The organism is Ruegeria jejuensis (assembly GCF_041537905.1).
Lineage (GTDB): Bacteria > Pseudomonadota > Alphaproteobacteria > Rhodobacterales > Rhodobacteraceae > Ruegeria_C.
Genome location: NZ_JBGRUO010000001.1, coordinates 106,540 through 460,965, shown reverse-complemented (window position 1 = coordinate 460,965; position 354,426 = coordinate 106,540). Strand labels below are relative to the sequence as shown.

At 60.8% G+C, this 354,426-nt stretch carries 355 protein-coding genes, 1 tRNA gene, 3 pseudogenes and 1 riboswitch (1 of these 360 only partly in view); of the genes and pseudogenes, 185 read left to right on the top strand and 174 right to left on the bottom strand.

Features of this window, described 5'->3' with window-relative positions; all coding sequences use genetic code 11:
• The 21 genes and pseudogenes from AB1E34_RS02480 to AB1E34_RS02380 form a co-directional block, all read left to right on the top strand.
• Positions 1 to 121 (top strand): annotated as a pseudogene (locus AB1E34_RS02480) (IS5/IS1182 family transposase); the annotation flags it as partial.
• A gap of 841 nt (positions 122 to 962) precedes the next feature.
• Complete coding sequence (locus tag AB1E34_RS02475; RefSeq protein ID WP_372570751.1) at positions 963 to 3,320, top strand: phage tail sheath family protein; 2,358 nt, start codon at positions 963 to 965, stop codon at positions 3,318 to 3,320.
• A gap of 18 nt (positions 3,321 to 3,338) precedes the next feature.
• Entirely contained in the window at positions 3,339 to 3,842 is a 504-nt protein-coding gene (locus AB1E34_RS02470; RefSeq protein ID WP_372570750.1) for a phage tail protein, read from the top strand.
• A gap of 110 nt (positions 3,843 to 3,952) precedes the next feature.
• Positions 3,953 to 4,651: a hypothetical protein gene (locus tag AB1E34_RS02465; protein ID WP_372570749.1), complete on the top strand. Its 699-nt coding sequence runs from the start codon at positions 3,953 to 3,955 to the stop codon at positions 4,649 to 4,651.
• Positions 4,642 to 5,496, top strand: coding sequence for a hypothetical protein (locus AB1E34_RS02460; protein ID WP_372570748.1), 855 nt, complete (start codon positions 4,642 to 4,644; stop codon positions 5,494 to 5,496). Before AB1E34_RS02465 ends, AB1E34_RS02460 begins: the two co-directional genes overlap by 10 nt.
• Positions 5,497 to 6,921 carry a Pvc16 family protein gene (locus tag AB1E34_RS02455; protein ID WP_372570747.1) on the top strand — a complete coding sequence of 475 codons (1,425 nt, stop codon included), beginning with the start codon at positions 5,497 to 5,499 and terminating at the stop codon, positions 6,919 to 6,921.
• A complete protein-coding gene (locus tag AB1E34_RS02450) occupies positions 6,921 to 8,954 on the top strand; it encodes an ATP-binding protein (RefSeq protein WP_372570746.1) in 2,034 nt (677 codons plus the stop codon). The genes AB1E34_RS02455 and AB1E34_RS02450 overlap by 1 nt, the downstream gene beginning before the upstream one ends.
• 41 nt (positions 8,955 to 8,995) lie before the next feature.
• A complete protein-coding gene (locus tag AB1E34_RS02445) occupies positions 8,996 to 9,175 on the top strand; it encodes a hypothetical protein (protein ID WP_372570745.1) in 180 nt (59 codons plus the stop codon).
• Positions 9,175 to 9,873, top strand: coding sequence for a hypothetical protein (locus tag AB1E34_RS02440; RefSeq protein WP_372570744.1), 699 nt, complete (start codon positions 9,175 to 9,177; stop codon positions 9,871 to 9,873). The genes AB1E34_RS02445 and AB1E34_RS02440 overlap by 1 nt, the downstream gene beginning before the upstream one ends.
• Before the next feature lie 12 nt (positions 9,874 to 9,885).
• Positions 9,886 to 10,173 (top strand): hypothetical protein, encoded by a 288-nt coding sequence (locus AB1E34_RS02435; protein WP_372570743.1) that lies wholly within the window; start codon positions 9,886 to 9,888, stop codon positions 10,171 to 10,173.
• 3 nt (positions 10,174 to 10,176) lie between these two features.
• Entirely contained in the window at positions 10,177 to 11,337 is a 1,161-nt protein-coding gene (locus tag AB1E34_RS02430) for a hypothetical protein (RefSeq protein ID WP_372570742.1), read from the top strand.
• A complete protein-coding gene (locus AB1E34_RS02425; protein ID WP_372570741.1) occupies positions 11,334 to 11,864 on the top strand; it encodes a phage baseplate assembly protein V in 531 nt (176 codons plus the stop codon). Before AB1E34_RS02430 ends, AB1E34_RS02425 begins: the two co-directional genes overlap by 4 nt.
• Positions 11,864 to 12,241 carry a GPW/gp25 family protein gene (locus tag AB1E34_RS02420; RefSeq protein WP_372570740.1) on the top strand — a complete coding sequence of 126 codons (378 nt, stop codon included), beginning with the start codon at positions 11,864 to 11,866 and terminating at the stop codon, positions 12,239 to 12,241. The genes AB1E34_RS02425 and AB1E34_RS02420 overlap by 1 nt, the downstream gene beginning before the upstream one ends.
• A 16-nt stretch (positions 12,242 to 12,257) precedes the next feature.
• Positions 12,258 to 14,807 (top strand): baseplate J/gp47 family protein, encoded by a 2,550-nt coding sequence (locus AB1E34_RS02415; protein WP_372570739.1) that lies wholly within the window; start codon positions 12,258 to 12,260, stop codon positions 14,805 to 14,807.
• Entirely contained in the window at positions 14,807 to 17,380 is a 2,574-nt protein-coding gene (locus AB1E34_RS02410) for a baseplate J/gp47 family protein (protein WP_372570738.1), read from the top strand. Before AB1E34_RS02415 ends, AB1E34_RS02410 begins: the two co-directional genes overlap by 1 nt.
• A complete protein-coding gene (locus AB1E34_RS02405) occupies positions 17,377 to 21,030 on the top strand; it encodes a hypothetical protein (protein WP_372570737.1) in 3,654 nt (1,217 codons plus the stop codon). Before AB1E34_RS02410 ends, AB1E34_RS02405 begins: the two co-directional genes overlap by 4 nt.
• The gene (locus AB1E34_RS02400; protein ID WP_372570736.1) at positions 21,027 to 22,163 is read left to right on the top strand and encodes a hypothetical protein; all 1,137 of its coding nucleotides are present in this window, start codon (positions 21,027 to 21,029) and stop codon (positions 22,161 to 22,163) included. The genes AB1E34_RS02405 and AB1E34_RS02400 overlap by 4 nt, the downstream gene beginning before the upstream one ends.
• A gap of 1 nt (position 22,164) precedes the next feature.
• Complete coding sequence (locus tag AB1E34_RS02395) at positions 22,165 to 25,791, top strand: hypothetical protein (protein ID WP_372570735.1); 3,627 nt, start codon at positions 22,165 to 22,167, stop codon at positions 25,789 to 25,791.
• The gene (locus AB1E34_RS02390; RefSeq protein WP_372570734.1) at positions 25,788 to 29,540 is read left to right on the top strand and encodes a DUF6519 domain-containing protein; all 3,753 of its coding nucleotides are present in this window, start codon (positions 25,788 to 25,790) and stop codon (positions 29,538 to 29,540) included. The genes AB1E34_RS02395 and AB1E34_RS02390 overlap by 4 nt, the downstream gene beginning before the upstream one ends.
• A gap of 103 nt (positions 29,541 to 29,643) precedes the next feature.
• The gene (locus AB1E34_RS02385; protein ID WP_372570733.1) at positions 29,644 to 30,060 is read left to right on the top strand and encodes a hypothetical protein; all 417 of its coding nucleotides are present in this window, start codon (positions 29,644 to 29,646) and stop codon (positions 30,058 to 30,060) included.
• 1 nt (position 30,061) lies between these two features.
• A complete protein-coding gene (locus AB1E34_RS02380; RefSeq protein ID WP_372570732.1) occupies positions 30,062 to 35,800 on the top strand; it encodes an eCIS core domain-containing protein in 5,739 nt (1,912 codons plus the stop codon).
• Between the two features lie 15 nt (positions 35,801 to 35,815).
• Here AB1E34_RS02380 and AB1E34_RS02375 read toward each other — a convergent pair whose 3' ends face one another.
• Positions 35,816 to 36,232, bottom strand: coding sequence for a contractile injection system spike tip protein (locus tag AB1E34_RS02375; protein WP_372570731.1), 417 nt, complete (start codon positions 36,230 to 36,232; stop codon positions 35,816 to 35,818).
• Positions 36,233 to 36,661: 429 nt separating this feature from the next.
• On the opposite strand from AB1E34_RS02375, the gene tnpA reads away from it, so the two are divergent.
• Together tnpA and AB1E34_RS02365 are read left to right on the top strand one after the other, a co-directional pair.
• Positions 36,662 to 37,078, top strand: coding sequence for an IS200/IS605 family transposase (gene tnpA / locus AB1E34_RS02370; protein ID WP_372570730.1), 417 nt, complete (start codon positions 36,662 to 36,664; stop codon positions 37,076 to 37,078).
• A 458-nt stretch (positions 37,079 to 37,536) separates the two neighbouring features.
• A pseudogene (locus tag AB1E34_RS02365) lies at positions 37,537 to 38,593 on the top strand (integrase core domain-containing protein).
• Here AB1E34_RS02365 and AB1E34_RS02360 read toward each other — a convergent pair.
• Complete coding sequence (locus AB1E34_RS02360; RefSeq protein WP_372570729.1) at positions 38,590 to 39,321, bottom strand: hypothetical protein; 732 nt, start codon at positions 39,319 to 39,321, stop codon at positions 38,590 to 38,592. The pseudogene AB1E34_RS02365 and the gene AB1E34_RS02360 sit on opposite strands and share 4 nt — an antisense overlap.
• A 26-nt stretch (positions 39,322 to 39,347) precedes the next feature.
• On the opposite strand from AB1E34_RS02360, the gene AB1E34_RS02355 reads away from it, so the two are divergent.
• Positions 39,348 to 40,226 (top strand): endonuclease/exonuclease/phosphatase family protein, encoded by an 879-nt coding sequence (locus tag AB1E34_RS02355; RefSeq protein WP_372570728.1) that lies wholly within the window; start codon positions 39,348 to 39,350, stop codon positions 40,224 to 40,226.
• A gap of 63 nt (positions 40,227 to 40,289) precedes the next feature.
• Here the strand turns inward: AB1E34_RS02355 and AB1E34_RS02350 are convergent, their stop codons facing one another.
• From AB1E34_RS02350 to AB1E34_RS02315, 8 genes are all read right to left on the bottom strand, one after another.
• The gene (locus tag AB1E34_RS02350; RefSeq protein WP_372570727.1) at positions 40,290 to 40,616 is read right to left on the bottom strand and encodes a transposase; all 327 of its coding nucleotides are present in this window, start codon (positions 40,614 to 40,616) and stop codon (positions 40,290 to 40,292) included.
• Between the two features lie 369 nt (positions 40,617 to 40,985).
• On the bottom strand, positions 40,986 to 41,120 hold the full coding sequence (locus tag AB1E34_RS02345; RefSeq protein WP_372570726.1) for a hypothetical protein: 135 nt from the start codon (positions 41,118 to 41,120) through the stop codon (positions 40,986 to 40,988).
• Positions 41,117 to 42,379, bottom strand: a complete 1,263-nt coding sequence (locus AB1E34_RS02340; RefSeq protein ID WP_372570725.1) for a hypothetical protein — start codon at positions 42,377 to 42,379, stop codon at positions 41,117 to 41,119. The genes AB1E34_RS02345 and AB1E34_RS02340 overlap by 4 nt, the downstream gene beginning before the upstream one ends.
• Entirely contained in the window at positions 42,376 to 43,896 is a 1,521-nt protein-coding gene (locus AB1E34_RS02335; protein WP_372570724.1) for a VWA domain-containing protein, read from the bottom strand. The genes AB1E34_RS02340 and AB1E34_RS02335 overlap by 4 nt, the downstream gene beginning before the upstream one ends.
• Positions 43,893 to 44,873, bottom strand: a complete 981-nt coding sequence (locus AB1E34_RS02330; RefSeq protein ID WP_372570723.1) for a VWA domain-containing protein — start codon at positions 44,871 to 44,873, stop codon at positions 43,893 to 43,895. The genes AB1E34_RS02335 and AB1E34_RS02330 overlap by 4 nt, the downstream gene beginning before the upstream one ends.
• A 1-nt stretch (position 44,874) precedes the next feature.
• Positions 44,875 to 45,351: a DUF4381 domain-containing protein gene (locus AB1E34_RS02325; RefSeq protein WP_372570722.1), complete on the bottom strand. Its 477-nt coding sequence runs from the start codon at positions 45,349 to 45,351 to the stop codon at positions 44,875 to 44,877.
• A complete protein-coding gene (locus tag AB1E34_RS02320; protein WP_372570721.1) occupies positions 45,348 to 46,292 on the bottom strand; it encodes a DUF58 domain-containing protein in 945 nt (314 codons plus the stop codon). Before AB1E34_RS02320 ends, AB1E34_RS02325 begins: the two co-directional genes overlap by 4 nt.
• Positions 46,293 to 46,323: 31 nt before the next feature.
• Positions 46,324 to 47,307, bottom strand: coding sequence for an AAA family ATPase (locus tag AB1E34_RS02315; protein ID WP_372570720.1), 984 nt, complete (start codon positions 47,305 to 47,307; stop codon positions 46,324 to 46,326).
• A gap of 318 nt (positions 47,308 to 47,625) precedes the next feature.
• Here AB1E34_RS02315 and AB1E34_RS02310 point away from each other — a divergent pair, with 318 nt between their 5' ends.
• The 3 genes from AB1E34_RS02310 to AB1E34_RS02300 all read left to right on the top strand — a co-directional run bounded on the left by AB1E34_RS02310 (position 47,626) and on the right by AB1E34_RS02300 (position 52,172).
• Complete coding sequence (locus AB1E34_RS02310; protein ID WP_372570719.1) at positions 47,626 to 49,158, top strand: arylsulfatase; 1,533 nt, start codon at positions 47,626 to 47,628, stop codon at positions 49,156 to 49,158.
• A gap of 75 nt (positions 49,159 to 49,233) precedes the next feature.
• Positions 49,234 to 50,208: an HAD family hydrolase gene (locus AB1E34_RS02305; RefSeq protein ID WP_372570718.1), complete on the top strand. Its 975-nt coding sequence runs from the start codon at positions 49,234 to 49,236 to the stop codon at positions 50,206 to 50,208.
• A gap of 38 nt (positions 50,209 to 50,246) precedes the next feature.
• Entirely contained in the window at positions 50,247 to 52,172 is a 1,926-nt protein-coding gene (locus AB1E34_RS02300) for a multiheme c-type cytochrome (RefSeq protein ID WP_372570717.1), read from the top strand.
• A 199-nt stretch (positions 52,173 to 52,371) separates the two neighbouring features.
• Here the strand turns inward: AB1E34_RS02300 and AB1E34_RS02295 are convergent, their stop codons facing one another.
• On the bottom strand, positions 52,372 to 53,406 hold the full coding sequence (locus AB1E34_RS02295; protein ID WP_372570716.1) for an aldo/keto reductase: 1,035 nt from the start codon (positions 53,404 to 53,406) through the stop codon (positions 52,372 to 52,374).
• A gap of 170 nt (positions 53,407 to 53,576) precedes the next feature.
• Here AB1E34_RS02295 and AB1E34_RS02290 point away from each other — a divergent pair, with 170 nt between their 5' ends.
• Complete coding sequence (locus AB1E34_RS02290) at positions 53,577 to 54,482, top strand: AraC family transcriptional regulator (RefSeq protein WP_372570715.1); 906 nt, start codon at positions 53,577 to 53,579, stop codon at positions 54,480 to 54,482.
• A 74-nt stretch (positions 54,483 to 54,556) separates the two neighbouring features.
• Here the strand turns inward: AB1E34_RS02290 and AB1E34_RS02285 are convergent, their stop codons facing one another.
• Both AB1E34_RS02285 and AB1E34_RS02280 read right to left on the bottom strand, forming a co-directional pair.
• The gene (locus tag AB1E34_RS02285; protein ID WP_372570714.1) at positions 54,557 to 54,973 is read right to left on the bottom strand and encodes a VOC family protein; all 417 of its coding nucleotides are present in this window, start codon (positions 54,971 to 54,973) and stop codon (positions 54,557 to 54,559) included.
• 202 nt (positions 54,974 to 55,175) lie between these two features.
• A complete protein-coding gene (locus AB1E34_RS02280; protein ID WP_372570713.1) occupies positions 55,176 to 56,372 on the bottom strand; it encodes an MFS transporter in 1,197 nt (398 codons plus the stop codon).
• A gap of 143 nt (positions 56,373 to 56,515) precedes the next feature.
• Between AB1E34_RS02280 and AB1E34_RS02275 the strand changes: the two genes are divergently transcribed.
• Complete coding sequence (locus AB1E34_RS02275; protein WP_372570712.1) at positions 56,516 to 57,298, top strand: helix-turn-helix domain-containing protein; 783 nt, start codon at positions 56,516 to 56,518, stop codon at positions 57,296 to 57,298.
• 306 nt (positions 57,299 to 57,604) lie between these two features.
• Entirely contained in the window at positions 57,605 to 57,775 is a 171-nt protein-coding gene (locus tag AB1E34_RS02270) for a hypothetical protein (protein ID WP_372570711.1), read from the top strand.
• A gap of 323 nt (positions 57,776 to 58,098) precedes the next feature.
• Here AB1E34_RS02270 and AB1E34_RS02265 read toward each other — a convergent pair whose 3' ends face one another.
• Entirely contained in the window at positions 58,099 to 58,557 is a 459-nt protein-coding gene (locus AB1E34_RS02265; RefSeq protein ID WP_372570710.1) for an Lrp/AsnC family transcriptional regulator, read from the bottom strand.
• 138 nt (positions 58,558 to 58,695) lie between these two features.
• On the opposite strand from AB1E34_RS02265, the gene ald reads away from it, so the two are divergent.
• Positions 58,696 to 59,814, top strand: coding sequence for an alanine dehydrogenase (ald, locus tag AB1E34_RS02260; protein ID WP_372570709.1), 1,119 nt, complete (start codon positions 58,696 to 58,698; stop codon positions 59,812 to 59,814).
• A gap of 72 nt (positions 59,815 to 59,886) precedes the next feature.
• Here the strand turns inward: ald and AB1E34_RS02255 are convergent, their stop codons facing one another.
• The 4 genes from AB1E34_RS02255 to AB1E34_RS02240 all read right to left on the bottom strand — a co-directional run bounded on the left by AB1E34_RS02255 (position 59,887) and on the right by AB1E34_RS02240 (position 65,127).
• Positions 59,887 to 60,693, bottom strand: a complete 807-nt coding sequence (locus tag AB1E34_RS02255; RefSeq protein WP_372570708.1) for a mechanosensitive ion channel family protein — start codon at positions 60,691 to 60,693, stop codon at positions 59,887 to 59,889.
• A gap of 205 nt (positions 60,694 to 60,898) precedes the next feature.
• The gene (locus AB1E34_RS02250) at positions 60,899 to 62,515 is read right to left on the bottom strand and encodes a GMC family oxidoreductase (protein ID WP_372570707.1); all 1,617 of its coding nucleotides are present in this window, start codon (positions 62,513 to 62,515) and stop codon (positions 60,899 to 60,901) included.
• Positions 62,516 to 62,517: 2 nt separating this feature from the next.
• On the bottom strand, positions 62,518 to 64,053 hold the full coding sequence (gene betC, locus AB1E34_RS02245) for a choline-sulfatase (protein ID WP_372570706.1): 1,536 nt from the start codon (positions 64,051 to 64,053) through the stop codon (positions 62,518 to 62,520).
• Positions 64,054 to 64,143: 90 nt separating this feature from the next.
• Positions 64,144 to 65,127 (bottom strand): Bug family tripartite tricarboxylate transporter substrate binding protein, encoded by a 984-nt coding sequence (locus AB1E34_RS02240; RefSeq protein ID WP_372570705.1) that lies wholly within the window; start codon positions 65,125 to 65,127, stop codon positions 64,144 to 64,146.
• A gap of 97 nt (positions 65,128 to 65,224) precedes the next feature.
• Here AB1E34_RS02240 and AB1E34_RS02235 point away from each other — a divergent pair, with 97 nt between their 5' ends.
• From AB1E34_RS02235 to AB1E34_RS02220, 4 genes are read left to right on the top strand one after another with little or no spacing between them, the layout of a single operon-like run.
• On the top strand, positions 65,225 to 66,457 hold the full coding sequence (locus AB1E34_RS02235; protein WP_372570704.1) for an ROK family transcriptional regulator: 1,233 nt from the start codon (positions 65,225 to 65,227) through the stop codon (positions 66,455 to 66,457).
• Positions 66,454 to 66,963 carry a tripartite tricarboxylate transporter TctB family protein gene (locus AB1E34_RS02230; protein ID WP_372570703.1) on the top strand — a complete coding sequence of 170 codons (510 nt, stop codon included), beginning with the start codon at positions 66,454 to 66,456 and terminating at the stop codon, positions 66,961 to 66,963. Before AB1E34_RS02235 ends, AB1E34_RS02230 begins: the two co-directional genes overlap by 4 nt.
• Positions 66,964 to 66,975: 12 nt before the next feature.
• On the top strand, positions 66,976 to 68,484 hold the full coding sequence (locus tag AB1E34_RS02225; RefSeq protein ID WP_372570702.1) for a tripartite tricarboxylate transporter permease: 1,509 nt from the start codon (positions 66,976 to 66,978) through the stop codon (positions 68,482 to 68,484).
• Position 68,485: 1 nt separating this feature from the next.
• Positions 68,486 to 70,285: a metallophosphoesterase family protein gene (locus tag AB1E34_RS02220; protein ID WP_372570701.1), complete on the top strand. Its 1,800-nt coding sequence runs from the start codon at positions 68,486 to 68,488 to the stop codon at positions 70,283 to 70,285.
• Positions 70,286 to 70,294: 9 nt separating this feature from the next.
• Here the strand turns inward: AB1E34_RS02220 and pssA are convergent, their stop codons facing one another.
• The 5 genes from pssA to AB1E34_RS02195 form a co-directional block, all read right to left on the bottom strand.
• Positions 70,295 to 71,032, bottom strand: a complete 738-nt coding sequence (gene pssA, locus AB1E34_RS02215) for a CDP-diacylglycerol--serine O-phosphatidyltransferase (RefSeq protein WP_372570700.1) — start codon at positions 71,030 to 71,032, stop codon at positions 70,295 to 70,297.
• Between the two features lie 2 nt (positions 71,033 to 71,034).
• A complete protein-coding gene (locus AB1E34_RS02210) occupies positions 71,035 to 71,727 on the bottom strand; it encodes a phosphatidylserine decarboxylase (protein ID WP_372570699.1) in 693 nt (230 codons plus the stop codon).
• A 213-nt stretch (positions 71,728 to 71,940) separates the two neighbouring features.
• Positions 71,941 to 73,683, bottom strand: coding sequence for a Mur ligase family protein (locus tag AB1E34_RS02205; RefSeq protein ID WP_372570698.1), 1,743 nt, complete (start codon positions 73,681 to 73,683; stop codon positions 71,941 to 71,943).
• A 14-nt stretch (positions 73,684 to 73,697) separates the two neighbouring features.
• Positions 73,698 to 76,499: a cyanophycin synthetase gene (gene cphA / locus AB1E34_RS02200; RefSeq protein ID WP_372570697.1), complete on the bottom strand. Its 2,802-nt coding sequence runs from the start codon at positions 76,497 to 76,499 to the stop codon at positions 73,698 to 73,700.
• A gap of 36 nt (positions 76,500 to 76,535) precedes the next feature.
• Complete coding sequence (locus AB1E34_RS02195) at positions 76,536 to 77,411, bottom strand: cyanophycinase (RefSeq protein ID WP_372570696.1); 876 nt, start codon at positions 77,409 to 77,411, stop codon at positions 76,536 to 76,538.
• Between the two features lie 372 nt (positions 77,412 to 77,783).
• Here AB1E34_RS02195 and AB1E34_RS02190 point away from each other — a divergent pair, with 372 nt between their 5' ends.
• The 7 genes from AB1E34_RS02190 (at position 77,784) to AB1E34_RS02160 (ending at position 85,690) form a co-directional block, all read left to right on the top strand.
• Entirely contained in the window at positions 77,784 to 78,908 is a 1,125-nt protein-coding gene (locus AB1E34_RS02190; RefSeq protein WP_372570695.1) for an MHYT domain-containing protein, read from the top strand.
• A gap of 111 nt (positions 78,909 to 79,019) precedes the next feature.
• Positions 79,020 to 79,874 carry an FAD binding domain-containing protein gene (locus tag AB1E34_RS02185; protein WP_372570694.1) on the top strand — a complete coding sequence of 285 codons (855 nt, stop codon included), beginning with the start codon at positions 79,020 to 79,022 and terminating at the stop codon, positions 79,872 to 79,874.
• Positions 79,875 to 79,888: 14 nt separating this feature from the next.
• On the top strand, positions 79,889 to 80,383 hold the full coding sequence (locus tag AB1E34_RS02180; RefSeq protein ID WP_372570693.1) for a (2Fe-2S)-binding protein: 495 nt from the start codon (positions 79,889 to 79,891) through the stop codon (positions 80,381 to 80,383).
• A complete protein-coding gene (locus AB1E34_RS02175; RefSeq protein ID WP_372570692.1) occupies positions 80,380 to 82,806 on the top strand; it encodes an aerobic carbon-monoxide dehydrogenase large subunit in 2,427 nt (808 codons plus the stop codon). The genes AB1E34_RS02180 and AB1E34_RS02175 overlap by 4 nt, the downstream gene beginning before the upstream one ends.
• Before the next feature lie 45 nt (positions 82,807 to 82,851).
• On the top strand, positions 82,852 to 83,727 hold the full coding sequence (locus tag AB1E34_RS02170; protein WP_372570691.1) for an AAA family ATPase: 876 nt from the start codon (positions 82,852 to 82,854) through the stop codon (positions 83,725 to 83,727).
• Positions 83,724 to 84,905, top strand: a complete 1,182-nt coding sequence (locus tag AB1E34_RS02165; protein WP_372570690.1) for a vWA domain-containing protein — start codon at positions 83,724 to 83,726, stop codon at positions 84,903 to 84,905. The genes AB1E34_RS02170 and AB1E34_RS02165 overlap by 4 nt, the downstream gene beginning before the upstream one ends.
• A complete protein-coding gene (locus AB1E34_RS02160; RefSeq protein WP_372570689.1) occupies positions 84,902 to 85,690 on the top strand; it encodes an XdhC family protein in 789 nt (262 codons plus the stop codon). The genes AB1E34_RS02165 and AB1E34_RS02160 overlap by 4 nt, the downstream gene beginning before the upstream one ends.
• Positions 85,691 to 85,759: 69 nt before the next feature.
• Here the strand turns inward: AB1E34_RS02160 and AB1E34_RS02155 are convergent, their stop codons facing one another.
• Entirely contained in the window at positions 85,760 to 86,605 is an 846-nt protein-coding gene (locus AB1E34_RS02155) for an LOG family protein (RefSeq protein WP_372570688.1), read from the bottom strand.
• Between the two features lie 79 nt (positions 86,606 to 86,684).
• On the opposite strand from AB1E34_RS02155, the gene AB1E34_RS02150 reads away from it, so the two are divergent.
• From AB1E34_RS02150 to dapD, 5 genes are all read left to right on the top strand, one after another.
• A complete protein-coding gene (locus AB1E34_RS02150) occupies positions 86,685 to 87,620 on the top strand; it encodes a threonine/serine dehydratase (protein ID WP_372570687.1) in 936 nt (311 codons plus the stop codon).
• Positions 87,621 to 87,651: 31 nt separating this feature from the next.
• Entirely contained in the window at positions 87,652 to 88,251 is a 600-nt protein-coding gene (locus AB1E34_RS02145; RefSeq protein WP_372570686.1) for a GntR family transcriptional regulator, read from the top strand.
• 106 nt (positions 88,252 to 88,357) lie between these two features.
• Positions 88,358 to 88,945 carry a biotin transporter BioY gene (locus AB1E34_RS02140; protein WP_372570685.1) on the top strand — a complete coding sequence of 196 codons (588 nt, stop codon included), beginning with the start codon at positions 88,358 to 88,360 and terminating at the stop codon, positions 88,943 to 88,945.
• Positions 88,938 to 89,903: a biotin synthase BioB gene (gene bioB, locus AB1E34_RS02135; protein WP_372570684.1), complete on the top strand. Its 966-nt coding sequence runs from the start codon at positions 88,938 to 88,940 to the stop codon at positions 89,901 to 89,903. The genes AB1E34_RS02140 and bioB overlap by 8 nt, the downstream gene beginning before the upstream one ends.
• Positions 89,904 to 89,995: 92 nt before the next feature.
• Positions 89,996 to 90,823 carry a 2,3,4,5-tetrahydropyridine-2,6-dicarboxylate N-succinyltransferase gene (dapD, locus tag AB1E34_RS02130; protein ID WP_372570683.1) on the top strand — a complete coding sequence of 276 codons (828 nt, stop codon included), beginning with the start codon at positions 89,996 to 89,998 and terminating at the stop codon, positions 90,821 to 90,823.
• A 49-nt stretch (positions 90,824 to 90,872) separates the two neighbouring features.
• Here dapD and speB read toward each other — a convergent pair whose 3' ends face one another.
• From speB to AB1E34_RS02085, 9 genes are all read right to left on the bottom strand, one after another.
• A complete protein-coding gene (gene speB, locus AB1E34_RS02125; protein WP_372570682.1) occupies positions 90,873 to 91,841 on the bottom strand; it encodes an agmatinase in 969 nt (322 codons plus the stop codon).
• A 291-nt stretch (positions 91,842 to 92,132) separates the two neighbouring features.
• Positions 92,133 to 92,597 carry a PTS sugar transporter subunit IIA gene (locus AB1E34_RS02120; protein ID WP_372570681.1) on the bottom strand — a complete coding sequence of 155 codons (465 nt, stop codon included), beginning with the start codon at positions 92,595 to 92,597 and terminating at the stop codon, positions 92,133 to 92,135.
• A 63-nt stretch (positions 92,598 to 92,660) separates the two neighbouring features.
• Entirely contained in the window at positions 92,661 to 93,224 is a 564-nt protein-coding gene (gene hpf, locus AB1E34_RS02115) for a ribosome hibernation-promoting factor, HPF/YfiA family (protein WP_306198591.1), read from the bottom strand.
• A 247-nt stretch (positions 93,225 to 93,471) separates the two neighbouring features.
• Positions 93,472 to 94,230 carry an LPS export ABC transporter ATP-binding protein gene (gene lptB / locus AB1E34_RS02110; protein WP_372570680.1) on the bottom strand — a complete coding sequence of 253 codons (759 nt, stop codon included), beginning with the start codon at positions 94,228 to 94,230 and terminating at the stop codon, positions 93,472 to 93,474.
• Positions 94,230 to 94,721, bottom strand: coding sequence for a lipopolysaccharide transport periplasmic protein LptA (gene lptA / locus AB1E34_RS02105; RefSeq protein WP_372570679.1), 492 nt, complete (start codon positions 94,719 to 94,721; stop codon positions 94,230 to 94,232). The genes lptB and lptA overlap by 1 nt, the downstream gene beginning before the upstream one ends.
• A 3-nt stretch (positions 94,722 to 94,724) precedes the next feature.
• Positions 94,725 to 95,324: a hypothetical protein gene (locus tag AB1E34_RS02100; protein ID WP_372570678.1), complete on the bottom strand. Its 600-nt coding sequence runs from the start codon at positions 95,322 to 95,324 to the stop codon at positions 94,725 to 94,727.
• Positions 95,325 to 95,337: 13 nt separating this feature from the next.
• Entirely contained in the window at positions 95,338 to 96,306 is a 969-nt protein-coding gene (locus AB1E34_RS02095; RefSeq protein ID WP_372570677.1) for a KpsF/GutQ family sugar-phosphate isomerase, read from the bottom strand.
• Positions 96,303 to 96,917, bottom strand: coding sequence for a ribonuclease D (locus tag AB1E34_RS02090; protein WP_372570676.1), 615 nt, complete (start codon positions 96,915 to 96,917; stop codon positions 96,303 to 96,305). The genes AB1E34_RS02095 and AB1E34_RS02090 overlap by 4 nt, the downstream gene beginning before the upstream one ends.
• Positions 96,918 to 96,971: 54 nt before the next feature.
• A complete protein-coding gene (locus tag AB1E34_RS02085) occupies positions 96,972 to 97,940 on the bottom strand; it encodes a cation efflux transmembrane domain-containing protein (RefSeq protein ID WP_372570675.1) in 969 nt (322 codons plus the stop codon).
• Between the two features lie 236 nt (positions 97,941 to 98,176).
• Between AB1E34_RS02085 and AB1E34_RS02080 the strand changes: the two genes are divergently transcribed.
• The 3 genes from AB1E34_RS02080 (at position 98,177) to AB1E34_RS02070 (ending at position 100,310) form a co-directional block, all read left to right on the top strand.
• Entirely contained in the window at positions 98,177 to 98,836 is a 660-nt protein-coding gene (locus AB1E34_RS02080) for a YiaD family glycine zipper/OmpA-like lipoprotein (RefSeq protein ID WP_372570674.1), read from the top strand.
• Between the two features lie 102 nt (positions 98,837 to 98,938).
• Positions 98,939 to 99,478 (top strand): NADPH-dependent FMN reductase, encoded by a 540-nt coding sequence (locus AB1E34_RS02075; RefSeq protein WP_372570673.1) that lies wholly within the window; start codon positions 98,939 to 98,941, stop codon positions 99,476 to 99,478.
• Between the two features lie 22 nt (positions 99,479 to 99,500).
• A complete protein-coding gene (locus tag AB1E34_RS02070) occupies positions 99,501 to 100,310 on the top strand; it encodes an HTD2 family dehydratase (RefSeq protein ID WP_372570672.1) in 810 nt (269 codons plus the stop codon).
• On the opposite strand, the gene AB1E34_RS02065 is transcribed toward AB1E34_RS02070, so the two are convergent.
• A complete protein-coding gene (locus AB1E34_RS02065; protein WP_372570671.1) occupies positions 100,288 to 101,328 on the bottom strand; it encodes an NAD(P)/FAD-dependent oxidoreductase in 1,041 nt (346 codons plus the stop codon). The genes AB1E34_RS02070 and AB1E34_RS02065 overlap by 23 nt on opposite strands.
• 113 nt (positions 101,329 to 101,441) lie before the next feature.
• On the opposite strand from AB1E34_RS02065, the gene mnmC2 reads away from it, so the two are divergent.
• Positions 101,442 to 102,107 (top strand): tRNA (5-methylaminomethyl-2-thiouridine)(34)-methyltransferase MnmC2, encoded by a 666-nt coding sequence (mnmC2, locus tag AB1E34_RS02060; protein ID WP_372570670.1) that lies wholly within the window; start codon positions 101,442 to 101,444, stop codon positions 102,105 to 102,107.
• Positions 102,108 to 102,142: 35 nt separating this feature from the next.
• Positions 102,143 to 102,982 (top strand): DMT family transporter, encoded by an 840-nt coding sequence (locus AB1E34_RS02055; protein ID WP_372570763.1) that lies wholly within the window; start codon positions 102,143 to 102,145, stop codon positions 102,980 to 102,982.
• Here the strand turns inward: AB1E34_RS02055 and AB1E34_RS02050 are convergent.
• Complete coding sequence (locus tag AB1E34_RS02050; RefSeq protein WP_372570669.1) at positions 102,947 to 104,929, bottom strand: lytic transglycosylase domain-containing protein; 1,983 nt, start codon at positions 104,927 to 104,929, stop codon at positions 102,947 to 102,949. The genes AB1E34_RS02055 and AB1E34_RS02050 overlap by 36 nt on opposite strands.
• Before the next feature lie 128 nt (positions 104,930 to 105,057).
• Between AB1E34_RS02050 and dapA the strand changes: the two genes are divergently transcribed.
• Entirely contained in the window at positions 105,058 to 105,930 is an 873-nt protein-coding gene (dapA, locus tag AB1E34_RS02045) for a 4-hydroxy-tetrahydrodipicolinate synthase (RefSeq protein ID WP_372570668.1), read from the top strand.
• 43 nt (positions 105,931 to 105,973) lie between these two features.
• Here the strand turns inward: dapA and AB1E34_RS02040 are convergent, their stop codons facing one another.
• The 8 genes from AB1E34_RS02040 to AB1E34_RS02005 form a co-directional block, all read right to left on the bottom strand.
• Positions 105,974 to 106,846 (bottom strand): dimethyl sulfoxide reductase anchor subunit family protein, encoded by an 873-nt coding sequence (locus AB1E34_RS02040; RefSeq protein ID WP_372570667.1) that lies wholly within the window; start codon positions 106,844 to 106,846, stop codon positions 105,974 to 105,976.
• Entirely contained in the window at positions 106,846 to 107,610 is a 765-nt protein-coding gene (locus AB1E34_RS02035) for a 4Fe-4S dicluster domain-containing protein (protein ID WP_372570666.1), read from the bottom strand. Before AB1E34_RS02035 ends, AB1E34_RS02040 begins: the two co-directional genes overlap by 1 nt.
• Positions 107,607 to 108,455, bottom strand: coding sequence for an alpha/beta fold hydrolase (locus tag AB1E34_RS02030; protein ID WP_372570665.1), 849 nt, complete (start codon positions 108,453 to 108,455; stop codon positions 107,607 to 107,609). The genes AB1E34_RS02035 and AB1E34_RS02030 overlap by 4 nt, the downstream gene beginning before the upstream one ends.
• Complete coding sequence (locus AB1E34_RS02025; RefSeq protein WP_372570664.1) at positions 108,452 to 111,265, bottom strand: molybdopterin oxidoreductase family protein; 2,814 nt, start codon at positions 111,263 to 111,265, stop codon at positions 108,452 to 108,454. The genes AB1E34_RS02030 and AB1E34_RS02025 overlap by 4 nt, the downstream gene beginning before the upstream one ends.
• A gap of 93 nt (positions 111,266 to 111,358) precedes the next feature.
• On the bottom strand, positions 111,359 to 112,366 hold the full coding sequence (gene pta / locus AB1E34_RS02020) for a phosphate acetyltransferase (RefSeq protein WP_372570663.1): 1,008 nt from the start codon (positions 112,364 to 112,366) through the stop codon (positions 111,359 to 111,361).
• 4 nt (positions 112,367 to 112,370) lie between these two features.
• The gene (gene xsc / locus AB1E34_RS02015) at positions 112,371 to 114,149 is read right to left on the bottom strand and encodes a sulfoacetaldehyde acetyltransferase (RefSeq protein ID WP_372570662.1); all 1,779 of its coding nucleotides are present in this window, start codon (positions 114,147 to 114,149) and stop codon (positions 112,371 to 112,373) included.
• Positions 114,150 to 114,302: 153 nt separating this feature from the next.
• On the bottom strand, positions 114,303 to 115,769 hold the full coding sequence (gene pdxR, locus AB1E34_RS02010) for a MocR-like pyridoxine biosynthesis transcription factor PdxR (RefSeq protein ID WP_372570661.1): 1,467 nt from the start codon (positions 115,767 to 115,769) through the stop codon (positions 114,303 to 114,305).
• A gap of 42 nt (positions 115,770 to 115,811) precedes the next feature.
• Positions 115,812 to 116,777 (bottom strand): hypothetical protein, encoded by a 966-nt coding sequence (locus AB1E34_RS02005; protein ID WP_372570660.1) that lies wholly within the window; start codon positions 116,775 to 116,777, stop codon positions 115,812 to 115,814.
• Between the two features lie 129 nt (positions 116,778 to 116,906).
• On the opposite strand from AB1E34_RS02005, the gene AB1E34_RS02000 reads away from it, so the two are divergent.
• Together AB1E34_RS02000 and AB1E34_RS01995 are read left to right on the top strand one after the other, a co-directional pair.
• Positions 116,907 to 117,215 carry an ArsR/SmtB family transcription factor gene (locus AB1E34_RS02000; RefSeq protein WP_372570659.1) on the top strand — a complete coding sequence of 103 codons (309 nt, stop codon included), beginning with the start codon at positions 116,907 to 116,909 and terminating at the stop codon, positions 117,213 to 117,215.
• Positions 117,208 to 118,236, top strand: a complete 1,029-nt coding sequence (locus AB1E34_RS01995; RefSeq protein WP_372570658.1) for a permease — start codon at positions 117,208 to 117,210, stop codon at positions 118,234 to 118,236. Before AB1E34_RS02000 ends, AB1E34_RS01995 begins: the two co-directional genes overlap by 8 nt.
• A gap of 55 nt (positions 118,237 to 118,291) precedes the next feature.
• Here the strand turns inward: AB1E34_RS01995 and AB1E34_RS01990 are convergent, their stop codons facing one another.
• Positions 118,292 to 118,921: a ribonuclease T2 family protein gene (locus AB1E34_RS01990; RefSeq protein ID WP_372570657.1), complete on the bottom strand. Its 630-nt coding sequence runs from the start codon at positions 118,919 to 118,921 to the stop codon at positions 118,292 to 118,294.
• 131 nt (positions 118,922 to 119,052) lie between these two features.
• Between AB1E34_RS01990 and AB1E34_RS01985 the strand changes: the two genes are divergently transcribed.
• From AB1E34_RS01985 to AB1E34_RS01975, 3 genes are all read left to right on the top strand, one after another.
• Positions 119,053 to 119,817: a DUF1013 domain-containing protein gene (locus AB1E34_RS01985; RefSeq protein ID WP_372570656.1), complete on the top strand. Its 765-nt coding sequence runs from the start codon at positions 119,053 to 119,055 to the stop codon at positions 119,815 to 119,817.
• 204 nt (positions 119,818 to 120,021) lie between these two features.
• Positions 120,022 to 120,243, top strand: a complete 222-nt coding sequence (locus tag AB1E34_RS01980; RefSeq protein ID WP_372570655.1) for a YMGG-like glycine zipper-containing protein — start codon at positions 120,022 to 120,024, stop codon at positions 120,241 to 120,243.
• Positions 120,244 to 120,254: 11 nt separating this feature from the next.
• On the top strand, positions 120,255 to 120,665 hold the full coding sequence (locus tag AB1E34_RS01975) for a hypothetical protein (RefSeq protein ID WP_372570654.1): 411 nt from the start codon (positions 120,255 to 120,257) through the stop codon (positions 120,663 to 120,665).
• Positions 120,666 to 120,729: 64 nt separating this feature from the next.
• Here AB1E34_RS01975 and clpB read toward each other — a convergent pair whose 3' ends face one another.
• Positions 120,730 to 123,348: an ATP-dependent chaperone ClpB gene (gene clpB, locus AB1E34_RS01970; RefSeq protein WP_372570653.1), complete on the bottom strand. Its 2,619-nt coding sequence runs from the start codon at positions 123,346 to 123,348 to the stop codon at positions 120,730 to 120,732.
• A 294-nt stretch (positions 123,349 to 123,642) separates the two neighbouring features.
• On the opposite strand from clpB, the gene pyrF reads away from it, so the two are divergent.
• On the top strand, positions 123,643 to 124,359 hold the full coding sequence (gene pyrF, locus AB1E34_RS01965; protein ID WP_372570652.1) for an orotidine-5'-phosphate decarboxylase: 717 nt from the start codon (positions 123,643 to 123,645) through the stop codon (positions 124,357 to 124,359).
• A gap of 199 nt (positions 124,360 to 124,558) precedes the next feature.
• On the opposite strand, the gene AB1E34_RS01960 is transcribed toward pyrF, so the two are convergent.
• The gene (locus AB1E34_RS01960; protein WP_372570651.1) at positions 124,559 to 124,978 is read right to left on the bottom strand and encodes an NUDIX hydrolase; all 420 of its coding nucleotides are present in this window, start codon (positions 124,976 to 124,978) and stop codon (positions 124,559 to 124,561) included.
• 94 nt (positions 124,979 to 125,072) lie between these two features.
• On the opposite strand from AB1E34_RS01960, the gene AB1E34_RS01955 reads away from it, so the two are divergent.
• On the top strand, positions 125,073 to 126,326 hold the full coding sequence (locus AB1E34_RS01955; protein ID WP_372570650.1) for a DNA polymerase IV: 1,254 nt from the start codon (positions 125,073 to 125,075) through the stop codon (positions 126,324 to 126,326).
• 1 nt (position 126,327) lies between these two features.
• Here AB1E34_RS01955 and AB1E34_RS01950 read toward each other — a convergent pair whose 3' ends face one another.
• Together AB1E34_RS01950 and AB1E34_RS01945 are read right to left on the bottom strand one after the other, a co-directional pair.
• Complete coding sequence (locus AB1E34_RS01950; protein WP_372570649.1) at positions 126,328 to 127,473, bottom strand: adenylate/guanylate cyclase domain-containing protein; 1,146 nt, start codon at positions 127,471 to 127,473, stop codon at positions 126,328 to 126,330.
• Positions 127,474 to 127,557: 84 nt separating this feature from the next.
• Positions 127,558 to 128,418 (bottom strand): N-formylglutamate amidohydrolase, encoded by an 861-nt coding sequence (locus tag AB1E34_RS01945; protein WP_372570648.1) that lies wholly within the window; start codon positions 128,416 to 128,418, stop codon positions 127,558 to 127,560.
• Positions 128,419 to 128,565: 147 nt separating this feature from the next.
• Between AB1E34_RS01945 and AB1E34_RS01940 the strand changes: the two genes are divergently transcribed.
• Both AB1E34_RS01940 and ykgO read left to right on the top strand, forming a co-directional pair.
• Positions 128,566 to 128,640 (top strand) — tRNA-Val (locus tag AB1E34_RS01940).
• A 91-nt stretch (positions 128,641 to 128,731) separates the two neighbouring features.
• Positions 128,732 to 128,857, top strand: a complete 126-nt coding sequence (gene ykgO, locus AB1E34_RS01935; RefSeq protein WP_008755722.1) for a type B 50S ribosomal protein L36 — start codon at positions 128,732 to 128,734, stop codon at positions 128,855 to 128,857.
• Between the two features lie 131 nt (positions 128,858 to 128,988).
• Here ykgO and AB1E34_RS01930 read toward each other — a convergent pair whose 3' ends face one another.
• Together AB1E34_RS01930 and AB1E34_RS01925 are read right to left on the bottom strand one after the other, a co-directional pair.
• Complete coding sequence (locus AB1E34_RS01930) at positions 128,989 to 129,651, bottom strand: hypothetical protein (RefSeq protein ID WP_372570647.1); 663 nt, start codon at positions 129,649 to 129,651, stop codon at positions 128,989 to 128,991.
• A gap of 528 nt (positions 129,652 to 130,179) precedes the next feature.
• Positions 130,180 to 130,566, bottom strand: coding sequence for a hypothetical protein (locus AB1E34_RS01925; protein ID WP_372570646.1), 387 nt, complete (start codon positions 130,564 to 130,566; stop codon positions 130,180 to 130,182).
• Positions 130,567 to 130,897: 331 nt separating this feature from the next.
• On the opposite strand from AB1E34_RS01925, the gene AB1E34_RS01920 reads away from it, so the two are divergent.
• Positions 130,898 to 131,914 (top strand): extracellular solute-binding protein, encoded by a 1,017-nt coding sequence (locus AB1E34_RS01920; protein ID WP_372570645.1) that lies wholly within the window; start codon positions 130,898 to 130,900, stop codon positions 131,912 to 131,914.
• A gap of 155 nt (positions 131,915 to 132,069) precedes the next feature.
• The gene (locus tag AB1E34_RS01915) at positions 132,070 to 132,945 is read left to right on the top strand and encodes an adenylate/guanylate cyclase domain-containing protein (protein WP_372570644.1); all 876 of its coding nucleotides are present in this window, start codon (positions 132,070 to 132,072) and stop codon (positions 132,943 to 132,945) included.
• 57 nt (positions 132,946 to 133,002) lie between these two features.
• On the opposite strand, the gene AB1E34_RS01910 is transcribed toward AB1E34_RS01915, so the two are convergent.
• The 10 genes from AB1E34_RS01910 to AB1E34_RS01865 form a co-directional block, all read right to left on the bottom strand.
• Complete coding sequence (locus tag AB1E34_RS01910) at positions 133,003 to 134,667, bottom strand: ABC transporter permease (RefSeq protein ID WP_372570643.1); 1,665 nt, start codon at positions 134,665 to 134,667, stop codon at positions 133,003 to 133,005.
• An 84-nt stretch (positions 134,668 to 134,751) separates the two neighbouring features.
• Positions 134,752 to 135,969, bottom strand: coding sequence for a phenylacetate--CoA ligase family protein (locus AB1E34_RS01905; RefSeq protein WP_372570642.1), 1,218 nt, complete (start codon positions 135,967 to 135,969; stop codon positions 134,752 to 134,754).
• A gap of 14 nt (positions 135,970 to 135,983) precedes the next feature.
• Entirely contained in the window at positions 135,984 to 136,820 is an 837-nt protein-coding gene (locus AB1E34_RS01900) for an ABC transporter ATP-binding protein (RefSeq protein ID WP_372570641.1), read from the bottom strand.
• A 77-nt stretch (positions 136,821 to 136,897) separates the two neighbouring features.
• On the bottom strand, positions 136,898 to 138,178 hold the full coding sequence (locus tag AB1E34_RS01895; protein WP_372570640.1) for an ABC transporter substrate-binding protein: 1,281 nt from the start codon (positions 138,176 to 138,178) through the stop codon (positions 136,898 to 136,900).
• 93 nt (positions 138,179 to 138,271) lie between these two features.
• Positions 138,272 to 139,348, bottom strand: a complete 1,077-nt coding sequence (locus AB1E34_RS01890; RefSeq protein WP_372570639.1) for a branched-chain amino acid ABC transporter permease — start codon at positions 139,346 to 139,348, stop codon at positions 138,272 to 138,274.
• Positions 139,349 to 139,351: 3 nt separating this feature from the next.
• Positions 139,352 to 139,609 carry a hypothetical protein gene (locus AB1E34_RS01885; protein ID WP_372570638.1) on the bottom strand — a complete coding sequence of 86 codons (258 nt, stop codon included), beginning with the start codon at positions 139,607 to 139,609 and terminating at the stop codon, positions 139,352 to 139,354.
• Positions 139,606 to 139,992: a VOC family protein gene (locus AB1E34_RS01880; protein ID WP_372570637.1), complete on the bottom strand. Its 387-nt coding sequence runs from the start codon at positions 139,990 to 139,992 to the stop codon at positions 139,606 to 139,608. Before AB1E34_RS01880 ends, AB1E34_RS01885 begins: the two co-directional genes overlap by 4 nt.
• Positions 139,993 to 139,994: 2 nt before the next feature.
• The gene (locus tag AB1E34_RS01875; protein ID WP_372570636.1) at positions 139,995 to 140,981 is read right to left on the bottom strand and encodes a branched-chain amino acid ABC transporter permease; all 987 of its coding nucleotides are present in this window, start codon (positions 140,979 to 140,981) and stop codon (positions 139,995 to 139,997) included.
• 74 nt (positions 140,982 to 141,055) lie between these two features.
• Positions 141,056 to 141,874, bottom strand: coding sequence for an ABC transporter ATP-binding protein (locus AB1E34_RS01870; protein ID WP_372570635.1), 819 nt, complete (start codon positions 141,872 to 141,874; stop codon positions 141,056 to 141,058).
• A gap of 81 nt (positions 141,875 to 141,955) precedes the next feature.
• A complete protein-coding gene (locus AB1E34_RS01865) occupies positions 141,956 to 143,926 on the bottom strand; it encodes an AMP-binding protein (protein ID WP_372570634.1) in 1,971 nt (656 codons plus the stop codon).
• Between the two features lie 240 nt (positions 143,927 to 144,166).
• Here AB1E34_RS01865 and AB1E34_RS01860 point away from each other — a divergent pair, with 240 nt between their 5' ends.
• The 3 genes from AB1E34_RS01860 (at position 144,167) to AB1E34_RS01850 (ending at position 147,570) form a co-directional block, all read left to right on the top strand.
• On the top strand, positions 144,167 to 146,035 hold the full coding sequence (locus AB1E34_RS01860; protein ID WP_372570633.1) for a PAS-domain containing protein: 1,869 nt from the start codon (positions 144,167 to 144,169) through the stop codon (positions 146,033 to 146,035).
• On the top strand, positions 146,032 to 146,733 hold the full coding sequence (locus AB1E34_RS01855) for a response regulator transcription factor (protein WP_372570632.1): 702 nt from the start codon (positions 146,032 to 146,034) through the stop codon (positions 146,731 to 146,733). The genes AB1E34_RS01860 and AB1E34_RS01855 overlap by 4 nt, the downstream gene beginning before the upstream one ends.
• Before the next feature lie 143 nt (positions 146,734 to 146,876).
• A riboswitch (cobalamin riboswitch) is annotated at positions 146,877 to 147,082 on the top strand.
• 170 nt (positions 147,083 to 147,252) lie between these two features.
• Entirely contained in the window at positions 147,253 to 147,570 is a 318-nt protein-coding gene (locus AB1E34_RS01850; protein WP_372570631.1) for a hypothetical protein, read from the top strand.
• 4 nt (positions 147,571 to 147,574) lie between these two features.
• Here AB1E34_RS01850 and AB1E34_RS01845 read toward each other — a convergent pair whose 3' ends face one another.
• Together AB1E34_RS01845 and AB1E34_RS01840 are read right to left on the bottom strand one after the other, a co-directional pair.
• On the bottom strand, positions 147,575 to 149,110 hold the full coding sequence (locus AB1E34_RS01845; RefSeq protein WP_372570630.1) for an ankyrin repeat domain-containing protein: 1,536 nt from the start codon (positions 149,108 to 149,110) through the stop codon (positions 147,575 to 147,577).
• 127 nt (positions 149,111 to 149,237) lie between these two features.
• Complete coding sequence (locus AB1E34_RS01840; protein WP_372570629.1) at positions 149,238 to 149,756, bottom strand: protein-tyrosine phosphatase family protein; 519 nt, start codon at positions 149,754 to 149,756, stop codon at positions 149,238 to 149,240.
• Between the two features lie 164 nt (positions 149,757 to 149,920).
• Here AB1E34_RS01840 and AB1E34_RS01835 point away from each other — a divergent pair, with 164 nt between their 5' ends.
• From AB1E34_RS01835 to AB1E34_RS01820, 4 genes are all read left to right on the top strand, one after another.
• Positions 149,921 to 151,675, top strand: coding sequence for a DNA polymerase III subunit gamma/tau (locus AB1E34_RS01835; protein WP_372570628.1), 1,755 nt, complete (start codon positions 149,921 to 149,923; stop codon positions 151,673 to 151,675).
• A 68-nt stretch (positions 151,676 to 151,743) separates the two neighbouring features.
• Positions 151,744 to 152,088, top strand: a complete 345-nt coding sequence (locus AB1E34_RS01830) for a YbaB/EbfC family nucleoid-associated protein (RefSeq protein ID WP_372570627.1) — start codon at positions 151,744 to 151,746, stop codon at positions 152,086 to 152,088.
• A gap of 7 nt (positions 152,089 to 152,095) precedes the next feature.
• Entirely contained in the window at positions 152,096 to 152,689 is a 594-nt protein-coding gene (recR, locus tag AB1E34_RS01825; RefSeq protein WP_372570626.1) for a recombination mediator RecR, read from the top strand.
• 120 nt (positions 152,690 to 152,809) lie between these two features.
• A complete protein-coding gene (locus tag AB1E34_RS01820; RefSeq protein WP_372570625.1) occupies positions 152,810 to 153,154 on the top strand; it encodes a hypothetical protein in 345 nt (114 codons plus the stop codon).
• A 44-nt stretch (positions 153,155 to 153,198) separates the two neighbouring features.
• Here the strand turns inward: AB1E34_RS01820 and AB1E34_RS01815 are convergent, their stop codons facing one another.
• Positions 153,199 to 153,888 carry a helix-turn-helix transcriptional regulator gene (locus tag AB1E34_RS01815; protein ID WP_372570624.1) on the bottom strand — a complete coding sequence of 230 codons (690 nt, stop codon included), beginning with the start codon at positions 153,886 to 153,888 and terminating at the stop codon, positions 153,199 to 153,201.
• A gap of 103 nt (positions 153,889 to 153,991) precedes the next feature.
• Here AB1E34_RS01815 and AB1E34_RS01810 point away from each other — a divergent pair, with 103 nt between their 5' ends.
• The gene (locus tag AB1E34_RS01810) at positions 153,992 to 154,195 is read left to right on the top strand and encodes a hypothetical protein (RefSeq protein ID WP_372570623.1); all 204 of its coding nucleotides are present in this window, start codon (positions 153,992 to 153,994) and stop codon (positions 154,193 to 154,195) included.
• Here AB1E34_RS01810 and AB1E34_RS01805 read toward each other — a convergent pair.
• Positions 154,168 to 155,019 carry a methylated-DNA--[protein]-cysteine S-methyltransferase gene (locus AB1E34_RS01805; protein WP_372570622.1) on the bottom strand — a complete coding sequence of 284 codons (852 nt, stop codon included), beginning with the start codon at positions 155,017 to 155,019 and terminating at the stop codon, positions 154,168 to 154,170. The two genes, AB1E34_RS01810 and AB1E34_RS01805, sit on opposite strands and share 28 nt — an antisense overlap.
• Positions 155,020 to 155,097: 78 nt before the next feature.
• Complete coding sequence (locus AB1E34_RS01800; protein ID WP_372570621.1) at positions 155,098 to 155,844, bottom strand: DUF4336 domain-containing protein; 747 nt, start codon at positions 155,842 to 155,844, stop codon at positions 155,098 to 155,100.
• Between the two features lie 106 nt (positions 155,845 to 155,950).
• Between AB1E34_RS01800 and nth the strand changes: the two genes are divergently transcribed.
• Complete coding sequence (gene nth / locus AB1E34_RS01795; RefSeq protein WP_372570620.1) at positions 155,951 to 156,595, top strand: endonuclease III; 645 nt, start codon at positions 155,951 to 155,953, stop codon at positions 156,593 to 156,595.
• Complete coding sequence (locus AB1E34_RS01790; protein ID WP_372570619.1) at positions 156,592 to 157,581, top strand: adenosine kinase; 990 nt, start codon at positions 156,592 to 156,594, stop codon at positions 157,579 to 157,581. Before nth ends, AB1E34_RS01790 begins: the two co-directional genes overlap by 4 nt.
• Here the strand turns inward: AB1E34_RS01790 and AB1E34_RS01785 are convergent.
• From AB1E34_RS01785 to AB1E34_RS01765, 5 genes are all read right to left on the bottom strand, one after another.
• The gene (locus AB1E34_RS01785) at positions 157,578 to 158,423 is read right to left on the bottom strand and encodes a DUF547 domain-containing protein (protein WP_372570618.1); all 846 of its coding nucleotides are present in this window, start codon (positions 158,421 to 158,423) and stop codon (positions 157,578 to 157,580) included. The two genes, AB1E34_RS01790 and AB1E34_RS01785, sit on opposite strands and share 4 nt — an antisense overlap.
• Positions 158,420 to 159,814, bottom strand: coding sequence for a radical SAM protein (locus AB1E34_RS01780; protein WP_372570617.1), 1,395 nt, complete (start codon positions 159,812 to 159,814; stop codon positions 158,420 to 158,422). Before AB1E34_RS01780 ends, AB1E34_RS01785 begins: the two co-directional genes overlap by 4 nt.
• Positions 159,815 to 159,877: 63 nt before the next feature.
• Positions 159,878 to 160,375 (bottom strand): RNA pyrophosphohydrolase, encoded by a 498-nt coding sequence (locus AB1E34_RS01775; RefSeq protein WP_372570616.1) that lies wholly within the window; start codon positions 160,373 to 160,375, stop codon positions 159,878 to 159,880.
• 192 nt (positions 160,376 to 160,567) lie between these two features.
• Positions 160,568 to 160,924 carry an antibiotic biosynthesis monooxygenase family protein gene (locus tag AB1E34_RS01770; protein ID WP_372570615.1) on the bottom strand — a complete coding sequence of 119 codons (357 nt, stop codon included), beginning with the start codon at positions 160,922 to 160,924 and terminating at the stop codon, positions 160,568 to 160,570.
• Positions 160,921 to 161,244 (bottom strand): NIPSNAP family protein, encoded by a 324-nt coding sequence (locus AB1E34_RS01765; protein WP_372570762.1) that lies wholly within the window; start codon positions 161,242 to 161,244, stop codon positions 160,921 to 160,923. The genes AB1E34_RS01770 and AB1E34_RS01765 overlap by 4 nt, the downstream gene beginning before the upstream one ends.
• 74 nt (positions 161,245 to 161,318) lie before the next feature.
• Between AB1E34_RS01765 and AB1E34_RS01760 the strand changes: the two genes are divergently transcribed.
• Complete coding sequence (locus AB1E34_RS01760; RefSeq protein WP_372570614.1) at positions 161,319 to 161,999, top strand: ArsR/SmtB family transcription factor; 681 nt, start codon at positions 161,319 to 161,321, stop codon at positions 161,997 to 161,999.
• Positions 162,000 to 162,005: 6 nt separating this feature from the next.
• On the opposite strand, the gene AB1E34_RS01755 is transcribed toward AB1E34_RS01760, so the two are convergent.
• On the bottom strand, positions 162,006 to 162,446 hold the full coding sequence (locus tag AB1E34_RS01755) for a DUF4399 domain-containing protein (RefSeq protein WP_372570613.1): 441 nt from the start codon (positions 162,444 to 162,446) through the stop codon (positions 162,006 to 162,008).
• Positions 162,447 to 162,685: 239 nt separating this feature from the next.
• Here AB1E34_RS01755 and AB1E34_RS01750 point away from each other — a divergent pair, with 239 nt between their 5' ends.
• On the top strand, positions 162,686 to 163,591 hold the full coding sequence (locus tag AB1E34_RS01750) for a LysR family transcriptional regulator (RefSeq protein ID WP_372570612.1): 906 nt from the start codon (positions 162,686 to 162,688) through the stop codon (positions 163,589 to 163,591).
• A gap of 81 nt (positions 163,592 to 163,672) precedes the next feature.
• Here AB1E34_RS01750 and AB1E34_RS01745 read toward each other — a convergent pair whose 3' ends face one another.
• Genes AB1E34_RS01745 through AB1E34_RS01730 form a run of 4 tightly spaced genes read right to left on the bottom strand, consistent with a single transcriptional unit; the run spans position 163,673 to position 166,600 of the window.
• Positions 163,673 to 164,587, bottom strand: coding sequence for an OmpA family protein (locus AB1E34_RS01745; RefSeq protein WP_372570611.1), 915 nt, complete (start codon positions 164,585 to 164,587; stop codon positions 163,673 to 163,675).
• Positions 164,584 to 165,156: a peroxidase-related enzyme gene (locus tag AB1E34_RS01740; RefSeq protein ID WP_372570610.1), complete on the bottom strand. Its 573-nt coding sequence runs from the start codon at positions 165,154 to 165,156 to the stop codon at positions 164,584 to 164,586. Before AB1E34_RS01740 ends, AB1E34_RS01745 begins: the two co-directional genes overlap by 4 nt.
• Positions 165,153 to 165,881 carry a GNAT family N-acetyltransferase gene (locus AB1E34_RS01735; protein ID WP_372570609.1) on the bottom strand — a complete coding sequence of 243 codons (729 nt, stop codon included), beginning with the start codon at positions 165,879 to 165,881 and terminating at the stop codon, positions 165,153 to 165,155. Before AB1E34_RS01735 ends, AB1E34_RS01740 begins: the two co-directional genes overlap by 4 nt.
• Positions 165,878 to 166,600 (bottom strand): competence/damage-inducible protein A, encoded by a 723-nt coding sequence (locus tag AB1E34_RS01730; protein ID WP_372570608.1) that lies wholly within the window; start codon positions 166,598 to 166,600, stop codon positions 165,878 to 165,880. The genes AB1E34_RS01735 and AB1E34_RS01730 overlap by 4 nt, the downstream gene beginning before the upstream one ends.
• A gap of 48 nt (positions 166,601 to 166,648) precedes the next feature.
• On the opposite strand from AB1E34_RS01730, the gene sfsA reads away from it, so the two are divergent.
• Positions 166,649 to 167,341, top strand: coding sequence for a DNA/RNA nuclease SfsA (gene sfsA / locus AB1E34_RS01725; RefSeq protein ID WP_372570607.1), 693 nt, complete (start codon positions 166,649 to 166,651; stop codon positions 167,339 to 167,341).
• Positions 167,342 to 167,420: 79 nt separating this feature from the next.
• Entirely contained in the window at positions 167,421 to 168,236 is an 816-nt protein-coding gene (gene map, locus AB1E34_RS01720; RefSeq protein ID WP_372570606.1) for a type I methionyl aminopeptidase, read from the top strand.
• On the opposite strand, the gene AB1E34_RS01715 is transcribed toward map, so the two are convergent.
• Genes AB1E34_RS01715 through AB1E34_RS01700 form a run of 4 tightly spaced genes read right to left on the bottom strand, consistent with a single transcriptional unit; the run spans position 168,224 to position 170,848 of the window.
• Entirely contained in the window at positions 168,224 to 168,406 is a 183-nt protein-coding gene (locus AB1E34_RS01715; protein ID WP_372570605.1) for a hypothetical protein, read from the bottom strand. The two genes, map and AB1E34_RS01715, sit on opposite strands and share 13 nt — an antisense overlap.
• Positions 168,407 to 168,430: 24 nt before the next feature.
• Positions 168,431 to 169,066 carry an HAD family hydrolase gene (locus AB1E34_RS01710; protein WP_372570604.1) on the bottom strand — a complete coding sequence of 212 codons (636 nt, stop codon included), beginning with the start codon at positions 169,064 to 169,066 and terminating at the stop codon, positions 168,431 to 168,433.
• Positions 169,059 to 169,640 carry a 16S rRNA (guanine(966)-N(2))-methyltransferase RsmD gene (gene rsmD / locus AB1E34_RS01705; RefSeq protein ID WP_372570603.1) on the bottom strand — a complete coding sequence of 194 codons (582 nt, stop codon included), beginning with the start codon at positions 169,638 to 169,640 and terminating at the stop codon, positions 169,059 to 169,061. The genes AB1E34_RS01710 and rsmD overlap by 8 nt, the downstream gene beginning before the upstream one ends.
• Positions 169,637 to 170,848, bottom strand: a complete 1,212-nt coding sequence (locus tag AB1E34_RS01700; RefSeq protein WP_372570602.1) for an NAD(P)/FAD-dependent oxidoreductase — start codon at positions 170,846 to 170,848, stop codon at positions 169,637 to 169,639. Before AB1E34_RS01700 ends, rsmD begins: the two co-directional genes overlap by 4 nt.
• A gap of 98 nt (positions 170,849 to 170,946) precedes the next feature.
• Between AB1E34_RS01700 and AB1E34_RS01695 the strand changes: the two genes are divergently transcribed.
• The 3 genes from AB1E34_RS01695 (at position 170,947) to AB1E34_RS01685 (ending at position 172,161) form a co-directional block, all read left to right on the top strand.
• Positions 170,947 to 171,432, top strand: a complete 486-nt coding sequence (locus AB1E34_RS01695; protein WP_372570601.1) for a peroxiredoxin — start codon at positions 170,947 to 170,949, stop codon at positions 171,430 to 171,432.
• Between the two features lie 116 nt (positions 171,433 to 171,548).
• Positions 171,549 to 171,797 carry a YMGG-like glycine zipper-containing protein gene (locus AB1E34_RS01690; RefSeq protein WP_372570600.1) on the top strand — a complete coding sequence of 83 codons (249 nt, stop codon included), beginning with the start codon at positions 171,549 to 171,551 and terminating at the stop codon, positions 171,795 to 171,797.
• Between the two features lie 13 nt (positions 171,798 to 171,810).
• A complete protein-coding gene (locus AB1E34_RS01685) occupies positions 171,811 to 172,161 on the top strand; it encodes an EF-hand domain-containing protein (protein WP_372570599.1) in 351 nt (116 codons plus the stop codon).
• A gap of 69 nt (positions 172,162 to 172,230) precedes the next feature.
• Here the strand turns inward: AB1E34_RS01685 and AB1E34_RS01680 are convergent, their stop codons facing one another.
• Genes AB1E34_RS01680 through AB1E34_RS01665 form a run of 4 tightly spaced genes read right to left on the bottom strand, consistent with a single transcriptional unit; the run spans position 172,231 to position 174,983 of the window.
• Positions 172,231 to 172,524 carry a 4a-hydroxytetrahydrobiopterin dehydratase gene (locus AB1E34_RS01680; RefSeq protein ID WP_372570598.1) on the bottom strand — a complete coding sequence of 98 codons (294 nt, stop codon included), beginning with the start codon at positions 172,522 to 172,524 and terminating at the stop codon, positions 172,231 to 172,233.
• Positions 172,521 to 173,708 carry a GNAT family N-acetyltransferase gene (locus tag AB1E34_RS01675; protein WP_372570597.1) on the bottom strand — a complete coding sequence of 396 codons (1,188 nt, stop codon included), beginning with the start codon at positions 173,706 to 173,708 and terminating at the stop codon, positions 172,521 to 172,523. Before AB1E34_RS01675 ends, AB1E34_RS01680 begins: the two co-directional genes overlap by 4 nt.
• Positions 173,709 to 173,754: 46 nt before the next feature.
• Positions 173,755 to 174,525 (bottom strand): glycerophosphodiester phosphodiesterase family protein, encoded by a 771-nt coding sequence (locus AB1E34_RS01670; RefSeq protein WP_372570596.1) that lies wholly within the window; start codon positions 174,523 to 174,525, stop codon positions 173,755 to 173,757.
• Positions 174,525 to 174,983: a RidA family protein gene (locus AB1E34_RS01665; RefSeq protein WP_372570595.1), complete on the bottom strand. Its 459-nt coding sequence runs from the start codon at positions 174,981 to 174,983 to the stop codon at positions 174,525 to 174,527. The genes AB1E34_RS01670 and AB1E34_RS01665 overlap by 1 nt, the downstream gene beginning before the upstream one ends.
• 276 nt (positions 174,984 to 175,259) lie before the next feature.
• Here AB1E34_RS01665 and AB1E34_RS01660 point away from each other — a divergent pair, with 276 nt between their 5' ends.
• A complete protein-coding gene (locus tag AB1E34_RS01660) occupies positions 175,260 to 176,072 on the top strand; it encodes an MlaA family lipoprotein (protein WP_372570594.1) in 813 nt (270 codons plus the stop codon).
• Entirely contained in the window at positions 176,062 to 176,682 is a 621-nt protein-coding gene (locus AB1E34_RS01655) for an MlaC/ttg2D family ABC transporter substrate-binding protein (protein ID WP_372570593.1), read from the top strand. Before AB1E34_RS01660 ends, AB1E34_RS01655 begins: the two co-directional genes overlap by 11 nt.
• Positions 176,683 to 176,721: 39 nt before the next feature.
• Here the strand turns inward: AB1E34_RS01655 and AB1E34_RS01650 are convergent, their stop codons facing one another.
• Complete coding sequence (locus tag AB1E34_RS01650) at positions 176,722 to 178,896, bottom strand: transglycosylase domain-containing protein (protein ID WP_372570592.1); 2,175 nt, start codon at positions 178,894 to 178,896, stop codon at positions 176,722 to 176,724.
• Positions 178,897 to 179,153: 257 nt separating this feature from the next.
• Between AB1E34_RS01650 and AB1E34_RS01645 the strand changes: the two genes are divergently transcribed.
• A complete protein-coding gene (locus AB1E34_RS01645; protein ID WP_306198348.1) occupies positions 179,154 to 179,492 on the top strand; it encodes a P-II family nitrogen regulator in 339 nt (112 codons plus the stop codon).
• Positions 179,493 to 179,523: 31 nt separating this feature from the next.
• Positions 179,524 to 180,849: an ammonium transporter AmtB gene (gene amtB / locus AB1E34_RS01640; protein WP_372570591.1), complete on the top strand. Its 1,326-nt coding sequence runs from the start codon at positions 179,524 to 179,526 to the stop codon at positions 180,847 to 180,849.
• 103 nt (positions 180,850 to 180,952) lie between these two features.
• Here amtB and AB1E34_RS01635 read toward each other — a convergent pair.
• Positions 180,953 to 181,036, bottom strand: a pseudogene (locus AB1E34_RS01635) (IS5/IS1182 family transposase); the annotation flags it as partial.
• 302 nt (positions 181,037 to 181,338) lie between these two features.
• Between AB1E34_RS01635 and AB1E34_RS01630 the strand changes: the two are divergent.
• The 3 genes from AB1E34_RS01630 to AB1E34_RS01620 are packed head-to-tail and all read left to right on the top strand — an operon-like array spanning position 181,339 to position 184,478.
• On the top strand, positions 181,339 to 182,364 hold the full coding sequence (locus AB1E34_RS01630) for a catalase (RefSeq protein WP_372570590.1): 1,026 nt from the start codon (positions 181,339 to 181,341) through the stop codon (positions 182,362 to 182,364).
• A gap of 3 nt (positions 182,365 to 182,367) precedes the next feature.
• Positions 182,368 to 183,084, top strand: coding sequence for a hypothetical protein (locus AB1E34_RS01625; RefSeq protein WP_372570589.1), 717 nt, complete (start codon positions 182,368 to 182,370; stop codon positions 183,082 to 183,084).
• Positions 183,081 to 184,478: a hypothetical protein gene (locus tag AB1E34_RS01620; protein WP_372570588.1), complete on the top strand. Its 1,398-nt coding sequence runs from the start codon at positions 183,081 to 183,083 to the stop codon at positions 184,476 to 184,478. The genes AB1E34_RS01625 and AB1E34_RS01620 overlap by 4 nt, the downstream gene beginning before the upstream one ends.
• Here the strand turns inward: AB1E34_RS01620 and AB1E34_RS01615 are convergent.
• Entirely contained in the window at positions 184,475 to 187,687 is a 3,213-nt protein-coding gene (locus AB1E34_RS01615; RefSeq protein ID WP_372570587.1) for an ATP-binding protein, read from the bottom strand. The two genes, AB1E34_RS01620 and AB1E34_RS01615, sit on opposite strands and share 4 nt — an antisense overlap.
• 138 nt (positions 187,688 to 187,825) lie before the next feature.
• Complete coding sequence (locus AB1E34_RS01610) at positions 187,826 to 188,749, bottom strand: SMP-30/gluconolactonase/LRE family protein (RefSeq protein WP_372570586.1); 924 nt, start codon at positions 188,747 to 188,749, stop codon at positions 187,826 to 187,828.
• A 237-nt stretch (positions 188,750 to 188,986) separates the two neighbouring features.
• On the opposite strand from AB1E34_RS01610, the gene AB1E34_RS01605 reads away from it, so the two are divergent.
• Positions 188,987 to 189,334, top strand: coding sequence for a DUF8846 family protein (locus AB1E34_RS01605; protein WP_372570761.1), 348 nt, complete (start codon positions 188,987 to 188,989; stop codon positions 189,332 to 189,334).
• Between the two features lie 12 nt (positions 189,335 to 189,346).
• Here the strand turns inward: AB1E34_RS01605 and AB1E34_RS01600 are convergent, their stop codons facing one another.
• The 3 genes from AB1E34_RS01600 to AB1E34_RS01590 all read right to left on the bottom strand — a co-directional run bounded on the left by AB1E34_RS01600 (position 189,347) and on the right by AB1E34_RS01590 (position 193,148).
• Positions 189,347 to 190,402: a transporter substrate-binding domain-containing protein gene (locus tag AB1E34_RS01600; protein WP_372570585.1), complete on the bottom strand. Its 1,056-nt coding sequence runs from the start codon at positions 190,400 to 190,402 to the stop codon at positions 189,347 to 189,349.
• 75 nt (positions 190,403 to 190,477) lie between these two features.
• Positions 190,478 to 191,572, bottom strand: coding sequence for a Hint domain-containing protein (locus AB1E34_RS01595; RefSeq protein ID WP_372570584.1), 1,095 nt, complete (start codon positions 191,570 to 191,572; stop codon positions 190,478 to 190,480).
• Position 191,573: 1 nt separating this feature from the next.
• Entirely contained in the window at positions 191,574 to 193,148 is a 1,575-nt protein-coding gene (locus AB1E34_RS01590) for a Hint domain-containing protein (RefSeq protein ID WP_372570583.1), read from the bottom strand.
• 273 nt (positions 193,149 to 193,421) lie between these two features.
• Here AB1E34_RS01590 and dapE point away from each other — a divergent pair, with 273 nt between their 5' ends.
• The 4 genes from dapE to rnr are packed head-to-tail and all read left to right on the top strand — an operon-like array spanning position 193,422 to position 197,866.
• Positions 193,422 to 194,567 carry a succinyl-diaminopimelate desuccinylase gene (gene dapE, locus AB1E34_RS01585; RefSeq protein WP_372570582.1) on the top strand — a complete coding sequence of 382 codons (1,146 nt, stop codon included), beginning with the start codon at positions 193,422 to 193,424 and terminating at the stop codon, positions 194,565 to 194,567.
• The gene (locus AB1E34_RS01580) at positions 194,564 to 194,989 is read left to right on the top strand and encodes a GNAT family N-acetyltransferase (RefSeq protein WP_372570581.1); all 426 of its coding nucleotides are present in this window, start codon (positions 194,564 to 194,566) and stop codon (positions 194,987 to 194,989) included. Before dapE ends, AB1E34_RS01580 begins: the two co-directional genes overlap by 4 nt.
• On the top strand, positions 194,986 to 195,561 hold the full coding sequence (locus AB1E34_RS01575) for a TIGR04282 family arsenosugar biosynthesis glycosyltransferase (protein ID WP_372570580.1): 576 nt from the start codon (positions 194,986 to 194,988) through the stop codon (positions 195,559 to 195,561). Before AB1E34_RS01580 ends, AB1E34_RS01575 begins: the two co-directional genes overlap by 4 nt.
• A gap of 46 nt (positions 195,562 to 195,607) precedes the next feature.
• Positions 195,608 to 197,866 (top strand): ribonuclease R, encoded by a 2,259-nt coding sequence (gene rnr, locus AB1E34_RS01570; protein WP_372570579.1) that lies wholly within the window; start codon positions 195,608 to 195,610, stop codon positions 197,864 to 197,866.
• On the opposite strand, the gene AB1E34_RS01565 is transcribed toward rnr, so the two are convergent.
• Together AB1E34_RS01565 and AB1E34_RS01560 are read right to left on the bottom strand one after the other, a co-directional pair.
• Entirely contained in the window at positions 197,857 to 198,243 is a 387-nt protein-coding gene (locus AB1E34_RS01565; RefSeq protein ID WP_372570578.1) for a DUF1801 domain-containing protein, read from the bottom strand. The two genes, rnr and AB1E34_RS01565, sit on opposite strands and share 10 nt — an antisense overlap.
• On the bottom strand, positions 198,240 to 198,938 hold the full coding sequence (locus tag AB1E34_RS01560; protein ID WP_372570577.1) for a glutathione S-transferase family protein: 699 nt from the start codon (positions 198,936 to 198,938) through the stop codon (positions 198,240 to 198,242). The genes AB1E34_RS01565 and AB1E34_RS01560 overlap by 4 nt, the downstream gene beginning before the upstream one ends.
• A gap of 110 nt (positions 198,939 to 199,048) precedes the next feature.
• Between AB1E34_RS01560 and AB1E34_RS01555 the strand changes: the two genes are divergently transcribed.
• Both AB1E34_RS01555 and AB1E34_RS01550 read left to right on the top strand, forming a co-directional pair.
• Positions 199,049 to 199,768, top strand: a complete 720-nt coding sequence (locus tag AB1E34_RS01555; protein WP_372570576.1) for a helix-turn-helix transcriptional regulator — start codon at positions 199,049 to 199,051, stop codon at positions 199,766 to 199,768.
• A gap of 62 nt (positions 199,769 to 199,830) precedes the next feature.
• Entirely contained in the window at positions 199,831 to 201,141 is a 1,311-nt protein-coding gene (locus tag AB1E34_RS01550) for a lytic murein transglycosylase (RefSeq protein WP_372570575.1), read from the top strand.
• 5 nt (positions 201,142 to 201,146) lie between these two features.
• Here the strand turns inward: AB1E34_RS01550 and AB1E34_RS01545 are convergent, their stop codons facing one another.
• The 8 genes from AB1E34_RS01545 to AB1E34_RS01510 all read right to left on the bottom strand — a co-directional run bounded on the left by AB1E34_RS01545 (position 201,147) and on the right by AB1E34_RS01510 (position 209,706).
• Positions 201,147 to 202,355 (bottom strand): ABC transporter permease, encoded by a 1,209-nt coding sequence (locus AB1E34_RS01545; RefSeq protein WP_372570574.1) that lies wholly within the window; start codon positions 202,353 to 202,355, stop codon positions 201,147 to 201,149.
• A gap of 5 nt (positions 202,356 to 202,360) precedes the next feature.
• Positions 202,361 to 203,632, bottom strand: coding sequence for an ABC transporter permease (locus AB1E34_RS01540; RefSeq protein WP_372570573.1), 1,272 nt, complete (start codon positions 203,630 to 203,632; stop codon positions 202,361 to 202,363).
• Entirely contained in the window at positions 203,629 to 203,919 is a 291-nt protein-coding gene (locus tag AB1E34_RS01535; RefSeq protein WP_372570572.1) for a DUF1330 domain-containing protein, read from the bottom strand. Before AB1E34_RS01535 ends, AB1E34_RS01540 begins: the two co-directional genes overlap by 4 nt.
• Positions 203,920 to 203,976: 57 nt before the next feature.
• Complete coding sequence (locus AB1E34_RS01530) at positions 203,977 to 205,080, bottom strand: extracellular solute-binding protein (protein ID WP_372570571.1); 1,104 nt, start codon at positions 205,078 to 205,080, stop codon at positions 203,977 to 203,979.
• Positions 205,081 to 205,192: 112 nt separating this feature from the next.
• On the bottom strand, positions 205,193 to 206,293 hold the full coding sequence (locus AB1E34_RS01525; RefSeq protein ID WP_306198307.1) for an ABC transporter ATP-binding protein: 1,101 nt from the start codon (positions 206,291 to 206,293) through the stop codon (positions 205,193 to 205,195).
• 165 nt (positions 206,294 to 206,458) lie between these two features.
• Positions 206,459 to 207,322 carry a phosphotransferase family protein gene (locus AB1E34_RS01520; protein WP_372570570.1) on the bottom strand — a complete coding sequence of 288 codons (864 nt, stop codon included), beginning with the start codon at positions 207,320 to 207,322 and terminating at the stop codon, positions 206,459 to 206,461.
• A 48-nt stretch (positions 207,323 to 207,370) separates the two neighbouring features.
• Positions 207,371 to 208,054 (bottom strand): flagellar hook capping FlgD N-terminal domain-containing protein, encoded by a 684-nt coding sequence (locus AB1E34_RS01515; protein ID WP_372570569.1) that lies wholly within the window; start codon positions 208,052 to 208,054, stop codon positions 207,371 to 207,373.
• Positions 208,051 to 209,706, bottom strand: coding sequence for a flagellar hook-length control protein FliK (locus AB1E34_RS01510; RefSeq protein ID WP_372570568.1), 1,656 nt, complete (start codon positions 209,704 to 209,706; stop codon positions 208,051 to 208,053). Before AB1E34_RS01510 ends, AB1E34_RS01515 begins: the two co-directional genes overlap by 4 nt.
• Before the next feature lie 9 nt (positions 209,707 to 209,715).
• Between AB1E34_RS01510 and AB1E34_RS01505 the strand changes: the two genes are divergently transcribed.
• The 6 genes from AB1E34_RS01505 (at position 209,716) to AB1E34_RS01480 (ending at position 213,257) form a co-directional block, all read left to right on the top strand.
• Positions 209,716 to 209,814 (top strand): hypothetical protein, encoded by a 99-nt coding sequence (locus tag AB1E34_RS01505; protein WP_372570567.1) that lies wholly within the window; start codon positions 209,716 to 209,718, stop codon positions 209,812 to 209,814.
• Positions 209,804 to 210,166 carry a flagellar biosynthesis protein FlgN gene (locus AB1E34_RS01500; protein WP_372570566.1) on the top strand — a complete coding sequence of 121 codons (363 nt, stop codon included), beginning with the start codon at positions 209,804 to 209,806 and terminating at the stop codon, positions 210,164 to 210,166. Before AB1E34_RS01505 ends, AB1E34_RS01500 begins: the two co-directional genes overlap by 11 nt.
• Positions 210,167 to 210,368: 202 nt before the next feature.
• On the top strand, positions 210,369 to 211,622 hold the full coding sequence (locus AB1E34_RS01495) for a flagellin N-terminal helical domain-containing protein (protein ID WP_372570565.1): 1,254 nt from the start codon (positions 210,369 to 210,371) through the stop codon (positions 211,620 to 211,622).
• 69 nt (positions 211,623 to 211,691) lie between these two features.
• On the top strand, positions 211,692 to 212,063 hold the full coding sequence (gene flaF / locus AB1E34_RS01490) for a flagellar biosynthesis regulator FlaF (protein WP_372570564.1): 372 nt from the start codon (positions 211,692 to 211,694) through the stop codon (positions 212,061 to 212,063).
• 1 nt (position 212,064) lies between these two features.
• Entirely contained in the window at positions 212,065 to 212,469 is a 405-nt protein-coding gene (flbT, locus tag AB1E34_RS01485; RefSeq protein ID WP_372570563.1) for a flagellar biosynthesis repressor FlbT, read from the top strand.
• Complete coding sequence (locus AB1E34_RS01480; protein ID WP_372570562.1) at positions 212,466 to 213,257, top strand: DUF1217 domain-containing protein; 792 nt, start codon at positions 212,466 to 212,468, stop codon at positions 213,255 to 213,257. Before flbT ends, AB1E34_RS01480 begins: the two co-directional genes overlap by 4 nt.
• Positions 213,258 to 213,303: 46 nt before the next feature.
• Here the strand turns inward: AB1E34_RS01480 and AB1E34_RS01475 are convergent, their stop codons facing one another.
• From AB1E34_RS01475 to AB1E34_RS01465, 3 genes are all read right to left on the bottom strand, one after another.
• On the bottom strand, positions 213,304 to 214,881 hold the full coding sequence (locus AB1E34_RS01475) for a DUF427 domain-containing protein (protein WP_372570561.1): 1,578 nt from the start codon (positions 214,879 to 214,881) through the stop codon (positions 213,304 to 213,306).
• Positions 214,882 to 214,965: 84 nt separating this feature from the next.
• On the bottom strand, positions 214,966 to 215,667 hold the full coding sequence (locus tag AB1E34_RS01470; protein WP_372570560.1) for a winged helix-turn-helix domain-containing protein: 702 nt from the start codon (positions 215,665 to 215,667) through the stop codon (positions 214,966 to 214,968).
• The gene (locus tag AB1E34_RS01465) at positions 215,639 to 215,929 is read right to left on the bottom strand and encodes a hypothetical protein (protein ID WP_372570559.1); all 291 of its coding nucleotides are present in this window, start codon (positions 215,927 to 215,929) and stop codon (positions 215,639 to 215,641) included. The genes AB1E34_RS01470 and AB1E34_RS01465 overlap by 29 nt, the downstream gene beginning before the upstream one ends.
• Positions 215,930 to 216,104: 175 nt before the next feature.
• On the opposite strand from AB1E34_RS01465, the gene AB1E34_RS01460 reads away from it, so the two are divergent.
• The 4 genes from AB1E34_RS01460 (at position 216,105) to AB1E34_RS01445 (ending at position 220,042) form a co-directional block, all read left to right on the top strand.
• On the top strand, positions 216,105 to 216,557 hold the full coding sequence (locus AB1E34_RS01460) for a hypothetical protein (protein WP_372570558.1): 453 nt from the start codon (positions 216,105 to 216,107) through the stop codon (positions 216,555 to 216,557).
• Between the two features lie 116 nt (positions 216,558 to 216,673).
• Positions 216,674 to 217,291 carry a ribonuclease HII gene (gene rnhB, locus AB1E34_RS01455; RefSeq protein WP_372570557.1) on the top strand — a complete coding sequence of 206 codons (618 nt, stop codon included), beginning with the start codon at positions 216,674 to 216,676 and terminating at the stop codon, positions 217,289 to 217,291.
• Positions 217,292 to 217,398: 107 nt separating this feature from the next.
• Complete coding sequence (locus tag AB1E34_RS01450; protein ID WP_372570556.1) at positions 217,399 to 218,502, top strand: site-specific DNA-methyltransferase; 1,104 nt, start codon at positions 217,399 to 217,401, stop codon at positions 218,500 to 218,502.
• Between the two features lie 157 nt (positions 218,503 to 218,659).
• Positions 218,660 to 220,042, top strand: a complete 1,383-nt coding sequence (locus AB1E34_RS01445; RefSeq protein ID WP_372570555.1) for an adenylate/guanylate cyclase domain-containing protein — start codon at positions 218,660 to 218,662, stop codon at positions 220,040 to 220,042.
• Positions 220,043 to 220,048: 6 nt separating this feature from the next.
• On the opposite strand, the gene AB1E34_RS01440 is transcribed toward AB1E34_RS01445, so the two are convergent.
• Positions 220,049 to 221,182, bottom strand: a complete 1,134-nt coding sequence (locus tag AB1E34_RS01440) for an alkane 1-monooxygenase (protein WP_372570554.1) — start codon at positions 221,180 to 221,182, stop codon at positions 220,049 to 220,051.
• Positions 221,183 to 221,240: 58 nt separating this feature from the next.
• A complete protein-coding gene (gene mutY, locus AB1E34_RS01435) occupies positions 221,241 to 222,299 on the bottom strand; it encodes an A/G-specific adenine glycosylase (RefSeq protein WP_372570553.1) in 1,059 nt (352 codons plus the stop codon).
• Positions 222,300 to 222,380: 81 nt separating this feature from the next.
• Here mutY and AB1E34_RS01430 point away from each other — a divergent pair, with 81 nt between their 5' ends.
• Both AB1E34_RS01430 and AB1E34_RS01425 read left to right on the top strand, forming a co-directional pair.
• Complete coding sequence (locus tag AB1E34_RS01430; RefSeq protein WP_372570552.1) at positions 222,381 to 222,887, top strand: DUF721 domain-containing protein; 507 nt, start codon at positions 222,381 to 222,383, stop codon at positions 222,885 to 222,887.
• A gap of 15 nt (positions 222,888 to 222,902) precedes the next feature.
• On the top strand, positions 222,903 to 223,550 hold the full coding sequence (locus AB1E34_RS01425) for a DsbA family protein (RefSeq protein WP_372570551.1): 648 nt from the start codon (positions 222,903 to 222,905) through the stop codon (positions 223,548 to 223,550).
• Positions 223,551 to 223,608: 58 nt separating this feature from the next.
• On the opposite strand, the gene lpxK is transcribed toward AB1E34_RS01425, so the two are convergent.
• The 6 genes from lpxK to AB1E34_RS01395 form a co-directional block, all read right to left on the bottom strand.
• On the bottom strand, positions 223,609 to 224,607 hold the full coding sequence (gene lpxK / locus AB1E34_RS01420; protein ID WP_372570550.1) for a tetraacyldisaccharide 4'-kinase: 999 nt from the start codon (positions 224,605 to 224,607) through the stop codon (positions 223,609 to 223,611).
• Positions 224,594 to 225,823 (bottom strand): 3-deoxy-D-manno-octulosonic acid transferase, encoded by a 1,230-nt coding sequence (locus AB1E34_RS01415; RefSeq protein WP_372570549.1) that lies wholly within the window; start codon positions 225,821 to 225,823, stop codon positions 224,594 to 224,596. Before AB1E34_RS01415 ends, lpxK begins: the two co-directional genes overlap by 14 nt.
• Positions 225,824 to 225,827: 4 nt before the next feature.
• Positions 225,828 to 226,070, bottom strand: coding sequence for a DUF4170 domain-containing protein (locus AB1E34_RS01410; RefSeq protein ID WP_372570548.1), 243 nt, complete (start codon positions 226,068 to 226,070; stop codon positions 225,828 to 225,830).
• A gap of 93 nt (positions 226,071 to 226,163) precedes the next feature.
• Positions 226,164 to 226,949, bottom strand: a complete 786-nt coding sequence (locus AB1E34_RS01405) for a 3'(2'),5'-bisphosphate nucleotidase CysQ (RefSeq protein ID WP_372570547.1) — start codon at positions 226,947 to 226,949, stop codon at positions 226,164 to 226,166.
• Positions 226,936 to 228,282 carry a TldD/PmbA family protein gene (locus AB1E34_RS01400; protein ID WP_372570546.1) on the bottom strand — a complete coding sequence of 449 codons (1,347 nt, stop codon included), beginning with the start codon at positions 228,280 to 228,282 and terminating at the stop codon, positions 226,936 to 226,938. Before AB1E34_RS01400 ends, AB1E34_RS01405 begins: the two co-directional genes overlap by 14 nt.
• Before the next feature lie 124 nt (positions 228,283 to 228,406).
• Complete coding sequence (locus AB1E34_RS01395; protein WP_372570545.1) at positions 228,407 to 229,933, bottom strand: DUF2125 domain-containing protein; 1,527 nt, start codon at positions 229,931 to 229,933, stop codon at positions 228,407 to 228,409.
• 396 nt (positions 229,934 to 230,329) lie between these two features.
• On the opposite strand from AB1E34_RS01395, the gene AB1E34_RS01390 reads away from it, so the two are divergent.
• Both AB1E34_RS01390 and AB1E34_RS01385 read left to right on the top strand, forming a co-directional pair.
• Complete coding sequence (locus AB1E34_RS01390; RefSeq protein ID WP_372570544.1) at positions 230,330 to 230,938, top strand: enoyl-CoA hydratase/isomerase family protein; 609 nt, start codon at positions 230,330 to 230,332, stop codon at positions 230,936 to 230,938.
• Positions 230,935 to 231,663, top strand: a complete 729-nt coding sequence (locus tag AB1E34_RS01385) for a VOC family protein (RefSeq protein ID WP_372570543.1) — start codon at positions 230,935 to 230,937, stop codon at positions 231,661 to 231,663. The genes AB1E34_RS01390 and AB1E34_RS01385 overlap by 4 nt, the downstream gene beginning before the upstream one ends.
• On the opposite strand, the gene AB1E34_RS01380 is transcribed toward AB1E34_RS01385, so the two are convergent.
• Positions 231,664 to 231,954, bottom strand: coding sequence for an HNH endonuclease (locus AB1E34_RS01380; protein WP_372570542.1), 291 nt, complete (start codon positions 231,952 to 231,954; stop codon positions 231,664 to 231,666).
• Between the two features lie 68 nt (positions 231,955 to 232,022).
• Between AB1E34_RS01380 and AB1E34_RS01375 the strand changes: the two genes are divergently transcribed.
• Positions 232,023 to 233,207: a TIGR03862 family flavoprotein gene (locus tag AB1E34_RS01375; RefSeq protein ID WP_372570541.1), complete on the top strand. Its 1,185-nt coding sequence runs from the start codon at positions 232,023 to 232,025 to the stop codon at positions 233,205 to 233,207.
• Here the strand turns inward: AB1E34_RS01375 and AB1E34_RS01370 are convergent.
• From AB1E34_RS01370 to AB1E34_RS01350, 5 genes are all read right to left on the bottom strand, one after another.
• Positions 233,204 to 233,794 carry a glutathione S-transferase family protein gene (locus AB1E34_RS01370; protein WP_372570760.1) on the bottom strand — a complete coding sequence of 197 codons (591 nt, stop codon included), beginning with the start codon at positions 233,792 to 233,794 and terminating at the stop codon, positions 233,204 to 233,206. The two genes, AB1E34_RS01375 and AB1E34_RS01370, sit on opposite strands and share 4 nt — an antisense overlap.
• Before the next feature lie 66 nt (positions 233,795 to 233,860).
• Positions 233,861 to 234,889, bottom strand: coding sequence for a DNA polymerase III subunit delta (gene holA / locus AB1E34_RS01365; RefSeq protein ID WP_372570540.1), 1,029 nt, complete (start codon positions 234,887 to 234,889; stop codon positions 233,861 to 233,863).
• Complete coding sequence (locus tag AB1E34_RS01360) at positions 234,886 to 235,371, bottom strand: hypothetical protein (protein WP_372570539.1); 486 nt, start codon at positions 235,369 to 235,371, stop codon at positions 234,886 to 234,888. Before AB1E34_RS01360 ends, holA begins: the two co-directional genes overlap by 4 nt.
• Positions 235,358 to 237,892: a leucine--tRNA ligase gene (gene leuS, locus AB1E34_RS01355; RefSeq protein ID WP_372570538.1), complete on the bottom strand. Its 2,535-nt coding sequence runs from the start codon at positions 237,890 to 237,892 to the stop codon at positions 235,358 to 235,360. The genes AB1E34_RS01360 and leuS overlap by 14 nt, the downstream gene beginning before the upstream one ends.
• 75 nt (positions 237,893 to 237,967) lie before the next feature.
• Entirely contained in the window at positions 237,968 to 238,465 is a 498-nt protein-coding gene (locus AB1E34_RS01350; RefSeq protein ID WP_372570537.1) for a DUF3576 domain-containing protein, read from the bottom strand.
• Positions 238,466 to 238,745: 280 nt separating this feature from the next.
• Here AB1E34_RS01350 and AB1E34_RS01345 point away from each other — a divergent pair, with 280 nt between their 5' ends.
• Both AB1E34_RS01345 and AB1E34_RS01340 read left to right on the top strand, forming a co-directional pair.
• On the top strand, positions 238,746 to 239,735 hold the full coding sequence (locus tag AB1E34_RS01345; protein WP_372570536.1) for a porin: 990 nt from the start codon (positions 238,746 to 238,748) through the stop codon (positions 239,733 to 239,735).
• Positions 239,736 to 239,842: 107 nt separating this feature from the next.
• Positions 239,843 to 240,502 carry a YggS family pyridoxal phosphate-dependent enzyme gene (locus AB1E34_RS01340; protein WP_372570535.1) on the top strand — a complete coding sequence of 220 codons (660 nt, stop codon included), beginning with the start codon at positions 239,843 to 239,845 and terminating at the stop codon, positions 240,500 to 240,502.
• Here AB1E34_RS01340 and AB1E34_RS01335 read toward each other — a convergent pair.
• Together AB1E34_RS01335 and ribA are read right to left on the bottom strand one after the other, a co-directional pair.
• Positions 240,486 to 240,986, bottom strand: coding sequence for a L,D-transpeptidase family protein (locus AB1E34_RS01335; RefSeq protein ID WP_372570534.1), 501 nt, complete (start codon positions 240,984 to 240,986; stop codon positions 240,486 to 240,488). The genes AB1E34_RS01340 and AB1E34_RS01335 overlap by 17 nt on opposite strands.
• Positions 240,983 to 242,077, bottom strand: a complete 1,095-nt coding sequence (ribA, locus tag AB1E34_RS01330; protein WP_372570533.1) for a GTP cyclohydrolase II — start codon at positions 242,075 to 242,077, stop codon at positions 240,983 to 240,985. Before ribA ends, AB1E34_RS01335 begins: the two co-directional genes overlap by 4 nt.
• A gap of 162 nt (positions 242,078 to 242,239) precedes the next feature.
• Between ribA and AB1E34_RS01325 the strand changes: the two genes are divergently transcribed.
• Complete coding sequence (locus AB1E34_RS01325) at positions 242,240 to 242,926, top strand: response regulator transcription factor (protein ID WP_249710740.1); 687 nt, start codon at positions 242,240 to 242,242, stop codon at positions 242,924 to 242,926.
• Positions 242,927 to 243,098: 172 nt separating this feature from the next.
• On the opposite strand, the gene AB1E34_RS01320 is transcribed toward AB1E34_RS01325, so the two are convergent.
• Positions 243,099 to 243,428, bottom strand: coding sequence for a nitrile hydratase subunit alpha (locus AB1E34_RS01320; RefSeq protein WP_372570532.1), 330 nt, complete (start codon positions 243,426 to 243,428; stop codon positions 243,099 to 243,101).
• Positions 243,429 to 243,577: 149 nt separating this feature from the next.
• Between AB1E34_RS01320 and AB1E34_RS01315 the strand changes: the two genes are divergently transcribed.
• From AB1E34_RS01315 to AB1E34_RS01300, 4 genes are all read left to right on the top strand, one after another.
• Entirely contained in the window at positions 243,578 to 244,366 is a 789-nt protein-coding gene (locus AB1E34_RS01315) for an exodeoxyribonuclease III (protein WP_372570531.1), read from the top strand.
• 96 nt (positions 244,367 to 244,462) lie between these two features.
• Complete coding sequence (locus tag AB1E34_RS01310) at positions 244,463 to 245,380, top strand: tetratricopeptide repeat protein (protein WP_372570530.1); 918 nt, start codon at positions 244,463 to 244,465, stop codon at positions 245,378 to 245,380.
• A gap of 27 nt (positions 245,381 to 245,407) precedes the next feature.
• Positions 245,408 to 246,049, top strand: coding sequence for an LON peptidase substrate-binding domain-containing protein (locus AB1E34_RS01305; protein WP_372570529.1), 642 nt, complete (start codon positions 245,408 to 245,410; stop codon positions 246,047 to 246,049).
• On the top strand, positions 246,046 to 246,246 hold the full coding sequence (locus AB1E34_RS01300) for a Trm112 family protein (protein ID WP_372570528.1): 201 nt from the start codon (positions 246,046 to 246,048) through the stop codon (positions 246,244 to 246,246). The genes AB1E34_RS01305 and AB1E34_RS01300 overlap by 4 nt, the downstream gene beginning before the upstream one ends.
• Positions 246,247 to 246,249: 3 nt before the next feature.
• Here the strand turns inward: AB1E34_RS01300 and AB1E34_RS01295 are convergent, their stop codons facing one another.
• A complete protein-coding gene (locus AB1E34_RS01295) occupies positions 246,250 to 247,032 on the bottom strand; it encodes an SDR family NAD(P)-dependent oxidoreductase (RefSeq protein WP_372570527.1) in 783 nt (260 codons plus the stop codon).
• Between the two features lie 49 nt (positions 247,033 to 247,081).
• Complete coding sequence (locus AB1E34_RS01290) at positions 247,082 to 247,384, bottom strand: DUF1330 domain-containing protein (protein ID WP_372570526.1); 303 nt, start codon at positions 247,382 to 247,384, stop codon at positions 247,082 to 247,084.
• A 131-nt stretch (positions 247,385 to 247,515) separates the two neighbouring features.
• Between AB1E34_RS01290 and AB1E34_RS01285 the strand changes: the two genes are divergently transcribed.
• Entirely contained in the window at positions 247,516 to 248,436 is a 921-nt protein-coding gene (locus tag AB1E34_RS01285; protein WP_372570525.1) for a LysR family transcriptional regulator, read from the top strand.
• On the top strand, positions 248,342 to 250,024 hold the full coding sequence (locus tag AB1E34_RS01280) for an MFS transporter (RefSeq protein WP_372570524.1): 1,683 nt from the start codon (positions 248,342 to 248,344) through the stop codon (positions 250,022 to 250,024). The genes AB1E34_RS01285 and AB1E34_RS01280 overlap by 95 nt, the downstream gene beginning before the upstream one ends.
• A gap of 10 nt (positions 250,025 to 250,034) precedes the next feature.
• Here AB1E34_RS01280 and AB1E34_RS01275 read toward each other — a convergent pair whose 3' ends face one another.
• The gene (locus AB1E34_RS01275) at positions 250,035 to 251,261 is read right to left on the bottom strand and encodes an FAD-dependent monooxygenase (RefSeq protein ID WP_372570523.1); all 1,227 of its coding nucleotides are present in this window, start codon (positions 251,259 to 251,261) and stop codon (positions 250,035 to 250,037) included.
• 84 nt (positions 251,262 to 251,345) lie between these two features.
• On the opposite strand from AB1E34_RS01275, the gene AB1E34_RS01270 reads away from it, so the two are divergent.
• From AB1E34_RS01270 to AB1E34_RS01255, 4 genes are all read left to right on the top strand, one after another.
• The gene (locus AB1E34_RS01270) at positions 251,346 to 252,674 is read left to right on the top strand and encodes an amidase (RefSeq protein WP_372570522.1); all 1,329 of its coding nucleotides are present in this window, start codon (positions 251,346 to 251,348) and stop codon (positions 252,672 to 252,674) included.
• Positions 252,675 to 252,782: 108 nt separating this feature from the next.
• A complete protein-coding gene (locus AB1E34_RS01265; RefSeq protein ID WP_372570521.1) occupies positions 252,783 to 253,964 on the top strand; it encodes an aminotransferase class I/II-fold pyridoxal phosphate-dependent enzyme in 1,182 nt (393 codons plus the stop codon).
• 15 nt (positions 253,965 to 253,979) lie between these two features.
• Complete coding sequence (locus AB1E34_RS01260) at positions 253,980 to 256,859, top strand: DNA translocase FtsK (RefSeq protein ID WP_372570520.1); 2,880 nt, start codon at positions 253,980 to 253,982, stop codon at positions 256,857 to 256,859.
• A 39-nt stretch (positions 256,860 to 256,898) separates the two neighbouring features.
• Complete coding sequence (locus AB1E34_RS01255) at positions 256,899 to 257,486, top strand: LolA family protein (protein WP_372570519.1); 588 nt, start codon at positions 256,899 to 256,901, stop codon at positions 257,484 to 257,486.
• Positions 257,487 to 257,495: 9 nt separating this feature from the next.
• Here the strand turns inward: AB1E34_RS01255 and AB1E34_RS01250 are convergent, their stop codons facing one another.
• Positions 257,496 to 258,074, bottom strand: a complete 579-nt coding sequence (locus AB1E34_RS01250) for a transglycosylase SLT domain-containing protein (protein ID WP_372570518.1) — start codon at positions 258,072 to 258,074, stop codon at positions 257,496 to 257,498.
• Positions 258,075 to 258,440: 366 nt separating this feature from the next.
• On the opposite strand from AB1E34_RS01250, the gene hspQ reads away from it, so the two are divergent.
• Positions 258,441 to 258,767 (top strand): heat shock protein HspQ, encoded by a 327-nt coding sequence (gene hspQ, locus AB1E34_RS01245; RefSeq protein WP_249710719.1) that lies wholly within the window; start codon positions 258,441 to 258,443, stop codon positions 258,765 to 258,767.
• Between the two features lie 21 nt (positions 258,768 to 258,788).
• Here the strand turns inward: hspQ and AB1E34_RS01240 are convergent, their stop codons facing one another.
• Both AB1E34_RS01240 and AB1E34_RS01235 read right to left on the bottom strand, forming a co-directional pair.
• Entirely contained in the window at positions 258,789 to 260,366 is a 1,578-nt protein-coding gene (locus AB1E34_RS01240) for a gamma-glutamyltransferase family protein (protein ID WP_372570517.1), read from the bottom strand.
• A gap of 14 nt (positions 260,367 to 260,380) precedes the next feature.
• A complete protein-coding gene (locus tag AB1E34_RS01235; RefSeq protein WP_372570516.1) occupies positions 260,381 to 261,427 on the bottom strand; it encodes a LacI family DNA-binding transcriptional regulator in 1,047 nt (348 codons plus the stop codon).
• A gap of 135 nt (positions 261,428 to 261,562) precedes the next feature.
• Here AB1E34_RS01235 and AB1E34_RS01230 point away from each other — a divergent pair, with 135 nt between their 5' ends.
• The 11 genes from AB1E34_RS01230 (at position 261,563) to AB1E34_RS01180 (ending at position 270,583) form a co-directional block, all read left to right on the top strand.
• On the top strand, positions 261,563 to 261,748 hold the full coding sequence (locus AB1E34_RS01230) for a hypothetical protein (RefSeq protein ID WP_372570515.1): 186 nt from the start codon (positions 261,563 to 261,565) through the stop codon (positions 261,746 to 261,748).
• 23 nt (positions 261,749 to 261,771) lie between these two features.
• On the top strand, positions 261,772 to 262,917 hold the full coding sequence (locus tag AB1E34_RS01225) for a TRAP transporter substrate-binding protein (protein WP_372570514.1): 1,146 nt from the start codon (positions 261,772 to 261,774) through the stop codon (positions 262,915 to 262,917).
• Positions 262,918 to 263,030: 113 nt separating this feature from the next.
• Positions 263,031 to 263,543: a TRAP transporter small permease gene (locus AB1E34_RS01220; RefSeq protein WP_372570513.1), complete on the top strand. Its 513-nt coding sequence runs from the start codon at positions 263,031 to 263,033 to the stop codon at positions 263,541 to 263,543.
• Positions 263,544 to 263,554: 11 nt separating this feature from the next.
• Entirely contained in the window at positions 263,555 to 264,883 is a 1,329-nt protein-coding gene (locus AB1E34_RS01215) for a TRAP transporter large permease (protein WP_372570512.1), read from the top strand.
• Positions 264,884 to 264,895: 12 nt separating this feature from the next.
• Entirely contained in the window at positions 264,896 to 266,203 is a 1,308-nt protein-coding gene (gene hisD, locus AB1E34_RS01210; protein WP_372570511.1) for a histidinol dehydrogenase, read from the top strand.
• Positions 266,196 to 266,957, top strand: a complete 762-nt coding sequence (locus tag AB1E34_RS01205) for an SDR family NAD(P)-dependent oxidoreductase (protein ID WP_372570510.1) — start codon at positions 266,196 to 266,198, stop codon at positions 266,955 to 266,957. The genes hisD and AB1E34_RS01205 overlap by 8 nt, the downstream gene beginning before the upstream one ends.
• A complete protein-coding gene (locus AB1E34_RS01200) occupies positions 266,954 to 267,934 on the top strand; it encodes a zinc-dependent alcohol dehydrogenase (protein WP_372570509.1) in 981 nt (326 codons plus the stop codon). Before AB1E34_RS01205 ends, AB1E34_RS01200 begins: the two co-directional genes overlap by 4 nt.
• A gap of 30 nt (positions 267,935 to 267,964) precedes the next feature.
• Positions 267,965 to 268,381 (top strand): universal stress protein, encoded by a 417-nt coding sequence (locus AB1E34_RS01195; RefSeq protein ID WP_372570508.1) that lies wholly within the window; start codon positions 267,965 to 267,967, stop codon positions 268,379 to 268,381.
• Between the two features lie 44 nt (positions 268,382 to 268,425).
• Entirely contained in the window at positions 268,426 to 268,932 is a 507-nt protein-coding gene (locus AB1E34_RS01190) for a sulfopyruvate decarboxylase subunit alpha (protein ID WP_372570507.1), read from the top strand.
• Positions 268,929 to 269,483 (top strand): sulfopyruvate decarboxylase subunit beta, encoded by a 555-nt coding sequence (comE, locus tag AB1E34_RS01185; RefSeq protein WP_372570506.1) that lies wholly within the window; start codon positions 268,929 to 268,931, stop codon positions 269,481 to 269,483. Before AB1E34_RS01190 ends, comE begins: the two co-directional genes overlap by 4 nt.
• The gene (locus AB1E34_RS01180; RefSeq protein WP_372570505.1) at positions 269,483 to 270,583 is read left to right on the top strand and encodes an alpha-hydroxy acid oxidase; all 1,101 of its coding nucleotides are present in this window, start codon (positions 269,483 to 269,485) and stop codon (positions 270,581 to 270,583) included. The genes comE and AB1E34_RS01180 overlap by 1 nt, the downstream gene beginning before the upstream one ends.
• A gap of 15 nt (positions 270,584 to 270,598) precedes the next feature.
• On the opposite strand, the gene AB1E34_RS01175 is transcribed toward AB1E34_RS01180, so the two are convergent.
• Genes AB1E34_RS01175 through AB1E34_RS01145 form a run of 7 tightly spaced genes read right to left on the bottom strand, consistent with a single transcriptional unit; the run spans position 270,599 to position 283,627 of the window.
• Positions 270,599 to 272,230 (bottom strand): alpha-D-glucose phosphate-specific phosphoglucomutase, encoded by a 1,632-nt coding sequence (locus AB1E34_RS01175; RefSeq protein ID WP_372570504.1) that lies wholly within the window; start codon positions 272,228 to 272,230, stop codon positions 270,599 to 270,601.
• A complete protein-coding gene (gene malQ / locus AB1E34_RS01170) occupies positions 272,227 to 274,218 on the bottom strand; it encodes a 4-alpha-glucanotransferase (RefSeq protein ID WP_372570503.1) in 1,992 nt (663 codons plus the stop codon). The genes AB1E34_RS01175 and malQ overlap by 4 nt, the downstream gene beginning before the upstream one ends.
• A complete protein-coding gene (gene glgX / locus AB1E34_RS01165; protein WP_372570502.1) occupies positions 274,215 to 276,320 on the bottom strand; it encodes a glycogen debranching protein GlgX in 2,106 nt (701 codons plus the stop codon). The genes malQ and glgX overlap by 4 nt, the downstream gene beginning before the upstream one ends.
• Positions 276,317 to 277,753 carry a glycogen synthase GlgA gene (glgA, locus tag AB1E34_RS01160; RefSeq protein ID WP_372570501.1) on the bottom strand — a complete coding sequence of 479 codons (1,437 nt, stop codon included), beginning with the start codon at positions 277,751 to 277,753 and terminating at the stop codon, positions 276,317 to 276,319. The genes glgX and glgA overlap by 4 nt, the downstream gene beginning before the upstream one ends.
• Before the next feature lies 1 nt (position 277,754).
• Positions 277,755 to 279,014, bottom strand: coding sequence for a glucose-1-phosphate adenylyltransferase (glgC, locus tag AB1E34_RS01155; RefSeq protein WP_372570500.1), 1,260 nt, complete (start codon positions 279,012 to 279,014; stop codon positions 277,755 to 277,757).
• Positions 279,015 to 279,038: 24 nt separating this feature from the next.
• Positions 279,039 to 281,249 (bottom strand): 1,4-alpha-glucan branching protein GlgB, encoded by a 2,211-nt coding sequence (gene glgB, locus AB1E34_RS01150; protein ID WP_372570759.1) that lies wholly within the window; start codon positions 281,247 to 281,249, stop codon positions 279,039 to 279,041.
• 2 nt (positions 281,250 to 281,251) lie between these two features.
• Positions 281,252 to 283,627 (bottom strand): glycogen/starch/alpha-glucan phosphorylase, encoded by a 2,376-nt coding sequence (locus AB1E34_RS01145; RefSeq protein WP_372570499.1) that lies wholly within the window; start codon positions 283,625 to 283,627, stop codon positions 281,252 to 281,254.
• 366 nt (positions 283,628 to 283,993) lie between these two features.
• On the opposite strand from AB1E34_RS01145, the gene AB1E34_RS01140 reads away from it, so the two are divergent.
• The gene (locus AB1E34_RS01140) at positions 283,994 to 285,169 is read left to right on the top strand and encodes a mandelate racemase/muconate lactonizing enzyme family protein (protein ID WP_372570498.1); all 1,176 of its coding nucleotides are present in this window, start codon (positions 283,994 to 283,996) and stop codon (positions 285,167 to 285,169) included.
• Between the two features lie 38 nt (positions 285,170 to 285,207).
• On the opposite strand, the gene AB1E34_RS01135 is transcribed toward AB1E34_RS01140, so the two are convergent.
• Positions 285,208 to 285,663, bottom strand: a complete 456-nt coding sequence (locus AB1E34_RS01135) for an Lrp/AsnC family transcriptional regulator (RefSeq protein WP_372570497.1) — start codon at positions 285,661 to 285,663, stop codon at positions 285,208 to 285,210.
• 115 nt (positions 285,664 to 285,778) lie between these two features.
• On the opposite strand from AB1E34_RS01135, the gene AB1E34_RS01130 reads away from it, so the two are divergent.
• Together AB1E34_RS01130 and AB1E34_RS01125 are read left to right on the top strand one after the other, a co-directional pair.
• The gene (locus AB1E34_RS01130; RefSeq protein ID WP_372570496.1) at positions 285,779 to 286,978 is read left to right on the top strand and encodes a methionine gamma-lyase; all 1,200 of its coding nucleotides are present in this window, start codon (positions 285,779 to 285,781) and stop codon (positions 286,976 to 286,978) included.
• A gap of 14 nt (positions 286,979 to 286,992) precedes the next feature.
• Positions 286,993 to 289,386 (top strand): thiamine pyrophosphate-binding protein, encoded by a 2,394-nt coding sequence (locus AB1E34_RS01125; RefSeq protein ID WP_372570495.1) that lies wholly within the window; start codon positions 286,993 to 286,995, stop codon positions 289,384 to 289,386.
• Between the two features lie 183 nt (positions 289,387 to 289,569).
• Here AB1E34_RS01125 and AB1E34_RS01120 read toward each other — a convergent pair whose 3' ends face one another.
• A complete protein-coding gene (locus AB1E34_RS01120; protein WP_306198152.1) occupies positions 289,570 to 290,379 on the bottom strand; it encodes a division plane positioning ATPase MipZ in 810 nt (269 codons plus the stop codon).
• Positions 290,380 to 290,564: 185 nt separating this feature from the next.
• Here AB1E34_RS01120 and AB1E34_RS01115 point away from each other — a divergent pair, with 185 nt between their 5' ends.
• Positions 290,565 to 291,389: an MBL fold metallo-hydrolase gene (locus tag AB1E34_RS01115; protein WP_372570494.1), complete on the top strand. Its 825-nt coding sequence runs from the start codon at positions 290,565 to 290,567 to the stop codon at positions 291,387 to 291,389.
• Between the two features lie 20 nt (positions 291,390 to 291,409).
• Entirely contained in the window at positions 291,410 to 291,685 is a 276-nt protein-coding gene (locus tag AB1E34_RS01110; RefSeq protein WP_372570493.1) for a hypothetical protein, read from the top strand.
• Between the two features lie 63 nt (positions 291,686 to 291,748).
• Here AB1E34_RS01110 and rpmE read toward each other — a convergent pair whose 3' ends face one another.
• The 5 genes from rpmE to trmD form a co-directional block, all read right to left on the bottom strand.
• A complete protein-coding gene (gene rpmE, locus AB1E34_RS01105; RefSeq protein WP_249710580.1) occupies positions 291,749 to 291,970 on the bottom strand; it encodes a 50S ribosomal protein L31 in 222 nt (73 codons plus the stop codon).
• A gap of 11 nt (positions 291,971 to 291,981) precedes the next feature.
• Entirely contained in the window at positions 291,982 to 292,365 is a 384-nt protein-coding gene (gene rplS, locus AB1E34_RS01100) for a 50S ribosomal protein L19 (RefSeq protein WP_306198144.1), read from the bottom strand.
• Between the two features lie 273 nt (positions 292,366 to 292,638).
• Complete coding sequence (locus AB1E34_RS01095; RefSeq protein WP_372570492.1) at positions 292,639 to 292,971, bottom strand: YegP family protein; 333 nt, start codon at positions 292,969 to 292,971, stop codon at positions 292,639 to 292,641.
• A gap of 129 nt (positions 292,972 to 293,100) precedes the next feature.
• Complete coding sequence (locus AB1E34_RS01090; protein WP_372570491.1) at positions 293,101 to 293,517, bottom strand: hypothetical protein; 417 nt, start codon at positions 293,515 to 293,517, stop codon at positions 293,101 to 293,103.
• 151 nt (positions 293,518 to 293,668) lie between these two features.
• Positions 293,669 to 294,463: a tRNA (guanosine(37)-N1)-methyltransferase TrmD gene (trmD, locus tag AB1E34_RS01085; RefSeq protein WP_372570490.1), complete on the bottom strand. Its 795-nt coding sequence runs from the start codon at positions 294,461 to 294,463 to the stop codon at positions 293,669 to 293,671.
• Positions 294,464 to 294,519: 56 nt separating this feature from the next.
• On the opposite strand from trmD, the gene AB1E34_RS01080 reads away from it, so the two are divergent.
• Entirely contained in the window at positions 294,520 to 295,548 is a 1,029-nt protein-coding gene (locus AB1E34_RS01080) for an aminoglycoside phosphotransferase family protein (RefSeq protein ID WP_372570489.1), read from the top strand.
• Here AB1E34_RS01080 and rimM read toward each other — a convergent pair.
• The 10 genes from rimM to ffh form a co-directional block, all read right to left on the bottom strand.
• A complete protein-coding gene (rimM, locus tag AB1E34_RS01075) occupies positions 295,540 to 296,043 on the bottom strand; it encodes a ribosome maturation factor RimM (protein ID WP_372570488.1) in 504 nt (167 codons plus the stop codon). The genes AB1E34_RS01080 and rimM overlap by 9 nt on opposite strands.
• A complete protein-coding gene (locus tag AB1E34_RS01070; RefSeq protein ID WP_372570487.1) occupies positions 296,036 to 296,185 on the bottom strand; it encodes a hypothetical protein in 150 nt (49 codons plus the stop codon). Before AB1E34_RS01070 ends, rimM begins: the two co-directional genes overlap by 8 nt.
• Before the next feature lie 6 nt (positions 296,186 to 296,191).
• Entirely contained in the window at positions 296,192 to 296,827 is a 636-nt protein-coding gene (bluB, locus tag AB1E34_RS01065; protein WP_372570486.1) for a 5,6-dimethylbenzimidazole synthase, read from the bottom strand.
• Positions 296,828 to 296,838: 11 nt separating this feature from the next.
• Complete coding sequence (gene rpsP, locus AB1E34_RS01060; protein ID WP_372570485.1) at positions 296,839 to 297,219, bottom strand: 30S ribosomal protein S16; 381 nt, start codon at positions 297,217 to 297,219, stop codon at positions 296,839 to 296,841.
• 82 nt (positions 297,220 to 297,301) lie between these two features.
• Positions 297,302 to 297,598: a chorismate mutase gene (locus tag AB1E34_RS01055; protein WP_372570484.1), complete on the bottom strand. Its 297-nt coding sequence runs from the start codon at positions 297,596 to 297,598 to the stop codon at positions 297,302 to 297,304.
• 40 nt (positions 297,599 to 297,638) lie between these two features.
• Positions 297,639 to 298,217, bottom strand: coding sequence for a GNAT family N-acetyltransferase (locus tag AB1E34_RS01050; protein ID WP_372570483.1), 579 nt, complete (start codon positions 298,215 to 298,217; stop codon positions 297,639 to 297,641).
• The gene (locus AB1E34_RS01045; RefSeq protein ID WP_372570482.1) at positions 298,214 to 298,756 is read right to left on the bottom strand and encodes a GNAT family N-acetyltransferase; all 543 of its coding nucleotides are present in this window, start codon (positions 298,754 to 298,756) and stop codon (positions 298,214 to 298,216) included. Before AB1E34_RS01045 ends, AB1E34_RS01050 begins: the two co-directional genes overlap by 4 nt.
• Positions 298,753 to 299,301: a GNAT family N-acetyltransferase gene (locus AB1E34_RS01040; protein WP_372570481.1), complete on the bottom strand. Its 549-nt coding sequence runs from the start codon at positions 299,299 to 299,301 to the stop codon at positions 298,753 to 298,755. The genes AB1E34_RS01045 and AB1E34_RS01040 overlap by 4 nt, the downstream gene beginning before the upstream one ends.
• Positions 299,298 to 299,831, bottom strand: coding sequence for a GNAT family N-acetyltransferase (locus tag AB1E34_RS01035; protein ID WP_372570480.1), 534 nt, complete (start codon positions 299,829 to 299,831; stop codon positions 299,298 to 299,300). The genes AB1E34_RS01040 and AB1E34_RS01035 overlap by 4 nt, the downstream gene beginning before the upstream one ends.
• A gap of 2 nt (positions 299,832 to 299,833) precedes the next feature.
• Positions 299,834 to 301,342 (bottom strand): signal recognition particle protein, encoded by a 1,509-nt coding sequence (ffh, locus tag AB1E34_RS01030; protein ID WP_372570479.1) that lies wholly within the window; start codon positions 301,340 to 301,342, stop codon positions 299,834 to 299,836.
• A 310-nt stretch (positions 301,343 to 301,652) separates the two neighbouring features.
• On the opposite strand from ffh, the gene AB1E34_RS01025 reads away from it, so the two are divergent.
• Positions 301,653 to 302,183, top strand: a complete 531-nt coding sequence (locus AB1E34_RS01025; protein ID WP_372570478.1) for a prolyl-tRNA synthetase associated domain-containing protein — start codon at positions 301,653 to 301,655, stop codon at positions 302,181 to 302,183.
• On the opposite strand, the gene AB1E34_RS01020 is transcribed toward AB1E34_RS01025, so the two are convergent.
• Entirely contained in the window at positions 302,180 to 302,935 is a 756-nt protein-coding gene (locus AB1E34_RS01020) for an aspartate/glutamate racemase family protein (protein ID WP_372570477.1), read from the bottom strand. The two genes, AB1E34_RS01025 and AB1E34_RS01020, sit on opposite strands and share 4 nt — an antisense overlap.
• A gap of 108 nt (positions 302,936 to 303,043) precedes the next feature.
• On the bottom strand, positions 303,044 to 303,625 hold the full coding sequence (locus tag AB1E34_RS01015) for an FMN-dependent NADH-azoreductase (protein ID WP_372570476.1): 582 nt from the start codon (positions 303,623 to 303,625) through the stop codon (positions 303,044 to 303,046).
• A 114-nt stretch (positions 303,626 to 303,739) separates the two neighbouring features.
• Here AB1E34_RS01015 and AB1E34_RS01010 point away from each other — a divergent pair, with 114 nt between their 5' ends.
• From AB1E34_RS01010 to AB1E34_RS01000, 3 genes are all read left to right on the top strand, one after another.
• Positions 303,740 to 304,618: a LysR family transcriptional regulator gene (locus AB1E34_RS01010; protein ID WP_372570758.1), complete on the top strand. Its 879-nt coding sequence runs from the start codon at positions 303,740 to 303,742 to the stop codon at positions 304,616 to 304,618.
• Entirely contained in the window at positions 304,615 to 305,529 is a 915-nt protein-coding gene (locus AB1E34_RS01005; protein ID WP_372570757.1) for a DMT family transporter, read from the top strand. The genes AB1E34_RS01010 and AB1E34_RS01005 overlap by 4 nt, the downstream gene beginning before the upstream one ends.
• Positions 305,530 to 305,590: 61 nt before the next feature.
• On the top strand, positions 305,591 to 305,875 hold the full coding sequence (locus AB1E34_RS01000; RefSeq protein ID WP_372570475.1) for a hypothetical protein: 285 nt from the start codon (positions 305,591 to 305,593) through the stop codon (positions 305,873 to 305,875).
• Here the strand turns inward: AB1E34_RS01000 and AB1E34_RS00995 are convergent.
• Positions 305,872 to 306,222, bottom strand: a complete 351-nt coding sequence (locus AB1E34_RS00995) for an ArsR/SmtB family transcription factor (protein ID WP_372570474.1) — start codon at positions 306,220 to 306,222, stop codon at positions 305,872 to 305,874. The genes AB1E34_RS01000 and AB1E34_RS00995 overlap by 4 nt on opposite strands.
• 78 nt (positions 306,223 to 306,300) lie before the next feature.
• Between AB1E34_RS00995 and AB1E34_RS00990 the strand changes: the two genes are divergently transcribed.
• The 7 genes from AB1E34_RS00990 (at position 306,301) to AB1E34_RS00960 (ending at position 311,039) form a co-directional block, all read left to right on the top strand.
• Positions 306,301 to 307,212, top strand: coding sequence for a DMT family transporter (locus AB1E34_RS00990; protein WP_372570473.1), 912 nt, complete (start codon positions 306,301 to 306,303; stop codon positions 307,210 to 307,212).
• A gap of 183 nt (positions 307,213 to 307,395) precedes the next feature.
• Entirely contained in the window at positions 307,396 to 307,725 is a 330-nt protein-coding gene (locus tag AB1E34_RS00985; RefSeq protein WP_372570472.1) for an AtpZ/AtpI family protein, read from the top strand.
• Positions 307,726 to 307,778: 53 nt separating this feature from the next.
• On the top strand, positions 307,779 to 308,486 hold the full coding sequence (locus AB1E34_RS00980) for a F0F1 ATP synthase subunit A (RefSeq protein WP_372570756.1): 708 nt from the start codon (positions 307,779 to 307,781) through the stop codon (positions 308,484 to 308,486).
• Between the two features lie 48 nt (positions 308,487 to 308,534).
• The gene (locus tag AB1E34_RS00975) at positions 308,535 to 308,759 is read left to right on the top strand and encodes a F0F1 ATP synthase subunit C (protein ID WP_249710612.1); all 225 of its coding nucleotides are present in this window, start codon (positions 308,535 to 308,537) and stop codon (positions 308,757 to 308,759) included.
• Between the two features lie 90 nt (positions 308,760 to 308,849).
• The gene (locus AB1E34_RS00970; protein ID WP_372570471.1) at positions 308,850 to 309,407 is read left to right on the top strand and encodes a F0F1 ATP synthase subunit B'; all 558 of its coding nucleotides are present in this window, start codon (positions 308,850 to 308,852) and stop codon (positions 309,405 to 309,407) included.
• Positions 309,408 to 309,412: 5 nt separating this feature from the next.
• On the top strand, positions 309,413 to 309,973 hold the full coding sequence (locus tag AB1E34_RS00965; RefSeq protein WP_372570470.1) for a F0F1 ATP synthase subunit B: 561 nt from the start codon (positions 309,413 to 309,415) through the stop codon (positions 309,971 to 309,973).
• Positions 309,974 to 310,112: 139 nt separating this feature from the next.
• A complete protein-coding gene (locus tag AB1E34_RS00960; RefSeq protein ID WP_372570469.1) occupies positions 310,113 to 311,039 on the top strand; it encodes a glycosyltransferase family protein in 927 nt (308 codons plus the stop codon).
• On the opposite strand, the gene AB1E34_RS00955 is transcribed toward AB1E34_RS00960, so the two are convergent.
• Positions 311,040 to 311,924, bottom strand: a complete 885-nt coding sequence (locus AB1E34_RS00955; RefSeq protein WP_372570468.1) for an ATP-grasp fold amidoligase family protein — start codon at positions 311,922 to 311,924, stop codon at positions 311,040 to 311,042.
• Between the two features lie 114 nt (positions 311,925 to 312,038).
• On the opposite strand from AB1E34_RS00955, the gene AB1E34_RS00950 reads away from it, so the two are divergent.
• Positions 312,039 to 313,262, top strand: coding sequence for a glycosyltransferase (locus AB1E34_RS00950; RefSeq protein WP_372570467.1), 1,224 nt, complete (start codon positions 312,039 to 312,041; stop codon positions 313,260 to 313,262).
• A 25-nt stretch (positions 313,263 to 313,287) separates the two neighbouring features.
• Here the strand turns inward: AB1E34_RS00950 and AB1E34_RS00945 are convergent, their stop codons facing one another.
• A complete protein-coding gene (locus AB1E34_RS00945; protein WP_372570466.1) occupies positions 313,288 to 314,055 on the bottom strand; it encodes an FCD domain-containing protein in 768 nt (255 codons plus the stop codon).
• 159 nt (positions 314,056 to 314,214) lie between these two features.
• Between AB1E34_RS00945 and AB1E34_RS00940 the strand changes: the two genes are divergently transcribed.
• From AB1E34_RS00940 to AB1E34_RS00920, 5 genes are all read left to right on the top strand, one after another.
• A complete protein-coding gene (locus tag AB1E34_RS00940; RefSeq protein ID WP_372570465.1) occupies positions 314,215 to 315,423 on the top strand; it encodes an aminotransferase-like domain-containing protein in 1,209 nt (402 codons plus the stop codon).
• 36 nt (positions 315,424 to 315,459) lie between these two features.
• Positions 315,460 to 315,789: a hypothetical protein gene (locus AB1E34_RS00935; protein WP_372570464.1), complete on the top strand. Its 330-nt coding sequence runs from the start codon at positions 315,460 to 315,462 to the stop codon at positions 315,787 to 315,789.
• Positions 315,790 to 315,926: 137 nt separating this feature from the next.
• Positions 315,927 to 319,382: a chromosome segregation SMC family protein gene (locus AB1E34_RS00930; protein WP_372570463.1), complete on the top strand. Its 3,456-nt coding sequence runs from the start codon at positions 315,927 to 315,929 to the stop codon at positions 319,380 to 319,382.
• Positions 319,383 to 319,497: 115 nt separating this feature from the next.
• On the top strand, positions 319,498 to 319,806 hold the full coding sequence (locus AB1E34_RS00925) for a hypothetical protein (RefSeq protein ID WP_372570462.1): 309 nt from the start codon (positions 319,498 to 319,500) through the stop codon (positions 319,804 to 319,806).
• Positions 319,807 to 319,861: 55 nt separating this feature from the next.
• A complete protein-coding gene (locus AB1E34_RS00920; RefSeq protein ID WP_372570461.1) occupies positions 319,862 to 320,221 on the top strand; it encodes a hypothetical protein in 360 nt (119 codons plus the stop codon).
• Here AB1E34_RS00920 and AB1E34_RS00915 read toward each other — a convergent pair.
• Genes AB1E34_RS00915 through AB1E34_RS00905 form a run of 3 tightly spaced genes read right to left on the bottom strand, consistent with a single transcriptional unit; the run spans position 320,216 to position 323,268 of the window.
• Positions 320,216 to 321,385, bottom strand: coding sequence for a lytic murein transglycosylase (locus AB1E34_RS00915; protein WP_372570460.1), 1,170 nt, complete (start codon positions 321,383 to 321,385; stop codon positions 320,216 to 320,218). The two genes, AB1E34_RS00920 and AB1E34_RS00915, sit on opposite strands and share 6 nt — an antisense overlap.
• Before the next feature lie 12 nt (positions 321,386 to 321,397).
• Entirely contained in the window at positions 321,398 to 322,318 is a 921-nt protein-coding gene (gene cbiB / locus AB1E34_RS00910; RefSeq protein WP_372570459.1) for an adenosylcobinamide-phosphate synthase CbiB, read from the bottom strand.
• Complete coding sequence (locus AB1E34_RS00905; protein ID WP_372570458.1) at positions 322,315 to 323,268, bottom strand: threonine-phosphate decarboxylase; 954 nt, start codon at positions 323,266 to 323,268, stop codon at positions 322,315 to 322,317. Before AB1E34_RS00905 ends, cbiB begins: the two co-directional genes overlap by 4 nt.
• Before the next feature lie 202 nt (positions 323,269 to 323,470).
• On the opposite strand from AB1E34_RS00905, the gene AB1E34_RS00900 reads away from it, so the two are divergent.
• Positions 323,471 to 323,833: a response regulator transcription factor gene (locus AB1E34_RS00900; RefSeq protein ID WP_372570457.1), complete on the top strand. Its 363-nt coding sequence runs from the start codon at positions 323,471 to 323,473 to the stop codon at positions 323,831 to 323,833.
• On the opposite strand, the gene AB1E34_RS00895 is transcribed toward AB1E34_RS00900, so the two are convergent.
• Positions 323,815 to 324,804 (bottom strand): glutathione S-transferase family protein, encoded by a 990-nt coding sequence (locus tag AB1E34_RS00895; RefSeq protein WP_372570456.1) that lies wholly within the window; start codon positions 324,802 to 324,804, stop codon positions 323,815 to 323,817. The two genes, AB1E34_RS00900 and AB1E34_RS00895, sit on opposite strands and share 19 nt — an antisense overlap.
• Positions 324,805 to 325,012: 208 nt before the next feature.
• Between AB1E34_RS00895 and AB1E34_RS00890 the strand changes: the two genes are divergently transcribed.
• Entirely contained in the window at positions 325,013 to 325,363 is a 351-nt protein-coding gene (locus AB1E34_RS00890; protein WP_372570455.1) for a hypothetical protein, read from the top strand.
• Between the two features lie 145 nt (positions 325,364 to 325,508).
• A complete protein-coding gene (locus tag AB1E34_RS00885) occupies positions 325,509 to 325,838 on the top strand; it encodes a hypothetical protein (protein WP_372570454.1) in 330 nt (109 codons plus the stop codon).
• Positions 325,839 to 325,893: 55 nt separating this feature from the next.
• Here AB1E34_RS00885 and AB1E34_RS00880 read toward each other — a convergent pair whose 3' ends face one another.
• Both AB1E34_RS00880 and AB1E34_RS00875 read right to left on the bottom strand, forming a co-directional pair.
• Entirely contained in the window at positions 325,894 to 326,427 is a 534-nt protein-coding gene (locus AB1E34_RS00880) for a L,D-transpeptidase family protein (protein ID WP_372570453.1), read from the bottom strand.
• Complete coding sequence (locus AB1E34_RS00875) at positions 326,428 to 327,600, bottom strand: MalY/PatB family protein (RefSeq protein ID WP_372570452.1); 1,173 nt, start codon at positions 327,598 to 327,600, stop codon at positions 326,428 to 326,430.
• Between the two features lie 95 nt (positions 327,601 to 327,695).
• Here AB1E34_RS00875 and def (AB1E34_RS00870) point away from each other — a divergent pair, with 95 nt between their 5' ends.
• The 5 genes from def (AB1E34_RS00870) to AB1E34_RS00850 are packed head-to-tail and all read left to right on the top strand — an operon-like array spanning position 327,696 to position 330,106.
• Positions 327,696 to 328,214, top strand: a complete 519-nt coding sequence (def, locus tag AB1E34_RS00870) for a peptide deformylase (RefSeq protein ID WP_372570451.1) — start codon at positions 327,696 to 327,698, stop codon at positions 328,212 to 328,214.
• The gene (def, locus tag AB1E34_RS00865; protein WP_372570450.1) at positions 328,211 to 328,705 is read left to right on the top strand and encodes a peptide deformylase; all 495 of its coding nucleotides are present in this window, start codon (positions 328,211 to 328,213) and stop codon (positions 328,703 to 328,705) included. The genes def (AB1E34_RS00870) and def (AB1E34_RS00865) overlap by 4 nt, the downstream gene beginning before the upstream one ends.
• Before the next feature lie 5 nt (positions 328,706 to 328,710).
• Entirely contained in the window at positions 328,711 to 329,616 is a 906-nt protein-coding gene (gene fmt, locus AB1E34_RS00860; protein ID WP_372570449.1) for a methionyl-tRNA formyltransferase, read from the top strand.
• A 12-nt stretch (positions 329,617 to 329,628) separates the two neighbouring features.
• Positions 329,629 to 329,865, top strand: coding sequence for a hypothetical protein (locus AB1E34_RS00855; RefSeq protein ID WP_372570448.1), 237 nt, complete (start codon positions 329,629 to 329,631; stop codon positions 329,863 to 329,865).
• Between the two features lies 1 nt (position 329,866).
• Entirely contained in the window at positions 329,867 to 330,106 is a 240-nt protein-coding gene (locus tag AB1E34_RS00850) for a GlsB/YeaQ/YmgE family stress response membrane protein (protein ID WP_372570447.1), read from the top strand.
• Positions 330,107 to 330,108: 2 nt separating this feature from the next.
• Here the strand turns inward: AB1E34_RS00850 and AB1E34_RS00845 are convergent, their stop codons facing one another.
• The 6 genes from AB1E34_RS00845 to AB1E34_RS00820 form a co-directional block, all read right to left on the bottom strand.
• Positions 330,109 to 330,732 carry a trimeric intracellular cation channel family protein gene (locus tag AB1E34_RS00845; RefSeq protein WP_372570446.1) on the bottom strand — a complete coding sequence of 208 codons (624 nt, stop codon included), beginning with the start codon at positions 330,730 to 330,732 and terminating at the stop codon, positions 330,109 to 330,111.
• Entirely contained in the window at positions 330,729 to 331,196 is a 468-nt protein-coding gene (gene rnhA, locus AB1E34_RS00840; protein ID WP_372570445.1) for a ribonuclease HI, read from the bottom strand. Before rnhA ends, AB1E34_RS00845 begins: the two co-directional genes overlap by 4 nt.
• Entirely contained in the window at positions 331,189 to 331,773 is a 585-nt protein-coding gene (locus AB1E34_RS00835) for a class I SAM-dependent DNA methyltransferase (protein WP_372570444.1), read from the bottom strand. Before AB1E34_RS00835 ends, rnhA begins: the two co-directional genes overlap by 8 nt.
• Positions 331,770 to 332,222: a DUF3429 domain-containing protein gene (locus AB1E34_RS00830; RefSeq protein WP_372570443.1), complete on the bottom strand. Its 453-nt coding sequence runs from the start codon at positions 332,220 to 332,222 to the stop codon at positions 331,770 to 331,772. The genes AB1E34_RS00835 and AB1E34_RS00830 overlap by 4 nt, the downstream gene beginning before the upstream one ends.
• Positions 332,219 to 333,169 carry a 4-hydroxy-3-methylbut-2-enyl diphosphate reductase gene (ispH, locus tag AB1E34_RS00825; RefSeq protein ID WP_372570442.1) on the bottom strand — a complete coding sequence of 317 codons (951 nt, stop codon included), beginning with the start codon at positions 333,167 to 333,169 and terminating at the stop codon, positions 332,219 to 332,221. The genes AB1E34_RS00830 and ispH overlap by 4 nt, the downstream gene beginning before the upstream one ends.
• 199 nt (positions 333,170 to 333,368) lie before the next feature.
• Positions 333,369 to 333,941, bottom strand: a complete 573-nt coding sequence (locus AB1E34_RS00820; protein WP_372570441.1) for a LabA-like NYN domain-containing protein — start codon at positions 333,939 to 333,941, stop codon at positions 333,369 to 333,371.
• A 133-nt stretch (positions 333,942 to 334,074) separates the two neighbouring features.
• Here AB1E34_RS00820 and folK point away from each other — a divergent pair, with 133 nt between their 5' ends.
• From folK to recO, 15 genes are all read left to right on the top strand, one after another.
• Positions 334,075 to 334,644 (top strand): 2-amino-4-hydroxy-6-hydroxymethyldihydropteridine diphosphokinase, encoded by a 570-nt coding sequence (gene folK / locus AB1E34_RS00815; RefSeq protein WP_372570440.1) that lies wholly within the window; start codon positions 334,075 to 334,077, stop codon positions 334,642 to 334,644.
• Positions 334,645 to 334,735: 91 nt separating this feature from the next.
• A complete protein-coding gene (gene rpoZ / locus AB1E34_RS00810; protein ID WP_306198029.1) occupies positions 334,736 to 335,089 on the top strand; it encodes a DNA-directed RNA polymerase subunit omega in 354 nt (117 codons plus the stop codon).
• A gap of 28 nt (positions 335,090 to 335,117) precedes the next feature.
• Positions 335,118 to 337,250 (top strand): RelA/SpoT family protein, encoded by a 2,133-nt coding sequence (locus tag AB1E34_RS00805; protein WP_372570439.1) that lies wholly within the window; start codon positions 335,118 to 335,120, stop codon positions 337,248 to 337,250.
• 33 nt (positions 337,251 to 337,283) lie between these two features.
• The gene (locus AB1E34_RS00800) at positions 337,284 to 337,973 is read left to right on the top strand and encodes a DUF2062 domain-containing protein (protein WP_372570438.1); all 690 of its coding nucleotides are present in this window, start codon (positions 337,284 to 337,286) and stop codon (positions 337,971 to 337,973) included.
• A gap of 1 nt (position 337,974) precedes the next feature.
• A complete protein-coding gene (locus AB1E34_RS00795) occupies positions 337,975 to 338,721 on the top strand; it encodes a pyridoxine 5'-phosphate synthase (protein ID WP_372570437.1) in 747 nt (248 codons plus the stop codon).
• Positions 338,718 to 339,338, top strand: coding sequence for a LysE family translocator (locus AB1E34_RS00790; protein WP_372570436.1), 621 nt, complete (start codon positions 338,718 to 338,720; stop codon positions 339,336 to 339,338). The genes AB1E34_RS00795 and AB1E34_RS00790 overlap by 4 nt, the downstream gene beginning before the upstream one ends.
• Before the next feature lie 40 nt (positions 339,339 to 339,378).
• On the top strand, positions 339,379 to 340,002 hold the full coding sequence (locus AB1E34_RS00785) for a LysE family translocator (protein WP_372570435.1): 624 nt from the start codon (positions 339,379 to 339,381) through the stop codon (positions 340,000 to 340,002).
• A 17-nt stretch (positions 340,003 to 340,019) separates the two neighbouring features.
• Positions 340,020 to 340,493, top strand: coding sequence for a hypothetical protein (locus AB1E34_RS00780; RefSeq protein ID WP_372570434.1), 474 nt, complete (start codon positions 340,020 to 340,022; stop codon positions 340,491 to 340,493).
• Positions 340,490 to 340,933: a holo-ACP synthase gene (acpS, locus tag AB1E34_RS00775; protein WP_306198016.1), complete on the top strand. Its 444-nt coding sequence runs from the start codon at positions 340,490 to 340,492 to the stop codon at positions 340,931 to 340,933. The genes AB1E34_RS00780 and acpS overlap by 4 nt, the downstream gene beginning before the upstream one ends.
• A gap of 30 nt (positions 340,934 to 340,963) precedes the next feature.
• Entirely contained in the window at positions 340,964 to 341,800 is an 837-nt protein-coding gene (lepB, locus tag AB1E34_RS00770; protein WP_372570433.1) for a signal peptidase I, read from the top strand.
• The gene (gene rnc / locus AB1E34_RS00765; RefSeq protein ID WP_372570432.1) at positions 341,797 to 342,483 is read left to right on the top strand and encodes a ribonuclease III; all 687 of its coding nucleotides are present in this window, start codon (positions 341,797 to 341,799) and stop codon (positions 342,481 to 342,483) included. The genes lepB and rnc overlap by 4 nt, the downstream gene beginning before the upstream one ends.
• Positions 342,480 to 343,388: a GTPase Era gene (gene era / locus AB1E34_RS00760; RefSeq protein ID WP_372570431.1), complete on the top strand. Its 909-nt coding sequence runs from the start codon at positions 342,480 to 342,482 to the stop codon at positions 343,386 to 343,388. The genes rnc and era overlap by 4 nt, the downstream gene beginning before the upstream one ends.
• Complete coding sequence (locus tag AB1E34_RS00755) at positions 343,385 to 343,714, top strand: DUF1491 family protein (protein WP_372570430.1); 330 nt, start codon at positions 343,385 to 343,387, stop codon at positions 343,712 to 343,714. Before era ends, AB1E34_RS00755 begins: the two co-directional genes overlap by 4 nt.
• A gap of 127 nt (positions 343,715 to 343,841) precedes the next feature.
• Positions 343,842 to 344,165, top strand: a complete 324-nt coding sequence (locus AB1E34_RS00750; RefSeq protein ID WP_372570429.1) for a SemiSWEET transporter — start codon at positions 343,842 to 343,844, stop codon at positions 344,163 to 344,165.
• A gap of 76 nt (positions 344,166 to 344,241) precedes the next feature.
• On the top strand, positions 344,242 to 344,967 hold the full coding sequence (gene recO, locus AB1E34_RS00745) for a DNA repair protein RecO (protein ID WP_372570428.1): 726 nt from the start codon (positions 344,242 to 344,244) through the stop codon (positions 344,965 to 344,967).
• Here the strand turns inward: recO and AB1E34_RS00740 are convergent.
• The 3 genes from AB1E34_RS00740 to AB1E34_RS00730 all read right to left on the bottom strand — a co-directional run bounded on the left by AB1E34_RS00740 (position 344,951) and on the right by AB1E34_RS00730 (position 347,160).
• Complete coding sequence (locus tag AB1E34_RS00740) at positions 344,951 to 345,343, bottom strand: META domain-containing protein (RefSeq protein ID WP_372570427.1); 393 nt, start codon at positions 345,341 to 345,343, stop codon at positions 344,951 to 344,953. The two genes, recO and AB1E34_RS00740, sit on opposite strands and share 17 nt — an antisense overlap.
• Before the next feature lie 129 nt (positions 345,344 to 345,472).
• Positions 345,473 to 346,402: an electron transfer flavoprotein subunit alpha/FixB family protein gene (locus AB1E34_RS00735; RefSeq protein WP_372570426.1), complete on the bottom strand. Its 930-nt coding sequence runs from the start codon at positions 346,400 to 346,402 to the stop codon at positions 345,473 to 345,475.
• Positions 346,402 to 347,160, bottom strand: a complete 759-nt coding sequence (locus AB1E34_RS00730) for an electron transfer flavoprotein subunit beta/FixA family protein (RefSeq protein ID WP_372570425.1) — start codon at positions 347,158 to 347,160, stop codon at positions 346,402 to 346,404. Before AB1E34_RS00730 ends, AB1E34_RS00735 begins: the two co-directional genes overlap by 1 nt.
• A gap of 454 nt (positions 347,161 to 347,614) precedes the next feature.
• Here AB1E34_RS00730 and AB1E34_RS00725 point away from each other — a divergent pair, with 454 nt between their 5' ends.
• Both AB1E34_RS00725 and AB1E34_RS00720 read left to right on the top strand, forming a co-directional pair.
• Entirely contained in the window at positions 347,615 to 348,310 is a 696-nt protein-coding gene (locus AB1E34_RS00725; RefSeq protein ID WP_372570424.1) for an ABC transporter permease subunit, read from the top strand.
• Between the two features lie 72 nt (positions 348,311 to 348,382).
• The gene (locus tag AB1E34_RS00720; RefSeq protein ID WP_372570423.1) at positions 348,383 to 348,751 is read left to right on the top strand and encodes a VOC family protein; all 369 of its coding nucleotides are present in this window, start codon (positions 348,383 to 348,385) and stop codon (positions 348,749 to 348,751) included.
• An 81-nt stretch (positions 348,752 to 348,832) separates the two neighbouring features.
• On the opposite strand, the gene AB1E34_RS00715 is transcribed toward AB1E34_RS00720, so the two are convergent.
• From AB1E34_RS00715 to AB1E34_RS00700, 4 genes are all read right to left on the bottom strand, one after another.
• Positions 348,833 to 349,405, bottom strand: coding sequence for a cob(I)yrinic acid a,c-diamide adenosyltransferase (locus AB1E34_RS00715; RefSeq protein ID WP_372570422.1), 573 nt, complete (start codon positions 349,403 to 349,405; stop codon positions 348,833 to 348,835).
• Between the two features lie 4 nt (positions 349,406 to 349,409).
• Positions 349,410 to 349,613: a twin transmembrane helix small protein gene (locus AB1E34_RS00710; protein WP_372570421.1), complete on the bottom strand. Its 204-nt coding sequence runs from the start codon at positions 349,611 to 349,613 to the stop codon at positions 349,410 to 349,412.
• 73 nt (positions 349,614 to 349,686) lie between these two features.
• Positions 349,687 to 350,514: an SDR family NAD(P)-dependent oxidoreductase gene (locus AB1E34_RS00705; protein WP_372570420.1), complete on the bottom strand. Its 828-nt coding sequence runs from the start codon at positions 350,512 to 350,514 to the stop codon at positions 349,687 to 349,689.
• A 68-nt stretch (positions 350,515 to 350,582) separates the two neighbouring features.
• Positions 350,583 to 351,218, bottom strand: a complete 636-nt coding sequence (locus AB1E34_RS00700; protein WP_372570419.1) for an SH3 domain-containing protein — start codon at positions 351,216 to 351,218, stop codon at positions 350,583 to 350,585.
• A 203-nt stretch (positions 351,219 to 351,421) separates the two neighbouring features.
• Between AB1E34_RS00700 and AB1E34_RS00695 the strand changes: the two genes are divergently transcribed.
• On the top strand, positions 351,422 to 353,770 hold the full coding sequence (locus tag AB1E34_RS00695; RefSeq protein WP_372570418.1) for a DNA topoisomerase IV subunit A: 2,349 nt from the start codon (positions 351,422 to 351,424) through the stop codon (positions 353,768 to 353,770).
• 101 nt (positions 353,771 to 353,871) lie between these two features.
• A protein-coding gene (locus AB1E34_RS00690; protein ID WP_372570417.1) for a hypothetical protein crosses the window boundary here: on the top strand, positions 353,872 to 354,426 show its 5' portion. Its footprint extends 42 nt past the window's final position; only the first 555 of its 597 coding nucleotides appear in the window; it begins with the start codon at positions 353,872 to 353,874; its stop codon lies off the right edge, out of view.

The following is a 354,426-nucleotide window of genomic DNA, read 5'->3' as shown; positions in this document are numbered from 1 at the left end:
CATTGAGATCATGTTCGGACGCCTGAAGGATTGGCGGCGCGTCGCCACCCGATATGACAGATGCCCAAAGGTATTCCTCTCGGCCATCGCTCTCGCTGCTACAGTCCTATTCTGGCTGTAAATCAATGAGTCTGGAGCCTAGAGAGCATCTAACTCACCGACGGCGCAACTCATCCTTGGCTTGGTCGCATTGCCGTGGGGCTCTAATTGCGCTCCAAATGGCCTTGTGGCGAGAAAGCACCGCCCCCAAGCGTTCATGGCGGCTTGACCGTCGGTCATGACGATCAGCACAGCAATATCGCCGCGCGCTCCTTACGTTGCGTTCTGATGGAAAGTGAACCGATTACGGTTGAGTCCGATCCCGCTATTCAATCCGCAGCAGCCTTGCGGTGATGACTGCTGCCGCCGGTTGACCAATGCGTCAAAAACTGACCCTACCGGTTACGGCTGAACTTCCTTTTTCCCGAACATTCGTTCTCTTTGGGCAGACGACGCGCTGCGTTGCCCCAAGTCCGCTGTGAGCGCGGAGCGACCAATGCTGCAAGCCGGTCGGATAGGCGACACGCGTGGGTTGCGGCCTTCCGCCCCCGAATCGACGGCCATAACCGGACACTCGGCGCCGCTCGTTTTGGCCGCGGTCAGCGTCCGCATTACCGCCATTCGCTGCAAGAGAACAGTCCGATCGCCGCAACCAGCGAGATCCAATTTTGCCAACATGAATACCTATGTTCAAAGGTTTAAAATGGTGAGATTTTTCCTAACTTTGAGCCGAAGAAACCTAAGCGCCAGCCTTCATGAAAAACACCCTATAAGCGTCATGTTTCCGCCGAAAATCCCGTCTAGCGAGAAGTTTCTATACAAACCGAAAACGGGTTTGTTACCCTTAAAGCAAGTATGATTTTGTTTCGCCGGCTTATCTCGGCACGCTTTTATTCATTTATTGACAGGTGAGGTGGCGCGTCATGCCAACCGTAAGTTACCCCGGCGTTTATGTCCGCGAGATACCTTCGGGTGTGCAAGCAATCAGCGGAGTTGCGACATCGATTGCGACCTTTGTTGGGATGGCCAAGGCCGGACCACTGAACATCCCAACCACGGTTCTGGGCATTCAAGACTACGAACGTGTCTTTTCGGATGACACCAGTCAGGGCGAGATGACCGAGCAAGTGCGCCAGTTCTTTCTGAACGGCGGCGAACAGGCGATCATATGCCGTGTGGCCGATGGGGCATTGCCATCCAGTGTCGGATTGACGGCGGCTGGCGGTGCGACCGTGCTGACCTTGCAGTCTCGTGATGCGGGGTTGCTGGCGAACCGGTTGCGCGCACGGGTCAGTTACAACACCGCTTCCCCTGAACGAAGCTTTGAGCTTGAAATCTTTGTGGAAGAGTTTGATGCCAGCGGGCAGCCGGAGGTGACCGCGACGGAGACGTTTTCGAACCTCAGCATGGCGCCCAGTGCGTCACGCTATGTGCGCAACATTCTGGACCAACAATCGCTGTTGGTTACCGCGACAATCGATGATGCCACGACCGCTGCAGAAGAGGCTGCAGCGCTGGCCGCTGCCACAGTTAACGGGTTTTCGGCGAGTGCCGAGATATTCGCGGACACCGGGGCGGCAGAAGCGGCACTTTTGGCAGCAGTGCAGGCCACGCAGGCCGGAAACACCGGGACGGCAGGACGGCTCCAAGTGCGGATCGAGGGAGAAAACGCATCCCCCACGGTGACGGTTTCTGTTGATGTAGCCGATACCAGCCTCGCTACTCTGGCGACAACGATCAACACCGCGCTCGCGCCGCACACGCCGGTAACGGTGACAGTGCCCGATCCAACCGATGAACCCCTCATCATCAGGGCAAACGCAGCACAGCATGATGTGGTGATCGAACCCGCGGCGCAATTCGACATTTCCGCCGCGCTGGGATTGGGCGTGACCCAAGGCGGCATAGAAGTGGGCGCGTGGTCGCAAGCCCGGCCTGTGCCGTCCGGGCTCGTCTCCGTTCTGGACGACGGCTCTGGGGACTTGGCGGCGATCCTCTCGCTGGGCGGCGCAGATCGCACGACACTGACGGATCTGGGTGTGGATGGAACGGCGGCCGTGAACCCCTTTACCATCGCGACCGCCGATATCGTCTATCCGGGTGCCGGTACGACCTTTGCCGAAGGTACGCAAAGCACCGCAACGTCTTTCCGCAACATCGCCGAAAACCTGCAGGCCGTGGCCATCGCGCTGAGTGCCGAAAGCGAGGACTGGCGGGCAGAAGTACACGGCTTGCGGCTTGCACTGATCCCCGAATTCGGTTCGGCCAGTAGCGGTGGCGGGGCGACATTTGTCTCGGCAACGCCTGATCTGTCCCTTGCCGGTGAGCTGTTTGGTGGTGTCACCAGCACCATCGCGGCTTCCGCTCTGGGCGGGGGGACCGATGGAAACGTGGCCCAGCTCGAAGATTACATGGACGCGTTCCAGCAGATCGAGGAGCGGGTCAACATCTTCAACATTATGATCTTGCCCAAGAGTGCCGGGGACACGACAGTGCCCGGCATTCGCGCTGGCGTCTGGGGGCCTGCCAGTGCGTTCTGTCGCGACCAGCTTGCGGTTCTGCTGGTTGATGTGGAACCCGCGCAACAAACCACGCAGGGCGTTCTCGACAGTTTGCAGGGGCTTCGTACAGGTGTGGCCACCGACTACGCCGCGGCGTTCTGGCCGAGGGTGTCGATCACATCGAATGGGCTGACAAGACCGATTGATCCATCCGGTTCAATGGCAGGTGTCATGGCGCGTATCGATGGCTCACGCGGGGTCTGGAAAGCCTCTGCCGGGGTCGAGGCCAGCCTTTTTGGCGTGCGCGGCGTGGACGTGCCACTTTCGGATCCGCAAAACGGCCAACTCAACCCCGAGGCCATAAATTGCATCCGTTCGTTCCCGAACGGTGTTTTGGCATGGGGCGCACGCACAATGGCCGGGTTTGATGCCTCTAGCGAAACAGACTACCGGTACTTACCGGTGCGGCGCATTGCGCTCTTCATCGAGGCGAGCCTGCGCAACGGTTTGCAATTCGCCGTGTTCGAACCCAATGATGCCCCACTCTGGAGCCAAATCCGTCTCGCCGCCGGATCATTCATGAACGGCCTGTTCCGACAGGGGGCCTTTGCCGGCAATACCGCGACGGACGCGTTTTTCGTCAAGTGTGACGCTGAGACGACTACGCCAACCGATCAGGCCCTTGGCATTGTCAATGTTGCGGTGGGTTTCGCCCCGCTGCGCCCGGCAGAGTTTGTTGTCGTTACCCTACAGCAGCGTACGGCGCAGGCTCAGGTCTGACGGCATAGGAGGTTTTTGATGGCACAGTTTACCCGCAACAATCGCATTGACCCGTACAAAAATTTCAAGTTTCGCGTCTATTTCGCAGGAATGCCTGATCCTATCGCAGGGATGAGCAAAGTTGGCGCCTTGAAACGGACCACGGAAGCCGTCAGCCACCGCGACGGTGGCGATAATTCAACGCCGCGACACTCTCCCGGCACGTCTAAATTCGAGCCAATCACTTTTGAACGTGGTGTCACCCATGATCCCGCCTTTGAGGATTGGGCCAATCTGGTTTACAGCACCAACGGAGACGCGTCCGTCTCACTCGCCAATTTTCGGCGGGATTTGAGGGTCGACCTGTTGAACGAGCAGGGTGTCATTGCAAAGTCGTATTTGATCTTTCGGTGCTGGGTTTCCGAGTACACCGCGTTGCCTGAACTGGATGCAAACGCAAATGCCACAGCGATCGAAATGGTCACGGTCCAGAACGAAGGCTGGGTCCGGGATCTTGACGTACGCGAAGTCGCCGAAACGTAACAAGGAGGGCGGCCCGGCGGCATTTTCCGCTTTGGGTCACGCTGAACATGATAACGGCAGCGCTATCTGACGTGCCAGCGGAACGAGACGGTCCGGTTCGGACCATTGTGTTGCGTGAATTGACGGCAATTCAAGAGTTGGAGGTCACGGATACTCGGGCTCTGCTGGCGCAGCTTTGTGCGGACGGGCTCGTGTCTCATGATGCCTTGAACCTGTCGGAACAGGACATGGCGATCGCGGCGCTTTACGCCGCAATGTACGGCGACACGATCGAATGCCATGTGCCCTGTTGTGACTGCGATCGGAAATTCGAAACCCAATTCGAGCTGTCTGATTGGATTGCGAGCCTGCGTCGCGGCCCCGAGATTACCCGTATCGGCCCTAACGCTTTCCGCTGTTCCGATTTCTCGTTCCGCGTGCCTGTGCATGGCGATTTGGGCGCGCTGGGGGATGCACCGCCAGAGGTGCGCGCCAAGCAACTGGCGCAGGCCTGTGTGCTGGAGGGCACTCCGGATCATCATGAGCTGGAAGCTGCGCTGATGCGTGCGGGGCCGATGCTCGACGATGATATAGAAGCGCAATGCCCGCACTGCGGCACGCATCAGACCTTTCCGCTGAGCATGGATGCGTATTTCTGGGCGGCTCTGCGCCGCGAGAGTCCGATCATCGTTCGTGAAATTCACCAAATCGCAATGGCCTACAAATGGTCGCGCAGCGAGATCATGTCTTTGCCCCGCTCGCTGCGGCGCGAACATGTCCGACTGATCCTGTCCGACCAGCGCCCACGCGGGGTGTCCTCATGGCGATGAGCTATTTGGCACGGGTGGCCAATCGCACAAACAGCGCAGGACCCACCCCGATCAGTATCGGCGCCCGCCCCGCCAAAGCGATCGACTCGCCACTGGTGGAAGAAGACCAACGCCTGAACCTCGATCCGGGCGAAGTCTTCGCATCCGCCCCGACTATCACGCAAGCCCCTGTATCTCTGGAAGAAACGGACTTGCCCGACGCGAAAGTTGCCGACCAGATCGGCCCTCTGCCTGAGGCACCGGCCAAAGAGGAAACGCCGCAAGACATGTCGACACCGGACACATTTGCGCCAGCCCCTCTGACCGAGGTGTATGACGATCCACCGTTGCCCGAGTCCCCCAACCCCTCAACTGCAGGCACCGTGCAAGTCGTTGATGGTCCGGCGCCGCCGCCGGTAGACGCAATGTTCGAGGAGACAAGCGATCCACTGGAACCCGAGGTACCTGCGCCACGCCCGATAACCAAGGCAAAGGAAAAGGAACGCAGACCCGACAATCCCCAAACCACGCCCCTTGCAAGCATGATGAAGGCTGTGGCCATAGCGGAACGCTGGGTGTCCGAAGATCCGACCGCGCCCGAGGTGGTTCAACCGCGACAGATGGAGCGCGAGGTATTCGTCCCGCGCGATCAACAAGGCGCCATGGGCGTTCAACCGATCCTCCCAGAGACGATGGAGGACCGTCCGCAGCAGCCTGTGCCGCGTGGCCCAACGGTCGAGATTGGCCAGATCGAGATCGAGGTCGTCCCACCCCCGGCACCCGCGCAACCTCGTCCTGTGTCGTCGCGCCCTGCCGCGCCCCCAGCACCGAAACCAGCGATGCCCTTCGGTTGGAGGCAAAGGTAAATGAGCCTGACCGACCTCTCTCGCGTGACCCAGACACTGACGGAGTTGCTGCGTCAGGTCATCGCGCGGGACACGTCGGTCGCTACCATCGAATTCACGGCAGCACCACCAGATGACACCTTGGGATCCATGCCGAATGTCATCAGCGTGCATCTCTTTCACACGATGGAAGACCCGCACGGCAAGAACTACCTGCCCCCCGGCGGACAAGGGGGGGCGGTGCCTGTACAGCAAACCCCGCTTGCGCTGTGCCTTTACTACGTCGTCACGGCGACCAGCAGCGTAACCGATGGCGGCCCATCAAACCGTGCGGCCATAGAACAGCGTCTTCTTGGTTTTGTGGCGCGGGCGTTCCACGACTACCCGATCATCAACGACTCCACCGTCATTCCGAGTGTCCCGCCTGCGCCGGCCAACCAACCGTTGTTGGAGACGGTCGGCCTGCAAGGCTCGGACAACGTGATCAAGATCGTTCTGCGCCCCGTTTCGGTCGACGATACAATCAACTTCTGGAGTGCCGAACAGGACCGGATCGCACGCATTTCGCTCTATTACGAAGTGCGCGTCATTCTCTTTGCAACGCCGCGCGTGGAAAGTGCGGCACCGCCTGTACTGTCCGTGGCGGAATTCGTGTCGGTCAGCGATCAAGTCGCGATCTTGCGCACGCGTGCCCTGACGGGTTTTGTTCTGCCTGCGGGGCATCCGCTGGCTGATCCGACTCAGCCTTTCCGTTTTTTCGAGGCAAGTCCGGCGCGTCCCACGCTCTTTCCTTCTGGGGCGGCACCGCCCTCTGTCCCGCCCCAGAACAATCAGATCACCTTTGAAGGTTCCGGGTTTCAGGGCGACCGGGTTTCGTTGTCACTGGAAGGGCCCATGGCCATTGGCAACGCTGACCCGGAAACTCGCCGGGCGCGCATTTCCATCAGCCAAAGTGTCAATCCCGAATGGCAGATCACTGCTGACGGCGTGCGGGTCTCGGTCAGTATGCGCACCACCGTCACCGATGAGGACGGGCAGACCCTTACGCTCTATCCCGGCCTTTATACCGCGCGAGTCATCGTCGGCACCCAAATGGCCAACCAGTCTCCGGTGCGGTTTCTTGAAACAAGCTCTGCTGATTGTCCGTTTCCGGTGGCGCCACAGATCGCTGCAGTGGACGCTCTGGCCGGACCCGCGGCCGCGCGGCCTTTCCGGATCACGCTCCACGGCAGTTACCTTCGGGATGCGCTGGACTTGGTTTTGACCGTGTCGGGGCAGCGTATGGTCCGCGACGCAGATCTGACCGTGGCGGGACATTTCAACTTTGAGAACGCGACACCAGACCGGATTGACCTGACCGTGGATACGTCCGCGTTTGCATCGCCGCTGGCCATCCAACTTGTCATCGACGGGGCCGAGGCCCCGCCTGCCTGGGGAGAGTTCTGATGAACGTTGCCCCAAGAACCGCCGCGCCTTCAGCCACCGCAGACTTACCCATCGAAGAGGCGATCTTGTCCCTGGTGCGTACCTTGTGCCGTCGTCGTATCCTCTGGCTGGACAGCCTGGCGGAACAGGCAGTGGCGGAACCGGACCTTCGCAACGCGCAGGCTCGCGCGCTTGCAGATATGGATGCGCCGGAACAAGAGGTCGACTTTCTGGACAGCCATGGCGAAGCAAAGGTTCTTTGGGAAGAGGCGGGTGCGCTTCATGTGCACATATTCGAGGGTGAAAACCGCCTGCGGCACGTGGCGGATGTTTTTGGCTTGTCCATCGAAGAGCGGCAATTGGTGCTTCTGTGCCTTGCGGCCGCGATCGATCCCTCGTTGCATCTGGTATTCCAAAGTCTCTCGGGCTTGCCCGGCGGACCGGTGCGCGAAGACATGGCGGCGCGGCTCTTCGGACACGGGCGCAACGCGATGTGGGGGCCCGGCAGCCCGCTGTGCCGGTGGCATATCCTGGAAGAGGTCGGCGGCACGCTGCGATTGGACCCCTATGTGCAAAGCTATTTGCGCGGGGCATCCGATGTCGATCCGGACGTGGCAACGCTGTGCCGCGTGTTCAATGAAGCCCCCGATCCGCTTCCCAACTGGCCGGTGGGCGACCTCTCCGCACGGCTGATCGACGCTTTGCAACGCGGCATGCCAACGCGGGTGATCGTATTGGGCCAACCGCTGAGCGGCCGCACGACCTTTGCGGCCTTGATCAGCGCGCGGCTGGGGCGGTCTGTCAGTGTGATCGACACCAGCCGGATCGCGGAGCAGGATTGGGATCAAGTGCGCATGCGTGTGCAGCGTCAAGCGCTGTTGCACAATTCCACAGTCGCCTGGGCCGGTGCAAACGCGCTTAAGGGGATCGAGCCGCTGCCGGACAGCATCGACGTTGAATTCTTGATCCTCGAAACACAGGAGGATGCGACGCCCGCCATAGGCTGGCATGAAGAACGGGTCAAAATCCCTTCTCTGTCCAGCAGCGAACGCAAAGCGTTGTGGCAACGGTATCTGCCTGGCGCGCAGGTGTGGCCGGACGGGGCCCTGGATCAACTTGCAGACCGGTTCCGGGTTACCATTGGCGAAATCCGTCATGTCGCCGCGCAGGGTGATAACAGTTTCGAAGGCGTGCGACAGCGCACTCGCGCACTTTCGCATGGCAAACTGGGTGATTTGGCCCGGCTGGTTGATTGCCCCTTTGAACGCTCGGATTTGCACCTGCCCGATGGAGTCTCGGATCATTTGGATGAATTCCTCTACGAGGCAAAAACGCGCAACGCATTCTGGGAAGATCCAGGCGCGCGCCGGCTGTTCCCGCGCGGCGTGGGCTTGATCGGTCTGATGTCTGGCCCGCCGGGCACGGGTAAGACGATGGCGGCGCAGGTGATCGCCCGCGAACTGGGCCTCGATCTTTTCCGGATCGATGTTGCGACAATGATCGACAAATACATCGGCGAGACCGCCAAACGGCTCAAACGGCTCTTTGCCCGGGCGAGCGAGATCAACGCTGTGCTGCTGTTTGATGAGGCGGACGCCTTGTTTGCGCGGCGTACCGACACGAAGGATTCGCTTGATAAGCATTCCAACGCTGACACCAGCTACTTGCTGCAACTGGTCGAGGACTATCCTGGCGTTGCACTTCTGGCGACCAACAAGCGTCAGCAGATTGACGACGCCTTTGTCCGGCGCATCCGGTACGTGTTCTACTTGCCCAGACCCGAACGCGCGGAACGGCTTGCCATCTGGCAGCAGGTCGTATCGGTGCTTGCATCGCCCCAGCTGGCGGCGGATCTGAGCAGCGATTTGGAGCGGCTTTCGTCTGATCTGCCGATGACCGGCGCGCAGATCAAGAATGCGGCCCTCGCAGCGGTGTTTTTCTCAAGGCGAGACGGAACCGCGCTGACAGCCGCGCATCTGACACGCGCAGTAGACCAGCAAATGATCAATCAAGGCGGCGGCATCGGGACCAAAAACACGAGGGCAGGGCGATGAGTATCAAAATCAATCGGATAAAGTTGCGCATACCTGCAGACATGGCCGGAACGCCCGAGGGTTTTGCACGGTCGTTTGCCGCGCGCCTTGCGCACCAGACATCACCGGTGGCTGGCCCCCTCGACACAGTCCGCCTGCGCCTGCCGCAGCCCAAGGGCGATCCCGCAGGCACCATCGCCCGCGCCGTTGGGCGTGCCATCCAACACGGGGGAAAGGACTGATGGAGACGCAAACAGGCTTCACTGGCAGTCCCAAGCTTTCGCGTGGCGCACTTGTGCAATTGGTGGACAGCGTGATCGGTGTTGAACCGTCGATTGTGCCCTTCCAGTACAATCCCATGACGCTCAGCATCTCGATCGCGCCGTTCAACCCCAACGAGGTCGAACAATCCGGACGTGGACAGATCGCGCCGACGTCGCAACCCTACGAGCCCAAACGCACGTTCACAGCCGAGATCGAACTTGATGCCACGGATCAGCTTGCCGACGAAGAACCCGTGGCCACCAATGTCGGTATCGGCGACAGGCTGGCAGCACTCGAACAGTTGCTCTTTCCAAGCGAGGGCCTGATCGGAGAGCTGATCTCGGCCATCGGCGATCTGACTGGCAATCCGCAACCACCCAAACGCGCAAGCGTGCCGATTGCGCTTTTGATCCTTGGTCCGTCACGCATTTTGCCGGTTCGGATCACCAATTATTCGGTGGAAGAGTCGCAGTTCCTGCCTTCGCTCGACCCGATGATGGCCAAGGTGAGCCTGACGATGGAGGTTCTGACGCCGGATGTCTTCCGCTGCGAAAGCGGTCCCTCGGTCGAGATAGCCCGCGCCACCTATAATTTTTTCCAAGTGCAGCAGGCCACTCTGGCCATTGCGCATAACGCCCGCAACGCCTCCAAGGCGTTGAGTCTTTTGCCGTTCTAGAAAGGAGGCCCAATGGCTGTTTTTGATCCCAAGAGCCGATATGTCAGCCCCCCGCTGGAACCTTATGCCGTTACCGACAGACGGGGGCGCACGGTCATGGCCTTGCCGATGCCGGAGCCGCCGGTCGATCAATCCGTCGGCCGCTACCTGCCAAAACAGGGTCAACGGCTTGATCATCTCGCAGCAGCTCTCGTGCTGGATCCGTTTGGCTACTGGCGCATTGCTGAACTTAACGGCGCGCTCTTGCCTGATGCGCTGGATGAGGAGGAGCGGTTGATGATCCCTCCTGTCACGAGGTAGCCCATGCCGGATATCCGTTATCAGATCGCCGTCAACCGCGTTCCCGACAACGACCTCACCTCCGAAGTCGCTGAAATCGAGGTCACGCAATCGATCGAGGGGCCTGCAACGGGGCGGGTCAAGTTCGCCGTGGACATCTGCGGCGAAGACCTCAGCCTGATGAACGATGCTCGGCTGAACCCCGGGCCCGACGACAACGAGTTGACGGTGATCGCCAGCATCGACGGCACGCAGCATGTTCTGATCCACGGCATCGTCACCGAACGTCAGGCGAATTTCGTCGAAGGCGGCCCGGGATCGTTCCTCGAGGTCAAGCTTACGGACCGGCGTGCGGTGATGTCGCGCCAACAGCGCTCGCAGGCCCATTCCGGCACGGCAGCCGAGATCGTGACCGGTATCCTCAATGGCCCCAGCCACCCGGCAGAAAAGAAATACGGGTTCGAACCCGATGTGGTGGACACGCCAATTGAGTATGATGAGGACACCAACACCCTGAACCAGACGGAAGACGATCTGGCCTTTGTCGAAAAACTGGCGGGGCGTACGGGGTCGCGCTTCTGGATTGACTGGACGGTTGAAACAGGCCTGACCGGCTTTAACGTGGTCGAAACTGCGCATTTCAAACCGTCCCCGCCGCGCCCGTCGTCCAATGCACTGGGCTTTGTCCCTCCGATCCAACTGGCACCGAACTCCGCGCCCAAGCTGACGCTGAACACAGGCGACGGATGCTCCACCCTTGCCAGTTTCGACGTCAGTTCCAACAACGAGGCACCGAACGAGACCGGCTCGGTTCAGCGTGTCGCGACGGATGGTGAAATCGACGACACCGATGTGCCGGGGCCGTCCGATCCGCCGCTGGGCGCTGACCCGCCTGCCACAGCCTCGCGCTCGCGGCGGATCGTGTCGGCCGGGTCCGCGCAAGAGGCGCAATTGCGCAACCAGGCAGCGCTCAACGATGCCTCATACTCCACCCGCGCTACGGCGGAGACCAGCGTGCAGGCACTCAATGGCATCTTGTCAGCTCATCAGGTCGTCACCGTGGAAGGCGCAGGCAGTATCAACAGCGGCGACTACTTTCTCGCCTCCGTTACCCACTCCGTCGATCCGTCAGCCCACAAGATGCGCCTTGAAATGATGCGCAACGCTGCGGGAGCCAACCCATGAACCAGATGGCAGATCGCCCGGGCCAAGCCCAAACGGATTTTTACGGCAAGTACCGTGGACAAGTGATCGACAACTCCGATCCTCAAGGCAAAGGCCGTCTGCTGATCACGGTGCCACAAGTGCTGAACGATGTCCCAGTCTGGGCCGAACCCTGCGTTCCATATGCAGGGCGCAATATTGGATTTTATGCCATGCCGGAGGTGGGCGGCGGCGTCTGGATCGAGTTCGAGGCGGGCGACCCCTCCTATCCGATCTGGACGGGCTGTTTCTGGGCGGATGGCGACATCCCGTCCGAGGACGCGGACCCCAACATCAAGTTCTTCCGGATGAACAAGGCGACCATCCGCATCGACGATTCAAATGGCGAAATCCTGATCGAAAACGACAGCGGTCATTCGATCAAGATGACCACAAGCGAGATCACGATCAAGTCGAACACCGTCAAACAAGAGGCGTCCGGAGGCAAAGTCACTGAGCTTTCGGCCTCCTCTTTCAAAGTCAACAACGGCAACCTGGAGGTGCTCTGATGGAACCTCCTTTCCAAGGGTTTCACTATCCGCCCACGCTTGAGGGGCCCATGGGCCGGTTTCGGCCTGAGACGGATTACGAGGCCTATGTGAACCAACTGATCCGCCAGGTCCTACTGACAGCACCCGGCGAGCGGGTGAACCGGCCCGATTTTGGTGCCGGGCTGCGCCGCGCATTGTTTGCGCCATCGAGCCCAGAAACCGCCACCATGCTGAAAGCGACAATTTTCCAAGCGCTTACTCAGTGGCTCGGTACCATCATTGACGTCAATGAGGTCGAGACCGTTTTTGACAACGGGCGCCTCGACGTGGCGGTCGTCTACACGATCAAGGCGCGCGGTGATGAGCAGATCATCAATCTGGAGCTCGCGTTATGAAGGAGGCCCGGATCTGATGCCCAGCAGCGCCGATCGCCTTTCGCAACTGCGCGCGCGCGCCGCCGAATTCACCGGCATCGCCTTTGTGCAAGTGGTGGACACCTGCGATCAGCGTGTGTTGCGCGTCTATTTTGCGACCGATCCCACCGCGCTTGACGATCCGTTCGAAGGTGGCACGCCACTGATGCCGGATGACATCCGCATCTATTCGCCCCGCAATGAGGCGGAGGACGTCGACATCAATCCCGATTCTGCGCTGTTCTTATGGGACGATGATCCGGTCGTGGGACGCCGGTATTTGCAAATCGAAGTCCGAGAACCAGGCGGCTTCACCGATTACCGTTTGCGGATTGACGACGAACGCATCGACACCGGATTCAACGACGTCAGCTTTTCTTTCAAAGTCGGATGCGATGACGGTCTGGACTGTGCAGAGCCGGTGGACCCATGTCGCCCTCCTGAGCCCCAGGATGTGGAAGTCGATTATCTTGCACGGGATTTTGTCAGCATGCGCAACGCGCTGTTGGATTTTACGGCGCAGCGCTATCCCAACTGGCAAACCCCGCTTGAGGCCGACGTGGCCATGGTGCCGCTTGAGATCATTGCCGCCCTCGGGGACGAATTGTCCTACTTGCAGGACCGCTACAACCGAGAGGCCTACCTTGAAACGGCCACGGAACGTCGCACGCTGCGGCGCAAGGCGCGGCTGGTTGATTACGAAATCCATGACGGACGGCAAGCCACGACCGTGCTGGAATTGACAATCGCGGATACCAATCCGCCCACCACCCAGGTCCCGGCAAGCGCCGGAGTTTGGGCCCTGGCTGAGGGGCAGGCCCCCATTCCCTTCGAGTTGGGAACCGGATTGCGCGACGCGATTGATGCGTTGGTATTTGGCGTAGACACCCGCTGGAACCCCGGACAGATCACACCCTACGCCATTGATGATAGTGATGCCTGCCTCGCGCCGGGTGCCACTGAGCTTTTGGTGCGCAACGACCCCGCCGGACCTGAAAACCCGGGCGGTGTGGTCTTTCTTGAAGCTGATCTGCCGGAATGGGTCGATCGACAGATACTGCTGCGAGATCTGGCCGCTAACGTGACAGAGACCGAACGTCTGGTCCTTGTGACCGTGGAAGAGGTCGAATTGACCAACGATCCGCTGTTTGCCTTGGATCTCGCACGAATCCGGTGGCGCGCCGATACGGCCCCCCGTTTCCACATCCCGTTGGACGATCTTGAGATTTCCGCAAACATCGTGCCCGCAACATCCGGTGAGACCCGAAGCCAAAGCTTTCGGCTGGGACCACTGCAGGACGGTGATCCTGATGACATGTTGCCCGCCGTCGAACGCGAAGGGCCGCTTTACTCTGATGCTGATCCCAGCCTCGTTGCATCAAACCATGACGCGGACAATGCAGCCGTGCGTCCGCCCATCTATCTGTTGAGCCTGCCTGGAACGGAAGCCGATGGGCTGGCGTTCATCGACTTGCTGGACAACCTGCGCGCCACGCAGCCAGAAATTCACCTCACCGAAGACGGGCAGCCTTTGCAACCGTGGGATTTCCAGCGCGCTCTTTTGTTGTGCGACAGTGACGATCAGGTGTTCACGCTTGAAGACGGCAGTTGGCGGCGCATCGTGGCCTATCAAAGCGGAGACGAACAGATCGTCCATCGCGATTACGCCACCGGCGCCGGGTACACGATCCGCTTTGGCGATGGCGAATTTGGCCGCCTTCCTGCGCGGGACACCGTGTTCCACGTCGACTACCGCCTTGGGTCCGGCACGCGCGCGAACGTGCCTGCCGGTGCGATCAGCGCATTGTCCATCCCCAATCAGATACCGCCACATATCGGCGTGCTGGTGGATGCCGTTGAAGCCGTGCGCAACCCGTTTCCTGTCAGCAACGGACTGGATCCCGAAAGCACGACCGAGATCAAGCTCCTCGCTCCTGATGCATTCAAGGCCGAGACGTTCTTTGCCGTACGCCCCGAAGACTATGGAACGCAGGCCGCACGCCTCGACAGTGTACAGCAGGCGCAAGGCGCCTTTCGCTGGACCGGGTCGTGGTTGTCGGCCACCACAGCGGTCGATCCTGCGGGCTCGGGAATTCTGTCGGATACTGTCAGGCGAGAGGTTCAAACCCTGCTGGACGCGCGGCGGCAAGCGGGACGTCAAGTGATCGTTACGCCGCCACGCTACATCAATCTGGATTTGATCATCACTGTCTGTCTGGCGCGCAACGCCTTTGCCGGACAGGTTGAGCCCCGCATTCATACCGCGCTTTTCGGCGATGTTCAGGGCATGATGCCCGGGTTCTTTTCGCCCGATCGATTTACCTTCGGCACGCCGCTTAGCCGTCCTGCACTGGAGGCCGCCATCGCGGGCGTATCGGGGGTCGAAGCCGTGGTGGACGTTCAACTGCGCATTCATGGCGTGACAGATTTTGCGTCCTTTACCGATTTCACTTTTGACGTGGCGGACGATGAGTTGATCCGCCTGGAAAACCGCCGCCAGTTCCCTGAACGTGGCTCCTTGCAACTGTCCATGGTCGGAGGCGCGTGATGGCCGATGGTTGCGACGACAATACGCCCCATCCGCTTGAGGTGCTTCCCGCAGGGCTCGAGGTGATCCCACGGCAACTGGCGGGATTTCCTGAGATCCGGCAGCGCTTGCTGGAACGGTTGGTGGACTCGGGCAACGCCTTGGGCGGTTGGCGGCCCTATTCGGATGATTTCGGATCCATGTCGCTTGAGATGTGGGCCTATGCTGCCGATATCCTTGGCTTTTACGACGAACGCGTCGTTAATGAGAGCTATCTGGGCACGGCACAGCGGCGCCCGTCGCTGCGCAGGCTCGTAGGCGTGCTGGGTCACACTCCGATTGCTGGGATCGCAGGAACCGCCACACTGGCCGCGCTGGCCGATGGTACAGTGGCCGTAACCGTACCAATGGGCACAGGCGTGCGATCGCGCAGCTTTGACGGCAACCCGGCGCAGGTCTTTGAGACCAATGCAGAGGCCGTTATTCATCCGCTCCTGAATGCGTGGTCCGTGGACCCGTTCCGGCGGAACCCGACCGTGGATTCATCATTTTTCGTGGGCGATACGTCGATTGCCGAAGGTGACAAATCCAAGGACAAGGCCGGAAGTGGCGAAAATCGCGTCAACCGGCTTTTGATGCTGACCGAAGGGTTCGGACTGGCCGAAGCGGAACTGGCGCTGATCGAAGCACGGCCGGGCCATAGTTTCACTGAACAAGTGTCGCGTGTGACTACAACGGAACCCTTCGCAGGCGCGGACGGCAAGACGTATAACCGCGCAGCGTTGAATCCGTTTATCGTCATCGACGAAGAGGTCGATCTCACGCATCTGCGCGCGCGTCGGCCCACGCAGCAAGTCGTGGCGACACTCAATGAACCGGTGGGCGGCGAAAGCGCGCTTGGCACAGTTGGTGGCCAGACCCGCCTGTTCTTGGATGGGGCTCCCGCAGTCTTCCGCGCGGGCGACCCCATCATTGTCGCACGTGATCTCAATGGCGATGATCCGGGCTATTTCTTCACGCGCATCGCGTCGGTGGTCGCGGCGGCGGTGCGGGTCACAAGCATCCCCTCCGAGACGGTCAAGAACACCGAAGGTGACCCGATCCCCATCGAACAGCCTGTGATCGCGGCGACCGAGATGCGCCTTGATCCACCGTTGCCTGCTGCCTTCCTCGACGCAGGGCTTGCCAGTTTCCACCACGGCTTTGTCGAGGCAGGGCAACCCACCAATGTCTGTCGCACTTCGGTCACACCGGCGGATATGGCCGCAAGCGATGGGGTGCCCATCTCCGGAACGGTGCGTCTGCCGCTGGATATGCCCGGGATAACCGCCCAGATCAGCACGCTGTCCGGGGGCGCTCTCGTGTTAGAGGCGCGCTTTCTGCTCACCGATGCCGAAGCCCGGGGGGCCTTGCTGGATGGGCGGTTGAGCGTTGCGCAGGACGGCACCGCAAGGTTCGAAGCGCTTGATGCCGCGCAAATCCCGCACGTGCAATTGCAACTGCCGCTGACCATTCATGGCAACATCCTTGATGTTTCGCGTGGCGAAAGCGTTCGGGGCGAGGTGCTGGGCAGCGGTGACGCGCGCCAACCCAACCAGACGTTCATGCTGCGCAAAAAGGATTTGACCTACCTGCCCGGAGCGATCACCGGGTCCGGCAATTTGCAAGACTCGACACTAACGATCCGTGTCGACGGGATCACCTGGCAGCAAGTGCCGGGGTTCTTTGGCTGCGGGGCGCAGGACCAGGTCTATGTCGTGCGCCATGACGATCAGCAGAACACGATCATTACATTTGGCGATGGCAAGCGCGGTGCGCGCCTGCCGTCAGGGGTCGAGAACGTCATAGCTGATTACCGATATGGTGTCGGCGCGGCGGCCCCGCCTGCCAATGGCATTCGCCAGCTTTCAGGTGCGGTGAAGGGGCTGCGCGCGGTACGCTCGCCTGTAGGTGCGGCCATGGGGCGTGATCCAGATGGACCGGAAGACCTGCGCATCTCTGCGCCTCAGACGGCGCTTTTGCTGGGGCGCAGCGTGTCGACTGTGGATTTTGAGGCACTGGCACGCAACGCGCCGGGCGTGATCGTGGCCACAGCGAATTGGCTGTGGATCCCCGAGCAGTTTCAGGCTGGTGTTGTCGTGCACTATATCGGCGACGCAGATTCGGCCCTGATCACGCAAACGCTCAGTGATCAGGCTGACCCCACCCTGCCGATTTCGGTCACGCAAGCCACGCCGATCCATGTGAATACCGCGCTGACGGTCACGGCCGATCCGGCCTTTGTGGCAAGTGACGTGGCGACTGCGGTGGCGGATCACCTCATGGCGGGCATTTTCAACCTGTCCCACGCCGTGATCGGCGGGACCTTCTGGACCACCGATATATTCGAGGCGGTTGTCGAAGTGCCCGGCGCGCTCTCGGTTGCGGCCCTGACCTTCAGTGGGGACGAGACCACGCTGTTGCCGAACCCCATCGGCGGCACATGCGTGCCAACCGCGCGCTATTTCGACTTTTCCGCCACCGGTGCCCTTACGATCACAGCCGAAACCGCCAGGAACCTGCCGCCCACAAGTCAGAAGGGAGGTGTCGCATGAATGCGCCGACCGCCCGTGACGGCTATGTCCGCTACTATACTGAAAAGCTATGGGCTTTGGTACCCGAGGTCTATCGCAATGAGGATGCAAGCGGAGTTTATCGCGAGCTCATTGCACTGATCGCCGCAGACGCAGCGGATGTGCGTCGCTCCATCGACCGGTTGTGGGAAGACCAGCATATCGAATCCTGCGACGATTGGGCCGTGCCATATATTGGTGCTCTGGTCGGCACACGGCTGGTCTCGGCGCAAGACCGCCGCGCGCGTCGCGCGGATGTGGGCAATACGGTCCGCTTCCGTCGCCGCAGGGGGACGCCGGCACTGCTCGACACGCTCGCACGGGCGCTGTCGGGGTGGGACGTGGTGCTCGAGGAAGGGTTCCGTCAACTGGCGCGCACCCGCCACAGGCTCGACGGGCCCGGCAATGCCGGATTTTTCACCCAGACCCCCACCGGTGGGACGGCAGATCTGCGACACCCCGTGGGTGCCGAGATGGCAAACGGCCCGTTCGGGGAGTTCTTTCACACACTCGATACGCGCCGCCTGCAGGGTGAAACGGGTCGCTTTGGCGTCCGAAAGCTGAATTTCCACATCTACCGAATGCGCGCCTTCGAGATGATTGATGTCGATCCCGTCCAGCTTGGTGACCCAGATGGCGAAGGCAACCTGCGCACCTACACCTTCGATCCTTCGGGGCGCGACTTGGCGCTCTATCTGGGCGGCGACAGCGGGTCTGCGGACGAAAAGGATGCCTTTCTGCGCGGCAATCTTGTCAGCGTCGAACCGCGCGAGTGGCAGATCGTTCAGCCCATGCGCTGCCGTCTTTTGGGACATGTGGTGTATGACATCACGGCGTCGGCCATCCTGTCGCTCGAGGGCTTGGCCGTTCCCCCATTACCAAGCGATCTGGTCGCGCTCGACAGCCTGATCGGCCAGCAGTTTGACAGCGAACAGGCGCTGCGTCGGTGGCTGACGGATCGCGGCGCAGCCATCGGGGCCACACCGCCTGACTGGTACGTTGCACTGCTGGCTGTGGCGCTCGTGGAAGAAACGGGCAAGGCGCAGCTTTACCCGATGGCTGTCGAAGTCAGCGCACAGAGCGCGCCCTATCCGGTCGAGCGTATCTCTGCCGGCAACCTTGCCGATCCGCGCCGCCATCCGATCCCGCCGGGCGAAGTGGCGCAACTGTTGATCTACCCCGAGACAGGCTATTTCGCCTCCGTTCCGTCGGAAGAACCTGCGGATTTCGTGCCACTGGCCAGCCGATACTACTATGGATTTCCGGCCGAGATCGGCGCCGGCCCCTATCCACGTCCCGCGCTGGATCAAAGCCCAGCCAACACGGCAACGGACGGCGTCGCCCCCAATGGCGGTGCGGTTGGTGATGACGGGCTGCTCATCACTGACAATCGCAGTTACGACCTGATATTTTCGAATGCCGCGCCGCTTACCTCTCCATCGATCTTGACCGTTGGCGCGCAGCGTCGCCCCTTTGTCCGGGTGGCCGGTGACACACCGACAACGCCCACCTTGCAACCCGCGGGTATCGACTCCGTCCTGACCATCGACGGCGGGTGGTACGCAGCACAGGACCCCAACGGTGCTTTGGCCGCAGGCGTGCCGGTCGATTTCACCCTCGAAGGGGCAACCGGCGCCGACGCGGGCGACTTCGATTTCGACCTGATCAGTGTCACTTTTGCCACGCTCGATCCGGGCGGTGCGCGTGCAGACGGCACCGTTATCCCCGCCCTGCGCCTGCGCGTTGCGGCTCGTATCCGGCGCCTCGTCATTCAAAGTGCGATCACCGGACCCATTGTTGTCGAGGACGCAGGCGCTGGTGATCCTTCCGTGGTCGATGAGCTCTTGGTGTGCCAGTCGATTGTCGATGCCTCCCAAATCTCGTCTGGTGTTGCAATTTCGAACCCGTTTGGCCGGGTGATCCTCGAAGGGGCCACGGTGCTCGGCGATCTGGAGGCAATGCGGCTGGATGCGACCGACAGTCTGGTGCGCGGTGTGATCCGCGTGGTGAACAACCAAGATGGGTGTTTCCGCTTTAGCGCGACACTCGATGCCCCGAACCGCCGCCTGCCGCCAGGCTTTCGCAGCATTGTCGGACCGATCCCGGCGGGCTTTTTCAACTCACGCCGGTTTGGCGATGCGCATTATGCCCAATTGTCGCCCTTAGCCTTGCCCTTATCAACGGCCGCGGAAAACGGGTCAGAAGTCGGAGCGTTTTCGCATTTGATCACGCCGATCCGCTTGGCCAGCATTCGTGCAAAAGTGAATGAATTCGGACCTGTGGGTCAGCTGGCGCAATATCTGTTTGCCGATGATCCGGTGCTTGATGCGCCCTTCCAGTCCGAGCCGGTTTTTGTCACGCCGCCGGACATAACGCCGCCCGAACCACCCAGCCCGGGTGCGCTCATTCCCGAACCGCCACCGCAACCTCCACAGCCGCTCCCGACACGATGCCCGGATGATCCAGAGCCTGATCCCGACCCAGACCCTGATCCCGATCCGGACCCCCAAATCAGGGACGGTCTCGTGGCGCTCAACTTGCTCAATGCTGACTTAGGCGGCGCACCGGAGTTCTGGCGCGATGTGGACTGGCTGCCTGATCCAAATCGAGAGATCGATCCCAGTGCACCGATGCGCCCGGGGATTCCGTTCGACAAGGTGGATTATCTGCTGGAATACGACGCGCGCTTGGGCAGCAGACCCGAGGCGCAAGGCTGGAGTGCAACCGGCCCTGCCACGGCCCGCTTCCGGCTCGAAGACGGGCAATTGGCCATGTTGGCACCGCCTGCTGGCAACCCCGTGTTCTTCTCGGCTTCTGTCCCTCTCGATAGAGGCGTGCCCGAGCAGATACACTGCTACGCCGTGGTGGCTCCCGGTGCTGCGGGCCGGGCCGTGGATGGGCCTCGAGGCTTCTTCGAAGTGCGCCACGGCGTGCAGACCGATACGTCAATCACCGGAACGCGCGGGGGCTGGCGCGAGACGGGCGGCGGGCTGCAATTCCAATATGTAAGGATGGATGGGGGCAGCGCGGTCAGGCCAGTGACGCAAGAGGCTCGCGGTGATTTGCGATCCGTCTGGCAAAGGCTATCGATGCAAGCCGATCTGTTCGCGGAAGAAACCCTGCTGAGCGTTGGCGGTGCCATCGATCACCTGCCCCTAGGTGCCTTCGGATCGGTACCGGACCCGGAGGGTGATCCGGCGTTCGTGGCGCAGTTCGGCCTGTTCAATCGCAGACTGGGCGGGCAGGCTTGGCTGCGCAACGCGGTGTTTTCGGCACCGGGTCGTTTTGTGCGCGTCAGGTTGAGGGCTGTGGTGCCCGGTGATGATCCGATCCTCAGGCTTGTGTTTATCGCAGATCAGACAACACCTGGCGATGCGGTATTCCTCGTGCGCTACAGCGACGTTCCGCAGCAGACCCGGACCGGCCTTGCCGGGACCCAGACCGCAGGTGCCGTTACGGCCCTCTTAGGCAACGACACTCTCATTCTGGATCTGCGCATGACCGGGTTGCGCGACCGGCGCGCGGCCACGCTTTTGATCGAACGCAACTCTTTTGCCGACGCTGACACCTTGCGCGGGTCGTTGCGCCTGATATCGGCCAGCCTATTGCCAACACAAGGAGGCGACACATGATCGTACTCGGACCCCGCGACGCGGATCTTGGCGGTGCCCCGGACTATTGGCGCGAGGGGTTCTGGCGGCCCGACACGCTGCTGCGTCGGCCTCGCATCTGCAATTTCACCTCGATCCCGTTCGACAAATGTGATCGCGTTATGGAATACGACGCGCGCCGCGCCGAAGCGCCTTCTCCTGAAGAACAGGGCTGGAACTTTGACGGAGCGACACCGGACATATGGCGCCATGACGCGGAGAATGGTGTTTTGGAATTCCGGTCGGAATTCCAGACACCCTCCATCTGGCGCTTTGATGAGGATATCGAAACCCTGCCGGATCGCGGCGCTGCCTATGGGCTTTTTCTGATCAGTGAACCGGCTGCGGAAGACCGCGAACCGGGGCTCGACTTCATCTTTCGCGCGCTCCCCGAGGAAGGGAGGATGCGCGGCATGCGTGCGTGTTATTCACGCCTGTTTCACTGGCGCAGCCTCGACAGTTCAGAAGTGCGCCCGCTTCTGCGCGCCGCAGCCGAGCCCGAGATCGAACAGGTCTGGCATGATTTCGGGATGGATGCCGAACTGACCGGGGCCGAAATCGATCTTGATGACTTTGATCGCGACGATGGCGGCAAGACAATCGGCAGCCTAGACGGGATCGTTACGAATGAAGATCGCCGCATCTTCCTCTACGCGCGCGAAGATGCCCCGCCGCTGTCGGCCATTTTTGGGTTTATCGAGCAAGGCGCGAATATGCGCGGGATGATCCGAAACTACGTGGCGTCGTTCCCCGGTGTTTTCTTGCGGCCAGCATTCCGGGCGTTCGTTCCGTCCGAGCGCGCACGCCTGCGCCTCGTATTCTGCAGGGCCCCGGGTGATGATGACAGGGACGGGGGGGCGATCATTCAGGTGCGCTTTGCCACCCCCAGTTCCGGGCTGCGCGACAACACGCTGCCGCAAAACGCGGCTGACCCGGTCGAGCTGCGCTTTGATGGAGTGCCGCCCGGTAGCTTGGTGGAAGTAGAGATACCCCTAGAGGGTCTGCGCGCAGGCGAGCCGCTTCATTTTACGGTCGAACGAGATTGGCGGCGCGACGAAGACAACCTGCGCAACACAGTCCACCTGTTGTCGCTCATTCTCGAAGAGGCGCAGTGAGATGAGCAGCACGGACGTCACCCGACTTTTGAAGGCCAGCAAGAAGGCCTATGTCGGCACGCGCGTCCAACAGGCGCGTCGGTTGCTCGACAGCGATGTGAATGAGGGGCGCGTTGCCCGCGCGGATGACTTTACCGCCGCGTTGCGTGATGTGGTTGGACTGCGCGGCAGCCGGGATGAAGGTTTCATGCCAGACCTTGTTGTCGGGCAGGTTGTTCAGTCGCGCCTTGTGCGCTTTGGCGCGTTGGTGCAGGCTTTTGTGCTGGACTACGATCTCAAACCCGGCGCGATGCATCTGGGTGGCTGGTATGTGGAACAGCCCAAGGCTACATCGGCGGTGTTCCAGCGGGAGTTTCTGCAAATCGGACCGGCGGCGGCGCCACTGGCGCAGATCGGCACGCAAAACCAGCTGTCTGTCTTGCGTGTCTGGGAACAACCCGTCAGTGCTATCGAAGACGCCGAGCTTTTGGAGCCGGCGTTGCATGGTGCGGACGGGGCGCTGCGATCGCGCCGGATGCGACGGGTCGAAACACGCACCGTCGATGCCGAAAACTGCGCGACCGCATTTGACGAAGTGCTCGAAGTGCTCGGCAATGGTGAGACGGCGACCTATCACGCGGATACCGGTGTACTGGAATCAAACGCACGCATGCAACTGACTTTCGGCACCGAGCCGCCCGGCGATTGCCCCGGCTGTGATCCGACGCTGCGCGGGCGCTATCTGGGTAGTGAGGATCAGGCCATCCGCGTCATGCTAGCCTCCGCCGACACCTATGTCTGGGCAACGGATGAGGGCGCGCCGATTTATCGGGCCAAGGTCATTCTGGATGGCGGCGGGGCGCAGGTTGAAATGCTGACGCCACCAAAAGACAGCTTTCACGAACCGGAAACCGACCGCGTTGTCGAATTGCTACCCTGGTCCGCCCTTTTGGAGAACGGACAACCCAGCGGAGGCAAAGGTTTTGACCAACCGCTGAGCAACGAGAAGGTGGCAGAACGCGTCGGTCTCTTGGGCTCGGTCGACGTGCCCTACAACACCCTCGACCGGACGTTCCATGTGCAGCTCGATGCACAGGCGGTGCAAGCTCTGGGACAGGCTGCAAACAAAAAGTCGTCGCAGACGCCAGAGGAAGCCGCGCAAAAGGCTGTCAAAGCGGGCACACCGCCCGGACAGGAGGTGGTCGCCCTGGAATGGGATGCCAACCACCCAAACGCTGCGGAGTTGAACCCCGGCGATGCTGAGAACGGGGCCGATGTCGGCTATGTCTATCTGAGGATATGGCACCGCAAGCGGCCGGGTGAAGGCACGGCCATCCCCCTGGCCGCCGGGTTGCCCTTGGGTCGGACCGGGGTCGTGCCGGTCTTTGGTGGTTCAGGGCGACGCGGCGATTACTGGCGCGCCACGTTGCGCACGGCGCAACCGGACCGAATCCAGCCCTGGAACATAATGGCAGAAGGCGGACAACCCCCGGATGGTCCGGTCGAGGTGGTCGCCCCCCTCGCGCTGGTGCAATGGCGTTCGTTTTTTGGGCAGTCCCATGAAGTTCTGGCTATCGAGGATTGTCGTCCCAACCTGCCGGCCATCACGAACCGGGGCTGTTGCACCCATGTGGTCGGGGACGGCGCAGGCGCGCGGTACCAGAGCGTGCAGGCCGCAATCGATGCCTTGCCCGCCTCAGGTGGGCGGATCTGCGTCCGGGAAGGCGACTTTGACGGTGCCTTCGATCTGCGGGGGCGCGACAGTGTCATCATCGAGGGGTGCGGCACGCGAACGATCCTGCGCGCCTCAAGCACCGATGCCCCCATCGCCCGATTGGAAAGCGCGGATGGCCGTGTAACCTTGCGTAATCTGACATTCGAGGCTGCGGGTCAGGTCGCCGTGGAACTGGTCGGAACGGGGTTTGTTCTTCAGGATCTGAGGTTGCGTTGCACAGCGAGCGAGGGCGCGCCGGTGCAGAACGCGATCCGGGCCATCGATGTGGCCAGCAGCTCCATACGCCGCTGCCAAATCCAAACTGCACCAGGTGCGTCGACCCATAGCGCCGTTCAGATACGCGCGTTGGGGGACGTGCTGCTCGAAGGCAATCAATTCACGCATCAGGGGGTACTCTCAAATCGCGCATGGGGCGGAATTCACGTCATGGGCGACAGCACCGGGCTTGAGATACGCGGCAACCGGATCCGCGGGGCGCTGGGTCAAGGCATCACGCTTGGCAGCGTCGCGTGGCGTGCGATTGATGGCAGCGTTCTGGCGCGCGCTGGGACCGGGTTCGGACAAGTGCTGGGCGACGGCGATGATCCGTTTCCCACAGCACGACTTGGAGTTGTCGCCGTGGAAGGGCAGGACTATTTCCCCGAACCGGACCTGCCCATCTCTGATCTGCTCATTGCCGACAACGAAATCACCGGCTGTATCGGTAGCGGTATTGGCGCGCTGGCCCTGAATGTCGTGCATTCTGATGTCGCCCGCGCCGCCCCCTTGTGCATGCGGCGCGAAACCTTTGTCCTAAGCGGAACAATCCGAGGAAACCGGCTGCACGACAATGCCGCCGGTCCGGGTGCGCCAGACGCAGACCGCACCCGCGGCGGGATCACCTTTTCGGATGCGCAGGAAGTCACAGTTGAAGATAACGAGATTTCTGGGCCCAGCCGAAACGAGGTGTCCGGCCCACGATGTGGGATATTTGCCGCGTTCGGGTCGGGCATTGTCTTGCGCAAAAACAAGATCGACCTGGGTGCCGGTGCCACTAACACAGGCCGTGATCTTTCCGGCGGGATCATTCTGACCGCGCGGTCAGAAGAAAATCTGGTTGAGGTCGTGTTGCAGGACACCCTGATCAGGGACGTTCGCGTCGTTGAAAATTCGGTGACCTGTGGCTTTGGACCAGCTCTTACGCTACTCGCAGGCGGGCTTTGCGACATTTCGGGCAATACGTTGGAAACCGCAGCCGACAGTTTTGGCGGCGGCCCGTTTGGTGCCGCGACCGTCGCCATCGTTCATCCCAGCCGCATTGCCGAAGCAATCGACTTGCCCACGCAAGAGCCGAGTCCGGATCGCTGGGTCCAACCCATTGGCTTGCAAACCTTCTTGGCCGGTGCTGCGCAAAGCATCGCGGCGACAGGCGGTGTGCAGGTCTGCGACAATCAGATTTCCACCCGCTTGGCCGGGACCCAGAGCGACGGCGCGGCGATTCCGGTGCTGGTGCTGTCCCGTGGCAGCGTCACATGCACTGACAATCAACTCAGCGCGCACGTGCCAGACGAAACGGTGTTCGCGCATGCCTTGGTCATCGGGGCAACTGTCACAGCAACCGGCAACCGGGTCGCCGAGACTGTAGAAAGCACGCAGCTGTCGCTTGCGGTCGCAGCGCCGTTTTTGACGTCCGGCTTTGACAACCAACTGACCCATTGCCCCGTCATCTTCGGCTGCGAGAACCATCAGGCGGACCGCTATTTTGCCGAAGGCGGCAACCTAAATTGGTTCCGGCTGCAGTCCCAGCGCTGCGAAGCGCTTGCATCGGAAGTCCAGCCCGCCCTCAACGCATTCTGCACCGCCGTTTTTGGTTCGATACAGACCCCAAGCCCAGTTGGAGGGCTGTCCACGTTTACACGGAGGAATGGCCCATGAACGCCAGCGACATCTCCCGTTTCCTGCTGCAACCGCGCAAGCATTATGTCGATGCGATGGAACAGCAAGGCCGCGTCGTCACGGACGCGGACCGCAATGAAGGCGCCGCACTGGATGATGAAGATCGGCGTCGCGTCCTGCGCGACCTGATCGGCCCGACCGGTAGTCCGGACCAGGGCTTTGCCGTGGACCTGCAGGTGGGCGACGCGGTCATTCCACAGCCAGTCTCCTATAACGGGCAAGCTGCAGTGGATGTGTTACCCTACACGCTTTTGCCCGGCGCGCTATATATCGAGGGGCAGCGATACGCGCACCTGGGCGACGTTGTGGCACTCCAATCCGAGTTCCTGCAGATGGATTCGGGCTCAGCCCCGTTGGCAAATCCCAGCGAGATGCATTCGCAACTGGTCTATCTCAGCGCAACCGAGCAATGGGTCACATCGATCGAGGATGCGGAGTTTCACGAGGTTGCGCTGGGACATGTGGACACCGCCACGCGGGTGCGACGCATGGCGCATGCCGAAGTCGCCGAAGTCGACAACGGGCTGAGTTGCGAAGAGTCCTGGACCGCCGTGCGGGACGGGATAGAGGCGTCAACGGGCGGGACGTTCAATGCCAGTGGCACGCAGCTGCAATCCCCAGCGCGGCTACGTTTGACACTCGTGCCGGGTGAGGCGCTGGATCCGTGTGCACCCTGCTCGCCCGACGATCCGGGTCGGTATCTGGGAGCCGAGAACACGGCGTTGCGCATTATGATGGCCGCGTCTGACCGATATGTTTTTGCAACCGACAATGCTGCAGGCATATACCGCGTGCGTATCAACGCCCCTGAGGACGGCACCATCCCCGTTGAGATGCTGACGCTGCCCCGCGATGCCACCCGCTGGCCGCTTCGCAACACGGTGGTGGAAGTTATGCCGTGGGGGGCCCTCCTGGACCAGGGGGAAAAGGTGGCCGATGCGGGGGTGTTTTTGCGGGTAAGCGAAGGGTTTGATCCCGATACAAACCAGTTCGGCCTTGACGCGACTGACCTGCCTGCGCTGGCGGCACTGACCCGGCAATGGGACGATGCGCACCCGAACCGGGCTTATCTTCCGAACGACAATGACCCCGATGGTGACTATGTCTTTGTCCGGTTCTGGCACCGGTTGGCGAATGACGACGACCCGGTTCTGCTGGACACGGCCGGTCCGCATACGTTGCTGAACACGCTTGGAATTGAACCGGTCTTTGAGGGGGCCGGGATCACACGTGATTTCTGGATGGCGACCTTGCGTCCCAACACGCCACGCACGGTGGTGCCGTGGGACCTGACACAGGCAGGTGGTGTGCCACCGCATGGACCACAGCGCCTATTTGCGCCGCTGTCGACGATCACCTTCCGCCCGCCAGAGGCTGGTGAGCCGGAAAATGCCGAGGTTGTCGAAACGGTGCAGGATTGTCGCGCGCGTTTCAACCCGCTGGTTGATGGCGATGGGTGCTGTACGCACAGCGTGGGTGACGGTGTCACCTCGGTTGGCGATTACACGTCGATCCAGACTGCAGTCGACAACCTGCCCGCCGAAGGCGGCAAGGTCTGCCTCCTGCCTGGGGTGTACAGTGAGGAGGTGCAGATCGACCGTGACGACGTGATCCTTGAGGGCTGCGGGTTTCAAAGCGTGATGCGCAGCCCTATTGCTGAAGACCCGGCCCCGGGCTTGATCTATGTCACCGGATCGCGCGTGACCCTGCGCGACGTGACTCTGCAAACCGTGGCGCAGGTCGGAGTGCAGATCAACGCACCCGATGGCGACGCCGACACCGTGCTCAGCGGTCAGCACCTATACGGGCTCGTGGTGCTGGCCGATCAACGCGAGGGCGAAGGCGGGCAGACCCGGTCCGGCATCGATATCCGCAACGCGCAGAATGTGGTGGTGACGGGGTGTGAGGTGCAGCTTGATGGATCACTGACGGATGATGCGGCGCTGTTTGCGCAAGGCGAAGACATAACGATCTCAGAGTGCCGGATCGAAAGCCTGCCGGATACGGGCGACAGCTCGGCCTGGGCCGGGATTCAACTGGGTGGCGGAAGTCAGCGTATGCATCTTGATCGCAATGTGATCCGCGGTGGGGTCGGACACGGGATCACATTGGGCAGCCTCGTTTGGACGTCCGAAACCTCCACCACAACAACGACAAGAGGCTTTGGTGCAGGCACCGGGCTTTTGAACCCTTTGGACCCGTGTGCGCCCAGCTTCTCCGTGGTGCGCCCGGTCACCGTTGAGGAGACACGTTATGACGCCAGTTCTGCGGGCGATCTGGAAGATATTCGGATTACGGACAACCTGATCGAGGGTATGTCCGCCAATGGCATCTCGGTTCTGACCCTGCTGCCGCTCGACGAAGACGAAGGGCAGGGGGATCTGATTACCACCGACCGGATCACCATCCAGCGCAACCGCATCCGAAACTGCGTGGATCAGTCAAACCGCCTGCGGGACCTCGCCCCGGCACCCAAGGTCAAGAAGCTCGATGAGGGCGAGGCGGAACTTGGTGGCCAGTTCACGGTCAGCGACACACGGGATAGTGGCGTATTTCTGGTGGAAGGCGAGGGCATCCACGTGATCGGCAACGACATCCGCGACAACGGTACAGGTGATCCAAACCCGATTGCGGGTGTGTCAATTCTCTATGGCGACCGGATCGTGATCGAGGATAACCACATTCGCAACAACGGCTTGCAACAGTCAGGCGGCATTCCTTCGGCGGATGGGACCGGCGCTGGCATCTTTGTCTCGCTCGCCGGTGTCGCCTCGAATACGGAGACGCAGAATCAAGCGGATCCGTTCGGGTTTTCCTTGCGTGCCAAAGGCAACGTGGTTGATCATCCGAATGGCCCTGCCCTGGCCGCGCGGGCCACGGGGCCGGTGTCTGTGGTGGGCAATCACCTCTTTTCCAACGGCAGCAACGCCGTAGCGCAAGAGGCGGGCAAAGCCGCCTGCGTGGCCATCACCAATCTGGGCGCACCGGCAGAGGCGACGGACCTGCCCGCGGGCGAGCCGTCCGAAGACCGGTGGTTGATGCCCGACGGAACACCCGATTACTTGCAGCGCGACACCGACCCTCCTGGGGCCGAACCGCGCATCGGTCCCGGCGGGCGCATTCTGTTCTCCCGCAACCAGGTGACCCTGCGCTGGGTATCGCCATCAGATGTGGGCACAGGGCTGCAATCGGGATTTTCTGTTGCGTTATGCACGCAGGACAGCGTCGAATGCACCTCCAACCAGTTCTCTCTCAATGTCGAGGATCCGGGCACCAAGAAAAGCGGGGACACCGTCTTTGCCCGCCAGCCCCGCATGTCGGCCCATGTGGTGACCGTGGGGGCCACCGCGAATTTCAGCCGCAACCGTATTGCCGAAGGCGTCAACGATGCGCTGATGTCGCATCTGACGCTGGGCGGGTTTCTGGCCTCAAGCACGGACAACCTTTCGACGCATCTGGGCTTTGTTTCGACCCTGCGCAGTTTTGAAGCGGGCACGCCGAACCCACCCGGTGGCGATCCGCTGTACTGGGTGAACCGGGGCAACCTCGTTCTACTGGCACCGGTGGAAGAAACCAGCGGTTCGACCCTTGTCTCGCTCTCGACCGTGCGCAGTACAGCCAATCAGTTGTTCGCAGCCTTTGCGGAAGGGTGCCTGGGCGTGGATCAGGGGACCGACTTTACCTTTGATCTGATTGCAGTTCTGGGGAGCTTGCCCAGCGATGGTTAGGACCGTGTCGATATCCCGGGTCCGCCTGTTGGATGATCCTGCACCCCGGCGCGCCGGAGCCCGACTCGGCGTACGTGCGGGCGGGGGATTGGGGTTTCGCGTCTTGACACCTGCCGACCTGCCATGGGTGCAGACATGGACGTCCCAACTGCGCCTGCCCAACCCGGGATCCGCGCGCATTCGCGGCTATGTTCTGACCCGGGATGGTCGTCGCGCTGGCTACCTTGCCGCGCGCGCAACCGCCTTCAACACGGGCCAAGGGCGCGAGCCGGTGATGTGGATCGTCTCCGCGTTTCTGCTGCCCGCGAGCCGTGGCAAGGGTCTGCTTCCGCGATTTTGTGAACTTTTGTCACGCGCGCATTATCCCAGCGGCAAGGCTGCGGCACGCATCGCGGCTGACAACGCGCGTATGCACAGATTCATGAACAAGGGGCGTTGGCGGCAGGTGCGTAAAACGGCACGCTACACCGACTACGTGCTCGATCTGGCCCAACCCTTCACGGCGCACCGAGGGAGGTAGAATGGCGGTCAAGGCCAAACCCAAGGCGCAACCGCCCGCGGCGGCAAATATCAAGCCGGCAGCCCGCGCGACACTGGTTGCGCCGCGCCGTGACGGTGTTGCCGCCTTGATGCAAGCCAAGCTGACGGTGAATGCCCCCGGCGACGTTTACGAACAGGAAGCTGACAGCGTCGCTGCCCGGATCATGCAGATGCCCGAACAGGAGGCAAAGTCCAAACTCAAGAAGCCCGGCCCGGACAGCCGCGGCGGTCTTCAGCGCGCGATCGCCGGTGGCGTGCAAGCAAAATGCATCACCTGTGAGGATCACGAGCGCCCAAAAGACGACGCAAACGCACCGAGCCTGCAGAGGCAGAGCGAGGAAGACGAAGAGGCCATGGCCGCCCCCCTGCAACGCGAGGCGGAGGAGGAAGAGGAGGAAGAGGTGCAAGCGGCCCCTTTGCAGCGCGATAGCGAAGAAGAAGAGGTGCAAGCAGTGCCGCTCCAACGCGAGGGTGAAGAAGAGGAAGCCCAAGCAGCACCGCTGCAGCGCGAAAGTGAGGAGGAAGACGCCCAAGCGGTAGCGCTCCAGCGTGAGAGCGAGGAAGAGGAGGCGCAAACAGCTTCACTGCAGCGAGAAGACGACGAGGAAGAGGTTCAGGCGGCCCCGCAGCCGCGCGCGCGACGTCGTCGCATGTCATCCGGGTTCGAACACCGCCTGCAACATCTCAAATGCTCGGGCGGCGCGCCGCTCGCTCCCGGGTTGCGGAGCTTTATGGAAAGCCGGTTTGGCCACTCCTTTGCGCATGTGAGGATCCACACGAACACGCAAGCCCGAGCCCTTTCGCAAGAGGCCCGCGCGCGGGCGTTCACGGTAGGTCGGCATATCGTCTTTAACCGGAATCAATATAGCCCCAATACGGACGCAGGCCGACGGCTTCTGGCACATGAGTTGACACATGTGCTGCAACAGCAAGGCGGCTTGCACCGTGTGCAGCGCGAGATCTTTGGGCCGGAAGCCGGAAAACAGATCGGATCGCCTCGCGACGACGCCCTGGCGCGGCAACTCGAACGTTTGGTTGGCAGTGCTGGCGGACAACTGCCCAAAGCCATCGGGACCATCGTTGCCGAAATCCTGCGTATGGCCGCCCATGGACCCGGCGCAGAGGATTTGCGTGCGCTACTGGCTGAAGGGGCCACTGCCGCAGAGACCCGGCGGGTGATCGAAACACCGGATTACACACTGCGCCTCACCGTGCATCGCAATGACCGTGGCGCACGCACCGAATGGGAGCTGCTACGCGCAGGCGAACGCGACGCCGTCTACCATCATCTGGAGGACACCAGCGCCAGCGCTGCACTGCCGGAGGGGGATGTAGATGAGGGGCGTGTGCCGGTCACATCGCCTCTGCCGCCGCGCTACCGTTCAGATCCGAACGTCAATCCAATGGCAACGCAACGACCATCCCGGACCGAAATCGCGCCCAAGCCCTCGCAACCCTCATCGCAGGGTGCGACGCCCTCGCAGGTCAGCGGGCTGGACACATCTGTACTGGCGGCTGCCGATGCCCCGACAGCACAAGCGATGACATCGCAGACAGCAACCGGTCGTGGTGACAGCGCAGGAACAGATGTGCCGGAGACATCCCGCCCTCCCGTGGACGAGGTCGAAGAAGAACCGATCCGCGATGAGGCACCCCCGGATGTACAGCGACTGGCGCGGTCGGATGCCGGGACACGGGTCACGGCAGAGGCCGAGAGTGCGGTTAAAGAGGTCCTTGCCAGCCCGGGCGCTCCCTTGCCGACAGATTTGGCCCGCGACATGGGTGACATGCTGGGGCATGACTTTGGCCGCACGCGCATCCATCACGGCCCGAATGCCGCACGCGCAGCAGCGCGCGTCGGCGCAAGGGCCTTTGCATCGCAAGGGCATGTTGTCTTTGGTCAAGGAGCGTTTCAGCCGCAGACCCGCGCGGGTCGCGCCCTGATCGCCCATGAACTGACGCATGTGCGCCAGTATCACGAGGGCCGTGGCGCGGCCCTGATCAAACGTGACGAGGAATGCCCGCCCCCCGAACCTGTGCCAGAGGTCGAGGTCATCCCTTCTCCAACCTCTGCATCTGAAGACCCCGCATTCATCTCCATGGAGCAGCGCAGCGAAAACCGTGCCGCCAACCAGGCGCAGCACGACTCTGGGGAAAACAAGTCGAACGCGGCCAATGACGCGGCACCAGTGACCGAAGGCGAAAACCGCACACATGCGCAAACGGATCAGGTCGCCACAATGGAAGCGGAAGCAGCGGCTCCCCCTGCTTTTGATCGCGAAGGGTTCATCCAAAGCGTGCTGGACGAGGTCGAACGGATTGCTCCCGAGGTCTTGAACGACGTCATGGAGTTCTCAAGCCGCGGCAAGGCAGCCGAGGTCAAACGGGCGGTCGACAGTGAGGCAGAAGGCTCTGCCGAGGACTCGCGCGAGCCTCTGAATCAGGCCGCGACCGAAGACCCGGGCCCGGGCCAATCCCCGCGGCAGGCCCAGACGCTGAACGTGGAACCCCCCGGACCACAACCCGGCAGTGTGCGCGCGGATCGCGCGATGCCGCCACCGCGGACCGAGTCCGAGGTCGATTTCACGTCCGAAACGGCACGCACCGAAAACATCCTGCGCGAGGCTTGCATCACCCGCAGTTATATGGACGAACATTCCGACCCCGAATTGAGCGCTGCCGCCGAGGCGCAGGACGGGCTACAGGAGGTGACGCAGAACGCACCACAAGACTACCGCACGCAAGAGGCCGAGGCGCTGCAAAACGCACGCGGCGGTGCCGCTCAGGCTGGTCGCGAAGGTGTCAGCGACCTGTTCAACGACCGCACCACCAGCTTTGCTACGGTGGGGAATGATCAAGGTGCTGCAGCAACAGAGAACGCCCGCAAGCGTCAGGAAGTCTCAAACGAGGTCAACACGATCTTTACCGAGACGCAGTCGGCAGTGACCGACCGGCTCGACACGATGACAACGGACGTGACCACGACCTTCGACACCGAAGCCAACGCCGCTGTGTCGACATTCGAGGACTTCATCCGCACCAACGCCGAGATCTACGAGAAGAACTGGCTGGAAGACCTTGTCGATTTGCTTGCCGACAAGCTTTTCGACTACCCACCCGCCGAGGTCTGGGATTTCTATGGCGAAGGGCGTCGCACCTTCATTGCGGACATGCGCGTGGCCATCGGAAACGTTGCGGATATCGTCGAAACCGGGCTGCGCGAGGCGAAGGAACTGGTCGAGGATGGCAAACGAAGGGTCGAGGAAAAACTGTCCACTCTTGGCGATGATCTGGCGGACTTCCGCAGCGAAATCTCGGACCAGATGAATGAACGGTTTTCCGGACTCGAGGGCGACATCAACCGCAGCCAAAGCGAGCTCGTAACTGGCCTCGGTCAGCGCTATGCCCGTGCGCTGGAAAGCGTGCGTGACATCGAACAGCAGGTGCGCGACGAATACTCGACCTGGGTCGACAGCGCGCGCGATGCCTATAACGCCGCCGTCGATTTCATCACCGGCTGGATTGACCGCCTGACCTCAATCGTCGGGGACGCTGCAATGCGGATCATGCGTCAGCCCGGGCAGTTCCTACGCAATCTCGGGGCCGGGATCGTGCAAGGCCTGACGATGTTTATGGACAATATCGGGGATAATATCAGAAGCGCCGTCGTGACATGGCTGACTGGCAATCTGGGCTCCGCAGGGATTGAGGTGCCGACCTCGTTCGATGCAAAAAGCCTCATCGGCTTTGCTATGGAACTGGTGGGGCTGGGCTTGACCAACATCAAGGATATCGCTCGCCGCGTGTTTGGCCGCCCCGTTGTCGCTATGATCGAAGCAGGCGCAGCCGGTTTCGAACATATCAAACGCTTGTTCGACATTCTGGTTAACGAAGGGCCTGCGGGGCTATATGACCACTTGCGCGCCGAGTTCGAGCGCATCAAGGGCGAGTTGATGGAGAAGATCGGCCAGGCGCTCGCGCAGTCGCTTGTTGTGGCCGGAATCCGAAAGGCGCTGGGCCTTTTGTCAGGGTTGCTGTCGGGTGGTGCAGGCACCGTCATTACCATCGTGTCGACGATCATTGATGTGGTGCTGTGGTTCCGCGACAACGCGGCACAACTGGCAGAACTTGTCTCCACGATCGCCAGCACGGCGCTTGCAGTGCTCAGCGGAAATGTCGGTGTGCTGGCCGGTGCGATCAACACGGTGTTGCAGCGGCTTCTGCCCGTCGCTCTCAGTTTCGTTGGCGCGCTCGTTGGCATTGGCGGTGCCGTGCGCCGTATCCAACAGATATTCCGCGCGATCCGCCGTCCGGCCACACGCGCCATCACCGCTCTGTTCCGCCGCCTGAAACGCGGCGTCCAACGGCTCTTGCGTCGCGGACGAAGTGGCCGTGGACGGGGTCGTGGTAGGGGCAGAGGCCGACCGATGAGCCCGATGGCCGTGGTGCGCGCCATCGCCCGCGAACTGAAAAGACCGGGGCGGGAAAGGCACCCCGCGCGGGCGCTCGCTGCGGCCCGGCGCAAGGCCAACCAATTGCGCAGCCGATACCAACCGCGCCTAGAACGCGGCCGCATCCGGATCACCATTCTCGACAGCAGCCCCAATCAGGTTACCACCGATGGTGACATCGATTTCGAGGTCTCCGTCAACCCGCGGGTTCGGGATGCACAAGACGTGCTGGTAGATATCAAGCAGCGCTTCCGCCCGAATATCAACGCCAGCCATGCACGGGCACGCGGACCCATCGAAAGGTCACTGGACAAAATCTCCGTTCAGCGGGCGGCGCATATCAATGATTGGACCCAAGCCAAAGCCGCACTCGAGGAGCAAAACCCGGTCCGCGATATCATTTCCAGACCCGCGCTGGCGTCACACCAGTTCGGCAATGCGATGGGGCCACATATCGAAGGTGGTGTAAAAGACGCCGATGCCTCGGCACCCAACAGCCAAATCACCCGCGTTAAAGGTCTGATCAACGCAGGCACGGCCAATTTCCGGGACGCCAAAACACAGCTTACAAGTATTTTCTACAGCAGCCGTGCCTCAACCGCCACTTTGCGGCGAAAGGTGAAGCGTGGCTACGAGGAAGAAAACGCGGCGGTCCCACGTGAACGCGGGTTCCCCTCAGGGGTCAACGGCGAGAGGATCCGTGCAGACCTCTATGAACAACCGGCAGGATGGGCGGCGACACGGCGGTCGTTCTTTTCGGCACGGATCGGAGCGATCCGCAGCAGGATCAATGCCCAAGTAGCGAATTACGATTCCGCGACCAGCTTGTCCGGCTCCACGCGGGCGCAAAAGATCACCAGCTTTGGCGTGAACCAGTATTGGCAGCCTTGGGATGCGATCCGTAGCATAAAACTGCCGGGGGCGGACATGCAGCTCTTCAGCGGTCGCGACGCGACACGTGCGGGTTTCAGCATCGCCCGCGCGCGTGCTGGCGGATACTTCACGCAATCCTACGGTGGAACGGTCCATTTCGACGTCGACCACAAGACACCTCTGGTTCAGCACTGGAACCGCACCGGGTTCAACAGTGGCCAGGGCTCGCGCAACTCCGCAGCAACTCGCACCTCCGGTCTGCAGGTCATCAGCGCGTCGCTCAACCGCTCAAAGGGCGGGCAAGGTGGCAACTACAAGCTCTTTGTGGGCCCCAATTTCGCTGGAGCCGGTGCAACCAACACCCATTTCCGCGGCACGCGGTGGATCAGGCGCTAGATGTGCCAGCACGGGTCATGAGGCTTGATAAACCGTGTTGACCGTATGGAAACGCCCTGTGCCGAAATGGATCGGAACGGGATCGGTAACGCCGCTGTTTGGGTTCGTTGCAGGAACGACAACCTGCAACTGCGCGCGAAACTGGGTTCCCTTCAGGATCAGCGGACGGCCAGCCGATGTTGCATTGCGCGCTTGCTGATCTGGCCCAAGCGCCAGAATACTGAGAGTGCCCAACCCACCGACCATGGCACCGATGGTATAGGTGACGCCCGGCACCATGACGCTGGCTTCGTCCCCGACCACGCAGGCGGTTATGCCATTCGAGTTTTGCGGCGCACTGCCGGTGATGACACCCGGGGATGGCACGACGATCGCAGCAGAAAAGACAGGATCGAATAGCGCCTGATCGTTGGACAGAACGACAAAATCCATGAACCGTCTCCTTGGCCGTTAGCCTAGCATAGATCGCGCCACTGCGCCTGCGGTTTTGCAACTGCGGCCGGATTGGTCCGCCTGGTCCGACGGGTTGGTGCGGCAAGATGCCTGGGCCAAATGAAGGCGTCACGTGTTCACATGGCTTTCATCACAGAGCGGAATCGCGGTTTGCCGGGCGTTGTGGTTGCCAGAGGTGTTTCCGTTGCTCCGTCGATGGCACCAAGATCATCAACCGCACCTTCTGGCCGCTTCGTGGCGCGCGCCGGGTATTGGGCGGGATTCGTGCCTTTGAGTATCCACGCCTTGGAGCAAACCCTCCGACTTCCAGTCGGATTTGCTTTAGCACGAAAGAATCGTGTTATGCCCTTACCCTCTGGAAAATGAGCCGCAGCCGGTCGGAAGGCTCATTTTCCAGAGGGTAAGGGCATGCAATATGACACCCGCAAGCATTGCGTTTTCTATCACCGCTACCACATCGTCTGGTCGACGAAATACCGTTACAAAGTGCTGACCGGTGGGGTGCGCCTGCGGGTGCGGAACATCCTCCGTCAGGTCTGCCGCGAGAACGAGGTCGACATCCTGCGCGGGGTGCTGTCGAGCGACCATGTCCACATGTTTGTATCGGTACCACCGAAGATCTCCATTTCCGACCTGGTGCGCAGGATGAAGGGCCGTTCGTCTCACAAGGTACAACGGAAATTCCCTGCGCTGCGCAGGCGCTACTGGGGGCGCCGGTTCTGGGGCAGGGGTTACTTTTCAACCACCAACGGCGCCATTACAGAAGACATCGTCTTGCAATACCTCGAAAACCATATCGCCGATCCTACCGGCATCAGCCGGTAGTCGTTCAGTATCTGTCTCAGCCCTGATCCTCATCCGTCCTTTCGGTCTTGGTCCGCTGGCCGGTAAGGCCCTTGCATGCCAACTTGACTGATTGTCACGCCAACGTCTGCTTTTGCGCCTGCACGCGATCTATTCGCGCCAGTAGCAAGCGATTGCTTCCCGTTGCTCCGGCGGCTCGAGGCAAACGCTATGCGCTGTTTGCCGCTGTTGGTGCAGACCGGTGAATTCACACTTTATCCGCGCTGCCGACCTTTGCACCGTTGTCCTGCAAAGTTTTGCCTTCCCGCAACGCCGCAAGTCGGCTTGGGGCCCATCTTGCAGATTGAAACTTCGGCTTGGGTGTTTGATCCCAAGGTTTGATTGTCTGATCTTTTCGTTTGAATGGAAGGAAGCACTATGGGACGAAGTCGTCACGGCAGCGCCGCGTACTGTTACCCGGCAGGCGATTTGCATAGCAAATCTGCCGAGAGGGCACGCACGCCATCCGAGCTCACATACAGCGATCGCAGGCTGCGATCGCGGAGCCGAGCCGCGAGCTTGTGATCAATCCCAAGACCGTTGCCAAGTGGCGCAAGCGGCAGACTTTGGAGGATCGTATGACGGGGCCGAAAGACCCTCGCTCCAGTGTTCTCAGCGAAGAAGAGGAGGCGATGGTGGTTGCGTTCCGACGGCACACTCTGCTGCTCCTGGACGATTGCCGTTATGCACTCCAGCCCTCAATCCCACATCTGACGCGGTCTTCACTGCATCGCTGCTTTCAGCGATGAGCCATGTCGCGCCATTGGTCCGAGTGACAATGGCGAATGGATATCCCGTTTGCCAGACGTCGAAGGTGACAAACCCAAGCGGCAAAAGTTCAAGCGGTATCCAAATGGCTATTTCCATATCGATATTGCCGAAGTCAGGACCGAGTAAGGCAAACTCTATCTCTTTGTTGCGATTGAGCGAACCAGCAAGTTTACCGTGGCGCAGTTGGTCGAGAAAGCCAATCGCATGACAGCCTGAGAGTTCCTTGAACATTTGCTGGAGGAAGTGCCCTACAAGCTCCACACCATCCTGACCCCCTCTCGGGACATTGCGGCGCAATGCCCTGCCGGGTAGTGGACAACGGCATCCAGTTCGCAAAGCAGCCGCGCAATCGTGACAGCGTGACATTCCGCAAGATGCGTTTCGATCTTATCTGCGAGGGCGAGGCCTTGTTCGCCATTGGTTCAAGAACAATGGTCGAGCGACATCGAGCATCGCCTGACAAAGCCTAGCCATCCCTGGGCCAATGGACAGGTCGAACGGATGAACCGCACCATCAAGGACGCGACGGTGAAGCGGTATCACTACGAAAGCCACGATCAGCTTCGAAGCCACCTCGCAGACTTTCTGGACGCCTACAATTTCGCATGTCGCTTAACGGCGCTCAGCGGTCTCACGCCTTACGAATACATCTGCAAAAACTGGACATCAGAGCCAGATCGATTCATCCTAAACCCGATCCACCAGATGCCGGGACTGAGCAACTAGCCGTACTTTCTCAAGGCCTCGGACACCGTCATACGCGGCACATTGAGCAATCCGTTCGCGGTGGGCTCCGCGGCTTCCATGTCCAGATTGAAAATCTCGAATGTCTGTTCCCGCCCATCGTCGAGCCCTGATACTATGACATCAAACGTGTAAGACGGTTCTTGTGCGATGAACCAATGCACGTTGTCGTCATCCTCTCCTATGGAGGACAGATCACCCGCGCGTATGACGCGGTCTGCGGTGGGCCGAACGGTCAGCGCGCGTTCGTCGCGTGACACCTGATCGTATTGTCGGAGCCGGAACGCGCCGGTCAACGGCAAATGGGCCGACACCATGTTTGCATGTCCGTGCGGTATGATCGACCTTCCGGTGTTCACGGCAAAGAGCTTTGGCAGGAAGTGCAACGTTCTCTGCTCGTCGAGACCGAAATCGATCCGCGCTGTTGAGACGCCCAGTTCGGCAAAGCCGATCCGTGCTGCCAGACGCTCGAAGTCTATCCCTTTCATCAGGTCCGTCTCGGGCACCTGAGAGAGCAACTCATCAATGCCCGCTCGCCAATCTTCTACCGAGATCACCGCGCCTCGCAGCGAACCCGAAAGCTCATCGATCCTTGAGATGAGCCGTTCGATTTCGCGACCAGCTGGCCCTGCAAATGCAGAAGCGCCGCAACCGATACTCAACAGCGCGGTGATTGCGCCCAATTGCGCGACAACTGATCGCCGGGTCATGTCGTCTTGCATCCTAAGAGAGTACCATGATTGGGGCGGTCGCGGAACGCGCTGAGCCACAAAACCCGAATGGCGGCTTCAAAGTAAAAAGGAGGCTGATACTCGTGAAGATAATGTGCCTGAACGGTTGGGGAGGAAAGCTTTGTGAAGATCTTTTGCCGTATGTCGCCGCCACCGCTCCTGACATCTTTTGTCTTCAAGAAGTGGTTCACAGCCCCAGCTCGGAAAAAGACTGGCTGACGTACCGGGATGGCGAGCATGTTCTGCCACAGCGCGCCAACTTCTTCCGGGATGTTTCAAACATTCTGCCCGATCATGTGGCGATTTTCTGTCCGGCAGCGCAGGGCGTTCTTTGGGATGAAGACCAATCGGTTCCTTCGCAATGGGGGCTGGCGACATTCGTCCATCGTTCGCTACCGATCATCGGCCAGGTACAAGGCTTCGTACACAAGGACTATTCCCCCGTCGGCTACGGCGATCACCCGCGATCTCGTGGCGCGCATGGCGTCAGGGTTTATGATTATGCCTCCGACCGGTCGATCAGTTTGACGCATATGCACGGGCTCTGGCATCGGAAGGGCAAAATGGACACGCCTGAACGAGCGGAACAGGCGCGCAAACTGCTCGATTTTTCCGAGCAGGTGTCCGAGCAGGGGGACGTGGTCGTCATCTGCGGTGGTTTCAATGTCGAACCCGACAGTGAAACATTATCCATCCTCGGTGACGCCGGGCTGAAGGAGTTGGTGACTGGGCGCGGCTTTGAGAGCACGCGAAATTCGCACTACAAAAAACCGGGCCGGTTCGCGGACTATCTGCTTGTGAATCGCGAAGAGGTCGTGAAGTCCTTCGATGTGGTCCACGAGCCCGAAGTCTCGGATCATTGTCCTCTGGTTCTCGAATTATAGCTGGAAATGCCGAGGCACACTGACCCTTGGTGTCGAAGGTCAGATGACTAGAGCCCACGACGTTTAACCTGAGACATGCCCTTCAGCCTTAAGGTAGTTCCAGCACTCCTGTGGCGAGAGTAGGTCACAGATTTCTGTCAGGGCGTCGAACATATCGGTGAAGGTTCGCGCGCCGATCCTGCGGAGATGTGCTTTGAGCTTTGAGAATGCCATTTCGATAGGGTTCAGGTCGGGGCTATAAGGCGGCAGAAACAAGAACCAGCATCCGGCGTCGCGCATGGCTTTTGCGGCCGCGGCATTCTTATGCGTGTCGAGGATGACGACGGTGCCCGGTTCCAGTTTCGGCACCAGCACCTTTTCGACGTAAGCGGCAAAGGCTTCACCATCCATCCACTGCCCGGCAGTGCATGTTTACACGCATGAGAGGGGCCCCCTTTATGACCCACGGTGCGATCAAGGCTTCAGCGCTCAGGCCGGCAATGAAGGTCTGCGTGCCCCATGACCCAAAGGGCGCATCCATGACGAGCCGCTCACCTCGCTGAGACCAGCCGCGCTGGCGGGTCAGATTGGTTTTGACGGAGGTTTCATCCGCTGCCCGACAGGGCATTGCGCAGCAATGTCCCGAAAGGGAATGAAGACAGCACGCTCGGGCTGGGCCGCGACGGAAGGAAGGCGATGCTTGAACCAGTCGTCGCGCTGCTTTCTTACCTTTGCGCGGCGTCGCTCGGTCGCGACCAACGTGTTCGTCGGGAAAACGATTCACTGGATCGCTTTCTGATCCTCCTCAATTATGTACGTGAAGCCGAGCTTGCGTAGGAACCGGCCAATTGCATCAGGGTGCGTCTGAACGCCGGTCGCTTCCGCCAGCGCACCGGCCAGTTCGGGCATGGTCATGTCGCCGGATTCAGGTGGTTCAATTGCGGGCTATGACGCGCGCGGCGGCTGTCGCGCCGCAAACGGCGGCGTGTGGCTGACAAAAGGGAACGTAACGCGCGCCAATTCTCAGTCGCCCCATCGGCCTGCACTCCAAACCGGGCCTTGCCGATTGAGGCCACGCCATCAAGTAGCGCCGAGAAGCTTTGTTCTGGTGCGCCGGGATAGTGGTTCTTCCATTCAGAAAGCGCGGCCGAAATAGCTGCCAAATCTCGACGCGACAGGGCTTTCACAACCTTATGCGAGGCGTACCATTCGGTTTGAATGGCCCGCGATCGCAAGGCCGCAAGCCAGGAAGCTGCGCGCGCCGAAAACACCCTGAGCGCTAGTGCGATGAATACGCCCAGACCCAGCACCCACCAAAGCGATTTGTGCAGATGCCATGTTTTCGCGTCGTCCCCCTCGCCAGAGACAGCTCCGCGAATTGACATATCGATGGCCGGAATAGTCGCCGTTTCCAGCTGTCCAGTTTCGATGTTGAACCAGTCGAGCGACAGGCCCGGAAGTGTGACAGCCCCTTCGTTTTGAGCAACATAGGTTGTTGTTTCCGAGCGCGTGCCCAACAGCTTACCGGGGTCTTCTTTCTCGTCGATTTGGGGGTCTTTGGAATAGGCGCGTAGGCTTTCCCCGTCGGGCGCGGCGGTCAGGCGCGGGATCATGATTGGTGAGGTGCCGGTGATTTTGGCTGTAATGGTCCTCGTCACGGCTCCGCCGACAGCGGGGTCGGTATCTCCGTCAAGCTGTTGTTGCAATTCGAAGCCGCTGGCGATGATCAGCGGATCAAGCCCGGAGGCCCCTTCGGGGATGGCGGCGGCCAAGGTCAGTTCGGGAAGGGGGGCAGCGAATGTCACGGGCGCGTTTGTTTCGGGGTTGGCATAGGTGAGTGTCACGTCGCCCGGCGGCAGGGTAAAGCTGCCGCCCGCGAGCGGGTAGAGGCGGTAGCTGCGGCGCACGCCCGACCAGGTTTCGCCGTCGATATTCTCGCTGATCGGGCCCGAGGCACGCTCGGGCTGGCGGACCAGCAGTGACGGAAGTTCGACCGCTGGAAAGACCGGCGGTTCGGGCATCCAAGTCGGTACAAGGACCGAAATGCGCAAGAGCAGCGGCTGACCGACGATTGTGCTGTCACTCTCCAGCTCCGCCGTGATGCGAGGGTCTTGTGCGGCTGCGATGCCGGTACCAAGGCAGAGGAAGGATATCGCGATCAGAGTGCGGATCATGTGCCCCCCTCGGCATTGTCGTAAAGGAACCGGCTGCGCAGGAAATCCCCCATCTCGGTGTCGATACTGTCGATCCACTGGTCGGGGGACAGTGCCGTTTCCTCGTCCATGGGGGCATCGACCTGCGTAACCGTGCCGCGCTGCGCTTCGTTATCGAATGTCATGTCGTCCGCGCCGATGCCGCTTTCCTCGCCGGTATCGGATTGCTCGCGGGTGCTTTCGACCTGTTCGACGATGGCCCAGGCGATCTCGGCGTTTTTGGCGGCGGCGGGAAAATCCGGCTGGCGGTCAAGCGCGGTTTCAAAGGCCCGCGCACCAGCGCGGTATTCGCGGTTGCCGATCCGCGCGAGACCTTCGGAAAAGGCAGCCTCGGCATTATCCAGCTCCGCGAACAATTCTGCCGCTTCTTCATAGCGGCCCTCACGCAACAATGCGTGGCCTTTCCACATGGGATCATTGAACAGTTCAGCGGCCCGGGCGAAATCCTTGTTTCGGTAGGCAAGCTGTCCTTGTTGATCGGGTGTCAGAAACCAATCCCGCCATCCATCGGCCTGCGCGTTGCCCGGCATTTGAAGCCCCGCGACTAAAACGATGGCGATGCCCCAGCGCATGGTCCAGCCCCGGCGGAACCACAGCAGCGCGATGAGCGCGGCTGGCCAGAGCAGCCACCAGCCGCGATCGTCCCAGTCCAGTCGTTCATCGTCCAGCTGTGCCATCTGTTGCGCTGAGATCAGCTGCCGTTCGATTTGCGCGATGTCCCGGTCGTCCGCGGTCAAGCCGACAGTGGTGATGCCTGTCAGCCCGGCGATTTGGGCCGGGATTTGCCCGGCGGGCACGGCAACCAGCATCGCCACCGGCGGCTGCGCGGGGTCATCGTTGGTGAATGCTGTAACCATGGCCGGATCAAGATCGTCGAGCACAAAGAGGATGGCGCCGGGCGTCTCCGCAGCGCCCAGAATATCCATCGAAAGCGCCAACGCCGCGGCAGCATCATCGCCTTCGACAGGCATGACCTCGGAGCTCAGCCCTTGCAAAAGCGGACGAAGGATGTCGGGGTCTTCGGTCAACGGTGCGACCCGGTGTGCGGTGCCAGCGTAGGCCACAAGCGCGGTGCGCCCGCCTGCCCGCGTGGCGATCAGATCGAGTATCTTGAACCGTGCGCGATCCAAGCGCGATGGCGCGAGGTCGGCTTCCTCCATCGAAGGCGTCACCTTGAGCGCCACCACGAGCGGAGCGGATTCCGCGATCAACGGGTTGGGGATTCGGCTCCAGGTTGGCCCGGCTGCGGCCAGTGTCAGCAGACTCAGGCAGAGGGCGACGCTGTCGATAGGCTGAACCCGCCGCCGGGTGTTTGAACCGACCCGCAGCGCTTCTGCCAGATGCGGGGCGATGTGCTGGCTATCGGGGCTGTCCTGTTTGCGACGGGGTCTTGCCAGGTACCAAAGCAGCCCAATGCCCGGTAGCAGCAACAGCCAGACTGGGCGGAGGAAGTGGAAGGCATCGAAAAGACCGGTCATGCCAGCCTCCGAGACCGCGAAACGAGCAAAGCAATAAGCGTCGCGACACCCAGTAAGGCGGCGAACAGACTGGCCACCCACACAAGCGACAGGGTCGGACGATAGCTCGTCTCTTCGACGATGCGCGGGGCCATGGCGTCGATCTGGTCATAGACCTGCGACAGGGCCGCGCTGTCATCGGCGTAAAAGAATGCGCCACCGGTGCGGCTGGCGATATCTTCCAGCGCAGCCAGATCGACGCGCTCCTCTCCGGCCCCTTCCGGGTCGCCCACACCGATGGTCTGGATGACGACGCCCTTGTCGGCGGCAATCTCTGCCGCATTCACTGGCGAGACACGGCTGTTGGTGTCTGCACCGTCGCTGAGCAGGACGATCAGACGCTCTTCGACTTCGCTGCTGTCGAACATGCGGATCGCCAGACCGATTGCATCTCCGATGGCGGTGTTTGGCCCGGCCATCCCCACCTGGGTCTGATCAAGGAATCCGTCAAGACTTTGCAGATCTTCGGTGAAAGGGGCCTGCACAAAGGCGCGCGTGCCGAAAACGATCAGGGCCATGCGGTCGCCGTCGCGCTCGGCGATGAAGGTCTTGAGTACATCGCGGACAGCGGACAGCCGTTGCATCCTTTGCCCGTTTTCGCCGATGAAATCCCGCTGATCCATAGAGCCCGAGATATCGAGGGCAAGAACGACATCGCGGGCGGATTCTTCGATCACTATAGGATCGCCCAGCCGCTGAGGCTGCGCCAGACCGATCACGATCATTGTCCAGATGAGGAATGCAGCGATCATCTGAACGCGGCTCCGGTGCAGAACCGCCGCACCAGCTTGCGGCGTAGTGCCCGCCGCTTCCGTCAACTGCCGGAAAAAGGGGGCTCGGATGGCCGTGACCTCTTCGCGGTGTGGCGGCAGGAACCGCCAGACCAGCCAGGGCAACGGCAGGAGGAGCAGGAGCCAGGGATGCACCAACGTGATCACCTCAGGCCTCTTGCTTTGGTTGTTTATGCGTTGCGATCCAGTCGCGCGCCAATTGGGTCAACTCCGGAGACGCCGGGACCGGGCGGTAGGGGGCCTGCGCGACGACGCGTCCGGGCCCATTTGAAAACCGGTCGCCGCCCATGGTCTGATCGAGAAAGCGCAGCCAATCCTTGCCGGTCAATCCCGCAACCTCGCCGCGTGGAAATCCGCTCAATGCGGTGCGGCGCAGGATATCGGCGACGCACGCTGGATCATCCCCCGCCTCTGCGAGCGCGCCCAAGGCTGCACGGCGATAGGCGTTGGCTTGGCGATGCTTTACGGCCCGCCGGATCAGCCACCCCACCAGCAAGGTGAGTGCCAGCCCCAGCCAGATCCACCCAACGGTTTGCGGCATCATCGAGATTGGCGCAGGTTCCGGCGCGGGCTCCAAAAGGTCGATCAGTTCGACAAGGTTGAGGCCTTGCAGCTCCGGGTTCATGACGCCCCCAACAGATGCGAGATTTGATCCAGCGCAGGGGATTGCGTCGATAACGGCAGAAATGGCAGTTGGTATTTCTGTGCCCAGCCCCGGATAAGCGCGAGCCGATCCTGCGCAAAAGCTTCTATCTGCCTGTGGGTCTCAGCAGAGGAGGTGTCGATCTCGGCCTGCAAGGCGCCATCCGAGATGGCAAGGCGTGCATTTTTTGGCATTTGCGTGGCCATCGGGTCGGCAATGTTGAACAGCAGCAGGTCGTTATGCTTGGCGAGCCTGCGGATCAGGGGCTCGGACGCGGCATCAACACCGTCGAAATCCGAGAAGATCAGGACCAGATAGTTTGTCTTGGCAATCCGGGCGGCGGAGCGCAGCATCCGGTTGAACAGGTCGGGCCGCATGGCCTGACGTCGGGCCGACAGCCGCCCGTTGGCGTCAGCGATCGAGGCCAGCATCCGACGCACGGCCATGGGCGAGCGTACGGGCCGGTGTTCGGCGATGGCGTCGTCCGAAAAGACCAGCCCGCCGACCCGATCACCTTGCGCCAACACCAGATGCGCAGCGATGGCGGCGGCCTCGGCGGCGATGACGGATTTCATGTAGACCCGGCTGCCAAAAAACATCGATATGCGCTGGTCTACCAGCAGCAGCGTGGGACGGTCGCGTTCTTCGGTATAGACCCGGACATGGGGCGTACCGGTGCGGGCTGTTACCTTCCAGTCCAGCGTGCGGATATCATCGCCGGGCAGATAGGCGCGCAGTTCCTCGAAATTCAATCCCCGGCCGCGCAGTTTCGAGGCATGTCGGCCGTTCAGAACCGAATTCGCCGGTTGCCGGGGCAGGAAGGTCAGCCGCGAGGCACGCCGTCTGAGCGCGACCAACTGGTGCAGGTCGACATGGATACGGGGATCATGCCCGGGTTCTGTGATCGCTGCCTTCTGCATCATTGGCGTAGCATCCTCGGCCAAAGGCCTGCCGTCATGGCAGGGCAACCAGTTTGATGATCTCGTCGGTCACATCATCCTGCGACAGGCCAGCGCCCTGCGCCTCGTAGCTCAATGTGATGCGATGGCGGAAAACGTCATGGGCAATGGCCCGGACGTCGAGCGGATCGACATAGTCGCGCCTGGCCAGCCAGGCATGCGCGCGGCTGCATTTGTCCAGAGCGATTGAGGCGCGCGGGCTGGCACCGACCTCGATCCAGTTGGCCAACTCCTCGCTCAGGGCTTCGGGGGTCCGCGTGGCGTAGACCAGATCGGCAAAGTAACGCTCCATCGCCTCCGCAACGTGAATGCCCGAGATTTCCGCACGCGCATCAAAGACGGCCTGTTGCAGAATGGGGGAGGGCTTGGCCGTGTTGGATTTTGTTGGCTGACTGGCCGACTGTTCTTCGCCCCGGACCAGGCGGATGACCTCGACCTCGTCCTCAACCGGGGGGTAGAGGATATTCACATGCATCAGGAACCGGTCCATCTGTGCCTCTGGCAGTGGATAGGTGCCTTCCTGTTCGATAGGGTTCTGCGTGGCCATGACGATGAACAGGGGTTCCATCTTATGCGTCGTGCCCGACACCGTGACCTGGCGTTCCTCCATCGCCTCAAGCAGTGCGGCCTGCACTTTGGCCGGCGCGCGGTTGATCTCATCTGCCAGCACGATATTGGCAAAGATCGGCCCCGGCTCAAACCGGAACTCGGACGTGCCGCCGCCCTGAACGTAGACCTCTGTTCCGGTGACATCCGAAGGCAGCAGATCAGGCGTGAACTGGATGCGGCTGAACTGCGCGTCCAGATTTTTGGCCATCGCCTTGACGGCGCGTGTCTTGGCCAGCCCCGGCAGCCCTTCGATCAGTAGGTTGCCGTTGGCCAGCAAGCCGATCAGCAAGCGTTCGACCACCTCGGTCTGACCGATGATGGACTGACCCATCCGGGCTTTGAGATCGAGGATCTGTTCATGTGCGGACATGGAGATACTCCGTCATTGCCCAAAATCTGTTTTTACGCCTCAAGCGAGCGGGCTAGCATCGCTACTCAATCCTTGCGAGAAAGAGCAGAACATGTTCCTGTGGTTACAATATTGAATTCAATCAGCTTTCAAACGCATCCATATCGCGAACGGAGTCACACTCCGCTTGAGGTCCAGACTAATTAGGACACCCCCACAAATCAATTTTTAACACACACACTCAAATTTCCGTGTAAGCTAAGCTCGTTACCGAATTCTCGAACAGGGTTAGAAAACATGTTTGCTGCCTTTGAACCTCGGCGCTTTATGCGTCCATTAATGACGTTGACCTGCGCGGTTTTTCTGGCCGTGCCCGCCACCGCGCAAGAGCAAAAACCCAATATTCTTGTTATTTGGGGTGACGATGTCGGTCAGTCCAACATCTCGGCCTATACGATGGGTCTGATGGGGTATCACACGCCCAATATCGACCGAATAGCCAATGATGGCATGATCTTTACCGACTACTATGGCGAGCAATCCTGTACTGCCGGACGGTCCTCATACATCATGGGGCAGTCGGTGTTCCGCACCGGGCTGTCCAAGGTGGGCCTGCCGGGCGCCGATCTCGGGATGCAAGAGGAAGACCCGACGATCGCAGGGCTGCTCAAGGCCGAAGGCTATGTCACTGGACAATTCGGCAAGAACCATCTGGGCGATAAGGATGAGCACCTGCCGTCCAACCATGGTTTCGATGAGTTTTTCGGCAATCTCTACCATCTGAACGCCGAGGAAGAGCCCGAGAACGAAGACTATCCCGGCAATCAGGTTCTGGCCGATGGCCGCACCTTCCGCGAGGCCTATGGCCCGCGTGGGGTGATCAAGTCCAAGGCCGATGGCTCGATCGAGGATACCGGCCCGCTGACCAAGAAGCGCATGGAAACGGTGGATGACGAAACCGTCGCCGCCGCCATCGACTTCATCAAGCGCTCGCACGAGCAGGGGCAGCCCTTCTATGTTTGGTGGAACGGCACGCGGATGCACTTCCGCACCCATGTGGCCGATGATCGGCGCAACCCGGGCAACGACGAATACACGGACGGGATGCTGGAACATGACATGCATGTCGGACAATTGCTGGATCTGCTGGACGAGTTGGACATCGCCGACAACACAATCGTGCATTATTCGACCGACAATGGCCCGCATATGAACACCTGGCCGGATGCCGCGATGACGCCATTTTGGGGTGAAAAGAACACCAACTGGGAAGGTGGCTGGCGGGTGCCCTCGATGGTGCGCTGGCCCGGCCTGATCGAGCCTGGATCGGTCTCGAACGAGATCATGCACCATATGGACTGGCTACCGACCTATCTGGCCGCTGCGGGCCGTGACAACATCAAGGAAGAGTTGATTCAGGGCGGGGTTCAGGCCATCGGGCGTGAATACAAGGTGCATCTGGATGGCTATAATTTCCTGCCCTATTTCAAGGGCGAAGTGGAAGAAGGCCCGCGCAAGGAGATTTTCTATTTCTCGGATGATGGCGACCTGACGGCGCTGCGCTACGACGACTGGAAGCTGATTTTCCTTGAGCAGAAGGCATGGGGCACCCTGCGCGCCTGGATGGAACCATGGACCGAGCTGCGCATCCCATTGATCATCAACTTGCGCCGTGATCCCTATGAGCGCGCCTACCGGACCTCGAACACCTACTATGACTGGTTGCTGAATCGGGCCTATTTCCTGGTGCCGGCGCAGCAATATGTGGGCAATTTCCTGGCGACGTTCCAGGAATTCCCGCCGCGCCAGAAGGCCGCCAGCTTCAATCTGGAACAGGTGATGGAAAAGATGATCGCGCCCGTGGGCGACTGACACTCATTATTGAACCAAACTGGGCCGCTGCATGATGGCGGCCCTTCTCCTTTCAGACCGGGAAGGTGCCTTGTTATGTTCCGCCATTTTGTGATCCTTTCGTTTTTGCTCAACGCGTCTGTGGCGCTTGCAGACCCTTTGCCATCCTGGAATGACACCGACAGCAAGGCGCGGATCATCTCGTTCGTCGAAAACGTTACGGATACCGCATCCGATGATTATGTCACGCCCTCCGGCCGCATCGCCGTTTTTGACAATGACGGAACGCTCTGGGGCGAACAGCCGGTGTATTTCCAGCTGATCTACGCGGTCGACGCGTTTCAGAAGATGGCACAGGACGATCCAGACCTGATTACCTCTGATGTTCTCAAGGCTGCGGCAGAGGGCGATTATTCGGCTCTTGCGGAAGGTGGCAAAGAGGCGGTGATCGAGGTTCTGGGCGCAACTCATAGTGGCCTGAGCGTCGACGACTTTCAGGACAGCGTTGCCGATTGGGTTGCCACGGCCAACCACCCGGTCACCGGGCTGCGTTATGACCAGATGACCTATCAGCCGATGGTGGAATTGCTACGGTATTTGCGCGACGAAGGATTCAAGACCTATATCGTGTCCGGCGGCGGCATCCATTTCATGCGCGTCTTTGCCGAGGCCGCCTATGGCATCCCGGCCGAACAGGTCATCGGCACCTATACCGAAACTTCCTATGAGGTGATCGACGGCGTTCCAACCATCGTGAAGCAACCCGCAATCGGCTTTGTCGACGATAAGGAGGGTAAGCCGATCAATATCGACCGGATCATCGGCAAGCGACCGATCATTGCTGGTGGAAACTCGGACGGCGATTACGCGATGGTCGAATGGACCACGGCGGGCGACGGACCCCGGCTTGGTCTGATTGTGCATCATACGGATGGCGAACGCGAAGTGGCCTATGCCTGTGACAGCCATATCGGTCGACTATGCGATGGGCTGGCGAACGGCCCGGCTTTGGGCTGGCTCATTGTCGATATGGCCAAGGATTGGTCGCGCATCTACACTGGCGCGCAATAGCACCGGGGAAGGACATCAAGATAGCCGCTCGATCATCAGTGCCGCTGATCAGATGGGCCCTCGTCGCCTGCGTGTCCTGTCTGGGGTCCCCGACTGTATCCTCCGCGCAAGAGCCTGCCTATGTCGGCTCATCGGAATGCGCTGAGTGCCATGTCGAGGCCGCCTCCGCATGGAGCGGCTCGCATCACGCGCTGGCCTGGACCGCGCCGTCACCTGGCACGGTGATTGCCGACTTCGACGACACATCCTTTAGCCATGATGGCATGAGTGTCCAGTTCGGCGCCGATGGGGATCAGTACCGAGCAACGGTTACCGAAAAGGACGGGGTTACAACCGAATACCCGGTGCATTCCGTCGTGGGCATTGCCCCGCTTCAGCAATACCTGTTCGAAACCGAACCGGGTCGGCTGCAAAGCTTTGACGTGGTCTGGGACGCGGAAAAGGAACGCTGGTATCACCTCTACCCAGATCAAGATTTACCCCCGGATGACGGGTTACATTGGACCGGCCCTTACAAAAACTGGAACGCCCGATGCGCGGAATGCCATGCCACCGGGTTCGAAAAGAACTATGATCCGAATACCCGTACCTACGCCTCGACCCATGCGGAAATTGGTGTCGGCTGCGAAGCCTGCCATGGTCCGGGCTCGGCCCATCTGGACTGGGCCGCCGGGCGTGAGATTGCCAATGATGGAGGGCTGCTGAGCGCCATCGGACTGACCATGGATTTCAATGCGGGGGCTGAGGCGACGGTCCAGCAATGCGCAACCTGTCATTCCCGCCGAGAGGCGTTTGGTGATGGCAACCCGCTGCCGGGAACGCCGTATCACGACAACTACAACCTCGCCCTGCTGCGGCCCGGTCTGTACCATGCGGACGGTCAGATATTGGACGAAGTTTATGTCTATGGCTCGTTCCTGCAATCCAAGATGTATGCCAGCGGGGTCAGTTGCACCAATTGCCACGAAGCGCATTCCGCAACGCTCATCGCGGATGGCAACGGTGTGTGTACCCAGTGTCATTCGCCAGCGGGGCGAAAAGAGTTTCCTGGCTTGACGGAAGCCCTCTATGACGATCCCTCCCATCATTTTCATCCCATGGAGTCAGAGGGTGCCGCCTGCAAAAGCTGCCATATGCCAGAACAGATTTACATGGGCATTGACGGTCGCCGGGACCACGGTTTTCGCATTCCAAGGCCCGATCTTACGGAGGAAACAGACGCCCCGGATACCTGTACCGATTGCCATTCGGATCGAACCGCCGAATGGGCCGCACGGACCTTAGAGGCTTGGTATCCGCAAAGCGTCAATCGAGGTGCACATTTCGGGCAAATATTTGCAGCGGCACGCACCGATCCGGTCGCAGCTGGCAATGACCTTGCTCAGTTGGCACGCGATGCTGCCCGGCCCGCCATCATACGCGCAACGGCGTTGTGGTTGTTACAACAGAATGCGACGCCACAGGTGAGGGATTTGGCGGTTGGGCTGTTGGATGATCCCGATCCGATGGTGCGTGCCAGCGCTGTTGGGTTGCTAAGCGATGCAGACCCGACTGAGATTGCCGAGATATTGCCTTTGGTGGAGGACCCGTTCCGGGTTGTCAGGATTGCCGCGGCACGGGCAATGCTGTCAGCAAGGGGCACGCAGATGCCCCGTGACGGACAGGAGAGCTTGCAACAGGCTCTGTCCGAATGGAGAACCTCGTTGATCAACCGCGCAGACTTCCCCGAAACCCACCTCGTTCTTGGGGGGATGGCACTCACGATGCGCAACCTACCTGCCGCACAAAAGGCTTTTGAAGAAGTGACGCTTCTCGACCCGCAACGTATGGACGCCTGGGTAATGCAGGTCCGCTTGGCTGCCGCAACAGGAGGGTCGAATGCCGCAAGGCTGGTGCTGGACCGGGCGCTTTCGGCTAACCCTGATGACCCTTCGCTTTCGGCGCTTGCATCGGATTTGCAATGACGGCCGCTGTGCTGTTGCAGAAAGATCTTTCGCAGCGATACCGGCTTTAAAGGCAGGGGCGCCCCCTCTGGCCTCGCTATGCCATTGCGGATCTGCAAGCAATCCGATTTGCCGACTTGGAGTAACGGCAGGTCAATAGGAACCTGGAGCAGAGAAGCGGCAGATTTGTGCGGGCCGCCAAAGCAGCCCGCAGCAGGTTTCACTTTGACTGCGCCATATGGGCCCGGTATTCGCCTTGTCGTTCAATCATCCAGCCTGGATACTCTGCTGGCAGTTGCGTCACCGCATCGAGTGCAGCCAGGTCTTCTGATGATAGGGTGACCTCGACGGCACCAATGTTGTCGGCAAGCTGCTCCGGGCGCTTTGCTCCCAGTATGACGCTGGTGACCACCTTTTGGTGCAGCAACCAGGCCAAGGCGACTTGCGGTATCGTGCACCCCTTGTCTGTCGCGATGGTCCGCATCACGTCGATCGCGTCATAGGCCCGATCCTTGTCGATTGGCGGGAAGTCGAAATTCACCCGGCGGCCTTCCGCGGTCTTTCCTTCGCGATCAAATTTGCCGGAGAGAAAACCGCCTGCCAGCGGGCTCCAGACCATCAGGCCGATCTGCTCGGCTTGCAGCATTGGTGCCAATTCACGCTCCAGGTCACGACCCGCTACGCTGTAATAGGCTTGCAACGACGTAATCGGCGCAAGATGCCTCGCCTCGGCAATCCCAACTGCCTTGACGATCTGCCACGCCGCCCAATTCGAGAGGCCGAGATAGCGGACATGGCCTTGCCGAACCAGCATATCCAGTGCCTCAAACGTCTCGAAAATTGGCGTCGCTCGGTCAAAACCGTGAATCTGATACAGGTCGATGTGATCGAGCTGCAACCGCTTCAGGCTCGCCTTTGCTTGATCCAGAATGTGTCCGCGCGACGAGCCGCGCGCATTTGGGCCTTCTCCCATGGGGCCATGCACCTTGGTGGCGATGACCACGTCTTCACGCGCAACCCCGACATTCTTGAGAGATTGACCGAGGATCTCTTCGCTTTTGCCCGTCGCGTAGATGTTGGCGGTGTCGATGAAATTGATGCCCGCATCCAAGGCCGTTTCCAGCAGGCCGTCCGCTTCGTCCTGCTGGAGCTTACCGATCTGGCCCCACATATCGTCCGATCCGCCGAACGTCATGGTGCCGAGGCAAAGTTCCGAGACAAAGAGACCACTGTGACCGAGGCGATTGTAACGCATGATATCTTTCCTTCGTTGAAAGTGCCCAGGCCGATGCGGCCCGGGCTCGCTAACGATATGCGGCCTCACAGCCAGTTCATGCCACGCCGATCCTCGCGAAACCTTGCACGATCCTCTCAAACCTCCGATGTTGATCTGGTCACCCATCGGTGAAACGGTAGAGTGACGGAATGACTGGCTCGCATCTTGCAACCTTGACGGAACGCGCCTTGGATATCTGGCACGCCCATGGGCGCGAGACCCCTCTGCCCGGTGTTTTCCTTGCCGTATCCGAGGAACCAACGGGCCCTTTGCACGGGGTTTATCAACCCTCGCTCTGCGTTGTCCTACAAGGGGCCAAGGTCAGCCGGGTCGGACATAGAACCTATCGCTACGATGCAGGAAAATGCCTGATTGCCTCATTGGATGTGCCGGTACGTGCAGAAATCATCACCGCCTCAAAAGCACATCCCTACGCCGCCTTGATCGTCAATATCGATCCAGTGGTCGTGGCCGAGTTGCTGCTTGATCATCCAACCACGGGAATGGACGCTGAAATCACACCTGAGGCGCTCGCTGTGCATCCTCTGTCCAGTGACCTGGTTGATCCGCTTGAACGGCTGTTGGGATTGGCAAAGCATCCCCGTGACATCCCCGTTCTCGCACCGATGATACAGCGCGAAATCATATGGCAGCTTCTGAATGGTCCGCAAGCTGGCATGCTGTGCCAGGTCGGCTTGGCCGACAGCCGCGTTGCGCGCATTGGCAAATCGATTGCCTGGGTGCGAGAAAACTTCGCCGAAGCGCTGAGCGTGCCCCGTTTGGCAACGCTCGCAGGGATGAGCCCGGCAACGTTTCACCGGCAATTCAAGGCCGCAACGGCGATGACGCCGGTTCAATTCCAGAAAAGCCTGCGCCTTCAGGAAGCCCGGCGGATGCTCTTGTCGGAAGGGGTCGATGTGGCCCAGGTCGGTTTCGCGATTGGCTATGAAAGCCCGTCGCAATTCAGCCGCGAATACCGCCGAATGTTTGGCGCTCCGCCGGGTCGCGACGGGGTTAAGCTACGCAGTGCAGTTACGGCAGAAAGCCACGGCTAGATATTCTTGAGTGCATAGAGGGTCATGCCTGGATGGAGTGTTGCATAGCACTTTTTACTGTGAGCTGCCGCAAACTAGACGTCCCGCCCGGGTTCGTTCCGGTTGCTGAAGTACAGGGCGATCTTGTTACCTTGAGGGTCGCGAAGGTAGGCCACGAAGAAATACGGTCCATATAAGTCACGAAACCCCGGTTGGCCCTCATCTGAACCGCCTGCCGCAAGCGCGGCGGCGTGAAGATCGCGAACCTGCTGTTGACTGCGCGCTTGGAATGCAACCATCGTCCCGTTCCCGGCCGAGGCCGGACGTCCATCAAAGGGGCGTTTGACATAGAACTCCGGCAGACTCGGCGCGTGACCTGGTTTTTCAGGCAGCGCGTAGCTCAAGTCGCCATGAATTACTTCCAACCTGTAGCCAAGCGCCGGTAGGAAGGCGGAGTAAAAGCGTTCCGCGAGATTGATATCGTCTACGCCAACTGTGATGTAGGCAATCATCTTATGGGGTCCTTTCCTGAATGTTGTTTGCTTCAAAGCGAGACCGATCAATTTTTTGGGCATAGGTTCACTGTAGCCCGCCTAGCGCAGCTAGAAACGTCTCATATGTTCAGCCTTCGCTTCGTCTATCGTCATGCCCTGTGTCCGGTTGCGGAGTTACAAGACACACAGTTCTTCAGTTCTTTTCTCTGGCGACAAGGCTTTACCGCGATGTGAGCCGTGCGGCAGTGGACGCGTCACCGCCTTCCGGCGATCTGCAGATGGCTCCAACACTTAGCACTAATGCTCCACAAGCAAGTGCAGCAGCCAAGCCGAACATGATGCTCCACGAGATACCTGCCACCATCCCGGCCAGAACCGCTCCAAACGCGCCGACACCATCTAGAAGGGCGAAAGCGAGGCCCAACGTGGTGCTTTCGCTGCGATCCGTATGATCGACGGCAGTTGCAAGCATCGCCGAGCGGATAGCATCCAGCGCCGCGACCCCAAGCGCCATCATGGCAATCATGAACCAGAATGGCGGCTCTAACATCAGCGTTGCGATTGCTAACCCGGCAAGCCCACTTCCGATTGCAAGAACCGGCCTGCGACCGAACGTGTCGGATATCCATCCAACCCATGGCTGAGCAAGCGTGCCTGTGATGAGTAGGGTTGCAAAAATGGTCCCGATGGTGGCAGGGGCGAGGTCGTGAACCGCCGCCAGATATAGCGGGATCATGCTGAGCAATGCGATCAGAGACATATTGTAGAGCGAAATCATTCCGGCGATCCGCAATCCCCTGCAGCCGCGCCATGCGCCCATCAACTCCCGGATTTCTTGCCGATCTACCGGCTTGTTTTCGGCAACAGGGACAAACCGGGCAACCCACAGGAAACACACTCCCATCAAGACCGAAGGAAGAACCGAAATGGCCAGCACGCTGCGCCAGTCAAGGAACGATAGAAGCAATCCAACCGACAATGGAGCCAAAACTTCAGCGAACGAGCCGGCTATCGCATGTATCCCCAAGGCCCGCGCTCGCCTGTTTTTGTTGTCACGGGTTAAGACACCCGTCGCAATCGGATGCCAGGCAGCGTTTCCCATTCCGGCAATCGTCAGCAGAATTGCGAGGCTCCAAAGCCCCGGGGCCAGCGCCGCAAGCGCGTAGCCGAGAGCAACCCAGAAGAACGTTCCTACCAGCAGGCGGCCCCGGTTCGACACATGATCCGCAAGGAGCCCCGCCGGAACATAGGCCAGCGCAGCTCCGCCGCTGGCCAGCGTGAAGAGCAAGCCAACTTCCGCAGGCGACAGGTTCATGGCAAGGCCGGCCGCAGGCACGATCAGCCACAGGGCGGCGATCGGCCAGTCATTCGCTAAATGGCCCGAGGCGAACCAGGTCATGAAAGCACGATTTTTCATATTGGTTGTGCCGTCCGATGCAGGAAGCCGGACCCGTTGTCCGATTGATTGGTGAAATCTACTCGACGATGATATGTCTGTCTGTCGAGATATAGGAAGCAATCATCGAGGATTCGTCATTGCAAGACACACGACCAGGCAACGTGGATCGCCCTCGATACTTCGGGGAGACGATCAAGCCGGAGCCCGGAGAAAGCTACGACTGGCACGCCCACGATTTTGGCCAGCTCATCTCAGCAGCGTCTGGCTCGATGTATGTCGGAACCCCCGACCGCGTCCTGCTTCTCAGTCCGGCAATGGCGATCTGGATTCCCCCGGATACCGAGCATTGGATGCGCTACGGGTCCAACAATGTCATGCTCTACGTGGACGTAAATCGCGACGAGGCGGATCGGCTTGGCGGTGACGTCCGGGTCGTCGCGATGACGCCGCTCCTTGGAGCATTGTTCATCGCTGCGATGCCAGAGGGCACACTTGCGCGCGGTGCAAAGCATAACGAAGCGCTGCACAACTTGCTTCGATATGAACTACTCTCGGCGCAAGATGTGCCACTGTCTCTGGTCCTGCCGAAAGATGCTCGCATTCGCGGGGTCGCTCAAGCCGCGCTGGATGATCCCGGCAGTGTGCGCTCGGTGGGGGCTTGGCTGTCAGATGTGCCTGCCAGCCGAAAAACGATTGAGCGCCTGTTCGTTGCTGATACAGGCATGCCGCCTTCCAGGTGGTTACGGCACGCGCGGATCTTGCACGCCGTCTCGCTCCTCGCATCCGGTCAGAGCGTGACATCGGTTGCGCTCGACATGGGATACGAGTCTTCAAGTGCGTTCAGCTATATGTTCCGGCAAACCCTCGGTGTCAGCCCCAGCGAATTTCTGGGGAACCGGTTGGTCGATCCACCGTGGTCTGCGATCAGGTTGGCCTCCCGGTAGACAGCGGTTGCGCGCCGGATTTGCACACATCTTTCACTAAGCCCAACATGCTCGCGAACGACACCTGTTGCTCACCGCTGTGTTTAGATGCTGGCGTGGCAGCCTGAACAGCCGCTATTCCCTGCAAATGGACATATCTCAGCTTCCCGAACCGATATCGTGCGGACAAATGCGCAGTTTTGCGCTAACGGCTAATTGTGAGCAGAGATGCTATCAATTTCTCACTACACGGCGCGCAACATCTCAATCGCTGCCCTCAAGACGGTGAAAGGCTGCGAGCGCACCATCTGATTTGTCGGTGTGGTGGTGAACGATCTTTCAACCTTCGTCTGTCCGGCGGTAGATGTTTGTTGCCTGGTGCGCGACCTCGACGTCTTCCCCGCCTGGCGAAAACTCACCAAGTTCCAGACCAATCTCGTAAGCGAGATCGCCGACGGTCACGATGTATTGCTCGATCAACTCGACATGACCGCCTGAAAATACCTCCGCCACATGTTTCCAGGCATCCCATAGCTGTTCTCAGCCAACCTCCCTGCCGCCGTTGGGCCTCATCGCCGTGACCTCTGGGCTGTGAAGCCAGACGTCGCGCATTGGTTCGGCGTTTTTGTAAAGTACGCTGTTTAACGCCCCATAAAACGACTGAGAAGCTGCACGAACTTCTTCTTCATCAGTTATGGTTTTTCCCGCTCATTCGTTTTTCGGGCGTTCTCGGTTCTGGGTGATTGAAAGATTGCTCTCCGAACCCCTGCTTTTCACGATCGACCTTTCCCGATGTAGCCAATCGTGCAGGCACCATGTGTTCAGACCGGAAGCGCGGTGGTCTTGAACACGGTGCGCAGAGCAAACGAGGATTGCATCTGCGCCACCCCCGGCAGCCGCGCCAGATACTGACGGTGGATACGCGCGAAATCTTCGGTGTTTTCGGCAACGACCTTGAGGATGTAATCCGCCGTACCTGCCATCAGGTGGCATTCCAGCACGTCCGGTATCCGCGACACGCCCTTCTCGAACGCGTCCAGAACCTCATCGGCTTGCCCTTGCAGCGTGATCTCGACAAACACGGTTGTTGGCACGCCCAGCTTGCGCGCATCCAGCAGCGCAACATAGTTGCGAATATAGCCCTCAGCTTCCAACCGCTGCACGCGCCGGTGACAGGCCGAGGGTGAGAGATTCACCCGGTCGGACAGGTCCGCATTGGACATACGCCCTTTCTTCTGCAACTCAGTGAGAATCCGTCGATCTGTTGTGTCCAGTGTCAATGGCGCAAGCCTTTTGCATGATTTTTGGATTTGTTCGAAGAATACACACATCACAAGCCAATTTGCGAGGAAGGTTTCACAGAAATCCTTTGTCAAATTGCACATATTTTAGGCAGTTTGAGAATTGGGAGAGAGACAATGAAAATCGGGTGCCCGAAAGAGATCAAGCCGCAGGAATTTCGCGTCGGCATGACCCCGAACGCCGCCTATGAGGCCGTGCAACATGGCCACGAGGTGATCATCGAGACCATGGCCGGGGCCGGTGCAGGGTTCGAGGATGCCGATTATGTCGCCGCAGGCGCGGTGATCGTGGATACGGCAGAGGAAGTCTTTGCCACCGCCGACATGATCGTGAAGGTCAAGGAGCCGCAGGCGGTCGAGCGCAAGATGCTGCGCGAGGGCCAACTTCTGTTCACCTATCTGCATCTGGCACCCGATCCCGATCAGACCCATGATCTTCTGGCCTCGGGCTGCACCGCCATTGCTTATGAGACCGTGACAGACAATTCGGGCGGCCTGCCCTTGTTGGCGCCCATGTCCGAGGTGGCCGGGCGGCTGGCGCCGCAGATGGGGGCCTGGACGCTGCAAAAGGCCAATGGCGGGCGCGGCGTGCTGATGGGCGGCGTGCCCGGTGTTGGCCCGGCGCGGGTGGTGGTGATCGGTGGTGGCGTTGTGGGCACCCACGCGGCCCGCGTGGCGGCGGGGATGGGCGCAGATGTGACTGTGCTGGATCGCTCTCTGAACCGGCTGAAATATCTCGACGACGTTTTTGGGCGGACCTTCAAGAACCAGTACTCCACCGCCGGATCGACCATCGAGCTGGTGCGGCAGGCGGATATGGTGATCGGCGCGGTTCTGATCCCCGGTGCGGCAGCGCCCAAGCTGATCTCGAAGGCGCAGCTCTCCGAGATGAAGCCCGGCGCAGCCATCGTGGATGTGGCCATTGACCAGGGCGGCTGTTTCGAGACCTCGCGCGCCACAACCCATGCCGATCCGATCTATGACGTGGACGGGATCATGCATTATTGCGTCGCCAATATGCCCGGCGCAGTGGCGCGGACTTCGACCATCGCTCTGGGCAACGCCACCATGCCGTTCATGTTGGCGCTGGCGGACAAGGGCTGGAAACAGGCCTGTCTGGATGACCCGCATCTGCTGAACGGGCTGAATGTACATGCCGGGCAGCTGACCTATTATGCGGTCGGCAGGGCGCTGGGGATTAACGTGGTATCGCCCACGGTCGCGGTGAAATCCTGACACCTTGAAAACAAGAAAACGCCGCGCAGCGCGCAGCGTTTTCCCAAGTGAGTGGTGGGTCGTGAGTTTCGCTTATCCGGCTTTCTGAATCTCAACCGCATGGGGATAGGGGATCGAGATGCCCTGCGCATCAAACGCCTCTTTCACCTTCTGGGTCAGCATGAATTTCAGATCCCAGTAATCGGCGGCGTTGCACCAGAGCCGCGCCGTCAGATCGACAGAGCTGTCGCCCAGATTGGTAACCCGCACCCAGGGTTCGGGATCGGACAGAACCCGGCCATCTGCCTGCGCGGTGTCCAGAATGATCTTCATCGCCGCATCGGCATTGTCGCCATAATCGATGCCAAAGACCAGATCGACCCGACGCGTGTCATGGGCCGAATAGTTGACGATGATCGACCCCCAGGCTTGCCCGTTGGGCACGATGATCTGCACATTATCGGGCGTTACCAACTCGGTGGTGAACAGATTGACTTCTTTCACCGTACCTGCGGTGCCGCCGATATCGACATATTGACCCAGCTTGTAGGGCCGGAAAATCACGATCATCACGCCTGCTGCGAGATCACTCAGCGTGCCCTGCAGAGCGAGGCCGATAGCCAGCGAGGCGGCACCAAGAACCGCAACGATACTGGTGGCCTGGATCCCGAAGATACCAAGCACGGCCACGATGACCATCGCCAGGATCGCCCATTTCACCATGCTGGCAAAGAAATTTCCCAGCGTTGGGTCAATATGAGGCGTCGAATTCACCTTGCGGCGCACCATGCCGCCAATGGCGCCAGCGACGATCCAGCCGACGATGAGGACAGCAAGTGCCTTGGTCGCGTTGAGTATCAACGGCCAGACAAATTCCGTCTGAGTGAGCAGTTCTTCCACGTGCAACTCCAATATTATCCCGTGATTCCCGCGCTTCGGGAGCGAGGTCGAAGCCGATCATCAGGCAAAAACACGAACGGGTCTAGGTAACGATTGCCCGCCCATTCCCCCTAAATCGGGCGGCATCGGGTTTCCGTGGGGCCTACCCGAATCCGTTTGCCATCTTCATGGCTATTGCTTCTGGACGGGTGGGTATGAGTTTGTCTTATGAAGGTTTTCTGCGATCTTCTAGGACCATGTCGCAGCATTTTTCCCCGATCATGATCGTCGGCGCGTTGGTGTTGCCACTGACAATGTCAGGCATGACCGAGGCGTCGGCAACGCGTAGACCACGGATGCCGTGCACACGCAGTCGCGGATCGACTACGGCACGATCATCAGTGCCCATTTTGCAGGTCGAGGTTGGATGATAGATTGTCTGCGCCATATCACGTGCGGCTTCGAGATGGTCTTCATCCGTCTCGACCTTGCCCGAGGGTACATGTTCGCGCACGATGTAGGGAGCCAGCGCATTGGTTTTGGTCATGGCGCGGGCGAATTTCACCGCGCGGATCGCGCATAGCTGATCACCGGTGGTCGACAGGTAGTTTGGAACGATCTTGGGATAGACCTGCGCATCGGGCGAGGTGACGTGGATGTGACCCCGGCTTTCTGGTCGCAGCTGGCAAACGGAAGAGGTGAAGCCCGAGAAAGGGTGCATCTCGATGCCCGGCTTGTCGGCGGAAAGGGGTTGGAAATGGAACTGGATATCGGGGGTCTCAAGCCCCTGCATCGACTTGGCAAAGATCGCCACCTGGCTGGCGCCAAGGCTCATCGGCCCGGTGCGGCGCAAACCGTATTCGATGCCAATGGCCGCGCGATGGAGGACGTTGTTGATCGCATCATTCAGTGTCGGAACGTTGACTTCATAAACAAGGCGGATCTGCAAATGATCCTGCAGGTGTTCACCGACTCCGGGCAACGCATGGCGGGCCTCGATGCCCGCTGCACTGAGCACCTGGGGGTTGCCGATGCCGGACACTTCCAGCAATTGCGGTGAACCGATGGCTCCGGCGGACAGGATCACTTCACCACCCGGTTTCAGCATGGCGCGATTGGATGACCCCTCGCGGGAATAGGAAACGCCCGTCACCTGTTTCGGCGCGTCTGGGGCAAAAACAAGGCCGGTTGTATGGGCGTGAGTGACGACGTCAAGGTTCTGACGGGTTTTCTTGATCGGGGTCAGGAAGGCCTTGGCCGATGAACACCGAAACCCCTTGCGCGCGGTTTGGTGAAAGTAACCGGCGCCTTCCTGATCAGGGCCATTATAGTCGTCGGTCCGAGGCACGCCCATTTCCACGGCCGCGCCTATGAAGGCCTCGGATATTTTGGATTTCGCGCGGATCAGCGAGACCGCCAGTTCCCCGTCCTTACCATGAAGTTCGGGATCGCCGTCTTCATGGTTTTCTGAACGTTTGAACAATGGCAGGACATCGTCCCAGGACCAGCCTGTGTTGCCCAACTGAGCCCAGCGATCATAATCCTCTTTCTGACCTCGGACATAGAGCAGACCATTGATCGAGGAAGATCCGCCAAGCGTCTTGCCGCGCGGCCAGTCCAGCGCGCGCCCGTTGAGACCCGGATCGGGCTCGGTTTTGTAGCACCAGTCGGTGTTCGGGTTGTGCAATGTCTTGAAATAGCCAACCGGAATGTGAATCCAAGGGTTTGTGTCCTTGCCTCCGGCTTCAAGCAGCAGCACCCGGATATTGGGGTCTGCGGACAATCGGTTGGCGATGACGCAGCCAGCTGAGCCTGCGCCTATGATTATGTAATCGTAGGACATTTCTATACCAGATCGGGTTTCGCAGGAGCCACATAGGGCAGGCGCGCGCGTGCTTTCGTATCTGCGGCACCAGCGTTTCGGATGTACCGGTCCCCATCATCATGGCGGACGGTATAGACATAGGTCGGATCGCCGCCCGTCACCTTGTGGATAGCCAGGCGACGGACCTGGCTGGCCCGGATCGCATTGCGCAGATCGTCCGGGTCCCAGCCGTCGAACAGAATGGCCTCCAACTCGTCCCGGATATCCGCGCAGTCGGGATCGGCGGCGCGGTTGTTCACCTCGTTGGGATCCTTGTCGATGTTGTACAGCAGCGTATCGACCCCTTCGAGCCACATCAGCTTCCACGGACCTTTCTTGACCATTCGGCTGGGACCTGTAGAGCCGTCGGCGGCAAATTCGGAAATCACCACATCCGACAGGCCGGTTGTATCCCCGCTGAGGGCGGGAACCAGCGATTGCCCGTCAATGGGCGCGGCATAGTCTTCGAACGAACCGCCAGCTGCCAGATCCACAAGCGTTGGGAGGAGATCGACAAGTGAAACGTTTTCTTTCACCCGCGCCGGCGCATAGCGTTCCGGCGCGTAAACGATGAAGGGCACGCTGGCGGCCCATTCGAAGAAGTGTTGTTTGAACCACATGCCACGCTCGCCCATCATCTCGCCGTGGTCGGCGGTAAGGATGACGATGGTATTGTCGATCTGACCGGTTCTTTCCAGAACATCGACAAGATGCCCGACTTTCTCGTCGATATACGAGATCATGCCATAATACCCGTGGCGTGCTTTTCGGCGGTCTTCGGGGGTGACGGTAAATTCGTGGCGGGACTGGCAATAATGCAGATTGCGGCTGAGATGGTCCATCTCGTCCAGATCCAACGGATCGACGGCAGGGTATTCGATCTCATCATGGTCGTAGATATCCCAATATTCCTGACCGATCACAAAGGGCGAATGCGGTGAGGTGAAGGAGACCGTCAGCATGAAAGGGCGGTCATCGCCCTTGCGGGCCAGATCATACAGCGCCTGAATGCCGTGGTATTCGACCTCGTCATCATAATCCATTTGCATGGTGCGGATGGCCGGGCCGCTTTCCAGGATCGGCGCCATGGTCAGGTTGGTGGGTTTGTATTCCCGCCCTTTGGACCAATCCACGGTCCAGGCAAAGTTCGCCGGATAAATCTCGGTTGTATGGCGCTTGTCATATCCGTGCAGCTGATCGGGGCCGACAAAGTGCATCTTGCCAGACATCTCAACCCGGTAGTCCATGCTGCGCAGGTAGTGGGCGAAGGTGGGGATGTCGGCGTGAAACTCGCTGGCATTGTCGTACATTTCGATCGAGAAGGGCAGTTTGCCCGCGTGCATCGACGCGCGGGACGGACCGCACATGGGCAGGTTGCAATAGCAGTTCTCAAACACCACGCCGTTTTGCGCAAGGCGGTCCATATTCGGCGCTTTGACAGTTCTGTTCCCGTATGACGCTAGAGCATTTGCAGCCAGTTGATCGGCTTGAATGAGCAAAATGTTGGGACGGGGCATTCGGCAACCTATGATTTTGTGTTGATTGAAAGTGGCCGGGCGGCTTTGGATACAAAGACATGAGCCGCCCGGCCAGAAAGGTGTCGGGACTTATTCGATCACCATATTCAGCTTTTCAGCAACGGTGCTGAAGGTGTTGACCTGCCCTTCGACAAACGCCTTGGTGTCGTCCGGGGACAGGACCGCAGGAACAGAGCCCAGCTTTTGGGTGGCTTCAAGCCAGCTTTCGTCTGCTGCGATGGCACCCAGAACCTCAACCCATTTGGCAACGACATCTTCGGGCAGGTCCTTGGGACCCCAGACACCGGTCCAGCCGATCACGTTTTCCAGATTCGGGTGGCCCATTTCCTGCGCGGTTGGCGTGTCCGGAATGGTTGCAAAGCGTTCGGGCGTAGTGGTCAGAAGGGGGCGAATCTGACCGCTTTCGATCGCACCGGACAAGCCCGACAAGTTGTGGAAAATCAGGTCCGCATGGCCGCCAACAACCGCAGCCGTGGCCTTGCCGCCGCCTTTGAAAGGAACATGGATCAGCGCTTCGGAATCGACCCCGATGTCATCCAGCATGATCAACATCGCCATGTGCAGCAATGTCCCAACACCGGCCGAGGCATAGGACAGCCGTTCTCCGTTCGTGATGGCCTCCTTCAACTCATCAAAGTTCTGGTAGGGTGAATCTGCGCTGACACCTAGAACAAACGGGTTTTTCTCGATCAGGCCCAGAAAGGTGAAATCGTCCCACTTGTAAGGAATGGTGCGGTTGATCGCGGGAACAGTCGCCTGCGATCCCACGCGTGCCATCAGCAGGGTGTGTCCATCATTGCGCGATTTTGCGACCTGGGTCGAGCCAACGACGCCGCCCGCCCCGGTCTTGTTCACAACCAGAATATTTTCGCCCAGATATTCAGGGGCTTCTGTGCTCAGCGTGCGGGCAGCGAGATCAGCTGCGCCGCCCGGACCATATGGCACCACCAGTGTTACGGGCTTGCTGGGATAGTCCGCAGCCATGGCCACGCCGCCGATCGAGGCCAGGGTGGCCAGGCTCACCGTGGCGCCGATTCTCTTTAGAAAACTCATAGTGTATCCTCCCTTGGTTCGCTTGATTGTCATCGAAGATATATATTTGCTTGCAGAAAGTAAATAAAAAATGTAACTTCAGATTAGGGAGTGGGAAATGCGAGGAAAATCAATGTCTGCAAGGACCCACAGTGAGACTGGCAGGGCCAACAGACGTCTGGTGTTGGGGGAAATTGTTCGGAATCGATCGATTTCCCGCACGGCGATTGCCGCCAATATTGGCCTCAATGCGGCGACGATCTCGCGCATTACGCGTGACCTGCTTGATGCAGATCTGATTGTGGAAAAAGAGCTGTCCGATCCCGATGGCCGCCGCGGTCGGCGGTTTGTTCAGCTGTCGCCGCAAGGGCAAGGAGGTTACATTATCGGGATTGGCATTAACGCGTTCCGCCAGTCGGTGACGCTTGCTGATCTGGAAAACAACAAAGTCGCATCCTGGGAAGGTACCGGCCTGCCAATGGATGACGGTGCATCCTTTCTCGAACTCTGCGCGCGGAAGTCGGCCGAGCTGGTGGATGAACATGTCGAGGATACCGACCGGTTCTTTGGCACCGGCATCGCGATTGCGGGACATATCGATAAAGCGTCAAAACGACTGATTTCCGCCCCGCTCCTGGGGTGGAACGAAGAGATCGACGTTGGCGCGATTTTCAGGGCAGCACTCAATGGGCCCATAACGCTTGAGACGCCTTCCTCTGCCATCAACCTTGCGGAAACGACCTTCGGTATCGCCCGTGACTATGAAAACGTGGTGACGCTGCATTGCAGTCTGGTGACCGGCTTTGCAATGACACTGGGTGGCAGCGCCGCTGAGGGACAGCTGACCACCAGCAGTGTGCTGAGCGACGCGCCTTACACATCGTCATCTGACGCAACCGGACCTGTTGAGCACTTCCCCACACTCGAAGACGCGCAAAGCGGCCGGGCTTTTGTCCGGGAGATAATCGGGGAAAAAACTGGGTCGCTGACCACCGATGCGGAATGGGGTCGTGCCATGGTCGATCTGGTCGGCAAGGCCAACGCCGGCGACGCGACGATTGTGAAGGCGCTTGAGCGGCTTGGTGCGGGGATGGCCCGAACCTTTGCCTTGCTTTTCACGGTGCTGAAGCCCGATCTCGTCATCTTGGCGGGTCCTCTGTCTGAATCACCAGCCTTTGTCGGTGCGTTGAAATCGCAGATCGCATTTCAAACGCCAAAGCGGCTTGGGGACATTGAGGTGCAGGCGACCGAAATGACCCATATCGGCGCCGCAAGGTGGCTGTCCATCCGAGAAAACCTGATCTTCAAGGACATAAATCTGAGCCAGTTGCTGGCGAAGGGAGGAACATGACCAACAAAAAGACCAAGGACTTAATCACGGCCATCCTGTTCATAGTGTTGGGATTGGCTGCCATCTTCTCCCTTATCCCGTCAGGTGTGATTGTTCCGGGCTCAGTGCAGATCTCTGCGTTGTCGCCGGATTTCTGGCCCTACACCATTGCTTGGGGTGTCGTTATTTCTTCATGCTTTCTGTTGCTTGAAACATTCACGCTCAAGGTGCCCGAGGGTGATGAAGACGCGTCCGAAGATGCCGAATACAAGCTGGCAACCCTTCCGGCCACCTTACGGATCGTGATCCTGATCTTCGCGTTGTTTCTGTTCTATTTCGCCCTGACAACGGTTGGGATCGTTGCCGGGTCAATCGTGCTGATGCCAGCCATGATGCTCTATTTCGGCGAGCGGAAATGGAAGTACATCATTCCGCTGAGCATCCTGATCCCGATCGGGCTGTATCTGTTCTTTTTGCATGTCGCCGGCATTCCAATGCCTCTTGGCATCTTTGAAACGCTGCTGTGAGGAGGATGCACAATGATTGAGAATATTTCCTATGCCCTGGACCTCTTCCTCAGCGTTGAGAACTTTCTTGTTATCGGAATAGGCGTTCTGATCGGTACCATAATCGGCGCAATCCCAGGAATGACCACGCCGATGGGGGTCGCTCTGGTTCTCCCATTCACCTTCTCGATGCCACCAGTGACCGGCATCCTGCTGTTGTTGGGGGTTTACAAAGGAGGGTTGTATGGCGGGTCGTTGACGGCAATCCTCATCAAGACCCCCGGCACGCCTGCGGCATCCTGTACGGTGCTTGACGGCTATCCGATGGCCCAGAAGGGTCAGGCGCGCAAGGCGCTGGATATTGCGCTCTATTCTTCCTGTGTGGCTGACCTGATCTCGAACATTTCGCTGATCTTGTTTGCGGGAGTTCTCGCCACTTTCGCCCTGCGATTTGGGCCGCCAGAGTTTTTCACGCTGATTGTCTTCTCGCTGACCATCATCGCAGGTGTGGCAGGACCTAGCCTGACCAAAGGTATACTTTCCGCTTGTCTTGGGCTGATGCTGGCGACCGTGGGTCTGGATCTGGTGTATGGCACCGACCGGTTCATCTTCGGCAATTTCGAATTGATGTCGGGCCTGAACTTTATCCCGGTGCTGATCGGTCTGTTTGCGTTGCCGGAAATTATCGACAGATCAACCCGGGGCCCGCGTATCGGTGGGGCGCAACGCTCGCAACTGGGCGGCGGGGCGACACTGGCCGAATTCCGCAAAACGCTGAAATCGGTCGTCCGCGGCAGCTTCATTGGCGTCATACTGGGCGCAATCCCGGGGATCGGCGGCGCTCCGGCTGCGTTCCTGAGCTATTCCGAGGCGCGCCGGAACTCGAAAAACAAGGAAAACTTCGGCAAGGGTGAGCTTGAAGGCGTCGCTGCCGCTGAGGCCGGAAACAACGGTGTAGCAGGGGCGACCATGATCCCTCTGCTGGCGCTGGGCGTGCCGGGTGACGTGATCACCGCCGTGATCCTGGGCGCGTTCATGATCCACGGATTGCGTCCCGGTCCGATCCTGTTCGAAGACAACCTGCCGATGGTTTACGCCCTGTTCATGGGTATCCTGCTCAGCTCGTTCTACCTTCTGATCATCGGTAAAATCGCGATCCGGGGATTCAGCAAGGTTGCCCTGATCCCGAACCGCATCCTGTATCCCATCGTGTTTGTACTCTGTGTCTATGGCGCTTATGCGGTGAACAACAACATCTTCGACATTCTGGTCATGCTGTGCATGGGACTTGTTGGATATCTGATGTTGCGTCTCGACATTCCTGTCGCGCCGTTCCTTATCGCCTTTGTGCTGGGGCCCTTGCTTGAAGACAACTTCCGGCAATCGCTGTTGCTGAGCGACGGAAGCCTTTCGATATTCGTGCGCAATCTGATCTGTATCGCCTTCTGGATACTGACCGCCCTGTCGATCTTCGTACTGGTGCGCAGCCGGATCGAGGCATCGCGAACAGGTAAGGCGTCCACCCTGACGACAGGAGGGTGATATGGGCAAACACCTCGGAGCGAAGCTTGGTTGCTTCGCTCTGATCTCTGACACACATGTGAACCCGACCGATGACAGCTGCAATTCGCCTTTCCCTGTCAATCAAAGGGCCAACTGGCGATTCCGCCACGTCGTAAGAGAGTTGAACCAGCAACCGGCCAAGTTTGTCATCCATGCCGGGGATCTGCTGCACCCTGTACCCGAGACCCGGGCCGCCTATGTTCAGGCCGCCCGGGAGTATCGCACCATCGCGTCAGAGCTGACTGTTCCCCTTTACGAGATTCCCGGAAATCACGATATCGGCGACACGCCGATAAAGGGCGGGCCAGCCAGCCCGACAACAGACGCAACGATTGCAGCTTGGGAGCAGCAGTTTGGACCTCAGTTCCAGTCATTCGACAGTTGGGGTATTCGGTTTCTCCTGATCAACGCGCAGCTCATCAATTCTGGCCTCAGCAGTGAGATGGAACAGCGCAATTGGCTTGAGGCGGAACTGGCCGGTTCTCAGGCTCAGCGCAAAATGCTTGTCCTGCACCATCCCTTGTACCTGATGGAACCGACCGAGCGCGACCATTACGACAACACCAATCAACCCGGGCGGGGCTGGCTTCTGGATCTGATCAAGGCCCACAGTGTCGAGGCAGTGTTCGCAGGTCACGCTCATAACTTTTGGTACGATCGGTTTGGAGTGACCGACTATTACCTCGCACCTGCCACCAGTTTCGTGCGGCAGGATTACAGCGAGATGCTGCGCGCCACGCCGCCCGAAGACAGCGAGTTCGGGCGCGATGACCGCGCCAAGCTGGGCTACTTTTTGGTGACCGTTTACGAGAACGGGCATGTGGTGCGCATGGTGCGAACAAACGGGGCTGAAATCACCGCAGAAGACACAAGGAAACCGGCTTCTCCTGCCATTATCGCGCCGGATCCGCGTGAGCCCTCACATCCCGTTCTGGGGTTTGACCTTCGTCAGAACTGGGCGGAAGTCACCGAAGTGCCACCCTCTGGCGGTCTGGACGAATTCGACCGCAAGCCGGTTCGTAACGACTATCCCCTGCTGGCCCTGCAGGAAATGGGGGTCCGGCACGTGCGCATACCGCTGCATGATCTGCTTGACCCGGTTCGAAGGCTTCGCCTGGCAAGCCTTGCCCATCTGGGGTTCGAAATCACGCTGTTTTCATATGGCGTACCCGATGACAATTTACTGGCGCTGATCGCTGGGCAGGCCAAAGTGCTGTTGGATTGGGAGGTCACGATTGACTGGCCCGATCTTGAAGCGCTCGCACCGCGCCTTCAGCAGGCGCATTCGAAAACCGGGTTGCCGCTGCTGCTGTCGCGGATGCGGACGAAAGATGACGTCAAAGGGAAAGGCACCTATTTCCACGTCATCAACCACGGGTTTTCTGCCGAAAACGCGGAGCAGCTTGTTACGTTAGCCGGGATGGGCTTTGCCGGGGCAGTTTTCCGGCTGGGTCGGACCGATCCGGTGGCGGACACGTTACATGCAATTGACGCAGCGGCGTCGCAGGCCGGTTTAAACGCGTCTGTTCATATGCGGATGGGTGGGGACAACCCTGCGCTAAAAGTGGATGATCTGGACAGCACGGTCAAACGCTTGTCCGAGGGTATGACCCATGCCGCAAAGCTAAAGCAGACCCGTCTGGTATGCGATACGCTGATCTCGGTTGATCGAGGTTACTTTGTGCGAGTTGGAATGATAGACCGTTGTTGTAATCCAACGCCTTTGCTTGATGTCGTCAAACGGCAACATGCCGAGTTGGCCAAGCTTCTGCTTGAATAGCATAATCGTTCAATTGGATTTTCGTGCCGCGTAATGTGCCAGAACCAAGCTTACGATATAGATGATCGATATGAGAGCGAGCGTTGCCCAGAGATAGATGAGCAATGCCGACAGCAAGAGAGCGAACCCCAACATCAGGAATTTTGCATTTCCGCGAGAAATCGAGATGTTCTTGAAAGAGTACGAAGGAACTCGGCTGATCATAAGAACTCCGACGACCAGCAGGTAGCCTGCGATGAGAACAGGCGGCGCCAGAGGCATATCGGGGAACAAGAAAGACACGTACATTGGTAGCATGATAAGAAGAGCAGCCGCAGGTGACGGCACGCCTTCAAAGAAGTCGCTCTGGGTGTTCTCAGTGGCCGACTTGTTCGTCACATTGAACCGAGCCAGACGGAGCATGCAGCAGACGACATAGCCCAGCACGGCCAACCAACCGGCGCTAAAATCCTGCAACGCCCAGACATATAGTATCAGTCCTGGCGCCACTCCAAAATTGACGAAGTCAGCCAGCGAATCCAGCTCCGCACCAAAAGAGCTCTGACTGTGCATCAAACGCGCGAGACGTCCATCGAGACCATCAAGCACGACCGCCAACAGCACCAGCTTGACCGCCGTTTCAAAATCACCCTGATATCCAAAACTAACGGCTGTAAGCCCGGCGCAGATCGCTGTGATCGTCAGCAGGTTGGGCAACAGATGAATAACCGGCAGGTCGCGCTTGTTGTCTGGCGAAGGCTCTGACATTTTCAATCCGTACGGGCCGTTCGCGCCGGCTCGTCACTCGCCAGATCGGCCAAGACGGTTTCGCCGGCGATCATCGTTTGCCCCACGCTGACCAGGGGTTGAACCCCATCCGGGAGATAGACATCCAGCCGCGAGCCAAAGCGGATCAATCCAAAGCGTTCGCCGGCCCCGATCTGGCTTCCCTTTGTAACGAAACACACTATTCGCCGAGCAACGAGGCCTGCAATCTGCACGACCGCAACCTGGCGTCCATCAGCCAATTGAATACAGAGGCTGTTGCGTTCATTGTCTGCGCTGGCTTTGTCGAGCGAGGCGTTGAAGAATTTTCCTGGTCGATACGCGATTTCCAGGATTTCCCCTGCAATCGGCGCGCGATTCACATGGCAGTTGAAAACGCTCATGAACACGCTGACGCGGGTGAGAGCTTGGTCGGGCATTCCAAGTTCAGGGGGCGGAACCGCAGACTGGATCAGCGACACGACACCGTCTGCCGGGCTTACGATCAGCCCCTCTCGCAGCGGCGTCGATCGTTGTGGGTCACGAAAGAAATAGTAACACCAGACAGTCAGTCCGACACCGATCCAGCCGAGGATCGATGAAATTTGAAATATCAGCGCCGTCACGATGGCGAATACTATGACAAACTTGCGACCCTCTGGATGCATTGGCTTCAAAAAAGTGTCACGCATCCTCATTTGTGTTGGCCCTTGGTGGTGAATGTCCGCTTCCTAACCCGGATATGGCGCGGTCCACAACATGGTTTCTGTCCAGTGGCAAAACTGGTCTTCGCCAAGGTTCCGACATCAAATGGGGTTCCAAGCAGGATGGGTTCGGAGTTGCAGGATAGTCAGTTCCTATAACTTGTTGCCTCCGATCGATCCAAAGCTTGTGCAACGCAATCCATTCAGTCAGGCCCGATCCTCCAAGAGCTCAAAAACCGCATCCCGTTCGGACAACACCAGCAGCAGTGCCAGGTCATTGGGCTGTACCTGATCCAGTATCATGCGCGCCGCTTCCGTGGGCGAGCCAGCAAACAGCACGCTATCCGAGGTCAGACCTTCATCGATTGCCGCCTGCCTGATAAGGGCTGGAATTTCTCCCAACTCGCGCCCGCGCAAGTAGTTCTCCATTTCCACCGCGACCACGATATCAGGCTTGAACTCCAACGCCGTCAGGGTGACATCATGGATGTCCTGATCAGATCGATCGCCTGCGTGGCTGAGCATGATAAACCGACGTTTGGCCGGGATGGCGGACATCGCCTCGCATACGGCAGCGATCGAATGCGGGTTATGTGCGAAATCCACAAAGACGCGCGCACCGTTATGCGAAAACTCGTTGCAACGCCCTGGGTTGTCTTTCGCGTCAGGTTTGAAATTCGCAAGGCCGGAGCGGATGTCGCGTTCCTCCAAACCCATTGCCTTTCCAACGCAGACGGCGGCCAAGGCGTTAGAAACATTGTATCTGGCCGCGCCATTCATCGTGATTGGTACGTCGCGAACGGGTGTCAACGGATGCTCGAACTTGCCGTCAAAGAACACCAGCATACCGTCCAGCAGATAAGCGCAGGGGTGGCCACCCAAACGGGCTGCTGTGATTTTTGGTGCGTTTGGGTCCAGTGAAAACCACCAGATCGTCGCGTTAGCGCGATCGGCCTCGGCCACGACAAAGGCGTCATCGGCGTTCAGAGCTAGTATGCCGCCCTCGGACAGGGTTCTGCGAACCGCAAACTTTGCCTGAGCCAAGTCCGGGACGGTGTTCACGCCATATTGCCCCAGATGGTCATTGGCGACATTTGTGACTACGGCAACCCTTGCCCGCCGCGTCGGCAGGCCGCGCCGTAAAATGCCTCCACGCGCGACCTCTAGAATGGCGACCTCCAGGCGGGGATCGCGCAACAGCATTCGGGCCCCGCCTGGACCCGAATAGTCGCCGCGATCAAGAATGTCGTCCCCGACCCGAACAAAATCGGTGGAGGTCAGCCCCGCCGTTTTTCCCGCCGCCCGGACAATTGCCGCACAAATCCGGGTCGTGGTGGTCTTGCCATTGGTTCCGGTGACAAAAGCGATGGGCACATCATGCAGCCTCTCCCAGTCAACCTGCTCCGGTGTCGGCAAGGCGTCGACCGGCCATACCTGACTGCCCGCGCCGTGCCCGATGGAGACCTCATCATCATCGCATAGGATATCGACGCCGTGACCCTGGGCGGCGGTGATCAATGCGATCAGAGCAGGGTTCGCCTCTTTCGCCATCACCGTTTTGACATCCGCGATCATGGCGTTAAAATCACCCGGCGTCTGCTCCAACAGCTCAGCAGCGCAGAAGTGCCACGCGGTCTGAGCGACAAATATCGACGAATAAAGCTGATCCATCGGGGCCGAGATCGCGAGGTTCACGCCGCCCTGAAACTGGCGCACGATGTGTTTTTCTTTCTGCCAGCCCAACGCATCCAGAACGCTCCGGGCGTGGCGGTCCCACAAACGCGCAATCAGGTCGAGATCCACATCTTCGACGAACACGTCGATCACTGCGCCGGGGCGTTCCCATAGCAGCCCTGGTCCGGTCAGGCGGCGGGCATCGTCGACACGAATGTGGTCAGCGGTCGCGCTGACAATCGTCAATGCTGTTTCAAGCTCTTCGATACGATCCATCGGCGATCCTCCGATCAATCGGCTTCTTCGTCTATCTCGCGTGCGAGGCGCACGCCGCGTTCATCGCGAATGAGCGACTGATCGGAATCGAGCATCTCCTCGAAGTCTGTCACCGCTGCAGGCCTTAGGCTTTGCACCTCGGCTTCGGCCTCCGCATCGCCCGCGTTGTGATAGATGATCTGTTTCCAGCAGCGCGCGCTGTCATCGCCGAAGATGACAAGCAGGTCGCCTGAAGCGGCCATTTCCAGCCCGGCATTCACCGCTTCGACCTCGTCGGGGATGATGCTGATTGCGCTTTCGGGCACACCCTTGCGCATCAACTCTGCCTTGATCATCTGCGGCACCTCATCATGGCCGCGCCCACGGCGATGATCATCCGCCTTGCAGATGTAGTGATCGAAATGCCCGGCAAGAATACCCGCGCTTTCCAGAATATCCTCGTCCCGCCGGTCACCTGGCATCGCGGCCACAGCGATACGGCGGCGCTTGACGTCCAGCCGTTCGACAAGATCAGTTACCACGCCAATGGCGGCCGGGTTATGGGCGTAATCCAGGATAACTTTGAACGGATGCTCGTCATAGACATTCATCCGGCCCGGAGCCTGGAAATAGCTGGTGTCAAAGGTCCTGAGTCCATGGCGGATATTGTCTAGGTCAACTCCGAAACTATAGGCCATGGCGGCTGCGAACATCGCGTTCTGGACGTTGAAGATCGCCTTGCCTTCCAGCGCCGCCGGGATCAGATGCGACCAGAGCACGGGCATATGCAGGCCATTGTCATAGATGGTCAGCATGTCGCCATTCATGCCACTTTCCAGCACGATGGCCTTTCCGCCCGCCTTGATATGTTCCTTCACCAGACTGTGCCCGGGATTGGTGGTGACATAGAAGATCGCGTTGACGTCAGCATAATCCGCCATCTTGAGGCAGTTGATATCATCTGCGTTCAGAACGGCCGTTTCCGTCGCGCTTTCCACCACCACACGTTTGACGACGGCCAGTTCCTCGACCGTGTTGATCCCGCGCAGGCCAAGGTGATCGGCAGAGACGTTCAGACAGGCCGCCACGTTGGAACGCTGGTACCCGAGGCCGGACCGCACCAGCCCGCCGCGCGCGGTTTCCATAACCGCAAAATCCACCATCGGATCGCGCAGAACAATCTGCGCGGCCTTGGGCCCCGTCATGTCGCCCTTGACGCTCAGCTTGCCATCCACATAGACGCCGTCGGTCGATGTCATGCCGACCGTCTTGCCGCTGCCCTTCATGATATGGCCCAGCATCCGCGAGGTGGTGGTTTTCCCGTTGGTGCCGGTGATCGCCGCGATCGGGATGCGCGCCTCTTCCCCGGTTGGGAACAGCATGTCCATCACCTTGCCCGAGACGTCGCGCGACTGACCCTCGGAGGGTGCAACATGCATGCGGAACCCCGGAGCGGCGTTCACCTCGACAATCGCTCCGCCGATTTCCTTGTACGATCTGGTGATGTCATCAATCAGGAAATCGACCCCGCCCACGTCCAACCCAACGGCCATGATCGCGCGCTCTGCCATGTCGCGATTGTCGGGATGGACAACATCGGTCATGTCTATCGAGGTGCCGCCCGTTGACAGGTTTGCCGTCGAGCGCAGGTAGAAGGTCTCACCTTCAGGCAAAACGGTTTCGGCGCTGTACCCGGCTTCGGCCAGCAACCGGTTGGCCTGATTGTCCAATTCCAGCTGGGTCAGCACCTTTTCGTGGCCAATCCCTCGGCGCGGGTCGAGGTTCACGATGTCGACCAACTCGGCGATGGTGCTTTTGCCGTTACCAACCACATGCCCGGGCACGCGTTTTGCCACCGCTTCAAGCTTGTTGTTGATGACCAGCATCCGGTGGTCGAACCCGGTGACAAAGCTCTCAACCAGAATGGCGCGGCTTTTGGAGTGTTCCTTGGCCTCGTGAAAACCCGCCTCAACCTCTTCGTCACTGTTGAGGTTGATTGACACGCCGCGCCCATGGTTTGCATCCAGCGGTTTGATGACAACCGGATGACCGATGCGACGCGCGGCGCGGATGGCTTCACGGCCGCTATAGACCATATGCTGCTGCGGCACCGGCAGCCCGAGATCATTCAGCAGGTTATGAGTATCTTCCTTGTCGCAGGAGATTTCGACCGCGATATGTTTGGTTTCAGAGGTGATCGTCGCCTGAATTCGCTTTTGATATTTGCCATGACCAAACTGGACCAGCGAGTATTCGTTGAGCCTGATCCAGGGGATATCCCGCTCTTCCGCCGCCTTGACCAGAGAGCCCGTCGAGGGGCCAAACTCCTTGCGCTGCGCACGCAATACGAAGGTACGCAGTTCCTCTTCCCAGTTGAAGTCCTCGTCGAACTCATAGTCGGACTGATCTTTCAGCGCCTGTGGCAGCAGATGCATCAACAACCGCAGCGCCAGCTTGCCGGCATCCAGACCAACATCGCGCTGCCGGTACTGGTAGACCATGTTGTACTGTCCGGGCTCGCCGGTGGACCGGGTCCGCCCAAACGTCACATCGGTGCCTGCAACACCCTGAATCTCCAATGCGCAATGTTCCATCACATGGCCCAGCCAGGTGCCGTCATCTTCGCGCAGACGTCGGATGAACCCGCCGGGTTCACGATAAGAGCAGCCATGCTCTGACAGGCCCGGCAATGCCGCGATCAGGCCGTCGATGAATTCGCTACCGATTTTTGCCGAGGGCCAGTCTTCCAGAAATCCCAAATCAATGACATGTCTTATGACCGGAAAGCTCGCCCAGACATTCGGGCCGACATAGACATTGGTTGAGACGATTTTCATAGGCTTCCCCGTTCCAGAATTATTGTTCCCCCCCGATCACCCGATGTTGCCTCCACTTGGCATTGGCAGGGTGCAGAACGCCGCATGCTCATCGGGTGGATAGGCCTGACGTGCCGTAAGGTCATAACGGCACCCTTCACCTAAAACGTCAAGACGCAGACCCAGAAGGCTGAGCGCCTCGCCGCGGCGCGCGTCCCACATGGACGAGTGGGTCAGATGGCTGGCGTCGACAACCGTGACCGTCCCGCTGCCCACAACCTCCACAATATTGTCGGGACCGATGAAGGCGGCCGTGTCCTCGTCGATCCCCAGGCCGATCAGAAAAGGGTTGAACGAAGAAGCCGTTAACAGCCGGCCCAGCCGGTTGCGCTGGGTGAAATGCTGGTCGATGATCACCGCGTTGGTCAGCCCCATGCCGGGAGCCAGCGTGATGTTGCCCTCGGCGGGTGCGGCGTTGCTGCTGCCACCGGCAACCATGTGTTCGGACATAATAGAGGCACCGGCGGAGGTGCCTGCAACGGGTACACCCGCTGCATTTCGACGGCGAATCTTCTGCGCAACGAGCGTGCCGCCAAGAATGGCCGAAAGGCGGAGCTGGTTGCCGCCCGTCATGAAAATCCCGGTCGCCCGGTCCAGCATGTCGGCAAACTCGGGGTTGTCACAATCGGCCCGGCGCGAGATGGGCAGAAACTCGACCGTACCGGCCCCCAGATCAGAGAAGATGCGGTGATAGTCGGGACCGGTCTCTTCCAGCATTGATGCCGTTGGAATCACCACGATATCTGCGTCTGGCCCACCGGACAGGTCCAGGAACTTCCGGTGAATCTGCATCTCTTTGACCCGGTCTTCGCCCCCGCCGATCGGAATGATGAAACCGCGATCGGTATCTTCGTTTGCTGGTGCTGGGCACATGGCCGTTCTCTGTCCTTTGTTCGTCCCGCTTGCCGAGGGTCACGTCGTTGCTTGGTATCTTCCCCAACGCATCGTCCGGTGATCCCGTGCGAGCCATTCGCGGGGTGCCATAACACCTTGTCCACTCAGATCGCCATCGAAAATCACCTGTCCGCCAAGCATACCAACGGCCTGTTGGCCTATGTGGCACGGTTTCAGCAAAACCACGAGGTTGCCGGGCAGGGGGGGAAGGAGCGGCTTCGCTGCGAAGGCATTACTTTGCAGCAGATGTCCTTGGGGCGTCTGAGTGCGACTGGCCCCTACTGTATGTGACCGAACCCAAGCAGCGTGCGATATTTGCAAAATAAATGAATTTTGGTCATCTTCAGCCAAATGGAATTTCTCAGCTTCACCCACAGCGGCTTTCTGATCGCGATGTCGTTCGTGGTTGCGCTCGTGGCAGGTTTCACCGGTCTTTCGCTTACACGAGACCTCTCGAAAAAGCCGATGTTCCAGAAAAAGGCATCCATCGCACTTGCCGCAATCGCGCTGGGCGGAGGCATCTGGGCGATGCATTTTGTTGCCATGTTGGGGCTGCAGCTTCCGATCCTGTTTTATTATGACGCCGCGATCACGCTTGTCTCTGCCTTGTCTGCGATTTTGCTTGTGGGGGCCGCCTTGATCCTCGTGCATTTCGCGGAACGCACCTCGACCGTAATCACGCTTGCGGGCGGCATCGTTGGGGTCGGCATACTGGTGATGCACTATATCGGCATGGCCGGGTTGGAGCTGTGTCGGGCGATCTACACGCCTTGGGGTGTCGTCTTCTCGTCCATTGTTGCAATAGGTATGTGCATCCTCGCGTTCTGGATTGCCTATGGCCATCGGACAAATCGCAACATCGTTCTGGGAACGCTCTGCTTTGCGATTGCGGTATGTTCGGTGCATTTTCTGGCGATGGCCGGAACCAAATTTGTCGCTGAGCCCAGCCCGGCTGAGTTCGGCCCCCTGATGAGCAATGAGACACTGGCACTTGGCGTGATCTTCTTCAGCTTTGTCATTTTTGGTGCCTGTCTCTGGGTGAGCGTCACCTATCTGGTAGCGCCAACCCATGGTCAGGCTGCTAATCCGGTTAAGCCGTCGCCAGAACCCGAACCTGCGGCACAATTGCAGATCCCGTGTGAACGGGACGGCGGCAAGGTTTTCATCTGGGCGAGCGATGTGCTGTTCGTGCGTGCCGACGGTCATTACACGCAAATCTACACGGTGGATGAGCGCCTCTTTTGCGTGTGGTCGGTGACCGAGGCGTCAAAGCGGCTGCTGCCTGTCGGGTTCCTGCAAACGCATCGAAGCTACCTGGTCAATCCGGGGCGGGTGGCCCGCTTTGAACGGACCAAGGACAAGGGGCGCTGCATATTTGATGGTGCTGATCTGCCGCCCGCCCCCGTGAGCCGGTCAAAGCTCAAGGCAATACAGGATGCGCTTGCCGCTCAGGGTGGCGCAGCTCGTGCAGTCTAGGGCGCATTTCGTGCAAAAGGCCTGTGTTTCATTGATTTCCTGATGCTCCCGCTTCGGAGCGTATGCAGTAATCCCTCCCAGCCAGAACAATCGCTTTTAGGGAGGAAGCCGATGATTCCAGCTGCGTTCGAGTATTATCGTCCAAAGGATATGGCCGGGGTCTTGTCCCTGCTGGAAGAACATGGTGACGACGCCCGCGTCATGGCTGGGGGTCACAGCCTTATTCCAATGATGAAGCTGCGCATGGCGGAGGTGCCGCATCTGATCGACCTTCAGGATGTTGGTGGCATGTCCGGCATCGAAATTGACGCGGACAGCATCCGCATTGGCGCTATGGTCACGCAGGCCGACATCATTGATCACGCGGCTTTGGCGGATGTGGCCCCGATCTTGCGAGAGGCCGCCTTGCAGATCGCTGACCCGCAGGTCCGCTATATGGGCACGGTTGGTGGCAATGTGGCGAATGGGGATCCGGGCAATGACATGCCGGGATTGATGCAATGCCTTGATGCGCAATTCACTTTGGTTGGCTCCGGCGGCGAGCGCTCGGTCAGGGCGCGCGCGTTCTACGAGGCGGCATATATGACGGCGCGGGAAGATGATGAGGTGCTGACAGCGGTGACGATTCCTCTGCCTGAGGGTGGATATGCCTATGAAAAGCAAAAACGCAAGATTGGCGATTATGCGACCGCCGCCGCTGCTGTGCAGATCGTAAACGACGGCGGCGCTTGCGTTGCCGCATCCATCGCGATGACCAATCTCAGCGATACGCCCATCTATTCAGAAGCTGCAGGCACCGCCCTTGTCGGCACTTCGGTGGATGATGCCGCGATCAAAACCGCCGTTGCCGCCATGCTTGGTGATATCGACCCGAGCGAGGACAATCGCGGCCCCGTCGCGTTCAAGAAACATGTGGCTGGCGTCATCCTGCGCCGCACCATCGAACGCGCCTGGTCGCGCGCCTGAAGCGAGGGGATATCATGTCAAAGAAAATGCACATCAAGCTGAAGGTGAACGGCAAGGACGAAGAGTTTCTGGCCGAACCACGTGAACTGCTGATCTATACGCTGCGAGAGCGGTTGAATATCACCGGCCCGCATATCGGATGCGATACCTCTCATTGCGGGGCCTGCACGGTCACCATCAACGGCAAGTCGGTCAAATCCTGCACCATGTTCGTTGCCCAGGCCGACGGTGGCGAGATCACGACGATCGAGGGGATTGGCGGCCCCGACGACCTGCACCCGCTGCAGGAGGCCTTCAAGGAACATCATGGGCTGCAATGCGGATTCTGTACCCCCGGCATGATCACCCGTGCCGCCAAGCTGTTGGAGGAAAATCCCGACCCGACCGAAGAGGAAATCCGCTTCGGCATGGCTGGCAACATCTGCCGCTGCACCGGTTACCAGAACATCGTGAAATCCATTCAGGCCGCCGCGGCTGAGATGAATGCAGCCAGGGAGGCCGCAGAATGAAAGACGAAGTCACTCGCGAAGAACGCCTCGATAACCTCAAGGGCATGGGGTGCTCGCGCAAGCGGGTCGAAGATGCCCGGTTCACCCAGGGCAAGGGCAACTATGTCGACGATATCAAGCTGGACGGTATGCTGTTTGGCGATTTCGTTCGCACGCCCTATGCCCATGCCCGGATCAAAAGCATTGACACCTCTGCCGCGATGGAGGTGCCCGGTGTTCTGGCGGTCTTGACCGCCGCCGATCTGGAACCGCTGGGCCTGCATTGGATGCCGACCCTTGCGGGCGACAAGCAAATGGTGCTGGCCGATGGCAAGGTTCTGTTTCAGGGACAGGAAGTGGCCTTTGTCGTCGCCGAAGACCGCTATGCCGCCGCAGACGGGATCGAAGCCGTCGAGGTCGATTACGAAGACCTGCCTGTCATCGTCGATCCGTTTGAATCGCTGCAATCCGATGTGATTCTGCGCGAGGATCTGGTGGCGGAGGATGGTTCCATCCCCGATGGCGCGCACGGTCCCCGGAAGCATCCCAACCACATCTTTACCTGGGAAGCGGGCGACAAGGGCCCCACCGAAGAGGTCCTCGCCAATGCCGAAATCGTGGCCGAAGAGTCGATGTATTATCACCGCACGCACCCCTGCCCGCTGGAAACCTGCGGTTGCGTGGCCTCTATGGATAAGGTCAACGGCAAGCTGACGCTGTGGGGCACCTTTCAGGCCCCGCACGCGATCCGGACCGTGGTCTCTCTGATCTCCGGCATCGAAGAGCACAATATCCGCGTGATTTCTCCCGATATCGGCGGCGGTTTTGGCAACAAGGTCGGGGCCTATCCCGGGTATGTCTGTTCTGTCGTGGCCTCCATCGTCACCGGCAAGCCAGTCAAGTGGATCGAGGACCGAATGGACAACTTGATATCCACCGCCTTTGCGCGGGATTATTGGATGAAAGGCAGGATATCGGCCACCAAAGAGGGCAAGATCACCGGGCTGCAGTGCCATGTGACCGCCGATCACGGTGGCTTTGATGCCTGTGCCGACCCCACCAAATTCCCGGCCGGGTTCATGAATATCTGCACCGGGTCCTACGATATCCCGACCGCCTATCTTGAGGTCGATGGCGTCTACACCAACAAGGCTCCTGGCGGGGTCAGCTATCGCTGTTCCTTCCGGGTGACCGAGGCGGTGTATTTCATCGAACGGATGATCGAGGTTCTCGCCATCAAGTTGAATATGGATGCAGCCGAGTTGCGCCGGATCAACTTTATCAGGAAAGAACAGTTCCCCTACAAGGCAGCGTTGGGCTGGGAATATGACAGCGGCGATTACCATACCGCCTGGGACAAGGCGCTGAAAACAGTGGATTATGACGGATTGCGCGCCGAACAGGCACAGCGGATTGAGGACTTCAAAGCAGGCAAGACCCGCAAGCTGATGGGAATTGGTCTGTCCTTCTTTACCGAGATCGTGGGGGCCGGACCCGTCAAGAATTGCGACATTCTGGGCCTGGGCATGTTTGATAGCTGCGAAATCCGTATCCACCCGACAGGGTCTGCGATTGCGCGGCTGGGGACGATTTCACAAGGTCAGGGTCACGCGACAACCTTTGCACAAATCCTGGCATCCGAGATTGGCCTGCCTGCCGACAGCATCACCATCGAAGAGGGCGACACGGACACCGCACCTTACGGTCTGGGCACGTATGGGTCTCGCTCCACCCCGGTTGCCGGTGCCGCCACCGCGATGGCGGGCCGCAAAATCCGCGCCAAGGCGCAGATGATCGCAGCCTACCTGCTTGAGGTGCATGACAATGACGTGGAATTTGACGTGGATCGGTTCGTTGTCAAAGGCGCACCGGAGAGGTTCAAGACAATGAAAGAGGTCGCCTTTGCGGCCTATAACCAGGCGATCCCAGGGATCGAGCCCGGTCTTGAAGCGGTCAGTTATTATGATCCACCAAACATGACCTACCCGTTCGGGGCTTATGTCTGTGTAATGGATATCGACGTGGATACCGGCGTGCCCGACATCCGTCGTTTCTATGCGCTGGATGATTGCGGAACCCGGATCAACCCGATGATCATCGAAGGTCAGGTGCATGGCGGTCTGACCGAAGCGCTGGCCGTCGCCTTGGGTCAGGAGATCGCCTATGACGACATGGGAAACGTCAAGACCGGGACGCTGATGGATTTCTTCCTGCCGACAGCTTGGGAAGTGCCCAATTATGAAACCGACTACACCGTCACCCCCAGCCCGCACCATCCCATTGGGGCCAAGGGTGTGGGCGAAAGTCCCCATGTAGGCGGGGTGCCATGCTTCTCGAACGCGGTGCAGGATGCGTTCCGTGCGTTCGGCAACACGCATACCAACATGCCCCATGATCACTGGCGGATCTGGAAGACAGCCAATGAACTTGGCCTGCATGGTTAAGGGCAATGGTCAGGCGGGGCGCTATCCCGCCTGACCGCGACAGATATGAGCTGGAGTGATCTCAAATCCCGTCTTGCCGCTGAAAGCTATGTGGCGTCTGACGATCTGGCGGTTGCCTTGCAGCTTGCCTTGACCCTTGGCCGCCCGCTCTTGCTGGAAGGGGCCGCGGGTGTCGGCAAAACCGAAATCGCGCGCGCGCTGTCGGTTGCGCAAGACACGCGGCTGATCCGTCTGCAATGTTATGAAGGGCTAGATGCCGCGCAGGCCATCTATGAATGGAACTATCAGCGCCAATTGCTGACCATCCGGGCCGCAGCCGAGGATGGTGAGACCGGCAAAACCGTCGAGGATCGCATCTTTTCACGGGACTTCCTGTTGGAACGCCCTTTGCTGGCGGCCATCACGCAAGACACCCCGCCGGTGCTGCTGATCGATGAAATCGACCGGGCGGATGAGGAATTTGAAGCCTACCTGCTGGAGATCCTGTCCGACTTTCAGATCTCGATCCCCGAGCTTGGCACCATCACGGCGGTATCTCGACCGATCGTGATCCTGACATCAAATGGTACGCGTGATCTATCTGACGCATTACGCCGACGGTGTCTGTACACCTATGTGGAATACCCAGACCGGGCCACGGAACTGGCAATCCTCAAAGCAAGATGCCCCGAGGTCGAGGCGCGGCTCGCTGGTCAGATTGTCAGCTTCGTGCAGAGATTGCGCGAAGAAGAGCTGGAAAAGGTCCCCGGTATTGCCGAGATGCTCGATTTTGCCGCAGCCCTCATGGGGCTTGGCATCGCCGATCTGACCCAAGACACCACCGTTCTGCAATCGACGCTCACAACCCTGCTCAAGACGCAAAGCGATCAGGCCCATATCACGCCCGAGGTTGCGGGGCGCATCGCGGGGAAAGCCGCATGAGCCGTGTGACGAAATTCGCCGCCCGTGACCCGGGCCCCGCGGCGCGGGTTGTGGGGTTCATCGCGCATCTGCGCGAAAACGGCCTGCGCCTTGGCGTGGCAGAGGCGGATATCGCCATGGCGGCTCTGGCCGAAGTCGAAGCTGTCCACCCCGATGACAGCCGCCGCGCCCTGAGGGCCGTCTGCACCGGATGCAAGGAAGAATCCCAGCGTTTCGACGCGCTTTTCGACAGCTACTGGATGGATGCGGGCCGGGTGCGGCAGAAGGTCATTCCAAAACCCACAACCAAAATGAGCAAAGATGTCCATTCCTCTCGCGACGCAGCGGGCCAAGACGTCGGAGCCTCTGGCGCGGCCACCGCGCCTGACAATGAGAACGGGGAAGCTGAAAGCGATGGCACCGGCAAACTGATCGCAACCCAGCAGCGCAACCTCAGCCGCCGCGATCTGCGCGATCTAGTCCGGCCCGACGAAATCGCACAAGCCGAAGAGGTCGCCCGCCGTATCGGTGCGGCCTTGCGCGACAAGCGCTCGCGCCGCCGCAAGGCCGCACGCAGGGGCGATCGGCTGCATTTTCGCAAGACCATCCGCCACAGTCTGGCCACCGGCGGCGAGCCGCTGCGTCTACTGCGCAAACATCGGCCCGACAGAACGCGCAAGATCGTGGCTCTTTGCGATGTTTCAGGGTCAATGAGCGTATACGCGCAGGTATTCCTGGCCTTTCTCGCGGGCCTGATGCGGGCTGACATGAGCGCAGATGCCTATCTGTTTCACACCCGCCTTGTCCGCATCACCGAAGCTCTGCGCGACAAGGACGCGATGCGGGCCATTGGACGCATGTCGCTGATGGCTGACGGGTTCGGCGGCGGGTCGAAGATCGGGCCATCGCTCATGCGCTTTGCCGACACCTATGCCAAGCGGTTTGTCGACGGGCGCAGCGTTGTGCTGATCCTGTCGGATGGCTACGACACCGCGCCGCCCGAGGTTATCGCTGCCGCGTTGCAAAAGCTGCGCAAGCGGGGCTGCAAGGTGATCTGGCTCAACCCTCTCAAGGGTTGGCAAGACTACGCACCGGTTGCCGCAGGCATGGCGGCGGCCCTGCCGTATCTGGACGCCTTCAAGGCAGCCAATACGCTGCGGGATTTGGCGGCGTTGGAGCAGGAGCTGGCAACGCTATGACCCCGGCCGAAATTCTCTCATCCGATCTGGCCGAAGCGGCACAGGAGTTGCGCGCCAAGGATGAGCCCTTTGCCTTTGCCACCATCGTGCGCACAGCTGGACCAACAGCCGCCAAACCCGGTGCAAAGGCGCTGCTCAGCGCGGATGGAACGATCCTGCAAGGCTGGCTGGGCGGCGGCTGCACCAGAGGTGCGGTGAAGCGCGCCGCACTGCGGGCGTTGCAAGACGGACGGCCGCAGCTTGTCTCTGTTGCGCCAGAGGATTTGCTTGCCGAGAAAGGTGTCACCTCGGGGGATATGGTGGACGGAACCCAGTTTGCCCGCAACGGCTGCCCGTCGCGCGGCACGATAGATATCTTTATCGAGCCGTGCCTGCCGACGCCGCAACTTGTGGTCATCGGTGCGTCTCCGGTCGCGCAGGCTCTGAGCACACTTGCCCCTCAATTCCACTGGTCCGTCGCCGCCGCACCGCCCGCTTCGCAAGAAAACACTCCGCATCAGCAACATTTCATCGTCGTCGCAACGCAGGGGCAGGGTGACCTTGATGCATTGAAGTCAGCGCTTGCTAGCCAACCGACCTATGTGGCTTTCGTCGGCAGTCGCCGGAAATACGCATCACTTGCGAAAAAACTCGCGACAGCGGGTATCGATCAAACCAGAATTGATGACGTTCAGGCACCCGCAGGCCTCGATTTGGGCGCCGTCACACCCGAAGAGATCGCCCTGTCGATCCTGGCGCAACTGGTCCAGGTCCGGCGTTCAGCGGTGAGCCTGCCCAATAGATGACGTGACAACGAATATCTTGACCTTCAGAGTAAGCGCCTGCACGGCATCTTCTTTAAACGCAAGTGTCGCTCAGCGGCCGGGGATATCATCGCGCGGTGGCGCGGGTTCCCAGTTCTCGATCAGCTCCATCGCCTCTTGCGCGGTGTCCACGAAGCGGAACAGGTCCAGATCCTCGTCCGAGATCGTGCCGGCATCGGCCAGCGCCTCCCAGTTGATGACCTTTTCCCAGAAGGCACGCCCGAACAGCAGGAACGGTACTCGATCCATGCGCCCGGTCTGGATCAGGGTCAGCGCCTCGAACAGTTCGTCCATGGTGCCGAACCCGCCCGGAAAGATGGTGATGGCACGGGCGCGCATCAGGAAGTGCATCTTGCGGATCGCAAAATAGTGGAAGTTGAAGGCCAGCTCCGGTGTCACATGCAGGTTCGGTGCCTGCTCATGCGGCAACACGATGTTCAACCCGATCGAACAGCCACCTGCATCCTCGGCGCCGCGATTTCCGGCCTCCATCACGCCGGGTCCGCCGCCGGTGACGATCACGTTTTCGCGGCAGCCGCTTTGCTTGGATTTCTCGGTCATCAGGCGCGCAAATTCGCGGGCCTCATCGTAGAACTCGGACAAATCCGCCAGCGTTTGTGTGCGCGCCGTGTGTTTTTGCGCAGGCTCGGGAATGCGCGCGCCGCCAAACATCACGATTGTCGAGGTGATGCCATGTTCATCCAGCATCATTTGCGGTTTCAGAAGCTCAAGCTGCAGGCGCACGGGCCGCAGCTCATCACGACAGAGGAAATCGTCATCGGCAAAGGCCAGACGGTAGGACGGCGACCGCGTCTGCGGCGTGTCCGGCACTTCGCTGGCGGTGCTGCGGTCGGTATGGGCGTCCCGGAAGGGGCTGAGGCGATGGTCTTCTTTCATGTCGGTTGCATCCCGGCTTGCGTGTTTGCCCAACAGCTATAGGGTTCGCGGCCAGAGCGCCAGAGACGGGATAGTGAGAATGGGATGGACACAAGAGATCGAAGCGGCGGCGGATCGTATCGCAGGCCATGTGGTGGAAACACCGGTGGTGACCTTCAAAGGGTTTGGTCTGGATTATCCGGTCGAGATGAAGCTGGAACAGCTTCAGCATACCGGCAGTTTCAAGGCGCGCGGGGCATTCAACACGCTGCTCAGCAGCGACGTGCCAGCAGCAGGTGTGGTTGCGGCCTCGGGCGGCAATCACGGCGCGGCGGCGGCTTATGCGGCGCGGGCGCTGGGGCACCCGGCGCATATCTTCGTGCCCGAAATGGCGGGCCCCTCAAAGATCGCGCTGATCGAACGGATCGGCGCTGATCTGAGCGTTGTGCCGGGTCAATACGCCAATGCTCTGAAGTTGGCGCAAGAGCATGAGGCGCGCTCGGGCGCGATGCAAATCCATGCCTATGATGCCCCGGCAACTGTCGCGGGGCAGGGCACGGCGATGCGCGAATGGGAAGGGCAGGGGCTGCGGGCTGACACGGTCTTGATTGCGGTTGGCGGTGGCGGGCTGATCTCGGGCGCGTTGGCCTGGTTGCAGGGCGCGCGCAAGGTCGTGGCGGTGGAGCCGGAAACCTCCTGCGCGCTGCATGCGGCGCTTGCGGCGGGGCAGCCGGTGGATGTCGAGGTCTCGGGCATCGCCGCCAACGCGCTTGGTGCGCGGCGGATCGGGGATATCTGCTTCGATCTGACGAGGCAGTACCAGACGAGGTCGGTGCTGGTCACCGATGATGCCATCCGATCCGCTCAAGAGGCTCTCTGGCAGGAGCGGCGGCTGCTGGTCGAACCCGCAGGCGCTACCGCTTTGGCCGCGCTGATGTCCAGGGCCTATCGCCCGGAGCCCGGCGAAAAGCTGGCGGTTCTGATCTGCGGCGCAAATTTCGCGCCCGATCCGCTTGACCCGGATGATTCCGCTTGAGAGGCGCACGGTCGGGTTTTATCTATAATCCATGACAGCAACGATTGCCGACACGATTTATCAAAGTCTGAGCCAGCAGATCATCACTGGTGCTTTACCCGCCGGTGAGAAGCTGCGGCAGGACCATATCGCGCGTGCCCATGAGACCAGCCATGTTCCGGTGCGCGAGGCGCTGCTGCGGCTTGAGGCGCATGGACTTGCAGTCAGCGAGCCACGCCGGGGCATGCGGGTCGCGGCCCTTGATCCTTCTGAGGTGCGCGAAGTCATCGAAATGCGGGTGGTTCTGGAAACCCTGGCGCTGCAGCACGCCGTTCAGAACTTCACGCCTCGGGATATCAAGCTGGTGTCAGAAGCGGTCGCGCAATGTGACGCCGCTGAGGATATGCCCACATGGGAGGCGCGGAATCGCGTCTTTCACCGCGTCATTCTTACGCCATGCGCGATGCCGCGCCTGCTTCATACGATTGACGACCTGCATATCGCAAGCGCCCGCCATTTCTTTGCCCATTGGCAACAGAAATGGGTGCAGCGGACCGACGCCGATCATGCAGCCATCCTGCAGGCGCTGAAGGGCCGCAACGCGACGGCGGCCAGCGGGATCCTCGCGCGTCATATTCGCCGTATGCTCTGATCCCTGCCGTGTTTCAGGGGTGGGGCCGAAAGCGACTTGACTCTTTATCAATAAAATTATCAAAAATGGATCGAATGCAAAATTTTTATCTATAAAAGGAAAGCCAATGAAATCGCCCCATCCCTCAGCGCTTCCGGCCACCGGCTCGATCGGTCTGCCCGGACAGGCCGCGCGTGTCGTTGCAGGTGTGCTTTTGCTGACGCTCAGCGCCAAGGTTCAGATCCCGTTCTGGCCGGTACCAATGACTCTTCAGGTGGCGGCTGTCATGGCCCTCGCTGCTGCCTATGGCCTGCGGTTGGGAACCGCGACTGTGGTGGGCTACCTAGTGGCGGGTGCCCTTGGATTTCCGGTCTTTGCGGGAACGCCCGAAAAGGGCATTGGGCTGGCTTATATGATCGGAGGTACGGGGGGATATCTGCTGGGCTTTGTTGCAGCAGCCGTCATCGTGGGCTGGGCAGCAGATCATCTGCGCAAACTGTTCCTGTGGCCCGCGATGCTGGTGGGGCTGGCGATGATCTATGCGCTGGGCCTTGGCTGGTTGGCGCAATTCGTGCCGGGCGACAAGGTTCTCGCCTATGGATTCATACCGTTCATCGCAGGGGATCTGGTCAAGATCACGCTGGCAAGCGTTGTCGTGCTGGGCCTGCCCACGAGACTGCTCTCGCGCATTCGGGGAACCCGATCCGATGCTTGATGGCCACAAGGACCTGCGGAGCGACTGGACGGTCGACGAGGTGGAGGCGCTGCTGCGCCTTCCCTTGCTGGACCTGATCGGGCGGGCCAGCGCGATACACCGAGCGCATCACGATCCCGAAGACATTCAAAAAGCCAGCCTGCTGTCCATCAAGACCGGTGGCTGTCCCGAAGATTGCGCCTATTGCCCGCAATCGGCGCATCACCGCGAGGTGGAACTGACCAAAGAAAAGCTGATGAACCCGGCGCATGTCCTGTCGCTCGCAAAGCGGGCAAAGGCTGCGGGGGCCGAACGGTTCTGTATGGGCGCAGCCTGGCGGCAGGTGCGCGATGGCCAGGAATTCGACAATGTGCTTGAGATGGTCTCGGGCGTGCGCGACCTGGGGATGGAGGCCTGCGTCACGCTGGGAATGCTCAAGCCGCATCAGGCGCAGAAACTGGCCGAGGCCGGGCTGACCGCCTATAACCATAACCTGGATACCTCGCCCGAGTTTTACGCCGAGATCATCGGAACGCGCACCTATCAAGACCGGCTGGAAACGCTGTCTTATTGTCGGGATGCGGGCATCGATCTGTGCTGCGGCGGCATCATCGGGATGGGCGAAACAATCCGCGACCGGGCGTCGATGCTGCAGGTGCTTGCCGGGTTCGACCCGCACCCCGAAAGCGTCCCGATCAACGTTCTGATCCCGATCAAGGGCACGCCGCTGGCACACCGCAAAAAGGTCGGCATCTTCGATCTGGTGCGGATGGTCGCCACGGCCCGGATCATCATGCCAAAAACCCGTGTCAGACTGTCCGCAGGGCGTTCGGATTTCTCGGCGGCGGAACAGGTCCTGTGTTTTCTGGCAGGGGCAAACTCGGTCTTCTACGGTGACGTGTTGCTGACCGCCCCGAATGCCGGAACCGGGCAGGACCGCGATATGTTCGAGTTGATCGGTGCCCTGAGCGGTGACTGACGCAAAGCGCCGGTGTCAGGTCGCATTGCGCAATGGTTACCATTTGCATATAGGCGACACCGACATGACCAGATATTGCAGGGAGTAAGCTGATGTCCAACACGCAACTGGAAACGGCCATCGAAGCCGCGTGGGACGCGCGCGATACCATCACCCCGGCCACCACCGGTGAACAGCGCGAAGCGATCGAGGATACGCTGAACGCGTTGGACAGCGGCTCTCTGCGGGTGGCCGAGAAGCAGGGCGATGGGTCCTGGCATGTGAACCAGTGGGCCAAGAAGGCGGTTCTGCTGGGCTTCCGCATCAAGGATATGGAGCAGCAGCAGGGCGGCCCGCAAAGCGGTGGCTGGTGGGACAAGGTCGACAGCAAGTTCGCGGGCTGGGGTGACAACCAGTGGCGCGATGCAGGCTTCCGCGCGGTGCCCAACTGCGTGGTGCGCAAATCCGCCTTTATCGCGCCCGGCGTTGTGTTGATGCCATCCTTCGTGAACCTGGGCGCCTATGTGGATGAGGGCACCATGGTCGACACCTGGGCCACCGTCGGCTCCTGCGCCCAGATCGGCAAGAACGTGCATCTGTCCGGCGGCGTCGGCATCGGCGGCGTGTTGGAGCCGATGCAGTCAGGCCCGACGATCATCGAGGACAACTGCTTTATCGGGGCGCGCTCCGAAGTGGTCGAAGGCTGCATCGTGCGCGAAGGCTCGGTTCTGGGCATGGGCGTGTTCATCGGCAAGTCGACCAAGATCGTCGATCGCGAAACCGGTGAGGTCACTTATGGCGAGGTGCCGCCTTATTCCGTGGTCGTGGCGGGCTCGATGCCGTCGAAGAACAACATCAGCCTTTATTGCGCGGTGATCGTGAAGCGGGTGGACGAAAAGACCCGGTCGAAAACCGGCATCAACGAGTTGCTGCGGGACTGACCTGACAGAGTGCTCCGATGGGCTGTGGAGTACACCTCCGCAGCCTGCATTATGTGGCGTCTTCGGATCGGTTATGCAGCATCCGCCCGATTGTGTTCATCAGGATCTGTGCCGCAAGGATAGCGGTGGTGCCTGAATGATCATAGTCGGGGGCGACTTCGACCAGGTCCAACCCGACGATGGTACCCTGCCTGGTCAAGCCATCGAGCAATTCAAGCATCTCATAATAGAGAAACCCGCCATGGCTGGGTGTGCCTGTTCCCGGCGCGATGGACGGATCGAAGCCGTCGATATCGATGGTCACATAGTACCGCATGCCTGCGGGGATGCGGCCCAGCACAGCCTCGACACCCAGCTTGCGGAATTGCCGCACCGATAGAATGTCGGAGCCCATTTTGCGGGCATCCTCATAACCTTCCTTGGTCGTGGAAGAGACGTTGCGGATGCCGATCTGGCTGAGGCCGGTCACATAACCCTTTTCCGCAGCGCGCCGCATCGGATTGCCATGGCCATAGCGGACCCCATGGCGCTCATCGACAAAGTCCAGATGCGCGTCGATCTGGACGATATGAATCGGCCCCTGATCGTCAAAGGCATTCACGCAGGGGATGTTGACCGAATGATCGCCGCCAAGCGTGATCGGGATCGCCCCAGCCTTCAGGATCTGACGCACACCGTATTCGATATTGGCATGGCTTTTCAGCGTATCGGTATGGATGATATCGGCGTCACCGATATCGACCATGCGCACGGCATCAGCGGGCAGGTAGGTGATATCATCCTCATGGTCATAAGCACCACCGTGGCCAAAGGAAAACAGAGTCGACGCCTCGCGGATCGCCCGCGGCCCAAACCGCGCGCCTGCACGCCACTGGGTTCCGAAATCGAACGGTGCGCCAAGGATCGCCACATCGGCATCGATGGCCTCCCAATCCTGCACATATGGCGACTTTCCGAAGGTTGATATGCCAACAAAAGGAAGATTCAGGCGACCTGCCTCATATCCGTGTTGCGTCATATGTGGTCCTTTCGGGTTTCTGCGTGTCAGGCGTTAGGGTCCGGCCGTGCCGATATATGGCAGCAGCCGTTCTCGCAAAGCTATAGACCGTTGGCGCTTTGAGTTCTTGGGTTTTCTGGCCTGCCGGGTGCAGATGAGATCCGGCAAGAGATCAGTAACCAGGATGGGCAGATAGTTCTGGCACCACTTGTTTCTCTATTCGGTCTTCATGGCTTGAGGCTCGCTGAGCTTATGAAACGCTGTGCGGCCATGGGTTGGCCGTACAGTGTTTCGCTACCAGAGATGCCAGTATCAGGCGGCCTGAACGGGATGTGACTCGGTCAGGATCGCATGCAACTTGGCGGGGTCCAGATTGGACCGCAGCTTGTTGCAGATCGCCTGGTCACGCAACGTGCGAGACACCAGCGCCAGCGCCTTGAGGTGTTCGACACCAGCGTCTTCGGGTGCAAAAAGCGCAAAGGCAATATCGACGGGCTGCCGGTCCACGGCGCCGAAATCGATGGGTTTTTCCAGCAGGATGAAGACGCCCGAGACCTTGTCGAGCGTTGTCAGCCGGGCATGCGGCAGGGCGACACCATGCCCGACGCCGGTTGGCCCAAGGCTTTCGCGCTCCAGCAAGGCTTCGACCGTTGCTTCGGGCTTCTGACCATGCACGGCGAAAGCCAGATCGGCGATCTCTTGAAACAGACGCTTCTTGCTCGAAGCTGTTGAGAATACCCTTACAGCTTCGGGTTTGAGGATGCTTGAAAGCTCCATCTGTGCTTGCTCCGCATTTCGTGCCACCGCGAACGGTGACACCTTTGTCTGTCTCTTGCCTATTTACGGGTCGATCCAGCCGATATTGCCGTCTTCGCGGCGATACACGACGTTCAGCCCGTCTTTGTTCTCGTTCCGAAAAACCAGCACTGGGGCGCCGGCCAGTTCCATCTGCATCACGGCCTCACCAACCGACAGGGACGGGATCTGCGTTTCCATTTCTGCCACGATGATGGGTTGCAGAGATGCCGGTTCTGCGGCCTCGGTCGATTCTTCAGATGCGAGGATATAAGACGACGCGCCAAAAAGTTCAACCGGCTCGGAGCGGTCCTTGTGGTGGTCCTTCAACCTGCGCTTGTATCTGCGCAACTGGGTTTCCATCTTGTCGCAGCATCCCTCAAAAGCCGCATAGATTTCAGTGGCATGGGCCTTGGCCTGGGCGGTCAGCCCGGTCGAAAGATGCACGGTTGTTTCGCATACATATTCATGCGCCGAGCGTGAAAACACGACGTTGGCATCGGTTGGGCGCTGGGCATATTTCTGGATGACCTCGCCAAGTTCCGTCTGCACATGAGTCTGCAGAGATTCGCCAATATCAATCTGTTTTCCGCTGATCTGGTAACGCATGTGATCTCCTTCACAATTCACGCCCGTAGTCGCACCAAAAACCGATGCGTCTTTATTTGCGGGCGGTGGGGACAGGCATGGCGCGCGGTTCATGAGCGGGTTTCCCCCCAAAAAAGGGACACCTGGAACCCGTGATAAAGCACAGCTCTGCCATGTCCCAATTGAGGCAAGAGACGGACGGAGAGTCAATGGCAACCGGGCCGAAAATCAGAGATTTCACCCTTTGAATCCGTCAGAACTTTGCGGATCAGGTAATGCGGAAGTTCTCGCCAAGGTAGACTCGCCGCACGTTTTCGTTGTCGACAACTTCGGCAGGCGTGCCCGACATCAAAACCTGCCCGTCGTGCAGAATATAGGCGCGGTCCACAATCTCGAGCGTTTCGCGCACATTGTGGTCGGTGATCAACACGCCGATCCCGCGTTTCTTGAGGTCGGCGACCAGATGCCGGATATCTCCGACGCTGATCGGGTCGACCCCGGCAAAGGGTTCGTCAAGCAGCAGGTATTTGGGCTTGGCGGCCAGGCAGCGGGCAATCTCGACGCGCCGCCGTTCCCCGCCCGACAGCGCCAGCGCAGGTGCGCGGCGCAGATGTTCGATCGAGAAGTCCGACAGCAGCTCTTCCAGTCGTTCCTTGCGTTTGTGGCCATGTTTCTCGGCCACGTCGAGCACGGCCGAGATGTTGTCCTCAACACTCAACCCGCGAAAGATCGACATCTCCTGCGGCAGATAGCCGATGCCAAGGCGCGCGCGGCGATACATCGGCAGGGTGGTGACGTTCTGGCCGTCGATGCTGACTTTTCCGGCCTCGGGAAAGACCAGACCGGCAATGGCATAAAATGTGGTCGTCTTGCCCGATCCGTTCGGCCCCAGTAGCGCGACCACCTCGGACCGGCCCAGCGACATCGACACATCACGGATCACCGTGCGCTTGCTGTAGGACTTGCGCAGCTTGTCGATCCTGAGGCCGGATTTGCCCTCTGTCACGGTCAGATCGGCGCGTGCCATCAGTCGCCTTCCGGGTTCAGGATGGTTTTGACGCGCCCCGTCATCTGCGCCGTGCCGGTCACCAGATTGACCACCATCTCGTTCGAGGTCACCGTATTCTGGCCCTGGGTCAGCAAGACGTCACCGGTCATGACGATCACACCGGATTCGATCGTGTAGTCGGCCCGTTCGGCCTGCGCCGCGTCCGGTCCGCTGACCAGCACGACATCGCCGGTCGCCTCCATCCGCTGAATGCCGGATTTTTCCTTCTCGTAAATCACTAGCACCCGCTTGGCCGACAGGCGCATCTCGCCCTGAGAGATGAAGACATTGCCGGTGAATTCGGCCGAGCCGTCTTCCTGATTGACGTCGAGATTGTCGGCGGTGACTTCGACCGGCAGGCTCGGGTCAGCCTTGACCGCGCCAAACGCGACATTGGCACCCTGCGCCGCAACAGCAGCTCCGAAGAGCGTAATCAACACACAAAGGCACAGGGTACGGAAATGGTTCACAGCTTATCTTTCGGATGTCTTAGGGTCGTATATCAGTTTAACGCCGTTTTTGAATAGAAGATGGACGGGGCCGTCATTGTTTTTTGGCCCCAACTCCATGCTCCCGGCGGTAAATTCCCCGATCGGCCCGTTTCCCGCGATGTCTCCGGGGGCGCTTCCGGCCACCTCTCGCGTCGACGTATTGAGAAGGTCGGTGGTCACTTCCAGCCCGTCGGCTGTGGTGATAACGACATTACCAACGAAGGTGGCGACCTCGTCTTCCATCGACAGATGACCTGAATTGGCGGTCAGGTTGATATGGCCGCCATTGTTCAGTGTCAGCAACGCGCGCAGGTTACTGGCCTCGGCGGGGCTGAAGGCGCCGCCGGGGCTCACAGCATCTGCGGTGAACTGGATCTCTTCGCCCTTTTCGGTGACGCCGCTGAAAAAGGGTTCGGTGATCTGCTGATCCCGGATACGTTCGATCACATCCCCTTCCGCGAAGGGGATCGTGGATTCGGGATCGACACTGTCAGACAGCAGGAAAAGAGAGGATAGCAGCCCCAACGCCGCAAGCGGCAGCAGCACCTTGAGGAACTGCACCAGTCGGGAATGGCTGTCCACCCTGCCGCCCCTTTCAGCCCAGACCGACGCGCAGGCAGTCGTGAATCTTGATCAGGCCGCGTGCGGTCTGGTCCTGTTCGGGGGCAACCACGAAAAGGCAAGTGATCTTGCGCTGATCCATAATCGAGACCGCCTCTTCGGCAAGCGAGTCGGGCGAGATCGTGGTCGGGTCTTCGGTCATCACGTCACCTGCCGTGCGCGTCAGCAGACCGTCCATATGACGCCGTAGGTCACCATCGGTAATGATGCCCAGCAGCGCGTCATCCGGTCCCGTCACACCGGCCACGCCAAAGCCTTTCTGGCTCATTTCAAGCAGCACGTCGCTCATGTCGGTATCCGCTGCGACCAAGGGCAGGTCCTCGCCGGTATGCATCAGGTCACTGACCTTGCTCAGCCGCGCGCCCAGTTTGCCGCCGGGATGGAAGTCTCGGAAATTTTCGGGCCTGAAGTCTCGGTACTTCATCAGCGCGATCGCCAGCGCGTCCCCCATCGCCAGCGTCAGCGTGGTCGAGATCGACGGGACAATCCCATAGCCGCAGGCCTCGCCCAGCGACGGGATCAGCAGATGTACATCCGCTTCCTTCATCAGCGTGCTTTCCGGCTTGCTGGACAACCCGATCAGCGGGATGCCGAAGCGGCGGGTGAAGGCCAGCAGATTGGCCAGTTCGGGCGCTTCGCCCGAATTCGAAATCGCCAGAACCACATCGCCCTTGGACAGCATGCCCAGATCGCCATGGCTGGCCTCGGCGGGGTGCACGAAATAGGCAGGCGTGCCGGTGCTGGCCAGCGTGGCGGCGATCTTGTGGCCGATATGGCCTGATTTTCCGATGCCGCTGACGATCACCCGCCCGGTGGCGTCGAGGATCATCTGGACCGCTTCTTCAAAATGCTCATCCAGCCCGTCGCGAAGCACTTCGAGCGCATTCGCTTCGTCGGTGATGACCTGCCGGGCGACGGTGAGGAGGGGTTTCTGTTCGGTCATGAGTGCGCAAAAATGTCCGTTTCCGGCCACCCGGCCAGATCCAGCCGGGCGCGGGTGGGAAGAAAGTCGAAGCAGGATTGCGCGATGTCGCTACGCCCCTCACGTTCCAGCCGCGCGTTCAGCTTGTCGCGCAACTGATGCAGGTAAAGGACATCCGAGGCCGCATAGTCCAGCTGCGCGTCGCTCAGCGTCTCGGCCCCCCAGTCGCTCATCTGCTGTTGCTTCGAGATATCGATGCTGAGTAGCTCCTGACACAGGTTCTTGAGCCCGTGCCGGTCAGTGTAGGTACGCACCAGACGGCTGGCGATCTTGGTGCAATAGACAGGCGCGGCCAGCGCACCAAAGGCGTGATACATCGCGGCAACGTCGAACCGCCCGAAGTGAAACAGTTTCAGCACATTCGGGTCGGTAAGCATGGCGCAGAGATTGGGGGCCTCGGTCTGGCCCTTCTCGACCTGGATGATATGCGCGTTGCCGTCGCCGCCCGACATCTGAATCACGCAGAGCCTGTCGCGATGCGGGTTCAGCCCCATGGTTTCACAGTCGATGGCCACCACTGGCCCAAGGTCCAGCCCATCGGGCAGATCGTTTTTATAGAGATGATTTGCCACCGGCAGGTCCTTCGTTACATACCCGGCCCGAGATAGGGTGTTTTGGCCCCGAACTCAACCGGGCCGATCCGGCGTGGGCGGGTCCGGTTCCGGCAGGTGGCGGCCATGATCCGAGATGATCACAAATACGTCCGAGCGATCCAGCACCGGGGCCAGCGCACGTGTGGCCTGATGGGTCAGCCGGTCGACCTCAGCCCCGGTCAAGGCGCGCGCCGGTGTCAGGTAGATCGCCACCTGATAAGAGCGGCCCAGCTTGCTTAGAGCCAGATCGACCACCTTGCCCGGCCAGTCCGCGAAGACCTCGCGCAAGGCCCGGCGCGCCTTGACCAGTTCGGAGGGCGGGGCAGTGGCCCCGGCCAGCTCGGCCAGCCCGCTGGTGAAGCTGGTCCAATAGGTGCCAATCGCAAAGCCGCATAACACAATGACGATCAGTGAATCCCCGATCGGCGTGACGGGGGCGAGCACGCTGTCACGCAAATAGTAAACACCGATCAGGCCGATCCCGGCCACCATGGTGACCGCCCCGTCAAAGGCGGCGGAACTGGCCTCGATCCGCAGCATGCCGCTGACCTTCCCGCCTTTGCGCCAGGCCATGTAGTGAAACGCCCAGAGCGCCAGACATGTGGCACTAATCCCCAGGAAATAGATGATGACTGGCCCCATCTGGACCTCGGGAATAGGTTTGCCCATCAGGTAGGCATAGATACGCGTCGCGGCCCCGAGGATGGCGAAGATCACCACGCCCAGCAGGGACAGGGCACGGAAAGTGGTAAAGATCGCCTCATCCGCCGCATAGCCCCAGGGGCGGTGTCGGTCGGGGATGGCGTTGACGCGTTTGCGGATGCGCAGGGCAAAATAGCCCGCCACAAAGCCCACCAGCGAAAACAGCCCGTCCACCAGAATGGCCTGCGAGTTTGACAGCACCGCCACGACGACCCCGGCTGCCCCCATCAGCAGGTTCGCGACCATACTCAGGCGGAAGGCGCGGGCCTCGCTCTGCGCGGCGCTCTTGGCGTGTGACATCCTTGCGTCTCCCTTGATGGTCTCAACTGTATCAATCCGCGAAACCAGCACCCGGTCAATCTGATCGGTGTTGGCCGCTATCCGACGATCACGCAAGAATGATGTTGAATTGCGCGGCTATCTGCCGATGATTGTCCCATTGCGCTTGAGCCGGTTGCGGTTCGGCGTGATATAACATGGCAGAAACATAGTCCCGCGCCGACAAGCGGCGCACCGAGCAGAAAGTGACCGTTCCCATGAAAAGCGTAAAGATTACCGCAGCTGTCGCCCTTGTTGCCCTGAGTGCCTGTACCGATCCGGCAACGCTGGCCTCGCAGACCGATCCGAACAAGAACACCAAGCAGGGCGCCCTGATCGGTGGGCTGGTTGGTGCGGGTGTCGGCGCGATCGCCAATGATTCCGATCCGGGTCTTGGCGCATTGGCCGGGGCCGCGATTGGTGCGGCAGCCGGTGGCATCGCCGGTAACCAATTGGACAAACAGGCCGCCGAGCTGCGCCAGCAACTGGCCAATGACGGCATCACCATCGTCAATCAGGGTGATCGCCTGCTGGTCTCGCTGCCCAGCGACATCACCTTCGACACTGACAGCGCCACCGTGCGTCCCGCCTTGCGGAGCGAGGTGAACAAGGTGGCACAGAACCTGCTGCGCTACCCGGATTCGACCATTCAGGTCGTCGGTCATACCGACAGCGATGGCGATGCCGGGTATAACCTGAACCTGTCCGAGCGGCGCGCCAACTCGGTGGCTGACATCCTGCAGGCGGGCGGCGTGACCTATGACCGGATCACCATCATCGGTCGCGGCGAAGAGGTGCCCATCGCCTCGAATCTGACCACGGCAGGTAAGGCGCAGAACCGGCGGGTCGAGATCTATATCATTCCGCGCAATTCCTGATCGCGGCTCTGCAATTCTCAACACCTGATGCGCGCGGGCAGGGCTTTGGCCTTGCCCGTTCTCGCGCTAGATCAGGGCAAACGCATCTGATGGAGGAATTGCATGTCGACCCCCGTTCTTGTTGGTATTTCCGGATCGCTGCGACGCGAAGCCACCAATCGCAAGCTCATGCGCGAGGCGGCGCGGTTGTTTGGCCCCTCCGAGTTCATCGAAGCTGACCTGAACTTGCCGCTTTATGATGGCGATGTGGAAGCCGACGCAGGCATCCCCGAAGCGGTGCAGGTGCTGACCGATCAGATTGCACAGGCCCATGCCATCGTCATCTCGACCCCGGAATACAACAAGGGCCCCTCTGGCGTGCTGAAAAACGCGCTGGACTGGGTGAGCCGCACCAAGGGCAATCCCTGGGCCGACAAGCCGGTCGCCGTGATGTCCGCCGCCGCAGGCCGCGCGGGCGGCGAGCGGTCGCAGATGATCCTGCGAACCTTTCTGGTGCCGTTCCAGCCCCGCCTGATCACCGGCCCAGAGGTCCATGTGGCCAGTAGCTCGGCCGAGTTTCACGACGATGGCCGGTTGAAGAATGAACGTTATGAACAGTCGTTGCAGGCACTGATGGAGAAGCTGCGTGCTCAGATCGCCTAATTCGCCTTATTAGGCTCTGAAAATGCTGTCTCCCGAGACCCATAACGATCCGCTTGACCCCGCCCGCGCGGCGGCGGGGTTGATCACTCTAGGCCGGTCGGAGAGCGTCGCACCGGGCGATCCCTTGCCGCCGTTCTTTCATCACCTCTATTTCTGGTCTCCTCAGCCGCCGGAGGCTTTGGGCCGCGACGGCCATCCGCGCGTGGGACAGGGCGGGTTGATCCCGGATATGGGCCTGCCGCGCCGGATGTGGGCTGGTGGTCGGCTGACCTTCCACCATCCGCTTCTGGCCGGACAAGACGCCGAGCGGCGCTCGGTTCTGGAAGTGTCGAGCACGAAACATGGCCGTTCCGGCCCGTTGGGGTTCGTCACCTTGCGGCACGATTATCATCAGGGCGGGCGGCTCTGCGTAACGGAGTGGCAGGATCTGGTCTATCGCGAAGACCCTGCGCCGGGAGCGTCGCCCCCCGCGCCGCCCGTCGCGCGCACCGATGAGGCCGAAAGGCGCATCTTCCAGTTCGATAGCACGCTCTTGTTCCGATACTCGGCGCTGACCTTCAACGGCCACCGCATCCACTATGATCTGGACTACGCCCGTGAGGTCGAAGGGTATGCCGGGCTGGTGGTGCATGGGCCGCTGCTGGCGCAGTTGCTGATGCTGTTCGCGCAGGATCTTTGCGGGCCGCTGGCGCGTTTCGGCTTTCGCGCCACCGCACCGCTGACCCATACGGAAACAGCTGAATTGTGCCTCAAGGATCAGGCCCTATGGGTGCGTGGCCCGGATGGGCGCCTGTGTATGGAGGCGCAGTTCAAAGCGATTTCTCAGGCCTGAAATCCTCGGGAATCTCATCCCTGCCTTCCAGCATCAGATCGGCCATCACCTGTGCGATCTTCGGGGCCATGCCAAAGCCGATCTTGAAGCCGCCATTCGCGATGAACTGGCCGGGATGCAGCGGGTGGTCGCCCAGCATCGGCGCGCGGCTGCGTGACCGGGGCCGTACCCCGGCCCAACGCTCGATCACCTCGGCACCGTGCAACACGGGCAGGGCGCGCGTGGCTCGGTCCAGAACATCGTCCAGTACAGAATCGGTAGTGTTAGGGTCGCTATAGTCCCGTTCCGAGGTCGAGCCGATGGCGACCGTGCCATCCGCATGGGGCACGATATGCACCGCATCGGCAAAGATCTGTGGAACCTCGCCCGCGTTGAACCGCAGCAGAGCAGCCTGACCTTTGACGCCGTTACCCACTGTCTTGCCAAAGGCCCGGCTCAGCTCCGCCAGATCATGCACACCGGTGGCGTGCAGAACTTGCCCGGCATCTTCCGCCTCGCGCACAATCTGCGTTCCCAAGGTCGTCAGCGCCGCACTCAGCGCGGCGCAGGCGCGACGTGGATGCATGCGCGCAGTCAGCGTGTCGTGGATCACGTAGCCGGTGGGTGATGCCGGGGCCCAGTTTCCAACCTCGGCTGACGGGCGCACCGACCAGTCCGCCGCGCCTTGCCAAAGCGACCGGGCCGAAACCTCACGCGCGCGCGCCAGATGCAGCGCCTTGTCGTCGAGGATCGGCTGCAATCGCCCCAGCCGCGCATAACCGGGTGAGACGCCGCCCGCGGCCTCAACATCCCGCCAGAACGGTTCGGCCAGCATGAGGCTGTCAAACTGAAAGGCCTTCTTGGCATTCCAGTTTTCCGGCACATGTGGGGCCAAAGCGCCGACCAGACCGCCGGACGATCCCGCACCTGGGCCGTTCGGGTCCACCACCTGCACCTTCGCGCCGCGCCGGGCGCAAACCCACGCGATCGAGAGCCCGAATATGCCCGCTCCGCGAATGGTGATATCGATGCTTGCCAAGATTGCTGCCTTTCTTCAGTGTCGCGCCGTTGCGGATATCTCTAGAGCGCAATCCGACAAGTGTGAAACGGTTTCGGATCAGGCGGTGCTTGGGAAAACGGGTGGATCAGGGCATGAGCGACCAACGCGCCGAACTCAGCTGGACCGAGGCCGGAGTACCGGTGTCGGACCGGTTCGACGACCCCTATTTCTCGCTCCAGAACGGGTTGGAAGAGACACGCCACGTGTTTCTGGCGGGCAATGATCTGCCGGGGCGGTTCGCCGAGGGCTTTCACATTGCTGAGTTGGGTTTTGGGACCGGCCTGAACATGCTGACCGTCTGGGCCGAATGGGAGCGTAGCGGGCAGACCACGCCGCTGCGCTTCACCAGTTTCGAGGCATTCCCGATGGCGCAGGATGAAATGGCCCGCGCCTTGGCCGCCTTCCCTGAGCTTGCGCCTTGGGGGGATCGGTTTCTAAGCGGTTGGGACGGACAGTCCTGCGATTTGGACAATCTTCATCTAAGCGTCATTCACGGCGATGCGCGCGAAACGCTTGGCGCTTGGGATGGGCAGGCGGATGCCTGGTTCCTCGATGGCTTCTCGCCAGCACGTAATCCCGAGCTGTGGCAGCCGGAGTTGATGGCAGAGGTGGCAGCACATACGGGGCAAGGCGGAACAGCGGCGACCTATACGGCGGCCGGTTTCGTGCGACGGGGGCTGGAGGCGGCAGGCTTCTCCGTCACCCGCAGCCCCGGCTATGGCCGCAAGCGGCACATGACCCGCGCGGTGAAAGCGTGAGCCAGCAGAACAACATTCCTGCAGGTATCGCGCTGATGCTCGCGGCGACGGTGATCTTTGCCTTGCAGGACGGCATCTCGCGCCATCTGGCTGGGGCCTACAACACATACATGGTGGTGATGATCCGCTACTGGTTTTTTGCCGCCTTTGTGGTGGCGCTTGCAACGCGCCGGTCTGGTGGGCTGCGGCAAGCGGCGCGCACCGATCAGCTGGGTTTGCAGATCCTGCGCGGGCTGCTTCTGGCCACCGAGGTTTGTGTTGCGGTTTACGGCTTCACCATTCTGGGCCTGATCGACAGCATGGCCGTCTTCATCTGTTATCCGTTGATCATTGCGGCTCTAAGTGGACCTATTCTGGGCGAAAAGGTCGGTTGGCGGCGCTGGATGGCGATTGTTGTCGGCTGCATCGGCGTGCTGATCATCCTGCAACCGGGGCGGGGTGTTTTTAACATCTGGGCAGTGATCCCATTGATCTCGGCCCTGTTGTTTGCGCTTTACGGTTTGCTGACCCGCTATGCCGCCCGCCGCGACAGTGCCGAGACCAGCTTTTTCTGGACCGGTGTCGCAGGGGCAGCCGCGATGACCTGTATCGGGCTCTGGTTCTGGCAACCGATGAGCCCGCCGGACTGGGGCTGGATGGCCGCGCTGTGTGTCAGCGGCGTCCTGGGCCATTGGGTGCTGATCAAATGCTACGAGATGGCCGAAGCCAGCGCGGTGCAGCCCTTCGCCTATTTCCACCTGCTCTGGAGCGCGATCCTCGGCATCGTCGTGTTCAGCGAGCACCTCAGAACATCCGTTGTGGTCGGTGCGTCACTGATCGTTGCGGCGGGGCTGTTCACCTTATGGCGCGAACGCGCTCAGGGTCGATCCCGATAGCTCTGTCGAAAAGGGCACCGGCAGCGGATCTTGCCCCAGCCGTGCGCGGTAAACCGGCAGGCTTTCGGTGACGCGCATCACGTAATTCCGGGTTTCCTTGAAGGGGATGTGCTCGATCCAGTCGACCATGTCCACCGCACTGCGGCGCGGATCGCCGAAGCGCTGCATCCACGAAATCGGGCGGCGAGGCCCGGCATTATACCCGGCGGCCATCATCACCACGTTGCCGTTGAAATCGCCGGCGAGACCCGCAAGGTAGTTTGCGCCCAGCTTGGCATTGTACTTCCAGTCCGAGGTCAGCCGGTCGGTCCTGTGCCCGCCCAGAACGCCCAGATCCTTGGCCACCAGTTTCGCCGTCGCAGGCATCACCTGCATCAGCCCGCGCGCGCCTGCGCCGCTGATCACCACCGGATCGAACTCGCTCTCGCGCCGGGCGATGGCCAGGGTCATTTCCTTTGCCATCGGCAGGTTCAGCTTGGCGACCGGGTGCACCGGGTAGTACGCCGCATGCAGCACCTGACCGGTGCGGGCGGCACGTTTCGAGATCATCACCGCCAGATGAGATTCGCCCTTGTCGATGGCCATCTCGCCCAACTGCGCGGCTTGCACGGAATCCAGGCTCTCGGCCAGGTGGGTCAGGAAACGTTCCGACAAATCCCGCTCGCCGATCTGTTGCAGCAGCAGGCCCGCCTCCAGCACGCTGGAATTGGTGAATGCGGCGTCCTGCCAGGGCGGATGAACGGGCGGGCTGGCCAGATGCGCATCGAAGGGCCGCCCGATCTGTTCTGCGGCCAAAAGCCCATAGAACGAGGTCTGGTAGTCCGCGCCCATCGCATAGGCCTCATGCGCCTTGTCCGCATCACCCGCCGCCGCATAGGCCCGCCCCTTCCAATAGCCCGCACGCCCTTTCGAGATCGGGGATTGGATCGCCGCATCGAAACGCTCGAAATGCTGCGCAGCGGTGTTGGGATCGTTCAGGCGACGCAGCGCGATATAGCCCGCAAGCCATTCCAGATCGGCATAGGCATAGCCCATATCCGGCGTCATGTGATGGCGCGCGGCCATGCGATAGGCCTTTTTAGGGTCTCCATTGCGCATTTCCAGCCGGGTCAGGCGGCGGCGGCGTTCAGCCCATTGATCGGGCTCTCCCAGCGCCTCCGCGCTTGAGGAACGCTCCAGCATCAGATCGATGGCGCTGTCGTCCAGTTCCTTGCGATCTCGCCAAACAAACCGCTCATAGGCGAGGCCAGGAGAGTCCATCAGCGCAGCGGGGATCGCCTTGATCTTGCTATCCACACCCGGTGCCATGCCGCGCAGGGCGATCCGGGCTTCGGCCAGCTTTTGCTGGCCCGAACTGACCAGCGGTAGCATCTGTTTGGCGCTGACCATATGCCCGTCCCACAACATCCGGTCGAGCCGGGCGGCATGATGCGGCTTCAGCAATCGGCTGAAATTCTCCAGATAATTCTTCTGCAACCCGCTGCCCATCGGCATAGTGCGCCAGGCCTTTACCAGTTCCGCCTCGGCATCGCCCTGATGCCCCGTCGATTTCAGCGCCACGACATAGTTCAACGCGCCTTCGGCGGTCTGGGGCGGTTTGCCTGCATAGAAACTCAACACCCGGTCGGGATCGGCATTGGTGAAGCTCGGCTCGCTCTTGCGGCGCAGCCAATCCAGCCCCGGCCAATCGGCGCGCCGGTCCAGAAACACCAGCACATCGCCCGAACTGCCAAACCCGTTGCGCAGCCAATGCCAGACGATGACGTCCCGCGATACCGAGCCGCGCCGGCCCGAAACCCGCAGGGCTTCGTTCCAGTCGCCTTTGCGCATTTGCGCCAAACCGGCACGCAAATCCCCGGCCGGATCGGCCCCTGCGGGGGCGGACGCCCAGAAACCAACACCAATTAGGACGACAAGAGCGGATAGAACGCGTGAGATCACTTGCATTTCCCGGCAAACCAAGGCTAGAGCCTTTCACGATAAGCCGTGCGCCGCCGGGATCAACTCACATTTGTGCCGGTGCGCTTGATTGGCGCGCATTCCGTGCGTCGTGACCGAATTCTAGGGAGCGTTCCATGTTCAAAGGCTCAATGCCTGCCCTCGTCACCCCGTTCCGCAACGGCGAGCTCGATCTGGAAACGCTCAAACGTCTGGTCGAGTGGCATATCAGCGAGGGATCGACCGGTCTGGTGCCCGTGGGCACCACCGGCGAAAGCCCAACGCTGAGCCATGACGAGCATGAGGCCGTGATCGAAGAGGTTGTCAAAACAGCTGCGGGCCGGGTGCCGGTGATTGCGGGGGCGGGATCGAACAACACGATCGAAGCGATCCGCTTTGTCGAATTTGCCGCCCGCATCGGCGCGGATGCGGCGCTTGTGGTCACGCCCTACTACAACAAACCGACCCAACGGGGCATGGTTGCGCATTATACCGCCCTGCATGATTGCGCCGATGTGCCGATCATCATCTACAACATTCCCGGCCGCTCGATTGTCGACATGACGCCCGAAACTATGGGCGCGTTGTCGCAACTGCCCCGCATCGTCGGCGTCAAGGACGCAACCGGTGATCTGGCCCGCGTCAGCCAGCAGCGCGCAAGCTGCGGCAAGGATTTCATCCAGCTCTCGGGCGAGGATGCCACCGCGCTGGGCTTCAACGCCCATGGCGGTGTCGGCTGTATTTCGGTCACCGCAAATGTCGCACCGCGCCTTTGTGCCGAATTCCAGCAGGCCACGCTGCGCGGCGACTATGCGGCGGCGCTCGACTATCAGGACAAGCTGATGCCTCTGCACGAAGCGATCTTCATGGAGCCCGGTTTGGTTGGCGCAAAATACGCCATGAGCAAGCTGGATCTTTGTTCAGAAGAGGTGCGGCTGCCGCTCACCTGCCTCGAAGACGGCACCAAGGATGCCATCGACGCGGCCATGAAACACGCGGGCCTGATCTAAGGCCCATAAGGTCGAGAGGGGGCTGACCCCCTCTCACGTGTTCTCATCTCTTGCCGTAATACAGACCGACGACGTGCTCGGCCTGGGCAAAGAAAAGCCAGCGCGAGGTGGCGACGCCTGCCAGATGAGACAGGACCGCAATCAGCGCGAACAGGTGGCCGAAGGGCAGCAGCAGCAATATCGCCGGTACCACAAAGGCTAGGCCAAAGGCGATGATGCGCAGTTTGTCACTATGCTTGCGGCCCACCACATGCACGAATTCACGCAGCAGATAGTTGGTGCCGGTATGGGGCGGCTCAAACGCGCGGACGCTGCCGCGCGCGCCGAGACCGGTTGCAGTGCCCAGATCCGTGCCTGAATGCGCAAGCGCCCGATCGCCCATCTGCCAATAGCCCAACTGCACCAAAGCCGCGACCAGCAGCAGGGGCAGCGCGGCCCCGACCTGCCCGGCCAGCAAGGCCCCGCCCGCCAGGCTGAAGGACAGGAACACGGCCGGTGTCAGCTTCATATTCCAGCGCGGGATCGTCTTGAGCTGGGTATAGATCATTGAAGTGGTAAAGACGGTCAGAAGGGAAAAAACAGAGCCTAATAGGCCCAGAAACCCCCATCTTTGGCCCAGAAACACCACGCCCAGCGCGTAGAGTCCCATCAGAACCAGCGCGATCACCGCGCACCAGCCCTCGCGGCTGAGCCAGCTGGACTTCCATTGCGTGAACGCTTTCAGCGCGCGCTCGGGATGCCCGAGGTGGAAGGTTGAGGCCATCAGCCCGCCAACCGCCAGCGCGTAGGCGATGGCAAAGAAGGTAAAGGCGACCCAGCCGGTGACGTCCGGCAGGCCCAAGCCCAGAAAGAACAACAGGCCGAACCCCAGACCCGAGAGGGTAGTGAAGACAATTACGGATGGTGCAGGATGCATCAGCGGGATCCTCCGGGCATTTTATCGAGCGCTTTGTCCAGCCAGCCGAGGAACCCACCCGCCTCTTCGGCAACCGGGGCCAGCAGCGGGGCAAGAATGTCGATCTGCTCGTCGATCTGGTCCTTGGGGCGCGGGGGCAGGTATTTGTTCACCGGCTTGGTGTCCATTTCAGGCATCAGGTCCATGCCGCCACGTTCGGCGGTCAGCTTGCTGACATTGCTGTCGGGGTCGGCGAAGTCACCGAAATGCCGCGCACCCGCCGGGCAGGTACGCACGCAAGACGGCACGCGGTCTTCCTCGGGTAGGTTTTCGTTGTAGATGCGGTCGACACATAGCGTGCATTTCTTCATCACGCCCTCGGCCTGATCCAGCTCGCGCGCGCCATAGGGACAAGCCCAGGCGCAAAGACCGCAGCCGATGCAGTCGCTTTCATTGACCAGCACGATCCCATCCTCGACCCGCTTGTAGCTGGCCCCGGTGGGGCAGACGGTGACGCAGGGCGCATCCTCGCAATGCAGGCAGGATTTCGGGAAATGGATCAACTGCGCCGGGCCGGTCTCCGGCTGCACCTCATAGGAATGCACCCGGTTCAGGAAGGTGCCCGAGGGATCGGCGCCATAGGGGTTTTGATCGCTGAGCGGCGCGCCGTAATTCTCGGTGTTCCAGCCTTTGCAGGAAATCACGCAGGCATGGCAGCCGACGCAGGTGTCCAGGTCGATGACCAGGCCCATCTTGCGCTCGGTCGTGGTGGGTAGCTCGGTCATGTGCCTGGCTCCGTGTTGAAACAGTTTCGGGCAAAAGCCGCGATGTCGGCGTTGAACCGATCAGGCTCTTCCCAGAACGGGCTGTGCCCGCAATCTTCGTAGGTGATGGCCCGCGCGCCCGGAAGCACGCGAGCGGCGTCGGCACTTGCCGCCGGAGGCGCGGGGCGATCATGGGCACCGCACAGCACCAGCGCGGGTTTGCTGATTTTGGCCACGTCAGCCCGGTAATCCTCGCTGCGCTGGCGCGATGCCGCGCGAACATGTGGCGGGCAGAGCATGTTGTATCCCACCATCCGGGCCAGATCATCAGGATCGGGTTGATGATGAAAACAGGCTCTAACAAAGCTCAATGTGTCCGCGAGGTTGTCGGCTTGATCTTCGGACAGCATCCCCTTGGCCTGCACGCCAATGTCATGCGCTCTCGCTTCGCGCGCCTCGGGCGCCATATGCGCGCCGGTCCCCACGAAGGAGCCGATAAGGCCGAAACCGGACAGCGCGTCGTCGCCAAAGCACCGGATATAGTCGCATGAAACGGTCCCACCCATCGACCAGCCAATCAGAACTGGATGATCAAGCGCGAGGCTCTCGATTATGGCGGCTATATCGCCTGCCCATGGGGTCGAATTGTCGTAGGCCTCGGGTTCATCCGGTTTGTCCGACGCCCCGTGGCCGCGCAGGTCCGGCATGATCAGCCGGAATTCATCCGCCAGAGGGTACTGTCGCTCCCAACTCAGGTGATGCTGCGACCAGCCATGTATCAACAGGATCGGCGGCGCGTCTTCGGGGCCGAGGTCAAAGACCTCAAGCCCGACGCCCCCATGCCCGGTGATCCGGTGCTGCCTCATTTCGCGACTTTCCAGGCCAGCGCGTCTGGCCCCTGACCAACCGGAGACTTGATCGGCGCAAATTCCGGCTGGCTCTGCGCGTCGCTTGGTGCCGCAGACTTTTCGATCTTTACCTTCAGATCGAACCACGCGGCCTGCCCGGTGACCGGGTCGGAATTGGCCCAGCGCAGCCCGTCGCCCTTGGGCGGCAGCAATTCGTGGATCAGATGGTTGAGCAGGAAGCCTTTGGTGGCCTCTGGTGCGTCGTCGGAAAGCGCCCATGCCCCCTTGCGCTTGCCGATGGCGTTCCAGGTCCAGACGGTGTTTTCGTTGAGCGAAGCCATCTCCATCACCGGTACGGTGATGGCACCATGCGAGGAAGACACTCGCGCCCAGTCGCCGTCACTCAGCCCGTGTTTGTGCATCAGCTTGGTCGGCACGTAAAGCGGGTTGCGCCCATGCAACTGCCGCAGCCAGGCGTTCTGGGTGCCCCAGGAGTGATACATCGCCATCGGCCGCTGTGTCAGCGCGTTGACAGTATAGCCTTCATTGCCAGCCTGATCTGTTTCATACCAGATCGGCAGCGGGTCCAGCTGTTCCTTGATGCGATCGCGCAAGTGATCGGGGGGTTGGCGCTCACCATGCCCCTCAGCGGCCAGTTGGAACTTGCGCATAGGCTCTACATAAAGCTGAAACAGGTAGGGCTGCGGGCTGTCATAGATGCCCATGCCCACCGCCCAGTCCTGATAGGCGCTGTTCCACGGCTTGTAGTAATCTGCGCCATCGGGGATATGCGAGACGTAGAAGCTGCCGTTTTCGATATAGCGGTCCATCTGGTCCGGATTGACCGCGCCGCGCCCTTCCTGATCGCCGTTCTCGCCCCGAAACCCGGCCAGCGGCCCGATGCCCGGCTTGCGTTCATGATTGACGATGTAGTCGGCGTAATCGGTGTATTTGGCCGAACCGTCCTCATTGGTGAAGCCGGGTAGACCCATCTTGTTGGCCAGTTGCACCAGCACGGTCTGGAAGCCGCGCACATCGCGATCAGGCTCTATCACGGGCCATCTGATCGCATCCGCCGCCGCGTCCGCCTCGCAGATCGGGCGGTCGAGCAGCGAGATACAGTCGTGGCGCTCCAGATAGGTTGTGTCAGGCAGGATCAGATCGGCATAAGCCACCATCTCGGACGAATAGGCGTCGGAATAGATGATCCGGGGGATCACATACTCGCCATTCTCATCCTTGTCGGTCAGCATCTCCATGACACCCTTGGTGTTCATGGTCGAGTTCCACGACATGTTGGCCATATACATGAACAGCGTGTCGATCTTGTATGGATCGCCCGCATGCGCGTTTGAGATCACCATATGCATCAGCCCGTGGCTGGACATCGGGTTTTCCCAGGTGAACGCCTTGTCGATCCGCGCCGGGCTGCCATCCTTTTTCAGTGCCAGATGCTCGGGCCCGCGCACGAAACCCAGATGCGGGCCGTCCAGCGGCTGGTTAGGGGTCACGCCCACATGGGGCACCGGATGCGCCTCGACCGGTTTGGGATAGGGCGGTTTAAAGCGGAAGCCGCCGGGCACCTCGACCGTGCCCAGCAGAATCTGCAGCACATGCAGGGCGCGGCAGGTCTGGAACCCGTTGGCATGGGCCGAGATGCCGCGCATGGAGTGCATCGAGACGGGACGGCCGATCATCTTGGAATGCGTCTCGCCCCGGAAATCGGTCCATTCCTTGTCCAACTCGAACGCTTCGTCAAAGGCGACGCGGGCCAGTTCGGCGGCGATCGCGCGGATCTTGCCTGCCGGGATGCCGCAGCGCTCGGCAACCGCCTCGGGCGCGTATTCGTCGCTGAGGTAGCGTTCTGCCATCTGGTGGAAGACCGGGCGATGGGTCACGCCGTCCTTCTCATAGGTGGCCGACAGGTCCGGACGCACGCCTTTCTTGTCGAAGGCGGTCGGTTTGCCGGTATTGCGGTCGATGACCAGCGGTTTGCCATCGCCGTCGCGCAAAAACAGACCCTGTTCCGGGCCTTCCGAGGCGTTTACCAGTACTGGCGCGTTGGTGTAGCGGCTGAGGTAATCGAGGTCGATCTTGCCCGCTTTCATCAGCACATGCACCAGCGCCAGGATGAACAAGCCGTCGGTGCCCGGCGTGATGCCCACCCAGTCATCGGCCACCGCATTATAGCCCGAGCGGATCGGGTTCACCCCGATCACGCGCGCGCCACGGGCCTTGATCTTACCAATACCCATCTTGATCGGGTTGCTGTCATGGTCTTCGGCGACGCCGAACAGCATGAACAGTTTGGTATGCTCCCAATCCGGCTGGCCGAATTCCCAGAAGGCGCCGCCCATCGTGTAGATGCCAGCCGCCGCCATGTTGACCGAGCAGAAACCGCCATGGGCGGCGTAGTTCGGGGTGCCGAAGTTTTGCGCCCAGAAACTGGTGAAGCTCTGCGACTGATCGCGACCGGTGAAAAAGGCCAGTTTCGAGGGGTCATCCTTGCGGATCGGCTCCAGCCAACCGGCGGCGATGTCCAGCGCCTCGTCCCAGCTGATCTCTTCGAACTCTCCAGACCCGCGCGGGCCGACCCGTTTCAGCGGCGCCTTCAGACGCGAGGGCGCATTGACCTGCATGATCCCCGCCGAACCCTTGGCGCACAAGACGCCCTTGTTCACCGGGTGATCCCGATTGCCTTCGATATAGGCAACCTTGCCGTCTTTCATGTGGACGTTGATGCCACACCGGCAGGCGCACATGTAGCAGGTCGTTTTGCGCACCTCGTCGGACACGGCGGGCGAGGTATCGATTTTCGGCTGGTTCATATCGGCCCCTGTCGGTTTCAGTTCGATCCTTCCCACATCCGTGCGAATTCAGGAACATTTTTTTCGTTTTGCCGTTCAGAATTTGCTTTTGTTCTAAGTTTGGGCGTGTCCTGCCTGAACCACCGTGACGGCGATCATGTGAAGCACATCTTCGGCTGAGCACCCGCGCGAAAGGTCATTCGCCGGTTTCGCAAGCCCCTGAAGGACAGGCCCGATCGCCTCGACGCCACCAATGCGCTGCGCGATCTTGTAGCCAAGGTTTCCGGCATCCAGATTGGGGAACACAAATACATTCGCCTGCCCTGCAAGCGGAGAGTCGGAGGCCTTCTTGGCCGCAACCTCGGGCACGAAGGCGGCGTCGAATTGCAACTCGCCGTCGATGAGCAGGTTTGGGTCGGCAGCTTTGGCAAGATTTGTCGCCTCGACCACCTTGGATACGCGGGGATGATCCGCGCTGCCTGCCGTGGAAAAGGACAGCATCGCAACCCGTGGCACTTCGCCCGTCAACGCCGCGTAAGAGGCGGCAGAGCTGCGGGCGATTTCGGACATCTGAGCCGCATCCGGGTCAACGACCAATCCGCAATCGGCAAAGATATGGGCGCCTTTGACCTCGTGATGATCCTTGCAGTAGAGCATCAGGAAGAAGCTGGACACCATGGCTGCGTCCGGTGCCTTGCCGATGATTTGCAGCGCTGCGCGAACCGTGCTTGACGTGGTCTCGACCGCGCCACCAACGGTGCCGTCGGCCAGTCCCTGACGCACCAGCATCGCGGCGTAAACCAGCCTCTGGGTGACCTGCACCCGTGCCTGATCCAGTGTCATGCCCTTGTGCTGGCGCAGCTCAAAAAGCGCTTGCGCAAAGGCGTCGGCATGAGGGGAGTTTGCGGGATCGTGGATATCGATACCGTCCAGATCCGCCCCTCCCTGTGCGGCAAGCAGGGCGGTGACCTTGTCCTGCTCTCCCACCAAGATGATCCGGGCGATACCCTCTGCGCGGGCTTTCATCGCGCCTTCCACCACACGCGGATCATCGCCCTCAGAGAGGGCGATGATCTTGTCGGAGCTGCTTGCAGCCCCGAGAATTGTGCGTAACGGTTGCACGCGTTTACGATCCGGCCTGCGGCTGCATGTCTGCGGCGTCGATTCCGGCCACACGTACCGGTTTCTTCATCGCATCGCGGCGGAACGGATCGCCCAGCTCCTGGTTTATCATGGCTTCGATCAGGGTGGTGATACCGTTTTTCTGATCGATGATCGCCTGATTCAGGGCGGCGGTCAGTTCGTCCTGCGTCCGGGCCACGACACCTTTCAGGCCGCAGGCCTGCGCGATCCCGGCATAGGACACTTCGGTGTCCAGCTCGGTGCCGACGAAGTTGTCATCAAACCACAGGGTCGAGTTCCGCTTTTCCGCACCCCACTGATAGTTGCGGAACACGATCTGCGTGATCGCGGGCCAGTCGCCGCGACCGATCGCGGTCAGCTCGTTGACCGCGATCCCGAAGGCACCGTCACCGGCAAAGCCCACAACCGGAACGTCAGGCTGGCCGATCTTGGCGCCAACGATGGCGGGCAGACCGTAGCCGCAGGGACCGAACAGGCCGGGGGCGAGGTATTTGCGGCCTTCCTCGAACGCGGGGTAGGCGTTGCCGATGGCACAGTTGTTGCCGATATCGGACGAGATGATCGCCTCTTTCGGCAGTGCGGCCTGGATCGCGCGCCATGCCATGCGGGGGCTCATCCAGTCGGGCTTGGCGTCACGCGCGCGCTCGTTCCAGTTGGTGCCCGGATCGTCCTGCTCATGGGTCAGCGAGGTCAGCTCCTGCGCCCAGGCGGATTTCTTCTGCGCGATATTGGCTTTACGCTCTTCGCGACCGGCATCGCCTGCCGTGTCGGACAGCTGCGCCAGAATGCCGTTGGCCACCTTGGCGGCGTCCCCGACGATACCGACAGTGACCTTCTTGGTCAGGCCGATGCGGTCGGGGTTGATGTCGACCTGGATGATCGTCGCGTCGGCGGGCCAGTATTCGATGCCATAACCGGGCAGGGTCGAGAACGGGTTCAGGCGGGTGCCGAGGCACAGGACCACATCCGCTTCCTTGATCAGCTCCATACCCGCTTTCGAGCCGTTATAGCCCAGCGGGCCCGCGAACAGCGGATGGTTGCCCGGGAAAGCGTCATTGTGCTGATAGCCAACGCAGACCGGTGCAGTAAGACGCTCGGCCAGTGCTTTGGAGGCTTCGATACCGCCCTGCGCCAGAACAACGCCGGCACCGTTCAGAATGACAGGGTTCTTGGCTTCGCTGAGGATCGCCGCGGCCTGCGCAACCGAGTTTTCGCCACCCGGAGAGCGTTCGAATTCGATCGGCTGCGGGATTTCAACGTCGATCACCTGGGTCCAGAAATCACGCGGAATGTTCAGTTGCGCCGGGGCGGACAGGCGCTTGGCCTGCGCGATCACGCGGGCCAGAACCTCGGCGACGCGTGTGGGGTCGCGGACTTCTTCCTGATAGGCGACCATGTCTTCGAACAGTTTCATCTGTTCGACTTCCTGGAATCCACCCTGACCGATGGTCTTGTTGGCGGCCTGCGGGGTCACCAGCAGCAGGGGCGTGTGGTTCCAGTAGGCGGTTTTGACGGCGGTCACGAAGTTGGTGATGCCGGGGCCGTTCTGGGCGATCATCATCGACACCTTGCCGGTGGCGCGGGTATAGCCATCGGCCATCATCCCGCCTGAGCCTTCATGCGCGCAATCCCAGAATTTGATGCCAGCAGCAGGAAAGATATCAGAGATCGGCATCATGGCAGAGCCGATGATCCCGAAAGCGTGCTCAATCCCGTGGGACTGCAGTGTTTTCACGAAGGCTTCTTCGGTTGTCATTTTCATGGGATGCGCTCCTGATGGCATAGAAATTGAACGGCATTGCGCCGCGAATTGACGTCGGGTCTAAGCCCTCTTGAATAACCTCAATAGGGCCAGAACCTATCGCCGGTTAGGTCCAGAGGTGTAAACTTTTGCAAATTAATGATATAAATGGTCTCAAAAATCAACATTTTTTGTGGCTTCAGCAATATATCTGATGCCAGTGGCCACTTTGGACCTCGCGATCGAGGAATATCCCAGCCGGTAATACCCGGTTGGCTCATCCGGGCCGCTGAAAAACACCTTGCCGGGTTCGATCAGCACGCTGCGCGCGATCAGGCGGCGCGACAGCTCGTAACTGTCCACGCCGTCCGGTGCCTTCATCCACAAGGACGACCCGCCATAAACGCCGCGCCCCGCAATTGTCAGACCGTGTTCTGCAATGGCCATTTCCATCGCCTCGCGCCGCTGCTTGAGTGCGGCAGAGACCCGGCGGATCTGAGTGTCGTAATGCCCGAGCGACAGAAAATAGGCCGCAGTGCGCTGAATATGCCCCGGCGGGTGGCGCAGGGTCAGCATCCGCAGGGCGCGCACCTCGCGGATGAAGGGCTCAGAACCGACGATGTAACCGATCCGCAGTCCCGGTGACAAAGATTTGGAGAAGCTGCCCACATAGATCACCCGTCCATCGGTATCCAGCGACTTGAGCGAGGGTGAGGGCGCGCCGGCAAAGGCCATCTCGAAATCATAATCATCCTCGACAATCATCGCGTCGATCTCATGTGCCCGCGCCAGCAAGGCCCGCCGACGCTCCAGCGGCATGGTGGCGGTGGTGGGGCTTTGATGGCTGGGCGTGGTGAAGATCACATCGGTGTCGTCGGGCACCGCATCGGGTGGCAACCCGTCCGCATCGACATCCAATGGAGTGATTTGACAGGGCAGACGCCGGAGCATTTCAGTCAGCGCGTAATAGCCGGGGTTTTCAACAGCGGCCCGGCGGCGGTGGTTCAGCAACACCTGCGCCGCCAGCCACAGCGCGTTCTGCGCGCCCAGCGTGATCATTATTTCCTGGGGGCGTGCGGTGATGCCGCGCCGAGGCAGCGTGTGGCGGGCAATGAACTCGATCAGCAGCGGATCGTCCTGATCCGCATAATCGGCGGTGAGCGAGGCGAAATCCTTCTGCCCCAACGCCCGCACTGCACAGAGCCGCCAGTTGGCATGGTCAAACAGGGTCGGGTCGGTCTGCCCGTAGATGAAGGGGTAGGAATAGCTGCGCCAGTCATGCGGTTTCAACAGCATGTCGCCGCCCGAATAGCGCCGCGCGATGGCACGTCCCCAATCCACATTTTCCTCGGTCCGCTCAGGCGGCGCGTAAGAGGGCGGGATTGGCGCGTTCTCTGACACGAAATACCCAGACCGCCCCCGCGAGGTCAGGTAGTCGTTCGACAGCAGTTCGGTATAGGCCAGTGTCACCGTTATCCGGCTGACGCCCAGATGCCCGGCCAGCTTGCGCGAGGATGGCAGCTTTTCCCCCACGCGGAAACGACCCAACAGGATGCCCTCAGCGATCATCTGCTGAATCTGGGCCTGCAAAGTGCCCTGCGCATCCGGTTTCAAAAAAAATGTGTCGACGGCGATCCCCATGGCGCGACCCTAAACTGGACCGAGCGCGGGTGCAATCTGGACCTAACCGGTGGCTGGTTTTCTTTTTTTCCAGATCGCAAGCGGCCCGTTCAGGCAGTCCATGTCGGGATAACAGGCCAGATCCTCCGCCAGCGGTGCGATGACATAGGCACCGGGTTTGAGGGTTTCGACCATCCGTTCCTCCAACTGTCGCTGGATTTCGGGCACGCGGATGGGCCGATAGGAAAAGATAACGTCGTAAGGCGCGTAATCGAAGGTCAAGGCATCGGCGACAAAGATCTCCTCTTCCAGCCCCAGCGCCTGTTGGCCACGCCGGATCAGGTTGTGATCCAGGTCGAAGCCCGCATAGCTGGACCCGTTTAGCAGCCCGGACAGTTTTGTGACGAGCAGATTGCGCCCGGTCGCGCAGCCGATCTCGAGGAACGACACCGGGCGATAGGGCGCCCCTTTGGCAAAGAAATCTGGGTCGTGGGTCAGCATCTCGTCAACGCTGATCAACTGCCGCACGAACCCGTCAAGCGGATGTGGAATGTACCCGTGCGATTCCTCGGGCAGCGCAAAATCGGTCAGCGTATCGTCGGCGGGCACGGCCTGAACACGCTCGTTGATCAGGCCCTGCAGGGTCTTTTGCAGGGCCGCCGCCATTTGCCGCTGGGTGCTGCGTTCGATGTCCAGCCCGGCCTGCGCATGGGTGTATTTGCGCAGCATATCCTCGAACCCGTCCAGTCGGGTGCGCAGCGCTTCAAGCCGGTCCTCGAACACCCGTTGAAATCGCGTGAGCGTCTGTTGCAAGGACCGGAACTTGTGCCGTGTCGAGACCAGCAGGCTGCTTGAGGTGACGGCTTTCTGACCCAGCGCCGCGGTGATCAATTCGGTGATCTGCTTTTCCTGTTTCTGCAGCTTGCCACGGGTCTTTTCCAGATCCTCCTGTGCGGCGTTCAGCGCGTCCAGCGCTTCGTCCATGCGCAACGCGGAATGCAAGAGTTTGAATGGTCTTTCGCTCGGCATCTGATCCTCCGCCCCTCATCTATGCGCGACGTTACAGGAAAACGCGACCATTCAAAGCCTCCGGTGATGGGGGTTGACGATAGAGCAGGTCAAATATAACTATAAAACTAGTTTAATGGAGATTCAAAAATGTGGGAAACAGCAGCAACCGGTTTTGCAGCCATGGGGTCCGAGGCCCGGCTGAAGGTGCTCAGGACCCTGGTGCGGGCGGGCGAGGCCGGTTTGACCGTGGGCGAAATACGCGATCGCACCGGCATCGCGCCGTCGACCCTTGCCCATCACCTGAAGTTTCTGGCCGCAGGTGGTGTGGTGGAACAGAAGAAAATGGGGCGAAACACCATAAACAGAGCCTGCTATGACCAATTGCGAAACCTCGCTGACTTCATTCTTGCAGAATGTTGCGCGGACGATCTGCAGAAGGCGGCAAATGATGGTTGAGCTTACACAAAACCCGCGCGCGTCGCGACGCATGAGACTGCAGCGCCTGAAATCGCCTTGGACTCTGATTGTGCTGATCCTGCTGGCGGTTCTGGCTCTGGACCCCGGTAACTTCGAAACTGTGATCCGATTTGCCATCGGCGCGCTGGCGCATACGGCGCCCTATATCCTGTTTGCGGTGCTGCTGCTGGCCTATCTCAAGGCCACCGGGGCCGAGGTGCTGGTGGCGAAAGCCTTTGAAGGGCGCGAAACCCGCATGATCCTGCTGGCGGCTCTGTTCGGTGGCCTTGCGCCCTTCTGCTCCTGCGAGGTTATTCCCTTCATCGCCGGTCTGCTGGCGCTGGGTGCGCCATTGTCTGCTGTGATGGCCTTCTGGCTCAGCTCGCCCCTGATCGATCCGCCGACCCTGTTGATCACGGCGGGGGCGCTGGGTTGGCCCTTTGCCATTGGCAAAGCCGTTGCAGCGGTGGCGTTGGGCTTGTTCGGTGGGTTTGCGATCAAGGCCCTGATGCGGAGCGGCGCCTTTGCGCAACCACTGCGGTCATACACGCCACCTGGCTGCGGATGTGGCTCTAACAAGACTGAAATCCCTGTCTGGCAGTTCTGGCAGACAGCAGAGCGTCGGGCGCGGTTCCGTTCTGAATTCGCCACCAACGGGCTGTTCCTGCTGAAATGGCTGTCGCTGGCCTATGTGCTTGAAGCGCTCTTGGTCAGCTACGTGCCCGCCGATCTGATCGCGCAGGTTGTCGGCGGCGAGGGTGTGATCCCGATTGCCACCGCAGCGCTTGTGGGCATGCCCGCCTATCTCAACTCCTACGTCGCGCCACCGTTGCTGGCGGGCCTGATGGAGCAGGGGATGAGCGCCGGGGCTGCGATGGCCTTCATGATTGCAGGCGCAGTCAGTTCCATTCCGGCGATGGCGGCTGTCTGGTCACTGGTCAAACCAAGGGTCTTTGCCGCCTATCTGTGCCTCGGCGTCTTGGGTGCGATCCTGTCGGGGATTGTCTTTCAGATGATCTGAGTCGGCACGCAGGAAACCTGAAAGGACACCAATGGGTGCCCTTTTGCGTTGCAGGTTAGCGAATCGGGTCGAACTGCGCGTCCTTGGCGCGGCAATCGCGGATTACGTCGCGCCCGCAAGGCACCGGGTCCAGCGATTTCGACAGGCACAGGCGTGCCTCTTCAATGAAGCCGTCGCGGCAGGTGATGGTGATCATGTCACGCTCCAGCGCCGGGTTGGCTTGCAGGAAGGCCTCCTCCACCACTGCGGCAGGCAGGGTGACCGATTGATCCAGCTTGCGAAAGACCGGCGGGCGGGTGACGGACGCGTAAGCCTGCCGGGACAAATCGAAATACTGCGTCGCAGTCAGGCCCGAACAGGTGCCGTGTTTCTTCCACTGATGCCAGGCCAAACCGGAACTGCCTTGAATATCGGCTATTTCCCGCGTCATCCCGCGCGATGGCGGCGCATGCGGGGTGCGGCAATAGGACGGCCAGCCCTCATGAAATTGCGGCCAGAGCCCGTGCAGAATCCAGCCATGATCCTGTGCGGCGTCGCATTGGTCGGCCCCACGTGCATCGCCCTCGCGCGCGCACCAGTTCGGTGACCAGCTGAGCGACAGGACGTAATAGTCGAACTCTCCCGCCTTCTCACCCTCGGCAAGCAGCGGAACGGCGCTCAGGCACCAGACGAGAAACCAGCGCATTCGGCTCTTCCCTTATTGCAATACCGCGACTATATACGGGCCAAGTTCCCCGACAACGGAAACCTGCCCAAGGGCAACCTGGGCCGCCGAATTCCGGCGACGGGACAGATGTATTCTAAGGAGACAGGCTCATGTCGAAACCCCTGATGGCCAAGGCGACCGCCGTATGGCTGGTGGACAACACCACGATCAGCTTCAAGCAGATCGCGGATTTCGTGGGCATGCACGAGCTGGAAATTCAGGGCATCGCTGATGGTGATGTGGCTACCGGTGTCAAAGGCTTTGATCCGATCGCCAACAACCAGCTGACCCAGGAAGAGATCGACAAGGCCCAGTCGAACCCTCTCTACCGGCTCAAGCTCAAGTTTAATCCGGCCGCCTCGGGCGAGGAAAAGCGCCGTGGCCCGCGTTACACGCCGCTCAGCAAACGCCAGGACCGTCCGGCCTCGATCCTGTGGCTGGTGAAGTTCCACCCCGAACTGAGTGACGGGCAGATTTCCAAACTGGTCGGCACCACCAAGCCGACCATTCAGGCGATCCGCGAGCGGACCCATTGGAACATTTCCAACATCCAACCCATCGACCCGGTGGCGCTGGGGCTTTGCAAGCAATCCGAGCTGGATGCGATCGTGCAGAAAGCCGCTGCCAAGAAAGCCGCCGAAGGTGGCGTGATGAGCGATGATGAGCGCCGCAAGCTGGTCTCGACCGAACAGTCGCTTGAGATGGACGCCGAGCCTCGCATCCCGACCGCGATTGAAGGGCTGGAAACCTTCACGCTGGGCAGCGCCCCGGAAGAGAAGAAAGAAGAGCCGATCGTCGATGCCGACAGCTTCTTCAACCTTCCCAATAGCGATGAGGATGAAGAGGAAGATAACAGCGACGATCCGCGCTACTGATCCTTCGGACATTGATGAACAAAAAAAGGCCACCGGCATTTCCGGTGGCTTTTTTGTTGCTTACAGGGGCGGTTCGATATGCGCGGATCTGACAACCAGAGCGAGTTTTGCGGGCTTGACCCATTCTAGTCTTTGCAGTTGGACTGTTGGGGAGATGCCCCGCGCTACAGGGCATTGGGGCAAACCGTCTTGAGGAGGCAGCGAATGACAAGGTCCAGAATGTATCAGGGTCTGATAACCGGATTGGCGGCGATGATGCTGGCCGTGATGCCAATCTCCGAGGCGCAGGCCAACCACAAGAAAAAGACCGACGACGCGATCAAGGGCGCGCTAATCGGGGCGGGCGTGGGCGCGCTGATCGGCAAGGGCCGGGGCGCTGCGGCAGGCGCCATCCTGGGTGCCGTGATCGGCGCGAACAAGAAATGACGGGGCCAGATATGGCTCTGACAAGGGCAAAAGAGCTTGGGAGGTTCTCCGCGATGTTCAGGAACGGGTTTTCCGGTGCGGCGCTTGTCGCGTTGCTGATGGCTCCGATCGGGGCCAGCGCTGATGAGGCGGCCGACGCGATGGTGCAGGACGCGCTTCCGGTCATGTATCACAGCTGCGCCAGTGTCGTGGAAGAAGGTCATGGCGACGAGGCCTTCGTATATGAGGTGGTCGAGAAAATGACCGCCGTGTCCCTCTACAACCGGCAGATCGATATCACCGCTTTTTCCGACAGTGACGCGGACGCAGCGCAGCTACACGCCGCTTTTGTCGAGGCGCTGGATGCCGGGTGCTCAGCGGATCAAAACGCCTTGCTGGCCGGGGTGGTCGATATTGCGGTCAAGGTGGCGCTGGGGTTGTAAGCTCGATGTCATTGAAACAAAGAGCCCGCCAAATTGGCGGGCTCTATTCGTTTGGTGGCTGGCTTCAGTGCACCACGGCATCATCCGGGCGCGGACGGTCTGACGTGCCCAGCCGGTCGCCGATGATCAACCCGTCCGGGCCTGACGTCACGGGGACGGTTTCGCCATCCTTGATCTCGCCGGCCAGCAGCGCTTCGGCCAGCGGGTTTTGCAATGCGCGCTGGATCACCCGCTTCAGTGGCCGCGCGCCAAAGACCGGATCGTAGCCTTCGCTCGCCAACCATTCCCGTGCGCCCTCGTCCAGCGCTAGGTCGATGTTGCGGGCGGCCAGACGTTTCTGCAGGCGTGCCATCTGGATATCGACGATCCCATCCATATCGCCGCGCTTGAGGCGGTCGAAGATGATGGTTTCGTCCAGACGGTTGAGGAATTCCGGCCGGAAATGCGCCCTGACCGCATCCATCACATCGCGCTGCGCCTGCGCGCTGTCGGCCCCTTCGGGCAACTGGCTGAGCGCTTGCGAGCCGAGGTTCGACGTCAGAATGATCAGCGTCTGTTTGAAGTCCACGGTGCGGCCCTGACCATCGGTCAGCACGCCGTCATCCAGAACCTGCAACAGCACGTTGAACACATCTGGATGAGCCTTTTCGACCTCATCGAACAGCACGACCTGATAGGGCCTGCGCCGGACCGCTTCGGTCAACACACCGCCTTCGTCATACCCGACATAGCCCGGAGGGGCACCGATCAGACGCGCAACCGCGTGCTTCTCCATGAACTCGGACATATCAATGCGGACCATCGCATTGTCGTCGTCGAACAGGAAGTTCGCCACGGCCTTGGTCAGCTCGGTCTTACCCACGCCGGTGGGTCCGAGGAACAGGAACGAACCCAGCGGGCGACCTTCGTCATTCAGACCGGCGCGCGCGCGACGCACGGCATTGGCGACTGCGGTGACCGCTGCATCCTGACCGATGACACGCGCATGCAGATCGTCTTCCATCCGCAGCAGCTTCTCACGCTCACCTTCCAGCATTTTCGAGGTCGGAATGCCGGTCCAGCGCTCCACAACGGAGGCGATCTGCTCCGGCCGCACGGTTTCCTCGGCCATCATCTGGCTGCTTTCGGCGTTTTCGGCCTCGGTCAGCTTCTTCTCAAGCTCAGGGATGACGCCATAAGACAGTTCCCCCGCCTTGGCGAGGTTACCTTCACGCTTGGCGATCTCCAGATCAGCGCGCGCCTTGTCGAGTTGCTCCTTCAGATCGCGGGCACCAGCCAACTTATCGCGTTCGGCTTGCCATTGGGCCGTCATCTCGGCGGATTGCTCTTGCAGGTCGGCCAGATCTTTTTGCAGGGTCTCCAGACGGTCCTTCGAGGCGGTGTCGTCTTCGAGCTTCAGCGCCTCTTCCTCGATCTGCATCTGCAGAATCTGGCGGTCGAGCTGGTCCAGTTCCTCTGGCTTAGAGTCTACTTCCATCCGCAGACGCGAGGCCGCTTCATCGACAAGGTCGATGGCCTTGTCCGGCAGGAACCGGTCAGTGATGTAGCGATGCGATAGGGTCGCAGCCGAGACCAATGCGGAATCGGAAATACGGACTCCGTGGTGCAACTCGTACTTTTCCTTGATGCCGCGCAGGATACTGATCGTGTCCTCAACCGTCGGTTCGGCCACAACAACGGGCTGGAACCGGCGCGCAAGGGCCGCGTCTTTTTCCACGTATTTGCGGTACTCATCCAGCGTGGTCGCACCGATGCAATGCAACTCGCCCCGCGCCAAGGCAGGCTTGATCAGGTTGGCGGCATCCATCGCACCATCGGATTTGCCCGCGCCGACCAGCGTGTGCATCTCGTCGATGAACAAGATGATCTCACCAGCCGCCTCGGTCACTTCGGTCAGAACGGCCTTGAGGCGTTCCTCGAATTCGCCGCGGTATTTCGCACCGGCGATCAGCGCGCCCATGTCGAGCGCCAACAGCTTCTTGTCCTTCAGCGATTCCGGCACGTCACCGTTGATGATGCGCAGGGCCATACCCTCGGCGATTGCAGTCTTACCGACACCGGGTTCACCGATCAGAACCGGATTGTTCTTGGTGCGGCGCGACAGAACCTGCATCGAGCGGCGGATTTCCTCATCCCGCCCAATAATAGGGTCGATTTTGCCTTCGGCGGCGGCCTCGGTCAGGTCGCGCGCGTATTTCTTCAGCGCGTCATAGCCTTCTTCTGCCGATGCGGTGTCAGCGGTGCGGCCTTTGCGGATGTCATTGATCGCCTCGTTCAGAGCCTGCGCCGACACATGCCCGGCCTCCAACGCCTCCTTGGCTTTGGATTTCACCATGCAAAGCGCCATCAGAACCCGCTCGACCGGAACAAAGCTGTCACCGGCTTTCTGGGCGATCTGCTCGGCCTCGGCCAGGACCTTGCCGGTCTGGCCGTCCAGATAGACCTGCGCGGCGTCGCCGCTGACCTTGGGTTGTTTCGATAGGCTGAGTTCCAGCGCCTCGGCCACGCGACCGGGATTGCCGCCGGAGCGGGTGATCAGGTTGCTGGCAAGCCCCTGCTCGTCATCCATCAGAGCCTTGAGAATATGCTCGGGTGTCAGCCTCTGGTGACCTTCGCGAATGGCAATGGTCTGAGCGGCCTGCACGAAGCCTCGTGCCCGCTCGGTGAACTTGTTCAAGTCCATATTGTTCTCCTTTCAAAGCGCCCGGTTCGATTAGCGCCCGCTGGGCGGCACGCTACGGTTTGGGCCTCGGGAAATATTTGGGAAATATCGCTGCCGCTTCAAGAGGCTAGATGGCGAAATCGGCGCGCGGTGCGACTTTTGACCAATGCATGTACTGGTGGCCGGCAACACGGCGTTTCGAAACGCTGTATTCAGGCACCTTGCCAGGCGCTTTTCACGCGCGTCCAAGGCCAGTCGAATGGCCTTGCCGGGACGCGACGAGGTCTCTAATACAGCCGCAGCAAGGAGTTTCCCATGTCCGATGACCGCCTGATTGTCGCCCTTGATGTCCCCGATGCGCTGGCCGGACTTAAGCTGGCAGAGCAGATTGGCGATGCGGTGTCGTTCTACAAGATCGGGCTGGGCATGCTGACCGGCGGTGGGCTGGCACTGGCCAATGAGCTGAAGCAGGAACACGGCAAGCGCATCTTTCTGGACATGAAACTGTTCGACATTGGTGCCACGGTCGAAAATGCGGTGCGCGGTCTGGCGCAATACGATCTGGATTTCCTGACTGTGCATGGCGATCCTTACGTGGTGCGCGCCGCCAAAGAAGGCGCGGCGGGCAAGGACCTGAAGATCCTCGCCGTCACGATCCTGACCTCGTTGGACCGAAACGATCTGGACGCAGCACTTCTGAAACCGGGCGAGGTCAGCAATATGGTCGTCGAACGCGCCGCAAATGCGTTCGAGGCAGGTGCCGATGGCGTTATCGCCTCACCACAGGAGGCCGCGCTGATCCGGGCCCTGCCCGAGGCGCATGGACGGTTGATCGTGACCCCCGGTGTACGTCCCGCCGGGGCCGATCTGGGCGATCAGAAACGGGTGGCGACACCAGCCAACGCTGTGGCGGGGGGCGCCGATCATATCGTGGTCGGGCGCCCGGTTTGGCAGGCAGCACATCCGCAACAGGCAGCGCTGGATATCCTGTCCGAACTCAACAGTCCGCAGGCCCAGACGCCAAACCGGTGAGCCATAGGCCCACTAAAGTATGATGTGCCCGGAAAGGCACATTCCTGACGCTCATTTACATCACACGCAAATTTCTGCTTGGGATTCGCGCCAGTCTGGGCGACTCTCAGCTTGAGACACTCCCCAACGGACCTTTATCTTCCTGTGGTTCGTTACCTCCCCCCGCCAGTTTCGCGGGGGGTCTTTCTTGTTAGAAAGGTCATTCGGGCGAGGCGACTGGCCCCTCGGCAATTTCTGTCAGGTAATCGGACAACCGGGTCTTGAAATGCAATATGCCCTTGGGATGCACAAGATAGGCCTCGGGCGCCATCATGCGCCAGCTTTGACCTTCATCCCCAAGTCGTATTTTATCGATCAGGCCCTCGCCCAGCCGAGCGACAAAGAACCAGTCGCTACCGTAATGGCGTGACCAGATCAGATCGCTTGCCGACAGGCGCAGGCCCACTTCCTCTTGCGTTTCGCGCAACGCACAGGCCTCTGGCGTCTCGTTGCCCTCGCGGCCTCCGCCCGGGAAGTCCCAGCAGCCCGGATAGGGGATATGGGCATAATCGTCACGCTGGATGACGACCAGGTTCTGGCCCAGAAACAGAGCCAGTTTTGCGCCGCGAAAATTGGACATTCTGTAACACCATGTTTTGCCGCGCCAACCTGACAGGGGAAATGCCGCGTGCCAACATCTTCCACTGCTGCGTTGACAGGAGTAGGTTGCGCCCATGCCTGCCCTGTGTCGCGATTGCCTGTCCATGCTGGAAAACACCCGCCGCTGCCCGAACTGCGGCAGCCCGAGGGTGAAGACGCATGCGGAGCTTTTCGATCTGACCATCGCGCATATGGATTGCGACGCGTTCTACGCCTCGGTCGAAAAGCGCGACAACCCCGAGCTAGCCGACAAGCCGGTGATCATTGGCGGTGGCAGGCGGGGTGTTGTTTCCACCGCCTGTTATGTGGCGCGCATCCGGGGCGTGCGCTCGGCGATGCCGATGTTCAAGGCGCTGGCGCTCTGCCCTGATGCGGTGGTAATCAAGCCCCGCATGTCGGTCTATGCAGAGGTTTCGAAACAGATCCGCGCGATGATGGATGAACTGACCCCGGTGGTCGAGCCGCTGTCGCTGGACGAGGCGTTCATGGATCTGAGCGGCACCGAAAGGCTGCATGGTGCGCCGCCTGCGGTGATGCTGGCGGGTCTGGTCAAACGCATGAAGGATGAGCTGGGCCTGACCGGCTCGATCGGGCTGAGCCATAACAAGTTTCTGGCCAAAGTGGCCTCGGACCTCGACAAGCCACGCGGGTTCTCGGTGATCGGCGCGGCAGAGACGGCAGCGTTTCTGCATGACAAGCCGGTGCGGCTGATCTGGGGCATCGGCCCAGCAGGGCAGGAGTCATTGGAAAAGGCCGGAATCCGCACCTTTGCCGACCTGCTGCGCTGGGAGCAGGAGGCGCTGACTGCGCGGTTCGGCTCGATGGGCTACCGGCTATGGCATCTGGCGCGGGGGCAGGACAAGCGGCGGGTCTCGGCCCATGATCCGATCAAGTCGATCAGCAACGAGACCACGTTTTTCGAAGACACCGCCAACACGGATGTGCTGGACGGGCATTTGTGGCGCATGGCCGAAAAGGTCTCGGGCCGGGCCAAGGTGCGCGGGCTGGCCGGGCGGGTGGTGACGCTCAAGCTCAAGCAATCCAACCACAAGATTCTGACCCGCCGGGTATCGCTGCGCGATGCGACGCAGATGGCTGACACGATCTATCGGCAGGCGCGGGCGCTGTTTGATCAACTGGGTGATCGCGGCCCCTACCGTCTGCTGGGCTGTGGCTTGTCGGATTTGTGCTCCGAGGCGGAGGCGGATAAATCCGGTGACCTGCTTGATCCCGGTGCCGCGCAAAGATCGGTGGCAGAGCGCGCGACAGATGACATCCGCAAGCGGTTCGGAAGTGACGCCATCGTCAAGGGTCGCGCGCTGCGATAGCTCAATTTGCGACGGGATCATTCGTGCCGAGAACGCGATAGGCCTCGACCGGATTTGCAAACCCTTTCAGCTTCAGACCGCCTACCGGGTCAGCTGACAGGTGATCTTCGACATCCATAAAGGCCCGCTGGCTGATCAGGATCTCGTCCTGCGCTGCGGCATCGCACAATCGCGAGGCAACGTTCACCACGCCACCGACAGCCGTGTAGTCCGCGCGCCCTTCACGACCGACCAACCCCATCGTTGCATGGCCGCTGGAAATGCCCAGCCCGATCCCCAGCACATGCCCCATCCGACGCCAAGGCGCGCAAACCTCGGCAAACTCCTTTCGGATGTCCAACGCCAGTTTCACGGCATCCAAAACCGGTGCTTCGCAGGGGATGGGATCATTGAAATAGATCATCAGCCCATCGCCCGAGCGAAACCCGATCGTGCCACCGCTGGCCGCGGCCAGCTTGCCGCAGCGATCATGGTAGCGTTGCAGGATATCGATCACGTCTTCGGGGTCCAGCGCCTCTGACAGGGCGGTGAAATTCCGGATGTCGCAGAACAAGCAGGCGATATAGCGTCGATGCGTGCTGAGCAGGTTTTCGCGCCCTCCATCGACCACCGCTTGCGCGATCTGCGGGGCCAGAAACTCCTTGAGCCGTTCAAGCCGACCGATCTGGCCCGCCTGCCGCTCGACCTTGTTTGCCAGCTGCGCATTCAGTTCGGAAATTTCGACAGTCTGAGAGCGGACCTTGCGATTGAGGACCTGCAGCAGAAGGTTCTGGTTCATCAGCGTGGCAATGATCAAAAGAACATAGGCCAGCGCCTCGAACCTGTGATCATAGTGGAAATAGAGCGTCGCGACGAGGACAATATTGGCAAGGCCCGCGATGAGAAGGGGCAAGGCGCTGCCATGCCGCTCGCGGTCCCTGAACACAAAGGCGGTGGCGACAAAAGCCAACATCCACATAAGCACTGCCTGCAAATGCGGGTTGAAGGCCATGCCCTTGATCCCGAAGAACGCCTCAAGCGCCACCCCTACATAGCAGGTCAGAAGTGAGGCAAAGGCAGCGATCGTTGCAGCGGCACCCGGCGACATGCCCGTACGCGCGCGCGTTGTAGAACCCTTGCCTCGGGATTGTGTTGACCTGTCGGTCATGACCGGCGGGATTCCAAGATTGCCCCCTGAATTCAGATCAGGTTAGGCCGGAACCGTGCGTCGGTCAAAACAGCGCCCTGAGGATTATTCCGCTGCCAGGCGCGTTCTATCGGTTCCAATGGCCGCGATATCGGCAATCACGTCGCGCAGGATGTGGCGAAACGTGGCGAACTGCCGATTGGGGCGAATCTGAACCTCATCCATGTATAGCGAGCGATCGATCTCGATCTGTATGGCATGCTGGCCGCGTGACGGACGGCCATAAGTCTGGGTGACATAGGCGCCGGCAAAAGGCGTGTTGCGCGACACCGTTAGCCCAACCGAGGTGAAGGCCGCTTCGATCTGATCGACCAGATCGCTTCTGGCCGAGGCACCGAACCGGTCGCCCAGAACGATTTCGGGTCTCGGCTGCCCGCGACGCGCGATCCCTTCCAGGGCTTCATGCGGCATCGAATGACAATCGACCAGAATCGCCTGCCCGAACCGGTCATGTGATTCCTCCAGCAATGCTTGCAATCGTGCGTGATAGGGATGCCAATGTCGGTCGATCCGGTCCTGCGCCTCTTGCTCGGTCAGCTTTCCGCGATAGATCGCCCGCCCATTGGCCACCACACGGGGGATAACGCCCAGGCCCGAGGTGACACGCGGGTTGTGGCCCTGCCGTCTCGCCCCGTAGATCACCGCCGGGTCCAGTTCATCCACCCCGCGATTAAGGTCGATATAGGCCCGCGGCGCCGCCGCCTTGAGGAATGGCGCGCCATGATCCGGGGCCGCGTCAAAAAGAAGGTCGACAAAGGCGTCCTCAGACGACCGAATCGCATGCCGGTCCAGCACCGATTGCCGCAGAAAGTCGGGCGAGTAGTCGCTGCCGCTATGCGGCGAGGCAAAAACAACGCAGGATGAGCGGTATTCCGGCTCTGAAAGATAGTATGCTGTATCGTGCATCGGCGCTCCTCGTTACGGAATACATAAACCGTAAAAGAGTTCTTTCAAAAGCCCTTGATCCCCCCGACGACTCCTTTTATAGACCCCGCTACCGGCGCGGGGTTCCGCGCCCCATTTCGTTTTGGGGCAGGGCACGCAAAGGTTCGTGGGCGGTTAGCTCAGCGGTAGAGCACTTCGTTGACATCGAAGGGGTCACAAGTTCGATCCTTGTACCGCCCACCATCGTTTCACTGTTTCGGGTCTGACCCGGGGCACCCGCTAACCCAGGCGCTGGCCACTCCTTGAAGAAGGCGCCGCAGATTGGAGACAGACCATGAAGGTCAAGAACTCGCTCCGCTCGCTCAAGAACCGGCACCGCGATTGCCGGATTGTGCGTCGCAAAGGCCGCGTCTACGTGATCAACAAGACGCAGCGCAAGTTCAAAGCCCGCCAAGGCTGAGAACTGCACTTCATTATACGAAAGAACCGCGCCTTCCAGCGCGGTTTTTTTGTTGGGGCAGCGCTAGGTCGGGTACGTGGGATCTGGCGGTCGTTTGCAGATACACATGCCAACGCGGTCCTCCTGCATATTTACTTGCAAATAGGCAACTTTAGGTCCGGTTGTTTCGGAAGGGATTGACGCCACTCATTAATGATCGGTTGAAGGGTTTGCTTTGGCCAAAATCTTGGAGTTCCGATTGACCTCAGGCAAGCTGCGTTCCAGTAAAGCCCGGCTTTGACGGGTGACTGTCCGCGCTTAACGGAGTTCGCAACTGCGTCGATGTCGCGCGATTCCGGATAAATATAGAGTGTCGTTGGCTTCTTCTCGACTAACGCAAGAATCTCCTTGGAGGCAGATCGCGACCAGGTCGTGCAGCCGTTGCTGCGACCTGAGGTATAGTCAACGAGTCTTCCGTAGGGCACATATCCTTCGCCATCGGCATAGCGGCTTTTGGGGTTCTTGAGGCGACATTGCCATTTCAAGAACATGGCCCGATGCCCTCCGATTGCCCTTTCTCGCGCGTTGCTTGTCTCGCCTTCACCGTCAAAGAGGAGGAAAGTGCGGTGAAACGGCTTCGCCACCCCTGAAGCGTTATAGTAACCCTTGAAGGATGTGCGTGTTTCGGCGGTTATGTAGGAGCCGCCAGCCGTCAGTTTTGATCCTTCGGCGTTGCTGAAGTTTTTCGCGCATTGCCGACCGTTGGAAAAGTTGGCGCGTCGCAATTTGCGCCCATTGCCGTATCCTGAAGACACGGCTTGGAAAGACCTCTTTGCCTCGCAAATTACGTAAAAACGCTTGTTTGCACGTCCGTCTGACAAAGTACTTGGTCGCGTTGCGTCCATTGCAAGATAGCAAGGGTTTCTGACAGCACCTGTTCGAACCTTGTCTTGGTGCAAGGCGCGTGCACGCTCAAGGACTACGGGGGCGATCTGGCCGTCCCCTGTGCCGACGTGTTTTTGCAACCAAGCGGGGATGGCGGATGAGAGCGCAGATGCCTGACTTGGAGCCGTTATCACCAAAACTCCCAGAGTCGCAGCGACGGCTGCGTGACGAAGTGAATTCAAGATCAATGGAATTGTCTCCTGACTGCGTACCTCAGCAAGAGCTTAACAGAAATCGCACCGAACGGCTCAATAACCCGACGATTTTGGTCGGATGGCGGTTTGTGGGTCTTGGGTGTGACATTGTTGAGACGCCAGCACTACTAGTATTGCTTCGGCCCAGAGCTCAAACCGGTTGTTCTTAACCTCCGTAACAACGATGCCAAGTTCTGTAAGTGGTCAGCCCGCAGCTTCGAGTATTTGCACGCGCGTGACGTTCCCGGCAGACCCGTAGACGCGGACAAGGACGAAACCGATATACTGACTGCGAATGCGTTCAACTGTATGATGGCTGCGGGAATAGTCACATTTGCCTGAGATCATGGCTCGGCGAGCAGGCGTAGTGAAAAAACCATCCGGCTGTTCTTGATCCGGATTTCCGAATTTGTGAACATTTGCGCGGTCTTGCTGCACGATGGCGCAGACATCGTCTAGCGGTTGTCCAGATGAGCTATAGGTGTCGCGCGGGCTTAGCGTTGCGTAGTATTCTAGCATCAGCTCTTCGGCGGAGGCCATAAGGGGGCTGAGGGTTAGCAAGAGTGCAAGAACGAGCGACAGAACTTTCATTGAGTTCCTCCAATTTGAAATCCCGGCAACGCCAGGCGCGTTTCATTGAAGATAAGCACAGGAAAGGCTCAGGATACTACTGTTTTGCGACGAACACCTTGGGGCCAAAGCGCAGCTTGGCCGTGATGCCGCACGTTGCAGATAAGAGCTCAAAGCCACTGGTGACAAATTTTTTTCACGCGCGTGCCTATCCGTAGAATTTGCCGTTGGATGATAACGGCGACATGACTGACTGATTTTGTCGGAATTCCTTGCATCTCCCTCAGAATCGTTTAATTGACCAAATCAGTCGGGTTATGGCCCGCCACCATTTTCAATGTTGGGACACATCATGCTGAAATCTTCATCCGCCATTGCCGCTGCGCTGGTTGCGACGCTGGCCTCTGCCGCTGCGGCCGAGGGCGAACTGAACCTCTACTCATCGCGCCACTACGACACCGACGAGCGACTCTATACCGATTTCGAAGAGGCCACCGGCATCAAGATCAACCGGATCGAGGGCAAGGCTGATGAACTGATCGAGCGGATGAAGGCCGAGGGTGCGAACTCTCCCGCCGACATTCTGCTGACCGTCGACACTTCGCGTCTGGAGCGCGCCAAGGATGCAGGTGTGCTGCAATCCATCGACAGCGCGGTTCTGGAAGAGCGTATTCCGGCGAACCTGCAGGACAGCGACAATCAGTGGTACGGGTTCTCGCAGCGTGCCCGCATCATCTTCTTTGACAAGAACGACGTTGCAAACCCGCCGATGACCTATGTCGACCTGGCGAAACCGGAATACAAGGGCATGGTCTGCCACCGCTCGTCGTCGAACGTGTACAGCCAGACGCTGTTGTCGGCGGTGATCGAAAACCATGGCGCTGAGGCTGCCAAGGGTTGGGCACAAGGTATGGTCGACAACTTCGCGCGCGACCCGCAAGGCGGCGATACCGATCAGCTGCGCGGCATCGTTTCGGGTGAATGCGACATCTCGGTCGCCAACACCTATTACTTCGCGCGCGCACTGCGGAAAGACGTGAAAGGCCTGACGCCCGAAATCGAGATGATCGGCTGGGTCTTCCCGGCACAACAGGCTGAAGGTGCGCATATGAACCTGTCGGGCGGTGGTGTTGCGGCCCATGCGCCGAACAAGGACAACGCGGTTCTGTTCTTGGAATACCTCGCCAGCGATCAGGCGCAGCAGTATTTCTCGGCCGGCAATGACGAATTCCCCGCCGTCGAGGGCGTCGCTCTGGCCGAATCGGTGCAGAAGCTGGGTGAATTCAAAGCCGACGAGGTGGACCTGTCCGCCGTTGCCAAGAACGTTCCCGAAGCGCAGAAGATCTTCAACGAAGTTGGCTGGAACTAAGCTCTCTCCAACGGATTTTGACGGCGCGGGTCATTGGCCCGCGCCGTTCTTTGTTGTAGGGGGCCGCTGTGTCGTTGCCCGGCGGCGGGAAAGCCTGCTAGTGTCAACGCAATACCAGCAAGTTGGAGCATCGGGTCGTCCGATATTGAAATGTCATGGCGAAGGCGTGTGTTCTGATTTCCGACATCACCGGCAGCACCAAGCTGTATGAAAGCGTCACCCAGCGCGAGGCGCTGAATCAGATCAGTCTGGTTCTGGCGCGGATGCGGTCGATCATCGAGGCGCATCAGGGCAATTGCGTGAAATCGCAGGGCGACGATACCCTCAGCTTCTTTGACCATCCCGACCATGCCTTTCTAGCCGCCAAGCAAATGGTCGAGGAAGAGTGGTCGCATGGTATGTCGGTCCATGCGGGTCTGTTCTTTGGCGAGATTCTGAGCATGGACAACGACATCTATGGCGATGCGGTGAATACCTCGGCCCGGCTGGCTTCGCTGGCCAAGCCGGGCGAATTGCTGATCGGGGATGAAGGTTATGATCAACTCTCCTCGGGGCATCAGTCGTATTTCGTGTCGATGGGTGGGCTCAAGCTGAAGGGAAAGAAGGCGGCGACGCGGGTTTATTCCTACATGGCCAGCCAGATCGCCACGCAGACGGTCGTGTTCGGTGCCACCGGGCCGCAGATGGGGCGGCGCACGGAAAGCGCCGAGATTGCCGCAAATGGTCAGAGTTGGTCGATCAGCGAAGGGGAGAGCCTGACCATCGGCCGATCCGAGGAGTGCGACATCACGCTCCCGCATGGCTGGATTTCGCGTCAGCATGGCAAGCTGGAACTGAGGGGCGCGCAGCTTGAATACACCGATCACAGCTCCTCGGGCAGTTCGGTTCTGACGTCGGACGGGCAGGAGTTTGACGTTCACCGCCGGGCCACCTTGCTGAACGGCGAGGGCAGGCTGCTGTTTGGAACACGCGACCGCGCAATCACGGATTCCGCACTGACCTATGCGACCAACGATCTGATCCCCGACTGAGCGCAATCCGAAAAGCGGGCCCCGGTTTTAGGATCAAATTGCGCGCCGTTTCATGTGCTATCTGCGCCCGACCTGACGGCAGATCAGGATCACCGGCAAAAGCCCCACCGCCACGATGACCAGTGACGGCACCGCCGCGCCCTCCAGCCGTTCGTCCGAGGCCAGCCGATAGGCCTGCACCGCCAGCGTGTCGAAGTTGAACGGGCGCATGATCAGCGTTGCGGGCAGTTCTTTCATCACGTCGACAAAGACGATCAGCAAGGCCGTCAGCAGCGAGGGCGTCAGGATCGGCAGATGCACACGGCGCAGCGTTCCCAGCGGCGATTGCCCCAACGACCGCGCCGCGGCATCCATGTTCGAATGCACCATGCTCTGACCGCCCTCATAGGCGCTGAGCGCGGCGGCCAGGAACCGCACCATATAGGCCGCGACCAGCAACCAGATCGACCCGGTAACCAGCAGCCCGGTCGAGATATCGAAGGTCGCGCGCATCCAGGCATCCAGCGCATTGTCGAAGGCAGCAAAAGGCACCATCAGGCCAACCGCGATCACCCCTCCGGGTACCGCATAGCCAAGCCGCGCCAGATAGGCGGCGCTGGCGCTTTGTCGCCCTGGCCTGACCCGCTTGTAGAACCCGATGCAGGTGGCGGCGGTCACGGTGACAAGCGCGGCGGCCCCGGCCAGGGTCAGCGAGTTCTGGACGAAACCGACATAGCGTCGTGAGAGCAGGTTCTGTTCGGACTCCAGCCCCATCTCAACCAAGATGACCACCGGTAGCAGGAACCCGAAAATGACCGGAACGGCACAAAGCAGGAAGGCGAGCACCGCCTTGCCGCCTGTCAGCTGTGCCGCCGGGCGGGCGGTCTGGCGCTGGCCGGTCTGGTAGAATTTCGATTTGCCGCGCTGCATCCGCTCGCTCACCGCCAGAAGCAATGCAAAGCCCAGTAAACACAGAGCAAGCTGCGCTGCCGCCGCCCGGTCGCCCATCGAGAACCAGCTGGTGTAGATGCCGGTGGCAAAGGTCTGCACACCGAAATAGGACACCGTGCCGAAATCGGCGATCGTCTCCATCACCGCCAGCAACACGCCCCCGGCGATGGCAGGTCGCGCCATGGGCAGCGACACGCGATAAAAGGCCCGCCACGGGCTGGACCCCAGCGCGCGCGCGGCCAGAAAGGCGGCTGCGCTTTGCTGCAGGAAGGCGGCGCGCGCCAGCAGATAGACATAAGGGTACAGCACCAGGATCAGCATGATCGCCGCGCCCTCGGTCGAGCGGATCTCGGGGAACCAGTAGTCGCGCGGCCCCCAGCCGGTTACGTCGCGAAGGGTGGTCTGCACGATGCCGGGATGGTCCAGAATGAAAGTATAGGCATAGGCCAGCACATAGGCCGGAAAGGCCAGCGGCAGCACCAGCGCAATCTCAAGCAGGCGCACGCCGGGAAACCGGGTCATGGTCACCAGCCAGGCAGCCCCGACCCCAAGGCAGAAAGTGCCGATTGCCACCAGAGCAACCAGCAACACCGTTGTGCCCAGATAGCGGGGCATCACCGTTGCAGCCAGATGCGTGACCGTGTCGGTGCCGCCGGTTACGGCAGCCAGCACCACGGCCAGCATCGGCAGCAGGCAGGCGGCGGCGATCGCGAAGGACGCCAGACCCAGAATCCGCGTGCCCCGCGCATTGCGGTGCCGAGAGCCATTCTCCGAGTATTCGATGTCTGCCATGCGATCCGGTCAACAAAGAGGGGGCGCCCTGAAAGACGCCCCGCTTCTATTGGTTAAAACGGCGCAAAACGCCAGAGCGAATGCTCAGTCGTAGCTGCGCTGATCCTCAATCACCAGACCGTCGCGGGGCAGGGAACCGGGGGCGACCACCTCGATCGCGCCCTTGAGTTTCAGCACCTCGGCCACCGATCTTGCATAGGCGTCGCCATCCCCGCCCGCGCTTTCGATCTGCACCGTCATCGTGTCCATCTCACCCTGCCGCGCGGCAATGACGCGCGCTTTGACGATCTCGTCATGCTTTTCGACCAGTGCCGCCACCTGTTCGGGCCGTACGAACATTCCCTTGATCTTGGTGGTCTGGTCGGCGCGGCCCATCCAGCCCTTGATGCGTATGTTGGTGCGGCCGCAGGGGCTGATGCCGGGCATCACCGCGCTGAGGTCACCTGTCGCGAAACGGATCAGCGGATAATCCGGGTTCAGCGTGGTCACGACGACCTCGCCCACTTCGCCGGGGGCAACGGGTGTCCCTGTGCCGGGGGTCACGATCTCGACGATCACATGCTCGTCGATGATCATCCCCTCCATTGCGGCGCTTTCATAGGCGATGTTGCCCAGATCGGCGGTTGCGTAGCATTGCAGACAGGTGATGCCACGATCCTTGTACTCCTGCCGCAGGCTCGGGAACAACGCGCCGCCGCCAACAGCCGCTTTGGTGAAATCGAGCGTGACGCCCATCTCATCCGCCTTGTCGAGGATAATTTTCAGATAATCCGGCGTGCCCGCATAAGCGGTACAGCCGATATCGTGCGCGGCTGTCACCTGCAGCTCGGTCTGGCCGGTGCCCGCAGGCAGCACGGCGGCCCCAACCGCGCATGCGCCGCTTTCAAAGATCATGCCTGCAGGCGTGAGGTGATAGCCAAAGCAGTTCTGGATGATATCGCCCTGTCCGATGCCCAGCGCATGCAGGAACCGCCCCATCCGCCACCAGTCATGGTCGGTGCTGCCTGGTTCATAAACCGGGCCCGGTGACTGGAAGATGTGATGAAACCCGCTGGCCGGTTTCACGGTGAACCCGCCAAAGGGGCGCTGCGCCGCCTGCGCCTGTGTCAGATCGGATTTGCGCAAAACCGGCAGGGCTGTCAGTGCCTCCACCGACGTGATGGCCTGTGCGTCCACATCCGCAATCAGCGTCGCATAGCCCGGTGCGCTTTGCGCATGGGCGACCTGCTGTGGCAACACTTGCGCCAGATCGGCGGCGCGTTGATCGGCTGAGCGGGTTTCCAGGTCGTCGAAATGAGTCATGGTCTGATCCCTCATCAGCTCAGCCACCGCTTGCGGCGGCGATAGGAACGCACATCACGAAAGCTCTTGCGCCCTTCCTCGGACATACCGAGGTAGAATTCCTTGACGTCGGGGTTCTCGCGCAGCTCTGCCGCGGGGCCGTCCATCACGACCCGGCCGGATTCCAGAATATAGCCATAATGGGCAAAGCGCAGAGCCACATTGGTGTTCTGTTCTGCCAGCAGGAACGAGACGCCTTCTTTCTCGTTGAGGTCCTTCACGATGCCGAAAATCTCTTCGACAAGCTGTGGTGCAAGCCCCATCGAGGGTTCGTCCAACAGGATGGTTTCCGGCTTGGACATCAGTGCGCGGCCAATGGCGACCATCTGCTGTTCGCCGCCCGAGGTATAGCCCGCCTGGCTTTTGCGGCGCTCTTTGAGGCGCGGGAAATAGGTATAGACCAGCTCAAGGTCCTGCATCATCTGGGCTTTGCCGGCTTTGCGGGTGTAATAGCCGGTCAGCAGGTTCTCCTCGACCGTCAGATGTTCGAAACAGTGGCGGCCTTCCATCACCTGAATGACGCCACGCCGCACCAGATCAGCAGGGTCCGAGCCGTGCACCTCTTTGCCGCGATACTTGACCGAGCCTTTGGTGACCTCACCGCGTTCCGAATGCAGCAGATTGGAAATCGCTTTCAGCGTGGTTGTCTTGCCTGCCCCGTTGCCACCTAGCAACGCGGTGATCCCGCCTTTGGGAACATTCAGGCTGACGCCCTTCAGCACGAGGATCACGTGATTGTAGATCACTTCGATATTGTTGACCTCAAGCAGGGTTTCGGTCTGCACCTCGGTCTGTGTCGCTGTATCCAGCATCAGAGTGTCCTTACGCGGTTTGTCGGGTCTTGCGGTAGGTGGGCAAGGTGCGGCGGCGTACCGCCGCACCCGTTGGCTTAGCAGTTCGGCGAAATGTTGTTTTCGCCTGCATAGGCACTGGAATCTGCGTCGATCAGCGGACCGATCACATCGCCATCTGTCGGTTTGAAGTCAGAAATCATCGACCACGTCTTGTTCGCCGCATCCCACTGGGTCACGCCGACCAGTGCGTCACCGCCATGGTTTTGACAGTTCACCGAGAAGGTTGGGCCGAAATTGGGCAGACCCAGTTCAGCCATCTTGGCCTCGGTGATTTCCAGCGCTTCCATGCCATCACGCATCTGCGCCGAGGTGATCTCAGCCGTGCCATGGATTTCCTGCGCCTTCTTGGCGGCCTCGGCGGCCAGCATCGCGGCATAGAGACCCCGGTTATACAGAACCGTTCCAACCTGATCGCCTGCGCCTGCGGCCTTACCAGCATCGACGACATATTTCTGGATGTCTTCGAAGACCGGGAAATCGGTGCCCACATTGTGGAAGGTCAGCGCCTTGTATCCGTTTGCCGCATCGCCTGCCGGCGTGACGTCATGTTCCGCGCCGGACCACCAGACACCGATGAAATTCTCCATCGGGAAGCGAATATTGGCCGCTTCCTGAACCGCAACCTGGTTCATCACGCCCCAGCCCCACATCAGCACATAGTCCGGCTTATCGCGGCGGATCTGCAGCCATTGCGATTTCTGTTCCTGGCCGGGGTGATCCACCGGCAGCGCCACCAGCTCAAACCCGTGCTTTTCGGATAGCTCTTCCAGTGTTCGGATCGGTTCCTTGCCATAGGCAGAGTTGTGATAGACCAGTGCAATCTTCTTGCCGCTCAGATCGCCGCCGTTTTCATCCAACAGATAGTTCACCGCACCCGAGGCACCATCCCAGTAGTTGGCCGGGTAGTTGAAGACATGGCTGAACACATCGCCATTCTTGGCCGAGGTTCGACCATACCCCATCGAGTGGATCGGAATGTCGTCAGCAGTGGCCTTGGGGATGAGCTGATAGGTGATCCCTGTCGACAGGGGTTGATAGACCAGCGCGCCCTCGCCCTTGGTCGCCTCGTAGCATTCGACGCCTTTCTCGGTATTGTAGCCGGTTTCACATTCCGGCACGCTTGTCATAACGCCGCCAATACCGCCATCGCGCTCATTCAGCAGGGTGAAGTAGTCGGCATAGCCGTCGGCAAAGGGAATGCCACCTGCCGCATAGGGGCCGGTGCGATAGCTGAGCGACGGAAAGACAAGATCCGCCATAACAGGCCCGGCCGCCATCACAGCGCCAAGTGCCAATGTGGTGAGTTTGATCTTCATCGGTTGGTTTCCTCCCTGGTATTGTCCGATGTTTCTGCGCCCCGGTTCCGGTTGGGGCCATCCGTAGGGCGGGGCCGATGCCCCGTCATCGTGTCAGTGCGGGAACGGCCACAGCCGCAGTTTCTCTTTCGCCACGCGCCAGAGTTGGGCCAGCCCGTGCGGTTCAAGGATCAGGAACATGATGATAAGCGCGCCAACGATGACCAATTGCAAATGCGCGACGATATCGGTGGGCCAGCCCAGCATGTCTGCGCCCACAACCTTCAGCACCACCGGCAACAGCACAAGGAAAGCGGCCCCTGCGAAAGAGCCAAAAATAGACCCTAACCCTCCAATAATGACCATGAACAACACCAGGAACGATTTCTGGATGCCAAAGACTTCGCCCACTTCGACCGCGCCCAGATAAATCGCGAAGAACAGCGCGCCCGAGATGCCGACAAAGAAGGAACTGACGGCAAAGGCGGTCAGCTTGGCCTTGAGCGGGTTCACCCCGATGATCTCTGCCGCGATATCCATATCGCGAATTGCCATCCAGGAGCGCCCGATCGTGCCGCGTGTAAGATTGCGGGCGATCAAGGCGCAGATGCTCAGGAAGATCAGGCAGAACAAATAGGTGGCCCAGGCCGGCGCATTGGGGCCGGTGATGATGATGCCAAAGACATCACGCTCCGGAGAGTTGATCTGCCCCGAGGCGGAGTAATTGTAGAACCACGGCACCCGGTTGAAGAGCCAGACCAGAAAGAACTGCGCGGCCAGCGTCGCCACCGCCAGATAAAACCCCTTGATCCTGAGCGATGGCAGGCCAAACAACACGCCCACCAAAGCGGTGATACCGCCCGCCAGGATCACATGGATGAACATGCTGACATCGGGAAAGGCGGTCATCAGTTTGTAACAGGCATAGGCCCCCACCGCCATGAAGCCACCGGTGCCCAGGCTGACCTGCCCGCAATAGCCGGTCAGGATGTTCAGCCCGATGGCGGCAATCGCATAGATCAGGAAGGGCAGCAGGATCGCGTTTGCCCAATAATCGTTGATCAGAAACGGCACCACGCCAAAGGCAACGGCCAGCACCACGTAATACCGATAGCGGTCAAAGCGGATGGGAAAGGTCTGGCTGTCCTGTTGGTAGGAGATTTTGAAATCGCCAGCTTCACGATAGAACATGTCTTACTTTCCCCATTCCTGCTGTGCCAGGTCGCGGGCAACAGCGCCCAGTTGGTTGGATCTTTTTGCGTACCCGTTCGCCTCGGAATCGCGCGCGAGTTTCACGTAGGCGGCGATACCGGTCACGAGACCAGCAAAGGCGAGCAAGGCTGCGATCACCAATTGACCATTTGTCAGATCATCCGAGGTGAGTGCGATATAGCCAAAGGCCCAGAAACCGGCCCATGCGATCACGTTGATGATGGCGATCAGCTTTTTCATGCGCTGTCTCCATTGAAGGAGCGGGCTTCTCCGGGCCAGTCCGCGCCTTGTGGGTTCACCAGACAGAATCTGTGTCCGGTGGGCGCTTGCATCACGATCCATGTGCGCACCCGTGCAACCTCGGTAGCGCCCAGCCCCTTGAGCCGCTCGCACTCGGACTCCAGATCATCGGTTTCGATGTCCAGATGCACACGCGGTTCATGATCCACGGCCTGGAGCAGCACCTTCGGATAGCCCTGATGTCCCTCGAAAGAAGCGTATTTGCCCCGCTCATCCAGCTTGGCTTCTTTGCCAAGCATGGCAGACCAGAAACCGGTGGCGTCAGACAGGTCATCGGTCTTGCAGTCGATACAGATCACGCCGATACGGGATTTGTGCGCCATGCTCACACCCTCTCGATGATCTTTTCGCCAAACAGACCCTGGGGTCGGAAGACGAGGAAGACCAGCGCCAGCACATAAGCGAACCAGTTCTCGGTGGCGCCGCCAACCAGCGGCCCGATGGCAAATTCGAACAGTTTCTCGCCCACACCGATGATCAGCCCGCCGACGATGGCTCCGGGGATAGAGGTGAAGCCGCCCAGCATGAGTACCGGAAGCGCTTTCAATGCGATCAGCGACAGCGAGAACTGCACGCCCGATTTGGTGCCCCACATGATGCCCGCCACCAGCGCGACAAAGCCTGCGACCGACCATACCATCACCCAGATGAAGTTCAGCGAGATACCCACCGACAGGGCCGCCTGATGGTCATCGGCCACCGCGCGCATGGCGCGGCCTTCCTTGGTGTATTGGCTGAAAGCGACCAAAGCGACCACCAGCAGAGCAGCCACAACTGTCGCGACGATGTCGAGATTGTCGATGAAGAAACCATAACCAAAGATGTTGAACGTGGTCTCGTCGATCCACAGGTTGATGCCCTGCGGCAGGCCAACATCCAGCGATTTGATCTCGGACCCCCACATCAGGTCGGCGAAACCTTCAAGGAAATATGCCAGTCCGATTGTCGCCATGAACAGGATGATCGGCTCCTGATTGACCAGATGGCGCATCACGAATTGCTGGACGCACCAGGCCAGCAGCACCATCACCGCCATGGTCAGCAGTATTGCGATGATCGCAGGCACCTGCCAGCCGAAATGGGTGATATGAGCGCCGAAAATCGCATTGATCAAATGGCTGAACGGCACCTGGCCATTCATGATCCCCACCAGTGTCATCGCCGCAAAAAGCGCCATGACACCTTGGGCATAGTTGAAAATACCCGAGGCCTTGAAGATCAACACAAAGCCGAGTGCAACCAGCGCATAAAGCACACCGGCCATCAACCCGTTCAGGATGACCTCCATCGCAAAGACAAGTTGTTCAGGCATTGGTGGTCCTCCCCGCAAATTTCTTGGAAGAAATTTGCCAAGAATTTTCGAAAATTATTGGTTCTCTTGATTGGTCAGTCATGCGACACTCCCAGATAGGCGTCGATAACCTCCTGATTGCTGCGCACCTCGTCGGGCGTGCCATCGCCGATCTTCTTGCCATAATCCATCACCACCACCCGGTCGCTCAGATCCATGACAACGCCCATATCGTGTTCGATCAGCGCGATAGTGGTGCCGAATTCGTCATTCACATCCAGAATGAACCGGGACATGTCCTCTTTTTCTTCGACATTCATCCCGGCCATCGGCTCATCCAGAAGCAAGAGCTTCGGCTCAGCCGCCAGCGCGCGCGCCAGTTCGACCCGCTTTTTCAACCCGTAGGGCAACCGTGCGACCGGCGTCTTGCGGATATGCTGGATCTCCAGAAAGTCGATGATCCGCTCGACCGCGGCCCGGTTCTCGGTTTCTTCCGCCTCTGCGCGCCCCTTCCAGAGAGCCTGCTGGAAGATATTGGTCTTCATGAAGTTGAGCCGCCCGGTCATCACATTGTCCAGCACGCTCATGCCTTCGAACAGCGCGATGTTCTGAAAGGTGCGTGCAATACCCTGACGGGCAACCTCATAAGGTTTCATCGGCGGGCGCTTCGCTCCCCGGAACCAGACCTCGCCCTCCTGCGGCACATAAAACCCCGAGATCACGTTCAGCATCGAGGATTTGCCAGCCCCGTTGGGGCCAATAATGGCGCGAATCTCACCCTCGCGAATGTCAAACGAGATATCCTTGATCGCAACCACACCGCCAAAGCGCAGCGTGATATTCTTCATCTCCATCACCACGCCACCGATCTTGCGGCCATCTTCGGTGATGTATCCGTCCGAGGCATCAAGCATGAGCCGATCCTTCGCTGTTCAAATCAATACGGGATGGCGGGCGGGGCGATGGCCGAAGGCCGAGCGGCGAACGACATCCCATCATTCAGCGGCCATCTGCTGTGCAATTGGCACCACCGCCGCGTCGCGGATGTTCAGCGTTGCACTGATCGATCCCTTGCGGCCATCTTCATAGGTCACTTCCGTCACCGTTGAGACATTGTTGGACCCGTCATAAAGCGCGGCGATGATATCGGCGAATTTCTCCTCCACGATCCGGCGGCGGACCTTGCGTGTGCGGGTCATTTCGCCGTCATCGGCATCGAGTTCCTTATGCAGCACCACAAAGCGATGCACCTGGCAGCCCGACAGCATCGGATCTTCGGCAACCGAGCGGTTCACAGTCTCTACATGCTCCTGAATCGTCTCTAACACGCGGGGATGGCCCGCAAGTTCCTGATAGGAGGCATAGGCGATGTTGTTGCGTTCGGCCCAATTCCCGACCGCGGTCAGATCGATGTTGATAAAAGCGACACAACGGTCACGGCCATTGCCGAACAGCACCGCCTCTAGAATGTCGGGATAGAACTTGAGCTTGTTCTCAACATATTTTGGCGCGAACATCGCGCCATCGGCCATTTTGCCCACATCCTTGGCGCGGTCGATGATCCGCAGATGGCCGGAATCCTCTTCGATGAACCCCGCGTCTCCGGTGGCCACCCAGCCCTCGGCATCCTTGGTCGAGGCGGTGGAGTCGGGGTTGTTGTAATACTCAACAAAAACACCGGGCGAGCGATAGAAGATTTCGCCGCTGTCATCGATGCGAATCTCCACATCCGGTGCAGGCACGCCCACAGTATCGGCCCGGACCTCGCCATCAGGCTGTACGGTGATGAACACGGTGGCCTCGGTCTGGCCATAGAGCTGTTTCAGATTGATGCCCAGCGAGCGGTAGAACTCGAAAATTTCGGGCCCGATCGCCTCGCCCGCCGTATAGCCCACGCGCACCCGTCCCAGCCCAAGCGTGTCCTTTAGCGGACCATAGACCAATGCGTTGCCGATGGCATATTTCAGGCGATCCGCCAGCCCGACCGGCTTGCCGTCCAGAATCAGCCCACCAACCTTTTTGGCGTGGGACATGAAGTGGTGGAACATGCGCTTTTTAAGGGTGCCCGCATCCTCCATCCGGATCATCACGCTGGTCAGCTGTGTCTCGAACACGCGGGGTGGGGCGAAGAAATAGGTCGGGCCGATTTCGCGCAGATCGGTGATCATCGTATCGGCGCTTTCAGGGCAGTTTACGCAGAAACCGCACCAATAAGCCTGCCCGATGGAGAAGATGAAATCGCCGACCCAGGCCATCGGCAGGTATGACAGGATGTCCTCTTTGCTGGTCAGCCCATCGAATTCCGAGACGTTCTTGGCGCTTTCGATCACGTTGCGGTTCGACAGCACCACGCCCTTGGGCTTGCCGGTGGTCCCCGACGTATAGAGCATCACGCAGGTGCTGTCATAGGTCAGCTTGCCCCGACGTTCGTTCAGGTCGGTGATCCATTCGTCATAGGCAGCACGTCCCTGATCCTGCACATGGCTGAACTGGTGCAATTGGTGGTGGTCATACTTCCGCATCCCTCGCGCGTCGAGATAGATCAGATGTTCGAACTGATGCAGCTGATCCTGGATCTCGATGACCTTGTCGGCCTGCTCCTGATCGCTGGCGATCACAAAACGTGCGCCGCAATGGCTCAGCACGTAGGCCATCTCTTCAGCCACCGCGTCCTGATAGAGCGGCACCGGAACCGCGCCAACAGATTGCGCAGCCACCATCGACCAGTACAGGTAAGGACGGTTGCGCCCGATAATGGCGATGAAGTCGCCCTCTCGCACGCCCAGATTGATCAGGCCCAGCGCCAGAGCCTCGATTTCTTTTTGGGTTTCGGCCCAGCTCCAGCATTGCCAGATGCCGAGTTCCTTTTCGCGATAGGCCGGCGCATCCGCGAAAGCCGTTGCATTGCGTTCAAGCAGCGCCGGAAGGGATTGCAACCCTTCGGCACCCGACTGCGTGGTAGCCAAAATTCTTCTCCTCCCAATCCGGTCATTTGCATCGACCGGAAAGATCGCTTGGTGCGATTCTGCCCCTATTAGGAACGTCGCAAAATCTTGCGGTCAACTTTTTCCTGATGTTTTCCCAAATCTTACGAATTGTAACAGCGCATCTCAGCGTCCAAATGCCCCTGTGCCGCGGGGCGATCCGGTGCTAGGTCTTTGGCCGGGAGGTGGCCCTTGGACCAGAGCGACCAGCGCGCGAAACGCATGACAACAGCCGGCTTGAACCTGATCGCACAGGCGCTGTCGATCTATGACAGCGAGTTGCGATTGGTGCTGTCGAACCGGCGCTTTCAGGAAATGTTCGACCTGCCTGATGATCTGGTTACGTCGGGTGCGAGCTTTGCCGACACGATCCGGTTCATTGCCGCGAAGGGCGAATATGGCACAACCCATGACATTGAAGATCTGGTCAAGGATCGCGTCGATCAGGCGCTTGCCTTCGAGCCGCATTATCTGGAACGCGAGCGGCCAAACGGGCAGGTGATCTCGATCGAGGGATCGCCGCTGCCGCAGGGCGGCTGGGTGGCGGTCTATACTGACATCACCCGAACCAAGCGGGTGGAGGAACTGCTGCAATCGCGGTCCGAGGAACTCTCGGATCAATTGATAGCTCATGCCGAAGAGCTGTCCGCGACCAACAGGCAATTGGCCGCCAGTAACAAGGCGCTGGAAGAAACCAAGCGGCAATTGACCGAGATCGAGGCGCGCACCCGCCTGACGACCGAGATGATGCCCGCACATATCGCTCATGTGGATGCAGACGGCCACTACACCTATTCGAACCGGCGACTGAGCGCGGTGATGCCGGGGCGTCCGTCGGACATCCTCGGTCTGCATATCTCTGACGCTCTTGGCCGCACCGCCTACGCGCGGATCGAGCCCTATCTGACCGCCGCCTATGGTGGTGAGAATACAGTGTTCGAGTTTACCGAAGACCACGATTCCCGCCGCATTAGGGTCGCTTTTACCTCTGATCAGAGCGGTGGCGTCTTTATTCTGTCGATGGATATCACCGAAGAAACCCAGGCCCGCGTCGCGCTGCAGCAGTCACGGCGGCGCGCGCTGGCCGCGCAGATGACCAGCGGGTTGGCGCATGATTTCTCGAACCTGCTCACCATCATCCTCGGGATGCAGGGCAAGCTGGAAAAGATGAGCCTGCCGCCTGAGGCCGCCGAGCTTGTGGCGGCCACCCAGACCGCCGCTCGCCGGGGTGGGCGGCTGCTGAACAGGCTTGCCGACATGACCGGAACCCGCACGTTACGGCCCGAGGCGGTGGATATGGGAGGCATCCTGCAGGACCTCAAATTGCTGGCAACGCCGTCGCTGCCGCGCGGCGTGGGGCTGTCGGTGCTGGATCACACCAGAGGCCTACACCTGATGCTCGATCCCGGCATGGTGCAGGATGCGCTGCTCAACCTCGTTCTGAACGCCCGCGATGCCTGCGGGGCCACGGGCCAGATCACTGTCAGTGCCCATTGCATCGGGCAAACCTGGCTGGAACTGGCGGTCACGGATACCGGGCCCGGCTTCTCTGAAAAGGCTCTAAATAGGGCATTGAACCCGTTTTTTACCACCAAGGGCGGCGAGGGGTCCGGACTTGGCCTGCCGATGGTTTATGACACAGTCAAACTTGCAGGTGGCGATCTGCAACTGTCGAACACGCCGGCGGGCGCCAGCGTTGTGGTACGCCTGCCTTATCGCCTTGCCCCCGATAAGAAAGGCGGATTGGCCCTGCTGGTCGAGGATAACGAAGACCTGCGCGCAGGGTTCCGTGACATGCTGGTCGAACTGGGCCATTCGGTGATTGAGGCGACCTCGGCGGATGAGGCCTGCGCGCTGGCGGCTGATATCGGCGACATTTCGGTGGTTCTGTCCGATATCCGGCTTGAAGGTGATGCGACGGGGTTGGATCTGATGACGCGGCTACCCACCGATCTGCCCTGCATTCTGATGACCTCGCTGCCTGCCTCCGACCCGCTTTACCGCGACGCGATCGCGCGCGCGCCGGTCTTGCGCAAACCGTTCGGAACCGATCAATTGTCGGCACTGATCCACAAAGAGGCCCGGACGTGACCGACGCATTGGTGACCATCCTCGATGATGAACCCGCGATCCGCCAGATCCTGACTGAGGCGCTGGAAGAGGCGGGGTTTCGCACCCAGTGCTTTGCCCGCGCCCGCGAATTCGAAGCCTCGCTGAAACGGGTGACGCCGGATCTGTGCTTGGTCGATCTGTCGCTGCCCGACACTGATGGATTGGCATTGGTCCATCGGCTGGCACTGGAACAGGGTGCGGCGGTCATCATCATCTCGGGCCGGGCACAGGTGCAGGACCGGGTTACCGGGTTGGAACTGGGCGCGGATGACTACATCACCAAACCCTTCGATCCGGCCGAGGTTGTGGCACGGGTGCGCGCGCGTCTGCGTGGCCCGAAGACGCCCGCGCCCGCAGGCGAGACGGCGCATTTCAACGGCTGGACCGCGCATTTTGACCGTTATCTGCTGGAGGACAGCGATGGCTGCGAAACGCCGTTTTCCCATGCCGAGGGCGAGGTGTTGCGGCTGTTTCTGGAAAGCCCCAAACGGCTGATCAGCCGCGCTCAGATGCAGGAGACGTTGGGCGGTGCGGCGGGTGAGAGCTTTGACCGCGCTATGGATGTGCGCATATCCCGGCTGCGCACCAAGCTGTGTGAAGACCCAAAGAATCCCCGGCTGATCAAGACGATCTATGGCGCGGGATATATCTTTTTAGGCGATGTCGAGTGGCTCTAATAGGGTCAAATCGGGCAACAAAGTCGTTATTGAGGGCTGCGTTCGTGCCGACGCAAAGGTTCGGCTTAAAATGTCGCGCGCGGCTATGGCCGCATGAAGCTTGTGTGGCTGCGAGAGTCGCTTGACAGACTCAGGTAGCAAGGGCTAGCGGTTGTGTGATGGTTCTCACACCACATCTGTGGTTGGGATGAAAAGGGAACGCGGTGCGGCCTCGCATGGGCCAAATCCGCGACTGCCCCCGCAACTGTAAGCGGAGAGCGATGCCGAAAGACCACTGGCCAAACGGCCGGGAAGGACGGCAAAGCGATGACCCGCAAGTCAGGAGACCTGCCATCGGAACTGAAACTCGAACGCGGGCGGGGTGTCCGGTGCGGGTCTGATGACTGCACAAGGTCACGGACGTCCACCTCCCCTTTCCGCTAGCGCGGAGGGCGCGATGTGATCTGGACGAAGAACAACCAAACTTTTGCGGCGACGCAGTGTCTAAGAACGGGAAAGCCCTGTCCGGCACTGGCGCGCATGGTCGACAGGCTGGCCACCGCCATGTCATCGACCCGTTCTGTGACGGCGGCGGATTTCGAGATCGAGGGCAACGCGCAGCTTGTCCATTGCGGGCACGATTGCAGCGCTGTCTACCGGGCCAATCATGCGCGCATTCGGATGTATGCGGGCGTTGCGGAAACCACCGATCTGGACGTCATGGCCCTCTATGCGGATGCGATGATGGACCCGGAGGGGCAAGGTTTTCCCGCTCCGGGCATCACGCCGCCCTGCGCCATGGTCGAAGTACGCCTGCCCCAGATTGAGCAGGCGCACCCGGCGCATGCCGCCGCGTGAACCGCTATGGCACTGTGACTGTGACCTGATCGGGATGTAACGCGGCCCAGTCTTCCATGATCTGAGTCAGTGCGGGATCGCTGCTGGCTTCGATCTGGTTGCGTCCCAGTGGCGCGCCCGCTTCCAGCGCTGCCGTCACGCAGGCGGCGTGGTCCCGGTGCTTGCGCTCCGGGTTATTTTCAGCCCCGTGCAGGATGGTCGAGATTAGCCCGCCGCCATAACCGTTCACATGGGTCAGATCAGGGGACAGCGTCAAAAGATAGTGCATCATCTCCGGTAACCCTTCCCATCCGGCGACCTGCAAGGCGGTGAGCCCTTCACGATCCGGTGCCTCAGGGTTCAGCCCAAGCGCAACAAGGCGTTTCACATGCTCCAGCTTACCGGGCAGATGCAGAATGGTGCGGATCAGGGTGCGGTATTCTTCAGGCAGCTTCGTCGGGTCCAGATGCGCGCCGGGCTGCAACCGCCCCTCTGCCGCCTGCGCGAGCAATTCTTCTTCTGGGGTGAGGCGCTGAACGTTGCCCGCAGCCTCAATCGCACGGGCGAGCGGTACATTCCCATAAACTCGCGCGAACCCATAAGCAGAATAGCCTTTATAGAGCCTATTTGGATCGGCACCACCGGCCATCAGCAGTTCTATCATCGGGCCGTCACACATCCGTCGCGCGGCCTGATGCAGGGCAGGCATGACCCAGGGTTCCTCTCCGCCAACCGGCGCGTCGTTGAACTCTTCGACCTGCCCGCCATGGTCCAGCAGCAGGCGCACCGCCTCATGGTCGTTGAAGTCCAGCGCGCGCAGCAACGCGTTGGTTCCGCGTGGGTCGGCACCGGCGGCCAGCAGTATTTGCAGGCCTTTGTGGTGACCCAGTTCGGTGGCGTGATAGAGCGATTCCCCGTCATTTGGATTGGCCCCGTGATCCAGCAACCACTGGGCAAGGACCATGTTATCGGCATGGCCAATCGCCCCGTATAGAGCCGAAAGCAGATGTGGACTGCCTGGTTCCGAGGGGTAGCCGTCATTCACGTCCGCGCCCGCCGCAAGCAGCGCGTTTGCCACGGCGATCATGTCGCGTTCCAACTCAGGGTGGGATTGGATGTGTCTGGAAAAGGCCAGATGCAGGATCGGTCTGCGGGGGCCTTGCACGGTTTGGTGGACGATGCTCGAATCTCGGTTCAACCAGTCTCTGACCGCATCAATCCGATAGAGCGCGCAAAGCAGGCCGAAGGCGTCATCCGCCAGATCAGGCGTTTGCGTCAGCAATTGCGCCACACGCCAGTCGGCCCCCTGAAACAGCGCCAGTTTGAGCTGTTCAGCACGCGCCTCTCGCTGCATGTCTGCGGTCTCGATGCTGAACTTCATCTTGGGCCAGCTTTCATACCCTGCCTCGCGGGCGATCACGTGCAAGGCCACGCTATGGGGGAGTGTTGGCGTCTGTCCCAGAACAGCATTAGCGCGCTCTATTGCGCGCGCATCCCCTGCTGCAAAGGCTTTTCTGAGCGTCTTTGCCTGACGGCGGCGGTGGTCAAGAGAATGGGTCATGGGTTTTCCTCAAACAGCCCCGGTGGTCCGCTGATCGGGGAGAGAAAAAACCGCATATCGCGTTGGTCGGTGAAGGGGGCTGATACAGCTTTCCGCGGACCCGGTTGCCGCCCAGTCGGCACCGGTATCATATGGCGCGACGCGGAGCAGGACAAGTTCGGGGACGTGCGGCCATAGCCCATTGCATCTGTTCGTCGGTTTCCACGGCACAGGGACGCAGGGCGCGCAGACGGGTCAGAGCGGCCTCGGGCGCCTCGCCGCATTCGATCATCAGTCGCAAGGCCACCATGCCGGACCGACCGCAGCCGCCTCGGCAATGCACCAGAACCCGTCCGCCGCCGCTCAGCGCGTGGCGGGCATCGGCGCTTACATCGGGCCATGCCTGTTGAATGGCAAAGGGCGGCGCGGTGAAATCCCTCACCGGCAGATGCGCCCACCGGCTGGCGCGGCTTTGAATATCGGCACCAAATTGCAATGCGCCGGTCTCGAACATCTCCAATTCGGTGGTCATCGAGATCACGAGGCCCGGTTTCCACTCTGCAATCTGTGCCAGATCGCTTTCATAATCCCCCGACCGACCGGGCAAAGGCGACAACGCCAGCGTCCCACCGCCAACCTGCAGCGCGTGAATAATCATATGCGACATAAGGCGGTCCCCCTCCCGGCCGCGTTTCAAAACCACTATTCCAATGTGCCCTTTGTAAAGGCGGCCCCCAACTTTCCCAAGGGTTTTAAAACCACGCGCGAGGTGGACGCGGGGGGGGCGGCACACTAGGCTCCGGCGTCAGGAACGAATCCGCCAGAGCAGACATGACCGACACGCCCAGCCCCGCCTATCAGGTTCTCGCCCGCAAATACCGCCCGGAAACCTTTGCCGACCTGGTCGGGCAGGATGCGATGGTGCGCACGCTGAAAAACGCGTTCGAGGCGGACCGGATCGCGCAGGCCTTTGTGATGACCGGCATTCGCGGGACCGGCAAGACCACCACTGCCAGGATCATCGCCAAGGGCATGAACTGCATCGGACCAGATGGCAATGGCGCCCCGACCACCGAGCCTTGCGGCCAGTGCGAGCATTGCGTCGCGATCATGGAAGGCCGCCATGTCGATGTGATGGAGATGGACGCTGCCAGCCGCACCGGCGTGAACGACATTCGCGAGATCATCGATTCCGTGCGCTACCGTGCGGCCTCGGCGCGCTACAAGATCTACATCATCGACGAGGTTCACATGCTCTCGACCAGCGCCTTCAACGCGCTGCTCAAGACGCTTGAGGAACCGCCCGAGCATGTGAAGTTCATCTTCGCGACCACCGAGATCCGCAAGGTCCCGGTGACGGTTCTGTCGCGATGCCAGCGGTTTGACCTGCGCCGGATCGAGCCGGAGGAGATGATTGCGCTGATACGCAAGATCGCCACGGCCGAAGGCGCCGAAATTGCCGAGGACGCGCTGGCGCTGATCACGCGGGCAGCGGAAGGGTCGGCGCGGGACGCGACCTCGCTGCTGGATCAGGCGATCTCGCACGGGGCGGGCGAAACCACGGCGGAACAGGTGCGTGCCATGCTTGGCCTAGCCGACCGGGGCCGGGTGCTGGACCTGATGGACATGATCCTGCGTGGCGATGCGGCGGGTGCCTTGACCGAGCTCAGCGCGCAATATGCCGAAGGGGCCGATCCGCTGGCGGTGCTGCGCGATCTGGCCGAAATCACGCATTGGGTATCGGTCGTCAAGATCACGCCCGATGCCGCCGAAGACCCGACCGTGTCGCCCGACGAACGCAGTCGGGGTGCCCAGATGGCCGAAGCCCTACCGATGCGGGTGCTGACCCGGATGTGGCAGATGCTGTTGAAAGCGCTGGAGGAAGTGACCGCCGCCCCCAACGCGATGATGGCTGCTGAAATGGCGATCATCCGGCTGACCCATGTAGCCGATCTACCCACGCCCGAGGAGTTGGTGCGCAAGCTGCAGGACGCCCCCCCGCCACCGACGCCGGGCGGTCCCGGTGGAGGGCGTGCGATGCAACCTGCCAGCGCGCCGGTGGCGCGCGCTGCCCCGGTCTCTGCCGCGCCGGCGAGTGGCGTCGGCAATGCCCCGACGGCGATGTTGGCGCAGGATGTGGAACAGGCGCTGGCACGCTATCCGACATTCGAGCATGTGGTCGAACTGATCCGCGCCCATCGCGACGTGAAACTGCTGGTCGAGGTGGAAACCGGCGTGCGACTGGTCTCCTACCAGCCCGGCCGCATCGAATTTACGCCGACCGATCAGGCTCCCACCGATCTGGCGCAGCGGTTGGGTTCGCGGCTGCAAAGCTGGACCGGCAACCGTTGGGCCGTTTCGGTGATCTCGGATGGCACAGAGCCTACGATTGCCGAAATCCGTGATGCTGCAGACCTGGCCCTGAAGCAGGAGGCCGAAGCGCATCCGATGGTACAGGCGGTGCTGGCGCAGTTCCCCAAGGCCCGGATTACCAACATCGAAACGCCCGAACAACGTGCGGCCAAGGTCGAGACCGAAGCGCTGCCCGAGGTCGAGGATGAATGGGACCCGTTCGAAGACGGGTAAGCGACGCCCTTGTGGTGCGCTCGAGTGGTGCGTATCTAGGCGACAAATACAGTTAACGGAGGCACTCGATGCTCAAAGGACTTGGCGGGCTTGGCGATATGGCCAAGATGATGAAATCGGCGCAGGAATTGCAGACCAAGATGACCCAGATGCAGGAAGACCTGCATGACATCATGGTGGTCGGTGAATCCGGGGCCGGGCTGGTCAAGGCCACCGCCTCGGCCAAGGGTGAGCTGAAGGGACTCGATATCGATCCGTCGATCTTCAATGGCGACGACAAGGAAGTGGTCGAGGACCTGATCCTGGCGGCCATCAAGGACGCGCAATCCAAAGCCTCGGATCGGGCGCAGGCCGAGATGGGCAAGCTGACCGAAGGCATGGGCCTGCCTGCGGATATGAAATTCCCGTTCTGACCCGCTCGTGAGTTCGACCCGCGACATCGACAACCTGATCGAGCTGATGGCCAAGCTGCCCGGGCTTGGCCCTCGTTCGGCGCGGCGCGCGGTCCTGCATCTGATCCGCAAGCGGGCGCTGTTGCTGACCCCGCTGGCGGATTCGATCAGTGTCGTGGCCGAAACCGCGCGCGAATGCCTCAATTGCGGCAATGTCGGCACCGCTGATATCTGCGACATCTGCGAGAGCGAGAAACGCGCGACCGGAGAGCTATGCGTGGTCGAGGACGTGGCCGACCTCTGGGCGATGGAACGCGCGGGTGTGTTCAAGGGCCGCTACCATGTGCTGGGCGGGACATTGTCGGCGCTGGACGGGGTCGGCCCGGACGATCTGCGTATCCCGCGGCTCAGAGACCGTGTGGCAAGCGAAAGCATCACCGAGGTGATCCTGGCGCTGAATGCCACCGTCGACGGCCAGACAACGGCGCATTATATCGCTGATCAGCTTGAGGGGCAGGTGCGTCTTACCTCGCTGGCGCAGGGCGTGCCCATCGGGGGCGAACTGGATTATCTCGATGATGGGACGATCACTGCAGCCCTTAGGGCACGGAAAGACTTATAAAACGCCGCGCATTAACGCTGTTTAATGTGACCGAGACCGTTTTAGAAACCCCAGCCCCCATATCCCTTTCGATTGCAAACTGTCGCTGCGCCGGCGGCTTCAGCAAGAAAGGAAACTGTCATGACCCAGTCGAAGGGGATCGAAGAGGGCAAGCTCAGGGCGTTGTATGAGCGCGCCTGGAGGGACGAGGAATTTGCCGCGCGTCTGAACAGTGACGCGAAATCTGCGGTCGCGGAGTATCTGGGCGACCTGCCCGAAGATATCTCGCTCGAAGTCGTGCGGGATAGTGATTGCGTGAAATATCTGCATATTCCGGCCGCACCGGTTGAGGGCGAGATATCCGAGATCGACCTGCTGCAAGCACAGGGCGGATCTACGCCTGCCTGTGTCAGCGTCTCCGTGACACTCACGGCTGTCTCTGTGACCGGCGGGATATCCGCCCTGAGCTTCATTACACCAAATTGACTAGAGCCCTGTGCTTTATGAGGTGACCGGGAAGGCACGAGAGGTTAGCCAACCCCGCGCTCTTCCCACTGGTTACGCTCCTGCCAGATCAGGCGCAGGGCTTCGGCCTGACCGGTGAAATAAGTGTCCAGCGCCTCGCAGCCCCAGATTCGGTCACAACGGAAATGGCGGAACCCGTCGCGCAACTCGCACCACGCGGCGAGCATGGTGCAATCGAGGTGATAAATCAGCGCGACGGGGCGGACGACGCGCTCTGTCTCGCGGTCTTCGGCGTCGCGATAGGTCAGGCGCAGCTTGCGTTCGTCCCGGATAGCGGCGCGCAGGTCGGCTTTGGACACACAGCCAAGCGCCGGATCATCGGGCGGGGCACCCCAGGGCGCGACCTGCAGCCATTCGGCCGGGTCGTGCAAGGCGTCGATCTTCTGGCAGATGCGGCTGGCGGCCTGTTGCAGCGCGCTGTCACCGGTGCGGGCCAGCATCGACAGCCCTACGCGCAGCGCCTCGACCTCTTCCTCGTCGAAATTCAGCGGCGGCAGATCATAGCCGCGCCGCATGACATAGCCAAGACCGGGCGCGCCCTCGATCGGCGTGCGCATGGCCTGAAGGGCCGCGATGTCGCGATAAATCGTGCGCTCGGACACTTCCAGCCTGCTGGCAAGCGTTTCAGCGGTCATCGGCTTTTCCGAGGCACGCAGAATCTGGATCAGTTCGAACAACCGGGTCGAGCGGCGCATCTTGTCTCCTCATGCTCCTGACAGGTTAGCACATGATCCTGACAACGGGGTGGCAGGAGCGATGTGGTGTTCTGGTGTCAGTGTTCAAGAACGGAGCAGAGCCATGAGTAGTTATGACCATCAGACCATGATGCAATTGAAACTGGGGCGCTGGAGCGACCAGAAGCCACTGCGTACCTATGAGTTGGAGCGCGAATGGTTGGAGCGGAAGAAGGGCAGTGATTACAAGATCGCCAAGCCACCCCGCAAGCGCTTGTCGTTTTTGCGGCGGTTTGGGCGTCAAAGGCCCGATCTGGCCGCCTCGTAAGCCAGCAGCGCGCGCTTGACCGGCAGACCCCAGTGATAGCCGCCCAAGCCCCCCGATTTGCGCAAAGCGCGGTGGCAGGGGATCAGCCAGCTGATCGGGTTGCGCCCCACCGCCGTGCCAACCGCGCGTACTGCGCGCGGTTGGCCGATGGCCTCGGCGATCTCGGAATAGGTCGTGACATGGCCCGAGGGGATACGCAGAAGCGCCTCCCACACCTTGATCTGCAAAGGCGAGCCGATCAAATAGAGCGGTGTCGGGTCGAGTTTTTCGCTTTCGGCCCCAAAGGCGCTGAGCACCCAGGGGCGCAGCCGCATCGGGTCTTCGATGAACTCTGCCTGTGGCCAGCGCGAGATCAGGTCTTCCATCGCGGCTTCTTCGCCGGTTTCAGCGGCAAAACCGATGCCGCAAATGCCCTTGTCGGTGCCCATCACCAGAGAAGCGCCAAACGGGCTTTCGAACCACCCCCAATAGATCACCAGCCCGTTGCCCTTGCGGGCATATTCGCCCGGGCTCATGGATTCCCAACGCATGAAGAGGTCATGCAACCGGCCCCCGCCGGACAATCCGACGCTATGGGCGGCATCCAGCGTGGTGAACCGGTCATGCAGCAACGCCTTGGCATGGCCGAGCGCCAGATATTGCTGGTATTTCTTGGGCGACACCCCGACCCAGCGCGAAAACAGGCGCTGGAAATGGGCCGGGCTCATATCCATCTGGCGGGCCAGTTCCTCCAGCGACAGCGACTCGCCGCCCCGATCGATCACCTCAATCGCGCGGCGCATGACGCCGTAGTGATAGCCCTCTTCCCCGGTTCGAATGTTCATTGCGCACCTCAAGTCTTGTTGGTCTCAGCCTATCCGCTTGGCGGTGTGCTACGCGACCCGGAACTTGCGCTTTTCGATCTATTGTCGCGCGGCAAAGAACCGGTAGAGCGCCGCGCGATGTGCGGAGCGGGTCGTGACCTCGGACACCAGAAAATCGCGGACCTCGGACAGGACAGAATGGGCGTTTTCGGTGATAATGCCGCCATGGGCCATCAAGATGCGGTCGAAGTCCCAAGTATTGATATGATCGAGGCTGCGTTTTGCGGCCTCGGCATCTGTTGTATACATCCGAAACTCGGGCGAGGGCAGGGGGCGGCCAAAGATATGAAATGCCTTGGATAACTGCCGCGTGGCACCTGACTTTACCGTCTCATCGGCAAGGTTTTCGACAAGATCGGCAACGATGAGGGTCCGACTTGCGATATGCAGGAACACCACCTCTGAAAAGAAGATATTGCCCTGTGTCAGAGCCTGTTTCAGTACCGGCGACCAATCGGGATGTGGATCATCCTCCACTACACCGGCAAAGGCGATTTCCGGGCAGCGTTCGGGCAGACCGGGTGCGGCCCAGATCTGCGCCCGCGGGTAGGCCTCGGCAAAGCTTGCCAGACCCTGATTATGAATCTTGTTGGGCGCGGCCACATGGCGAACCGGTCCCAGCGCATCCAGTTCCTGACGCAAATCGCCCGTCAGGACCAATGGCGAGATCACCAGCAACCCGCCATCTGGCAGTTCCACAACGCTCATCCGTGTCTGGATGCCGCAGCCGTAGAAGGTCACATCTGCCTCGCCATAATGCAGGCCACCCCTCAGCGAAACCAGCATGCGAGTACCCTCCCTATCGCGAAATTGCCACGCCCATGGTCGCGGCTTTGCGCCAAATGGCAAGTCTGACTTGCCCGCTCCGAGGACAACGGGCATATGCACCCCCATGGCGCGCCAACTCGACTATCATACCATCCGTGAGATTTTCACCAGGTTTCAGGAAGCAGACCCCGAACCCAAGGGTGAGCTTGAACATGTCAACGTCTATACGCTGGTTGTCGCCGTCGCACTGTCGGCGCAGGCGACCGATGTCGGCGTGAACAAGGCTACCCGCGCGTTGTTCCAGATCGCCGATACCCCGCAGAAGATGCTGGACCTAGGCGAAGAGGGGCTGATCGAGCATATCAAGACCATCGGGCTTTATCGCAACAAGGCCAAGAACGTCATCAAGATGAGTCGCATTCTGGTCGAAGACTATGGCGGAGAGGTTCCGAACTCCCGCGCGGCGCTGCAATCGCTGCCGGGCGTGGGGCGCAAGACCGCCAATGTGGTTCTGAACATGTGGTGGCGCCAGCCCGCGCAGGCGGTGGACACCCATATCTTTCGCGTCGGCAACCGCACGGGCATCTGCCCCGGCAAGGATGTGGATGCGGTTGAGCGCGCCATCGAAGACAATATTCCGGCCGATTTCCAGCTTCATGCCCATCACTGGCTGATCCTGCATGGCCGCTATCACTGCAAGGCGCGTAAGCCGCTTTGCGGGACCTGCATCATTCGAGACCTGTGTGAATTCGAGGACAAAAATCTATGAAAACCTATCAGATCGTCGGGATCGGCAACGCAGTCGTGGACGTGATCAGCCAATCCGACGACAGCTTTCTCGACCTCATGGGGATCGAAAAGGGCATCATGCAACTGGTCGAGCGCGAGCGCGGCGAGGTGCTCTATGCCGGGATGGAAAGCCGCGTTCAGACGCCGGGCGGCTCGGTTGCCAACACCATTGCGGGTGCTGGCGCGCTGGGGTTGGAGGCTGCGTTCATAGGCCGCGTGCATGATGACGCGCTGGGCCGGTTCTATGCCGAGGCGATGCAGAATGATGGCGTCGATTTCGTGAACGCACCGGTGCCGGGGGGCGAATTGCCCACCTCCCGCTCGATGATCTTCGTCTCGCCGGATGGCGAACGGTCGATGAACACCTATCTGGGGATCTCCTCGGAACTGAGTTCGCAGGACGTCTCCAAGGATGTGGCGGGCAAGGCCAGCATCATGTTCCTCGAAGGGTATCTTTTCGACAAGGACAAAGGCAAAACCGCGTTTCTAGAGGCCGCGCGGGATTGTCACGAGGGCGGCGGCAAGACCGGTATCGCTATTTCCGATCCGTTCTGCGTCGAACGTCACCGCGCCGATTTCCTGTCGCTGATCGAGAACGAGCTGGATTTCGTGATCGGCAACGAGGCCGAGATCTGCTCGCTCTTTGAGACCGAGGATACTGAAGAGGCGCTGAAACGCACCGCCGCAATCTGCCCGCTTGTGGTCTGTACCCGCTCCGGCGACGGCGTGACTGTGGTCAACGGGACAGAGCGGATCGATGTGCCGGTCGAGAAAATCGTGCCGGTGGATGCCACCGGGGCCGGTGATCAGTTTGCCGCTGGGTTTCTGTACGGTCTGGCCACTTCGCGCGATCTTGAGACCTGCGCCAAAATGGGCAATGTCTGCGCCCGCGAGGTGATCAGCCATATCGGCCCGCGCCCGGAGGTCAGCGTTCTTGACCTGCTGCGCGCCGAAGGGCTGGTCTAGGACTCCGGCACGGTCTGACGTTCATTCAGCGCCCAATCGTATTTGTAGGCTCGAACGCGGGGATTTTCGCGCAGTCGGGCCTGCAAGTCCGGTGCGGCGGCTTGTGATATCTGGGCGATCACCGCGCGTTCATTGGGGCCGAAATCCTCGCGGAACCAGATATAGATCTTGGACAGGATAAGGCGCCCGTTGTCGTCGAACCGCACGCCGCGCGGATCGTTCACATAGGCCCGTTCGGCCGCGGCCAGATCACGCTCCAGCGTGTTGGCCTGCCAGGCGCGGTCCATCAGGTTCGGGCAGCCAACCGCGGCGCAGTTCAATGCGTAGTGGATGCGCGGCTCATTGTAGGTGGGCCGGATGATGCGGTGTTCGATATCGTTCAGGGTCAGGGTTTGACCAGAGACAACTACCAGCGGCCGATCCCAGGGACCGAAAGACAGCGCACCATCGGTGATGTCACGGATCGAGGCGACCGGATAGTTTTCCAAAATCACATCCACCGTCAGCGCGTTATAGAGGTTGATCCAGTACGCCAATTGCTGATCCCGGGTCAGGCGGGAGGGATCGACGCCCTGCAACTCGGCGATGTATCCATCCAGGCGGGCGCGGTCACGCTCCGTCACCTGCGCATAGGCCACCCGGTTCACACCGCGCTCATCTGGGGCGACGTAGGTTTGTAGGAAGCTGTTCCAAGCGCTGTGGTTCACGCGCTGACCCGGCGGTGCGGCGGCAGGGGTCCAGGTCTGAGCCGCCAGAGGTTCGGGTGCGGGCAGCGCCACCCGTTCGATACTTGCACACGCCGCCAGCAGCGGCAGTAGCAACAGGATCAGCAGTTTTCTCATGTCGGATTGCCTTTGTCTTTCTTGCGCCTGGCCCGGAGTTGACCCTTGAGCCGTTTCATCGGGGCGCTGGCGGGGTCTTGCAGCTTTGGCAAGTCGGCTTCACCAGACAGATCGCGCACTGCAGAATTCCACCACCGGGTGCCTTTTGCGGTGCCGATCTGATCAGGCGTGGCCAGATGCATGTCGCGCTGGGCATTGTGGACACACATCGACAGCGGGCCGTTTGCCGTCGCCACCATGAAAACGCAGGAGGCGCAGCGGTCCTGTTCCAGCGCATCGGCGCCCATGAAATTGTGAACAAAAACGGCCTGCCGCTGTACCCGACCACGGGCGCGCCACAGCCCGGCTCCCAGTCGCGCGATACGCCCGGCCAGATAGATCGCTGCCCTCAGCGCCAGCATCGGGCTGGCCCGGAGCGTGCGGAGTATGCTGGCGCGCGTATCCAAATGCCCGTCATCTGAGCGATCCGCCCGCTCCAGCTGCGCGATCACGTCGCGCACAAGGGCGTCATTGGACAGCAGCGAGATGGCACGCCCCCCGGCGCGCAGGACGCTGGCATAACGATTGCACTTGGAATGACCGACCGCTGCTGCATCAAAATGCAGCTCTGTTTCATAGCCCTGTTCGACGGCGCGCATGACGCTGTCCTGGGTGATAGCATTGGGGCGGAACCGCAGCACGCCGCGTCCGGTTTCCGCCTGCAACTGAAACGACACAAACGCCACTTCGGGCTGATCGCGCAGGAAACGGGCGAGGTCGGGAATCTGTGTGATGTTGCCGCCGAACACGGTGGTGTTGAACAGGATACGCAATCCCAGCCCGCGCGCGGCCTCGATATAGCTCAGCCGCACGGCGTTCAGTGCGGCCTCATCCTCATAGCCCGCCCGTTCTTGCGTCATGTCGACATGAAAGGCCACGTCATCCAGACCGGCTGCGGCCAGCCGCGCCAGAAACTCCCGCCGTGCCCGGATGCCGTTGGTCATCAGGCAGGACCGCATGCCCAGCCGGCGGATCTCGTGGCAGAGCGCCTCAAGATCCTCAAGTTTGCGAAGGGTCGGATCGCCGCCGGAAAGCTGTACCGACACGCCGGGGCCATAATGGCTGTGGATCGTGGCAAGACGCGCGAACAGCACCGAGAGCGGCGGATCATACGTCATCTCGGCCCGGTCCGAGAGGTAGCAGAGCGTGCAATCCAGATTGCAGCGCTGCGTGACCTCAAGCGCGACACAGGCAATTGGATAGAACCGCCCGGCAGTCTGCGATGCACCGTATTCACCACAGTTCTGCAATCCTTCGCGCAGGGGCGCGCGGCGATCCTGGCCTGCAAACCTGCGCCCGGCAGGGGCAATCCGGGTCCAATCGACAATCTCGGGTGCGACAACATCTTTCATTCCGCCAGAGCTAGGCGGATATGCGCAGGGCCGCTACGGGACTCACGGCAAGTTGTCGAATGCTCAGTTTCTGGTGAGGCTCAAGTGATCGGCGAAGGCGGCAAGCACACGCTCATAGACCTCCCGTTTGAAGGGCACGATTTCCTCGATCAATCGCGACGGCTCCTGCCATTTCCAGCGGGTGAACTCGGGATGTTCGGTCTGGATGTCGATTTGATCGTCGCGTCCCTGGAACCGGATCAGGAACCATTTCTGCTCCTGCCCGCGATAGCGCCCTTTCCAGATCTTCGGGACAATGTCATGGGGCAAATCATAGGGCAGCCATCCCTCGGTCTCGGCAATGATCTCAGCCAGATCGGCGGTCACGCCGGTTTCTTCCCAAAGCTCGCGCAGGGCCGCATCGCGCGGGTCCTCGCCCTTGTCGACGCCACCCTGGGGCATCTGCCAGGCCTCGGTGTAACGGTCGTTGCGCTGACCAACAAAGACCTTGCCCTCGCCATTGATCAACATCAACCCGACGCAGGGGCGATAGGGCAGCTTTGCAATCTCGTCTGGTGTCATGGCGACCTCTGAGTGATCCTGCAGGGTCTTTAGCAATGTGGAGCAGGATCGGAAAGCAACTTACGTCGAGTTTGGTTTCAACGGTGCTCCCCAAGCTGCCGCTGGGTTTCGTGTCAAAAACGAATACAGAAGACGTTTTATTCGGGGCGACGGTGGCGACGGAACCGGGAGCAAAGCCTGCCTTGGACGCGCTTAATCACGGTCACCATCATGCAGGTCCCGGCTGTCTGGCGGGGCCTGATCCCTGTCTTCCATGCCATAATCGCGCATCACATGCGCCACTCGCAGCCGGTAGCCCGCAAATATCCCGGTGCGCCCCTTGCTCTGTGCCGCGCGATGCTGCGTCAAGGCGCGCCAGTTCGCCACCGCGTCCTCGTCTTCCCAGAATGACAGCGACAGCAGCTTGTCGGGAGTGGTCAGGCTGCGGAACCGTTCAACCGAGATGAAGCCCGGTACCTGATCCAGCAGCGGGCGCAGGTCGGTGGCCACTTCCATATAGGCGTCGAATTGCCCCTCGGCGGGTTCCACTTCGAAAATGACGGCAATCATGTGCTGGCTCCATGCGGGGTGGATGCCAGTTTCAGCCAGGTCCGGTCCTCTCGCAACAGGAAGTTTTCGCGCCGGGCGAAAGCATAGTTTTCCTGCCCCAGCGGGTCCGCCGCCAGCCGTTCGCGATAGGCTTCATAGGCGGCGAGGCTGGGGATGTTGTAGATGCCATAGGCCAGCGAGGTTGATCCTTCATGCGGGGCGAAATAGCCGATCAGATCGGCGCCGCAGCGTGGAATGGCCTGACCCCAGTTGCGGGCGTATTCTTCGAATTGCGCTTTCTTGGCGGGGTCTATTCTGTAGCGGATAATGCAGGTCAGCATGGTGGCCTCTGTGGATTGCGATGTGAACGGTTTAGCAGCTTTCTTTTTGTCCATGCTTCGGTTACCATCGAAGTATGAAAGACGGACCTGATATCGCCCGCATTGCCGCGCTGATCGGGGATCCGGCGCGGGCCAACATGCTGGGCGCGCTGATGTCCGGCAAGGCGCTGACCGCAAGTGAGCTGGCGCATGAGGCCGGGATCACCCCGCAAACCGCCAGCAGCCACTTGCGAAAACTGCTGGAGGGCGGGTTGGTGCGCCTGCGTGGGCAGGGGCGGCACCGTTATTATGCGCTGTCGGGTCATGATGTGGCCGAGACGCTGGAAAGCCTGATGGGGCTGGCCGCCGGGCGGGGCCATCTGCGCACCCGAACCGGTCCGCGCGATGCAGCGCTGCGCAAGGCGCGGGTCTGTTACAACCATCTGGCCGGAGAACGCGGCGTTGCCCTCTACAGGTCGATGATTGCTGAAAAGCTGTTGGTTGAAGCGGATGATGATGTGAGCCTCACGCCAAAGGGCGAAGGATTTGCCGAGGAGTTCGGTATTGATATGGCGGCGCTGCGCTCGAAACGCGCGCCGCTTTGCCGTCCGTGTCTGGACTGGAGCGCGCGCGAGCATCACCTTGCCGGGTCCTTTGGTCGCGCGATGCTGACCCGGATGGAGGCGTTGGGCTGGCTCACCCGCCAGCCCCACAGCCGGGTCATCCGCTTCACGACGCAGGGCGAAGCGGCGTTTGACGCCCGATTTCCAAGCTGAGCCGCTTTATTCGACCGTGATGGTGATCACCTCGGACACCACCGGCGTTGCGTGGGGAACGTGACTGTGGTCACCCATCACCAGTTGCAGCGTATGCGGACCCGGCGCGAGATCCAGCGTCACCTCGGTCTGTCCGCCACCGAAGTGTATGTGGTTGTCATCTGCTGGTAACCCGTAGGCTAGTTCGTCGGCACCATCCTCGCCTTCGCCCAGTGGTGGGCGGTCGATCAGCAAGTGGTGATGGCCAGTGTTCTCGGCCTCGGTACCCGCCGGTGCCACGCCCATGCCGCTGAGGCCAAAGACCACGGTGACCGGCGAACTGACGGTGTCACCATCGGCAATATTGACGAAATAGACCTTGGCACCCGCAGGTGCAGGCGTCTCGCCACCCGCCAGCGCAGGCAGGGCGAAGAGGCTGGCGGCCAGCGCGATCGCGGTTACTCTCATGTTGTCCTCCCATGTTTCACTCTTAATTCGGATACTTAGATCATTGCAGCACAGGGTCGAGCGGAACAGGTTTCTTTCTGTCTGCCCGGCAATCCCGGAGGCCGGAAACCACTGTTTCCCTGTTTCCCTGTCGCAAACGATCCCTGACAAAACCGCGATATTATCCCATCCGTGCCCCGATCTCGCCCAGATTGAGCGTCATTGCTGGCTGAGAGAAGGAATAAGCCGAGGGAACGGGAATGGATCGACTGACCGAAATGGAGGCCTTTGCCAACGTCGTGGATCAAGGCGGGTTCACGGATGCGGCCAAAAAGATGGGCATCTCGAAATCGGCCGTGTCCAAGCACGTCTCAAGCCTTGAGGCCCGTCTTGGTGCAAGGCTGCTGAACCGCACCACGCGCCGGGTGTCCCCGACCGAGATCGGGCTGGCCTATTATGACCGCGCGCGCCGGGTTCTAAACGATGCGGGCGAAGCGGATGCGCTGGTGACCTCAATGCAATCGGCGCCCTCGGGCCTTCTGCGGGTCAGTGTGGCAACCGATTTCGGTGTCAATCACCTGTCGCCGGTCCTGTCCGAATTCCTGTCAGATTTCCCCGATATCTCGGTCAACATGGTGCTTAACAACCGCTATGTGGAACTGATCTCGGAAGGGTTCGACATGGCGCTGCGCATTGGCGAGCTGGATGACAGCACCCTGCGCGCCCGCAAGCTGACCGAAACCACCAAACGCATGGTCGCCTCGCCTTCCTATTTCCAGCAATATGGCCGACCGCAAAAGATCGACGATCTGAACGAGCACAAGCTGTTGCACTATTCCAGCCAGTCCAGCGGCAATGTCTGGCGTCTGACCGCGCCGTCCGGCGAAAAACGTCAGGTACGCACAAGCGGCTGGCTGAGCGTCAATGACGGCCAGTCCCTGCTGAACGCGGCGATCACGGGCCTGGGGATCGCCCATCTGCCCAGCTATCTTTATGCCGATGCCATGAAACAGGGTCTGGTCGAGGATGCGATGCCATCACTGCCGGACGAGGTGCAGGGCATCTATGCGGTCTATCCGCCGGGACGGTTCACCCAGCCCAAAGTGCGCGCTTTCATTGATTTTCTGGTCCATGCCTTTGCCGAGAAAGGCCCCATGGACTGGTGAGTTTCACCGCCTCCCTCGGTGACTTTTCCTGCCCGCGCCCCGGCGCGGGCCTTTTTCGCGCGATCACCTCAGGCGCGCGGATCAGGGCTGCAGCAGGATTACCTCAACCCGTCGATTGGCCTCACGCCCTTCTGGTGTAAGATTTGTGGTCCGGGGCGCAAGATAGCCCATCCCCTCGGCATCAATACGGTCCGACGCGATCCCGTAGCGGGTCAGCAACCTGTCGCGCACCGCCTCGGCCCGGCGTTTGCTGAGAGCAATATTGCTCTCTAACTGGCCAACCGTATCGGTGTGTCCCACAATGGCGACCCGCATGCTCGGCGCACGCTCCATCGCACCGGCCAATGCCTCCAGTGAGGCATAGTTGCCATCGCTCAGCCTGTTGGCCCCGGTGGCAAATTCCAGTTCCGGCAGAACCGCATGGCCGGTCTGGTCGAGTTCGGACAATAGATCGCGGGGCGGGGGTGCTTCCGTTTCCGGCGTGGCTGGTTTGGTATCAGGCACGATGTCGGATGTCCCGGCAGGCGTCACCTCAATGACCTGAACAAAGGCGTCGGATTGGGTGCGGCTGACCAGAACGCTGATCGCGTCGCCCTCGCGCATGGCGGACAGAAATCTGAAATCGTCCAGCGTCACATACATGTCGGGCGCGGGGATCACCTCGGTCGCGAAGCGAAAGTCGAACCCGCCACAGGCCCGGGCCACGCAGTCGAGCGCGATCTCATAGCCCGCCTCGGCCAATTGCGCACGGATCGGGTCCAGCACTTGCAATGTAGAGCCGTTATAGCCGTTCAGCCGCCAGGCACGCCGATCGACCCGGCCCTCGAACGCCTTGACCGGCAGCACCCCGTCCGAGATTACGCCCACCGGCAGATCGTAGCTGTCCAGCAGATCGATGCGCTCGGTCACCTGACGGGCCTGATCCGGCAGCACCGGCACTAGCGCCTGCGCAGCGGTGGCGGCAAACAGATAAATTAGGGTCGCGCGAAAGATCATCTGTGCTGCGCGTGGTAGTCTTCGTTCGGACGCATGCCGGTGGCACTGGCCACCCGGTTCGACATGTTGAAGAAACCGGTCACATTGATGATGTCCCAGATATCACGGTCGGTAAAGCCAACGTCGCGCAGCGCCTGCCGGTCGGCCTCGCTGGTCTCGGCGCTGGCCTTGGTGACCTTGTCGGCAAAATCCAGCATTACCCTCTGGCGCGGCTCTAACGGGGCCACGTGGTGGTTCATCACCAGCATTTCGCCCAATTGCGGATCGCCCGACAATTGCCGCACCGCCGCGCCATGGGCCACGAGGCAATAGAAGCACTTGTTGATCGAGGACACGACCACCGCGATCATCTCGCGCTCCAGCTTGCTGAGCCCGCTTTCGGCCAGCATCACGTCGTTATACATCGCGGTAAAGGCGTTGAGCTTGTCGATATCAAAGGCGTTCGCCTTCAACACATTCGGGATCATCCCCAGTTTTTCCTGACAGATGTCGAAATATTTCTGCGTCTCTTCGGGCAGCGGGTCCACCATGGGCAGGTTCAGCGCGGTGGGGGATGGGGCATCGGTCAAGTGGACTCTCCTGTCTGGTCCAGAACGCGGTAATGATAGCGGCCTGCGATCTGCATCCCAAGCGATTGGTAGAGCGCATTTGCCCCGGTATTTGCCTTGGTGCAGATCACGCTAAGGGTTTCGGCCCCGTTGTCCAACGCCCAGAACGCTGCCGCGCGCATGGCCCATTTGCCCAGCCCGTTGCGTTGGTGCTCGGGCAGGATTTCCAGCGCATGTACCATCGCCATTTTGTCATGAATCGCGACGAAGCCGGTACCGGCGGGTTTGTCCTTGCGGCGGATCAGCAGCCCGGTCTTGGGACCGCACGCGCGCTGCATAACTGCCCAGCGGGGCGGGCCGATCCCAGCGCGGGCCCAGATTTCGTTCATGACCGCCAGCGGTTCCCACACGGCAAAGACAGTGACCCGAGGCACGGGTGTGTCGGTCAGCATGGTTGCGGGGCAGGTGTAGATGTTGACGGGATCAAGGATGCGATAGCCGCGCGCGTCTAACTGGGCATCGAGCGCGGTATCATCGGGCCGGATCATGAAGAGGCATTTCTGTCCCATCCCACGCATCCGCTCCTCTGCCCCGGCGATCTGTTCTGCGGTGACCGCGCCTTGCACCGTGGTCGCCGAAACCCGGCTGCCGCCGCCTTGTCCCTCGCGCAGAAGAAAAGCGCCATCCTGGATGTAGCGGGCCGCAGGCCAGGTACCGTCAACAATGGCGGGCCAGTCCGCGCTCACAGGGCAAGCTCTTGGGCGAGGCGGGTGACGGCGGCGTCGATGCGCACGCCGTTGGTGCCGCGCACCACGACGTTGGCGCCAAATACGCCATTCAACTGGAATGGATAACAGCCGACCGACAGATCGTCGAAATCCGAGGCCAGCTGCGACAGCGTATCGGCAATCTCGCCTTCGCCGCGGTTCACCCGCAGGCTTTGTGACAAGAGCGGTTCACCTCCGGTCAGGGTGGGCAGCACCGAGGCGACCATGGCCTGAAAGATGGTCGGAATGCCCGCCATCACATGCACGTTGCCCAATGTGAAGCCCGGCGCGGTCGAGACCGGGTTGTCGATGAGGCTTGCCCCCTCGGGGATGCGCGCCATCCGCAAGCGGGCGGCGTTCAACTCCAGCCCGGTACGCTCGTAATGCGCCTCAAGCAGGGCGCGGGCATCGTCGCGGATATCGATGCGGGCACCAAAGGCACGGGCGATGCAATCGGCGGTGATATCGTCATGGGTCGGCCCGATGCCGCCGCTGGTGAAGACATGATCATGGGCCTCGGACAGGGCTCGGACGGCGGGTTCGATGGCATCGGCCTCGTCGCTGACAACCCGCACCTCTTTCAGGTCGATGCCGTGCTTGGTCAGTTCACCAGCCAGATGATGCATGTTGGCGTCGCGCGTGCGACCTGACAGGATCTCATCTCCGATCACGAGCATGGCGGCGGTAGGATTGGTCATGACATCCCTCACTTGAATGGTGCTCACCGCATCTATAGGCCTGCGCCCATGCGCTTTCAAACCCCTCTTGTGCCCGCAACCCTGATCAGACGCTACAAACGGTTTCTCGCCGACTGCCGGTTGCAGGACGGGCAGGAGGTGACCGCCCATTGTGCCAATCCCGGTTCGATGATGGGGCTGGCCGATCCGGGCACAAAGATCTGGTTGGAACCGAACGACGATCCGAAAAAAAAGCTCAAATATGGCTGGCGGTTGGTCGATCACGGGGGCGGGCATTTCACCGGTGTTGATACCTCGGTTCCCAACAAGGCGCTTCGGGTGGCTTTTGAGGCGGGAGAGATCGCGGAACTGGCCGCTTATGAAACCGTCCGCCCCGAGGTCAAATATGGGCAGAACAGCCGCATCGACTTTCTGCTGACGCAAGCTGGCCTGCCTGATGCCTATGTCGAGGTCAAAAGCGTCACGCTCTCGCGCCAACCCGGTCTGGCCGAGTTCCCCGATAGCGTAACGGCGCGTGGCACCAAGCACCTGCAGGAACTGGCTGCCATGGCTGAAACCGGGCATCGTGCGATCATGCTCTATCTGATACAGCGCACCGATTGCGCGCGATTTGCACTCGCGGCGGATATCGATCCGGCCTATGCGGCGGCGTTTGAGCAGGCGCAAAAGGCGGGTGTCGAGATTCTGATACGTAGAACCCGTATAACACCTGCGGAAATCACCGTTGGAGACGCGCTCTGAGCTCAGAACGCGCGCCCTCTGGTTCTTTCCGCGCAAGACGATTAAATAGGGGCCAAAGATGGAACTTAGGAGTGGTCTTTTGAAAAAGGACCTTCGCGGCCGCCTGACCAAGGACGGCATACGCATATACGAACAGGGCGATTTCGCCGGAATGCACGCAGCGGGCGCATTGGCCGCGCGTATCCTCGACGATGTTGCCGCTCATGTTTTTCCCGGCCAGACCACTGGCGAGATCGACCGCCTGATCACCGCCATGGTAGAGGAGGCGGGCGCGACCTCGGCCACGATCGGTTACAAGGGCTATCAGCATGCCAGCTGTATCAGCGTCAACCACGTGGTTTGCCATGGCATTCCCGGCGAAAAGAAGCTCAAGGATGGCGACATCCTGAATGTCGATGTGACCGTCATTGTTGATGGCTGGTTCGGGGATACCTCGCGCATGTATGTGGCGGGCAAACTGCCCCGCAAGGCCGAACGGCTGATCCAGGTGACCCATGACGCGCTGTTCAAGGGCATCGATATGGTCAAGCCGGGCAACACCTTCGGCGATATCGGTCATGCGATTCAGGCCTATGTCGAATCCCATCGGATGAGCGTTGTGCGCGATTTTTGCGGGCACGGTCTGGGTCGGGTGTTTCACGCGCCGCCCAATGTGCTGCATTATGGGCGTCCGGGCACCGGCGCGGTTCTGGAAGAGGGCATGTTCTTTACCATCGAGCCGATGGTCAATCTGGGACGGCCCGAAACCAAGACGCTTTCTGATGACTGGACGGCGGTGACCCGCGACAAGTCGCTCTCGGCGCAGTTTGAGCATTCGGTGGGCGTGACGGCGGACGGGGTTGATATCTTTACCCTATCGCCCGGTAACAGGTTCCACCCGACCTATTCGTCCTGATCCTTCTCCGCTTGCGCGCGTAGAAGGCTCAGCAGCATGGTTTCCCCGCCCCACGGGGTAACCGCATCCTGAATGAAGATCGCGCCTTGGCGCGGCGTCGGCTTTTTGCCGGTCGCGTCCTTCGTTTTTGATGTCAGCGGCGCGAGGCGCCCGGTCCAGACGGTATCCATGGGCCATAGACTAACACAGAGATGTCAGAGCGCCAAAAGCTCTGGCACATCGTTCATGTGGTGGAACACTTCGGCGCCCAGATCCCGCAGTTCTGCGCCGTCGCTATGAGCAGCATAAGCGAGGCAGCGCATCCCGGCGCGGATTGCGGCGGTTACGCCGCTGGGGCTGTCTTCGACGACAACCGGGGTTTGTGCTCCAAAATGGAGCGCGGCAAGCTGAAACAGGCCGGGATCGGGCTTGGCGATGCCGTGCACATGGGCGGAGAACATTCGGTCGTTGAACCGAGGCCAAAGGCCGTTCTGGCCCAGCGTGATCTCCATCTTAGCTTCGTGACCATTGGAGGCAACGCAGAACGGCGTGCCATGCATATCCAACCTGTCCAGAAGATCGGGAACGCCTTCGATGACAGGGCAACCCGCGCGCAGTCGCGCGTAGATTTCGCCATAGATCTCATCGATCCAGTTATCGTGCAGGTCCGCGCCCAGCTCGCGCGCTTTTTTCATAACGCCGGTCATCGTGCCGCCCACAAAAAAGCCGAGCGCATCCTCCAGACCCAATTCCAGCCCGTAGCGCGCCAGATTGTCGATCAGACACTGGTTGGTCATTGTTTCACTGTCCACAAGCACGCCATCGCAGTCGAAAATCACCAGATCATGCATGTTGAGCGTCTGCTTTCGAGATGTGATCCCGCCACATCAGCGAGATATGGGTGTCGCCGTATTTGCGCTGATCGTGCAGCGAAAACCCGTCCGGGGCGGCCATCGGCTGGTTTTCTTCCCAGACAATCAGCGCGTCATCCGCGATCCAACCACCCTCAAGCGCTGCGTTCAGCGCCTTTTGCCCAAGGTTCTTGCCATAAGGCGGGTCGAGGAAGATCAGGGTATAGGCGGCATAGGGGTTCTGCGGCAGGCGCGTGGCATCCCGGCGCAGCAGATTGGTCTGCGTCGCACTGCGCGTGATCTCTATATTCTTGCGTATCAGGCTCTGCGCTGCGCGGCCGTCATCGACGAAGGTGACATGAGCCGCGCCGCGCGACAGGGCCTCAAGCCCCAGCGCGCCGGTGCCCGCGAACAAGTCCAGAACCCGCGCCTCGGGCAGGGCACCGGTATGAGCCAGCACGTTGAACAGGCTCTCGCGGACCCGGTCGGTTGTCGGGCGCAGATGCGCGCCTGCATCACCCTTGCCAACCGAGGCCAGCGCCCGCCCCCGGAACTGTCCGGCGACGATCCTCACGCCTTCAACAAGGGTTTCAGGTCCGCGTCGGGGTCGGCGACGATGGCCGGATCAGCGGTCTTGCCCATATCGATCAGTCGCTTGCCGACCATATAGGCGCGCGGGTCATTCATCGCATCCACGGCCACAAGCTGATCGCCGCGATAATACCAGAACGATTTGCTCTGTCCGCTGCCATCGCGGGTGATCACCCGGTCATAGCCGGTGTTCAGTCCCGCGATCTGAAGTTTCACGTCATACTGATCGGACCAGAACCAGGGCTGCGCCACGTAAGGTTTCTCGGCACCCAGCATATTGGCGGCGACAATCTCGGCCTGGTCGATGGCGTTGGGCACGCTTTCCAGCCGGATCCGCGCGCCTTGATGTGGGAACGAGGCGCAATCCCCTGCCGCCCAGATATGGGGGTCCGAGGTGCGGCCAAAATCATCGGTGTGAATGCCGTTGTCGAGGGTCAGACCCGCCGCCTCGGCAAGTTCCGTCGCCGGGACGATCCCGACGCCAACGACCACGAAATCAACCGCGATCTGCGATCCATCCGTCAGCACGGCGCCGGTCACTTTGCCCGCTTCGCCGGTCAGACGATCCAGCCCGACGCCCTCGCGGAGATCGACGCCATGACGCTCATGCAGTGCGCGGAAATAGTCGCTGGTTTCGGGCGCGGCGACCCGTTGCAGGATGCGGTCGGCCATCTCGACCAGTGTCACTTTCACACCCTTCTTGGCGCAGACCGCTGCGGCCTCAAGCCCGATATAACCACCGCCCACGATCAGCACCTGCGCGTGTTCGCGCAGCGCCGGGGCCATCGCGTCGATCCCGGCATGATCGCGCACCACATGGACGCCCTCCAGATCGCCACCGATTGCGGCTGGCAGGCGGCGTGGATGCGAGCCTGTGGTCAGAGCAAGCTGGTCATAGCTGAGTGTTTCGCCCTCCAGCGTCACGGTTCTTGCGACCGGATCGATCGCCTTGACGTGCTGGTCCAGTTTGAGGGTGATGTTGTTCTCGGCGTAAAAGCTCTCGGGGCGCAGAAACAGGCGTTCTTTTTCCATCTCGCCCAGCAGATAGGCCTTGGACAGCGGCGGGCGCTGATAGGGCAGGATGGGCTCGGCTCCGATCAGCGTTATGTCGCCGTCGAACCCGTCCTTGCGCAGTTTGGCAACCAGTGACGATCCCGCCTGTCCTGCGCCGATCACGACAATATGGCTCATTTTCTCTCGCCCGATCCGATAATGATGGTATCACGTCTGCGTCCAGCTATATGCAAGCGAACGACGTTCCGCAAATCCAACCAAAAGGAAAAAACAAGATGATTTCAGTTGGTGACACTCTGCCCGACGCGACCATGACCCGGATAGGGTCCGAAGGGCCTGAACCGGTGACACTTTCCGACAAGATAAACGGGCGCAAGGTGGTAGTTTTTGCGGTGCCCGGCGCCTATACGCCGACCTGCAGCTCGGCCCATGTACCCAGCTTCATCCGCACCAAGGCTGCCTTTGGCGACAAAGGTGTCGACGAGATCATCTGCGTGTCGGTAAACGATCCCTTTGTGATGCATGCCTGGGGTGAGGCGACCGGTGCGACCGAGGCCGGACTGACCATGCTGGCGGATGCGGAAAGCAGCTTTACCGATGCAATCGGTATGCGATTTGACGCGCCACCCGCCGGGCTGATCGCGCGCTCCAAGCGCTATGCGATGCTGGTCGACAACGGCAAGGTTGTGGCGCTGCATGTGGAGGATAATCCGGGCGTCTGCGAAACCTCCGCCGGCGAAGCGCTTCTGGATGAAATGTAAGCGTTAGATTAAATTTGTGGGAATGGGGGCCAAAAACTCCCCCGTTCCCGATCTATTGGCTTGCCTGCTGCACGAAAGGGTTGTTCTCTGGGGCTCAGCACGGGAGGTCACATGACATGAATCGAACGCTGGCTATTTTTTCAATGCTCGCTATGGGCGTATTGCAGGCCTGCGGACCTGCGGCAACGCCAGAGCAGCAGCGCCAACGGGAACACGAAATTGCCTGTCTGAGCGGCTCGCTTGGCGGCGCGCTGATCGGCGGGGCGATTGGCAGTCAATTCGGCGGTGGGACGGGTCGAACCATCCTGACTGCAGCGGGCGCCGGTACAGGCGCTGTGGCGGGCAACCGCTATGCTTGCGGATAAGGAGGGCAAGACAATGACAATGAGCAAAGTCTTTCTGACCGGTGCCCTGCTGGGCCTGGCCTGGGCTGCATCGGCCCAAGCGGATGAGATCGGCGAGGCCAGTCTCGCGGCCCTCGACAAGAACGACGACGGGATCGTGTCCGGACCCGAGTATCAGGATTTCTCCAACTTCGCGTTTGATCAGATGGACACCAACAAGAACGGGAGCCTGAGCGCCGCAGAAATGGATGCGGCGGGAGCGGGCGATCATATGTCCAGCACCGATGCCAACGGGGACGGCAAAGTCTCGAAAACCGAGCTGTCAGAACAGATGGCCGAGGATTTCAACGCCGCCGACAAGGACGGTGACGGGCGGTTGAACTGAACTAAGGGTTTAATTTGAATCGGGCCGGGCGCTGACCAGAGCCCGGTTTCCCTTTGCGCCACGATTGCCTCAGACCAGCGAATCCATCTTGCGTGCCAGCTTGGCGTCCAGCGATGACAGGCCATCGACGTCATGGGTGGTCAGCACCACCTGCACCGTTTTGTAGACGTTGCTCCATTCGGGGTGGTGGTTCCATTTCTCGGCCCAGATCGCCGCCCGCGTCATCCAGCCGAACGCATCGACAAAATTGTCAAAGATATAGGTCTTGGTGATAGCGTCGCGATCCTCGATCATTGTCCAGCCATTGTCGAACAGGGGCTGCAGCAGAGGGCCACGTGTTTCGTCGCTGAGGCGTTCGGTCATTGCTGTTCCTCCACATCTGGTTTTCTGAACGGGCCATAGTCGGTCAGCAGTTCGATCTCTTCGTCAATTGCTTCGCGCTCGGCATCAAGATAGCGCGCGATGGCATCGGCGAAATTCGGGTCCCCGACCCAATGCAGCGAGTGGGTCTGTGTGGGAAGATAGCCGCGCGCCAGTTTGTGTTCACCCTGCGCGCCGGCTTCGACTCGCTTCAGACCAAGGGCAATTGCCAGATCGATGGCCCTATAATAGCACAGCTCGAAATGCAGGCAGGGGTGATGTTCGATACAGCCCCAATAGCGCCCGTATAGCGTCTCGCGACCGATGAAATTCAGCGCACCGGCAATTGGAACGCCGTCACGTTCGGCAAAAACCAGTGCGATATCATCGGCCATCGTCTCATGCCCTAGATCGAAGAACGGTCGCGTCAGATAGGGCGAGCCCCATTTTCGGGCGCCGGTGTCCTGATAGAAGGTCCAGAAGGCGTCCCAATGTTCGGGTCGCAACTGAGCACCGGTATAGGTGCGAATCTCGCCGCCAAACCCTTGTGCCTGCCTGCGTTCCTTACGCAGCGTCTTGCGTTTGCGCGAGGACAGCGCGGCTAGAAACCCGTCGAAATCGGCATACCCGTCATTGAGCCAGTGAAATTGCTGCGTCGTGCGATGCATCAGGCCCATCTGCGTGCCCGCTTCAACCTCGGCCTCGGTGCAGAAGGTGACGTGCAGGGACGATATCTGATTTTCTGAGGCAAGCTGCACTGCGCCCTGGGTTAGTGCCGATATGCCGACGGTCTCATAGCCGGGTCGGGTCAGAAACCGGCGGCCGGTGGCGGGGGTGAAGGGCGCGGCGATCTGCAGCTTCGGGTAGTAGCGCCCGCCGGCATGTTCATAGGCATGGGCCCAGTTGTGATCGAAGATATACTCGCCCTGGCTGTGCGACTTGGCATACATCGGCGCCGCCGCAACCATCTGCCCGTCCAGATGGACTGTCAGATATTGCGGTTGCCAGCCGGTGCCGGGCCCCACCGATCCGCTCTCTTCCAGAGCGGATAAGAACCTGTGGGTGGTGAATGGATCAAAGGAGCGCCCGCCATCAGTGGCCTCGGGGCAGGCGCACGCATCCCACTCCGCCGCCGCCACCTGCGACAGGGACCCAAGAACCCGAACTTCGACCTGCGCCTGATCCATCTGTCCTCCGCACCTTGGTGTTTATCTGTGTCCTGCTTGGCGCGCTTCAACCCGGATGGGCGGCAAGATAGCCTTCGAATGTCACATTGTCGGCCACCGCGCGGGCTTTCGCCTCTTGCTCGGGGCTGCGAACTGTCCAGCAGAGAATCGGCACGCCCTGCGCCTTCAACTCGGCCACGCGGGGCCGATCCAGATCACCGGCCTCATGGCTGATGAAGCTCGCCTGGGCCGTGTCGTAATCGGGGATCTCGCGCAGATGGTCGCGAGTGGCGGCAGAGAGCGGCCACTTTTCCGCCCGATAAGAGCTGGTGACCAGCCCGCGCGGGAGGTCTGGGGCCAGCCGCGCCATCTCGGCCACGCTGTTGGGGTTGAAGGACATCACCGCGACCGGGCCGGAATAGCCCGTCAAAGCCTGTGCCGTGGCCCTTTCCAACGGGCCGACGTTCGGTCCCATGCCGCCGTCCTGATCCTTCAATTCGATCAGCAGCGGCACCTGACCCGCCACAAGTTCCAGTATCTCGGGCAGGCCGGGGATACCCTCGCCATCGCCATGCAGCAGCGGCGTGGCGCTGGCTTCGGCCGCAACCAAGGACCGGATCACGCCCGGCTGACCTGCGAGGCGCGCCAGCTCATAGTCGTGAAACACCATGGCCTGCTCGTCACGGGTCAGTTGCAGGTCGATCTCGATCCCGTAACCGGCTGTGATCGCGGCCCGGATCGCGGCCCGGCTGTTTTCCGGGCGGCCCTGACTGACATCGTGCAGAGCCCGGTGCGTGATCGGTGCGCCCAGAAAGGCGGCGGGCAATTCAGGCCGCATCAGCTCACCTCGAAGATGCCTTCGATTTCAACGGCGACACCGAAAGGCAGCGAGGCCGCGCTGACCGCAGACCGCGAATGTCGCCCGGCATCGCCCAAAGCCTCGACCATGAAATCCGACGCGCCGTTGATGACCTTGGGTTGATCGCCGAAATCCGCGGTCGAGTTCACAAAACCGCCCAGTTTGATCACCCGCACTAACCGCTCAATATCGCCGTCACAAGCCGCGCGTACCTGGGCGAGCAGGTTGATCGCGCAGACACGCGCCGCTTCGGCCCCGGCCTCGACCTCCATATCGTCGCCCAGCTTGCCTTTGATCAGGCCGCTTTCGTTCATCGAGATCTGGCCCGATACATACACAATGTTGCCGGTCTTGACGAAAGGCACATAATTCGCTGCTGGCGCGGGCGCGTCCGGCAGTGTGACACCAAGGCTTTTCAGCTTTTCAGCGAAACTCATGATCCGTGTTCCTTTTGGTTGCTGGTTTGGCCGGACGCTAGCGGCGAACCGGCATAGGGGGAAGCCCGAAAAGTGCGGGCCTTACGCGGGAATTCGCGCGGTAGGTTTTGCGGAACGGCGTGAAACCCCGCCTAAGCCGAGCGCGAGAACACGATTTTACCAACTCGGTTTTAAATTCTTCTCAGATCAACTATGTGTGCCTGATACACCCGTTTGCGGGTTTGCGTTTCAATCGCAAATAAAATTACGGAACCATTCGAGCGGACCAAGATCTAAATGCGTTATCTGACTTCTTCCTGGCGGCTGCTTTGTGCGCTGACGCTGGCTGCTCTGATGGCAGGCTGCGCAACCAAAACCCCCGAACAACGCGCCCGCGGCGAGATATTTGATCCCTACGAAAATACCAACCGCTCGATCCATGCGTTCAACCGGGGCGTCGACAAGGCCATTTTCCGCCCGGCGTCCAAAGGCTATGTCAAGGTCGTTCCAGCGCCCGTGGTGACCGGGTTCAGCAATTTCGCGGAAAACCTGTCCTATCCCGGTCAGGCGCTTGATTTTCTGCTACAGGGCAATCCGCGCGAGGCGGGCATTGCCGCCGGTCGGTTTCTGCTGAACACGACTTATGGGCTGGCGGGCTTTTTTGATCCCGCTTCCGAGATGAACATCCCGCGCGTCGATACCAATTTCGGCGAAACGCTGCATGTCTGGGGCTTTGGCGAGGGGGCCTATGTGGAACTGCCGCTTTATGGGCCCAGCACCACCCGTGACGCCGTGGGCGTTGTCACCAACGCCATCACCAATCCGCTGGGGTTCGGCATTGTGCGGCCCGTCGAAAATGTCGGTGTCTATGCCGAGGTGCTGCGCCGCATGGGCGATCGTGGCAATTTTTCTGACACGGTTGATTCGATCCTCTATGGCAGTGCTGACAGCTACGCGCAGGCCCGCTTAATCTATCTTCAAAATCGCCGTTTCGAACTTGCGAATAGCGGCAGCGGTTCTACGTTAGACCTTTACGCCGATCCCTATGCCGAGTTCGACACGGGGACGGATGTGTATGATGACCCGTATGAGGACCCCTATGCGCAGTAATACGATTTCCCGCCGTTCTTTTGTGATGACCGCCATGGCTGGTCTGGGGGCTGGCCTTGGGGCCGGTCTGGTGCCGATGCCCGCTTTGGCGTTGACCGAACAAAGCGCTCGCGCGCTGGTTGATGAGGTTGTTGCCAACATCAACCAAGTCATCGCCTCGGGCAAATCCCAGAACGCGATGATCAAGGACTTCGAACGCATCTTCGTGCGTTATGCGGATGTGCCAATCATGGCGCGCTATGCGTTGGGGCCGGATGCCCGTACGGCCTCTAGGTCACAGTTGCGGTCGTTCACCACAGCGTTCCAGAGCTATATCTCGCGCAAATACGGGCGCCGGTTCCGCGAGTTCGTTGGCGGCCGGGTCGAGGTAAAATCGACCCGCAAGATCAAGGCCGGGTACGAGATCAGAAGCACAGCGTATCTGCAGGGCCAGGCACCGTTTGAGGTCACGTTCCTCGTCTCGGACAAGTCCGGCAGCGAAAAGTTCTTCAACATGTTCATCGAAGGCGTGAACCTGCTGCTGACCGAGCGGACCGAAATCGGCGCGATGCTGGATCAGCGCAAAGGCAATCTGGATCAGTTGATCAAGGATCTGCCCAAAGCCGGATAAGACGGCCTGTGCCGGTACAGGCCCCGCATGCGCGGGGCCTTATCTGTTTCCGCCAAAGATATCTTTGAGCAGTTTGTCCACGGCTTTGCCGAGGCCGCCGCCGCTGCGCTTTTTCTGGCGTTTGGGTTCGGCGACGCGGGTGGGTTGCACCGGTTGGGCCATGGGCAGCGGTTTGGGCTCGATCCCTTCGTTGACGCGGATCATGGTCTCGCGCCAGATCTCGGCGGGTAACCCGCCACCTGTCACGCCGGAGAGCGGCGTGTTGTCATCATAGCCCATCCACACGCCGGTTACATAATCGGCGGTAAAGCCGATAAACCAGGCATCGCGCGCGGCCTGGGTGGTGCCGGTCTTGCCGGCGGCCTGCCTGTCGGGCAGTCGTGCCCGTTTGCCCGACCCTTCCGAGACCACCTTTTCCATCATCCAGATCAGCTGCTGCGCCGCTTCGGTCCGGATCACCCGCTCGCCGATCCCGCCAGTATTGTCGATCAGCGACTCGCTGTCGCCCAGCAGGGTCAGCTTTTCCATGCCATAAGGCGTCACTGAAGAGCCGCCATTGAGGATGCCGGCATAGGCCCCGGTCATTTCCAGCAGGGTGCTTTCAGACGCGCCAAGTGCCAGCGCCGGGCCGTCGGCCAACTCGTTGTCGATCCCGAACTCGCTTGCCACCAGCCGCACCTTGTCGCGACCGGAAATCTCGGACACTTTCACGGCGGGCACATTCAGCGAGTCTTTCAGGGCCCGCGTCAGCGATACCCGACCGTAATGTTTGTTGGTATAGTTCTTCGGGCACCATTGGCCAGAGCCGGGAATGCTCATGCAATAGGGCTCGTCCACCACGGTATCGAGCGGGGAATAGCCAAGTTCAAGCGCGGTGGCATAGACGAAGGGTTTGAATGACGACCCGGTCTGCCGCTTGGCTTGCGTCGCGCGATTGAAGGCACCGTTCACCCGGGTTTCGCGACCACCCACCATGGCACGCACCGCACCATCGGCCGACATCACGATGATGGCCGCCTGCGCCTTGGACCCTTCGCGCACCTTTTCCTGGAACACGAACTGCATCGCCTCTTCGGCAGAGCGCTGAATGCGCGGATCAAGCGTCGAGCGGATGATCACGTCTTCGGTGGTGTTGCCGCCGAAAAAGCCCGGCAATTCGCTCATGATCCAGTCGGCGAAATAGCCACCGGCACGGGCGGCGGCGGCCTCGGACAGGCGCGCGGGATTGTTGCGGGCGTCATTGGCTTGCGCGGCAGTCAGATAGCCCTGATTTTCCATCAACCCGACAATCAACCGCGCGCGTTCCTGCGAGCGTTTGAGGTTGTTGGTGGGCGCATAGCGGGTGGGGGCGACCAGAAGCCCGGCCAGCATCGCGGCCTCGGCGGGGTCGACCTCGGCGGCGGATTTGCCGAAATAGCGCTGGCTGGCTGCCTCGAACCCACGCGCACCGGCGCCCAGAAAGGCGCGGTTGAGATAGATGGTCAGCACCTCGTCCTTGGTATACTTGGCCTCCATCGCCAGCGCATAGATCGCTTCTTTGGCCTTGCGCCAGAGTGAACCCTGGCGGCAGTCGCTTTCATAGGCGGCCTCGGACTCCCACTCTTTTGGATCATAAGGCACGCCAAGACACAGCAGCTTGGCGGTCTGCTGGGTGATGGTCGAGCCGCCATGGCCCGACAGCGGGCCGCGCCCCTCGCGCAGGTTGATGCTGACCGCGCTGGCGACGCCCCGGGGGCTGACGCCGAAATGGCGGTAGAATCGCTTGTCCTCGGTCGCCACAACGGCGTTCTTGAGATAGGGCGAGACCGTGTCGGCGGTGATCGCCCCGCCAAACTGATCGCCGCGCCAGGCAAAGACGCGCCCATCCCGGTCCAACACCGTGACTGACCCGCGCGCGCGTCCGTCCAGCAGTGCGCTGGGCTCGGGCAGGGTGGTATAGACATAGCCCACCGCCAGCGCGATCAGCAGCCCGGCAACCAGTCCGACCCGCCAGGTAAAACCCCAGATCAGCCGGAATACCCAGCGAAACAGCCGCTGAAACAGCCCGACGATACCGCCACGGGTCTTGCGTGCCGTGCGCCGCGCTGGTTTGCGCCGTGTCTTGGCGGCTGTCTTCTTCTTCGGTGCCGCCCGTTTTTTCGGCTTCGGCTTGGTTCCCGACGAATACCGCCTGTCCGCAACCAATGGCGGCTTTCGTCGTTTGGAATCGCTCATGTCTGACTCTGCCCGGTTCTTGTCTTTTGGCCACAATACCCTGCCCGCAACGGCGTGTTGAGGGGATATTCTGTAGAAAATCGACCTTTCATAAACGTCTAAAAATTAATCAAACTGGTCAATTTGTGCAAAAAATATGCAACATCGGCGTTCGAAACCCCTTTTGAATATGCCCTTTCGTTCCCTGTCCCAACAATTCCGTGAAGTTTCTGCGCATGCAAAATGCCGGGCTGCCCGGCGGAGTGAAGGGGAACAACGTGAAACTCATCATAGCGACAATCAAACCGTTCAAGCTGGAGGAGGTCCGCGAAGCGCTGACCGACGCTGGTGTGCGCGGGATGATGGTAACGGAAATCAAGGGCTTCGGGTCGCAATCAGGACATACCGAGATCTATCGCGGCGCGGAATACGCAGTGAATTTCGTGCCCAAGATCAAGCTCGAAATCGTCGTGGCGGCAAGCATGGTCGATCAGGTGATCGACACGATCGCGACCACCGCCAAGACCGGAAAAATCGGTGACGGCAAGATCTTCGTACTTGACGTGCAGCAGGCGGTCCGCGTCCGCACCGGCGAAACCAACGAAGACGCCATCTGAGCGCAGCCATACCAATTCCAGGGACAAAAACATGAACCTTCTAAAATCACTCATTCCTGCCGCCGCGATCTGCGCGGTGCCGCAGATGGGGCTTGCGCAAGAGGCCGCCGCCACGGGCGAGGCCGCGCAGCATACGCAATATATCTTCACCACGCTGCTGTTCTTGATGGCAGGCTTCCTTGTTTTCTTCATGGCAGCTGGTTTTGCCATGCTGGAAGGCGGCCTGGTGCGGTCGAAAAACGTGGCCATGCAGATGATCAAGAACGTGGCGCTGTTTTCCTTCGCCGCGATCATGTACTGGCTCATCGGTTTCAACCTGATGTATCCCGGCGACGGCTGGACCATCGCAGGCTGGGTCGGCCCGTTCTTCTCGACCACCGTCCTTGATCCTGTGGGAGTGGGCGCCGATGCAGCGGCTCTGGACTATGCCTCGATCGGGTCGGATTTCTTCTTCCAGCTGGTGTTTGTCGCCGCAACCGCGTCGATCGTTTCCGGTGCCGTGGCAGAACGGATCAAGCTGTGGCCGTTCCTGATATTCGTGATCGTACTGACCGGTGTCATGTACCCGATCTCGGGGTCCTGGCAGTGGGGCGGCGGCTGGCTGTCCGAGGCTGGCTTCTCTGACTTCGCCGGCTCGACCATCGTGCACTCTGTTGGCGGCTGGGCTGCTCTGGCAGGCGCGCTCATCCTCGGTCCGCGGATCGGCAAGTACAAAGACGGCAAGGTCCACCCGATGCCCGGTTCGAACCTGGCGCTGGCGACCCTGGGTACGTTTATCCTGTGGCTGGGTTGGTTCGGCTTCAACGGTGGTTCGCAGTTGGCGATGGGCACCGTGGGTGACGTATCGGACGTATCGCGCATCTTTGCCAACACCAACATGGCCGCAGCCTCGGGCGCTGTCGCAGCCCTTATCCTGACGCAGGTGCTGTACAAGAAGCCTGACCTGACCATGGTGCTGAACGGTGCGCTGGCCGGTCTGGTGTCGATCACGGCTGAGCCGCTGGCCCCGACCCTGTTCGGCGCGCTGTGGATCGGTGCAGTGGGTGGCGTCATCGTGGTCTTCGCGGTCCCGATGCTGGACAAGTTCAAGATCGACGACGTTGTTGGCGCCATCCCGGTTCACCTGTTTGCCGGTATCTGGGGCACCATCGCCGTGATCTTCTATGGTGAGGCCAGCCTGGGCACGCAATTGCTGGGGATCGTTGCCTACGGTGTGTTCACCTTTGTCGGCGCTCTGATCCTGTGGACCATCCTGAAGGCCACTGTCGGCATCCGCGTCAGCGAAGAAGACGAGATCAACGGCCTCGATATGGCGGAGCTGGGCATGGAAGCCTATCCGGAGTTTTCGAAAGGCTGATCAAGTCAAACCGAACTGGCTCGGGCTTGCCCCGAGCCAGTTCAATTTAGAACCGTTTTCCAGCAACTGTATTTTCCATGTGAATTGAGCGCTCCACGTTGCCGACCTTTATCAGGCTGCAAAGCAACGCCCGCGCACCGATGTAGTCACCGACCTGCCCGGCAGTCACGAACAAGCTAAGAGGCCGCCATTCGCCAGCGTGCTTGAATCAATGGTGGGCCATGGTTCAGCAAAAAGAGATCAGGCATGTCACCGCTCTGTATTTCTGTAGTGACTCAAGATACGCCACTGAAATCGATGGGGTCTGAGCCTGAAGAGGCAGCGCAGGCAAGACCGGACAGGTTCTGGCCAATAAATTCTTGACACTGTTCGGCAGCGAACCGCAGTCTGGTTGGCAGGGGTTGGCATTGTCGCGGACATGGTCATGCGGAATGCGTGTTTCAAAGTATCTGTTTTTTCTAATCTTTTTCTGGAGCGCTGGGGGTATTGATGGACGATCCTAAACTTGTTGAAGACATTGTTCACGCGCTCGATATCGAAGGCGGCAGTACCGAGCGACGACCGGTTCACACGATTGGCGTCGGCGCTACAGGTTTTTTCGAGCCGTCCCCGGTGGCCAAGGACTTCTGCACGGCAGAGCATTTTCAACCCACCGAGAAGCCCTTGGATGTCGCTGTCCGGTTCTCCAACGGGATGGGTTTAGTCGAAGAGCATGATGGCTGGTCGGATGTGCGCGGCATGGCGGTGCGCTTCAAGCTGAGCAATGACCGGGCCACCGATCTCATTTCAATGACGCTGCCCGTGTTTTTTGCGCCAACACCCGATACCTTTTTGCAATTCGCTCTGGCGGCACGTCCAAAGGAATGCCATCGCGAAACCCCCTGGCAAAAGATCCGGGATTTCCTCAAGCTGCAGTTACCGATGCCCGACCCTTATCCGGGACAGGAAACGCGCCCCAACGAAGGAGCCACGGAATTTGCAGACAAGCACGCCTTTGCTCAGCCGGGGGTTCTTCAGGCCTCGGTGATCGGAGCCCCGGTGAGCTATGTTCGGGCGTCATATCATGCTGTTCACACCTTCATCGTGACTGATCCGGATGGCACTGATCGCTGGGTTCGGTTCAACTGGCAGCCCATCGCCGGGGTTCTCAACACAAACCCGCTGGACCCACCTGTGGACGTCTATTTGAAGGAAGATCTTGAGAAGCGGCTCGCAAATGGCATTGAGCGGTTTTCGCTCATGATGACCATTGGTGAAACAGGCGATGATTTCAACGATTCCACCAAGCAATGGCCACCGCATCGCAAGCGGGTGATGATGGGCTTGCTGACCCTCAAAGAGGTACCAGAGGATCAGGAAGCGCATGCCGAGAAATTGAGCTTCAACCCGTGGCTTCTGACCGATGGTATCAGACCGTCCGAAGATCCCGTGCTGAAGATCCGCAAGGATGTCTATGAATTTTCAAGCAAACGGCGGGGCGGCATTCCCTGCCCGTTCAGCAGAACGGAGGGCTAGAGCATGAGCGATGATGGCGGATGGCTAAACAGATATGTCAACAGCCTGCCAGAGCGGGGCTGGTTCAAGTTCCTGTCCAAATACGTGGTGGTGCCCTATTGGGTCTGGCGCGAGCCCAAACCGAAATTACCGGGTGGGCCACGCCCGTCTTCGCAACCCAGCGACAACGTGCAACGCATGATGAACCTGCTGATGCCCCTGAAGGATACCTCGCCCATAGGTCGCGCCAAGGCGGTTATGGCGCTTGCGCAAAACGTGGATGAGATTTTCGCGGGCCTCGACAACGTGGGAACGGTTCACTCAGCGCGGTTTCTGCTGGTCGAAGACTATATCTGCATGATCTCGGTCTATGACGGAGATTTCAGCAACTACATCCGCGATTTCATCGCCACTATCGGCAGCGTTTTTGATGATCTCATGCATCTGGTTGAAGGGGGCGAAGCGCTTTTCCCCTGCGAAGATCACGTTGAGGAGTTCATCGACTGGGTCAAGGCGCATGACCTGTTTCAAGCCCCCGATTACGCGATCAACCTGTTTCACGTGCAGGATGCAGCGGCGGGTCGATCACCGGACGCCCCTCCTCATGAGCTTATGTCGCTGCCACGCGAATTGATCCTGCAGCTTCATGCCAATCGCAATATTTCACTGGGCGGCGGCTATCGTGGCTATCCCGGATATTCGGCCGCGCAGGTGCGCGACAAGTTGGGAGTAGGCTGGTGAACGCTGTATTTGACCCCGAAGAGCTGCAGGGTAACATCCTGCGCGGTTATCGCAACAACATGGTCCGCCATCTTGTCCTCGAAGTTTCGGACCGGGCAAAGGCACGGCAGTTTCTGGCCGCGTCCGCAGATGGCACCAGTAGCGAGATACCCGCAATCACCCGTTCGGCGAATTGGAAAGAAAAGCCCAAACTCTGCTTCAATATCGGTGTGACCTTTGAGGGGTTGCGCGCGCTGGGGACCGCCAGCCGCGACCTTGACAGCTTTCCGATAGAATACGCCGAGGGTATGGCCAAGCGCGCAGTCAAGCTGGGCGATTTCGGAGAAAGCGCGCCCGAGCATTGGCCCGCGCCCTTCGATCAGGCAGACCGGGTACACATTATCGCTTCGCTTTATTCAGACGAGGAGCAATATCTCGATCAGACCGAAGCACAGGTGGCAAAGGCATTCACCGTTCTGGGCGTGCGCAACGGGCGTAACCTGCCCGATGACAAGGTGTTTTTCGGCTATGTCGACAGCATCTCGCAGCCCAGGTTCCGCCACGTCTTCGACCCTGCGCAAATCAAGGTCGATGAGCCCAAGGATCCACTGGGAACCGTTCTTTTGGGGCATCCGACGCATTTTGAGGGGATGCTATTCAGTATTCCCCAACCGGATGTGCTGGGCCGCAACGGGGCCTTCAACGCCTTTCGTGTGCTCCAGCAGGATGCCAAGGGATTCGAGGATTACCTTGATAAGGCCGCCACGCAACTGCTCGACCATCCCAAGGGCGACCTTTTGCTGGCACCCGAAGATGAAAAGCGGGTCGGAAAGGATCTGGATCGCCATGGCGCCCTGCGCGAAGTCGTGGCAGCCCAGATGTGCGGCCGCTGGCGCAACGGTGTCCCTTACGAACTTTCGCCCGATGCGCAATGTCCTGAGGAAGAGGTTTCGCCGACCAATTACAATTATACCCGCACCTCGCGTTGCCCGGCTGGCGCCCATATGCGCCGCGTCAATCCACGTGGTGGCCCCATCGTTCAGCGTGTTGCCAATTACTCAAGACGGCTGGTGCGTCGGGGCATGTCTTATGGCCCCGATTTCGACCCCGAAAACCGGGACGATGCAGAACGCGGTTTGCTGGGGAACTTCATTGGCGCGAATTACGGAGCGCAGTTCGAGGCGGTTGTGTGCGATTGGCTGAATTTCGGTCTGCAGGACCCCGAAATCACCGGCACGAACGATCCTTTGCTCGGCGCCAATGTGCCCGAAACCAGCGCGTTTGAACTGACGTTGAAAGACGGCGGTCGCATCCGCCTAAACGGGTTTCCTCGTTTCGTCAAAACACGCGGCGGGGCCTATACTTTTCTTCCGAGCCTTCCGGCGATCCGCTACCTTGCGCAACTGTCGGATTAGGTCGACGGGCGTGGTCCCGTCCATGCACCCAGCTCTTGCAGGGCGTCCTCGATCCGCGTGAGCATGGGCGAGGCACCGGTCGGTTCGATCAGGCGATGGGCGGTCATCAAATGCCCAACCGCCTGTTCGTTTTTCTTCTTGAGCTTGTAGAGGAGGCCAAGAATCATCTCTCCGCGGGCGAAATGGTGTCCATCCGGGTCGAATTGTGTGTTTGTGCGCAGCTTTTCAATCAGCGAGATAATACGCTTTTTACCAAACAGGATGATGCCTGCGAGCGTCCGGAAATTGCGCATCAAGACGCCGAACGAGGCGCCGCCCTCACCCGTCAGGATCAGCAGATATACCTCGCTGAGAAGCAGGCGGTTCCAGTCCGCCGCGATCTGTGCCCCCTCGGCTTCACGATTTTCGATAGTCGCCTTTATCTGTTGCAGCCCCTCGCTCACACGACCTTCCATCGCTAGAGCGACACCAAGCATCGTCTGGGGAACGCCAGCAAAGAGAAGCCAGCCATTGGCCTCGCACATATCAACATAGCCTTGCACAGCTTCGCGCGCACCGGGTCGCTCAAGCGGCACAAGGGCGGCCACTCTGGAGGATTCCGCAATGGCCTTCTCGAACTCTGCGCGCGACAGCCGCAGCGCTTCTTCCGATAATTCCAGCGCGCTCTGGTGGTCGTCGGTTACGACCGCGATCAGCGCTTTCATGGCCGTTCCATACCCGAGCGCGCGTGGATCGTTGTTCTTTTCGCCATCTGCCACCATGCGCGCTGCGGTTTCCCGCGCTTTGATAACCCGACCGCGCGTCAGCTCGTTCCAACCGAGGGTCGCGAAATAGAAGTTTTGCAGATAGGCGTCGTCGAATTTGGTCAATGCGGCTTCGATTTCGGCCGTTCTGGCGGCGAACTCGGCATTGGACAGTGGGGCGCAATAAATCCCGACAGACAGTTCGTTGACCATGGCGTAAGCGACGGATTTCGGATCGCCGACGCGCTTTGCCATCTCGGTAAGTTCCCGTTGAACGCTGAGCGCCTCAAGAAACTGGCTGTTGCAGACAAGGCAAGACACATAGTGATGCAGGAACAGAACGTGGTCGCCATTCTCCCCCATCTCGTTCAGGATTGGCCTGACCCTTGGGGCCAGCTCGATCATGGTCGTGACATCCAGAGAGATATTCGAGCACAGCGCATAATTGGCCAGGAAATTGGCAAAGGCGTCATCGCTGGCGCAAGTCGGGTCCTGTTCATAAAGCGCCAGAGCATCCGCAAAATACTGGTTCGCTTGGTCGTGCGAAAACACGCCGAGGCTTTTGGCCCCGGCAAGCGCGCTGTATTCAAAAGCCAGATCGGTGCGCGGCGTTTGCATATAGTGATGGGCGAGCGTCTCGGCGGCTTCGGGAAGCCGGTTGGAGTTGCGCTTTTCCAACGCCTCGGCGATCGCGAGATGTAACTCGGAGCGCCGGTTCGCAACGAGGCTGTTGTAAACCGTCTCACGCAACAGGACATGCTTGAACATATAATCCGAGGACTCGGCCTTGCGAAACACGATATCGAGCGCCTGCAGCCGCTGCAGCGCTGCGCCGGTTTCGTCGGGCTGCTCGACAACCATCGACAACAATCCGGGATCGAACCCGCGTCCGATGGCGGCGGCGGCCTGCAATAGCGCGCGATCCTTCGGCTGAAGCTGCTCGATACGCGCCGAGAGCAGGCTTTGCATGCTTGCCGGCAGCTCGTCGCCGCCGGGTTGGTTTTCAAAAACCACCTGGCCCTCTTCGACCCGCAGCGCGCCTTTTTCCGTCAGGAAACTCAGGATTTCTTCGCCAAAAAGCGGATTGCCCCCTGATCGGTCGACCACTTCTTTGATCAATGCATCGGGCAGGGTGTCAACCTTGAGCCGGGATTGAACAAGATGGTGAATATCCCCTTCGGTCAGCGGCTTGAGTTTCAGGGTCGAAACCGAGGGGTTATCTTTCCACTCCGGTGTGTATTCCGGTCGACGGGTGTTGAGAATAAGCAAATTATCCAGATCGCCGCCGTCGACCAGTTTGGACATCATGGTTTCTGACGCGCCATCGATCCAATGGGTGTCTTCGACCAAAAGCACCACGCGGCCCATTTGGCATTGCGCCTTCAAAAGCGCGGGCAGCAGGTCGCGTGTTCGCAAACCGATCAAAACGCCATCGAGGCCATCCAATGTCCCTTCGGGTGGCTTCAGACCCAGCAGGTTCATCAAGAGCCCGAGGTTTTCAAGCGTATCCTGTCCGGCATGCTGCAACCCGGCCTGTAGCTTCCGCTCGATCTCTTCGGGTTCGTCATCTTGGTTGATACCAAAAGACCCGCGCACAACTTCGAGGAATGGCAAGAACGGCACCTGTTGGCCGTCTGTGGTGCACTGCCCTGTCAGGATGACGGTTTCCTTGGCCTTCGCGCGATCCAGAAACTCCACAACGAGGCGGGTTTTGCCCAGCCCCGGTTCGGCAACAAGGTCGATAACTCGCAATCCGTCGCGCGTCTGATCCAGCGCCTCGGAAAGCGCGGAAAGTTCGGCATCGCGCCCGACATACTGGCTCAGGCCACGCGCAAGAGACGCATCAAAACGCGTCGCGCCTTCGCGGATCGACTGCAACTGCCACAGCTTCTGCTGCTTGGCCACGCCCTTGATCGTGTGCTCGCCTTCAAAGCTCAGGTCGACCAACCACTCGACCAGCGCGCGCGTGGTATCGCAGATCAGACACCCGCCCTCGGGCGCCAGGGACTGAATGCGCGCGGCGAGATTGACGCTGTTGCCCACCGCCGTCATCTGCCCGTCGGCACCCTCGACTGCGGCCATGACCACGGAACCGGAGCTGACGCCAACCCGCATGATCGGCCGCACGCCGAACCGTTTTTCGATGTCATCCTCGGAGGCAGTGAACAAAGCCTGGATCGCCATGGCGGCCTTGCAGGCCCTTAACCCGGCATCTTCCAACGCGTCGGGAATGCCAAAAACCGCCATGATGCTGTCGCCCGCAAACCCCCGGATGACACCGCCATGTTCCTCTATGACACCGGATAGCATGCCATAGATCATACTGGTAAAATGAGCGGTGGTTTCCGCACCCAGTTTTTCGACAATGGGCGTATAGCCCACCATGTCGGTAAACAGCACCGAAACCAGACGACGCTCGCCGAGCCTTGGTGACGATGTGTCCGTGATTTGGGTGTTATTCGTCATTGCGGTAGGTTCATAGCACGACAAATACGGCGCGTGCTACTGTTTGCGGCACCCGACACCCACCCGCCAATTCACGACAGGTTTACCCACGCGACATGCAATGTCACATGGACACTGAAAACACCTGCTGCCTGACCCTCAGGCAGTGAAATTCAACTTGAGACCGGGCCGCGGCCAGCGCGTTTTGTAGATCTTGCCGGTGCTCGACGCGGTGATCCAAACGTCTCGCAGATCCGCACCGCCAAAGCAGAGGTTGGTCGTGAAAAGGTCGGGCACGGCCAGATGCTCTGTCGTGCCATCCGCACTAAAGATGGTGATGCCACCGTTGAAGATCGTGCCGACACACACACGCCCGTCCGCCTCGACCTTCAGACTGTCAAGCCACTGATACCCCGGAAGGGTTTGAACCACATTGCCGGGTGTTTGCGGGATTTGCCCGGGGTGCAATTCGCCTGGCCCGGCAATGTCCATCACCCATAACCGCCCGAACACGGTGTCAGAGACAAAAAGCTTCTTACCGTCCGGCGACAATCCAACCCCATTGGCCGTGGGCACGGTTGCCGCGTGTTTCAGGGTCTTGCCATCGATCGTGGCATAGTAGACGCCACCGAACTCGCTGGTTGTTTCATGCTGCATTCCCGTATCGGTGAACCAGAAGCCACCCGCCGCATCAAAAACGATGTCGTCAGGCGCGATAAGATGATTGCCTCGGGATTTGCCATAAAGCTCGGTGACTTCCCTGGTCTTCAGATCAACACGCTGGATCGACCCTCCGATGTAATCCGGGCGTGCGGAATCCGGGATCGTAATGCGATCTGGCCCATACTTGATGAAGGTGTAGACGCCACCATTGTTGCAGACATAAGCCGCACCATCGGGTCCGATCGCCACGCCATTTGGCCCACCCTTGAATGTTGCGATGGGCTCAAGCGATTTGTCCGGGCTCAGCTGCATGAGTTTCTTGTGCTCGATATCGACGAACAAAACAGAGCCGTCGTCCATTGCAACCGGGCCTTCAGGAAAGCCCAGACCGCTTGCAACTTCTTCCAGATTCAGTGACATCCGGTCGCTCCTTAAGCAATAGATTCAAAATGGTTTTCACCTGAAAAGCGGCCCACAGGCCCGCCGGATGGGCAGGTCCTCAAATGCCGTCTCATGAGTTCAGCCTAGCCGCAGGCCCGCAGCGCCGCAACGGTGCGAAGCGCACTGTCATGTATGAGCATACGTGCCTGAACCGCTGAAATCGTGTCGTGCGTGCTGAGGTTGACCATCTTTGGATGCATGGTTATGGCGACGCTTATGGAAAAGACCAAGAAACCCTCTCGCCAGCAGGTCTACACCCTTGTCGTCCAGATTGGACGCAAGGAGGGCGATGGCCTTCCCGAGGGGGCCACGGGCGCGGCGCTGATGTGTTTCGCCAGTGGTGTGGACGAGGCCGAGGCCGTGCGCGAGACGGTGGCGATCCTGAAGCAGGCCGATACCGCGCCGCTGGATGTGACCGGTTATGGCACGCTGGCCGAGCGCGAGGCCGAAGGGCACGAGATCAGCGACGAAGAACGCGCCCTGATGCAGCGCGCGCTTGAGGAAAACGCGGTTGTCGTGGCCCAGATGACGCCGTTTTTTGACGACGACGCCCAAAAGGCCTGACGCGCGAAACCGTCAGTTCCGCGATCCGAACCACTTGCGGTAGATCGTGTCATAGGTGCCGTTTTCGCGCAGGGTCAACAGCGCTTGATTGACCTCCTCGACAAGTGGCGAGCCGGTGGGGAAGGCGATGCCGTAGTTTTCCCGCAGGAATACCGCGCCGGTCATGATCCCTATGCCCATGCCTTCGTGGCTGGTGTAGTAGGACAGGATCGGGGCATCAAAGACAACAGCGTCGAGTGAACCGGCCTCAAAATCGGCGAGCAAGGGACCCAGGTCATCATAGGCGGTATAGTTCAGGTCGCGCCTATCGAGAAAGGTCGCGGCAGTTGATCCCTGAATCGTCGCAACCCGCCTGCCATAAAGATCATTCACCGAATTGACCGAATTGGTGATCGCATCGACCGTCATGACCGAGGTGATCCGGGCGGTGAAGACCGAGACGACAAATAGCGACGAGATCACCAGAACCACACCAAAGATCTTGCCGAAGCTGGTCCGAGGTACCCGCTCCTCGAACCCGCCATTGACGACCAGGTTCAGTGCCCACCAGAACGAGGGGAACCAGGCGTCGTTCAGATTGCGATCGAAATAGGGCTGCGAACGGCGCTCGAAATACCACATCAGCATGCCGCCGGTCAGCAGCAGCGCAAAGGCGATGCCGATCGCCAGAAACAACTCGCGCGACATCAGCGCGCGCATCAGCGAGGGTGCGCCCTGCTTGTCGGCCGGGATCATGATCTGCAATCCGGACTCAAAGATCGGCTGACTGAAATCCATCAGCGTTTCGCGCTGGGCGGTGATCGAGATATTGGCGATGGCCAGATCGGCTGTGCCATCGGTGACCGCGTCGAGCATGTCGGTGAATTGCTCGTAGCGCTGCACGCCATAGGTCCAGCCGAGATCTTCGGCCAGCGCTGCCATCAGGTCCATCGAGAATCCGGTCTGATCGCCCTTTTTTACCATCGAAAAAGGCGGTCGCGTGACCGTGGACAGTTCAAGCTCTTGTGCCGAGCCTGCCGTCGCGAAGAGGCACGCGATCAGAGACAGAATGATGTAAAGACGCCGCAAGATTGATTCCAGACCCTTATGCTGCTGCGCTCCCTAGCGCAGGTGACCGGTTTTGTACAAGATGCGTCTGCCGAGTCAGGCGGCGCGGCGTTCTGCCAAGACGCGGGCATCGAACGATCCCAAAACCGGAATGCGAGAGGTTCCATGATCCGGAAGTCGGCTGCGCTCCAACCCGCAGAGCAGGCTGGCCGCCAACAGGCGCGGCTTGCTGTGCAGGCGGCCGAGGAACTGGCTTTCCAGCGCGCAGCCTGCGGCCAGAACCGCATCATGACCAGGCAGCAGCAGCTGTGAATAGGTCACCAGCGGACCCCAGGGCGCGGGCGTCACCGCGCGGCCCTGGGTCATATGATGGGCCAGCGCCAGAACGGATTGCTTGCCGAACAAGTATTCCACCTCACTTCCTGACAGCAGCAGCCGTTGCGAGGGGGCGACCACGATATCCTGATCCAGCCCAAAATAAGGGCTGCGGATCGACAGTGGGCTGAAACTGCCGCGGGCGGGCACGGTTCGGGTCAGGCGATGCAGGACCGGAACGACCTCGCCACGCGCGCTGATCACCGTATCGCCGCGCCGCAAGGACCGCAGCGGGCGATAGCCCAGCGGAGTGGCGATCGGTGTTTCGGGATGCATCGATGGTAGCGGGCCCACCGGCTCGATCCTGTCCGACAGCGCGGCAAAGACGGTCTCGGGCGCGGCAAAACGGTGGGGTCCGTGTCGAAACAGTGCCCGCAGGTCGCCGATCCGCAGCGGGCAGGGGCCGACGATGTCCTGTATCAGCACCTGTTCCCGGTCATGCTGTTCCAGCGCCAGTTGCGCCCGGCGCGCGGGGGCGTCCCAGCTATAGGACAGGCGCAACAGGTCGATGCGGCCGGTATCGGGCAGGGTCATGGTCTGGTGGATCACCGTGCCGCCCTGATTGAGTACGAAGATCAGCCCGCGCCCGGGGATCGCCTGAAGGGACAGATGAAAGGGCCAGTCGCCCTCGCGGTTGTAGCGAAACAGCATATAGGCCCGCCCGGTCTCGGGCATCCCGGTTTCCAATACCAGCGTGCCACGGGCCAGCAGATCGTCATCCTCGCGCCCGATCAGGTCGGGCGCTGCGGGGTCGGCCCCCACACCGGCGGGCGAGAAAAGCTGCGTTTCAGTGTCGGCAAGTGCAATCCAGGTCATGTCACGCTGCTCTCTCTGCGGAAATCAGCAATTGTGCCTCATAGGCTTTCAACGTCCGGCGCGCGGCGGCGCTGTAGCCGAGGCCGGTTTGCGGGTCGAGCTCCGGAAAGATGGTGCAAATCTCATCGATCAGGGGTTGCTCGAACAGGTTGGTGGTCTGCGGACCGGGCAGAAAGCTCTCGGTCGGCAGGCCTTCGGAATAGATGACCTGGTGGCGGTCAAACATCAGATGGACATAGGTGACCGCCCCACCGGGCCGCCGTGTGACCGTGCGGCCATTGACCAGATCCTTGGCGGCGACCAGCACCTCGGCCTCGCCGAACAGAAGTTCTGCGAGGCTGTCGCGTACGAGAACGCGGTGCTGCGGTGACACCATCAGGTCGCCATGGCTGCCAAAGGTGTTGGCCCGGATGTGGATCGGGGTCAGATCGCCCGCCGCCTCGATCGCGCGGCTACCTGCCCATCTGAGCGGCTGCGGGCCGTCATCGCGGGTCATCACCAGATCGCCGGGCGCCAGCGTTTCGACGGGTGCTTCGCCCGCGGGTGTGGTGATCAGCGTGCCCGCTACAAAACAGGGAATTGAGCTGGCATTGACGAACCCGACATCCTCGTTGGTGCCGTTCGTCACCGTGTAGGTGAAGTTGAAATCCTCGATATCGCCATCGCCAAAAACGGTGATGGTGCCGTTTTCGTTCAGCCGTAGCGTTTGCCCGGTGCTGAGCAGGACCGTGCTGTTTGCGGTGACTGCCTGACCGTTGATATGGGTGATCGTCAGGGTCGATCCGGACGGGTTGTGGTCATTTGCCAGCACATCGACCGTGTTGCGCCCGTTCGGGTTCACATTGACTGTGTCGCTGATCGCCACCAGCTCGGTCTGAACGCTGTCGGCGGCAATCAGCAGGTTGGAGTCGTAGCGATTGTCCGCCACATCGGCGATGCCGATGCGGATTGTGTTCACCTGATTGGGGATGACGTTCATCGTCAGCGACAACGTGACGGTCAGCCCGTCCATCTCTGTGTTGTAGTCGTCCCCACTATTGTCCAGAAACAGGTTCTGGTTGGAATTGCTGTTAATGTTGCCGGGGTCGGCATCCTCGCCTGCGACGCTGAGGTTGACCTGAGCGTCGTTGATCCAGACGCCGACGAAATCCTGATAGATGGAGTTCTGGAACTCGGGGTATTCCTCGGACGAGAAGACGAATTGCATCGTCATATATTCCGAGGTCGGGATAAACGAGACGTCCAGATAGGATGCGTCGAAAGTGTTGGTCCCGGCTGCGGAGTTGAAGTCGGGGTCGTTGTTGGGGCCGTTTGAACCGGTAGTGGTTCGGGTCGAAACATTAGGGTCGCCCGAGGACCGCGTGAAACTGGTGGCGCGACCCGTCGACAGGATCACCCCGCTATCGCCCGGCGTGGCCCCCGGTGCCAGGGCGTCTCCGTTGCCATAGATCGCCGATGATCGGCTGTCACCGGTATAGCTGGCGCTGACCACCGTCGTGCCATCGCCAAAAATTGCCTGCGCCATCGCCAATGCGCTGGCATTCGTCTGATAGTCGAGCTCCGCCCCGGTCGCCATCTACTGCCCAAACCCGTCGTTTTGGAAGCAGTGCGCCGGCGCAGGTTATGTCTGCGCATAAAACAATCGGCCGCGTCTTTTGCGCGGTTACGTCTGTCTGCAGCCTTTTGCGGCTTTTGTGCTCGGTGCCCTGCCTCGGGTCATTTATTAATCCTTCGTTAACACAGGTGTCGGGTTTCTGATAAGCGGATTTCCGCCTTTTGGGGTTGGCAGCGCGACTTTTTCGTCACAATTGTGACGCGAACAAAGCGAATGCACACACCGAGAGGGCCCATGACCACCATCAATGCCGTAGAACTCACCGCCGATCTGATCCGGTGTCCCTCGGTCACGCCCGCTGAGGGTGGTGCGTTGAAACTGCTTGATGACCTGCTGTCTTCTGCCGGGTTCGAGTGCCAGCGTGTGGACCGTGGTGGGGTCAGCAACCTGTTTGCCCGCTGGGGGCAGAAGGGCCATGCAAAAACCTTTGGTTTCAACGGTCATACCGATGTGGTGCCGGTGGGGGACGAGGCCGCCTGGACCATGCCGCCCTTTGGGGCAGAGGTGAAGGACGGAGTGCTTTATGGTCGGGGCGCAACGGACATGAAATCGGGTGTCGCCGCCTTTGCCGCTGCTGCGATTGATCTGGTGCAAAACACGCCGCCGGACGGTGCGGTCATCCTGACCATCACCGGCGACGAAGAGGGTGACGCCATCGATGGCACCACGGCGTTGCTGGACCATATGGCGGCAGAAGGCGAGCGCATGTCGGTCTGCCTTGTGGGCGAGCCGACTTGCCCCGATCAGATGGGCGAGATGATGAAGATCGGCCGTCGCGGCTCGATGACCGCGTGGTTCACGGTGACTGGCATGCAGGGACATGCTGCTTACCCGCACCGGGCCAGGAACCCTTTGCCGGCGCTGGCGCGACTGATCGACCGGCTTGCCAGTCATGAACTGGATCAGGGCAGCGACCATTTCGATGCTTCGACCCTTGCTGTGGTCACGATCGACACCGGCAATCCGGCGACAAACGTGATCCCGGCGCAAGGTGGTGCCGCAGTGAATATCCGTTTCAACGACCTGCATTCCGGGGCCAGCGTGACGGAGTGGCTGCAATCCGAAGCCGATCGCGTAGCCGAAGAATTCGACGTTACCATCGACATGCGGGTGAAAATCTCGGGCGAGAGCTTTCTGACCCCACCCGGCACACTTTCCGACCTGGTGGCCCGCGCGGTCGAGGCGGAAACCGGCGTTGCGCCGGTGCTGTCCACCACCGGCGGCACCTCTGACGCGCGTTTTATCAAGGATCATTGCCCGGTGGTCGAATTCGGCCTCGTCGGACGCACCATGCATCAGGTGGATGAACGCGTCGAGGTGGCGCAGATCGAACAGCTCAAACAGGTCTATGCGCGCATCCTGCGGGACTATTTTGCATGAGTTTTCAAATCGAGATGGTCGAAGATCCGGCCCCCTGTTTCGCTCTGCGCTATGCGGTCTTTGTTGAGGAGCAGGGCATACCGGTTGATCTGGAACAGGATGAGCTGGATGCGGTTGCCGTGCATCTGCTCGCCCGTGATGGCGCGCACCCCATTGGTGCGGCGCGTGTGGTCTTCGAGGATGACTTCGCCAAGATCGGGCGGCTTTGTGTGCTGGCGCAAGCGCGCGGCACCGGGCTTGGCGCGGCGCTGGTTCGGCATGCCGTCACGGTGGCGCAGGCGCAGGAGGGGACCACCAAGGTGAAGCTGGGCGCGCAGGTCCCGGCCATCAGGTTTTATGAAAAGCTGGGATTTCGCGCTGTCGGGCCGGTTTATCTGGACGCAGGTCTGGACCACCGCGACATGGTGATGGAGCTTACGTGAGGCCCACTCTGGTCATCATGGTCAAGGAACCGCGCCCGGGCCGGGTCAAGACCCGGCTGGGTCGCGATATCGGCATGGTTGGTGCGGCCTGGTGGTTCCGGCATCAAACGCGCCGCCTGATCCGCCGCCTGCGCGATCCGCGCTGGCGCATCGTGCTGGTGGTGTCGCCGGATCGTGAGGGTATGCAGAGCCGCGTCTGGCCCGCCGATCTGGCGCGCGCGCCGCAGGGGCGCGGCGATCTGGGTGCGCGGATGGGGCGGATGTTGCGGGTGATGCCACGCGGTCCGGTCTGCGTGATCGGAGCGGATATTCCGGGCATAGATCGTGCTCATATTGCCCGCGCCTTCCGCGCGCTGGGCCATCGGGACTGGGTCTTTGGCCCGGCCCCTGATGGTGGCTACTGGTTGGTGGGCGCGCGGCGGGTGGCGGCAATCTCACCCATGGCGTTTGAGGGCGTCCGCTGGTCCAGCGCCGATGCGCTGCAAGACACGCTTGCCACGCTGCCCGGTCAGCGGATCGCACAGATCGACAGCTTGCGCGATGTGGATACGGTGGCTGATCTGACGGGCTGATCGTTTTGTCCATGACGTCGCCATCTGGCCGTGCTAGGCCGAGAACATGACGCGAATTCCCTCCAAGCAGGAGATCCTCGACTGGATCTCGGCGCATCCGACCCTTACCTCGAAACGCGATATTGCCAAGGCTTTTGGCATCAAGGGGTCTGACCGGATCGACCTCAAGCGCGTGCTGAAAGAGCTTGAGGCAGAGGGCCATCTGGAGAAGCGCAAAAAGACTTATCGCGACCCTGATAGGCTGCCGCCGGTGAGTGTCTTGCAGGTCAAGGCCCCGAACGACGATGGCGACCTCTTTGCGCGTCCGCTTGAGTGGCATGGCGAAGGGGTCGAGCCGGTGGTTCTGATCATCCCGCGCGCCTCTGACCCGGCGTTGGGCGAGGGCGATCGCATTCTGGCACGGCTGAGCGTCGTGCATGAAGAAGACCATAATTACGAGGCGCGCCTGATCCGCCGGATCGGCACCAATCCGCGCCGGGTTCTGGGCGTTTTCCGCAAAGGTGCCGAAGGTGGGCGGATCGTGCCGATCGACAAGGCTGCGGGCACCGAATGGCTGGTTTCCGATGGTGCGACTCTGAGCGCCAGGGATGGCGAGCTGGTCGAGGCCGAACAAGCCGGTCCAAAGGGGCGGCTGGGCCTGCCCAAGGCCCGCATCGTTGAACGCCTCGGCGACCCCAGCGCGCCCAAGGCTGTGTCGCTGATCGCCATCCACCAGCATGGTATCCCTGACGATTTCCCCGATGCGGTGATCGCCGAGGCCGACAGGGCCAAACCCGTTGGGTTGAGCGGGCGCGAAGACCTGCGCGACATGCCTCTACTGACCATCGACCCGGCGGATGCGCGCGATCATGACGATGCCTGCTACGCCCATGGTGATGATGATCCCAAAAACCCCGGCGGCCATGTGATCTGGGTGGCGATTGCCGATGTGGCCGCTTACGTCCGGCCCGGCAGCGCGCTGGATCGCGAGGCGCGCAAGCGCGGCAATTCCAGCTATTTCCCCGACCGCGTCGTGCCGATGCTGCCGGATCGCCTGTCGGGCGATCTGTGTTCCCTCCATGAAGGTGTCCCGCGTGCCTGTATCGCGGTGCGGATGCAGATCGATGCAGAGGGCAACAAGATCGGGCACCGGTTCGTGCGCGGCCTGATGCGCTCGGCCGCCTCGCTGCACTATGCCGAGGTGCAGGAGGCCATCGATGGTAGTCCCAATGATCGCACCGGGCCGCTGTTGGAGCCGGTTCTGAAACCGCTCTATGCCGCCTACAATGCGCTGGTCGCGGCGCGTCAGGCGCGCCAGCCGCTGGATCTGGATCTGCCAGAGCGCAAGATCGTGCTGAATGAAGCGGGTGAGGTCGAAAGCGTGGCCTTCCGCGACCGGCTGGACGCCCATAGGCTGATCGAGGAATTCATGGTGCTTGCCAACGTGGCCGCCGCTGAAACGCTTATCGCCAAACGCTCGCCTTTGCTGTTTCGGGTGCATGAGGAACCCGCGCCCGAAAAACTGGAGAGCTTGCGAGAAACCGCACAGGCGGCTGGCTTGAACCTCGCCAAGGGGCAGGTCTTGCAGACCCGGCATCTAAATGCGCTGCTCAATGCCGCCGCCGGGACCGAAGACGCAGAACTGATCAATCTCAGCACGCTTCGGTCGATGGCGCAGGCCTATTACAGCCCTGAAAACTATGGTCATTTTGGCCTGGCACTCAAGAACTACGCGCATTTCACCTCACCGATCCGGCGCTATTCCGACCTGATCGTGCACCGCTCGCTGATTTCGGCCCATGGCTGGGGCAAGGACGGTTTGCAACCGGACGAGATCGACCGGCTGGAAGAGACCGCCAACCATATCTCGGATACCGAGCGCCGCTCGATGATGGCTGAACGCGACACCACCGACCGCTATCTGGCCGCTTATCTGAGCGAGCGGGTGGGCAATGAATTCACCGGTCGGATCAGCGGGATCGCGCGGTTCGGGGCTTTCGTGAAGCTGGACGAGACCGGCGCGGACGGGCTGGTGCCGGTGCGCTCTCTGGGGCGGGAGTTTTTCCATTTCGACCGCGAGGCGGGGACGCTGATGGGGGCGGATACCGGGCTGATCATCGCCATCGGCCAGCGGGTGAGTGTGCGGCTGGCGCAAGCCACGCCGGTGACCGGCGGGCTGGAGCTGGAGCTGCTATCGATCGAGGATCAGGCGATGCCGCGCGCGCGTGCGCCTGCCGGTCGCGGTGCGCGGCGCAAGGCGGTCAAGGGCAAGAAGAAGCGCGATAAGCTGGATCGCAAACTGACCCGCAAACGCCGTCAAACGTGATAGGTCAGCGCGCGGGCGATCAGCCAGCCATGTCGTTCGGGCGAAATCTCACCCAAGTCATCAAACAACAGCGCACGGGTGCCTTCGATCCGGTCGATGCCCGGAAAGGTCTGGGAAAACTCCGAAATCAACCGCGTCTGGCAGTGCACGAACAGCCCGAATTGCGCCTGTTTCGGAACACCAAGCCGGATCGTCGTGCCTTTGGGCGTGAGATAGGCGGGCTGGCCCCATTTCAGCTCTTCGCTGAGCGTCGCAGGGTCCGGAAGTTGCGCCGCCGTATCAAAGATCAGGTCACGCAGGCGCAGCAGGCCGTCCTGCGCCGATGAGGGAAAGGCGGCAAAGGCATCTTCGACCTTTGGGGACTGAAAGGGTGTCACGGCAAGCCAATCGTCTGATCCACACGATCCACATATCCCGCAAGAAGCGGGTCATTGGCAATGCGCAGGCGCAGTTTCGTGTCGATAGGCGTGGCGCGCATGGCGCCCAGAATGGGCGCAACGCTCAGATCGGCGGAACTGGGTGCCTCGCCCAACAAAAACGGGCCTTCCGCCAGAAAGGCGCTGATCGCCTGCAGGTCCTGCTCGACCCGGTCCAGTCGCTCGGGTTCGGAGAAGCGGGCGACGCCCTGACTGTCCAACCCTTTCAGCACCGACTTGCGAACCGCGCCAGACACAGGCCCCCGGATCAGCTTCGGAACCTCGCGGAAGAAGGCCTCACGCAGGATCGGCCAGACCTGATCATTGCCCCAACGGTCCAGCACGATATGGAAATAGAGGTGATCCTCGGCCATTCGGCAAAGGGCGCGGGACTGGCCTTTTTGCACATCGTTTAGCCCGGCGTCGAAATCCGTTCCCTGCGCTTCCAGCCAGGCGCGGATGCCGTCACTGTCGGGCAACAGCCTTTCCGGCGTGCGCAGCACCGGCAGCTTGCGGTGGGGCATCTTGGCAGGGTTCAGCAGATCAGAGCGCTGCCAACGCTGCCCCGACAGGTGCAGCATATAGGCCGCCTTGACGCAGAACGGGCTGACGCTGAACTGGCCGAACGCGGCGGGGTAGGTGAGCAGGGTCAACATCGAAGCACTCCAAAGCGGGACATACCGAAGGGTAAAGTGACCTGATGACAGTTTCTGGCATCAGGCCTAAGGTAATCTCGATCATCCCAGCCTGCGGAGTGCTCAGCCCGATGTCCCGAACTGCCCGGCTTTTCCAATTGATGCAGGCGCTGCGCTCTGGCCCGTCGCCGCGGACATCAGTGCAACTGGCCCACGATTTGGATGTGTCGCCGCGAACCGTGCATCGCGATATCGACGCGTTGCGCGGGCTGGGCGCGGTGATCGATGGCGAGGCGGGGTTCGGCTTTACCCTGATCGAGGACGCGACCCTGCCGCCGCTGGGCTTCACCGATGACGAGCTTGAGGCGCTGGTTCTGGGACTGCGGGAGGTCGAACAGATCGGCGATCCGACTCTGTCCTCGGCCGCGTCGCAGGCGCTGCGGAAGCTGCAGGGCCGTCTGCCTGCGCGGCAATCCCATCGGTTGAGCCATGCGGTGCTGACGGCGTCACGCTTCGACCGGCCTGCACCGCCCAGCATTGATGTGAGCGTGTTGCGGCAGGCCACGTGGGACGAGCAATCGGTGGCGTTCGGCTATACGGATGTGCATGGCGCCGGGACCGAACGCAGCGTCGATCCGTTGTCGATCGTCTATATGGACCGCTCCAGCGTGTTGATCGCGTGGTGCCATCTGCGTCGCGACTTTCGGGTCTTTCGGTTGGACCGGATGCGCGATCTGGTTCTGACCGGCCAATCCTTCCGTCCCCGGCGCATTGCTCTGTTGCGCGATGCGCTGGCGCATCTGCGCGCCCAGCCCTTCCACACAGCGGAAGATTGCAAAACCGCAGACTGACGCTTTGTCCGTGGCCGGTTTCGCGGTACACTTCGCGCGAGCAGGCAAACGGGATAATTCAGATGATAAACTGGAAATCGGGCGCCGTCGGAACCATTATGGCGGCATTGGGGTCAACACATGCGTCGGCGGAAACGCCGCATGACCCCGACAAACAGGCATCTTTTCAACTGGCTTCGGTCACCACATCGCTGCGGCCCGTGGCACGCCCGGTGCCTAAGATCGGGCAGGAGGTCGTGCAGGTGGCCGCGTCAAACGACCCTTTCGCGCTGTGGCTGTCGGGCTTCCGTGGCCGAGCTTTGGAGCAGGGCATCAGTGTTGGAACGCTCGACGCGGCGTTTGCCAACGTGACCATCGACCCGGATGTGGTGCGGCTTGACCGCAACCAGTCGGAATTCAGCAAAACGATCTGGCAGTATCTCGATAGCGCGGTCTCGACCTCGCGGGTCAAGAACGGGCGCGCGGCATTGGCCAAACATGCCACAGCGCTGTCGCAGATCGAGGCGCAGTATGGTGTCGAAAAAGAGGTGGTCACCGCGATCTGGGGGCTGGAGAGCTCGTTCGGCGCGTTTCGCGGCAGCAACAACACGATCCGCTCACTGGCCACGCTGGCCCATGACACGCGCCGGTCGGAGTTTTTTGAGGCTGAGCTCGTGGCGGCGTTGCAGATACTCGAATCCGGCGATGTGTCGGCACGCGGCATGAAGGGCAGTTGGGCCGGGGCGATGGGTCATACGCAGTTTATGCCCAGTTCCTACCATCGCTACGCGGTGGATTTCACCGGTGATGGCAAACGCGATATCTGGTCCGACGATCCGCGTGACGCACTGGCCTCGACCGCAGCTTACCTGGCCGGGTTCGGCTGGACCAAGGGGCAGCCCTGGGGTGTCGAGGTGCTTTTGCCCAAAGGGTTCGACTATGCCCAGGCGCGCCGCGATCTGACCCGGTCGCCGTCTGATTGGGCGGCGGCGGGTGTGATGGATGTGTCCGGCAAGCCGGTGCCCGATCACGGTGCCGCGTCGATCCTGCTGCCTGCGGGGGCTCAGGGCGCGGCCTTTATGATCTTCGACAATTTCGCGGTGCTGGAAAAGTACAACACTGCCGACGCCTATGTGATCGGGGTCGGCTATCTGGCGGATCGTATCGCAGGTGGCCCTGCGATTGCGGCGGACTGGCCACGCGGCGACCGTGCGCTGACCTTCTCGGAACGCAAGGAATTGCAGCGCCGCCTTACCGGGGCTGGGTTCGACACACAGAAGATCGACGGGCGGGTCGGTCCGTTGACCATCAATGCGGTGCGGTCCTACCAGACGGCCAACGGGCTTGTGCCGGACGGTTACGCCTCACCCCGGTTGCTGGAACGCTTGCGCTAGGCGTTTCAGCTTGGGGTGATGCCACGCAGCCGTTCCGACCGGCGGCGCAGCAGCTCGACCGTGGTCAGCAGCGCGATCGAGATCACGACAAGGATCGTTGCCACCGCCAGGATCGTCGGTGAAATCTGCTCGCGCAGCCCGGTGAACATCTGCCAGGGCAGTGTCTTTTGCCGGGCCGAGCCGACAAACAGCACCACGACCACCTCGTCAAACGAGGTGATGAAGGCAAACAGCCCGCCCGAGATCACGCCGGGCAGGATCAGCGGCATCTGCACCCGGAAGAAGGTGGTGACGGGACCGGCACCCATATTGGCGGCGGCGCGTGTCAGCGACCGGTCAAAGCCCACCAACGTGGCGGTCACGGTGATGATCACGAAGGGAATGCCAAGCACCGCATGGGCCAGAACGACTTTCACATATCCGACAAAAGTCTTGGAAAGGCCCAGATTGTTCTCAAGAATCTGACCGATTTGCGAGTAGAAAAAGAACATCCCTGTGGCCGAGATGATCAGCGGCACGATCATCGGCGAGATCAGGATGGCCATGATCGCACGGCGCCCCGGCACATGGCTCTGGCTCAGGCCGATGGCGGCCAGCGTGCCCAGGGTGACCGAGATCACCGTCGCGATGGGCGCGATGATGAGCGAATTGCGGAAAGAACGCTGCCAGTCCTGATTGGTGAAGAAATCCTGGTAGTGCTTCAGCGAATAGCCTGCGGGGTCGAGCCGCAGCATTTCCGGTGTGAAGGTAAAGAAATCCTGTGCGTTGAAGGATAGCGGCAGCACCACCAGAATGGGGGTGATCAGAAAGACGAAGATCGCGCCGCAAATCACCCGGAAGCCATAATGCCACAGCACCTGCCCCGGTGTCAGATAGGGCACCAGCGTCGCGCGGTAGCGGGTTTCTCCGATCCAGAAGATGAACCAGCCAAAGAACCAGCCGAACAGCGCGCCGATGATCCCGGCCGACAGCCCGCCCATGAGGAACCCGACCAGCGCGAATCCGGCGAGGATGATCCAGCGGACCGGTTTTTCGCGGTCACGCATCTGCAGTACCACAACCGTGACTGCTGCCAGCAGCGCCGCGCCGATGATAACGCCCAGAAACGCGTTGCCCTGGGAGGTTCCGACAAGAAGACCCGCGATGGCGCCAGCGATGGCGGTTGTGCTGGCGGTGAACGAGGTCGAGCTTGGTGTGACGGGGGTAAGTGCCATTCCGGTTATCCCAGCTTTACGTTGTCGATGCCGACGATCTTGTCATAGGCCCAATAGAGGATGAGGACCGCAGCCAGCAGGATGGTGCCAAGCGCGGCGGCCAACCCCCAGTTCAGTGATGACGAGATGTGGAAGGCAATCCGGTTCGAGATAAAGACACCCTTGGTGCCGCCGACCAGTTCGGGCGTGATGTAGTAGCCAATGGCCAGAATGAAGACCAGGATCGAGCCCGCCCCGATGCCGGGCACCGATTGCGGGAAATAGACCCGCCAGAAGGCTGTCCAGTTGGTGGCCCCCAGCGACTTGGCCGCGCGCAGATAGGTGGGCGGGATGGTCTGCATCACCGAATACATCGGCAGGATCATGAAGGGCAGCAGGATATGGGTCATTGCGACGATGGTGCCGAACTGGTTGTTGATCATCACCAGCCGCGACTCGTCGGCCACCAGGCCCAGCCAGACCAGCGTGTCGTTGATCACACCCTGCTGCTGCAACATCACTTTCCAAGCCGATGTTCGCACCAGCAGCGACGTCCAGAACGGTAACAGCACCAGGATCAGCAGCACATTCGCCTTGGCAGAGGGCAGGTTTGCCAGCAGCCAGGCCACCGGATAGCCCAGCAGGATGCAGGACCCCATGATGACCAGCGACATGAACAGCGTTCGTTTGAACAGCGTGATATAAATCTGCTGGTTCTCGGGCCGGAACTCGACCCCGTCATCGCCCAACTGCATATCGGCGGCATTCAGGAAATACCCGCTGGTGATCGGGGGTGAAAATTTCTGAATCGTGCGCCATATTGCGGGGTCGCCCCAATCCTCATCGATCTCAAGGAACTGTTCCTTGAAGGGCCCATCGGTTTCGAGGTCCCATCGCTTGGCCTTTCGTCCGGCCTTTCTGAACAGCGACGAGATACCGGGGGTCTCATAATTCAAGCGACTGCCCACACGAGTATGGGTCTTGTTTTCAACGGCGATCTTGAAATCCGCGGCAAGGGCGGCAAAGGCGGCCTCGTCGGGTGCTTCGCCGCTGGTCGCATCCCAGTCTTGGATCGCGATTACCGTCTGCGGCAGCGTATTCTGCACGATATCGTTTTGAACCGAGCGAAACAGCATCTGTCCGATCGGTACGATGAAGGTGAGCAGGACAAAGGCCAGCAAAGGCAGGATCAGGGCCATCGCCCGCATCTTCTGCCGCCTGAGCGCGCGGTTCAGACTGTGCTTGAGCGGCTTGCCATCGGCAGCAAGGACGGGACCTGATTGGGTGATATCACTCATTCTGCACCTTCGACCAAAATGATTACGCTCTCTGCATTGGCGCGCCGGATCTGTGCCACTTTCTGATATTCAGGGTCGTTATAGGCGGCCTTGGCGGCCTCATAAGAGGGGAACTCAATCACCACATGGCGATCCTGACTGTCACCTTCGACCGTCTCACTTTGTCCGCCACGCACCACAAATCTGCCCCCCAGACCATGCAGGATCGGGGTGTCCAGCCGGACATATTCCTGATAGGGGTCCGGGCTCGTGACCGTTATGTGGGCGATGATGTACCCTTTTGGCATGGTCTTCCCCTTGGGTGGCAAAACGGGCCTATTCAGGCCCGCTTTGGTTTCTTCGAGTTATTTGGCCAGCCAAGCCTGGAACTTGGCTTCGATATCGTCGCGATAATCCGCCCAGAACTCGTAATTGTAGAGGAACGTATTCTTGGCGTTCTCGGGATCGGTCGGCATATGTGGCGCCATCTCGATGCCCAGATCGGCATGCTGACCGACCAGAGGCGCGGACGAGGCGCGTGCGGGGCCGTAGGAGATCCATTTGGCCTGATCTGCCAGACGTTGGGTGTCGGTCGCGAACATGATGTAATCAAGCGCGCGGGCCTGACGCTCGGGGCTCAGACCTGTCGGGATGATCCAGCCATCCAGATCAAAGATCTGCGCGTCCCACAGCATGGCAACGGGCTGCTTTTGCTCTTCGATCACGCTGAACAAGCGGCCATTATAGGTCGAGCCCATGACCACTTCGCCATCGGCGAGCAGTTGCGGCGTGTCGGCACCGGCGGACCACCAGATCACGTCATCCTTGATCGTGTCGAGCTTGGCGAGAGCCTGCTCCTGTCCTTCGGGCGTTTCCAGCACGTCATAGACGTCTTCCTTGGCAACGCCGTCACACAGAAGCGCCCATTCCATATTGTTGATGGCGCGCTTTTCCAGGCTGCGCTTGCCCGGATAGGTCTCGGTGTCAAACACGGCGCAGATCTCGGTGGGCGGGGTGTCGCCAACCAGGTCGGTGCGATAGCCGAAGGTGGTCGAATAGACGATCTGCGGGATGAAGCAGTCGCTGACCAGAAGATCACCAAAATCCTCCGAAGCGGGCGTGCCATCCGGTGCGGCGGCAAGCTGCGTATCGGGATCGATTTCCAGCGCGAGGCCTTCGTCACACAGACGAATTGCGTCGGCAGCGACAACATCGACCACATCCCAGGTCACGTTGCCCGCCTCATTCATGGCGCGCAGCTTGGCCACCGCTTCGGCCGAGCTTTCGTCATTGATGATGGTCACGCCGGTATTCTCGGAATAGGGCGTGTGATAGGCGTTTTGCTGTGACGCGGAATAGGCGCCGCCCCAGCTTACAATCGTCATCTCATTCGCCATGTCTTCCGCCGAGGCAAGACCAGCGGTCATGCTCAGGGCTGTGGTGGCGAGAAGAGTTCTTGTGAGTGTCATTAGTCTCTCCCAGTTTTTCCCGTTCTTGCTCTGGAGGAACCGGCCGCACGGGGTCTCGAATTCCGGCTTCCATGTTCATCGCTCCGGATGTCCGGATACGACAAAAGGGGCGTCACGCGTCCAGCGCGCGACAATCTTCGGGCAGCCAGCCGATCTCGATCTGCTGTCCCGGCTGCAAACGCACCTGGTCGGGCGCGTTGCGGGTCTTGATGATAAATTCGTCATTTCCGGCGACCCGCAGTCGCGTGCGGAAGATGTCGCCCATATAGATGAACTCAAGCACTTCGGCTTTCAGGGTATGGGCGCCGTCGCTCAGGCGGTCCTTGTTGTATTCGACCCGTTCGGGCCGGATCGACACACGCGTCCGCTCGCCGGGCTTGTCGACATTAACCGGTTTGCAGTCGATCAACTCGCCATCGTCCAGTTGAACCACGGCAATGCCGTTGGCGATTTCCTTGACCTGTCCCTCAAGCGTGTTGTTTTCGCCGATGAACTGCGCGACGAAACTGTTATCGGGCGATTCATAGAGTTGGTCGGGCGGCGCCAGTTGCTGAATCACGCCATCGTTGAACACGGCGACGCGGTCCGACATGGTCAGCGCTTCGGTCTGGTCGTGGGTCACATAGACCACCGTGATCCCAAGATTATGCGCCAGGTGGGTGATTTCGAATTGCATCTTTTCACGCAATTGCTTGTCCAGAGCGCCCAGTGGTTCATCCATCAGAACCAGTTCCGGTTCGAACACCAGCGCGCGGGCCAGAGCGACTCGCTGCTGCTGGCCCCCTGATAGCTGGGCCGGTCTGCGGCCACCAAAGGCGCCCATCTCGACCATGTCCAGCGCGCGTTTCACTTTCTCTTCGCGTTCGGATTTGCCCAATTTGCGCACTTCCAGCGGAAAGCTGAGGTTTTCTGCGATGGTCATATGCGGGAACAGGGCATAGTTCTGAAACACCATCCCGATACCGCGTTTGTGCGGCGGGATGTTGTTGATCGAAATCCCGCCCAACCGGATATCGCCATGGGTGGCGGTTTCAAATCCGGCCAGCATCATCAGGCAAGTGGTCTTGCCGGACCCCGATGGCCCTAGCATTGTCAGGAATTCGCCTTTTGGCATGGTCAGATTCAGGTCTTTGACGACAAGCGTTTCGCCATCATAGCTTTTCTGAACGCGTTCGAATTCAACGAACGCGTCGTTGCTGTTTGATGCAGCCAAAGCAAACTCCCCAGTTTTGTGCGGTCTGCGCCGCCTTTTCCGAGAGGTTAAGCGGGCAATCCCGCCTTATGCAACACAATTGCGACAGAGTGCCGATGGATTGATTGGATTTGCATCACCTTGCAGCATGTCACAGGTCGGGCGTTCGGATTTGGTATGCGAGGGTCAAGCGGCGCCCAATATGGCGCATTCAAGAGGCAGGCCCTGCGCATATTCTTGCGAGCCGTTTTCGGCGCGCCATAGGCAATAGGCGGCCATGCGCCAGGCGAACCAGGGCTTCAGCGTTTCATATCGCTCGATGGTTTGCCTGTGCGGATAGGCCGCGAGAAAGGCGCGGGTTTCATCCGGGTCGAGCGGTGCGCCGCGATAAACCTGCATCATGGCGGGTGACAGGAACAGCGCCAGATCCTCGGTTGGGTCACCGATGGCCGGACATTGCCAGTCGATCAGAACCAGTGACGCGCCGTTCACAAGAATGTTCCCAGCCACCGGATCGCCATGGATCAGGCAGGTTGCGGGGGTGGCGGGCACGCTCCCGGACGGTTTCAGGTCCAGAAGCCGCGCGCGTTCGCACGAGTGGCAGAGCGACAGAATCCGGTGCGTTGCAATCTCAAGATCGCCGCTGCCATTGCACCCCTTGGGCAAAGCAAGCGGAGGGCGGAGCGCGTGCAGTTCGGCAAGCAACCCGGCGACCGAGGCGGTATCCGAGGTCCACGGGGTGCCTGCCGCGTGTTCATAAAGCACCCAAACAGCATTCGGGATTTCACCCGAAGCGCGGAATTTGGGGCTCAGTCCGGTTGGGGCCAATGCATTCAGACACAGCGTTTCAAGCTCTGGATCATTGCCGAAAAGTGGGTTGGCAAGCGCCCGCTGATAGAGTTTCAGCACCCGGTCCGGCCCAGGGCCGACCAGTTTCCACACTTTGTTCGTGCGTCCGCCCTGCAACGGCTCGAACCTGCCAGAGGGTGCCATCAGCCCACGGCGCAGCAAATCGGCCTGCAGGTCTTGGGGCGGGTCGTCTTGTGGCATCGGGCAGGCGAACTCCGGCAAGAGGGGCGCGCCTGGTCACGACGAACCCTAGAGAGATTGCGGGTCGCCGGATCGAACCGCGGTGACCAATGGCGCCAAAATCGCCTGTCCGCCCTCAAGGATCAAGATCACATCGTCACCTTCCCGCTGCGCTTCGGTCACCCGGTTATAGGTCGCCGCATTCTCCTCGCTCAGCAAATCCGAACCGCGATAGTGTTCGACCGAGAAGGAATAATGTCCCGTGGCCATTGGCAGGCCATTCGCATCCAGACCGTCCCAAATCGCGGTTCTGTCGCCCGGAGCCAGCGATTGCCGGTCGACAATGTCCCCTGATCCGTTTCGCACAACCAAAATGGCACTATCGGCCTGATCATTCTGCGCGGATGAGATCCGCACCGGATCGCCGTCAAAATACGCCGGAGCCAGCGCGCGAACCTCTGACCCGATCCACCCTGATAGCTGCGTCATTTGCGGCCCGCCAAGCAGCGTGGACAGGTCCGACAGCGTCTCATTTGTGCGTACCTGCTGTTCGACCATCGAAAACTGTGCCAGCTGAGCGGCATATTCCGAGGAATTTATCGGCTCCAACGGGTCCTGATTGCGAGCCTGCGCCGTCAGCATCTTGAGAAAGGTCTCGAAATCGGACGTCAGCGCAGAGGGTTCGCTCGCCGGGCTGGTCGCCGATGTGTTCTGCGCTGAAGGGGCGCCTGAAATAGGCGTGGTTTCGATCACAGTCTCATATCCAATCCGATTGAAAGATCATGGATCAGCACCCTCCGCGCGCTGGCTTCGGGCGCTGGCGCTGCCAGATCACCATCATCATCTGATGAGTCTGAAGTCGCGCCATATCCGGTTTGGCTGTCGCCCTTGTCATTGCCAGCCCCGGACAGATCAACATGCACGGCGCTATAACCCATGTCCCGAAATTCTGCGGCAAGCTGGTCGATGTGACGCCGCATTAGATCGAGTGTTTCCGGTCGTTCCGCGACGATTGCCAGCGTCATGGCACCTTCGGTGGGCTTCATCAGAACCCGCACCCGACCCAGCTCTTCGGGGTGCAGCGCAAGTTCGAAACCGCCATCGCCGCGCCGCATCATGACGTCGTTGATTTGCGCCGCGATTGCCCGAGCAGTCTCGGCCTGAGCTGGCTTTGGCAAGTCGCGCGCAAGCCCTATTCCAAGGCTTGCGGACTCCATGCGGATCTGGGCCGGAAACAGGTCTTCGCGCACAGACGACATTAGCCTGGTCGGCAAATCACCGTCCGATGTCACGGTTTCGGAAAAGGCTGTTAACGTCGGGTTGGCGTGGTCAGCCACCATCCCCCCCGGAATTTGGGCGACCTGCGAAAGCTGAGGCTGGCGCAAGGCTACCTGAGGGGCTGCGGCGTTTGCCCCCTCGCTCGTTATCTGGCCCCCGCTGCCCGCTTCTGGAACCGGCGCAGGTTTTGTGGTCTGTAGAGGCCAGTTTGCGCTGTTTGGTCCTGACGCGGAACCCATCAAAGACGACACATGCCCTTTTGCGAGATTGGCGCTGCTCGTCGCGCGTCCTTCCTTAGTTGGGGTTTTGGCCAGAGCCGCTTGCCCCGATTCAGCAAACTTCGCGAAAGCCGGGTCTATCAGGCCATGACTCTCGGGTTTTCGGACCGCATCCGGGTGAACTTGCGCCTTGGCTGTAGATGCGAGGTCATGAGGGGGATCGGATGCAGTTCCCCCAGTTGCAGCGTTGCGATCGGTTGCCCCCGACTTGGCACCGGTGTCGGTCCGTCCGGGCGCGATGTTGTGGCGCAGGCGCAGCTCGGCCATTGGTCCTTCTGCCTGCGGCTTGGCTTGCGAGGCGGCAAATGTCGCCTCCGGTTCTGTCCCTTCACGCGCGGATTCGCTCTGCTCGGCCATCGCTGCGGTGTCCTCAGGCCTCGCTTCGGCTTCGGGGTCGCCATCTGACGGTGCATGCGGGCTTTCCTTGCCAGCCCCGTCGCGGGTCACCGAGGCGACCGTATCGGCAAAATCCGCAGCACCCGAATTCGGCGAACCAGAGCTGTTCACTCTGGCCCTTGCGGGAGTGCCGGGGGCGGGTGACGCGAGATGTTCTATCAGCATGTTGCACCAGATCCTTGTTGTCGCCGACGACAGTGAACTGGATTCGGTTGCATTTTTTTTAACGCTTCCGCGCCAGTCTAGGAAAAACGCTGTCAATTTGAGGGAATGAAAATGGACGCTGCAAATCCGCACAACGTTCGCCTGGACCTTTCGAGACCACCGCAGCCACGTGCCACGGCGAAAGAGGCCGCGGTACAGATGGAGGCGACGTTTCTGGCTGAGATGCTGAAATCGGCGGGCTTTGGATCTGCGCGCGAATCTTTTGGCGGCGGCGCGGGCGAGGATCAATTTTCCTCAATGCTGGTTCGCGAACAGGCGCTTCAGATCACGCGCGCGGGCGGGATCGGCCTGACAGAGATTCTGCTGCAGGGTCTGGTGGCCAATCATGAGGGGTAAGCACGTGCGCAAATCGGCTCTGTCAAAACTGAACGACCTGCTGGATCAGGAGCGTCAGTTGCTGATCTCGGGGGCGCTTGATCAGGTATCCGCCCTGGTGCCCGAAAAGGAATCACTGCTGGACGAGGTCGCCCAAGAGGGGACAGTGGCGGTTGCGGATCTGGATATCATCAAACACAAGGCGGATCAGAACCGGGCCCTTTTTGATGCGGCACTGGCTGGCCTGAAATCGGTTGTCGAGCGTTTGTCAGAGCTCAAGCGGCTTCAGTCGGGCTTTGATACTTATGACAAGGCCGGGCAGCGCCTGCAGCACGAACCGGGCGGGGCCTCGAAGCTGGAGAAACGGGCTTGAGGCAGGTTTGTCTCAAAGTCGATCCATTCCAGATGCTGGGCTTAGCAAAGCATTAGGACATCCCGGGCGAATGTTGCGGCGCACCTCCGGAAGGTGGCGCGACACTCCGGTCCCCGGATGCCGCACCCGTCAGAAAGACGTTTTCAAACCACCCGTTCGGGTGACGTGAACCGGGCAAACGCCCGCATAGAGAGGATATGCTATGTCCAGCATTCTGACGAACAACGGCGCAATGGTTGCGCTGCAGACCCTGAAAATGGTCAACAAGAACCTGGGTGCCACCCAGAACGCAATTTCGACCGGTAAATCGGTCGCCAACGCCAAAGACAACTCAGCAGTCTGGGCGATTTCGAAGGTCATGGAATCTGATGTGCAAGGTTTCAAGGCCATCAAGGACAGTCTGAGCCTTGGTGAATCGTCGGTCTCCGTTGCGCGGAACGCGTCAGAGACCATTACTGATCTACTGACCCAGATGAAGGGCAAGATCGTTGCGGCCCAAGAAGAGAACGTTGATCGGGCTAAAATCCAGGCCGACGTCGTGGCGCTGCGCGATCAGATCGGCACCGTGGTTGGCGCAGCTCAGTTCAACGGGCTGAACCTGGTCGATGGCTCCACCACCTCTACCTCGTTCCTGGCGTCTTTGGATCGCGATTCGGCGGGTGGTGTAACGCCATCATCGATCAACGTGGCCGGACAGAACCTGTCGACAGGCGGATATGCGGCCAAGAACGTTTTCGCCGGATCGCAGGGCGTGTCGGGACTTGGGGATGTCGCTGCTTTCAGCCTCAATGGCGGTGGTGGCACAGCTGATCTTGTCACTGATGAGGCGGGTGCAGCGGTCACCGGTCCTCCTGCTTCGGCAGCCGGTACCTTTGCGGCGGGTGATCAGATCACGGTGAACATCAATGACCAATCTGTTTCCTATACCGTGACGGCAGAGGATGCAGCGTCGACTACCACAGGTGACATCGTCGCAACGGCGCTGAAGACCCAGATTGATTCGCTGGGAATTTCGGACGCGGGGGGGACGCTGGACGTCGACTATGATTCAGGTACCGCTGGCACGATCTCGTTTACCAACGGCACCGATCAGGACCTCGTGATCACCGCGCAATACACCAATGCCGGATCCGGCGGGTTGGGCGCACTTTCGTCGATTGATGTCTCGACCGGCGGCGGGGCGAGCGCGGCGCTTGGCACGGTTGAAACCCTGATCGGAACCGCGATCGACGCATCGGCGGCATTCGGTTCGGTCGAGGGGCGGATTTCCACCCAGAAGGACTTCATCAGCAACCTGTCCGATTCTCTGAAATCGGGGATCGGCGCGATGGTGGATGCCAATATGGAAGAAGTCTCGGCCCGGCTGCAGGCGCTGCAAACCCAGCAGCAACTGGCGGTTCAATCGCTGTCGATCGCCAACCAGGCGCCGCAGACGATCCTGTCGCTGTTCCGTTAAACCTCTGACGGTCGGGGTGGTTTCCGCCCCGACCGCCTTTCCCAGAACATCATCAGGTAAGGATCGACAGTGAACGCGCTTGCAACTGCCCAACAGGCCTATTCGAGCAATTCGGCCCCGACCCGCACTCCGAGAGATGCGGAATATGAAACACTCGCGCGGATCACCCACCGCATTCGCGCCGCCGCGGAGGGTGACGCCGCGGATTACCCCAAGCTTGCCCATGCCTTGCATGACAACAAGCGGCTCTGGACGATTTTCGCTACCGATGTGGCCAGCCCTGAAAATGGCTTGCCCACCGATCTGCGGGCGCGTTTGTTCTACCTCGCCGAGTTCGTGGATCATCACACCAGCCTTGTCCTGGCCCGAAAGGCGGGCGTCGCGCCGCTGCTTGAGATCAACACTTCCATCCTGCGCGGGTTGCGCAGCGGGGCGTCCTGATATGGCGGGCCTTGTTTTGAAACTCGCCCCCAAGGAGAGGGTGCTGATCAACGGAGCCGTGATCGAGAACGGGGACCGGCGCGGGCGCCTCTCCATCGTCACGCCCGATGCGAATATCCTGCGGCTGCGGGATGCGATACATCCAACCGATGCCACGACCCCGGTCCGGCGGGCCTGTTACGCGCTGCAACTGGTGTTGTCCGGTGATTGCGAGCCGGGCGAGGCAAAACACGCTTTGCTGCGCCGGATCGAGGAACTGAGTCAGGTCTTTACCGACCACGACAGCCGCTCGGCACTGGCCGAGGCCACAGATGCGCTGATCGGCGAGCATCACTACCGCTGTCTGAAAGCCCTGAGGGCGCTGTTGCCGCGTGAAGATCGCGTGCTGGCGCTGCGGCAGCAGTGACTTTTCGCCCGGTCGTTCCCCTGGGCGGGATTGCCGGGTGGCAGTTCCTGCAAAGAACGCAGACGCAGCAGCGCGAGGCCCTTTCCGCCTCGCCGCTGTTGCAGCGGGAAACGCAGCACTTTATGAAGGAAATCGGCAATGTAACGTCGGCGCAGGAACTGGTTGCGGACCGGACTTTGCTGAAAGTCGCGCTTGGCGCCTTTGGGCTCGAATCCGACCTGAACAACCGGTTTTTCGTGCAGAAGATCCTCGAAGATGGGACCTCGGCTCAGGATGCTCTGGCCAATCGACTGGCAGACAAACGCTACCGCGCTTTCAGCGACGCCTTTGGTTTTGGACCCAATGACTTTCCGAAAACCTCGTTGCCAACTTTCATGGAAGACGTGGTCGACAAATATCAAACCCAGGCCTTCGAGACCGCGATCGGGGAAAGTGACGAGACCATGCGTATTGCGCTTTATGCGCAACATGAACTGGCTGAAATCGCGACAGGTGACGGCTCTGAGACCACGAAATGGCTGAATATCATCGGGTTGCCACCATTGCGGACGATGTTTGAAACGGCGCTGGGCCTGCCCCGCAGTTTTGCCTCGGTTGATCTCGACAAACAGGTCGAGGTGTTTCGGGACCGGTTTTCTTCGGCAACGGGCTTGAGCGATCTGTCCGAGCTTTCAGACCCCGGCGCGATGGAAAAGACGACACATCTTTATCTGGCGCGGGCGCAGATCGCGTCTTTTGCGAGCCAGCAATCGCCGGCTGCGATCGCGCTTAGCCTGCTGCAGTCCTGACCGGGTCGCTGTCGCCCTTAATGGCTTGTTCGCGCCAAATCAAAGCTCATGCCGGAGTGCAGCAGGCGGCCGCGTCCTCCGGCGCGTAGGCATAAGACACCACCGGCTGGGACACATTATGCAGTTGCAGCGCACCCAGGGGCTGGCAATCCGACTCCGGCACCAACATATCCTCGGTGACCACGATACGATGACCGATGGTCTTGCCGTGATCCCCGAGCCGCGCAGCGACATTGGCCGCCTGTCCGATAACCGTAAAATCCAGCCGCTCGCGCGAGCCGACATTGCCATAGGTCACGCGCCCATAGGCCAACCCGATGGCACAATCATAGGTGAGATCGGTCTCGGCAACGCTGTCGCGGGTCACGCAGTCGACAATCTCGGCCGCAGATCGCAGAGCATTGCGGCGCGCAAGTTCGGCGTCATCGCCTGCGGGAAACACCGCCAGTACGGCGTCGCCGATGAATTTCAGAACTTCGCCGCCTTGTTGATGCACCACACCCGATACCGTTTCGAAGAAGGTGTTCAGCAGCGCGATATACGCGTCCCGCTCCATCTGTTCTTCCAGCCGGGCAGAGCCGCGCAGATCGCAAAACATGATCGCCGCATCGATCTCGTCCCCGTCGCCGCGCCGGATCTCGCCGCCCAGCACGCGCGCGCCCGAGCGCTTGCCAACATAGGTTTCCAGCAGCGCCTGCGCGTTTTCGCGCTGCATGAAGACCTCGTAGTAGCGCCCGATCACCGTCGAACACTCAAAGACCAGCCCGAGATTGGCGGTGGTCAGACCATCAGGGTGATCGCTGGTCAGGGTTAGCACATTGGTCCGGCCATCCGAGAACGGCATCGGCATCGCGACATAGTCGGTCGCGCCCTTGCTGCGCAGATCCTCCATGATCGGGAATGAGTTTTCCAGATGGGTATCGGTCAGCCGCTGACGCACCCCGCCCGCCCCGTTGGACACATGGCGCAGCGGGCTGTTCTGATAGGCAGGGTGGTCGTAAATTTCGTAGGTGGGTGCGTAGGTCGAGATCTCGTCCTCGTCCTTGTCCCAGATATAGTGTTTGCAGGCGATCAGAGGATGCAGCGACCAGACAAGGATGCTCAACCGCGAGACGGCGATGCCATGTTCGCACATCTTTTCCGCCAGTTCGCGCGTGAAATCCTCGGGCGTTTCCAGCGATGAGGCGCCGCGCATCAACCAGTCGATCAGCGGCCCACTGATATTGCCATCGTTGTTGTCGCGCAGGCTGTTGTCACCCAGATCGACCATTGTATATGCCTCGGGCAAGAAACCGACGCACCCCTGAATGGCCCGGCTTTCTGGCAGCGCGTCCTCATAGGCCCAGACCGAGTTGGGCAGCGTCTCGCCGGGCAGCAGAATGTCGTTATAGGTCGCGGTTCCCTTGAAGGGACAGAAAGTCTGCAACGCGGTTGGATCGCTCAGCGCCACCTTGACGTCTTCGCGCGGAAAATAGATCGTCGGTGGCAGGCGTGTTTCATACATCACCCTGGCGCGGGTGCTTGACGCCAGCTCGACACCATCACGCCAAAGGGTGACCCTGCCTGACAGTTCTTCCAACTCGATGCGGTATCCGTCTACTTGTGGCGGGGCATGCACGTTCATAATTCGTTCTCCCTGTCGCCTAGGCTCATAAGGATGGGGGCAGGCGGGCGGGAATCCAAGTGCGAAGATCTGGTTTTTTGTTGTTCAGACCATCTGGATCACGTCTTTTTCGATGGCCAGCATATAGCCGCGTCGTGCGATGTTCTTGACCAGCAAGGCGCTGACCATCTGGTTGCCCAGCGTATCGCGCAGTCGCTTGATGCGGGTGGCGCCGGCGGCCTCTTCGCAATCGCTGGCGTCGCGGCCTGAAATCACAGCCTCGATCTCGGCACCTGACAGCACATCGTCATCCAGCCGCGCCTCGGCCAGCACCGACAGGGTTTCGATGGCCGCCGGGGTCAGTTTGAAATCCATGTTGTTGAGGTAGACGGTGTTTTCCTCGCGGCTTATCAGCAGCGAGTTGACCTGGATGCCCGCCCGCTCAATCTGCAACATGCGGCGATTGAACTGGGTCAGCATGACCAGAAAGACCAGTGCAGCGATCAGCATCGCGCTGGCGAACACGAGCAGCACGAAGATCACCATCCGGTAGCTGGCCAGCGTGTCGCCAAAGGCAGTGCCGGATTGCGCCAGGATTTCAAGCAATTTGATTTCGGCCTGCGTGGTCAGATCGTTTTCGACAAAGACCCGCTCGACCCGCGCGTTGAAGGCGTTCGCATCGGGCAGGGTCAGGATCAGGAAGAGCGCGGCAGTGGCAAGGATCACGACGATGGCTGCGATCCCGAACCCGACGAGGCGGGCCCCCGATCGCCGGGTTTCAGAAACGGAGATAGTAGGGTCCGGCATCAGCCTTCCTTTGTTGCAACCCATCGGGGCCGAAAACGGATATCACGTTGAGCAGAGTCCAGCCATTGGCAGACAGACGCTGCGACAATTCATTCTGTGCCTGGGCGGCCGAACAGGCGCCGCTGACCTGCATCACACCGTAATGCAGTTTCAGCGGGGCGTCCTGCTTGGCTTTGTAATCCGCATAACAGTCAGCGGCGAGACCATACCGGGGCAGGGTGCACAGGGCCAGAATAAGGGTCAGGAATACAATCTGTTTCATGAGGTCCATCCTGCGTGCGAGCGCGCGGTTATTCAATAACAACAAGGCGCTGGGACCACTGATATCGGATAACATGCCAGCGATATTGCTTGGCCGAGCCCACCCGCCCCAGTTTCAGGACATCACAGCCCGCACCTGCCGGTATGGGCATGGACACACTGAAAGGACCCCTCTGATGCACCGCAAGTTCATTGCCTTGATCGTTTCGCTCGCCATCGCCATTACTGCAATTTCCGCCGCCCCCGCCCGAGCCAACGACACCGCAAAGATTCTCGGCGGGCTGGCTGCGCTGACCATTTTGGGTGTGGTTGTGCACCGCAACAACAAGAAGAAACGTGAACGCGCTCAGGTCACCCAGAGCCATATCCCTCAGGCTCCGCTGATCCATTCGGTTCGGCCTCTGCCGCCGCAGGTGGCGAAATACGATCTGCCACGTCATTGCCTGAAGGCGGTCAAAGGGTATCCGGCGAACGCCCCGCTGATGAAACGGAAATGTCTGAAGCGCCACTATAAGCACGCAGACTCGCTGCCGCAGCAATGTCAGATCACCTATTGGAACGGCGAGCGTTCCCGCAGGGCATATGAGCCACGCTGCCTGCGCCGCAACGGGTATCGCTTCGCAGGCTGACCCAGGGTTATCGAGCAGTGACGGTCTGGCACAACGGGCCGCACAGGTGGAGAGAGAGGGCGACCCCTCTCTCCATTTTGCTTGCGTCCGGGTGGCAAACGCGCTTTTCCATGGGCATGTCATTGCCGGATTATCAGTTGGAAGAGTTCCTGCGCGGGCGTGGATATCGCCGCATCGCGGGTGTGGATGAGGTCGGGCGCGGCCCGCTGGCCGGGCCGGTCATGGCTGCTGCCGTGATTCTGGACCCATCAGACATTCCCGATGGGCTGAACGATTCAAAGAAACTGACCGAAAAACGCCGCGCTTTGCTGGAGGAACAGTTGCTCGCCCGCGCCGAAGTTGCCATCGCAGAAGCCAGCGTCGAAGAGATCGAGCAGCACAACATCCTGCGTGCGGCGCATCTGGCGATGATCCGCGCGATTGCGGCGCTGGACCCGGCGCCCGACTATCTGCTGATCGACGGCAATCTGGTCCCCAAGGGCCTGGACCTGCCCGCGCAGCCGGTGATCAAGGGCGATACCCGCTCGGTGTCGATCGCCGCCGCCTCGATCGTGGCAAAAATGCACCGCGATCGGACCATGGTGGATTTGGCGCAACAGCACCCGGAATACGGGTGGGCGCGAAACAAGGGATATCCGACGCTGGAGCACAGAACGGCGCTCCGAAATCTTGGGCCAACCCCACATCATAGACGTTCCTTCAAGCCGGTACACAATATCTTGTATCAAGAGTAAATCGTAAGCTCTTGATTCAAAAAAGAATTTGACGCCGAATCCGCTTTGACTCATCCTGATCACAACCAGATGAGCGCAAAAATGCGCCGCGGAACTTGAGGCAGAAAATGACGAAAACCAAGACGAAGGGCGCAGTTGCGCTCCCTTTAAACTCGATCATTGCCGGGGACTGCATCGATGTGATGAACAGTCTGCCGGAGGGGTGTGTCGATCTGATTTTTGCGGATCCGCCCTATAACCTGCAGCTCAAGGGGCAGCTGCACCGCCCCGACAACTCTCAGGTTGATGCAGTCGATGACGACTGGGACCAGTTTTCCAGCTTCAAGGCGTATGATCAGTTCACCAAGGCCTGGCTCAAGGCGGCGCGGCGTCTTCTGAAACCCAATGGCGCGATCTGGGTGATTGGGTCGTATCACAACATCTTCCGGGTCGGCGCGACGCTTCAGGATGAGGGCTACTGGATTCTCAACGATGTGGTCTGGCGCAAGTCAAACCCGATGCCGAACTTTCGCGGCAAGCGTTACACCAATGCGCATGAGACGATGATCTGGGCCTCCAAGGCCGAGGGCGCGAAATACACGTTCAACTACGAGGCGCTGAAAGCGCTGAACGAAGGCGTGCAGATGCGCAGCGACTGGGTGCTGCCGATCTGTACCGGGCATGAGCGGCTGAAGGACGACAACGGTGACAAAGCGCATCCGACGCAAAAGCCGGAATCGCTGCTGCACCGGATTCTGGTCGGGTCCACCAATCCCGGTGATGTGGTTCTGGATCCGTTCTTTGGTACTGGTACGACCGGGGCCGTGGCCAAGATGCTGGGCCGTGAATTCATCGGGATCGAACGTGAAGAAGCCTATCGCAAGGTGGCCGAGAAACGCATCGCCAAGGTGCGCAAGTTTGATCGCGACGCCCTGCAGGTCAGCGCCAGCAAACGCGCCGAACCGCGGGTGCCCTTTGGCCAGTTGGTCGAACGCGGCATGCTGCGCCCGGGCGAAGAGCTGTTTTCGATGAACCAGCGTCACAAGGCCAAGGTGCGCGCCGATGGCACGCTGGTGGGCGACAATATCAAAGGCTCGATCCATCAGGTCGGGGCCCATCTGGAAAACGCGCCCTCCTGCAATGGCTGGACCTATTGGTGCTTCCGTCGCGAGGGCAAGACCGTGCCGATTGACGTGCTGCGCCAGCAGATCCGCGCCGAGATGCAGAACTGACCCATCCACACGGATAGAATACCGCCGGTGCCTGTGGCCTGACACGAGGCACTAAACCTTGCCCCGCCGTTTCCGGCGGGGCCTTTTCTTTTGTCGCAGGGATCAATGACTGGCAGGATGATACCTAAATTCCGTCCGGCAATGAGGAACCTGACATATGAGCCAGAGCAGCGCCGACACAACGGGTTTGGGCCGCTTTTCCTTCACTCTTCCCGACGAGATTGAGCTGGATAACAAGTACACACAGGCAGCCCTTGAACGGCACAAACGCGAAGGGCTGGAACTTGCTGTGCACGCCCGCTGGATCGCGATGGCGCTGACCGCGCCGTTGCTGGTTCTTCTGAATCCGAACTGGGACGTTCTCTACTACCACTTCATCCTGCTTCTGATCTGCGCCAATGGCTGGTTGATCCGGCGTGCGGGCCGGGTTGGGCAATCGCGAACCGAATTGCTGCTGATCTTCGTCGATCTTCTGATCATGACGCTGGGGATGGTCGTCCCCAACCCCTTCAGCGATGATGCCCGGCCGTTGGCGATGCAGTACCGGTTCGACAATTTTCAGTATTTCTTCATCATTCTTGCCGGGGGGACGCTAGCCTATTCCTGGCGTACGGTTATTGCAATCGGGACCTGGACAGCCGGAATCTGGACGATTGGCTGGCTGGTTGCCTGGTGGGTCGCGACGCCGATGCCCGGGTTGACCGAGCGCGTGAACGAGGCGCTGGCGGGATTTCCCGAAGTGGCGGAATTGCTCGATCCCAATAGCTTCATGATCCCGCAGCGTGTTCAGCAGGTCATCGTATTTGTGATGGTCGCTGTGACCCTTGGGCTGTCGATGCGGCGCCTGAACCGGCTGTTGATGACAAATGCGGGGCTGGAACGTGAGCGGGCCAATCTGTCCCGCTACTTCTCGCCCAACGTGGTCGACCAGCTGTCACAGAATGACGAACCGCTCAAACAGGTGCGCAGCGAGAACATTGCGATCCTGTTTGTCGATATTGTTGGCTTCACCCGGTTTGCCGCATCGCGGGACGCGTATGAGGTGGTTGAGATGCTGCGCGCTTTTCACGCAAGGATGGAGACCGAGGTGTTCCGCCATCATGGCACGCTGGACAAATACCTGGGCGATGGGCTGATGGCGACTTTTGGTACGCCGGTAGCGGGCGAGCGGGATACAACCAATGGCTATCAATGCGCCACAGCGATGCTGGCAGAGATGGATCGCTGGAACATCCAGCGGCGCAGGTCCGGGTTGCCGGAGATCGAGATTGGTATCGGGCTGCATTATGGCCCTGTGGTGATGGGCGATATCGGGGCGAACCGTTTGGAATATGCGGTGATCGGGACGGCGGTGAACGTGGCGTCGCGGCTTGAGGCGCTGACCCGACAGCTACCCAAACCCTTTGCCCTCAGCGAAGAGGCACGCGCGCAAATCATCGCGGAAACCGGTGGATCGGACCGGGCGGTCGAGGGGTTGGTGGAATACCCCGATCAGACCATCCGGGGCCTCGACGGGCCGGTCACTGTCTGGGCGCGTTGAACCGCATCAGCGCGGCAACGGGTTCTGCCCTTTGTTATAGGGTGTCCAATCGGTGATCTCGGGGTAATGCTGCCGCCGCCAGGCCCGCACGCGCGGGTTCATCACCCGCCGCCAGAGCGGCGGTATCATCGCGGCAATCGTCATCACCGGATAGCCATAGGGCAATTGCGGCGCGTCACCATTGTCGTAATTCTGCAGCAGCGGAAAGCGGCGGTCGGGCTTGTAGTGATGATCCGAATGGCGTTGCAGATTGATCAGCAACCAGTTCGATGCCTTCTGCGCCGCGTTCCAGGAATGGCGCGGTTTGACATGTTCATACTTGCCATCGCCCAGATGCTTTCGCGTCAGGCCGTAATGTTCCACATAATTCACCAACTCCAGCTGCCAGATCGCGACCCCGGCCTGCAGCAGGAACAGACCCAGACCTGACCATCCGCCCAGCAGCAGCGCCAGCAGCGCCATGCCCGCCTGCAAACCCCAATAGCGAAAGAACGGGTTGCCGAGACTGGTCCATGGCTGGCCCTTACGGGCAAGCTGGGCTTTTTCGGCGCCAAAGGCCGATTTCAACGATTGCAGCAACACGCGCGGATAGAAGCGGTGAAACCCCTCGTTATAGAGCGCGGTAACCGGATCGCGGGGGGTGCCCACATGGCGGTGATGGACCAGCAGATGCTCGGAGCGGAAATGCGAATAGAGCACCATCGCGAGCAGCAGATCACCCAGCCAGCGCTCGCCGCGGCTTTTCTGGTGCATCAGCTCATGGGAATAGTTGATGCCGATGGTGCCCGTGATCACGCCGACCCCGATAAACAGCGCGATTTTGCTGCCACTGCCCAGATGGTCGCTATGCGCTGTATAGGCGATCAGGCCAAAGAGGGTGAGGAATTGCAGCGGGACCCAGATCTGGGTCAGCACGATATACCATCGCAGATCGCCATCCCCGGTTTGCGGGTCGGCGTTTTGCAGGTTGAGGCCCAGAACCCGGTCCAGCACGCCAAAGGACCACCATGTTGCCAGAGGAACCGCCAGCAGCCAGAGCCCTCCCTGCATCGTCGCCACCCAGACCAGCGGGATCAAAAGGAAAGAGATCCAGAAGGGCAGGGCGCTTTGCCAGCGCGACAGGGTTTCGTTTGGGATCATCATCGCCTCGGAACTTACAGGCAAAATCTAGCGTTTTGGGTGCGACCCGCAACTCCTGCTATTGCGCTTGCCAGAGGGCATGCGCCTTTCGCATCACGGTGGGCAGGTCGCCGGGGCGGAACTGGTGCTTGGCAATCACTTCGATCCCTTCGGCGGAGGGGGCTTGTGCAAGCGTGGCCGTACGCAGACGCAGGATCAGGTGAAAATGAGTGAAGGTGTGGCGGACCTCACCGGGCAGATCGACCCATGCCCCCGCAAAGGGCGGCGCGTCATCGGGCGCCTGCGACCAGTCCGGTCCGGGCCAGCCCAGCATACCGCCCAGCAGCCCCTTATCGGGACGCCTCTCCAGCACCCATGCACCGTCCTCAAGCCGCGCCAGATAGGCGTATCCGTAGCGCGTCGGCTTCGGCTTCTTGGGGGATTTGCGCGGCAGGTCCGCAGCGGTCCCGGCGCGGCGGGCGGCGCAGGCATCCATCACCGGGCAGATGCCGCAGGCCGGAGATCTGGGCGTGCAGATCGTGGCCCCCAGATCCATCACTGCCTGCGCATAATCTCCGGGCCGCTCGCTGGGGGTCAATGCGGTTGCATACGTCTTCAGAGCGGGCTTGGAGCCTGGCAGCGGGTCGTGCAGGTCATGTAGCCGCGCCATGACCCGTTCCACATTTCCATCCATGACGGTTTCGGGTTGGTCAAACGCGATCGAGGCGATGGCGGCCGCTGTATAAGGCCCGATGCCCGGCAGTTTCAGCAGATCGTCATGGTGATCCGGAAAGACCCCGCCCAGTTCATCGGCGACAACACGTGCGCATTTCAGCAGGTTGCGCGCCCGCGCGTAATAGCCCAGCCCGGCCCATTCAGCCATCACATCGCCATCCTCGGCAGCGGCCAGATCGCGCACCGTGGGCCAGCGTCGCGTAAACCGCTGGAAATAGTCGGTGACGGCGGCGACGGTGGTTTGTTGTAGCATCACCTCGGACAGCCACACTCGATAGGGGTCGGGTCGGATGCCCGCCGCCCGATCCGCAGGGCCGACCCTCCAGGGCATCTCGCGGGCATGGATGTCATACCAGTCGAGCAGCGCGCGGCTCAGCTCTGCCTGTGGCTTTAAGTCACGCAAGATTTATGTCTCCGAATGTCCGGTTTCGCTGGCGCGCCCTCGCGCGCGCCTTACAATAGGGCGCAAGGAGGCGGATACCAGATGCCGGCCAGACGTTCCACGACCCGTGGCTTCAAACGCACTTCGAACCTGCTCAACGATCAGATTCGCCGGGCAGGCGAAAGCCGTGGCTTTGCCGTCTCTCGGGTGATCACCCATTGGGCCGAGATTGTCGGACAGGATATCGCCGCTATCTGCCGCCCGGTGAATGTCAGCTATGGGCGGGGCGGTTTTGGTGCGACGCTTTCGGTACTCACCACAGGCGCTCAGGCGCCGATGCTGGAGATGCAGAAAGAACGCCTGCGTGAAAAGGTGAACGCGGTTTATGGCTATAACGCGATTGCCCGCATCCGCCTGACCCAGACCGCGCCGACCGGATTTGCCGAAGGGCAGGCCAGTTTTGCACACCAGCAGACACCAAAGACCACAGAAATCCCCGCCGAGGTCGTCACCGAGGCGAGCAAGGTCGCGCAGGGCGTCGAGAATGACGATCTGCGCAATGCGCTCGAACGATTGGGGCGCAACGTTTTAACCAGGCAGAAACGCTAAGGAAGGGCCTAAAAAATGACCCGTATCGCACCCGCAATTTGCGCCGCTGTGGCGCTGGCCGCCGGAGGGCTGCTGCTGAGCCAGACAACAAATGTCTCGCTGATCGGCGCAGCCGAGGCGCAGGAGGTCGACACGTCGACCATTGTCGAGATGGTACAAGGGGCCGAGGATGCGCCCGTCGAGATCATCGAATACGCCTCTTATACCTGCCCGCATTGCGCCAGTTTTCATGAAGGGCCCTACAAGCAGCTCAAGAAGGACTTCATCGATACCGGTAAGGTCAAGTTCGTCTATCGCGAGGTATATTTCGACCGCCCGGGCCTCTGGGCCTCGATGGTTGCGCGCTGCGGCGGGCCCGAGAAGTTCTTTGGCGTGACCGATCTGATCTTTGAGCGGCAGTCGGGCTGGGCAAGTGCAGGGGGGCCGTCTGAGATTGTCGAGGAACTCAGCAAGATCGGGCGTTTGGCGGGCCTCGAAGACGCGCAGTTGCAAGCCTGTTTGCAAGACGCCAACAAGGCGCAAACCCTGGTTGAATGGTATCAGGAAAATGCCGAGCGCGACAGTGTACAGGCTACCCCCAGCTTCGTGGTGAACGGCAAGAAGGTGAGCAACCAATCCTATTCCAGTTTCAAGCAATTGATCGAAGAAGAACTGGGAAGCTGAGCGACCCCAATTCGTACTACAAACGCAAAACCCCGGCGATGGTCCGGGGTTTTGTTATTCAGGGGCGCGGGGCCTTTTCCAGCATCCGGTCTCGCACCCGTTCGGCTTCATCTAGCTGCAGCCTGACGGGCAGCGTGATCACCTTGCGCCGGAATGCAGTGGGCAGCCGCGCGGCATCTTTTTCAGTGGTGACGAGTTGCGCGCCCAGATGTTGCGCCTCTTTCTCCAACCGGGTCAACAGGGCCATGGTCAGCGGCTGATGATCGTCCAGCGCCTCGCCGCGTTTCAGGTCGGCGCCCTGCGCGCGCAGCGAGCGAAAGAACTTCTCGGGATGTCCGATGCCCGCAAAGGCCAGCACCGGCAGCCCGGTCCAGTCCATGCCGGTCTGCAGCGGCTTCAGCACGCCGCGCGCATGTGGCACGCTCAAGGCCGCGCCCCAGTTGGCGGTGAACCGGTCCTGTGCCTCAGCCTCGCCGATCGACAGCACCAGATCGGCCCGCTTCAACCCCTCGGCAACCGGTTCGCGCAATGGCCCGGCAGGCAGGCAAAGCCCGTTTCCAAAGCCGATGCTGGCATCCACCACAACGATCGAGAAATCCTTGGCCAATGCCGGGTTCTGGAACCCGTCATCCAGCACGATCACGGTGGCTCCGGCAGCGGCGGCGGCCCGCGCCCCGGCAACCCGGTCACGGGCGACCCAGACCTCGGCAAAGGCGGCGAGCAATAGCGGCTCGTCGCCCACCTGGCGCGCACGATGGCGCGCAGGTTCGACCCGGACCGGTCCGGCCTCGCTACCGCCATAGCCCCGGCTTACCACATGTGGTTCGTGCCCGGCATCGCGCAATTGTTCCACAACCCAGATCACCGTCGGAGTCTTGCCAGTGCCGCCCGCGTTCAGATTGCCGACGCAGATCACCGGGACACCGGCGGTCTCACCCTCGTTCTGTGCCAGACGGCGCGCGGTCATCCCGCCGTAAATCGCGCCCAGTGGCGACAAAAGCCGCGCCCGCCAATCCAGCGCGTCAGGGCGGGTGTTCCAAAACTCAGGCGCGCGCATGATCGGGCCTGCTTTCGTCCAGCTTGTCTTCGATCAGGTCGATCAGTTGATCGGTCAGCTGCGCCCCCTCGGTGACCACCTGCCATCCAGCCAGCGCCATTTCAGCGGCGTGATCTGGCGCCAGCAGACGGACGATGCCATCCGCCAGCGCGGTGGCATCCTTGACCGATTGCGCGGCACCCGCAGCGGCCAGCCGGACATAGCTGCTGCGCTGGGTGCCGATATTGGGACCATGCAAGACAGCCGATCCAAGCGCCACTGCCGTTAGCGGGTCGCGCCCGCCCGCGCCAGAGACCAGCGAACTGCCCATGAAGGTCAGCGGTGCGATCCGGTACCACAGACCCAGATTCTCGGGTTCAGAGGTCAGGATGACCTGTATGTTGTCTTCGATTTCGTCGCCCGCATCCCAATCGGCGCAGCGCAGGCCCGCCGATTCGAGTTGCGCGCGCAGGGCTGGCGTTTCTTTTGGATTTGCCACATGCAGCACCAAAAGCAGCCGGTGCAGCAGGCGCAGCGCGTTGCGATGGGCGGTTTCGACGTAGGGAAACTCGCTTTTTTGGGTCCAGGCTGACAACCAGATCGGGCGCCCGGCTAGGGTCTGGGTGGTCTTAACCAGTTCCTCTTCGGGCCAGGGGCTGGGGTTGGGGCTGGCGCGCAGCTCGGCTGAGACCGACACTTTCGACCCCACGACACCCAGCCGCCGGATATCGCGCGCGGCGCGTTCCCCATTTGCCAGGATACTGTCGAAACATTCCAGCGTCGTGCGCATCAGATCGGGCACCCATTGGTGCTTGCGCAGGGTCAGCTCGGCCTCGTTGACATCCAGCAGCACCAGCGCCACTTGTCGCGTGGCAGCCAGGCTGATCAGGTTTGGCTGCAACCCGCCCCCGGACCAGAGGCACATATCCGGCTTCCAATGGTCCAGAAACGCGCGCGCTGCCGTAGGTTGGTCAGAGGGCAGCGCGATCATATTCGCGCCGACGCCACCCCAGGCCCGAATCTCGTTCTCGGTCGGGGCGGTGAACAGCACGTGCAATTCCGGGCGCTGCGCCAGCAGCCTGCGGCACATCTCTGCCAGCACCGTGAAGCGATTGCGCGTCGTGACATGCACCCATAACAGCTCGCCTCGGGGCCGGGGGGGCAATTCACCCTCGGGTACCGGTCCGCCGCGCCAGGACAGGACGCGGTAGGCTGCAAGGCTGAGCGAGCGGGCCAAGAATTTATCCCAGTTCTTCCGTTGACGAGGCCTCGGCCGCTTCGTCGCGCAGGAGGTGAATATGGGCTATGAAATAGCGCATATGGGCATTGTCCACGGTGCGCTGTGCCTCGGCCTTCCAGGCGTCATAGGCGCTCTGATAGTCGGGGAACATCCCCACGATGTGAATGTCGTCGACATCCTTGAAGACGCTTTTGGTGGGGTCGACAAGCTCGCCGCCAAAGACGAGATGCAGTCGCTGAGCCATGCGGAATTCCTTGTGTCATGGTCACGGGGTCGCCCGGCAACCTACGGAAATCATGCTGCGGGTCAAGCGGATGGCCCGTTTGCGCGCCAGGCGTCAGGTTACCGGTTTCAGCGCGCCGGTCAGTTGTTGCCGCACCGCGATGCCGCCGGCGACAACCCCGTCAACTTGCGCAGATGGGTTGTTGAACCGAAGCGGCACACCATTGCGGTCGGTACACCCGCCGCCCGCTTCGCGCAGGATCAGGTCGCCCGCCGCGATGTCCCATTCCCAACTGCGGCGCAGGGTGAGCATCCCATCAAACCGCCCCTGCGCCACCAGTGCCAGACGATAGGCCAGCGACGGGCGATAGCTGCGCTTAAAGTCCGGCGGCTGTCCGTCTTTCCAATGCTTGCCGTCCATGTTCGGACGCGCCGACAGGATTTCGGCCAGATCCAGCATTTGCGTTTGTGAGGCCGAGATCGGCGCACCGTTGAGCGTCGCGCCCTCACCGGCGGCGGCGCAATACATCAGATCGCGCAGCGGCAGGTAGATCACCGCCGCCGTAACGATCCCGTCCCGCGCAACCGCAAAGGAATGCGCCCATGTGCGCGAGCCTTCGGTAAAACTGCGGGTGCCGTCGATCGGGTCGAGGATGAAGACATGCGACTTGTTCAGCCGGTCGCCGCTATCCTCACTCTCTTCGCTCAGCCAGCCGTAACCGGGCCGGGCGGCGGGCAGCGTCTCCTCAAGCATCTTGTTGACGGCCAGATCGGCCTCGGTCACCGGCCCGGCGCCGTCGGGCTTGTCCCAGCTTTGATGGCCGCGCTTGAAAAAGCCTGTTGCGATCTGCCCGGCCTCGCGGGCGGCGTCCCTCAGCAGCGGCAGGTCAGTTCCCGGCAAGGGTCATCCCTTCGATCAACAGCGACGGCACCACGCGCGATGGGTAGGTGCGCGCGTCATTGGCCGGGATGATCCGCAACAGCATGTCGCGCAGGTTGCCCGCTATCGTGCATTCATTGACCGGGTAGGCGATCTCGCCGTTTTCGATCCAGAAGCCTGACGCGCCGCGGGAATAGTCGCCGGTATTGGGATTGATGGTCGAGCCGATCATCGAGGTCACCAGCAGACCGGTACCCAAATCGCGCATCAGGTCGGCGCGGGATGCCGTGCCTTGTGTCAGCGACAGGTTCCAGCTGCTGGGCGAGGGCGGTGACGATACGCCGCGCGTGGCATTGCCGGTGGAGGGCATGTCCAGCTTGCGCCCGCTGGCCAGATCAAGCGTCCAGCCGGTCAGCACGCCCTTGTCGATAACCGTGCGGCGGCGCGTGGCCAGACCTTCGGCATCAAAGGGGCGCGAGCTTGAGGCGCGAGGGCGATGCGGGTCTTCGATCAGCGACAGGCCTTCGGGCAGCACCTGCGTATGCAGCCCGTCGCTGAGCCAGGAAGAGCCGCGCGCGACCGACGCGCCGTTGCAGGCCGCCATCAGATGTCCGATCAGCGAGGATGAAATCCGCTCGTCAAACAGAACCGGGAATGTGCCGGTCTGTGGTTTGCGTGCGCCCTGGATGCTGACGGCGCGCTCACCGGCGCTGCGCCCGATCTCGTCTGGTTGTCGCAGGTCGCTCTGGTGGGTACGGCTGTCGCCGTCATAGTCGCGCTCCATCCCGGTGCCGCTGCCCGAGATCGCCACGCAGGACAGCGAGCGGCCAGTGCGGGCATAGCCGCCGGAAAACCCGTTGCTTGCGGCGAGATGCACGTAATGCGCGCCATAGCCCGCTGCCGCATCCGAGACCTGAGTGACACCTTCGACAGCCATCGCAGCGGCCTCGGCAGCCAGCGCGTCCTGCATCAGCGCCTCTGGCGTCGGAGGATCAGCGGGATCGGACAAATCCAGCGCCTCTGCCGAGACATCCGCCGCCAGCTCGGCTGCCTCTGCCAACCCGCAGAACGGGTCTTCGGGCGCTTCGCGGGCCATGGCGACCGCGCGTTCGGCCATCTCTGTCAGCGCCTCGGGGCGCATGTCCGAGGATGATACCAGCGCCTGACGTCGCCCCAGCAAAACCCGCAGGCCCAGATCGGTATCCTCGGAGCGTTCCGCATGTTCCAGCGCGCCTTTACGGACCTCGACCGAGATCGAGCTGCCCTGCAACACGATTGCATCCGCCGCATCGGCACCGGCGGCACGCGCGGCTTTCAGCAGGTCCTGGCAGATATCTCCGGGGTGGTATGTCATGGGGGTCTCAATTCCTTTTGTCTTCCCCGGACCTAGCCCTGCGGCGCTGCCGCTTCAAGGCAGGCCGGTGCCCGGAACAAGAAACGGGCCGCGCATGCGGCCCGTTGGGTGGTTTTCTAGCGGGTTACTTGATGCGCTGACCGTTGGCCGTGATATGGCCCTGCTTGTTGATCTCGATCTCGGATGTCAGCGTATCGGGCGCATCGCCGGGCACGGCCAGCATGCCCATCATCATCCGCGCGCCCATCGCATCAGAGTCCGCCATCAGCCCCATTCCAATCAGCTTGTCGATCAGCGCGTTGGCCCCGGTCAGTTCCAGATTGGCCACACCAGATGGCGCGGGCATGCCGCCAAATTCCTCTGTGTTGGAGTTGTCGAACGCAAACGCACCGGTGCCCGAGAGTTTGGCTCCGACCATTGAGACCAGCAGTTGCTTGATGTTGAGCGTCTCAAGCTGGCCCGGTACCGCCTCGGTTGCCTCCAACGTTTCTGCCACATCCGGGTCCATGAAATCGACCAGAACCGTTGCCGTGCCTTCGGTGTCCAGAACCACGGTGGCAGGGTCACGCGGCAGGGCGCCGGCAGGGTCGAACATGCTCCACAGAATGTCGGACATGGTGAAATCTGTCAGGCTCATGCCAAAGGCGAAGGGCTGCGGCGTGTCCTCAGCCTGAACCGGAAATTCAAAACTCAGCCCGGCCCCGGTCATGGCCATTTCCAACGGGAACGGCAGATCACCAGATGTGACGGCCAGTTTCGTGTCATTCTGCATCACGTCATATTTGACCTGCGAACCCGTCATCGCGATATCGAACGTACCGCCCTGAGAACTGCTGGCGAGCGTGAACGGGCTGCCCTCGGCGGTCCCGCTTACGTCGGTTTTGCCCTTCTCGAAGGTGAAGCCGCCCGCGAAGTTGAACCCCGATTCCATAAGGCTCTGGTAATCCGCTGCATCCCATTCCTTGGGCAGAACACCGCTGCCGGTGAAGCCCAGCCCCTCCATCTCACCGGCGATCAGGGCATTCTCGCCGTTTTCGGGATCTTCAAACTCCATATTGTAGCTCAGTGTTGCCGCTTTCATGGTTTGAGCTACGTCGCGCATGTCGCCGATCTTCATCTGGGATGTGCCGGTGACGCCGTTGACCGTCATCAGCATCTTGAGCGCATCGGCGGGCAGGGCCTCGTCCGCATCGGTCAACGATGCGAGCTCAACCGTGACAGAGTCGGCGGCATAATCATAGTTCATGTCGTCGGGATCGCCCGAGACTGTCATTTCCAGATTGTCGTGCGAATAGGTCAGTTCGATCCGCACATCGGCCGCATCGGGGCCTTTGAAATCCACGGTCAGCGGAAACGAGGGGGGCAAGCCGATCGCGACCGTGCCGTCCCCGTTTTCGGTCAGCGTCATCTCGGGGATGGTCATGACGACACTGCCTTCTTCCTCGGGCAGGTCCATCGACATTGCCAGATCCGTGATGGTCGTCACGTCACCAGAAGTCGCTTCGGAGGCGTTCACCTCGTAGCCCATACCGCTCATATAGGCCTGCCAGTCGGACCACACATCCTGGGCGGTCAGATCCGCCGCCGCGCCCTGCACGGCGATGGTGTAGACAAAGGCGGCTCCGCAGGAGCGGCGCAAAAAAGTAGACATCGGGGAACCTTTCCAAATCAAATTTGCGCGCATCGTCCGTCCTTGTCGGGCGGGCGTCAAGGGGGGGCTGGGGCTGGACCGCCCCCTGCCGGTCACGTAAGTGTGCACCAGACGTCGCGAGCAAGAGGATAGCGTGCCCGAAATGCAGGGAAAAACCGTTTTCATAGCAGGGGCCAGCCCTGGCAATGGTACAGAAATCGCGGGCGTTTTTTGCGCAAGCGGGGACCAATCTGGCGCTGGTGGCGCGGGCTGGCCAGCATATCCGGGACCTAGCCGTCCCTTCGCCTCCGGCCCGCGCCTGCGTTGCTTTGGATTTGTATCGGTCGATACGAGTGAATTCGCCGGCGCCAGAATTTTGCCCCGGCAAGAGGTGGTCCGAATGAGGGTTGGGTTGATATGATCGAAGTAGACCGCAAGAATGGGCTTTGGACCGTCATTCTGGACCGGCCGGAAAAGGCAAATTCGCTGACGGGCGAGATGTTGGCCGATCTGGTTGAAATCGCCCAGGCCGCGAGCGAGGCGCGCGCGCTGATCCTGACTGGCAAGGGCAAGGTGTTCAGCGCCGGTGCCGATCTGGACGAGGCCAAGGCCGGGCTGGCCACCTCCGACCTGTGGGAGAAACTGTCGGGTGCCGTCGCGGCGCTGCCCTGTCTGACGGTGGCGGCGCTTAACGGTACGCTGGCGGGTGGGGCCAACGGGATGGCGCTGGCTTGCGATCTGCGTATTGCGGTTCCCACGGCCAAGTTCTTCTACCCGGTGATGAAACTGGGCTTCAAACCTCAGCCTTCTGACCCCAAACGCATGGCCGCGCTGATCGGTCCGGCCCGAACGAGGATGATCCTGATGGCCGGGCAGAAGATCACCGCGCAGGAAGCCTATGCCTTCGGGCTTGTGGACCGGATTGTCGAGCCGGATGCGCTGATGCAGACCGCGCAGGATCTGGTGGCTGACAGCGTGGCCGCGGACTCGGCCATCGCCAGGGCCATCGCAGAGCTTTGCCCATGAGGCTGTCGGGCCTGCATCTGCGCTGTGCTGATCCCGCAGCGCAGGCCGCGTTCTATACTGATGCGCTGGGCATGCAGAAACTTGGTGGCGGGCGCATCGGGTATGTCGGGCAGGATGCCGATCTGGTGCTTCACCCCGGCGGCGGTGGCTATGCGCACGACCCGGCGCAGCGCTATTGGAAGATCGGGATCACCCTTCCCAATCTCGACCACGCGGTGCGTGCACTCAGGGACAACGGCGTCGTGGTGAGTGACCCCAAACAATTCCTTGATATTGGATACATGGCCCATCTGAGCGATCCTGATGGCTTCGTGATCGAATTGCTGCAATGGGATTTCGAGGGTAACAGGGCGTCGGATACAGGCGATGCAGATGCGCCCTTCGCCGAGGCTCGGATCGGCCAGATCACCCTGCGCAGCGGTGATATTCAGGGTGATACCGCCTATTGGAAAGAGCAGGGCATGAAGCTGCTATCGCTACAGGATGTCAGCGCCTACGGATTCGACCTGCACTTTCTGGCCTTCACCGACGAGCAACCGCCGCTGCCCGATCTCTGGGCGGCGGGCAATCGCGAATGGTTGTGGCGGCGGCCTTACACACTGCTTGAATTCCAGCATGTCGAAAAGGCGGCCTTTGCGCCGGTGCCCGATCTGTTGGGGATCGAGGTTTCGGGGCTGGACAGCGCCGCAACCGATCCCTCGGGCGTACCGATCCTACCGGGCTAATCACCGCATCCGGCGCTTGCCCGGCACTTTTGAGCGAAAACCGGGCGGGCGTTTGCGCACCCAGGTAGTGAACTTGGCCAGCCTCGGATGGGCGCGCAGGGCGGCGATGCTGTCAAACGAGCGCGCCAGTTCTGCTTCGCTCAGCGCGGCGTGGATTTCGCGATGGCAGATATCATGCAGGAAAACCGTCGGTCCGCCCTTGCCCCCTTTCAGTTTTGGGATCAGATGATGCAGGCTGCCGGAACCGGGTGGTATCGGACGCTCGCACAGGGGACAGACGGGATCGGACATGGAGGCTCAACTGACTGGCTTTGAACATGCAGCATCCGCGAGCCTGCGGCAGCACGCAAGGGGGTGGCATGGCTGAAGCCGTGGTGATCGGAGCTGGCCCCGCCGGGCTGATGGCGGCCGAGGAACTGGCGCGCGCGGGTCATGCGGTGCTGCTGGCTGACGCCAAGCCCTCCTTCGGGCGTAAGTTCCTTATGGCGGGCAAGTCGGGCCTGAACCTGACAAAGGACGAACCGTTGGAGCCGCTTCTCGCGGCCTATGGTGAGGCCGCAGACTGGCTGCGCCCGATGATCACAGAGCTCGACGCCGCGCGGGTGATCGAGTGGGCACGGGGGCTGGATCAGGAGGTGTTCACTGGCTCCACCGGTCGCGTTTTTCCAAGCGCGATGAAGGCTTCACCGCTGTTGCGAGCCTGGCTGGCGCGGCTGGGCGGGTTGGGCGTGACCCGCCGGACCCGCTGGCGCTGGACCGGATGGCAGGACGGGCAGGTTGTTTTTGATACCGCGGAAGGCCCGCAGATGATCCCCGCCGATGCCGTTATCCTGGCGCTGGGCGGGGCAAGCTGGGCGCGGCTTGGCTCTGACGGGGCCTGGGCAGACATTCTGCGCGATCGTGGCGTGGCGCTCAGCCCTTTTGCGCCAGCAAATGCGGGGCTGCATGTAGACTGGTCGCCGCATATGGCCGCCGTTCTGGGGCAACCGTTGAAAGGTGTGGCATGGCACGCAGGGGAGACCATCTCGCACGGCGAAGCGGTGCTGTCGGCACAGGGGCTGGAGGGCGGCGGCATCTACACAATCTGCAAACCGGTGCGCGAGGGCGTCGAGCTGAGTGTCGATCTGTTGGCGAATTCCCCCTTGGAAGCGATTCAAAAACGGCTTTCGGGGCCGCGCGGCAAAGCCAGCCTTGGCAATCACCTGCGCAAGCGGTTGGGGCTGGATGCGGCCAAACTGGCGCTGCTCATGGAATTCGGACGCCCGCTGCCCGACGATCCGCAGATGCTTGCGCAACTGATCAAGGCGCTGCCGATCCGGCATGCGGGGCTGCGGCCTATGGATCAGGCGATCTCGACCGCGGGCGGGGTGCGCCGCGATGCTTTGGACGAAACGCTTATGCTGACCAGCATGCCCGGCGTCTATTGCGCCGGGGAAATGCTGGATTGGGAAGCCCCCACGGGGGGCTACCTGTTGACCGCCTGCCTTGCCACCGGGCGTTGGGCGGGCCGTGCCGCTGCGGCGCGGCTTAATGCGCAGGGTTAAGAGGCCATGGCCCTGACCCGCTGAAAGGCAGCGCGCGCACGAATAGGTTTGGCATATTCCGCGAGTGTCTGGTTCTCGAACGGGAATTTCGCGCCTACTGCCCAGTCCAGGCAATGCACGCAGATGATATCGGCAATCGTCATCTGATCCCCGCAAAGATAGGGGCCATCGATCCGTTCGGCCAATCGGGTCAGATTGCGCTCGAACTCCCATTTCAGACTCTCCTTGACCTCTGGGGTCCGCCGCTCTTGGGGCAAGACGAACGAGTGTCGGGCGGCGGTCCACAGAACCGCGTCCATCTCGTCCAGCAGCAAATGCGTCACCGCATCCTGCATTGCCCGTTCAATCGTGCCTGCCGGATGGGTCAACGCGCCATGCCGATCCGCCAGAAAGGTCAGAATCGCCGTGGAGTCGCTGACAGAGGCCCCTTCGACCTCCAGAACCGGCACCTTGCCGGACGGGTTCACGGCGGTGACCTCGGGGCTGCGGGACGGGGCGGGGATCAGCTCATAGTCTGCGCCGATCTCTTCCATCATCCACAGAACCCGGAAGGCTCTTGTCACCGGTTTTCCATAAACCTTGTACATCTTGGTTCCCATTTTCAATTGAGCCGATTCTGGCATGATCCGGAGCAGGACGACGCCGAAATCGCGTCATCGCGCCCGTGCCAACATCGCAAGCCGGATCAGGGCGCGTTCCACCAAAGCCATGGCCGGGGCCGTTTGCCCGGCCGAGCGCAGTTGCAGATCAGTGTCCGTCAGCAGCGTCAGCGCGGTTTCCAGCCTCGGCGCGCCCCAGCTCTGGGCCTGCCGCAGGATGCGATCGCGGCGCTTGCCATAAACCGGCGGGCGCAACCGCCCGATCCCTTGCGCCGGACCGCCGGGGTCGGCGGCGCAGGTGTAAAGCGTACGAAAATGCCGCGTCGCCCCGATGCAGAGCGAAACGGCGGTGGTTCCTTGCGCCACCAGCCGACGCATTACGGGGCCGATGTCGCCCGGACGCCCCTCGGCCACGATATTGAGCACGTCATCCAAACCCGCCTCGCTGGATTGCGGCGCGCAGGTCTGGATATCGCTCAGCGACAGCTCGGCCTCGTCGCCGCGTTTGTAAAGTGCCAGCTTTTCCACGGTGCGGGCAAAATCGCCCGGTCCAAGCTCGCCCGCCAGATCGACCAGCGCCAACATAGGCTCACGCGGGACGTTGCGAATCCCGGCCTCGGACAGGATGCGCTCGATCTCGGAGCGTGTTGGCGGGTCGTCGTAGATGCCCACCGCATAGGAGTTGGGATGGGTTTCAAACGCCTTGCGCAGCTTGGAGGACGCTTTCAACTGCCCCGCCGTGACGATGATCTGGGCATCGCCCTCGGCCCAGTCCGACAACGCCGACAGCACCGCAGGGGCCGCGGCGTCCGTTGCCTCTTCGACAAATGCGCTGCGTGGGCCGGGGAAGAACCCCACCGCCTTGATCGCATCCAGCAGCAAGGTCGGGTCCGACCGCAGATCGGACCCGGACAGACGGGTCAACCGCATCTCTTCGTCGGCATTGGGCCCAAGCAGGGCGGCCAGAATCTGCTGCCGTTTCAGCGCCACCCGCATGGCGTCCGCGCCATAGATCAAAATCCCGGTCTTTGTCGCGTCGGGACGCGCGAAATAGCCCTCGGCGTCGCGCGGGCTGAGCTTCATGTGGTGAGGTCCGGCAGGCTGTAAAGTTCGGTCGTCAGCTGATCGGCGAGAATCACCATCAGGCGCTTATTGGCGTCCTTTTCGCTGGCCAGCGTCTCGACCGTCGAGCCGGTCGCCGAATAGCCCACAAAGTTCGATACATCACCCGAGGACACGACATCCCCGGTTGCAACCCTGATCAGCGCATAATTCACGCGCCCCACAATCGCATAGCGCAGGATCGAGTTGTCGGCGGTGATCGCCTGGCCCTGGGTTCGGGTCGAAAGCGAGACATTCAGCTTGTATTCCGGGTTCGCTGCGCGGCCCAGATTTCCCTCGAGGTTGCGCACCAGCAGGTAGGTGTTCGGTGAATCGGGGGCTGACACCTCGATCTTGCCATCCAAAAGGTCGCCATTGCCGCCCGGAGCATAGACCGGAGAGAATCCGCAGGCGGCAAGCGCCAGCGGCAGCATCAGCAGGGTTCTGCGATTAAATGACGACATTCACGATCCGGCCCGGGACAACGATAACCTTTTTGGGTGTGGCTCCGTCCAGCACCCGCTGCACAGCATCTTCCGAGAGGGCGCGCTTTTCAACCTCTGCCTTGTCCATGTCTTTCGGAACGCTGATTTCCGCGCGGCGTTTGCCGTTGACCTGAATCGGCAGTGTAACTGTATCGTCGATCAGCATGGCTTCATCCGCCACGGGCCAGGGCGCAGTCGTCACCAGACCCTCGCCGCCGAGCATTTGCCACAGCTCCTCCGACAGGTGTGGCGTCATCGGCGACATGAGCTGCGCCAGAACCTTCGCGGCCTGCGCCTTGGCTGCAGTCCCGGCCTTGGATTTACCCAGCGTGTTGGTGAAGGCATAGAGCTTGGCGATTGAGGCGTTGAAGCCAAAGCTCTCAACCCCGCCGGTCACATCATGGATCGCCTTGTGCGTCTCGCGCAGCAGTGCCTCGTCGTGATCATTTGCCGGATCGTTTGCGCCGGCAATCTCCGAGGCAATGCGATAGACGCGCGACAGGTGCTTATGCGTAGCCTCTGCGCCCGCTTCGGTCCATTCCACATCCCGCTCGGGCGGTGAATCGGACAGCACGAACCAGCGCGCGGTGTCGGCACCAAAGGCCGAGATGATGTTGACCGGGTCGACCACGTTCTTCTTGGACTTCGACATCTTGGCCGAGGGAATGATCTCGACCTCGGTGCCGTCGGCCAGTTTGCCCTCAATCACATCCTCGGGCAGATGATAGACCGGGCGGCCGTTGGTATCGCGTGTCTGATAGATTTCGTGCGTCACCATGCCTTGCGTGAAGAGCGCATCAAATGGTTCGATGGCCTTCTTGGGCAGATGCCCGGTGATGTTCATCGCCCGCGCGAAGAAGCGGGAATAGAGCAGGTGCAGAATCGCGTGCTCGATGCCGCCGATATACTGGTCGACATTCATCCAGTATTCGGCCTCTTCCATCACAGTGGGCGTGTCCGCCTGCGGTGCGGTGAAACGGGCAAAATACCAGGACGAATCGACGAACGTGTCCATCGTGTCGGTTTCGCGCTTGGCCGGGGCACCGCAGGACGGGCAGGCGCAATCGCGCCATGTCGGGTGGCGGTCCAGCGGGTTGCCCGGTTTGTCGAGGGTGACATCGTCGGGCAGGCGGACGGGCAGGTTCTCTTTCTTTTCAGGGACGACGCCACAGGTGTCGCAATGCACCACGGGGATCGGGCAGCCCCAATAGCGCTGGCGGCTCAGCCCCCAGTCGCGCAGGCGGAACTTGGTGACGCCCTCGCCCCAACCGGCCTTTTCGGCAAAATCGATGGTGGCGTCGATGGCCTCTTGCCCGGTGGCCTCTGTCAGACCGGCAAAGTGGTCGACCCAGCGCACTTTCTGCTCTTTCGGAGGTACGAAAGCCTCGTTGGCGACGGGCGTGTCATCGTCCAGCGCAAAGAAGGTGTCGATCACCGGCAGGTCGTATTTGCGGCAGAAATCCAGGTCGCGCTGATCATGGGCAGGGCAAGCGAAGATCGCGCCAGTGCCGTAATCCATCAGGATGAAATTGGCGATCCAGACCGGCAGTTCCCAATCCGGGTTCAGCGGATGTTTGACCCGGATACCGGTGTCATAGCCCAGCTTCTCGGCTGTCTCGATGGCTTCTTCGGTGGTGCCGCCCTTGCGGCATTCGGCGACAAAATCAGCGACCGCCTGATTCTCGGCCTCCAACGCGCGTGCAATTGGATGGTCGGGTGAGATGCCAACAAAGCTCGCGCCCAGCAGCGTGTCTGGCCTCGTGGTGTAGACGGTAATCGGCTCGCCGTCATCGGTGCGTTCAAAGGCGCACTGCAGCCCGCGCGACTTGCCGATCCAGTTTTCCTGCATCAGGCGTACCTTGGCGGGCCAGTTGTCGAGCGTGTCCAGCGCTTCGAGCAATTCCTCGGAATAGTCGCTGATCTTGAAGAACCATTGCGTGAGTTCCCGCCGCTCGACCAGCGCACCCGAACGCCAGCCGCGCCCGTTTTCGACCTGCTCATTGGCCAGAACGGTCATATCGACCGGGTCCCAGTTCACCACGGCATTCTTGCGATAAACAAGGCCCGAGTCGAGCATGTCCAGAAACAGCGCCTGCTGCTGACCGTAATATTCCGGATCACAGGTGGCAAATTCACGCGACCAGTCGATGCTGAGGCCCAGCGGTTTCATCTGGCCGCGCATGTCGGCGATGTTGCCATAGGTCCAGTCTTTTGGATGGCCGCCAATGGCCATGGCGGCGTTTTCGGCGGGCATGCCGAAGGCGTCCCATCCCATCGGGTGCAGCACGTTATGGCCGGTGGCCAGTTTGTGGCGCGCGATCACGTCGCCCATCGTGTAGTTGCGCACATGTCCCATATGGATGCGGCCCGACGGGTAGGGAAACATTTCGAGCACGTAATATTTCGGTTTGTCCGCGCTGCGTTTGGCGGTGAAGATACCGGCCTTGTCCCAGGCGTCCTGCCATTTGGCTTCGATTTCGGAGGCGGAATAGCGCGACATGTGGTGCGATCCTTGGTCAATGAAAACGCCGGGTGAAGGACCCGGCGCGTTGATACTGTCTATGGGTCCGGGTTTCTAGAGCCTGCCATCGGCAATGCGTAGCTGCCGCGCGCGCGAAAGAATCGCATCCTCGACCGCACGGGCGGTGGCCTGGCTGACCGGGCCGCTGCGTGATTGGAGCGCCACGTTCAACGAGCGCGCATCCAGCGCGGGGTCACTGATATGGACTGTCGCACGATAGGCGCGCCCACCACCAGGTGGTGTTCCGTAGCCGGTGGAGATTACACCAGTGAAGGGATCGACGGCCTCGACGGGCAGAAAGTTGAGCACATCAAGCGATGCCGCCCAGAGGTATTTGTTCACATCAACAATGTTCTCGGTGCTGTCGGGTTTGAAAATGTCCCAGATCGTTGAGCGGTTCGGGTCGTTCAATGCGACATCATCAGGATCGCCGCCGATGAAGCGGTCATTGTTGCGGGGAGCGTCCGAGCTTAGCGCGGAGGGGCCACCACAGGATGCCAGGGCGACTAGGCTTGCGGCGAGCACAGCAAAACGAAAAGGGCCACTGGTCATTGTTCTACGTCCTGATAATCCGGTTGGCAGAGTTTTAGACAAGCCGCCGCGATGCAACAAGGCCGTATTTTCAGAGCCAATTTCACTCTTTTCGCTTTGGCGTTGCCGGGGTGCCGCGATCACTGTGGCATCCTTGCACCATGTCGGGGAACAATTGGTCAAACGCGAGCCGCGATACTTGCGCTATCAGGTCGAAACGGGCGACACGATGCCCATGCTCAGGCCAAAGCCGTGAATGCGATGCGCTTGAGGCACTAAAGGAAACCCGAGGGAAAAAACGATGAAAAAGATTCTCTTCGCTTCGACCGCTCTGACCGCGATGGCAGCAGCCGATTTCGCGTCGGCGGACATCGCAAACATGGCGTTCAGCGGTTATGGCCGTTTTGGTCTTCTGTATGATGGCAACGCGACAGGTGACGAAAAAGAAACCCGCCTGACCAGCCGCTTCCGTCTGAACATCGACGCCAATGCATCAACCGATGGCGGCGTTGACTTCTCCGCACGTGTTCGACTGCAGGCTGATGCCCAGTCAGATGGTACTGCAAACCAGGCAGACGACGATGGTACGAGTGATCGGGACGGCGCCCAGCTCAGCGGTGCTCGTTTCACCACCCAGTATGAAGGCCTCCGTGTTGACGTGGGCAACATCTCGGGCGTGGTGGACAACCTTCCGAACTTCTACGGTTATGAGCCCGGTCTGACCGCGTTTACTGGCCAGACTGCTGGCTTCAACTTCGACGACGATGCGTTCTCGTCGACCAATGCTGGCGTGAACGGTATCTTCGCTCAGTACGCTTTCGGCGACTTCGCCGTGTCGGCGTCCTATTCGCCCGAAGAAACCGGTGCTGGCGAACAATGGGGTGTCAGCGGTGCATGGTCTAACGACGCTTATGCCGTTGCTCTGGTTTACTCCCAGAACACACCTGAAGGTGCCAACCCGAACGAAACCGACGTTTATGCTCTGACCGCAAGCGCAACCTTTGGTGCCTTCGCTGGTACACTGCTGGTTGGTAAAGAAGACGCGGACAACGATGATGACGCGTTCGACACTTTCTGGGGTCTGTCGGCAAACTACGAGCTCGGCACGGCAACCGACCTCCAGTTCTCCTACGGTGACGGTGCTGGCGACGGCGATACCCAAGCGTTTGCGCTGGGCTTCGTTCAGGATCTCGGTGGCGGCGTTGCGCTTAAGGGTGCTATTGCAAGCGTCAAAGAAGCTGGCGGCTCCAGCGAAGCCGTTGCGGACCTGGGTGTGATCTTCAACTTCTAAGTTGATCACGACCTAACGGTTACAGATTTGGGCAGGTCTTCGGACCTGCCCTTTTCTTTTGCGCCCACATGGTGTTTCTCGGACCTAGAAACGGATCGGGGCAGCGCATGTCACTTCAGGAAATCACCGACAGAATTCACGCATCCGAACGTGCGACAGGTCGGGCCGAGGGGGCGGTCAAGCTGATCGCCGTGTCCAAGGTTCAACCCAATGACCGGGTCGCGGCAGTGTTGGAACAGGGGCATCGGATCTTTGGCGAGAATCGGGTGCAGGAGGCGGCTGGCAAGTGGCCTGCTTTCATGGAGCAGTACACTGATGTCGATCTGCATCTGATTGGCCCCCTACAGACCAACAAGGCCCGTCAGGCGATGGAACTGGGCAATGCGATCCATTCGCTCGACCGCCCCAAGCTTGCCAAAACCATTGCACGGCTGGCGCAGGAGATGGGCAGGTGCCCGGACCTCTTCATTCAGGTGAATACCGGCGAGGAAGATCAGAAGGCGGGCGTGCTGTCCGGTGAGACGGATGCGTTTGTGGCGGAATGCAGAGCGCTTGACCTTCCTGTGCAGGGCCTGATGTGCATCCCGCCCATCGACGAGGAACCGGCGCTGCATTTTGCACTGTTGGCCAAGATCGCCGCGCGCAATGGGCTGCAGGGGTTATCCATGGGCATGAGCAGCGATTTCGAGACCGCCATTGCTCTGGGCGCCACTCATATCCGGGTCGGGTCGGCGATTTTTGGCGAGCGGGTCAAGCCGCAGGGATGATCACGCGGGTCCCGTAATCAACTCGCTGGGAAATCCAGTGCAGATGCTGGCGGCGCAGCGCGATGCAGCCTTCGGTAGGGTAGCCTGGACGCCGCCATTGATGGATGAAGATGGCTGAGCCAAGGCTGGGCACGGCATCCGGCCAGTTCCAATCGATCACCAAAACCAGATCGTAAAGCGGGTCGGGACGGCGCAGCGCCTCGTGGCTGAACCCGTGCGGCGCACGGACCCACATATTATAAGCCGGATCATTCACGTCATCGGACCACAGATCGCGCGGTCCTACCGTCTGCGCCCATGGGGCAGGCGCATTCATGCGGTCAGGGCGATAGAACATGCCTGCAATTCTGTGGGTTCCAACCGGCGTCGCGCCGTCTCCCTCTCGCTTCTGCTTGGTCAAGCCGCCCCGTCCGATCGAGCAGGGAAACCGCCGCCCGCGAAACCGCAGGCCGGTGGGCATCAGCACAAGGTCGTGCGGGCTCACAGCAAATGCCCGGATTTCGCCGCCTTGGTGGCCAGGTAGCCCCGGTTATGGGCGGTTTCGCCCATTTTGAGCGGCACGCGCTCGCTCACTGTGATGCCCGCCCGCTCCATCATGGCGATCTTGGCGGGGTTGTTGGTCAACAGCCGGACTGAGGAAAACCCAAGGGATTTCAGTATATCCGAGCCCAACCGGAAATCGCGCTCGTCATCCTCGAACCCCAGCCGGTGATTGGCTTCGACCGTGTCGAACCCCTGATCCTGCAGCGAATAGGCGCGCATCTTGTTGGCAAGCCCGATGCCACGGCCTTCCTGGTTGAGGTAGAGCAGCACGCCCGCGCCTTCGGTCCCCATCTGGGCCAGCGCCCCGCGCAATTGTGGCCCGCAATCGCATTTCAGGCTGCCCAGCAGGTCACCGGTGAAACAGGCCGAGTGCAGCCGCGACAGGACCGGCGCTTGCCGGTCAGGGCGACCGATCTCGATTGCATAATGTTCCTCGCCGCCATCCTCGGGGCGGAAGATGTGCAGCCGCCCGGCTTCGGAGACCTCCATCGGCAGCCGGGCCGAGACCACTTCGTGCAATGGGCTGCGTTCGGCCATAAGGCGGGCTGCGGCATCGTGGTCGATCCGGGTCAGGCCCTCGGCAATTGCCGTCACCTGTCCCTCGGGAATCTGCGCCACCACGGCTGCGGGCAGAAGGCGCGCGGCCTTCATCAGGATGATCGCCAGCCGATGCAGATCGGCCTGCCCGTCCCGGGCCGAGCGCAACGGCCCCTTCATCGGCGTGTTCAGATCATCTGCGGGATCGGCGATGGCGGCGATCCAGGCAAGATCGGCATCGTTGGGCACAGCGATGCGGGCCAGATCGCCATCATAGGCCCGCGCCTTGAGCGTCTCGGCCCGGCGCGCGGTGATGGCAATGCACAGCTCGTCACCCAATGCGCGCAGACCCGCCAGCCGCGCAGGACTCAGCGTCTCGGTCGAGGCCACAAGGGCGCTGCCACGCGCCGGGTCCGAGATCACGACCGGCACACCCATGCGCAGATCGGCCCGGGCGCGCGCCATCAGTTCGGTAGTATCTGGGCGAAGACTCATCAGTCATTTCCTGTAACGTTTGACGCCCTGCTTAGTCGTGCTTGCTGCAAATGTGAAACATTTCCCCGGTGTCGGACACGAGGGCGTGAAAAAAAGGCGCCATATCTTGTCGTTGCGCCGCTGCGGTCTCAAGTTCAGAGAAAGTTCAAGGAGGACGGCGCGATGGCACAGCTCAAGAAAATCCTGTTGGTCGATGATGACGAAGACCTGCGCGAGGCGCTCAGCGAGCAATTGGTCATGACCGAGGATTTCGATGTGTTCGAGGCAAGCGATGGCCAGAACGCGATGGAGCGGGTGAAAGAGGCGCTGTATGACCTTGTCATTCTGGATGTGGGCCTGCCCGACACGGATGGGCGCGAACTGTGCCGCCTGATGCGCAAGCAGGGTGTCAAAAGCCCCATCCTGATGCTGACCGGCCATGATGGCGATGCTGATACCATTCTTGGACTGGATGCCGGGGCCAATGATTACGTCACTAAGCCCTTCAAATTCCCCGTTCTTCTGGCCCGTATCCGCGCACAACTGCGCCAGCACGAACAATCCGAGGATGCGGTGTTCCAGCTTGGGCCCTACACGTTCAAACCGGCGATGAAGATGCTGATCACTGATGATGAGCGCAAGATCCGCCTGACCGAAAAGGAAACCAATATCCTCAAATTCCTCTACCGCTCGACCGATGGCGTCGTGGCGCGTGACGTGTTGCTGCACGAGGTTTGGGGGTATAATGCTGGGGTCACCACCCACACGCTGGAAACCCACATCTATCGCCTGCGCCAGAAAATCGAGCCTGATCCGTCCAATGCCCGCCTATTGGTTACCGAATCCGGCGGGTATCGGCTGGTGGCCTGATTTCCCGGGTCTTGTGTGACAAATGTCATATTGAGAGGCCGGCGAATCTGTTAATGTTAACTCAGCCCGCGCATGTCCGGGTTACGACATGCATCCTCCCTGTTGGACTGGCCGGGCCTTGTGCCCGGTCTTTTTTTGTCCGCAACCTTCAGGCAGTTGCGCAAATAGCTATTCAGACATGCACCGTGACGGAAATGGCAATATGGGTTGCTACGATGGTCACCGAAGCCGCGCAGATTGGGGTGGTGCCGCCCCGCGCATCCAACAGATCACGGTCCGAGATTTCACTCTGTTGTGGCGGGGTCGGGATGTGAAGATACCGGACTCGGTCGCAATCCTTCACGAGCCTTATCTGGACCCCGTTCGGGAACTGCACGCCGACCTCCGCAAGGGCTGCATGCGGATCGTCCTGCAACCGGGCGCGATAGGCCTCATCGGTCCAGACTCTGTTGAGCAGGTCTGATTTCGAGATCGGCTTTATCATGTCGATTTCTTTGTTCATGAAGGGAAAATGGGGGCGCAACCTGATCTTGTGACCAAAACCGGATTAAACCGGCTTAATGGGGCGGCAACTGTCCCCGCGGTTGGGGATGGCGCAGGGTCGGGCAGCGCGATAGGGTGCGCCGAAACCGTCCTGTCGAGAGTTTTCCCATGCCCTTTACCCTTGCCACCTGGAACATCAACTCGGTCCGGCTGCGCGAACCGATCGTGCAGCAATTGCTCAAGGAAGAAGGGCCTGACGTGCTCTGCCTGCAGGAATGCAAGTCGCCGGTCGAAAAGATTCCCACCGAGGGTTTCGCCGCGCTGGGCTATCCGCACATGATCGCGCGCGGGCAAAAGGGTTATAACGGGGTTGCAATCCTGTCGCGCCTGCCGATCGAGGATATCGGCGACAAGGATTTTGCCGGTCTTGGCCATGCGCGTCACGTGGCGGGGCGGCTGGAGAATGGCACCGTGATCCACAATTTCTATGTCCCGGCGGGCGGCGATGTTCCGGATCGCGAAGTGAACGAGAAATTCGGGCAGAAACTCGATTACCTCACCGATATGCGCGACTGGTTTCGCGCCGAGGCGCCCGAGAAAGCCATTCTCGTGGGTGATCTGAACATCGCCCCTCAAGAGGATGACGTCTGGTCGCACAAGAAACTGCTCAAGGTGGTCTCGCACACACCTATCGAGGTCGAACAACTGGCGGAAACGCAGGATGCCGGTGGTTGGGTTGACATCACCCGCCGCGACATCCCGGAAGGCAAGCTCTATAGCTGGTGGTCCTACCGTGCGAAGGACTGGGATGCCGCCGACAAGGGGCGCAGGCTGGATCATGTCTGGGCCACGCCCGATATCAGCAATGCCGCCCATTCCAGTCGCATCCTGCGCGACGCGCGCGGTTGGGAAAAACCCAGCGACCACGCGCCGGTCTTTGCCAGTTTCGATCTCTGAGAGCTGTGGGTGAATCGAGCGAAAGGCCAAATCGACATTGGCTTTCGCCGCTTTGATTCCCTATAGATGCGGCAAGAAGGACAGGAGCACTGAGCCATGGACATTCTGAACGGGACAGGCGCGGCGCCTGCGGGCGATCTGATCAAGGACGGGTCCGAGGCGACCTTCATGGCGGATGTGGTCGAGGCCTCGCAACAGACCCCGGTCATCGTTGATTTCTGGGCACCCTGGTGCGGGCCCTGCAAGACGCTCGGACCGCTGCTGGAAGAGGCGGTGATCGCCGCGCGCGGTGCCGTGAAGATGGTCAAGATCAACGTGGACGAGGCGCAGATGATCGCCTCGCAACTGCGGGTTCAGTCCATTCCGACGGTGTATGCGTTCTACAAGGGCCAGCCGATAGACGCGTTTCAGGGCGCGTTGCCCGGCTCTGAGATCAAGGCCTTTGTCGACAAGGTGATTGCGGCGGCGGGTGGCGAAAGCCCGGGTGGTCGACTGGACGAGGCGGTTGAGGCCGCAGAAGAGATGCTGGCGCAGGGCGCGGCGGTGGAAGCTGCCCAGACCTTTGCCGCGATCCTGGGCGAAGACCTCAATCACGCCGCTGCCTATGGCGGGCTGGTGCGGTCACATATCGCGCTGGACGATCTGGACCAGGCCGAAGCCATCCTGAACGGCGCCCCGGCAGAGATTTCCACCAGCCCTGAGCTTGAGGCGGCCTTTGCCCAGCTTGAACTGGCCAAGCAGGCCGCTGATGCGGGTCCGGTGGGCGAGTTGCAGGCCGCGGTCGAGGCCAATCCGGGCGACCATCAGGCCCGGTTCGATCTGGCGCAGGCGCTGCACGCTGGCGGGCAGGTGCAAGAGGCGGTGGACCAGTTGCTGGAACTGTTCCGCCGGGATCGCGAGTGGAATGACGGTGCCGCCAAGGCGCAGCTTTTCACCATTTTCGACGCGCTCAAGCCCAATGACCCGGTGGTTCTGAACGGCCGCCGCAAGCTGAGCTCGATGATATTTGCCTGACGCAGGATCAGGGCTACACTTCTGGACATGATTCAATCCGCTGACCTGCCGGACACGATTGCCGTGTTCCCGCTTCCCGGGGCGCTGTTGTTGCCGCGCTCACGCCTGCCGCTGCATATTTTCGAGCCGCGCTATCTGCAAATGCTGGACGATACGCTCAAGACCTCGCACCGCGTGATTGGCATGGTGCAGCCCAACCCCTGCGCCCGGGACGAGAGCAGGCTGCACAGTATTGGCTGCGCGGGCCGGATAACACAGTTTTCGGAAACCGAGGATGGCCGCTATATGATAACGCTGTCGGGCGTGTCGCGGTTTCGCATCCGCGAAGAAGTCGAGGGGTTCACCCCCTATCGCCGCTGCGCGGTGACCTGGACCGGGTTCGACCGCGACCTGGGTCGGCCCGAAGCGGATGACCAATTCGACCGCGCCGGTTTCCTGAATCTGCTGCAGCGCTTCTTCAGCGCGCGCGAGTTGTCGACCGACTGGGACACGCTGAAGGACGCGGATGACGAATTGCTGGTCAACTCGCTGTCGATGCTGCTGGACTTTGACCCTGAGGAAAAACAGGCCCTGCTCGAAGCGCCCTGCCTGGCCACGCGCCGGGAAACTCTTGTGACCTTGATTGAATATTCGCTAAGGGGCGGGACCAGCGAGGAGATCCTGCAATGAGCGACACCAGCACAGACCGCCCCGACCCCGGTTTCGACCGCCACATGCTCGAAGCGCTGGTCTGCCCGCAGACCCAGACCACCCTGCATTACGATGCCGAACGCCAGGAGCTGGTGTCCAAACCTGCGGGTCTCGCCTTTCCGATTCGCAACGGTATCCCGGTAATGCTGATCGACGAGGCGCGCGAGCTGGACTAGTGCTTATTTCGCCAGAACAGTCTCGATAGCCTGCAGGACCGCTGCGGACTTCGCTGCATCAAGCGCATCGGAATGCGGAGTGCCGAACCGGCCTGCATCATTGTCGAAATAGGTCCCTGTCGCGCCTTTAAATTCCTCTGACAGCGCCGCGCGGTGCAGTATCTCGGCACCGATGCCAATATCGCTTCCGGCCACGCCGAAGCCCTCTTTCACCATTTTGCTGGCTAGCAGCGAGCCGGGATTGACCGCCACAACCACCGGCCCCTCGGTCAGTTCGCCTGCCAATTCCCGCGACCACATGGTAATGGCCAGCTTGCTTTGGGCATAAGCCTCCATATCCGTCAGGCGGGTCGCCCCTGCCAGCGCCCGCAGGTCGACCGGCGCCTGCGCCGCCGAGGACAGGTTGATGACCCGGCCGCTACCCTGCATCAGGGGCAACAGGCGGCGGGTCAGCACATAGGGGGCCAGCGTGTTGACCACAAAGCGGACATCCATGCCGTCGTCGGTAATCGGATCAGGGGTTTTCAGGATACCTGCATTGTTGATCAGAACGTCCAGATGCGAGTGCTTGTCAGCGATCGCATCGGCAAGCGCCTCGACCTCGGTCATGCGCGACAGGTCGGCGATATAGCTCTCGGACTTGCCACCGACCGCTGCGGTGGCGGCGTCGAGTTTCGCCGGGTTGCGCCCGTGCAGTAGCAGGTGATGACCCTCGGCGGCCAGTCTTTTGGCGGTTTCCAGCCCGATCCCGTCGGTCGCTCCTGTGATCAGAATTGTCTTCTGCATGTATCGTATCCTCAATCCTCGGCGGTGGTCCGGCGCTGGGTCTGGCGGGTCAGGCCAGATCGTCCTTGCCTTCAATCAGGAAGTGAACGCTGGTCGAGCCAGCGCTGCGTGCCTTCAGATGCGGCAGATAGCGCGGGTCGCTCATAAAACCCGACGCGGCCTCGCGCGAGGGCCACTCGATGACGATGCGAAGGGCGGAGGGCTGATCGCTACCTTCCAACTGCTCATGACTGGCGGTGCGGGCGAGATATTTGCCGCCATATTCTGCAACCAGAGCGTTTGCAGGCTCAATGTAATCGGGGATCCAATCTTCGGTGGTGGGTGTCACGGCCAGTACGGAATAGAATGCCAATTTATGCGTCCTTTTGTTGATGTGGTCTTCGCAGGCAAGGCCCTGCAAAGATATCACGCATATATTTGTGGGAAATTTTGTGGTAAACAGCCCAATATCGACTTCAGAATTCAGGTAACGGATATAATTGAATGGATACTGACGGCCTGCGCCTGTTTGTTATTGCTGCTGAGAAGCTCAATATCAGCGCTGCGGGCCGGGCCCTGGGGCTTGCCCCGGCGGTGGCGAGCGGCAAGCTGGCAAAACTGGAAAAGACGCTGGGCGCCGATCTGCTGCATCGCTCAACCCGCAAGGTCTCGCTGTCGCTGGAAGGGGCCGAGTTCCTGCCTTTCGCGCGCGAGATGCTGGCGCAGGAGGATGCAGGGCGGGCCGCGCTTGGTCAGCGAGTGCCGCAGGCGACCGGCACCCTGCGCTTCACCGCGCCCAGCAGTTTTGCGCAGCTCTATATAGCCCCGTTGTTGCCCGACTTTCTGGCGGCTCATCCCGGTGTTTCGCTGGACTTGCGCCTGTCCGACAAACCTTTCGATCTGATCGAGGGCAGTTTCGATCTGGCGCTGCGCAATTCCGCCCTTGAGGATACCAGCCTCAAGGGGCGCAAGCTGGCCGAGGACCGGCGTATCCTGTGTGCCGCGCCCGGATATCTGGACCTGCATGGCATTCCGCAACATCCAGATGATCTGAGCGCCCACCAGTTGATCGCCTTCGTAGGACGATCCCCGCGCCCATTGATCGGGCCGCAGGGGCAGGAGGGCAGTTTTGACCCGCGCAGCGCGTCCTGTCGGCTGATTCTGGATGACGGGTCGTGCCAGAAACAGGCCACGCTGGCCGGGGCGGGCATCTCGGTCAATTCGCTCTGGAGCGTGCATGATGAGATCGCGCAAGGCAGGTTGGTCCGCGTGTTGCCCGGCCATGAGGTCGCGGATCGGTCGGTTCTCTGGCTGGTTTATCCCAAGGCCAATGTCCTGTCGGCGAAAGTGCGCGTTTTTATGGATTTCCTGTTGGACCGGATCGGTAAGGCGCCTGTCTGGGAATCGCGCGGACAAGCCCCGTAATTCCGTTTTCCTTGCAAAGCAGGCAGCGCGGCTAAACGATGGAACCCGCAGGAGGACCAGGATGGATCAGAAAAGCACATTGAGCATCGCCGCGCTGATGGTGACGGCCTTTGCGATCGGGATCGATTTCACCGGCGCGATGCTGCTGGTCCCGGCGATCGAGCTGTCCTTTGATTCCGACATCACCTCGACCCAATGGGTGCTGAACATCTACGCGCTGTTCTTTGCCATGACTATGGTGACGGGAGGGAGGCTGGGTGACATGTACGGCCACCGCCCGGTGCTGATGATGGGGCTGGTGGTTTTCCTTCTGGCCTCGATTCTGTGTTTGGTCGCGCCGGATCTGACGGTGCTGATCGGTGCCCGCGCCCTGCAAGGAATCGGAGCGGGGTTGATCTGGCCCTGTATGCTGGCCTTCGGCGCAACAAGAATCGCAGCTGAAGAGGAACAGGGTTTGGTTATGGGGCTGATTTTGGGTGGTGTGACCATCGGCAATGTGATTGGCCCACTGATCAGCGGCATCGCGATCAGCTTTGGGGACTGGCGGTACTTCTTTGTCGCCAATGTTGTTCTGGCCATTGTATCGACGATCGCCATCCGTGCCACGATGCCCAAGGAGGACACCCACAAACCGGAAGAGCATCTGGACCTTCTGGGCGTCGCCGTGATGGCCATCGCCGTGCTCTTGATGCTCTACAGCCTCGATGTCGGGGCCGATCTGGGTTGGACCTCGGCTCCGATTATGGTGATGATCGGGGTCAGCTTTGCGCTGGTTCTGCTGTTTCCTGTCATCGAAAACCATGTGAAAGAGCCGCTGATCATCCCGCAGATGATGCGCAACCGCGAGTTCATGATCACCCTGTCGCTGAACGCGCTTCAGGTTCCCGCAATTTTCATCGGATTTCTCTATTTCCCTCAATTCATGCAGAAAACGCTGGGTTGGTCGTCACTGCAATCCGCTCTGGGTTTGCTACCCTTGACGGCCCTGCTCTGTGTCGGGTCGGTTCTGTCCGGCAGGTTTTATAACGATTTCGGGCCCAAGCGACTTCTGCTTGCAGGCTTTGCCTTTTGTGCTGCGGGTGCGGTAACTATCGCGCTGCTTCCCAATGCGCTGGGGTATTTCCAGATCCTGCCCGGGATGATCCTGATTGGGATCGGTGCTACCTTGTCGATTGGTCCTGCGGGGACGGCGGCCATGTGCGCGGTAAAGCCAGAGCGCGCCGGTCTGGTGGGTGGGCTAAGCTTCATGGTCCACCTCGTCTATGGCGCCATCGGTGTCGCCCTCGCAACGGCGCTGATGTACACGGCCAGCTTGGCGCGGCTGGCGCATGATCTGGCGGTGGACAATATCGACATGTCCGACGCGGACCAGCGGGTGATCAATGGCGGTGCCTTGGCGACCGAGCAGGCAAAGGCGGTGGTGAGCCACTTCGATGCCACACAGGTCGCTCAGATCAAAGAGGCGCTGGGCACGGCGTTCAGCAGCGGGATGGATATGGCCTTTGCCTTTGCCTGCCTGTCCGCGCTTGTCGGATTGCTGCTGTCAGCATTGCTGGACGAGAAGAAGCTGCAATCCTCGAATACCTGAGCGGTTCGGATTATATCTGCCGCCCCTGCAACAGCAGCGGCAGATCGCCGGACAAGCCCGCCGCTTCGCGGATGAAGCCGCGGCGCAGGCTGGGGACCGACCCGACCAGCCCCATGCCCACATCGCGGGCCAGTCTCAGCGCGGGATTGTCGTTTGAGAACAGCTTGTTGAACGCATCCGTGGCAACCGCCAAGGTTGCCGTATCGAAGCGCCGCCATTGCTGATAGCGCTCCAGCACCGGCGGGAAGCCGATATCCTCGCCCCGGCGGCGCGCTTCGGTGAGCACTTGCGCCAGTGCGCCGATATCGCGCAGGCCCGCGTTCAGGCCCTGACCCGCAATCGGGTGCATGCCATGCGCGGCATCGCCGACCAGTGCCACCCGGTCGGCGACAAAGGAATTGGCGATGGTCAGGTTCAACGGATAGGTGAAGCGACCGCCCCGCAGTCGGATATCCCCCAGAAATTCGCCAAAACGGGGGCGCAGGACCTGCAGATAATCTTCTTCGGGCAGGGCATTGATGCGTTGTGCCTGTTCGGTGCGTTCGCTCCAGACGATGGAGCTGCGGTTACCTGTCAGCGGCAGGATCGCCAAGGGTCCCGGCGGCATGAAGAACTGATGCGCGATCCCGTTATGGGGCAGCTCGTGTTCGATCGCGCAGACGAGCGCGGTCTGGCCATAATCCCAGCCGGTGCGTTTGATGCCCGCGCGCGCAGCCGTACCGCTGGCGCGCCCGTCGCAGCCGACCAGCACGTCACCGCGCAGCTCGGTCCCGTCGTCCAGAACCGCAACGACGCCGGTGTGATCCGCGTTCTGGTCGACCACGCGACGCTCATTGATCACCTCGATCCCGTCACACTCGCCCATGGCGGCCAGCAGGGCGGGGCGCAAGTGGCGATCCTCGACCATGTAGCCCATCGGGCCTTCTTCGATCTCGGCGTGATCGAAATGCAGGAAAAACGGTGACGGCCCTGCACCTGCGTGGCCATCGGTGACCTTGATCTCAAGCATCGGCTGGGCGTTGTCGGCGACGCGATCCCAGACGCCGATTGCGGACAGCAAGCGCTGCGAGGCCAGCGCCAGCGCATAGCCGCGCCCGTCAAAGCCTTCCTCGGCGCGGGTCCGTTCGGGCAGGGCGTCGATCACCGCGACCCTGTGTCCGGCCTGTGCCATCGCAAGCGCCAGAACCGGGCCGTTCAGCCCGCCGCCCACGATCAGGATATCTTGCTTCTGTGTCATGCGCCGCACTATGCGCGCCTGATCGGGATTGTCCATGTGCGGTCCTGTCGCTACCGTCACTTTCACCACGAGAAGGAGCGCGCGATGCAGGACTGGCTGACGATGACGGCAAGCGATCTGGGGCGAGGCATCGCAGCAGGCGAGATCGACCCGGTTGCGCTGACAGAATGCTACCTGGAGGCCATCGACGCGCATCCCCATCGTGACCGGATTTACACCTGCGTGACCCATGACCGGACCTGGGCCGAGGCCGAAGCCGCCCGCAGGCGCGCCCAATCGGGCCAGCGCCTGTCGCTGCTGGACGGGGTGCCGATCAGTTGGAAGGATCTGGTGGATAGCGCGGGCGTCGCGACCGAATCCGGCTCTGCGTTGCTCAAGGGTCGGGTGCCCGATCAGGATGGCGTGGTACTGGCCAATGCCACCGCCACGGGCAGCGTCTGCCTGGGCAAGACGCATATGAGCGAGCTTGCCTTTTCTGGTCTTGGCCTGAACCCGATCACCGCAACGCCGCCCTGCGTGAATGACGAAGCGGCGGTGCCGGGCGGTTCTTCGTCGGGTGCTGCCGCGTCGGTGGCGTTCAATCTAACGGCCTCTGCCGTTGGGTCGGATACTGGCGGTTCCGTGCGTATTCCGGCGGCCTGGAACGATCTTGTGGGACTCAAGACCACATCCGGGCGGCTGAGCCTTGAAGGTGTTGTGCCGCTCTGTCTGAAGTTTGACACGATCGGGCCCCTGACCCGCTCGGTCGAGGATGCGGCGCAAATGCTGGCGCTGCTGGAGGGCGGACGCCCCGCCGATCTGCGCGGTGCCACGCTGCAGGGTCGCCGTTTTGCAGTGTTGCAGAGCGTTGTGATGGACGACATCCGGAATGCGCCGAGCAGAGCATTTCACGACGCGCTGCAGGCCTTGTCGAAAGGTGGTGCGCAGTTGGTGCCGCTTGAGGTGCCTGAGTTGACCGAGGCGATGGCGCTGAGCGGAGTGCTCTATACCACCGAGGCCTACGGGCTGTGGCGCGATGTGATCGAGGCGCGACCGGATGCGATGTTTCCCGAAATTCTGGGGCGGTTCCGGCAGGGCAAAAGCTTCTCCGGCCCCGATTACGTCGCCGCCTGCGCCAAGCTTGAGGCCTGCCGCGCCGCCTGGGACGCGGCCACAGCCGGGTTCGACGCGGTGCTGGCCCCCACAGCGCCGATCCTGCCGCCCGATCGCGAGCGGTTGCTTTCCGATCACGACTACTACATCACCGAGAACCTTCTGGCCCTGCGCAACACGCGCGTTGGCAATCTGATGGGGCTTTGCGCGCTGACCCTGCCCACACGGACGCCCAGTTGCGGGCTGATGATGATGGCCCCGCCGCGCCAGGAAGAGGCGCTGTTACGGGTGGGTGCGGCGGCCGAGGCGGCCTTGACCTGAATGCCACAATTTCCAGTCCGGGCAATGCTTTGTCTGGACGGGCCTGCGCCACATCTGTAACTTGGCTTTAAAACGGGACGCCAATGATCCCGTGTTGAGGCAGTTGATATGAATTTCCCCGAGCGGTTTTCGAACCTACCGGCTTATGCATTCCCGCGCCTGCGCGCCTTGCTCGACCATCACACGCCGGGCGGTGAGCCTGTGCACATGACCATTGGCGAGCCAAAACACGCGTTTCCCGACTGGGTCACGCAGGTCATCATCGAGAATGCTCATACATTTCAGGGCTATCCGCCCAATGAAGGCTCGCCCGAGCTGCGCGGCGCAATCACCGACTGGATTGCACGGCGCTATGGCGTGACGCTGGACCCCGATCTGCACGTGATGTCGCTGAACGGCACCCGCGAGGGGCTCTATAATGCGGCCATGGCGCTCTGCCCGGAAGAGAAGAACGGCAAAAAGCCGGTTATTCTGACCCCGAACCCCTTCTATCAGGTCTATATGGTGGCGGCGATTTCGGTGGTGGCGGAGCCTCATTTCGTGGCGGCCACGGCGGCGACCGGACATTTGCCGGATTACACCAGCCTGCCTGCCGATATCCTGAACCGCACTGCGGCGGCCTATATCTGCTCGCCCGCGAACCCGCAGGGCGCGGTCGCGAGCCGGGATTACTGGGCCGATCTGATCCGTCTGGCCGAGCAGTATGATTTCCGCATCTTCGCGGATGAATGTTATTCCGAGATCTACCGCCATGAAGCCCCGACCGGCATTCTGACCGTGGCGCAGGAGCTGGGCGCGGACCCTGAGCGCATCACGTTGTTCAACTCGCTCTCGAAGCGCTCGAACCTGGCCGGGTTGCGCTCTGGCCTGATTGCGGGCGGACCGGAATCGATCAAGCGGGTCAAACAGTTGCGCGCCTATTCCGGCGCACCGCTGCCGGGGCCGTTGCAGGCCGCTGCCGCGCGGGTCTGGGCCGATGAGGCACATGTGGAGGAAAACCGCGCGCTTTATAGCGAGAAATATGCGCTGGCGGATGAAGTCTTTGGCAATGTGCAGGGTTACATGTCGCCCGAGGCCGGGTTTTTCCTGTGGTTGCCGGTCGAGAACGGGGAAGAGACGGCGCTGAAGCTCTGGCAGCAGACCGGGGTGCGGGTGTTACCCGGCGCTTACCTCTCGCAGGACGGGATCGGGGGCAATCCCGGCACATCATATATCCGGGCCGCGTTGGTGGCCCCAAAAGAAGAATTGCAGCGCGGGCTGATCACGCTTCGCGACTGTGTGTACGGATGAGGGTACGAGGGTAGCATGGCATATAACACGCGTGGCCGCGATCCGTTGCTGGACAGCAATATGCAGGCAGCGATCGAGAAGCGAGGCAAGGAACTGATCGGCATCGCCTTGATCGTGCTGGGGCTGCTGGCGGCGGCGATGATCGGGTCTTACACGCCCGAGGACCCGAACTGGATGGTCTCGACCGACGCGCCGGTGCAGAACTGGACCGGACGCCTTGGCGCCTCGATTGCCGCGCCGCTGTTCATGATCGTGGGCTGGGGCAGCTGGGGTATCGCTCTGGTGCTGATCGTGTGGGGCTTGCGCTTTGCCATCCATTCCGGCGAGGATCGCGCGCTAGCACGGCTGATCTTTGCGCCGATCTGGATCGCGGTCGTGTCGATCTATGCTGCAACCCTTGTCCCCGGTGCCGAATGGAAAGCCACGCACAGCTTTGGTCTGGGCGGCCTCTTTGGCGACACCGTGATGGGGGCATTGCTGACGCTCTTGCCCATCGGGTCGCATTTCATGGTCAAGCTGACGTCGTTGCTGATGGCGCTGGGCATGGTCACGTTGGGCGCGTTTGTGATGGGCTTTACCGGGCCGGAGGTCAAACGCGGCCTGCGCTTTGTCGGGATCAACCTCATCATGGGTTACGGCGCGCTGATGACGCTGCTGGGCCGGGGGACCGCCGCGACCATGCAGGCGGCGCGCAACCGTCAGGCGCTGCGCGCCGAGCGCAAGGCCGATATGCGCCTGACGGCTGATTATGCCCCCGACGCCGCTTATCCAGATCAGATCGACCCGGTGTTGGAAGAGCCTGTTTTCGAGGAGTCTGCGCCCGAGCCCAAGGGTGGCTTGCTGGCCCGGATGCCCTCGCTGATCCGCCGCGCCGACCCGATGCCCGAGCCCGAACTGGTCGAGGCGATGCCGCTGGCCGAGTTCGACAACATGCCCGGCGACGATCGGATCAGCGCCAAGATCGCCGACGCCGTGCGCATCCGCAAAGAGGCCGCCGGCGCACCGCCACCACCCGACCCGACCCGCCCGCTGACCAAGGGCCGTGGTCGCGGCCCCGATCCGCTGGTGCTGGATCGAGGCGAACCGGGTGGTCTGCCGCCAGAACCGCCGCTGACCGCTGATATGGGGCTGCCGCCCGAGCCGCCCCTGATGGCACCGCAGGGTTTCGATACCTTGCACGACATGCCCATCGACATGGATGAGCAGGACCCGATTGAGGCCCTGCCCCTGGCTGAACCCGCGCCGGTCGCGCCGCAGATTCCGGTTGCCGAACCGCGCAAGGCTGTTGTGGAACAGCCGGTCCGCAAGGCTCCGCAACCCTCGCGCCGGGCGCAGGCCGAGGCGCAGCCGGCGCTGGCCTTCGAGGAGGATGGCGGCGAGTTTGAACTGCCGCCACTCAACCTGCTGACCAATCCTTCCGGTATCCAACGCCATCATCTGAGCGACGAGGCGTTGGAAGAAAATGCGCGGATGCTGGAAAACGTGCTGGATGATTACGGCGTAAAGGGCGAGATCACCTCGGTCCGTCCCGGCCCCGTGGTCACCATGTATGAACTGGAGCCTGCCCCCGGTCTCAAGGCCAGCCGGGTGATCGGCCTGGCTGACGATATCGCCCGCTCGATGGCGGCGCTGTCGGCGCGGGTTTCGACCGTGCCCGGCCGTTCGGTGATCGGTATCGAACTGCCCAATGAGAACCGCGAAAAGGTCGTGCTGCGTGAAATCCTCGCCAGCCGTGGATTTGGCGACAGTAACCTGAGCCTGCCTTTGGCGCTGGGCAAGGATATCGGCGGCGAGTCGGTTGTTGCCAACCTCGCCAAGATGCCCCACCTGCTGATCGCGGGGACCACGGGCTCGGGCAAGTCGGTAGCGATCAACACGATGATCCTGTCGTTGCTCTACAAGCTGACGCCCGATGAATGCCGGTTGATCATGATCGACCCCAAGATGCTGGAACTGTCCGTCTATGACGGCATCCCGCATCTGCTCAGCCCGGTTGTCACCGATCCGAAAAAGGCGGTTGTGGCGCTGAAATGGGTCGTGGGCGAAATGGAAGACCGCTATCGCAAGATGTCCAAGATGGGCGTGCGCAACATCGAGGGCTTCAATGGCCGCGTGAAAGAAGCGCTGTCCAAGGGCGAGATGTTCAGCCGCACGGTCCAGACCGGATTTGACGATGAAACCGGCGAGCCGATCTTCGAGACCGAGGAATTCGCGCCCGAAAAGCTGCCCTATATTGTCGTCATCGTCGACGAGATGGCCGACCTGATGATGGTCGCAGGCAAGGAAATCGAGGCCTGCATTCAACGTCTGGCGCAGATGGCGCGGGCGTCGGGCATTCACCTGATCATGGCCACGCAGCGCCCCTCGGTCGATGTGATCACCGGTACGATCAAGGCCAACTTCCCGACCCGGATTTCCTTCCAGGTCACCTCGAAGGTCGACAGCCGCACCATTCTGGGCGAAATGGGGGCAGAACAACTGCTGGGTATGGGCGACATGCTCTATATGGCGGGCGGGGCCAAGATCACCCGCTGTCACGGCCCGTTTGTGTCCGATGAAGAGGTCGAAGAGGTGGTCAATCACCTCAAACAGTTTGGCCCTGCCGAATATATCGGTGGCGTGGTCGAAGGACCCGCTGACGAAAAGGCCGACAATATCGACGCGGTTCTGGGTCTAAACACCGGCGGCAATACCGATGGTGAGGACGCGCTCTATGACACTGCCGTGGCTATCGTGATCAAGGACCGCAAATGCTCCACCTCGTATATCCAGCGGAAACTGGCCATCGGGTACAACAAGGCCGCGCGTCTGGTTGAACAGATGGAGGATGAAGGTATCGTGTCGCCCGCCAACCATGTCGGCAAACGCGAAATCCTTGTGCCCGAGCAGCAATAGGTGCTTCACATCAGGGCCAGAGCCCTTATCTGAGGTGGTATGAAACAGATTGCCCTTGCCCTCGCCTTGACCCTGGCCGCGCCTGCGGCTTGGGCGGCGGAGAAACTGCCGCTGAACGCGATATCGAACTACCTCAACGGGTTGAAAACCGTCGAGGCGAGTTTTTCCCAGATCAATGATGACGGCTCGCTAAGCACCGGCAAGGTCTGGATTGACCGCCCCGGCAAGATGCGGTTCGAATACAATCCACCCGACAGCGCGCTGGTTCTGGTGCGCGCGGGGACTGTGTTTGTCGATGACAAGAAATCCAATCAACCGCCCGAGCAATACCCGCTCAGGAAAACCCCGCTGTCGCTGATCCTGGCGCGCAACGTGGATCTGAGCCGCGCCAATATGGTGGTGGGTCACGGGTTCGACGGGACCGCCACGGTGGTCACGGCGCAGGACCCCAAGAACCCTGAATATGGCAAGATCGAGCTGATGTTCACCGCCGATCCGGTGGAGCTGCGCAAATGGGTGGTGCATGACAGCAGCGGCGCCAAGACCACGGTGGTGCTGGGCGAGCTGGAGAAAGGCAAGAAGCACAATACGCGCTTCTTCTCGGCGACATCCGACAATAACCGCTGAGCGTGTTGCTCAGCGGCAGAAGGCCAGTTGCTGGCGGTACATCTCGCCGCGCGCATCCACCTTGGTGGCCACCCGCAGCAGCCAGGATTTGGAGTTGTGCGACCCGCGCGCATAGCCGGTGTGGCCTTCGTGATAGGCCAGATACTGGTTGCGCGTGTCATGTAGCGGGATGCCGTTGCGGTTCAGGCTCTTGTTCATGTACCAGCCGATGAAATCCGAGGCGTCGCGCATGCGATTGCGTTTGGCGCTGCGCTTGCGGGTTTCGCGCTTGTACTCGTCCCAGGTGCCGTCCAGCGCTTGGCTGTAGCCAAAAGCACTGCTCTGGCGACCCATCGGGATCACGCCCAGCGCGTATTTATGCGGGGTTCGCGCGTTCGACTTGTAGCGGCTTTCCTGATAGATCGTCGCCATCTGGACATGCACCGGCACGCCCCATTTCCGCTCGGTCTTTTTGAACGCCTTCATGTATTCCGGGCGTTGTTTTGCGATGCTGCAAGCGTTGTCGAGATTGCGCGGCGGGGTCGAGGACCCACCCCCACAAGACGCCAAAAGAAGCGCCAGCATCAATGCGCTGAGATATCTGCTCATCTGCTCTTGCCTATTTTTTTTGGCAATCATACCGCAAAACGTGCGCATGGGAAATCACATTCGCCGTGAAATCGTTGGCGGATTCAACAAGCTGACCGCTTTTGGGGCTTGTTCGACGCTGATCTGCGACCTAAAGCGGGCAGGCGGGGCGCCGCCGAGTTCGGGCATACGCGACGTCAGCCGGACTTTTTTGCTCGATTTTCGCGCTCAGGGGCGTAAAACCCGGCCCAAGCAGGACGCACAATGCCGGAAATCCGGCCACTGTCCGAATGAGGTTCACAGTCTGTTTCCTTGCTAAACCGGGACTTCTGTTGGACAAAACGCGCCGGTTTCGGGATACTGGAACGCAGTAGGGGCAATAGTACAATGTTAAAGACACGCGCCAGATATCATTTGGGCCAGGTCGTGCGTCATAAAAAACACCCGTTTCGCGGTGTCGTTTTTGACGTTGATCCGGAATTTTCAAATACCGAGGAATGGTATCTTGCCATTCCCGAAGACAGCCGTCCGCGCAAGGAACAACCGTTTTATCACCTTCTGGCTGAGAATGACCAAAGCTATTACGTAGCTTATGTCTCGGAACAGAATCTGGTTGCGGATTATTCCGGTGAACCGGTGCAACATCCTGATATTCCAGACATGTTTGGCCCGTTCGAAGACGGCTCCTATCCGCTGCATTTCCAATTGAACTAGGCGCGCAGGCGCCCAATCTGGTCAGTATCCCAACGCGCAGCCATCCTTTCTTGGATCGCTTGCGCCTTCCAGCACGCCATCATCCCGGATCCGGATGGCTTGCGCGCCACCGATGGCTACGTCGGGGAGGGCCACGCTGTGTCCCAGATCGGCCAGTTCCTGGCGTACCGCGTCGGAATAACCACGCTCTACGAGCAGCTTACCCGAATCGGCAAAGCAGCGTGGCGCGTCCAGAGCGGCCTGCAATCCCATGCCGTAATCGGCCAGGTTGGAAACAAAACGCGCGTGCCCCGTCGATTGATAGGCCCCGCCCATGACGCCAAAGGGCAGGGTGATCCGGCCATTCTGGCGCAGCATTCCGGGAATGATCGTGTGCATCGGCCTTTTGCCGCCGCCGAACTCGTTCGGATGGCCGGGCTCCAACGTGAAGCCCGATCCGCGGTTCTGGAACAGGATGCCGAACTTGTCGGATGCGATGCCGGACCCGAAGCCGCGGAAGATCGAATAGATCAGCGATACCGCCATCCCGTCCCGGTCCACAACGGTGATATAGATTGTGTCCTTGTGGACCTCTTCGCTCAATGGGGCGGGGTCGGGCATTGCCCGCTGCGGATCAGTCAACGCCGCCAGCGCCCGGGCGGTGTTGGGGTCAAGCATGTGGTCGAGGCGATGGCTGTGGTCGGGATCGGCCAGAAACCGGTTGCGCGCGTCATAGGCCAGCTTCGTGGCTTCTGCCTCGATATGCGCGCGCTGGCTGCCCAGCGGGTCCATGGCGGGCAGGTCGAACTGGCTCAGGATGTTGAGCAGCAGGATCGCCGTCGCTCCCTGGCCATTTGGCGGATGCTCAACCAGTTCGAGGGACTTATATGCGCCGTCGATTGGGGTTGTTTCCGTGCAGCCCGTATTGGCGAAATCTGTTAGGTCATGGGTGCCGCCGAGTGCGCGCAGCGTTGCCACCATATCCTCGGCAACTTCGCCGGAATAAAACGCGCCACGCCCAGAACGCGCAATCCGGCGCAGGACCTCGGCCTGTTGCGGGGCGCGGAATATCTGGCCCGGTTGGGGAACTTTGCCAGCCAGCAGATAATGGTTGCGCGCGTCGCCTTGCAGATGGTCGGCGTCGCGTTGCCAATCGAACGCCACTCGCGCGGCCACCGGCACACCGGTTTCGGCGTAGTGGATTGCCGGTTGCAGGATCGCGTCCAGCCCGATCCGGCCTGCGGTCTCTGACAGATGGCAGAATGCGTCAATCGCGCCGGGGATCGTGACCGCATGGGCGCTGCCCGGATCGACCTTGTTCACGCCCCCCGCGCGCAGGGCTGCTGGGTCCGCCGCGCCGGGCGCGCGGCCCGAGCCGTTCAGGGCATGGACCTGCTGCGAACCGGGGCGGGTGTAGAGCACGAAGCAATCGCCGCCGATGCCGGTCATCTGCGGTTCGCAGATCCCCAGCAGCACCGCCGCCGAGATCGCCGCATCCATCGCATTGCCGCCGCGCTTGAGAATGTCGATGGCGGTTTGCGCCGCCAGCGGATGCGATGTTGCGCACATGCCGTTTGTCGCCAACACCTCGGAGCGGCCCGGCACCTGAAAGTCACGCATATAGTCTGATCCTCTTACCCGCGAGACGCGAAGTCCTGGCTTTTGTTTGCCGGGCCCAGCGAGTGGCGCTCGACAATGTCTGTTTGCAGGCGGATGGTATTTCCCGGAATGTTCTTTTCAACCATTTCGACCAGTTCAAGCGCCGCTTTTCCGCCCATCTCACGATGCGGGACATGTACCGTGGTCAGGGCAGGGCTGACAATACGGGCTAGCTCGATGTCGTCAAATCCGGTGATCGAGACATCCTCGGGCACGCGCATCCCCATGCTTTGGGCCTGCCGGAGCGCCCCGGCGGCCAACACGTCGTTGCCACACAGGATCGCGGTCGGGCGCGGGTCTTGTGACATGAGCCGCGCAAAGGCTTCGGCCCCGTTCTCGACCTCATAGGAGGTTTCGACCACACTCAGGGCATCGGGCTGCAAGCCGCCCCTGCGCAGGGCATCCCGCACGCCTTCGATCCGGAGCCTTGCGCGGTCATTGCCCTGACTGAAGCCCGAGATCATCGCGATCCGGGTATGGCCCAGCCCGATCACCCGATCAGCCAGCGCCTGCATCGCCTGCCGGTTGTCAAAACCGATCGAGGGTGCGCGCGCGTTGGGGATGTAGGACCAGGCCACCATGGCGGGTACCTTCTGGCGCTCAAGGTAGTCATAGATTTTCGGATCACGGTCGTGGCCGATCAGCAAAAGCCCATCGGCACCGCGTGCCACAAGAGTGCGGATCTGCTCCTCCTCCACTTCGGGACGATAGGCCGAGCTGGAGACCAGCAGGGTATAGCCACGCTGATGCAACTCTTCCTGAAAGGCTTGCAGGCCCCGCGCAAAGATCGCGTTTTCCATGGTCGGGATGATTGCGCCGATGGTGAAGGTGCGCTTGGCGGCCATGACGCGGGCCGCGAAATTCGGCGTATATCCAAGCGTGTCGACGGCGGACATGACGCGCTTGCGCGTGGCTTCCACAACCCGCTCCGGGGCGTTGAGGCACCGTGACACCGTTGCCGTCGAGACGCCCGCTTTGCGGGCGACATCGTCCAGCGTAGGGGCGGATCTCAGTTTCGACATTTCAAAACCTGTGCTTTGTATTTGCTTAACTTCTAGCACATTGCAGCAGGTTTGAAAGACGTCAATGTAAGCGCTTGCATTATCTATGTAAGCGCTTACAAATGAGGTAGAGCCGAATCTGTCCGGAGTCCTCAAATGTATCTCGCTGCATCCATCGTCGTGTTTGTCATCTATTTCACGAATGTTGCACTAGGTGCGTTCGCGAACAGCGCGTTTTTGGGGGATGTGGGCGAAATGCTGGTTCTGTTCGCGGCGTCGATCCTGTTCGTTGTCGCAATCTTAAAAAAAGAAGCTGACCGCAACGCCAATGACGGAAGCTGATTTGTCCAATGGGAGGACAATTGATGGACAACGAAAAACAAAACCTGGCTTCGGCTGAACGCCGGAACTTTCTTAAACTCAGTGCGGGTGGTGCGTTCACTGCGGCGCTCGTGGCGGGGGCGGGCGGCGTACTTTGGTCGTCTGAGGCTGCGGCGCAGACGGCGAAAGAGGAAAAGGATCGCGAAAAGGCCGCCGATCACATCATGACGGTTGCGACCGCTTATGTTCTGGGGGCCTCACGCAGCTATCCGATCATGCAACTGGACCTCAAGGAGAACATCCAGAACGCCACCAACGGCAAGGTCTATGTCAAGCTGGCACCGGGCGGGCAGTTGGGGGCTGGCGGTTCGCTGGTCCAGAAAGTGCAGGGCGGGACCATCCAGGCGGCGCAGCATTCGCTGTCGAACTTCGCGCCCTTTGCGTCGACCGTCGATCTGATCAACATGCCCTATCTCTGTGGCTCAAACCAGCGCTTCACCAATCTGGTGCATTCGGAAACCTGGAAGAATGAGGTGCATCCCAAGGTCGAGGCGGCAGGCTTCAAGGCGCTGTTCTATGTGGTCATTGATCCCCGCGTTGTGGCCGTGCGCCAGGGCGGCAATGCCATCCTGACGCCGTCTGACATGAGCGGTGTGAAGTTCCGCGTCCCGGGCTCGAAAATGCTGCAGCAATACTATCGCATGGTGGGCGCGAACCCGACGCCGGTTGCCTGGGGTGAGACGCCTTCGGCCATCAAACAGGGCGTGGCCGACGCGCTCGACCCGTCGGTGGGCGCGCTTTTTGTCTTTGGCTTCAAGGATATCCTCAGCAACGTGACCTTCACCCAGGCGGTGCCGGACAGCCAAGTCTATTCCTGTAACCTGGAATGGTTCAATTCAATGCCGGCGGATGTTCAGGACGGGATCATGTGGGCGGCGGAAATGACCAGCCATCAGAACCTGTCCAAGGTACCCTCGGCACGGGCTTATGCGATGGCCGAATTGAACAAGGCAGGCGTCCAGTTCCATTCGCTGAGCGACGATCAACTGGCGGAATGGAAAGACGCCGGTGGCTATCAGCGGTCGGAATGGGACCCGTTCAAGACCGAACTGGCCGGGTCGATGGAGGCCTTCGACAAGCTGGTCGAAGCGGCTGACACACAGGGCAAGTATTACGTCCACGACGCCTGACGCCATCCGGGCGGGTGCCGATTGCGCACCCGCTCCTACCACCATCAGCACCACCAAAGACCGGCCGCATCCAGGGCCGAGCCGTGAGGTGTTGCCAGGATTCGAGGCAGAAGATGACTCTATTTCAGAAAATAGACCGCGATGCCGAACGTTGGCTGCTGCTGGTGTTCTACGTCATGCTGGTCATTACGATGGCGATCGAAGTGCTGCGGCGCGAAATCTTCGCCTACTCCTCGATCTGGGGAGAAGAGATCGTTCGCTATTCCTTCATCTATCTCGCCTGGATCGGCGCGGCGGCGGCGGTTAAGGAACGCGCCCATATTCGCATCGATGTCGTGATGCACTACCTGCCGCCTCGGCCCAAGGCGCTGCTCTATATCTTCGGCGATCTGGTGATGTTCCTGGTCGCGATCATCGCGCTCTACTGGTCCTACGAGGCGGTGCATGTCTCGGCCAAGTTTGGCTCGGTCACTGATGGGCTGCGGGTGTCCAAGGTCTGGTTCCTGATGGCGGTGCCGACCGGGTTTGCCCTGATGATCTGGCGTCTGATCCAGTCCTTCCTGCGTGATTTCAAGTCCTTGCGAGACGGCACGCCCGTTTTCGAAGGCGACAAGCTGTTTGATTGAGGGGATAGACAATGCTTTGGAATTCTCTCAATCAAACGGTTGAACTCGGCTGGGATTTCTATGTCCCGGTCTTGATGTTCGTGGCATTGATCGCACTGGCCGTTCCGGTCTGGGCTGCGATCGGCTCGGCTGCCATTGTCATGCTGGTTATGTCCGGCGATCTGCCGCTCAGCCTGGTGGGCGAGAGCCTGTTCACCGGCATCGATGCCTTTGCGCTGACTGCTGTGCCGCTCTTTATCCTGACTGGCGACGTGCTGGTCCGCACTGGGCTGTCGCGCAAGTTTCTTGATGTGGCCGAGGCGCTGACCTGCTTTGCCAAGGGCGGTTTCGGCTCGGCCACGGTTCTGGTCTGCGGCATGTTCGCGGCGATCTCCGGCTCTGACGCTGCCGGGGCGGCTGCGGTGGGTCGCATGACCATCGACCGGCTGGTCGAAAGCGGTTATCCGCGCCCCTATGCCTGCGCGCTGGTAGCGGCGGGCGCCTGCACTGGCATCCTGATCCCACCCTCGATCGCTTACATCATCATCGGTCTGGTGCTGGGTATTTCGGCCTCGACGCTGTTTCTCGCGGCGCTGATCCCCGGTCTGGCCATTCTGGTGTCGATCCTGGTGACCAACATCATCATGAACCGTCTCTACGCCTATGAGGGCGGCGGTATGATGACCATGGGCGAGTGGCTGGCCAATCTGGGCAAGGCGCTGAAATCCGGCTGGTATGCCTTCATCGTGCCGGGCATCATCTTCTACGGTATCTTCTCGGGCCGCCTGACCCCGACCGAAGCGGGTGCCACAGCGGTGGTCGTCACCATCGCCATGGGCTTCATCATGCGCACACTGACGCTGGCGGATTTCCCCTCGATGCTGGTGAGTTCCGCCAAGGTGAACGGTGTCATCCTGCCCATCATCGCCTTTTCCGCCCCGCTGGCCGAAGCGCTGGCGATCATGGGCGTGCCGCAGGGTTTCGTCACATCCATCACATCGCTGACGGATGATCCCTATCTGCTGATTCTGCTGATGATCGGCATCCTGATCGCCGCAGGCTGCGTGATGGAGACGACGCCGAATATCGTGATCCTTGCGCCGATCCTGAAACCGCTGGCAGACAATATCGGCATGAACGAGATCCAGTTCTGCATCATGATGATCACCGCACTGGGCGTAGGGTTTATCACACCACCGCTGGGTCTGAACCTGTTTGTCGTATCTGGCATTACCGGCGAGTCAATTCTGAAGATTGCCGCCCGGGCCGTGCCCTTCGTATTGACTATGTTGATCGTGGTGCTTCTGATCGCCTACATTCCTGCGGTTTCGACCACTTTGCTTCCGGAAATCTACCAATAGGACTTGTTGAATATGCCTCGTGAATATCTGAAAAAGGCAACCCTGACCGCGCAATCCCATGCGTCCGAAGTCCATGAGACAGTGAAGACGATCCTCGAAGAGATCGAAGCGGGCGGCGATGACAAGGCGCTGGAATATGCCAAGAAGTTCGACCGCTACGAGGGCAGCGTCCTGCTGTCACCCGAAGAGATCGAGGCCGCCTGTGCATTGGTGCCGGAAAAGCTGAAGGCTGACATTCGCTTTGCCCATGACAATGTCCGCCGCTTTGCGGAAACCCAGAAGGCAACCCTGTCGGATGTCGAACTGGAAATCGTTCCGGGCTTTGTCGCGGGCCAGAAAGCCATCCCGGTCGATGCGGCGGGCTGCTATGTGCCCGGCGGGCGCTATAGCCATATCGCCAGCGCCATCATGACGGTGACCACGGCAAAGGTTGCGGGCTGTCGCCATATCACCGCCTGTTCGCCGCCCCGGCCCGGCGTTGGGGTTGCCCCGGCGATCGTCTATGCCGCCCATATCTGCGGGGCCGACAAGATACTGGCGATGGGCGGCGTGCAGGGCGTGGCCACCATGACCTATGGTTTGTTCGGACTGCCCAAGGCCAACATCCTTGTCGGCCCAGGAAATCAGTTCGTCGCCGAAGCCAAGCGCATCCTGTTCGGTCGTGTCGGCATCGACATGATCGCAGGCCCCACCGACAGTCTGGTGCTGGCCGATGGGGCCTCGGACCCGTTTGTGGTGGCGACCGACTTGGTCAGTCAGGCCGAACATGGCTACAACTCGCCGGTCTGGCTGGTAACCGATGACCGGGCGGTGGCCGAGAAAGTCATGGAACTGGTACCGACGTTGATTGATGATCTGCCCGAAGTGAACCGCGACAACGCGTTTGCCGCCTGGCGCGATTATGCCGAGGTGATCCTGTGCGGGGATCGCGAGGAGATGGCGGCCTGTTCGGATGACTACGCGCCAGAGCATCTGACAGTGCAGGCCGAGGATCTGGATTGGTGGCTGGGTCGTCTGACCTGCTATGGCTCGCTGTTTCTGGGTGAAGAGACCACGGTGTCTTACGGCGACAAGGCCACGGGAACCAACCATGTGCTGCCGACCTCGGGGGCTGCCAGCTATACCGGTGGTCTGAGCGTCCACAAATACATGAAGATCGTCACCTGGCAGCGCGCCACGCGCGAAGGCTCGAAATCAGTGGCCGAAGCCACGGCGCGTATCTCGCGGCTGGAGGGAATGGAGGGGCATGCCCGTGCGGCGGATGTGCGGCTTGCCAAGTATTTCCCAGACGAGCAATTCGATCTGTCGGCAGATGGCTGACCCAAGGGCGCTCTTTGATCTGACCGGTCGGGTCGCGCTTGTGACCGGGGCAAGCTCCGGACTGGGGCGGCGCGCGGCGCTGGTTCTGGCAGGGGCCGGGGCGCGCGTCGTTGGCCTCGCCCGGCGGCAAGATGCGCTGGACGACATCTGCGCCGAGATTGGCCCGAATGCGGGCAGCGTTGTCGCGGACGTGGCTGACCGGGAGGCGCTGGATGGGCTGGTGGACCGCGTGAACGCAACCTTCGGCCCGCCGGACATCGTCATTCATGCGGCGGGGGTGAACACGCGCGAGATGGCGGATGAGGTGACTGCGAAAGGCTGGGATCAGACGCTGGCGCTGAACCTCACCGCACCGTTCTTTCTGAGCCAGGCGCTGGTGCCTGCGATGAAAGAAAAGGGCTGGGGCCGTATCGTCAACTTCGCCTCCTTGCAGACCACACGGGCCTTTCCGGGCGGTGTGGCCTACGGTGCTTCAAAAGGGGGCATTGCCCAATTGACTCGCGCTATGGCCGAGGCTTGGTCGGGCGATGGCATCACCGCAAATGCCATCGGGCCGGGCTTCTTTCCGACCGAGCTGACGCAGGCGGTCTTTGCCGACAGCGACCGCGCGGCCCGCAACGCGGCGCAGACCTGCATGAAGCGCAACGGGCGGATGGAGGATATCGACGGACCGATCCTGTTCCTGTGCTCGGAGGCGTCCAGCTATGTGACCGGGCAGGTCCTGATGGTCGACGGGGGGTTCACCGCAAAATGAAAGCGCTTGTGTATGATGGGGTTGAACAGATGGGTTATCGCGAGGTGCCGGATGCGGTTCCGCGCGAAGCAGAGCATCTGATCCGGGTAGAGGCCGTTGGCATCTGCGGTTCGGACATGCATGCCTATCTGGGCCATGACGCGCGCCGCCCCGCGCCGCTGATCCTCGGGCATGAGGCGGCAGGCGTCATTGTTGGCGGTGCGCGCGATGGTACCCGTGTCACGATCAACCCGCTGGTCTGCTGCGGCACCTGCGCCGCGTGTCAGTCGGGGCGGGAGAATATCTGCCCGGACCGCCAGATCATCTCGATGCCCCCGCGCGAGGGGGCGTTTGCGCAATATGTTGCCATGCCCGACGCCAATCTGGTCGAGGTGCCCGCGGGCGTCCCTTTGGCCAAGGCCGCGCTGGCGGAACCTCTGGCGGTTAGCTGGCACGCGGTCAGACTGGCTGTGGAGAGCCTGCACCCCGGCGCGCAGGCCCGCGCACTGGTGATTGGGGGCGGGGCGATCGGCCTTGCCGCTGCGCTGGCGCTGAAAGCGATGGGGATCGAGGATGTGGTGATCACCGAACCTAACGAGATGCGCCGCGCCTATCTGCAAGACCGCTGCGGACAGCGTGTGGTGGCCCAGCCCGAGGGCCTCTATGAGGTGGTGATTGACGCGGTGGGCTATTCCGCCACGCGCGCAGTGGCCTCGGAACATACTGCACCGGGCGGCGTGATCGCCCATGTGGGCCTTGGCGAGGATCGCGGCGGGCTCGACATCCGCCGGATGACCCTGCAGGAGATCCGCTTCATCGGGACCTATACCTACACGGCGCAGGATTTTCGCGACACCGCGCAGGCCATCTTTGATGGGCGGCTCGGCGCGCTGGACTGGATTGAGGAGCGCCCGCTCTCCGACGGGTTCGAAGCGTTCCAGAATTTGCGCGCCGGTGCGGTCGCGGCCCCCAAAATCGTGTTAACACCATGGGCATAGAGAAAACCGAACACCCGATGGAGACAGGACATGTATAAAAAAATTCTGGTCCCGATGGCGCTGGATCACGATATTTCGCAACACACGCTGAAGGTGGCGCGAGCCCTTGGCGGCAGCGCCTGCGATATCATCGCGCTGCATGTCTATGAGACGCCGCAGGGCTCGGCGAGCGCTTATCTGGACAAGACCGTCGTCAACGAGGGCTTTGCAAAGGCAAGACGGCTGCTGGAGGAAAAACTTGACGACTCAGAAGGGATCACGCCCGAGATAATCAAGGGCCACACGGCGCGCACCATCATCGACTACGCCAATGCAAACGAGGTCGATTGCATTGTGATCGGCTCGCATAAACCCGGCCTGAGCGACTATTTCCTTGGCTCCACCGCCGCGCGCGTGGTTCGGCACGCCCATTGTGCGGTGCATGTTCACCGCAATTCTCAACCCTGAAAAAAGCGCGATTTGCGCCTCGAAGCGAAAAGGCAAACCAGACAATGAATATCGACAAGAAGATCGCCGATGATCTTGTCGCCAATGACATCTCGTTCGTGACCACAGTGCCGTGTAAGCAACTGGCTGGCGTGATCGAAGAGATTGATCAGCGCGATGACATCTTTCACATCCCCTCGAACAAGGAAGACGAGGGTATGGGTCTGTGTGCCGGGGCCTGGATGGGCGGCAAACGCCCAGCGATCATCATGCAGAACACGGCCATCGGCGTGACGTTCAACACGCTGGCAACGCTGATTCAGTATTATCGGATGCCCCTGCCGATGCTGATTTCCTATCGCGGCGAGCTGCGCGAACCGGTTGCCTGTCAGGTCGAGATGGCGATCCACACCAAGGCGCTCCTGGCGCAGATGAATATCCCGACCTACCATTTCCACTGGCAGAAGGATGTCGAAGAGTTCGACAATATCCTGAAATACACCTTCATGTGCAACAAGCCCGTGGCGATCCTGACCGATGCCAATTTCTGGGGAGGCTATGGCGACCAATGATCCGTTCCGAGATTTTGAAAGAGATTGCCCCGATCCTGCGCGACCAGCTTGTGGTCTGTAACATCGGTATTCCGAGCCAAGAGTTGCATGCCATCGACGACCAGCCCACGAACTTCTACATGCTGGGCACGATGGGATTGGCCTCGTCCATCGGGCTGGGACTGGCACTGGCGCAGCCCAAACCGGTGATCGTCATCGATGGCGACGGCTCGATTCTGACCAATATGGGCACCTTGCCGACCATCGCGAACAATGTGGCGGATAACTACATCCTGATGATCATCGACAACGGGTCTTATGGCTCGACCGGAGATCAACCGACATATGCGGGTCTCAAGACCTCGCTTGCCAAAGTGGCCGAGGCCTGTGGTTGCGAGAATGTCATCGAGTGCCGGGATGTGGATACCGGTGAGGTTCTGCAAAAGGCGCTGGATAGCGGCAAGATGCATGTGATCGTGGTCAAGTGCGATAGCGGCAACGCCAAGAACCCGGTGATCACGATGGACCCGGTGGTGATCCGCGACCGTTTCATGAAGGCCGTTCAGGCCTGATGGCCGCAAACGCCATCCACAGCGCCGAGGATGCCCGCCGACTTGCACGGCGGCGTCTGCCATGGATGGTGTTTGACTATATCGACGGTGCCGCAGGGGCAGAGGTGGGTGCCGCCCGCAACCGCGCGGCGCTGGATGCACTGACCCTGCGCCCGCGCATCCTGCGCGATGTCAGTGACAGATCGCTGTCGACGACCCTGTTTGGTAAGCCCGCGCAGCGCCCGTTCGGCATTGCGCCGATGGGCATGTGCAACCTTGCCGCCCCGGGTGCCGACCTGATGCTGGCCCGTCTGGCGGCGCGGTATTCGGTTCCGCTGGGTGTGTCGACCGTCGCTTCGACACCCATGGAAGAGGTGATCGAGGTCGCGCAGGGCAACGCTTGGTTCCAGCTTTACTTCAGCGGCGATGGCGCGGGCACGTTCAAGCTTGCGGAACGGGCGCGGGACGCGGGATATGAAACACTGGTCCTGACCGCGGATGTGCCCGAAGTGGGACGCCGCCCGCGCGAACTGCGCCACGGGTTCACCATGCCGTTTCGCATCGGTCCGCGTCAGTTTCTCGACTTCGCCCTGCATCCGCGTTGGTCACTGTCGACGCTGTTGCAGGGTCGGCCGCAAATGGCGAATTTCCAGATGGCGGGTTACAGCTTTGACCGGACTGAGAGTCGCGCAAAGGCAAGCTGGGACACGCTGGCCCGGTTGCGCGACATGTGGCGCGGCAATCTGGTTGTCAAAGGCGTGCTTGATCCCGAAGACGCGTTGGCCCTGAAAGAGGCGGGCGTCGATGCCATTCAGGTCTCAAGCCATGGGGCCCGCCAGTTGGACAGCGCGCCTGCGCCCATTGCGGCCCTGTCCGACATCCGCAAGGCGGTCGGGGCCGGGTATCCGTTGTTTTATGACAGCGGTCTGCGCTCGGGCGAGGACGTGCTCAAGGCCCTCGTCACCGGCGCGGATTTCGTCTTCTTCGGCCGCATCCTGCAATTCGCGATTGCGGCGCGGGGAGAAGAGGGGCTGGGCCAGCTCTGGGATGTATTGAGCGATGAGATGTCCATCGCCCTAGCCCAGATCGGGGCCACCTCGGTGGAAGCCGCAAAGGTCTGAGATGGACCTTCCCCTTCAGGTCACAACGTCGGGTTCGGTCCGGCCTGTGCGCTCGGTCAACTGGCACAGCATACGGGTAGCTTGAGAGATGCCCCAAAGCGCTTCTTGTGGCTCCATGTCCAATTTGCCCGATGGCGGTTCGTAAAGCTCAAGGTAAATGCGCAGGGTCGCGCCTTCGGTACCGGTTCCTGAAAGCCGTAGCACGGCGCGCCCGCCGCCCGCGAAGGTGATCCGCAGCCCCTGATTGTGGCTGACAGACCCATCGACGGGATCGTGGTAGAAGAACTGATCGGCGTCTTCGATAACCAGCGACCCTGCAGTCTTGCCCGGCAACTCCGCGAGTGTGTCCGACAGGTTCTGCATCAGATCCTGCGCGGGGCCTGTGGCGATCGCTTCGTAATCGTGGCGCGAGTAATAGTTCCGACCATAGGTCTGCCAATGGTCTTGCAAGATTTCCCGCACACCGATTTTCCGCACTGCGAGAATGTTCAGCCAGAGCAGGACCGCCCAGAGCCCGTCTTTCTCGCGCACATGATCGCTTCCGGTGCCGGCGCTTTCCTCGCCGCACAGGCTGGCGCGGCCCGCATCCAGCAGGTTGCCGAAGAATTTCCAGCCGGTTGGGGTTTCATAGCAGGCAATGCCCATGGCCTCGGCCACGCGATCGCAGGCGCGGCTGGTCGGCATGGAACGTGCCACGCCCGCCAGCCCTTCGGAATATCCGGGTGCCAGATGTGCATTGGCTGCCAGAATGGCCAGACTGTCGGACGGGGTGACATAGACACCACGCCCAAGGATCATGTTGCGGTCGCCATCCCCGTCCGAGGCGGCGGCGAAATCGGGTCCATCTTCGGCCATCACCAAATCTACAAGCGGTTTCGCCCAGATTGGGTTGGGGTCGGGATGGCCCTTGCCGAAATCCACCGAGGGCACACCGTTGAGCACCGTGCCGATGGGTGCGCCCAGCATGCCCTCCAGAATGGTCTTGGCATAGGGTCCGGTGACCGCATGCATCGCATCAAAGCGTAAGGTAAAGCCCCCATTGATCAGCCCGCGAATGGCGTCGAAGTCAAAAAGCTCCTGCATCAGTTCGGCATAATCCGAAACCGGATCGACAATATCGACCCGCATATCCCCCAGCGCCAGGTCGGCCACGGTGCCCAGGTCGATATCGTCGGTGTCCAGGGTCTTGTAACTGCTGAGCGATTGGGTTTGCTCAAAGATCGCGTCGGTTACGCCTTCCGGCGCGGGGCCGCCGTTGGAGATGTTGTATTTCAGCCCGAAATCCGCGTCGATTCCCCCTGGATTGTGACTGGCTGACAGGATCAGGCTGCCATCGGCTTTGCGCTTGCGGATCAGGTTCGAAGCCGCTGGCGTTGACAAGAGCCCGTCGCGCCCGACGATGATCTGGTTTGCTCCATTGGCCGATGCCATGCGCAGAATGGTCTGGATCGCTTCGGCGTTGAAATACCGGCCATCGCCGCCCACGACCAGCGTCTTGCCCTCAACACCGCCGATTGCATTGAAAATCGACTGCACGAAACACTCGACATATCCGGGCTGCATGAACACTTTGGTCTTTTTGCGCAAACCGGAGGTGCCGGGTTTCTGCCCTTCAAACGGCGTGCAGACATGGGTCAGAATGGTCATACTGAGGCCTCTTCTTCTTGCTGGGCTTGTGCGGGCGGACGGTAGGTTTTCATCGTGTCAGCAACATGTCGCAGTGCCGTCGATGTTGCAAATCCGTCAACGGAAACAGGCAGTCGGCGGCGCCAGTTGGGGTGTGCATCAATCGTGCCCGGCAGATTCTGGGCTTCTGTCACCGCAAGCGCATCGTCAAGCTGGACCGACACCAGTTCGGACGGTGCGGTGGCCAGCTCTGCGTGAACCTTGTCGATGACATCCGCAATCCCGGCCTCCGGCGCAATGTTGCAGTTCTTGCGCAGACTATGGCGTTGACGGGCGCGATGCCCATGCTGGCTGGCGCGCGCCGGGGCGTTCAACCAGCCAACACGGCGCCACCATTCGATATCGATACCATGCCAGAAGCCGCTTAAGGTTGGCGTGTCGTGAGTGCCGAAACAGGCCAGCCCATAAGGCGCAAGGTTGCCTGCGGGCAGGATGGATCCATCTGGGCGGGTTTCGAACTGCCAGACTGCATAACTGTAAAGCCCGGCAGCGTTCATCTGTTCGCGGAAGCCTGCGGGTACAAGGCCCAAATCCTCGCCGATCACAACGCAGCCCGCGCGCGCCGCTTCGATCTGTATCACCGCCAGAAGCGACGCGAACGGCTGGGTGACATACCCGCCGGCGCTACCATCGTCCGGCAGCCAGTAGCTGCGAGCGAGGCCAAGCGCGTGGTCGATCCTGAGCAGGCCGCATTTGTCCATCAGCTTGCGTAGCATAGCGCGGAACGGGGCGTAGTTGGCGGCGGCAAGGGGGCCGGGCGCGTGGGCGGCAAGCGCCCAGGACTGGCCTTCTGGGCTCAGATGGTCCGGCGGCGCACCGATGGTCACGCCCCGCGCAATGGTGGCGGCGTTCATCCAGACCTCGGCCCCGTCGGGGCGGGGCCCGACCGCCAGATCAAGATAGAGTCCCAGCGACATGCCCGCCGCCTGCGCCGCCCGCTGGGCTGCGCCGATCTGCATGTCCGCCTGCCATTGCAACCAGGCATGGAATTCGGTGCGTTCCCCTGCGGCCTTCTCGGCCTCGGGCCCCGGCTGCCGCAGCTTTTGCGGCCAATCTCGGAAATCAGGCCCATATGTCTCGCTCAGGGCCTCGAACCGGGCGAATTCGGCAAGCTCTGACCCGGCATGGTCTTGCCAGTCGCGAAAGGCGGATGGGTCTGCGCGGCTTTTGAACTCTGCATAAGCCTGTTCCAGTGCCGCCGCATGACGTCTGCGGAACGCGGAGTAGTCAATCAGAGGTGCCTCTGGCGGTGGCCCCAGACCGCCCTGGATCGCGATGTGATCGGTGTTGAAAAACCCCCGGTGGGAGGGTGAATAGGGGCTTATGATCTCGCTATTCGCCCAGCCCAATGCATGCACCGGGTTGATGCCGAAAAACTGCGCGCCCATCGCCCCAAGTGAGGATACCGCCGCGCTGAGGTCGGCATAGTTTCCAAGCCCGCCATTTTCCGCGCTGCGCAACCCGTAAAGCGCGCCCGTCATGCCCCAGCAGCGGTGTTGCGCGGTGCGGGATTGCAGATCGGGCGCTCTGGCGGGACGGGCGAGGATACGGGTGGTCTCGCGATGATCCGCAAAACTGGCGTGCAGATGATGGTAACCGATGCGCAGGCCCGGCAGGTTCAGCACCCCATCCGCGTGTCCTTCGGCCAGCACAGAGCCGGTTTCACCGGTCACGCACCACTGGCACGGCGCGCGCAGGGGCAGGGAGCCGGCCTGTTCGGCCTCGACGATATGTTCGAGGGGTAGGTGGCGGCTGCGTTCTTGGTTCCGGGTTTGGTGCAGCGCGTCGCGCACCTCGCTTTCCGATCCGGCCTCAACGCCGAGCGCGCGCAGCAATGCGCGCAGCGTGTCTGGACCAGCAAAATGTTGCTGGCCATGCAGATCGGAGTATTCAGTGTGAACCCCATGCGCGCGTGCCAGATCGCGCAAATCCGTGTCGGTCTGGCTCATTCCGCTGTCTCTTCGGACAGGCAAAAGGCGGCAATCGCGTGGGGCGGAACCACGATTGAGCCACCCGGCACGACCAGTCGCCGCTGCTGCATCACCGAGGTGTCAATCTCGCGCACCCAGCTTCGGGAGGTAGCAGGCAGGATCAGGTCCTGCGGATCATCGGCCCGGTTGAAGGCCAGCAGGACTTCATCCGTTTCGGCAGCGCCACGCAGCGTTTCAGCATTGCCACGCAGGTGCAGGCACAGGCAGGCCAACCCCGGGTCGCGCCAATTCAGCGCGCTGCCATCAAAGTCGCGCCATTCCACATCGGGTTTGCCGTCCGAGGTTCTGGTGGCCCCATGCAGAAAGTTGCTTTGCCGCAGTACCGGATGGTCACGCCGAAACCGGGTCAGGGCGGTGGTGAAGGCGATCAGATCGGTGTCCAGCGCGCTCCAGTCGATCCAATTGACCTCGTTGTCCTGACAATAGCTGTTGTTGTTACCATGCTTGGAATGGCCGCCCTCGTCCCCCGCCAGCAGCATCGGCGTGCCTTGCGACAGCAACGTGGTTGCCAGCAGGCTACGCTGCCGTCTGAGCCGATCTGCGATGATGCCGGGATCGTCGGTTGGCCCTTCAACGCCGAAATTCTCGCTGAAATTGGTGTGGTGGCCATCGTGGTTGTTTTCACCATTGGCGTGGTTGTGGCGCTGCACGTAACGGGTGGTATCGGTCAGGGTAAACCCATCATGGGCGGCGGCGAAATTGATCGAAGACCAGACCCGCCTGCCTTGGGTATCGAAGATATCGGCAGAGCCCAGCAGCGCCGATCCCAGATCCTGTGCGCCCTGCCGGTCACCGCGCCAGAACCGGCGCACAGTATCGCGGAACCGGTCGTTCCACTCGGCAAATTCGGCTGGGAAACTGCCGAGCTGATACCCTCCGGGGCCGATGTCCCAGGGTTCGGCGATCAGCTTGACGGCGCTCAGAACAGGGTCCTGACGCAGCGCATCCAGAAACCCGCCACGCCGGTCAAAACCGTGATCTTCGCGGCAGAGCGTGGTGGCCAGATCAAAGCGGAACCCATCGACCCCCATGACCTGAACCCAATGCCGCAGGCTGTCCAGGATCAGGCGGGTCACGATCGGGTGGCGCACATCCAAGGTGTTGCCGCATCCGGTGTCGTTGACATAGTAGCGCGGCTGGCCGTCCAGCAGTCGGTAATAGGCAGCATTGTCGAGGCCCCGGAACGACAGCGTCGGGCCAAGGTGATCACCTTCGGCCGAGTGGTTATAGACCACGTCCAGGATTACCTCGATCCCGGCGGCGTGGAACCGCTCTACCATCGCGCGGAAGCCGCGCACGCCGGCAGGACCCAGATAGCGCGGCTCGGGCGCAAAGAAATTGATCGTATTGTAACCCCAGTAATTGATCAGCCCGCGCCGGATCAGTGCGTTTTCGGATTTGATGGCCTGCACAGGCAACAGCTCGATCGTGGTGATCCCCAGCGCGGTCAGGTGGTCCAGCATCTGCGGTGAGGCGAGCCCGTCAAACGAGCCGCGCAGCGCTTCCGGGACTGCGGGGTTGCGGATTGTGCTCCCTTTTACATGTGCCTCATAGATCACCGTGTTGTCCCATCCACGTGCCAGGGGCTCGGCATCGGGGGTATAGATAGCGGGATCGGGAACAACCGATTTCGGCACATAGGCCGCGCTGTCGCGGGAGTCGAAAGACAGATCGGCCTGCGGTGCATACAATTGGTAGCCGAATGTTGCGTCATGTTCGGTGAAGCCACCCGACATCTCGCGCGTATAGGGATCAAGCAACAGCTTGTTGATATTGAAACGATGACCCTGATCGGGATCATAAGGGCCGGCAACGCGATAACCATATAGCGCACCGGGCTGCAGCCCCGGCAGATAGCCGTGCCAGATGCTGCCCGTGCGCTCAGGCAGCGGCAGACGGTGTTCCTCACGGTGCCCGTCAGCCGAATAGAGGCACAGAAAGACTTGCTGCCCGTTTTCAGAAAACACGGCAAAATTGGTGCCGCCACCGTCGAAATGCGCGCCCAGACGGTGCGGGTTGCCGGGCTCAAACCGGGTGGAAATATGCGCCTGAAATGTCATGCGACCAACGCGGAATAGAGGTCGGCATAGCCTTTGGCCGAGTCATCCCAACTGACCGGATGGCGCATCGCCGCACGCTGCATGTTTTGCCACAGACGGGGATCTGCATGGGCGTCGATCACCCGGTCGATCACATGCGCCAGCCCCTCGGGGCTGACATCGTCAAAGACAAATCCGGTTGCTGCCTTGACCGCGATGGCCGCGACATTGGCGTCGATCACGGTGTCGGCAAGACCGCCGGTTCGCGCGACCACTGGCAAGGTGCCATAGCGTAGGCCGTATAGCTGCGTCAGCCCGCAGGGTTCGAACCGCGAGGGGATCAGGATCGCATCGCTGCCTGCCTGCAGCAGATGCGACAGGGGCTCATCATACCCGATGAACGCGCCGACAATGCCGGAGTGATCCTGAGCCGCCTGCCTGAAGCCGGCTTCCAGTTCGGGCTCTCCGGACCCCAGCACGGCAAGCTGCGCACCGCGCGCGACCAGATGCGGCACCGCGCTCAACAACGCGTCCAGACCCTTTTGCTGGGTCAACCGGCTGATCACGCAGAACAAGGGGCCGGTCGCGTCGGGGGCAAGCTCCATCCGCTCATAGATCGCTGCCCGGTTTTCCGTTTTGCGCTTCAGGCTGCGGGCATTGTAGGGACGGGCGATCTTGTCGTCGGCGGCGGGGTTCCAGCTGTTCAGGTCGATACCGTTGAGCAACCCGCTCAGCACGTCCTTGCGGGCGCGCAACACACCGTCAAGACCCATGCCGAATTCCGGTGTCAGGATTTCGCGTGCATAGCTCGGGCTAACGGTGGTGATGCGGTCGGCGAACATCAGCCCGCCCTTGAGAAAGCTCAGATCGCCGTGATACTCGAGCGCTTCGGGATGGAACCAGTCGCCTTTGAGGCCCAATGGGCCAAGTGCCTGCGGGCCGTAGCGGCCCTGAAATGCGATATTGTGGATGGTGAGGACCGTGCGAGGCTCTGGGCGGCCTTCCATTTTCAGATAGACCGGCGCAAGAGCGGCCTGCCAGTCATGTGCGTGCAGGATGTCGGGCCGGTATCCGTCGATGGCCCCCATGCAGATCCGAGCCGCCGCCTGCGACAGCGCGCCAAAGCGCAGATCGTTATCTGGCCAGTCCTGCCCGCTTTCATCGACATAAAGCCCGCCGGGCCTGTCAAAGAGCTGCGGCGCATCGAGCAGCAGCAGCGGCACGCCCTCGGAGGTCACCTGGACCAGACGCCCATGGCCGCCGGGCAGGTCGTCAAATCTTGCCACCTCTTCACCTTGGGGCAGCAGCGGGAACAGGGCGGGGTATGCGGGTATCAGAACCTGCGCCTCGATGCCAAGGGGTGCGAGTGCGGTGGGCAGCGCGCCCACAACATCCGCCAGCCCGCCGGTTTTGGCAAAAGGCGCGCATTCGGATGCGACCATCAAGACCTGCATGTCACCCTTCCAGTTTGTCGATCATGTCCTGCGTGATCAGACATATCCCGTTATCCGAGCGCCGAAACCGCTTTGCATCGCTTTTTGCGTCCTCGCCGACAATCAGGCCGGGCGGTATTTTCACACCCCGGTCGATCACGACGTTTTTCAGATAGGCCCGGCGCCCGACCTCGGCATAAGGAAGCGCCACGACACCTTCAAGCTGTGAATAGGAATGAGTTCTGACACCCGTAAACAAAAGGCATCGATAGAGCGTCGATCCCGAGATGATGCAGCCACCCGACACCATCGAAGACACAGCCTGTCCCCGTCGCCCTTCTTCGTTATGGATGAACTTTGCCGGTGGGGTGAGCTCCGAATAGGTCCAGATCGGCCAATCGGTTGCATAGATGTCCAACTCGGGCTTGAAATCGGTCAGGTCGATATTGGCCTGCCAGTAAGCGTCGATTGTGCCGACATCGCGCCAATACGGCTCGGTCTCGAGCCCCGACATCACACAGGAGCGGCTGAAGGGATGGGCCTGCGCGCCACCTGAGGCGACAATTTCAGGGATGATGTCGCCGCCGAAGTCATTGCTCGAGTCGGGATTTGCGGCATCCTTTTTCAGAACCTCATAGAGATACTCGGCCTCAAAGACATAAATTCCCATACTCGCAAGCGATTTGGTCGGATCGCCCGGCATTGTCGGCGGTTCGGCGGGTTTTTCGACGAAGTCGAGGATCTTGTCGTTTTCGTCCACGGCCATCACACCAAAGCCCTTGGCTTCGTCACGGGGGACGGCAATGCAGCCCACGGTCACTTTCGCGCCCGAGCGCACATGCTGCTCGATCATCAGCGAATAGTCCTGCTTGTAGATGTGGTCGCCCGCCAGAATCAGGACATATTTCGGGCCATAGCCTTCGATGATCTTGATGTTCTGGGTCACCGCATCGGCGGTCCCCTTGTACCAGTTGTTCTCGTCCAGTTGCTGCGAGGCGGGCAGGATATCCAGGCTTTCGTTGCGCTCGGCCCGAAAGAAGCTCCACCCGCGCTGGATATGACGGATCAGGCTGTGCGCTTTGTACTGTGTCGCCACACCGATTCGGCGAATGCCGGAATTGACGGCGTTTGACAAGGCAAAATCGATAATCCGTGTCTTGCCGCCAAAATAGACGGCCGGTTTGGCACGAATATCCGTCATCTCTTTGAGGCGACTGCCGCGCCCTCCGGCCAGGACAAAGGCCATGGTCTGTCGCGCCAATGCGAATCTGTCTTCTGTCATGATCGCCTCCCTCCGGCTTTTGGTTCAGGCGCGCCGGTTCTCCGCCAGTTCAAAAAATACCGTGGCCAGCGGTGGCACAGTGATCTCAATGGAATGCGGGAACCCGTGCGCCGCAATGTCCTGCGCGTGCCTGCCGCCCGGGTTGCCCATATCGCTGCCACCATAGACCGCGGCGTCGGAGTTTAGGCGTTCGTCCCAGTGGCCCGCATGCGGTACGCCCAGACGGAAACCCTCGCGCGGGACGGGGGTGAAATTGGCCACCACAAGCACCGGGCGAACGCCCTCGTTGCCAAAGCGCAGCCAGGACAGGATCGAATCCGCCTGATTACCCCCATCGACCCATTGGAACCCCTCGGGATCGCTGTCGCGCTGATAAAGCGCTGGCGTTCTGGCGTAGAAGTGGTTCAGGTCGCGGATCAGAGCCTGCATGCCGCGATGGGGGTCTTGGTCAAGTAGGTGCCAGTCAAGACTGGTTTCGTTGTTCCATTCCTTCGCTTGGGCGAACTCGCCGCCCATAAACAGCAGCTTCTTGCCCGGATGCCCCCACATAAAGCCGAAATAGGCGCGCAGGTTTGCAAAGCGTTGCCAGTCATCGCCGGGCATCCGGCCCAGTAGTGAGCCTTTGCCATGCACGACCTCATCATGGCTGAGCGGCAGGATGAAGTTTTCCGAGAACGCATAATGCAGGCCGAAGGTCATCTTATCGTGGTGGTACTTCCGGTTGATCGGATCCTCGGACATGTAGCGCAGGGTATCGTTCATCCACCCCATGTTCCATTTGAAGCCAAAGCCAAGCCCGCCGCTATCCGTAGGTGCGCTGACCCCCGGAAAAGCGGTGGATTCTTCTGCAGCGGTCAGGATGCTGTCATCAGCCCCGTAGACCACCTCATTCATGCGCTGCATGAAGGCAATCGCTTCGAGGTTTTCGCGCCCGCCATGCTGGTTGGGAATCCACTCGCCGTCTTTGCGGGAATAGTCACGATAGAGCATCGAGGCGACTGCATCCACGCGCAACCCGTCGATATGATATTCCTCGAACCAGAACCGCGCATTGGCGATCAGAAAATTCTGCACCTCGCTGCGACCATAATTGTAAACCAGCGTGTTCCAGTCCGGGTGATAGCCTTCCTTGGGGTCGGCATGTTCATAAAGCGCGGTGCCATCGAACCGGGCCAACCCATGTTCATCGGTTGGGAAATGACCCGGCACCCAGTCGATGATCAGCCCCAGGCCCGCGTCGTGGCAGGCATCGACGAAGGCGCGAAATTCATTCGGCGTGCCAAATCGGGATGTGGGCGCAAAGAGCCCCACCGGCTGATACCCCCAAGACCCGCCAAACGGATATTCGGAGATCGGCGTCAATTCGATATGGGTAAAGCCCATGTCGCTTGCATACCCGACCAGTTGTTGTGCGTGTTCCAGATAGGAGAGCGACCGCTTGCCCTCTTCGGAAACACGACGCCAGCTTTCCAGATGCACCTCATAGATCGAGATAGGCTGGTCGATCTTTTGCTTCGCGCCGCGGGCCTGCATCCAACCTGCATCGGACCAGTCGTAGCCGCGCAGATCTCTTACGACCGAGGCGGTCTTCGGCGGATGCTCGGCACCAAATCCAACCGGGTCAGCCTTGAGGGGCAGCAAGGCGTGATTGGTGTCGAGTATTTCGTATTTGTAGGTCGCGCCGTCTGCGACGCCGGGCAGGAATATTTCGTGAATCCCGGTGGTCCCGCGCCGCCGCATCACGTTGCGTCGCCCGTCCCAACCATTGAAATCCCCGACGACAGAAACCCGTGCCGCGTTGGGGGCCCAGACTGCAAAATGCGTGCCCTCGACCCCTTCATGGGTTCCGACATGGGCGCCGAGCGCGCGCCAGAGCTCGCCATGGGTACCCTCACCCAGCAGGTGTTCATCCAGATCGCCCAGCCTGGGTCCAAAGCCATAGGCGTCATATTCCTCCCAAACGTCGTCGCCCCGGCTCAGGCGCAGCTTGTAGGCAAAGCGGTTTTTGCGGCGCGGGATCACAGCAGCAAACAGACCCTCTGCCACCGGGTCGAGCGTGCAGAGCTTGCGGCCCGTCTTTGCCTCCAGAACATCGACCCCGTCCGCCTCTGGCCGCAGCGCGCGCAGAACCAGCCTGTTGTCCTGCCGGTGCAGTCCGAGCACTGCAAACGGGTCACCGTGTCGTCCCGCAAACAGCGCGGCTGCGTCGGCCGGGTCGACAAGCTCAGCCGCCATGTTCATGCGGACCGCTCCAGCGCCGAGCTTGGTGCGTCCGCCTGCCAGATGTCCCTGGCATATCCCCGGATCGTCCGATCCGACGAGAACCACCCCATGCTGGCAGTATTCATCAACGCCATCGACGCCCAGTTCCGCGGGTTCTGAAAGACGACATCGGCGCGGCGCTGGGTGTCGTAGTAGCTGTCGAAATCACAGGTCACCAGGAAATGATCATGGTCATACAGCATCCCGATCAGGCCGTGATAACGATAGGGGTCTTCGGGCGAGAAGAGGCCCTCGAATATCTGCCCCAGCACCCTTTGCAGGCGCGGGCTGGCCTCGATCGCATTGCGCGAGAATCCGTGCTGAATACGGCGATCCACCACCTCGCTGGCGGTCAGTCCGAAGAGAAAGAAGTTCTCGCTGCCGACATGATCGCGGATCTCGACATTTGCGCCGTCCAGTGTGCCGATGGTCAGCGCGCCGTTCAGGGCAAATTTCATATTGCCCGTGCCCGACGCCTCTTTGCCGGCTGTCGAGATTTGCTCTGACAGATCGGCGGCTGGGATCAGCCGTTCCGCCATCGTCACGTTGTAATTCGGCGGAAACACGATCTTGAGCCGACCCTTCGTGGCGGGGTCGGCATTCACCACGCGGGCGACATCGTTGATCAGATGGATGATTTGCTTGGCCAGGACATAGCCCGGTGCCGCCTTGCCGCCAAAGATCTTAACGCGCGGCGTCCAGTCCCCATCGGGATCGTCACGCATCTCGTTCCAGAGCGCGACTGTTTCCAGCAGGTTCATCAACTGCCGTTTGTATTCATGAATACGCTTGATCTGCACGTCGAACATCGCGTCGGGGTCCAGCGCAACGCCGCAGGTCTCGCCTATCCAGTTGGATAGCGCCATCTTGTTGCTGCGCTTGGCTTGCTGGAATGCCGCGATGAACTCTGAATCCGCGCGCATCGCCTTTAGCGCCGCAAGCTGTTCCAGATCGCTAACCCAGGCCTCGCCAAGCTGGTTGTTGATCAAGCTGCGCAGCGCCGGGTTGCAGCCATGCAGCCACCGGCGCGGCGTGATGCCATTGGTCTGGTTCACGATGCGGGTGGGGTGGATACGGTGCAGATCGGCAAAAACCGTTTCCTTGACCAGTTCGGTATGGAGGGCCGAGACGCCATTGACCTTATGCGCCATCACAAAGGCCAACTCGCCCATGCGTATTTCGCCATGCTCTAATATGCGGGGGCTGCCGGGAAATTCGGCCTGCTGCGCCTCTTCGATGATGCGGATGATCTCCAGATGTCTGGGAAGCACGCGCGCGAACAGGCCTTCAGACCAGCGTTCCAGTGCCTCCGGCAGCAGCGTATGATTTGTGTAGGCAAGGCAACGGCGCGCTAGTGCGATCGCCTCGGGCATCGGCAACCCGTGTTCGTCCACCAGCAGACGCACAAGTTCCGGCCCCGCGATGGCCGGGTGGGTATCGTTGAGCTGGATCGCAACATGATCCGGCAGGGTGCGAATGTCGTCATGATCGTCCATATGGCGACGCAGCAGGTCCATGATCGAGGCGGCGGTAAAGAAATACTCCTGCTTTAGCCGCAGTTCCTTGCCGCTCTCGGTGGTATCGTCCGGATAAAGCACCCGCGAAATTGTGCGCGCCAGAGCCTCGGACCGGCTGGCGGCGAGGTAGTCGCCGCGGTTGAAGCTGTCGAGGTCGAACGGGGTCACCGGTTTCGCAGACCAAAGCCGCAATGTGTTGCCCCATTCGCCTTTCCAGCCAACAACCGGCGTGTCGAACGCTGTCGCGGCCACCCCGCTGTCGGGATGCCAGGTGGCGCGCCCATCGCTATGGCTGACATGGCCACCAAAGCCGATGGAATGCTGCACTTCAGGGCGCTCGAATTCCCAGGCGTGGCGTTGCGACAGCCATGTCTCGGGTTGTTCGACCTGCTCGCCTTCGACAAAGCTCTGCTCAAACAGGCCATGCTCATAGCGGATGCCATATCCAAAGGCGGGGATACCCAGCGTCGCCAGAGAATCCATGAAACACGCGGCCAGACGACCGAGCCCGCCATTGCCAAGCGCCGCGTCGGGCTCATCATGAACGATCGCGTCATAGTGTTGACCGAGCGCTTCCATCGCATCACGGGCGGCAGATTCGAGTCCGAGGTTTGAGATCATGTCTTCGATCAGGCGCCCGATCAAAAACTCCATCGAAAGGTAATACACCCGCTTGGAGGAATTTGTCTCAGTTGTGTGCGCACTGTCGATCCATACATCGACAAGACGGTCACGCAGAACCAGTGATAGCGCCATGCGCCAGTCCTGGAGTGAGGCAGTCTGCGAGTCCTTACCAAGAGAATATCGCAGTCGCTTAAGAATATCGTTTTTCATGCCGCCGAGGATGCCTTGCCCTTGCCCTCTGCCGCAACTCATATTCCACGCGCGAGGCCGGTTTTAGCTTTATATGCGTGTTGTATTTCCAGGTTTTCGGAATGTTCTGGAGCCACATCACGGTTTTGTTCCGTGCCCCATACGCATCATGGAGCCGTGCAACTTCAAAGATTCTCGTTTTGATAGGACCAAAAGTTCTGATGGGCCTTGAACCTCATCAAGGTCGAAGTGGAGGCCTCCGCATTTTCCCTTGTTTTTCGACATGTATTGACATCAGGCAGCTCAGTGTTGTTATTTATGCGGTCTTTTGTCGTACCAAAGTCGGAGAATGTAGATGTTTAGCCGTCTGTCGCACCCAGTTCTGCCATGGCGAACGGAACCGGTGGTCGGGAAAGCCGGTTTCAAAGCGGTGGATGCCATCCAAGGACCTTCATCGTGACCGGCATCACCGCCATCGAAACGCGGCTGTTTCACATTCCGTTGGCTGAGGTGCTGGTCGACGCGAAGCACGGGGATCATCATTTTTTCGAACTGATCACGGTGACAGTACGTCTTGCCGATGGCAGCGAGGGTACCGGCTATACCTATACCGGCGGCAAGGGCGGGCATGCCATTGTCGCGATGATCGACCACGATCTGGCACCGTTTCTGATCGGGCAGCAGGCGGAGAATGTCGAAGACCTCTATGAGGCGATGCAATGGCATGTGCATTACGTCGCGCGTGGTGGCATCGCCTCTTTTGCGATTTCTGCCGTCGATATCGCGCTTTGGGATCTGCGCGGAAAACGGACCGGACAGCCGCTCTGGCAAATGGCGGGCGGGGCGGGGCGGTCCTGCAAGGCCTATTGCGGCGGTATCGACCTAGGGTTCGACCTGCCGAAGCTGCTGTCGTCTGTGCAGGGGTATCTGGATCGCGGCTTCAACGGGGTGAAGATCAAGATCGGGCAGCCGACCTTGGCCGAGGATGTGGACCGCATCAAGGCTGTACGCGAGCTGATCGGTCCCGATATCGCATTCATGGTTGATGCGAATTATGCGATGTCGGTGCCACAGGCCATCGCGGCGGCCGAGGCGTTTGCCCCGTTCAACCTGCTGTGGTTCGAAGAGCCGACGATTCCGGATGACTATGCCGGGTATGGTCAAATCGCCGAAGCGACCGGAATGCCGCTGGCCATGGGCGAGAACCTGCACACCATCCACGAATTCGACTACGCGTTTGCGCAGGCCAAGCTCAGCTATATCCAGCCCGACGCCTCGAATTGCGGGGGCATTACCGGCTTTCTTCAGGTCGCTGAGCGCGCGCTATCGCATAATGTGCCCGTTTGCAGTCACGGCATGCAGGAGTTGCATGTCAGTCTGGTCTCGGCCCGACCCAACGCCGGTTGGATCGAGGTGCATTCCTTTCCTATCGACAGCTACACGACGCGCCCTCTGGTCGTTGAGGATCATCTGGCAATTGCGCCAGATGTGCCGGGTATCGGCGTCACGTTCGACTGGGCGAAACTCGATGCCGCGAACCAACTGCCAGGGGTCAAAGCGTAGGTTCGCGACTCGCGCGCGCCAAAAGACCTGAGGCTTCATCAACTGGCCGGGAAAACGGCTGTCTTCTTGACTGTCCCGTAGACAAAACTGGTATCGATGGAGGCGATGCCTCCAATCGGATGAATGCGATTTCGGATAAAGCCTTCATAGGCTTCGAGGTCCGACACGAGCACCCGCAACTGGTAGTCCATGGCCCCGGTCAGCACATGGCATTCGAGAACTTCATCGATCATTCGAACCCGCTTTTCGAAATTCTGAACATCTGTTTCGTTATGGCGTTCGAGCCGAATTCGCACAAAGACGGTAATGGCCATTCCGTAGGCGGCGGCGTCCACATCGGCGCTGTATCCCTTGATGACCCCTTTGGCCTCCAGATTCTTGACGCGGCGCAGGCAGGGCGACGGTGACAGGTTTACAGCATCAGAGAGATCCTGGTTGGTCATGCGCCCGTCCCGCTGAAGGGCGCGTATGATCTGTCTGTCTTTGTCGTCCATCACGGCCTCACTGTGGCAGATTATGTCAATCCATAGTCCGATACTGGTATAATTTGCAATCAAATGCCCAGCAGAAAGGCGTAAATTGGTCTTCAACAGGATTCAGGAGATTGTCATGACCCGTTCCACCGGATTTGCCACCCGCGCCATCCATCATGCCTATAACCCGCTGGAAAATGACGGCGCTCTGACCCCGCCGTTGCATTTGACCTCAACCTTTTCGTTCGAAACAGCCGAGGCCGGTGGCGAGATGTTCGCGGGCGAACGCGAAGGCCATATCTACAGCCGGATTTCGAACCCCACATGCGATCTTCTCGAGCGCCGCATTGCCACCCTTGAGGGTGCCGAGGCCGGGCTGGCCCTCTCCAGCGGCATGGGAGCGATCACCGCCGTGTTGTGGACCCTGCTATCGCCGGGGGATGAGGTGATCGTCGACAAAACACTCTACGGCTGTACCTTTGCCTTCATGCGCCACGGTCTGGCGAAATGGGGTGTCAAGATCACTCATGTCGATATGACGGACCCCGAAAACCTGCGCGCGGCCGTGTCGGACAAAACCCGCGTGGTCTATTTCGAAACCCCGGCCAACCCGAACATGCGACTGGTGGACATTGCCGCCAATGCCGAGATCGCACATTTGGCCGGGGCGCAGGTCGTTGTCGACAATACCTATGCCAGCCCCTATCTCACTCGCCCGATCGAACATGGTGCGGATATCGTTGTGCATTCTGCCACCAAATATCTCGGCGGACATGGGGATGTGGTCGCTGGTCTTGTCGTGGGCACCGCAGAACAGATTGCTGAGATCCGTCTTGTCGGCATGAAAGACATGACCGGCGCGGTGATGGCGCCCTTCAACGCGATGCTCATTCTGCGAGGGCTGAAAACGCTCAATCTACGCATGGACCGTCATTGTGCCTCGGCCAAGGTCGTGGCCGATTTCCTCGAAGCTCATCCAGCCGTTGAAACCGTATATTTCCCGGGGCTTGAGAGCTTTGCGCAGTACGATGTCGCCCAGCGGCAAATGTCCCAATCCGGCGCGATGATCGCGTTTGAGGTTAACTCCGGCCTGACCGGTGGGATCGCCCTCATGAACGGCCTCAACATGATCCAGCGCGCGGTCTCCCTGGGCGATGCAGAAACCCTGATCCAGCATCCGGCGTCGATGACCCATTCCACCTATACGCCCGAGGAACGGGCCGAGCATGGTATCAGTGATGGTCTGATCCGCCTGTCGGTCGGGCTTGAGGATGTCGAAGATATCCTCGCAGATTTGGAACAAGCTCTGCCTTACCCCGCGCGCAACGCCGCCTGAACCCGGAGATCGCCATGCATCCTGACTCCACCCAACTGAAGATTGTCGAACAACGCCTGCTGTGGTTGTCGCATTGGATGATCCACCATGCCAACCATGTCCGGCCCAAGGTGGATGGGATCAAGATCGGCGGGCATCAGGCATCTTCAGCGTCGATGGTATCGATCATGACGGCCCTGTATTTCTCGGCGCTGCGGCCAGAGGACAGGGTGGCTGTCAAACCCCATGCGTCACCGGTCTTTCACGCCATGCAATATCTCATGGGCAACCAGACCCGCGAGAAGATGGAGAATTTCCGTGGGTTTGGCGGTGTGCAGAGCTATCCCAGCCGCACCAAGGATATCGACGATGTGGACTTCTCGACCGGATCGGTGGGGCTGGGTGTGGCGATCACCTCATTTGCGTCGATCATCCAGGACTACATCAAGGCCAAAAGCTGGGGGTCGGATGCCCCGATGGGGCGCATGGTGGCACTGGTCGGCGATGCCGAACTTGACGAAGGCAATATCTACGAGGCGTTGCAGGAGGGCTGGAAGAACGACCTGCGCAATACGTGGTGGATCATCGATTACAACCGCCAGTCACTGGACGGCATCGTGCGCGAAGGGTTGTTTGAGAGGATCGAGAAGATATTTGATGCCTTCGGCTGGGACGTCGTGCGCGTAAAATACGGCATTCTACAGCGCGCCGCATTCGAAGAACCCGGAGGAGCGCGACTGCGCGACTGGATTGATGCCTGCCCCAACCAGGACTATTCAGCGCTGACTTTCATGGGTGGCGCAGTCTGGCGCCAGCGCCTGATGGATAATCTGGGCGATCAAGGGGACGTGACAGCCCTTATTGAGCGACGCACGGACATCGAACTCGCGGCATTGATGGAAAATCTTGGTGGCAACTGCGTTGAGACCATGGCCCAGGCATTTGCCGCGATCGATCATGATCGCCCGACCTGTTTTCTGGCCTATACGGTAAAAGGTTGGGGTACACCTATTGCCGGCCACAAGGACAATCATGGCGGGCTGATGAATAACAGCCAATTTGCTCAGTGGCAGGCCCATATGGGAGTGGCCGCAGGCGACGAATGGGAGCCCCTTGCCACCGTACCTGATCCCGAGGCGTTCACGCGCTTTCTATCGAAGGTTCCGTTTTTCGCCGAAGGGCCGCGGCGCTATCATGATGACAAGCTGGACGTGCCACCCATCGGGATAGACACAAGCCGCGAGGTTTCGACCCAAACGGCTTTTGGCAAGATCCTGGACGATCTGTCGAAAGGGGATAGCGAACTGGCCGAGCGCATCGTGACCACGTCGCCCGACGTGACCGGCACAACCAGCCTTGGCCCCTGGGTGAACCGGCGCAAGCTGTTTTCCCGATCCGAACAGGCTGACGCTTTCATCGAACACCGCATCCCATCGACCGCAAAATGGGAGTTTACGCCCAAAGGGCAGCATATCGAACTTGGCATCGCCGAAATGAACCTGATGCTGCTTCTGGGCGCAGCGGGGCTGTCACATTCCCTGTTCGGCAAACGGCTGATCCCGATTGGCACAGTGTACGACCCCTTTGTCTGTCGCGGGCTCGATGCGCTGAACTACGCCTGCTATCAGGATGCGCGGTTCATGCTGGTGGGCACGCCTTCGGGTGTGACGCTGGCTCCGGAAGGTGGCGCGCACCAATCCGTTGGCACCCCTCTGATCGGCATGAGCCAGGACGGGTTGGCCGCCTTTGAACCCGCCTTCGCCGATGAATTGGCGGTGATCATGGAATGGGCCTTTGACTACCTCCAGCGCGACGGTGAGGGGCAACCGGACGAACGCACATGGCTGCGAGACGAAATCGGCGGTTCGGTTTACCTGCGCCTAACCACCAACCCGATCGAGCAACCGGGCAAGCGCGTTGACGATGAATTCCGTCAAGGGGCCATCGACGGGGCCTATTGGCTGCGCAAGCCGGGCCCAAATTGCGAAGTTGTGATCGCCTATCAGGGCGCCGTTGCACCGGAGGCAATCCGAGCCGCCGGAATGATTGGGGAAGGCCGCCGGGATATCGGTGTTCTTTCTGTCACCTCGGCTGATCGGCTGAACGCCGGATGGACGGCCGCGCAACGCGCACGCTCGCGCGGCAATCAGGCGGCACGATCCCATATCGAAACGCTGATGTCGGACCTTGCACCGCACTGCAAACTGATCACCGTCATCGACGGGCATCCGGCAACACTTTCGTGGTTGGGGGGCGTGCATGGGCATCAAACCATCTCTATGGGCGTTGAACACTTTGGTCAGACCGGCACGATCGGCGATCTTTATCGCCATCACGGTATCGATGCCGACGCCATCGTCGAGAAAGTGAACGCACTGACGGTTGGGAAACAGGTGTTCCGGCGAGACCTTGGTCTCGTCAAACCTTAAACCATTCCCAAATAGCCGTGTTTTGCCGGGGAGTTACCGTGCTCGGAAACGGCAAGGGCGCAATTTTGATCAGCTTCTTGCCGGTTTGATATCGAATAGCCTGGTTCCGTCCGGACAACCTTGACCAGACACCTAGCCCCGCAATTTGGTCCAAGAAACCATGTTACACTTTCCGGATTGTGCTCAGAAGTCGATCTCGACGCCGGGCAGGCTGAGGGCTTTCATCATGTCGCGCAGTTCCTGCCGGGCGGCAACGTTCGAGATGTTGAGCTGCTTGACGCCGATATCCTTTAGGTCCAGCAGGGTCAGGCCGCGCGGGAACAACTCGCGGAAGATGACGCGTTCGGAAAAGCCCGGCGCGATGCGGAAGCCGATCCGGTCGGACAGCATCTTGAGCGCGCGCTCCATCTTTTCCTTGTTGACCATGCGCTGGGTGCCGACGCGGTTGCGCAACACCACCCAGTCGATCGGTTTCAACCCGGCCTGCGCGCGCAACTGGCGGGCGTTCCAGACCATCTCGGAATAGACCGAGGGGCCGACGATAGCCTCGCCCTTGGAATCCGTGCGCGCCAGCAGATCGAAATCAATGAAGCTGTCATTCAGCGGCGTGACCAGCGTATCGGCCAGCGAATGCGCCACCTGGCTCAGCCGCGTATGCGAGCCGGGGCAGTCGATCAGGATATAGTCGCTGTCGGTTTCAAGTGAGCCAACAGCGGCGGACAGACGATGGTCATAGATGTTCTCGCCCGGTTTCAGAGTCTGCGGGTCGATCTCGGGCAGGTCGTGGTTGACGGGGCCGGGCAGGTCGATCTCGGCATCGCGCAGGAAGCTGCGGCGGTTTTCGAAATAGCGCCCGAGGCTGCGCTGGCGCAGGTCAAGATCCAGCGTGTTGACCTTGTATCCCATCCGCGCAAGGGCGGTGGCCACATGCATCGAAACCGTAGATTTCCCCGCGCCGCCCTTTTCGTTCCCGACGACAATGATATGTGCCATGCCTGTCTGTCCCACATTCCGCGCGATTGTCTCCGCGCTGTTGGGCCGCACTATATGTGGTGTGCTGTGCAAAGGGAAGCGCTGTCGTAAGCATGAATTTCGGGGAGTGACCTTTGCTGAGATGCGCTGAAACGGGTTGACCCGGTTCTAACCCTTGCGATGCTGTCATGAGTGGGAGGCTAGGTATGGCGCAGGAAACACAGCAGATAGGTCAATACAGCATAACGAGGCTGTTTGACGGCACATTTGAAGCGCCGTTGAGTGTCATAATGCACCAGAAAGGCAAAGTGGCCTGTAGCAAGGCTGTCGCGCGGTGGGGCGCGCCAAAGCTGAGCATCCCGGTGAACTGTTTTCTAGTGCGAGGGCCGGGGAAGATCATGCTGATCGATGCGGGTGCGGGAACCGGTTGGGGGCCGGATTTCGGGAAGATGCGGCCTCAGCTTGCCGAGTTGGGCGTGTCGCCGGAACAGATTGAAACGGTATTGCTGACCCATTTCCATGGCGATCACGCCTTGGGGTTGATGGATGCTGGCGGCGGTGCCTATTTCCCGCAGGCACGCGTGATCGCCCCGGAGATGGATTTGAGATTTTACAGCGATCCACTGGAGCGCGACCGAGCCCCCAAAGCCCGGCGTAGCGGGTTCGATATTGTCGCGCAGGTCGCCTCTGCCTACGATGATCGGCTTGCTGCCACCCCGGTTGGTGAACTGATACCAGGGCTTGCGCTGGTTTCTCTGCCAGGTCATACGCCGGGGCATTGCGGATACCAGTTTGCCAGCGCCAATGAGTCTTTGCTGCTGTGGGGCGACGCTCTGCACGTGGGCGCGTTACAAGCGCCCGATCCGGATGTCGGTCTTGTCTATGACTATGATGGTGTGCAGGCGGCCAAGACGCGGCACACCATTCTTGAAGCGCTTGCAGGCAGTGACACATTCGTCGCTGGCGGGCATCTTGACGGTTTTTTGCGCGTCGAGAGAGCGGGTGCCGGGTACCTGATTTCCAAGCCCTAGGCACGGTGCTTCGGAACCAAGTGATTAAAGACCGAACTGCGATCCCGTTCAAACGCGGTCTGTCTGATCGCGTCTGTTGCCTTGGGTTTAACGCGTTTCCGCTGATGGGGCTGCTGGCGGTGGTCAATCTTGTGGCGCTGACGATGCTCATACCCATTGTGCTGCGGCTGCTTGGGGATTTCCGCAAGCAGTTGAACTCCGGGGTGGAGCGGCCTGTTTTTGACCCCGAGGGGTTTCCTGATCTCGATATCGACCGCGATTCGTGGTCTGGCGCGCGCGAGGCGGATGGTGGTTGAGCTATATCGGCAACAAAAGAGGCCGCCCAGTGGGCGGCCTCAACTCGAAAAAGCACCGGGTGTTTAGAAGCCCAGGCCTTCGTATTTCTTTTTGAACTTGGACACGCGGCCGCCGGCATCCATCAGGCGGGTGTTGCCGCCGGTCCAGGCTGGGTGCACCGAGGGGTCGATATCCAGCGCCATCTGGTCGCCTTCCTTGCCCCAGGTCGAGCGCATCTGCACAACCGTGCCGTCGGTCATTTTGACGTCGATCACGTGATAGTCGGGATGAGTGTCTTTTTTCATGGGTCCGCTCCTTACGCCTGGGCGCCAGCCTTGGGCTTGTAGTGGGTGTCTTCTGCGATACGGGCGGATTTACCGCGGCGCGAGCGCAGATAGTACAGTTTGGCGCGACGGACGCGGCCACGGCGAACAACAGTGATGCTGTCGATATTGGTCGAGAACAGCGGGAACACACGTTCCACGCCTTCGCCAAAGGAAATCTTGCGAACGGTGAACGAACCGGCAATGCCATTGCCGTTCTTGCGGCTGATGCAGACGCCTTCGTAGTTCTGCACGCGCGAGCGTGTGCCTTCGGTCACCTTGTAGCCGACGCGAATGGTGTCGCCGGGTTTGAAATCGGGAATGTCCTTCCCAAGAGCGGAGATCTGCTCCGCTTCAAGCTGTGCGATCAGGTCCATCTGATCTACTCCTATCTGCTCGTGGTTGATCCACGAAGGTGGTGGCGCCTCAGAGCTCTTGGTCTTCACCGGGTCCGCCGCTGCGCCCGCCAGAGATCAGGTCGTCATTTCTTCGGTTTTTGGGTCTGTGGCCATTGGCCTGTCGAAGAAACAGGCAAGCCAATAAACCCAAGCCGGGCGACTCATCTCTGAGTCCCGGCCAGCGGTGTATAAGAGCAGATGCGCGACAGATCAAGAGGCCCCGACCATGGCGGGGCCTGCTTGATTGACGGCTCAGGTCTGGTCGTCGGTCGCGGCGTCGGGGGCGTTCTTTTTGACCGACTCGATGCCGTTGTCGCGCCCCGAGGCACTGGCATAGCTTTGCGAGGTTCCGATCACCTGACCGTTGCTGGCCTTGAGATTGAACATAAGCTTGCCAGCGGTGGTTTCCTTGCGTTCATAGCGCGCATCGTCGGGGGCGTTTTCTTTGACCGACTTGATGCCGTTTTCAGCGCTGGCCTTTTGCTTATAGCCTTCGCTGGCCAGAATATTTTCGCCATTGCCCGCCTTCAGTCGAAAACGGAATTCACCGGATTTGTCAGTGTAGAGTTCGAATTTTGCAGCCACGGCTTCCCTGTCCCTCGGTTATTTGTGTGGGCTGAGCTTACACAGCGGTGGCGATCTGCGGCAACAGGCGATTTCGGAATGGCCAAACGCGCGCGGTCGGCGCGTCCAGCCTTACCCTTGGCGCTGCAATCAGAACGAATTTGATGCTGTCTGTTGCAATCCGCTGCCGACCAGCTGGTCCAGCAGCACGCGCCGTTGTTCAGGTGTGCTGGTGTTGAGGCGCTGCAGCTCGGCTCCCGTAAGCTCACGCCGCTCGAAGCCGTACCGCGATAGGCACCGGTCGACGCCGTTATATTCGCCGTTGGTCCGGATATCGTCTTCACTGACGGCGACCGCGACAACGCCGATAAGCCCGGCCAGCACGAAGCCTCCAGCGTAACTCCCTATAACGGCGTTCTGTCCCGATTTCGGTGCGGTTGGTGCGCAGGCCTGGAAGGCGGCACGCGCGCTGTCGAGGTTTTGACCCGGCTGATAGGGCACAGAAGGTCCCGGCAATTGGCCACAGGCCGACAGCAGCGTGACCGCAGCCAAAGCAATCCGTTTCATGAAAGAGTCCCCAGATAGTTATTTCAGTACAAGCAGCAGACGACTCACCTTTAGCGGGTAAAATCGTGCAAAAAGATGGCACGAGGCCTAATTGCGTGAATTTTTTTGGGTCGGAGCTGTCGCGGTGCAATGCCGATGCCTTGGGGCAGGGTCAGCCATCGTCATCCGAGCGTTTGCGCCACAGATCCGGGCGGCGGGCGCGGGTGATTTCCATGCTCATGTCGCGCCGCCACTCTGCCACCTTGCCGTGATGCCCCGACATCAGCACATCGGGGATCGTGCGGCCCTTCCACTCGGCGGGGCGAGTATATTGCGGATGCTCCAGCAGACCCGAGGAAAAGCTCTCCTCCTCGGTCGAGGCCTGATTGCCTAGTACGCCGGGGATCAGGCGCACCGTGGCGTCGATCAGCGCCTGTGCCGCGATCTCGCCGCCGGTCATCACGAAATCGCCGAGCGATACCTCCTGAATGCCGTAATGCTCCAGCACCCGCTCATCGACGCCCTCGAACCGGCCACAGAGCAGGGTAACGCCATCAGCACGCGCCAGCGACTGCATCATCTGTTGGTCCATGGGTCGCCCGCGCGGGCTGAGATAGATCATCGGCCAGTTGCCCTGAACCCCCGCCATCGTGTTTTCGATCGCGTCGCCCAGCACGTCCGGGCGCAGCACCATGCCAGCGCCCCCACCGGCTGGGGTGTCATCCACATTGCGGTGCTTGCCGACGCCGAATTGCCGCAGATCGACCGTTTCCAACTGCCATAGCCCCTCTTGCAGGGCCTTGCCTGTCAGGCTTTCGCCCAGCACGCCGGGAAAGGCGCTGGGAAAGAGCGTGATGATCTTGGCTTTCCACACGCCATGCAGGTCTGGCGTGGCGGAGATGAGTTCCTGAGGCCGCAGTGTCGGGCGAATCGCCTTACGGCCATGAGATTTGCTTGGCGCTGTCATGGGGTGCTTGTAAAACAAACCCAAGCCTAAGCAACCATAAGCATATTGAGGCGGCAGTGAAACAGATAGAAATCAACCGGCCCATTGCGGCCGGCCCTTCCCTGTTGGAGGATGAGACGGTCGCGTTGTGGCGCGATGTGGCGGCAGAAATAGGCTGGCCCGCGCGGCCGGTTTCGATGCGCTCGCTCAAGCTGGATTCCAGCCGGTCTGTGGCGGTTGTCAAAGTCACCGGGCCGGATGCCAAAGCGCTTGTTCTGAAAGGTGAATTTGGCCGGTTTCGCCCTGATCGGCTGGCACGTGATCTGGAGGCGCTGGATCGGGCCCGCACCATACTCGCCCCGTTCCCGGACCTCGCTGTACCAGAGATAGTATGGCGCGATCCGGCGCGCGGCGTGTCGATCCAGTCTTTCGTGCCGGGCGATAGTGGTCGCAAGGCGCTGTCCTGGGCGCGGTTCGGTCTTGGTGATCGCAGCGCGATCCTGCGCTGGTGCGGACGCTATGCCGCAGCCCTGCATCGGGGCGGGATGGATCAGGTTGGCGGCTTCCGGCCCGGCCGCTTTCTGGGCGGGTTGTCAGAACGCGCGGCAAAAGTCCGGCAAGGTGCATTGGCAATGCCCAAACCCAAGCGGTTTCTGGGCCTCTGCGCCTACCTGCACCGCGCAGGGCGGCGCTGCCGCAGCGCCCCGGCGCAGCTGTGCCGCACCCATGGCGATTTCCATCTGCTCAACCTGATCGTCGCTGATGACCGGCTGACCGCGATCGATTTCCGCAGCCGCAGGCAGGGTTATGGCTACGGTGATCTCGCCCGGTTCTGGCTGAATGCCGGAGAGTCGTTTGATCCACAGGATCACGAGGCGCTGGGGTTTGCGGGGCTGCCTCTGGCAGATTTGCAGGCACTGGAAGAGGGCTATGGGCATCGCGCCCATGAGAACCCGGTTTTTGTCTTCCTCTTCGCCCATCAGATGTACGCGGAATGGAGCAAATTGGCCCGAACCGGTGGCAAACTGCGCCCCGATCAGCGTCAGCAACTCATCCGGCTGACCGCGCGACTGGATGCGCTGCTGGCGGCTGAGGGTTCAGAATAACCCGTCCGGCGGGTCCGCCACGATGCGGCCCTGCGCCAGATCGACGGTGGGCACGACAGCAAGCGTGAAGGGCAGCAAAACAGTGGCTTTCAGGCCGGGCCCGTGGATTTCCAGCAAATCCGCCGCGCCGTGATTCAGCACCGATTTCACCTTACCCAGCAACGTGCCGCCAGTGTCATAGACCTCAAGCCCGATCAGGTCGGCGTGGTAGAACTCGTCATCGGGCAGCGACGGCAGTTGATCCCGTCGCGCAAACAGGCGCAGGCCGCGTGCGGCATCGGCCTGTTCCTTGGTCTCGATCCCGCCCAACCGTGCGGCGAAACCGTTCTTGATAGCGCGGGTCAGGGTCAGCGAATAGCTCTTGTCGCCTGCCTCGTTGGTCAGAGGCGAATACTGCTCGATGTCTTCGGGGATGGCGCAAAAGCTTTTCAGGCGAACCTCGCCACGCACTCCGAACGAGCCGGAAATGGCCCCTACGCAGATCAGTTCACTCATTTGCCAGCCCCGTTTCAAGACATAACCCATCACGCCAGTCGCCGCGTTCCTCGCAGGCCGTGTGCTGGTTGTTGCGCTCATAAAGGACACCGGCCACGAAGGCGACCATCAAAAGCAGCGGCAGGCGGATCAATCCGAACATGGGACCTCAGCGCGTTTCAAGCAGGGGCGCGGTGGTGCGGGTTTCCCAGCCGGCGCGCTCCAGTTCCGGGCTGTCAGATACCTCTTCAGGCCAGCCGATGCAAAAATAGCCGATCAGGCTCCAGCTTTCGGGCGCGTTCAGGTCGCGACAGAGTTGGGCGGGGTCGAGGATCGAAACCCAGCCCAGCCCCAGCCCCTCGGCGCGCAATGTGAGCCAGAAAAGCGTGATCGCACAGGCCACCGAATAGCGGTGCATTTCGGGCATGGTGCCTGCGCCCAACCCGCGCCCCTTGTCGGTGCTGTCATCGCAGAACACCGCCAGTTGCACCGGCGCGTCCTGCATGCCCGAGAGTTTCAACTGGCTGTAGAGTTCGGCGTCGTTGCCGGAATATCCCGCCAGAGCGTCGCGGTTTGCGGCGCGGAAATTGTCCAGCGCTGCGGCACGGGCCTGCGCGCTTTCGACGCGCAGGATGCGCCAGGGTTCCGACAGGCCCACCGAGGGGGCCGTCGAAAATGCAGAGAGGCAGCGCGTCAGCACTGCCTCGTCCACCGGGTCGGTGTGAAACCGGCGTACGTCGCGCCGGAGCCGCATCAACAGGTCAAGCTGCGTGCGGAAATCCTCGTTGAAGCTCAGATCCCGCACGCACCTCTCCCTTATTCTTGAGCAGCGGCTTCTTCTGCCGGTGCGGCCGCGGCTTCAGCAGCTTTAGCGGCTTTCTCTTCCGCGCGCTCCTGGGCTTTCTTGCCGGGGGCACCTTTCTGCGGGTTGTTGCGCTCGGCCTTGTCGCGGCTGCCGGCTGCTTCCAGCATGCGTGCGATCCGGTCGGTGGGCTGGGCGCCCTGATCCAGCCAGTACTGGATACGCTCCATGTTCATCTTCACGCGCTCTTCGCTGTCTTTCGGCAGCAGCGGGTTGTAAGTGCCCAGTTTCTCGATGAAACGGCCATCGCGCGGCATGCGGCTGTCAGCAGCCACGATGCGGTAGAAGGGGCGTTTTTTCGAGCCACCACGGGCCAGACGGATCTTCATTGCCATTGTGTTATCTCCTTTGAATGGCTGTCACACCAAAGGTGTGCATCTGAGGGTATTTGGCGGGTAAACCCCGCCCAATTCGGTGTTATTCCTGTTGTTTCTTATGGTGCCGGATGACTTCCTGAATGATGAAATTCAGAAAGGCCCGGGCAAAGTCGGGGTCCAGATCGGCTTCTTTGGCCAATTGTTCGAGCCGCTCGATCTGCGCCGCTTCGCGGTTTGGATCGGACGGGGGCAGGTCGTGCTGCGCCTTGAGGCGGCCCACGGCCTGGGTGTGCTTGAACCGCTCGCCCAGCGTATAGACGAGGATTGCATCGAGCCGGTCGATGCTTTCGCGGTGTTCCTTGAGCAGTTCCGCGGCGCGGCTGACGGGATCAGTCACGGGAGGATCCTTTCGCAGTGTCGGGCTGTTTGGTGGTGCATCACGCCGTCTCCGGTTTCGGGTGGCGATAGACGATCGACGGGGCGGGGTCGCCTGCATAGGCCAGTTCGCCATCGGCAAAGGCGCCGATGCGTTCGGCCAGCGCTATGGATTTGTCATTGCCCGCATCGATATAGCTGACCAATGAGGGTAGGCGCATATGCTCGAACCCATAGGCGCGGGCGGCTTCCGCCGCCTCTGCGGCGTATCCATGGCCCTCGGCGTCTTCGGTCAGCATGAAGCCCAGCTCTGGTTCTTCATCGCCCGGTTCGAACCCGAGCAGAACAAAGCCCAGCAACGTTCCATCCTGCCGCGATGTTACGGTCCACAGCCCATGACCGCGCAACAGCCAGCCCGCGACCATGTTGGAAAAATCATACCAGGCCTCGGCCCGGGTCGTGCAGCCCAGATGTGATCCGCGCGCGCTGAGCGCGATATCGGCATAGGCGCGGAAATCCTTGATATGCGGCGCGCGCAGCACCAGACGGCGGGTTTCCAACATCGGAATCCGGTCGGCCAACTGCCGGGCCTGCATAGCGCCGGGACCTTTGGTGGGCAGTTCGCACATCATCAAGCTCATGCCGCACCTCCGTTCGCGTCAACGACTGGGTGACGGAAGACCAGGCAGGGATCGTCGGGGGTTGGTTGCGGAGCTTCCGGGTCCAGCGTCGCGCCTAGACGTTCCGCCAGCGCGATCGAGCGCGCGTTGCGGTCATCAATATAGCTGACGATCTCGGTCCATCCCAAATGGTTGCGGGCATGATCGCGCGCGGCGCGTGCCGCCTCAAAGGCGATGCCTTTGCCTTCGGCCTCTTCAAAGAGTACCCAGCCAAGTTCGGTTTCGGGGCGGCCATCGGGAAAGTAAGGGCCGACCAATCCGAGCGCAGTGTCCTCGCCTTTCTCGGTAACAGCCCATAGCCCATAGCCGCGCACCTCCCAATGGCCCAGCATTGCCGCAGCATTCGACCATGCGCGCGCATGTGGCACATGCCCGCCTGAATATTGCGACCGCTCGGAGCGATAGAAGGCTGTCAGCGCGGGAACGTCACGCGCAGCGGGTCGCCGCAGCACCAGACGCTCGGTCTCCAGCGTGGGGATATCGGAATGAAATCGGCTCATGCATACGCCTCCATCCCGCCGTTTTCGATCTGATCGGGCGAGAGATGGCGCCAGACCTGCATTTCGCCGAACAGGGGATGCTGAATGGGCGCTTCCGGACGTGCGCCCATCCGTTTCGCCACAGCCACCGAACGGGCATTATCTGACATCATGCAACTGATGACGGTTTCCCATCCAAGAACATCGTAGGCATAGGTACGGCTGGCCAGCGCAGCTTCAGTTGCGATGCCGCGGCCTTCGGCACTGGCAAAGACTGACCACGCAATCTCGGGTTCTGGCCAATCTTCACGGTAAAACAGGCCCGCCACACCCAAGGGTTCGTCACTTGCGTTATCCGCGATCATCCAGCGCCCATAGCCGCGCAAATGCCATTGGCCGATCAAGGCCGACAGCCGGTCCAACGCCTGGACCCGCGTGAAAGGACCACCAACGCCTGCTGACCGGTCCGAACCGCAGAACGCCGCATAGGCCTCGAAATCCGACATTTTCGGAGCGCGCAGGGTCAGACGCTCGGTCTCAAGCGTGGGAATGGTCACGGTGGTCATGCGCGCATCTCCGCGCGGGCCGCGTGGTGGCGGTAAACGATGGTTTCCGCCGGGATCTCTCCGGTGGGCAGCGCTGCGGCGGGGTCTTCGACCGCGCCCAGTCTCCGGGCAACGCTGATGGACCGGTCATTGCCCGGAGTGATGTAGCTGACGATGGTTCGGGCGGGCAGGGCGGCCCAGGCCCAGTCCAGCGCCGCGCGCGCGGCTTCGGTCACATAGCCCTCACCTTCGAACCCATCCAAGAGCACCCAGCCGATTTCGAGCTCGGGGTAATGCGCCGGTTGGTTGATGCCGACCTGACCCAGAAAGGCCCCGTCGCTGCGCCGTTCGATCCCCCAGCTGCCGTGGCCCTGCAGGGACCACGCACCCGCTTCGGCTGCGATCATGAACCAGCTGTCCTTGGCTGAGAACGGCCCCCCCATGAACCGCGCACGCGGGCTGGCCAGCACCGCATGCAGCGGCGCAACATCCGCCAGCACATGGGGGCGCAGCACAAGCCGCTCGGTGGGTATGGTGGGGGCGACGGTCATCGTTATTTCTTCTTGCCGAACCCGCTCAGGCCGGGAGGCAGGCCCATGCCGCCACCCATGCCGGGCAGACCGCCGGGCATCTTGCCACCCATCGCCTTGGCCGCCTGTTCCAGCGCCTTGGGGTCCATGCCTGCGGCCATGTCTTCGGGGTTGGGGCCGCCCTTGCCGAACATGCCTTTCATGGCCTGTTTCAGCATCTTGCCTTTGCCCATCTTCCCCATCTTCTTCATCATGTCCGACATCTGCCGGTGCATCTTGAGCAGCTTGTTGAGGTCGCTGACCTCAAGCCCCGAGCCTGCCGCGATGCGTTTCTTGCGGCTGGCCTGCAAAAGCTGGGGATTGGCGCGTTCGCGCTTGGTCATCGACTGGATCAGCGCGATCTGGCGGCGCAGCACCTTGTCATCAAGGCCTGCCTCGTCCATCTGCTTGGACATCTTGTTCATGCCCGGCATCATGCCCATGACGCCCTGCATGCCGCCCATCTGGATCATCTGTTCCAGCTGCATCTTCAGGTCGTTCATGTTGAACTGACCTTTCATCATGCGCTTCATCATGCGCTCGGTCTGCTCGATTTCGAGCGTTTCCTGCGCCTTCTCGACCAGCGCCACGATGTCGCCCATGCCCAGGATACGGCCCGCGATCCGGTCCGGCTCGAAGGTTTCCAGCGCGTCCATCTTCTCGCCCAAGCCCACGAAACGGATCGGCTTGCCGGTGACCGCGCGCATGGACAGCGCCGCACCACCGCGCCCGTCGCCATCCATCCGGGTCAGGACCACGCCCGAGATACCGATCTTGGCGTCGAATTCCTCGGCCACCTCAACGGCGACCTGACCGGTCAGGCCATCGACCACCAGCAGGGTCTCGCGCGGGCTGACCACGTCGCGGACATCCTCGACCTCCTGCATCAGCACTTCGTCGATCTGCAAGCGACCGGCCGTGTCGAGCATATAGACGTCGTAACCCCCGAGCGCCGCCTGCTGTTTGGCGCGCTTTGCGATGTCGACCGGTTTCTGGCCAGGCACGATAGGCAGCGTATCAACGCCGATCTGGGTGCCCAGCACCTTGAGCTGATCCATCGCCGCCGGGCGATAGACGTCAAGCGAGGCCATCAGGACCTTCTTGCCTTCTTTCTCCGTCAAACGCTTGGCGAGCTTACCGGTGGTGGTGGTCTTACCACCACCTTGCAACCCGACCATCAGGATCGGGGCAGGTGGGCTGTCGATTTTAAGCGTGCCGGGGTCGTCTTCGCCGCGCAGCACATCGACCAGCGCGTCATGCACGATCTTGACGACCTGCTGGCCCGGCGTGACCGATTTGGTCACTGCCTGGCCTGTGGCCTTGTCCTGCACCTTTTTGACGAACTCGCGCGCCACGGGCAGCGAAACATCCGCCTCAAGCAGCGCGACGCGCACCTCGCGCAGGGCGGCCTTCACATCCTCTTCGGACAGGGCACCCTGCTTGGTCAGACGATCAAAGACGCCTGAGAGGCGTTCGGATAGATTTTCAAACATGCCTCGGCCTCCTTCGCCGGTTGTCACGTGGTGCGTCTCAGATAAGAAACACCGGTTAAATGCACAATTGCCCCCGCACGCTTATTGTCGTGGGGGCAATCCAAATAGATTTGCCCCCACGGGCGAAACTCGCTGGTGGGGGGCGATCCCTTCATCAAGAAAGGACCGGAAGGTTTGACGCTTCCGGATGTTTGGAGGGGCGATACTAGAGGTGCCTTTGATTGTCAACTCAGGCCGGGGGAATTCGTGGCGCTCTTGCCTCTGACGCCAATTCGTTTCAAGAGCGACACGTCGTCAAAGGAGCAGATTCATGGACGCCTCATCCGCCTTTCAGGACAGTTTGCCGATTTCGTCCGATGCGCTTCTGGCGCAGCTGGATGACTGGGGGCTGAGCTATCGCCTGCACGAACATGTACCGTTGCGCACGGTGGAAGATGCAAAATCGGTCGAAGATGATTTGCTGGTGCCGGGTGAAGCGTCGCTGCGGGTCAAGAACCTCTATCTGCGAGATCGTAAGAAGCGGAATTATCTGGTGACGCTGCAGCAGGACCGGGAGATCGACCTCAAGGCGCTGGGCGCAGAGCTGGGTGTGGGCAATCTGTCGTTTGGATCACCTGAGCGGTTGATGGAAAATCTGGGCATCCGTCCCGGTGCTGTCAGCCCGTTGGCGATGATCACCGGGGTCGGCAAGGGCGTGCGGTTTTTTCTCGACCAGTCGGCGCAAGAGGCGGATGTGATCAACATGCACCCGCTGGTCAATGACCGGACCGTGACGATGCCCCGCGCCGATGCGATTGCCTTCTTTGAGCGCGTGGGCTGCGAGGTCAACTGGCTGCCCTAACCGACGGCTTGCTCCTCCTCCAACGCCAGATCCAGCGCGGCAGCCACATGGGCGGCGGAGGGGTTCACGAAGAGGTGCCCGTCGGCCTGAAAGCTCACATCATCCAGATGATCGGGGTAGGCCAGCGGCAGTTCCGTGCAGGCCAGCAGGATCGCGGCGCCGGGTGCGGCATGGCGATTGCAATAGTCCAGGAGGCGTTGCCGGGCAGAGTCCGAAGCGCCGCCATAGAAATCTTCATCGATCATGGCCTGCATCTCGGCAATCTCGGGTTCGGGCAGCGTGTCATTGGCCGCGATACCATGGCCCGAAAGCGTCTCTGCATAGTCGCGCGCCTGCATGGTGACGGTGGTGCCCAATACCAGCGCAGATTGCGCGCCGGTTGCCGTGGTGGCCTGTGCGGCGGCGTTGAAAATGCTGAGGATCGGGATGGTCACACCTTCGCGGATGGCATGCAGTCGTGCATGCGGCGTGTTGCTGGCGATCAGGGCGAAATCGCAGCCCACGCGTTCCAGATTGTACAGCGCCTCGCGGAACACCGCGTCAAACCCGGCCCAGCTTGCCTCGTCGTCGGGCACACCGCGCAGGGCGCGGGTTTTGGCTTGGGTGACGGATTCGATGCTCATCGGCGGCACCGGCAGGGGCGATCCTGCCCCCCGCGCGGCAAAGAACCGGCCCGCACCCTGGCAGAGCGCTCGGTAGTAATCCACGGTCGAGGCCCATCCGACGCCGCCAACGATCCCGATCTTTTTCATGAGCCTGTCTCCTCCGATGCGGTCATCGGGGCGACTCTGTGCTCTGACGGGGCGGATTTCCAGCCGAAAACCCGCCCCGTCCTGCCGTGAGTGGCGACGACGAGGCGGTCAGGCGGCGAGGGTCTCGATCGCCTGATAGGCATTGGCCAGCGCAGCATCGGCATTCACGGCCATTTGGTCAGCGGCGATGATGTCGACATCTTTGATGCCCACAAAGCCCAGCACATGGCGTGTGTAGCCGGTGGCGAAATCGATATCCGACCCCACCTCCGTGCCGCCCGAGGCAACAGCCAGCACGGCACGTTTGCCTTCCAGCAGGCCAACGGGACCGTTTTCGGTATATTTGAACGTCAACCCGGCGCGCGCGATCAGGTCGAGCCAGGCCTTGAACGCGGCAGGAACGGAGAAATTGTAGATCGGCAGCCCGATCACGATGGTGTCGGCACGTTGCAGTTCATCGACCAGCGCGTCCGACAGCGACAGAACATCGCGCTGCAGGGCGTCGCGGTTTTCGGCGGGCGTGAAATTCGCCTCGACCCAGGTTTCGGTGATCAGCGGCAGGGGCGTTGCCAGATCGCGGCGGATGATCCCGCTTGCGCCAAGCGCACGGACGATCCGGTCCGACAGGTCGCGAGTTGTCGAGTTTTGCAGGCGGGCGGAGGCATCGATATGTAGGATGGTCTGGGTCATGTCTGTGGCCTTTGGAAAGAGAACTGGGTGTGGGGATGAGATTGGGCATTGCAAATTCGAACGCAACTGTGGAAAATCAACAGGTATTGTTAGAATTTGCACATGAGCCGGAAGATGGATAACTGGGACGAGGTCAGGACGGCCTATCAGGTCGCCCGAATGGGAACGGTAAGCGGCGCGGCCGAGGTTCTGGGTGTCCATCACGCGACGGTCATCCGCCATATCGACGCGATCGAGGCCCGGCTGGGCGTCAAGCTGTTTCAACGCCATGCGCGCGGCTACACGCCCACCGAATCCGGTGAGGACCTGCTGCGGGTCGCACAAGCCACCGACGATCAGTTCAGCCAGTTGGTCGGACGCCTGAAGGGACAGGGCGACGATGTCTCGGGCGAGCTGGTGGTGACCTCGCTGTCGTCGCTGGCACCGATGCTTGTGCCCACGCTGACCCGGTTCCAGCAGGCGCATCCGGGCCTGATCGTGCGGTACCTGACCGGGGACCGGCTGTTCCGGCTGGAATATGGCGAGGCGCATGTGGCGATCCGCGCCGGTGCTGCGCCGGATCAGCCGGACAACGTGGTGCAGCCCTTTCTCAGCCAGGATATCGGACTTTATGCCAGCAAGGAGTATATCTCGCGCCACGGCAAACCCGGCAGCATCTCGGAGTTCGCAGAGCATTTCTTTGTCGCCACCGACGATGAAAACAGCCGCGCGCCCTTTTCGCGCTGGCTGCGGGAACAAATCACGGTGGATCGGATCTCGTTTCGCTGCACCAATGGCTTCACCATGCAGGAGGCGGTGATTGCCGGGGCGGGCATCGGCTTCATGGCGCGGTGGGAAGCGGTGCGCCACGCGGAACTGGTCGAAGTGATGGACCCGCTGCCGGACTGGGCAGGCAAGCTGTGGCTCGTCACCCATGTGGATTTGCATCGCACCACCAAGGTGCAGGCCTTTCTCACGTTCCTCAAGTCGGAGGCCACCAACTGGTGCCCCTGACCCCAGCGCAACGCGGGCATCTTGCGATGCTCACCTTCTCGGCGCTGGTTGCGGGAAGCTTCTCGCTGGGTGCGCAGATTGCCAATGAGATTGAGCCCGCAGCCCTGAACGCCGTCCGGTTCGCTATCGCAACCGTGCTGATCGGGCTGCTTGTCTGGCGCATGGGCGGGCTGACGCGTGCGGCGGCGCAGGCGCCTTGGCGCTATGTGGTCCTTGGCGGGTTGATGGCGGTCTATTTCGTGCTGATGTTCGAAGGGCTGAAGACCGCCAAGCCGGTCAGTGCGGCGGCGGTTTTTACCCTGACGCCGGTGATCTCGGGCGTCGTCGGGTGGGTTTTGCTGCGTCAGGTCACGACCCCAAGAATGGCGCTGGCGCTTGCGATCGGAGGCGCGGGCGCGCTTTGGGTCATCTTCCGCGCAGACCTGCACGCGATGATGAGTTTCGATATCGGTCGGGGCGAGGTGATCTATTTCTGGGGCTGTATCGCGCATGCGGTCTACACGCCGATGATACGCAGGCTGAATCGGGGTGAACCGGCCATAGTTTTCACGTTTGGCATGCTGGTGGCCGCGACGATGTTGTTGTTTCTCGTGGCATGGTCAGATCTAAGGGCGATGGATTGGCAGGCTCTGCGCCCCTTTGCGTGGTGGACGATCCTCTATCTGGCGGTGTTTTCGACCGGTACCAGCTTTGTGCTGACCCAATATGCCGCGCTGCGCCTGCCAGCCGCCAAGGTCATGGCCTATACCTATCTGACGCCCAGCTGGGTCCTGCTGTGGGAGCTTGCCCAAGGGCGTGGCGCGCCGCCGCTTCTGGTGCTGGGCGGGGTCGCCCTGACCGTCGTTGCGCTGATCCTGCTGCTGAAGGATGAAGAGCCTGTGCAGGTGATATCGCGACGGTCGCCCGAATAGGGGTTCGCCGCTGGCGCGCGCCGTGCAAATGTGGCCGCAGGCAAACAATGAGGGCAGTGAGATGCGGATTGAGGCAATAGGGCTGATGCTGGGGCTTGCAATGCTGGCGGCCTGCGGTGGCGGGGCATCCGGCGGCGATGATCATACGATCCTGCAGGATAGCTGCGAGGCGCTGGTTGCGGCGGAGGCCAATGTGCAGCCGGGCGCGGTCAAGGCGATCTCGACCACGGATGTGCCGAGCGGTACGCTGACCACTGTCGAGGTGGCCGGGGCCGTGGCCCCCTGGACCTGCGCCGCTGATCCGACCGGCGTGATCCTGGGCGTTGAGTTCTCGCAGGAAGGTTAACTGCCAGATGGCCCGTCGCTGTCCGACTGGGCCAGTTCCCGCTCCAGAAACCGCTCGAACGCGTCCAGATGCACCGGTTCGAACTGGCCGAAGCCCTGCATCCAGACCGACGCTTCGCGCATCGCGTCGGGTTGCAGCTTGCACCATTTGACCCGCCCGCGCTTTTCCTGCGCGACCAGACCGGCGCGGGTCAGGATGCCCAGATGTTTTGAGATCGCGGCCAGCGACATCTCGAACGGCTCGGCCACGTCGGTCACCGCCATGTCATCCTCTAACAGCATGGCGAGGATGGCGCGGCGGGTCGGGTCGGCAAGCGCCGAGAAAACGGTGTCGAGCTGGTCGGACATGCGCCCTTCCTAATGTGGCGAAAGCGGTTTGACAAATCGCGTGCACCCTCCAAGGTGCGCGGGGGAAGAGGGGCGAAGATGGCACTGAAATACTGGATCGTGATCTTCGTCCTGGGCATCGGCTGGGGCATGTCCTTCATGTTCAATGCCATTCTGCTGCGCGAGTTGGGGCCTCTGTCGGTGTCGATGGGCCGGGTCGGGCTGGGCGCGCTGGGGTGCTGGGTCTATGTGATCGGTGCGCGCAAACCGGTGCGCCTTGGTTGGCGGCGGGCCCTTGCACTGCTGGGCTTTGGCGCGCTCAGCTATGCCGGGCCGTTTGCGTTTTATGCGTTGGGCCAGCAGCATATCGCGTCTGGCGTGGCGGGGATCGTCAACGCCACGACCCCGGCTTTTACGGTGATCGTATCGCATTTCTGGCCGGGCAGCGAACGGGCGACGCTGATGAAGACGCTCGGGGTCATCTGCGGGTTTGCGGGCATCGTCTTATTGTCTCTGCCGGTGCTGGGCCGCGGCGCCTCATCCGAGTTCTGGGCGATCCTGATAACGGTCTGCGCACCGCTCTGCTATGCCTTCTCGGTCAATATCGCGCGGGCGTTTCGCGACTTGCAGCCGGTGGTGCTGACGGCGCTGGCGCTGACCGGCGCGACGATAGCCATCGCGCCTCTCGCGCTATGGGCCGAGGGCATTCCGGTCATCACCAGAGCCGAGACTTGGGCCTCGCTGGCCTTTATCGGGATTGTTCTGACCGCTGCAGCCTTCATTACCTTTTACTGGGTCCTGCCCAAGGTCGGGCCGACAAACATCTCGACGGTCACGTTCATTGCACCAATCTCGGCGCTGATCCTGGGCACATGGGTTCTGGGCGAACGGTTGTTGCCGGAACATCTGCTTGGCATGGTCGCGATTTTCGGGGGTCTCGCGCTGATCGATGGGCGCCTCATCCGCTGGTTGATGAAAGCGGGCAGGGATGAAAATCAACCAAAAGGTTGAATATGGCCAAAGATGGCAAATCCTGGTTCCCTGGCCTGTTCGGCCCCTAGATTGCGGATCGTCCGATATCTATATTCGTTTTAAAACAAATAGTTAGCGTGCATCAGAGTGCGTCATATCCGTCGTTGACTCTCTGCCCATCCCCCCTTAGCACCATGGCCAAGACGACAAGGGGCAAAACCGTTGACTGAGGACGACCAAAAGCAGCGACTGTCGCAGCTTGAGGCGCGGATATCAGCGGCGAAAAAGGTGCAGGAGCCTGCGCCCCGAAGCGACAAGGACTTTTCCCAGGGCGAGTTGGCCTGGCGGATGGTCATCGAATTGACGGCCGGCATCGTGATCGGCTTTGGCATCGGATACGGGTTGGATTACCTGCTGGGAACGATCCCGATTTTCCTGGTGCTGTTTACAATGTTGGGCCTGGCGGGTGGCATCAAGACGATGATGCGCAGCGCGCAGGAGGTCCAGGACAAGAAATTGGCTGCTGAGGCCAAGAGAGACGAGAGGGACTAGACGTGGCAAGCGACGCACACGGCGCAGAAGAGGGTGGCCTGGTTTTCCACCCGATGGATCAGTTCATCGTAAAGCCGCTCTTTGGCGGTGACACCGTTGCTTGGTACACCCCCACCAACATGACTCTGTGGTTGAGTTTCGCCATTCTCGCCGTGATCGCAATCCTGGTGCTGAGCACCTCGAAACGCGCCATCGTACCCGGCCGCAGCCAGTCCATCGCGGAACTGGCCTATGGCTTCATCTACAAGATGGTTGAGGATATCTGCGGCAAGGAAGGGGTGAAATTCTTCCCCTATATCATGACGCTGTTCATGTTCATCGTCTGCGCCAACTTCCTCGGCATGATCCCGACGGCCTTTACTCCCACCTCGCATTTCGCCGTGACAGCAGTGCTGGCTCTGATGGTCTTCATCACCGTGACCGTGCTGGGCTTCGTCAAGAACGGTACCGCGTTTCTGGGCCTGTTCTGGGTTTCCAGCGCGCCGCTGGCGTTGCGCCCGGTTCTGGCGATCATCGAGCTGATTTCCTATTTCGTCCGCCCTGTCAGCCACTCCATTCGTCTGGCTGGTAACGTGATGGCGGGCCATGCGGTGATCAAGGTGTTTGCGGGCTTTGCCGCAATTGCCGTGATCTCGCCGGTCTCGGTTCTGGCGATCACCGCCATGTATGGTCTGGAGGTCCTCGTGTCCTTCATCCAGGCCTATGTCTTTACCATTCTGACCTGTGTGTATCTGAAAGATGCGCTGCATCCCTCGCATTAAGGTCCGATACCCCAAATTCGCAACTTCCAAATCGTAAGGAGAACTCTCATGGAAGGCGAACTCTCGCACATCGGCGCAGGCCTGGCAGCAATCGGTTCCGGCGCAGCCGCAATCGGTGTGGGCAACGTGGCAGGCAGCTTCCTGTCTGGCGCTCTGCGCAACCCTTCGGCAGCCGCCAGCCAGACCGCGACCCTCTTCATCGGTATCGCGTTTGCAGAAGCACTGGGCATCTTTGCATTCCTGGTCGCCCTGCTGCTGATGTTCGCCGTCTAAGACCCCGCGAAACACATATCCTTACGGCCGGGCAGGGCGCGACACTCGCGATACTGCCCGGTGTAAGTTCACGTTTCCTCGGAGTACGACATGGCAACTCAGACCCAAGACGCAAGCCACGGCGCAGCGGATGCGGCACATGCCGCCGCTGACAGCGCTCCGGGCATGCCGCAGCTGGCATTTGAAACATTCCCGAACCAGATTTTCTGGCTGCTGGTCACGCTTGTCGTGATCTATCTGGTCCTGTCGCGCGTGGCGCTGCCCCGTATCGGGGCAATCCTGGCCGAGCGTCAGGGGACCATCACCAACGATCTGGCTGCCGCCGAAGATCTCAAGGCCAAGGCCGTCGAGGCGGAAGAGGCCTATAACAAGGCGCTGGCCGATGCCCGTGCCGAGGCGCAGCGCATCGCCGCTGAAACCCGCGCCGAGATTCAGGTTGGGCTGGACGAGGCAATCGCCAAGGCCGATGCCGAGATCGCAGCCAAGGCCGCCGAGTCGGAAAAGGCAATCGCCGAAATCCGCGCCGGTGCGCTGGAAAGCATTCAGGCCGTCGCCACCGATACGGCGGGCGAACTGGTCACTGCATTGGGTGGCAAGGCAGATGCCAAGGCCGTCACGGGCGCCGTTCAGACCCGGATGAAAGGATAAGCGTCATGCGCAATATCATCGCTCTTGTCCTGACCGCTGGTATCGCCAGCCCCGCATTTGCCGCCAGCGGGCCGTTCTTCTCGCTGGGCAATACCGACTTTGTCGTGTTGCTGGCCTTCCTCGTGTTCATCGGCGTGCTGTTCTATTTCAAGGTCCCCTCGATGATCGGCGGAGCCCTGGACACCCGCGCCGAAGGCATTCAGTCGGAATTGGATGAGGCCCGCGCCCTGCGCGAAGAGGCCCAGACGCTGCTGGCATCCTATGAGCGCAAGCAGAAAGAAGTGCAGGGCCAGGCGGATGCCATCGTGGCTGCTGCCAAGGAAGATGCCTCGCTGGCCGCCGAGCAGGCTAAGGCAGATCTGGAGCAATCCATCGCCCGCCGCCTTGCGGCTGCGCAGGACCAGATCGCATCGGCCGAAGCCTCTGCCGTCAAGGAAGTTCGCGATCAGGCCATCACCGTTGCGGTTGCGGCTGCAAGCGATGTGATCGCCAAGCAGATGACAGCCGCCGAGGCCAACAAGCTGATCGACAACGCGATCTCTGATGTAGGCACAAAGCTGCATTGATTTTTGGTGTGACCCGTCGCATCCAGTAAAGGCCCGCCCGTAAACGGGTCGGGCCTTTGTCATTCCGGGTCTCGATACTCGGCATTTGGATGTTGATCCGCCTCGCAGAGCGATGGCGAAATAGAAGGGATCCAGTCGCGTGTCCGAAATTATGGCCGATTGTACCGATCCCGCAGCCGTTTGCCTATTTGCCTTCAACCGACCGGATCACACGCGCCGCACGCTGGCTGCGCTGGCCGCGTCGCCACTGGCCGAAGCAACGGATCTGATTGCCTATCTTGACGGCCCGCGGGACGACGAGGATGTGGATTTGGTCAATCAGGTCGCAGATGTCATCACGGCACAAACTGGTTTTGCCAGCATAGATTTGCGGCATCGCGAGGAGAACGCCGGGCTTGCGGTCTCAATCCAGGACGGCGTGACCGAGACGATGCAGGCGCGGGGCCGGGCAATCGTGCTAGAAGACGACATCGTCACCTCACCCGCCTTTCTCAGCTATATGAATCTGGCGCTTCAGCGATATCGGCAAGAGAACCGCGTCTGGCACATCTCGGGCTATAGCGAAGCGATTGCAGCGAATCATGATCGTCCAGGTGCGCATCTCTGGCGTTTCATGAGTTGCTGGGGCTGGGCCAGTTGGGCCGATCGCTGGCAGCATTTTGAACGCGACCCACTGGGCCTGATGGATAGCTTCACCGCGCAGGACATCCATCGGTTCAATCTGAATGGGGCCGAGAATTTCTGGGCGCAGGTCGAGGGCAATGCCCGCGGCGATATGAAAACCTGGGCCGTGTTCTGGTACGCGACAATCTTTCGCCATCAGGGCCTATGTCTTGCTCCGTATCATTCCTATGCCGAAAACATCGGCTTCGATGGGTCTGGCACCCATGCTTCACCCTGGAACGCCCGCCGACAGGGCGGACTGAACCAGGACTTCGCGCCGCTTTTGCCAACTGTTATTGAGGAAGACACGGAGGCGCTGGAACAATTGCGCACGCATTACATGTACCGCCCATCGAAACTGACCAAACTCAAACGCAAGCTTGGGCGATTTCTGAAGCGCTGATCAGATCGTGCCCCAGATCAATCTCGACAGAGCCATTTCATCCTGCAGTGAACGGAACTTCTCGTTGCCGCCCTGGTGGCAATGGGTGATCTCACCCACCAGCACCCGATCCTGATCGAGATAGAAATCGACCCTGACAAACCCAAAGGGCTTTGATAGCTGCTCGGCCACGGACAGCATCTCCTCCAGCGCCTTGGGGCGGGGCGGGATGGGTCTTTTCATGTCGAACGGAGACAATTCAACCGGCAGCAAATTCCAGTCAGTATCAAACAGGTGTCGATAAAAGCTTCGGTTCCTGTCATTGACATAAAGGATGCAACGAGCCTGTCCCTTCCAGCAAAACACTTTGTAGTCGTTCACATCTTGCCCGGCAAAGAGCAGCGGCTCGACAATCAGTTTTCCCTTGAGCTGCCTGTAATTCCGTTCGCGGGCGACAAAATAGTAGTTCTCTGTCAGCTGATTGGCGAGCGCAGCTCGATCCGGTTCGGCCCCGTCCTTCAGGATCGTTACGCTGCCGCAGCCATGTGTAGGTTTGATAACGCAAGGTTCGGGAACATCGAAGGTTTCGACATCTTCTGCAGTCCGCAAGATCGCGAGAGTTGGTACGTTGTAGGCGTTGCCCGCAATACCTGCGACATAGGTCTTCACGAATTCCTTGTCCGACGTAAAGGTGCGCTCTGGGCTGACAATCTCCGGTCCTGATTTGATGCGGAACAACACATCGTTGAACAGCATACGGTTGCCGGGCCAGCGGCCGTGTCGGGTGTAAAACCCGTGGCGGTAGGCGGCCCGGTCACCCCAATCGGTATTGGGAAGGCGCTTGGCGACAGGACGGGCGAATGTCATATACGCCTCTTTACGCAGTTTTTTCCAGAAATCGGACATGGGAACTCGATCCAAAGCGAAACCTTGATTTAGTTACTTTTCAACCGTCCCGAAGTCCATCAGATACGGTAGGACGAACTGAGTACCCTATGCGACACGGATCGGGATATGGCCATGCTACCAATCAATCATGTCAGCTACGGAAGCACTGGCGGTGGAGCCGCGATCGCGGCGCATCGGCTGCATCTGGCTTGTCTTGGTCAGGGACTTGCGTCGCAGATGACCGTTGTCGAGGGGCCGCAAGCCGAACATATCGCGCCGTTTCGCCGTTCCAAATCTCTGCGTCGTACATTGCAGCGGGAATGGGCGCGGCATCTACGCAAGAAATATGCCGCGACGCAGGTGGCGGGGCTCGCCTCGCTGGCGGTGGCGCGCTCGGGTCTGGCAGATCACCTCAACCGTCAAGCGCCGCAGATAACCCATCTCCATTGGGTCAATTCCGACATGATCTCTATCCCCGAGATCGGCCGGATTCGGCGCCCGGTGGTCTGGACGCTGCATGACATGTGGGCGTTTTGCGGGGCCGAGCATTACACCGAAGCGGAGGGATGGCGCAGTGGCTACGCTGACTCGACGCAAAGAGGGTTCGATATCAACCGGTGGGTCTGGACGCGCAAACGGCGTCACTGGATTTCCCCGTTCCAGATCGTTTGCCCCAGCAATTGGCTGGCGAGTTGCGTCCGCGAAAGCGCCTTGATGCGGGACTGGCCGGTCCGTTGCATCCCCAACGCCATCGACACCGATCTGTGGCGCCCGTTGGACAAGGCGGCAGCACGGAGCGGATTGAACCTTCCGCATGATGCGCCGATGGTTGTCTTCGGTGCCATGGGAGGCGATGGCGACCCGCGCAAGGGGTTTACTTATCTCAAAGAGGCGATGATGCGCGTCCATGCCCGGTTTCCGGACCTGCATGCGATTGTTTTCGGTAGCGAGGGGCAGAGCGACGGGTTCCCTTTTCCCGTTCATTTCACCGGGCCCGTCAACGACACAGCTCAGTTGCAGCGGATTTATTCGGCGGCAGATGTTTTCGCCTTGCCCTCACGCCAGGATAACCTGCCCAATACCGGGGTCGAAGCCTTAGCCTGCGGTGTGCCGATCGCGGGGTTTGCTATCGGCGGTCTGACCGACCTTGTGCCGGATCCGCAAGTGGGCCATCTGGCGCGCCCTTTCGACGAAGCGAATCTTGCGGAAGGTATCGGGGCAATCCTTGAAAGCAGAAACTCAGAGGCTGGTCTGGCAATGTCGGCCGCTGCACGGCGTCACGCCGAGCAGAGCTACGCTGCGCCAGTTATCGCGGCGCAATATGCCGAATTGTATCAGGACGTTCTGGCACGGTAGCGCTGACGGGATTCGGGCTTGCGCGCTATGCTCTGGCCTCATGTTCCAGCTTCTGACGGGCAATCGCCTCATTGCGGTCGGCCTTCTTCTGATCGGCCAGGCATTGTTCGACATAGCTCAGGTGCATTTCGACGGCGGCGCGGGCTGCGTCCGGGTCGCGGGCCTGCAGGGCGGTGTTGATTGCCCGGTGCTGGTCCAGCAGGGCGCTGCGGGTGGTGCGCTGGCGGAACATAATCTGGCGGTTGTAGAAGACGCCCTGACGCAACAGGTCGAACATGGACCGCATCATGTGCAGCATGACGACGTTGTGGCTGGCCTCGATGATCGCCATGTGAAACTGCGCGTCGAGCTTTGCCTCGGCCTCGGCGTCGCGCCCGTCTTGTGCGATCTCCATTTTGTCGAACACCGTCTGGATGACCTTCAGATCGCTCTCGGACCCCAGCCGGGCGGCGCGTTCGGCGGCCAGCCCCTCCAGATCGCGCCGGAACGCGAGATAATCAAATACCGCCTCGTCATGGGTGGCAAAAAGCTGCGTCAGCGCCGGGGAAAAGGCCGAGCCCAGAACCTCGGCCACATAGATGCCAGACCCGGCCTTGCTGGTCAGCAGGCCCATCTGCTGCAATTCGGCCACCGCTTCGCGCAGGGACGGGCGCGAGACGCCCAGACGCTCGGACAATTCGCGTTCCGCTGGCAGGCGTTCGCCGGGCCGCAGGATGCCGCGCAGGATCAGAAGTTCGATCTGCCGTACCACCGAGGTCGAGAGCTTTTCGGATTGGACTTTTTGAAAGGGCATAACGGTCTCGCACGGAATTGGTCAATCAATGTGACCACACTCTGCTGACCCACGCAAGCTGGGCGGCGCAGGATTTTCTGTAACAATAGGTCAGAATTATTGACTTTGTTGTCTGTCACCCGCACGATCCACTCCGAGCTCAGAAAGGGGAGGTGAGAGATGGTCGAACATTTGCTGGCCAGCCGCATGTCGCGGATGAAGGCGTCGGAGATCCGGGAATTGCTGAAACTGCTGGATCAGCCCGGCATCATCTCCTTTGCGGGCGGCATCCCCGATCCTGACCTGTTTCCCGCCGACGCATTTGCCGAGGCCACGGCGCGGGCGCTGAACACCGAGAATCGCGCCCATGCGTTGCAATATTCGATCAGCGAGGGCCATTTGCCCCTGCGTCGCTGGATCGTGCAGCATATGGCAGAGCTTGGCGTGCGCTGTAGCCCTGAACAGGTGCTCATCACCTCGGGCTCGCAGCAGGCGCTGGACTATCTTGGCAAGTTGTTCCTGTCACAAAACGATACGGCACTGGTGGAATGGCCAACCTATATGGGCGCTCTGGCCGCGTTCAACGCTTATGAGCCGAATTTCGAACAGTTGAACCTGCAGGGCAACCGCGCCGCAGGAGACTACGCAAAGGCCGCCGCTGAGGCGGGCGGGCGGGTGAAATTTGCTTATCTGTCTTCGGATTTCGCCAACCCGACCGGTGAAACGCTGGATCTCGCGGGGCGAGAGCGCTTGCTGGATCTTGCGGAAGAACTGGATTGCCCGATCATCGACGATGCCGCCTATCGGGCGCTGCGCTATGATGGCGAGCCGGTTCCGCCCCTTCTGGCGCTGGAACAGGCGCGCAAGGGCGATCTGGATGCGTGTCGGGTGATCCATTGCGGCAGTTTTTCGAAAACCCTGTCGCCGGGCGTGCGTATGGGCTGGGTCGTGGCGGCGCAGCCGATCATCTCCAAGATGGTCTTGCTGAAACAGGCCTCGGACCTTCATACGCCGACATTGAACCAGGTGGTGATCTGTGACGTGGCCGAACGGCATTTCGAACGCCATGTGGCAATGCTGCGCGAGGTCTATGCGCGTCGGCGTGACCGGATGCTGGCGGCGCTGGAGCGGCATATGCCTGCGGGCACGACCTGGACCCGGCCCGAGGGCGGCATGTTCATCTGGGTGACGCTGCCGGTTCATCTGAACGGGGATGCGCTGCTGGCCAAGGCGGTGGACAGCGCCAAGGTGGCTTTTGTGCCCGGTCAGGCCTTTTTTGCTGATGGCAGTGGGGACAACACGATCCGGCTCAGTTTCTCCTGCGCCAAGGAGGACGAGGCCGAGGAAGGCATCCGGCGGTTGGGTCAACTGCTGCGCGCCCATATTTGAGGGATTTCTTAACATTTTGCCGTGCAATCTGCGCGCATGTGGCGATGTGTTCCGATTTTGCTCGTCGCGGCCTGTGGTGCTGCCAGCCCCGAGTTTCGAGGTGCCCCTGTTACGCGGCTTGTTGTGGACGGCAGTGTCTTTGACGTCCGGCTGCGCGGAGATCTGGCCGAGGCGGTCCGCGTGAACCCGCAATATGCGCCGCGCCTCGGCCCGATCGGGCCACGCGCTGGCATCGCTATGGAACAGGTCTCGGGCTGTCAGGTCGTGGGCGTTCTGGGCGATCAGGCAGTGATGACCGGGGTTCTGGATTGTGGGGGCAGGCCGAAAGACTGGGCGCTGCCCGCCGCAACAGGCCGGGCACGGTAGTTGGCCAGAGACGAGCGAATCTCGTCCAGATGTTGTGGATAACTGCGCCCGTCAGCCCATATAGGGCGTCACATCCGTTGACTTGCGGTGTTTCCGGGCGCAGTCTCGATTGACACAGGAATCACGAAAGCCCGCCTTTGCGCTTCACGAAACTCAGATTGACCGGCTTCAAGAGCTTTGTGGACCCGACCGATCTGGTGATCGCGGACGGGCTGACCGGTGTTGTCGGTCCCAATGGCTGTGGCAAGTCCAACCTGCTTGAGGCGCTGCGCTGGGTGATGGGCGAAAACCGCCCCAAGGCGATGCGCGGCGGCGGCATGGAGGATGTGATCTTTGCCGGGGCCGCCACACGGCCCGCCCGCAACTTTGCCGAGGTTTCGCTGCTGCTGGACAATGGTGAACGCCTTGCGCCCGCCGGGTTCAACGATAGCGACAATCTGGAAATCGTGCGCCGGATCACCCGCGACGTAGGCAGCGCCTATAAGGCCAACACCAAGGATGTGCGCGCCCGTGATATTCAGATGCTGTTTGCTGACGCCTCGACCGGAGCGCATTCGCCCGCGCTGGTGCGGCAGGGGCAGATCGCCGAGCTGATCAACGCCAAGCCCAAGGCCCGGCGGCGCATTCTGGAAGAGGCGGCGGGCATTTCGGGCCTCTATCAGCGGCGGCATGAGGCCGAGCTGAAACTCAAGGGAACCGAGACCAATCTGACCCGTGTCGATGACGTGCTGGAACAACTGGCCGCGCAGCTGGCACAGTTGGCCCGGCAGGCCCGGCAGGCGGCGCGTTATCGCGAGATTGGCGAACAGTTGCGGCAGGCCGAGGGCATGCTGCTCTATCGGCGTTGGAAAGAGGCCGATGTGGCCCGCCTGACCGCCGAAGATGTGCTGCGTGATCGTACATCTGAGGCCGCCCGCGCCGAAGCCGCCGCACGGCAGGCGGAAAAAACCCGCGCCACCGCCGAGGAAACCCTGCCGCCCCTGCGCGAGGAAGAGGCCATTGCCGCGGCGGTGCTGCAACGGCTGATCGTCGAACGCGGCACGCTGGATGATCAGGAGGCGCGCGCGCGCCAGACGGTCGAAACCCTGACCGCCCGCGTCACCCAGCTTGGCCATGATATCGAGCGCGAGACCGGGTTGAACAAGGATGCGGGCGAAACCATCGAGCGCCTTGAATGGGAGGCGCGTGAACTTGCCAAGGCGGGCGAGGGGCACGATGAGCGGCTCGCCGAAGCGGCCGAAGCTTCCAGCGAGGCGGCGCGGGTCCTGCAGCAGCGCGAGGATCATCTGTCGCAGGTGACTGAGGATGTGGCGCGGCTGGCGGCGCGGCATCAGTCGGCCCAGCGGCTGGTTGAGGATGGCCGCAAGACACTGGCCCGCTCCGAGGGCGAGGAAACCAAAGCGCGAGCCGCGATGGAAGAGGCGGATCGTGCCGTGGCGCAGGCCGAAGAGGATTTCGCAACAGCTCACGAGGCGCAGGAAGAGGCAAGCGAAGCTGCCGAGGCGGCGGAAGAAGCGCTGGCTGCCGCCGACGAGCTGCGCAACGAGACGCAATCGCGCGAGGCCGAAGCCCGCGCGCAACGCTCCGAGGCCGAGGGTGAGGCCGGGGCGATCCGGGCGGAAACCGCCGCGCTGGCCAAGCTGGTTGAACGCGACACTGCCGAAGGTGGGCAGGTTCTCGACCTGATGCGGGTGGCGGCGGGCTATGAAAAGGCGCTGGGGGCGGCCTTGGCCGACGACCTGCGCGCGCCGCTGGCTGATGATGATGGCCCCTCGGGCTGGGTTCAGATCGCTGGATATGATGCGGATCAGCCCTTGCCGGACGGGGCAGAGCCGCTGGCGCTGCATGTCTCGGGACCTGACCGGCTGACCCGGCGGATCGCGCAGATCGGCTTGGTCGACAGCGAAGATGCGGCCCGTTTGCAGCCGCTGCTGAAACCGGGTCAGCGGCTGGTCAGTCGGGGCGGTGATCTCTGGCGTTGGGACGGGTTCCGCGCCTGGGCAGAGGACGCGCCAAGTGCGGCGGCCCTGCGGCTGGAACAGCTCAACCGGCTTGAGACGCTGAAACAGGAACTTGCAAGGGTCGAGGCGCAGGCCGATGGCGCCCGCGCCGCCCATGAGGCGCTGTCGCGGCAATTGGCCGAGGTGACCGAGGCCGACCGTCGCGCCCGTGATGCCCGCCGGGCCGCCGACCAGCGCGTTGCCGAAGCCGCGCGCGCGCTGAGCCGGGCCGAGGCGGAACGCAATCTTTCTCAAGGCCGTCTGGAAACCCTGAGCCTTGCCGTGAACCGCCACAAGGAAGACGCCATGGCCGCCCGCGCCAGCCTCAAAGAGGCCGAGGCCGGGCTGACCGATCTGGGCGATCTGGATACCGCACGCGGCCATGTGGAAGACGTCAAGCAGACCGTCGAGGCGGCTCGGATCACCATGCTCACCCACCGCTCCAGCCATGACGAGGTGCGTCGCGAGGGTGAGGCGCGGACTCGGCGCGCTCAGGAAGTGACCAAGGATATCAGCGGCTGGCGGTACAGGTTGGACACCGCTGAAAAGCGGATAGCCGAACTGGCTGAACGCAAGGCTGGCTCGGAAGAGGATCTGACCGAAGCCATGTCGGTCCCCGCCGAGATCGCCGAGGCGCGGGAGGAGCTGAGCGACCAGATCGACGCCGCCGAGGCCCGCAAGGCCGCCGCAGCGGATGCGCTGGCCGGGGCAGAAAGCGCACAGCGCGAGGCGATGATTGCCGAGCGGGACGCCGAACGTCTGGCCTCTGAGGCGCGCGAGGCCCGCGCTGCTGCCGAGGCGCGGACCGAAGCCGCACGCGAAACCGTGAGTGCCGCCGCCGAGCGCATCGCCGAGGATCAGCAGCTCACCCCGAACCAGTTGCTGAACCAGTTGGAGGCCGATCCCGACAGCATGCCCGATGCCGACACGCTGGAGGCTGAGGTGAACCGGCACAAGCGCCAGCGTGATGCGATGGGTGCGGTCAACCTGCGCGCCGAGGAAGATGCGCGCGAAGTGCAGGAAGAGCATGACACGCTGCAATCGGAAAAGGCGGATCTAGAAGAGGCGGTGAAGACCCTGCGCAGCGGCATCGCCAGCCTCAACCGCGAGGGCCGGGAACGGCTGCTGACCGCGTTCGAGCAGGTCAATTCCAACTTCTCGATGCTGTTCAAGCACCTCTTTGGCGGCGGCGAGGCCAATCTGGTCATGGTCGAAAGCGACGATCCGCTGGATGCGGGGCTGGAAATCATGTGCCAGCCTCCGGGCAAGAAACTCTCGACGCTCAGCCTGTTGTCGGGGGGCGAACAGACCCTGACGGCGATGGCGCTGATCTTTGCGGTCTTCCTTGCCAACCCGGCCCCGATCTGCGTTCTGGACGAGGTCGACGCGCCGCTTGACGATGCCAACGTGACCCGCTTCTGCGACCTGCTGGACGAGATGTGCCGCCAGACCGAAACCCGCTTCCTGATCATCACCCACCATGCGGTAACCATGGCGCGGATGGACCGGCTGTTTGGCGTCACCATGCAGGAACAGGGCGTGAGCCAGCTGGTTTCGGTTGATCTCAAGAAGGCCGAGGCGATGGTGGCCTGATCGCCCCGGATTCGCTCTATCGGCGGATTTCTGCTAATATGAGGCCATGTTTCAATTGTGTGTTGTTTTTATTCTCGTGATTTCTGCCAGCGCGATTCGCGCCGAGGAAGTAAATTTGGGCAAAGTGGGTTGGTCCGGCTATGGCACTCATTTCAGGATGTTTTCCGACCGCAAACCGAAGCTGCTGCGGCCTACGAGCCGCCGACGCAGCGCGGTCAGGGTGCCGAACTCGCTCTATGACAGGCTGAAACGGGGTGTCTCGATGGGCGTGCTCAAGCTGCGCCGCGAGGGCGATCTGTGCCTGAGCTTTCGCAAGACCTTCAGCCGCTGTGATCTGGCCCTGACCGAAGACCGGCTGATCCTGTTCAACCGGCGCAGCAACGGGCGATTGCCGATGCGGATTCAACTGGGGCTCAGCCGGTAGCGGCTTCACCGCAACGTGACTCCCCTTGCTGCGTGGATCGGGTCATGATGGCGCCATGTTACGCCTTGCAATACCCTTGCTGTTTCTGGGCCTGCCCGTCTGGGCCGCAGACTGGACCCTGAGGCCGGGCGAAGAGCCGCTATCCATGGCCGAGCTTGACGCGTTTGAGGGGCGCACGCTGACCTTCTATGACGATGGTCAATCCAGGTATTCGGCTGATGGTGCGTATTCCTATACCTATGGCAGCGGCGGCACTGCCTTCGGCACCTACCGGATTGCCGAGGATGGCAGCATCTGCACGGCCTTCGACCACGGCTTCAACCGCTGCGACCTGTTTGTGCGCCGGGACGGTCGGCTGATCCTGATTGACGAAAAGGGCCAGCGGTTTCCCGTTCGCCCCGATGATGGATCATAGCTGGCGCAGCAACTCCGGCGTTGGCCAGGCATCGGCGGGCAACCCCAGCCGTTGCTGTTCTGTCTGAACCGCCGCCCGCGTGCGTGCGCCCAGAATGCCGTCCACGTCGCCCACGTCATAGCCGCGTTCCTGTAGCTTGGTCTGTAGCTGCTTCATCTGCGCGCCGTTCAACCCGGCCTCGGGCGTACCGCGCTGATAGGCTGGCGCGCCTTCCAGCTGGGTGGCGAAATAGGCGGCGGTCAGAACGTAGACAAAGCTCTGGTTCCACTCGAAATAGACGTTGAAATTCGGATAGGCGATAAATGCTGGCCCCTTGTGCCCCTGTGGCAGGATGATCGTCGCTTGCATGTCACCTGCGGCCAGATCGCCCTCGCGCGCTGCCACACCCATGGCTTGCCACTCCGCGACGCTGCGCGGTTTTGAGGCACCGGTCAGTGACCAGTCCAGAGTGTCGGGCACGGTGACTTCCTGCAGCCAGGGCTCGTTTGCCTGCCAGCCCATATGTTCCAGCATCTTGGCACCCGATACCAGCGCGTCGGGGGCGGAGGTTGCAAGCTCGACCTTGCCGCTGCCATCGGCGTCCACGCCGTTGACCAGAATGTCGCGCGGCAGCATCTGCACCATGCCGATCTCGCCCGCCCAGGCCCCTTTGGTGCGCTCCGGGTCGAAATCGCCACGCGCATGCAGTTCGAGCGCGGCAAAGATCTGCGGGCGGAACAACTCGGGGCGGCGGCAGTCATGGGCCAGCGTCACCAGCGCGTTGCGGGTGTTGAAATCACCCTGAAAGCCGCCGTAGTCGGTCTCAAACGCCCAGAAGGCCAGCAGAACGCCGCGGTTCACGCCATATTCCGCCTCGATCCGGTCGAAGACATCGCTGTATTTCTCCTCCATCGCCGCGCCCCGGTCGACGCGGTTTTGCGAGATCAGGCGGTCGGAGAAACTGATGAAAGGTTTCTGGAACACACCTTGCGCGCGATCGGCGCGCAGCACCTTGGGATCCTGGCGCACTGTCTTGAAGAACGCATCAACCGTCTCAGGATCGAGACCGGCGCCGGTGGCCTCGCTTTTCAGCCTGTCCACGAAAGAGCCGAAATCACCGCCGCATTGCGCCAGCACCGGAGAGGCCCCCAGCAGGGCGAGGCCCAGGACAGTCGCTTTGATCATTCTTGTCTCCTCTTACCTCAGCAGCGAGATTACGATTCCAAACATGACAAGGCCAAGGGTCAATGCCCAGACCTGCCAGAGAATTTTGACCGCACGCGCGATCTCTTGCGCGCCGATTTCTTTGCGGGCGCTTTCATTTACCCAGGCGAGGTGCCGAATCTGGCCGTGATAGCTGCGTGGACCGGCCAATGCGACACCCAGCGCACGGGCCATTGCCGCCTCGGGCCAGCCCGCATTGGGCGAGACATGCCGTTCGGCATCTTTCACGATGTCGCGCCACTGCGATTGCCTGTTGGCAAGCAGAGCGATCATCAGGCCGCTCAGCCGCGCGGGCACCAGGTTGAGCAGATCGTCCAGGCGCGCGGCGGCCCAGCCGAACTGCGCATATTTTTCGGTGCGATAGCCTATCATGCTGTCGGCGGTGTTGATCGCCTTATACAGCAGCAGGCCGGGCAACCCGCCCAGCAAAAACCAGAAGGCGGGCGCGATCACCCCGTCCGACAGGTTTTCCGAGGCGCTCTCGATCGCCGCGCGGGCAACCTGGGGGCCGTCCATCGCGCTGGTGTCACGCGAGACGATGCGCGCAACCTTGGCGCGGGCCTCGGGCAGGCACACGCGCAGGGCCTCTGCCACGTCCCTCACATGTTGAACCAGTGATTTCTGGGCCAGCAGCATCGCGCAGCAGAGGATCTCTACGACCGGTCCAAACGCGGCCAGCCCCCATCCGATCAGCATCGCAGCCAGCGCCAATAGCATGGTCGCGACGACGCCTTTGAGTCGCTTGTGGGTGCCGTCGTTCAAGTGGTTGTCCAGAAAGCGTACGGCATCGCCCATCAACACGGCGGGATGGCGCAGCCGCGACCACAGCCAGTCCGGCTCGCCAAGCGCGGCGTCCAGCAGCATCGCGCAGGCCAGCAGCGCGGCGGTGGTCATAGCGCGGCTTCCAGCCGCTCCCAACCCGAGGCGGGGGGCAGGCCAAGGCGCAGGTAATGGGGCGAATAGGGAAAGATACGGCTCCAGATATGGGCCTCGGCCAATCGGTCCTGCCAGGCGGCGGCATCATCCACGCGGTAGAGGCGAAACAGCGATGTTCCCCCCTCCAGCTCGGCCCCGGCGCGGGTCAACATCCCGTCCAGACGTGCCGCGTCGCGCTCTAGCCGTGCGCGCGTCTCTACCGCCCAGCCACCGTCGCGCAGGGCCAGAGCGCCGATCCGCAGCGCCGGACCCGATACGGCCCAGGGTCCGGTCAAATCACCAAGTCGGTCGATAAGGTCCGGTCGCCCGATGGCAAAGCCCAAGCGCAGACCGGCGAGCCCCCAGAATTTGCCGAAGCTCTTCAGGATGAGGGTGCGGGGCCGCGCCGCGAGATGCGCAAGACTGCGCGACGGCATCACGTCGCAGAAGCTTTCGTCGATGACCGTCAGCGGCGCATCGGCATCCTGTTCGCTCCAGATCCGCCCATCGGGGTTGTTGGGATGCACGATCACCAGCGCCTCTGCCGGGCCGGACTCTGCGACCTGCCAACCCTGCGCGGCGAATGCTGCGGCATGTTCATTATAGGTGGGCGTTGTGATCTGAACCCGACCCGCCGGGGCCAGCGCAGGGATGCGGGCGATCAGGGCCGAGGCGCCGGGCGCGGGCAAGATGCGGGCCCCATCTGGCACCTGCCAGAACTGCCGCGCGGCGGCCTCAAGCCCGGTAAAGGCAGCCTGGTCGGGAAGTGCGGCCCAATCCTGGGACGTAAAGGCGGGCAGGGGGTAGGGTTCGGGGTTGATACCGGTCGACAAATCCAGCCAACCCGCGCGTGTTCCACCATGTGCTGCAATGGCGGAATCGATACCGCCGCCATGGTCTCGGGGGGCTCTGGAATGGGTTGGTGACATTTGATCCATTTGTGCAATCAGATCGGAGATGAGACAGCATTTGCCCCGCTTCAAGCGGAAATCCGCCTGTAATACAAGCATTAACGGCCCTTCAGGCCTCATTCAGAGGCCCGTTAAGAGATTGTTAAGAAATTGATCACAAGACCTAGACAGGGGAGTGGTGCCACCAGATCAGTCCTAGCTTAGGCACCCGTAGTCTGTGATGAATGTTTTGATTGTTGAAAGCAACCCGGGATTGGGTTTGCTCTGGAAGCGCCACCTGAAACGGCAAGGCGCAGAGGTGACGCTGGTTGCGTCGCAAGAGGCGGCGATTCTGGCGCTCTATCGTGATCCATATGAGATCATTGTGCTGGACCTTGTGCTGGACGAGGGCAGCGCGCTGGCGGTCGCCGATTTCGCCAGCTATCGGCGCCCTGAGGCGCGGGTGATTTTTGTGACCAATACCACCTTCTTTTCCGACGGGTCGGTCTTTGCCCATAGCCCGAACGCCTGCGCCTTCCTGCAGAGCGAAATGCCGCCAGAAGATCTGGCGGCCATGGTCGAGCATTACGCGGCAGGCCGCTGATCGCGCCCATGCGGCGTGCCATAATCCAGAACCGGATTGGTCGGGATGATGCGGTGCGGATTGATGCTGTCATGGCTGTAGTGATAGTGGCGCACGATGTGATCCATATTCACCGTCTGCGCCACGCCCGGCCATTGGTACAGCTCGCGCGTATAGGCCCAGAGGTTGGGGTAATCCACCAGCCGGTTGCGGTTGCATTTGAAATGCAGGTGATAGACCGGATCGAACCGGATCAGCGTGGTGAACAACCGCCAGTCGGCCTCGGTCAGCTGCTCGCCCATCAGGTAGCGGTTGCGTGACAGGCGCTCTTCCAGCCAATCCAGACGGTCAAAGAGCGGATCGATTGCCGCGTCATAGGCGGCCTGTGTCGTGGCAAATCCACATTTATAGACGCCATTGTTGACGCTGTCGTAGATGCGGGCGTTCACGTTTTCGATCGCATCGCGCATGGGTTCGGGCCAAAAGTCCAGCGTGTTGCCGGTCAGCCCGTCAAAGGCAGAGTTGAACATGCGGATGATCTCGGCGCTTTCGTTCGAGACGATGGTTTCGCGTTCCTTGTCCCACAGAATCGGCACGGTGACGCGGCCGCTGAAGCCGGGGTCCGCCTTGGTATAGACCTGATGCGCATGGGTCAGGCCGTAAAGCGTGTCGCCCGTTGCGCCGTAGTCGTCCATCTCAAAGGTCCAGCCCTGATCCAGCATGTCGGGATGCACCACCGAAACCGAGATGTGATCGGCCAAGCCTTTGAGTTGCCTAAAGATCAGGGTCCGGTGCGCCCAGGGGCAGGCCATGCTGACATAAAGGTGGTAGCGACCGGATTGGGCCGCAAAACCGCCCTCGCCCGAGGGGCCGGGGCTGCCATCGGCGGTGATCCAGTTGCGGAACTTCGCCTCGCTGCGCTTGAACGCGCCGCCGGTTGTCTTGGTGTCATACCATTGGTCGTGCCACACGCCGTCGATCAAAAGACCCATATCGCTCTCCATCTCTGTGTTGGCTCAAACCTAGTCCCGAAGGGTGGCCTTGCCCAATGCCATCGGCGCGCAGACCCCCTGCACCCATGCACAGGTAATGGGGATTCGCGGCAACGTGAGCCCGATTTAACGCGACCGTCATAAAGACTCAGCTTGATATATCTATATCGGGCGGCAGGATGAGTCGGGCTGGAGTGAGGGGGGTCACATGAGCACCTATGTTTCAAAAGAGGTCAGGGCCGGGCTGGAAGCCGCACGCCTTGAGGGGATCAAGAAGGCCAGCCGGCTGCGGGTCGAGGCCGGTAAGGAGTATTTCCCGGTTCTGGGATTGTGGCGGACCGGCTTTTCGGTCGAGGCAGCAACAACGCCCAGGCTGCGCGGGTTGGTCGATCTTTATGATGAGGCCAACCACCTCTACCAATGTCTGATCGTGGCGTCCGAGGAAGATGGCGGCGAGATGCATTATGAGTTCAAGCGCAGCACGGCGGCAACCGACCGCGCGCCGCTGGATTTCTATCGCGCGCCCGATGCGCCGATTGCTTTGCTTGGCAAAGACTAGGGCGCGGCGCGACTATGAACGAGACTTAATCGCAAGCCGCAAATCCGGATAGCTTCAGTTCCTAAATTCAAATCGATCAAGACAAGGCCTGCATCGTAAGGTGGTTCACCAGAGGCGCAGGTACGGACCGATTTGGGAGAACGCTATGACAACTCGTACGGGCTTGCAGCTGAAAGCGGATCAATCTCATTTGCGGCACCCTTTCTATGAGCGTGCCTTGACGGATCAGGCCTATGCCAGGCGCCTTGAGACCGACACGCGCGCTGCATTGGAAGAAATGGTCGGCCCGCTGCCCGAAGGGGTTGAATACAGGCTTGTATCGGATACCGAAAAGGTCGCCTATCTGCATATCCCTCAACAACCTTCCGAGGGAGAGGTCAGCGATGCAGACCTCCACGCGGCTCAGGGAGGATCGACGTTATTTTGCCTCAGTGTCGGCGTTACCATCGCCGGTATCACAGGCGCGTTCGACTAACGGTGATCGGGATACAAACGGTCAATGTTTGCGACGCGCTTTCGTGCGAAGGCATCTAGGGTCTGATTTCGACTGGAGTCCCGATGGGTGCCAGCCGCCAGAGCGTCTCCATCTCAGCGTTGGAGACCGCGATGCAGCCTGCGGTCCAGTCGCCGGGCAGGGTGAGGACGGACAGTCCGTTGGGCTGGCCATGGATGAAGATATCCCCACCGGGATCGATGCCTTGCGCCTTGGCGCGGGCGATATCCTCGGGGTGGGGATAATCCAGCCCCAGCGAGAGGTGAAACGCGCTTTGCGGATTGCGGCGGTTGATCTTGAAATGGCCTTCGGGCGTCTTGCCATCACCTTCCATCTGCTTGTCGCCGCCGGGCTTGAACCCCAATGCGATCTCGGCCTCAAAGACCACTTTGCCATCCGCCGTTGCGCTCATGCGGCGGGCGGATTTCTCGATGAGGATATGATCGACCTGTTCCACCGCAGGGGCCATGTCCGGCGCAGATTCGCGGGGGCCGTAGCGGTCCCAGATAACAAAGACAACCGCGACGGCAAGGATCAGGAGCGCGCCGCGCAACAGGGCCCGGCGCAGCATCTATTGCAGGTCGCGGAAGGCGTGTTGCATCCGGCGGCCTGCCTCTTCGACGCGGGCGCGTTGGGTGGCCAGATTGAATCGCTGGAACGTCTCGCCGCCAGTGCCGAAACCGGGGCCGGGCGAGACGGCGATTTTCGCCTCGTCACGAATGCGGGTCGCGACCTCATCTGGCGCCATTCCGGTGCCCGCAAAATCGACCCAGGCCAGATAGGTGGATTGCAGCGGCAGCGACCGCACGCCGGGAATCGCGTTGATGGCGTCGTCAAAGACCCGGCGGTTTTCGTCCAGATGCGCCACCTGCGCGTCGACCCAATCCGCGCCCTCCGGCGAGTAGGCCGCCATGATCATCTGCACGCCAAGCGCGCTGGGCGAGTAATCCAGCGTGGCCAGACGGTGTTTCATCGCGGCGCGCAGGTCGGCGTCGGGAATGATCATGTTGCCGGTGCGCTGACCGGCGATGTTGAAGGTCTTGGAGGCCGCCGTCAGATAGACCATCCGGTTCCGGTGCGCGGGTGCGGCGACATCCATCGGCACGAAGGTTTCGCCGGGATAAACCAGATCGTGATGGATCTCGTCCGAGATCAGGATCAGATCGTTACGCGCGGCAAAATCGGCCACGTCGCGCAGTTCCTGCGCTGTCCAGATCCGGCCCGACGGGTTCTGCGGTGAGCAGAAGATCAGCATCGATTCGTCACCTGTCAGGCGGCTTTGCGCATCGTCGAGGTCCAGACTGTAGGTATCTCCCTCGCGTGCCAGCGGGCATTCGACCACGCGACGGCCTGTTTTGTTAATCTTGTGTGCAAACTCGTGATAGACGGGCGAAAAGATCACCACGCCATCGCCCGGCTGGCTCCAGACATCCAGCGCCAGCGCGATGCCGTTGCCCAGACCTTGCGTGGTCAATACCCAATCGGTCTCGATTTCCCAATTGTGGCGGGTCTTCATCCACCATTGCACCGATTGCAGATATTCCGGGTAGACCCAGGAATAGCCGAACACGCCATGCTCTGCCGCCTCACGCACCACGTCGATCACGCAGGGTGCGGTCGGGAAATCGGAATCGGCGGTCCACATGGCCAGCCCGTCCTCGGGCGAGACGCCAAAGCCCCGCTCCATCTTGTCCCATTTGGTGCTGAACGTGCCGCGGCGGTCGTTGAGTGTGTTGAAATGCATGAGGTCGCCCCTTGAGTGTCTCAGGCAAGCTAACGACAAACGGGCCGTGTTCAAGGGGCGTTGCGGCGGCGCGGGCAATCGCCTAAATCAACCTCATGAAACGCACGATCCTGATCCATCCCGATCCCCGCCTGAAAAAGGTCTGCACGCCGGTCTCTGACCTGTCCGACGATCTGCGCCAGCTGGCTGATGACATGCTGGAGACGATGTATGACGCGCCGGGTATCGGTCTGGCCGCGCCGCAGATCGGGGTGCTGGAGCGGCTGATCGTGCTGGATTGCATCAAGGAAGAGGGCGAGACGCCGCGTCCTATGGTGATGTTCAACCCGCAGGTGGTGGCCTCGTCCGAGGAGGTCAATGTCTATGAGGAAGGCTGCCTGTCGATCCCGGAACAATTCGCCGAGGTGACGCGCCCAAAAGTGGTCGATGTGGAATGGATCGACCGCGATGGCAATCCGCAGAGCGACACGTTCGACGGGCTCTGGGCGACCTGTGTGCAGCATGAGATCGACCATCTGAACGGCAAGCTCTTTATCGACTATCTCAAGCCGCTCAAGCGGCAGATGATCACTCGCAAGATGCAGAAACTGAAACGTGAGCGGGCGCGGGCATGAGCGTCCGCCCCTGTTTGCCCTGGCCCGACAAGCGTTTGCGCAGCCGGGCCGATGAGGTGAGCGAGATCACCGACGACATCCGCGTCATCTGGAACGACATGATCGACACGATGGAGGCGATGCCCGGCGTCGGCCTCGCCGCGCCCCAGATCGGGGTGATGCTGCGGCTGGCGGTAGTCGATGGTTCAACCGAGCGTGGCCGGGTGGTGCGTCTGGCCAATCCGGAGGTTCTGCACAGCTCGATCGAACTGCGCGAACATGAAGAGGCCAGCCCGAACCTGCCCGGCGTCTCGGCCAAGGTCAAACGCCCGCGCGCGGTGACGGTGCGGTTCCTGAACGAGCAGGGCGTGATCGACCGGCGCGATTTTGTCGGGATCGAGGCGACCTCGGTGCAGCACCAGATCGATCATCTGAACGGGCGGATGTATTTCGACAATCTCAGCAAGGTCAAACGTGACATGCTGCTGCGCAAGGCGCGGAAGCTGGGGTAGGGCGGATGCGGATCATCTTCATGGGAACGCCCGACTTCTCGGTCCCGGTGCTCGACGCGCTGGTTGCCGCAGGGCACGAGATCGCCGCCGTCTATTGCCAGCCACCCCGACCCGCCGGGCGTGGCAAGAAGGATCGCCCGACGTCGGTACATGCGCGCGCCGCAGCGCTGGGGCTAGAGGTGCGCCATCCGATCTCGCTCAAATCCGCCGAGGAACAGGCGCAGTTTGCGGAGCTGAACGCGGATGTCGCAGTGGTGGTCGCTTATGGGCTGATCCTGCCGCAAGCCATTCTGGATGCGCCTGCGCGCGGATGCCTCAACATTCATGCCAGCCTGTTGCCGCGCTGGCGCGGCGCGGCGCCCATTCACCGCGCCATCATGGCGGGCGATGCTCAGACCGGTGTCTGCATCATGCAGATGGAGGCGGGGCTGGATACCGGCCCGGTTCTGTTGCGCCAGACCACGGATATTGGCGACTCAGAAACCACCGGCACGCTGCATGACCGCCTGTCTGGCATGGGGGCAGAGCTGATCGTCGAGGCGCTGGAGCGGCTCGAGCAACTGACACCGGACCCACAGCCCGAGGCGGGCGTCACCTATGCCAGCAAGATCGACAAGGCTGAGGCTAAGGTCGACTGGGCGCGGCCTGCGACCGAGATTGACCGCCAGATCCGTGGACTGGCCCCGTTTCCCGGTGCCTGGACCGAGATCGGCGGTGACCGTGTGAAACTGCTCGGATCATGTCTGGCCGAGGGGCAGGGCGCGCCGGGCGAGGTGCTGGACGACGCGCTGCGTGTGGCCTGCGGCACCGGGGCGATTGCCCTCACCCGCTTGCAACGGGCGGGTAAGGGCGCGCAGGATAGCGAAACGTTTCTGCGCGGCTGGCCGGTTGCCAAAGGAACTAATCTCTGAGGAGGGGTGCCCATGTTCTTGGTTCTGTTTGGAACGGTTGTGATTGCCGGGATCGTCGGGTATCTGGCGGAAAAGACCGGGTTCACCCATAACGGCTATCTGCAATCCATCATCATCTGCGTGGGCGGGGCGTTTCTGTTCTATTTCGTCCGGATCATGTTTGGATTCGGCTTCGGTTCGCCGGGGATGAACGCGATCCTGTCCTCGGTCGGCGCGCTGATCATCGTGCCGACCCATTGGAGGAAATGAGATGGCGGTGGTGATGCTGATCGTGGTGGGCGCGGCGGCGGGGTTTCTGGCCACACGCCTGATGCGGATCGAGGCGGATATCCCCACCACCATGTTCATCGGCATCGTCGGCGCGCTGATCGGCGGGTTTGTCCTGCGCTTTCTGACCTCGGTGATGGGTGCCATGGCCGGGTTCGTCGGCGCGGTTCTGGGCGCGCTGCTGGTGATCTGGCTCTGGCAGGCCTGGCGCAACCGACGCTAACGCTACTGGCGCGGCGGGCGCGATTTGTAAACCGGCAATTGCCACCCAAACAGCAGCGACCCGGCCCGCAGACCCCAGCAGGTGGCGGCAGAGGCGGCCAGGACTACGATCTCGGGCAGGCTCTGCCAGTTGGCCAGAACTGCAACACAGGCTCCGGCAAAGGCGCAGGAGACATAGAGCTGCCCCTGTTTCAGCACCAGCGGCAGCTCATCATTTACCACGTCCCGCATCAATCCGCCAAGGCACCCGGTGATCATGCCCATCAGCACGACAATCATCGGCGGCTGACCCAGTTCCAGGGCCACGCCGGACCCTGCGGCCACGGCGATGGACAGCGCGAAGCTGTCCAGCCAGACCAGCCAGTTATAGCGGCTCTCGACCAGATGCGCGGTGAAGAACACCAGCACCGCTGCGCCCGTGGCAATCAGGATATAGGTGGGGTTTGCGACCCAGAAGACCGGGTGGCGGTCCAGCAGTACGTCGCGCACCGTGCCGCCGCCCACTGCCGTCAGGCTGGCCATGAAGGCAAAGCCCACCAGATCAAGCTGCGCCCGGCTCGCCACCAGCGCGCCCGTCAGCGCAAAGATCAGCACCGAGCCGTAATCCAGTAGCGACAGCAGCGTCATGCGCTGGCTTTTCCGGGCTTGAAGGGCTTCATACCGGCGCGTGCCAATTCGTCCGCCCGTTCGTTCTCGGGGTGTCCGGCATGGCCCTTGACCCATTCCCAGGTCACGTCATGGTGGCGCTGCGCTTCGTCCAGCCGCTGCCAGAGTTCGACATTCTTGACCGGCTTCTTGCTGGCGGTTTTCCAGCCATTGCGTTTCCAGCCGTGAATCCAGCCGGTGACGCCGTTCTTCACATAGGCGCTGTCGGTCACGATGGTGATCTTCGAGGCCCTCTCCAACGTCTCAAGCGCCGCGATCGCGGCCAGCAATTCCATCCGGTTGTTGGTGGTCAGGGCCTCGCCGCCCTTTAGCTCGCGCTCCTTGATCACCGTGTCGCCCCGCATCGCCTGCATCAGCACGCCCCAGCCACCGGGGCCGGGATTGCCGGAGCAGGCGCCATCGGTATAGGCAAACAGCTCAGCCATGGGCGCGCACCACGATCCAGTCGGCCATCTGCCCGTCCAGCCCTTCGGAAGCCCCGAAATGCTGGTCAATCAGGGTGAAACCGGCCTCCATCATCCGATCCTCAAGCTCTTCCTGCGTGTAGTAGGTATAGTAGCGACCCAACCGGTCGGGACCGGCGCCGGTGCCCAGCTTCATCCCGATATGGAACAGCCCGTCGGGCTTCAGTGCGTCTTTGATCGCGGCCATATGGGCGGGAAACGCATCTCGGGTCGCATGCAGCAGGCTGAAATTGGCCCAGACCCCGTCATAAAGGTCACTGCCCTGCAATTGCTCGAAGGTGGCAAGTTTTGCGGTGACGCCGGGATGGGTGTCGGCCAGCGCCACCATCTCGGCGGAGCCATCCAGCGCATCGACCTTGTGGCCCGCTCTGGCCATGGCCGCTGCTGCATCACCGGGGCCGCAGCCCAGATCGAGGACGGTTGACCCTTGCGGCAGGCGCGCGATGAAATCGTCCAGCAACGGGTCGCTGTAATCGCTGGTCAGATCAGCGTATTCACCGGCTTTTTCATTATAGATTCGCAGCGTGTCGTCACTCACAGGAACACTCCTACTGACAGGCAGGCGATCACGATCACCGTCAACAGAATGCGCAACCGCATCCACCATTGCGGTGTCAGACCCCAAGCCGAAAAGGCGGCATCGAGGATCAGCAGCCCGGCAAAGCCGAAGATCAGATTCATGCCTGCGCTGACCGGCCCGCCGCCGGTCATGAAAAACGCCCAGAGCGCGGGCAGGACCGAGAGCGCATAGCCGGTTGCGGCGCGGCTACCGGATGTCTTGGTGGCAAAGCCCCAGAGCACGCCGGACATGAAGCTGAGGATCACAGAGCCATAGAACAGTTGCACGTAGGGGCCCACGAAACGCGGCCCCAGATGCGCTGCGCCCCAGGTCTGCAACCCACCATTCAGGTAGGTGGCAGCGCCCCAGACAAAAGGGATCAGACCGGCAAGGGCCAACAGCAGAGGTGCGGTGGGAATGCGGCTCATGCCGGGACGCGCAGCACGCGGGGCACTTTGAATTCCACGTTCTCGACAGCGGTTTCGACCATTTCGACCGTCACGTCATAGCGGGCGCGGAAGGCGTCGATGACCTCGTTGACCAAGAGTTCGGGGGCCGAGGCCCCTGCGGTGATCCCGACGGAACGGATGCCCTTCAGCGCGCGCCAGTCGATCTGATCGGCGCGTTGCACCAGTTGAGCATAGGCGCAGCCCGCCTTGGCACCGACCTCGACCAGACGCCGCGAATTGGACGAGTTCGGCGCGCCCACCACCAGCAGAGCGTCCACCTTCGGCGCCACCTCTTTCACCGCCTCCTGACGGTTGGTGGTGGCGTAGCAGATATCTTCTTTATGTGGTCCCACGATCAGCGGGAACCGGGCCTGCAGGGCGGCCACGATATCGCGGGTATCATCCACAGACAGCGTGGTCTGGGTGACATAGGCCAGCTTATCGGGGTCGCGCACGGCAATCTGCGCCACATCTTCCACCGTTTCGACCAGCAGCACCTCGCCTTCGGGCAATTGCCCCATCGTGCCGATGGTCTCGGGGTGGCCCTTGTGGCCGATCATGATCATCTGCAAGCCGCTATCGGCGTGCCGCTGCGCCTCGATATGCACTTTCGAGACCAGCGGGCAGGTGGCGTCCACATAGATCATCTGGCGCTTTTCCGCCTCAGCGGGCACCGCCTTGGGCACCCCATGGGCCGAGAAAATCACCGGGCGGTCATTGGGGCAGTCTTCCAGCTCTTCTACGAACACGGCCCCTTTGGCGCGCAGGCCGTCCACCACAAATTTATTATGCACGATTTCATGGCGCACATAGACTGGTGCGCCCCATTTCTCGATCGCCATTTCGACGATCTTGATGGCCCGGTCGACACCGGCGCAAAACCCGCGCGGCGCGGCCAGATAGAGAGTCAGAGGTGGGTGTGTCATCGCGGCATCTCCTTGCCGGGGACAGGTAAGGCTTTCGGTGGGGTTGGTCCAGCGCTTCGCACGCCTTGCGGCGGGTTTGTCACGAATCTGACATGGCCTGCGGGTATCAGGGCGGTATTTTCAGCACCTAACAATAGTGAAAGCGCGGTCCGGGGTGGCCCGGCCGCGCCTTTACTATGTTGTCCGTTTGCCCGTCAGGTCAGCTTGTGGCCGCGACCACGCTCCGGCTTTCGGCGGGCATCTCGCGCGGAGGGCGACCGATTACATCCTTCAGCTCTTCAAGCTCGATGAAATTGTCGGCCTGGCGGCGCAACTCGTCCGAGATCATCGGCGGCTGGCTGCGAATGGTCGACACAACCGAGACGCGCACGCCCTGACGTTGCAGGCTGGCCACCAGCGGGCGAAAATCGCCATCGCCCGAAAACAGCACGATATGATCGACACGCGGTGCCAGTTCCATGGCATCGACGGTCAGTTCGATATCCATGTTGCCCTTGACCTTCCGACGCCCCATGCTGTCGGTGTATTCCTTGGCTGGCTTGGTCACCATGGTGAATCCATTGTAGTGCAGCCAATCGACCAGTGGCCGTATGGGCGAGTATTCGTCATTCTCAAGCAGCGCGGTGTAATAAAACGCGCGCAACAGCTTTCCTCGGCGCATGAATTCCTGACGCAGCAGCTTGTAGTCGATGTCAAAGCCCAATGCTTTGGCTGCGGCATACAAATTGGAGCCGTCGATGAACAGCGCCAGCCGTTCGTCCTTATAAAACATAATTGTTCCTTCCGGTGTGTATCATCGCGCCAAATATTCCCGTGAGTGATCAAATGCGGCGGAATGATGGTCTTAAATGTAAGACAACTGTCATATATAGCAAGTGGAGCAAACATTAATTCCGAGGCCAAAAGTGACCGAAATCCGGTCAATTTCATGTGTCGCGCTGGGCGCCAACCTGAAATTCGAAGATCACCCGCCAGAGTTGACCTTGGGTCACGCAATCCAGGCGCTTGCCGCCGGGGGCGTGGTGATTCGCGCGGTGAGCCGCTTTTACTCAACCCCATGTTTTCCCGCAGGCGCGGGACCAGATTACGTGAACGCCGCGATCCTGATTGAAACGGATGCCGCGCCGCAGGAAATCCTGAGCGAGTTGCATGCGGTAGAGGCCCGTTTCGGGCGCGAGCGGGTGCAGCGCTGGGGTATGCGGACGCTGGATATGGATCTGGTCTTTGCCGGGGACCGGGTGGCGCCTGATCTCGATATGTTTCGGGCCTGGCACGCGCTTGACCCGCAAACACAGGCGCGCAGCGCACCTGACCGGCTGATCCTGCCCCATCCGCGCTTGCAGGACCGGGCCTTTGCGCTGGTGCCCCTGGCCGATATTGCGCCGGAATGGCGCCATCCGGTGCTGGGGAAAACGGTGCGTGAGATGCTGGCGGCGCTGCCCGAGGAAGACCGCGCCGAGGTCGTGCCGATCTGAGCATCGGCTGGCCCCATTTCCCGCTTGTCAACAGGTCATTTTGGGCTTAGATACAGCGCTTCTGACCTGGGTTGCACTGTGGAGGCCACTGATGGCGCGCGTAACGGTTGAAGATTGCGTAGACAAAGTACCGAACCGGTTCGAGCTGGTTATGCTGGCGGCACACCGTGCTCGCGAAATCTCGGCCGGAGCAGGGATCACCGTGGACCGCGACAACGACAAGAACCCCGTCGTGTCGCTGCGCGAGATCGCGGATGAGACGCAAAGCGCCGATGAGCTGCGCGAGCGCCTGATCGAAAGCAACCAGACCCAGATCGAAGTGGATGAGCCGGAAGACGATCAGATGGCGCTGCTGATGGGCGCCGAATCCGACAAGCCCGCCGAAGACGACATGTCCGAGGAAAAGCTGCTGCGCGCGCTGATGGAGGCCCAGGGCCAGGGCTAAGCCTGCCGCCTGGAAGGATGCGGACCGGATGATTTCATCTGACGACCTGATCGCGCTGGTCCGCAACTACAATCCCAAAACCAATGCAGACCGGATTGCCACCGCCTATGAATTCGGCGGTGAAATGCATGAGGGGCAGCTGCGTCACTCGGGCGAGCCCTATTTCTCGCACCCTGTTGCCGTTGCCGCGATCCTGACCGAACAGCGGCTGGATGACGCCACCATCATCACTGCCCTGTTGCATGACACGATCGAGGACACCAAGGCCAATTACGGCCAGGTGGCCGACCTGTTCGGCGATGAGGTGGCAAAGCTGGTCGATGGCGTCACCAAGCTGACCAACCTGCAATTGACCAGCCTTGAGACCAAGCAGGCCGAGAATTTCCGCAAGCTCTTCATGGCGATGTCCAAGGACTTGCGTGTCATTCTGGTCAAGCTGGCCGACCGGCTGCACAACATGCGCACGATCAAGGCGATGCGCCCGGAAAAGCAGGTGATCAAGGCGCGCGAGACGATGGATATCTTTGCGCCTCTTGCGGGCCGCATGGGTATGCAATGGATGCGCGAAGAGTTGGAGGACCTGGCCTTTCGCGTGCTCAACCCCGAGGGCCGCCAGTCGATCATCCGCCGTTTCATCATGCTGCAACGCGAAACCGGCGATGTGATCCATCGCATCACCGGCGACATGCGGCATGAACTGGAAAAGGCCGGGATCGAGGCTGAGGTGTTCGGCCGTGCCAAGAAACCCTATTCGATCTGGCGCAAGATGCAGGAAAAGGATCAGGGCTTCTCACGGCTGTCTGATATCTACGGCTTCCGCATCATCACCGGGTCCGAGGAGGATTGCTATCGTACCCTCGGCGCGATCCATCAGCGCTGGCGCGCGGTACCGGGGCGGTTCAAGGATTACATCAGCCAGCCGAAATCCAACGGCTATCGCTCGATTCATACTACTGTGTCAGGCCGCGACGGCAAACGGGTCGAGGTGCAAATCCGCACCCGTCAGATGCATGATGTGGCCGAAACCGGCGTGGCGGCACACTGGTCGTACCGCGACGGTGTGCGCTCGGAAAACCCCTTTGCGGTCGACCCGGCCAAGTGGATCGCCAACCTGACCGAACAGTTCGACAGCGAAGAGGATCACGAGGATTTCCTCGAAGCGGTCAAGCTTGAGATGTATTCCGACCAGGTCTTCTGCTTCACGCCCAAGGGCGATGTGGTGAAACTGCCACGCGGGGCGACGCCAATTGATTTCGCCTATGCGATCCACACGCGCATCGGCCATGCCTGTGTGGGGGCTAAGGTAGACGGCATCCGCGTGCCGCTCTGGACGCGGCTCAAGAACGGGCAATCGGTGGATATCATCACCGCCGAAGGCCAGACACCGCAGGTCAGCTGGCTTGAGATCGCGGTAACCGGCAAGGCCCGTACGGCGATCCGCCGCGCGTTGCGCGAGGTGGACCGCGAGCGGTTCATCAAACTGGGCCACGAACTGGCGCGCTCGGCTTTTGAACATGTGGGCCGCAAGGTGACCGACAAGGTTCTGGACACTGCGGCCCGGCATCTGCGCCTAAAGGACCGTGGCGAGCTGTTGGCGCGTCTAGGCAGTGCGGAGTTGACCGGGCATGAGCTGGTGCAATCGGTCTATCCCGATCTGGCCCCCGATGAGGGCGACGCAATCTCGCCCCGGCGCGCAGTGATCGGTGTGGAACCGGGGCAGAGCTTTGAACGCGCCACGTGCTGCCAACCACTGCCGGGCGAACGTATCCTTGGCATCACCTATCGCGGCAAGGGCGTGGTCGTGCATGCCATCGATTGCGAGCGCCTCAGCGAGTTCGAGGATCAGCCCGAGCGCTGGGTCGATCTGCATTGGCATTCGGGCACCCATCCGGCGGTCTATGGGGCGGGGCTGGATCTGACGATTGGCAATGATGCGGGCGTGCTCGGGCGTATTTGCACATTGATCGGAGAGAAAAAGGCCAATATCTCGAACCTTGAATTTCTGGACCGCAAACCTGACTTTTACCGATTGATGATCAGTGTCGAAATCAGGGATCTGGAACAGTTGCATTCCCTGATGCTGATGCTGGAGGCCGAAAGCGATGTCGCCTCGGTCGAACGCTATCGGGAAAAGGCCCGAAAACGGGTCGAGGCGGGATAAGGCCCTGACGGGCAAGGGAAAGGACGACACAGCGTGGTGTTCAAGCGCCGAGATCGCCGATCGCCCGTACAGGTCGTCTCGGAATTCCTGTATCCGCGCGGCGGCTGGACCCGTGCGTTTCACTATGTCAAGCACCGCGTCCGGCGTCTGCCGGATTCGCCCGAACGCATCGCGCGCGGGATCGGCGCCGGGGTCTTCGCCTCGTTCACGCCGTTTTACGGGCTGCATTTCGTGATCGCCGCGCTTTGCGCGCGCCTGATCAACGGCAATTTTCTGGCCTCGCTCAGCGGGACATTCTTTGGCAATCCGCTGACCTATGTGCCGATCGGGGTGATCTCGTTGCAGACCGGGCATTTCGTTCTGGGGACGAAATACAAGGAACGGGTCAGCAATTCCCTGCTTGAGAAGTTTGCCGATGCGGGCAGCGACCTATGGGACAATTGCGTCGCGATGTTCACCGACCGCAAGGCCCATTGGCACGGGCTGGAGGTATTCTTCGACGAGATTTTCTATCCCTACATGATCGGTGGCATCGTGCCGGGCCTGATTGCCGGGGCGATCTGCTATTACCTGTCCGTGCCGTTGATCCGCGCCTATCAGCAGCGCCGCCGCGCCAAGATCAAGGCCAAGTTCGAAGCGATCCGCAAAAAGGCCGAGGCAGAGGGTGACGCCGCTGATCAAACCTCGCTAGTGTCCTCTGGAAAACGAAACAGGGACAACTGACATGTCTGACACTCATCTGCGGCTGGGCGTGAATATCGACCATGTGGCCACCGTGCGCAATGCGCGTGGCGGGGCCTATCCCGATCCATTGCGCGCCGCGAAACTGGCCGAAGAGGCGGGTGCCGATGGTATCACCGCCCATCTGCGCGAAGATCGCCGCCACATCTCGGATGCCGATATCGACGGGTTGATGGAGGTTTTGTCCGTGCCGCTGAATTTTGAGATGGCGGCCACCGACGAGATGCAGAAGATCGCCCTGCGCCACAAGCCGCACGCGGTCTGCATCGTTCCCGAAAAGCGCGAGGAACGCACGACCGAGGGCGGGCTGGAAGTGGCGCGCGAGGAAAACAAGCTGGCCCATTTCATCGCCCCCCTGCGCGACGTGGGCTGCCGTGTGTCGATCTTCATCGCCGCTGACAAACGCCAGATCGAAGCCGCCCATCGCATCGGCGCCGAAGTGATCGAGCTGCATACCGGCGCCTATTGCGATGCGCATGCCGAAGGCCGCGCGGACGAGGCCACGCGCGAGCTGGAGGCGCTGCGCGAGATGTCCGCCTTCGCTCATTCTCTGGGGCTTGAGGTGCATGCCGGGCATGGGCTGACCTATGACACCGTGAAACCGGTCGCGGCCTTTCCCGAAGTGCGAGAGTTGAATATCGGTCATTTCCTGATCGGCGAGGCGATCTTTCTGGGCCTCACCCCCGCGATCGCCGAAATGCGCCGCCTGATGGATGAGGCGCGGGCATGATCGATCTGGCATCCCTTGCCATAACTGCGCTTGCCTTCTTTGTTGTCGCCGTCTCGCCGGGACCGGCGAATATCTCAAACGCGGCTGTTGCGATGAGCTTTGGTCGCAGGACCAGCCTTGTCTATGGCGCGGGATTGTCCTGCGGTCTGGTGTTCTGGGGATTGGTTGCGGCCAGCGGTATGGGCGCTGTTCTGCAAAGCTCGCTCTATGTGTTGATGGTGCTCAAGGTGCTGGGCGGCCTTTATCTGCTGTGGCTGGCCTGGCAATCGGGGCGGTCTGCGCTGCGGCCGGATGCCGGAAAGGTGTCGCTGCCGGGCAAAGGCCGGTGGTTCTGGCGCGGGCTGATCCTCAACCTGTCCAACCCGAAATCGGTCATTGCATGGATGGCGGCGCTGTCCGTTGGCCTTGGCCCGGAGGATGGGGTGGTCTCCGTCGTGGTGGCGACTCTGGCCTGCATCGCTGCGGGCTTCCTCAACAATGCCTTCTATTCACTGCTGTTTTCGGTCAGCGGCATGATGACCGGATATCGCCGGTTCCGGCGCTGGATTGACGGTATCGTCGCCGGATTATTCGCGATCGCCGGTCTGGGCCTGATCAAGTCGGCCTTCGCAAGATGACAAGCTGCAAATATCACCGCCCGTTGCATGAGGCACGCGTATGATCACACCGGCGTTTATTGCCATCTGGTTTGCCTGGCTGATGGCCGGGGGCTCTCCGGGCCCGGCGACAATGGGCATTGCGGGAACAGCGATGAACGAAGGCCGCACCGCCGGTCTGGCCTTTGCACTCGGCATCTGCGCGGGATCAGCCGCCTGGGGCATCGCGGCTGCCTTGGGCCTGTCGGCGATCATGCTGGCCAATGTCTGGGTGTTCGAAGTGATCCGCTATGTCGGCGTTGCCTATCTGGGCTGGCTGGCATTCAAGGCGCTGCGCCGGGCCATGCGTTCGGATGAGGTGGCGCTGGGCAATCCGGTCACCGGCACGCTGCCCGCCATCTTCGCCAAGGGCGCGGCCATCCACCTGACCAATCCCAAGGCGATCCTCAGCTGGGGTTCGATCTATGCCATCGTCGCGCCGAGCGATGCGGGCCTGATGATGCTTCTGGGTTATTTCGGCCTGCTTTATGTGGGCTCGCTGCTGATCTTCATCGGCTATGCGTTCCTGTTCTCGTCAGCCCACATGGTCCGCACATATCGCCGCGCCCGGCGCTGGTTCGACTTCGCCTTTGCGGGGTTCTTTGGGGTGGCGAGCTATAAAATCCTGACGGTGCGGTTATCGTAATGCGAGTTTTGAGGGCTATGAATCCTCTGAAGGCGTTGTTTGTATCACACGAGGGTGTCGGCTTGGATCGCCTCGGCTATATGAGTCTCGTTTTCGGTAATTTGATTGGGTTCAGCTGGCTTAAACGCGGGTTCGAGTTTGAATGGCCTTTTTTGGCGTTGCCGCTTGGGGGCGCTATTGTTTTTGCTGCCGTGTCTTACGGAATGATTAGAGGCATCCGCGGGAAGCCTTGCGGTCCCTCGTTCAAAAGCTGGATTATTGCCAGACAGATGGTTTTAACCACATTGATTGCAGTGCTGGTGCTTTGTGCCCTTGCGTTTGTGTTCGGCGAGCTTCCGAAACCTTCTGGCGGGAACAAAGGCGTGTACCTTTTGGGCGCTGAACTCGCGCTTTGCACAATCGTTTCTTTCGTGCTTTGCCGTTACGCTTTCATCTTGGGTGTAAGGCGGGGATATGCAGTCTTTCTCAGCAAGGAAAAACGCAACCAATGATCCTGGGCATCGGCACAGACCTCGCAAATATAGACCGCATTCAGGGTACGCTCGACCGGTTCGGCGACCGATTCCGCAACCGCGTCTTCACTGATATCGAGCAGCGCAAGGCCGAACATCGCGCCGATACCGCTGGTACCTACGCCAAGCGCTGGGCCGCGAAAGAGGCTTGCTCTAAGGCGCTGGGCACGGGCCTGCGCATGGGCATCGCCTGGAAGGACATGGCGGTCAGCAATCTCAGGACCGGACAACCGGTGATGCAGGTGACCGGCTGGGCCGCCGAGCGGTTGCGCGAAATGACGCCGCCGGGGCACGAGGCGATCATCCATGTCACATTGACCGATGACCACCCTTGGGCGCAGGCCTTTGTGGTGATCGAGGCGCGGCCCCTGGATGACGAGGGCGTGCCCTTGACTTACCCCGGCCCGCCCCGCATGTAGCGCGCGATCAGAAAAAAATCGGAGAGCAGTATGGCCACCGAAGCCAAATCCGGAAATGCCGTCTGGGAGACGATCAAGACCATCGTCTTTGCCCTGCTCTTTGCGGGGATTTTCCGTACGCTGTTCTTTCAGCCGTTCTGGATTCCCTCGGGCTCGATGAAAGAGACGCTGCTGATCGGCGATTTCCTGTTCGTGAACAAGATGTCCTATGGCTATTCCTATGCCTCTTGCCCGAACCTGATGATGCCGGGCATCGGCATCAATATCGACGCCCAGAACATCTGCGGATTCATTGATGGCGACAATACCCGCGTGTTTGGCGGTGAACCCGAGCGTGGCGATGTTGCGGTCTTTCGCCACCCGACCACGGGCCATGACTTCATCAAACGCGTGATCGGCATGCCGGGCGATCGTATCCAGATCCGTCAGGGCGTTTTGCATATCAACGGCACCGCCGTGGGGCTGGAACCCGATGGCGTATTCGAAGAAACCTATGAGCCGCAAGGGCCGCAGGGCCTGCGCCCGCGCTGCGAAAACGGCCCCGTTGGGCTGGGCGGCACCTGTACCAAGTCGCGCTATATCGAGACGCTGCCCAATGGCGTGTCTTATACGATCCTGAATATCGGCAATCAGGCCTCGGACAATACCGGTGTTTATACGGTGCCCGAGGGGCACTATTTCTTCATGGGTGACAACCGCGACAATTCCAGCGATTCGCGCCTGCCGCAATCTGCGGGCGGCGTCGGCTTTGTGCCCTATGAAAACCTGATCGGTCGCGCGGATCGTGTCATGTTCTCTTCCGCGGGCCGCTCGATGCTGTTCTTCTGGACCTGGCGCAGCGACCGTTTCTTCAAGAGGATCGATTGAAACTCTCAGCGGACCTGATCGCGTTTCAGGCGCGGATTGGCCATGAGTTTTCCCGGCCCGAACTGCTGGTGCGCGCGTTGACCCATGGCTCGATCTCGTCGGCCACACGCAGCGACAACCAGCGGCTGGAGTTTCTGGGCGACCGGGTGCTGGGCCTTGTGATGGCCACGGCGCTGCTGGAGGAGGACAAGACCGCGACCGAAGGGCAGCTGGCGCCGCGTTTCAACGCGCTGGTGCGCAAGGAAGCCTGTGCCGATGTGGCACGCCAGATTGATCTGGGCACGGTTCTGAAACTGGGTCGGTCCGAGATGAAGTCGGGGGGGCGCCGCAAGCAGGCGCTGCTGGGTGACGCGATGGAGGCGGTGATCGCCGCCGTCTACAAGGATGCCGGGTTCGAGGCCGCCCGCGCCGTGATTCTGCGGCTTTGGGGCGAGCGTATCCATCAGGTCGAGGATGATGCCCGCGACGCCAAGACAGCGTTGCAGGAATGGGCGCAAGCGCGCCGCCAGACACCGCCCTCTTATGTGGAGATTGCGCGTGCAGGCCCTGATCACGCCCCGGTTTTCACCATCGCCGCGCGGCTGCAGGACGGCACAGAAGAACAGGCCACTGCCGGGTCGAAACGGCAGGCCGAACAGATGGCGGCCAAAACCCTGCTGAACAAGCTGGAGCAAAAACAATGACCACACGCGCCGGGTTTATCGCCCTGATCGGAGAGCCCAACGCAGGCAAATCCACCCTGTTGAACCACATGGTGGGGGCCAAGGTCTCGATCGTGACCCATAAGGTGCAGACCACCCGCGCGCGCATCCGCGGCGTGGCGATGGAGGGCGACGCACAGCTTGTTTTTGTCGATACGCCGGGCCTGTTCAAACCGCGCCGCCGGCTGGACCGCGCCATGGTCGCGGCGGCCTGGGGCGGTGCGGCGGATGCTGATATCGTTGTCTTGATGGTCGAGGCGCATCGCGGCGTGACCGAAGGGGTCGAAGCGATCCTGGACGGGCTGGCTGACATCGGCAAAGGCCGCAAGGTGGCACTGGCGATCAACAAGATCGACAAAGTCCAGTCCGGGGCGCTGCTTGCCCTGACCAGTGATTTGAACGACCGCTACCCGTTTACCGAGACCTTCATGATCTCGGCGGAGCGTGGCCATGGCGTGGACGATCTGCGCAAATGGTTGGCCGGAGAGTTGCCCGAGGGCCCCTGGCTCTATCCCGAAGACCAGATTGCCGACCTGCCCATGCGCATGATCGCCGCCGAGATGACGCGCGAGAAGCTGACCCTACGGCTGCATCAGGAACTGCCCTATCAGATGACCGTCGAGACCGAGAGCTGGCAGGAGCGCAAGGACGGCTCGGCCCGCGTCGATCAGATAATCTATGTGGTGCGCGACGGGCATAAGGGCATCGTTCTGGGCAAGGGTGGCGAGACGATCAAGGCCGTCAGCCAGGCCGCGCGGGCGGAGCTTGAAGAGTTTCTGGACCGCAAGGTGCACCTGTTCCTGCAAGTGAAAGTTCGGCCCAACTGGCTGGAGGAATCCGAGCGGTATTCCGAGATGGGTCTGGATTTCAAAGACGGCAATACATGACCCGCCTGACGGCTGATTTTTGGGTCCACGCCTATCTGGCGCGGCTGCGGTTTCAGGAAATTCCGGCCTTTGTCGTCGCCCATGGCGACGACACGGCGGGTGCGGTTCTGGTTAAGCTCAACACGCTGGATGGTCAGGCCGTTGCCTTCCAACGCAGCTTCGACCTGATGAGCGGGGATCGCAAATGGGTGGAACTGTCCTGTGGTGCCGAGGCCGAGGTGGACGCGGCCATCCAACGTCAGCGCAGCTTTGACCCCGACCTCTGGGTGATCGAGGTTGAGGATCGTCAGGGGCGGCACCTGCTGGGCGAAGAGGGGCTGGAATAGGTCATCAACGGTCCCGGCGAGTTCGCGCAAAAAACCCTGTTGTCAAATCTTGGTCAGACACCTCAAAACGACTAAGTTGGCCGCGCATAGGATTGGCGGTCGAACGCCACCAAACGGAGGTCATTCCTTGGCTGATAAAGTTGGTCAGAAGTTCATGAGGTCGAACCTCGGTCATTTTATGAAGCACTTCGAGGGGTTCATGGTGTTTGTTGGCGTTGTTGGTCCCTTCGCCACGCTGCCACAGCTTGTGAAGCTCTACTTCACCCATTCCCAGCATGCGTCCGGCCAGTCTCTGGTGACGTGGTCGCTCTATGCGGCGTTGTCGCTTCTTTGGTTTGTCTACGGTCTGATGGTCAAGAAGCTGCCAATTTATGTGGGCAACGGGATTTCGATGGTGCTCAACCTGCTGATGGTCATCGGTATCATGATACATGCAGGGGTTACGTTCTGAGCAGCCTGGCTTGCGGCGGTCCCGACTTTGCGCTCTTCTGCGCAAACGGGACCACACCAACAGGATTGGACCGGCCTTGGATTGGCGCGATCATGGCATCCTTCTGACTTCTCGCCGCCATGGTGAAACGGCGGCGATCATAGAGGTTTTTACCGAAGGCCACGGACGTCATGCCGGTGTGGTCCGCGGCGGGACCAACCGCAAGGTTGCCCCGGTCCTGCAGCCCGGCGCGCAGCTGGACGTGCTTTGGCGGGCGCGGCTTGAAGAGCATATCGGCAGCTTTCAGGTCGAACCGCTAAGGTCGCGCGCGGCGGCGGCATTTTCAGGGCGGCTGGCGCTGGCCGGGTTGAATGCGGTTGTGGCCTTGCTGTCCTTTTGCCTGCCCGAGCGCGAGGCGCATCCGGCGCTCTATACCCGCACCGAACAGCTGCTGGATCTGCTGGGGCAGGACGATATCTGGCCGCTTGCCTATCTGCGCTGGGAGATGGCGCTGCTTGACGAACTGGGCTTCGGTCTCGACCTGACCACCTGCGCAGTGACCGGTGCGCGCGAGGGGCTGATCTATGTCTCTCCCAAATCGGGTCGCGCGGTGACCGCAGAGGGCGCCGGGGACTGGGCCGACCGCATGCTGCCGCTGCCGCCCTGCCTGCGTGGCGAAGGCCCGGCACCGGATGCAGAGATCGCGCAGGCCTTTGCGACCACAGGGCATTTCCTTGAAAACCATCTGGCGCGCGGGCTCGGGCATAAACCATTGCCCGAAGCGCGGGCGCGCTTCATAGAGGCGTTCACTCGCCGGATCTGAACACCATCTCGTAGCCCTGATCATTGCGTAGGATTAGCACGTCGCCGGACACCTCGGATTGGGTCATCGCCATCAGCGCCGCAAAGTAAGTGCCCTCGGCCTCCAACTCCGGGCAGGCCATACGTGTGGCGCTCAGACCGGTCACTTCGAACCAAGGATAGGGCGCCTCTGGCGTGCCGCTATAGCTGTTGCAGGGGGCCTTGCCGGCGATCTGCCCCGTTTCGGGAAAGGTCAGGGTGGAGGATGCCGTCACCGGCTCTCCGGCGATGCTTTCCAGAACCCAGGTCGCATCCGATGCGCCATAGGCGGCGACGCTTTCATCGGATTGGCATTGGCCAAACGCGATCAGAGGCGTGAACAGAAACAGTCGCAGCATGCGAACCTCCTTGGTGCAACCTCGGGGTAAGCGCCCGATGCGCGCAGCGCAAGGACGCAAAGAAAAGGCCCGCCGGATCGGCGGGCCTTTGGTTGTTTCTATGCGAGATAGGGGTTACCCATCGCCGGCTTAGCCCAGCTTTTCGGTCAGCTCCGGCACGGCCTGGAAAAGGTCGGCAACCAGTCCGAAATCGGCCACCTGGAAGATAGGTGCCTCTTCGTCCTTGTTGATCGCGACGATGACCTTGCTGTCCTTCATACCGGCCAGGTGCTGGATCGCGCCCGAGATGCCGACGGCGACATAGAGGTCAGGTGCAACCACCTTGCCGGTCTGACCCACCTGCCAGTCGTTCGGGGCGTAGCCCGAATCGACGGCCGCACGCGAGGCGCCAACGGCAGCGCCCAGCTTGTCGGCCAGCGTCTCGATCAGTTTGAAGTCGTCTTCCGAGCCGACCCCACGGCCACCCGAGACCACAACGCCTGCCGAGGTCAGTTCCGGACGGTCGCTTTCGGCCACCTTGTCCTCAACCCACGAGCTGAGGCCGGGATCGGCGGCTGCCGACACGGTCTCGACCGGGGCCGCACCGCCTTCGCCAGCGGCGTCAAAGGTCGAGGTACGGATGGTGATGACTTTCTTGGCGTCGTTGGACTTGACGGTCTGGATCGCGTTACCCGCATAGATCGGACGCTCGAAGGTCGAGCCGTCAACCACACCCGATGCATCCGAGATGATCATCGAATCGAGCAGCGCGGCAACGCGCGGCATCACGTTCTTGGCGTCGGTGGTGGCAGGGGCAACGATGTGCTCATAGCCATCAGCGAGGCTAACGATCAGCGCAGCAGTCGATTCCGCCAGACGGTGCCCCAGCGAGGCATCCTCGGCGACCAGCACCTTGGAAACACCGTCGATCTTGGCGGCGGCTTCGCCTGCGGCAGCGGCAGAAGCGCCAGCGGCCAGAACGGTCACGTCGCCCAGTTGCTTGGCGGCGGTCACTGCCTTGGCGGTTGCGTCCAGACCCAGTTCACCATTGGTGACTTCGGCAAGAAGAAGTACAGCCATTACACAGCCCCCGCTTCTTTGAGTTTCTCTACCAGTTCGTCAACCGAACCGACGATGATGCCTGCAGCGCGTGCGGTGGGCTCTTCGGTTTTGACGATCTCAAGGCGCGGCGTGACGTCGACGCCATAATCGGCGGCGGTCTTCTCATCCAGCGGCTTTTTCTTCGCCTTCATGATGTTGGGCAGCGAGGCATAGCGCGGCTCGTTCAGGCGCAGATCGACGGTGACGATGGTCGGCATCTTGACGCTGATGGTCTGCAGACCGCCATCCACTTCGCGGGTGATCTTGGCACTGTCGCCCTCGATGTCCAGCTCGGAGGCAAAGGTGCCTTGGCTCCAGCCCAGCAGGGCCGACAGCATCTGGCCGGTGGCGTTCATGTCATTGTCGATCGCCTGCTTGCCGGCCAGAACGAGGCCGGGCTGCTCTTCTTCGACCACTTTGGCAAGGATCTTGGCAACGGCCAGCGGCTCGATGTCCTGGTGGACGTCGTCGGCGGCAACAACCAGAATGGCGCGGTCGGCGCCCATGGCCAGCGCGGTGCGCAGCGTTTCCTGCGACTGCTTGACGCCGATCGAAACGGCCACGACCTCATCGGCCTTGCCGGCCTCTTTCAGCCGGATTGCCTCTTCGACCGCGATCTCGTCGAATGGGTTCATCGACATCTTCACGTTGGCGAGATCAACACCGCTACCGTCCGCTTTGACCCGGACCTTCACATTGTAGTCAATCACGCGTTTGACAGGCACGAGTACCTTCATTTGCGTCATTCTCCTCACAGATTTGACGAGCCGTGCGTCGACTCGTCCTTTGTTCTCTTGGGCTAGATAGCGGGTAGAGGCATCGGAAAACAGGTTAAAATCGTCACATTGGCGATAATCGACGTCGGGTTTTTTTGTTTTCGGTTCGCGGGGCAATCTGATTTTCGATTGTGTGGGTGGGCGCGCCCGACCCAAGCCGGTTCATGGACGTCCAGAGCGGCCTGTTTGTCTTGCGTGTGCCTCGACACAACGGATTTCAGTCCGCGGATGCCGCAACGCTTGCGGGGCAGGGCCAGCCTTGACATACCAGACGCATCCATGTGGCAGTGCACCTTGCCCGTCAGCTTATTTGTGGACCTCCTCATTGCCCAGACCCCGCCTTTCAGACCATGCGATCCTTCTTGCGGGTGTTGTCGTCATGACCGGGCCTGTTGGCGTTTTGATTTGGCAATTGATGAGCGGGCTGGACCCTGCGGCGCTGTGGGCGCTGATCGCGGATATCTGGCGCGGCGGGCGCAGCGGCACCGGCATTGGCGCCGGGGCGATGATGCGGAATTCTCTGATCCTGGCCCTTGGAGTTGCGGTCATCAAATGCACCATCTCCATGCTGGCCGCCTACGCGCTGGTCTGGTTCCGCCTGCCGTTCAGAGGGCTGATTTACGGTGTGATCCTGGTGCCGATGTTCTTTCCGATCGAGACCCGGATTCTGCCCACATTTGCCATTACAAACGAGCTGGGCCTGTTGAACAGTTATACCGGGATGATCCTGCCGATCACCGCCAGCGGGCTGGGTGTGCTGGTCTTTCGCCAGTATCTGCGGCAAATGCCGCATGAGTTGATCGAGGCCGCGCAGATCGACGGGGCCGGGCCGATGCGCATCCTCTTGGACATCATCCTGCCGCTCTCGCTGCCGATGATCGCGGCTCTGTTTGCGATCCTGTTCGTACTCGGGTGGAACCAGTATGTCTGGCCGATCATGATCACCACCACAAGCCAGGATCATGACACGCTGGTGCGCGGTATGGCCTATGCGGGTTTTGGTGGGCAGGCCGGCATGGTGCTTGCGCTGTTGTCGCTACTGCCACCAGCGATCGTGGTGATCCTGTTGCAACGCTGGTTGATGCGTGGCCTGACGGCGGGCATCCATTGACGGGCGGGCGGTTATAAACGAGTGCGATTTCCGATAGGATGGACGCGGCGATGCAACAGCTCGGAGGCTTTCATGGAAAAGGTACTGGGATTTGGCGGCTTCTTTTTCCGCTCGCAAGACCCCAAGGCGCTGGCACAGTGGTATCTGAACAATCTGGGCATCAACCTGGTGCCGAATGACTATGAAACGCCCTGTTGGCAGCAAGAGGCTGGACCGACCGTTTTTGCCCCGTTCGAAAAGGTCACCGAGTATTTCGGGAATGCCGAAAAGCAGTTCATGCTGAATTTCCGCGTGCGGAATCTGGAGGCGATGATCACACAGCTTGAGGCGGCCGGGATCGAAATTCGCCGTGATCCGGACTCGCCCTATCCCAATGGCAGTTTTGCCTGGCTCAACGACCCCGAGGGCAACCCGATCGAGCTTTGGGAGCCTGCCGGTTAGGCGGTTGCGCGAAAACGCTGACCCGGGGCTCCGCCCTTCCGGACACCGGGCCGTCCACTGGACGCCCCGCCGCTGATTGCATCAGCGGTTCGCGCCCGGAATCCACAACACGTCGTCCTTGCCGCCATTATTGGCCTGTCGCGCCGCCACGAAGAACCAGTCGCTAAGGCGATTGAGGTATTTTACGGCGACCTCGTTGATCGGCTCATAGCTGCCAAGCTCGACCGTCATCCGCTCGGCCCGGCGCGAGACGGTGCGGCAGACATGCAGGTTGGCGGCCAGCCGCGATCCGCCGGGCAGAATGAAGCTGCGCAGCGGTTCCAGATCGGCGTTCATCTTGTCGATCTCGCCCTCCAGCCGGTCGGTCTGCGTGGCGCTCATGCGCAGGGGCGGGTATTCGGCATCCGCATCCTTGTCCATGTCTGGGCGGCACAGGTCGGCACCCAGATCAAACAGGTCGTTCTGGATATGCGACAGCGCCTCGTCCAGCGCGCCTTCGGCCTCAAGCCGGGCGACGCCGACAAAGGAATTCAACTCGTCCACCGTGCCATAGGCCGCCACGCGTCCCGAGAATTTGTAGACCCGGTCGCCATTGCCAAGCGCGGTCTGGCCGCCATCCCCGGTGCGGGTATAAATCTTGTTGAGAACGACCATCGCCTCAGCCTCCCTGATTGCGCAGATATACGTAGAGCACCACGAGGCAGACGGCGATGAACTGGAACAGCAGCCGCAGTCGCATCATCTTGTTGCCGTATTTGGCGTTGAACTGGCCACCTTTGGCAAAGCCGCCGATCCCGATCATCAGCACGACGACAACCGCCGCCATTGCCAGCCCCAATATGCCCAGTAACAGACTGTCCATGCCGCCCTCACATATTCCATGTTCTGCCCCTTCACCTAGCGGGTCGGGGCGAAAAAGCGAACCGGTTTTTGCGCTAGAGCCGTGACATCACGCGATCAATCGCGCGCGTGCTGAGAATGCGACGCAGATAGGCCGCGACATAAGTTGCCGTGGTCACGTAATACCGCGGCCGGGGATTGCGCGCGTCAAGTGCCCGGGCCAGCTTGGCGGTCACCGCCGAAGGCGGCAACTCGAACGGATCGGGACCGGAGGGCCCATACATGCGCGGCATCAGCTTTTCTTCGTATTCCGCGCGTTTGGGCGAATTCTCCCAGTCGATGTAACGCTCGAAATAGGCGATGCCCTTTTCGCGAAACTTGGTGGTGATGGGGCCGGGCTCGATCAGCACCACCGAAATGCCAGTGCCACGCAGTTCCAGTCGCAGCGAGGAGGAGATTGCCTCGAGCGCGTGTTTGGTGGCGGAATAGGCCCCGCGCCAACGCATATGGATCAGACCCAGCGTCGACGAGCATTGTATGATCCGACCATGCCCCTGCGCCCGCATGACGGGAATCACACGGCGGGTCAGATCGTGCCAGCCAAAGAAGTTCGCCTCGAATATCGCCCGCAGACCTTCCGTCGGCAGATCTTCGACCGCAGCGTTCAACTGATGCGCACCATTGTTGAACAGCGCGTCGAGCGTTCCGCCAGTCGCCTGCAAAACCTCATTCAAACCGGATTGAATGCTCTCGGGGTCGGTATAGTCGATTCTGGGGCTGTCAAAGCCCTGCGCGCGCAGTCTGTCGCAGTCGCGCTGGTTGCGGCACGAGGCAAATACATGCCACCCGCGCGCGCGCATGCCGTGTGCCGCATCAAGTCCGATGCCCGAAGAACATCCTGTGATCAGAATGGTTTTCCGCATGTCGCCTCTTGCCCGTACCCGAGGTCTCTATGACCGCAGAGCGGGAGCGGCGCAATGCGCTGTCAAGTTCAGTTGGCGTTTTTGCTGACCAGTGATGCCGCAATCCAACCAATCTGTTGCTCAGGCAGGACACGCAGCCGCAGCCAACCGGTGCCGGAGTTGTCCAGCACCTCGACCTGATGACCGATATTGAGGCGGGTGATCACCGGATAGATGGTGCCGGGGCCGTCCCGCATATTGACGCGTGTGCCGGTGATTTCGCGAATGTCACGTTCGGGTTCGGGCAGGGTGGTTGCCAGCGGCTGCTCGGGTTCCTGGGCATCCGTCACCGTTTCGGCGGACAACAGCCCCTCTTCCAGTGAGGCGAGGGTAATTGTCTCTTCGGCCGGAACCTGGAACAGGTTATCCGACGTGGTGATCACGTTGATCTGGGCCAGCCTTGCCAGCGCCTCCTGGGGCGTCTGTTCGGGTGCAGCCTCTTCTTCAGGCTGGATGCTGTTGGCTTTTTGCGGCTTGATCACCGGCTCCGGGACAAGTTCGGGCGCGGTGGATGCGATTGTCACACTAGGCGTCTCGACCGGTTGAGATTTCGCGACTGTTTCCGGTTTCGGCCCGCGCACGCCGCGCGGCTCGAAATCAGCGCCGCCGCTGAGTTCATAAAAGGCAAAGCCCATGAAAGCAAAAGATACAATAACCAAGCGCATGGCGCGCCTCCCCGTACTAAATAAACAACTGGAATCAGCAGCAGACTTAAGACCTCCAGCGTACCATAACCGGGGTCACGAGTCGAAAAATCGGGGAGGATTCGCGTGTTGCTCCCCATAAGCTGTGGAAAACCCGCCGGGTATTTCGGGAAAACACACAGGCTCGCTTTACGCCCGCCTTCTGGCGTCGTATCACATCATATATGAGCGATACGATCGACGACCCCAACATGAAGTTGCCCGAACCCGGTTCAGAAGTGGCCGAACCGCTGCGCCGCGCCATTGGCGAGCGTTATCTGACCTATGCTTTGTCCACCATCATGCACCGGGCGCTGCCCGATGCCCGCGATGGGCTAAAGCCGGTTCACAGGCGCATATTGTTCGCGATGCGGGAACTGCGGCTGAATGCGACGGGCGGATTCCGCAAGTCGGCCAAGATCTCGGGCGACGTGATGGGCAACTATCACCCGCATGGCGACGCCGCGATTTATGATGCGATGGCGCGTCTCGCGCAGGATTTCAACGTCCGCTACCCGCTGGTCGACGGGCAGGGCAATTTCGGCAATATCGACGGCGACAACCCGGCGGCCTCGCGCTATACCGAGGCGCGGATGACCATCGTGGCCGAGGCCTTGCTGGACGGGTTGAACGAGGACGCGGTTGATTTCCGCGAAAACTATGACGGCACCCTGACCGAACCGGTGGTGCTACCCGCGCAATTCCCGAACCTTTTGGCCAATGGCTCCAGCGGTATCGCGGTGGGCATGGCCACCAACATCCCGCCGCATAACATCGCCGAGCTGTGCGATGCCTGCCTGCATCTGATCAAGACGCCGGATGCGCGCGACGACACTCTGCTGAATTATGTGCCGGGGCCTGATTTCCCGACCGGCGGCATCATTGTTGAGCCGCCCGAGAATATCGCGCAGGCCTACCGCACCGGGCGCGGCAGTTTCCGGCTGCGCTGCAAATACGAGGTCGAGGATCTGGGCCGTGGCCAGTGGCAGATCGTGGTCACCGAGATTCCCTATCAGGTTCAGAAATCCAAGCTGATCGAAAAGATCGCCGAGGTGATCCAGACCAAGAAAATTCCGATCCTTGGTGATGTGCGCGACGAATCCGCCGACGACATCCGCCTGATCCTGGAACCGCGGTCAAAGAATGTCGATCCGGATGTTCTGATGAACATGCTCTACCGCAACTCCGACCTTGAGGTGCGGTTCTCGCTCAACATGAACGTGCTGATCGACGGGGTGACGCCCAAGGTCTGCTCGATGAAAGAGGTGCTGCGCGCCTTCCTCGATCACCGGCAAGAGGTGCTGCTGCGCCGCTCGCGCTATCGGCTGGGCAAGATCGACCACCGGCTGGAAGTGCTGGAAGGCTTCATCGTTGCTTTCCTCAATCTGGACCGAGTGATCGACATCATCCGCTATGATGACGACCCCAAGGCCGCCTTGATGCGCGAGGACTGGAGCAAGGACCATGTCCGCGCCACCAACGAGGGCGACTACGTGTCCCCCGCGCCGGGCGAGGGCGAACTGACCGAGGTTCAGGTCGATGCAATCCTCAACATGCGCCTGCGCAGCTTGCGGCGCCTGGAAGAGATGGAATTGATCCGCGAGCGCGACGCCCTGATGGAGGAACGCGCCGGGATCGAGGATCTGCTGGAAAGCACCGACCTGCAATGGGCGCGTATCGCCGAGCAGCTGCGCGAGACCCGCAAGACCTTCGGCAAGGATTATGAGGGCGGTGCGCGCCGCACCCGCTTTGCTGAGGCAGGCGAGGTCGAAGAGGTCCCGCTTGAGGCGATGATAGACCGCGAGCCGATCACCGTGGTGTGCTCGCAGATGGGCTGGGTCCGGGCGATGACCGGCCATATCGATCTGAAACGCGAGCTGAAATTCAAGGATGGCGATGGTCCGCGCTTCATCTTCCATGCCGAAACCACCGACCGGTTGCTGGTTTTTGCCAGCAACGGGCGGTTCTATACGGTCAGCGCCTCGAACCTGCCCGGCGGGCGCGGCATGGGCGAGCCGCTGCGGCTGATGGTTGATCTGCCCAACGAGGCTGAGATCATCGATATCCTGATCCACGCACCTGACCGCAAGCTTCTGGTGGCCTCCAGCGCGGGCAATGGCTTTGTCGTGCCCGAGGCCGATGTGGTGGCCCAGACCCGCGGCGGCAAGCAGGTGCTGAACGTCAAGGGCGAGGATCGCGCGCTGATCTGCACGCCGGTGGCGGGCGACCACGTGGCGGTGGTCTCGCAGAACGGCAAGTTCCTCGTCTTCCCAACCTCGGAACTGCCCGAGATGGGGCGCGGCAAGGGCGTGCGGTTGCAGAAATACAATATGGCGCGCGGCAAACAGGGCTCGCTGGAACTGGATGGCGGGCTGTCAGATGTGACCACCTTCAACTGGGACGAGGGGCTGCGCTGGACCATGGGCGGCGACAAGACCCGGCACGAGGGTGATCTGAGCCAATGGCTGGCGAAACGGGCAGGGGTGGGCAAACGCCCCCCCCATGGCTTCCCGCGCAACTACAAATTTTCTTGAGCCGCGCCCATGGTCGGAAAAAAACCGCCCATGCCGCTTGGAGAAACGCCCCGGAGGTGGTCTAACATCGCCCCTGAGGAACCAATCGAGACGGGACAATCATGATCCGCACCTTTGCTCTTGCCGGTGGGCTTGCCCTGATGGCGGCCTGCACACAGACGCAAATTGACGAGTCGCCCGAAGATATGGGCGCTTTCAAGCTGCGCATCAATCACGTGGTTACCGATAAGGCCGTCAAGGGGCCGGTCTCGCGTGATGCGACTGCCGAGGAATGGAAGGCGGGGCTGACCAATGCCGTCGACGCCCGCCTGGGACGCTACGAAGGAACGCAGGAATACGACATCGGTGTCTATTTGGGGGCCTATATGTTGGCCCCGCCGGGTGTTCCGGTGATCTACAATCCCAAAAGCATCGCGATTGTGGATGTCTATGTTTATGACGTCGGTCAGAAAAAAATGCTTGCCCGCGAACACCGCATTCAGGTTCTCGAAGACACAACCGGTGAAAGCGCGCTTGTCGGCTCAGGCCACAGCCGTACCAAAGAAGAGCAGATAGCGGGCCTGTCTCTGAAGGTTGCGGATGCGATCGAGGAATGGCTGGCCGAAGAGCATCAGAAGGACGGCTGGTTCGATGCCCTGCCTGATGCCCTGCCTGAT

Excerpts from the sequence above, each read along its gene's own strand:
- AB1E34_RS01590 (WP_372570583.1), bottom strand. The coding sequence starts at position 193,148 with ATGGCGACCGGGGCGGAGCTCGACTATCAGACGAATGCCAGCGCATTG.
- AB1E34_RS02075 (WP_372570673.1), top strand. The coding sequence starts at position 98,939 with ATGTCGACCCCCGTTCTTGTTGGTATTTCCGGATCGCTGCGACGCGAA.
- pyrF (WP_372570652.1), top strand. The coding sequence starts at position 123,643 with ATGTCCGATGACCGCCTGATTGTCGCCCTTGATGTCCCCGATGCGCTG.
- AB1E34_RS01140 (WP_372570498.1), top strand. The coding sequence starts at position 283,994 with ATGGCGAACGGAACCGGTGGTCGGGAAAGCCGGTTTCAAAGCGGTGGA.
- AB1E34_RS01665 (WP_372570595.1), bottom strand. The coding sequence starts at position 174,983 with ATGAGTTTCGCTGAAAAGCTGAAAAGCCTTGGTGTCACACTGCCGGAC.
- AB1E34_RS01595 (WP_372570584.1), bottom strand. The coding sequence starts at position 191,572 with ATGACCTGGATTGCACTTGCCGACACTGAAACGCAGCTTTTCTCGCCC.
- AB1E34_RS01205 (WP_372570510.1), top strand. The coding sequence starts at position 266,196 with ATGGCTGACCCAAGGGCGCTCTTTGATCTGACCGGTCGGGTCGCGCTT.
- AB1E34_RS01580 (WP_372570581.1), top strand. The coding sequence starts at position 194,564 with ATGAGTTTTCAAATCGAGATGGTCGAAGATCCGGCCCCCTGTTTCGCT.
- AB1E34_RS02220 (WP_372570701.1), top strand. The coding sequence starts at position 68,486 with ATGGGCAAACACCTCGGAGCGAAGCTTGGTTGCTTCGCTCTGATCTCT.
- rnhA (WP_372570445.1), bottom strand. The coding sequence starts at position 331,196 with ATGGCTGAGCTGTTTGCCTATACCGATGGCGCCTGCTCCGGCAATCCC.
- AB1E34_RS00715 (WP_372570422.1), bottom strand. The coding sequence starts at position 349,405 with ATGGTCGTTCTCAACAAGATTTATACCCGCACCGGGGATGGCGGCCAG.
- AB1E34_RS01915 (WP_372570644.1), top strand. The coding sequence starts at position 132,070 with ATGGCGAAGGCGTGTGTTCTGATTTCCGACATCACCGGCAGCACCAAG.
- flbT (WP_372570563.1), top strand. The coding sequence starts at position 212,065 with ATGGCGGGCCTTGTTTTGAAACTCGCCCCCAAGGAGAGGGTGCTGATC.
- tnpA (WP_372570730.1), top strand. The coding sequence starts at position 36,662 with ATGCAATATGACACCCGCAAGCATTGCGTTTTCTATCACCGCTACCAC.
- AB1E34_RS02315 (WP_372570720.1), bottom strand. The coding sequence starts at position 47,307 with ATGTCCGCACATGAACAGATCCTCGATCTCAAAGCCCGGATGGGTCAG.
- AB1E34_RS01520 (WP_372570570.1), bottom strand. The coding sequence starts at position 207,322 with ATGCCACAAGACGACCCGCCCCAAGACCTGCAGGCCGATTTGCTGCGC.
- AB1E34_RS01025 (WP_372570478.1), top strand. The coding sequence starts at position 301,653 with ATGGACGCCTCATCCGCCTTTCAGGACAGTTTGCCGATTTCGTCCGAT.
- xsc (WP_372570662.1), bottom strand. The coding sequence starts at position 114,149 with ATGAAAATGACAACCGAAGAAGCCTTCGTGAAAACACTGCAGTCCCAC.
- AB1E34_RS01700 (WP_372570602.1), bottom strand. The coding sequence starts at position 170,848 with ATGAGCCATATTGTCGTGATCGGCGCAGGACAGGCGGGATCGTCACTG.
- AB1E34_RS02140 (WP_372570685.1), top strand. The coding sequence starts at position 88,358 with ATGAAATCGCCCCATCCCTCAGCGCTTCCGGCCACCGGCTCGATCGGT.
- AB1E34_RS01615 (WP_372570587.1), bottom strand. The coding sequence starts at position 187,687 with ATGACGAATAACACCCAAATCACGGACACATCGTCACCAAGGCTCGGC.
- AB1E34_RS00845 (WP_372570446.1), bottom strand. The coding sequence starts at position 330,732 with ATGACGCTGCTGTCGCTACTGGATTACGGCTCGGTGCTGATCTTTGCG.
- AB1E34_RS02455 (WP_372570747.1), top strand. The coding sequence starts at position 5,497 with ATGAGCCTGACCGACCTCTCTCGCGTGACCCAGACACTGACGGAGTTG.
- AB1E34_RS00700 (WP_372570419.1), bottom strand. The coding sequence starts at position 351,218 with ATGCGCTTGGTTATTGTATCTTTTGCTTTCATGGGCTTTGCCTTTTAT.
- AB1E34_RS01550 (WP_372570575.1), top strand. The coding sequence starts at position 199,831 with ATGATAAACTGGAAATCGGGCGCCGTCGGAACCATTATGGCGGCATTG.
- AB1E34_RS00990 (WP_372570473.1), top strand. The coding sequence starts at position 306,301 with ATGGCACTGAAATACTGGATCGTGATCTTCGTCCTGGGCATCGGCTGG.
- AB1E34_RS02440 (WP_372570744.1), top strand. The coding sequence starts at position 9,175 with ATGGAGACGCAAACAGGCTTCACTGGCAGTCCCAAGCTTTCGCGTGGC.
- AB1E34_RS01035 (WP_372570480.1), bottom strand. The coding sequence starts at position 299,831 with ATGACCGTCGCCCCCACCATACCCACCGAGCGGCTTGTGCTGCGCCCC.
- AB1E34_RS01875 (WP_372570636.1), bottom strand. The coding sequence starts at position 140,981 with ATGCCTGAACAACTTGTCTTTGCGATGGAGGTCATCCTGAACGGGTTG.
- AB1E34_RS01505 (WP_372570567.1), top strand. The coding sequence starts at position 209,716 with ATGCTGGTTCGCGAACAGGCGCTTCAGATCACGCGCGCGGGCGGGATC.
- AB1E34_RS01220 (WP_372570513.1), top strand. The coding sequence starts at position 263,031 with ATGACTCTATTTCAGAAAATAGACCGCGATGCCGAACGTTGGCTGCTG.
- cbiB (WP_372570459.1), bottom strand. The coding sequence starts at position 322,318 with ATGACCACCGCCGCGCTGCTGGCCTGCGCGATGCTGCTGGACGCCGCG.
- AB1E34_RS01830 (WP_372570627.1), top strand. The coding sequence starts at position 151,744 with ATGCTCAAAGGACTTGGCGGGCTTGGCGATATGGCCAAGATGATGAAA.
- dapE (WP_372570582.1), top strand. The coding sequence starts at position 193,422 with ATGACCACCATCAATGCCGTAGAACTCACCGCCGATCTGATCCGGTGT.
- AB1E34_RS02445 (WP_372570745.1), top strand. The coding sequence starts at position 8,996 with ATGGCCGGAACGCCCGAGGGTTTTGCACGGTCGTTTGCCGCGCGCCTT.
- AB1E34_RS02085 (WP_372570675.1), bottom strand. The coding sequence starts at position 97,940 with ATGTCACACGCCAAGAGCGCCGCGCAGAGCGAGGCCCGCGCCTTCCGC.
- AB1E34_RS02350 (WP_372570727.1), bottom strand. The coding sequence starts at position 40,616 with ATGGATGGTGAAGCCTTTGCCGCTTACGTCGAAAAGGTGCTGGTGCCG.
- AB1E34_RS01255 (WP_372570519.1), top strand. The coding sequence starts at position 256,899 with ATGAAACAGATTGCCCTTGCCCTCGCCTTGACCCTGGCCGCGCCTGCG.
- AB1E34_RS01390 (WP_372570544.1), top strand. The coding sequence starts at position 230,330 with ATGATCGAAGTAGACCGCAAGAATGGGCTTTGGACCGTCATTCTGGAC.
- AB1E34_RS01695 (WP_372570601.1), top strand. The coding sequence starts at position 170,947 with ATGATTTCAGTTGGTGACACTCTGCCCGACGCGACCATGACCCGGATA.
- ald (WP_372570709.1), top strand. The coding sequence starts at position 58,696 with ATGAAAATCGGGTGCCCGAAAGAGATCAAGCCGCAGGAATTTCGCGTC.
- cphA (WP_372570697.1), bottom strand. The coding sequence starts at position 76,499 with ATGAAAATCGTCTCAACCAATGTCTATGTCGGCCCGAATGTCTGGGCG.
- rpoZ (WP_306198029.1), top strand. The coding sequence starts at position 334,736 with ATGGCGCGCGTAACGGTTGAAGATTGCGTAGACAAAGTACCGAACCGG.
- rnhB (WP_372570557.1), top strand. The coding sequence starts at position 216,674 with ATGTCATTGCCGGATTATCAGTTGGAAGAGTTCCTGCGCGGGCGTGGA.
- AB1E34_RS01470 (WP_372570560.1), bottom strand. The coding sequence starts at position 215,667 with ATGCCGGACCCTACTATCTCCGTTTCTGAAACCCGGCGATCGGGGGCC.
- glgX (WP_372570502.1), bottom strand. The coding sequence starts at position 276,320 with ATGACATTTCAGGCGCATATTTCCACCCGGTTTGAGCCCGGCAACCCG.
- AB1E34_RS02400 (WP_372570736.1), top strand. The coding sequence starts at position 21,027 with ATGATCGTACTCGGACCCCGCGACGCGGATCTTGGCGGTGCCCCGGAC.
- AB1E34_RS01350 (WP_372570537.1), bottom strand. The coding sequence starts at position 238,465 with ATGACCAGTGGCCCTTTTCGTTTTGCTGTGCTCGCCGCAAGCCTAGTC.
- AB1E34_RS01225 (WP_372570514.1), top strand. The coding sequence starts at position 261,772 with ATGGACAACGAAAAACAAAACCTGGCTTCGGCTGAACGCCGGAACTTT.
- AB1E34_RS01945 (WP_372570648.1), bottom strand. The coding sequence starts at position 128,418 with ATGCACGATACAGCATACTATCTTTCAGAGCCGGAATACCGCTCATCC.
- AB1E34_RS02145 (WP_372570686.1), top strand. The coding sequence starts at position 87,652 with ATGACAGCAACGATTGCCGACACGATTTATCAAAGTCTGAGCCAGCAG.
- AB1E34_RS02080 (WP_372570674.1), top strand. The coding sequence starts at position 98,177 with ATGAAAAGCGTAAAGATTACCGCAGCTGTCGCCCTTGTTGCCCTGAGT.
- AB1E34_RS01680 (WP_372570598.1), bottom strand. The coding sequence starts at position 172,524 with ATGACCGAACGCCTCAGCGACGAAACACGTGGCCCTCTGCTGCAGCCC.
- AB1E34_RS01810 (WP_372570623.1), top strand. The coding sequence starts at position 153,992 with ATGAGTAGTTATGACCATCAGACCATGATGCAATTGAAACTGGGGCGC.
- AB1E34_RS01660 (WP_372570594.1), top strand. The coding sequence starts at position 175,260 with ATGCGTTATCTGACTTCTTCCTGGCGGCTGCTTTGTGCGCTGACGCTG.
- AB1E34_RS01715 (WP_372570605.1), bottom strand. The coding sequence starts at position 168,406 with ATGGATACCGTCTGGACCGGGCGCCTCGCGCCGCTGACATCAAAAACG.
- AB1E34_RS01870 (WP_372570635.1), bottom strand. The coding sequence starts at position 141,874 with ATGCTTGATGCCTCGGACGGATACATCACCGAAGATGGCCGCAAGATC.
- AB1E34_RS01535 (WP_372570572.1), bottom strand. The coding sequence starts at position 203,919 with ATGCCAAAAGGGTACATCATCGCCCACATAACGGTCACGAGCCCGGAC.
- AB1E34_RS00935 (WP_372570464.1), top strand. The coding sequence starts at position 315,460 with ATGTGGCGATGTGTTCCGATTTTGCTCGTCGCGGCCTGTGGTGCTGCC.
- AB1E34_RS01440 (WP_372570554.1), bottom strand. The coding sequence starts at position 221,182 with ATGATCCCAAACGAAACCCTGTCGCGCTGGCAAAGCGCCCTGCCCTTC.
- AB1E34_RS02375 (WP_372570731.1), bottom strand. The coding sequence starts at position 36,232 with ATGGATTTTGTCGTTCTGTCCAACGATCAGGCGCTATTCGATCCTGTC.
- fmt (WP_372570449.1), top strand. The coding sequence starts at position 328,711 with ATGCGGATCATCTTCATGGGAACGCCCGACTTCTCGGTCCCGGTGCTC.
- AB1E34_RS00705 (WP_372570420.1), bottom strand. The coding sequence starts at position 350,514 with ATGCGGAAAACCATTCTGATCACAGGATGTTCTTCGGGCATCGGACTT.
- AB1E34_RS01500 (WP_372570566.1), top strand. The coding sequence starts at position 209,804 with ATGAGGGGTAAGCACGTGCGCAAATCGGCTCTGTCAAAACTGAACGAC.
- AB1E34_RS02250 (WP_372570707.1), bottom strand. The coding sequence starts at position 62,515 with ATGTCCTACGATTACATAATCATAGGCGCAGGCTCAGCTGGCTGCGTC.
- pssA (WP_372570700.1), bottom strand. The coding sequence starts at position 71,032 with ATGTCAGAGCCTTCGCCAGACAACAAGCGCGACCTGCCGGTTATTCAT.
- AB1E34_RS02005 (WP_372570660.1), bottom strand. The coding sequence starts at position 116,777 with ATGCCGAGCGAAAGACCATTCAAACTCTTGCATTCCGCGTTGCGCATG.
- AB1E34_RS01250 (WP_372570518.1), bottom strand. The coding sequence starts at position 258,074 with ATGAGCAGATATCTCAGCGCATTGATGCTGGCGCTTCTTTTGGCGTCT.
- AB1E34_RS01305 (WP_372570529.1), top strand. The coding sequence starts at position 245,408 with ATGATTCAATCCGCTGACCTGCCGGACACGATTGCCGTGTTCCCGCTT.
- AB1E34_RS01020 (WP_372570477.1), bottom strand. The coding sequence starts at position 302,935 with ATGAAAAAGATCGGGATCGTTGGCGGCGTCGGATGGGCCTCGACCGTG.
- leuS (WP_372570538.1), bottom strand. The coding sequence starts at position 237,892 with ATGTCGCGCTATTCCGCCTCCGAAATCGAAGCCAAATGGCAGGACGCC.
- AB1E34_RS00880 (WP_372570453.1), bottom strand. The coding sequence starts at position 326,427 with ATGCTGCGCCGGGCCCTGTTGCGCGGCGCGCTCCTGATCCTTGCCGTC.
- AB1E34_RS01380 (WP_372570542.1), bottom strand. The coding sequence starts at position 231,954 with ATGTCCGATCCCGTCTGTCCCCTGTGCGAGCGTCCGATACCACCCGGT.
- rpsP (WP_372570485.1), bottom strand. The coding sequence starts at position 297,219 with ATGGCAATGAAGATCCGTCTGGCCCGTGGTGGCTCGAAAAAACGCCCC.
- AB1E34_RS01465 (WP_372570559.1), bottom strand. The coding sequence starts at position 215,929 with ATGAAACAGATTGTATTCCTGACCCTTATTCTGGCCCTGTGCACCCTG.
- AB1E34_RS02030 (WP_372570665.1), bottom strand. The coding sequence starts at position 108,455 with ATGAGGCAGCACCGGATCACCGGGCATGGGGGCGTCGGGCTTGAGGTC.
- era (WP_372570431.1), top strand. The coding sequence starts at position 342,480 with ATGACCACACGCGCCGGGTTTATCGCCCTGATCGGAGAGCCCAACGCA.
- AB1E34_RS00970 (WP_372570471.1), top strand. The coding sequence starts at position 308,850 with ATGGCAACTCAGACCCAAGACGCAAGCCACGGCGCAGCGGATGCGGCA.
- AB1E34_RS02280 (WP_372570713.1), bottom strand. The coding sequence starts at position 56,372 with ATGAAAAATCGTGCTTTCATGACCTGGTTCGCCTCGGGCCATTTAGCG.
- AB1E34_RS01135 (WP_372570497.1), bottom strand. The coding sequence starts at position 285,663 with ATGGACGACAAAGACAGACAGATCATACGCGCCCTTCAGCGGGACGGG.
- AB1E34_RS02210 (WP_372570699.1), bottom strand. The coding sequence starts at position 71,727 with ATGAGGATGCGTGACACTTTTTTGAAGCCAATGCATCCAGAGGGTCGC.
- AB1E34_RS00855 (WP_372570448.1), top strand. The coding sequence starts at position 329,629 with ATGTTCTTGGTTCTGTTTGGAACGGTTGTGATTGCCGGGATCGTCGGG.
- AB1E34_RS01670 (WP_372570596.1), bottom strand. The coding sequence starts at position 174,525 with ATGCGGCCTGAATTGCCCGCCGCCTTTCTGGGCGCACCGATCACGCAC.
- AB1E34_RS01790 (WP_372570619.1), top strand. The coding sequence starts at position 156,592 with ATGAAAACCTATCAGATCGTCGGGATCGGCAACGCAGTCGTGGACGTG.
- AB1E34_RS01730 (WP_372570608.1), bottom strand. The coding sequence starts at position 166,600 with ATGACCAATCCTACCGCCGCCATGCTCGTGATCGGAGATGAGATCCTG.
- AB1E34_RS02360 (WP_372570729.1), bottom strand. The coding sequence starts at position 39,321 with ATGACCCGGCGATCAGTTGTCGCGCAATTGGGCGCAATCACCGCGCTG.
- AB1E34_RS02390 (WP_372570734.1), top strand. The coding sequence starts at position 25,788 with ATGAACGCCAGCGACATCTCCCGTTTCCTGCTGCAACCGCGCAAGCAT.
- AB1E34_RS00945 (WP_372570466.1), bottom strand. The coding sequence starts at position 314,055 with ATGCCCTTTCAAAAAGTCCAATCCGAAAAGCTCTCGACCTCGGTGGTA.
- AB1E34_RS02070 (WP_372570672.1), top strand. The coding sequence starts at position 99,501 with ATGCTGTCTCCCGAGACCCATAACGATCCGCTTGACCCCGCCCGCGCG.
- AB1E34_RS01200 (WP_372570509.1), top strand. The coding sequence starts at position 266,954 with ATGAAAGCGCTTGTGTATGATGGGGTTGAACAGATGGGTTATCGCGAG.
- sfsA (WP_372570607.1), top strand. The coding sequence starts at position 166,649 with ATGCGCTTTCAAACCCCTCTTGTGCCCGCAACCCTGATCAGACGCTAC.
- AB1E34_RS01345 (WP_372570536.1), top strand. The coding sequence starts at position 238,746 with ATGAAAAAGATTCTCTTCGCTTCGACCGCTCTGACCGCGATGGCAGCA.
- ispH (WP_372570442.1), bottom strand. The coding sequence starts at position 333,169 with ATGACACACCCACCTCTGACTCTCTATCTGGCCGCGCCGCGCGGGTTT.
- nth (WP_372570620.1), top strand. The coding sequence starts at position 155,951 with ATGGCGCGCCAACTCGACTATCATACCATCCGTGAGATTTTCACCAGG.
- pdxR (WP_372570661.1), bottom strand. The coding sequence starts at position 115,769 with ATGGGGATCGCCGTCGACACATTTTTTTTGAAACCGGATGCGCAGGGC.
- trmD (WP_372570490.1), bottom strand. The coding sequence starts at position 294,463 with ATGACAGCGCCAAGCAAATCTCATGGCCGTAAGGCGATTCGCCCGACA.
- AB1E34_RS02235 (WP_372570704.1), top strand. The coding sequence starts at position 65,225 with ATGCGAGGAAAATCAATGTCTGCAAGGACCCACAGTGAGACTGGCAGG.
- AB1E34_RS01280 (WP_372570524.1), top strand. The coding sequence starts at position 248,342 with ATGTCCTGTCGGCGAAAGTGCGCGTTTTTATGGATTTCCTGTTGGACC.
- AB1E34_RS02120 (WP_372570681.1), bottom strand. The coding sequence starts at position 92,597 with ATGGAGCTTTCAAGCATCCTCAAACCCGAAGCTGTAAGGGTATTCTCA.
- AB1E34_RS02425 (WP_372570741.1), top strand. The coding sequence starts at position 11,334 with ATGAACCAGATGGCAGATCGCCCGGGCCAAGCCCAAACGGATTTTTAC.
- holA (WP_372570540.1), bottom strand. The coding sequence starts at position 234,889 with ATGAAGCTCAGCCCGCGCGACGCCGAGGGCTATTTCGCGCGTCCCGAC.
- AB1E34_RS02410 (WP_372570738.1), top strand. The coding sequence starts at position 14,807 with ATGGCCGATGGTTGCGACGACAATACGCCCCATCCGCTTGAGGTGCTT.
- AB1E34_RS01775 (WP_372570616.1), bottom strand. The coding sequence starts at position 160,375 with ATGACACCAGACGAGATTGCAAAGCTGCCCTATCGCCCCTGCGTCGGG.
- glgA (WP_372570501.1), bottom strand. The coding sequence starts at position 277,753 with ATGCAGGTCTTGATGGTCGCATCCGAATGCGCGCCTTTTGCCAAAACC.
- AB1E34_RS00720 (WP_372570423.1), top strand. The coding sequence starts at position 348,383 with ATGGAAAAGGTACTGGGATTTGGCGGCTTCTTTTTCCGCTCGCAAGAC.
- AB1E34_RS01275 (WP_372570523.1), bottom strand. The coding sequence starts at position 251,261 with ATGACACAGAAGCAAGATATCCTGATCGTGGGCGGCGGGCTGAACGGC.
- AB1E34_RS00980 (WP_372570756.1), top strand. The coding sequence starts at position 307,779 with ATGGATCAGTTCATCGTAAAGCCGCTCTTTGGCGGTGACACCGTTGCT.
- AB1E34_RS02175 (WP_372570692.1), top strand. The coding sequence starts at position 80,380 with ATGAAAGACGAAGTCACTCGCGAAGAACGCCTCGATAACCTCAAGGGC.
- AB1E34_RS01760 (WP_372570614.1), top strand. The coding sequence starts at position 161,319 with ATGAAAGACGGACCTGATATCGCCCGCATTGCCGCGCTGATCGGGGAT.
- amtB (WP_372570591.1), top strand. The coding sequence starts at position 179,524 with ATGAACCTTCTAAAATCACTCATTCCTGCCGCCGCGATCTGCGCGGTG.
- AB1E34_RS01475 (WP_372570561.1), bottom strand. The coding sequence starts at position 214,881 with ATGAACGTGCATGCCCCGCCACAAGTAGACGGATACCGCATCGAGTTG.
- AB1E34_RS02460 (WP_372570748.1), top strand. The coding sequence starts at position 4,642 with ATGGCGATGAGCTATTTGGCACGGGTGGCCAATCGCACAAACAGCGCA.
- acpS (WP_306198016.1), top strand. The coding sequence starts at position 340,490 with ATGATCCTGGGCATCGGCACAGACCTCGCAAATATAGACCGCATTCAG.
- AB1E34_RS01045 (WP_372570482.1), bottom strand. The coding sequence starts at position 298,756 with ATGAGCCGATTTCATTCCGATATCCCCACGCTGGAGACCGAGCGTCTG.
- AB1E34_RS01270 (WP_372570522.1), top strand. The coding sequence starts at position 251,346 with ATGCAGGACTGGCTGACGATGACGGCAAGCGATCTGGGGCGAGGCATC.
- AB1E34_RS01655 (WP_372570593.1), top strand. The coding sequence starts at position 176,062 with ATGCGCAGTAATACGATTTCCCGCCGTTCTTTTGTGATGACCGCCATG.
- AB1E34_RS01860 (WP_372570633.1), top strand. The coding sequence starts at position 144,167 with ATGACAACAGCCGGCTTGAACCTGATCGCACAGGCGCTGTCGATCTAT.
- AB1E34_RS02160 (WP_372570689.1), top strand. The coding sequence starts at position 84,902 with ATGACCCCGGCCGAAATTCTCTCATCCGATCTGGCCGAAGCGGCACAG.
- AB1E34_RS01835 (WP_372570628.1), top strand. The coding sequence starts at position 149,921 with ATGACCGACACGCCCAGCCCCGCCTATCAGGTTCTCGCCCGCAAATAC.
- AB1E34_RS02170 (WP_372570691.1), top strand. The coding sequence starts at position 82,852 with ATGAGCTGGAGTGATCTCAAATCCCGTCTTGCCGCTGAAAGCTATGTG.
- AB1E34_RS01770 (WP_372570615.1), bottom strand. The coding sequence starts at position 160,924 with ATGATTGCCGTCATTTTCGAAGTGGAACCCGCCGAGGGGCAATTCGAC.
- AB1E34_RS01950 (WP_372570649.1), bottom strand. The coding sequence starts at position 127,473 with ATGACCGACAGGTCAACACAATCCCGAGGCAAGGGTTCTACAACGCGC.
- AB1E34_RS01910 (WP_372570643.1), bottom strand. The coding sequence starts at position 134,667 with ATGGCAGACATCGAATACTCGGAGAATGGCTCTCGGCACCGCAATGCG.
- AB1E34_RS01265 (WP_372570521.1), top strand. The coding sequence starts at position 252,783 with ATGAATTTCCCCGAGCGGTTTTCGAACCTACCGGCTTATGCATTCCCG.
- AB1E34_RS02405 (WP_372570737.1), top strand. The coding sequence starts at position 17,377 with ATGAATGCGCCGACCGCCCGTGACGGCTATGTCCGCTACTATACTGAA.
- AB1E34_RS01180 (WP_372570505.1), top strand. The coding sequence starts at position 269,483 with ATGGCCGCAAACGCCATCCACAGCGCCGAGGATGCCCGCCGACTTGCA.
- AB1E34_RS01785 (WP_372570618.1), bottom strand. The coding sequence starts at position 158,423 with ATGAGAAAACTGCTGATCCTGTTGCTACTGCCGCTGCTGGCGGCGTGT.
- AB1E34_RS00710 (WP_372570421.1), bottom strand. The coding sequence starts at position 349,613 with ATGGACAGTCTGTTACTGGGCATATTGGGGCTGGCAATGGCGGCGGTT.
- AB1E34_RS01630 (WP_372570590.1), top strand. The coding sequence starts at position 181,339 with ATGGACGATCCTAAACTTGTTGAAGACATTGTTCACGCGCTCGATATC.
- AB1E34_RS01430 (WP_372570552.1), top strand. The coding sequence starts at position 222,381 with ATGCCGGCCAGACGTTCCACGACCCGTGGCTTCAAACGCACTTCGAAC.
- AB1E34_RS01540 (WP_372570573.1), bottom strand. The coding sequence starts at position 203,632 with ATGAGTGATATCACCCAATCAGGTCCCGTCCTTGCTGCCGATGGCAAG.
- AB1E34_RS02000 (WP_372570659.1), top strand. The coding sequence starts at position 116,907 with ATGTGGGAAACAGCAGCAACCGGTTTTGCAGCCATGGGGTCCGAGGCC.
- AB1E34_RS01995 (WP_372570658.1), top strand. The coding sequence starts at position 117,208 with ATGGTTGAGCTTACACAAAACCCGCGCGCGTCGCGACGCATGAGACTG.
- rpmE (WP_249710580.1), bottom strand. The coding sequence starts at position 291,970 with ATGAAAAAAGACACTCATCCCGACTATCACGTGATCGACGTCAAAATG.
- AB1E34_RS01560 (WP_372570577.1), bottom strand. The coding sequence starts at position 198,938 with ATGTTGACCCTGCTCACCTACCCCGCCGCGTTCGGCCAGTTCAGCGTC.
- AB1E34_RS02475 (WP_372570751.1), top strand. The coding sequence starts at position 963 with ATGCCAACCGTAAGTTACCCCGGCGTTTATGTCCGCGAGATACCTTCG.
- ffh (WP_372570479.1), bottom strand. The coding sequence starts at position 301,342 with ATGTTTGAAAATCTATCCGAACGCCTCTCAGGCGTCTTTGATCGTCTG.
- AB1E34_RS02415 (WP_372570739.1), top strand. The coding sequence starts at position 12,258 with ATGCCCAGCAGCGCCGATCGCCTTTCGCAACTGCGCGCGCGCGCCGCC.
- lepB (WP_372570433.1), top strand. The coding sequence starts at position 340,964 with ATGGCCACCGAAGCCAAATCCGGAAATGCCGTCTGGGAGACGATCAAG.
- bioB (WP_372570684.1), top strand. The coding sequence starts at position 88,938 with ATGCTTGATGGCCACAAGGACCTGCGGAGCGACTGGACGGTCGACGAG.
- AB1E34_RS01260 (WP_372570520.1), top strand. The coding sequence starts at position 253,980 with ATGGCATATAACACGCGTGGCCGCGATCCGTTGCTGGACAGCAATATG.
- AB1E34_RS01000 (WP_372570475.1), top strand. The coding sequence starts at position 305,591 with ATGCGGATTGAGGCAATAGGGCTGATGCTGGGGCTTGCAATGCTGGCG.
- AB1E34_RS02025 (WP_372570664.1), bottom strand. The coding sequence starts at position 111,265 with ATGAACCAGCCGAAAATCGATACCTCGCCCGCCGTGTCCGACGAGGTG.
- def (WP_372570451.1), top strand. The coding sequence starts at position 327,696 with ATGAAACGCACGATCCTGATCCATCCCGATCCCCGCCTGAAAAAGGTC.
- speB (WP_372570682.1), bottom strand. The coding sequence starts at position 91,841 with ATGACGCAACACGGATATGAGGCAGGTCGCCTGAATCTTCCTTTTGTT.
- AB1E34_RS02190 (WP_372570695.1), top strand. The coding sequence starts at position 77,784 with ATGGAATTTCTCAGCTTCACCCACAGCGGCTTTCTGATCGCGATGTCG.
- AB1E34_RS01040 (WP_372570481.1), bottom strand. The coding sequence starts at position 299,301 with ATGACCACCGTGACCATTCCCACGCTTGAGACCGAGCGTCTGACCCTG.
- AB1E34_RS00755 (WP_372570430.1), top strand. The coding sequence starts at position 343,385 with ATGACCCGCCTGACGGCTGATTTTTGGGTCCACGCCTATCTGGCGCGG.
- AB1E34_RS02240 (WP_372570705.1), bottom strand. The coding sequence starts at position 65,127 with ATGAGTTTTCTAAAGAGAATCGGCGCCACGGTGAGCCTGGCCACCCTG.
- AB1E34_RS01240 (WP_372570517.1), bottom strand. The coding sequence starts at position 260,366 with ATGCGTGACTTTCAGGTGCCGGGCCGCTCCGAGGTGTTGGCGACAAAC.
- AB1E34_RS01050 (WP_372570483.1), bottom strand. The coding sequence starts at position 298,217 with ATGAGCTTGATGATGTGCGAACTGCCCACCAAAGGTCCCGGCGCTATG.
- AB1E34_RS01445 (WP_372570555.1), top strand. The coding sequence starts at position 218,660 with ATGAGCCAGAGCAGCGCCGACACAACGGGTTTGGGCCGCTTTTCCTTC.
- AB1E34_RS01010 (WP_372570758.1), top strand. The coding sequence starts at position 303,740 with ATGGATAACTGGGACGAGGTCAGGACGGCCTATCAGGTCGCCCGAATG.
- AB1E34_RS02205 (WP_372570698.1), bottom strand. The coding sequence starts at position 73,683 with ATGGATCGTATCGAAGAGCTTGAAACAGCATTGACGATTGTCAGCGCG.
- AB1E34_RS00885 (WP_372570454.1), top strand. The coding sequence starts at position 325,509 with ATGACAACTCGTACGGGCTTGCAGCTGAAAGCGGATCAATCTCATTTG.
- AB1E34_RS01325 (WP_249710740.1), top strand. The coding sequence starts at position 242,240 with ATGGCACAGCTCAAGAAAATCCTGTTGGTCGATGATGACGAAGACCTG.
- AB1E34_RS00940 (WP_372570465.1), top strand. The coding sequence starts at position 314,215 with ATGGTCGAACATTTGCTGGCCAGCCGCATGTCGCGGATGAAGGCGTCG.
- AB1E34_RS02380 (WP_372570732.1), top strand. The coding sequence starts at position 30,062 with ATGGCGGTCAAGGCCAAACCCAAGGCGCAACCGCCCGCGGCGGCAAAT.
- AB1E34_RS01920 (WP_372570645.1), top strand. The coding sequence starts at position 130,898 with ATGCTGAAATCTTCATCCGCCATTGCCGCTGCGCTGGTTGCGACGCTG.
- AB1E34_RS01850 (WP_372570631.1), top strand. The coding sequence starts at position 147,253 with ATGGTCGACAGGCTGGCCACCGCCATGTCATCGACCCGTTCTGTGACG.
- AB1E34_RS01215 (WP_372570512.1), top strand. The coding sequence starts at position 263,555 with ATGCTTTGGAATTCTCTCAATCAAACGGTTGAACTCGGCTGGGATTTC.
- AB1E34_RS01605 (WP_372570761.1), top strand. The coding sequence starts at position 188,987 with ATGGAAAAGACCAAGAAACCCTCTCGCCAGCAGGTCTACACCCTTGTC.
- AB1E34_RS01385 (WP_372570543.1), top strand. The coding sequence starts at position 230,935 with ATGAGGCTGTCGGGCCTGCATCTGCGCTGTGCTGATCCCGCAGCGCAG.
- AB1E34_RS01310 (WP_372570530.1), top strand. The coding sequence starts at position 244,463 with ATGGACATTCTGAACGGGACAGGCGCGGCGCCTGCGGGCGATCTGATC.
- AB1E34_RS02435 (WP_372570743.1), top strand. The coding sequence starts at position 9,886 with ATGGCTGTTTTTGATCCCAAGAGCCGATATGTCAGCCCCCCGCTGGAA.
- hisD (WP_372570511.1), top strand. The coding sequence starts at position 264,896 with ATGCCTCGTGAATATCTGAAAAAGGCAACCCTGACCGCGCAATCCCAT.
- AB1E34_RS01195 (WP_372570508.1), top strand. The coding sequence starts at position 267,965 with ATGTATAAAAAAATTCTGGTCCCGATGGCGCTGGATCACGATATTTCG.
- AB1E34_RS01235 (WP_372570516.1), bottom strand. The coding sequence starts at position 261,427 with ATGTCGAAACTGAGATCCGCCCCTACGCTGGACGATGTCGCCCGCAAA.
- AB1E34_RS02055 (WP_372570763.1), top strand. The coding sequence starts at position 102,143 with ATGCTCGCGGCGACGGTGATCTTTGCCTTGCAGGACGGCATCTCGCGC.
- AB1E34_RS01690 (WP_372570600.1), top strand. The coding sequence starts at position 171,549 with ATGAATCGAACGCTGGCTATTTTTTCAATGCTCGCTATGGGCGTATTG.
- AB1E34_RS01820 (WP_372570625.1), top strand. The coding sequence starts at position 152,810 with ATGACCCAGTCGAAGGGGATCGAAGAGGGCAAGCTCAGGGCGTTGTAT.
- AB1E34_RS01650 (WP_372570592.1), bottom strand. The coding sequence starts at position 178,896 with ATGAGCGATTCCAAACGACGAAAGCCGCCATTGGTTGCGGACAGGCGG.
- AB1E34_RS01460 (WP_372570558.1), top strand. The coding sequence starts at position 216,105 with ATGCACCGCAAGTTCATTGCCTTGATCGTTTCGCTCGCCATCGCCATT.
- AB1E34_RS00920 (WP_372570461.1), top strand. The coding sequence starts at position 319,862 with ATGTTACGCCTTGCAATACCCTTGCTGTTTCTGGGCCTGCCCGTCTGG.
- AB1E34_RS01190 (WP_372570507.1), top strand. The coding sequence starts at position 268,426 with ATGAATATCGACAAGAAGATCGCCGATGATCTTGTCGCCAATGACATC.
- AB1E34_RS02285 (WP_372570714.1), bottom strand. The coding sequence starts at position 54,973 with ATGATTGCCTACATCACAGTTGGCGTAGACGATATCAATCTCGCGGAA.
- lptB (WP_372570680.1), bottom strand. The coding sequence starts at position 94,230 with ATGGCACGCGCCGATCTGACCGTGACAGAGGGCAAATCCGGCCTCAGG.
- ribA (WP_372570533.1), bottom strand. The coding sequence starts at position 242,077 with ATGAGTCTTCGCCCAGATACTACCGAACTGATGGCGCGCGCCCGGGCC.
- malQ (WP_372570503.1), bottom strand. The coding sequence starts at position 274,218 with ATGAGCCAGACCGACACGGATTTGCGCGATCTGGCACGCGCGCATGGG.
- AB1E34_RS02340 (WP_372570725.1), bottom strand. The coding sequence starts at position 42,379 with ATGATCCGCACTCTGATCGCGATATCCTTCCTCTGCCTTGGTACCGGC.
- AB1E34_RS00900 (WP_372570457.1), top strand. The coding sequence starts at position 323,471 with ATGAATGTTTTGATTGTTGAAAGCAACCCGGGATTGGGTTTGCTCTGG.
- AB1E34_RS00740 (WP_372570427.1), bottom strand. The coding sequence starts at position 345,343 with ATGCTGCGACTGTTTCTGTTCACGCCTCTGATCGCGTTTGGCCAATGC.
- AB1E34_RS01230 (WP_372570515.1), top strand. The coding sequence starts at position 261,563 with ATGTATCTCGCTGCATCCATCGTCGTGTTTGTCATCTATTTCACGAAT.
- AB1E34_RS02150 (WP_372570687.1), top strand. The coding sequence starts at position 86,685 with ATGGGATGGACACAAGAGATCGAAGCGGCGGCGGATCGTATCGCAGGC.
- AB1E34_RS00915 (WP_372570460.1), bottom strand. The coding sequence starts at position 321,385 with ATGATCAAAGCGACTGTCCTGGGCCTCGCCCTGCTGGGGGCCTCTCCG.
- dapA (WP_372570668.1), top strand. The coding sequence starts at position 105,058 with ATGTTCAAAGGCTCAATGCCTGCCCTCGTCACCCCGTTCCGCAACGGC.
- AB1E34_RS02310 (WP_372570719.1), top strand. The coding sequence starts at position 47,626 with ATGACGTTGACCTGCGCGGTTTTTCTGGCCGTGCCCGCCACCGCGCAA.
- AB1E34_RS01955 (WP_372570650.1), top strand. The coding sequence starts at position 125,073 with ATGCCTGCCCTGTGTCGCGATTGCCTGTCCATGCTGGAAAACACCCGC.
- AB1E34_RS01765 (WP_372570762.1), bottom strand. The coding sequence starts at position 161,244 with ATGCTGACCTGCATTATCCGCTACAGAATAGACCCCGCCAAGAAAGCG.
- rimM (WP_372570488.1), bottom strand. The coding sequence starts at position 296,043 with ATGAGTGAACTGATCTGCGTAGGGGCCATTTCCGGCTCGTTCGGAGTG.
- AB1E34_RS01895 (WP_372570640.1), bottom strand. The coding sequence starts at position 138,178 with ATGAAGATCAAACTCACCACATTGGCACTTGGCGCTGTGATGGCGGCC.
- AB1E34_RS01805 (WP_372570622.1), bottom strand. The coding sequence starts at position 155,019 with ATGAACATTCGAACCGGGGAAGAGGGCTATCACTACGGCGTCATGCGC.
- AB1E34_RS00820 (WP_372570441.1), bottom strand. The coding sequence starts at position 333,941 with ATGTTTTATAAGGACGAACGGCTGGCGCTGTTCATCGACGGCTCCAAT.
- AB1E34_RS02320 (WP_372570721.1), bottom strand. The coding sequence starts at position 46,292 with ATGATGCAGAAGGCAGCGATCACAGAACCCGGGCATGATCCCCGTATC.
- AB1E34_RS02325 (WP_372570722.1), bottom strand. The coding sequence starts at position 45,351 with ATGAACCCGGAGCTGCAAGGCCTCAACCTTGTCGAACTGATCGACCTT.
- AB1E34_RS01115 (WP_372570494.1), top strand. The coding sequence starts at position 290,565 with ATGGCGCAGGAAACACAGCAGATAGGTCAATACAGCATAACGAGGCTG.
- AB1E34_RS02180 (WP_372570693.1), top strand. The coding sequence starts at position 79,889 with ATGTCAAAGAAAATGCACATCAAGCTGAAGGTGAACGGCAAGGACGAA.
- AB1E34_RS01890 (WP_372570639.1), bottom strand. The coding sequence starts at position 139,348 with ATGTTCTATCGTGAAGCTGGCGATTTCAAAATCTCCTACCAACAGGAC.
- AB1E34_RS01120 (WP_306198152.1), bottom strand. The coding sequence starts at position 290,379 with ATGGCACATATCATTGTCGTCGGGAACGAAAAGGGCGGCGCGGGGAAA.
- AB1E34_RS02305 (WP_372570718.1), top strand. The coding sequence starts at position 49,234 with ATGTTCCGCCATTTTGTGATCCTTTCGTTTTTGCTCAACGCGTCTGTG.
- AB1E34_RS00780 (WP_372570434.1), top strand. The coding sequence starts at position 340,020 with ATGAATCCTCTGAAGGCGTTGTTTGTATCACACGAGGGTGTCGGCTTG.
- AB1E34_RS01315 (WP_372570531.1), top strand. The coding sequence starts at position 243,578 with ATGCCCTTTACCCTTGCCACCTGGAACATCAACTCGGTCCGGCTGCGC.
- AB1E34_RS00965 (WP_372570470.1), top strand. The coding sequence starts at position 309,413 with ATGCGCAATATCATCGCTCTTGTCCTGACCGCTGGTATCGCCAGCCCC.
- AB1E34_RS02185 (WP_372570694.1), top strand. The coding sequence starts at position 79,020 with ATGATTCCAGCTGCGTTCGAGTATTATCGTCCAAAGGATATGGCCGGG.
- AB1E34_RS01285 (WP_372570525.1), top strand. The coding sequence starts at position 247,516 with ATGGATACTGACGGCCTGCGCCTGTTTGTTATTGCTGCTGAGAAGCTC.
- AB1E34_RS02035 (WP_372570666.1), bottom strand. The coding sequence starts at position 107,610 with ATGACCGAGCTACCCACCACGACCGAGCGCAAGATGGGCCTGGTCATC.
- AB1E34_RS02450 (WP_372570746.1), top strand. The coding sequence starts at position 6,921 with ATGAACGTTGCCCCAAGAACCGCCGCGCCTTCAGCCACCGCAGACTTA.
- AB1E34_RS02165 (WP_372570690.1), top strand. The coding sequence starts at position 83,724 with ATGAGCCGTGTGACGAAATTCGCCGCCCGTGACCCGGGCCCCGCGGCG.
- AB1E34_RS01975 (WP_372570654.1), top strand. The coding sequence starts at position 120,255 with ATGGCTCTGACAAGGGCAAAAGAGCTTGGGAGGTTCTCCGCGATGTTC.
- AB1E34_RS01880 (WP_372570637.1), bottom strand. The coding sequence starts at position 139,992 with ATGGCGCACAAATCCCGTATCGGCGTGATCTGTATCGACTGCAAGACC.
- AB1E34_RS01425 (WP_372570551.1), top strand. The coding sequence starts at position 222,903 with ATGACCCGTATCGCACCCGCAATTTGCGCCGCTGTGGCGCTGGCCGCC.
- AB1E34_RS01840 (WP_372570629.1), bottom strand. The coding sequence starts at position 149,756 with ATGTCGCATATGATTATTCACGCGCTGCAGGTTGGCGGTGGGACGCTG.
- AB1E34_RS01450 (WP_372570556.1), top strand. The coding sequence starts at position 217,399 with ATGACGAAAACCAAGACGAAGGGCGCAGTTGCGCTCCCTTTAAACTCG.
- AB1E34_RS00730 (WP_372570425.1), bottom strand. The coding sequence starts at position 347,160 with ATGAAGGTACTCGTGCCTGTCAAACGCGTGATTGACTACAATGTGAAG.
- betC (WP_372570706.1), bottom strand. The coding sequence starts at position 64,053 with ATGCCCCGTCCCAACATTTTGCTCATTCAAGCCGATCAACTGGCTGCA.
- AB1E34_RS02430 (WP_372570742.1), top strand. The coding sequence starts at position 10,177 with ATGCCGGATATCCGTTATCAGATCGCCGTCAACCGCGTTCCCGACAAC.
- AB1E34_RS01370 (WP_372570760.1), bottom strand. The coding sequence starts at position 233,794 with ATGTACAAGGTTTATGGAAAACCGGTGACAAGAGCCTTCCGGGTTCTG.
- AB1E34_RS01125 (WP_372570495.1), top strand. The coding sequence starts at position 286,993 with ATGCATCCTGACTCCACCCAACTGAAGATTGTCGAACAACGCCTGCTG.
- AB1E34_RS00955 (WP_372570468.1), bottom strand. The coding sequence starts at position 311,924 with ATGTCCGATTTCTGGAAAAAACTGCGTAAAGAGGCGTATATGACATTC.
- AB1E34_RS01410 (WP_372570548.1), bottom strand. The coding sequence starts at position 226,070 with ATGGCTCAGCGACTGCATCTCGTCTTTGGCGGCGAGCTTGTCGACCCC.
- AB1E34_RS01295 (WP_372570527.1), bottom strand. The coding sequence starts at position 247,032 with ATGCAGAAGACAATTCTGATCACAGGAGCGACCGACGGGATCGGGCTG.
- AB1E34_RS01685 (WP_372570599.1), top strand. The coding sequence starts at position 171,811 with ATGACAATGAGCAAAGTCTTTCTGACCGGTGCCCTGCTGGGCCTGGCC.
- clpB (WP_372570653.1), bottom strand. The coding sequence starts at position 123,348 with ATGGACTTGAACAAGTTCACCGAGCGGGCACGAGGCTTCGTGCAGGCC.
- AB1E34_RS01015 (WP_372570476.1), bottom strand. The coding sequence starts at position 303,625 with ATGACCCAGACCATCCTACATATCGATGCCTCCGCCCGCCTGCAAAAC.
- AB1E34_RS00725 (WP_372570424.1), top strand. The coding sequence starts at position 347,615 with ATGAGCGGGCTGGACCCTGCGGCGCTGTGGGCGCTGATCGCGGATATC.
- AB1E34_RS01710 (WP_372570604.1), bottom strand. The coding sequence starts at position 169,066 with ATGCATGATCTGGTGATTTTCGACTGCGATGGCGTGCTTGTGGACAGT.
- lpxK (WP_372570550.1), bottom strand. The coding sequence starts at position 224,607 with ATGCGCGCGCCTGAGTTTTGGAACACCCGCCCTGACGCGCTGGATTGG.
- AB1E34_RS01340 (WP_372570535.1), top strand. The coding sequence starts at position 239,843 with ATGTCACTTCAGGAAATCACCGACAGAATTCACGCATCCGAACGTGCG.
- AB1E34_RS02290 (WP_372570715.1), top strand. The coding sequence starts at position 53,577 with ATGACTGGCTCGCATCTTGCAACCTTGACGGAACGCGCCTTGGATATC.
- AB1E34_RS01375 (WP_372570541.1), top strand. The coding sequence starts at position 232,023 with ATGGCTGAAGCCGTGGTGATCGGAGCTGGCCCCGCCGGGCTGATGGCG.
- AB1E34_RS00805 (WP_372570439.1), top strand. The coding sequence starts at position 335,118 with ATGATTTCATCTGACGACCTGATCGCGCTGGTCCGCAACTACAATCCC.
- AB1E34_RS01130 (WP_372570496.1), top strand. The coding sequence starts at position 285,779 with ATGACCCGTTCCACCGGATTTGCCACCCGCGCCATCCATCATGCCTAT.
- AB1E34_RS01610 (WP_372570586.1), bottom strand. The coding sequence starts at position 188,749 with ATGTCACTGAATCTGGAAGAAGTTGCAAGCGGTCTGGGCTTTCCTGAA.
- AB1E34_RS01530 (WP_372570571.1), bottom strand. The coding sequence starts at position 205,080 with ATGACACTCACAAGAACTCTTCTCGCCACCACAGCCCTGAGCATGACC.
- AB1E34_RS02095 (WP_372570677.1), bottom strand. The coding sequence starts at position 96,306 with ATGACCGAACAGAAACCCCTCCTCACCGTCGCCCGGCAGGTCATCACC.
- AB1E34_RS01145 (WP_372570499.1), bottom strand. The coding sequence starts at position 283,627 with ATGAAAAACGATATTCTTAAGCGACTGCGATATTCTCTTGGTAAGGAC.
- AB1E34_RS00905 (WP_372570458.1), bottom strand. The coding sequence starts at position 323,268 with ATGTCACCAACCCATTCCAGAGCCCCCCGAGACCATGGCGGCGGTATC.
- AB1E34_RS00975 (WP_249710612.1), top strand. The coding sequence starts at position 308,535 with ATGGAAGGCGAACTCTCGCACATCGGCGCAGGCCTGGCAGCAATCGGT.
- AB1E34_RS01780 (WP_372570617.1), bottom strand. The coding sequence starts at position 159,814 with ATGAAAGATGTTGTCGCACCCGAGATTGTCGATTGGACCCGGATTGCC.
- AB1E34_RS01070 (WP_372570487.1), bottom strand. The coding sequence starts at position 296,185 with ATGTTCGGATTGATCCGCCTGCCGCTGCTTTTGATGGTCGCCTTCGTG.
- AB1E34_RS02225 (WP_372570702.1), top strand. The coding sequence starts at position 66,976 with ATGATTGAGAATATTTCCTATGCCCTGGACCTCTTCCTCAGCGTTGAG.
- AB1E34_RS01395 (WP_372570545.1), bottom strand. The coding sequence starts at position 229,933 with ATGTCTACTTTTTTGCGCCGCTCCTGCGGAGCCGCCTTTGTCTACACC.
- dapD (WP_372570683.1), top strand. The coding sequence starts at position 89,996 with ATGTCCAACACGCAACTGGAAACGGCCATCGAAGCCGCGTGGGACGCG.
- AB1E34_RS01755 (WP_372570613.1), bottom strand. The coding sequence starts at position 162,446 with ATGAGAGTAACCGCGATCGCGCTGGCCGCCAGCCTCTTCGCCCTGCCT.
- AB1E34_RS00995 (WP_372570474.1), bottom strand. The coding sequence starts at position 306,222 with ATGTCCGACCAGCTCGACACCGTTTTCTCGGCGCTTGCCGACCCGACC.
- AB1E34_RS01900 (WP_372570641.1), bottom strand. The coding sequence starts at position 136,820 with ATGCTGGATACAGCGACACAGACCGAGGTGCAGACCGAAACCCTGCTT.
- AB1E34_RS01990 (WP_372570657.1), bottom strand. The coding sequence starts at position 118,921 with ATGCGCTGGTTTCTCGTCTGGTGCCTGAGCGCCGTTCCGCTGCTTGCC.
- AB1E34_RS02295 (WP_372570716.1), bottom strand. The coding sequence starts at position 53,406 with ATGCGTTACAATCGCCTCGGTCACAGTGGTCTCTTTGTCTCGGAACTT.
- AB1E34_RS02345 (WP_372570726.1), bottom strand. The coding sequence starts at position 41,120 with ATGACCATGCCCGAACTGGCCGGTGCGCTGGCGGAAGCGACCGGCGTT.
- AB1E34_RS02040 (WP_372570667.1), bottom strand. The coding sequence starts at position 106,846 with ATGCATCCTGCACCATCCGTAATTGTCTTCACTACCCTCTCGGGTCTG.
- AB1E34_RS01800 (WP_372570621.1), bottom strand. The coding sequence starts at position 155,844 with ATGCTGGTTTCGCTGAGGGGTGGCCTGCATTATGGCGAGGCAGATGTG.
- hpf (WP_306198591.1), bottom strand. The coding sequence starts at position 93,224 with ATGCGTTACCAGATCAGCGGAAAACAGATTGATATTGGCGAATCTCTG.
- AB1E34_RS01905 (WP_372570642.1), bottom strand. The coding sequence starts at position 135,969 with ATGACTCATTTCGACGACCTGGAAACCCGCTCAGCCGATCAACGCGCC.
- AB1E34_RS01360 (WP_372570539.1), bottom strand. The coding sequence starts at position 235,371 with ATGTCGTCATTTAATCGCAGAACCCTGCTGATGCTGCCGCTGGCGCTT.
- AB1E34_RS02050 (WP_372570669.1), bottom strand. The coding sequence starts at position 104,929 with ATGCAAGTGATCTCACGCGTTCTATCCGCTCTTGTCGTCCTAATTGGT.
- AB1E34_RS01815 (WP_372570624.1), bottom strand. The coding sequence starts at position 153,888 with ATGCGCCGCTCGACCCGGTTGTTCGAACTGATCCAGATTCTGCGTGCC.
- AB1E34_RS00830 (WP_372570443.1), bottom strand. The coding sequence starts at position 332,222 with ATGAGCCGCATTCCCACCGCACCTCTGCTGTTGGCCCTTGCCGGTCTG.
- AB1E34_RS00695 (WP_372570418.1), top strand. The coding sequence starts at position 351,422 with ATGAGCGATACGATCGACGACCCCAACATGAAGTTGCCCGAACCCGGT.
- AB1E34_RS01300 (WP_372570528.1), top strand. The coding sequence starts at position 246,046 with ATGAGCGACACCAGCACAGACCGCCCCGACCCCGGTTTCGACCGCCAC.
- AB1E34_RS01320 (WP_372570532.1), bottom strand. The coding sequence starts at position 243,428 with ATGAACAAAGAAATCGACATGATAAAGCCGATCTCGAAATCAGACCTG.
- comE (WP_372570506.1), top strand. The coding sequence starts at position 268,929 with ATGATCCGTTCCGAGATTTTGAAAGAGATTGCCCCGATCCTGCGCGAC.
- AB1E34_RS00795 (WP_372570437.1), top strand. The coding sequence starts at position 337,975 with ATGTCTGACACTCATCTGCGGCTGGGCGTGAATATCGACCATGTGGCC.
- AB1E34_RS00785 (WP_372570435.1), top strand. The coding sequence starts at position 339,379 with ATGATCACACCGGCGTTTATTGCCATCTGGTTTGCCTGGCTGATGGCC.
- glgC (WP_372570500.1), bottom strand. The coding sequence starts at position 279,014 with ATGACAGAAGACAGATTCGCATTGGCGCGACAGACCATGGCCTTTGTC.
- AB1E34_RS00890 (WP_372570455.1), top strand. The coding sequence starts at position 325,013 with ATGAGCACCTATGTTTCAAAAGAGGTCAGGGCCGGGCTGGAAGCCGCA.
- AB1E34_RS00850 (WP_372570447.1), top strand. The coding sequence starts at position 329,867 with ATGGCGGTGGTGATGCTGATCGTGGTGGGCGCGGCGGCGGGGTTTCTG.
- AB1E34_RS02420 (WP_372570740.1), top strand. The coding sequence starts at position 11,864 with ATGGAACCTCCTTTCCAAGGGTTTCACTATCCGCCCACGCTTGAGGGG.
- AB1E34_RS01845 (WP_372570630.1), bottom strand. The coding sequence starts at position 149,110 with ATGACCCATTCTCTTGACCACCGCCGCCGTCAGGCAAAGACGCTCAGA.
- AB1E34_RS01675 (WP_372570597.1), bottom strand. The coding sequence starts at position 173,708 with ATGGATCAGGCGCAGGTCGAAGTTCGGGTTCTTGGGTCCCTGTCGCAG.
- AB1E34_RS00950 (WP_372570467.1), top strand. The coding sequence starts at position 312,039 with ATGCTACCAATCAATCATGTCAGCTACGGAAGCACTGGCGGTGGAGCC.
- AB1E34_RS02335 (WP_372570724.1), bottom strand. The coding sequence starts at position 43,896 with ATGACCGGTCTTTTCGATGCCTTCCACTTCCTCCGCCCAGTCTGGCTG.
- AB1E34_RS01745 (WP_372570611.1), bottom strand. The coding sequence starts at position 164,587 with ATGATCTTTCGCGCGACCCTAATTTATCTGTTTGCCGCCACCGCTGCG.
- rplS (WP_306198144.1), bottom strand. The coding sequence starts at position 292,365 with ATGGACCTGATCGCACAGCTTGAAGCGGAGCAGATCTCCGCTCTTGGG.
- AB1E34_RS02195 (WP_372570696.1), bottom strand. The coding sequence starts at position 77,411 with ATGTGCCCAGCACCAGCAAACGAAGATACCGATCGCGGTTTCATCATT.
- AB1E34_RS01885 (WP_372570638.1), bottom strand. The coding sequence starts at position 139,609 with ATGAAAAAGCTGATCGCCATCATCAACGTGATCGCATGGGCCGGTTTC.
- hspQ (WP_249710719.1), top strand. The coding sequence starts at position 258,441 with ATGTTAAAGACACGCGCCAGATATCATTTGGGCCAGGTCGTGCGTCAT.
- AB1E34_RS01925 (WP_372570646.1), bottom strand. The coding sequence starts at position 130,566 with ATGAAAGTTCTGTCGCTCGTTCTTGCACTCTTGCTAACCCTCAGCCCC.
- AB1E34_RS01555 (WP_372570576.1), top strand. The coding sequence starts at position 199,049 with ATGTCCCGAACTGCCCGGCTTTTCCAATTGATGCAGGCGCTGCGCTCT.
- AB1E34_RS01400 (WP_372570546.1), bottom strand. The coding sequence starts at position 228,282 with ATGACATACCACCCCGGAGATATCTGCCAGGACCTGCTGAAAGCCGCG.
- glgB (WP_372570759.1), bottom strand. The coding sequence starts at position 281,249 with ATGGCGGCTGAGCTTGTCGACCCGGCCGACGCAGCCGCGCTGTTTGCG.
- AB1E34_RS00895 (WP_372570456.1), bottom strand. The coding sequence starts at position 324,804 with ATGGGTCTTTTGATCGACGGCGTGTGGCACGACCAATGGTATGACACC.
- AB1E34_RS01495 (WP_372570565.1), top strand. The coding sequence starts at position 210,369 with ATGTCCAGCATTCTGACGAACAACGGCGCAATGGTTGCGCTGCAGACC.
- AB1E34_RS02395 (WP_372570735.1), top strand. The coding sequence starts at position 22,165 with ATGAGCAGCACGGACGTCACCCGACTTTTGAAGGCCAGCAAGAAGGCC.
- AB1E34_RS00875 (WP_372570452.1), bottom strand. The coding sequence starts at position 327,600 with ATGCATTTCAACACACTCAACGACCGCCGCGGCACGTTCAGCACCAAA.
- AB1E34_RS01545 (WP_372570574.1), bottom strand. The coding sequence starts at position 202,355 with ATGGCACTTACCCCCGTCACACCAAGCTCGACCTCGTTCACCGCCAGC.
- def (WP_372570450.1), top strand. The coding sequence starts at position 328,211 with ATGAGCGTCCGCCCCTGTTTGCCCTGGCCCGACAAGCGTTTGCGCAGC.
- AB1E34_RS02155 (WP_372570688.1), bottom strand. The coding sequence starts at position 86,605 with ATGAAAGAAGACCATCGCCTCAGCCCCTTCCGGGACGCCCATACCGAC.
- AB1E34_RS02230 (WP_372570703.1), top strand. The coding sequence starts at position 66,454 with ATGACCAACAAAAAGACCAAGGACTTAATCACGGCCATCCTGTTCATA.
- AB1E34_RS02355 (WP_372570728.1), top strand. The coding sequence starts at position 39,348 with ATGATTGGGGCGGTCGCGGAACGCGCTGAGCCACAAAACCCGAATGGC.
- AB1E34_RS01625 (WP_372570589.1), top strand. The coding sequence starts at position 182,368 with ATGAGCGATGATGGCGGATGGCTAAACAGATATGTCAACAGCCTGCCA.
- AB1E34_RS00790 (WP_372570436.1), top strand. The coding sequence starts at position 338,718 with ATGATCGATCTGGCATCCCTTGCCATAACTGCGCTTGCCTTCTTTGTT.
- AB1E34_RS01750 (WP_372570612.1), top strand. The coding sequence starts at position 162,686 with ATGGATCGACTGACCGAAATGGAGGCCTTTGCCAACGTCGTGGATCAA.
- mnmC2 (WP_372570670.1), top strand. The coding sequence starts at position 101,442 with ATGAGCGACCAACGCGCCGAACTCAGCTGGACCGAGGCCGGAGTACCG.
- ykgO (WP_008755722.1), top strand. The coding sequence starts at position 128,732 with ATGAAGGTCAAGAACTCGCTCCGCTCGCTCAAGAACCGGCACCGCGAT.
- AB1E34_RS01980 (WP_372570655.1), top strand. The coding sequence starts at position 120,022 with ATGACAAGGTCCAGAATGTATCAGGGTCTGATAACCGGATTGGCGGCG.
- AB1E34_RS01175 (WP_372570504.1), bottom strand. The coding sequence starts at position 272,230 with ATGACCATTCTGACCCATGTCTGCACGCCGTTTGAAGGGCAGAAACCC.
- AB1E34_RS01090 (WP_372570491.1), bottom strand. The coding sequence starts at position 293,517 with ATGAAACGGATTGCTTTGGCTGCGGTCACGCTGCTGTCGGCCTGTGGC.
- AB1E34_RS01985 (WP_372570656.1), top strand. The coding sequence starts at position 119,053 with ATGTCGAAACCCCTGATGGCCAAGGCGACCGCCGTATGGCTGGTGGAC.
- AB1E34_RS00735 (WP_372570426.1), bottom strand. The coding sequence starts at position 346,402 with ATGGCTGTACTTCTTCTTGCCGAAGTCACCAATGGTGAACTGGGTCTG.
- rnr (WP_372570579.1), top strand. The coding sequence starts at position 195,608 with ATGACGCGAATTCCCTCCAAGCAGGAGATCCTCGACTGGATCTCGGCG.
- AB1E34_RS01960 (WP_372570651.1), bottom strand. The coding sequence starts at position 124,978 with ATGTCCAATTTTCGCGGCGCAAAACTGGCTCTGTTTCTGGGCCAGAAC.
- AB1E34_RS02470 (WP_372570750.1), top strand. The coding sequence starts at position 3,339 with ATGGCACAGTTTACCCGCAACAATCGCATTGACCCGTACAAAAATTTC.